Origin of the sequence: Bacillus sp. YC2, assembly GCF_019891195.1 — a bacterium.
GTDB lineage: Bacteria > Bacillota > Bacilli > Bacillales > Bacillaceae > Bacillus.
This window is the reverse complement of sequence record NZ_JAHXDO010000001.1, coordinates 402,695-864,067: the sequence shown is the minus strand read 5'-3', so window position 1 is coordinate 864,067 and position 461,373 is coordinate 402,695. Positions and strand designations below refer to the sequence as shown.

The following is a 461,373-nucleotide window of genomic DNA, read 5'->3' as shown; positions in this document are numbered from 1 at the left end:
TAAAATGCCTTATTTTCACTTTCACGCTTTTTTTAAAGATGTGTTCCGGCAGGATGTTCTTCTGTCGCCGGTCAATGCGGATTTCTCGCCGACTGAACAGGATATGTACATTCATTACCGCGCCTTATATACGTATGCCATCGTTCTGTATTGGCTGAATGAGGATCAGGAGGCATCCCCGGAGGCGATAAGCGGGCAGGTGTGGGATTTGATTTCTCAAAAGCGGTTTTTCTGGCTGTTCGGCCGCCAGGTGTCGGAACAGGGAGAAAAACAGCCCGCCGACCGTCGGGTGATCCGAACGAGGCAGGCCTTACAAGAGGCGATGCTTGACGTAATGGCGGAGAAAAAAGATTATGCGGCGGTCACAATTTCCGATATTGCCCGGAAAAGCAATCTCCGCCGCGCCACTTTTTATGACCATTACGCCAATAAAGAGAAATTGCTGAAAACGATTATTCACCAATCGTGCCGAGAGCTGATCGGCTTATTGACGGTAAACGGTTCGCCTGCTGACTGCTCCATGGCAGAAGCGGAGGCTGCGCTCGTCCGTTTGTTTGCGGCTCTATCGGAAGGCATGCCGCTCGTCCATTTTCTGAGAGAGGGTTCGGGCGTTCCCGACGTCATTCCGGAAATCTTCAGAGCGCTGCAATCCTTTTACCTGCACCAGCCGATCCGCATTCACGCGGGCAAAAAGCTCTACGCCTATTACGTCGCGTCCATGCTCGTCGGGTTGATACAATATCGCCTCCAAGAAGGAAAAGACCACGCGCCGGAACTGCTGGCGAGGGAGTTCTTGCAGTTTTTGGATGTGAAGAAGTATAGGGTGATTTTGCTGTGAGACCTTCAGCCGCGACAGGCTGAGGGTCTTTTATTGATAAACATCGCATACAAACGGCCAGACTTAGCAAAAAATAGAATATGAAGTGCGGCTTTCTTGTCTTTTTAAAATTCCTTTCCGCCTTTTTCCCTTCCGGTTCAAAAAAAGAAAACCGTTCCATATGCCGTCTGATCAGCATTCTGCTGCCAAACATGACAAATGTCATACTCGGGGCATGATGGCCGCTACTACAAACGCGGCGAGCGCCTCGGTATACTGGGTTTAATAATAAAGATGAAGGGACATGACATTCATGATCAATCAAACCGCAACACAAAAGCAAGCATCTTTAAAAAAGCAGGTAGCTGCATTTTCCGGTGCCGATACAAAGCATAGTGTCATTCAGCTTTTCAACACGTTTGTGCCGTTCTTTGCCCTTTGGTTTCTTGCTTATTTCAGCCTCAATGTCTCCTATCTTCTGACCCTCGCTTTTACTGTTATAGCAGCAGGATTTTTGACAAGAATTTTTATTATTTTCCACGACTGCTGCCATCAATCCTTTTTCAAACAAAAGAAGCTGAACCACCTGTTCGGTTTTATTTCAGGTGTGCTGACACTGTTTCCGTACCTTCAATGGCAGCGAAGCCACTCCATTCATCACGCAACAAGCAGCAACTTAGATAAACGGGGAACCGGCGATATTTGGATGATGACTGTCAAGGAATACAACGAAGCGTCAGCTTGGACAAAAGTACGCTACAGACTTTATCGAAATCCGTTTGTTATGTTTATTCTCGGACCGATTTACGTATTTCTTATTCAAAATCGATTCAACGTAAAGGGCGCCCGCCGCAAGGAGCGCTTGAACACCTATTTCACGAACGCAGTGATTGTCTTATTAGCTGCTGCAACGTGCCTGATTGTTGGCTGGGAAGGCTTTTTGCTTGTACAGGGTCCGATCTTCCTCATTTCGGGATCAATCGGCGTCTGGCTCTTTTATGTACAGCATACGTTTGAAGACTCTTACTTTGAAGCAGATGAGCATTGGAACTATGTGCAGGCCGCAGTAGAAGGAAGCTCCTTTTATAAGCTGCCGAAGCTTTTGCAATGGCTGACAGGCAACATCGGCTACCATCATGTCCACCATTTAAGCCCGAGAGTGCCGAATTACAAGCTGGAAGCGGCTCATAAGGGGCATGAACCTTTAAAAAATGTACCGACCATTACGATTAAAACAAGTCTTGAATCCATGAAATTCCGTCTGTGGAATGAGGATCAAAAGCAGTTTGTCACCTTTCGGGAGGCACGAAAAACACCGCCGTCTCAGCAGGTGCCGGAAGAATCTTTAAAGAAAAATGCCTAATGTGGCGCAAGGCTCTTTCTCTTAACGGAAAGAGCCTTCTGCATAAGGATTATGCAATGAAGGCGGTATTTTGATAAAGTGATGGTAGACACAAGGAACAGAAGGTGGAACAAGGATGAAGAAGTATTTTAAATTTCAAAAACTGAACGGGATTTCTCCTTATATATGGACGATTTTTTTCATCCTGCCCTTTTATTTTATTTTTAAGTCATCCTCAACCTTTGTGATGGTTTCCGGCGTCATTTTCACACTTGTTTTCTTTGCCGCATATCGCTTTGCATTTGTCGCAAAAGGCTGGCCGCTTTACTTATGGGCGTTTCTTCTGATCGGCATTTCGACCGGCTCTGTCATGCTGTTCAGCTATATTTATTTCGCCTTCTTTATCGCTTATTTCATCGGCCATATTCGAGATAAAGTTCCTTTTTACATTTTATATTACATTCATATCACCAGTGCGGCGATTGCCGTCAACTTCAGCCTTGTGCTGAAAAAAGGGTGGTTTTTGACACAAATCCCGTTTATCGTCATTACATTGATCAGTGCCGTCTTGCTTCCGCTCAGCATTCGAAGCAGGAAGGAACGGGAGCGCCTTGAGGAGAAATTAGAGTATGCAAATGAACGAATTGCAGATCTTGTGAAGCTGGAAGAAAGGCAGCGCATCGCCCGTGATCTTCACGATACGCTTGGGCAAAAGCTCTCCTTAATCGGACTAAAAAGCGATCTTGCCCGAAAGCTGATTTACAAGGACCCTGAACAGGCGCGCGCTGAACTGAAAAGCGTTCAACAAACGGCCCGCACCTCCTTAAATGAGGTCAGACAAATTGTCTCGTCTATGAAAGGCATTCGATTGAAGGATGAGCTTGGCAATGTTCGGCAAATTCTTGAAGCTGCAGGAATTGAGTTTGTGTACGATGAAAAAGAAGCGCCAAAAAATATCTCCCTGCTAAACGAAAACATCGTCAGCATGTGCATAAAAGAAGCCGTCACCAATGTCGTGAAACACAGCGGCGCCAAAATATGCCGTATTACCATGCAGCAGCTCTGGAAAGAGGTTGTCATTACGGTAGAGGATGACGGCAGCTTCAAAGGCAGCCAAGCCCACTTCTTTTCAAAGGGTCACGGTCTGCTTGGAATGAGAGAAAGGCTTGAATTCGCAAACGGCAGTTTAGCCATCGATACATCTACTGGGACAAAGCTGATCATGAGCATCCCAAATGATTCAAAATCAAAAGAAAAGGATGGTAGCAGATGATCAACATCTTCATTGCCGAGGATCAGCAAATGCTGCTCGGCGCACTTGGTTCGCTGTTGAATTTAGAAGAGGATATGACCGTTGTCGGCAAAGGCACAAGCGGCCAGGATGCCATCGATTTCGTGGAAAAACATGCTCCTGATATCTGTCTGATGGATATCGAAATGCCCGGAAAATCAGGTCTTGAAGCAGCAGAAAAGCTCAAAGACAGCGGTGTAAAAATCATCATTTTAACGACCTTCGCCCGCTCCGGCTATTTTCAGCGGGCGCTAAAAGCAGGCGTCAGCGGCTACATGCTCAAGGACAGCCCAAGCGAGGAACTCGTCAGCGCCATCCGCAGCGTCATGAGAGGACGACGCGTCTACGCACCTGAGTTAATGGAAGACATCTATAGTGAAGAAAACCCGCTGACCGAACGGGAAAAAGCGGTGCTGGAGCTTGTTGCGGACGGAAAAAACACAAAAGAAATCGCAAACGCCCTTAGCATCAAAAGCGGAACAGTCCGCAATTACATTTCGATGATCCTAGATAAATTAGAAGTAAAAAACCGAATTGAAGCAATTACCCGATCAAAGGAAAAGGGCTGGTTTAAGTAACCGGCCCTCAGCTTGTTCAGCCAGTGTGTTTTTTAGTTGCACACTGGCTGTTTCATTTACTCACCGTCACTCCGTTTCTTCCTTCCATTTCTCATCAATCAGCATTTTCCCAGGCCATGTGTAAGCCATAATGCCGCCGTCAGCGGTGATGTCTTCACCTGTGACGTAAGAGCTGTCGTCTGAGGCGAGGAAGAGAGCTACGGCTGCCATTTCCTTCGGTTTTCCGAGCCGGCCGAGCGGTGTGACCCATTTGTTGGCTTCACGGAACTTGGCTCCCATTTCTTCTTCTTTTGTACCTGCCAATTTGTCAATCAGCGGTGTTTCAATCGTGCCCGGCGATATGGAATTGACACGAATTCCGCTTCTGGCATAATCAATGGCCATTGCTTTTGTCAGGTTCGTAATGCCGCCTTTTGCGGCGTTATAGCCGGAGCGGTCAAGGTCTGCGGCCCGGCCGGACATGGAGGACGTGTTGATGATTGAGCCTCCTTTTTCGAGCATGAGCGGAATCAGGTACTTGCTGCAAAGAAACGTGCCGCGAAGATCGACGGCAATGATCCGGTCAAACAGCTCAACCGGATATTCATGGACTTTTCCGCCCTCCTGATCGACTCCGGCGTTGTTAAAGAGAATATCAATTGTTCCGTACTTTTGCTGAATGCCGTCCGCAAAAGACTTTACGTTTTCTTCGTCTGATACATCAAGGTGAAAGGCTTCTGCTTCTCCGCCGTTTTTTCTGATGGCGCTGACGGTTTCATTCAGTTCGCTTTCATTGATGTCACCGCAGATCACGCGGGCGCCTTCATCGGCGAAAACCCGTGCCGTCGCTTGTCCGATGCCTGTCGCGGCCCCTGTGATGATTGCGGTTTTGTCTGTTAATCTTCCCATATTGCGATTCCTCCTTTTTTTATATCTGTTCCCGCTGAATAGGGGGATAAACATATGGAGGTCTGTTTCTAAATACCTATTAAATATGTTAATATTATGTATATGCATCATTGGGAGGTTTACATATTTTGAAGATACAGCATAAGAAGGAGATAGCGTTTTATTGTTATGCCATTGTTCCTATGGGATTTGTGATTTACACCGTTATCTCTATTCTATTTCAGGACATCACATTTCCTCTCACTGTAAGAAATGTTCTGCATGAGTCTTTGCGAAACTTGGGATCTCTTATCTTATTTAGTTTGTTTTTCTACCCGTCATACATATGGATGAAGAAGGAATTCGGCCGCCGGAAGGAAGCAGAGAGGAGAGGATGATCAACATTCTCTCTTTTTTATTGATAAAATGGGTGAAATGAATCCATTAACATGTTAAATTTACAATATATGCATCTGCTAATCCTAGTTGACAATTGTCACTGTATATGGTAAATAGATGCTGAAAAGATTTTACATAACATCAAAGCATAATTAAAGGAGAGATCTGAAGTGCGGAAAAAAAAGTTTAAAGCAGAATCCAAGCGATTGCTGGACATGATGATTAACTCCATTTACACGCAGAAGGAAATTTTTCTCCGCGAGTTGATTTCCAACGCGAGCGATGCCATCGACAAAATCTACTACAAAGCCTTAACGGATGATTCGTTAACCTTTGATCAAGACAATTACTACATAAAAGTGACGGCGGACAAGGATGCAAGAACGCTCACTGTCACAGATACCGGAATCGGAATGACGAAGGATGAGCTTGAGCAGCATCTCGGAACGATTGCGAAAAGCGGCTCTCTCGCTTTCAAAAAAGAAAATGACATCAAGGACGGACATGATATTATTGGCCAGTTCGGCGTCGGCTTCTATGCGGCGTTTATGGTGGCTGATAAGGTCACGGTGAAAAGTAAGGCGCTCGGCAGTGACGAGGCGTATGTATGGGCGTCTGAAGGTGCGGCCGGCTACACGATCGAGCCTTGTGACAAGGAAACCGTCGGTACGGAAATCACCTTGAAAATAAAAGAAAACACAGAAGATGAAAGCTATGATGAGTTTTTAGATAACTACCGCATTAAATCGATCATTAAGAAGTACTCGGACTTTATCCGCTACCCGATCAAAATGGAAGAGACGGTCAACAAACCGAAAGAAGACAGCGACAACGAGTTTGAAGAGGTGCTGGAAGAGCAGACGGTCAACAGCATGGTGCCGATCTGGAGAAAAAATAAAAGCGAGCTGACGGATGAAGATTACGAGGCATTTTATGCCGAGAAGCATTACGGCTTTGATAAACCGCTTACCCATGTGCATATCAGCGTCGATGGAGCGGTGCGCTACAACTCTATTTTATTTATTCCGGAAAACATGCCGTTTGACTACTATTCGAAGGAATTTGAAAAGGGCTTGGAGCTGTATTCCAACGGCGTGCTGATCATGAACAAATGCGCCGACCTGCTTCCTGACCATTTCAGCTTTGTAAAGGGAATGGTTGATTCTGAGGATCTGTCTTTAAACATTTCCAGAGAAATGCTGCAGCACGACCGCCAGCTGAAGCTGATTGCGAAAAACATCAATAAAAAAATCAAGGGCGAGCTGAAAAGCCTGCTGAAAAACAACCGAGAAAAATATGAATCTTTCTATGAATCCTTCGGCAGACAGCTGAAGTTCGGCGTCTACAATGATTTCGGCGCAAATAAAGACGTATTGAAAGATTTGCTGTTATTCTATTCCTCTACAGAGAAAAAACTCGTTACACTGGATGAATATGTGTCCAGAATGCCTGAGGATCAAAAATACATTTATTACGCGTCCGGCGACTCGTACGAGCGAATTGAAAAGCTGCCGCAAACTGAAATGGTGGCCGACAAAGGCTATGAAATTTTATATTTCACTGAGGATATTGATGAATTCGCGATCAAAATGCTGACAAGCTACGAGGAAAAAGAATTCAAATCCGTTTCAAGCGCAGACTTGGGCATTGACGCGGATGAGGATGAAAAGCAGACAGAGGCCGAAGAAAACGAGCATAAAGATCTTTTTGAAAATATGAAGGAGATTCTTGCGGATAAGGTCAAAAACGTCAGAGCCTCCAAACGGCTGAAATCACATCCGGTCTGCTTAGCCACAGACGGTGAAGTGACCATTGAAATGGAGAAAGTATTAAACGCAATGCCTGACAGCCAGCAGGTCAAAGCGGAAAAAGTGCTGGAAATCAACCCGAATCACGAAGTATTCGAAACGCTGAAAAACGCTCATGAACAAGACAAAGAAAAACTCGCATTATATACAAACCTTCTGTACAATCAAGCGCTGCTGATCGAAGGGCTGCCGATTCATGATCCGGTAGAGTTTACGAATGACATCTGCAAAGTCATGGTATGACGCAAAAAAAGGAATCGTCTCAGTCAGGAGACGATTCCTTTTTCTTTTACAGCGTCCGCTGTTTAAGAATGTGGTTTTGTTTGCTGTCCTTCTTTAATGTGAACCGCTTTTTCAGATGGGACTCAATTTCTTCTAAGCTTCTGCCTTTCGTCTCAGGAACGATATAGGCGGCGAAGAAGAAGGAAGTGAGACAGATGACTGAAAAAATGCCGAAGACCCAGCCGATGCCCATTGCACTGAGCATAAGCGGAAACACTAACGATACGATCAGGTTGGTTGCCGACAGAATCAATGTCGTGAATCCCGTTGCGGCTCCGCGTGCTTTGGACGGGAACAGCTCCGGCATCAGAACCCATACGACGGGCCCCCATGTCGCCTGGTAAAACACGATATAGATTCCGAGAAATAAGACGGTCAGCCAAGCCGTTGATGATGATAAGCCGGCCAAAAGGAGAATGGCTGATAATGACGCCAGGCTCAAGGTAATTCCGACACTTCCCCACATCAGGAGTTTTTTTCTGCCGACACGGTCGATTAAGATCATGGCGGTGATACACATGATGACGTTGAGGACGCCGATGCCCATCGTACCGAGCACTGACGCCGATGTGCCGAGGCCGGCCTTCGTAAAGATCGTCGGCGCATAGTAGATCACTGTATTAATGCCGACAGCCTGCTGGAAGACAGCCAGTCCGATCCCGATTAAAAGCATAGGGCGAATCCATTTTGCTTTCAGCAAGCCGAGCGTCGATTCTTGTTTTTCGGCTTCCCCTTGCTTCATTTCTGCCAGTTCGATTTCAATATCTTCTTTGTCATGCGTCGTTTCCATGACTTTTTTGGCTTCTTCTTCACGGCCGCGTTTGACCAGCCATCTCGGAGATTCCGGCATAAACGCAATCCCGATTAATAAAAGCGCTGCCGGAACTGCTGCCAATCCGACCATCCAGCGCCACGCCTCAAATGGTGTAAAAATATAATTCACAATATATGCAAGTAAAATACCAGTCACAATCATTAAATTATTCAGTGTACCAAGCGTTCCGCGTACTTTCGTCGGCGCCATTTCAGAAAGATAAACGGGGACAAGCGCCGTAGAGCCGCCGACTGCCAATCCGAGAATGACCCTGGATATGATCAGCATGGTGACGGTTTGTGAAGCTGCACAAGCAAGCGCTCCGAAAATAAAAATAAGTGAAAGGACGAATACGACCTTTCTCCGGCCCCATCGATCCGAGCAGGTTCCGCTTAGTGCAGAGCCGAAAATCGCACCGAGAAGCAGCATGCTGACGACCATTCCCTCTGTCAAAGTGGTTAAAGGAATATCATTGTTAATAAAAAGCAAAGCCCCGGAGATCACGCCGGTGTCATAACCATAAAGCAAACCTCCTAATGCTCCAAAAAAGTAAATCATGTATTTTTTTGTGTTTTTCTTCACAGATGATCCTCCTCATCTTCTGGAACGCATGAATGTGTAGTAAGATAACTATTTCATTCCCTTGTGAAAAAAAAGATAAACATAAAAAACACGCCTTCCTGAGGAAGGCGTGTTTCTTTTTTCTTATGAAAACAGCTTGTCGATAAACGTGATGTCTTCTTCAGAAAGCGTGATGGACGCTGCTTTGATATTATCTTTTAATTGCTCCGCGCGTTTGGCGCCCGGAATCAAGATGTCGATTTCCGGTCTTGCCAAATACCACGCGAGAACAATGTGTGCGGTGTCGGCATTGTGCTTTTCGGCAATCGGTTTGAGCTGATTGACTTTTTTTATGTTTTCTTTAAACTGCGCCCCTTGGAAATGCTTTTGTTCATTACGCAGATCGCCTTCTGGGAAGGTTGTGTTTTCGTCGTATTTGCCGGCTAACAGACCGGATACGAGCGGGAAGTACGGGATAAATGAGATATTGTTTTCTGCTGTATAAGGGAAGAATGTGTTTTCCGCCTCGCGGTTCAACAGGTTGTATTCGCCTTGAATCACATCGACGAAGCCGTCTTTGTTCGCTTCCTTCAGCTGCTCCAGAGAGAAATTGGAGACGCCGATCGCGCGGATTTTCCCTTCTTTTTTCAATTCATGCAAAGCCTGAACGGCTTCATCTTTCGGTGTATGGTCATCCGGGAAATGGATGTAAAATAAATCAATGTAGTCGGTTTGCAGTCGTTTCAGGCTGTCTTCCGCCGATTGTTTCAAAAAGGCCGGTGAGTTATCAAACACAAAGTCATCGCCTTCTTTTCTGTGCGCCGCTTTAGTCGCGATGATGACATCTTCGCGATTAAATTCTTTCAGGACTTCTCCGATTAATTCTTCAGAACGGCCCACGCCGTAAATATAGGCGGTATCTAATAAAGTAACGCCGCTTTTGATGGCTTCCCGGACTAATTCTTTTCCCGTCTCTTCATTCAAATTCGGATAGAGATTGTGCCCTCCGACCGCATTTGTGCCTAAACCGATCGGAAAAACTTGTAAGTCTGATTTGCCGATTGTTGCTTTACTCATGATTTCGCCTCCTGGTAGAAAGTGGGTATCTATTGAGACTGCCGGCAAAAGATGGCAGCATTCTCTATTAACTATAACGCTATGCCAAGTGAATGTCGATTTGTTGCTCTTTGCAATACTTCGTATATTCTTCATCCAGCGGCTGAGACGTTACGATGCTGTGCAGCCTCTCGAAAGGCGCATAGGTTAAAAGCGTTGATTTGCCGAATTTGGAATGGTCCGCGAGCAAATACACTTCGTTCGCCTTTTCGGAAATTTTCTTCTTGACCTCGTATTCCAGTAAGTCGGAATTCGTCAGGCCGTGGGTGATCGTTGTTCCGGTAGCGGACATGAATGCCTTGTTAATATTGTATTTATTAAGTGTGTTTGGATCATCGATGCCGACAAAGGACCGTGTCTTCCGTTTGTAGTTATTGCCGATGATGATCAGATTGATATTTTTCAGGGATGAAGCGGAATTAATGATATCCAGGCTGTTTGTCAGTACGGTCACATTTTTATTGGGGTCCAGCGTCTCCAAAATGGATTTGGTCGTCGTGCCGGAGTCAATAAAAACAAGATCATGATCTTCAATGAACCGGGAAGCATAATGGGCAATTTTAATTTTCTCTTCCTGATTTTGAATGGTGCGGTTTTCATAAGGGACAAGCATCGATTTTTCAGCCGATGTGACGCCGCCGTATACTTTTTTAATGACCCCTTTTTCCGCAAGCTTGTTAATATCGCGCCTGACCGTGTTTTTAGAGACATTGAATACCTCGCATAATTCATCTAATGAAGTAGCACCGTTTTTTAAGATGTATTCTTCCATCTCCTGTATCCGCATCAGTTTCATAAAAAAAACTCCTTCTAGAATTCTTAAAGTAATTAAAATATATAATAAATACCAAGAGTTAATCAATAGTTACTTAACAAATGATAAAACCGATGTGTCATTTTGTAGGGGTAAATGACCGTTATACAATACCTTATTTTTTCATCCAAAAAAAGTATTATAAAAATAATGAAAAAATTTTGATTTTTTAGATTGACTTGAAGGTGTGGTGGGCTTACAATGTAACCAAGAAATGACCAAAAAGTAACCTGTGAAACCAAAAGTGAAAGATGTAACCGTTTGCTGTTTTCAGCAAATGATCAAATTTTATGAATTACCATCATTTTAGCATTTGTAAGCGTTTAATTCATGTCTTTTGTATGTAAATCATGAATATATTCATCCATTATGATCCAGCTGTATACAGGATGTTTACTATTAAGGAGGCAATAAGAATGGCAGAGATCAGAAAACTTAAAAACTACATCAATGGTGAATGGGTTGAAAGTAAAACAGATCAATATGAAGACGTTGTCAATCCGGCTACAAAAGAAGTGATGTGCCGGGTTCCGATTTCTACGCAAGAAGATGTTGATTATGCCGTCCAATCAGCGGCTGAAGCGTTTAAAACATGGTCAAAGACGGCGGTGCCGCGCCGCGCGAGAATTCTATTTAACTATCAGCAGCTTCTTCAGCAAAACAAAGAAGAGCTTGCCCGCCTGATTACATTGGAAAACGGTAAAAATACGACAGAAGCACTGGGCGAAGTGGGACGCGGGATTGAAAACGTCGAATTTGCAGCGGGAGCGCCATCGCTCATGATGGGCGACTCACTTGCTTCCATCGCGACGGATGTAGAAGCCGCGAACTACCGCTACCCGATCGGAGTGGTCGGCGGAATCGCGCCGTTCAACTTCCCGATGATGGTTCCTTGCTGGATGTTCCCGATGGCGATTTCATTAGGAAACACCTTCATACTGAAGCCGTCTGAGCGCACCCCGCTGTTAACGGAGAAGCTGGTCGAGCTGTTTGAACAAGCCGGGCTGCCGAAAGGCGTATTCAATGTCGTACACGGAGCGCATGACGTCGTAAACGGCGTTCTTGAGCATCCTGAGATTAAAGCCATTTCATTCGTCGGTTCAAAACCGGTCGGTGAGTACGTGTTCAAAAAAGGAAGCGAAAACTTAAAACGCGTTCAGGCGTTAACGGGCGCGAAAAACCATACGATTGTTTTAAATGACGCCCACCTTGAAGATACGGTCACAAACATTATCGGCGCTGCATTCGGTTCAGCAGGAGAGCGCTGCATGGCTTGTGCGGTTGTGACGGTTGAAGAGGGAATTGCTGATGAGTTTATGGCGAAATTGCAGGAAAAGGCCGCAGACATCAAAATCGGAAACGGATTGGATGACGGCGTATTCTTAGGCCCTGTCATTCGCGAGGACAACAAAAAACGCACGCTCGGCTATATCGAAAAAGGAATTGAAGAAGGGGCGAGACTCCTTTGTGACGGCCGTGAAAACGTATCGGAAGAAGGATATTTTGTCGGCCCGACGATTTTTGATAACGTCACAACGGATATGACAATCTGGAAAGACGAAATTTTCGCGCCTGTATTGTCCGTCATCCGCGTGAAGAACTTAAAAGAAGCGGTTGATATCGCCAATCAGTCTGAATTTGCCAACGGCGCGTGCCTGTTTACTTCAAATGCGAACGCGATCCGCTACTTCCGTGAGAATATCGATGCGGGAATGCTCGGCATCAACCTCGGTGTGCCTGCGCCGATGGCTTTCTTCCCATTCTCCGGCTGGAAGTCTTCCTTCTTCGGAACATTGCACGCAAACGGAAAAGACAGCGTTGATTTCTATACACGTAAAAAAGTCGTGACGGCAAGATACCCGTCTCCGGACTTCAACTAATATGACAGCCATCCCGGACGGCTTGCGAACCGCTGCCGTCCGGCTCATTCTTTACAATAAAGAGGAGGAATAATCATGAGTCATTTGTTGCGGAAACCGCAGGCGGATGAGCTTTCACAAGGCGTGAAGATCATTCATGACGTCACTTCAGCTAATTCAGACCTCGAATATGTTCGGTTTAAAGTCGTGGATCTCGCACCGGGCTCCCGCTATACAGAAGAATTGAAAAAGATGGAGTGCTGTATCGTTGCAGTGACAGGCAAAATCACGGTGACGGACCATGATCAGACATTTGAAAGCATCGGCACCCGCGAGAGCGTATTTGAAAGAATACCGACGGACAGCGTCTATGTATCAAACGATCAATCCTTTGGAGTGACAGCGGTCAGTCAGGCACGGGTCGCGCTTTGCTATTCTCCGTCTGAGCGGCAGCTCCCGACAAAGCTGATTAAAGCTGAGGATAATGGCGTGGAGCACCGCGGAAAGCTGGCGAATAAACGTACGGTTCATAACATTCTCCCCGATTCAGACCCGTCGGCGAACAGCCTGCTGGTTGTTGAAGTCTATACGGACAGCGGCAACTGGTCGAGCTATCCGCCTCATAAACATGACCAAGACAATCTGCCTGCTGAATCCTTTTTAGAAGAAACCTATTATCATGAAATGGACCCGCCGCAAGGCTTTGTATTCCAGCGCGTATACACGGACGACCGCTCTATTGATGAGACGATGACTGCAGAAAATGAAAACGTTGTCATTGTGCCGGCGGGCTATCACCCGGTTGGTGTTCCGGACGGATATACATCTTACTACTTAAATGTAATGGCGGGACCGACACGGAAATGGAAGTTTCATAATGATCCCGCCCACGAATGGATTCTGGAACGCTAACAAGTGAGGAGTGGCAGTTTACGATGAAGTATACGTTTAATGAAGAAAAAGAGTTTGATATTGTCGCGATCGGACGCGCCTGTATTGACTTGAACGCGGCGGAATACAATCGGCCGATGGAAGAAACGCTGACGTTTTCTAAATATGTCGGGGGCTCTCCGGCGAATATCGCGATCGGCAGCGCAAAGCTCGGCTTAAAAGCGGGTTTTATCGGTAAAATACCGGACGATCAGCACGGCAGATTCATAGAGTCGTATATGAAGGATAAGGGTGTCGATACGTCCCAGATGGTCATTGACAGAAACGGACACAAAGCGGGTCTTGCCTTTACTGAAATACTCAGCCCTGAAGAGTGCAGCATTCTGATGTACAGAGATGACGTGGCGGACTTGTATCTTGAACCGTCTGAAGTCAGTGAGGAGTACGTCGCAAACGCGAAGATGCTTCTCGTATCAGGTACGGCGCTTGCAAAAAGCCCTTCACGCGAAGCCGTCCTCAAAGCAGTAAACATCGCGAAAAAACATAGCGTAAAAGTCGTTTTTGAACTCGACTACCGTCCGTATACATGGCAGTCAGCAGAAGAAACCGCCGTATACTATACATTGGTTGCAGAACAATCCGACATCGTCATCGGCACGCGTGATGAATTTGACGTGATGGAAAACCGCCCCGGCGGCAGTAACGACGAAACCGTTCAACATTTATTTGCACACTCCGCTGACCTTGTCGTCATCAAGCACGGTGTTGACGGGTCATACGCATACAGCAAATCAGGAGAGGTCTTCCGGGCAAAAGCCTACAAAACAAAAGTATTGAAAACATTCGGCGCTGGTGATTCCTATGCCTCAGCCTTCATTTACGGGCTTGTCAGCGGAAAAGACATCGAAACGGCATTAAAATACGGGAGCGCCTCCGCGTCAATTGTCGTCAGCAAGCACAGCTCTTCGGAAGCGATGCCGGCTGCGGATGAAATCGTCAGGCTCATTGAAGCACAGTCTTAATGGTAAATCAAACGTATAAAAGGTGGGATCGTTTGTGGGCAAGAAACTTCGCTTAACGACAGCACAAGCGCTGATCAAATTCTTAAACCGGCAGTACATCCATATTGACGGAAAAGAAGAGCCGTTCGTTGAAGGGATCTTCACGATTTTCGGGCATGGAAATGTCGTAGGGATCGGGCAAGCGCTTGAACAAGACGCAGGCCATTTGAAAGTTTTTCAAGGTAAAAACGAGCAAGGCATGGCACATGCCGCAATGGCATACAGCAAGCAAATGCTGAGACGAAAAATTTACGCCGTATCGACGTCAGTCGGCCCTGGAGCCGCGAACTTAACGGCCGCGGCAGGTACGGCGCTGGCCAATAATATCCCGGTGCTGCTGCTTCCGGCAGACACATTTGCGACAAGGCAGCCGGACCCCGTCTTACAGCAGGTGGAACAAGAATACAGTGCGGCGATTACGACAAACGATGCATTGAAGCCTGTTTCCCGCTATTGGGACCGCATTACACGCCCCGAACAGCTGATGAGCAGCTTAATCCGGGCATTTGAAGTGATGACAGACCCAGCAAAAGCCGGCCCGGCAACGATTTGTATTTCTCAGGATGTGGAGGGGGAAGCATTTGATTTCGATGAAAGCTTCTTCGAAAAGCGCGTTCATTACATCGACCGGATGCAGCCGAGCGAGCGTGAGCTGAAAGGCGCGGCAGAAAGAATGAAAGAGAGCAAACACCCCGTCATCTTAGTGGGCGGCGGCGCGAAGTATTCCGGCGCGCGTGATGAATTGATCGCGATTTCTGAAACATACGGCATTCCGCTTGTGGAAACACAGGCCGGCAAATCAACGGTTGAGGCTGATTTCGCCTACAATTTGGGCGGCATGGGCATTACGGGCACACTCGCCGCGAACAAGGCGGCCCGAAAGGCTGATTTAATCATCGGAGTCGGCACACGATATACGGACTTTGCGACATCATCAAAAACGGCATTCGATTTTGATAAAGCCAAATTCTTAAATATCAATGTCAGCAGAATGCAGGCGTACAAAATGGACGCGTTCCAAGTCGTAGCGGATGCGAAAGCGGCGCTCAGCAAGCTGCACGGCTTATTAGAAGGATACAAGAGTGAATTCGGTTCAACGATTAAAGAATGGAAAGACGAATGGCTGGCTGAACGGGAGCGCCTCGGCAAGGTCACCTTTACACGCGAAGCATTCGTACCGGAAATTAAAAATCATTTCTCACAGGACGTATTAAATGAGTATGCTGACGCGCTGCAGACGGAGCTTCCGCAAACAACGGCGCTGCTTACCATTAACGAAACGGTTCCAGAAGACAGCGTCGTCATCAGTTCGGCGGGTTCTCTTCCGGGAGACTTACAGCGTTTGTGGCACTCAAATGTCCCGAATACGTACCATCTCGAATACGGCTACTCTTGTATGGGATACGAGGTATCAGGCGCGCTCGGCCTCAAGCTGGCCCATCCTGACAAAGAGGTTTATTCGCTTGTCGGAGACGGCAGCTTCCTGATGCTGCACTCAGAGCTGATTACGGCCATTCAATATAACAAAAAAATCAATGTCCTGCTCTTTGATAACTCCGGCTTCGGCTGTATCAACAACCTCCAGATGGATCATGGCAGCGGCAGTTATTTCTGCGAGTTCCGTACAGACGACAATCAAATTTTAAATGTTGATTATGCGAAGGTGGCAGAGGGCTACGGCGCCAAAACATACAAAGCCAATACAGCGGAAGAGCTGAAAGCGGCGCTGGAAGACGCGAAAAAACAAGACGTATCAACATTGATTGAGATGAAGGTCCTTCCGAAAACGATGACAGACGGCTATGACAGCTGGTGGCATGTCGGCGTAGCGGAAGTTTCTGAACGGGAAAGCGTCCAAAAGGCATATGAAGCAAAAGAGAAAATGCTGCATGCTGCGAAGCAGTACTAGATGGGAGGCATCACGATGGGCAAACACGATATTCTGTGGGGCATCGCCCCCATAGGGTGGCGGAATGACGATATGCCGGAAATCGGAGCCGGCAATACGCTGCAGCATTTGTTAAGTGACATTGTTGTCGCGCGTTTTCAAGGGACAGAGGTCGGAGGTTTTTTTCCTGAACCCTCCATTCTGAATAAGGAGCTGGGGCTTCGGAATTTACGGATCGCGGGGAAATGGTTCAGCAGCTTCATCCTTCGCGATGGTATTGAAAAAACGGCGGAGGAGTTTACAGAACAATGCAAATATTTGCAAGAAGTCGGGGCTGATGTCGCGACCGTGTCTGAACAAACATACAGTATACAGGGCTTGGACATTGATGTCTTTAAGAAAAAACCTCACTTCACGGACGAAGAATGGGAGGCGCTGTGTAAAGGTTTAAACCGTCTCGGAAAGATCGCTGATGAGCACGGGCTTACACTTGTATACCACCATCATCTCGGCACAGGCGTCCAGACGGCGGAAGAAGTCGACCGGCTGATGGAACATACTGATCCTGCGCATGTCCATCTTCTCTATGATACCGGCCATGCCTACATCTCGGACGGAGATTATATGTCGATGCTCAACAAGCATATTGACCGGATCAAGCATGTGCATTTCAAAGACGCGCGGCTTGATATTATGGAGCAATGCAAGAAAGAAGGGAAGTCATTCCAGCAGTCGTTTTTGCAGGGAATCTTTACCGTGCCGGGAGACGGATGCATCGATTTTACAGATGTGTACCGGACGCTTTTAAAGCGCGATTACTCCGGCTGGATCGTCATCGAAGCCGAACAAGACCCGGATGTGGCCAACCCGCTTGAGTATGCGCTGATGGCGAGACAGTATATCGACCGCGAACTGCTCGATCTTGCAAATTAGAGGGGGACTTATATGAATAGTGCCAGGGCGGAATCGGCTTTTAATAAAAGGACCATCGCCGCAGCATTAGCAAACTATATAGACGCAGGTTCCATCGTGGCAGGATCGGCAGGTTTATCTATGTGGGTCAGCTATCTGAAGCTGTCCGACAGTCAAATCGGCTTGCTCGGCGCTTTTAGCGCAAACGCCATATCAGCGGCGATCGGCGCGCTGCTTGGCGGATATTTGGCAGATAAGATCGGCCGTAAAGCTGTATACACAAACAGTATGCTGGTTTACGCCTTAGGAATTTGCTTAGTGCTGTTTGGGTTTAACTTTCCGATGCTGTTAAGCGGCTACTTGATTATCGGAATTTCTGTAGGCGCTGATATTACGGCATCGTGGACGATTATCGCAGAAAACGCCCCGGAGAAAAACCGGGCCAGACACTGCGGCGTAGCACAGGTGGCATGGGCGGCCGGAGCCGTTGCAGTGCTGCTGTTGTCCGTGTTGACCGGAGACCTTGGGCTTTTAGGAAATAAAATCGTCTTTGCGCATCTGCTGGTGATCGCCCTTATCACATATACAATGAGAAAGCGTTTACCTGAGTCGGATGCCTGGAAAAACAAAGAAGATCAGCCGGCAGCAGTGAAAAAAACTTCTTACTTTGATCTGCTTCAGCCTCCATTCATTAAGAACATTTTGTTCTTAATGGGCGTGTTTCTCGTATGGAACTTGGCCGCAGGAGTGATGGGATTTTTTATGCCGTATATCTATCAGCAGGTCGGCGGGGTATCTGCGAACATGGCAAATATGCTGCAAATGGGTCTGTTTATCTTCACAGGGCTTGGTGTCGCCTGTATCTTCATGCCCTTTGCGGATAAATACAGGAAAACGGTTTTCGGAATCTGCGCATTTATGGCCGTCATCGGCTGGTCGCTGTTTTTACTGCCGATTCAAGGACTGCCGGTTCTGCTTCTGTTCGTCTTCGTGATCGGCATTAATAACGGAGCCGGTCAGCAAGCGAACTACCAACTGTGGGCAAGTGAGCTGTTTCCGACAGAGCACCGGGCTTCTGCGCAAGGATTGATGTTCTTTCTGGTCCGTATCTCGATAGGGATTTGGAGCTTATTTGTGCCGATGATCATGACACATTTCGGCATCGGCTTTATGGCTGCGCTCCTGCTGGTTTGCGTCACGGCCAGTATGATCATAGGACTTGTGTTCGCACCGAATACGTCTGGTAAGCCGCTTGAACAGATCCAAGAGGAACTCTGCGGAACTCCTCGCGGCGGCACAAAGAAAAGCAAGGCAAGAAACATTATTTAATATCAGAGGGAGTGGCTGTCAATGAATTTACGTATTGGTGTTATCGGAACCGGGGCAATCGGAAAAGAGCACATCAACCGCATCACAAACAAACTGTCCGGAGCGGAAATTACGGCTGTAACGGATGTGAATCAGGCTGCTGCGCAGCAAACCGTTCAAGATTACAAACTGAACGCGGCTGTTTACCCTGATGATGACAGCCTCGTCGCTGATGAGAATGTAGACGCTGTCTTAGTGACAAGCTGGGGGCCGGCTCATGAATCCAGTGTTTTGAAAGCGATTCAGCACGGCAAGTATGTATTTTGCGAAAAGCCGCTTGCCACAACGGCGGAAGGCTGTATGCGCATTGTCGAAGAAGAAATGAAAACGGGGAAACGGATGGTGCAGGTAGGCTTTATGCGCAGATATGACAGCGGTTACGTACAGCTGAAAGAGGCTATCGACAACCGCATCATCGGCGAACCGCTCATGATCCATTGCGCGCACCGCAACCCGACTGTGACAGATAACTATACAACGGATATGGCCGTTGTTGATACGCTTGTTCATGAAATTGATGTGCTGCACTGGCTAGTCAATGATGACTATGAGTCAGTTCAAGTGATCTATCCGAAAAAATCAAAAAACGCGCTGCCGCATTTAAAAGATCCGCAAATCGTCGTGATTGAAACAAAAGGCGGCATCGTCATCAATGCTGAAATCTATGTGAATTGTAAATACGGCTATGACATTCAATGTGAAATCGTCGGAGAAGACGGCATCATCAAGCTTCCTGAACCGTCAAGCATCAGCTTGAGAAAAGAAGGCAGATTCAGCACAGATATTCTGATGGATTGGCAGCGTCGTTTTGTGGCTGCGTACGATGTGGAAATCCAAGATTTCATTGATTCTATCCTGAAGAAAGGCGAAGTCAGCGGGCCGACGGCATGGGACGGTTATATCGCCGCCGTGACGACTGACGCATGCGTAAAAGCTCAGGAATCCGGCCGGAAAGAGCCTGTGGCACTCCAAGAGAAACCGGAATTCTATCAGTCATTTACAACTGTGAACAAATAAGGTAAGGAGTGAAGAAAACATGAAATTGGCATTGGATCCATCAATGTATCGAGATGATTTAACTTTGGAAGAAATGGTCTATAAAACGGCAGAGCTCGGCTATGAATATATCGAACTATCACCGCGCGAGGATTTTTGTCCATTCTATAAATATCCGAAAGTTGATTCAGCAAAGATCAAACAATTAAAGCGGCTCTTAAGGGATACAGGTGTTAAGCTTTCATCGCTCCTTCCGCTTTACCACTGGGCGGGCCCTGATGAAGACCGCCGCCAGGCTGCGGTGCGAAACTGGAAACGGGCGATCGAAATTGCGGTTGAACTTGAAGTCGATTTGATGAACAGTGAATTCAGCGGTTCAAAATATGATCCTTTAACAAGTGAAGAAAAATTTATCAAATCCATGGATGAGCTTCTGCCCGTCTTTGAAAAAGAAGGCGTTAAACTCAATCTTCAAGCCCATCCATACGATTTTATCGAAACGCACAAAGGTGCGATGGATATGATCCGCGCGCTTGACAAGGATTGGATCAATCTTGTCTACTCGACTGCGCATACGTTCTTCTATGATGACGGCAAAGGCGACATCGAGACCATGTTTGACGAAGCCGGCGACCGCCTCACACATGTTTTATTTGCAGATACCTTTAATCATAAAGCGGCTCATGGCCTGCGCTACATCGTCAATCCGCCTGACGCGAAAGTAACGGTTCACCAGCATTTGGACATTGGTCAAGGCGAGGTCGATTTTGATACGATTTTCAGAAAGCTGAGAGAAATGAAGTTCGACGGAATTGCGACGAATGCCGTTTTTGCTTGGGTCGACGAAAAAGCGGATGAATCAAGCCGATTTATGCTTCAAAAAATGAAAGAAGAATTAGGTCTGGCATAAGCTGAGTATGGAGTTCGGCGGGATGCGGCGAACAGCCCTCCTGCCGAACTCCCTTCATATCTAAAACGCGGATGGGAGAGGCTGACATGAAACTTTGCTTTAATGAAGCGACAACATTGGAGAATTCAAACCTGAAACAGGATTTAGAGCTATGCGAAAGGCACGGCTATGATTATATTGAAATCCGCACAATGGATAAGCTGCCGGAGTACTTAAAAGACCATTCACTGGCCGATCTTGCGGAATACTTTCAAACCCATCACATTAAACCGCTTGCCTTAAACGCACTTGTTTTCTTCAACAATCGTGATGAAAAGGGCTATAAGGACATCATTGCTGAATTCAAAGGCATGATGGAAATATGCAGAACCCTCGGTGTGAAATATGTGGTGGCCGTTCCGCTTGTGACAGAGCAGAAGATTTTAAAAGAAGAGATCAAAAAGAGCAGTGTAGAGGCTCTGACTGAGCTTTCGGATATCGCGGAGCCGTACGGCGTAAACATCGCGCTTGAATTTGTCGGCCACCCGCAATGTACGGTCAATACATTTGAACAGGCGTACGACATCGTGAACACTGTCGGCCGCGACAATGTCGGACTTGTTTTTGACAGCTTTCATTTCCATGCGATGGGCTCCAATATTGAAAGCTTAAAGCAGGCTGACGGGAAGAAAATCTTTATTTATCACATTGACGATACAGAAGATTTCCCAATCGGATGTTTAACCGACGAGGATCGCGTCTGGCCGGGGCACGGAGCGATCGACTTAGACGCCCACTTATCGGCGCTGAAAGAAATCGGATTCTCAGACGTTGCCTCCGTCGAGCTGTTCCGGCCTGAATATTACAGGCTGAGCGCGGAGGAAACAATCAAAACGGCGAAAGAAACAACAGAAGCCGTCGTATCAAAATACTTCAAGATATAATCAAAAGGAGGGGTGAACGTGGCTTTTGTATCCATGAAAGATCTTCTTGCGGAAGCAAAGCGAGAGCATTACGCAGTCGGCCAGTTTAATATAAACGGGCTTCAATGGACAAAGGCGATTTTACAAGCGGCGCAAAAAGAGCAATCACCTGTCATCGCCGCAGCCTCCGATCGGCTGGTCGATTATTTAGGCGGATTTAAAACCATTGCCGCCATGGTCAGCGCGTTAATGGAGGAAATGGCGATTACCGTTCCCGTTGTGCTTCACCTTGATCACGGAAGCAGTGCGTTACGCTGCAAACAGGCGATTGACGCGGGATTCAGCTCGGTGATGATTGACGGTTCCCACTCCCTGATTGACGAGAATATCGCCATGACAAAAGAAGTCGCTGCTTATGCCGCAAAGCACGGCGTATCGGTCGAAGCCGAAGTCGGCACGGTAGGCGGGATGGAAGACGGGCTGGTCGGCGGAGTCTGCTATGCCGATATCACGGAATGTGAGCGGATTGTCAAGGAAACCAATATCGACGCGCTGGCCGCGGCCCTTGGCTCCGTTCACGGCAAGTATCAGGGCGAGCCGAATCTCGGATTTAAGGAAATGGAGGAAATCTCCGGCATCACCGATGTTCCGCTCGTTCTTCACGGAGCATCCGGCATTCCGCAAGACCAAATCAAAAAAGCCATCAAACTCGGCCACGCGAAAATTAATATCAATACGGAATGTATGGTCGCCTGGACAGACAAAACACGGAGCATGTTTCAGGAAAACGAAGACATATACGAGCCGCGGAGCTATATGACACCCGGTATAGAAGCCGTGGAAGAGACAGTGCGAAGCAAAATGAGGGAATTCGGATCAGCCGGAAAAGCCGCGAAGCAGCATGTCAGCTGAAGAAAAAGCACTCACAACATCGTGAGTGCTTGTATCATGCCATTTGTTTCTGAGTTTTCTTTCTCACGTTTCACAGAATATCAGCAAACAAATCAACCTGTTTGCTGACTGAAATCGGACTGTACAGGTAGAAGGTGCCAAAGTCATTGATAAACCCGCGGTTATGTGACAGCGCCAAGGTTTTTCCAAATAGAGGATTTCTCCAGCTTGTCGAGTATTTTGCTTTTGTCTTTCGGATTGTAGTCTGTATCGATGATGCCGTCAACTTTCTTTTTAGCTGCTTCCGCTTTTTTGTTAAACTCATCCATAAATGATGCGGCTTTGTCTTTCGTTGCGGAATTCATTACTGTTTTTGTCTCGAATTCTCGTAGTTTACATAGTATATACCCTACATAAGGTCTCGTTTAGTAAAACTTCTTATTCCGTAAACCAGGAGAACGATACAGGTAATTACCATAATTGTGTAAAACAGAAAATTTGATTGAATCGGTGATTCATCTTCGGGTGACATTGCTAACATAGGCTGTGTCCATGGATATACTTGGCCTAGCGGTGTACTGGCAATAATAATGGCCGGCAGTGTAAAAACAATGCTAACAGCAAGCGGTATACCAAATGTTTTGGATCTGATTGAAACAATAAGCTGTAGTAAAATCAATGGTAAACAAGCCAAGATTCCTCTAATTCCATATCCTAGTATTGTAAGTAAAGGAAGGCTCCCGCTAATGCCTAACATATAACCGAATCCAATAAATAAAAGGATTAATATTAACATACTAATGAATATCATGCGAACCACTGTTAGAAACTTTCCCAGAAAGATATCTGAGTGTTTGACTGGTAAGGCCAGAAGCTGTTTCCAACCGCCTCCTACATGTTCGCCCCTGCAAACAAGGGCGGCGAAAATCCCCACTATGATAGGTAATACAAAAGGGCCCATAAATAAGGCAACTTGTGTCCAAGCCTCTACCCAGGGATTGTCTCCAGGATTCATAAAAAGGTTATAATTTTTAATAAAGTTAGTGTACGCTAGGGATACACCTAACAAGGGCCCTAATAAATAAATTATCCATAACTTTGATCGCTTAAGCTTTAAACGTTCTACAAATAAAATGTTTTTCAAGTATTTCGCCTCCTTTTTACAAAGCATCCCGTTTAGCAAAATGAATAGAGCCTAGAAATAATATAATTATTCCTAAGAAAAGGCTAATGCAAAGGTAAGATGAAAGATCTGGGTTATATCCTATACCTTCATACTGCAGAATAACTGTCGAAGATTGACTAGGATAAGCCAGCGGAAACCATCTCGTTGATTGAGCAGCAGCCAAAAACAAACCCATTATAGATGATACTGATCCTACAAGAATTGAGAATGCTTGGTTACTAAACACCATAGATAACCATATCTGGAATGCCATTATAGGCAGTACTGTAACTAACATGCTGTAACTATCTCCAAACAAAAGTCCCCAAGGTACACTACCTTCGAATCCTACCAGTTTGCCTAGCAGTACCATGCCGAGCAAGAAAATTGTTGACGAAATAAATAAACTGACTACTAAGCAAATAAATTTACTTACATAAATTCGCATTCTTGATACAGGAAAAGAAAGGGTTTGTTTCCATCCGTTTGCTTGATGCTCTATATTTGCTATTATTGACGCAGAAAGTGTAGCGGCTAATGGAAACCCCAGACCGAATAACAAACTATTATCATACAGTAAATACATCCACATTGATCCAGCATGGAACATTTCAGCTTGTTTCTCCACGTATTCAGATCGATAAGTGAGATTTACCAACTCATATGCCATAATGAGTAAGGGAACCAATAAGACTACAATCAATAACGAGGAACGTTTCAATTTTAATTGATCTGCCCATAATAACTTTTTCATAGACTTCCCTCTGTACCAGTTAATTCTAAAAAAATATCCTCAAGCGATCGTGTCTTTTCTTCAAGTCGAAATACAGATAGCCCTGAATGAAGAAGTATGGAATTGATTTCTGAAACAAACTCCGGTTCTGTTTGAGACAGCCACAAATAATTTTTTTGTAAATCAACCTTTAATCCTTTCCTATTTAATATTGTTTTTGCTTCGATTACATCACTAACACCGACTTTTAATAGTGGTTTTCGTTTTTGATGTAATCTTCCGATTGAGTCCTGGAAAATCATTTTTCCATTGTTAATAATCCCTACTTGAGTAGCCATTTGATCTATTTCACTCAACAAGTGGCTGGATATAACAACACTCATTCCCGATTTAGGCAATTCTTTGATGAGCTCTCTTATTTCTTGGATACCAGATGGATCTAAACCGTTTGTCGGTTCATCAAGAATTAATAAATCAGGACTGCTTAACAGGGCAACTGCAATTCCCAAGCGCTGCTTCATTCCAAGGGAATACTCTTTTGTCAGTCGATTGGCTACTTTAGATAACCTTACAATTTCCAACACTTCATTGACCCGTTGTTCCGGAAGACCTCTTAACCTCCTAACTGCTTCTAAGTTTTCATAACCGGTTAAATTACCATAATAAGTTGGGGATTCTACTAGCGACCCGATTCTTTGTAATATCTGCAAACGATTCTTGTTTAGGTTTTGGCCAAAGATTTCGATGCTTCCTTTTGTTGGTTTAATTAAACCTAATAACATTCGGATGGTTGTTGTTTTACCAGCACCATTTGGTCCAAGAAAACCGTAAATTTCCCCACGTTTAATCCTTAAGTTTAATCCATCAACTGAAGTATGCTTTTTATACTTTTTAGTCAGATCGTGTGTAACCACTATTTGATCATTCATTTGTCCCTCACCTCACTTTTATCATAAGTGATGTTCTTTAAACACAAACGAAACTCTTCCTAAACATTCACTTAACGATATCCATGGTTTATTCACTGCATATAGTTATGGATATCCGAGTATCAAGGCTGATTATTTAATTGAATATTTTGAACACTTAACAAAAGATAAATTCTTTCCTTTTTTCCACTTTTATGTATTCGATTTCATATAAAATAAGAAATAAAAAGGAGGATAATTTATGACTTTAGAAGAGAACAAAATCCTCATGGTTGATGATGATGAACATATTTTAAACTTATTAATAACTTGCTTTGAAAAGGAAGGGTTTAACAATATATCAACAGCTATGACAGGGACCGAAACCCTGTTGAACATTAAACAAGAACTTCCGAATATTATATTATTGGATGTAATGCTTCCGGACATTGACGGTTTCACCTTATGTAGAAAAATTCGTTCGCACACAAATGCACCGATACTCTTCTTAACGGCAAAAACAACAGATTTAGATAAATTGCAAGGGTTTAGTTTTGGGGGAGATGACTATATTACAAAACCATTTAATCCACTAGAAATTGTAGCTCGTGTAAAAGCCCAATTAAAGAGAACTACTCAACTCTCATCTTTTCACCCTCTAAAACGGGTATACGATTATGAACATTTTAAAATAGATCCCAATACCGGAAGACTTGTTGTTAACGGGACAAGAATAGACTGCCCTGCTCAAGAAATGAAACTTCTGATTTATTTCTGTGAACATCCTAATCAGATTTTAAGTAAACACCAAATTTATAAAGATGTGTGGGGGGAGTTTTATGGCGGAGATAGTACCGTAATGGTGCATGTAAGACGATTACGTGAAAAATTAGAGGAAGATCCGAGTAGACCTAAATGGATTAAAACGGTTCGAGGACAAGGTTATATATTTGAAGTAGCACCTATAAATGAGGATTTATTTTGAAGCTGAGAAATAGGATAGCATTTTACTTCGTATCGCGACTTTTTTTACTCATGTTTATTTGGGGTCTACTCATTGTGATTAGTATCATTTTATTCAGCCTCGTCTTGGGTCAGAATAAAATGGAAACTCCACACTTATCCATAAAAAAAATTGTTGACCAAACAGTTATTGCAGATAAACAATTTTCAATAAATACGAAAGCAAAAGAAGATTTATTAGAGAACCAGATGTGGATGCAAATTTTAGATGAACAAGGAGATGAGGTTTTTTCTTTTAATAAACCCAAAAATATACCTGAGCATTATATTATTGGAGAGTTAATCTCAGATTATATGTATCCTGCCAAAAAAGGTTATCAATTATCTACGTGGTACGAAATTAAAAACAATCAGGATGTAACATGGGTATTGGGAAAGCCAATAGAAAACAACAACCCTTTTTTTTATTGGGTGAATAATTTGTGGATTGTTTCTATTATTATTGTAGGAATTGTAATTGCACTATTTTACGGAAAGAAATTAGGTGCTCCTCTGCTGTTTATTGTATCTTGGATTGAAAATTTGTCTAAAGAAAAATATGAAGAACCTTTTTATTATTGGAAGTTTCTTCGAAGCAAACATAGACATAATAAATCTGGATATAAGACCTATCAGGAATTAATGCAAGCGTTGTCTGAACTTACCTCAACGCTTAAAAAAAATAAGACTGAAAGAGAATTATTAGAAAAGACACGAGAAGAGTGGATGGCAGGTGTCTCACATGATTTAAAAACTCCTCTTTCGGTTATTAAGGGATATACGGTCCTTTTATCTTCAAATGAATATGAGTGGGAAAATCAGAAAGTGCGTGATTTTTCCAGAATAATGGAAGAACGTGTCGAATATATGGAAAAGCTGATTGAAGATTTTAACTTAACTTTTCAATTGAAAAATGAGGCGCTTCCAATCCATCTTGAAGAAAAAAACGTAGTGAAAGTAATTAATAATATTTTAGAAGAAATGAAATTGTTACCGGAGTCAGAAAATAAGAGATTCTCTTTAGAATCTAGACAGAATGAAATACTTTTTAAAATGGATGAAAGGTACTTAAAGCGCGCAATTGAAAACTTGATTGCTAATTGTATTAAACATAATCCTCCGGGTACCAAAATCAAGGTCATATTATATCAGGAAGTGTCACATGACAATGAAATACAAATTATAATTGAAGACGATGGGGTAGGAATGGATGAAGAGACGGTTGAATGTTTATTCGACCGGTATTTCAGAGGTATAAGTGCTTCGTCAAATAACTCAGGTACTGGATTAGGAATGGCTATTGCTAAACAAATTATCAAAGCGCATGGGGGAAATATTGATATATATAGTCAACCGCGAGTTGGCACAACATTTAAAATTACCTTCCCGGATCCACCATCTAAATATAACAACGTCAATTAGAAAAGTAGGAATAATCCATCTTAAGTTTAAAAAGGAACTTTATAGAAAGGGTGAAGCGGGTCTTTTATAAAGGCCCGCTTTCTCTTGTTGCAGAGAACTGATGAAAGCATTATGATGGGGGCATCAAAATAATGGCTCCGAAAAGCCGTATCCTTTTGGAGGATGGATTGTATGAATAAAATCATGATTGTGGAAGATAGTGAAGACATTCGGCTGCTATTGCGGAATTATTTAGAGAAGTACGGATATCAAACAGTGGTGACCTCTGACTTTACGTCTGTTCTGGATGTATTCTTGCGGGAAAAACCTGATGTGGTGCTGCTCGATATCAACCTCCCGTCCTATGACGGGTATTATTGGTGCCGCCAGATCCGCCAGCACTCGACAAGCCCCATCATTTTCATTTCAGCCAGAAACGGGGAAATGGATCAGGTGCTGGCGATTGAAAACGGCGGTGATGATTATATAGAAAAACCGTTTTCCTATGATATCGTATTGGCGAAAATCAAAAGCCAAATCCGCAGGGCATATGGCGAGTACGCCGCAAAGCAAGGAGAAAAAGTGATCGAATATGCCGGCGTGCAGCTTTTTGTGGAACGGTTTGAATTGCGTTATCAAGATGAAAAAAGCGAACTGTCAAAGAAGGAAAGCAAGCTGCTTGAGGTGCTCTTGGAGCGGGGAGAAAAGGTGACGGGAAGAGACCGTCTGATGGAAAAAACGTGGGACACTGATATTTTTGTGGATGACAATACGCTGAATGTGTATATTACACGGCTGCGTAAAAAACTGCGGGAGCTCGGTGTGCCTGTTTCGATTGAATCGGTGCGGGGCGAAGGCTATCAGCTGAGGACGCTGTCATGAAGCTGTTTTTGCGATCCCATACGGTGTTAATCCTGCTGTTTTTCCTCCAAGGTTTGTTTGTGTTCTTTTACTATTGGTTTGCGGGTCTTCATTCTTTTTCTCATCTTTTTTATATATTGGGCGTGCAGCTTCTGATTTTGGCGGGGTACTTGGCATACCGCTGGTACAAGGAACGCGGCGTTTATGAGTGGGTCAGCTCGGGGCAGGACGATACGGAGATTCCTTTTCTCGGTTCTTCGGTGTTTTGTTCAGAGCTTTATGAAAAGCAGATGGAGCTGATCCGCTTGCAGCATCAGAAGCTCCATGAGACGGAAGCCAAGCTTGACGCAAGGGTGACATATATGAACCAATGGGTCCACCAAGTGAAAACGCCGCTTTCTGTCATTAATTTAATCGTTCAGGAAGAGGATGAGCCGATTTTTGAACAAATCAAAAAAGAAGTCCGGCAGATTGAATACGGGCTTGAGACGCTCCTTTACTCATCACGGCTTGATTTGTTTGAGAGGGATTTCAAAATCGAGGCGGTTTCCTTATCCGAGCTCGTTCAATCCATTGTTCAAAGCTATAAACGATTTTTTATCCAATACCGGGTATATCCTAAAATGAAAATCCTCGCCGAGGACAAGGTTTATACCGATGCCAAATGGCTGAAATTCGCAATTGGCCAGGTGGTGACAAACGCGGTGAAGTATTCAGCCGGAATGAGTGACAGGCTTGAGCTGAACGTCTTCCGAGACGGGGACAAGACGGTGCTGGAGGTCAGAGATCATGGCGTCGGCATTCCTTCTCAGGATCTGAAGCGGGTATTTGACCCTTATTATACCGGCGAAAACGGCCGCCGTTTCCAAGAATCAACGGGCATCGGCCTGCACCTTGTCAAAGAAATCACGGGCAAGCTCAATCATGAGGTGGAGATCAGCTCTTCTCCCGGCGAAGGGACAGCGGTTCGATTTTCATTTCTTACAAAAGTGTAAGGCTGCGTTAAGAAAACGACATAGCACATTCTGTTTCCCCTTGATAAGATTTGTTTACGTCAAGGGGATTTTTTCGTTGAAAAGCCCCGATGCCACATGAAAAACACGTGGATCAACAAGAATAAAACCATAAGGAGGATTCTCATGGCGAATATGCTTGAAGTTAAACATATAAATAAAACTTACAAAGGACAAGTATCCTATCAAGCCTTAAAACAAATTTCATTTTCAATAGAAGAAGGCGGGTTCACGGCGGTGATGGGGCCGTCAGGGTCAGGAAAAACGACGCTCTTGAACATCATCTCAACGATTGACCGCCCGGATTCCGGCGATATCCTGATTCACGGGGAGAACCCGCATCATCTGAAGCGGACACGGCTGGCCCATTTTCGCCGCAAGCAGCTTGGATTTGTGTTTCAAGATTTCAATCTGCTGGACACGCTGACGATCGGTGAAAATATCATGCTGCCATTAACGCTTGAAAAAGAATCACCGTCTGTGATGGAAGAAAAATTGCACGGCATCGCCGGGAAGCTGGGGATTGAAGATTTGCTGAATAAACGGACGTTCGAGGTGTCCGGAGGCCAGCGCCAGCGGGCCGCCATCGCAAGAGCGGTCATTCATAAGCCGTCCCTCATTCTCGCTGATGAACCGACGGGAAACCTTGATTCCAAAGCATCGAAGGATGTCATGGAGACGATGCAAAGCCTGAATCAGAATGACAAGATTACGGCTTTAATGGTGACCCACGATCCGGTTGCGGCGAGCTACTGCCGCCGCGTCATTTTTATTAAAGACGGCGAGCTGTTTAACGAGATTTACCGCGGGGAAAACCGCCAAGTGTTTTATGAACAAATCCTTGATGTGCTGTCTATGCTGGGGGGAAACGCAAATGACCTTTCTTCAGTTCGCTTATAAAAATGTCACGAGGAACAAAAGGGCCTATCTCGCTTTCTTTTTAAGCAGCGCCTTTTCTGTATTGATTTTCTTTACTTTTGCCATGTTTTTATTTCATCCGGCTTTGAAGGAAGGCTACTTGAATAACATTGCCAAAAAGGGCTTAACCGCAGCCGAATGGATGATTTTTGTCTTTTCTTTCTTGTTCGTTCTGTATTCCGTGAATGCATTCCTGAAATCAAGGAATAAGGAATTCGGCATACTGCTTATGCAGGGAATCACGCCGGGACAGCTCAGAGCGCTGATTACTGCGGAAAATATGATCATCGGCGTGATGTCGATCGCGGCCGGCATTATCGGCGGTTTTATCTTTTCAAAAACGTTTTTTACAGTCGGGGCTTATATTTTAGAAATGGATGCTTTGCCTTTATATATGCCTTGGAAAGCGCTCGGAATTACGGCCGGCGGGTTCCTGCTCTTATTTTTCCTTTTATCGCAATTCACGATCTTTTTTATCAGAGCAAACACGATTATTAAACTGATCAAAGGCACTGAAAAAATCAAACCGGAGCCGAAGCCGTCTGTGATTCTGTCATTATTCGGCGTCGGATGCCTTGCGGCCGGGTACGGAATGGTCCTCAAAGGCAATGTGCACGGGTATGAGCCTTTCATCATTTTACTGCTCACAGTTATCGGCACATATTTCTTCTTCAGCCAAAGCAGCATCTGGATTTTGCGGGCTTTGAAGAAGTGGAAAACCTTTTATCTGCGCGGGAAAAATGTCATTTGGGTTTCTGATCTTGTCTACCGCTTAAAAGACAACGCCCGCCTGTTCTTTATTGTCAGCATTATTTCCGCGGTGGCGTTTACGGCTACGGGCGTGCTCGCCATGTACAAAGCGACCGTCGGGGCGGAAGAGTCAGCTTATGAGATGGAGTATTTATCTTACAGCAACAATCCAAAAGAACAGACTCATTTGAAAAAAATTGACCATGAACTGAAAACACACGGCTTTGCGTATAAGAAAGACAAAATAGATATTTCTTATGTTCGCTATCAGGAAGGAGAAACTGTTCCGCCTGTTTACATGATCAGCGAATCGGATATATCAAAATACTTCCATGTTAAACTGAACGGCCTGAAAGGTGATGAGGCTGTCTTTTTCCCGGGCACGTATGACCGCAATCTCAAAAACGAAGCGCCCGATCAGCTGAAGCTGCTGAACCAAAAAGGCAAGCCATCTGATCAAAAGCTGTCAATAAAAGAAGTCAAAAAACCGCTGATCTCATTGAATGCCATCATCGCGGTAAACGATAAAACCTTTGATCAGCTGAAATCACTCGGTGACAAAGCGTCATTATACGGCTACAGCTACGATCATTGGAAAGACAGTCTTGGGATCAGCGAATCCTTGAAAAATGAGATTTACGGCAACTATATCGACGTGCATTCTGATTTTATGTCAAAAGCCGGAACCTACTATGATACGGTGCAGCTGCCGAGCTTGAGTTTATTCATCGGCCTGTTTATCGCGATCGTCTTCTTTGTCGCGGCAGCAAGTTTCTTATATTTCAGGCTGTTCACCGATTTAGATGAGGACCGGACGCGTTACCGTTCATTGGCCAAAATCGGTCTGAGTGAGCGTGAAATGTCACAAAGCGTGACGATACAATTGGCAATTCTCTTCTTCTTTCCATTTGTCATTGCCGTCATGCATACGCTATTTGCCTTGAGAACATTGATAGTGGAAGGCTATTCCGATGTAGCGGGGCCGCTCAGTCTCACCATCGGAGGATTTTTCATCTTTCAGCTTCTGTTCTTCCTCGTAGTGCGGTCAAGCTATTTGAAAAAAATGAAATAGTAAGGGGAGTATACAGATGAAAAAGGTATTGGCAATCTTGGCCGTCTTGGCGGCCGCTGCCGTGATTTGCGGGATTCTCTTTTTTCATAATGATGTTACAGACAGAATCAATCCATTTATTCACAAACAAGATGTATATGTACAGATTAATCGAGATGGCAAACATCTTAGCCCGGGCGGTATTGAATATACATTAGACGGATATGATCAGTCAGGAAAAAAAGAAGAAGTGACCTTTTTTGCCGGAGGAGAACTTCGGAAGCAAGCTTATCTGAAGGTCAAGGCAAAAGGAAAGTATGTAGAGACCTGGGAAGAAGTCAAGTATGAAGAGATGCCGGACATCGTGCAGTCAAAATTTCATTAAACCATACAGCAAACGGCACAGAGAAAACTCTGTGCCGTTTTGTTTAGCTTTTGTTTTCTTCAGCCCGCTTGATCAGCATGTCAGTGATCAGATCCATCTGTTTGCTGACGGCAATCGGGTCATATGGATAAAAGGTGTTAAAGTCGTTGATAAAGACATGATTGTTCTTCACGGCATCTAGGTTTTTCCAAATGGAAGATCCCTTCAGCCGCTGGAGGGTTTTGCTTTCTCCGTTCGGGTTGTAATCGGTGATGAACATATAATCAGCGGCATATTCAGGAATGACTTCTTGGGAGATCTGTTTCATTGCCCCCGTGTTCATTATGTCCTTTTCCACTTTGGCCGGCGCTTTCAGTCCGAGTGCGTTATACACTGCCTGGCCGCCGCGCCCGGAATTGTCATTAAAGACCCAAAGCTCTCCTTTATCCGTGCTTTCAAAAAGTCCGAATGTCGCGTCTTTGCTGATGACGCCTTCGAGTTTCTTTTTGTCTGCTTCCGCTTTTTTGTTGAAGTCCGCCATAAAGCTTTTCGCTTTATCCTTCGCTCCGGCAATATCTCCGAATAAGCTGACCGTGTCTTTTACATTTTTTGCGGTGTTAAACGGAATAACGATTGTCGGTGCGATTTTAGACAATTTATCGTATTGGTCATCTTTCATTAACACAATTAAATCTGGTTTCAGCTGCATGACTTTCTCGACATTGACCGGATTGCCGATGTCCGTGACGTTTTTCAGCTGTGTTTTGATAAACGGATTTTTAAAGGACCATGAGCCGGCTCCGACGACATTTGCGTCAACGGTGAACAGCTCTCCCGCATAAAAATCAGTGACAATCCGCTTCGGGTGCGCGGGTATTTTTTCATTGCCTTTAGATGAGTGGTATGTACGCATGTCCGTCTGTTCCTTGCCGGACACTGACCCGCTGCTTTCATTCGCGCCGTTGCACGCGCTTAAAGCAAAAACAAGCAGGAGTGCCAGACCGATCAGCCATGATTGTTTCTTCATAATTATCCTCCTTGATAATGATTATCATTATTAATATAGCAGGAAGACATGAGACCGTCTATGATTTTTATAGAAAACCTTCCTTGATTATCCATGTTATAGTGGTATAGGAGAGGGAATGGGTTTTTCTTACGAAAAGAGGGGTATGGCGGGAAGTGCTGCACAGCTGGTGGCTGCTTCGTGCCCTTTGCGCTGTTTTGGCTTTTTTCTATATCGGTCACAGAGCCAAGAACAAAAACAGGCTGAAATACGGTCTTATTTATTTTATTATTTTGGCAATCGCTTATTTTCTGCCTTTATGGATCATTTCAAGGCGGAGGCAAATTCGGCGGAAAACCCGACCGGCACATTGACTTGATAAAACATCGGTAAAAAACAAATGACAAAGCCGGCATCATCGTGCTTTGTCATTTGCATGAAGCGGTTATTGCTGATATGAATGCTGTTGGAATGGTGTGTGCTGCTGGCTTTGCGGGAATGAAGAAACGTTTGAATTCATCATAGATGAAGACATTTGTCCGCTTACTTCATGCTGCAGCTGGTTGCACATATTTACGATCTGCTGGCATTTTTGGATCGCCATTTCATGGCCCTGCAGCGCTTGCTGAATAGTATGCACGGCATGCTGCTCATGGTTAAGCACCTGCTGAAGTATTTGAATATTTTGCTGTTCCTGCTGCAGCATTTGTTTATACTGATTGCTGCTTTGCTGTGTCTGCTGAATGAGCTGCTGCGCTGTTTGGCGGCATTGATTTAATTGATTTCCGCTGTATTGGTTTTGATACATGATAAAAAACCTCCATTGGGTTATTGGATTTACATATTTATCATGTGAAGGAATAAGAGCGGCATTCATCAAATACAGGAATTCAATTATTTACCTTTCTATGTACAGGGCGGAATACAAGGCTCGATATTGCCTGTGAGCTTTGTATTCCGGCCTTTTTCTCAGAAACCGCCTTCAGTGGAGTGGAAGGGAATATTGAGTCTGTTTTCAACAGTGCGCAGGCGCTGATTCAGCCGGTTTAAGCGGCGGGTATGAAGCTCAATCGCTTGGCTTAACCGTCCGATTTGTTCATTCATTCGCGTCAGTTCACGGTTTTGGCGCTGATCTTCATTTGACAGGCGGGTAAGCTCTCTCGTTTGCTGAACGTTTTGTCTTTCGAGCTGGGCGACTCTGCGTTCTAAAGCCGTCGTTTGCCGATCGTCTTGCTGATCTTGTTGATATTGCTGATAGGGCGCATAATAGGTTTCCTGCTGATACGGTTCATATTCAACATGGCTCACTTCATATTCCTGCTGAGGGAAATAACCAGGGGGTGTGTAGTACTGATATGGGTTCATTCATCATTCTCCTTATTAGTCAATTTCTTTATACCTTATGTAGTCAATCGCACAGTGCCACGGCATTTGCCCAGCAAAAGGATGCAAAAAGGGTTTTAAAGGAAGGTGATCACACTGCCGAATACACATTCTCACGGCATAGGCTTCATCGCGCTGCTTCTTATTGCCGCATGTGTGATGATGACGGGCTGCCAGCAGGAGAAAGAGGACGAAACGCCTTTTTATTACGGAACATGGGATGAAGGCCTGGATCCGGGGCCGATGGACGGGGTGAGATCAGAAACCGTCACGTTTACGAAGGATAAAGTACTGACAAAGCAAGTGATTAAAGGCCGGGGAGAAGTAGAGCTGCCTTTTAAAGCTTACAAAGTGTTATCCCAAAATACAGACGGAACCATCACGATTCAGTATCTCGGCTCCCTCCACCCTGCCGAAAGCACATTAAAAAGGGGAAAAAACGGTACGCTGATCTGGATTGAAAACGGAGAAACAAAAACGATGAAACGAATGAAAACAGGCGAGGAGGATAAACATGAGAAATAAAGCCGCCGACCGGCTCGTTTTAACGGGAGTCATCATACATATGATTCAATGGTTTACGCTGTTGTGGCTCTTCTTTCAGATTGAAAATAAGTTCGGGCATTTTACCATCTATAATCCGAATGTTGTAAACGGCACCATGCAGTCTTTTTCATTTTCAGATATGATGCGTTCTCTGCTTTATTCGGGGACGATGCGGAATACGTTGCTGTTCTTTATGTTTGCGGCTCTGCTCATTTATTTATGGCTGAATGCCGTTTTTATCATGTTAGAAATCATTTCTTATGTGATGATCAGGCGGAACCGCTATTCATTGTGGGGATACGTTCCGGCAGCGATGGGAGTGAAGCTTGCCGTTATGGATTTGGCGGCCATTCCTTTCTTAATGGCAGGGCTGATGCTGATGAAGCAGAAAAAAGAAAGCGGCGTTGAAACAGAGGAGACCGGCCGAAGAAGAAGGCGGGTTCCGGTCCGAAAACAAACGCGGTTCATAAGGAGAAAAACGTCTTTTTAGATTGAACTGAGAAATGAAAAAACGATATGATGAGATCATTAGACGAAAACAACACGAAGGAGATGCAAGATGTACAAGTTAATCGCGATAGATATGGACGGAACACTTTTAAACGATCATCATGAAGTCACAGCCGAAGTCCGTGAGGCGCTCAATGCCGCAAAAGCGGCAGGGGTCAATATCGTACTCTGCACAGGCCGTCCGCTCGGCGGAGTGCAGCGGTATTTGGACGAGCTGAATTTAAAGGAAGAAGGCGACTACGTCATTGCCTACAACGGCGCCCTTGTCCAAAACACGTATACGAACGGTGTCGTAGCTGAGCAATCCTTAGGCTTTGAAGACTTGCAATCGTTACATGAGCTGAGCTTACAGCTGGACACGCCGATGCATTACTTTGATTCGGCGAATTTATACACACCGAACCGTGATATCAGTGAATACACGGTATACGAATCATACATCACGAAAGTGCCGCTTCATTTCCGCACGATTGATGAGGTGCCGAAGGATATTCTGATTCCGAAAGCCATGTTCATCGACGATCCGGAGAAGCTGGAGAAAACGGTCGAATTGATCCCGGAATCATACAGAGAAAAGTACACAATGGTCAAAAGCGCGCCGTTCTTTCATGAGATTCTTCATCCGAAAGTCAGCAAAGGAAACGCAGTCAAACTCCTCGCCGAACAGCTCGGCATTGAGCAAAAACACGTCATGGCGATCGGCGATAACGGCAACGACATGTCCATGATTAAATGGGCCGGCTGCGGCGTGGCGATGGCCAATGCCATCCCGGAAGTAAGAGAGATTGCCGACTATGAGACAAAATCAAACAACGAACACGGCGTCGCACATGCGATTCAGGAGCTTGTGCTGAAAAAATAGGCACCCTATCAGAGGGTGCTTTTTTACGGCTTGTTTTGGTGATATGATAGCGAAGAGAAGAGGGGAGGCCCGATATGGATCGTGAAAAACAGCAGCTCAGCATAGAAGCCGCAAAACTATATTATCAATCGGATTACAGCCAGCAGCAAATCGCGGAACAGCTTAACCTGTCACGCCCGACCGTTTCGAGGCTGCTTCAGTACGCCAAAGAAAAAGGATATGTCCAAATCCGTGTCATGGACCCGTTTGAGGATTTGGATGAACTCGGTGCGAAGCTGGAGGAGAAATACGGTCTGCTTGAGGCGCACGTCGTCTTTTCTCCCAGTGCCGATTACCCGGCAATTACACATTACTTGAGCCGCTACGGCGCAGACTATATGCATAAAACCGTAAAGGATGGCGACATTCTCGGTGTAAGCTGGGGAACGACAATGTACCAAATGGCCCGGAATATGGAACCGAAGCAGGTAAAGAGCGTTGAAGTGGTGCAGCTGAAAGGCGGCATCAGCCATTCCAATGTCAATACGTATTCGTCTGAAACGATTCAGCTGTTTGCCGAGGCTTTCCAGACGATGCCGAGATATTTGCCGCTGCCCGTTATATTTGACAATGCCGATGTGAAAAACATGGTGGAGCAGGACAGGCATATTAAGCGGATCATCGAAATGGGCAAACAAGCCAATATCGCTTTGTTTACGGTGGGAACTGTTCGGGATGAGGCGCTGCTTTTCAGACTCGGTTATTTCCGCGAAGAAGAAAAGCAATTGCTGAAAAAACACGGAGTCGGGGATATTTGTTCACGTTTCTTTGACGCCGGGGGCAATATTTGCAGCAGCAGTATTAACGATAGGACAATCGGTGTGGAGCTAGCTGATTTAAAAATGAAGGAGCGTTCCATCTTGGTTGCGGGCGGCAGCAGAAAAGTCCCGGCCATTCACGGGGCGCTGACCGGAAAATATGCGAATGTCCTGATTGTCGATCAGCATACGGCCAAAGTACTTGTTCAAGAAATGTGACAATTATTGAACATAATTTCATTTACCAATTTACATATGTTCAAAATTCGGTTATTCTAAACGTATCCTAGTAAAAAGGAAGTGCATACAATGTCAATTGCAAGTCAAATAGACCATACTGCTTTGAAACCGCATACACAAAAAGCAGATATTTTACAACTGATAAAAGAAGCAAAAGAATACAAGTTCGCTTCCGTTTGTGTGAACCCGACTTGGGTAAAACTCGCGGCAGAAGAACTAAAGGGCACGGGTGTTGACGTTTGTACCGTTATCGGCTTTCCGCTCGGCGCGACTACAACGGAAACGAAAGCATTTGAAACGAAGGATGCCATCTCAAAAGGGGCAACTGAAGTTGATATGGTCATCAATATCGGCGCTTTAAAAGACGGCGATAACGATGCAGTCGAGGCTGACATCCGCGCGGTTGTCGAAGCTGCGGCCAAAAAAGCGCTTGTCAAAGTCATCATCGAAACATGCCTGCTGACAGATGAAGAAAAAGAGCGCGCATGCCGCTTGGCGGTTTCTGCCGGCGCTGATTTCGTCAAAACGTCAACAGGGTTTTCTACAGGCGGGGCAACGGCTGAGGATATCGCTTTAATGCGCAAAACAGTCGGACCGAACATTGGAGTAAAAGCATCAGGCGGCATCAGAACGAAAGCTGATGTTGACAGCATGATTGCTGCGGGCGCGAGCCGGATCGGCGCAAGTGCGGGCGTATCCATCGTAGGCGGCGACGGCGGCAGCAGCGACAATTATTAAGGAAAGGTGCGGAAGCGTTTTGCTTCCGTCATCCTCTCTCTTTCGTTCGTGCATGAAAAATTGTAAGCGAATACAAATAAAAGGAGAACACACATGAAGTATCTTATCGGAATCATTGGAATCATTGTGTTTTTAGGTCTCGCCTGGCTCGCCAGCAATGGGAAAAAGAGAGTTAAAATTCGGCCGATAGCCGTCATGCTTGTTCTGCAGCTGATTCTTGGCTATATTCTCCTCAACACCGGTATCGGTAATTATCTTGTCGGCGGCTTTGCAAAAGGATTTAACTACTTGCTGGAATATGCATCAGAAGGAATCAACTTTGTGTTCGGCGGGCTTGTGAATGCGAAACAGACCACATTCTTCATGAGCGTGCTTCTGCCGATCGTCTTTATTTCCGCTTTAATCGGAATATTGCAGCATTGGAAGATCCTCCCCTTGATCACAAAATATATCGGTCTTGCTTTAAGCAAGGTGAACGGAATGGGAAAAATTGAATCTTACAACGCAGTCGCATCAGCGATCTTAGGGCAATCAGAAGTTTTCATCAGCCTGAAAAAGCAGCTCGGCTTTCTATCAGAGCAGCGCTTGTATACGCTTTGCGCATCAGCGATGTCGACGGTTTCCATGTCTATTGTCGGCTCTTATATGACAATGCTGAAACCTGAATATGTCGTGACGGCGCTCGTGCTGAACTTATTCGGCGGATTTATTATCGCTTCGATCATCAACCCGTATGACGTGAGCAAAGAAGAGGATATCATTGTCGTCCCTGAAGAAGAAAAACAATCCTTTTTTGAAGTGCTCGGTGAGTATATAATGGATGGATTCAGAGTCGCCGTTGTCGTAGCGGCGATGCTGATCGGATTTGTAGCGCTCATTGCTTTGATTAATGGAATCTTTAGCGCGGTCTTCGGCATTACTTTCCAGGCGCTGCTTGGGTATGTATTCGCGCCATTTGCGTTTTTAGTCGGCATTCCGTGGAATGAAGCGGTAAGCGCCGGAAGCATTATGGCAACTAAAATGGTATCGAATGAATTTGTCGCTATGCAGTCGCTCTCATCCGGAAGTTTTCATTTCAGCGCGCATACGCAGGCAGTTGTATCTGTTTTCCTCGTTTCATTTGCTAACTTCTCGTCCATCGGAATTATCACGGGCGCGGTGAAAGGATTAAATGAAAAGCAAGGAAACGTCGTCGCGCGGTTCGGATTGAAATTATTATACGGCGCCACGCTTGTCAGCTTCTTAACAGCGGCAATCGTCGGATTGATTTACTGACCATAAACGAAGGATAGGTGACTTAATATGAGAATGGTAGATCTTATTATAAAAAAACAAAACGGAAAAGAACTGACAACGGAAGAAATTCAATTTTTCGTAAAAGGATATACGGACGGCAGCATCCCGGATTACCAAGCAAGCGCACTGGCGATGGCAATTTTCTTTCAGGATATGACGGATCAAGAACGCGCTGATCTCACTATGGCGATGGTAAACTCAGGAGAAACGATTGATCTTTCTGCCATTGAAGGCATTAAAGTTGATAAGCACTCAACGGGCGGGGTCGGCGATACGACAACACTTGTCCTCGCTCCGCTTGTCGCAGCTCTCGATGTTCCCGTCGCTAAAATGTCCGGCCGCGGCCTCGGACATACGGGCGGAACCATTGATAAACTGGAAGCCATTGAAGGGTTTCATGTGGAACTGTCAAAAGATGAATTCATCAAGCTTGTAAACCGCGACAAGGTAGCCGTCATCGGCCAAAGCGGCAATTTGACGCCTGCTGATAAAAAACTGTACGCGCTTCGTGATGTGACGGGAACGGTGAATTCCATTCCGCTGATCGCAAGCTCTATTATGAGTAAAAAAATCGCCGCAGGGGCGGATGCGATCGTGCTTGATGTGAAAACGGGAGCGGGTGCATTTATGAAAACGGACGAAGACGCCGTGAACCTCGCCAAAGCGATGGTGCGTATCGGAAACAATGTAGGGCGCCAGACGATGGCTGTCATTTCTGATATGTCACAGCCGCTCGGTTATGCGATCGGAAACGCGCTTGAGGTTGAAGAGGCCATTGATACCTTGAGGGGAGAAGGTCCGGAAGATTTAAACGAACTTGTCCTCACGCTCGGCAGCCAAATGGTCGTTTTAGCGAAAAAAGCCGAGACATTGGAGGAAGCGAGAGCCAAGCTTCAGGAAGTCATGAAAAATGGCAAAGCGCTTGAGAAATTTAAGGAATTCCTGAACAACCAAGGCGGTGACGGCTCTGTCGTTGACGATCCGTCCAAACTCCCGCAGGCGGCATACAAAATTGACGTTCCTGCTAAGGAAGCGGGTGTCGTATCAGAAATCGTTGCTGACGAAATCGGCGTCGCCGCCATGCTGTTAGGCGCGGGGCGCGCAACAAAAGAAGACGATATCGACCTGGCCGTCGGCATCATGCTCCGCAAAAAAGTCGGCGATAAAGTCGAAAAAGGCGAGGCGCTCGTCACCCTTTACGCCAACCGCGAAAACGTTGACGAAGTCATCACTAAAATCTATGACAACATCCGCATTGCGGAAAAGGCGGAAGCACCGAAGCTGATTCATACGCTGATTACGGAATAAGAAAATAGAGAAGCGGCACATACTTCATCGGTATGTGCCGTTTTTTATGACATTGTTTTCTGTATCTCACGGACGGCTTCTTTCGGCTGCCTTTTCTTAAAAAAGCGAATGAGGTAGCAAAGGATAATACAAGGGATTCCGCAAAAAAGGGCGATTCTCTGATTGGGATCAAACGCAAGGCCTATGCAGGAAGCAAAACATAAGATCATTGCAGCGATGGGAACGAGAGGGTAAAGCGGCGTGCGAAAGGTTAAATCTGTGACCTTTCCGCCCTTTTTAAGAAAGTCCTTCCGAAACAAAAGCTGAGACAGTGCGATACTCATCCATACAACCACTCCGGCAAACCCCGCAATTGCCACCAGCACCACGTATACCGTCCCCGGAGCAACAATACTGGAGATCAAGGATAAGGAAGAAACGGCCATACTGGCGATTAAGGCGTTCAGCGGAATACCCTTTGGGGTGATTTTTTTGAAGCGGGAGCTGATCATATTTTCGTTGGCCAAAGACCAGAGCATCCGGGTGGAGGCGTACAGCCCGGAGTTTGCTACAGAAAGCAGTGCCGTTAAAATAACAAAATTCATAATATCTGCGGCATAAGGAATCCCGATCTGGGAAAAGACCGCCACAAATGGGCTTTCAATGACACCGGCTTTTTTCCAGGAAATCAGGCCGGATAACACAAAGATTGCGCCGATAAAAAAGATCACCGTTCTCCAGGCGACATTTCGGATCGAACGCGGAATATCTTTTGCCGGATTTGCGGTTTCTCCCGCTGTAATTCCGATCAGTTCCGTCCCTGAAAAGGCGAAGCTTACGGATATCATGGCGATAAAAACCGCGAGAAAGCCGTTCGGAAACAGTCCGCCGTGATCAGTGAAATTCGACAGCATCGGGGCCTCAGCCGCTCCGTGTAATGAGATCAGGCCGAACATCGCGGCGCCGCCTAAAATGATAAATAAAAGTATGGTGACAATTTTGACGCTGGAAAACCAAAACTCTGTCTCCGCGAATAATTTAACCGAGAACGCATTGGCCGCGAAAAGGAGAACGGCAAACATCACGCTCCACATCCAGACGCTGCTGTGGGGAAACCAGCGCTGCATGAGAATACCCGAGGCGGTAAACTCTGAGCCTACCGTAACCACCCAATTCACCCAGTACATGATGCCCACCATAAATCCGGTTGACGGTCCGATGAACGTCGTTGCGTACGTTTGAAACGATCCGGTCACGGGCATGGCTACCGATAATTCTCCGAGACACTGCATGACGAGATACATCATGAAGCCGCCGATTAAGTAGGCGAGTATCGTCCCGCCGGGTCCCGCTTGGCTCAATGTATAACCTGTACTCAGAAACAGCCCCGTCCCAATGACGCCGCCCAATGAAATCATAAATAAATGCCTGCTTTTCATGGTGCGCTTCAATTGAGTGCCGCTGCCTTTATGAACATCCAACGTGATTCCCCCTTTTACATGACATGAGAATGTCCCGGCAGCCAAGCACGTCTGCCGGACATCACGATTAATGTGACAATTTTATCCCTTTTAACGCATGCAATATGACGTGAGCTGCAGCTCTGCTCGTCATATCGCGAAAATCGAGTGTGGGATCGACTTCCACAATTTCAATCCCTGCAATATTGGCTTCTTGTGCTAAAAACCTGACGGCCTGAAGCAGTTCTTCGGTATACAAGCCTCCAGGTCCGATCGCAGGGCAGCCAGGCGCATGAGCTTGATCCAACACATCCATATCAACCGATATAAAAATGGAATCCGCTCTTTTTTGAACAGCCGGCAAGATCTCTTGAATGGTTTGGACAAGCCCTTTATCGCGAATCATTTCCATTGTGTGTACATCCGCCTGATGCGCTTTCACATATTCTTCATATGCAAAGCTGTTGCTGAATTCTCTGATGCCAAGCTGGATCAGGTTTTGGCCGTTTATGACTTTCTCGTCTAAAAGGCGCCGGAAAGGCGTGCCGTTTGTCGGCCCTCCGTCCTCGGTGTTGCGGACGTCGTGGTGGGCGTCGAATTGAAAGACCGCCGTCGTTCCTTTCGTTTGTGCAATGGCTTTTACGGTGGAATAGCTGATCGAATTGTCGCCGCCAAGCACAAACGGCACCCAATCAGGCTGATCCGTCAGAAGGTCATGTATCGTGTGATAAATTTGCTCGTGCGATTTCACAATATCCGTGACATGAATATCAATATCGCCCACATCATATAGATGATCTGTGACATGATCCCGAAGCTCTGCGGAATAAGCGGATATACCGCCCAGCGCCCGGCGGATCGCGCCGGGGGCAAAGCATGCGCCGGAATGGCTGATGGATGATTTAGAGAGGGGGACGCCGATCAAGGCTGGCCCTTTGATCGTTTGCCCCGTCCATGTCTCCGTCAGATCGCCCACTTTTGTCACATGGCGGTCTTTGAAAAGGGAGCCGGCCTTTTTGAGAAAAGGATATTTATCCAAGAACCGCTCCCTCCCTTGTGACAACCGTCTTCCCATCCTTGATGACCCGGTGTACGTGGTTGACGCCGTAGTGATATGGAATATACATGTAATTCGGCGCTTCCCAGATGACGAGATCAGCCGAACGGCCGGCTTTAAGCTGTCCGGCCTCTTCTCCTTTACCGATGGCGTAAGCGGCATTAACGGTTACGGCATGCCAAATTTCTTCAGCAGTCATTTTTAAATGAAGTGCGGCGATCGACATGATCAGCTGGAGGTTTTCCGTCGGTGAACTTCCCGGATTAAAATCGGTTGCCAAGCTGACCCGCACTCCCGCATCAATCATCTCTCTCGCTCTGGCATACGTGTGTTTTCCAAGATAGAAAGTCGTGCCCGGCAATAAGACGGCGATCGTTCCTGATGCAGCAAGCTGTTGAATGCCTTCATCCGATGCCCCCACTAAATGATCGGCCGAGACAGCGTGTAATTCTGCCGCCAATTCCGCGCCGCCGAGCGGGTCAATTTCATCTGCATGGATTTTCAGCCCGAAACCCGCTTCGGCCGCTTTCTTTAAGTACCTTCGTGATTGGCTGACTGTAAAGACGCCCGTCTCTGTGAAAATATCTGCAAATTGGGCGAGTTGTTTCTCTTTGATTTTAGGCAAAAGGGCGATCATACGGTTCAGAAACTCATCAGGGCTGTCCCGGTCTTCAGGAGGAATCGCATGCGCCCCCATAAAGGTAGAGACAAGGTCAATCGGCTGGCGTTCCTGAAGCTTCTTAGCCGTGATCAGCTGTTTCAGTTCCGTTTCTTTGTCGAGTCCGTACCCGCTTTTCACTTCAGCTGTCGTGATGCCGTATGACAGCATGCGCCCTAGGTGAAAAAGCCCTTTTTCGATCAATTCTTCCTCGGAGGCAGCTTTCGTTTCTTTCACCGTGGACAAAATGCCGCCGCCTTGCGCTAAAATATCCAAATAAGAAATGCCTTGGAGTTTCAGATTTAATTCTTTTTCGCGTGACCCGCCAAACACAAGGTGGGTATGGGGATCGACGAGGCCGGGGGTGACCAGCCTCCCCCCGCAGTCGATGATGTCGTCAGCCTCATATCCCGCCTCAGCTCCTTTCGTTCCGGCGAAGACAATGCGCTGATCGTGAATGCCGATAACGGCATCTTCTATGACTTGAAGATCCTGCATGCTTCTGCCTGCGCGCGGGCCGCTAGATTCCATCGTCAAAAGCTGGCCGATATTGGTGAGAATCGTGTCAATTTGTTTCGGCATGCTACCGCTCCTTTTTCATCGGAATCATAATGTCTTGTTCCTCGGCGACTTGAGATGCTTTTTCATATCCGGCGTCCGCATGGCGGATAATGCCCATTCCCGGATCGCTTGTCAGAACCCGGGCGAGCCGTTCTTCGGCAAGGTCACTGCCGTCAGCGACTGCGACCATACCGGCGTGGAGAGAGTAACCCATGCCGACGCCGCCGCCATGGTGAAAGGATACCCAGCTTGCGCCTGACGCCGTGTTGACAAGCGCATTCAGCACGGCCCAATCGCCGACCGCGTCACTGCCGTCTTTCATCGCTTCGGTTTCCCGGTTCGGAGAGGCGACAGACCCGCAGTCCAAATGGTCTCTTCCAATGACAATCGGTGCTTTCAGCTCGCCGTTTCTGACCAATTCGTTGATAGCGAGGCCCATCTTTTCCCGTTCTCCGTAGCCGAGCCAGCAGATACGTGACGGCAAGCCTTGGAATGTGACTTTTTTCTGCGCCATGTCAATCCAGCGGTGAAGGGCTTTATTTTCCGGAAACAGCTCTTTTAATAACGCATCCGTACGGTAAATATCTTCAGGATCACCGGAGAGAGCGGCCCAGCGGAACGGCCCTTTGCCCTCGCAGAATAAAGGCCGGATGTAAGCAGGGACAAAACCCGGAAAATCAAAGGCTTCGGCGAGGCCTTCATCTTTGGCCGCCTGGCGGATATTATTGCCGTAATCAAAGACAATCGACCCTTTCTCCTGAAACGCGAGCATGGCTTCCACATGCTTTTTCATACTTTGCTTGGAAAGGGTCACGTATAGGTCCGGATGATCATGGCGCAAGCGATCTGCCTCTTTGAGCGAATAGCCTGCCGGGATATAACCGATTAACGGGTCATGGGCCGATGTCTGATCGGTGACGATGTCAATGCTGACCCCGCGCTTCAGAAGCTCATGATGCACCTCTGCTGCGTTGCCGAGAAGGGCGATTGATAAAGGCTCTCCGGCTTGTTTGGCGGCTTCGGCCCAAAGCAGGGCTTCATCAATTGACGATGTTTTACGGTCGCAATAGTTTGTTTCAATCCGTTTATCAATCCGCTTCTCATCCACCTCCACGGCAATGACGACGCCATCATTCATCGTCACAGACAGCGGCTGGGCGCCCCCCATTCCGCCAAGTCCTGCCGTCAGCGTCAGGGTTCCCTTCAGACTGCCGCCGAAATGCTGTCCCGCAAGCTCAGCGAAGGTTTCATACGTGCCCTGCAAGATGCCTTGCGAGCCGATATAAATCCAGCTGCCGGCCGTCATTTGCCCATACATCATCAAGCCTTTTTTCTCAAGCTCGTGAAAGTGCTCCCAATCGGCCCATTTCGGCACAAGAACTGAATTGGCTAAAAGAACGCGGGGCGCGCGGTCATGCGTGCGGAATAATCCGACCGGTTTCCCGGACTGGATAAGCAGCGTCTCATCATTTTTCAACGTTTTGAGAGAGCGCTCAATGGCGTGAAAAGCCTCCCAGTTTCGCGCGGCCTTGCCTATTCCGCCGTACACAATCAGGTCTTCCGGCTTCTCCGCGACCTCCGGATCGAGGTTATTTCGAAGCATGCGAAGCACGGCTTCCTGCTCCCACCCTAAGCATTCAAGTTCAGTGCCCCGGTTGGCGCGGATTAATTTTTTAACGTCAGTCATCTGTTCGTCCCCCTTAATTTGTCATCAGTTTTTGGTGATGCTGATCCGGCAGAAAGGATTCCTTCTTCAGCCATTCATTCAGATGTTCGATATCGTAGGAAAAAACACGATCCTCTTGAATGGACGGCACGATTTTTCTCATTTCGAGAAACAGCTGTTTCGTGTACGTGGATGCGTTTTCTATGCCCCGGTATTCCACCGCCTGAAGCGCACAAATGGCTTCAATGGCAAGCACCCTCCTTGTATTCGCGATCACTTGATAGGCGTGCCTTGAAGCAATGGTTCCCATGCTGACATGGTCCTCTTGGTTGGCCGATGACGGAATGGAATCCACACTTGCCGGATGGGCCAGCGTTTTATTTTCCGACACGAGGGAGGCCGCCGCATACTGCATAATCATCGCTCCGGACTGCAAGCCGGGCTGAGGGCTTAAAAAGGGCGGCAGGTCATTCAGCTGCGGATTCACAAGCCGTTCAATACGGCGCTCGGAAATATTCGCAAGCTCGGCTGCTGCGATTTTCAGAAAATCCATGGCAAACGCGATCGGCTGTCCGTGAAAGTTTCCGCCTGAAATGATTTTGCTCCCGTCATGAAAAATGAGCGGGTTGTCTGTCGCTGCATTCATCTCAATTTCTAATTTTTCCTTCACGTATGCTAACGTCTGCCAGGACGCGCCGTGAACTTGCGGAATACAGCGGATCGAGTAAGCGTCTTGGACCCGCAGTTCGCCTTGGACTGTCGTCAGTTTGCTGTCTGACAGGTAATAGCGGATTCGTTCTGCGACATCAATTTGTTCCTGATAGCCGCGGGCGGCATGAATGTCTTCATCAAACGCGTCCATAATGCCCTGAAGGCCTTCAATCGTTAAGCTCGCAATCCGTTCTGATTGAAAGGCCAGCTTTTCTGCTTCGATGTAAGCGATAAGCCCCATCGCAGTCATGGCCTGCGTACCGTTGATCAGCGCCAGCCCTTCTTTAGAGGTCAGTACGACAGGCTCTATCTTTGCTTTTTCTAAAGCGGCCATCGTCGGCATCCGGGTGCCTTCAAAAAAGACTTCACCTTGCCCGATCAGCGCCAGCGCGAGATGAGAAAGCGGTGCCAAGTCCCCGCTTGCCCCCAGCGATCCCTGCTGGGGAATGACGGGGTGGATGCGTTTATTCAAATACGCGAGCAATTGGTCAATCAGCTCAGCCCGCACGCCGGAAAAGCCTTTTAGGAGGGCGTTAGCGCGCAAAAGCAGCATCGCCCGCGACACAGATTCAGGAAAAGGATCACCGACGCCGCATGCGTGGGAGAGAATTAAATTCAGCTGCAGAGCCGCGGCGTCCTCCTTTTGAATCAGCACATCGCTGAATTTGCCGAACCCCGTTGTGATGCCATAGATGGTCTTTTCTTCTTGAACCATCCGTTCCACTGCCGCCCGGCTTTTTTTCACGCGCTCCATGCTTTCTGCGGAAGCTGCAGCCTCTTCGAAATCAAACAGCACACGCTGGGCGTCTGCGGTTGTCAGTGAGGAACCGTCTAACGTTACCATCATTTCAACCCCTTTTTTCTTTACTTTGATAAAGCGCCCATGCAAAAAGGGGCTATGCCATGAAAATAAACTTTCACGCATAGCCCCCTATCGTCTAAGATCTATGGGCTGTTTCATATGTGATTAATTCCTACTCCGAATGTTTCATGCTCAAGCCCCTTAATCGGAGCTCCGATCGTTCCGTAAAGTGCAACGGCAATCCAATCGCCCTCGGCTTCACTCTCATAAGGATTCCCTCTCAATACGGCAAATCTGAGGCCGACCGTCCGAAGCAGCGAGCCAAGCAGCATTTCGCCCCGGGTCACTCCGTGCAAGGCCTCCATTGTCGCATGATACAGTGCATGTGATTCCCGATACCCCTCTGATTGAATCACTCCGCCTCTTTTGGAAGCGGTTTCAATTGCAGCTACTACTTTATGCGCATCCATTGAACCTACCTTGCCGAGACAGACTTTCCAGCCGTCACGTTCAAGCCGGCTGATCTGCTGGCTTTCTTCAGACTCATGAAGCAGAAGAAGGACGGACAATCGCCCGATACGGCGGTCTTTGTGTAAGGTCATATATGCTTCACTCAATTCTTAAATATTCTGATAACTAATAACTGTTTTTTATATTAAGTGTTTATGCATCAGAAGTCAAAACTTTTTTTCCAGCCTTTCACAAATCAGTTTGCTATCGCAGTGCAGTGATAAATCAAGAATCCGGCAGCATTTTTTCACATACTCCCGCTGCCTGCGTCATAAAATGGAACGTTGTCTTGAAAGCATTTTATTAAAAGAGGAGAGCGAGGAGATGTCCGTAAATGAAAACCAGCTTCTTTTGCGTGTGCCTGATCACAGCAGCCGTCATCGGGTTTACCCTGCCGCAGGCAAAAGCCCGGCATCCGGTATTCTCAGAAGTCAGCGTCCATGATCCGTCCGTCATCAAAACGGGAGAGACGTATTATGTATTCGGCTCGCATTTGGCTTCCGCAAAATCAAAGAACCTGATGCAGTGGCAGCAAATTTCGACAAGCGTCAATAACAACAACCCGCTGATTTCGAACGTCTATGCAGAATTGAAAGAAACCTTCGACTGGGCCCAGTCTGATACATTATGGGCGCCGGACGTCGTTAAGCTTTCGGACGGCAAGTTTTATATGTACTACAACGCCTGTAAAGGAGATTCGCCAAGATCCGCTCTTGGCGTTGCCGTGAGTGACAGCATAGAAGGCCCCTACAAAAATAAAGGCGTCTTTCTGAAATCAGGTATGGACGGGAAAAGCGAAGACGGCACGACATACAATGCAGCCATCCATCCGAACGTCGTCGACCCGCAAACGTTTTTTGATAAAGACGGCAAGCTCTGGATGGTATACGGCTCCTACTCAGGCGGCATTTTTATCTTAGAAATGAATCCGAAAACAGGCTTTCCGCTCCCGAACCAAGGCTACGGGAAAAAACTGCTCGGCGGACATCACAGCCGGATCGAAGGCCCTTACATCAGCTACAATCCGGAAACGAAATACTATTATCTGTATCTGTCATTCGGCGGCCTTGATGCAACAGGCGGCTACAACATACGCGCCGCCCGCTCCAAAAACCCGAACGGCCCGTACTATGACGCCGCAGGACATAACATGCTAGACGCCAAAGGAAAAGAAGGCACCTTTTTCGACGACAAAGCAATCGAACCGTACGGCGTCAAACTCATGGGCAGCTACAACTTCGCAGCACAACCCGAAAAGGGCACAGGCTACGTCTCACCGGGCCACAACTCCGTTTTCTACGACGATAAAACAAAACGCACCTATCTGATTTTTCATACCCGCTTCCCGAACAGAGGCGAAGAGCACGAAGTCAGAGTCCACCAGCTGTACATGAACAAAGACGGCTGGCCGCTCGCTGCCCCTTACCGCTATACAGGAGAATCACCGGAAAACATATCAAAGACAGCCGCCGCCGGAACCTACAAACTCATCCAGCACGGAAAAGACATCACAGCAGCCATCAAAACCCCAAAAATCGTCCGCCTCAACACAAACGGCACCATTTCCGGGGAAATGACCGGAACATGGAAAAAAACCGGGGACTACAAAGCACAAATCGTATTAAACGGTGTGAGCTATGACGGGGTTTTTTTGAAGGAGTGGGATTCTGCGCGGGAGAAGGATGTAATGACGTTTAGTGTGTTGAGTGGTGATGGTGAGGCTGTTTGGGGTGTGAAGTGATTTAATCAAAAACGTTATTTTGATTAAAAAACTCCTTTACGTTGATAACTTTCGTCATACGTAAAAGAGTTTTTTATATTGATATCTATCTTAGATATTGAAGTGTTGACTTATGTGCCTTTTTGAATTCATCCCAACAAGCTTTTTGTTTAGCCCATTGTGTAACATTGCGATCTCCGGCAGAATCCCTTAAATAATTTAAAGTGACGTTCGCAATAGTTGTAATAATAGGATTCCAAACATCTGATAAACTTTGATTTTCCCAAACTTTAATAAGGCTTATTTGATCACCATATATTTCTTTCAGAATAGCTGCAGAATAATAAACAACGTTAGCTCTGTAGCCTTTAAGTTTTTGTTCGGATACAATTTCATGCACTCGCATATTAATAATAACTCGTGCTATTAATTCTTTATATTCATCGGAATTTAAACTTTTTCTATCCTCTTCGTTTTTTTCAGTTTTCCAATAATGTGAATTGCATTCCATGAATTCTTTAAAAGCTGCTTCTCCTCCTTTACTTGAAATGTAAGGATAGCCCTCCCAAGACATAAAATATTTTGCTAGGTCCACTTTAGAAAGTACTTTGTCTGAAGGATTTTGTTTTTTGAAGTTATTGGATCCTTTATCTTTCTTGAATCTGTTGACATCAACCATATATTGTCCTCTAGTGCGTTCAAAATACCATTTCTCATCCGCTTTACGCCCATCATGTACAGGTACCCATGTACTTCTGGAGAACATTTCAATCTCCGACATAAAGCGAGTATTGGCCAGAAGATCAGATTTATTAATTTTGTTTTGAGTGTTGGCAAATTCAGATATTTTAGCAACCATATTATCTTCTAATTTAATTCGCTCATCTTCACTGTCACTGTTTACTTTTAATATTGTTAATTTAGTTTGTATGTAGACATCACTTAAATCAATACCTTCCAAATAAGCTCGGTGAATTGAAGCAGTAGTCTGTCCGCCATTTACAATCTGCCACCCCTCAAGCCCTTTAATAGTATAAAGGTTGATGCCCTCTGCAGATCTTTCAATGTCACCGCTTCTAGCTACAGAAGATATCCCATTATTATAGGCTACAAACATCTTGCGCTCCTCTGGATTCTTGAGTGTATCTCTAATCCCTCTATTTGTTTGTGCACGTGCTTGCAGAAAGGAACGAACGTTTCTTTCAACCAATTTTGGCCCCCAAAAATTATAGATTTTAGCTAATAGTTCTGCAGGGATATAGCCAATATAACAATCAAAATTATTATCTGTATTGTCCGGTACATACATCATCTCAAAAGTTTCCTCAAACTGATTTTTTAAATCAATAAAAGTTAGCTGATCTCCATTGTCGGCGGAGTATAGTTGATAGGCCCTTTCAGCGTCCCATACATGGACATGAACTTCATTAATATCTGGAATGTTTAATTTCACCATTTTGTTTGATCTGTAAAACCTGTTGGTTACCACTATAATATCAATTATATTTATTTCATTATCTATAATCGTTTTTGCGAGAGAATGTGATTCTTGAGATGAATCTATATTGTTGAAAAGCGTTTTAGCATTTGTATAGAAACGTTTTGCTTTTTCAGCAATAGAATTTATTTCAGACATGTTTATAGTCAGCATCTCATCTTCACTTTGTTCACCATCATAATCTACTACATATAGCTGTAATCTGCTTTCCTCCCTAATATTAGAATATGCATTTACTAAAATATTTTTATAAGTATTTTTATAAGGGGGGTATAAAATATTCGGGTCATTTTCACTTTCAATGTACTTTAGCATTTCATTTAGGAAAACATTTTGAAAAGCTCCTTCTTTTATAGCTTTTTCTTGTACTACATTTAATAGATTACTTAAAAAAATTTTTTCTTGCTGTCTTTCTAACATATAATATTCAGCTCCGTTATTGTATATTGTAGGAAAGGCTTTCTTCCAAGCGAAACTCTTCACAAGCTTTTAAATCTATAGAATAACTAACGTGAGATATTGCAGAGTGAAGAGATTCTGGCAAGATACGGGGAAACTTCTCATTTGCATCATAAACTTCAACGCTGTTAACTACAAAGAGGTCCTCATCATATTCGCCATCACGATAACCGGCCTTTATAAGAAGTTCATTAAATATCAGTAATATTTCTTGAGACATATCTTCAATTAAGCCTCTAATAGTACTAACCATGGCATCAAGTGATGTACCATGGGTTCGGCTATTCTCAATAAAACAGACATACAAGTAAATAGATTGAGTAGCCTCTGTTAAGACTAATTGCTTCTCGTTGGAAATTTTCACACTCTTACCTATTTTTTCAGTTGCTGTTTTTATTTCAATACAGTGTTGTAACAGATTAAAGTCTAAACGCCCTGTTAAGGGACCCTCCCAGCAATTTATTAAAGTTGGAGGAATTCCAGGGTTTTGCTCAATCCATTTCTTTATAAAGTAAAGTTCGCCGAAAAGTCCTTTTTGTTGTTCTTCTGTCAATTTTTTAAATCCGCCTTTAGAAAAGAAAGATTTCCACTTATCTAGAGTGCGATATAATAAAGGATATAATTCTTCTGCTTCTGTTTTTAGAGCGATTACTTCTAGAATATTTTGTAAAACTGATATAAATACTTCTGCGTCATACCCTTTCTCTTGGCTGATAGCTATAACATATTCGTTTTCAAAAGGTCCAATCTTGGAGTGGAAATCAAAGCTTATAGTCATGCCTTTCCACTTAGGTAATGAGGTAATATGTTCTCTCTCCCATGCTCTTTTACCAGCAGTAATAAATAAGACTCTTTGTTTTGAACTTGGATTAATTCCTGCAAAAATAGCAACAGGATCGACTAAAACAAGTCTTAGTTTTAATGGTGAAGTTTCAACTGGTTGAGACGACTCATTAAACATTTCTCTAAATTCATTTTTTATTGAAACCATTAGCTTTCTCCTTAAAACTGTGGTATTGTGCCGTTTATTTGATAGACTTCATCATCATCAATATTAGTCCCGGGAAAGGAAAGGGCAACACCTATCGGTACTAATTCTTCGTTGAAATTTATTTCTAAATCGCTAAATATTTTGACGTTTGGATTTAAAGGATAAATCATTAGAAAACCTTGCGTTTCGTCTCTTTCTTCACGCATCTTTCTCTTTGATTTCGCGGGAACAAGTTTTTTTGGGTCTAAATCAAGAAATTCTTGATTATCTGCTACAATTGCCCGTATATCTACAATCTCTTTGGATTTATTGTATTCATGTGCTCTCTCACCACGCATAACGGTATTTGATAGATATAAACTTCCTAATTTAACCGGCTGAGGAGGTACAATATGATCAGACATTTGACCTTCAAATACTGCTACTGTCCAATTTTTCAGCTCGCTATTTTCTCTATTAGCTAAAGCTATATAATTTGAAAGTAATTTTGATTTAACTATTGTTGCATGCTCACTAGTTTGGTATTTTTGAAAGAATTGTAATATAATCTGTGCGTTTACATTTCTGGCTAAGTGATATAAAGATTTTCTTCTAGTAATTGAAGAAAAACTAAGGTTAGAAATAAGATCAGACACAGCTTTCATATTCTTTCGGAAGAAAGTTTCAGAAGCATCAAAAACTCTTGTCTGTTGCAGACTTGCATCAAAACGAGCGTTATAAATAATCGCCATTTTCATTTTTAATACGCTCGTTAACCGCATTGTTTCATGACTTAACATGCGCACCGCATATTGCAGTGGTGTTTTCTTTTTTTCTGCCAAATAATCAAATTCCTCACGCAACTTTTTCATAGCAATAGCTAGATGTTCAAAATGGTTTGCTATTTTCTTTGGAGTATAAATACGGCAAAGGTCTATATAACCTTCTCGATATCCAAACCAGCGGCCCATTTGCATTAATGTATCGTACATAAGAGTATTGCGGGTATAGTATGTAATGCTTAATCCTTCAAGAGTAAGGCCCCTCGAAAGCTTGTCTCCTCCAATTGCAATAACATTTAGACCGTCTTCTTTATAACGGTGATAATCTAAAGCATCGCTGCTGTCGCCATTAATTGCAAATACTTGTACAGTTATAATGTTTTGTTTGATTTCTTTCAATACAGTGTTCCATTCAAAGGTCTTGGTATTGATATCCCACTCTGCTGATGTTTTAGTTATGTCTTGATCATAAATTAATTTTAGTTCATCTAATATAGGACTGTTCGGGTCGTACAGTATAGAATCTGCATATAAGGCGAATTCGTTAGCAATTACATCTTTAATATAGGATTGAACACCCTTTAATCTTGAGATATGAATGAGCATTGAGTTATGCTTTTTTTTCTGACCTCTTAGATTTCTTATTGCTATAGTAATTAAGAATGATAAGATTGCTCTTTTCATTTGCTTTGGAACAGCATCAAGTATTTCAAAGTCATCTACTTTTTTTATTGATCCTATAAGTTTCTCTTCATCACTATCTAGATGCTTAATTAAACTGGGCTTACTATAATTAGCATTTTCTTCAGTATTGAAAAACTCTTCAGGTCCACAATACCCTGTTGGTTTTGGCAGACCGATTAGAAAATCTTTTGGATAAAGATCTTTACCTTCAGAGTCTGTTTCAGAAGTTATATCGATTAACAAGTTTGCAAAAGGAGTAGCGGTGTAACCGACATAATTTCTGCGCGGAAAAATATCTAATAGCTGTCTAATTAATTTATTAATTGTTTTTGGTTCTTCTTCTTTTGTTTTGTCTGCGGTATCAATTGAGGCTTGATCAGCTTCATCATCGATAATTAAGACAGGTATATCTAATTGATAAAGTCTTTTATGGTTTATCAATTGTTCAATAAGTGTTTCCAATACTGACTTGTTTTTTTTAACAACCATTAAAGTTGGCTTATTAAGATGAGAGACACGAGGTGTCATGCGAGCAGATATATCATGTTTTTCGGTAGTCCATGTTCCAACAATATGGTCATCATTATTTTGTCTTATTTCAGCTACGCCAACAGGGCACCCTCTCTCATCTGTACGATTACCTACAACTTCTTCTTCTAATCTTATTTGAGTCTGAGTCCGCAGATCGTTATGAATTCCTGCTAGGACAATGATTAATTTATAACCGACATCGAATGCTTTATTAATGAGACCTGTAAAATTTGCAGTTTTTCCTGATTGAACATATCCTAAAACCAGCCCTCTTTTGTCAAAAGGACTCGGGTTTTTCGGATTACCAAGGAACTCTAGTATTTTATCAGTGGATTTATCAATAGAATAAACAGTTTCAAAATCCCATTGCTTTTTATCTTGTAAATATCTTCTATATCGATTCCAAAAGTAAAAAGTTGACTTCTTCGATGGTGAATACCAGTTATCTTTATTCTTACCATCCAAAACACTAATTTTATTGGGTAACTCCATCCCGATTTTGTATTTGAAAAAGATTTTTGCTTTTACTTTTTCTTGCTCGGTTTGAGAAATTTCTTTTATATTAAGAATGTTTAAAGCATACTCAAAAGCTTCTTCGGCGGCTTCGTCTCGATTATGCCCGTTTGCTTCCATACTGGAGTGAATTGTTTGAAAATGAAAATCCAATAAATTAAAATCTATATTCATTCTTTGCCCTCCTTATCTAGCATATATTTCAGTGTGTTTTCATTAAGCATCTCAAAACCAGGTTGAGTCATCAGTGCTTCAATAATTTCTTTTTTTGTACTCAAAAGACCAAGTTGAATCATTGTATCAGCAAATCGTTGGACCATTTCTAACTGTTGATCTGTAAAATTATAAATTTCTTCTTCGGATTGTGGTACTGCTATAATATTTACAGGTGAACCTATTTCAATTAATTTCAAAAAAAAGTTCAACATCCGCGATTGTTCTTCATTTAACTGCTTTAATAATTCTAAGTATATTGGATGACTTTTATTTAAAACAAAGGGGGATTCCGAGTCTTTCCCAGATTGTTCCCATGTATTTAAGCTGCCTTTGATATTGCCGCCGACTATTGAAGACTGTGTTCTAAAGTAATAAATTTCTCTAGAAATATCTCTTGCTTCTTTGGCGATTGGGCGCAGGATTTTTATAGCTTGTTCAGGTATTGTAACCATCGACTTCTTTACATCAACGTGCCAATCGGAGTCCGCTGCATTTGTAATGTCAATTCGGACTCTAGCTAATTGAGATTGAGTATTCTTAGGGAAAAGGTTTCTCCAATCTCCATAGTGTAATAAACGATTTTCCCTATATATATATAAACCTTGGTGATCTCTCCATCCTTTTTCTCCGCCTGCCCTTTTAAATTCTGTTTGATTAAGTTTTGAGGCATGAGGAAGTATTGTATATTTGACTTTCATATTATACCCATCTAATTTCCATATTGTTTCTTCTCCTTCAATTATGGAAGGATGTTTTGTCATAAAGGGATCCCAAGCAGTTAATTTAATATCGTTTATAGAAATATTAATCTTGTTATTGCCTATAAGGTCATGAAAAACAAATTCAAGATGTTTTTGGATTTCAGCAGTTTTTGAAAAGAAAGTTTTTCGTTGTATTTTTTTACTGCGCATAAAACGGTCAAGTTTATCTATTATTATGATAGTACCACTAGATCTGTTAATTTCTCCTGCTATTTCTTTTACTGGACTAGGTATATAAGTTAATAAATTCCATTCGTTGCATTCAGATACGTAATCGAGATCCCAGCACCTCTCATGGTATACACCATCTTTCTTTGTTATAACACTTAAGCGTTTACCCAATGAAAATGAGGCTGTTTTTAATCCCATGCCAAAACGGCCTAATTCATTTAGCGATCTTTTAGCTCTAGGATCTTTTGAGCCAATATTCATCGCGGTCTGTATTTCTTCTTCACTCATGCCGTTCCCATTATCTTTAATTTTGATATAGCCATTAAGTTTGTCATATTCAAAGTGTAATTTAATTTTTGAGGCTTGTGCATCAATTGCATTATCAACTATATCTGCAATTGCAGTTTTTGCTTTATAACCTATTGATCTTAGTGCTTGAAGCACTGGTGCAGCTGATGGTCGTGTTAGAATGGTGTCCATAATTCCTCCTGTTTTTTTAATATTAATATAAATATAACAAAATGAGTTTATTTTAAGAGGTTAATTTTTAAAAACATACACCTTACTAAACTGCTTTGTAAGAGAACAAAAAAGCTTGACGATATATTGGTTTTATCGTCAAGCTTGTGATTATTCTAAATCTAATAATTCATTTTTAAGTGAGATAATAGGCTTAACTCCCATAGCCTTTAGTAAAGCCTCAGCAGCTGCACGTCCGAGCAAAGGCGGTACAGCATTCCCTACTTGCTGATATTGTTGATCTTTTGTTCCTTTAAATTTGAAATTATCAGGAAATGATTGCAGACGGGCTGCCTCACGTATACTTATTGCTCTGGCTTTTTCTGGATGACTCCACATTGATTTTCTCACGTTAACGACTGTAGGAGATGGTTTGCTATAGTCTAATCTTAAATAGATTGTATTCTGTGTCCTTGACACATCAGAGTAGGTAGTTTTTAACTCATCGTTAAGACTGTGGAAATTCTTCCCGTTTGAGTGAAGTATTGCTTTAAAACGGGTTTTACTAAGCTGACGGCTTTCAGTATTTATATGATTATCAATCAACCCTTTATCAGCATCTTTTCTGAAATAACGAAGGATAGGCGAAACCTGTCCTTCAGACTCTAAATAATCTAAAGGTTTAATCTTTTCCATATCTGTAAGGGGTGGTATCTCAGCTAAGTCCTGAATTGCATCTCTTACTGTAAATGGTGTTAAATCTACCAATGCATCGGGCAGTTTAGGATTATTCTCAATTAAATCATTTCTAACACCAAGTATAATAAATCTTTTTCTTAACTGCGGTACGCCGAAGTCTGAAGCTGTTAAAACTCCCAAATCAGTACTATATCCAATATGACGGAATGCTGTTTCAAGATATTTAACTATATTATAAGACCAAACCTTCGCAATGATTTTAATATTATCTTTATTTGTATCATCTAAATAAAGCTTATATTTAATTTTTTCATCATTTAGTTCTTTTATTCTTAACAGTAATAGATTTAAACTAGTTAAATTAGAGATATCTTCTTTAGCGTATATATCAAATTCCGCAGTTGCTTTAAGCAACAATTGGAGCGCTGACTTTCCGCGGTATACTATATCTTTAATGTTTAGATTGTCCCCATCAATATGGAGAATTCTCAGTTGTTGATTAAGCAACTCAATAATTTGAGTAATATCTTTTTTTTCTTTTTTTAGTGACAAGCTTGGTATATCTTCTGTCTTGCTAATTTTTTTTGATATACTTTTTAAACGGGATAAGAAGTTATGATTCTCAATTATTGGTTTTGGAAGAATTGGCACGTTGATAATTCTTTTATAAATATTACTTAGTGATAATGTGGTTGATTCCATTAAGGTTATCTTATCATCCATTAAAAACTTATTTTTAATCAAACTTTCTTTTGAAGTGTTAAATAAACCAGTTAAATGCTCTAAAGAGCTATATGCAAAGCGGGAATTATCTAAATGTTGAGTAATGAAAAATTTATGTTTATTTGAACTCATTGACGGTACATTCTCCATAAGAAATGCAGCTGGCCGAATCTCATCAATAGCACGGAAAAATTCGATAACAAGCTGATTATTTCCAGATATCATATAATTTTTTTGCCTATTAGCATTGGAAAATCCTTGGCAAGGAGGTCCGCCTATAATTGTTAATAAATTAGGATCGATGTTTTTGCTCTCTTTCCACTCTCGAAAATTAATTTTAGTGATATCACTGATATCACTTCCGTCCGGCCGAATAATGATGTCTCTGTTTCCGCCATGGTTATAAACATAAGTCTCAATAGCCGCTTTATTTATTTCTACCGCTCCAATAGTTTCAAAACAGCCAGTTTGCTCAAACCCTTTGCTTAATCCTCCAGCGCCAGCAAATAGATCAACCAGTTTAAACATCTTATTCTTGCTATTCATTTCTTTCAACTCTTTCTACTCGTGGGAAATGTAAATTTTCTGTCTTCCAGCGTTTCTTTCTATAGCAGCATACCCTTTTTTAGGCTTCTGTTGCAAGTTTTATTTTTGGAAAATCGACGATTATTGCCCATGAAATAGGGAATTGATATATAAAATATATCATAAGAGAGGTTAAGTCAGTGAGTGATACTCATACAAAAGAACAAAGAAGAAAAAACATGCAGGCTATAAAATCCAAATCTAAATTAGAGGATAAAGCTGCCTCAGAGTTATGGAGAAGAGGCTTAAGGTTCAGAAGAAATGTTAAATCTCTTTTTGGCAAACCAGATATAGCTATAAAAAAATACAAAATCGTGATCTTTATTGATTCTTGTTTCTGGCATAGCTGCAGTATTCATGGGAATAAACCAAAGAGCAATTCAAGTTATTGGGATAAAAAACTACAGAGAAATAAAGAAAGAGACAAAGAAGTAACTTCTTATTATCAAGAAATCGGTTGGCATGTTTTAAGAGTATGGGAACATGAATTTAAAGAGAATTTTTCGGAAGCAATTAATCATATTGAAGCCTTTATTAAAGAGAAAAAGGGCAGGAATGAGCAAGGTTTATAGGGCCAAGGTATTAACTGTCTCAGCTTCAGCATCAATATTAGTTTTTGGCCTCCTCCTCACACACGTCTGTTAAAATTAACCCTAGTCACTATTGAGGGAGCAGTTGTTTTGTACGGCTTCTTTTCTCTCGGTTATATCATGTATTTTAAAATCGAAGCTAAACTTAGGGCTATGTAAGTGACTGTATTATATGACTTTATAAGATAAGTATTCTTCTAGCCTAACAATTCAAATAAATCCATCATATAACTAATGTCTATGATACCCGATTTCACATAAGAGGTGATGCCGCCTGTCAAGAGCTGACTATGCAATGAAGCAAGAGTATATTCATGAACCGAAACGGGCAATACCTGGAATAACAAATTAGAAACACTTTTTAAATGAATGTTAGTTGTTTCACCTAAACCATCTCTAATAAAATATGCAAAACCCTCTTATTTTTCAAAATGAAAGCGTTGACATCCTAAAAACCTAGTGCTAAAGTATACCTACAAACCAATATCAATCAACCATAGGATTGTTACTGCAACAGCAGGCAAAACCTAAATTGCGTCAGACAGGGAGCACCCCCGTGATCTGCGCAGTTTAGGTTTTTTTTATACCCTTTTTTGGAGGTGATGCGTATTTTCGTAAAAAAAGCCGGAGAAAGGCGGCCACCTTTCGTCCGGCAGTTCCCCCCATTTCTAAGGAGGTATACTCATGGACTATCATAAAATATCGAAAGAGATATTACAACTTGTGGGCGGCGAGGAGAATGTTCAAAGCGTCATCCACTGTATGACACGGCTTCGTTTTAACTTGTATGACAATGCGAAAGCCGATCGGAGCGGTTTGGAGCAGACGGAAGGTGTCATGGGGACAAATATCAGCGGCGAGCAATTTCAAATCATTATTGGAAATCATGTGCCGAAGGTGTATCAAGCGATGCTGGAAAACAGCAGGCTCAGTGATGAAAGCGCAAACGGAGCTTCAAAGCAGAAGAAAAATGTGCTGAGTGCCATTTTTGATGTGATTTCCGGCGTATTTACCCCGGTTCTGCCGGCTATTGCCGGGGCGGGGCTGATAAAAGGGCTTGTCGCGTTAGCGGTGACATTCGGCTGGATGTCGGATAAGAGCCAGACGCACAGTATTCTTACGGCTGTCGGCGACGGGGCGTTCTACTTCCTGCCTTTGCTGCTTGCGGTGAGTGCGGCGAGAAAATTCGGCAGTAACCCGTACGTGGCGGCTGCGGTGGCGGGGGCGATCCTGCACCCCGATTTGACCGCATTGCTCGGTTCAGGGAAAAGCATCTCTTTTATAGGGCTTCCTGTAACCGCTGCCACTTACTCTTCCACGGTCATTCCGATTATATTGGCGATTTGGATGATGTCTTATGTGGAGAAATGGATTGATCGGATCACTCCGGCTTCCCTTAAGCTGATTGTGGTTCCGATGCTTACGCTGGTGATTGTCGTGCCTGCGACGTTAATCACGGTCGGTCCTTTAGGGGCGATTCTCGGGGATTATCTTTCTGTCGGCGTGAATTATTTATTCGATCACGCAGGCATTGTTGCAATGATTCTGCTTGCCGGTACATTCTCACTGATTATTATGACGGGCATGCATTATGCATTGGTGCCGATCATGATCAATAACATTGCGCAAAACGGCCATGATTATATTCTTCCAGCGATGTTCTTGGCGAATATGGGACAGGCCGGCGCGTCATTTGCGGTTTTCTTCACATCAAAAAACAAAACATTTAAATCATTGGCATTTACGACAAGTATTACGGCTTTGATGGGCATCACCGAACCGGCGATGTACGGTGTGAACATGAGATTGAAAAAACCGTTTATGGCTGCCTTGATCGGCGGGGCGGCAGGCGGAGCCTTTTACGGCTTTACGGGTGTGGCCTCCTACATTGTCGGAGGAAACGCCGGTCTTCCGAGTATTCCGATCTTCATCGGGCCGACATTTATTTACGCGCTGATCGGGATTGTTATTGCGTTTGCCGCCGGGATGATTGCGGCATTTATCATCGGGTTTGAAGATGTTCAGACGGAAGAAAATCACCCCGTCAAAGCGTCTGGCGAACCGGACATGACGGTTGGCGGTGAAATCATTCACAGTCCGATTAAAGGAGAAGTCAAAGCGTTAAGCGAAGTGAACGACAGCGTGTTTTCCGGTGAAATTATGGGGAAAGGGTTTGCGATTCTTCCTGAAGAAGGCTCGGCCGTTTCTCCGGTGCAGGGAAAGGTTACTACCGTATTTAAAACAAAGCACGCCATCGGCATTACGAGCGGCCGGGGAGCGGAAGTGCTGATTCACATCGGGCTGAATACAGTCCAGCTGGACGGCCGATATTTTGATGTACACGTAAAAGAGGGCGATAAGGTCGAACCCGGAGATTTGCTGATCACCTTTGATATCGAACAAATCGAAGCGGCCGGTTACGATCTGATGACGCCGGTCATCATTACCAACACGGAACAATATGCATTTACAGCTGTGAAGGAAAGCGGCATGGTCAAGCCGAACGAAGCGCTTTTAGCGTTATCCTAAAGAAGAGGTGAAAAAACATGAAGAGATTTCCAGAAGGTTTTTTATGGGGCGGCGCAGTTGCGGCCAACCAAGTTGAAGGAGCATACAGACAAGGAGGCAAAGGGCTTTCTACGGCGGATGTCTCCCCTGACGGCATCATGTCTCCGTTTCATGAATCAGAGGACGCGCTGAATTTATATCATGACGGAATTGATTTTTATCATCGCTATAAAGAGGATATCGCGCTGTTTGCTGAAATGGGCTTTAAAGCCTTCCGCACCTCTATTGCGTGGACGCGGATTTTTCCGAACGGCGATGAGGAAGAACCGAACGAAGAAGGTCTGCAATTTTACGAACGTCTCTTTGATGAATTGAAAAAATACAATATTGAACCTGTCGTTACGATTTCTCATTATGAAATGCCGCTCGGCCTCGTGAAAAACTATGGCGGCTGGAGAAACCGAAAAGTCGTGGATTTCTATGAACGCTACGCCCGCACTGTTTTCACCCGCTATCAAGACAAAGTGAAATATTGGATGACATTTAATGAAATCAATGTCGTTCTTCACGCTCCGTTCACAGGCGGCGGTCTTGTGTTCCAAGAAGGAGAAAATAAACAAAACACGATGTACCAAGCGGCGCACCATCAATTTGTGGCAAGCGCGCTGGCGGTAAAAGCGGGGCATGACATCATCCCTGATGCAAAGATCGGGTGCATGATTGCCGCGACGACAACATACCCAATGACGCCAAAGCCAGAAGATGTCCTGGCAGCCCTGCAAAAAGAGCGAAGCACGCTTTTCTTCTCTGATGTGCAGGCGAGAGGAAGCTATCCGGGTTATATGAAGCGTTTCTTTAAAGAAAACGGAATTACGATCGAGATGAAGGACGGAGACGAGGCGCTGCTGAAAGAGCATACGGTGGATTACATCGGCTTCAGCTACTACATGTCAATGACGGCAAGCACAGACCCGGAGCATCTGGCGCAATCTGAGGGGAATCTTCTCGGCGGCGTGAAAAATCCGCATTTGACATCATCTGAATGGGGCTGGCAGATTGATCCGAAAGGCTTGCGTATCACCCTGAACACGCTGTATGACCGTTATCAGAAACCGCTGTTCATCGTAGAAAACGGCCTCGGCGCAGCAGATCAGCCGGAGGAAGACGGAGGCATTCAGGATGACTATCGAATCAATTACCTGCGTGATCATTTAATAGAAGCAAGAGAAGCAATCGCCGACGGCGTCGACTTAATCGGTTACACGTCATGGGGGCCGATTGACCTCGTCAGCGCCTCAACCGCAGAAATGAAAAAACGCTACGGCTACATCTATGTCGATCGGGACAATGACGGAAAAGGCACTTTTGAACGGAAGAAAAAGAAAAGCTTTCACTGGTACAAAGACGTTATTTCTACAAATGGAGAAAGTCTGTAAACAGAAACAGGCGGCTTTTTTCAATGTTCTACGGCAGACCAACAAAATTGACATTCAGCAAAAAGAGGAGGACAATAAAAGCAGAAAGGCGGGATTCATATGTTTAAAAAAATACTTGCAGCAGTAGACGGGTCAGAAATGAGCAGCAAAGCGCTGGACGCAGCTATTCATTTAGCAAAAGAACAGCAGGCTGAACTCACCATCCTCTATGCAGGGCGGGAGGCCGTTGTCTCAACCTCAGCCTTAACCGGAATTGTATATGTTCCTGAAAACTTCATTGAAGATATCAAGCATGAAGTCGAACAAAAAGGAACAGCCATTTTGGAAGATGCAAAACAGAAAGCGGCTGAGAGCGGAGTAAAGGCTCAAGGCCTGTATGTCCAAGGTGAGCCTGCGCATCAAATTTTAAACATAGCGAAAGAGCAGCATTTCAATCTGATTGTCGTCGGAAGCCGCGGAATCAGCGGATTTAAAGAAATGATGCTCGGAAGCGTGAGCCACAAGGTCTCACAACTGTCTCCTTGTCCTGTATTGATCGTTCATTAAAAAAGAGTCCTGCCTAGGCAGGGCTTTTTTAATGAAATGCTAAAAATAGGATGATTTCTTCCCCAAGTTCCAGTACAATGGACTGAAAATCGTTATCTGAATAAACAGTTAACGATATGATGTATGGAGGAAGAATATACGTATGCAGCAGAAGCTTGTACAATCTAAACAAACATCAACCGCTGTGATCAAGATGGTCATCTCCATGGTGATTTTCGGGTCAATCGGTTTTTTCTCAGAACACACAAATGTGCCGTCGTTTGAGCTTGTCTTTGTCAGGTGTCTCTGCGCCACATTATTTTTAGGGATTTGCTGGTTTGCAACGGGGCAGTATCGTACCGAAAAGTGGAGCCGGAGAGAGGTCTTTCAAACGCTGGCCTGCGGTTTTTTTCTCGTGTTTAATTGGGTGTTTTTATTCAAATCATTTGAAGAAACGTCTGTGACGATTGCGATTTCTGTTTATCATTTGGCCCCGGTTCTTGTCCTTCTCCTCGGAAGCGTCATATACCGTGAAAAACTGCGTGTCATGTCTGTCACCTCGATTGTGATTTGCTTTCTGGGCACCGCGCTGATCTCCGGAATCAGCGGGAATACGTCGCTGGCTCAGCTGATGGGCTCGGGAATCATTTGGGCCGTTTTGGCCGCTCTTTTTTACGCCTTTACAACATTGCTGGGGAAAGGCATCAACAGCCTCAGCCCTTATGCCGTCACCTTTTTGCAGACAGGACTGGGGATTGTCATCTTGCTTCCGTTTATCCATTTTGGATCGTTTTCCCATTTGTCGCACAGTAACTGGATCATGATTGTATCTACTGGGATCATTCATACCGGGATTGTGTATTTGCTGTTTTTTGACAGCCTGCGTTTTTTGTCCACCCGATTTATTTCAATCATCGTTTTTCTCGACCCGGCTGTGGCGATTGTGCTGGATACCGTGTTTACCGGCTTTCGTCCCGATCTCTATCAATCACTTGGCATTGTCATGATTTTTGCGGGTATGGCGCTGACGCTTGTAAAGAAACAAAAACCTGTTAAGAAAGAAAGCACTCATATGTAAGGCGGCCAAAGCGGCTGCCTTTTCTTTGTGTTTTGGGGCTTTTCAGCTATCTAGTCAACTGACAGAAAAGATGACATACAGATCATGGAAAAAGTGGGTGATGAATGTATAATATTTCCTGTGTTTGCAATTTGAGAGATTAAAGGGGCTGTATTGAATGATAAGAAAGGCGCGTCAACTCGTTTTTGGCATTATCCTCGTGCTTGTGCTCTGTCTGGCAACCTCATATTCCCCTCCAAAGCAGGCCAAAGCGGCGGCAAGCTATCCGGATGTCATGCAGGGGCTTACCGGCTTTGCGGGAAATGCGAAGGATCATAACGGAAAATCAAAATCTGCCGTATCAGGAGGCCAAGGCGGTTCCGTCGTATACGTCAGCAATCTCAATGATTTGAAAAACAATGCGGGCGGCACTGACCGCAAAACCATCGTCATTACAGGTGACATCTCCTCATCAGGAAAAGCCGTTGTGACAGTCGGCGCCAATAAAACCATCATCGGCTCTTACACCAGCCACAGACTCACCAATATTTACTTAACAACGGGCTCAAACTCTAACAACGTGATTTTTAAAAACCTCATCCTCAGCCATAATGCCGCGATTAAAGGCAACAACGACATCCCAATGTACATAGCGAACGGGCAGAATTACTGGATTGACCACGTTTGGTTTGAAGGGCACAGCTATAATCCGAATAACCGCGATGATTTAGGAAAGCTTCTTTACGTCGGAGCAAAAGCGGATTTTGTCACCCTTTCTAACTCTAAATTCACGGATCACCTTTACGGGGTTATTCTCGGATATCCGAACGACGATAACGAAGGCCGGAATTACATCGGATACCCGCATATGACGATCACCAATAACTACTTTAATAATGTCTATGTCCGCTCACCGGGACTGATGAGATACGGCTATTTTCATGCTAAAAACAATTATATTACCAATTTCAATTTAGGCTTTACCATTCATACAAACGCAACCGTCTATTCAGAAGCCAACTATTTTGGCAATGGAAATGAAAAAGGAGGAATGATAGATGACTACGGCACGGCACAGTTTACCGATATCGGCTCATTCCCGACTCTGAAAGCGCCAAAATCGCCGCTCACCAGCTGGAACCCGAAAACAAATTACAGCTACAGCACGCTGTCATCACAGGATGCCAAAAATTACGCCCAATCCTACGCCGGAGCGCAAAATTCAACTTTACGCTATCCGTAATACGAGAAAACCGCCGCCAAGATGCGGCGGTTTTTTGTGTGAGTAAAAGTATATATATTCCTCCTATCCTTAAAATAACCTTAAATACCTAGAAATATATTGATAAAGGATTTCAGCGAGATTACTATTATTAAGTCTATGTTACAAAAGAAGGAGGAGGACATATGAAAATGGGAAAAAAGAACAAGTGGAAAAGCTGGTTAGCAGGCACTCTTGCGGCGGCATTATTAATTTCGATCGCACCTGCCGATGTATTTGCGGCAGAAACGCGTGAAAATGACAAGCAAGAGAAAGCCGCCGTTCCGGCCGCAGACCCGGAAAAAGATCTTCCGGCGGAAAAATCAGACGAACAGCTGCCGTTTGATCAAAAAGATATCAATAAAGACGGTGAGATCACGTCTGAAAGAACTGAACATTCAAAACTTTTCTATGAAGGAGACGGTGTGTATAAGCAGGAAGTCTACACCGAGCCCATTCATACAAAAGAAACTGCGAATGCGGACTGGGAAGAAGTCTCCCCTGAATTAAAAACCGGTTCAAAGGAAGTCGAGACGGAAAATACAGTGCTGCATTCCGATTTTCTGAAACAAATGAAGAACGGATTGTACGCTACATTTGAACACGATGATCATAAGCTCGCATACTCATTAACTGGCGCAAAAGGCCCCGATCAGGCTGCAATTACTCCGACAGATGCCTCAGCAAAAGTGAAGGAAAACAGTAACGAGCTTACGTATCAGCAAGTGTTTCCTGACATTGACTTACAAACCTACACATTCAACGAAAATATCAAAGAAGATCTCGTCCTTCACAAATATGAAGGATATAACTCATTTACGTTTCAAATCAAAACCGATTTACAAGCAAAAGAACAGGAAGACGGCTCTATCGCGTTTTCTGATAACAAAGAAAAAGTCATCTATACCGTGCCGAAGCCCTTTATGACTGATTCCAATCTAGACGAGAAGTCCGGCGAGGTCTGCCGGTCAGATGACGTCAGCTTCAAACTTGAGAAAAACAACGAAGGCTACTTACTCCACGTAACGGCCGATGAAAAATGGCTGAAAGATCCCAAGCGGGTCTATCCGGTATCTATTGACCCGTCGACATCCGTATCCGTGTCATCCGATACCTTTGTCATGAGCGCTTACCCGACGACAAACTACTCCGCCGCCTCACAGAAATGGGACGCCGGATTAAAAGCGTACGTGCTGAAAACGGGCTATTATGACGGCACAACGGGAACGAACTATGCGTTTATGAAGTTCGATAATCTAAAACCGATTAAAAATATGACGGTTACAAAAGCAACGCTCAAAGCATATACAGCCCATTCCTATTACGGCTCAAAAGCGACCGGGCTTTGGCTGGATACCGTAAACAGCAATTACGACAATGCCAAGGTCACGTGGAAAAACAAACCGGGCTCCAAAAACATCGGCAAAGCCGAGGTCTATAAAGGCCAATGGGCCAGCTACGATGTCACCTCCGCAGTCAAGTCGTGGAACAGCGGCGGAGCGAATTACGGCTTTAAGCTCCACGCAAACGGCAACGGAAAAGAGTATTGGAAAAAGCTGATGTCCTCAGCTAACTCCGACAAAAAACCATACATCGAAGTCACATATACGATTCCGAAGGCGGATACACCGTCTGTCAAAGCGTATCACAACGGTGATTCGAGCGGGTTTCTCAATATCAGCTGGAAAAAAGCCGAAGGCGCCAAAAGCTATAAAGTCTGGCTTTATAACGGAAAAGAATATCAAGCCATTCCTGTCGGCAATGTGACCTCTTGGAGCACAAAGGGGAAAAACATCTGGCCCACAAAAGCGGAAATCGACTCAGGAAAATTCAAGCTGCATACAGACGGCAAAGGCGGAAGTGAATTGGCGCTTGACCCGTCACCGGTGTATAAAAATTCCGGAGGCAGCTATCCGGCAAGCAAAAACTATTGGGTCGCGGTCAGCGCGGTGTTTGACCAAGGAGAAGGCGCAATGTCAGCGGCCGCAAAGCCCGTCATCCCGAATGTGGGCAGAGCTCAGAAACCAACCACAAAAGGCTTTAATAACAATAACGCCACTGGCTACTTTGATCTTTCCTGGAAAGCCGTATCAGGCGCTGCGGGGTACAAAATTCAAGTCTACAACGGTAAAGGCTTTGAAACCCTTGACCTCGGAAATAAAACATCCTGGTCGACAAAAGACCAAAAGATCTGGCCCACAAAAGCGGAAATCAGCGCCGGAAAATACGCGCTTCACCTGAAAGACAACAACGGCGCGGAATTGCCGATCAACCCGGGTCCCGTTTATAAAAACGCCGGGGGAGATGCAAACCGGAAAACCTACGCGTTTAAAGTCATTGCCTATAACAAAGACGGAGAAGCGATTTCGTCACCTGAAGCAAGTCCGGCGCTGCCTGATATCGCAAAGCCGAAAAACCTGACAGGCTATGTCTATACGAATACAAAATCGAGCCAAACAGGCTATGTCAATCTCATTTGGGATAAAGTCAAAAACGCCAAAGGCTATAAAATCAATATCTATAACGGGAAAGACTATCAATCATTCGATGTCGGCGACACCGATCATTGGACGACCCAAAACAAAAACATCTGGCCGTCATCCGATGAGATAAAAGCAGGCAAATACCAGCTTCACACAGACGGAAAAGGCGGAGAGCTGGCGCTTGATCCCTCGCCTGTTTATGCGAACGCAAACGGCAATTACAAAGGGAAGAAGAACTATTCCTTTACACTTACCGCTTATGACGCAAACGGTGACACCGTTCCGACCGCACCTTTTAATCCCACATTTCACGAAGGCGCGGAATTTCTCGGAACGGAAGATTTTTGGTCCATCATTGACATTCCGGACGGACAGCTGAACGGCGCAACGGGGAATGTCATCGTCAATGAAGAAGATATGTCGATCGACGGACGCGGGCCGGGGCTTGGCTTGTCGCGGACCCATAACAGCCTTGACAGCTCTGACCATATGTTCGGCCAAGGTTGGTATGCTGATCCAGAAACGTCGATTCTTTCTGAGGACGGCAGAGCCATCTATATTGATGAAGATGCGACAACACATGTCTTCACGAAGAAATCCGACGGCACCTACCAGCCGCCGACAGGGGTTTATCTTGAGTTAACGGAAACAAGCGATCAATTTGTGTTAAAAACGAAGGATCAAACGAATGCGTATTTCAGCAAAAAAGGCGGCAAGCTTCAAAAGGTCGTTGATGGACACAACAATACGACTGAATACCAGTACAACGACAAAAATCAGCTAACAGCCATAACAGACGCATCAGGACGCAAGCTGATCTTTGACTACGACGAAAACGGCCATGTCACATCTCTCACAGGGCCGAAATACAAAAAGATTTCGTATTCATATGAAAAAAACTTTCTGAAAAAGGTGACAGATACTGACGGCAGCGTCACAAGCTATGACTATGATGACGAAGGTCGCCTCGTCAAGCAGTATTCCGCAAACAGCACAGATGATAAACCGCTGTTCACTGAATACCAATACAACGGCCATCGCCTTGAAAAAGCGATCAATGCGAAAAAAGAAACGTACGATTACAGCTATGACGCTGACAAAAAAACGCTGATGATGACGCAGCCGAACGGCCGCAAAGTGCAGTACGGCTATAACGAGGCAGGCAACCCGATTCAGGTGATCGATGACGCCGAAGGGCTGAAAATCACGACCAACACCGTATACGAAGGCAACAACGTCATTCAGGACACCGATCCGAACGATGCGGGTACCGGCAAAGCGACAGAAAGCTATCAATATGATAAAGACGGCAACGTCACAGCCGTAAAAGACGCCTACGGCACCGAAACGTATGAATACAACAAAAACAATGACGTCACGAAAATGAAAGATACCGAGGGGAACGTCACGGATATCGCTTACGACGGGCTTGATGCCGTTTCTGAAACGGATCAAAGCGGAAAATCTTCGTCCGCGGCTGTTTATGACAAATACGGAAATGTCATTCAATCAAGCAAAGAGCTGGCGGCATCAGCGAGCTTACTGACAGACGGCAGTTTTGAAGGGACGAAGCTTGGCTGGAACCTCACCGCAACAAGGGACAGCGGAAAAATCGCGGCGGTAAACGAAAGAAGCGGCGCGCTGTCAGGGCAAAAAGCGCTGGAAATTACATCTCAATCCGCTTCTGCCGGAACGGAGCACGGCCATGCGTCCGCAACACAGGAAGTACAGCTTGAACCGAATACAACATATACACTCAGCGGCCAGATCAAAACAGATCTGACGAAAGCAAGAGCCTATTTTAACATTGATCTGCGTGACAAAGACCAAAAACGCATTCAATGGATTCACAACGAATCCAGCGCATTAGCCGGAAAAAATGACTGGACGAAACGGCAGATCACCTTTACAACACCGGCCAATGCAGGAAAAGCCGTCATCTATATGGAAGTGGATCATAACGACAAGGACGGCAAAGGAAAAGCTTGGTTTGATCAGGTTCAGCTGGAAAAAGGCGAAGTATCGTCAAGCTATAACCCGGTTCAAAACAGCAGTTTCACTGCCAAAACAGACAGCTGGAGCGCAAGCGGAGCCGCCGCCGACCTTGATGAAGGCTTCGATGATGACAGCTCATTAAAAGCTTCCCGCACAAATGCATCACAAGCCAATGCGGCCGCAAAACAAACCGTTACATTAGGCCAAAACGCAGACGATAAACCGGTATATATCACGCTGACAGGGATGTCCAAGGCCGCCGGCGTTAAATTGACGAACGACAATGATTACGCACTTCAAGCCAATGTCACCTATGCGGACGGCACGACAGGTGTATACACCGCCAAATTCCCACAGGGGACACAGGAATGGAACCGCGCAGCGGCAGTCATTCCGAAAACAAAGCCGATCAGCAAAATCGAAATCAGCGTTCTGTTCCAAAAAAGCGCGACAGGAACGGCATGGTTTGATGATATCCGACTAATCGAAGGAAGCATCTTAACGAAAAGCACCTATGACGAAAAAGGAAACTATGTCACAAAAGAAGAAGACGAACTAGGCTACGCCAGCACAACAGCATATGATGAGACAGGCAAAAAAACGTCTGAAACCGACGCGAAAGGCGAAACAACCGCCTACGAATACGATCAGGCAGACCAGCTGACAAAGCTGTCCCTGTCAAACGGCACATCCATCCTTCACAGCTATGACAAGGAAGGCCATGAGCTGACAAAAACGATACGGGCCGGCGCAGACCAGACCTATCAATATGAATATGACGTCATGGGCAAGCTCGTCAAAACAACCGACCCGCTCGGCAATGTACTGAAGAGTGAATATGACGCCAACAGCAACCTGACGAAAACCGTTTCTGCCAACGGCAATGAAGTCTCATTGACCTATGACGGCACAGACCGGGTAAAGTCAAAATCATATAACGGTACTGAAAAATACAACTTTGCCTATGACAAAAACGGTAATGAAACATCGGTCACAAACAAAGAACAAAATACAACGAAAAAACGCACCTTTGACAACAAAAACCGCCTGACCGAATTAACCGACCGCGACGGCAGCCAGAGCTGGACGTATCCGGCTGATTCGGATAAGCTGAAAACTTTCTCATGGAGCCAAGGCGGCCAAAAAGGAACAAACAGCTTTACGTACAACAAACTTGATCAAATGATTGAAATGAAAGACGGCACTTCAGCCTATACATTTGATTACGATGAAAACGGAAATGTCCAGACATTCATCAGCGGCAACGAAGTCGGCACGAGCTTCTCGTATGATGAGCGGAATCTCGTCAGCTCTCTTCATATCGGAGCGAAAAACGGCGGCAGCATCTTCCGGGAAAGCTATGAATATGACGCCAACGGAAACCGCACGGTCATCGACAGCTCGGCGGGCGGAAAGGTGCAGTACGAATACGGCAAGCTCAACCAGCTCGTCAAAGAAACTCATGAAGACGGCACCGTCATTCAATATACGTACGACGGCTTCGGCAACCGGACAAACGTCACCACAACAAAGGACGGCGCAAGCAAATCAGTCAATGCATCATTCAACATCATGAACCAGCTGACGAAGGTGAATGACGAAGAACTGTCCTACGATAAAAACGGCAACCGCACATCCGACGGCAAATACACATACACGTGGGACGCGGAAGACAACCTGACCGCCGTAACGAAAAAAGGCGAAGACAAGCCGTTCGCAACATACAAATATGATGAAAAAGGAAACAGAATCCAAAAAAACGTCAACGGAAGCGTCACGAACTACTTCTACGACGGAGACAGCCTGAATGTCCTGTATGAAACCGACGCAGACAACAACGTCACAAAATCATACACGTACGGTGACAGCGGCCAGCTGTTATCCTACACAGAAAATGGCAAGAAATATTTCTATCACTACAACGCACACGGTGACGTCATCGCGATCTCAGACAGTACCGGAAAAACCGTGGCCAAATATCAATACGACGCGTGGGGAAATCCAACAAAAACCGAAGCAAGCGACGAAGTAAAAGACAACCGCTACCGCTACGCAGGCTACCAATACGACGAAGAAACCGGCCTGTACTATCTCATGGCCCGCTACTACGAGCCGAAAAACGGGGTATTTTTATCGCTTGACCCAGACCCGGGCAGTGACGGCGATTCATTGGATCAGAATGGGTATGCATACGGAAATAACAACCCAGTCATGAACGTCGATCCTGATGGGCATTGGGTGTGGCTAGCCATTAACGCCGGCTTTGCGGCTTATGATGCTTATAAAGCATATAAATCTGGTAAGGGCTGGCGAGGTGTTGCAAAAGCCGCAGCATATGGTTTTGTAGGTGGAGGAAGGTTGAAAATTGCTAGTAGGATCGGAAAGTGGGCTTCTACGACTAGATATTGGAGTAAAGGCACTTTCAAAAGTGCAAAGGAATCTTTAAATTTTCATCATAAGAAACATGTCGTTTGGAAAGGGAGATCTTATAGTAAAAAAAGATATACAAATGCAGCTAGAGCTTTTTATAGATCTAATAAACATCTAAGACAAAAACATGTTCTTTCTAACAGGAAAAAAGGTTATAAAATCAAAAATGGAAAAAGAGGAGGGTATTATACTAGAAGCGGAAAAATTATTACGTTTTGGCATAATGGTTGGAAGAAAAGGAAATAGTTAAGACAAAATTCTTTGTGGAGGGATAATAATTAAAAAGTATAAACGTTACAATTTAGATACTGATTTAATTGCCAATCTTGAGGAAATTAAAAGAGAATTAGAAGGACCATTTCCTTCAGATATTGATAAATTAGAGGAAGAATATAAAGAAGTTTGTGCAGTGGAAGATTTCTATGATTATTTTATGCTTATTACTGGAAGTCTAAGTTATGTTTTAGCAGATAAAAAACTGCCAAAACGTCAACTTGATTCATTATCAAAATCTTTTTTTGAACTATACCCAAGTTACTCTCAAATGAATAATATAATTTCAGAAAACTATCCTGCATTAAAACAAGAGTTAGAACTACATGAGCAAGCAAGGAGATTATTAATCAATATAATTTCTGAGTAGCGGGCAATTTGAAAAAATTAAGTATTATTTTAAATATTTATCTATAGTTTATCTTTATAAAGCGTTGAATTGTTGTCGATTTGCAGTTCGTCTCTTAATATGAAATGGTTCAATAATCATATAAAGTTAACCCCCAATCTTCACTCAAGGTCGGGGGTTCTGTTATTTGACTCGACGAAGTAAAATACAACCGCTATCGTTACGCAGACTACTAATAGGATGAAGAAACCGGCATGTACTATCTCATTTTTTGATTGCATCAGTGTGAATGTGCTTGCAATGAGGCCTTTGTCTCGACTGAATTTCATGCTTTTACGGGGGAGGAATAACAGAATGACAGAAGAAGAGTTCAGCGCCGCGGAAAAAAGCTTGGGAGCGTCTTTCCCGAAAGCATATAAACGGCTGCTTTGTAAAAAGAACCCTGCGGAAATCGGGGAGTGGATTTTTTTCCCTATCCGTGAACAAGGCCGTTTACAGAAAACCTGGGATGATGTGATCAGGCAAAATAGACCGTCAATATGAAGCGGCAGAGGAGAAGGCAGACATGCCAAATCAGCTGTCAATAAGGAGGCACAAAATGGAGTGGCACAAACATGAGAAAGCAGCCCGGCTGCGGCTGGATTCGCCGGGGTGTTTTGAATTAACGGAGTTTACTTTCTATACCGGATATAACGAATATTACGATAAAATTCCCGTATTTGAGCTGAAGCTGTCTGATGGAAAATATGACGCCGTGCTGCGTTTTGAAGACGTGTGCTCTGCCCGGCTGGACGATCTCGAAAGTATCACCGACATTTATCTGGACATCAGCCCGATAGACAGCGGGTGGGAACGGCTTCGCTATTATGTGGATGACCAGGAGAATAGCATAAGCTTCTATTGCGGCAAATGGGACGTGCTTGACGTGCGGAAAAAGCAGCCCCCAGACAGCGTCTCATAAAACGGCAGGGTAAACTGTCAGCGTTTCGCGTATAATGAGGGGAGTTAGACAGAGAAGGAGTTTATTCATGAGCGAATTTAAAGATTTTTCTATCAGCCCCGACATCGCAAGAGCGCTGGAAGGTCTGCAATATACCGAGCCGACTGAGGTGCAGAGGCATGTCATCCCCGCCGCGCTGCAAAAAAAAGACCTCGTCGTCAAATCACAGACGGGAAGCGGCAAAACCGCGGCCTTCGGCATCCCGATCTGCGAGCTGGCAGATTGGGAAGAAAACAAACCGCAGGCCTTGATTTTGACGCCGACGCGCGAGCTGGCGGCGCAAGTCCGGGAGGATATCACGAATATCGGCCGTTTCAAACGGATCAAAGCGACGGCGGTTTTCGGAAAATCCTCTTTTGAAAAACAGAAAACGGAGCTGAAGCAAAAAAGCCATGTTGTTGTAGGAACGCCGGGCCGTGTGCTTGATCATATTGAAAAAGGCACGCTTCCGATCGAGCGGCTGGCGTATCTTGTGATTGATGAAGCCGATGAAATGCTGAATATGGGATTCATTGAGCAGGTGGAAGCGATCATTCAGCGCTTGCCGAAGGAGCGGGTGACCATGCTCTTTTCAGCGACGCTTCCGGACGACGTGGAGCATCTCAGCCGAACGTATATGAAAGAGCCGGACCTGATCGAGATCAAAGCGGAGGGCCTGACGACGAAAGAAATCGAGCATTTTGTCATCCGGGTCAAAGAAGAGGATAAATCGTCATTGCTGCGCGATGTCCTTATCACGGAAAACCCCGACAGCTGCATAATGTTCTGCCGGACAAAAGAAAGGGTCAGTCAGTTAACTGATGAGCTGGACAGGTTAGGATATCCTTGCGATAAAATCCACGGCGGCATGGTGCAGGAGGACCGCTTTGACGTCATGAACGAATTCAAGCGGGGCGAGTTCCGCTATTTAATCGCGACAGACGTTGCGGCCAGAGGAATCGATATCGAAAACATCAGTCTCGTCATCAATTACGACATTCCGCTTGAAAAGGAAAGCTATGTACACCGCACGGGCAGAACGGGCCGCGCGGGACATCGGGGACAAGCGGTGACGTTTGTCACGCCGTTTGAAACGAGATTTCTGGCTGAGATTGAGGATTATATCGGCTTTGGCATCACAAAGCGGGAGGCGCCGTCTCAGGAAGAAACAGCGGAACGGAAAGCGGCTTTCACAGAAAAACTGAACGCGCGCCCGGTGATGAAAAAAGACAAAAGCGAACAGTTAAATAAAGACATCATGAAGCTGTACTTTAACGGCGGAAAAAAGAAGAAAATCAGAGCGGTCGATTTTGTCGGAACGATTGCCAAAATTGACGGGGTAACGGCCGATGACATCGGCATTATCACCATCATGGACAACGCTTCCTACGTCGAAATCTTAAATGGCAAAGGGCCGCATGTTCTGAAAGTCATGAAAAACACGACGATCAAAGGCAAGAAGCTCAAAGTCAATAAAGCGAATAAGTAAAAAAGAAAGCCTGTTTGAACGCAGGCTTTTTCTTATGCCGTCTCTTCGGGGACAAAAGCAAGAATCACGATCCCGACCACAAACAAAATAATCAGACTGAATACCGCGGCCGATGAGTTTCCGGTCAGCTGGGCGGTAACGGCGATCAGAAGCGGCCCGATAATGGAGGCGAATTTGCCGAAAATATTATAAAAGCCGAAAAACTCATTGGCGTGCTGCTTGGGGACAAGCTTCGCGAAATAAGAACGGCTCAGGGCCTGAATACCGCCTTGAGAAGTGGCGACAAGCATTGCCAAAATCCAGAAATCAAGCGCATTATCCATAAAATAAGCGTACGTGCAGACAATCATATACATGCCGATCCCGGCGTAAAGCATCGTTTTTCCCTTAAAGCGTTCGGCCAGCCTCCCGTACAGAATCGAAAAGGGCGCGGCAACGACCTGAGTGACAAACAAAATGATCAGCAGATTCGCTGCGCTGATGCCGAGGTCAGCGCCATATGACGTGGACATCGTAATAATGGTGCCGACCCCGTCGATATAAAAGAAATAAGCAAGAAGAAATAAAAACAGCGCCCGGTACCGCCTGATCTGTTTTATCGTGCCTGTGAGTCTTTTAAAACTGCTGATCACAAGCCGCGGCTCCCTTTCAATGTAATAGCGCTGGCGGACGTGGAGGAGAAGCGGGATGGAGAAAAGCCCCCACCAAGCGGCGGTAATAAAAAAGGCGATTCGGCTTGCGGTGCCGGCAGACAACGGAATCACACCGGCTTGCGCTGAGAGGATGACGGCAATGCTGAGGAGAAAAGGGATCGTACTGCCGATGTACCCTAAGCCAAAGCCCCGGGCGGACACCAAGTTCATCCGCTCCTTCGCCGCCACATCAACGAGAAAGGCATCATAAAACACATTAGAGCCGGCAAAACCAATCGTGGAAATCGTATAACAGACCAATAACAGCTGCCAATACTCACCGGGAATAAAAGCCAGAAAGGCGGTGCCAGCCACGCCGGTCAGAAAAAAGAAAGTGAAGAAACGTTTTTTGCATCCTTTATAATCGGCTATCGTTCCTAGAATGGGGCCAAGCATGGCCAAAATAAAAGTCGCAGCCGCAATGGTGTAGCCCAAATACGCAGTAGAATCGGCCGCGCTGACGCCGTTGTCTGACGCCGAAGCCTTAAAAAATAAAGGGAAAACCGCAGTCATAATAATGACCGAGTAGGCTGAATTGGCCCAATCATACAGCATCCAGCTGTTTTCTTCCTTCGAAAACCGTTTCATCACACATGCTCCTTCCGGTATACTCTTCCCTACATCATATGCACCTTTATCTGATTGCTGGACAAAGATTTCCGCGAGTTAAGCTGATTGACCTGAAGATATTGACCTAGTACAAAAAGGAGGTACAATCAAAGTGTAGCAGGTAAATGGTAAGATGGGAGGGAAAGAGAATGAAAATTGCGAAAATCATTAATAATAACGTCATCAGCGTGATAAATGAAGGGGAACGGGAATTGGTCATCATGGGCCGGGGAATCGCCTTTCAGAAGAAAACGGGCGATCCGGTCGATGAAACACGCATCGAAAAAATATTCACGCTTGATAATAAAGATGTGTCCGAAAAGTTCAAAACCCTTTTATACGATATTCCGCTTGAGAATATGGAAGTGTCAGAGGAAATTATCAGCTATGCCAAAATGCAGCTCGGAAAAAAACTGAATGACAGCATCTATGTGTCTTTGACCGATCATATTCATTTCGCCTTGGAGCGCCATCAAAAAGGGCTGGATATCAAAAACGCGCTTTTGTGGGAAACAAAGCGGCTCTACAAGGATGAATACGCAATCGGCAGGCAGGCCTTATCCATGATCAGGGAGAAAATCGGTGTGACGCTTCCTGAGGATGAAGCCGGATTTATCGCGCTCCACATCGTCAATGCCGAGCTTAATGAGGAAATGCCGAATATCATTAACATTACAAAAGTCATGCAGGAGATTTTGAGTATCGTAAAATACTATTTCGGTATAGAATATGATGAGGAATCTCTATTTTATTATCGCCTCGTCACCCATTTGAAATTTTTCGCACAGCGTCTCTTTAACGGATCATGCATGAAAAGCCAGGATGATTTCCTGCTGAAAACAGTGAAAGAAAAGTACGATCACGCTTATGAATGCACTGAAACAATTAACCGGTACATTCAAAAAGAATTTGGCCGCAAACTGACAAGCGACGAGCTCCTCTATTTAACCATCCACATTGAAAGGGTTGTGAAACAAACGTAATGAACAGAAAGAAATGCATATTATGAAAGCGTTGACATTATCGATTTCATATACCATTTTTGGTATAAATCAATATCAATTATTTAGGATTGTTACTGACCAGCAGGCAAAACCTAAATTACTATAGCCCGGATATCCTTATCTGAGTATGTAGTAGTTTAGGTTTTTTATTTTGTCAGAAGGTGACATGCGGCAGAGGAAAGCATATGGGGCGCTGCGGCGGCCGGCATTTGAAGACAGGGTTTATCGCGGATGCAGCAACCCGCATCTGAAGGAAAATGATGCCGGCTGGGAATCGATCCGACCGGCTTCCGCTCTGCGATGCCTGAAATCTATGACCGCTGCCGGATGCCGCTCATTACCACGGAAAACGGCCTCAGCGCTTTTGATCAGCTGGAGAACAGATCAATGACGATTACCGAAAAGAGAAAGCGCCCCGCTTTCTCTTTTTTGCTTTTCAATGATCAGCGTTTATATCATAAACGGTTCGGGTATCCGGTTAGTAAAAGAGTGTCAGGTCATTGAATACAGGGGGACAGAAAATGAGTAAAGACCAAAACAAACGAATCAATGAAAACACAAAAAACGAACAGCTGGAACAATACCGGGTCGATAACAGCGGGAAAAAAATGACGACCAATCAGGGGCTTCGTGTATCAGAGGATGAGCATTCCTTGAAAGCGGGCGTCCGCGGCCCTACATTAATGGAGGATTTTCATTTTCGTGAAAAAATGACGCACTTTGACCATGAGCGGATTCCGGAACGGATCGTCCATGCGCGCGGGTACGGCGTGCATGGGCATTTTCAGGTGTATGAACCGATGACCGAATATACACGGGCGAAATTTTTGCAGGACCCGTCTGTGAAAACGCCTGTTTTTGTCCGTTTTTCAACGGTGGCGGGCTCCAAGGGATCAGGCGACACAGTGCGTGACGCCAGGGGCTTCGCGACCAAATTCTATACGGAAGAAGGAAACTATGATCTGGTCGGAAACAACATCCCGGTGTTTTTCATTCAGGATGCGATTAAGTTTCCGGATTTGGTGCATGCTTTTAAGCCTGAGCCGCACAATGAAATGCCTCAGGCCGCGACAGCTCATGATACGTTCTGGGACTTTGTCGCAAATAATCCGGAATCTGCGCATATGGTCATGTGGACGATGTCTGACCGCGGTATCCCGCGCAGCTATCGGATGATGGAAGGCTTCGGGGTGCATACGTTCCGTTTCGTCAATGAAAAAGGAAAAGCGCGCTTCGTGAAGTTTCACTGGAAACCTGTGCTCGGCGTTCATTCTCTCGTGTGGGACGAGGCACAGAAAATTGCCGGAAAAGACGCGGATTTCCACCGCCGCGATCTGTGGGAAACCATCGAAAACGGCGGCAAAGTTGAGTATGAGCTTGGCGTCCAGATGATTGAGGAGGAAGATGAATTCAAGTTTGATTTTGATATTCTTGATCCGACGAAGCTGTGGCCGGAGGAACTGGTGCCCGTCAAGCTGATCGGAAAAATGACGCTTGACCGTAATCAGGACAACGTATTCGCCGAGACGGAGCAGGTCGCCTTTCACCCGGGGAATGTCGTGCCGGGCATTGATTTTACAAATGATCCGCTTCTCCAAGGCCGGCTGTTTTCTTACACGGATACTCAGCTCATTCGTCTCGGGGGGCCGAACTTCCATGAGATTCCGATCAACCGTCCGGTGTGCCCGTTCCATAACAACCAATATGACGGCTATCACCGCATGACGATTAATAAAGGCCCAGTCGCTTATCATAAAAACTCCCTGCAAAACAACGATCCGTCGCCGGCGACAGAAGAAGAGGGAGGCTATGTTCATTATCAGGAAAAAGTCGAAGGCAGAAAAGTCCGCCAGCGCAGTGAGAGCTTCAACGATTATTTCTCACAGGCAAAGATGTTTTGGAACAGCATGTCTCCTGTTGAAAAAGAACACATCATTTCTGCATTCTGTTTTGAGGTCGGAAAAGTGAAAAGCAAGGATGTTCAGCAGCAGGTGGTTGATGTATTCAGCAATGTGGACGCAGAGCTTGCCGAACATATTGCAAAAGGGGTCGGCGTGAACCCGCCGTCAAAGGATCATGATTCTGATGAGACGTTCAGTTCTCCGGCCTTAAGCCAAGCGAATACGGTGAAAACGGCAGCCGCAAGACAGATTGCCGTTCTTGCTGATCACGGCTTTGCCGACGATGAATTGAAACAGGCGCTTTTTGCATTCAAACAAGCGGGAGTCAGAGCCGACATCATCAGTCCGACCTTAGGCGCAATTAAGGGAGAAAACGGCACCCAGCTCAAATCGGCGGCCACCTTCCTGACAGCGGACTCAGTATTGTACGACGCCGTCTATATCGCGGGCGGAAAACAAAACATTGAAAGCCTCAAAGCCCAAAAAGCGGCCAAAGATTTCGTCAGCGAAGCCTTCAGCCACTGCAAAGCAATCGGTGCCGCCGGCGAAGGAAAAGAACTGCTGACACTCGCTGCGGGAACCGCACAAGGCCCGGGCCTTGTCACAGATGACAATGATCGATTTATCAAGGCCGTAGCCGAGCACAGGCATTGGGACAGGGAAATTTCATGATTTAGTTTACACCACTCATATGCTGATGTATCTTTAGGGCAAACACCTTTTGCTAAGGAGACATGCAGCATGAACGAAAAACAGCTCGCAGAATACTACCGCCGCGACGAAAACATGATGATTTTAGTCTTTGCCCAATGGTGCGTCAATCACGATCTTGACCCGATGGCGCTCTACAGCAAGGCTTATCCCGGCCAGCCTTTAAACGAGGGGCTGAAAAAAACCGTTGAGGAGCTTGTGGCGCCGAAGGAGGAGTCAGAACCGATTCCCGATCAAACCGTCATCGGCGTCTTGGAGATGTTCGGCAACTCAGATTTGGCTGAAGCGGTTCATGAAGCCATTGCGCAAAGACCTTCGTAAGAGACATGGATGATCCGTGTCTCTTTTTTATGGGCTAAAATGCGAAAGAAGACCTAGAAACAATTTTCCATTCTGCTCTGTCTATAGAGTGTATCTCGTTTTCAAAAAGGGAACGGTACAAGAAAAGGAGGAATTGTGATGAAGAAAATATGTAAAACAATGGCGGCTGTGCTTGCAGCAGTGCTGCTGGCCGCCCTGTTTGGAGGCGCAGCGCCTTCAGCTCAAGCCGCACAAAACGGCAAGCCTCTCGTCACCAGCCATACGTATAAGCATGTTAAGGAATTAACGTATCCTCAAGTCCAAAACACCGGAAATGCAGCATTTGAAAAGAAAATCAACCAAGACTTCAAAAAGTATATCGAGACATCCTGGCAAGAATATGTGAAAAATAAAAAAGACGCTGAAAAACAAGGCTACAAGGCCGAATATCAAACAGACTTTCAGGTGAAATACAATCAAGGCGGCAAGCTTAGCATTCAAACGGAGAACTATATTTTCTCAGGCGGTGCTCACGGGCTGACAGCCGTTCAAACTTACAATTATGACCTGAAGACAAAAAAACAGGTTACGCTGAACAATGTGCTGAATTCTAAAACAAAGGTAAATCAAACGAAGGATTATCTTTACAGTTATATGAAAAAACATGACACTCTTTTTTATCCTGACGTGAAGAAGAAGGAGATTTCTCTTAATAAAGAGACGCCATTCTACTTTACGAAGGACGGCATTGCCATTGTGTTCGGGCAATATGACATGGGTCCTTACGCAGCGGGCATTCGCGACGTACACGTGCCAGCTTCCGTCTATCAATAAAAAAAAGCGATATCACCCCAAAACGGAGTGGTATCGCTTTTTCTGTTTTACCATACAAACAGTCCGACAATCGCCGCGCTTAATAAGGAAACGGCAATTCCGCTTACAAGCAGCTTCCAGACGTTTTTCCCGATAATGGATGATTTTTCGCCATCAAGCAGGGATTGATAAGAACCATAAATCATACCGATGGTGCTGAAGTTTGCGAATGACGTCAGGAATGTCGTCGCAACGGCAATTGTGTGCGGCGGTAATGCCTGCAATTGTCCCTTGAGATCAGCCATCGCCACAAATTCGTTCGTTGCGAGCTTAATTCCCATCAGCTGTGCGACATACATTGTATCATGCCAATTTAACCCAAGGAGAAACGCAAACGGGCTAAAGATGTAAGAGAAGATCTTTTGAATGGTCAGACCGTGCACAAACAGTCCGAGCACTCCGTTTAACGCAGCCGTTAACGCTACATACCCGATCACCATTGCTAAAATTACAATGACCATGTTCATCCCGACAAGCATACTGTTAGAAATCGTAGAGAAGAAATCCTTTTTCTCCGCTTTCGAAGGGACATATATAATATCGTCTTCCTTCGACACATCAACGGGATTCAGCATGTTTGCGATCAGCAGCGCGTTCAAGCAATTCAACGGAATGGCTGTAAACACATATGTTGAAGGAACCATCGTCAGATAAGAGCCGATAATCGATCCGCTGATGCTGCTCATACTCATCAGCCCGAACGTCAGCAGGCGATTGTTGTTCACAATGGCAAGCTGCTGGCGGATCACGGCTAACGCTTCTGTGTTTCCTAAAAACATCATCTGAATGGAGAAAAAGCTCTCCAGCTTCGGCAGACGGGACACTTTAGAAATCAGCCAGCCGATTTTATCAATCAGCCACGGCAAAATGCCGAAATACGATAACATGTCAAAGAAGGTGACGACGAAAATAATCGGCAGCAAGGCGCTGAAGAAAAAATCAACCGTCGGATTCGCCATAACTGACGGAAAAGCAAACGCAATCCCTTGACTGGCGCAAGAAATCAGCCATGTAAAGAACGCACCGATTTTCCCGATGACAAAGCCGCCGACCTTTGTTCCTAACATAAACCAAGTCATCAGGAACTCAAGAACAAGAAGCATAATGATCGGACGCCATTTAATCTTCCTTTTTTGAGGAGAACATAAGAAAACAACTGCCATGACAACAATGAGGCCGACAATGTTCAATAAAAAATACATGTGAGCAACTCCTATAAGGTTTATTATGGAAATAAAAAAAGCTCTTATTCATCACAATTTCCGGAATGTCAGAAAGTGTGAAAAATAAGAGCAAAAAGGAAAAGAATAAGACAGCGTCATACGCTTTTCACTCGTTCAAATTTATTCAAACTTCCTTGTAGTCTAGTCTTTTACGGCGCTAGGTAGAAACAATCAGACCATATTACTGATCATATACAAGAATAACAATATAACATGAGATAGCAGTATTTTATCGTTTCAATTTTTGAAAATCAACCTTTTTAGATATTTTCAAAATAATAAATTTATATTATAAATAAAGAAAATAAAGGGTATGAAATATATGTAAATAGTAAATGGTCATTTAAGGAATTTGGAAGCCGTGCTCTTGCTGCGAAGGCCGCTTTAGAAAAACTTCTCTGTAATTGTGCAAACGAATCAGAGCTGATAAAATACAGCCGAGGGCACAGCTCTCAAAAGACAAAGACAAAAGGAGTCATCTCTATGATCATCCAGTTCATTCGTTACAGATAATGAGAGGTATAGATGAATAGAATAAACCCGCCCGCATCTCATTTTTCAGGAAATGTGCGAGGTTTATTTATCTATGCCTTTTTCATTGATCTAAAAACGAATGAATGAGGTGTTTTTTTGTCTGATAAAAAAATAAAACGCGCTGCATTGATGAAAGCCTGGCAATCAGTATTCAGATGTCCTCTTTGCCATGCGCCGATGTCAGTTTCCCTATACAAAAGCTTTATTTGCGAACGCGGGCATACATTTGATATCTCCAAACAAGGTTATGTGAATTTCCTGACGAAGCCTGTCAAAAGCCAGTATCGAAGGGCACTGTTTGAAGCGAGACGGGAGCTTTTTGAAACACAGAAATTCTTTGATCCGCTTCGCAGAGAGATTACCGGGATCATCAGCTGCCTGCAATCTCCGCAAAAACCGATGACTGTTCTGGATGCCGGATGCGGAGAGGGGTCACATGTATCCGCTGTATGCAGAGCGCTCCGAGCCGAGAATTCCGTGAGGGGTATAGGCATTGATATCTCAAAAGAAGGAGTGCTGTCCGCTTCCAAAGCGTTCGGGGAGGATACGGTTTTTGCAGTGGCTGATGTGGCAGATACGCCGTTTGGCGACAGCAGTTTTGACGTGATTATGTCGATTTTATCACCTTCTAATTATAAGGAATACAGCAGGCTTCTGAAACACGGCGGGGCAGTGATCAAGGTTGTTCCGCGGCGTGATTACTTAAAAGAAGTGAGAGAGTTCTTTTTCGGCGGAAGCGAAAAACGGAAGTATACCAACGATTCTTCGGTCAGCCGTTTCCAAGCAGTCTTCCGAACCTCAGAGCGAAGGAGGCTGCGTTATACGAAGACCTTATCTCAATCAGACCTTACCCTGCTGGTTCAGATGACGCCTTTAACGTGGAAACATTCAGAAGAGAAAATTCAACGTTTTATCTCAAGGGAAACTGCTGAGATTACAGTAGATGTCGATATGCTGATTGGCATTGATCCTCTATAAAATGAAAGAAGACACGCTCGGGACATCAAGCGTGTCTTCTTTATTATTTGCTTATTTCCAAACCTCGCCGGCAATTTCGACGACATGGCGCAGTTTTGCCCATTGCTGTTCTTCTGTGATCAGGTTTCCTTCCTCAGTGGAAGCGAATCCGCATTGCGGGCTGAGGCAGAGCTGGTCCAGGCTGGCGTATTTTGAAGCTTCTTCAATTCGGCGTTTAATGCTGTCCTTGCTTTCCAGTTCGCCGAACTTAGATGTGACCAGACCGAGCACAAGCTGAAGATCAGGGCGTTTGACATAACGGAGCGGTTCAAAGCCGCCTGAACGCGAGTCATCATACTCCAAGAACAGCCCGTCCAGATCTAACCCGTCAAAAATCGTTTCTGCCGCCGCGTCGTAGCCGCCTTCCGCTGTCCAAGTCGATTGGAAGTTGCCGCGGCAAATATGCATCGTAACGGTCAAGTCGTCAGGGCGGTCTGCGATGGCATCATTAATGGATGCAGCAAACAGCTGGCGCAGCTCATCCGGCGTCGTACCGAAAGCTTCAATTTGACGCAGTCCCGCTTCTGATAAGAAAACGGCCCATGCTGTGTCATCAAGCTGAAGGTAGCGGCATCCGGCGTCATAAAAAGCTTGAATGGCTTTTTTATAAGCCTTTGACACATCGTGCTGAAATTGTTTGTAATCATTCTGATATGCCGCTTTTTCTAATTTGCCTCGGAAAAACAGCATATTCGGGCTTGGAATGGTCATTTTCGGTACGGCATCGCCGGCAATGCTGTGAAGAAATTTATAGTCGTCAAGCATCGGATGAGCAGAAAAATCAATATCTCCGGTCACTTTAATGCCGCGCGCTTTTGTCTGTACATTATGGAACTGAATACCGCTTTCCGGCGTAAATGCTTCAACTCCGTCTAAATTTTCCAAAAAGTCGAAATGCCACCATGCCCGGCGGAATTCGCCGTCAGTCACCACTTTGAGGCCGGTTTCCTTTTGCTTTTCCACAATGCGGATGATTTCGTCATTTTCAATCTGGCGGAGCTGTTCGGCCGAGATCTCACCCGCCGCTTTTTGCAAGCGCGCTTTTTTCACAGCCGCCGGACGCAAAAGGCTTCCGACCTGATCTGCCCGAAACGGCGGTTTTTTTCTTAGAAGAGTGTTCAATGGCTGTTTTGTGTTTTGCTGTGACATTCACGATTCCTTCTTTCCTGTTTGAATATAAAAAAAGCTCTTCCCTTGGATAGGGAAGAGCTTGCGTCCGCAATCTCAACCTTATCTTCAGGATTTAGCACCATTCTGCTGAACAGCGGTTGCCGGGTATCATAGGGCCAGTCCCTCCACCTCTCTTGATAAGGAAACATCATATTCAGAATAAACTGTATTACTATTAATCTTAGTATGTTTTTTTATATTGTCAATATATTTCGATAAGTATTTTTAATTTTCATCCTCAAATAGAACCATATCAATAACGATCGCAATCGCAAGACAAAGGAGAATGTCTTCTTCATTCTTAATCTGCAAATGGTAAGAATCGCCCCAGCTCAGCCATTTTTTATTGACGGTCATGCGGTCCGCCATGCCGTCTGTGATTTGGAAATCCTGCCCCCATAAATCACCGGTGATCTCCCAGCCGAGATGAGAAATTTCAAATTTCGGTTTGAAAAACGTTAATTTCTTTCTCACTTCACATACGGGCTTGCCGCTGACAGAAATCTCATAACGCGGAACAAAAGACATCAGTTTCTGATCGATGCTGGCGAGTGTGCGGCCGTCCAAATCCGTCAGCTTCAGTTCGTCACCAAACGAAAAAAAGCTTCCCTCCACCCTGTAGACCTCTTTTCCGTCATCATTAAATACTTGAAAATGATCCTTAAATGAAAACATCCGCTCTTTAATATAAAAATGATACATAAAAAACTCCTTTTTTTATTTTCTACGAAAAAAGGAGGCAAAAGGTTTCATTTCTATCGGGATAATAGTCATTTTTGGAAGTGAAATAAAAAAAGGCTGCCGATTATCTGCGGCAGCTGTCGTATTATGAAAGCGGCATCCGGCGTTTTTGACGGATCGCGTTTAAATCAATGATGTTGGTCGTGTCGGCAGCTGTCACCAGCGGGCTTGTCTTTGGCGCTTTACGGCGGTTGTCCTTACTGAAAGAAAAAACCAAATAACCTGTTAAAGCAGCGAATATAAGTAACATCATTTTACATACCTCCCAAAAAAAGTTTTGGTATTATTCATTGTACGGAAAAACAAACGAAAAGTATTCAAAAAATTGAAACTTTTTTGGAAAACAGCGACAATTTCCGTAAAAAAGACCATAAGATGTGATGTTTTCTCTGGCTTGTGGTTCTATAGGTTCTATCGGCTGTTAAATCAACATAGTTTATATAACTTTATTGCTATTTTTTGCATGTGTCAAATTAACTAATTACGTCATTTCCGCTTGCCTGTGTTTATTCAGTACCCTAAAAGTTCATTTGATATGCAAAATAACTGCACTTATATGATAGCGCTTTCTTTATTTTTTAGGTGAAATATCAAAAAAGAAATGCGACACCTTAAAAAAATCGTTTAAACATTTTTCGAAGCTTCTTGAAAGGGTTTGATTTTGTTTCAAGTTTGCGCGAGGTGATCAAGCTTTTTTTCAAGGCTTTCGCCACGGTGCCTCTGGCCATATTCTTCACTCCTTCTTTCCGTTTGATACCTTATTTACGGAAATAAAAGGGGAAAAGTTTCATTTTGGTGATGAAAAAACCAAAGCACAGGCGCTTTGGTTTTTAGATTAGGCTCGTTTTTCAAACAGCTTTGCGATTTCGATGATGACGTTTACGGCTTTTTCCATATGGTCGACAGAAATGTATTCATATTTTCCGTGGAAATTTTGGCCGCCCGTGAAGATATTCGGAGTCGGCAGACCCATATATGAGAGCTGTGAGCCGTCAGTTCCGCCGCGGATCGGTTCGATAATCGGTTCGATGTCCAGGTTTTTCATGGCTTCGTACGCCACGTCAACAATTTCTCTGACAGGCTCAATTTTTTCTCTCATATTGTAGTATTGATCATGCAGCTCAAGGCTGACACTGTTTTCTCCGTATTTGGCCGCGAGTGAATCCGCAATCGCCTGCATGTTTTCTTTTCTTGCTATAAAACGGTCTCTGTCAAAATCTCTGATGATATATGACAATTTGGCTTCAGATACGTCTCCGTTCATTGATATTAAATGATAGAACCCTTCGTATCCTTCTGTATATTCCGGTGCTTCCTCTTTCGGCAGCGAGTGATGGAATTCCATCGCGATTTTGGAAGCGTTGACCATTTTGTTTTTTGCCGTTCCGGGGTGAACGCTTTTTCCGTAACACGTAAGTTTAGCGGCGGCAGCGTTAAAGCTCTCATATTGAAGTTCGCCGAGAGGGCCTCCGTCTATCGTGTAGGCAAAAGCGGCGTTAAAGCGGGCCACATCAAATTTATGAGGGCCTCTGCCGATTTCTTCATCAGGCGTAAAAGCGACTCTGATGTTTCCGTGTTTGATGTCGGGATGTTTGATCAAATAGGCCATTGCCGTCATGATTTCCGCAATGCCTGCTTTATTATCGGCGCCGAGCAGCGTCGTACCGTCCGTTGTAATCAATGTCTGGCCTTTATAGCCGGAAAGCTCCGGAAATTGTTCCGGTGAGAGAATGACATTGAGCTTCTCATTCAAGACAATGTCACGTCCATCATAGCTTTCAATAATTTGAGGATTCACATTCTTTCCGGTAAAGTCGGTCGCGGTGTCTACATGGGCAAGAAAACCGATTGTCGGCACGTCTTTGTCTGTGTTTGCCGGCAGAGTTGCCATCACATAACCGTTCTCGTCAATTGTGACCTCTTCCATGCCGATTGACTTTAATTCGTTCACGAGCATGTTCGCCAATGTCAGCTGGCCGGGGGTTGAAGGACAGCTTTCATTGCTTTCATCAGATTGTGTATCGACTTTTACATAAGACGTAAAGCGTTCAATGATCTCATTCTTCATACCGTCATCTCCTTTGTCTTATCTTACCATGTCCGGGGAAAGAATTTCTATTTCACAATCCCGTTTCGTCTCGCAAACACAACCGCCTGAGTCCAATCTTGCGCCCGGCACTTTTGGGTGATGCGGTGGACGTGGGTTTTTACGGTGCTTTCACTGACAAAAAGCGTTCCGCAATTTCTTCATTTTTCAGACCGTACGTCATTTGCTGTTTTGTAAATGTGCGGCGCAAGGGGCTGCCTTTGTTTGTTCTGAAAGGCTTGTGTAATGAGTTTAGCGGCAGTGGCTGTCCGGAAAATGGCTTCTCCTTTTGCAGCAGCACGAACGGCGTCAATTAATTCCTCAGGATGTGTATCCTTCAGTATCGAAAGTGGTTAGAATGATGATTTTCGGATCGAGAAGGGCGGTCATAATTTCTTTAGTTGCTTCTATGCCTGAGAAAATCGGCATCTGGACGTCCAGTAAGGTGACATCGGGTTTCGTTTGCATTGCGATGCCGCCGCTTCCCGTCCGTCACCGGCCTCATCGGCGACGATTATATCTTTTTGCGTGCCTGATGATGTACCGGAAGCCTTCCCGGACGAGCGGCTGGTCGTCAGTCAGGCAAAATGAAATAATTGCTCATACTCATAAGATCAATTCCTTAAGAAATCAATTCGTCCATCGGCAGGTTGATTTTTTTACACAGATGAAAACAAAATATGAAGGAACCATGAATAAACTATTAAACTTCTTGAAAATGGATGATGAAGGCAGAAAAAACCTATATAATATGGTCAATTCATTCAAATAGGGAGGCTTTAATCATGGCAATTTTAGTGACAGGCGGAGCGGGTTATATCGGAAGCCATACATGTGTTGAGCTGTTAAATAGCGGCTATGATATCGTGGTATTGGATAATCTGTCAAACAGCTCAGCGGAAGCTGTAGAGCGGGTGAAAGACATTACCGGAAAAGGGCTGGCGTTTTATGAAGCGGACCTCCTTGACCGGGAAGCGGTACATCGGGTGTTTGCTGAGCATGACATTGAGGCCGTCATTCACTTTGCGGGATTAAAAGCGGTCGGTGAATCTGTTGCGGTTCCGCTCAAGTACTACCATAACAATCTGACGGGAACGTTTATTTTATGTGAAGCCATGCAAACGTACGGTGTGAAAAAAATCGTCTTCAGCTCATCGGCGACGGTGTACGGCGTCCCGGAAACCACGCCGATTACCGAAGACTTCCCATTAAGCGCAACAAATCCTTACGGGCAAACGAAGCTGATGCTTGAACAGATTTTGCGCGATCTGCATACGGCAGACCCTGAATGGAGCATTGCGCTGCTGCGTTACTTTAATCCGTTTGGCGCGCATCCGAGCGGCCGGATCGGCGAAGACCCGAATGGCATCCCGAATAATTTAATGCCGTATGTCGCCCAAGTAGCAGTCGGCAAGCTCGAACAATTACAGGTGTACGGCAATGATTATCCGACCAAAGACGGGACGGGCGTGCGTGACTATATCCATGTCGTTGACCTTGCTGAAGGCCACGTCAAAGCGCTGGAAAAAATACTGAACACAACAGGCGCTGACGCCTATAACCTCGGAACCGGAACCGGCTACAGCGTTCTTGAGATGGTCAAAGCTTTTGAAAAGGTATCAGGAAAAGAAGTTCCGTACCGTTTTGCCGACAGACGCCCAGGCGACATCGCCGAATGCTTCGCCGACCCGGCAAAAGCAAAGGCTGAATTAGGCTGGGAAGCAAAACGCGGGCTGGAAGAGATGTGCGCCGACTCTTGGAAATGGCAGTCTTTGAATATAAACGGGTATCAAAAAGTGTAATGAGAAAAGAGACCTTCAACGAGAAGGCCTCTTTTTTATATGGTTATTTTATTTTTACTTCAATATCGTTGCTGAACTTCAATTTCCAAGTTCCTTTTGCATACGCATTTTTATCTACTTCAAAAGCTTTCACGTCAGTGACCTTAATGTTTGGGTTTAAGTCGCTTAAGATTTTACTGTTGTCCACTTTTGTTTCTGTCGCATAGCTTGAAGAAGCGTCAATATCTGCATCATAGGATGTTCCTTCAGAATCTGCTAATTTAGCGCTTGGAATAGAAAAAGAGCTCAATGGTTTTTTTGAAATGTTTTTGACTGTATATTGCACAGCCACGATAACGCCGCCGTCAGATGCATTTTTCTCGATATATTGTGTTCCTACCGAATCTCTTTTTTCTACTTTCGTAACAGTAACCTCAGTTTTTTCAGTCTTAACAGTGTCGCCGATGCTATATAATTTTTCTTTAGTGCCGGCAGCTTTTGTAGATGCAGTTTTAGATGAAGAAGAACTGCCTCCTCCGCCGATGTTTGTGATAATGACAATGACAACTATCGCTAAAATAAGTGTGATGATTTTATGCCTCATAAAAAAGTTTCGCTGATCTTTTCCGCAATTCGGGCACTTTTTTACGCCTTTTGCGATTTCTTTACCGCACGCCTTGCAAGATACCAGATTTCCAGCCATGTTTCTTCCTCCTATGTAAACTATTTCTTGAAAACTATATACTATAATGCCTGTAAAATAACTTGTAGTCAATACAATTTTTAGGTTAAATAGTATTTTAATGATTTTTTAGTCATGTATTTTTGGCTTTGTTTTCTAATGTCGGCATGAAACTGAAATGTTGAATACTATTTCATAAAGTAAAGAAAAAAGAGAGCTTGATCATGTTTATGATTTAACGTATAATCTTGAAAGAAATACAAAATTAAACATGAAAAAACAGTGGTTTTCTAGGGTTCCGCAATATACATTGGTCTGGACCGAGAGGAAACACATAGCAGGTTTCTGTTATGACACGGTGGGATAAAAGCCCGGGAGTTTCTGCTCTTTTGTTGAAGAGTATTCTCCCGGGCTTTTTTGATTTTATAAAAAGGGAGTGTCTGTGATGAAGAAGAGATTGCTGGATGTGCTGATGCTGATAGTGGGTGCTTTTTTCTTTGCATTGGCCGTTAATTTATTTGCCATTCCAAATGATCTTGGAGAGGGCGGGGTAACGGGGCTTACCTTGATTTTATACTATGTTTTTGAGTGGTCGCCCGGGGTTACCAATATTATTTTGAACGGGATTTTGCTGTTGATCGGGTATAAATTTTTAGATGGAAAAACAACGCTGTATACGATAATCACCGTTGTTGCCAACTCGCTGTTTTTGCATGTGACGCACGAATGGCACTCGCCGTCACATGAGCTCATTATCAATACAATTTTTGCGGGTGTGTTTGCCGGGGTCGGAATCGGGATGATTATCCGTGTCGGAGGTACGACGGCGGGATCTGCCATTTTGGCGAGAATTGCGAACAAATATCTGGATTGGAATATCAGCTACGCGCTGTTGTTCTTTGATTTGATTGTGGTCTTCAGTTCTTATTTCATCATCGGTGCGGAGAAAATGATGTTTACGATTGTCATGCTGTACATCGGTACAAAGGTGATGGACTTTATCATTGAGGGGCTGAATACGAAAAAAGCAGTGACGATTATATCTGAGCATAAACATGAAATCGCTGAACAGGTCAATACGCTTATGGACAGAGGAGTTACGCTCTTATCGGGTAAAGGAAATTATACGGGGCAATCGAAAGAAATTTTATATATCGTCATTCAGAAGCAGGAGCTGTCCATGCTGAAGAAAATTATTAAAAGCTGTGATACGAAGGCATTTGTTATCGTTCATGATGTTCGTGATGTATTTGGAGAAGGGTTCGTCGATATTTCAAAATAAAAAAATCCCTCTGCGGCGCGGAGGGATTTTTTATTAAAACGGGTAGCTGCGGTATTGCTTCTGTATGGAAACCCATTTGGTAACCGTAAATTCTTCTACCACCCACGGGTTTCCGAAACGTCCGACGCCGCTCGCTTTGTTTCCGCCGAAAGCAATATTTGGCGAGTCATTGACAGATTGATCGTTGACATGTGTCATACCGCTGTCGATTTGAAGCGCGAATTGCTCGCCTTTTTCTAAATCGGACGTAAAGACGGCGGAGCTCAATCCGTATTCTGTATCGTTCGCCATGTCAATGGCTTCTTGGTCTGTTGATGCTTTCATCACTACGGCGATCGGCGCGAACAATTCAGTTTGGGCAAGCTTGCTGTCATTGTCCGCCCCTGCGAACACAAACGGTGTCAGCACGTTGCCGACCCGTTTTCCTTCGACGATTAGCTCGATTCCGTCCTGCTTCGCCTGTTCAATCACGTCAAGCGCCTTTTCCAGCTGGCGTTCATTAACGAGCGGGCCGATCACGGTTTTTGGATCGGTTTGGTCACCGTATGGCAGCTGTTTGACACGTTCGGCGAATTTTCTCACAAACCCTTCATACAGATCCTGATGAACGATGATCCTGTTAATAATCATGCAGATTTGGCCCTGATGGATGAACTTCCCGAAAATCGCAGCGTCGACGGCTCGGTCTGTATCTGCATCAGAGAGGACAACAAATGGGTTATTTCCGCCAAGCTCAAGAGCCATACGTTTGAAGCCGCGCCCTGCGATTTCCCCGATATGGCGTCCCACGGCGGTTGATCCTGTAAAGCTGATGAGACGCGGGATCGGATGAGTCAGCATGCCGTCTTTGATTTCTTCTATATCGGCAAAAATGACGTTTAACACTCCGTCAGGCAATCCTGCGTACTCAAATGCTGTGGCAATAATGGAGCCGCCGGACAGTGCGGTTTGAACATCCGGTTTATGCACAACGCTGTTTCCGAGCGCTATAGCAGGCGCAATCGTTCTCATGGACAGGTTCAGCGGAAAATTAAATGGCGAGATCGACGAAATGACGCCGAGCGGAAGCCGGTATATATGGTTGATTTTTCCTTCAATCTCTGAAGGTACTTCTCTGATTCCGCCTAGCTCTCCTGTATATGTAATGGCTTCTGTCAAAATTGCGATGGCGGCATCCAGCTCAATATTCGCTTTTATGATCGTTCCCCCTGTTTCCCGGGAAATAGTCAGGATGATGTCCTCACGGTTCAGTTGCAGATAGTCTTTAGCTTTCGTCAAAACAGCTTTTCTGTCCTCTGCTGAGCTTTTTGCCCATTCTTTTTGGGATTTCGCAGCAATGTCAAAGGCATCCTCAAGCTGCTTCGCTGATGCCAGAGAAAGCGTTGTGATCACTGACCGGTCAAAGGGGTTGACTGTATCTATGGTTTTTCCTGTTTCACCTTCAGTCCATGCCCCATTGATAAAGCTTTTGTTTGCGTTCTGAAATTGATTCATTACCCATCCCCCTGTATGTCAACTCATTCATAAACTTAGGTTTCCTAAAAAGAAAATACTTATACGATTTGAGCCTTATATATAAGAAGGATCACGCTCACTTCCGAGTGGATTCAATCTGTCAGACGTTTTATACTGGCATTATGATAGATCACTAGAGAGGGGCGCCTATGAATCCGTTATTGGCAATTTACCCGAGGGCTGTGTTGTCTGAAACGTTTTGCGCGGCGGAAGATGTATTTTGTTTCTTTGATGAGAAAAACCAGGTCTATGTCTCAATCCCGAAGGAGGATATGACCCGAAAGGAGAAGCTGCTGCTGGAGTCTTTTTTGATACCGGCGGAAGATGAAGGCGCTTTTTTTCCTCAAACGGCGGAAGAGAAGGGGTGGCTCCGTTTTTTGCTGTCGGACGGACTGATGCCTGCTGTCATGGAAAAGCGCGTGCGTTTTGTCCACTTTCATTTAGTGGGGGAACGGGACTGGGCTTCGTTTGCGGAAGCGGTTCGGCATTTCTGGCCGATTTCTTATACGGTTGTCCGTACGGGCGCAGATCAAGGCGTGATTGTGGAGGAAGAGAAGCTGGAGGCGGCAGGTAAGGATGATTTCGATTCCTTTGTGAAGATTCTTGAAGGAGATTTCTATTTCAGTGTCCGTATGTTCTTGGGGAGATATTATGAGGCTGAGGAATGTTTGCGCCGCCATTATCGAAGAGAACAGCAATATTTTGATATCGGAAAGAGGCATATGCCGCAGCTGAGCACGCTGACAGCAGAATCGGTGTTCCCGGCGATGCTGACAGAAGAAAGCAAGGAAAAGCTGTCAGCACTGCTTCAGGAGGAGGCCGCCTTGCTATTTCAAAAAGAACCGGAGCTGAAGCACACCATTCAAACCTATATTGAACATAACTCGAATATGTCGCTCACATCAAAAAAACTGCATTTGCACCGCAACAGTCTGCAATATCGGATTGATAAGTTTGCCGAGCGTTCGGGGATTGATATTAAAACATATCGCGGCGCGTTATTGGCGTATTTTATATGCCTGCAATATGAAAAATCTCATTAAATGGGAAAAGTGCACAAAGAAAGAGAGCTTATTTTATGAATGTTGCCTATACCCGCTGCCTGCAAACGCTGTTACAATCCTATATAGGAAAGCGTTTTCAAAAAAGGGGGAACTCAAATGGCGGAACTGCGGATGGAGCATATTTATAAGTATTACGATCAAAAGGAAGCGGCTGTGGACGATTTTAATCTTCATATTAAAGATAAAGAGTTTATCGTATTTGTCGGACCGTCGGGGTGCGGAAAATCGACAACCTTGCGTATGGTTGCCGGGTTGGAAGAAATCACGAAAGGTGACTTTTATATCGGTGAAAAGAGAGTCAATGACATCGCTCCGAAGGACCGGGATATCGCCATGGTGTTCCAAAACTACGCTTTGTATCCGCATATGACGGTTTATGATAATATCGCGTTTGGGCTGAAGCTGAGAAAGATGCCCAAGCCGGAGATTAAAAAACGGGTCGAGGAAGCTGCGAAAATGCTGGGGCTTGAGGAGTATTTACATCGCAAACCGAAGGCGCTTTCCGGCGGACAGCGGCAGCGGGTCGCATTAGGGCGGGCGATTGTCAGGGACGCCAAAGTGTTTTTAATGGATGAGCCGCTGTCGAATCTTGATGCGAAGCTTCGGGTGCAGATGAGGGCGGAGATCATTAAGCTGCACCAAAGACTGCAAACCACAACAATATACGTGACGCATGACCAGACGGAGGCACTGACGATGGCGACACGCATCGTTGTGATGAAGGACGGGAAAATTCAGCAGATCGGCACTCCGAAAGAAGTCTATGAAAATCCGGAAAACGTATTTGTCGGCGGTTTCATCGGCTCACCCGCCATGAACTTTTTTAAAGGAAGGCTGAGAGACGGTGCCGTTCATATCGGATCTGCCGCTCTCAGCGTGCCGGAGGGAAAAATGAAAATGCTCCGGGAAAAAGGTTATGCCGGAAAAGACATCATCTTCGGCATCCGCCCCGAAGACATACATGACGAACTGATTGTGGTAGAATCCTATAAGAACTCTTCTATTAAAGCGAAAATCAATGTAGCAGAACTGCTCGGTTCAGAAATAATGGTATATTCACAGATTGAGGATCAGGACTTTATCGCCCGAATCGATGCCCGCCATCAAATTCATACCGGTGAGGAACTGACCGTTGCATTCGATATGAATAAAGCCCACTTTTTTGACAGTGACACAGAAATCAGAATCCGCTCATAAGCTGAAAGCCGGACCGCTGGGGGCCGGCTTTTTTTCGTCTAACATTCTTTTCATACATAACCGATATAAAGAGTAACAAACAGACAGAAAGCAGGAAGACAATGAAACGCATGATCTTAAGTATGTGCCTTTTAGCCATTGTATTGACGCTTGCGGCCTGCTCGGGCCATGAGGCAAATGCCGAGCAGAGCGTTCCGAAGGCCGCAGCGCCCGAAGAAAAAAAGCCCGCGGGCCAGCCAAAGAAGCAGGAGCCGGATACGTCCGCGTGGATTAAGACGAAAGGAACGGCAAAGCTGCCGATTTTGATGTATCACAGTATTTCTAAAGGAAACAGCCTCCGTGTGCCGAAGGAGGAATTCCGTGACCAGATGAAATGGCTTCACGAGAACGGCTATTATACGATGACTCCGGAAGAGGCGTATGTAATGCTGACGGAGGACAGGCAGCCGAGTGAAAAATGCGTTTTGATCACGTTTGATGACGGGTATACCGATAATTATAAGGAAGCGTATCCCGTTTTAAAGAAATACAATATGAAAGCGACAATATTTATGATCGGAAAATTAATCGGACATAAACACCATCTGACAGAGGAGCAAATGAAGGAGATGGCGAAGCACGGCATATCCATTCAAAGCCATACGATGAATCATCTCGAATTGAATGGGCTGATGCCGAAGCAGCAGCACAGCGAGATGGCGGATTCAAAGCAGCTGTTTGACCATATGTTCCGGCAGCATACAGCCATGATCAGCTATCCCGTCGGGCGGTTTAACGCTGAAACATTGAAGGCGGCAGCCGGAACGGGCTACCGTATGGCGGTCACGACAGAGCCGGGCGCGGCATCAAGAGAGCAGGGATTATACGCGCTCCGCCGTGTGCGTGTGTCGCCGGGAATGTCGGGTGAGGCGTTTGGCGCCTATATAAAAAATGTGCTGAATTAACAATGCCTCCGCGTTTAGCGGAGGCTGTTTTCAGTTTAATAGAATTGATGAAGCAGCAATAGCGTTACACTCACCGTAATCGCTCCGCCGATTCTCGTCGATACTTGGGCAAACGGCATAAGCTCAAGCCGTTCAGCAGCGCTCAAAATCGCGACGTCGCCGGTGCCGCCCTGACCGGAATGGCACGCGTTAATGATCGCCGTTTCAATCGGGTACAGATTGAGCCATTTTCCGGTGAAAAAACCGACGGCCATCATCGTAATGACGATCGATAAAATGGTAATGATGTTGCTGATGTTAAAAGCCGCAATCAGCTTGTCCCACGGTGTCATTGATACGCCGATTGCAAATAAAAGCGGATAGGTGACGGCTGTGGAAAAAAAGCGTGATACGCCGAAGGCTCCGTTTTCAAGAGAGGCAGGCGCCAGTCTAAACAGCTTGATGAGCACTGCAAGGACGAGCATCACGACAGGTGCCGGAAGCTGAAAGAAATCATGGGCGAGCATACCGACCAAATATAATGAAACTGCTAAAATTCCCCCTGAAGCAAAAAGAGACAAATTGAAAACCTGGTCATTTTGGGGCTGTTCAAGTGACAGAGCAGAATGATCGGATTTATCAACCTTTCCGTTACCCGTCCATTCCGGCTTTCTTTTTCCGATGACATTCAGCGACCCCGATAAAATAATAGCGCACAGGCTTCCGAGCATGATGGACGGCAGCACAAGCGCAAATGCATCTCCCTGAGACATCGGCATAATATCGGAGTATCCGATCGATAAAGGAATCGCGCCTTCTCCGACGCCCCCCGCCATAATCGGCACGACAATGTAAAGCAGTGTGTGCTGGAAGCCGAGTCCGAGCAGAGTGCCTACGCATAAGCCGACAATCGCAGCCGCTATTGAACCTGCAATAAGCGGAATAAAAATCTTTGCGAAAGCTTTCATTAACGTTTCTCTCTTCATCCCGAGAATACTGCCGACCACAATACCGGCAATAAACAAATAGAGAAAGTTGGAGCTGTCTGTGAATTCTGTTGTCGATTTTATAATGTCTTTCGGAAGCAGGTGGTAGTAGACGACAGCGGACGGAATAAAGGTTGCGAGGATCGCGGGGCCGCCGATGGATCGAACGATCGGAATGGCCTTTCCGATTTGGGCAAAGGTAAAGCCGAAGAAGCCCATGACGGCAATTGCTGTCAGCATGTCGCTTTTTACATCGTGGCTCATGACAAACACAGTAATTAATATGAATAGCAGGACATATATAGGAAGCGGTATAATGCCGATTCTTATATTCATTGCTTTAGCGAACCAGTTTTCAGTCTGTTCCTCTTTTTGGATTGAATCCGTTTGCAAATTTGTTTGAAGTTCTCCCATGCTTTTTCCCCCAGTCGTTATGCAGTAAAAATAATCCCCATTTAAAGTATACTAAAAAATTTAAATTGTTTATATATTATGAATTTACTAGAGAGCAAGCCTTTTGTATCGATGGACGTTCCGAAATGGCTGTGCCGCGCGGTTTGTAAGCGGAAAAAGCATTTTGTTCGCAACGCGAAAAAAAAAGATGTACGATATGAAAGGGACGAATATCCTAGGTATTGACATAAAACATATACAAAATAGACAATAATCGGTCACAAATTCAGCCCTTTTTTAGGTATATTGATCTTTTTTTTTAAGCTGAATCGTTGTAAAGTAATGATATTGAATCATTTACAAGACAGCCATTCACCCTAGGTCATTTTGGCTGATTACACATTACTTTTTGACAAATTTGTGAAACGTTGAACAAATAGATCCTTTTTTGTGAAATGCCGAGCAATACTTTTTGTCTTATTTGTGAAATGTTGAGCAATTACCAGATTGGAGGAAACATCATGAGTGAGTTGGTTTTAGCCCGCATTCAATTTGCATCAACAACATTGTTCCATTTCTTGTTTGTGCCTATGTCTATCGGGCTTGTATTTATGGTTGCTTTGATGGAGACGCTTTACGTTGTGAAAAAGCAAGAGACCTATCTCAAAATGGCTAAATTTTGGGGCCATCTCTTTTTAATCAATTTTGCTGTCGGCGTCGTCACTGGGATACTTCAGGAATTTCAGTTCGGTTTGAACTGGTCTGATTATTCCCGTTTTGTCGGAGACGTGTTTGGCGCTCCGCTTGCGATTGAAGCGCTTTTGGCGTTTTTTATGGAGTCTATTTTTATCGGATTATGGATTTTCGGCTGGGACCGTTTATCTAAAAAAGTTCATTTGCTTTGCATTTGGCTTGTATCCTTCGGAACGATTATGTCGTCTTTCTGGATTTTGACGGCGAACTCCTTCATGCAGGAGCCGGTCGGCTTTACAATTAAAAACGGCCGTGCGGAAATGAATGATTTCGGGGCGCTGCTTACAAACCCTCAGCTGTGGGTTGAATTCCCTCATGTCATTTTCGGCGCGCTTGCGACAGGCGCTTTCTTTATCGCCGGCGTCAGCGCATTTAAATTATTGAAGAAAAAAGAAGTGCCTTTCTTTCATAAATCATTCAAGCTTTCTATGGTTGTCGGTTTGATCGCCGGTATCGGCGTTGCCTTCAGCGGACATATGCAGGCTGAGCACTTAATGGAGTCACAGCCGATGAAAATGGCTGCCAGTGAAGCGCTTTGGGAGGACAGCGGTGATCCTGCTGCATGGACTGCCTTTGCCAATATCGACACGAATAAAGAAAAGAACACATCTGAAATTTCAATTCCCTACGCATTGAGCTACTTGGCTTACCAGAAGTTCAGCGGCAGTGTGAAAGGGATGAAAACACTTCAAAAAGAATACGAAAAAATGTACGGAAAAGGCGATTATATCCCGCCTGTTAAAACAACATTCTGGAGTTTCCGCATTATGGCGGGAGCAGGTGCGCTTATGATTTTTGCAGCCATTGCCGGCTTTATCCTGAACCGCCGCAAAAAACTTCACACGAGCAAGTGGTATTTACGCGGTATGGTGGCGCTGATTGCGTTTCCGTTTATTGCGAACTCAGCCGGCTGGATTATGACTGAAATCGGCCGCCAGCCATGGACGGTCATGGGGCAAATGACGACCGCCCAATCCGTTTCGCCTAACGTAACGACGGGATCTCTGCTGTTCTCAATTATCGGCTTCGGCGTCATGTACTTGATACTCGGCACGCTGCTTGTCTTCCTATTCGTTCGTGAAATTAAAAAAGGTGCGGACCACGATGATCACAAGGATGTTCCTGTATCAACAGATCCGTTCAGTCAGGAGGTCTACCATGGCGTCACTTCATGATCTTTGGTTTATACTGGTTGCTTTATTGTTTGTCGGATTTTTCTTTTTAGAAGGTTTCGATTTCGGTGTCGGCATTTCGACCCGATTTCTTGGCCATAATGAATTAGAACGCAGAGTGCTGATCAACACGATCGGCCCGTTCTGGGATGCGAATGAGGTATGGCTCTTGACGGGTACGGGAGCGATCTTCGCGGCATTCCCGAACTGGTACGCGACAATGCTGAGCGGGTATTACATTCCGTTTATCATTATTCTCCTTGCTTTAATGGGCCGGGGGGTTGCCTTTGAATTCCGCGGAAAAGTGGATAACCTGAAATGGGTCAAAGCATGGGATTGGGTTATTTTCTTCGGAAGTCTCATCCCGCCGTTTGTATTTGGCGTTATTTTTACAAGCTTATTCCGCGGCATGCCGATTGACGGAAACATGAATATCCATGCCGGATTCTCTGATTTTATTAACGGATATTCCGTTCTTGGCGGAGTAACCGTCACACTTCTTGCTTTCCTGCATGGTTTAATGTTTGTCACACTGCGCACGATCGGCGATTTGCAGGATCGGGCGAGAAAAATGGCAAAACGGGTGATCGGCGTTATTTTTCTTTTTGTGCTCGCTTTCTTTGCGATGTCTGCATACGATACGGATATGTTTACACGCCGGGCAGCCATCACGATCCCTGTGTTCGTGCTGATTGTCATCTGCAACTTGCTTGCCGTTTTGTTTATGAGCAAGAAAAAGGACGGCTGGGCATTCGGTATGACCGGTGCGGGACTTGCTTTAACAGTCGCGATGATTTTCATTTCATTGTTCCCGCGCGTCATGGTCAGCTCGCTTAAAAGCGCGTACGACTTAACAGTAGCTAATGCGTCTTCCGGTGATTATTCGCTCAAGGTCATGACAATTGCTGCATTAACACTTTTGCCGTTTGTCATCGGCAGTCAGATCTGGAGCTATTATGTTTTCCGGAAGCGCGTCAGCCATAAGGAGCCTATGACTTATTAATGGGAAAAGACCTGTTTCTTTATAAAGGAATGAAGCGGATTCTCACGATCATTACAGGATTAACGATTATTCAGACAGCCGCCATCATTATGCAGGCGGAATGGCTGAGCCAGGCGGTAACCGGACTGTTTAACGGGAAGCGGATTGCTTCTCTTTATCCGGTTATCGGTTTTTTCCTGCTTGCGTTTTTGGTCAGGCATGCTGTCACAACGGTTCGCCAAAAAATCGTTTATCAGTATGCCGCCCAAACCGGCGCTGACCTCAGAAAAAGATTTCTTGAACAGTTGTTTCGCCTCGGCCCCCGCTTTGCGAAAAAAGAGGGGACCGGGCAGATGGTGACGCTGGCGATGGAAGGCATCAGCCAGTTCCGCCGCTATCTAGAGCTTTTTCTGCCGAAAATGGTCAGCATGGCGATTGTGCCGGCCGCTGTTGTTATTTTTGTGTTTTTTCAGGATAAAACATCGGCTTTGATTCTGATTCTTGCGCTCCCGATTTTGATTGTGTTTATGATCCTTCTCGGGCTTGTCGCACAGAAAAAAGCCGATCGCCAATGGAAGTCCTATCAGACGCTTTCCAATCATTTCGTCGATTCGCTTCGCGGGTTGGAGACATTGCGGTTTTTAGGGCTAAGCAAATCACACAGTAAAAACATTTTTCATGTCAGCGAGAGATACCGCAAGGCGACAATGAGCACGCTTCGGGTAGCGTTTTTATCTTCATTCGCCCTTGATTTCTTCACGATGCTGTCGGTGGCGACAGTGGCGGTGTTCCTCGGTTTGCGGCTGATTGACGGTCACATTCTTCTCGGGCCTGCCCTGACCGCTCTGATTCTCGCGCCGGAATATTTTCTCCCTGTGCGTGAGGTGGGGAACGATTACCACGCCACGTTAAACGGGCAGGAGGCGGGGAAGACGATTCAAGCGATATTGGAGCAGCCCGGTTTTAAAGAAGAACAACCGCTGCAGCTTGACGCGTGGTCTGACGAAGATGAACTGAAGCTTACACGTTTGTCCGTCCGGGAAACGATGTCTGAATTTAATCTGTCCTTTAAAGGGAAGAAAAAAATCGGGATTATCGGTGAAAGCGGCGCGGGAAAATCCACTCTCATTGATGTGCTGGGCGGCTTTTTAGAGCCTGAATCCGGTGAGATCAAGGTGAACGGAGTATCCCGCTCCCATTTGCAGACGGACGGCTGGCAGAAGCAGCTTCTTTATATTCCGCAGCATCCGTATATTTTTGATGATACGTTAATGAATAATATTCTGTTTTATCATCCGGATGCATCCCGTGAGGAAACGGCCCGCGCTGCTGCATCGGCTGGTCTTTCTGAGCTGATCAATGATCTGCCTGAAGGCCTTGACGGCCGAATTGGTGAAGGGGGCCGGGCGCTCAGCGGAGGTCAGGCTCAGCGTGTCGCCCTGGCCCGGGCCTTTTTAGGTAACCGTCCGATTCTTCTTTTGGATGAGCCGACCGCTCACCTTGATATTGAAACAGAATATGAATTAAAAGAAACAATGAATCGCCTGTTTGAGGATAAGCTCGTCTTTCTCGCTACTCATCGTCTTCATTGGATGCTTGAGATGGACGAAATTATCGTGCTTGATCACGGCGCGGCGGCGGAAATCGGCACCCACGATGAATTAATGGCGAAACAGGGCGTGTACGCCAAACTTGTAAAGGCGCAACTGGGGGAAAGAACATGATGAAAGAACAATGGATTCTGCCGTATATAAAGCAAAATGCCCGTTTGTTTGTTCTCGTTGTTTTTTTGGGTGCGGTTACGATTTTTTCGGCGGCCTTTCTCATGTTCACGTCCGGTTTTTTGATATCAAAGTCGGCAACAAGGCCTGAGAATATCCTGCTTGTGTACGTGCCGATCGTGGCCGTGCGCACCTTCGGAATTGCGCGTTCCGTATCCCGGTACGCTGAACGCCTGACAGGGCACCACATCATTTTGAAAATCGTATCAGACATGCGGGTCCGGCTTTACAATATGCTGGAGCCAGCCTCATTAATGCTGACCTCCCGTTTTCGGACGGGCGACATGCTCGGCATTTTGGCTGAGGATATTGAGCATTTGCAGGATGCATTTTTAAAAACGATTTTCCCGGCTGTTTCCGCCTTGCTGCTGTATGTGGCGGCTATTATCGGGCTTGGCTGTTTCTCTTGGCCGTTTGCCGCCATCGCGGCGATTTACCTGTTTGTATTGGTTATATTGTTTCCGATTGTGTCACTCCTTGTGACGAGAGCGAAAAATATGAGGCTGAAAAGCGGCCGCAACTTGCTTTACAGCCGGCTGACAGACGCAGTGTTAGGCGTAAGCGACTGGATGTTTTCCGGGCGTCAGGCATCCTTTATTGCTTCTTATGAAGAGGAGGAAAAGGCGTGGTTTGAGCTGGAAAGCAAACGGCAGCGGTTTACGAGGCGGCGTGATCTGGCGGCGCAATGTCTTGTCGGCGGCTTCATTTTGATGATGCTGTTCTGGACGGCGGGCCAGTATGCAGACGGCAAGATGGCCAACACGATGATCGCGGCATTTGTTCTTGTTGTATTTCCTTTGACGGAAGCTTTTTTGCCCCTTTCTGATGCACTGACAGAAGTGCCTTCTTATCAAGATTCGATCAGCAGAATGAGTAAGGCTGCTCCGGAGCTGAAGGGACGAGAGGTGAAGCAGACAGAGGAGAAGCTGGATGTTTCCGATGTTACGCTGCGGTTTGATGACGTGACATTTTCTTATGATGAACACAGCCATGTGCTGGACCGTTTTTCCTTTATCCTCCGCCAAGGCGAAAAAATGGCGCTGCTCGGCAGGAGCGGTTCAGGAAAGTCCACGTCACTCGCTTTGATTGAAGGCGCCTTACTTCCCGATTCGGGCAAGGTGACGTTAAACGGTCTGGAAACTGCTGCCGTACAGGAGCAGCTTTCCTCAGCGGTGGCCGTCTTGAATCAAAAGCCTCATCTGTTTAATACGAGCATTATGAACAATATCCGCCTTGGTAACGGAAAGGCCAGTGATGAAGATGTAAGGCGCGCGGCACGGCAAGTGAAGCTGCACGATTATATTGAATCGCTGCCTGAAGGCTATAACACGTCCGTGCAGGAGACGGGGATTCGTTTTTCCGGCGGGGAGCGCCAGCGGATCGCCCTTGCCCGCATCCTTCTTCAAGATACGCCGATCATTATTCTCGATGAGCCGACGGTCGGACTTGATGCGATAACGGAACGGGAACTGCTCGATACGATCTTTGACGTGTTTAAAGAAAAAACGATCCTTTGGATTACACACCATTTAGCCGGCGTGGAAACCGCTGATAAAATCGTCTTTTTAGAAAACGGAAAAACAGAAATGGAAGGAACTCATGAGGAATTGCTTGCAGGAAACGAACGGTACCGCAAGCTTTACCGTCTTGATGTTCCGGTCAGAACATAAGCAGCCGCGATGAAGCGGCTGTTTTTTGTGTTGTCCGTACGGTTTAAAACTCCGCTGGATTTGGAATATAAATAGAAGACAGAAGAGGAGGTATACGGATGAATATTCTTGATTGGACTGAAAAGGATGTAAAAGATACATTGCCAAAACGGGACGCGGCCAGCCATAAAGGGACATTCGGAACAGCGTTATTGCTGGCGGGGAGTGACGACATGCCGGGCGCAGCCATCCTCGCCGGCTTGGGGGCGATGCGGAGCGGTGTCGGCAAGCTTGTCATCGGTACATCAGCCGGCGTCATTCCGCTCATTGTTCCGGTTTTGCCTGAGGCAACGTATTGGCGTGACGGCTGGGAAAAAGCCGCGGCGGGGCAGCCGAAAGAAACGTATCGGGCCGCCGCTGTCGGACCGGGCCTCCCCCAAACGGAAGAGGTACAGCGGGCGGCGGATCATCTGCTTCAAGCCGAATGTCCCGTTGTCCTTGACGCAGGCGCCATCACGAAGCGGTCGTATCCGGCAAGAAAAGCTCCGACAATCTTGACGCCGCATCCCGGTGAATTTTCAAGAATGACAGGCATTCCGATCAAAGAACTGCAGCAGCACAGGGCTGAATACGCCGCGGAATGGTCGAAACGGCTCAATGTGACGATTGTGCTGAAAGGAAATGAAACCATCATCGCTTTTCCCGACGGGGAGTGCCGAAGAAATACAACCGGAAACGGCGCGCTTGCAAAGGGCGGGACCGGGGACACGCTGACGGGAATGATCCTCGGCATGCTCTGCTGCCACAAGGAACCGAAGCACGCCGTTTTAAATGCTGTCCGCCTCCACGGCGCCTGCGCTGAGCTGTGGACGGAAGAGCGCTCCGCACATACCTTATTGGCACACGAGCTTTCTGAGCTTCTGCCGCGGGTGTGGAAGCAGTATGAATAAAGAAGAGCTGTCTTCATATGGAAGACAGCTCTTTTTGTTTTAACCTTGATTTCATCAGTACATAATAAAGCAGCGACGGCACGGCCAGGCCGACGATCCAGGCAATGTCGCCTCCGCCGAATATTTCTGCGAGCGGACCGATGTAAAAGGATGTATTGATAAACGGGATTTCTAATAAAATCGACAAAACGAAGGCGGCCGCTGTTATCCAATTGACCCTGCCGTATTGTCCGTTTACGTCAAACATCGATTTGACGTGGTATTTTCCGCGGCGGATAAAATAGTAATCCACGAGGTTGATCGCAGTCCATGGAATTAAGAAATAGCTGATGAAAAAGATGAAATTTAAAAACAGCTCCATGAAATTGCTTTGCCCCAAGAGACTTAACACAGTACCCGCTGCTGTGACACAAAGGATCATCACCACTCTTGTTTTCGGCGTCACTTTCAGCTTCAAAAACGGCTCCAAGGTGGTCGTTGTTGACATAAAGGCCCCGTATAAATTAAAGACGTTGATCGCCATTTGTCCGAACAAGACGATGATAAGCATAATGAAGGAAAACGGACCGAACAATTGGACGACCTGATTTCCTGCGTTGGCGGTAAAGTCCGGGAGCGCCGTTGTCAAAATGGCGCCGAGAAGCATCATCCATATAGAACTGACTGATGTACCTGCATAGCTGTACCAGAAGGTATGCGATGCCGGTGTTTTGACCGGCAGATAGCGGGAGTAATCTGCGACATATGGCGCATATGCCAGCTGCCATGTGGCCACCGCACTGACCGCTACTAAGAAAACAGGCAAATCTAATGAGCCGGGCACCCAGCTTCCTGAGGGGATCGGAAGTTGAAAAATAAGAATCGTTGCAGCGAGAAAAACAGCAAAGGAGGTCCAAGAGAGGATTTTTTGCATTTTGTGAATCAGATCATGACCGTAAATCGTGAGTAAAAAACAGATGGCGCTTAAGCCGATAATACACCATGAAGCCGGAATCGGGACGAAGCTGCTTAATGTACCGGCTGCGAGAATCGTACTGCTCGCAAAGAAGCCCAGGTAGATAAACATGACCAAAAAGAGGGGCAGAATCGCTCCGATCACGCCAAATTGAGCGCGGCTTTGAATCATTTGCGGGATGCCGAGCTGAGGTCCTTGTGCGGAATGAGACGCCATAAAGATTGCACCGATAAAGGTTCCGATAATAATTGCCGCGACACTCCAAAACAGATCGAGTCCCATCGCAACGGGCAGTGTGCCGGTGACTAACGTCGTGATATGCATATTCGCCCCGAACCAAACGGGAAATAAATCTTTAGCCTTTCCATGTCTTTCATGATGCGGGATGTGTTCAATCGTTCGCCTTTCAACTTTCAATAGATAATCTCCTCCGTATGTTCTTCTTTTACATAAAGTCATAGCTTAACAGATTGGCTTACCGTTTACAAATTCCGTATCGCAACACCTGTCCGACAGCCGCTCTGAGGTTTTAAAAAAAATGAACGGACTGATAATCGGCGGCGTCTTATAAGACAGAAGCCGGGAAAGGGAGGATCTCAATATTTGGAAAAACAAGATGAGCAGCAATTGATTTTACAAGCAAAAGAGGGAGATGATGAAGCATTTACGATTCTCTTTCGGCATTATTATTCTTTCTTATATAAGTATTTATTAAAACTTTCGCTGCAGCATGATGTAAGTGAAGACCTGGTTCAAGAAACCTTTCTGAAGGGATATGTTCACCTGAGAAGTTTTCAGGGAAGATCGGCCTTCTCCACATGGCTGATCTCTATTGCGTCACGTCTCTATTTCGATCACCAGAAAAAGAGCAAAAGGGAAAAAAGGCGGCAAAAACAGGTTACAGACGATACGATACGTAAAATCCAATGGGATATATCCGTTCGGGGAGAGGAGTGGAGCGTGACGCTTGATCTGTTCTCGAAACTTACGCCGCATTTGCGGACTCCCATATTGCTGCATCATTATTACGGTTATACCTATTCTGAAATTGCCAAGATTCTGCATATCAAAGAGGGCACAGTCAAATCAAGGGTTCATAAAGGTTTACAACAAATCAGAAAGGAGTGTGGCCGATGAAGAAAGATAAGCTTTCCACTCATTTACAAGCAGAACTGCAGAAAATTGACCAGATCGCCGAACCGGACATTCCCGGTCATGAAGAATTGCTGAAGAGATTAGTACAGTTTAGGACTGAGCGCAGAAAGGCCATGGTAAAAGAAGGGATGTTATTTCTCGTTTTTGCTTTGATAGTGGTCAGTGTTGCCGTAATGGCACTTATTCAAGCACCCGCTATCTTTATCGCGCTGCAGGTTCTCGTATTACTGTGCCTTCCCGGATTAATCGCCGCGGAGAAGAGAAGGCAGCCGGCAGATATTGAGGTGAAGGAAAGATGACCCAAACGGATCTCATCATCGGAATATGTGCTTATCTCATCGTGTTGGCACAAGGCATCTTTTTATTTGCAGATGCGAAGAAAAGAGGGCGCTTGGCATGGTTTTGGGGGATTATCGGACTGATTCAAGCGCCGATTCCAATCGTTTGTTATTACATTTTCGTCATCAGACCGGAAAGGAAAAAAGGGGGATAATCTTTTGGATATATCATGGGAACTTATTTTGCCGCTTCTTATTTTACAGCTCATATTGGCTGTCTTTGCTCTTATTAGCTGCATAAAGGAAAAGAGAACCAACGGGCCAAAGTGGATGTGGGCGGCAGTCATTATTTTGATCAATATTTTCGGGGCGATTTTATATTTCACCTTCGGCAGGAAACAAAAGGAGGACACGTCATGCTGAACGCAGAGAATCTGTCAAAAACGTATCGGCATCATCAAGCCGTGCGGTCAGTCAGTTTTCAAGTCCGTCAAAATGAATGTGTCGCCCTGCTTGGGCCTAACGGTGCCGGTAAATCGACAACACTACAAATGCTGGCGGGGCTTTTAACTCCGGACTCAGGCTCAATCACAATGTTCGGCAGGCAAAGGGCTGAGCGCCGTTTCATCGGGTATTTGCCGCAATATCCGTCTTTTTATGCTTGGATGACGGGAAAAGAGTTTTTGCATTTTGCAGGAAAGCTTTCAGGGCTGCCGACACGCGAGCTGAAAGAAAAAGCTTCTGCCATGCTGGAATTTGTTGACCTGAAAGAAGCCGCGGGCAAAAAAATCGGCGGGTACTCAGGCGGCATGAAGCAAAGGCTTGGCCTTGCCCAGGCCCTGCTTCATGAGCCGAAGCTGCTTATTTTGGATGAACCGGTGTCCGCGCTGGACCCGTCAGGTCGGCTGAAGTTTTTGGATATGATGAAGGAGCTGAAAAAACAGATGGCGGTTTTGTTTTCAACTCATATTCTCCACGATGCTGAACAGGTTTGTGATCGAGCCGTTATTTTGAAGGCCGGCGGGGTGTCTTGGGAAGGTGCTTTGCAAAATCTGAAAGCGCGGCAGCAAAAGAGGTTTTTCACCCTTTCTGTCACGGAATCGCTCACAGGCTGGCTTGAAGAGCAGCCCGGGGTATCAAATGTCGTTTATGAAGGTGCTTCACAAGCGGCATTTGAGCTGCGGGACGCAAATGCTGGCTCCCAGCTGCTGAGAAGCAGTCTGGACAAAGGGCTGACGATTACCCGTTTTGAGCAAAAAACAGAATCTCTTGAAGAAGTTTATCTTAAGGTGGTGCATTCATGAGGGTGCTCATGGCAGTTATGCAAAAGGAATGGCTGGAGAGCTGGAAAAACGGCAAGCTGATTTGGCTCCCGGTTGCGATGATGATCATCGGCATAATGGAACCGCTGAGTGTATATTACATGCCTGACATCATTGCACATGCGGGAAATCTTCCGGCTGGTTCTGTCATTGATATCCCGAAACCGGCTGGCAATGAAGTCATGATCAGCACGCTTTCACAGTTCAGTCTGATCGGTACGGCTTTATTTATTTTCAGCGTTATGGGGAGTGTGGTGCAGGAGAGAAATCAAGGCATTCTTTCTCTCATCATGTCTAGGCCTGTTTCGGCGTTTTCATATATAGCCGGCAAGTGGATTGTCCAGAGCTTCATCTGTATCGGAGCTTTCGCCGGCGGCAGCGGCCTCGCGTATTATTATATTCGGGTGTTGTTTGAACAAACTGTTCCTGGCCGTTTCTTGCCTGCACTTGGAGTGTATGCTCTCTGGGTGTTGTTTGTTGTGACGTGCGGCTTGGCGGCAAGTACGTTTTTCCGTTCTCAGGGTGCAGCCGCTGCAGCGGGAATCGGCTTAGCAGCTGCGATATCTCTTGCGGCCTCACTCTTTCCCGATGAAGCGAGATGGCTTCCTTCCGAGCTTAAAACGCAAGCGGATTACATGCTCATGCACGGGAAATGGGGGGATTTTTTCAACTGGTCTTTAAGCGCGTCTGTATTATGCGTCATGCTGCTTGCCGCGTCCTCGATTTGGCGCTTTCATCGATATGAAACTTATTGACCCGATTTCGGCAAGCAATATCAGAAAGGCCGCAGCAGCAAATATGCCGTCTGCATAAAAAAACTAGGCCAGCCCGCTTGTTTACTGAGAGAACGAAGATCGCGGCTTCTTGTGAAAATCGGCGTAAATCCAAACATTGTCAAAAATAATACGGCGTGTGCCACAAGGGAGACGGCTGTTACACTCTTCAACTTCGGCAGGATCTTTTCTCAAACAGCAGATGATGAGCCAACTGACGCACGCCAAAATCGATAAGATAACTATTTATATAGAGCTTAGAAGGTATTGAAGTGTTTGTGAGCTAATATGTATGAAAAAGAAATGTGTCTATCTTTTGACGAATGGATCTGATTTTCGTTAAGCTATAACAATAGTTTACTTAGTTTAGATTTACATTGATTAATGAAAAGGGGATGGATGGTATGTGTACAAGTCTTACGTTAAAAACGGCTGACGGGAACTATTTATTAGCCAGAACAATGGATTTTGCATTTCAGCTCGGTACAGACGTGATGCTTTACCCGCGTCATTACAGCTGGAAAAGTGAAGCTGACGGCATGCTGCATGAAACGAAATACGCATTTATCGGAATGGGGAGAAATCTCGGAAACATATTATTTGCAGACGGGGTGAATGAAAAAGGAGTATCGTGTGCGACTCTTTATTTTCCGGGTTATGCGGAATACGCGGAAGCGGAACGGGAGGACACCTGTCATATCGCACCTCATGAGTTCGTTACATGGGTATTATCAAACTGCGAATCTTTGGAAGAGGTAAAAGAAAAGCTTGCCTCATTGACCATCATGCAAAAGAAATTAGCTTTATTGGATACGGTGCTGCCGCTTCACTGGATTGTAACAGACCGCTCGGGAGGCTGCCTCGTCATAGAACCGACAGCAGATGGAATCCAAGTCTATGACAACAAGCCGGGAGTCATGACCAATAGCCCTGAGTTTCCGTGGCATGTGACCAACCTGCGCCATTATATCGGAATCAGACCGAAGCAATCAGAAAGCAAAACACTGGGCGGAATGACATTATCCGCATTCGGCCAAGGATCAGGAACAATAGGGATGCCCGGTGATTACACGCCGCCTTCACGCTTTATCAGAGCCGCTTTTCTGAAAGAGCATTTGAAGCCTGCTGCTAATGAAACGGAAGGCGTCACAGCCGCTTTTCACGTCCTGTCAAATGTGAATATTCCAAAGGGCGCGGTGATTACCGAGGATGATGAAATCGATTATACGCAGTATACGTCGGTGATGTGCAATGACACGGGGAATTATTACTTCCACCTCTATGACAACCGTCAGATTCATAAAGTATGTTTATTTCACGAAGACCTTGACCGTCCTGAACCGAAAGTGTTTTCTGCTAAGGCGGAGGAAAGCATCCAAGAGCTTAATTAGCAATATTAAAAAACAGGACGCTGGGGTCCTGTTTTTTTGTTTAATACGGATCAGACGGATGGCTTTCCTCTTCGGCCTGCTTCACGGCTTTCTCTGAATCAGTTGTGCCGATCGGTCCGCTGCTGTTTTTGTCTTGTACCGTTTTCAGCCCTTCAGCGACCCGTCTGCCGTAGTCGGGGTCAGCTTTCGTGAAGTTTTCAATCATTTGCTCCTGTATTTCCTTGCGGCACGTTGATAAGGTGTTTACAAGGTTATTGATGAGCTCGCTGCGTTCAAATTCCGTGAAGCGGCGGTATGTTTCGCCGGCCTGACCGAAGTTATTCGTCCTGTCAATCGCTTCCCGCTTCACGTCACCTTCAACATGGGGAGTATGGTCTTTCGTTTGCTTCGGCGCTTCCTTCAAGCCGCCCATTACGGATGGCTCATAATTGACATGAGGGTTTTGCCCTTCTCCGATGTCGACCCGATACTGCATTTGCCCGCCTTGCTGGTTAGTGGCCACATGCTTTTTCGGTGAGTTGATCGGAAGCTGGAGATAGTTTGCGCCGACCCGGTAACGCTGGGTGTCTGAATAGGCAAACGTCCGCCCCTGAAGCAATTTATCATCTGAGAAATCAAGACCGTCCACAAGAACGCCTGTGCCGAATGAAGCCTGCTCCACCTCGGCATGGTAATTTTCAGGGTTTTTGTTCAATACCAATTTGCCTATCGGCTTCCACGGAAAATCGTCTTTGTACCACAGCTTTGTCGGATCAAGCGGATCAAAATCAAGCTCAGGGTGTTCGTCATCACTCATGATTTGCGCATACACTTCCCATTCCGGGTAATCGCCTTTTTCAATTGCTTCATACAAGTCCTGTGTCGCATGGTTGAAGTTTTTTCCTTGTATTTCTTCCGCTTCTTTCTGCGTTAAATTGCGGATGCCCTGCTTCGGTTCAAAGTGGTATTTGACGAGCACGGCTTTTCCTTCCTCGTTCACCCATTTGTATGCGTGCACGCCTGAGCCTTGCATTTGCCGGTAGTTTGCAGGAATGCCCCACGGTGAAAACAAGAAGGTGATCATATGTGTCGCTTCAGGCGATTGGGATATAAAGTCGAAAATACGCTCACCGTCTTGTATGTTGGTCACCGGGTCAGGCTGAAAAGCGTGGACGAGATCAGGGAATTTCAGCGGATCACGGATAAAAAAGATTTTCAAATTGTTTCCGACCAAATCCCAGTTGCCGTCTTCCGTGTAAAGCTTAACGGCAAAGCCTCGCGGGTCCCTTAATGTTTCCGGTGAATGCTTTCCGTGATTCACGGTTGAAAAACGCACAAATGCCGGAGTTTTCGTTCCTTTCTTTTGGAACACCTTCGCCCTTGTGTATTTGGAAATTTCTTCGTCTCCAAAACTTCCGTACGCCTCGAAATAGCCATGTGCGCCGGCGCCGCGCGCGTGAACGACGCGCTCTGGAATCCGTTCGCGGTCGAAGTGGCTGATTTTTTCCAAGAAATCGTAATTCTCCAGAGTCGTCGGCCCTCTGTTGCCGACTGTTCTGACATTCTGATTGTCATTTACCGGATGGCCCTGCCGATTTGTCAGCGTGTCTTCTGTTTCACCTTTACCGGTGGTTTTGCTGGAAAGCGTTTCTTCGTTGTTTTGGTTATCTTCCATTGTTGAACCCTCCTTTTGAACGGTAACAATATGCCCTGGAGAGGGATATTTTAAAACCGCTTTCAAAAAGAAAGGCTTATTCCGTAATAGGCGTTAAAGAATCGCCGTTCCACATTTCTCCCTTGTTCAGTGTCCAGCTATTGTTATAAAGGCTGGAAGCTCCTTTATTCGCCGCCGGGCTCCATTGTTCATCCCACGTAAGGAAGTATGTCGTTTTCGGATATTTTTGTCTGATCGCATTGATAAAAGACGCGTAATCTAAGCTGCCGTTTGTGACGGACGGGCCGACTTCGGTGAAAGCGAACGGCTTATTCAGAGATACCAGTTCATCATAACCAGATATCGCATAGGCATCGCTGAAGTAAGCGTCTAATCCGACAATATCAACATAGGACGATCCGGGGTAAAAGTCTGTTTTAAAGTCTCTGTTGGCATCCGGCGCATACACCCACAGAAGGTTATCCAATCCTCTTGTGTCGGTCATATAGTGATAGATTTTGGTATAAAGCTGTTTGTACAAAGAGATTCTCTCGCTGTCCTTTTGGTTGTAGCCTGTCAGCCCCCACCAGAACCACTCTCCGTTCATTTCGTGCAGCGGCCTGAACAGAACGGTAATGCCTTGATTTTTTAGCTGCGAAAGGCCGTCTGCGATTCTGCTCAGCATATCGTCAAGACGTTTGCCTTCAGCTGTCGATGAGTTCAGGATGTTTCGGTATTGGCTGTTAGAAATTTGAGTTTTGAAGTTTCCGGATTGAAACGCCGGGTTTGCGAGGTGCAGGCTGACTTGAGGGAGGCCCCCGCTTTTCCAGTACGAGATTAAGCTGCTGTTGCAGCTGTAATCGATGGTATCTGCAATATTGGATGTTTCCAGCCATCCTCTTGCATAATCACAGCCGTAAATGGCCGGAGACTGTCCTGTCGCGTTTTTGATACGGTTTTCTTCCGTCATCGAAAATGTGTCATGGCTGTACCCTCCGAATGCCCCTGACATGACCCTGTTTTCTGAGCGGTTGGGCAGATGCGCCAGCCAGTTCATCACCGCTTTTGTGGTCGCCTGGGCGTTGGGATTGACCGGAGACACGGTGTGTGCGAATATCGGCTGTGCGGCGGCTGATATCAGTAATAAAATACTAGACAAACAGACGGCGAATTTTTTGAACATAAAAAGACCTCCCGATATTTAAGATGATGAAGGATGTGAAACAATTAACTCGCAATCTCCTTCGATAACAAAATCTCCTGAATCCGCAGGCAAAATAAAATGTGATCCTTTCTGAATACGAAAGCCTTCTAATTCGCCGCTTCCCTTGATGACGCTGGCGAGTAAATACCGGCCGGGTGCAGGGAAAGACGATTTCCCGTTCACGTCCCATTTATAAACCGAAAAGAAGGGGGTTTCGGCGAATACGGTGATGGAAACGCCGCCGGCCAAGTGCTGTGTGCTTCTGATTTTTTTATCGGTATGGGGAATGCCTGTTACCTCAATCGCTTTCTTGAGATGCAGCTCACGTTTATTGCCGCTCTCATCCGTACGGTCATAATCATACAGCCGGTAAGTGGTGTCAGAGCTCTGCTGGATTTCGAGGACGAGCGTGCCTTTGCATAAAGCGTGCAGGGTGCCGCTCGGGACATAAAAAAAGTCTCCCGGTTTAATGCTGACGCGGCGAAGCAATTTGTCCCACTCGCTGTTTTGGATGAGCCGTACAAAGTCTTCTTTTGTTTTTGCATGGTGCCCTAAAATGAGTTCAGCGCCTTTTGGACAATCGAGAATGTACCAGCATTCCGTTTTTCCGAGTTCTCCGTTTTCATGCAGGCTCGCATAGCCGTCATTCGGATGGACCTGCACAGATAAGTCCATATTGGCGTCAAGAATTTTGGTTAACAGGGGAAAGGCGTCTTCTTTCGGGTGTCCGAACAGCTCGGGATGTTCCTTCCAGAGCCGGTCTAAAGTTTTCCCTGAAAAAGGCCCGTTCCGCACGGCGGATGTACCGTGCGGATGGGCTGAAATCGCCCAGCACTCTCCTGTTTGATCAGAAGGAATGTCATAACCGAAAGAATCGCGAAGCTTCGTTCCGCCCCATATTCTTTCTTTAAAGACCGGTTCTAAAAATAAGGGATGTGTCACGTTTCTGCCCCCTGACAAGCTGCCTTTTCTAATGCCTGCTGCGCTAAAACTAGCCCGCCGGCCGCGCCGGAATGGATGCCTAATTGAGGGGGAACGATGTAACTGCCTATATCATCAGAAAATTGGGTATAATCAATATATTTCCCGTTCAGCTTTTGCACGTTTTCGAAGATATAAGGAAACAGCTGCTTCTGCTTCATGACGCCGCCGCCGAGAATGATTTTTTCCGGCGAAAGAATGTATATATACTGCAGCAGCGCCTCTGCAATGTAATAGCCTTCAAGCTCCCACACTTCCTGTTTATCCGTTAACAGAACAGCTTTTTTGCCCCAGCGTTTTTCGATGGCGGGGCCTGCCGCAAGTCCTTCCAGACAATCTGTATGATAAGGGCAATTGCCTTTGTAATGATCATCGGGATGTCTTCTGACGTAAATGTGGCCCATTTCAGGGTGAGACAGCCCTTGAACGAACCGGCCATTCATAATGGCGCCTGCGCCGATGCCCGTGCCGACCGTCAAATAGAGGCAGCTGTCCGATCCTTTAGCCGCACCGAAGGAAGCTTCTCCCAGCGCTGCCGCATTGACGTCAGTGGTGAAGCCGGCCGGAATATCAAATGCGTTTTTTATCGTTTGGAGAAAAGGGTAGTTTCGCCACTCTGTTTTCGGCGTGGCGGTGATGCACCCGCAGGTTTTGCTGTTTGGACGGACATCAATCGGCCCGAAGGAACCGATGCCGATGGCCTTGATCGGGAAATTTCGAAAATAACGAATCACCTGATCGAGTGTTTCGTTAGGTTTTCCCGTCGGAAATTCAATTCTGTCTAAAATGGTTCCGTCTTTATTTCCGGCGGCACAAACAAATTTTGTGCCGCCGGCTTCGATAGCTCCAAGCATAAGCCGTGCCTCCTTACGATTAAAATCCGTTCTGCTCAGAAACGGCTTTGAACCAGCGTCCGCTTTTTTTGACCGTCCGTTCTCCGCCGTTTTCCAAATTGACAGATACAAAGCCGTAGCGGTTTTTATAAGCATTTGTCCAAGACCAGTTGTCCATAAAGGTCCACAGGTGATAGCCTTTCACATTTGAGCCTTCCCCGATGGCACGGTGAACCCATTTGAGATGGTCTTTTATGAAGTCAATGCGGTAATCATCCTGAATCATGCCGGCCTCGTCGCGGAAGCGTTCTTCGCCTTCAACCCCCATGCCGTTTTCAGAAATAAAACACTCGATATTTCCGTAATTGTCTCTGAGGTTGGTGAGAATATCATAGATTCCTTTCTCGTAAATTTCCCACCCGCGATGGGGATTCATTTTCCGGCCGGGCATGATATACGGATCGAAAAAACGCTCAGGCAGGAAAGGGGCGTGCGGGTTCGGGACATGCTCTTTCGCTTTGACACGTCTCGGCTGGTAATAGTTCACGCCTAACAGGTCAATCGTATGTTCCTGAATGAGGCGAAGGTCTTCCTTTTCATAACGCGGCAGAAAGCCTTCCGCTTTCAGGATCTCTGTCAGCTCCTCAGGAAATTCGCCTTTTACGGCAGGATCTAAGAACGAGCGGTTAAAGAAAGCATCGGCAATCCGGGACGCTTTCAGATCTTCAGGATGAGAGCTTCTCGGATAAGAAGGCGTCAAATTCAGAATGATGCCGATTTGGCCGTCCTGCTTCATATCTCTGTATGCTTTGACAGCCCTTGCGTTTGATAATAGGGTGTGGAAACCGGCCTGCACCGCTTCTTGAAAGTTGACGTGATTCGGATAATGAAAATCATATAAATAGCCGCCTTCGATGGGAACAATCGGCTCGTTGTGAGTGAACCATTTTTTCACTTTGTCACCGAATAACCCAAAGCAGGTTTTGGCGTAATGCTCAAATGCGTCAACCGTTTCCCGATTCACCCAGCCGCCCGAGCGCTGAAGGGCAAGCGGCATGTCAAAATGAAACAAATTGACGAACGGTTCAATGTCATGGGCGAGCATTTCATTTATGACGTTTTGATAAAATTCGGCGGCCTTTTGATTGACCTCGCCCGTTCCTCCCGGAATCAGCCTTGACCACGAAATGGACAGCCGGAACGAATTGTGGCCGATTTCTTTCATCAGCCTGATATCTTCTTTATACTTGTCATAAAAACGTGATGTGTCGCCGGGACCGACGCCGTTAAAAAAGCGGCTTGGTTCTTTCTCATACCAATAATCCCATATGTTCTGGCTTTTGCCGTCTCTGTCGGCAGCGCCTTCTGTCTGGGTTGCCGAGGCGGATGACCCCCACCAAAATCCTTCCGGAAAACGATATTGAATAGCTGAATCTGTCAAATGATCTCTCTCCCTTTACCATTTTTTCGTTACATATTCATACTGTCATCGCGGACTTGCTGCTGAGCTTCCGCTTCTTTTTCTTTTGCCATGTTTAATTTATCCAATGCTTTTAGAAACGGGAACCAGATGACAAACACAATGCAGAGGTTCACCAGCTGCATGACACCGCCCATGATTGAATTTGTCGCCATAATCCCGTTAATAAAGAGCGGCACGGTCCAAGGCACGGTGACTCCGGTCGGAGGAGGCACGATTCCGGCCGACATCGCCAAGTAGGTCACAAGCGTGACAGCCATCGGCGCAATGACCCATGGAATGATGATGATCGGATTCATGACGATGGGCAATCCGAAAATGATCGGTTCATTGACGTTAAAGATGCCTGGCGCGAGGCCGAGCTTAGAGACCTGCTTCATCTGCTTGCTTTTCATAAAAAGCAAAATGGCAATCACAATGGCCAATGTCATTCCGGTTCCGCCCATCCCGACGGTGTAAATCTCCATAAACGGTTTTGAGATGATATGGGGAATCTCTTTGCCTGCTGTATAAGCTGATAGATTTTCGACCTGCAATGTATTCCAAATCGGATCCATAACCGAATTGATGATAATTTGTCCGTGCAATCCGAAAAACCATAAAATCTGAATAAAGAAAACCGCGGTCAAAGTAGGAATGATACCGCTTCCAAGTCCGACAAGCGGGGCTTGAACCGTATGGTAAATCACATCATGCAGATTGGTGTGAAAGAGCTGTGTGACAGCCGCGTTAATCAGCAGGAAAACGGTAAGCGTGATGAAAGCCGGAATCAATGCGGCAAACGACTTTGCAACAGCCGGGGGAACACCCGCCGGCATTTTAATGGTCAAATTCTTCTGGACGATTTTTCTGTAAATTTCACCCGCTAAAAACGCGGTAATCATGCCGAGAAACATCCCTTTTGCCCCAAGCCGGTCAACCGGAATCACCCCTGAAACAGCTTTGCCCGTTTCAGGTTCCAGGACAAAGGGGGTGAGGAGCAAAAAAGAAACCAACGCAATCGCTCCGCCAAACACAGCCTCCACCTCATAGCTTTTTGAAAGGTAATAGCCGATCCCGAATACGACAAAAACGGACATGATTCCCATCGTTGCTGCCGAGGCGCCGCCGAAGCCGGACTGAAAGACGGACAGGGCGGACTGGCTCATGATTTTATTTAAGAAAGGCAGGTTGGTCAAAACGACAAAGACCGAACCGAAAATGGTCAGCGGAAAGGCCAGCATAAAAGCATCTCGTAATACTTGTAAGTAGCGGTTGTTATTTAATTTTCCCGCAATTGGAACAAGAAATTGGCTGATTTTCTCAAACACCGTATCCACCCCGATTTTATAAATTCTTAGTTTTAAATAAATCGAGCATTTCTTTTACTATTTCTTTCATGGCCATGGTCGACATCAAGTGATCTTCGGCATGCATGAAAAGCAAGGAGAAATCCGTTTTTTTGCCGCCGGCTTCTTTTTGAATCATCTGAAAATGGATATCGTGGGCCTTGGCAAACTCTTGTTCAGCTTGAGATATCAAGGATTCAGACTCGTTTGTTCGGCCTTCTTTATAATCCCGTATGGACTGAATGATGCAGCTGCGGGCGTTGCCGCTGTGAAGAATCAGCTGAAAACTGATCTGTTCATCCGTGTACGGCTCCATATTGCGCGCCTCCATTATTTGTTCTCCATCAGACTCAGGGCCTGTTCATATGCTCTTTTTCCATCTGCCATGCCGTACGCCATCATATCAATCACATCGACTGTGATCTGAAGAGGCTCCGCTTCTTTTTGAAGCTCCTCTTTTAAAAAGCTCATTTGCGGCCCGATCAGGACAACATCCGCGCTTTTCAGCCCTTCTTTTGCTTTGTCCTGCCCGACTGCCCAAATCTCAGCTTCATCGCCGATGGAACGGGCATAAGCCTGCATTTTAGTGACCAGCAGGCTTGTGGACATTCCCGAGCTGCACGCCAGTAAGATTCTTTTCACGATTGACCCCTTCTTTCTATGAATTTAAAACGTTTTCATTTTTATTATAATCATTTGTTTTTAAATGTCTATACTTTTATTTTATAAATATATTCATCCTGATGTTTTGGGCGCATAAAAAAACCTTTTAAGATCAGTCTTAAAAGGTTAGCGGACTATATTGTTGTATCAGGCAGTCGGAGAAGGCACTCTCGCAGCTGCAAAATGTGTCTGTTGTCCCGCTTGGACGGCACCGGCGGCCGTACTTCGCAACGCGACCGTTACTGTATCTCCGGCCCGTAATTGAAGAATGTCAAAAATCGTGACGACCGCAGGGAGAGTCCCCGTGCGAACGACTCTGGCTCTTCCTATTACATCCTGATTAACGAGAAGTACCGCTTCTAAGGTGAAAGCGCCGGGTAAAGTCGTTTGAAATTCAACTGATGCGGTCAGCGAGTAGACGCCTGCCATTCTCGGAGTGAATGTTGAAGTATTAGGATTATACTCTTTCGCTAAATCAAATTGAACGACGGGAAACAAAACTTGGCTGGCGGCGTTTGCGGGAACAGACTGGCTGCTGTTGGTGAAAGCCCGGAAAGCTGAAACCGTCTGGGGGCTGCGGGAACCGCCCTGCATAACACCGGGTGACAAAAGAGGTTCTGATGATTCATTATTTCTCACGATCCAACGATCTGGCCGTTGCGGCATATCTTTTTTCCTCCTTATGATTCAATCTATCAAAACATAGTATTGATAGATTAAGTAAAGAGGAACGGTTTCAGCCCAAAAGAACTCGTAAATAGGCGGAAGGTGTCTAATGAAACAATAAAGCCCGATCAGAGTAATGAATAGCGTCTGTATGGTTAAGATAATGCCTGTCTTCCCCAATATAAGCGAAGTAATATACAAAAAGCCGGCTTTGCATGCTGCAAAACCGGCTCGTGCTTATTTTTGAAATAGTTTTTTTGCTTCATCCATTGCTAATTTATTTCCCAATGCTGAATAGTCAAGCCAAGGCTGATCGGCAATTTTGTAGACATGGTTTGCTTTTACCGCTTTTAACCCTTTCCATACAGCGCTCTTTTGTAACTCTTTAAAGGCCTGCTGCGATTTATCGTCTCTGTTAACGACCACGAAAATAGCGTCGGCATCATAATCAGGCAGGACTTCTTGTGAGATGACTTCATAAGGGCGGGACGTGTCCATTTCTTTAATGCCGTCAGCCGGTTTCAGCTTCAGGTCATCAAAAAGAATCGGCCCCATCGGGCGGCGTGTGCTGAATACACGAAGTTCTTTTGCATTCACGCGGATCGCCATGACTTTGGCGTTTTTCCCTAATTCCTTATTGATCATAGATGTAACCTGTTTCGTTTCATCTTCATATTGCCGGATAAAGGTTTTCGCTTCTTTTTCACGGTTCACGATTTTTCCGATGTCTTTTAAATGATCGCGCCAAGTACCTTTATCAAGATCGAAAACGTGTGTGTTTCCGATTTTTTTATATTTGGACACATCTTTCCCTGCGAATTCTTTATCAAGATAAATATTGTCAGGATTCAGCTCAAGTAAAGCTTCCATATCGGGATCTGTGGCAGGTCCTAATTTCTTTGTGTTTTTCAGCTGATCTTTCACATGAGGCAGAAAATCTTTTAATTCTCCGCCTACGACGGAACCTGCCGGTGTGATGCCTAAAGCAAGTAGATCATTTGTCAGGTGAATGGACATCGAGGCGATTTTATGATCCCCGGATTTCTTTTTTGATTCTGTTTGCGATGAATCAGATTGGCACGCAGCCAATACCAAAATACTTATAAAACTCACGAGCATTAATAACTTTTTCATGAGAAAACTCCTTGTTTATGATTTTATTTTCATGACCAAATAGAGAAAATAGGGCGCGCCGATTGCGGCTGCAACCACTCCGGCCGGAATGGCGTTCGGCTGAAACAAAGATCTGCCGATGGTGTCAGCCGCAACAAGGATAACAAGTCCGATCAACCCCGCAATCGGGATGATATGCTGATGCATGGTGCCGACAAGCCGTCTGGCTAAGTGAGGGGCAGCAAAGCCGATAAAGCCGATTCCGCCCGCCATTGCGACGCTTGCACAGGACAAGCCGACAGCAATGGCGATCAGCACAATCCTCTTTCTCTGCACGTGCGCGCCGAGCCCTGCGGCTGCCTGATCACCAAGCATTAAAATATTCAATGATCGGGACTGCATCCATGCAATCGGTGCGAGGATGCCGATCCACGGCAATAGCGACCATACATGAATCCAATCTCTTCCCCACACATTCCCGACCAGCCAGCGGGAAGCAAATGTATAGGTTTCTTCATTAAGCCGGAGTGACATAAACAGCGTAACAGCGCTAAAACCCGCAGAAACAGCAATACCGACTAAAAGCATGCGAATCGTTAAAAAGCCATTAAGCCTGTCATATGTAAGCAGTACAATGATCAAAGCAGCCAGTGTGCCGCCCGCAAACGTAAATAGAGGGATAAATACCGATGCTTTAGCTTCCAGGGAATGAAAAAAAGTAATGTATATCATCAGCCCGAATGAAGCACCAGCGTGCAGACCCAAGATACCCGGATCGGCAAGAGGATTTCGGGATACTCCCTGCAATATAGCGCCGGCCACTCCTAAGCCGATCCCGGCCATCATTGTGACCAGAATCCGGGGCAGCCGATAGTCAAATAACACCGTTGTGCTCTGAAACGTGCCGTATCCGAACAGTGTTTTTCCCACTGTAAGAGGAGTGAGACGGAACGAGCCGGTATTTAATCCGATCAGAATAATGCCTGCTGCGATGAGCAGCAGAATGAATCCCGCCGCAGCAGCTTTTTTCGTTTCCTTTTGCACTTTCATTTACAGTTCTCTCCCTTCCTTGCGGGCGATATAAAGAAAGAAAGGAACACCTACAAGTGCTACCATAATGCCGATCGCCAATTCTCTGGGAGGGCTGACGGTCCGCGAGGCTAAATCAGCCAAAATCAGCAGAATCGCGCCCAATAACGCCGACATCGGAATAATCAGCTTATAGGTAACGCCGACAATCTTTCGGGAAATATGGGGGATGACGAGTCCGACAAAGCCGATGGAACCGGCGGCCGATACAGAAACACCGGCCAGAACGACGGCGATCATCAATCCGGCGGCACGCGTCAGAGTTGTATTCACCCCTAAATTCGAAGCGACGTCATTTCCCATTGAAAGCAGGGTAACAGACCGGCCCATCGATGTTGCGAGAATAACAAAGACAAGAATCACCGGAACGAGCACTTTTAAATGGGCCCATTTGATGCCAGCCACCCCGCCCGCATACCAGAAGGCCAAATCCTGGCTTAAATCAAAATAAATCGCCACTCCCGTACTGAGTGAATGTAAAAGAGCAGCCACGACTGCTCCGGCAAGAGTGACGCGTAATGGCGTCATTCCGCCTTTTCCGGCGGCGCTGATAAAAAAAATAAGACATGTGCTTGCCATCGCGCCGATAAATGACAGCACCATCAGAAGGGCATAAGACAAATGAGGGAAAAAAGCAAAGCTAAGAGCGACAACAAACATCGCGCCCGCGTTTACCCCCAGAACGCCCGAATCAGCCAAGGGATTTCTCGTGACGCCCTGCATCAAGGCACCCGCTGCTGCAAACGCAGCCCCCACAGCCGCGGCCCCGAGCACTCTCGGCAGTCTCAATTCTTGAATAATCTGCTGCCCGGTTATGTTCGGGTTATATTGAAAAATGGCAGACCAAACAGTATGTAAAGTAATGTCTTTTGCGCCAAATGAAACGGCGAAAAAAATAGAAACAAGCAGTCCGATAATCGCAGCCAGAAAAAAGATGCTGTTCTTTAAGACGATCAACAGACGGTTTGCGGATGTGACAGAAGCGCCCAAAAATAAATTCACCTACTTTTATGATGATTGTCCGATATTTATTGAACATGAGAATCATTTTCAGTTGAACGTTCATATTATATACTAGCAACTTTTCAAAACGCAATAGAGTTCTTCATGTTTACATTTTATAAAAGAAGTGAAAAACGTGAAAGAGGAAATGGTTTCAATAGGAAAGGAGGCAGACAGGTGGCGCCAGAACGAAAGCCTTTGCCGATTGAATTTTATCAGAGAACTTCATTGGAGCTTGCTCCTTCACTGCTCGGCTGTCTCTTGGTAAAGGAAACAGATGAAGGAACGGCATCAGGGTTTATCGTCGAAACTGAAGCCTATATGGGAGCTGATGACCGGGCGGCGCACAGCTTTGGAAATCGGCGCACGAAGCGGACGGAGATCATGTTTCAGGAGGCGGGCCGCGTCTATACATACGTCATGCACACCCATACATTAATGAACGTCGTCGCCGCGGACATCGATATTCCGCAGGCCGTGTTAATACGTGCGGTTGAGCCTCACGAAGGCCAATTCATGATGGAGCGGCGGAGGACGGGCAGGCGTCCGAGAGAGTGGACAAACGGGCCCGGAAAATTGACGAAGGCATTGGGCGTATCCATGAATGACTACGGCCGCATGATTACGGAGCCGCCGCTGTTTATCACAGAGGGCTTCACACCGGAACACATATCAACAGGCCCGCGAATCGGGATTGAAAACAGCGGAGAGGCGCGGGATTATCCGTGGCGCTTTTGGGTGACAGGGAATCGGTTTGTTTCACGCTGATCATGTTTACGGGCGCTGAAATCCGGGCAAAGACAAGTAAAGAAGAAAGGGGACATGAAACATTGAAAAAATTTTTCAAAACCATGATCAAGTGGGCGCCTGTCATCTATCCGGTTATCCTAAAGATCGTAAAAGAGCGGAAAGCATCTAAGCGGAAGCACATGTCCGTATCCCGAACAGCTGGCTGATCCGGCTGTTTTTTTATGCGGCTGCTGCATTGACTTGATATCCTCTCCATTATAGAATTTACATACATTTACTCCTTCCTCATCCTTTCTGCCCATTTTTCACGTCTGCATCTGATCTGATAGGAGGTTTTTCTCATGCTTCATGGGCGACTTCGTGAACTTCTGCGCTTGCTTTTAGCTGCTGAAACACCGGTTACAAGCTCAGTGATCGCTGCGAATGTAAAAGTAACGACACGGACGGTCCGCAATGACATTAAGGAATTGCAAACCATTTTAGAAAAACACGGCGCTTCTATTCAATCTGTCAGAGGAAGCGGCTATAAGCTGTCGATCCGGGATGAGCAGCCGTTTAAAAATTGGCTTCAAGATAATTTTCAGCAAAACAGCGGCCTGCCGATTTTTCCGGATGAACGGATCAATTATCTCATGAAAAGACTGCTCCTGACAGAAGGCTACCTCAAGCTGGATGATTTGGCGGAAGAGCTGTTCATCAGCAAATCCACACTTCAATCCGATATAAAAGAAGTAAAAAAACGGCTTCATCCCTACGATATCATTTTGGAAACACGGCCGAATTACGGTTTTAAGCTGCGCGGCGAAGAGGTCCGTCTCCGCTATTGTATGGCGGAATATTTAGTGGACGATCGGGAGCCCGAGCCTGATCTTCTGAATGAAAAAGCCGATATTTTACCGGAGGACGACATTCATGTAATCCGCACAGCCATTCTGAAGGAGGTCCGGAATGAGCAGATCCCGCTTTCATTTTTCGGCCTGAACAATCTTATCATCCACATCGCCATTGCCTGCAAGAGAATACGGACAGAAAACTATGTGTCTCTCTTCCCGGAGGATCTTCATGACATTAAGCTTGAAAAAGAATATAAATCAGCAGAAGCCATTGTAAAAGAGCTTGAATCAGCGCTTTCCGTCACGTTTCCCGAACATGAAACCGCGTATATTGCGATTCATCTGCTCGGGACAAAACGCATGACACAGTCACAGGTTGAAGGGAAAGAGCTTACGGGACTGATAGACCCGCAGACCAGCCAATTAACAGAAGCCATGATTGGAGCCATTGAAAGGGAGCTGGAGCTCGGAATTATGGAAGACCGTGAGCTGAAAACAGGGCTTGCGCTCCATGTAAAGCCGGCCATTAACCGCAACCGATACGGCATGAACCTGAGAAATCCGATGCTTGCCGCGATTAAAGAAAATTATCCGCTCGCTTTTGAAGCGGGTGTCATCGGGGGAATGGTGATCAAGGAGCAGACCGGCATCGATATTCATGAAAATGAGATCGGATATTTGGCGCTCCACTTCGGCGCCGCCATAGAAAGGCGGAAGACAGAGCGTCCGCCTAAGCGGTGCATAATCGTGTGCGCTTCAGGTGCAGGCAGCGCGCAGCTCCTGAGAGAAAAGCTGCGTTCCCATTTCGGAAAACGCCTTGAGATAGTCGGAACGGCGGATTATTACAGTCTCGAACAGCTTGCTTTCGATTCGATAGATTTTGTTGTCAGCACAGTGCCGATCAAAAAAGAATTGACCGTGCCTGTGTTAAAGGTCAATACGATATTGGGCGGCGGTGATTTTACAAAAATAGATTCAATGCTTGAAGAAAAGGGAGAACAAACTCATTTTCTGAAGCCGGAGCTGGTTTTTTTACAGCAGGATTTGGAGACGAAAGAAGACGTCATCCGGTTTTTAGGGCAAAAGGTTGTGAATTCCGGTTTGGCGGGTCCTTCACTGATCGATTCTATTTTTGAGAGGGAAGCCATTTCTCCTACTAGCTTCGGCAATCTTACCGCCATTCCGCATCCGCTCATCCCGCAGACAGACACAACGTTTTGGGCGGTATGCACCTTGAAAAAACCGATTGACTGGGCGAACAAGCGCGTCCAATTTGTCTGCCTGCTGTGTGTGGAAAAAGAAAACAAAGCCGACCTCCAGCATATGTATAAGCGGCTCGGCAGCATTTTGGACGATCAGGCAGCGGTGAGCCGTCTTCTAAAGTGCAAAAGCTATCAGGATATCATGCGCGTTTTCGGGAAAAACATCATCAAATAAAGGCCGGGATACACCTTTTTTCCGTTAGCAGCGGAAAAACCCTGAGTAGTTATGAAAGCGATTTCATAATATGATGTTACTAACAGCGAGACATACAAAATATCAAACTCACAGGAGGTCTTTTACATGAATATATTACTCGTTTGTGCAGCAGGCATGTCAACAAGCTTACTCGTTACCAAAATGGAAAAAAGCGCAAAGGAACAAGGAAAAGAATATACAATCTGGGCGGTGTCAGGCGATTCTGTCAAGCAGCATATCGATAAAGCGGACGTATTGCTGCTTGGGCCGCAAGTCCGTTATTTACTTCCGCAGCTGAAAAAATTAGGCGAATCAAAAGGTGTGCCGGTTGATGTCATCAATACCGTCCATTACGGCACTTGCAACGGAGCGGAGGTTCTGAAATCAGCAGAACAGCTCGGAAACGCATCATAGAGAGGGGCGGGCCGTGTGAATAAAGTGAACCAGTTCTTAGAAGAAAAGGTTATGCCGATTGCCGGAAAAATTGCCTCGCAGCGGCATCTCCAAGCACTGCGTGACGGTATCATCCTGACGATGCCGCTTATTATCATCGGTTCGTTTTTTCTCATCATCGGCAACCTGCCGATTCCCGGTTATGCGGATTTCATGGCAAAAACATTCGGCAGCGCTTGGTCTCAGAAGCTGGCCTATCCGGTTGATGCAACCTTCGAAATCATGGGGCTTGTCGCCGCTTTCGGAATTGCCTACCGCTTGGCCGAAAAATACGGAGTAGACGCCTTATCGGCCGGTGCGATATCACTTGCGGCATTTCTTTTGGCGACACCGTACAAAGTGCCGTTTCTGCCTTCCGGGGCCAAGGAGGAAATTATGGTTACCGGCGGCATCCCGCTTTCTCTCATGGGAAGCAAAGGGCTGTTTGTCGCCATGATTATTGCGATGGTATCGACAGAAATTTACCGCCTGATCATTCAGCGGAATCTTGTGTTTAAAATGCCGGACGGCGTGCCGCCGGCAGTCAGCAAATCATTTATCGCTTTAATTCCAGGCTTCGCCGTCATCTTCTTGATCTGGGGCGCGCGTTTAATCGTCGAAGCGACGCCGTTTGAAAGCCTTCATAATGTTGTAAGCGTTTTATTGGGGACACCGCTCTCAATTCTCGGTGGAAGTCTCGGCGGAAGCCTTGTCGCTGAGGCGGTCCAAATGCTTTTATGGGCGTGCGGATTACACGGGGCAAATATTGTCGGCGGCGTTATGGCGCCGATCTGGTACGGTGCGATGGATGCCAACCGGGTCGCATTTCAGGCGGGCGATGCGCTTCCGAATATTTTCACACAGCAATTCTTCGAGATTTGGATAAACATCGGCGGAAGCGGCGCGACGCTCGCGCTTGTCGTCACCATGTTTCTCCGCGCCCGAAGCAAACAAATGAAGCAGCTTGGGAAACTCGCAATCGGGCCGGCGATCTTTAATATTAATGAACCGATTATTTTCGGAATGCCGATCGTCATGAACCCAATGCTTCTTATCCCGTTTATCATCACGCCGCTTGTCACACTGACGCTGACCTACATCGGTATGAGCACCGGCCTCGTCGCCAAACCTGCCGGAATTGCTGTCCCATGGACGATGCCGCCGATCTTCTCGGGGTATCTTGCCACCGGAGGTAAAATCTCGGGGGCTGTCATGCAGGCGGTCAACATTATCGTGGCCTTTGCCGTGTACTATCCATTCTTCAGAATGTGGGACACACAAAAGCTGAGAGAAGAAAACGAGCTTGACCAATCACAAACAGCAGCCGTACAGGGAGACGAAAAAGCCGTGCTGTAGAGAAAGGGAGTGAAACACTTGAATGAGAAAATGGAACAAATCATTTTTCAAATCATTCTTCATGGCGGCAATGGCAGGAGCGCCTCAATGGAAGCTATCGCCGCCGCAAAGCGGGGGGACAGCTGTCTTGCGGAGCAGAAGCTTCAGGAAGCCGCAAGAGAACTGACAGAAGCCCATCATTATCAAACAGAGCTCATCCAAAATGAGGCAGGCGGAGAAAAAACAGAAATGACGCTGCTGATGGTTCACGCTCAAGATCATTTAATGAATGCCATGACCGTAAAGGATATGGCCGCAGAGTTAGTCGAGCTTTACGGAAAAGTGAGTATACAAGGGGGAGCAACAATATGACAAAAGGAATTAAGATTGTAACGATAGGCGGAGGATCAAGCTATACGCCGGAGCTTGTGGAAGGCCTGATTAAACGGTACGATGAACTGCCTGTCAGAGAACTGTGGCTTGTCGACATTCCCGCAGGCGAGGAAAAGCTGAACATCGTCGGCACGCTCGCAAAGCGCATGGTTGAAAAAGCAGGTGTTCCGATTGACATTCATTTGACGCTCGATCGCAGAGAGGCGCTGAAAGACGCTGACTTTGTGACCACTCAGTTCCGTGTCGGACTTCTTGAGGCGCGCGCCAAGGATGAGCGGATTCCTTTGAAATACGGCGTTATCGGCCAGGAAACAAACGGCCCGGGCGGATTGTTTAAAGGATTGCGCACCATCCCGATTATGCTGGACATTGCCAAAGATATTGAAGAGCTTTGCCCGAACGCCTGGCTTGTGAACTTTACAAACCCTGCCGGCATGGTCACCGAAGCCCTGCTCCGCTACTCCAATCTGTCAAAAGTCGTCGGACTTTGTAATGTGCCGATCGGCATCAAAATGGGCGTCGCGAAAGCATTGGATGTCGACGTCAGCAGGATAGAGGTGCAGTTTGCCGGATTGAACCACATGGTCTTCGGACTGGATGTTTTCTTAGACGGCGTCAGTGTAAAGGATAAGGTCATTGAAGCCATGGGAGATCCGAAAAATGCCATGACGATGAAAAACATTTCCGGAGCAGAGTGGGAGCCTGAATTTCTGAAGGCGCTCGATCTGATTCCTTGCGGCTATCACCGTTACTATTTCAAAACGAAAGAAATGCTTGAGCATGAGATTGAAGCGTCACAAACAGAAGGAACCCGCGCCGAGGTGGTGCAGCAGGTAGAAAAAGAACTGTTCGAACTGTATAAAGATCCGAACCTCGCCATCAAGCCGCCGCAGCTTGAGAAACGGGGAGGCGCGTACTACAGTGACGCGGCATGCAACCTGATCAGCTCTATCTTTAACGACAAACACGACATTCAGCCTGTCAATACTGTAAACAACGGCACGATTGCCAGCATCCCGAATGATTCGGCTGTTGAAGTGAGCTGCGTTATGACGAAAAACGGACCGAAGCCGATCGCAGTCGGCGACTTGCCGGTATCGGTCAGGGGCCTCGTGCAGCAAATCAAATCATTTGAGCGTGTCGCCGCCGAAGCAGCCGTCACGGGCGATTATCAAACGGCGCTCCTCGCGATGACGATTAACCCGCTCGTGCCGTCAGACTCCGTAGCAAAAGCCATTTTAGATGAAATGCTTGAAGCACATAAAGAGCATTTGCCGCTTTTCTTTAAGTCGATTGAAGCGTAACACAAAAAAAACCCGGATTCGATTCCGGGTTTTTTGATGTTATTTTGATTTGCTGAGGGAGGCGACTTCTGTCGTCCAGCCGAACACGTCAGTTTCCGTGCCTTTTTGAATGCCTGTAATGGTATCGTACAATTTTTTAGATATTTCTCCAGTCTCACCGTTATGAATCACAAGGTTTTCATCTTGCCAGATCAGTTCGCCGACCGGGGAAATGACCGCCGCGGTGCCTGTTCCGAATGCTTCTTCCAAAAGCCCGTCACGGTGCGCCTGAATGACTTCATCAATGGAAATTTTGCGCTCGGAAACAGGGAGGCCCCAGTGTTTCAAAAGGGTGATGACTGAGTTTCTCGTGATGCCTTCAAGAATGCTTCCGTTCAGCTGCGGCGTCACAATCTCTCCGTTGATTTTGAAGAAGATGTTCATGCTGCCGACTTCTTCGATATACTTTTTCTCGATGCCGTCCAGCCAAAGAACTTGAGAAAAGCCCTTTTCCTCGGCGACTTGCTGCGCCTTTAAGCTTGAGGCGTAGTTTCCGGCCGTTTTCGCGTTTCCTGTACCGCCTTTTACAGCGCGGACGAATTCGTTTTCCACCGCAATTTTAACCGGTTTAATGCCTTCTTTGTAGTAAGAGCCGACCGGCGAAAGAATGATAAAAAGCTTGTACGTATGGGATGCCGCCACACCGAGAAAAGGCTCGGTCGCAATAATAAAAGGACGGATATAAAGAGAGGTGCCTTCCGCTTTCGGAATCCAGTCTTTATCAAGGGCAACGAGCTGCTTCAAGCCTTCGAGGACAAGCTCTTCATCAATTTGCGGAATGCAGAGTCGGTCATTTGACTGATTCAGGCGCTCCATATTTTTATCAGGTCTGAACAGCAGAACCTCTTCATCCTTCGTTACGTAAGCCTTAAGCCCTTCGAATACGGTTTGGCCGTAGTGATACACCATGGCCGCAGGATCCATTGAGAAAGGCTGGTAAGGAATAATTCTGGGATCGTACCAGCCTTGATCGCCATCGTAATCCATGACAAACATATGGTCAGTGAAAATTCTCCCAAATGAAAGGTCATGGGGATCTGGTTTTGGTTTTTTGGCTGATGTCAATTCAACACGAATGTCTTGTTTCATAGTAGTCTGTCTCCCTATTGGTGTTATTGTCAAACTTATTAGAAAATAATTTATATTCTATTGTATACCTTCAACAAATATTCGCAATAGTTTACCTCAAATTTGTGAAAAAATCAAATCAAACAAAAAGCAGGGGAGAAAATGGCTCCCCTGCGTGTTCGTTTTTCGCGTTCTGTCATAACCGGTCTTAATGAACCGTCACCTTGCCGGTTTTATAGAACTGTTCCATCGCTTTATCGACATATACCCAGCCCTTCCAGGCAATATGGATGGTGTCTTTCATAAAGTACGGATCATGTTCGTGCCCTGATAAGTCTGCAACTTGGAAGCCTTTGGCTTTAATTTGCTTTGTGACTTTTTTATAGTAATCAGTGCGTCCTTTTTTCGGGAAGCCGGTGTAGTCGTAAAACTTCCCGTTAACTGGAATGACGACAAACATCGGTTTAGCTCCGGCATCCTTCAGAATAGTAAGCATATCTTCAAAATCACTAAATTCCAGCGATTTTTTATAAGCGTATGTTCTCCCTTTGTTTGAACCTTTTGCCTTTGGCACTTTATTCTTGATATTTTTATAAACAGAGTCGTCTATAAAAAACGGATTGGTCCGGGAGTGTTCTTTTCCGTATTGAGAGGCCAGCTTTTCAAGCGCAGACCATGATTTTCCTTTAAGTTTTTCGTTAATGGAACGTTTCGGTCCTTGCGGCTCTTCAATAGAGTAGTATAGGTCTTTCTTTTCTAAGATATTATAGTAAAGTTTCGCAGCCGGTGTTAACGCGTTAACCTTCCAAGTCTGGTCTTTAAGTATGGCTTTAAACAGTTCAGAAAGGACGGCATCATTCTGGACAACTTTATAGTGCAGCATACGCTTCATCATTTGTTTTTTCAGGCCCGGTTCAATATCATGATTAAAAGCCAAGTTAAGTGCTTGCAATGATGAGAAATTGGGTGCGAAATGCTGCTCGTTAGAACCGTGCTTAGTAAACCATTGCGGCGAAACAATGAATACCATTTTTTTGCCTCTGAGCTGATCAGCGTGTGCAGCAAAGTTAATAGCGTGAATTAAAGATTGCGAACCGCCTTTTCCGACAAGATAAGGCGTGAATCCTTGATTATTCACCTTGAAATAGTTAGACGGATGAAACTCATCCAGTCTGGAAAGCTCGGAAGAACCGAAAATCGGCATATATTTCGGGTCTTCGAACATTTTGTTTTGCAGATAGAGCCCTTGGAACATATTCGGGCTTAAGGCTGCTGCCGACTCTTCGACACGTTTTTCCGGAATGAAGCGCGTAAGCCATGAAGCCGGAACGGCAATGGCTCCGGCAAACAGGACAAACGCTAAAATAATAGGGCCAAAGAAACGCTTTTTCATTTACTTCAACTCAGTCAGTTTGTTTACAATGTTGTTTGGCGTATTCCATTCATCACGGTCAAACTCAGTGATGGGCACAGTAATGCCGAAACGGTTTTCGATGGCAACAAGCAGCTCTACAGTTCCGAAAGAATCAAGCAGTCCTTCTTCAAAAATATCAATATCAGGATTTTCCTTTACAACGTCCTCCTGACAAACTTCGGCTAATACGTCTAATACTTCTTGTTTAAATTCCATGTGTTTTCAATCTCCTTTAATGATGATGAAATGGTTTTCCTGAGAAAATATAAAATCCGAAACATACGAAATGGAACGTAATAACGATGGCTAATATGGTTGTGAAACGATTGGACGGAAGCCATTTATACTTTTTATTCCATTTCTCAAAAAAGTTATATCCCGTCATTAAAACGGCGTGATACAGGCCGTACACAATATATTGCAGAGCGAGCCCATGCCAAACACCCATCAGCATAAACAGCAGGAAATACCCGATGTTCGAGACGGCCATTCGGTTCTTAATCCATTTTTTCTTTGTCATCCAGAAGACAAAGCGCATAAATACGTAGTCTCTGAACCAGAAGGAAAGCGACATGTGCCAGCGGTTCCAGAAGTCTTTAATATTTTTGCTGATAAACGGCAGGTTAAAGTTTTCCGGTGATCTGATTCCCATGATATAACTGACACCGACGGCAAACATCGTGTAACCCGCAAAATCGAAAAACAGGTACATGCTGTAACCGTACATATACAGCACATTGCCCAGCAGCTTATTGTGGGTGATGTGCGGCAGATTCATAATGAAATAGGTGTTAATCGCATATCCGATAATGAATTTGTATAAGAAACCGATAAAAATTTTATGAATGCCGGTATACAATAAGTCTGCGTATTCCTCTTTTGTCCATACTTTCTGTTCATCCTTAGCAAACCTGCGGTACCGGTCGATCGGACCGGAGGAGATGGTCGGGAAAAACATAATAAAATACAGAAGACGATGCAGAGGCAGCTTTTCTTTGATTAATCCGTCTCTCGTTTCCATAATCAGCTGAACGCCTTTGAAGGTCAGATAGGAAATTCCTAAAAAGCTGATTATGTTATGAACCGGCGGATGATGAGGCTCCGGCGTAAAGAAAAACGGCCATAATTTAGATAAAAACAGGGGTAAAATGGACGCAATCACAGCCATACTGAAGACAAAGCCGCTGTTTGCCTTCAGCCTGTATGCGAGATACCCCCTGATTAAAAGCACCTGCCACAGTGTAAACAAGCACAATGCAATGACGCCGTGCAGATCGTGTGAAAAAATCAAAGCCAATATGATGATAGAGATAAACATGTTGTATCCTTGGAATCTCTTGCCGTTCAGCCCTAAAATAATCGTCGGCAAGAGAAGGATTCCAAGTAAAATAAAGAAGAAAAACGAGCTGTAAGGCGTCATACAAGAACCTCTTCACCAATGCGTTTACGGTCAATCTTTCCGTTCGCAGTCATTTGAATCTGATCCTGATAAATGAATTTTCTCGGAATCATATAGGCCGGGAGCGAGGCGGCTAATTCTTTCTTAATGGCGCTTGTCAGCTGAAATTCTTTTTCAAAATCATGTTTTTCAGGCACGATTGCGGCGATAAGATATTCGACAGGTCCGTTAGGCTGATACGGGATGACAACCGCTGACCGCACATATTGGGACTGCCTTACATGAACTTCAATTTCCTCAAGCTCCATGCGGTAGCCGTGCAGCTTAATTTGGAAATCAAGGCGTCCTTGGCAGAAAATCTGACCGTCTTGAGCAAAACCGGCGTCGCCCGTACGGTATGCCCACTGACCATCAAAAGAGAAAAATGCTTTTTCTGTCAGTGACGGCTCTCCGAGATAGCCTTTGCTCACGCTTGGGCCGGCAATGATGATTTCGCCTTTTTCTCCGTCCGGCAGCTTATTCCCGTTTTCATCCATGATGCAGATGTTCATGTCGGGTTTTGCGAAACCGACGGGAAGAGATTCATTTTCATCAATGATCTGCTGTGTGATTTCTACGGAGGTTACCGCAACCGTTGTTTCAGTCGGACCGTAAGTGTTGAATACGCGGGCCTTCGGGAAACGGTTCAAAAGCTCTTGTGCAACCGCAACGGGAAGCGCTTCTCCGCAAAACATAAATACTTCTGTGTCTGGCAGCAGTTCTTGCGTAAAGCCGGGATCCATCAGGCACATTTGGACGAATGACGGTGTTGATGTCCAGACGTTTAGGTTGGATTTCTCCAGCTCTTCAAACAATACTTTCGGTTTATTGATCTTATCTTTTGTCACGCAGTGCAGCGCGCCTCCCGTTTGAAGGGACGGGAAGATGTCCATGACAGATAAATCAAAAGAAAACGGAGCTTGGTTTAAGAATGTTTTGCCCTCGCCCACAGGAAAATCCCTGCAAATCCAGTCAGTGAAGCTTTGCAGGTTATCAGCAGATATCTGTACGCCCTTTGGATTGCCCGTGCTGCCGGACGTGTAAATAATATAAAAGGTGTCTTGTTCTTTCACCCAGTGCTCACGGCTGACGTTTGCATCACCGTCTGCCGCAATCTCTTCAGGGGTAACGGTTTTAATCAGATTGCTTCCCGTATCGATGGTATCACCGGAAACGTTAATGAGCAGCTCTGCGCCGGAGCTTTCAATGATTTTGACAATCCGTTCCGCCGGGATCGAGATATCGACAGGAATGTATGGATGCCCTGCTTTTACGCTGCCCAAAAAGGAAATGAGCATATTCGGCTCCATATGTCCGTATACCACGACAGGTGTTTTTGAACCGTCAGGTGTGTGTTTTTGAATGGCAGACGCAGTCCGTTCCGACATATCCCATAATTCCCGGTAAGTGAGGGAATCATCCAAGGAACGAAACGCATCGGCTTGCGGCTTTGTGTCTGCGTATTTTTTTATAGCATCAAGTAGTTTCATAGTAATCCTCCCCGATTAGAAGTCGTTGTAAATATAGGTGCCGGTATTTGCTGTGTGAAATCCGTACATCCAAAAGAGCAATACTAGTATTAGAAAATAAAAGCCCGTATGAAACGTCCATTTTATCAATGTATTTTCATAAGCACGTTTTAATATTCGCATCATGTTCAAAATTCCTTCCCCGATTATTCAATAATTACACCAGTATATGACGATTAGATTAACAAAAAGTTTCAAAATATGTCTAATATCCTAAGCTTAAATTTACCTTAAAAATGAACGGGAAACAAAAGAACGGAAAACTGCGCATGTATAAAAGCGAAATGACCATAATAAAAAAGCGCTGTGAAGGCGGGATTTTTAACTTATCGCAAATATAAATGAGGTAAAAAAAATTTTGCGGCCTTTTCTCTCTTCAGCAACTGATAAAACCCAAGGGAGAAGGGGATAAAGCCGTTAACAGACAAGAAAGAAGAACGATTGTCCGAAAGCCTCGCATCTTGTGAAATGAGGGAGAAATTATTATGATAGATAAGGTAGCAGAGACATGAAAACCCCAATTCAACACTACTGTTATCGGCTGACTGTGAAAGCCTTTTAATAGAAAGGAAGAGGAAAATGAATCAAAACAATATGGGAGGCAGCCAAAAGACGCCTGAAAAAGAAAGCATGGGCCGTATTTTATGGCAATTAACCCGCCCTCATACATTGACGGCATCGTTTGTGCCTGTATTGCTCGGCACTGTTTTGGCGATGTTTTATGTAAAGGTTGATTTCCTGCTGTTTCTGGCCATGCTGTTTTCCTGCTTATGGATTCAGATTGCCACGAACTTATTCAATGAATATTATGATTTTAAACGCGGTTTAGATACGAAGGATTCAGTGGGAATCGGCGGAGCGATCGTCCGCCACGGCATGAAGCCGAAAACGATTTTGCAGTTAGCGCTCGGCTCTTATGCCATTGCGATTTTACTCGGTGTGTATATTTGCATGAGCAGCAGCTGGTGGCTTGCGGCAATCGGGCTTGTCGGCATGCTGATCGGCTATCTGTATACAGGCGGGCCGCTGCCGATCGCGTATACGCCGTTCGGTGAGTTGTTCTCCGGCATCTGCATGGGTTCTGTTTTTGTCCTTATCTCTTTTTTCATTCAAACGGATATGATTAATAAACAAAGCATTTTGATCTCCATCCCGATTGCGATTTTAGTCGGTGCGATTAACTTGTCCAACAACATTCGCGATATTGAGGAAGATAAAAAAGGCGGACGAAAAACGTTGGCGATTTTGATGGGGCACAAGGGAGCCGTCATGATTTTGGCCGCATCATTTGCGATTGCTTACATCTGGATCGTCGGTCTTGTGCTGATGGGGTATACAAGCCCATGGCTGTTCCTCGTCTTTCTGAGCGTGCCGAAGCCCGTTCAGGCGATTAAGGGCTTTGTGAAAAACGAAATGCCGATGAACATGATTATTGCGATGAAATCAACCGCTCAAACGAATACATTCTTTGGATTCCTGCTTTCAATCGGACTCCTGATCAGCTATTTCCGCTGACGAAATGAAGAAAAGCAAATGCCGTGATGCGGCATTTGCTTTTTTTATGATTGTCCCGCTGATCATGAAATAAACTTCACGATTTTGTAAAGAACCTCACAGCAAACCGCCCCGTCTAATACATGGACAGCAAAGCAAGGAGATGAAAAAGATGGATTTATCAACGACCCATATGGATGATTTAAAAACGGTCATGGAAGATTGGAAAAATGAATTACTAGTTTATAAATTTGCGTTAGATGAGCTGGATACGAAGTTTTCTATTATCAGCCAGGAATATAATCTGATTCACGGGCATAACCCGATTGAGCATACAAAGTCGCGTGTGAAAAGCTTTGAGAGCATCATTAATAAACTGATGCGCAAAGGGTGCGATGTGACGACGCAGGAGATGAAAGAGCATATCCATGATATTGCGGGTGTGCGGATTATCTGTTCCTTTATTTCTGATATTTACAATATTGCGGAGGTCCTTAAGCAGCATAAGGATTTGAAGATTGTGAAGGTGAAGGATTATATTAAACAGCCAAAGCCGAACGGCTACCGCAGCCTGCATTTGATTATTGAGATTCCCGTCTATTTAACGAATCGAGTGGAATATGTAAAAGCAGAAATTCAAATCCGCACCATCGCCATGGATTTTTGGGCGAGCCTTGAGCATAAAATCTACTACAAATTAAATAACGAAGTCCCGAAGCAGCTGACGGACGAGCTGAAGGAAGCGGCGGAAATCGCCCATTATTTAGACGAGAAGATGCTCGGGATTAAGAAAGAAGTGGATTGACGGGGCCAGGCTCCGTTTCGCTGCCGAACCCTGCCGGCAGCTTTTTTTATATCTCTCGATCACCATCCCCCTGAAAAAGACAGCACATTCTATCAGCAGATAAATGGTTTGATTTTTTTAAAAAGGGAATGAAACCTGTACAACAAAAAGGGAGATGAATATCAGTGGAAAAGACTGAAACTATGCATATCGTATCATGTGCCGATGATCATTATGCTCGTCATTTGGGTGGGATGTTCGCTTCTTTATTGATGAATATGGACAAAACAAGAGATGTAAAATTATATGTGATAGACGGCGGAATTACTGCCGAAAATAAAAAAAAGCTGGAACAAACGACGATGTCATTCGGAACACCTGTTGAATTTTTAGAGGTTGACGCCGATCAATACGAGCACGCCGTTGAAAGCAGCCATATTACCAAAGCAGCCTATTACCGTATTTCCATTCCGGATTTAATAAAGGATAAGAGTGTGAAGCGGATGATTTATATCGATTGCGACGCGATTGTGATGGAGGATATTTCAACCTTATGGGATATGAATATTTCCCCGGCAATTGTCGCTGCGGTTGAGGATGCCGGACAGCACGAAAGGCTGAAAAAAATGAACATCAGTGATACCGCCAAGTATTTTAATTCGGGCATTATGATGATTGATTTCGAACCTTGGAGAAAGCAAAATATCTCTGAAAAGGTCATTCAGTTTATAAATGATAACAGCTCGGAGGATTTTCTCGTTTTTCATGATCAGGACGCGCTTAACGCCATATTATACGATCAATGGCATGAACTGCACCCGCGGTGGAACGCGCAGACCCATATCATCTTAAACGAAAAAACGCCTCCGACACTGACAGACCGGATACGGTACAGAGAAACGAGGACAAAACCGGCAATCGTTCACTTTTGCGGGGGAGACAAGCCGTGGAACTCCGGAACGTCCCATCCTTACCGTGATCACTATTTCCGTTATATGTCATTTACGAAATGGAGTCCGGCAAGCCGGCCTGCCATTAACCAATAGGGTGATGTAAACGCTTTTGAAGCCGTTATCCGGCTCCTAAGCGTTTTTTTAATGTTTGATCCGAATTGCGCGCACCCGTTTTTGGAGCTTGGTCTTTTCGGCAGAAGGCTTGAGCTGGTTTACTGCCGTTTGTGCTTGTGACTTGGTCTTTTTTGTTTTATATTTTTCCGCTGTTTTCACTTTGGCTCTCGCTTGAACCGTTTTTTTCTGATTGAGTTTATCTTTCACTCGATCCAGCCGTTTTTGCAGAGCGGTTTTATCTTTCCCCCGCTGAAGCTCGCTGACTGCTTTTTGGGCGTTTGCGGTATTTGCGTCATCGGTCTTTTTCTCTGCCTTTGTAACGGCTGTTTTAGCTGATTTCAGTAAGCCGGAATTGACTGCGTCCAGCCGCTTTTGAAGCGCTTTTTTCTCAGATCCGGCCGGTAATTTGCGGATGGCGCTTTCAGCCGCATCGACTGCGGTTTTTTTCTTTTGCTTCTCGGCTGTTTTGACCTTGTCTTTGGCGTCTGTGACGTTTCGTGCGGCTTGTGCTTTATTGATCCGCGCCTCAAGTGCGGATTTCTTCTTTGACTTCGGGAGCTTGTTTACCTCTTTTTTTGCTTGATTAATATCTGTTTGTTTCTTTGTTCTTTCAGCTTTGATGACGGCTTGTTCAGCAAAATCCTTTTGATTCGTGTGATATTCGATTAATCCGTATCCGAACTGGTTATCACGCCCCGGGGACCCTAAGTCTTTGACGTTTTGCTGCATCTGTTTTCTGAGCTGTACATTCGTTTCCTGCGGATATTTCTGTTTGAGCAGCGCGAACATGCCTGTGACGTGCGGTGCGGCCTGAGATGTGCCGTCAGCTATTGCATACAGCTGATTCAAATAGGTGCTTGTAATGTTTGTGCCGGGAGCTGAAAATTCAATTTGCTTCCCGGCAGTCGAAAAGGCCGCGAGCTGATTTTTTTCGTTTGCCGCAGAGACTGCCGTCACGCTGCTGTAAGCGGCCGGATAATTGACGGGTTTTTTGTTGCCGTCATTGCCTGCGGCGGCTACGATGACGATTCCTTTTTGGTACGCTTTGTCGACCGCTTCATGAAGAATTTGACTGTCGCCGTTTGTCCCGAGGCTCATATTGATGATGTCCATTTTATTGGCGATAGACCAGTCGATCGCTTTGAGAAGGCTCTTAAGATCCCCCGAACCCTTTTGATCCAATGCTTTAACCGCGTATAGCCGGACACCTGGAGCGATGCCGTCAATCCCGTATCCGTCATGCTGAGCCGCAATGATTCCGGCGACATGTGTACCGTGGCCGTTGTCGTCTTTATATGAGGATGTGTAGGTGACCGCAGAGTAACCTCCCGCAATGGAGAGGTCGTCATGGGGAAAAATGCCGCTGTCAATGACAGCCACTTTCACATTTTTCCCTGTCAATCCTTCCTTCCAAGCCCGCTTGACCTGAATCGGTGCTAAATCCCATTGAGACAGTTCGGAATAACGGCTTGCAGCTGTTGATAACAGGTGCACATCGGAGTTGCCCGCAGCTTGAAATGATACATTGTCTTCAACATATAAGATGTCAGGGTCATGCCGGAGTTCTTTCACTGTTTGTGAATCGGCTGACATGGCGAAAGCCGGAAGATGTTTGTATGCCTGTTCGACATCTGCTCCGCTGTCTATCGCTGATTCCTTGCCGTTTTGATTTTTATACACAACGATAATGTCCTGTTCCGGTGTTTCCGCGCGAACGAGCGGGGCAGCGGAGAACAGGCTGAAACACAATGTAAGAGCCGCTGCTGTTTTTAAGCTGAAATGCCTCATGAAAAAAATCCCCCTTTTTTCTTTATATATCGGTAAGGTGAAATTCTTTTTTTCCTAAAGGAAGAGGAAAATTTCTATATGCAATTGTAAGCGTTTTCAAAATATGATAAAGAAAAGCTTTAAGGCATCTGCACATTGAACTCAAAAAGGGGGTTTTTGATAGATGAGTACGTTCAATCAGGTTATGGAAGAAAAAATTATGCCTGTCGCCGGGAAAATTGCCGGACAAAGGCATTTAAGAGCCTTGCGTGACGGGATTATTCTGTCTATGCCGCTTATTATTATCGGATCAGTTTTTTTAATCCTGACGAGCCTTCCCATTCCCGGCTATGCCGATTTTATGGCAAATTTATTCGGTGAACATTGGGTTGATAAGCTCGGATATCCCGTCAATGCTTCATTTGACATTATGGCGCTCGTGGCCGCTTTTGGGATTGCCTATCGGCTGGCGGAAAGCTATGAGGTGGATGCGCTGTCGTCAGGAGCCATTGCCCTTGCCGCCTTTTTATTGGCGACACCGTTTCAGATTCCATTTTTGCCTGACGGAGCGGCAACAGAAGTCATGGTGGGAGGCGGCATCCCGATCACGCTGCTCGGGAGCAAGGGCCTGTTTGTTGCTATGATCATTGCGATGTTTTCGACGGAAGTGTACCGATTTATTATTCAAAGAAACATCGTCATTAAGATGCCTGACGGGGTGCCGCCTGCTGTCAGTAAATCATTCATCGCGCTGATCCCGGGTTTTATTATTATTTCGTTGGTGTGGCTGGCGCGTCTTTTTATTGAAATGACCCCTTTTGAAAGCCTTCATAATGTCGTCGGTGACTTATTGGGGACGCCGCTTTCTATTCTCGGCGGGAGCTTGGGCGGCAGCCTCGTCGCTGAGTTTGTGCAAATGCTTCTCTGGTCATGCGGCATTCACGGCGCCTCGATTATCGGCGGGGTGATGTCGCCGATCTGGTACGGGGCGATGGATGCCAACCGTTTGGCTTTTCAAGCGGGAGAAGCGCTGCCGAGCATTTTCACCACGCAGTTCTTTCAAATATGGATCAATGTCGGCGGGAGCGGGGCGACGCTTGCACTCGTACTGACCATGCTTGTGCGCTCCAGAAGCAAACAGATGAAACAGCTCGGCCGGCTCGGTATCGGTCCTGCGCTGTTTAATATCAATGAGCCGATTATTTTCGGAATGCCGCTCGTTATGAATCCGCTGTTAATCGTGCCCTTTATCATTGCGCCGCTGTTGACCATCACGGCGACATATATCGGAATGAGCACCGGAATGGTGGCAAAACCGGCCGGGATCGCCGTTCCGTGGACGATGCCGCCGCTGATTTCAGGGTATCTTGCAACAGGCGGGAAAATTTCCGGTTCGGTCATGCAGCTAATCAATCTTCTTATCACGTTGATCATTTATTATCCGTTTTTCAGAATCTGGGATCTTCAAAAATGGAGGGAGGAACGGGAGGCTGAAAAAAGTACCGCAGAAGAAACATAAAAAAACGGGCTTCTTCGCCCGTTTTTTTAACGCTGGAAAAACTCAATCCATTCGCCGTCAGGCCCTTCAATGTAGAAATAGCGGTACCCGTTCGGCAGTGTCGTGATGTCTTCATCAATAAATACAGCGCCCATTCGTTTCGCGTGCGTGAATTCGGCCGCGATATCTTCGGTCAATAAGGCGATGTGGTGCACCTTACCTTCAACAGGAAGCTCGCTGCTGTACCCTTGAATCAATTCAACTTCTGTTTCCGGGCCGTCCTGAAAACCGAGAAAGGCAAGCTCGATAACGCCGTTTGTATGTGTGATACGGTCCTTTAATATCATGCCGAGGACGTCTTGGTAAAATGCGATGGATTTGTCCATATCTTTGACCATAATGCCTGTGTGGTCGATTCTTTTTGCAGTCATGGTTTTTCCCCCTGTTTTGAATTTCGCGGACAATGCGGTGATGATCATGTTTTATGGTACGATAAGAGAAAGCAAAACGAAAGAGGAATGCACAATGAAGCTACTTACAGTAAAAGATACATTTGCCGGAAAGCTGAAAAAAGGGTTCCCCCTGATTGAAAAAGACGCCTTGTCCGGAAACGCCGGCCATTTGAAGGAAGGCGACCTTTTTGATGTGAAAACCGAGAAGGGCGAGTTTCTCGGAAAAGGCTATTACGGACTGCAAAATAAAGGAGTCGGCTGGGTGCTGTCCCGCAGCCAGCATGAACAAATCGACGGGCGGTTCTTTCTGGACAAGCTCAAAAAAGCGGCTGAAGAAAGAGATCATTTGTTCAAGGCGGCTGACACAACGGCGTTCCGTCTGTTCAACGGTGAGGGCGACGGCATTGGCGGCGTCACCGTTGATTATTATGACGGTTATCTGCTGGTTCAATGGTACAGCAAAGGCATCTATACATATAAAGACAGCCTGATTGAGGCGCTTGACGGGCTGGAGATGCCGTACAAGGCGATTTACGAAAAGAAACGTTTTGATACCGCGGGCCAATACGTAGAGGATGACGATTTTGTCAAAGGCGAAAGAGGAGACTTTCCCATTATTGTCCTGGAAAACGGCATACACTTTGCAGTTGATTTGAATGACGGCGCGATGACAGGGATTTTCTTAGACCAGCGCCAAGTGCGCAAAACGATTCGAGACCGGTATGCCAAAGGGAAAAATGTATTGAATACGTTCTCTTATACTGGGGCGTTTTCCGTTGCTGCTGCGCTTGGGGGAGCTGAAAAAACGACAAGTGTCGATGTCGCCAACCGCAGCCTCGCGAAAACCATTGAGCAGTTCAGCGCCAACGGAATTGATTACGAGGCGCATGACATCAAGGTTATGGATGTGTTCAAATACTTCGGCTATGCGGCGAAAAAAGGATTGCAGTTTGATCTGATTATTCTTGATCCGCCTTCCTTCGCCCGCACGAAAAAACGCACCTTCAGCGCGGCAAAGGACTACAAAAACCTGCTGAAGGAAACGATCGCAATTACCGCAAAAAACGGCATTATCGCCGCATCCACAAACAGCAGCGCCTTTAATATGAAGAAATTCAAAGGCTTTATAGACGCGGCGTTTAAAGAAACGAACGAACGCTATACCATCTTGGAAGAATTTACATTGCCGGAGGATTTTAAAACGATTCCCGCTTTTAAAGAAGGCAATTATTTAAAAGTCGTCTTTCTGCAAAAAAAATAATGTAAAAAAAGAGGTCCGGGCATTTAAGCCCGGCCTCTTTTTTATGTAATGATCTGCTGCACCCGGCCGATTCGCCCATCCTCAAGTCGAACCTTGATTCCGCGGGGATGAAAGCTTGAGTTTGTCAAAATATCTTTCACTATGCCCCTTGTCAGCTTTCCTGTTCGCTGATCCGCCTTCAGGACGATATCTACCTCAAGCCCTTTTGAGATGCTGCTTCGCTGTTGGCCGTTCATAAGACACATCCGTTCTTCTGTTTTTTTATCTTGTGACAGTCTTATCATATCGTGAATTTGTTCTTTTATGAAGGAGAGGATGGAAAAGCGGCTGCCGGCCTGCGCAGCGCCTCCCTTTTTTCAGCCTTCAGCAAAAACGCAGTCAGCGTCACCCCGATGACACTCAAGGCGGCGAAGAGCAAATAGACGGCAAAGATGGACACATAGTCAAAGATGTAGCCGCCGGCAAATGTGCAAAACCAGTTGCCGAGACCGTTGCCGATGGCGGCATATAACGTCAGGGCCGTAGCTTCGAGGCGGCCCGGGGTAATTTTTTTTACATATTGGAGTGCAGCCGGAATGAACAGACCGATCGCCACGCCTTGGAGAAACACAGTGACATAAATGACCCACATGGGCGGGCCCGTGAAATACAGCAGCCAGCGGAAAAGAGAAACGCTGCCAGACAGCATAATGACTCGGAGAAGGCCCATTTTATTAATAAAGCGCTGTGCAAATTTCATGAACGGTATTTCAAACATAACCGCGATAAAAAATAAGAGGCCGATGACAGAAAGGGACGCCCCGCTTTTATCCAGGAATAAACTGAAGTATGTATTGTTTGCTAGGTTTGGAGCAAAGATGGTGAACGTAATAATCATAAAAACGGGAAAGGCTTTGTTTTTCATGAGTTCGCTGAAGCCGCCGCGAAGGTTAAGCTTCATTTTCGCCTTTTGCTGACCGGGCATCCGTACGGCAAGCCCTGCCGCAATACAAAGAAAGGCGCATCCGAACAGAAAAATCGCATGGATCGGAAAAAGCTTGTCAGTCACTTGCCCCATTGTCAAAACGGCAACCGCAAAACCAAGTGAACCGAACAGCCGGATGCCTCCGTAATTGCCCTGTGTTTGCTGGGTATAGCGCAATGAGATACTGTCTGACAAAGGGATAATGGTGCTCTGAAAAGCTGCAAAACAAGCAGCAATGACAATAAACATAGGAAAACGGTCAGCTGCGAGATAAGTCAGTCCGATAACACCCGTCAGCGCCGTGCATGAGGCCAGCAGGGTTTTTGTTTTCTGTGTATAGTCGCTCAGCATTCCCCAAATCGGCTGAAAGAAAATCATCACAATAGGACCGAGTGACATAATCAGTCCGACTTGTGATCCGTCCAAATGCTGTTCTTTAGTTAAAAACATGCTGAGCAGAGGAACGATGCTGCCGGTTCCTAAAAAGGCGAATAAATAAAAACCCCTTAACGCCGTGTAATGGGCGCGAATCTGTGATTGCTGCATGTGTGTTCCTCCTTTAAAATCCCTCCTTCTATTGTATTTTGATTTACAATAAATTCAATACTAAAAAACCGCCCCCAAAAGGAGCGGTCTCTGTTGCTACATAAATGAAATTAAAATAGGCGCCGCGCAAAGCGTCATAATCGCAGCGAGAATCATGGACACGCTCGAGATCGTCCCTGATACGGAGCTAAGCTCAAATGCTTTAGACGTTCCCGCTCCGTGTGCGCTTGTGCCGAGCAGCACACCTCTGGCAATTTCATTATCAATGCGGAAATAGCGGATCACCATCGGCCCGATAATCGTTCCGAATAATGCTGTTAAGATGACGAAAACCGCAGTCACCGCAGGCATCCCGCCGATCATTTCCGATACGTTCATGGCAATCGGCGTTGTCACGGATCTCGGTACAAGACTGTCAACTAAGCCGCTGCCAAGGTGGAACCATTTCGCGATAAAGGCCGTTGAAAGAATGGCGATGCATGAGCCGACCGCCACGTTCAGAATAATTTCCACGGCGTATTTCTTTAAAATCGGGAAATATTTATAAAGCGGGATGGCAAAAGCCACTGTGGCCGGCTGAAGCATATCGGTCAGCATTCCGCCGCCGAGATTGTATGTCTTATACGGGACATTGACAAGCAGCAGCAGACCGACTAAAACAGCCGGCGTAATCAAAAGCGGCGAGGTGTAAACCCGCGGAAAACGCACATATAGTTTTTTTGCGCCTAAATACACCAAAACGGTTAAGATCAAACTTATAATTCCGATGAGCACGTTTGTTTTTTCTCCTTTCTTTTCGCTATAAGCTGCGTAAGCGTACCTGTAGATACCATCACAACAAATGTGCTGAGGATGACGACAAGTAATATACTTACGCCGAATTTAGACATGATATCTCCGTATTCAATCACTCCGACGGCAGATGGGATAAAAAATAACAGCAGCTCGCCGAGAAGCCATGCTGCGCCAAGCTCAATCCATTCGAGCTTGATGATTTTGAAGTGTAATAATGTGAAAAGAATCACAATCCCAATTATACTGCCGGGAATATTTATATGAAGAGCCGCCGTGACCCAATTGATCAGACGCGCGAATATAAACAACAGAGCAATTTGAATGACGGTAAGCAGCAATTTTTTCATCATGATGCCTCCCTTATATTTATATTGTACATAAGGTTTTATTATAGGTAAAATATATATTAAGAATAATATGTATTCCTTTTGTCTATAGAAAGGATGAAATAGATGGACATTCGGCACTTAACTTATTTCTTAGAGGTGGCCCGTTTAAAAAGCTTCACGAAAGCTTCCCAGTCGCTGTATGTCTCACAGCCGACCATTTCAAAGATGATTAAAAATCTGGAAACAGAGCTGGGGATTAAGCTGTTTAACCGCAATGGCAGGCAGATTGAGCTGACTGACGCCGGGCAGAGCATGTATGTGCAGGCCCAGGAAATCACGAAGTCGTTTCAAAACCTGACGTCGGAGCTGAATGATATTATGGAGGTGAAGAAGGGCCACGTTCGCATCGGCCTTCCGCCGATGATCGGGTCGGGCTTTTTCCCGAGGGTGCTCGGAGACTTCCGTATCACATACCCTGATGTGACCTTTCAGCTCGTTGAGGACGGCTCTATTAAAGTGCAGCAAGGGGTTGAGGATGGTTCGCTTGATATCGGCGTCGTCGTTCTGCCCGCTAATGAAGAGATTTTTCACACGTTTACGATTGTAAAGGAAACCCTTATGCTCGTCGTCCATCCGTCACACCGTTTGGCGGATGAGCAAGAGTGCAGTCTCCACGAACTAAAAGACGAGCCGTTCATTTTCTTTAGGGAGGATTTTGTCCTTCACAATCGAATTATGACGGAATGCGTGAAAGCCGGGTTCAGCCCGCATGTCATTTACGAGACGTCGCAATGGGACTTTATCAGCGAGATGGTATCGGCCAATCTCGGCATCGGCCTTCTGCCGGAACGTATCTGCCGCGGCCTTGACCCTGAAAAAGTCAAAACGATTCCGCTCGTTCATCCGGTCATTCCGTGGCATCTTGCGATCATTTGGAGGAAGGACCGCTATATGTCGTTTGCGGCTAGAGCCTGGCTGGAACATACAAAATCGTACTTATGGAATCCGAAAAAGAAAGAAAAGGATGATTAACATGGACGCACAAACCGCAGCTCAATATTTAGGCAAAGTCCGGGAACAAAGCCCGCTCGTTCACTGTATCACCAATAACGTTGTGACGAATTTTACCGCTAACGGCCTGCTTGCGCTGGGCGCGTCGCCAGTCATGGCCTATGCGATAGAGGAAGCAGCTGACATGGCGAAAATCGCCGGAGCGCTTGTCCTGAACATAGGCACGCTCAGTGCAGCTTCCGTTGAGGCGATGATCGCCGCCGGGAAATCAGCCAATGAAAATGGCGTTCCGGTCATTCTTGACCCGGTTGGCGCCGGAGCTACGCCATTTCGCACCCAATCAGCCCGCAGCATTATTGGTGAGGTCCGCCTTTCCGTTATTCGCGGCAATGCCGCGGAAATCGCCGATATCGTCGGCGCCGGCGATTGGAGCATCAAAGGTGTGGATGCTGCTGAAGCGGGCGGTGACGTCATTCAGCTGGCAAAGACCGCCGCAAACGAGCTGAATACGGTGATTGCGATAACAGGAAAAACCGATATTATCTCTGACGGCACCGTGACGTATGCCATCCATAACGGTGACAAGCTGCTGACAAAGGTAACAGGCGCCGGCTGTCTGCTGACGTCGGTCGCAGGGGCTTTCTGCGCAGTCGGACAAGACGCCTTAAGCGCAGCCGCCGCAGCCGTTTCTGTATATGGATGTGCAGCCGAGCTTGCAGCCGCAGCCACTTCTCACAAGGGGCCAGGCAGCTTTCAGATTGAACTTTTGAATAAGCTTTCATTCATATCAGAAAAAGAAGCGGCCGAGCTTGCTTCAATTGAAAGGGTGACAAACGTATGACGCGTATTTCTCGGGAAATGATGAAGGATGTTTTATCGGTTTATTTTATAATGGGGTCAAATAATACAAGCGCTGACCCCGTTTCTGTTGTGCGAAAAGCGGTACAGGGCGGTGCTACACTTTTTCAATTTCGTGAAAAGGGAAGCGGTTCTTTAACCGGAGAAGATCGTTTCTTATTCGCGAAGCAGGTGCAGGACGTTTGCAGACAAGCGGGTATTCCTTTCATTATTAATGATGATGTAGAATTGGCATTGCGCCTTAAAGCGGACGGAGTGCACATCGGTCAAGATGATGCGAACGCAGCAGAAACGAGAGCCGCAATCGGCGATATGATTCTCGGAGTTTCTGCACATAACGTATCCGAAGTAAAGCAAGCGGAAGCGGACGGAGCGGATTACGTCGGCCTTGGGCCCATCTATCCGACTGAAACGAAAAAGGATGCCCAAGCTGTGCAGGGTGTTTCATTGATTGAAGCGGTTCGGAGGCAGGGCGCTGCCATTCCGATTGTAGGAATCGGCGGCATCACGATTTCAAATGCGGCTCCCGTCATTGAAGCCGGGGCAGACGGCGTCAGCATGATCAGCGCAGTCAGCCAAGCCGAAGATCCGGAAGCCGCCGCCCGAGGATTCTATGAAGAAATTCAACGCCATAAAGCAAAACGTTAGATCTTTTGCAGGTCAAGGGCTGTTCTGTCAGGACAGCCCTGTTTGGCGTGTGTAAATTTCTATTGACAAAGGCCCGTAACTGACTATGATTATGATATACAATGATAATCATTTTCAACTACAGGAGGTGCATGATGGCGCGGAAGATTGCTTTCATGTTATTCAGCCTGCTCGTCATATTCAGTTCTTCAGCCGTGGCGAAAGGCACTGATCCCATCGCTTCACTTATCGATCTGAATCAGCAAATGATTCAATCTGCAAAGGACGGAGACATACACTCTGTCAAAAAAACATTTTCACAATTCAAAACCGTCTGGAAAAAGGAAGAACCCAATATCAAAAAAGAAAATGTCTCGTCTTATTCGAAAATGAACTCCAATATCGCAATGATCTCTCTTTCTCTGATTAATAAAGACACAAATAAAGTACAGGCGGAGCTTTCAGATCTTGCTTCCCATTTAGAAACCTACCGGCAGGCCGTCACCTTAAAAGACGCTTCCAATGGGAATGCAAGGCTTACACTCTCAGCCTATATTCAAAGCTTAAAAGAAACAAAACAGCTCGTAAAGAGCCGTCAAACCGCTGAGGCGTCAGCAAAAATCGATCAGCTTGTCACGAATTGGCTGGCAGTGGAAGGAGACGTCGTTTCCCAATCAAAAACAGCGTACACGACCTCAGAGGAAAACCTCGCGCTGATGAAAGCGGAAGCCGAAAAACACCCGGACCAGGCGATCAAGCATATTGACGAAATGATTCAGCTTCTTGAGCCGATTGCTTCAAGCAGCTACAGCTGGTGGGACGCCGCCCTCATTCCGGTGCGGGAAGGAATGGAGGCGCTCCTTGTCATTGGCGCGCTGCTGACGATGACGAAAAAAGCGCGTGTCACTCATTCGACCGCTTGGATTTGGGGCGGCGCGTCGCTCGGCATGCTCGTTTCTCTGTTAGCGGGCATCGGCGTCACGCTGCTGTTTTCCTCAAACGTATTTGGAGAAAACAATTTCCTGCTCGGCGGCGTGACAGGCATTCTGTCAGCAGTCATGCTCCTTTATGTCGGCGTCTGGCTTCACCGAAACGCTTCGATGGATAAATGGAGAGAAAAAATCAATACCCAAAAAGCGCAAGCGCTGAAAAAAGGAAGCTTGCTCTCCTTTGCGCTGATCGCCTTTCTGGCAGTCGTAAGGGAGGGGCTTGAGACGGTGATCTTTTTTATTGGCCTCGTCGGAAAGCTGTCTCTTACGGAATTAATAGGAGGAACCGCGGCAGGCCTGCTTATCCTCGCAGCTGCCGGCTTCCTCATGATCAAGCTCGGCATGCGGATTCCGTTAAAACCGTTCTTTTTAGTGTCAATGGCCGTCGTGCTGTATATGTGCGTGAAATTTCTCGGCACGGGCGTGCACAGCCTTCAGCTGGCGGATATTCTTCCGTCTGATGCAGAAAGCTGGCTGCCGTCAGTCTCGTTTCTCGGCATCTATCCGTCGATTTACAGCACGATTCCGCAGCTGTTCATCTTCGGCTTTTTAGCCATCGCGCTCGTTATGGAAATCATCAAGTTAAAATCGAATAGAAGGGAAGTTGCAAAATGAAGCATATCCAAAAAGCGGCTGTATCAGCCGGCCTGATCCTCACCCTTTGTGCGGGCTGCGGAGCCCAGCAAACAACGGCTGATAAAGGAGCCGAAAAAAGCAGCGTTAATCAGGAAATCAAAACATCAGTAGACAAAATGGAAGACATTCTGACAAATCTGAATGAGTCCGTCAAAAAAGAAGATCAGAAAGGCATTCAAAAAAAGGGGAAAGAATTAAACAGCTACTGGCTCTCCTTTGAAAATAAAATCCGTACCGATTATCCGTTTGAATATACAGAAATCGAAAAGCACTTGCAGCCGATTTATACAGAGGCGCAAAAAGACAAACCCGATACAGACAAAATCAAATCGGAATCCGTATCGCTGACAGCCTCTTTACAGGAGCTGACAGGCGCTAAAAAAGACAGCAAAAAAGCGAGTGATCAGCTCACAAAAGCGGCCGGTGAATACAAAACCTATGTAAAAGACCAGAGCGATCAGCTTGTAAAGGCGACCGAAGCGTTTACAAACGCTATCAAGGCAGGCGACATCGATAAAGCAAAAGCGCTCTATCCGAAGGCGCGTGTCTATTACGAACGAATTGAACCGATCGCCGAAAGCCTCGGCACGCTTGATCCGAAAATCGACGCCAGAGAGAACGATGTGGAAGAAGGAGACAAATGGACGGGATTCCACAAGCTGGAGAAAGCACTATGGAAGGACAACAAGATTTCTGACGAAAAAGAAACAGCAGCCGTCTTGTTAAAAGATGTAAAGGAGCTGGACGGGTCCATCGCTTCTCTCAAACTGACGCCTGAGCAAATTGTCGCGGGCGCTATGGAGCTTCTGAATGAAGCGGGCATTTCCAAAATCACCGGGGAAGAAGAGCGCTACTCCCGAATTGATTTAGTAGATTTGGCTGCGAATGTGGAAGGATCAAAAGCCGTCTATGAAACAGTAAAAAGCGCCCTCGTTAAAGATCATTCCGATGTAACGGAAAAACTCGATACAGAATTCAGCGAATTTGAAGTTTTAATGTCTAAATACAAAACTGGCGATCAATCTTATACATCTTATGATAAATTAAGTAAAGATCAAATCAGAGAGATAAGCACAAAGCTGACGGTTCTTTCTGAAACCATGTCGAAGATTGCGGATGTGCTTTAAAAGGAGTTTGACGCAGCATGAGCGATGAACAAAACAAGGATAAACAGATTCACAGACGGGATGTCCTGAAGTGGGGCGCCGTGGCAGGGGCGGCCGTCGCGGTCGGAGCGAGCGGCCTTGGAGGTCTGGCGCCGCTCTTCAAGCCCGCGGCTACTGCTTCGAAGCAGAGTGAGGATAAAAGCGAACAAATCGTGCCTTTTTACGGGAAGCATCAGGCCGGCATTACAACAGCCCATCAAACGTATGTGTACTTCGCGGCGCTGGATGTGACGTCAAGCAATAAAGGTGATGTCATCTCCCTTTTCAGAAACTGGACCAGCCTGACGCAGCTCTTGACCTCAGGCGCCACTCTGTCAGGCGAACAGAAAAATAAATATATGCCTCCGCAGGATACAGGGGAGTCGCAGGATTTGGCGCCGGCTAATTTAACGGTTACGTTCGGTTTCGGACCGGATTTTTTCGAAAAGGACGGAAAGGACCGCTTCGGGCTGAAAGATAAGAAACCGAAGCATCTCGCCGACCTGCCGCCGATGCCTAACGACAAGCTTGATAAGAAGCAAGGGGGCGGAGATATCGCCGTTCAAGTATGCGCCGATAATGAACAGACTGCGTTTCACGCGATGCGCAATCTGATTAAGCAAGCAATCGGCGTGTGCGAAGTGCGCTATTTGAACAAAGGCTTCTTAAGCGGCGGCAAAAACGGAGAAACACCGCGCAACCTATTCGGTTTTAAGGACGGCACCGGGAACCAAAGCACCAAGGATGAGAACCTGATGAATTCCATTGTTTGGGTTCAATCTGGAGAGCCGGACTGGATGACGGGCGGCACGTACATGGCTTTTCGGAAAATCAAGATGTTTTTGGAAATCTGGGACCGCTCTTCTCTTAAAGAACAAGAGGACACGTTCGGACGAATCAAAAGCTCAGGCGCTCCTTTCGGACAAAAAAAGGAAACCGACTCTGTCAAGCTCAATCAGATTCCCGCCGACTCACATGTCAGCGTTGCGAAATCAACCGGCAGACAGATATTACGCCGGGCGTTCTCCTACACAGACGGAATTGATCCGAAAACAGGTTATGTCGATGCAGGTCTGCTGTTTATAAGCTTTCAGAAAGACCCCGACCGTCAATTTGTTCCGATGCTGAAAGCTTTATCGGCAAAGGATGCGCTTAATGAGTATACGCAGACGATCGGCTCCTCCTTATTTGCCTGCCCCGGCGGCTGCAAAAAAGGAGAATATATCGCCCAGCGGCTGCTGGAATCATAACACCTTCCTTATGGAGGGTGTTTTTTTGAAAAAACACTTGTAACTTTTTATGTTACACCTTATGATGAAGGGGATAGGAAAGGAGATTAAGTATGACAGTACAAATTAAAGTATATTCAGATTATGTATGCCCGTTTTGCTTTGTCGGCAAAGCGGCTTTTGAAGAAGCGATAAAAGAAAAGGACGTGGAAGTGGAATGGATGCCGTTTGAACTGCGTCCAAGTCCGTCACCTAAGCTTGATCCCGTAAATGAACCCGCTAAACAGCAGATGTGGAAAACCGCGATTGAACCGATGGCGCAATCTTTAGGGGTTGATATCACGTTTCCCCGCGTATCGCCGCATCCGTATACAGATTTGGCCTTTGAAGGATTTCATTTTGCGAAAGAACAAGGAAAAGGCAGTGAATACCATACACGGGTTTTTAATGCTTTCTTTCAAGAGGAACAAAATATCGGCGACATTGCCGTCCTGACAAAGCTCGCTGAAGAAGCAGGACTTGACGGCGAGGCTTTCAAAGAGGCGCTCGACACGAGAGCCTACAAGCAAGTACAGCAGGAAGCGCTTCGCCATGCATATGAAGAAGCGGGCATCACAGCAGTGCCTACTTTTGTTATCGGTGATGAAAAAATCCCGGGCGCCGCAAGCAAGGAAACATTTGAACAAATCATTGAGCAGGAAATGAATAAACGATAAACGAATGAAAAGCCCTCTGGCGCAGAGGGCTTTTTCGTTTAGCCGGGTGTGCTATAGTGCCTCACAAAGGTTTGTCTGTCCGCTTCATAGGCCTCAGCGTCAAATGAATCACCGCAAAAATGAAGACACCACGGGTCTTCCTGGCAGGCCACTCCGACGGTGTAGCCGCGGCGCTGAAATTCAAGAGACTGCGACGTATCGTAAAAATGGAAGCCGCCAAACAAATCTTCCCGCCACTCTACATCGTATTGAGTTGCCATTAATAAACCGTCAACAGCGGCAGCAGGCGTAAACAGGCTGTTTGCCCGGCAGCCGTGATCGAATTGAAGGGTGTGATAGGAATGGCCCCGATATTCAATCACTTTTCCCGCCCGCTGTCCGCTTTCCCACCATATTCCGCCCGCAGGCAGTGTCTCACAGCCCGCTACACCGAGAAGCCCCAGCTCCTGATGGGATTGAAACATGTGAAGCATGTCAGGCAGAAAATCACGATGAATGATAAATGTATCCTGGTGTAAATAGATTTTATATTTGGAAGGACGTTTCAATGCTTTGTTATAAGAGGATGCCATGCTTTGTGAATCATATATCGGCATAATGTCAACGGAGTATGAAGGGGGAACGGCCAGCTGCATAATATGGCTTTTACACCGGCTGTAAAGCGATTCATCATTAACACAGATGACAAACAGGATCGTGGATTGATCCATTATAAGCTCCTTTCGGCCTCAATCACATATTGGTAGGCGGATGCTTCTGCCAGAAAGTCATGCCTGATGCCAAGCTTCACACATACTTCATGCAATGAAGAAATGGCCTGCTGATAGGAGGGATGGTCGACGCGAATGGCCTCAATACTTTTCATCTCATAGCCGCCGGCTTTAAATAACGAGATGAGCTCTTCACGGGTAAAAAAACGCAGGTGGGTCTGATCCATTAAGCCGGCGTCTCTGTATGTCCATTTGCCGGCTAAAAGCTCCAGCACCACTGAAATGTGCCCGACGTTCGGCACGCATGCGAGAACTGTGCCGTCTTTTTTTAAATAGGGACGAAGCTTTTTAAGCACTGACCAAGGATCGACAAGGTGCTCCAGCACATCCCCGAACAGAATGCAGTCGAATTGCTCGGCATTGTACGGCAGAACGGCGGATTCAATATCTCCGCAAAGCACATGGCTCAATTTTGTTTCTGCCTTTTGAGCGGCTTCAGGAAACGCCTCGATACCGTAAACCGTTATTCCCCGATTTTCAAGCGCTGCGCCTAAATTTCCCGCGCCGCAGCCGACATCAAGCGCGGTTTTCCAGCTACCGTTTATTTTTTTCAATAAATAAGGGTTCAGTCCGTCATAATATTGCTGTTTCTTTTTATCATAATAGGGATTCGAATTCATCTGTGCATCACCTCATAAAAGAGCAGTTAATACACAAGGTATGTAGCGGGGGGATATTGTATCACCATGTTTGGCGTTCGATAGCGGAATATGGCGGGAATGGTTGTCCGGTATACGTCTCTGTGCAGCTTCTCCCCTGAGACTGCGGTTTTTGTGAAAACTCAGGTGCGGCTGGCTGTAAAAAGCATAAATTAAAAGGATCCGCCTACAAATCTTAAGGCTGGCGGATGGTGTTTTTCATTGGTGTTTTTTTCTTCACCGCTTTTTCAGCATTTAAAAATCGCCTCACATCATCAATGTGTAAACCCATGATTCTAGCTTCTTGAATTAACAAATGCCAATCTTGATCTACATCCTTCATTGCATGAGTTTTCATAAGAACCTCCAATTGAAAAAATGTTTTTCCCAGCAATAAGCATCCAATGTATAACAAATTTCACACATAGTTGCCCGGTAATCCCAAATTGGAATGATTTCACCTACCTATTCCCTAAAAAAATGACTGAAATAACCAAAATCCTTCAAGAATTCTTACATATAATAATAAACAAATAAATACTGACTGGATAGTATGTAAATAAAAATAAATCATCAGACCTATTAAGATTTACCCTTTAAACGCCGACTAGCACAATCTTTTTTTAGAAAAAATACCGCTAAAGAATGATTCGGTGTAAGATAAAGTGAAGATCAATTAGCTGGAGTAAAAAATGAAAAAAAACAAATTTCAAATTAAGAGAGAAGAAACATTTGAAAGTTTTATTGACGCAGGCCTTCATTTGTTAATTGACAGAGCTTACGATACTGTATCGATAGATGAAATCAGCAAAGCCGCAGGCTTTAGCAAAGGCGCGTTTTACGTTCATTTTGAAAGCAAGGAAGATTTTCTGAAGCATTTGTTAGACAGGCGTCAGATCAAAAAAAGAATCATTACCGGCTATCTCGACGAAATAGAACGGCAATCAGCCAGGCCGCTGACATTATATGAAGCGGCAAGAAGCGCGGCTGACTTGCTGATGCACCTCATTAACAGCAAACCCGTATGGAACATCGTGTCCTTTGCCCTTCATATGCCCAATTACAAGGTGGTCCGGGAATATGAAGCTTATATCCATCTTTACGAGCTATGGATTGAAGAAAGCTGCTTGTACATAAATTGGCTCAAATCGAGACATTTAATAGAAGAACAAATTGATACGGAATACACCGCCAGAATGATGTGCGCGCTCATTGACGGCATGATAAAGCAATCAAACGTGCTGGGGCGGCCCGTCTCCTTCCGCAGCCTGTTTGACGCGCTCTCTGTTTTCTTCAGCAACAGAAAATCAGGTTAACGATCATCTGCATTTGACAAAAGGTTTAGAAAAGTCTTTCAGAAAGCGAGGAACTGACATGCGTTATAGAGAAATTATGATGTATATCATTATGGGTGTCTTCACGACGATCGTGAACATCGTGAGTTTTTATGTGATGGCGGAAACGTTTCAAATGGATTATAAGATGGCAACTGTCGCAGCTTGGGTTTTTTCTGTTCTCTTTGCATATATCACGAATAAACTGTATGTATTTCAGCAAAAAACATCCGGAATGCGGAGCCTGCTGAAAGAATTGGCTGCCTTTTTCAGTGTGCGCGTGCTGTCTCTCGGTATTGATCTGGCCATGATGATACTTTTAGTCAGCCAATTCCATATGAATGAAACATTGGCCAAAATCGCCGATAACGTGATTATCGTAGTCGTCAACTACGTTGCGAGCAAGTGGATCGTATTCAGAAAAACAAAGGAAGAAGGCGCGTCATAGCAGTTGAAACGGGAAGGGGATGCGTATGAGGTATGGTATAAAGAAATTGGAAAATCGGAGGAGCTTCGTGTTAAGGAAGAAGGCGTAAAGGAATGCAGTCTGGATGATATTCGTTATAAAGAAGAGGACGGGGCGGGCCAATTATCCGAACGGCGTCGGGCTGTGATAGAGCTTGTAACGGCGGTGATCCTTAAACAAAGCGATCATCTTCAGGCGGACATGCTTGATTTGGTGAAGCGGCGGCAGAAGAGGATCGTCAGGAATCTTTCCTCCTCATCATGAAGTCCATCATCTGAAAAAGGAAAATATCGGCCGTATCTTTGCGCAGATATAGAGCACGCCGGCGTCTTTAAACAAACGGCCTTCCGCCGATTTATCAGCCGATTGGACGTCATACCGGTAAAAAGCCTCATCCCATAAGGGATGAGGCTTTTTTGAATTATCCTCTGTTTCTGGTGAGCAGGCTGAACAGGAATACCACAATCGCCGCGCCGATAACTGCCGGAATGATGGCAAAGCCGGCGAGGTGAGGCCCCCATGTGCCCAGCAGGCCGTGTCCGATCCATGCGCCGATTAAACCGGCGATCATTGAACCGATAATTCCTCCGGGCATATTTCCTTTTACAAATAAACTTCCGAGCCAGCCAATAATAATGGCGACAATCAGAGATACGATAAAACCCATAAATACCACTTCCTATTTTTAAAAGTTTTGCCTATATGTTTCCTTAGTTTTGTCCATATTAAACATATGAATGTTCTTTTGCCGTTTTTTTATTTTGAACATATCCCGGCGCGTTCCGGTCTTTTTTTTCAATATGTGTTGCGTTAAAATGGAAAACGTGTGAAAAGGTGTGAAGAAAGGAAAAAATAATTCCTTTGTAGAATGTTTAACAAAATGAAACTTTTTGTTGACCAACGTTTTTTATTATGGTAAACCTTTATTTGGTATTATTCGTTCTCGATATCTTTCTTCTCTATATATGCTAAATGATCTAAAACTTTTTATCTTACGTAAGTGCAAGTGAAAAAAGTTCGTGCATTTTTTGTCGATTTTGTGACATTTGGGCGAAAAAAAGATGAACTTTAGAAAAAAATAAAGCTAATAAGTGCAGATTTTGATAGCATAACAAGGTAGATAGAGAAAAGATTTTGAGAAAGTACATTTCAGATTCACTACATCAATAGGAAGGATGGTGATCTTCTTGTTCAGAGCATTTAAACCGTTACTTTTATTGGCGATGTTGGCTGTTGTTTTCGTTCTTGGCGGATGCAGCGACATTTCCGTATTAGATCCGAAGGGGCCTGTAGCAGATCAGCAAAAAGATTTGATTCTGTTATCAATCGGATTCATGTTGTTCATTGTCGGTGTCGTATTCGTTCTATTTACCATTATCTTAGTCAAATACCGCGACCGCAAAGGCAAGGACAACGGAAATTACAAGCCGGACATGCACGGCAACACGTTTTTAGAAGTAGTCTGGACAGTGATCCCAATTTTAATTGTCATTGCACTTTCTGTGCCTACCGTACAGACGATATATTCGTTAGAAAAAGCTCCTGAAGCAACAAAGGATAAAGAGCCCCTTGTTGTGTACGCTACTTCGGTAGACTGGAAATGGGTATTTAGTTACCCTGAACAGGATATTGAGACGGTTAACTACCTGAACATCCCTGTAGACCGTCCGATTTTATTCAAAATTTCCTCAGCCGATTCAATGGCATCGCTATGGATTCCTCAGCTTGGAGGACAAAAATACGCGATGGCGGGAATGCTGATGGATCAATACTTACAGGCTGACAAAGTGGGAACGTATGAAGGCCGCAACGCGAACTTCACGGGCGAACACTTTGCCGACCAAAAATTCAACGTTAAAGCCGTTACTCAAAAAGACTTTAACAACTGGGTGAAAAAAGCCCAAAGCAATTCTCCTAAGCTGACGAAAGAGAAGTATGATGAACTGATGCTTCCGGAGAATGTCGGTAAATTAACGTTCTCTTCTACACACTTGAAATATGTTGACCACGGCCAAGATGCTGAATATGCGATGGAGGCGCGCAAACGTCTGGGCTATAAAGCCGTTTCACCGCACTCTAAAACTGATCCGTGGGAAAATGTAAAGAAAAACGAATTTAAAATATCCGACGATAAAGAAGATTGATATTGAACAAGAAAGGAGGAAGCCCGAATGAAATTGAGATGGGATGAATTTTTTGTAACAGGTGACCCATTAATTCTGGGCGCACAAGTTTCCATTGCGCTGTCCACTATCGCTATTATCGTTGTACTCACATACTTTAAAAAGTGGAAGTGGCTCTGGTCTGAATGGTTAACATCTGTAGACCATAAGAAACTTGGAATCATGTACATTATCTCTGCTGTTATCATGCTGTTCCGCGGCGGGGTCGACGGTTTGATGATGCGTGCCCAGTTAGCGCTTCCTAATAACAATTTTTTAGACTCAAACCACTATAACGAAATCTTTACGACTCACGGTACGATCATGATTATCTTCATGGCGATGCCGTTTCTGATCGGTCTGATTAACGTTGTCGTACCTTTGCAAATCGGTGCGCGCGACGTAGCGTTTCCTTACTTAAACAACCTGAGCTTCTGGACGTTTTTCGTAGGAGCGATGCTTTTCAATATTTCCTTCGTTATCGGGGGTTCTCCGAACGCGGGATGGACGAGTTACATGCCGCTGGCAAGTAACGATATGAGCCCTGGGCCAGGTGAGAACTTCTACCTGCTCGGTCTTCAGATTGCCGGTATCGGTACGCTGATGACGGGAATCAACTTTATGGTAACGATCTTAAAAATGCGTACTAAAGGTATGACGCTTATGCGTATGCCGATGTTCACTTGGACAACGCTGATCACAATGGTTATTATCGTTTTCGCCTTCCCTGTTCTTACAGTGGCATTGGCGCTGTTATCATTTGACCGTTTGTTCGGCGCACACTTTTTCACACTGGAAGCCGGCGGTATGCCGATGCTTTGGGCCAACTTGTTCTGGATTTGGGGACACCCTGAAGTATATATCGTTATCTTACCGGCATTCGGTATTTTCTCTGAGATTATCTCAGCTTTTGCAAGAAAGCAGTTATTCGGTTACAAAGCGATGGTCGGTTCAATTATCGCCATTTCCGTCCTGAGTTTCCTTGTATGGACTCACCACTTCTTCACAATGGGGAACAGTGCGTCTGTTAACTCTTTCTTCTCGATTACAACGATGGCGATTTCGGTTCCGACCGGGGTTAAAATCTTTAACTGGCTCTTTACGATGTATAAAGGCCGAATCAGTTTTACATCACCGATGCTGTGGGCGCTTGCGTTTATTCCGAACTTCGTTATCGGCGGGGTAACAGGGGTTATGCTGGCGATGGCTGCAGCGGATTACCAATACCATAATACGTACTTCCTTGTATCTCACTTCCACTATGTGCTGATCGCGGGTACTGTATTTGCGTGTTTCGCCGGATTTATTTTCTGGTATCCGAAAATGTTCGGCCACAAGCTGAATGAAAGAATCGGAAAATGGTTCTTCTGGATCTTTATGATCGGATTTAATGTATGTTTCTTCCCGCAATATTTCTTGGGGCTTCAAGGGATGCCTCGCCGTATTTACACATACGGTCCGAATGACGGCTGGACTGCATTAAACTTTATCTCAACTGTCGGAGCCTTCATGATGGGTGTCGGATTCTTAATCCTTTGCTATAACATCTATTACAGCTTCCGCTACTCTACTCGCGAGATCAGCGGAGATGCATGGGGCGTGGGACGTACGCTTGAGTGGGCGACTTCATCTGCGATTCCGCCGCATTACAACTTTGCGGTGCTTCCTGAAGTGAAATCTCAAGATGCGTATCTGCAATTGAAAGAAGACAAAGTGGATATCCATCCGGAAAGCAAATTCAAGAAAATCCATATGCCGCACAACTCAGGCAGACCGCTTATTATGTCAGTCGCATTCGGTATTGCAGGCTTCGGACTTGTATTTGAATGGTACTGGATGGGCGTTGTCGGTCTGATCGGTATTCTGCTTTGCATGGTGCTTCGCTCATTTGAGTATGATGATGGATACTATATACCTGTTGAAGAAATAAAAGAGACGGAAAGAAAGATTTCCGAATAAAGGAGGCGTGATTTATGGAACATGCAGAACACGGCAATTCTAACGCGCCTATGGAATATCAATCTGAAACCGGCAGACTCAATATTCTCGGGTTTTGGATCTTTTTAGGGGCAGAAATTGTGTTGTTCTCAACACTATTTGCAACCTTCTTCGTTCTTCAAGGAAGAACAGCTGGAGGGGTCTTACCGGCCGAATTATTTGAAGTAAAACTCGTCATGATCATGACATTTTTGCTGCTTATCAGCAGTTTTACTTGCGGGATCGCTGTTCATGAAATGCGGCGCGGAAGCTTAAAAGGCGTTGTCATTTGGACGATTATCACACTCCTTCTCGGCGCGGGCTTCGTCGGATGTGAGATTAACGAGTTCGTCCACTATGTTCATGAAGGAGCATCTCTCGGTACAAGTGCTTTCTGGTCAGGATTCTTTGTCCTTCTCGGAACGCACGGAACGCACGTAACGATCGGTATCTTCTGGATCACCGGCATCTTACTGCAATTGAAGAAACGCGGACTGACGCCGCAAACGTCTTCAAAAATCTTTATCTCAAGTTTATACTGGCACTTCTTAGACGTTGTATGGATCTTCATCTTTACAGGCGTCTATCTCATCGGATTGGGGGGACTATAATATGGCAAACAAATCTGCTGAACACAGCCACTTTCCGTGGAAGCATATCGTAGGTTTTGCGTTGTCTATTATTCTGACCCTGCTGGCCCTTTGGGTTGCGGTATATACGGATTTAAGCTCATCAGCAAAACTTTGGATTATTTTCGGATTCGCATTCATTCAGGCCGGCTTGCAGCTTCTCATGTTCATGCACATGACAGAGAGCGAAAACGGCGGAATCCAAGTCGGAAACACGCTCTTCGGATTTTTCGGAGCGATTGTTATCATCCTTGGCTCCATCTGGATCTTTGCGGCGCACTACCATCACGGTGACCATATGGATGGAAACCCTCCCGGCGGTGCTAAACATCATTCCGAACATCAAGAATAAAAGAAACCCTCTTCGTTTAAGCGAAGAGGGTTTTTTCTGCCTTTTTTATTCACTTCTTCTCCGGCGGAGACGGGGAAGGCCGTAAATGATAAAGGCGGCAATATGGGCAACGATAACGTTGACGGCAAATAGGATGATCATAAGTGTGTGGCCGAGAGGGGAAAGGCTGCTGGTTGCGTAAAAGTAGAAGAAAACCCACATTAAAATGATTGGCGGTATGGCCGAAAGAGCTACTTTTTTGTTATCGAGCCAAATAAAGAGAGGGGTTGCGGTTGCGACCAGTAAATAAGCGAAAAACATGTCCATCTTACCTGTCTCCTTTCATTTTATGACAGCGTTTCCAAAATGAAATGCAGGGAATAAAATGTGTCTGTTTTGTGGTCGTTTTTTGAACATTTTGTTACAATTATTATACCATGTTTTCCAGTTTTTGATACCGCTTTTTAAAGAAATGTATTGCAACTATCGCCTCATTTTTGGATGGGAAAAAGAAACCGGAAATATCAATGCGTTGTCACATAATCAAACAGCACAATAGAAACGGCTGTGAAGGCTGTGTTATGTTGAAGAGAAAAGGCTCAGTAAAGAAGGTATCGGAATGAATATAAAAAAAGACGATGTAACGGGCTCGGATGTCATTGCGCTGCTGCAAAATCATCTTCAAAGCATGGCGCTTCATTCTCCGCGGGAAAGCATACACGCGCTCGATGCAGATCGCTTGCGCCAGCCTGATATTACGTTCTGGAGTGCGTGGGACGGGGACGACTTGCTGGGCTGCGGAGCCTTGAAAGAACTTGACAGCCGGCACGGGGAGGTCAAATCGATGAAAACCTCTCCGCAGCATGTAAGAAAAGGCGTGGCCAAACAGCTTCTTTACCATATCATTGAAGAAGCAAGACAGCGCGGCTATCAGAGAATCAGCCTGGAAACCGGTTCAATGGCTGCTTTTCATCCCGCCAGAAGCTTATATGAAAAGGCCGGTTTTCATTACTGTGAACCGTTCGCAAACTACAAAAAAGACCCGAACAGCGTGTTTATGACGTTAGAAATTGCTAAATCCAAATGAATCCTCAGCCGCTTCATTTATATCCGCTGACCCTTTCCCGGTGTGAAGGGTTTTTTTATTGGAAAACTTTCAGGATAACCGAAACATTTCCTTTTCTAACACGTCATATGTCGTGTATACCCAAACCGTTAAAAAATGAAAAGGAAACAACCTAGTCATGTTTTCTTGAACTGTGTTCATGTATAATAAACAATAGTGATTTCCGATGAAAATGTAAGGCGGGATAGAATGAGTCGATACAAGAAACAGCAAAACCCCTATTATCAGGGGGATTTGATTTTTATATTTGGTGTGTTTTTAATTATTAGTATTGCTGCTATTTATGCTGCCGGTCAGTTCGGGCAGTATGGAAGCAATGCTTGGACCAGACAGATTGTCTTTTATGTTATAGGAGCAGGCCTTATTGTTGGCATCATGTACTTCGACTTGGAGCAGCTTGAAAAGCTCAGTTTGTATGTATTAATAGCCGGAGTGTTGTCGCTGCTCCTTTTGCGGGTTGCTCCGGAGTCCATCGCGCCAATTAAAAACGGGGCGAAAAGCTGGTTTAAAATTGGAAGCTTTACACTCCAGCCCTCTGAATTTACGAAAATCGGCATTATGATGATGGTAGCGTCCATTATATCTAAAGCCGGGCCGAAAGATCAAAGATCGCTTCGGGAAGACATCAATTTGCTGTTGAAAATTGCAGCGTGGGCTGTTATTCCGATCGGGCTGATCGTATTGCAGGATGCCGGAACCGGCGCGATATGTCTGTTTATCGTCATGGTGATGGTGTTTATGTCAGGTGTAAACTGGAAGTTAATCACCTTGATTGGCGGTTCGGCCGCTCTCGTAGTCGCGCTTTTCTTAGTGCTTGTGATTGAATTTCCCCATGTGGCGAATTCAATCGGCATTGCGGATTATCAAATCAACAGGATTACATCATGGATGTCTGACTCCAATGCAGCTTCAACCCAGGCTGAGAGTGATAAAAGCTGGCAGGTGGATCAGGCTGTTATGGCGATCGGATCGGGCGGTATCACCGGAAACGGCGTTCATAATTTGAAGGTGTACGTACCTGAGGGGCAGACAGACTTTATCTTCGCGATCTTGGGCGAGAGCTTTGGATTTTTAGGATGTGCCATCGCCGTCGTGATGTTTTTCTTTTTAATTTACAGGCTTGTGGTGCTGATTGACCGACTGCATGCCTTTAACCGATTCGGTGCATTTTTTTGCGTTGGATTTACGGCACTTATCGTGATCCACACGTTCCAGAACATCGGTATGAATATCGGTATTATGCCAGTTACCGGGATTCCGCTGCTGTTTGTCAGCTACGGAGGGAGCTCGGTGCTTTCTACATTGATCAGCTTCGGTATCGTGTATAATGCCAGCGTGCAGCTTACGAAATATAAAAGTTATTTGTTTAATTCCTGATAGAAGGACAGTCCGCATGCGGGCTGTCTTTTTTTATGTTCAGAGCATTTCACTTTTGGCTTTAGTCTTTTTCGGATATGATAAAAGAGAAGGAGGTTCTATACATGAACAATACCATTGAAACCATACTTAATCATCGGTCAATCCGATCATTTACTGACGAGCTTCTGACGTCAGAAGAGATAGATACATTAGTGAAAAGCGCGCAGGCGGCGTCTACGTCCAGCTATGTGCAGGCATATTCCATCATCGGCGTAACCGATCAGGAGAAAAAACGGAAGCTGGCCGAGCTTGCCGGAAATCAGCCTTATGTCGAAAATAACGGGCATTTGTTTGTGTTCTGTGCTGATTTGTACCGCCATAAAAAGCTTGCCGAAGAAAAAGGCGAAGACATTACAGAGCTTCTTGAGAATACGGAAATGTTTATGGTCAGCGTGATTGACGCCGCACTTGCTGCACAAAATGTAAGTGTTGCAGCGGAATCAATGGGGCTTGGCATTTGCTACATCGGCGGCATCCGGAATGAACTAGATAAGGTGACAGAAGTGTTGGAGACGCCAGATCACGTGCTGCCGCTCTTTGGCTTGGTTGTCGGCCATCCCGCTCATCCATCCGGCCAAAAGCCAAGACTTCCGAAACAGGCCGTCTATCATGAAAATGCGTACGATACAAGCGGGGAAAACTTCCGCCGTTATATGAAGGAGTACGATGAAACCATTGCTGCTTATTATGAAAAACGGACAAACGGTAAGCGGGTGGAAACATGGTCTGATCAAATTCTTCAGTTCATGAAACAAAAACCGAGAACCTATTTAAATCAATACGTAAAAGACAAAGGCTTTCAAAAAAATTAAGAAAAAAAACCTCTCCTGACTGACGGGAGAGGTTTTCATGTTTCACGTGTAACATATTTCGACAAAATCGAACATCGTTCATAATTAAATGATCATCCATAGGGGATGCTTACAAGCATACAGAAAGAAAAAACGGCTTGGCAGTGATACGATGTTGATGAGGTGACATTGATGATTTCATTAAGCATATTAGATCAATCTCCGGTATCTGAGGGGCGTACTGCGGAAAATGCGCTTCAGGAAACTGTTAGGCTGGCGCAGGCGGCAGAAGAACTCGGGTATAAGAGATTTTGGGTTTCAGAGCATCATTTTTCAAAACGCTTGGCGGGAGCAAGTCCAGAGGTGCTGATCAGCCATATTGCAGCCAAAACAAGCCGGATTCGTGTGGGTTCTGGAGGTGTGATGCTTCCTCATTACAGCGCCTATAAGGTGGCAGAGAATTTCCGTGTGCTTGAAGGCCTCACTCCGGGAAGAATTGATCTCGGGCTGGGCAGGGCGCCCGGCGGAATGCCTATTGCTTCGTGGGCGCTGAATGACGGCAGCAAGCGCAATGCCGATCAATACCCCCAGCAGATTCGTGAGCTGACGATGTATTTGCATGATTTGGCCGATGACAATCACCGCTTTCCGAATCTGACAGCTTCGCCTCATATCGCAACGGCGCCGGATGTCTGGCTTCTCGGTTCTTCGGGAGAAAGCGCGCTCCTAAGCGCGGAGACGGGGGCAGGCTACATGTTTGCCCATTTTATTAATGGCGATGGCGGAGAAAGTACGACGGCACAATATAAGCGGAGGTTCAAACCTTCCGTATTAGGACAAGAACCAAAAACGGCAGTTGCGGTATTCGTTCTTTGCGCGGACACTGAGGAGAAAGCGGAAGAACTAGCCTCCGTATTGGACTATACGCTGCTTGCAGGGGAGCAGGGGCTTCCGCTGAACGGCGTTCCCGCTTATGAAACCGTCCGCGGCAATTCGTATTCTCCGTATGAGCAAAGACGGATCGCCGATAACCGGAATCGAATGATCATTGGGACAAAGCAGCAAGTGAAGAAGCAGCTTTTGGCGCTTACGAAAGCGTATGGAACCGAAGAAATAATGGCTGTGACCATTACACATCATTTTGAAGATAAACTGCATTCGTACCGGCTGCTTCGTGAGGCATTTGCTGAATCATAAAAAAAGAAACCCTGCTGATGTCAGCAGGGTTGTTTCGTTTATTCAACTGTAAATGGTTTCTCGGTCAGAACCTGGCTTGACTTCCCTTTGTTGGCGGCGTAGGCCAGCATGTAATATTCTCCGGCCGGCAGAGCGGTATCTCCGTTGACCTTGCCGTTCCAGTTAAAATATTGATAGCCTTTGTCTTGTTTTTTGTAGATGCCGGCTTGGCCTACAAAATCAAGGCTGCTGTTATACACAAGGAAGGCGAGTTCTTCCGCTCCGGCAGGAAGATAGGTTTCAATTTGATATGTTCCTTGAGATGTGCCGTCCTGCACTTCAATAGAAGTGACGCGCGGATAGTCCGGCTCTTTCACAATCAGAAGCGTCGGAACTTTGGCGACTGTTTTTCCTCCTTCGCGCACGGTAACTGTTCCTTCATAGGTTCCGGCCTTCACTTTCTTCGCATTGACCTTTACCTTCGCGTTTACTTTTCCGGTTTTGTGCGCAGGGATGACTACCCGGTCTGTGCCTGAAGCGGTAATGCCCGTACCGTTAAACGCGTATTCAAGCTGGTATGACTTTCTGATGGACGATTGGTTTTCGATCGTAAAGGTTTCTTTTTTCGTTTCATTGCCGTTATCTTTCATAAACGTGCCATAGGAATAGCTTCCCGGTGACACGAGAGAGTCCGCTTTGATCGCTTTCATAATTCTGATGCTTCCCGCGCCTTGCGCGTTATGCGGATATACATCACCGTCGGCATCCGTTAAGGTTTCCGCCGTGTTCATGAGAGCGGCTTTTATTTGTTCCGGGCTCCACTTTGGTTTTGCTTGCTTGATGACGGCAACTGCTCCGGCCACATGCGGTGATGCCATGCTTGTTCCTTGCTTTGATCCGTAGCCGTACGGATTGGCGGGATCATGCGTCGGAATTGTGCTGACGATGTTAACGCCCGGAGCTGAGACGTCCGGTTTAATCATCCATGTGTCCATAACGGGTCCGCGTGAAGAGAAGTCCGCCATTTGTTCAGTGAGGGATTTGGAAACAGATAAGCCGAATACCGTCTTGGTGCTGCCCGATTTTATTTGATTGACGAGCTTTTCACCATCCTCCAAAGAAAGCTTGATGGTCGGAACCGCCATGCCCGGTACGTTGGCTTCGATTTCTCCTGATGCGTTGTTATACACAACCATTCCGATCGCGCCGGCTTTTTTTGCATTGTCGGCTTTATCCACAAATGCAATGCTGCCGCGTTTGACGACTGCGATTTTTCCTTTCAGATCTTTTCCTTCAAAATCCTTTTGCTCGCCGAGACCGGCTTCTGCAAGTTCTACTTCTTTTTTATTCAGGGCTTTTATGTCATCTTCTTTGTTGTAGCCCATGACTTTTGCAGAAGAATATGAACCGAATGAGACGGCGTATTCGTTCAGCGGCAGCTGTGTCGCTCCGACGGAGATGGCTTCTCTGGACGTTCCCGGTGATCCGACAGTCCAATTATTCGGTCCGCTGTTTCCGTTTGACGTGACGGCAGCAACGCCTTCAGACATTGCCCAGTCAAGAGCTGTGCTTGTAGCCCAGTCGGGGTTATTTACAGAATTCCCGAGAGAAAGGTTCATGACATTTGCTCCGTCTTGCACGGCGCGTTCGATGCCGGCGATGACGTTTTCAGTCGTGCCGCTTCCCCCCGGACCGAGCACGCGGTAGGCGAGGAGCGTTGCATCAGGCGCCACGCCTTTAATCGTTCCATTTGCCGCTACTGTGCCCGCCACGTGTGTTCCGTGGTCAGTGGATGCGCCTCTCGGATCGCCGGACGGCGTTTCCTCAGGATCATAATCGTTATCCACAAAATCGTATCCTTTATATTGTCCGAAATTTTTCTTTAAATCGGGGTGTTTGTATTCGACGCCCGTATCAATGATGGCGACTTTGACGCCTTTTCCCGTGTAGCCGAGCTTCCACGCATCATTTGCCCCGATGTACGGTGCGCTGTCATCCATCTGCGGGGACACGGCATCTTTGGAAAGGCTGACGTCTTTATCTTTCAGCTGATCGGTGTGATAGGTGACATTCGGATACACCGCTTTGACATTCTGATCACTCAGCAGCTTCGGAATTTCGTTAGCCGGAAGCTTCATGGAGAAACCGGAAAACACCTGCTCGTATTCCCTGTTGATTTTTCCATGTCTGATTGTTTTGAGCGCTTTGTTTTTCACTTTTGCGCGTTCGCTTTTCAGCTTACTTTTTGTTTGTGTTTTGCCGAGTTCCTTCGCTTCGGCCAGAGATTTTTCCTTTAATTCCACAATGACCGTCGTTTGTTTGCCGGTTGTCATATCGATGTCACCGAACACTTCGGCCTTCTCGAGGTCAGGCGATTGCAGCTTTGATGCCGGCGCAGCCTGTGTACTTGTGGATAAGGTAAAGGATAAGATAAAAGCCGGAAGCAGATAACGAATAATGCCTTTTTTCAATGTGTTTCCCCCTTTTTCTTTGTCAAAAATAGAAATCTAGTATATATTTCTCGAAAATTCAAAATAATCCTTGTGTCATATGGATCATTTCTGGGAATTTATCTGTGAATAAGGAGGAGGTTATACACAAAATGCTGTGCATAACTGAATAAATCTGTGCATATATATTGGTGGGAACGAATGTTCCTATACAAAATATAGAAAGTGTTTGTGGATATGTGGATATCACCTGTGTTTAAGCTGTTCTTAACTAAGGGATAACTTGTGTATAACTTTTTAAACCGCTTCTCCATTTTTCACGTCATTTCCATCAGCTTTCAACAAAACTTCTGAAAACTAGTTTGTTTTTTCACTCATATTGTGACAAACAATTTGCCCCGGTTTCGTCTATCATAGTGTCATAGGGTTGCTAGACCCGCTAGTTTTTAAGGGAAAAGGATCGGCCGCCTTTTCCGTTAAAGCGGAGAGAACGAAACAGGCCTGCGAACAGCTGTCTGTCAATAAGAAGCGGAGGGATGATTTGCAATGAAACGTTTTCTGGTATCTTTACGGGTGTGGATGGTCTTTCTGATGAACTGGATGGCGCCGGGTGAAGCAAGATACCCATTAGCTGCCGTGTACGGAAACCAAGGTACATATCAGCAGAATGCAAAGCGGGCAGCCAAAGCATTTTCGCTTGTGAGCCGTGTTCGTTCGGCGGATCTGGCAGATGAAACAAAATCGGCTTGCGGCAGGCAGGATAAGAATCGGTGGATGCCGGTCCGCAAAGAACTGCCGAAACGGGAGCGCGCAGGTCCGGTATCTTTACATCATGTGAAAAAGAGGGTACAATCCCACTAAACATAAGAACGGGAGCGAACCTCTTGAGAATAGACAAAGTATTAAATAACAATGCGGCGTTAATAAAAGAAGACGGACGGGAAAAGATCGTGATGGGTCCCGGAATCGCTTTTCAAAAGAGAAAAAATGATATCATTCAAAAACATAAAATTGAAAAAATATTCGTCGTGCACGACGAAAATGAAAAATTCAAACAAGTGTTAGAAACGCTTCCCGAAGAGCATATAGAAGCGGCTGAAGACATTATCAGCCATGCGGAGGGGGAGCTTGCGGCGCCTCTGAGCGATCATATTCATATTGCCCTGGCGGACCATTTATCCTTTGCGATCGAAAGGATTCAAAACGGCCTTCAGGTGCATAACCGATTGCTCCATGAAATTAAGGCGCTTTATAAAAAAGAATACGAGATCGGCCTCTGGGCGGTCGATCATGTGAAAAAGACCCTTGGGGTTTCTCTGCCTGATGATGAAGCGGGGTATATCGCCCTTCATATCCATACTGCAAAGGTGGATGCCAAAAGTTTGTATTCGGCTATGAAGCATACAACCATGATTAAAGAAATGATCGAAAGGATTGAGGCCTTTTTTCAGCAAAAGATAGATGAGAACAGTATTTCCTATCAGCGCCTCGTCACGCACTTGCGGTATGCGGTCAGCCGGTTGGAATCAAATGAAGCGCTCCATTCCATGGACGAGGAGATGCTTTATTTCATCCAAAAAAAGTATCCGTTTGCTTATCGGTGTGCGCTTGAATTGGCGGCGTTTTTAAAAAATGAATATGAATTGGAACTGCCGGAATCCGAGGCCGGCTATATCACGCTGCATGTCCAGCGTCTTCAAAAACCCTCGGAATAATGTGTCTGTTTGGAGAAACAGACTTTTTTTAATAAAAAATAGTTGACGAAAGCGCTGTCATGAACTAAAATGAAAGCGCATCAAAAAAATGAATCCGGCGGGATTGTGACTGGTAAAGCAGGCAAGACCTAAAATTTGCGTACATGAAGAAGGAATCATAGAGACCTTTTTCGTTGGCGAATTTTAGGTCTTTTTTGTTTTCTGAAAGGGGGAAAAACAATGAATTATCAAGAAACGGCAAAACAGCTTATTAAACATCTCGGAGGAAAATCAAACGTGATCAGCGCGACACATTGCGCGACACGGCTGCGGCTTGTCATTCACGATGAACAAAAGATCAGCCAGGCAGAAATCGAAGAGATGGAAGGGGTAAAAGGGGCTTTCAGCAGCTCGGGACAATACCAGATTATTTTCGGAACCGGCCTCGTGAATAAAGTGTATGACGCTTTTTTTAAAGAAGCCGAACTGGGACAGGACGATCGTGAGACGCATCAGGACGCCGCGAAGCGAAAGATGAATCCGGCCGCAAGATTTGCGAAAACGCTGTCTAACATATTCGTTCCCATCATTCCGGCTATCGTGGCCAGCGGCCTGTTAATGGGACTGCTTGGAATGATGAAGGCTTTTCACTGGATGCCTGAACATTCGCCGCTGTTAAAGCTGCTCGATATGTTTTCAAGCGCGGCTTTTCTCTTCCTGCCGGTTTTAATCGGATACAGCGCGGCGAAGGAATTTGGCGGAAATGCGTATCTCGGCGCGGTGATCGGGGGAATTATGATTCATCCGGGGCTTTTGAACCCGTGGGGGCTTGCCGATGCGTCGCCTGACTACATGGAGCTGTTCGGCTTCAACATTGCGCTTCTCGGCTACCAAGGGACGGTCATCCCCGTGCTTTTAGCCGTTTATATCATGAGCAAGGTGGAAAAAGGGACAAGAAAAGCTGTGCCTCACGCGTTGGATTTATTGGTCACGCCGTTTGTGACTGTGATTGTGACCGGGTTTATCACGTTTATCGCAATCGGGCCGTTTGGCAGAGCAATCGGAACAGGCATTACGGTCTCGTTAACTTATGTATATGATCATGCGGGTATTGCCGCAGGACTCATTTTCGGCGGCCTTTATCCGCTTATTGTACTCACTGGCGTGCACCATAGCTTCCATGCGATTGAGGCCGGCCTCATTGCTGATTTGGGCAGAAACTATATCCTGCCTATTTGGTCAATGGCTAATGTCGCGCAGGGAGCGGCGGGATTGGCTGTGTTTTTCCTGACGAAAAAAGCGAAAACGAAAGAAATCGCCCTGCCTGCCGCGTTTTCTGCTTTTCTCGGTGTAACGGAGCCGATCATCTTCGGTGTCAATCTGAGATACCGCAAGCCGTTTATCGCGGGGATGATCGGCGGAGCGCTGGGAGGCGCCTATGTCGTGGTCACCGGTGTCGCCGCCAACGCCTACGGTCTGACGGGAATCCCGATGATTGCCATCGCGGCTCCGCTCGGCTTAGGGAATCTTTTGCATTATCTCATCGGAATGGGCATTGCCTCGGTGACAGCATTTATCGCCGCTTATGTGATGGGGGCAAAAGAAAAGGAGGAGGTATAAAATGAGTGCACTTGATCAAGAACTCCGCCGCCGCGCCTATGAAGAGAAAGAGAGACTCGGGGAGATTGCAGCATCAGACCCCTATCGCCAGCATTTTCATATTATGCCGCCGGTCGGGCTGTTAAATGATCCGAACGGTGTTATCCAATGGAAGGGAACATATCACTTGTTTTTTCAATGGCAGCCTTTCCATACGGGACATGGGGCTAAATTTTGGGCGCATGTCACGACGCGTGATTTTGTCACGTGGGAAGAGGAAGACATCGCGCTTGCGCCGGGCGAATGGTATGACAAAAACGGCTGTTATTCCGGCAGCGCGATTGCAAAGGATGATCAGCTTTGCTTGATATATACGGGCAATGTAAGGGATGAAAACGGCGATCGGGAAACGTATCAATGCCTTGCAGTATCGGAAGACGGAAAAGTGTTTGAAAAAAAGGGAGTCGTTGCGCATCTGCCGAAAGGCTTTACCGCCCATTTCCGTGATCCGAAGGTGTGGGAAAAAGACGGAACATATTTTATGGTGCTTGGCGCGCAGACAGAAGAACTGGACGGCAGCGCTGTTTTATTCAGATCAGAAAATATGACGGAATGGACGTTTCTCGGCCCGATTGCAGGAGCGGGGTCCGGCAGTCTCGGATCGTTCGGATATATGTGGGAATGCCCCGATTTGTTTTCCCTCGGCGGAACGGACGTGCTGCTTGTATCTCCGCAGGGCCTTGAGGCTGACGGCATCCGATATCAAAACAAACATCAGGCGGGGTATTTTCTCGGACGTCTGAATACGGATACACCTGAGTTTGAGCACGGGGAGTTCACGGAGCTTGACAGAGGGTTTGATTTTTACGCGGCACAGACGCTCGAAGATGACAAGGGACGGAGAATATTGTTTGCGTGGATGGCCGTGCCGGATCAGCACGAGGAAGGCCATCCGACGCACGACTATCATTGGATTCACTGCATGGCCATGCCGAGAGAGCTGTCAGTATCAGGCGGGAAGCTCAGACAGCGCCCTCTCCCTGAAATGAAAGCCCTCCGCACGGATCAGCAGCGATGCCGCCTTCATTTGTCCCATGCGGCGGAGCGGCTTCCGGTGAAGGATGCTGCAAGAACAGAGGTGCTGCTTGAAGACATCTTTACCGAATCAGGCTTTGAAGTGGCAATTCGGGACACGGCCCGTTTTATTTTCAATCCTGAAGAGGGAATGGCAATATTGGAACGCACGGCTTTTAACGGAGAAGAAAATGAAACAAGAGGCTGCGTCATAACTGAGGTGCATACCGTACAGCTGTTTATGGACGCCTCATCAATCGAAATATTTGTGAATAACGGAGAAGAAGTATTCAGCGCTAGGTATTTTCCTTTCCCGGGAAATGATGAGGTAACGGTCATCTCGGAAGGAAGAACAGAAATGAACGTTTCAATTTGGACACTTTGATAGAAAATCGTTCTTTTTTCTTATGTGAAACCTATGCCATCTGTGCTATTCTTCAACGAAAGACTACTATTCTCAGGAATAAAAGGAGTTGTTTTCTTAGTTTTGAAGAATCAGAAGATAACGCCGAAATGTTTACTGGTCAAAGCCGCAAATGAAGTGGAAGATAAGCGGGAAGAATATAAAGAGGTATTGCTCCAGCTGAAACGCATGCTCAAGAGAGCTGAGCCGCATAATGAATGGAGTGAACGGCTCAGCCATACATACGAACAGATGAAGGAATATGCGCTGTTTGTTCAATCGATTGAGACGTTTTTGCGGTCATCGGCGAGAAAAATGAAATAATCCCCCTCTTAACGTGAGGGGGATATTTGTTTATTTATCGCGAAAACGCATCGCTGAATGTTTAGTCGGTCCGATATACTGGTTCAGCGGGAATGATTCCTTAATGGCGGCTGTAATAAATTCTTTCGCCGCGTAAATCGCTTCTTTTACTTCAGCGCCTTTGGCCAGTTCTGCTGTGACAGCGGCAGAGAACGTGCATCCGGCTCCGTGTGTGTACGGAGTATCTATCATTTCGCTCTCCAATACTTCGGCAGTTTCTCCGTCATATAATACGTCGACCGCTTTTTCGTGTTTGAGTTTGCCTCCGCCTGTAATTAACACGTATCGAGCGCCGAGCGCGTGAATTTTTTTTGCTGCTTCTATCATGTCTTCGACTGTTTTTAATTCATCCATTCCGCTGAGCTGGCTCGCTTCAAACAGATTTGGCGTGATGACGGTCGCAAGCGGCGCCAATTGGGTGCGCAGCGCTTCGGCATGCTCCGGATACAGCACTTCGTTTGCTCCTTTGCATACCATCACAGGGTCGATGACGACATTTTTCAGCTGTTTTTCTTTAATCGTTTTTGCCGCAAGCTCTATGATTTCCACGGTAGGGAGCATTCCCGTTTTCATGGCGTCTATGCCGATTCCGTCAACAATCGTCGCAAGCTGTGCGCGAATCGTATCGGCATCGATGGGAAATACTTGGTGATCCCAGCTGTTTTCAGGGTCCATCGCCACGATAACGGTTAAAGCCGTCATTCCGTATACATTTTTTTCTTGAAACGTTTTTAGATCGGCCTGAATTCCCGCGCCGCCGCTTGAATCAGATCCGGCAATAGTTAGTGCTTTATGCATTGACATATCAATGGCCTCCATCATGTTTTATATCTCATTATAGTTAGATTTTCTTCTGATCACAATATGAAAGGCTTAGAGGAATGATTTGACAGCGGTGATGGGGTTGCGTAAAATACCTACATAAGATTACTAGGTAAGGGTGATGGATCATGCTCAACAGGGAGCTTGTTAAGGGAAGCACGGTCATCCTTGTGCTGACCCTGCTGAATGAACGGCCGATGTACGGTTATGAGCTTGTGAAAGAAATGGAAAAAAGAAGCGGGAATGAATTGCAAATGAAGGAAGGCACGCTGTATCCTTCGCTCCACAAGTTAGAACGCCAAGGCTATATTTCTTCTTATTGGGAAAAGCAGGCCAAAGGGCCGGACCGAAAGTATTACCAGATCACAGACGAAGGAAAAGAGATCCTTGCCGAGCGGACGAAAGAATGGAATCTGTTCTCAGCTTTGATGGACCGTATGCTGAAGCGGAGCGGGCAGAATGGATAAAGACCTTTATTTACATGAGATCAGAAAAGGGCTGGAAGATGCGGCAGGCAGCCGTGAATTAATAAAAGAGCTTGAGAATCATATCAATCATGCCTTTGCTGATCACCTCCAAGAAGGAAGAACCGAAAGAGAAGCGATGAAGCTGATTTTGCAGGAGCTGGGGATGCCGTCTGACATTATCAATTCCTATAAGAAAGCACAATCTGTTCCCGCTCGGACGTTTTTGTTATTTCATTTTTTCTGCAACTGGTCGCTCTTTTTAATAGGAACGGTTATTACAATGATGCACACATGGCGGTCTAATCCTGCGGTGGATGCGTTATGGAGCGGAATATCCGTGTCGGTATGGCTGATTTTGATTGGATATGTGCTGTATTGGATCTCGATCGGATATTATGCCGGGAAAGAGTTCGGCGCAGTCGGGAAAAAGCTTGCTGAACGAACGGTATGGGCTTCGATGGTTCCGAATGTATGTTTTATGTTGATCTTTTTATTCAATCTGATTCCGGCGGAGCTGTTTCCTTCGGTGGTTACACCGGATTTTGCTGCAGTGTGCGCCGTTGTGACTGTATGTTTTCCGGTGTGCGGTAAAATTGGCTTTTGCGCAGGCAGGATGAGGCTTGCCTGATCTTTTATACAAATACATAGAATTACTATATAGGAGTGGTGAACATGAGACTGGGTTCATGGATGTACGGTGCATGTGCTCAAATAGCCGTTACTGTTTTTACTGGCTGCGCTCTGCTTCTTACATTGCCTGTTGCTGGATTTTTCGTCTTGCTTCTGGGTGGCCTGCAAGACGCTTTTTTTGCGGCGGCCGGAATTTGTCTTCTTCTCTTATTCTATGCACTGGGCTGGCTTTGGGCTGTTACATTTGCGCGTGAGTGGAAGGTGAAGCTGACGGAGCTTCAGATCAGTTCCCTCATTCCGCTGGCCGGACTGTTATATTTCTACATCGGCAGCGGGGAAAGCATGACTGAGCTCATTCGTAATTGGAATGATGCGGGGTGTGCGATAGTCCCTCCGGCTTTTGTCTTTTTGTGCACTTGTTATGCGATGGTTTTGGTGCCGGTCTATCAGTCTAAGCTTTGGAGCGCTATGAATGCGGGCGGGCTTGATCTGAAAACAATATTGTCCGTTTGGGTTGACCTTCTGCTGATTCTTGTTTTGCTTGCGGGGATGACGTGGATATGTTTCTGATTGATATGATATAAAAATCCCCCTGATCTCTCCGCCGCTTTATGTTTTAATAGAACATGAGAAATATAGCAGAAGGAGCGGATCATGAATATATCTATTGTAATTGTCACGTATAATCGGATTCCGGCATTATGCGAGCTGCTGGAGTCGGTTTCCAAGCAAACGCTGAAGCCTTTTGAAGTGATTATTGTCAATGACGCGGGCGAATCGGTCAATCATGTAAAGCAGCTTTATGCTGATCTGCCGATTCAGGTCATTGATTTAGAAAAAAACGCCGGGCATGTGCTGGCGCGGAACGCCGGTGTAAAGGCAGCGTCAGGTGATTGTATCATGCTGTGCGATGATGATGACTTCATTACGCCGGGCCACCTGGAGAAAATGGCGGCAGAGCTTACAGATGCTGATTTTGTCCATTCTGACGCGGAAATTGTGTCATTTGAAGAACGGGACGGTACGAGATATCCGCTGTCACGGCAGCCATTCGCCTATACGGCGGACTATGAAGACATGCGGGTGTTTTCCACATATGTTCCGTCCGGCAGCATGTACAGACGTTTCCTTCACGATGCGTTAGGGTATTTTGATCCAAGCGTCCACAATTATTGGGACTGGGACTTTTATTTGCGTGCAGCGAAAGAATACCGGGTAAAGCGTGTCCCTTGCGCCAGCGTCATCTATGCCTTTTCTGAGGCGGGCGGCAATCAATCCGCGGATCTCGGCGCCAAGCGGAAGCAGTATTTAGACCGTTTAAGCGAAAAGCACGGGCTCGGGGAGCTTCCGACGAAAAACTTTGCGGTTCTCCTAGAGGAACCCGATATGAAAAGGCGGAAGGCCCCAACCGATATCGTGTGGGACGGCAAGCCCGTCTATTCCAGACTGCACAGCTTATAAGGGAGGCGGACAGCTTGAAGCAGCTTTTAAAAGACAGCTGGTGGAATCAGCTGAAAGATGAATTTGAAAAACCGTATTATCAAGAGCTGAGGGAGATGCTGAAACAGGAATACAGCAGCCAAACCATTTTTCCGGACAGCCATGATATTTATAATGCCTTGCATTATACGGCATACGAGGATGTAAAAGCGGTGATTCTCGGCCAAGATCCGTATCACGGGCCGGGGCAGGCGCACGGGCTGAGCTTTTCCGTTCAGCCTGGGGTAAGGCAGCCGCCGTCATTGAAAAATATTTTTATAGAGCTTCAGGATGATATCGGCTGCTCCGTTCCGAATCACGGATCGCTCGTCAGCTGGGCGAAGCAGGGGGTTCTTCTGTTGAACACGGTGCTCACGGTGCGGCGCGGCCAGGCGAACTCCCACAAGGGAAAAGGCTGGGAGCAGCTGACTGACCGTATCATTGATGTGCTGAATGAAAGAGAGAGGCCGGTTATCTTCATTTTATGGGGCCGTCACGCGCAGATGAAAAAAGAGCGCATCGACACGTCGAAGCACGTCATTATTGAATCCACTCACCCAAGTCCGTTTTCGGCTAGGAACGGTTTTTTCGGGAGCAAACCGTTTTCGCGGACGAATGCAGCCCTTGAGAAAATGGGGGAACAGCCGATTGATTGGTGTATCTCCGATCTGCCGCAATAAACGATTTTGCAGGCGCTTCTGCTGGTGCGGAAGCGTCTTTTTACGCCCGGTGCATTGTTTATCAGAAAAAATGACAAACTCATTTCTGCGGATCGGTCAGAAATTTGATAAAATGCAGGAAGAAGACAAATTGAATGTTGGAGGCTTTCTCATGAATATACATATCTCTGCTTTGATTCAGAAAATGGAAGAAGAGCTGAGGCAGGCAAAAACGGCGTCTCGGGACGAGGAGGTCAAGATGCATGTGGCGGCTGTCCGTTCTTTGTGTGATGTCGTGCTCGACAGGCAGAGCCGTCCGGCTTCCGCGCCGCCTCAGGCACCGATCTCTAAAGCGACGCCAAGCCCTTCAGCATCTCCTTCGACAGACCCGCTGCTTCTTGAAAAAATGATGGGCAGCGCCGGGCTGAACCAATATCAGAAAAAAGGTAAAGACGAACGTGAAGAAGACGGAAACGGAGATTCCATTTTCGATTTCTAATAGGAAAGGTTGATTGACTTGAAATTGATACTCGGGGGTTTGCAATGGACGGCATTTATGATTGCGGCGGCAATTGTGGTTCCGGTCGCCATTGCGCAATCTTTTCACTTGAATCATGCCGATTCAGCCGCATTGATTCAAAGTACGTTTTTTGTGCTTGGTATCGCCGCGGTCATCCAATGTCTCCAGGGACACCGTCTGCCGATTAATGAAAGCCCGGCAGGATTATGGTGGGGCGTATACACCATTTACGGCGGACTGACGGGCACGGTGTTTGCGACATTCGGCGAGACACTGCGGGCACTGCAGGGAGCGCTGTTGTTAAGCGCTGTCTTTTTCTTTTTGTTCAGTCTCTTTAAAGTGATTGAACGGCTTGCCGTGCTGTTTACGCCGGTGGTGACGGGCGTTTATCTGCTGCTTTTGGTCATGCAGCTGAGCCAGCCGATAGTGAAAGGACTTTTAGGCATCGGCTATTTAAAAAACAGCGTGGACGGCCTTGTATTCGGGCTTGCCATGGTTGTGACCGCGGCAATGTTCATTATGTCCAGGTCGAACATCACGTTTTTAAGACAATATGCGATCCTCCTTTCGCTTGTCGGCGGTTGGATTCTATTTGCTGTCGCCGGAGCGGCCAAACCGATTCAGATACCGGATCACATCATTCAATTGCCGTCTCTTTTTCCGTTTGGGAAGCCGGTTTTTGACAGCGGTCTGATCATCACCTCGCTATTCATTACCGTTTTGCTGATTGTCAACATGCTGGCAAGCATCAGAGTGGTCGAGGCTGCGGTAAAAAAATTCGGGAACAAACCAGGAGAGCGGCGTGAGCGCCCGGCCGGATTTGCGGCATCGTTCAGCCACCTCTTGAGCGGACTGACGGGAGGGGTTGCGCCGGTTCCGATTTCAGGGGCGGCCGGTTTCATTGAGACGACGAAGCTCCCGTCGAAAAAGCCGTTTCTTCTCGGTAGTGTATTTGTCATCATTATCAGTATGATTCCTTTATTTATGAATGCGTTTGCGAGTCTGCCGTCACCTGTAGGCTTCGCTGTAAACTTCGTCGTGTTCTCTACGATGGCCGGCATCGCGTTCACTGAATTTGATGCGTATGAAAAAACAGAACAAAAAAGAATCCGCTCGGTGATCGGTCTGTCGCTTTTGGCGGGTGTCGGGGTGATGTTTGTTCCTGAAAGCGCATTATCAGGCATGCACCCGATTTTGATTTCTCTATTAAGCAACGGGCTTGTGCTGGGAACACTGATGGCGATAGCAGCGGATCAAATCCAGCTCTTCAAAAAGAAAAAATCCGACAATCTCGTGTCATCGGACGGCGGGCGTTGAATTTTGCCGGTGATGGGTTATGATTGAATTGGATACTTTACCGAAAAGGCGGGAGAAAAACAGATGAAAGTGTTTATTATATTAGGCGCAATTAACGCTTTATTGGCTGTGGCGCTCGGCGCTTTTGGCGCGCACGGACTTGAAGGAAAAATTCCCGATAAGTATTTGCAGGTGTGGCATACTGGCGTGCAGTATCATATGTATCACGCGCTCGGTCTCTTGGCTGTCGCGTTTCTGGCGGAAAAGCTGTCAGGCGCAGGCGGCATCACGGTTGCGGGCTGGCTGATGTTTGCGGGGATCGTGCTGTTTTCCGGAAGCCTGTACGTATTGAGCGTGACGCAAATCTCCATTCTCGGAGCGATCACACCGCTTGGCGGCGTGGCGTTTATCGTTTCATGGATTATGATTGTCGTCGCGGCAGTCAAATATTTATAAAGAAAAAAAGCCAATCCTCTGACAAACGAGTGATTGGCTTTTTCCTTTATCTTGGCGAATAAGAGGCCATGGAGTACGGATAGGTGTATGCTATTTCTTCGTCAAACGTGATGTAATCAAGATAAATGGTCAAAAGCAAATAACGGGTGCCCGTTTTCGGATCGCTGATAATAATATGGTCACGTCCAGCCGCTTGGATAACGCCGCGGAAAATCTTCGAGTTCCATTCCTTACTGTTTTCAAACGTCATATAAATCGTCGCCGTCCTGCCCCGATTCAAACGAAGAATATTTTCAATGTATGACTCTTCAATCGGCAGCATGCCGGGAACGTTTTGTGACGGGGAAGAGGTGGCCGGTCCTGACGGAATCTGAAATCCCCCGCCGCCGCCGCCCTGCTGCTGTTGCTGCTGGCCCGGAAATCCGCCGCCAAATCCGCCGCCAAAGCCCTGCTGGCCTTGCGGGCCTTGCTGCATCGGAATTTGCTGCTGCATCGGCATCATCTGCGGTCCTTGGCCCTGCGGCTGCGGGTAAGGATTTGCCCCGAATTGCGGCTGGTATCCCTGCATATCCATCCCCTGCATTTGCTGATATTGATTCTTTTTCGGTTTCATATTGATCCTCCTTTGATGAAAACCTCTTGGTGCTGAAACCTCCTGACTTGTATCAAACAACCGTCATGTGCGGCTGCCGCTTTATCTATTCCACCATATGAGCCGCCAAAGAGAATTATGCGAAAAAAGAAAACGTGCCGACAGCCGAATGCCCCATCCGGGCTTTTTTTTTGTACGTTCCGTGCTGACTTTTCGCATAATAGTCTGTATTCCTAGCGCATCTCACGCATAACGAACATATGATAGCGGTAGTTTCAGGTGCGAAAAGGGGGTGACGAGTTGCCTAAAGTGTCAGTGATCATGACGAGTTATAACAAAAGTGACTATGTGGCCCGCTCTATTAAAAGCATTCTTTCGCAGACATTCACTGATTTTGAGCTTTTTATTATGGATGACAATTCAAATGAAGCAACACTGGCGGAAATACGTCCTTTTCTCACGGATGCCCGGGTTCGGTTTTATAAAAGCGATGTGTCGGGCGTCAAAGAAAGAACGGAAAAAACGCGATATGCAGCGCTGATCAATCAAGCGATAGAAATGGCAGAGGGCGAGTATGTGACGTATGCGACCGACGACAACATTTACATGCCGGACCGTCTCGAGAAAATGGTGAATGAGCTTGATTCTGACCGGGAGAAAGCAGTGATCTATTCAAGCTCCAAAACCTATCATCTGAATCAGCATCAAGAGGTTGTGAAGGAGACTGTCAGACCCGCTGAGCAGATGGTGTGGAATGCGCCGTGCGCGATTGACCATTGCTCGGTTATGCACCGATTTTCCGTGCTGGAGACCGTCAAAGAAGCATTCGGCTCCTATTGGGATGAGAGTCCTGCGTTTTACCGGATCGGTGACGCCCGTTTCTTTTGGAGAGTCAATCATTTTTATCCGTTTTATCCGATTTCTGAGGAGCTTGACCTTAATTACATTACCGATCAATCGATTCATTATCAGCTCTTTGCCGAGGAGAAAAATGAGTTTGTGCACAATTTGCCTCCTCAAAACACGTGCCGCGAGCTGAGGGAATCATTAAAAAAGCTTAGAAGGGGGTGAGGGCTTGTCGGCATACTTAGCGAACTATTGGGTGCTGTACCGGCAATATATTGACCTTTTTCAAACCCTTCGCTACAAGGACATTCCGCTTGCATTGATCAGTAATTTTTACCAATATATCAGCCCTGAGCTTCGGGAGAGCATGGAAGAGAACCCAGAGATTTTCGGGCCGGCCGACCAGCATGTCCTGGAGGCTCATATTCAGCCTTATTTTGATGAAAAGAAGCAAACCATTAAGAAAACAAACGAGACATCGGGAGAAGGAAAGCTGATTTTGCATTTCGACCATCTCCGGTTTACCGAGGGCAACTACCGGCAATTTGATCCGGAAAAAACGGCTGTATTAGCCAGATGGAGCCTGCCGGATCATTGCGGACTGCCCGTTATTTGCAAATTGGACCTGAACGGGGAGGGCAAAAAAGGAAATCCCGACCATTATATTGAAAAAGCCCAATCGATTCTGGAAAAACTCAGCAGCCACCCGGCTTTTGGGAGCAGCGCATTTCAGGAACGCTTATTTAAAGATATTCCGCTATTTATTGAAGCGATTGACGCCATTGACGTTTTGTTTGCGGCTGAAAACATTTCCGCAGTCGTTGTCGGCACGACAGAAGATATTTACAGCCGGGTGCTCGCGCTGATGTGTGCGAAACGAAATGCCGTCAGCATCTGTCTCCAGCACGGGGCGCTCATGGGAGACGAAGCGTTTCTGCCCGTGTTTACGGACTATCAGGCCGTGTTTGGCGCTTATGAAGCGGAGTGGTACAAACAGAAAGGCTGCCGGGCTGAACAAATCATCATAACGGGTCATCCCCGCTTCGACGATATTTTCTCAAAAGAGCCGATCGATAAGGATGTGTTTTACCGCAAGCTGTCCTTTCTCCCGTCGCGGCAGACGGTGCTGATCGCCACACAGCCGTTCTCCGATGAATTTTACACCGGGGTGCTGGAGGAGCTTGTAAAGCATAAGCACATTCAGCTGATCATCAAGCCTCATCCGTGGGAGATCGGGAAAAATAAGCTTGATGTCTACAATCAGGTGTTACGGAAACAAAAAGCCTGCAAAATCATCAAAAAAGAGATGAGTCTGTATGATATTCTCCCGTATGTTGATGCTGCAGTGACACAAACATCCACGGTCGGCCTGGAAGCGATGCTGTTCCAAAAACCCGTTCTGATCGGAAAATCAGCCGGGACCCGCCCTTACCCTTATTATCATTCTCTCGGGGAATTTGCTTTTGATGACCCGAAAGCACTCGCCCAAAAATTGATCAGTGTATGCAGCAGCCCTGACGAATATCAAAAGGCAGAGCATGCGCGCCGGGCTTTTATCGCGGCTAATTATCCGGTTCAGGAGTCGGCGGCTGCCTTATGTGATGTCTTGCAAGAAAAAACAGGAGTCGACTTCAGACGGGTTGACCCTTTATAAAAAAGATAGGAGCGCAAAGAAAATGGTGCAAAAAAGATCAACCTTTCTTCCCTATTCATTGCCGATGATCGGGAAGGAAGAAATTCAGGAGGTCATTGATACGCTTGAATCGGGCTGGCTTTCGAAGGGGCCGAAAGTAGAGGCGTTTGAAAAAGCATTTGCGGCCTGGACAGGGGCAAAACACGCGGTCGCGCTGAATTCGTGTACCGCCGCTTTATTTTTGGCGCTGAAGGCGAAAGGGATCGGCCCGGGCGATGAGGTCATCACGTCAGCGCTGACGTTCAGCTCAACCGCCAATACGATCGTTCATACAGGCGCCGTTCCTGTGTTTGTCGATATTGATCCGTTTACGCTTAATGCGGACCCTGAGAAGATCGAGGCGGCTGTCACTCCGCGGACAAAGGCGGTCGTACCCGTTCACTTCGGCGGTCAGTCGTGTAACATGGATGAAATATTAGCCATTGCCCGCAAGCATCAGCTTTTTGTCTTAGAGGACGCGGCACACGCCGTGTACACCACTTATAAACAGAAAATGGTCGGATCAATCGGAGACGCGACGGCATTCAGCTTTTACGCGACCAAAAACCTGGCGACGGGCGAAGGCGGCATGCTGACAACCGATGATGACGCGCTCGCCGATCAGATCAGGGTGCTCAGCCTTCACGGCATGAGCAAAGGGGCGTGGAACCGCTACTCCTCAAACGGGAGCTGGTACTATGAGGTCGAAACGCCCGGCTACAAAATGAATATGTTTGATCTTCAGGCAGCGCTTGGGCTTCATCAGCTGAAACGGATTGACGGCATGCAGAAACGAAGAACGGAGATTGCGCTCCGCTATCAGGACGCTTTCAGCCAAATCAAAGGGCTCACCGTCCCGTATGTCAGTGATGACGGGCGCCACGCCTGGCATTTGTATGTCCTCCAAGTAGAGGAAAAGGAGGCCGGAATCAGCAGGAATGAGATGATTAACGCTTTAAAGGATCAATACAATATCGGCACGAGCGTCCACTTTATTCCGGTTCCGTTTCACCCGTATTATCAGAAAACGTACGGATATAAAGAGTCTGATTTCCCGGCTGCAGCAGCCTATTATAAACGGACTGTGTCCCTTCCTCTTTATCCTTCCATGACAGACGATGATGTCGGGGACGTCATTTTTGCCGTCCGGGATATCCTCAAAGGGGCTGATTAGGTGTACACGCTGAAAGAAAATCTTCCGCAAGATGTGATTTTTGCATTTTTGCAAGACAAAGGGATTCAGCCTGAAACGTATGAATCATCGCTTGGCTTATTAGAGGAAAACAGCCTTCAAGGCGTGATCTTATACGAAACTTCCCCGTGGGAAAGCGACTTGTTCCAAAAGCATATGATCAATGTGAAGCTTGCCGCCGCAAACAGCACAGGGCAGCTCAAAAAGCTGTTTCAGGAATTTTACGCAGCGAGGCGGGCGGACGGCACTGACTTTATGTTTATCAAAATACCGGCTGAGGATGTCGGTGCCATGCAAGTGGTTCAGCAGCTCCCGTCCTCCTATTTTGTCGGCAGTCTGTTTAAGCTTGTCAGCCCGGTGCGTGTCTATAATCAGGCTCCCCCGTTTGAGCTTGCCGAAGCCGGGCCCGGCGACACGGAGGATATTTGCCGGCTGGCACGCGACGCCTTTACAAAAAGCAGGTATTATCATGACCCCCATATCAGCTATGAGAACGCAAACCGTCTGTTTGAAGAGTGGGCGCGGAACAATGCCGAGGGGAGAGCTTCTTTAAACATCGTCGCGATATCAAAAGGTGAAATCGTCGGCTTTGTTCAGGGGCTGTCAAAGGGCGATGAATTCGTCCTTGATCTGATGGCGGTAAAGCCGGGTTTTGAAGGAAAAGGAGCGGGATATCATTTAGCGGCGCACATTATTGAACAATCGAGGCGTTTTCAGCATAGAACTGTATCAGCAGGAACACAGCTTCACAATGTCAGGGCGATCCGTCTGTATGAAAGAATGGGATTTGCCGCGGAAAAGTCCTATTACTACTATCATGTGTGGCCGGCGAAGGAGGCGGACTAATGGCATCGTGTCAAATCGGATCTAAGTCAATCGGAGAAGACTCGCCTGTATTTATCATTGCAGAAGCGGGCATAAATCATGACGGGAAGCTGAGCCAGGCATTTGCATTGATAGACGCCGCCAGTGAAGCCGGAGCGGACGCGGTCAAATTTCAAATGTTTCAAGCTGACAAAATGTATCAGAAAGATCCCGGCTTGTACAAAACAGCAGCCGGAAAAAACGTATCTATTTTTTCTTTAGTGCAGTCAATGGAAATGCCCGCTGAATGGATTGAACCATTGCTAGAATATTGTAAGAAAAAAGGGGTGCTTTTTTTAAGCACCGTATGTGACGAAGGCTCCGCAGACTTATTGTATGCAACCGCGCCGCCTGCATTTAAAATTGCCTCCTATGAACTGAACCATCTGCCGCTTTTGAAATACGTCGCAAAGCTGAACACGCCGATTATTTTTTCAACAGCGGGGGCTGACATTTCAGATATTCAAGAGGCTTACAAAACGATTACATCCGAGGGAAACAAAAAGATTGCGATCATGCACTGTGTAGCGAAATACCCTGCGCCGCCCGAATACAGCAATCTGAGCGTTATCCCGATGCTCGCCGCGGCTTTTCCGGATGCGGTGATCGGTTTTTCAGACCACAGCGCGCACCCGTATGAAGTCCCGTGTGCGGCTGTCAGGTTAGGCGCGAAACTGATAGAAAAGCATTTTACGATAGACAAAAACCTGCCCGGCGCCGATCATTCATTTGCCCTTAATCCGGACGAATTAAAAGAAATGGTCACAGCGATCAGAGCCGTTGAAGATGAGCTGAAGCAGGGGATCCGCGCACCGGTATCAGAAACGCTGTCAGGAAGCTCGCACAAAACGACGACGGCGATTGAAGGGGATATCAGAAAATTTGCGTACAGAGGCATCTTTTCAACAGCTCCGATTCAAAAAGGCGAGACCTTAACGGCGGACAACATAGCCGTCCTTCGCCCCGGCCAAAAACCGCAGGGGCTTCATCCGCGGTATTTTGAGCTTCTGACTGACGGGGTGTGTGCGGCCAGGGACATCCCTGCCGACACGGGCATCACATGGGATGATCTTTTGACGAAAGGCGTCTCTGGCCATGACTGATATTCTGTTCATCATTCAGGCGAGGATGGGGAGTGAACGGCTTCCCGGCAAAGTGCTTCGCCCGCTCGGGGAGCAAACCATATTGGACATCATCGTCAGCAGAGTCCGGCAAAGCGCGTACTACGAGGAAAAGCGAGACAATCTGATCATTGCCGCCTCTGACAGCGAGACCGACGACATCTTGGAGGATCATTGCCGGTGCAAGCAATACCGCGTGCACCGCGGCAGTGAACACCGCGTGCTCGATCGGTTCGCAGAGGTGATTGAACGGGTAAAACCATCCATTGCAGTCAGGCTGACGGGTGACAATCCGTTTGTCGACCCTTCGCTGCTTGATACGATGATCACAGCGCACATAAAAGAAAAAGCCGACTACACGTATGTCAACAATACGCCGCTCGGTATCGGCGGCGAGGCGGTAAACGCAAGCCTGCTGACGGACATCAGTGCCGACAAAACGCTTGCAGACAAGTATCAAGAGCATGTGACGCTGTATGTAAGAGACTGCCCTGAGCGGTACCGTCTGCTGTTTCCGGACCCTCCTGAGAGCCTCCGCGCCCCTCATTTACGACTGACCGTGGATACCGAGGAGGACTATCAATTAGCCCGCGCCCTGTATCAAAAAGCGGGGGCGCGGCCCGATGTTCCGGCAAAAGAACTGATCCGTCTGCTGAACATCCATCCCGAGCTCGCGGCGATCAATAAAATGATACGGCAAAAAGAGGCTGATTAGCATGCGTGTCTTGATATTCGCTGATGGCGGGCGTGAAAAAGGCATGGGGCACGTCGTCCGGATGAAGCTTCTCGCTGACGAAATGAAAAGCAGATGCTCCATTATGTTTTACACAAATGAAGAGTCTGCTTCATATCTCGCTTCAGACCATTGGCAAGTCATCGTAAAGCCCGAGCAGGGACAGAAAGAATTTATTGTCCGGGAAATAAACCGGCAGGAGCCTGATATGCTCTTATTTGACCTGCTCGATATGCCTTCTGATTGGCTTGAGGCGATCAAGGAAAAGTCAGCGGCACGCATTGTTTTATTTGAAGAAAAACAAGAAAAAAACATTCGCTTATGCGACGCCGTCATAAACGGCATCTACGGAGAGCTGAAAAGCCGAACGTACAGACTGGGAAATGCCCTTGTATGTGAAGGCCCTGAACATATCATTCTTCATCCGGACTTTGAAAAGGCTAAACAGGCATATCGTCTGAAAAAAGAGTGCCGGACGGTTTTAGTATCTTTAGGAGGAAGCGATCCGAAGAGGCTTATTTTCAAAGTGATCGAAGCATGCCGGCATGTTCAGGACATTGAGCGGAAAAAAGTAATATTTGTTATGGGGGGCGCCGCAAGCCATGCTGAAGAAGCCCGCGCGCTCATCGCGCAAAAGCCTTATTTTGCGATGGTAAAGCAAACAAATGACATGGCGGCGCTGCTGAGACAGGCGGACATGGCCGTCGTTTCCGGCGGAGTCACGTTATATGAAACCGTCTGTACAGGTGTGCCCTGCATCGTTCTTTCTCAAGTTCCGCACCAAACCGTGACAGCGGGGAAATTTGCCGCGGCCGGCGCGGCCGTTGATGCCGGGCTCGGAGAAAAAATTTCAGCAGCTGAGCTGGCCCGATATATATCTGAGATGAGCGGCTATTTTCCGCTTCGGCTCGGGCTTCACCAAAACGGAGCGCCGCTTGTGGATGGCAAGGGCATCAAACGGGCGGCAGCGATTCTTTATGATTTGTGATAAAACCACACGTAAGGAAGTGTTCATGTGAAAGGTGTCATCTTAGCCGGGGGTACCGGCACACGCCTTATGCCGCTGACAAAAGCGGTCAATAAGCATTTGCTCCCCGTCGGCCCATATCCGATGATTTATTGGTCGATTATGAAACTTGCAGAAGCCGGAATCACGGACATTTTACTGATTACGCAAAAGGAGTACGTGCCCCAATTTCATAAACTGCTTGAAAACGGAGAGGAGCTCGGTGTTTCTCTCACATATCAAGTTCAGCCCGCCGCATCCGGCATCTCAGACGGGCTGTCATACGCGAAGCGGTTTACTGGACGCGACCCGTTCGTCTTGCTTTTAGGCGATAATATATTTGAAGATTCCTTGAAGCCATTTACGGAGCGTTTTACACAGCAAGGAAAAGGAGCGAAAGTGCTTCTGAAAGAAGTTGATGACCCGGAGCGCTTCGGCATCGCCGACATTGATGCGAAAAATAAACGGATCAAGTCAATCATTGAAAAGCCGGAAAACCCGCCGACCAATCTATGTGTCACAGGCATTTACATGTATGATGCTGAAGTGTTTTCTTATATTGAACAAATTTCTCCCTCAAAACGCGGGGAACTTGAAATCACCGATGTCAATAATTTATACATTGAACACAGTGAATTGACGTATGATGTGTTAACGGGCTGGTGGGTGGATGCCGGAACGCATGAATCGCTTTACCTTGCCGGCAGCTTGGCGCATCAGGCTTTACAGAAAGGACAGGAAAATTAATCATGCCAAAATCATATTTAATTACGGGCGGAGCCGGATTCATCGGTCTTACCTTTACAAAGATGATGCTGCGTGAAACGGAGGCGCAGATTACGGTCTTAGATAACCTCACATATGCGAGCCGGCCGCTTGAAATAGAGGCATTAAAAAAGAACGGCCGTTTCCGGTTTATAAAGGGCGATATCACAAGCAGGGATGATATTGACAGGGCATTTACTGAGACGTACGACGCAGTGATACACTTTGCGGCTGAATCTCATGTGGACAGAAGCATCAATCAGGCTGAACCGTTCATCACAACCAATGTAATGGGCACATACCGGCTGGCTGAGGCCGTATTACAGGGCAAAGCCGACAAGCTGATTCACATTTCAACAGATGAAGTATACGGAGATCTGGGGCCGGACGATCCCGCATTTACGGAAACGACGCCGCTTTCTCCGAACAATCCGTATTCCGCAAGCAAAGCAAGCTCCGATCTTCTCGTCATGTCCTATGTCAAAACCCATCAGCTGCCCGCGGTCATTACAAGGTGCAGCAACAATTACGGGCCTTACCAGCACCATGAAAAAATGATCCCGACCATCATCAGGAATGCCGTAAAGGGGCAGCCCGTTCCGCTGTATGGCGACGGCATGCAGATCAGAGACTGGCTGTTCGCCGAAGACCATTGCCGCGCGGTCAAGTTAGTGCTGGAAAAAGGAACGATCGGCGAGATTTACAATATCGGCGGCGGAAATGAACGGACAAACAAAGAACTGGCGGCTTTTATTATGAAGGAGCTTGGCACAGAAGAACGGTTTGCGCATGTCGAAGACAGAAAAGGGCATGACCGCCGTTACGCCATCGATGCGTCAAAGCTGAAAAACGAGCTGGGCTGGCATCAGGAAGTCACATTTGAAGAGGGAATGAAACGAACCATTCGCTGGTATACAGACAGCTAAGACTAATCGGAAAGAAGGGGATCCGATTGACGAAGGTATTAGTAACCGGAGCGGCCGGCCAGCTGGGGCGGGAGCTTTGCCGCCAGCTGAAGCAGGCGGGATATGAAGTAATTGCCTTAACGAAAGCGATGATGAATATCGCTGACCAGCGCTCGGTGCGGCATTCATTCAGCCATTACAAACCGGATATCGTCGTCAATACCGCGGCATATACGTCCGTGGACCAATGTGAGACGGAGCTGGAAAAAGCGTATTTAATTAACGGAATCGGCGCCTATTATACCGCGCTGGAGGCAGAGCATATCGGCGCAAAAGTCCTCCATATCAGCACCGATTACGTCTTCAGCGGCAGAGGCACCGAACCTTATAAAGAAGACGATCCTCCTGAGCCCGGCACGATATACGGAAAAAGTAAAAAACTCGGGGAAGAACTGATTCGGTTAACGGGGAAAAACCATACCATCGTCAGAACGTCATGGGTGTACGGCAGCGGCGGGCATAACTTTGTCAATACGATGCTGAAGCTTGCAGACACACATGATCAAATACGTGTCGTCAGTGATCAATTCGGATCGCCGACATATACAAAGGATTTAGCCGAAACGGTGATTCAGCTGTTTGACAGTCCGCCGGGAACGTATCATGCCGCAAATGCAGGCGTATGCAGCTGGTATGAATTTGCCAAAGCCATTATGGAAGAAAGCAACCGGACGGCTGCCGTGCTGCCTGTCAGCACGGAGGAATACGGAAACCTGACGCCGCGCCCCGCTTACTCGGTGTTAAGCCTTGAGTCGATTGAGAAGCTGGGCCTTGGCATGAGACATTGGCGGGAGGCGCTGCGGGATTATTTACAAGGGGAGGGACTTGCAAGTGATTGAAGGCGTAAAAGTAAAAAAGCTGACAAAATACAGCGATGACCGGGGATTTTTCTCAGAGCTCGTCCGTGATGACGAAAATCTGCTGGAGCATTTCGGGCAGGCTTCCTGGTCAAAAAGCTATCCCGGCGTCATCAAGGCATTCCACTATCATGAAAAACAGGATGACCTTTGGTTTTTCCCGACAGGCCATGCTCAGGTCGTGCTTTATGATCTTCGCGAAGAGTCAAAAACAAAGGGGGAAACAGATGTATACTACATGGGAGAAGACAACCCGATGCTGCTCCTTATTCCGAAAGGGGTTGCACACGGTTATAGGGTGCTGGGAGAAACCCCGCTGACCATCATTTATTTCACGACCATGTCGTATAATCCGGATCAGCCCGATGAAAAAAGGATTCCGTGGAATGACAAGACCATCGGCTTTGACTGGCAGACCGCTCATCGATAATACACCAACGAAGACAGCAGGATGTCTTCGTTTTTTTGCGCGCGGAAAAGGTGGCATGGAACTTGCATATAAAAAGTGCGTAACGACAATTTGAAAAGGGACTGATGGGTTTTGGTGTAAAAGCGCTTACATTTATATTATGCTGTTATTGTAGCTTAAACGTAAAACATGATGAGGTGATTAAACATGTCAGCCAACCCGCTTTCAAAAAGCAACCAAAAAGATGAAGAAAAAGAAGTACTTAATCTGTTTTTGTCCACACAGTCAATCATAAAGGAAGCCTTGCGTAAATTAGGGTATCCCGACAATATGTATGACTTAATGAAAGAACCGATGCGGATGCTGACCGTCCGTATTCCTGTCAAAATGGATAACGGCAGCGTCCGGGTCTTTACAGGCTACCGCTCACAGCATAATGATGCGGTCGGCCCGACAAAAGGCGGCGTCCGTTTCCACCCGGAAGTTAATGAAGAGGAAGTCAAGGCGCTCTCCATCTGGATGACGTTAAAATGCGGAATCACAAACCTTCCTTACGGGGGCGGAAAGGGCGGCATCATCTGTGATCCGCGGACGATGTCATTCGGCGAATTAGAACGATTAAGCCGCGGATATGTGCGGGCCATCAGCCAAATCGTCGGCCCGACAAAGGATATTCCGGCTCCTGACGTCTATACCAACTCGCAGATCATGGCGTGGATGATGGATGAATACAGCCGCCTGCGTGAATTTGATTCACCCGGTTTCATTACGGGGAAACCGATCGTTTTAGGCGGATCACAGGGACGGGAAACAGCGACTGCGCAAGGCGTCACGATTTGTATTGAAGAAGCTGTAAAGAAAAAGGGCATTCCATTGGAGAATGCGCGCATTATCATTCAAGGGTTCGGAAATGCCGGGAGCTTTCTCGCCAAGTTTATGCATGACGCCGGCGCAAAAGTCATCGGCATCTCAGACGCCCACGGCGCTTTGTATGATCCGAACGGTCTTGATATTGACTATCTTCTGGATAAGCGCGACAGCTTCGGCACCGTGACGAATCTTTTTACAGATGTCATTTCTAATAAAGAACTGCTGGAGAAGGATTGTGATATTCTCGTGCCGGCTGCCATTTCTAATCAGATAACGGCTGAAAACGCCCATAACATTAAAGCCTCTATCATTGTGGAGGCGGCAAACGGGCCGACAACGATAGACGCGACGAAAATTCTTAACGAAAGAGGCGTGCTTCTCGTGCCGGATATTTTGGCAAGCGCCGGGGGCGTGACGGTATCTTACTTTGAATGGGTGCAAAATAATCAAGGCTATTACTGGTCTGATGCTGAAGTCGCCGAGAAACTGCGCAGCGTGATGGTACATTCTTTTGAGTCCATTTATCAGACATCCCATACGCACAAGGTTGATATGCGCTTAGCGGCATATATGACAGGTATCAGAAAGTCAGCTGAAGCCGCCCGTTTCCGCGGCTGGGTGTAACCGATAAAAACCATTTAGCACTGCAAAGGAATTTTGCGTGAATCAGCGAGAGAATCGCAAAATTCCTTTGCGTTTTTCAGAAAGCTTCAGTCAAAATCGGACATGCTTCGTTCACATTCGGCAACGAACCTCTCTTTTTTTATATAAAATCATCATCATTGGTATACTTCTTGCATCTTACATACCGTGAGAAAACAGTACACACAACGAGGAGGATTTCATATGACAGTTTCATATGTGCACGAACCGTTTACAAATTTTCAGGAAGAGACACATAAACAATCGTTCCAAGAAGCGTTGGCTTATGTGAATACACAGCTTGGCAAGCATTATCCGCTCGTTATTAACGGCGAAAAAATAGAGACGGATAAAAAAATCGTTTCCATCAATCCGGCTGATAAAAAAGAAGTCATCGGTTCCGTATCCGCCGCGGACAAAGAGATTGCCGAGAAGGCGATGCAGGCGGCATTGCAGGCATTTCAAACATGGAAAAAAGTACGGACGGAGCACCGGGCAAGTGTGCTGTTTAAAGCAGCGGCTATTTTGCGCAGAAGAAAACATGAATTCTCAGGCTACCTTGTGAAAGAAGCGGGAAAACCGTGGAAAGAAGCCGATGCCGACACGGCAGAAGCGATAGACTTTTTAGAGTATTACGCGCGGCAGATTCTGAAGCTGAAAGACGGATCTCCCGTAAAAAGCCGAGAAGGAGAACATAATCAGTACCATTATGAGCCGCTTGGCGTCGGGATCGTGATTTCTCCATTTAACTTCCCGCTTGCGATTATGGCCGGAACGGCGGCAGCTGCGATCGTATCGGGAAATACGATTTTGTTAAAGCCGGCTGATGCGGCGCCGGTCGTTGCAGCGAAATTTGTTGAGGTGATGGAAGAAGCGGGTCTGCCGGACGGCGTACTCAATTTCATTCCTGGCGACGGAGCGGAAATCGGCGATTATTTAGTCGAGCATCCGAAGACGAGATTTGTGTCCTTTACAGGCTCCCGTGCGGTCGGCTGCCGCATCTATGAGCGCGCGGCAAAAGTGCAGCCGGGCCAAAAATGGCTGAAACGGGTCATCGCGGAAATGGGCGGAAAAGATACGGTGCTTGTGGACAGAGATGCGGATATCGATCTTGCAGCCTCTTCGATTGTGTATTCCGCTTTCGGATTCTCAGGCCAAAAATGTTCAGCCGGTTCACGCGCGGTCATTCATCAGGCCGTATACGATGAAGTCGTCGAGAAAGCCGTCGCCTTAACGAAATCATTAACAGTGGGTAATCCGGAAGATTATGATACATACATGGGGCCAGTTATCCACGAAGCGTCTTATAATAAAGTCATGAGTTATATCGAAATCGGCAAGACAGAAGGAAAACTTTTGACAGGAGGGGAAGGCGATGATTCAAAAGGGTATTTTATTCAGCCGACCATTTTTGCCGATGTAGATGAAAATGCCCGCCTGATGCAGGAGGAAATTTTCGGGCCGGTTGTCGCGATCTGCAAAGCCCGTGATTTCGATCACATGCTTGAGATTGCCAATAATACGGATTACGGCCTGACGGGCGCCCTGCTATCGAAAAACCGCTCGCATATTGAACGCGCCCGTGAGGATTTTCACGTCGGAAATCTTTACTTCAACCGGGGCTGCACCGGAGCGATTGTCGGTTATCAGCCATTCGGAGGCTTTAATATGTCAGGAACGGATTCCAAAGCCGGAGGACCTGATTATCTGATTCTCCATATGCAGGCAAAAACAACGTCTGAAGCCTATTAATCTTGCGGAAATAGCGCGATGTGTAAAAAAATCGCGCTATTTTCTCTATAACAAACAAGGAGGATGGGGTATGTATAAGCAAATCAGCAAAATGCTCCCGGGCGAGAAAATTGAAGCCATTACGAAATCTTTGGTTCAATTAAACAGCATAAACGGCACATTGGGAGAAGGAAAAAAAGCGGACTTTATCAAAGATATGATAAAGAGCTTTCCTTACTTTCAGGAGAACCCTTCACATGTTTGGGAGCAGGCGATTCCGGAAGACCCTTACGGCCGCAAAAATATTTTCGCGTTTATTGAAGGAAACGGACAAAGCCCGAATACGATCATCTATCACGCCCATCTGGATACGGTCGGCATCGAAGATTTTGGCCCTTTAAAGGATATTGCTTTTGATTCTGACCGTTTGGCTGAGTATTTTTCAAACTATGAATTTGATCAGGACGTACAGCGGGATGCCCGCTCGGGGGAGTGGATGTTCGGAAGGGGCTCCGTTGATATGCAGAGCGGAATTGCCGTTCATCTCGCAAATCTGCTGCACTTTTCAGAGCGGTGCGACCAATTGCCGGGCCATATCTTATTTATGTCTAATCCTGATGAGGAAAGTCAGCATTCCGGCATATTAACGAGTATCTCTGAATTAAAACGGCTGAAACAAGAAAAGCAGATCAATTATTTAGCAGCGATTAATAACGACTTTATCACGCCCTTATTTGACGGCGATACGACAAGGTATATTTACACCGGCGCCGCGGGAAAGCTTCTGCCGTGTTTTGCGATTTACGGACGCGAGGTGCATGTCGGTGATACGCTCGCGGGCATAGATCCAAATCTGATCGCCTCAGAAATCACGAGAAGAATCCACAATAATATCCACATGGCTGAAAGCATTGAAGGAGAGCTTGTATTGCCGCCGTCATGCCTGTACCAGCGTGATAACAAGGAAGCGTATAATGTGCAAACCGCAGTAAGCAGTTATTTGTATTTTAATTATTTCATATATGAAAAAACCGCCAAAGAAATCATGGATCAGCTGACAGCCGTCGCAGCTGACGCCTGCCGTGAAACAGAACATAAGTTATCAGATTATTACGACAAATATTGCGAGCGGACGAGCCTCCCGAAAAAAGACCTGGCATGGAACATTCAAGTGTACAGTCTTGAAGACTACTTGAAAAGGCTGAAAAGCCGCGGCATCGATCCGGAGCAGTGCATTGAACAAGCATTTAAAACGCATGAACATCTTGAACTGCGGATGAGATGCTTTAAGGCTGTCGAAGAGCTGCAAAAGCTTGATCCGGAGCAGGGAGCCAAAGTCATCCTTTTTTATGCGCCGCCATACCTGCCGCATAATTATTTGAAAGAAGAGAGCACCCGCGACCGGCTTTTACAAAATGTCATTAAAGAAGCCGCAGAAAAAACAGCGGCATTAACGGGCGAAACATTTGCCTTTAAAAAGTTTTTTCCTTTTTTAGCGGACGGAAGTTTTTTATCGCTCCATGAGACAGATGCAGAAATCTCAGCTTTTACCGATAATTTTCCGGGGTGGGACATAATCGGCACGATTCCTTTTAAAGAAATAAGGGAATTGAATATACCATCGGTCAACATAGGGGTGTACGGTAAGGACGGTCATAAATGGACGGAAAGGGTGTATAAGCCGTATACATTTCATGTTCTGCCTGAGCTCATTCAGCAAACCACGATGCACCTGCTGCAAAGCTACCGATTAGACATACGCACCAACGGCTAAAAATTGGAATGAGGGGGATGAAATATGCAGGGAGATACCAATCAAAATGAATTACAGCGAACGATGAAAGGCCGGCATTTATTTATGATTGCACTTGGCGGCGTGATCGGGACCGGGCTGTTTTTAGGCTCCGGTTTTACGATCAGTGAAGCGGGGCCGATAGGCGCGGTATTGGCGTACATGATCGGCGGATTTTTAATGTATTTGGTTATGCTTTGTTTGGGAGAACTGGCGGTTGCCATGCCGGTCGCGGGTTCGTTTCAGGCATATGCTTCAAGGTTTTTGGGACCGTCAACCGGTTTTACGATCGGATGGATGTATGCGTTCAGCTGGGCCAATACAGTCGGACTTGAGCTGACGTCCGCGGGCATTTTAATGCAGCGGTGGTTTCCCGCGGTTCCGATTTGGGTGTGGTGCCTCGTTTTCGGCGTTATTATTTTTTTCATCAATGCGCTGTCAGCGCGGAGTTTTGCTGAAACGGAGTTTTGGTTTTCAAGCATTAAAGTGGTGGCGATCGTACTGTTTATCATCATCGGCTGTGCTGCGGTGTTCGGCTTTATCGGTTTTCAGGGGGGGCAGCAGGCGCCTTATCTGTCAAACTTCATGACCGATAAAGGTCTTTTCCCTAACGGCGCTCAAGCCGTCCTGTTTACGCTTGTGATGGTCAATTTCTCATTCCAGGGAACCGAACTCGTCGGCATTGCATCCGGTGAAAGCGAAAATCCGGAAAAGACACTTCCCCGCTCCATTCGTAATGTGATATGGCGGACGCTGTTTTTCTTTGTGCTCGCTATGTTTGTCCTTGTCTCTATTTTGCCGTATCAAACGGCGGGTGTGATTGAAAGTCCGTTTGTGGCTGTGTTGGATAAAATCGGCGTTCCGTATGCGGCTGATATTATGAATTTTGTCATTTTGACTGCGATGTTATCGGTGGCCAATTCCGGATTATACGCTTCCTCCAGAATGATGTGGTCGCTATCTAAAACGAAAATGGGCCCCGCATCTTTAACGAAGTTGACGAAAAAAGGCGTGCCCCTGAAAGCCCTGTTCATTACAATCGCCATTTCCGGTTTGTCCCTTTTGACAAGTGTGGTGGCTGCTGAAACGGTGTATGTATGGCTGATATCGATATCAGGCATGATTACCGTGGTCGCGTGGATGTCAATCTGCGCCTCGCAATTTGTCTTTCGCAGACGGTTCCTCGCTGAAGGCGGGAATGTGAAAGACCTGGCATTCAAAACACCTCTTTATCCAATCGTCCCAATCCTCGGGTTTGTCATCTACGGGCTTATATTGCTCAGCCTTATTTTCATCCCCGACCAGCGAATCGGTTTATATTGCGGCGTGCCGCTGATGATCATCTGTTATGCATACTACCACTTAAGCATAAAGAAGCGCCTGAAAAAGGAGCCCGCTGCTTCAGAAAAAGACGCGGCTGGATAAGAGAAAAGCCCTCCGCATATAGCGGCGGGCTTTACTTTGTTTTCCGTTTTACCAACAGGATATAGGAGAGAATGGCAAATAAATTGAAGCCGAAAATGCTCGCGGCCATCGGCCAAGCATTTTCTTCTCCGGCTGCGCCGACCAAAGGAGCGGCAAGCGCTCCGCCGATAAAAGGCAGGAGTCCGAGAAGAGCCGCAGCGCTCCCCGCGCCTTTCTCCTGTTTTTGCATGGCCAGTGCAAAACCTGTCGTCGTAACGATCCCGACACAGGAAACAATGATAAATAAAGAGATGCAGACGGCAGTCAGTCCGAGACCGAAGGCAAGCGACAACAGCAGCGCAATACTGCCGATGATGGCGATGATAAGCCCGGCGACAAACAGCCTGCGCTCATCCCGTTTCTTGGCAAGCCGTCCCGTGATCTGGGAAGCGGCGATAATCCCGGCCCCGTTGATGGCGAACAGCAGGCTGAACATTTGCGCCGACACGCCGTATATGTTTTGCAGCACAAATGGTGAACCGGCAATATAAGCGAACATGCCGGTCAGCACAAATGCCTGACTGAGGGCAAAGCCCATAAACATCCGGTCGCCAAGCAGGCGCCGAAACGTCGTAAGCGTCTCCTGAAGCCCGCCTTTTGTCCGTTTTTCCAATGGAAGTGATTCAGGCAAAGCAGCAAGGACTGAAATAAAAATAAGGCATCCGATCACCGCTAATACAATAAACACTGTTTTCCAGCTGGCAAATTGAAGGACAAATCCTCCGGTAATCGGCGCTAAAATCGGCGCCGCCCCATTCACAAGCATTAATAATGAGAAAAAAGCGGTCAGCTCTTTACCGGAATACATGTCGCGGGCGGAAGCACGGGCGATCACGATCCCGGCGGCTCCGGTAAAGCCTTGAATAAACCTCATCACAATTAAAAATGAAACAGAGGGGCTGAAGGCGCATAATAATGAAGAAAGCGTATACAGCACCAATGATATGAGCAGCGGTTTCCGGCGCCCTTTCATATCGCTGAGCGGCCCGACGATAATCTGCCCGATCGCCAGTCCAAGCAGACAAAACGTCAGGCTCAGCTGTGCAAGCGACGTTGTCGTTTGAAGATCCGCCGCGACCTCAGGCAATGCAGGAAGATACATATCAAGAGAAAGCGGCCCGAATGAAGCCAATGTCCCGAGAATCAATACCATACCGAGACTGGCGCGGGCGGACTTTGAATGACCTTTATTCATCACATGACCCACCTTAACAAATGATTCTATCACTATAGCATATCCCGCAGGCTTGTTTTATCTTATTTTTAGAAAATAAACTAATTATTTTATTTAAAATCCGATTGTAAATTATTTAGATGATTTTGTTTTCGCATGAAATGTAAAATGAAAATAAAGGATGCTAAACTATAAAACAACTACATTTGGAAAGTTTTCCGGAAGAGGTGTTGAGAGAGAATGAACAGCAAACAAACCAATCACAGCGAAACGAAACGCCATTTTCCGATATGCCTCGCGCTTGCTTTGACTTTAGGCGTCTTTGCCGCGGGTTCTGAAGAGCTTGTTATTTCACCGCTTCTGCCGGATTTAGCGCGTGCCTTCAGCTCGGATGTCAGTGTGCTGGCGCTGTCGATCAGCATTTACGGCGTCATGATTTTTATCGGAGCGCCGCTTTTGGTTCCATTAGGAGATAAATATTCGAGAGAGCTTAGCCTGATGGCGGGGCTTCTGATCTTTATAGCCGGAACGGTGATATGCGCATTGGCGCAGAATATCTTTTTCTTCTTTTTAGGCAGGGCGCTTTCCGGATTGGCAGCCGGGGCTTTTGTGCCGACCGCATACGCGGTTGTCGGAGACCGGGTGCCCTATGCATACCGGGGCAAGGTGATGGGCCTGATTGTGTCAAGCTGGTCGCTCGCTTTAATTTTCGGCGTTCCGTTCGGTTCCTTTATCGGAGGAGTTATGAATTGGAGATGGACGTTTTGGATTTTCGCCATCATGGCTGTCCTCGTTGCTTCTCTTATTGTATTTGAAGTGCGCCGCCATGCTGCGGAAAAAGGTGAACAGGAGGAAAATGAGCAGCCGGCGGGAACTTTTCGGGATGCGCTGAAAGTGCCGCGTGTCCCCGTCTATATCACGATTACCTTTTGCAACATGATTGGTTTTTACGGTATGTATTCGTTTTTAGGTACGTATCTTCATCACGTGTTTTCCGGCGGGAATACAGCGGCCGGCCTGTTGATTATGATTTACGGCATCGGGTTTTCCATGAGTGTGTTTACTGGAAAAATCGCTGACAAGGCCGGGAAAATGCGCTCCCTTATCACGGCAATGGCGGTCATCAGCATATGGCTTGCCTGTCTTGCATATGCGCCGTCATCAATGCCGTTTTTAGTCATCGGCTTATTCATCTGGGGATTGATGCAAAGCCTGACAGTGACCTTACTCAGCACCATTTTAAGTGATTGCTCAAAGCGTCATCGGGGCAAAATCATGGCGTTTTACAGTTTAGCGTCCAATTTGGCCGTGACTTTGGGTTCAGCCGTTATGGGTCCGGTATATGTCGGATACGGATATGCCGCTGTCGGTTTTATATGTGCAGCCGTCACTGTGATCGGGTTTGGACTCAGCGTGTTTGCCTACAGAAGATACGGCAGGTATGATCAGAAAGCGGATGAATCATTGTCCCAATAAAATAAAGTTTCTTAATTCCTGTAAATACAAACTTTAAATACCCTATTTATTAGGGTTTTTTCTTTTATATAGGGATAATTATCAATATTTTCAAATAATATTGACAGCTTGATTTTCTATGGATAATATTTACTTAAAATTTAAAAGATTGGTTGGTGCTCATGATTATATTGGATAATAGCATTCAGACAAAAAGCAACGCTTATTCAATATCTAAACTGATTACGATCAACACGCTCGGTCCTGAAGGGACTAGCAGTGAGTACGCAGCAAAGAACTTCATCTCCAATTTTACCCTTCTTCAAGGGGTGAACAGTAAGCTGTCACTGCATGATACATTTGAATCATGCATTGAAAAAACGCTTCAAAGCCCGCTGGAATACACGATTGTGCCGCATGCTTATGACGGTATTAAGCATTTCTACATGAGGCCGGATTTGCAGCTTCTGCAAATCTTCAGGTGCGATACACCGATGTACGGCCTGGCTGTTCGTCCCGATTTTGAATATACAGATGACATGCTTGATACGGCTGTTATCATTTCCCACCCGTCTCCTATCAATTTGATTAAGTATTTTACCCGAAAAGCTGTCACATTTGATCTGGTTAATTCGACCAGCACAGCCGCCAAAAAAGTGAAGGACGGCTTGTCTGACATTGCCTTAACCAATGAGCTTGCCAGACAAAAGTACGGTCTTCGATTCGTTAAAACGTTTAAAAGCATTCCTATGAGCTGGTCATTATTCGGAAAAGGAGAGATTGAATATGAAAACTAAACAAGACTTGCAGGAAATCTATTTCCCGACGCCTAAATTAATAGAGTGGGAAAACGGGGTAAGGCAGTATTCTTCCGTGCGCGGTGATACTGAAGTACTGATGTCTTACGTCCCGCCGCATACCAATGTCGAGCCGCATCAGCATAAGGAAGTCCAAATCGGCATTGTCGTTTCAGGCGAGCTGTCCATGACTGTCGGAGACGTCACAAAGAAAATGACAGCTTTGGAATCTGCCTATATCGCACCGCCGAATGTGCCGCACGGGGCAAGAAATGAGACAGACCAAGAAGTGATCGCCATTGATATTAAACGGCTGAAAGCTGATGAAACATATACAAGTCCTGAAGATTATTTTTTGAATATTTACAAAACTAGAGACTTAATGCCCGGTATGGAAGTCACGTTCTTTGTGGAAGACTGGGTCGAAATCATGCTTGCGAATATTCCGGGCAACGGCGGAGAAATGCCGTTCCATAAACACCGCAATGAACAAATCGGGATCTGCATCGGCGGCGGCTATGATATGACCGTCGAAGACTGCAAAGTGGAAATGAAATTCGGCACCGCTTATTTCTGTGATCCCCGAGAAGACCACGGCGCCATCAACCGATTTGAAAAAGAATCAAAATCAATCAATGTCTTTTTTCCGCCGCGCTATAACAGATCAAAAGCAAAAAAATTAGAGGAGAAGAAGTCATGAACCTTACCGATAAAACCGTCCTCATTACAGGGGGGGCATCAGGCATCGGTTATGCCGCAGTTCAAGCGTTTTTGAACGAGCAGGCAAATGTCGTTGTGGCGGATATTGATGAAGCGCAGGGAGAAGCGATGATTCGGAAAGAAAATAATGACAGGCTGCACTTTGTCCAAACGGACATTACGGATGAGACGGCTTGTCAGAACGCCGTCCAATCAGCGATTGATACGTTCGGCGGGTTAGACGTCCTGCTTAATAATGCAGGCATCGAAATCGTGGCGCCCATCCATGAAATGGAGCTGAGCGATTGGAACAAGGTGCTTGATGTCAATTTGACAGGCATGTTTTTAATGAGCAAGCACGCGCTCAAGCATATGCTCATTCGCGGCAAGGGCAATATCATCAACACGTGTTCTGTCGGGGGAGTGGTGGCATGGCCTGACATACCTGCATATAACGCCTCTAAAGGCGGCGTGTTGCAGCTGACTCGTTCTATGGCCGTTGATTACGCCAAACACAATATCCGCGTCAACTGTGTGTGCCCCGGTATCATCGACACACCTTTGAATGAAAAATCGTTTCTCGAAAATAACGAAGGCACGCTTGAAGAAATTAAGAAAGAAAAAGCGAAAGTAAATCCGCTGCTGAGGCTCGGCAAGCCTGAAGAAATTGCGAATGTCATGCTGTTTTTAGCCTCGGATTTATCAAGCTATATGACCGGAAGCGCCATCACCGCAGACGGAGGATACACCGCACAATAGAGAAGGAGTGTTTACATATGGAGAGAAAAACAGTATTGGTTATCGCGGATCTTGGAGGCTGCCCGCCGCACATGTTTTATAAGAGCGCAGCCGAAAAATACAATCTTGTCAGCTTTATTCCGAGACCATTTGCGATTACAGCCTCTCATGCGGCGTTAATTGAAAAATACTCGGTTGCGGTCATTAAAGATAAAGACTATTTTCAAAGTTTAGCTGATTTTGAGCATCCCGATTCGATCTATTGGGCGCATGAAGACCATAATAAGCCCGAAGAAGAGGTTGTCGATCAAATTGTCAAGGTTGCAGAAATGTTTCAGGCCGATGCCATTACGACAAATAATGAATTGTTTATCGCGCCGATGGCGAAAGCCTGTGAACGGCTCGGATTAAGGGGCGCAGGTGTACAAGCCGCTGAAAATGCCAGGGATAAAAATAAAATGAGAGCCGCCTTTAACCGAGCGGGCGTCAAATCGATCAAAAACAAACGGGTCACCACACTTGAGGATTTCCGTTCCGCGCTTGAAGAAATCGGCACGCCGCTAATTTTAAAACCGACATATTTGGCGAGCTCCATCGGCGTGACGCTCATCAAAGACATCGAAACGGCCGAGGCTGAATTTAACAGAGTCAATGATTACTTGAAATCAATCAACGTACCGAAAGCGGTCACATTTGAAGCGCCGTTTATCGCGGAGGAATTTTTGCAGGGAGAGTATGACGACTGGTATGAAACGGGCGGTTATTCCGACTATATCAGCATAGAAGGCATCATGGCCGATGGAGAATATGTCCCGGTCGCCATCCATGACAAAACACCGCAGATCGGATTTACGGAAACATCTCACATTACCCCGTCCGTCTTGGATGACGATGCGAAGCGCAGAATTGTCGAAGCGGCCAAAAAGGCAAATGAAGGGCTTGGGCTGCAAAATTGCGCGACACATACGGAAATTAAACTAATGAAAAACAGAGAAGCCGGTTTAATTGAGTCCGCAGCCAGATTCGCAGGCTGGAATATGATTCCGAATATTAAAAAGGTCTTCGGCGTCGATATGGCACAATTATTATTGGACGTTCTCTGCTTCGGAAAAGACGCCGATCTGCCAAACGGATTATTGGAGAAAGAACCGTGCTATATCGCTGACTGCCATTTGTATCCTCAGCATTTCAAAGAAAACGGCCAGCTTCCTGAGACGGTTGCGGATTTCGTTATTGAAAACATTGAGATTCCGGCCGGCATCTTAAAAGGAGATACCGAACTGGTTTCTTTTTCAGCGGCTGCACCTGGTACGTCTGTTGATTTGCGGCTCTTCGAAGCTTTTAATTCCATTGCGGCATTTGAGCTGAAAGGCAGCAATTCTCTTGATGTGGCTGAGTCAATCAAACAAATCCAGCAGCAGGCGAAGCTGACTGCAAAGTATGCGTTATCGGTATGAAACAGCTGAAACCGAACTCTAAATATTTGCTTTATGGGCAGGCGCTTTCGTTTATGGGAGACTATTGTGTTCTCCCGGCCCTGCTCATTTTGTCTACATACTATCATGATTACTGGGTAACCTCGGGTGTCATCGCGGTTCGGAGTATTCCGATGGTATTCCAGCCGTTTTTAGGCGTCCTCGTTGACCGCCTCGACAGGATTAAAATCATGCTGTGGACGGATGTGATCAGGGGTGTCATCTTTTTGGGGCTCACGTTTCTCCCGAAAGGCGAGTACCCGCTGATTTTTCTGGCGCTGCTGTTTATTTCTTACGGAAGCGGCGTGTTTTTTAATCCGGCCCGCCTTGCGGTCATGTCTTCTTTAGAATCGGATATTAAAAACATCAACACCTTATTTGCAAAAGCCACGACGATTTCCATTATTGTCGGAGCTGCGGCCGGCGGGCTTTTCCTGATAGGCGGCTCTGTACAGCTGGCTGTTGCCTTCAACGGTTTGACCTATTTGACTTCCGCGTTTTTTATCAGACGCATTAAGCTTCAATCTGTGCCGATTCAGTCTGAAAATGTGAAAGAGGCTTTTCAATCGTTTAAAGAAGGCCTGAAGGAAATCAAAACGAATTCATTTGTATTAAACGCTATGTTTACGATGATTACGATGGCGCTTCTGTGGGGTGTCGTCTACAGCTATTTTCCGATCGTCAGCCGTTTTTTAGGTGACGGGGAAATCGGCAACTTCATCCTTACTTTCTGTATCGGCTTCGGCGGTTTTATCGGTGCCGCTCTCGTCAGCAAATGGGGCTTTAACAATAATAAAGGTTTACTGTATTTTACCGTTTTATCCATTGTCTCGCTTGCGCTGTTTTTGTTTACGCCGATATTCGCCGTTTCTGTCATTGCCGCTATTCTCTTTTTCATCGCGATGGAGTATGGGGAAGTGCTGGCGAAGGTCAAAGTGCAGGAGAACGCGGCGAATCAGATCCAAGGGCGGATTTTTTCCGTGGCTGAGGCGTCCATCGGGTTATGCATTGCGGTGGGTTCCATGCTGATCAACGTGTTAGACGCCTCTGTGATTATGGCTTTCATCGTCATCTTGGTAAGCGGTTTGTTTCTGCATACAAAACTGGTCAATAAATCGTTTTCGGAACGAGATAACAAATCAGAGCAAATTCATTTATAAGGAGTCTTTCAGATGGAAATAACACCGTCCGACGTCATCAAGACACTGCCGAAGCAGGAATTTTCGCTCGTTTTTCAAAAGGTAAAGGAGATGGAAAAAACGGGGGCAGAGATCATTAATCTCGGGCAGGGAAACCCTGATCTCCCCACACCGCCGCATATTGTGGAGACATTGCGGGAGAGCGCTCTGAATCCTTCTTATCACGGGTACGGGCCGTTTGGGGGCTATCCTTTTCTGAAGGAAGCCATTGCGGGTTTTTATGAGAGGGAGTACGGAGTTTCCATCAACCCGGAAACGGAAATCGCCCTGTTCGGCGGAGGAAAGGCGGGCCTGTACGTTCTGACGCAATGTCTGCTCAATCCCGGTGACATCGCATTAGTCCCGAACCCCGGCTATCCTGAATATTTATCGGGAATCACAATGGCAAGGGCAGAGCTGCATGAGATGCCCCTTCATTCGGAAAACGGCTATTTGCCGGACTTTGAACAGATCGATCCTGCTGTCTTGCAAAAGGCCAAGCTGATGTTTTTGAATTACCCGAATAACCCGACGGGAGCCGTAGCAGACGCTGCGTTTTATGAAAAGGCGGCTGCATTTGCCAAAAAGAACCAGATCCATCTGATTCATGACTTTGCGTACGGTGCGTTTGAGTTTGATAAAAAACCGGCCAGCTTTTTGCAGGCGGAAGGTTCAAAAGCTGTCGGCGCGGAGCTTTATTCATTCTCAAAAACATTTAATATGGCAGGCTGGAGAATGGCGTTTGCCGTTGGGAATGAGAAAATCATTCAGGCGGTCAATGAGTTTCAGGATCACGTCTTCGTCGGCATGTTCGGCGGTCTTCAGCAGGCCGCAGCGGCGGCGCTGTCCGGAGATCCCGCCCACACAGAAAGCCTGAAGCGCATCTATGCGGAACGAATCGGCTTTTTTACGGAGTTATGTGAAAAGGAATTAGGCTGGAGCATCGAAAAGCCGAAAGGAACGTTTTATGTATGGGCTGAAATTCCGAAAACATTTGAGTCCTCACACCAATTCTCCGACTATTTGCTGGAGCATGCCCATGTCGTCGTGACGCCGGGCGAGATTTTCGGCAGCAGAGGAAAACGTTATGTCAGAATTTCGATGGTGGCCAAGCAGGAGGAACTGCGGGAATTTGTCATGCGGATTCAAAAGCTCAGCCTGCCGTTTTCCTCATTACAAGAAGTATCCCGCTAAAAAGCGGGATTTTTTTATATGCTTCTCATGCTGCCGCCGTCCGCTGAGACTTGCTGCCCTGTAATATAAGAGGCTTCTTCAGAGGCGAGAAATGCGGCCAGTGCAGCGGTTTCTTCGGCAGACCCGACGCGTTTCATCGGAATACCCGAAGCAATCCGTTCTTCCGCTTCCTCTTTGGAAATGCTGTTTTGCTTCATGACATTCTGCACAAAATGATGATAACGGTCTGTAGCGATAAACCCTGGATTCAGGCAATTGACAGTAATGCTGTGAGGAGCGAGCTGAATGGCGATATTTTTACTGGCATTAATTAAAGCGGCATTCATCATACTGTTGGTAAACATGTTTGCGCCCGGCTCTTTCCACAGGTTCCCGACGATATTGATGATTCTGCCAAATTCGTTCCGCTTCATGAATGAGGCGGCCCTTTTCATAGAGTCGATATAAGCAATTGTTTTATTCGTAAAGGTTTTTGTCATATCCTCAATATCACAATTTTCAAACGTATCCGGCGATCCGCCCGGAATATTATTGATCAGGACATCAAGCCGTCCGCATTGTGATTCGATTTTTTCAAAAACGCCCGCTCTCGTCTGCTGATCGGACATATCACCCGCAAGAACGGTAACGCTTGCCTCAGGATGTTTGGCTAGAATGTCTTCTTTCACAGGTTCAATATTTTCGAGGACGCGTGAATTGACGACAACGGCAAAACCATTGTCCGCCAGCTTCAGAGCAATCGCTTTGCCGATTCCCTGGCTGGCTCCCATAATAAATGCGGTTCGTTTTGACAAATATCTGCACCCCTTTATAAAAATGGAATCTCTTTTACATCGTAAAAAAAAACCGCTAAAATAGCAAATTTTATTTAAATTCTGACAAATAAAAAACCCCGCCGAGAGGGCGGGAGAGAGCATTACACATATAGGAATTTCGGAAGGGTGTCCAGAGACAAGCGGTTTCCGACAAAAAATGAACCGAATTCGCCGTAGCGGGCACTGACTTCGTCAAAACGCATTTCATAGACAAGCTTTTTGAACTGAAGCACATCATCGCTGAACAGCGTGACGCCCCATTCGTAATCATCAAAACCGACAGATCCTGTGATAATCTGTTTGACTTTGCCGGCATAGCTCCGTCCGATTAAGCCGTGGCTTCTCATCAGGCTTTTGCGTTCTTCCATGGACAGCATGTACCAGTTATCTTCGCCGCTTCTTCTTTTATCCATCGGATAGAAGCAAATGTATTTTGCTTCCGGCAGCTCAGGGTAAAGGCGTGCACGCACATGCGGATTTTCGTACGGATCACCGTCTCCGCTCGCCAAGTAATTGCTCAGCTCGACCACTGACACGTAGGAGTAGGCCGGAATCGTAAATTCAGCAAGCCTTGATTTATTGAATTCAAGCTCAATTTCATTTAATTCTTCCATTGTCGGTCGAAGAATCATCAGCATAAAATCTGCCTTTTGTCCGACGATGCTGTAAATGGTTTGCGAGCCTCTTCCTTCTTTTTGGGCGGCGCCCCATTTTTCAAGCAGACCCGTAAATTCATAAATAATCGATTGGCGTTCATCGCTGGATAACAGTTTCCAAGAAGCCCAGTCCATCGTGCGGAAATCATGAAGCGCATACCAGCCGTCCAAAGTTTGGGCCGCTTCATTCGTTTTTTGCTGCTCACTCATTTATCTTCACTCCTATATCTTTTCATTAATGCCTTCACTATATCACAGTTTAACCGTTTCGGCTGTGGAGAAACCTTGAATAATCACAAGTCTTGTATGAGAAACTAAGCCGTGTTTGCATAGGTGATTAAATTAGTTAGAAAAATAAGATTTTTAATTGAAAGCGCTATAATAGAAGTTGGTTATTTGAATTTAGCTGGAAGAAGAGTATGCTGTAAAAGTAAGCGTTTTTTGTCAACATAGAGGAGGGTATATCGTGGCAGATTTATTTACAAAAGTACAAGAAAAAGTAGCAGGAAAAGATGTGAAAATCGTATTTCCTGAAGGAATGGACGAACGTATCCTAGTTGCGGTCAACAACCTGGCGGTCAACAAGGTATTAAAGCCGATCGTTGTCGGCAATAAAGAGGAAATTCAAGCAAAAGCGAAAGAATTAAATCTCACGCTTGACGGCGTTGATATTTATGACCCGCATACATATGAAGGCATGGAAGAACTTGTTCAGGCTTTCGTAGAACGCCGCAAAGGAAAAGCGACGGAAGAACAAGCGCGCAAAGCTTTGTTAGACGAAAACTACTTCGGCACAATGCTTGTGTATAAAGGCCTTGCAGACGGCCTTGTCAGCGGAGCCGCGCATTCTACGGCCGACACGGTTCGCCCTGCGCTGCAAATCATCAAAACAAAAGAAGGCGTGAAAAAAACGTCCGGCGTGTTCATTATGGCCCGCGGCGACGAGCAATACGTTTTCGCGGATTGTGCAATCAACATTGCGCCTGACAGCCAAGATCTTGCGGAAATCGCGATCGAAAGCGCCAATACGGCTAAAATGTTTGATATCGACCCGCGCGTAGCGATGCTCAGCTTCTCTACAAAAGGATCGGCAAAATCAGACGAAACAGAAAAAGTGGCGGAAGCCGTTAAGGTTGCAAAAGAAAAAGCACCTGAGCTTACTCTGGACGGAGAATTCCAATTTGACGCTGCCTTCGTGCCATCCGTTGCTGAGAAAAAAGCGCCGGATTCCGAAATTAAAGGGGACGCAAATGTATTTGTATTCCCAAGCCTGGAAGCCGGAAACATCGGCTACAAAATCGCTCAGCGCCTCGGCGGATTTGAAGCGGTGGGACCGATTTTACAAGGTTTAAATATGCCTGTAAACGATCTTTCAAGAGGATGTAACGCCGAAGACGTCTACAACCTTGCTTTAATTACGGCAGCTCAAGCGCTGTAACCCTGAAACGGCGGCCTTTTTTAAAGGCCGGCCGTTTTTTTATAGAAAAAAAGTGACTGCGGCCCAGCCGAACAGAGATAAACAGACAGAACCGAGCAAACCCGCCGCCAGCGCTCTCCAGCCATTATTTTGAAACGCTGACACATGCACCTTCAAGCCGAGCCCGGCCATCGCCATCCCGATGAGGACATACGATACATGAACAAGGAACGCGGCCTGTGATGCCGAAACAATACCTAGTGTGTGAACGGCGCTCATTCCGAGAAATCCAAAGATAAACCAAGGAACAGGCAGAGAAGAAAAAGAAAGCGGCTCAGATTCTCCGTTGCGGCGCGCCCATAATCCAAGTGCCAATGCAGCCGGAACGAGCAGCGCAACCCTCGTCAACTTGACGATAACCGCCATCTCGACAGCTTCTTTTCCCCCGATACTGCCGGCTGCCGCCACATGCGCCACCTCATGAAGCGTTGCCCCGCAAAACGCCCCGAAGGCCGCGGGAGAAAAGCCTAATAAATGATACGAAAGAGAATAAATGACCGTAAAGACGGTTCCCAGTAAAGAGACAGCGGCTGCACTGATAGCGGCAGCGCTTTCATTTGATTTGATCTGCGGAGCTATCGCCGCAACAGCAGCAGCCCCGCAAATCGCTGTGCCGCAAGCAGTTAAAATACTGAGATTCTGATCTATACGGAACAGGCGGGACAGCATATACACAACGGCAGATGCAAACAGCATACAGCTGACTGCGATCGCAAAGACATGCCAGCCGGCATGATAGATATCAGCCAGGTTCAGCCGCATGCCAAGCAGAATAATGCCCGTTTTCAGCAAGTATTTACTTGAAAAAGCAATCCCCGGCTCTAATGATTTTCGCTCTCCGATTACCGCGCGGCAGAGCATGCCGATCAGCATCGCAATCACAAGCGTGCCAAGCATATTTAAATAAGGCAGGCTGCCGGCATAAGAAGCTGCAAACGCAATCACTGCGGCAACCGAAACCCCCTTCAAAACTGAAACACCGTTTTTCATCCCTGTCACTTCCCATCATCTTGATAACTTCACTTTACTGCGGTTTCAATCATTAGTAAAATATATTTATATGATCTAAACGATAAGGAATATTAATAATGGGGAGCGATGCTTTTTGTATTACGGCGAACTGAAAACATTCATTGCTGTTGTAGAAGAAAAGAACTTTACAAAAGCGGCGCAGAAGCTGATGATTTCTCAGCCGAGTGTCAGCCTGCACATCAAAAATCTCGAGAAGGAGTTTCAAACCGCTTTGCTCAACCGCTCGCCGAAGCACTTTACGACGACGCCGACAGGGGATATTCTCTATCAGCGCGCAAAGCAAATGGTCTTTTTATACGAGCAGGCGAAATCAGAAATTTACGCCCATCATCATTATGTAAAAGGAAAGCTGAAAATCGCAGCGAGCTTTACCATCGGCGAATATATTCTGCCGCCGCTTCTCGCACAGCTTCACGGCGAGTATCCCGAGCTGAACTTAGACGTGATGATCGGCAACACAGAGGAAGTCAGTGAAGCGGTTCGGATGCTTCAAGCCGATATCGGACTGATTGAAGGGCATACGGGAAAAAACGAGCTGGACATTCAGCCGTTCATGGAGGATGAATTATGCATCGCGGCTCCCAACGGTCATCCTCTGGCAGGCAAAAAAAACATCCCGATTACAGACCTGCAAAACCAAGCATGGGTGACGAGGGAAAAAGGCTCGGGGACGAGAGAATACTTGGACCATGTGCTTCATTCAAACGGGCTGCGGCCGAAGTCCATGATGACCATCAGCAGCAACCAGGGCGTCAAGGAAGCCGTAATCAGCGGACTGGGTCTTTCTGTTTTATCAAAAAGCGTGCTGCAAAAGGATTTGCTTCACCACAGCATTTCCGTGCTTCATGTAAAAGGCTTCTCCTTAAAGCGGAAACTGTCTATCATTCAATCTTCCATTATGGAGAACACAAAAAACAAAGAAATCTTCATCGCTCTTCTGAAAAGCCAATTTCAATCATCATGAGCGGAATGATATAATAGACGCATTCAAAGCCTATAACGAAAGGGATTTAATATAGATGGGAAAGCAACCGATTGATTTACTCATGCAGCCGAGCTGGAGGATCATTGACCAATCCAGCCTTGGCCCTTATTTTGATGCGAAGCAATCATTTGCGATGGATGATACGCTGTGCGCTTCCGTCGGCAAAGGGGATTCACCTGCGACAGCCCGTTCCTGGGTGCACCACCAAACGATCGTTCTCGGGATTCAGGACACACGTCTTCCGTTTTTAAAAGACGGCGTGAAATTGCTTGAGGATGAAGGTTACCGCGTCATTGTCCGCAATTCCGGGGGGCTTGCGGTCGTGCTTGATGAAGGCGTTTTAAATATCTCTCTTATTTTTAAAGATGAAAAAAAAGGCATAGACATCGACAGGGGATACGAAGCGATGGCCGAGCTGATGCGGCGCATGCTGAGCCCGTACAATGCAGAAATCAAAGCTTATGAAATTAAAGGGTCATACTGTCCGGGCAGCTATGATCTCAGCATCGGCGGCAGAAAATTCGCCGGCATTTCTCAAAGGCGCCTGCGCGGAGGAGCGGCGGTGCAAATCTATCTCTGCGCCGACAAAAGCGGAAGCGAACGCGCTGATCTGATCAGACGTTTCTATCAAGCGGCTTTAAAAGATAAAAGCAACGACCCAAAAGGCGTATATCCCGACATCCGGCCGGAAACGATGGCATCATTAAGCGAATTGCTCCAAACAGATATTACCGTGCAGGACTTAATGCTGTCGCTTTTGACTGAACTGAAGGAACTCAGCGGATGTCTGTATGCAGCGGGATTATCGCAGGAAGAAGAAGCGGTATTTGAAAAAAATCTGACCCGAATGCTTGAGCGGAATGAGAAGGTGTTCGGTACGAAGGAAAGCTTGGACTAGGTCCGGGCTTTTTTTTGGTGATTATATACTATTTAATTATAGTGAAAAAAGAAGTGTTATATCAAAACTAGTTTACAATATATACCTTATTTGATTAATATATTGATGTAGGTTCCAAATAATTCTATAAACTGAAGGAGATGGAGATATGAATTTTAAAAAAATAAAAGAAGAAAAAAGAATCACTATCCCGACACATTTGTTAGCCGGAGATGCAGAGCAATCAGGTAATACTTTCGCTTGGAGCGGCTGGGTGCTTGTAGTGCCGAGTCAAGAAGACAATCAAAACCCGAATTTGAATTTCTCTGATTTAGCCGCTCAAAAGTAAGATTATCATTTGTTTGGGACCTACGCATCTGAATCAAGGTGGTGAGAGTTTGACACAAGAGTATATAAGAGAAATTAAGCGGGGAGCACTGTCATGGATTGTTGAGAATATCCATTTCTTTGATATGAATCATAAAGTAGCGAATGATTTCAGATGGCGGCTTAAAATATTTATAGAGCTCATTTTTCTTACCAATTACCTAATCAGAAATCAGGCAGATGATAAGGAGGTTGCTGTTTTAACAGAGTTTATTACAGAAAGGCTTCACAATGATCAGCTTGAGGAATTTATTCATTTTGATCCGGACGGACTTGCCGGATTGGCTATAGCAGGGGAATTTCTTACCTTAACTGATCACCCGTCACGGGCTTCGGTGATATGGGAGCTGGAAAAATTCTCGGCAACGCGTTTTGATTGCAGCCTTGCTAAAATTCCCTTTCGGAAAATGGATCTGAAGTACAGTCTGCAAAGAGCAGGTGTAACTTCCGAAATAACGGACTTTTCTGACTTATATAACTACACAGCGGCTGGTCAGAATATCCCAAATACATATATGACTGATCATGATGCGTACAGTATGACTCATACGATTTTTTATATAACAGACATGGGATGTTCTTCGCTTACAGATAAAGAGTATCATCTGCCGTCTTTAAAAGAAAAGGTCCTGAAATTTCTAGGGATCTATATATGTCTTGAGAATTTGGATATTACCAGTGAATTATTGATGTGCAGTTCTTTTTTAAATATCGACATGGAAAAAGAAAATCATAAACCGCTCTATGCGGCAGCCTGGAATAAAATATACCAGGGCCGAATGAAAGAAGGGAATGTTCCGGGCATCACCTATCAACATAAAGCCGGTATGAGAGGTGAACAGCGAAGAGAAGATGTGTTTAAACATTGCTACCATACAACACTTGTCGCTGCGGGAGCCGCGCATGCCTGTCTTAGAGCAGAAAGGAACGAATAACTTGAACAGATTAGCTGAAGAGACGGATACATTTTTATTATCTTTTGCTGAACAATCGCTTCCGGATATGAAGAGTATTCAGCTGTTTGCCGGCTTCTGCAAGCACTACAGGAAGACGAGCCATTCTTCCGCTGTAAAAGAACATACTGAAAGGATTGCGTCTGCTTTCGTTGATAAGTCATGCTGGGAAGATCTGTTTCACTGTAATACGGCTATTGTCAATGAATTGATTCACATCTATTTAACGGCAAAAACTTATAAAAAGAAGCAGGGATTGGAAGCGGATGATCAGATTATACGTCATGGATTGAAAAATGGCTATCTTATAAAAAAAGAATGGCCTTATTTTAAATACGCTGAATTAGTCGGTTTGCTGAACGAACTGGGAATGTCATCTGATCATGAAAAAGTGCGCTTTTACAAAAATTCGATGTTTCAGCCTTTGCTTCATGACGCATGGAAGAGAACAGCGGAAAACGAGCTGGAGTTTATTGAGTATTGTCTTCTTCATTTAGATAAGGGGGAGCATCAGCTTCATCCCGGCTTGAAAGCTTCCATTCAAAAATGGCTTGTATTTTGTATCGGCAGCAAAAAAATGAAACAACTGTGCACTATGTTATTTATCCAATCATGTATCGATCCTTTTTTTTATGGCTGTCAAGCTGCTCTTCATTATATAAATAACGAGAATCCAACCATTCATTTCGCTCCGGCTCTTCTGCCGGCGATTGAGATTCTGAATCTGGAGTGTGGAACATGCAGATAGTAAAGGAACATTTTAATTTAAAAAAAACAGAAAAATGGCTGCTGTTTTTTTGGAAGAACCTCCAGCTGCAGCCGGAAGAAATGGAAGCAGATGATCTTATGCACCTGTTTTGCGGTTTAGCGGCATGTCATCAATTTGAAAAAAGAAAGGATTCAGAAGAAGTCATTCTATACTTAGACCGTTATTTTGGAGAAAAAACGCACGAATGCCATCCGGTTCTGTTCGCGTATGCGTATCATGTATACCGCAGGATGAATGCCGCAAAAAGCACTTTTTTTCATAACGGACTTGAACAAATGGTCAGCGGTTTACAAGATGAGCTGAATTCAGAGCCTTCCTCCATGATCCTAATGGTGTTAGCAGTTTATTTTGGAGCGGTCTCTCTGGAGGAGCTGCTCGTTTACTTAGAATCCAGCATGAAACGGGAGGCAGATTTGCTCATGGCAGCAGGCGGCAGGCAGGAAGAACAGATGGATGCCCTTTTTGCCGCCGCTTACTTGCAGATGAAAGAATTGCAGCCTTTTCTCACAGAATGGTACAAAACATCAGATTTTGCTTTCTCAGGTTTAATGTTAGCTGAGTGCAGAAGGTATCACATTGACGCCGTTGCAAAATACACAGCCATTATGAAATTTCTCCAATTCGATGAGGCGCTTTTTATACGGGAAGGGCGGGAATTTCTATGCTTTCAGCAACGAAGCAGCGGGAGCTTCGGTTATTTAAATCCATTAGCTATGGACCAAGGGAAGGTCAGCGGCAAAATGCTGGACCGTCAGTATTTTCTGCCGTCCGCTCATTATGCCGCCGCATCGCTGTCTATGCTGTAATGTCTCTCTTTTGAAAGACGGAAAAAGAAATCAATAAACAAATAAGAAAGTAGATCGCTATCATCGTCACAGAATAGGGGATTGTTAATGTTGAAATCGCATCACCCGCGCTTTTATTTACATAAGCAACGAGATTTAAATGCGGAAAGAGCGTAAATTTATACCATGTATATTGGGCAAGCAAATCAGTTCCGCCCAATATACTGCCGGCAAACAGCAGTAAAATGGATAAGCAAAGGGAGAGAGCCTGGCTTTTGAACAATACTGACAAAGTGAACGCAATGGTGACAATACTTATAATTGATATGAAACGTAAAAGGAGAATGATCCCGGATGCTTTTAATGAACTGATGGTATACAGGCTGTCATTTAAATGAGTATAGACGAGTGGATATGAAGCATTAGAAAAACCGAATAACACGCCGCCGATCAGCAAACAGCTCATACAGTAAAATAAGTAAATCATACCGGTAAACAGAAGGGACGCCAGAAATTTTGATGCTAAAATCCGCCATCTTCGGTTCGGGCTTGTAGCGATAAATTTAATCGTCCCAAGGGCAAACTCTTTAGAAACAACCCCGCTGACGGTTAAAATCGCGGTTAAGCTTACGAAAATCTCAAGTCCGTTTGAAGTAACCGTGCCGAAAAATCTCCAGCCGTTCCATTCATAGGGGTTGATATTATGCTCCAAATAATAGTCTTTATTTTTAACATCGGCTGAATAATAAACGCCCGTCGTTTCAGCCGGTTTCTCAATTTCTTCTTGTTTTTTTTCTGCGAGGAGCCGTTCTTTCCAATTGTTATCCGAAGAAGCATCTAACTCATGGTTCATGATAAGGCCGGTCAGCAAAACGATGAGAAACAGGAAAAAAAGAGATAAAAGCGTGCCTTTTTTTCGGGTTATTTTTATGAATTCGTTCTGTGCCAGATGAAATATGCTCATACCGCATCCTCCTTATCTGTTATCATCATGTATTTTTCTTCCAAAGACAAAGTTCTTGCGGAAACGCGGGAAATCAGAATCTCTTTCTCTGCCAAAGATTTAATGACATACGGAATGGTGTCTTCTTCTGCTTCCAATTCAATGATGCGGTTCTCTTTTTGCTGCACTTGAAGAATACCTTCCTGTTCTAATATTTCTTTCGCCCTTTCAGGGTTATTAACCGTGACGGTAAACAGCTTTTTCTGAGCAGAATCATTTCTTTTCTTCATCTCTTCAATTCCTAAAATCCGTCCATTTTTGATATAGGCAACCCTGTCGCAAATCTCCTCCATTTCCGACAATAAATGACTTGATAATAAGATGGAAACTCCTTGCTGCGCTAAATCAGAAAGAATGGTGCGCAATTCCTTCATGCCTTTAGGATCGAGGCCGTTCATCGGTTCATCCAGAATTAATAACCCGGGGTTGTGGAGAAGAGAATAAGCGAGCCCCAAGCGCTGTTTCATGCCTAATGAGAAATTTTTTACTTTTTTGCGGGCAGCCTGCTCTAATCCGACTTTTGCAAGGATATTCATAAGGTCATCCGTTCGCAGCGAGCCACTGCGCAGTTTAGTGAAATATTTCAGGTTTTGCAAAGCGGTCATATTCGGATACATGTCCGGGCCTTCGATGATAACCCCGATATGTTTCATAAAGTATTCAAAGTCGCTGTCCGGCCTGCCCCTGAATGAAATGGCGCCTTCTGTTTTTTTAATAAGCTGTACGATCATTCTGAAAATAGTGGTTTTTCCTGAGCCGTTCGGACCTAAAAGGCCGAATATCTCACCTTTTCTCACATCGAAAGAGATTGACTGTACAATTGGTGTATGATTGATTGTTTTAGAGACATTTTTTAGTATCAGGGCTGGTTCAGTCATAGTATTTCCTCACCTTCCTTATGAATTAGGATAAAAGCCGTCAAAACCGAAGAACATGCTTCCGATCAGGCCGGCAGCGATTAAAATGAGAGCAATGCTATACCACATTTTTCGATTCAATGGTCTCCCTCCTTACAACGCTGACATTCCATTTGAAATAGCGCAAAAAGATGCGGAATATCAGTTTCGAAAGATCAAATCCGGCCATAAACACAGCCATACCCGCTCCGAGGACAATACATCCGTTAAAAATGGCTGTTACAATCGGCACTTTCACAAGGAGAAAGAATGACCCGGTTATCAGCATAAGGCCGATCGCCATCAAACTTAACACCGTAACAGAGGCAAAAAGAAACGGGGTCAGCATAAACATGAAGTTAAACAGGCTCATACCTAACAGCAGACCGAATGCTTTGAAAAAGGATCGCCATGTTTTCTGCTCCTGGGCATCATTGATGAAAATATCTGCTTTTAAGGTACGCGCAAGTGTTTTGGGATTTCCTAAATTTTTGGCGATTTGTTCATCGCTTTTTCCTTCCGCGCCGCCCATTTGGAATATTTCGCCGATATCCGCGAGTATCTCTTTTTGCTCAAGTTCCGGCAGATCTTTTATTTCACGCCGGAGCTGTTTAAGATATTGGTCTTTAAACATTCACTTTCCCTCCTTAATGATGTTGTTCACTTTTTCGGACAAGTCGAGCCATTCTGCTTTTAACGTGTGATGGTAAAAGGCGCCTTCTTCTGTTACTTTGTAATATTTGCGTGACGGGCCTTGATCTGAAGCTGCTGTATACGTTTTTAAATAGTTATTTTTTGTGAGTCTTCGTAATATGGGGTAGATGGTGCCCTCAGACACAGGGAACGTTTCACTTATGATCTTTATTAATTCATAACCATATAAATCTTCATAAAGAAGCAGAGACAAAACACAAAGTTCTAACGCTCCTTTTCTTAATTGGCTATTCACTTTACTATCATTCCCATCATATCTAATAATTGTATTCTCTATACAGTGTATTGCACAGTAGCTAATCGATCAATAATTCCCAAGAACCATTTGGGATGAGGAATTGAATCTTTATGCTTATGTACGGGCGAGGACTGAGATTGCAGGCCTTATGGGAAGAATGCCTCCGAACATTGTTTACATTAATATAGATCAGCATGCGCGTCATTGACAAAAGGCAAAAACCCCTTTTTCCGTGATTAGGAAAGGGGGTTTTTCCGTTATTCGGCCATTTTTTCTAAATTGCCGTTCCGGTCCATTTTGAAGGATGGAGAGGCATGTTCGTCTTCTTCAAATAAAACTAGCTTTCTGGCTCTGTTCATGATTTTAACTAAGGTTTCGTAGTCCTCTTGAATGGTTTTTTGATCTTTTTCAAGCTTTTCTACAGCCGCTTCCAGTTGCTCGGTTTTCGATTGCAGTTCTTGGTTTTCCCGTTTTAAACGGTCATTTTCCATTTGCAGGGCAGAGGTTTGCTTTCCGCTGCCTTCATAGGTCTGCAAAAATTGAATGACATCGGCCATTGTGAGATCCGGCGTTTGGATTTGCTGCTGAGGAGCCAGCAAATGTGATAAACTAGCTAACTCTTCCTTGAAGCTGTCATCCACATAAGGCATATGTTCACCTGACATGACGGCGGTTTGATTTTCTTTAGGTTCTTCTGTTTGAACTGTTTCTTTTGCTGCGGTTTCTTGAATGATATCCGCTTCAGGCGCAGGCGGCTGATATAATAGTTTCTTTTTGGCCGGCTGGCCGTTGCCGAGCGCGCGCATCCGCTGTTTTCGCTGTTTTTTGGCAAGCTGAAGCGCTTTTTCATATTGATGGCGGACGACGGCATTCCATCTGAATCCGCAGGCTGCCGATGTCCGGTTTAATTTATCACCCACTTCTTCAAAGGCATTCAGCTGTGTGCTGCCTTCCCGTACGTGCCGGAGCACGGTTTCCGCCAGCAGCAAATCATTTTCCTCTGACCAGGCGTCCTGTCGTTGTTTTGTCAATGTTCTCAACCCCCAATAATCTTTTGATGGTATTAGAATGTCCAGATTGGAAAATATTTATACAAATTGGCTGAAAGAATGAGAGATACGCAGAGCCTTGCAGGAAAAACTGAATCCTTGTACAATGGAGTGTGATGTGATTTTTTCGTTTTAAAAAATGATTTTTAACATAGAGGAACATTGAATGAAGGGAAGCGTACATCATGGCTAATGAATTTCGAGTGTGTGATGATTGCCAGGCCACGAATATCAAGACATTGCTGCCGCGTTTAAAAGAAGCTGACCCGGATGCGAAAGTGGAGATCGGCTGTCAGTCGTATTGCGGGCCCGGACGTAAAAAATCGTTTGCTTTTGTGAACAACCGCCCGCTGTCGGCTCCGAGTGAGGACGAGCTAATTGAAAAGGTGAAAAAGAAAATCAAAAAGTAAATTTGTGTTTTACAACAGCCTCGCCCGATGGGTCGGGCTTTTTTGCTTCAAAAAATCGATTTCAGGAAACTGGAACAAAACGCCGGATAAATTCAAGGATGTTTTCAAATTATAGAGCCGATATAATAGAATCACGGCTAAAAAAAGAGGGAATGACGATGGCGTATCCAAATGGAAAATTATCAGAAGAAAAAGTGTTTAAAGATCCGGTCCACCGCTATGTTCATGTACGGGACAAGCTCATTTGGGATTTGATCGGCACCCGTGAATTTCAGCGGCTGCGCAGAATCAAACAGCTCGGCACGACCTATTTGACGTTTCACGGCGCCGAACACAGCCGGTTTAACCATTCTCTCGGTGTCTATGAGATTGTCAGAAGAATGGTTGACGATGTCTTTAAAGGGCGTCCTGAATGGGATGACAGTGAACGTGAACTCTGCCTCAGCGCTGCGCTGCTGCACGATTTGGGGCACGGGCCGTTTTCTCATTCCTTTGAAAAGGTTTTTCATCTGGATCATGAGGATTTTACGAGGGAAATCATTTTGGGCGACACTGAGGTCAATCAAGTGCTCAGAAAGGCAGGCCCGGGATTTCCGCAGGATGTTGCTGAAGTCATTGCTAAAACATATAAAAACAAACAGGTGGTCAGTCTGATTTCAAGCCAGATTGACGCCGACCGGATGGATTACTTGCAGCGGGACGCGTACTACACGGGTGTCAGCTACGGGCATTTCGATATGGAACGGATTTTAAGGGTGATGCGTCCGCGTGAGGACCAGATCGTCATTAAGCAAAGCGGCATGCACGCCGTTGAAGACTATATTATGAGCCGCTACCAAATGTACTGGCAGGTTTATTTTCATCCTGTGACGAGAAGCGCTGAAGTCATATTGACAAAAATTCTCCATCGCGCGAAGCAGCTTCATGAGGAAGGGTATATCTTCACTCATGCTCCCGTCCATTTTTATTCTATTTTTGAAGGGAAGCTGACGCTGGAGGACTACGTAAAGCTGGATGAATCGATTATTTTGTACTATTTCCAAGCCTGGGAGGAAGAAGAAGACGCGATACTGTCCGATTTGTGCCGCCGCTTCATTAACCGCCAGCTGTTTCAATATGCCGAATTCAATCCGAATGAGGAAATGTCGGCTTATTTTGAGCTGACGGCTTTATTTAAAGAGGCTGGAATCGATCCGAACTATTATTTAGTCGTCGATTCTTCATCGGATCTGCCGTATGATTTCTATCGTCCGGGTGAGGAGGAGGAACGGCTTCCGATCCATCTGTTAACGCAGAGCGGCCAGATAAAAGAGCTGTCCAGACAGTCGGCTATTGTGGAATCCATCTCGGGAAAACGGCGGACGGACCACAAGCTGTATTATCCGATGGACCTCATTTGTGACGGTTCAGAAAACCCTGAAGCAAAATTGAAAATCCGGCAGCTGCTGGGACTGACATAGAAGGATTTTGGTAAAGAAGGAAAAGGAGATGTCGGGAATTTGTTGAAAGAACATGCAAAACTGATGAAGGTGTTCTCGGATTCTGGAGAAATCATCGGGCGGAAGAAGCTGCAGAAAATCATTTATATCGCGAAAAAAATGCAGTATCCTTTCTATGAAAAATATGATTTTCATTTTTACGGCCCGTATTCTGAAGAATTGACGCTTCGGATTGAAGAACTGTGCAATCTTGGATTTCTGGATGAGGTAAAGGAAAAAAAGGGCGGCTACTTTCAATACCGTTACACGCTGACGGAGACGGGAGCCGAATTTTTGCACCATGCCGAGCTTACGATGCCGGATATGAAGAATTATATCGACAGCGTCAACAGCCGCTCTTCACGGTTTCTGGAACTGGTGTCTACGATTTTGTATTTTGACGGTCTTGAAGCTGAGGAAAAGAAAGAGAAAGTGTTTACGATAAAAAGCAAGCAAAAATATACGGATGAAGAATATGATGAGGCGCTTCAATACATAGAAGAGCTGAAACACATTTGTTAAAGGCGAGGGCTTTCGTCTTTTTTTATGAAAAAACCAGGCCGCACAAAGCGGGCCTGGTTTTGTTTATTTTCTTAATGTGCTGTGCTTGTACGAATATAAAAAGTAAACGATTACGCCGATGATCAGCCAGATGGTAAAATAAAGCCACGTTTTCAGCGGCAGATTGACCATTAAAAATAAACAGCAGATAATGGCCAAAATCGGCAGAACGGGTACAAACGGCACTTTAAATCCCCGAGGCAGATCTTTATGGGTGCGGCGGAGAATCAGCACGGACAGACTGACCATGGCGAATGTCAATAATGCGCCGATGTTCGAGAGATCTGACAGTTCTTTCAGATTAACAAAACCCGCAATAAATGCGCTGATCAGTCCGATCAGCCATGTATTAAAGATGGGCGCCCCCGATTTCTTTCCGACAATGGTAAAGATTTTCGGCAGCATCCCGTCTCTTGCCATCGCCAGGGATATGCGTGTCGCTGCATATGTATGGGCGAGAACGACGGCCATCAGCCCGATCACCGCTCCGGCAGCGATAACGCCCGCCACCGCGTTTTGTCCGACGGACTGTAATACATAAGACATGGCTTCCGGCACATTAAGCTGTGAATACGGAACCATCCCCGTCATGACCAGACAGACAATGACGTATACCAATGTACAGATCACCAGTGAACCGATAATACCGATCGGCAGGTTGCGCTGCGGTTTTTTGACCTCTTCAGCCGAAGCGGAAATCGCATCAAAACCGAGAAACGCAAAAAAGACGGCGGATGCCCCCGTGATAACGCCTTTCACTCCAAAAGGCATAAAAGGATGCCAATTGCCGGGCTTCACAAAAAAGCTTCCTGTGATGATAAACAGCAAAACAATTCCGATTTTTACGAGAACCATTACATTATTAAAGGTTTTGCTCTCTTTGGAGCCGCGTGACAGAACGACGGCAATCAATAAAGTAATGATGATGGCAGGAAGGTTGACGATGCCTCCCTGGCTCGGCACGTGCAGCAGACTTTCCGGCAAAGGCATGCCGATTTCGGCTAACAGATTATTAAAATAACTTGACCAGCCGCTTGCCACCGCGGACGCCGTCACCATATAAACGGATAAGAGCGTCCAGCCCATTAAATGGCCGACAATTTCCCCCATGGTGGTGTAAGAGTAAATATAGGCGCTTCCGTATACCGGGAGAACAGAAGCGATTTCGGCGTAACATAATGCTGCAAGACTGCAGACAACGGCTGCAATGATAAAAGAAAAGATAACGGAAGGCCCGGCGTTTTTCGCGGCTGTAATGCCTGTAAGGACCATGACGCCCGTCCCGATGACGGCGCCGATGCCCAGTAATGTTAAATCAAATCCACCCATCGTTTTGGCAGTCTGCCTGTTTCTGCTTTGTTCAAGCAGCTGGGCGATGTCTTTTTTTTGTAGGATATTCCGCAACACGCATCCCTCCATCCAAAAGCAAAAGCCAAGAGAGACTCTTTGGCTTTTACCCGTGTCACATCTTCTGTGTAATCGATAATCCTGTGTTCTGTTTCCCCGTCTGTTCCGTTTCTTTTCCAGTCATATTGTCTGCCGCATCCGATCAGATTATCCTTTCTGTCAAACGCTGTCACCCTTAATGATTTTACCTGAATCATGTCTATAAAACCAGCATTGCATAAAAGGGGCGGGTGAAAAAGAGGGAGACAATAGTCTGTATAGGGCAGGATAAAAGTTGCGGGCAGTCGGCCGGAATTTTGACTTTCTGCGCAAGATATCAGTAAAATGTAATAAAAAACATTCAGATTATGATGGATGCATCTTGAAATGGGGAGTTTCTGCATGAAGTACGACAAATTGCAAGCGAATGTACTGGATCACGCCCTCACAAAATATTTAAAAAGCACGAAGAAGTTAGATGAGGCAACGATTCCGAAGAGTATAAACAATATCAGAGGATTTATTCTCAGGATTATTTATCGGCACGGTACGTGCACGATTAAGGATATATTGCAGGAGGTCACATTATCGCCTTCTGCCACGACAACTGCTCTTAACCATTTAGAAAAGGAAGGGTTTGTAGAAAGGTCGAGAAATAACGAAGACCGCCGCACGGTATGGATGACGCTTTCTGAATCGGGCAAAATGGCGGCCATGCAAATGATTGAAAACAGGCAGATGTTAATTGATGAGCTGTTCGAGGTGTTAACGGAGGAAGAAAAGAAAACCTTTTTCACCATAATTGAAAAGTTGATGAAGTAAGCCAGCCTGCATGGCGCAGCGCTGGCCGGGATTTACTCCGTGTCGCTTATCCGTTTACCGGCGACGGCGTAATGATCCTTTCTCATTTCGTCAATCATGACAATGATCTTTTCTTCGGCAGCGCCGGTAGTTTCTTTTACGGCTTCTGTTACTTTTTCAACCAGATTCCGCTTTTGCTCATCTGTGCGGCCTTCCAGCATTTTAACGGTTACGAGCGGCATGGTGCTGATCCTCCTTTATCGTTTCCTCTCCTTGGGAAGAGGGGTCTCTTATAGTATACTGAATAGAGAACATTCTTGCATTTTTTTAAAAAGGGGATTTTTACATTTGGACAGATTTTTATATTATCCGCTGGAGCTTCTGCCCTATGTCGTGATTACGTTAATCGTGGCATTTACGATGCACGAACTGGCGCATGCGTATGTCGCGTATCGGTTCGGTGATGATACCGCGGCGAAACAGGGAAGATTAACGCTCAATCCGGTCAAACATCTTGATGTATTCGGAACGATTTTAATTTTAGTGGCGGGATTCGGCTGGGCCCGTCCGGTGCCGGTGAATCGCCGCGCCTTTAAAAACCCGCGGCTGGCGGGTGTGCTTGTTTCTGTGGCCGGGCCTGTCAGTAACCTGCTTCTTGCCTTTATCGGTTTCTTTTTGTTAGTGTTGATGCATGCTTACGGAATGGAGCTGCTTTCAGCATTCAGCACAGGGCTGGACCAGTTTTTCTCCATTTGGATTCAGCTCAATCTCGCGTTATGTTTATTCAATCTGCTGCCGCTCCCTCCGCTTGACGGCTACCGGATCATTGAAGATCTCGTGCCGCAGCGGGTGCGCGCCAAAATGACTCAATTTGAGAGCTACGGCATTATCGTTTTCTTGGTGCTGTTCGTTACACCTGTCGGTTCTTATGTCGTATGGCCTCTGTTAAGCGCCGGCAGAGCTTCAATTCTCAAGCTGTTTGCAGCTATATTTCAACCGCTTTTGTAGGAGGGTTTTTTCATGGAAGAAGGAAAAAAGAAGAAATCAATCGGGTTTAACATCATTAAAAGTGATCCGACCGACGGCCATGGCGGTTTTGGTGTGGGGGCGCTGAGCCTCGATAATATTTCTCCGGTGTTTGTCGATGTAGAAGAAAAGGAAGCCTTCGTCGATATCGGTGCGATGCACGCCCGCAGTGTCGTAGAGAAGGGAATCAAATTCCTGCCGAATAAGGATGAAGTGCCGAACGGAAAACCGTACTGGCTCGTATGGGTCACCATTGACAGAAGAGTGGAAGGCCCATATTACGCGGGAGTGACGGCTTGCGAAATGACGGTGGACAGAAGCATCAGAAGAGGCTATAAGTCACTGCCGGAGCATGTGAATTTAATGGATAAATCAATGAAGCGCCACATTATCGTGGACAAAATGGATGACAGCTCGAAGCATGTGCTTGCACAATTTTTGCAGAAGCACGACCAAGGGCTGTGGGACCGTTCGTCCGACGAATTAAAAACGGGTCTGCTTCAGAAAGAAAAGTAATTTGTGAACTTTTTGTGAACTTTATAAATATTTGCACTATTCCGGAATTCTTTTGAGTAAACTGTTCATAACAGAATCAGGACATGGAAAATCCCGAGCCGAACCAAGACTCGGGGTTTTTCATGTTTATGCGGGGGTTTATGATGTTCACTTCATTTGAAATCGGGCCATGGATCATTGAAGCCGATGCAACTGAAACGAGAAAACAATACGAAAAATCATGGGCCGATCCTTGCAAATGCGGGTCCTGCCGGAACTTTTATGAGGCGATGAGTCTTCTTCCTGCCGAGAAAACGGACTTGTTTACGCAGTTTGGCATTCGTCCGTCTGTATGTCATGAGCTGGGAGAGCACGGAAAGGAAAATGGCCTTCATCTCTATGCGGGCAGCTATCCGATTGTCGGCCGGCTTGGCGAAGGCGGGCCGAAGTTTCATGTTGAGAAGGCAGGGGATATCAGCTTTTCGTTTTCTTTACCGAGTACGACGTTTTTTATACCGAAGGATTTTCCTGAACCCATCATCCATCTTGACTTTATGTTCGGGCTTCCATGGGTTATTGCGGAGAAGTACGAATAAAGCCCGGCATACAATGTGCCAGGTTTTACTCTTTTTTCCCAAGCCACTTGTCCCACCATTTTTTGCGCGGGTGCTCTTTGCGGCCCGGAGCATGTTCCTTTTCTTTTTTAGACGGCTCCGGTCCGTAGCACACGTCGGCGGGTTCTGTGCCTGCGATAAAATACGTATAATGTTTTGCGGGGCAGCCCGGCCCGGAGGTGTATCCGGAAGCGGGATCAATGTAAACGCCGGTCACTCCTTTCGGCGGTTTAAAGGCCATTTCCGGCTCTCCTTCAAGCGCCTTCTCCATAAAGTCCGCCCAAATTTTCTTCGCATAGCTTTTTTCCTCTACCGAATCAATCGTGCTGTTTTTGTCATAGCCTGTCCATACCCCTGCGGCAAGCTCAGGATTAAAGCCGATCATCCAGCTGTCGGCGCTCGTTGTGCCTGATTTTCCGCTGTATGTTCGTGTCAGCCTCTCGGAAATGGTGCGTCCGGTAACCGATGTGTAGCCGTTTAAGTCTTGATCAAACATGCCCGTCATCATGCTCGCCGTTACAAAAGCCGCTTTCTTATCGAGAACCTGCTGATGCTTGCGCGGCTGTTCATACAACACATGGCCGGCGGTATCAGTCACCTTTCTGATAAAGGCAGGAGAGATTTGTTTTCCGCCGTTTGCGAGCATGGCGTAGGCATTGACCATTTCAATCGGACGTACGGGCTCGGTTCCGAGCGCCAGCGACGGAAGGGCCTTTAAATGCTCGGTAATGCCGAATTCCTTTGCCGTGGATACGAGCTTGTTCATGCCGAGAAAGAGGTGGGTCTTCACGGCGTAAATGTTGTCAGATAAAGCAAGCGCCTGAAGCAGAGTGATTGGTTTATTCGCGTAATACCCATTGTAGTTGCTCGGAGAATAGGTATCTCCGTTTGCGTCAATCTGAAACTCTGTTTCTTCGCTTTTCATCAGCGTAACGGGCGTAAAGCCGCTCTGAATCGCTTTGTAGTACAGTAAAGGCTTTATCGTGGAAGCAGGCTGACGTTTTGCCTGAGTGGCGCGGTCAAACGGGCTTTTCTCATAATCGCGTCCGCCGAGCAGCGCAAGCACGCGCCCTGTTGCCGGATCAATTGCTGAAAACCCGACCTGAATATCCGAGCCGGTGTTCATCGTATTGGCCACAGTGTTTTCTGCGATCCGCTGCAGGCGTTTGTCAAGTGTCGTATAGACCCGCAGTCCGCTTGTAGCCAGCTGCTCCCGTGTCATACCGAGCTTTTTCTCAAGCTCTTTCATCGCATCATCATAAAAATAAGGCGCCGTTTTCGCTGCGGTTTTGTTTTGCAGCGGACGATAGATCAGCGGCGCTTTCTTCAGGCTGTCCGCTTTTGCTCTTGTGATCATCTTTTGACTTGTCATCAGGCGCAGGATGGTTTCCTGGCGCTGCTTGGCCTTCTTTTCGTTTACATAAGGCGAATAGCCGGACGGGCCTTTCGGAATGCCGGACAAAAGTACGGCTTCCGCATCGGTTATATCCTTTGCGTGCTTGCCGAAATACAGGCGGGAGGCGGCTTCAATGCCATACGCGCCGTGTCCGTAATAAATTGTATTTAAATAACCTTCTAAAATCTCGTTTTTAGAATAGTTTTGTTCAAGGCGGATGGTATAAAACGCTTCATTCCATTTCCGTTTCCACGTCTTATCATGTTCCAGGTAAAGATTTCTCGCGTATTGCTGGGTGATGGTGCTTGCGCCCTGCACCTTGGCCATCGCCTTCACATCGGCAAGCGCAGCAGCTGCCATACGCCGATAATCAAATCCGTGATGCCGGTAAAAGTTTTGATCCTCCACGGCGACGGCGGCTTTTATCACCGTCGGATTGATATCTTTTAAATGCACCCAATAACGCTTTTCTCCAAAATCAGTTTCGCCAAGCTTTGAGCCATCATTCGCATAAAGGATCGTGGACTGAGGGACCCGGACGGAGGGGGCGCCCTGCCATTTTGCTGCAAGAAGGACGGCTGTGATGCATACGCCTGTCACCATCCCGCCGAGCAGTGTGAGAAATATGCAGGCGCGGACGGTTTTGAGCGTTATTCTAAGCTGTTTTCTTGATACTTTATCCACTTTTGGGAACCCCCTTTTTCATGATTCTATTATTATGTGAAAAAAGGGGGTTTTTTAAACATCAGGAAGGGGACACATCTTTACTTTTTCCCCTTCATCCTCTATACTTTTTCCTTAGGTGAAAATGAGATTTCAACCGGGAATAAAAGCGAAAACAGACGCTTACAATAAATGAAATACAGCCTTGAAAGGGAGATGACAATTGAGCGAGCTTTGGTACACGGAGAAGCAAACGAAGAATTTCGGCATTACATTGAAGGTTAATCAAACATTACATACAGAACAGACGGAATTTCAGCATTTAGAAATGGTGGAAACGGAAGAATTCGGAAACATGCTGTTCTTAGACGGAATGGTCATGACGTCAGAAAAAGACGAGTTCGTCTATCATGAAATGGTTGCACACGTACCGTTATTTACGCACCCGAATCCGGAGAACGTCCTTGTTGTTGGCGGCGGCGACGGCGGCGTCATCAGAGAAATTCTGAAGCATCCGAGCGTAAAAAAAGCGACGCTTGTTGACATTGACGGCAAGGTGATCGAATACTCGAAAAAATTCCTTCCGTCTATCGCGGGCAAGCTTGAAGATCCGCGCGTAGACGTGAGAGTGGATGACGGCTTCATGCACATCGCAAAATCTGAAAATGAATACGACGTGATTATGGTAGACTCAACAGAACCGGTCGGACCGGCTGTCAATCTGTTCTCAAAAGGCTTCTACGCCGGCATTTCCAAAGCATTAAAAGAAGACGGCATTTTCGTCGCGCAGACGGACAACCCATGGTTTACGCCTGAATTGATCACAAATGTACAGCGTGACGTGAAAGAAATCTTCCCGATTACGCGTCTGTATACGGCGAATATCCCGACATATCCAAGCGGTCTGTGGACATTTACGATCGGCTCTAAAAAGTACGATCCGCTTGAAGTGGAAGACAGCAGCTTCTTTGATATCGACACAAAATATTACACGAAAGAGCTTCACAAAGCGGCGTTTGTCCTGCCGAAATTTGTGAGTGATCTGATTAAATAAAAAACGTACGGCGCAGGAGCGAATCTTGCGCTTTTTTAAAGGAAGGCGAGGGTTTTACAATGAGGTTTGACGAAGCATATTCAGGAAAAGTATTTATCGCAAGCCGCCCCGATTGGAAAGAGGCGGACGCCATCCTTTACGGCATGCCGATGGATTGGACGGTCAGCTACCGCCCGGGCTCACGGTTTGGCCCCGGAAGGATCCGTGAGGTATCGATCGGCCTTGAGGAATACAGCCCGTATCTCGACCGCGATCTGGCTGATTTGAATTTCTTTGACGCCGGCGACATTCCGCTGCCGTTCGGCAACCCGCAAAAAAGCCTTGATATGATCGAGGAATACGTGGACAGCATTTTAGAAAAAGGCAAGTTCCCGCTTGGAATGGGAGGGGAGCACCTCGTGTCATGGCCTGTCTTTAAAGCCATGCACAAGAAGTTTCCGGACCTTGCCATCATCCACTTTGACGCGCATACCGACCTGCGCACGGATTACGAAGGAGAACCGCTTTCCCACTCCACGCCGATCCGCAAAGCGGCTGAGTTAATCGGGCCGCAAAACGTATTCTCGTTCGGCATCCGCTCAGGGATGAAGGAAGAATTTGAATGGGCGAAGGAAAACGGCATGCACATTTCTAAATTTGAAGTGCTTGAGCCGCTGAAAAAAGTGCTGCCGCAGCTTGCGGGCCGCCCGGTCTATGTCACGATCGACATCGACGTCCTTGACCCCGCCCATGCGCCGGGAACGGGCACGGTTGACGCAGGAGGCATTACCTCTAAGGAATTGCTCGCGTCCATCCACGAAATCGCACGCTCAGAAGTAAATGTAAAAGGCGCCGACCTGGTAGAAGTCGCACCGGTCTATGATCACTCAGAACAAACCGCAAACACGGCAAGCAAGATGATTCGTGAAATGCTGCTTGGGTTTGTGAAATAGAGGAAGAAATAAAAGCCCGGAAACCTTGCGATCCGGGTTTTTTGTATTAGATTCAATCTCCTGAAATGTAAGAGGCTTGAAGGGATTGCCCTGCAAACCTAAAGTGAGTAGTTCATTATAAATTCAGATCATTGCACGTTCAGAAACATGATAATGAGGAGTTAAGCTGTTCGCTATACCTACTGATACAAATAGCGAACTCAAAGCAAAACAGACTATAAGTAATTTATACTTCAACTTCATATAAATTCACTCCCCCTTGGATTTGTTGTCTGGCTTCTTCAACTTTTAAAAAATAGACAGAAGCTTTTTTATAATCTTCTTTTTTGTAATAATATTTAGCTACATCAAGGGCTAATTCCTCAATGTCAGCGTACATCATTTTATTTTCAAGAAAATGCAGACAATCGTTTATTAATGTATCTCTCGGATTCAGCGCGTATAAATATTCCAAAAATTTAAATTTTTCTTCGTAGATGATATCATCTATATCCTTACATATTGAGATACCTTTTTTATGATACTCGCGCGCAAACTCTATATTTTCTAACTTAAAATAAATCTGTGTAAGTAAGAAGTAGGGCTGCGGAAGTGAATGAATAACTTGGGCTTTTTCAAAAACAGCAATGGCTTCTTTTAAGTACTGAATGGCTTCATCTTTATTGTTTTGATTATTATGGCATAAAGCGATGTTAAAAAGTGTTCTCCCCATTAATTGCGGCTGCTGTTCCAGTTCAGCCATTGTATATGCCTTTTGAAAGTGAGATAACGCATGATCATATTGCTTTACATCAAGATAGTTAGCTCCAAATAAAGAATGGCACTGGGTCAATCTAATATTATAATTAGTTCCATTTTTGTAAATTAAATAAGCTTGCCGCGCATAGTCCATTGAAACGTAAGTTTGTTTCATATAATAATAGACTTCTGACATTTTAAAGTAAAATTCAGCTTTTTCAATATGATCTTTAACAAACGTCAGTTTGCTTTCAGCTTTTTTGAAGAACTGAATGGCAGTGAGGTATTCACGGCATTCCAGCTCATACATCCCCCGGAAAAAATTAAAATAATAATCAAGCCGTCCAGTCAGCCGAGCCTGCTTCTTATCAATATCCGCAAGCAAATCCGATAGTCTCGGCTGTTCTTCAATCCGCTGTGATTCCAGCGGTTCGAGGTATTCGAGCATCAGGTTGTGGCGGAATTCCATGAGAGAATAGTACAGGTGGAGGTCCTGGTCGTCTTCTATGCGTTCAAGTTCTTCTTTGATCTCTCTTCGCAAGTACTCGGCGTCCGGGATGCTGAACCTTCGGATGTACATGTACCATTCGTTGATTTTTTCTCCAACCGCTGAAGACGATAAAACACTAGCCACTATTCCGAATCCCTCCCTTCCACGTTATGTATATGACATATTTTATCATTTTCATTCGGAAGAAAAGCGCAAAAATACCGCAATCTTTTTTCGTCAGACCGAATCAGCCCGCCATCCGTTCTGTAAAACAAACTTTTATCCTCCTTCAACTGTACAAGCAATTTCCCGGAGACACCGTAATCTATTTATTACTGCCGCATAGCATGGCAGTTACGTCTTCAGAAGGAAGTGAAGCAAATGAAAGAGAATGAGCTTGCCTTTAAAGAGAAGACCGACGGACAGCTGGAGAATTGTTTGTGCTTTTGTGAAGAAGAAATCAACCGTGAAGCGCCGTTTCAAGTGCCGTTTGAGGTTCCGGAGGGGTTTGTCGTTGATTCTGATGAAGCTGTCGGGGCTGTCACTTGGAACTCGGACAATCTTTCCTGTGTCAGTGAACCTTGCTTAACTTGGACCGGGCCGGCGCCTGAGGATATTAGCATGAATTATGCGGTGCGGCTGCAAGGAACGGTTACGCTTCTTGTCAGTGTATCTCCCGTGCGTAATCAATATGGACAAGGGAATGGAGCTATTACCGTTATCCATACAGAAGCCATCGATCAAATCGTTTATTATTCCGCTCAGTCTGATGATTGTCCTGATTTCAGCCGCATCACAATAGAAGATATATTGGTTGTGCCGCCTTTTTACGGAAGTCCGCTGACGGTAACCGGAACGATTATTTTTGCCCCGAAACCGGAGCTCCGATCATACGTGTTTACTGCTAATCGTAACGACAGAACGGTTTCTGTGATTGATGCGGCATTAAATGCCGTTGTGAAAACCATTTCTTTCTCTGATGTTCCGACTGGTTTGGGCGTCACACGTGATAAAGCGTATACGTATGTCCTTCACGGGAATACCAATTTTGTCTCTGTCATTGATAATGAAACATTGACCGTTACGCATACCATAACGCTCGGAGGCGCGCCCAGAAAAATTCAATTTGAATCAACCGGCGGGTCTGCATATATTCTGGCCTCCGGTTCCATCTATATGATTAATATTGCCTCTCAATCTATTACCAATGTGATACCGGTACCGGGTGGTGATGATTTTGCGCTTGATCCTAACGGACAGTTTGCCTATACGACTAACCCGGGTTCTTGGTCAGTAGATAAATATGATGTGAATACCGGCCAGCTGACCGACAGAATGATCGACACGTTTGAATATCCGAGTTTGATTGAAACCCCGTTTGCCGGAGATTTTGCTTATGTGATGAATGGTGAATTATTTCCGAAAAGTGTAACTGAAATCGATTTATCAACGTTCAGCAGGGGTTCTGACTTTAACCGTTTTTTTGAAATTCTGAATGCAATCGTATTTTCTCCTGACAGCACCCGCGCTTATTTTCTGGAGCCATATTTCGATCCGTTTCTTACTGACAATTTGACTGTTGTCGATACAGCAAGGCAAAGAATAATTGCAAACGTGTCACTGCCGGGAGCAGTTGATCTGACAGTAACGCCGGACAATGATTATATCTATGCGGCCGAGCTTTATGCCAATACGGTAACCGTGTATCGTACGAGTGACTATACAGCTGTAACCGTAATCCCGGTCGGCGCAGGTCCGTCTGCCATTGCAATGTAGGCGGTTTTACAGGCGGAGAGAAGCTGAACCGCAAGATGTATGTTTCCTCCAAACATAGGGGCGTTAATATCGAAGATAAATGATATCTCGTCCCTCTTTTTAACAGAAAGCTTTTTATAAGGTTTATCTTCAAAACCAATCAGCAAAGATGGTAAGATAGGAGGAAGCGGTTGAACTTTTTCCCTTGAATGCTTATACTATTCAGGTTAAGCGGGATGATGAAAAGGAAGTGTCAGCATGAGACAAGAGACACCAGTTGCCATTCATGTTCATTCATTCATTCAGAACGGCTCGGAGGAAGAGTCGGTTGAATTTACATCGGATGGATTCTATTACGTGAGAAACGGCAAAACTTATCTTACCTATCATGAAGAACACGATTTGGGCAAGATTAAAACAGTCGTCAAAATCACAGAAAAAGAGATTCTCGTAATGAGGTCGGGCGCCATTCAAATGAAACAGCGGTTCATACCCGGGGCTTCGACAATCACTCAATATAAACTGCCGTTCGGCCAAATGAAGCTGCAAACGAAAACGAAAGACATACATTCAGATGTCGGCGGTCCTCAGGGCTCCGTCAAGATGACATATACGATGACTGTAGGCGAAAACCAAGAACATGTACATAACATGACGATTCGATATAAGGAGGAAGCAAAGGCATGAATATTGCGGAACAAATGAAGGACGTGCTGAAGGAAGAAATTAAAGCAGCCGTCCTGAAAGCGGGACTGGCGGAAGAAAGCCAGATTCCAAACGTACTATTAGAAACGCCGAAAGACAAAACCCACGGTGATTACTCAACAAATATGGCGATGCAGCTGGCAAGAATCGCAAAAAAAGCCCCGCGCCAAATCGCCGAGGAGCTTGTGGCTTCATTTGATAAGGGCAAGGCTTCCATTGAAAAGCTGGATATCGCAGGGCCGGGCTTTATCAATTTCTACATGAATAACAGCTACTTAACGAAACTCATTCCGTCAGTGCTTGAACAAGGTGAAGCATACGGTGAGACAAATGTCGGAAAAGGCGAGAAAATTCAAGTCGAATTCGTGTCCGCCAACCCGACCGGAGACCTTCATTTAGGCCACGCGCGCGGAGCGGCAGTCGGTGATGCGCTTTGCAACGTGCTTTCTAAAGCAGGCTATGACGTGAGCCGGGAATACTACATTAATGATGCGGGGAACCAGATCAACAATTTGGCGCTTTCAGTCGAAGTCCGTTATTTCGAAGCGCTCGGCCTTGAAAAGCAGATGCCAGAAGACGGCTACCGCGGCGAAGATATTATCGCAATCGGAAAACGCCTTGCTGAAGAATTCGGTGACCGGTTCGTCAATGAAGAGGAAAGCGAGCGCCTTGCGTTTTTCCGCGAATACGGCCTAAAGGTCGAACTTGATAAACTTCGCGCAGACTTGGAAAACTTCCGAGTGCCTTTTGACGTATGGTATTCTGAAACGTCACTGTACGAAAACGGAAAAATTGATCAAGCGCTTGAGGCGCTTCGGAAAACGGGGCATGTCTATGAAGAGGACGGCGCGACTTGGTTCCGTTCCACGACGTTCGGTGATGACAAAGACCGCGTGCTGATCAAAAAAGACGGCTCATACACGTATCTGCTGCCGGATATTGCTTATCATAAAGACAAACTCGACCGCGGTTTTGACAAGCTGATCAATGTATGGGGCGCGGATCACCACGGCTATATTCCGCGTATGAAAGCGGCGATTGAAGCGCTCGGATATGAAAAAGGCACATTAGAAGTGGAAATCATTCAGCTCGTTCATTTGTATAAAAACGGCGAGAAAATGAAAATGAGCAAACGTACGGGGAAAGCTGTCACGATGCGTGATCTGATCGAAGAAGTCGGCCTTGACGCCGTTCGTTATTTCTTCGCGATGCGCAGCGCCGACACACACATGGATTTTGATTTGGATCTTGCGGTATCGACGTCAAATGAAAACCCTGTGTATTATGCACAATACGCACATGCCCGTATTTGCAGCATGCTTCGCCAAGGTGAAGAGCAGGGCTTACAGCCTGGCAAAGACCTTGATTTCAGCGGCATTTCCACTGAAAAAGAATACGACCTTCTGAAAACGATCGGCGGGTTCCCGGAGGCTGTGGCGGAAGCTGCGGAAAAACGCATCCCGCACCGCGTAACCAACTACATTTATGACTTGGCATCCGCTCTGCACAGCTTCTACAATGCGGAGAAAGTCATCGATCCTGAAAATGAAGAGAAGAGCCGCGCGCGCCTGGCTTTAATGAAGGCGACGCAAATTACGCTGAACAATGCACTTCAGCTGATCGGCGTATCGGCTCCGGAAAAAATGTAATCATCATGAAAGGACAAAGCCTTCGGGCTTTGTCTTTTTTTGTATATAAAGCGTGTGATGTAATTCACAATCCTGTACACCGAGTTTTTGTATGATAAGACTGATATTGAATCAGTGAAAGGGGCAAGCCGAATGATCAATCGTCAACATATTCAATTATCGTTACAGTCATTAAGCTTAGTGGCAGGGTTTATGGTGTGGGTGCTGATTTCGTCGCTCATTTCCCAAATGACATCAGATATTCATTTAAGCAAAGGCGAGATTTCATTGGTGGTGGCGATTCCTGTTATCCTCGGATCGCTTCTCCGCATTCCTTTAGGGTATTTAACGAACAGGTTTGGCGCGCGGCTGATGTTTATGATCAGCTTCATCCTGCTTTTGTTTCCTGTGTTTTGGATCAGTATCGCGGATTCTCTGTTTGATTTAATCGCGGGCGGCTTTTTCTTAGGGATCGGGGGAGCGGTATTCTCCATCGGAGTGACATCGCTTCCGAAATATTATCCGAAGGAAAAGCACGGTGTCGTCAATGGGATTTACGGTGCGGGAAACATCGGAACCGCCATTACCACATTTGCGGCGCCGGTTATTGCTCAAGCCGCGGGATGGAAAGCAACCGTGCAGATGTATCTTGTTTTGCTGGCTGTCTTTGCATTACTGCACGTTTTGTTCGGCGATCGGCATGAAAAGAAGGTCAACGTTTCCGTAAAGACTCAAATCAAAGCCGTTTACCGAAATCATGTGCTGTGGTTTTTGAGCCTGTTTTATTTTATTACGTTTGGCGCCTTTGTCGCCTTTACCATCTATCTGCCGAACTTTTTGGTTGAGCATTTCGGGCTGAACCCTGCGGATGCAGGGTTGCGGACGGCTGGCTTTATTGCGGTCTCTACGCTGCTCAGGCCTGTGGGAGGATTTCTTGCAGATAAAATGGACCCGCTCCGCATTTTGATGTTCGTTTTCGCAGGGCTTACGCTATCAGGCATTATTTTGTCATTCTCGCCGACGATCGGCCTTTATGCGTTTGGATCATTAACGGTGGCAGTCTGCTCAGGTATTGGAAACGGGACGGTATTTAAACTGGTGCCTTTCTATTTTTCGAATCAAGCAGGGATTGCCAACGGTATTGTGTCTGCTATGGGCGGACTGGGCGGTTTTTTCCCACCGCTTATTCTGGCAAGTGTATTTCAGGCAACAGGCCAATACGCCATCGGGTTTATGGCACTTTCAGAGGCTGCGTTAGCCAGCTTTGTTCTTGTGATCTGGATGTATTGGCAGGGAAAAATGAAAACACATACGGAGAGAAACAGTCAGAGCGTCAACTAATACTGGTCCATTCACAAGATTGTTAGTTTTTTCTGGATGGGTGCAAATCAATTCACGTTACAATAAACATACGCAACGTGACTTTCTTCGAGGTGAGCTCATGAATATTCTCTCTGTTCGAAAATCTGATAAAGATCTTCTTTCCAGCGAACTGCATGAATTGCTGGAATCGATCAGCACGAAAAGGAAAATGAAAAAACACACATATTTGTTTCAAGAAGGAATGGATGCAGAAGAGCTTTACCTGATTCAATCAGGGCTCATTGAAATCGGCAAGCTAACGTCTGACGGAAAAGACCTGACGCTTAGAATCTGCCAAAAAAACGATATTGTCGGTGAACTGACACTGTTCACAGAAGAGCCGAGATATATGCTCAGTGCAAAAGTGTTAGAGGATGGCGAGGTGCTCGTCATTAATAAAAACAAGCTGGAAAAGGAATTAATCCAAAACGGTGATTTGACTTTTGAATTTATGAAATGGATGAGCACCCACCTCCGAAAAATCCAGTCCAAAATCAGGGATCTGCTTCTTCACGGCAAAAAAGGGGCGCTCTATTCTACCCTTATCCGCTTATCAAACAGCTACGGGGTGGAACGAAGCGACGGGATTCTGATTAACATTGTGCTGACAAATCAGGATTTGGCAAAGTTTTGTGCGGCGGCAAGGGAAAGCGTCAACCGCATGTTGGGAGACCTCCGTAAACAAGGGGTTATTTCGATAGACGAAACCGGAAAAATTATTTTGCACAAGCGGGACTATTTACGGCGTGAGATCGAGTGTGAAAACTGCCCGCTGGAGATTTGCAATATTGACTGAAAGAACAAGGACAGCCGATGTCCTTGTTTTTTATCTTGTCATATATGCACACATGACGGCGAAAAAGAAGCCGGCATTTACGATTTCAAGAATGCCGATCGTTTTCGCAGGCCAATCTCTCCCGTGAAAAAACCATGCCCGCAAACTGCTTGGGACAAAAGCAAGGAATGCCCAGCCTGCTCCGAGAAGAGCTGATAAAAAGGGGAGCAAGAGATGATATCCCCATGACCAGTATGCAAATGTTCGGTTTTTTCTCTCCCGAATGACCGACTTCACATAAAAAGAACTCCCGATAAAAAATAAAGCAGACTGCAAGAATATAAACCAAGCCCAGCCGTCAAGGGTTCCCGTTCCAAGCCAGCAGCTGGCAAGCCCGCCTGAACAAAAGAACAAGACGCCTGCAATATCGTTCGTTAGCGCTCGTTCGTTTTTTCGGCGGGCATAATGCATATGGATAAGAAACAGCGGCAATAAAGAAATGCCGACCCAGATGAGTTGCGGCTTATGAATGGCAGAGGCAATCAGAAAGCAGCAAGCCGGAAAACCGTAGTACCATATCCACTTTTGAAAGGGCTTACGTTGTTTCTTTTTCAAGGCAAGCGAAACGGGGTAAACCGCCAAGTAAAGGAAAAGCCAGCCTAGGAGTAGCGGAATATGCCAGAAAATCGGACCTCCCTTGACCATGCCGAGTAAAAATGGAATCAGCAGCATCGCCCATGCGCCGTGCTGCTTCGGAATCATCGCCTTCATCGAAGTCCTCCTTTTTTATTTCATTATAAATGCAAACATCCTCCTGATCAGTGACATTCATCATACAAGCTGTGAAATACATCACTGCTGTACAGGCTCAATCGAGCTACACTAAAGCTATCCTTAGCACAGGAGGCTTTCCTATGAATCAGTGTGACTATTTATTATTTCTGAAACAACTTCCTATGTTTAATGAAGTGCCTTTATCCATTGTCGAAACCTTGCTGAAAAACGGGACGTTTATCCGCGGCTCATCTGATCAGTCTCCATCCTTTCTTCATTCACAATCCGTTTATATTGTTTTAAAAGGCAGTATCCGTTTTAAGGACAGCAGGCTCCCTGAAGGATCGCAAACCGTTGGGCTGTGGGAAAAAGGCGATGTGTTTCCGATTGATGAAAAAGGCGGGCAGTATCTATCGCCTTTTATCTCAGTCAATGCCTCCCCAGATATTCTAATCCTCAATATTCCTTATTCCGTATTTAAGAAAATGATGTCTTACCATCCGCAGCTGCAAATGAATTTTTTGGCGATGCTTCAGCAAAATGTCTTTTGTTCCTATCAGTTGTTTTTGCGGTATCTGCATACATCACAGGATGAAAACGCCGAGCCCGGTTCTTAAAAAGAACCGGTTTTTTTGATCTTTGAATGAAAGGCGGCGTTCAGGCGTCTTCATCACATCCTGTGAAAGTCCTTCCTTCTCCTTTGTGTGAACATTTTGTGAAAAAAGCAAGGTTTGTGACATAGTTCACAAGGAGACACGCTGTCTCTGTTTATAGTGAATATAGCATCACCTGACTCGGAAGGAGTGAACGATCATGAAGAAAAAGAAAATGAGTCCGTTGTTCAGGAGATTAAACTATTTTTCTCCTATCGAACATCATTCAAATAAACATAGCCAAACCACCCGCGAAGATCGTGATTGGGAGAATGTATACAGAAACAGATGGCAGTACGACAAAGTTGTTCGCTCCACCCACGGCGTCAACTGCACGGGGTCTTGCAGCTGGAATATTTATGTGAAAAACGGAATTGTCACGTGGGAAGGACAAAACTTGAATTATCCATCAACAGGTCCGGATATGCCTGATTTCGAACCGAGAGGCTGTCCGCGGGGGGCCAGTTTTTCATGGTACATCTACAGCCCGCTCCGTGTGAAATATCCATACGTGCGCGGTGTGCTGATCAATTTGTGGCGGGAAGCATTGCAGGCTCATCAAAATCCATTGGAAGCCTGGAAATCGATCGTTGAACATCCTGAAAAAGCGAAGTCCTATAAACAGGCAAGAGGGAAAGGCGGTTTTGTGCGCGCTGAGTGGCAGGAGGTGCTGAAGCTGATTTCAGCCTCTCTGCTGTATACAGTCATGAAATACGGGCCTGACCGGAATGTCGGTTTTTCTCCGATCCCGGCGATGTCCATGATCAGCCACGCATCAGGTTCGCGATTCATGTCTTTAATCGGCGGCCCTATGCTCAGTTTCTATGACTGGTATGCGGATCTTCCTCCGGCATCCCCGCAAATTTGGGGCGACCAGACGGACGTTCCGGAAAGCAGTGATTGGTACAATTCAGGCTATATCATCACATGGGGCTCGAACGTTCCGTTAACGAGAACGCCTGATGCGCATTTTTTGGCGGAAGCCCGCTATAAAGGCGCTAAGGTCATTTCAATCAGCCCGGATTTTGCGGAATCCTCAAAGTTCGCGGATGACTGGCTGAGTATCCGCCAAGGGACTGACGGGGCGCTTGCGATGGCGATGGGCCACGTCATTTTGCAGGAGTTTTATGTGAATCAGGAGACAGAGCGTTTTATCAAGTACGCAAAGCAATACACGGATTTTCCATTCTTCGTCACCCTGTCAAAAGAAAATGGCGTGTATACAGCGGGACGGTTTCTGCATGCGAAGGACATCGGGCGGCAGACAAAGCATGATCAGTGGAAGCCTGCGGTCTGGAATGAACAGACAAATGCGTTTGCCATACCGCAAGGAACAATGGGCTCGCGCTGGGACGGGCAGCAGAAATGGAACCTGCACATGATTGATGAAGAAACCGGGGAACCGATTGAACCCCGTCTCTCTGTGCTCGGAATAGAGGACGAAATCGGCACGGTGCGCATCCCGTATTTTTCAAATGACGGAAACAAAGTGCTCGAGCGGGATCTTCCTATTAAAAAAATGAACCTGAACGGTGAAGAGACGTACGTCACGACCGTGTTTGACTTGATACTGGCTAACTACGGCGTAAACCGGGGCATCGGTCAGCAATCAGCTGTCTCCTATGATGATCCTGAGCCGTTTACACCCGGCTGGCAGGAACAAATGACAGGAATCAAAAAAGAAGCTGTCATTAAGCTTGCCAGAGAGTTCGCCCAAAATGCGATCGATACAGACGGCAGGTCCATGATTATCGTAGGGGCGGGGATAAACCACTGGTTCAACTCCGACACAATCTACCGAGCTGTGTTAAATCTTGTTTTACTCGTAGGCGCCCAAGGCGTAAACGGCGGAGGCTGGGCCCATTATGTGGGGCAGGAAAAGCTCCGTCCTGCTGAAGGGTGGCAGACGATTGCAACTGCAAAGGACTGGGAAGGCGTGCCTAAGCTGCAAAACGGCACCTCGTTTTTCTACTTTGCGACAGATCAGTGGCGTTACGAGGACCAGCCGATCAGTGATTTGGCATCACCGATTGCTGCGTCATCCCGCTACAAGCACCACGCCGATTACAATGTGCTGGCGGCGCGGCTGGGGTGGCTTCCGTCTTATCCGACGTTCAATCAAAATGGCATCGATCTGTACAAAGAAGCTGAAAAAGCGGGGGCAGCAACACCTGAAGACGTAGGTGCGTACGTGGCCTCACAGCTTCAAGAGAAAAAACTGAAATTCGCAATTGAAGATCCTGACAATGAAGTGAATTTCCCAAGGAATCTCTTCGTATGGCGGGCAAATCTGATCTCCAGCTCAGGAAAAGGTCATGAATATTTTCTCAAGCATCTGCTGGGGACGACGAACGGTTTGATGAATGACGACAGCGACAGCATCCGCCCTGAAGAAATCAAATGGCGGGAGCAGGCGCCGGAAGGAAAGCTCGACTTATTAATCAATCTCGATTTTCGAATGGCCGGTACGGCGCTGTATTCCGATATCGTGCTGCCGGCGGCGACATGGTATGAAAAACACGATCTCAGCAGTACAGATATGCATCCGTTCATTCACCCTTTTGCTCCGGCCATCTCGGCACCGTGGGAATCGAAGTCAGACTGGGATATTTTCAAAGCACTCTCAAAAGCTGTTTCCGATCTTGCAGAAGAAGTCGATATGGAGCCGGTAAAAGAAGTGGTCGCGACGCCGCTCCTTCACGACACCATGCAGGAATTGGCGCAGCCGTTCGGCAAAATCAATGACTGGAGCAAGGGCGAATGTGAAGCCATTCCGGGAAAAACGATGCCGAACATCCAAGTAGTAGAACGGGATTACAAGCACATTTTTCATAAAATGACCGCACTCGGGCCTAACGTTGCTTTAAAACCGAGCGGAACAAAAGGCATGAATTGGTCGATAGCCGATGAATATGAATCACTCAAAAAGAGACTGGGAGAAACCGGTTCGGACAGTGTTGCAAAGGGATGTCCGAATATAAGTGAAGCGAAGCAGGCGGCGGAAGCGATTTTAACCCTGTCGTCCACCTCAAATGGAAAAGTCGCCGTAAAAGCATGGAAATCACTTGAAAACATTACAAACCTGAAGCTGAAAGACCTGGCGGAAGAACGTGAGGAAGAATGCTTTACGTTCGAACAAATCACAGCCCAGCCGAAAACGGTCATCACGTCTCCGGCATTTACCGGCTCTGAAAAAGGGGGGCGCAGGTACTCGCCGTTTACGACCAATGTAGAAAAGTTAATTCCGTGGCGGACATTGACGGGCAGACAATCCTATTATGTCGATCATGAACTGATGATGGAATTCGGTGAAACGATGGCGACATTTAAACCGATCCTCCAGCATCGTCCGTTCCTAAGCAAGCGGCCTGATCAAGAGGGCAAAGAAATCGTCCTCAATTATTTGACGCCGCATAATAAATGGTCCGTCCACAGCATGTATTTTGATTCTCTCCCGATGCTGACGCTCTTCCGCGGCGGGCCGACCGTGTGGATGAATAAAGATGATGCAGAGGACACGGATATCAAAGACAACGATTGGATTGAATGCTTTAACCGAAACGGCGTTGTCGTCGCGAGAGCGGTTTTGTCTCACCGGATTCCTAAAGGAATGGCGTTTATGCACCATGCACAGGACCGCCACATCAACGTGCCCGGCACAAAACTGACGAATAACCGAGGCGGCACCCATAACAGCCCGACAAGGATTCACGTCAAGCCGACTCAGATGATCGGGGGCTACGCCCAGCTCAGCTACGGCTTCAACTATTACGGCCCAACGGGGAATCAGCGCGACCTGAACGTCGTCATCCGCAAGCTGAAGGAGGTCGATTGGCTTGAAGATTAAAGCGCAAATCGGGATGGTCATGAACTTGGATAAATGCATCGGCTGCCACACATGCAGCGTCACCTGCAAAAACACGTGGACAAACCGTTCCGGTGCAGAATATATGTACTTCAATAATGTAGAAACAAAGCCGGGCATCGGCTACCCGAAGCAATGGGAGGACCAGGACAAATATAAAGGCGGCTGGACGTTGAAAAAAGGAAAGCTTGAGCTGAAATCCGGCCCGAAAACCAATCGGCTTGCAGGCCTTTTCTATAATCCGAATCAGCCGTCAATTGATGATTACTATGAACCTTGGAACTATGATTATGAAACATTAACAAACAGCCCGCAAAAAAAACACCAGCCTGTGGCGCGGCCGAAATCGTCACTGACGGGGGATTTCATGAATATCGAATGGGGCCCGAACTGGGAGGATGATCTCGCAGGCGGCCATATTACAGGGCTTGAAGATCCGAACGTTCAAAAAATGGAGGAATCGATCAAAACGGAATTCGATGAGGTCTTTATGATGTATCTGCCGCGTATTTGCGAGCACTGCATCAACCCGGCGTGCGTTTCATCCTGTCCGTCCGGCGCCATGTACAAACGCGAGGAGGACGGCATTGTGCTTGTGGATCAAAACGCATGCCGTTCATGGAGATATTGTGTCTCATCCTGCCCTTATAAAAAAGTCTATTTTAACTGGCAAACGAACAAAGCGGAAAAATGCACACTCTGCTTTCCGCGCTTAGAGGCGGGACTGCCGACCATCTGCTCCGAAACGTGTGTCGGCAGAATCCGATATCTGGGTGTCATGCTGTATGACGCGGACAAAGTGGAGGAAGCGGCATCTGTTGAAAATGAAAAGGATCTCTACCATTCCCAATTGGATGTTTTTCTTGATCCGAATGATCCTGAGATTGCCAAACTTGCAAAAGAGCAAGGCATCCCGGCCGAATGGATAGAGGCCGCGCAGCAATCGCCTATCTATAAAATGATTATTGACTGGAAGATTGCGCTGCCGCTTCATCCTGAGTACCGGACGCTGCCGATGGTTTGGTACATTCCGCCGCTAAGCCCGATTATGAATCTCTTTGAAGGAGAAGGCAGCCGGCAATCTGCGGAAGATATTTTTCCGGCTATCGACCAAATGAGAATCCCGATTGACTATTTGGCGCAGCTCTTAACGGCTGGTGATACGGATCATATTCGGTCAACGTTAAAGAAAATGTCTGTCATGCGCCAGTATATGAGAGCGGTCCAGACGAATAAATCCATCGACCCGGCACTGATTTCCAGTGTCGGCTTAACAGAACAGCAAATTGAAGACATGTACCGGCTGCTGGCGATTGCCAAATATGATGACCGCTTTGTGATCCCGAGCAGCCACCGGGAAGAAGTGTCTGATTTATACGCTGAACAGGGAAGCTGCGGCTTATCATTTTCAGGCGGCCCCGGTTCCTGTTTCTAACTTTTGATAAATGAGGTGTAACAAGATGAACACCACAGACCGGCAAATTACGTTTTCCGCTCTTTCCTGTCTTCTCTCTTATCCGGATGAAGAGTGGAGAGCTGAGCTTCCCGATTGGAAGGCTCTTATCCATGAAATCAGCAACCAGCAAATCCGGGAGAAGCTTCTGTACTTTTTCGAGGCGTCAGCCAGCTTTTCTCCGGAAGCGCTGATTGAACACTATGTCTATACGTTCGACTTCGGGAAAAAAACAAATATGTACGTCACTTACTTTAACTCGGGCGAGCAAAGGGAGCGCGGCATTGAATTGCTGCATTTAAAAAACACATACCAGCAATCCGGTTTCCTGCCGACAGAGAAAGAACTGCCTGATTATCTGCCGCTGATGCTGGAATTTGCCGCGGTTGCAGAAATTGAAGCAGCGAGAAGCGTGTTTGAGAAATATCTGTCCAATGTGAGGGAGCTGGCATCCCGCCTCGAAAAAAATGACAGTATATACGCCGAGCTGCTGCACGTGCTGCTGGCCGCGCTGGAAGGCATCGGCGTACGTGAAAGCATGGAAGGGGCTGTTCAGGAATGAGCGGGCAGATCCTCTGGGGCGTGATGCCATACATTGTATTGACGATCTTTATCGGCGGCCATATTTACCGCTACCAGCATGACCAATTTGGCTGGACCGCTAAATCAAGCGAGATGTTAGAAAAGAAAAAACTTGCGGCGGGCAGCACGCTTTTTCACTGGGGCATGCTGTGTGTCATCGGCGGCCATATCATGGGAATTCTGATCCCGGAAGCCGTGTACGCTTCCATTGGCATTTCCGAGCATGTTTATCACAAAATGGCGATTGGCGCGGGCCTGCCGGCAGGGATCGCGGCATGTATCGGCCTGTTCATCCTGACGTACAGAAGACTGTTTGACAAAAGAATCCGCAACACCAGCTCACCGTCGGATTTTCTTACGCTCATTCTGCTGCTGTTTATGATGCTGTCGGGCGTTGCCGCCACATTTCTCAACATTGATTCAAAGGGCTTTGATTACCGGACAACAGTCGGTCCGTGGTTCAGGGAGCTCTTTATGTTCAGGCCTGATTCCTCTTTGATGGAGAGTGTCCCGCTATGGTTTAAGCTTCATATCATCATAGGATACGTCGTTTTTATTCTGTGGCCGTTTACGAGATTGGTTCACGTATTCAGCCTGCCGCTCAAATATTTGACCCGCAGCTATGTTGTATATCGGAAACGCTCATAAAAATCCCCCTTGCAAGAGGGGGATTTTTATGATGATGAAAAGTCTTTATAACATAAGATATTTTTTGCCAAGGTAAAGGCTGGGCGGCCGGGATTCCTGTTATGTTTGTATTAGGAAATATCATCAACTGAAAGGAGAGTGAAGAATGAAGCAGACCTTACTATTCAGACATTCTCATGTATTAACTGGCGGCACAGCCGGACTGTCACTAAGCCTGACATATCTGTTTTATTCCTCATTTTCCATTTTGTGTATCTTATCTCATCGGAATGGGCGTGGCTTTTACGATATCCACCGTGTTTGCCGTGACGATGCTGACTTTGTTTACGGGGCCTGCCACTGGCTGCCGACTTTTTCGTTTTCGCCTCTTCCGGAGCGGTTTGCGGAGGATGATTGATCGGTTTAGGGCTGTCCCTTATGTTTATCTTCCGGGCATCGTTCGGCAGAGCCAACATTCTGGTTTGTTTGCGCAGAAGCGCTTCGGCTGGAATCCGGGAGCGGTGAATTTTTTGTTTGATTTGGCCGTCGTGCTGTCAGGCATATATTCCGTCAGTCTGCTGTGCGGGCTGAGCTCTATTGTATCTATTGCTGCTACGGGCGCCGTCATCGGCTTCTTCAAGCAAAAAATCGCAGACGGCTGTGCCATGAAGCCGGAGCTCGTCCATTCGCAGGAAGTCTAGTCAAATGCATCCTCAGCCTGTATAGGCAGGGGGAGGCTCTCTTGACAGAAAGGTTTATCCCGTCCGGCCAAGAGGAATAAACAAGTCATGAGGGCTTGATGGGAGAGAACGAGAATGGTGAGAAGAAGACTGGAGTTTTTGTTTTTATATATTATGCTGATCGGGGCTTATGCCGTCTGGGCCTTCCCGGTATCCAAGCCCGCGTTTTATGGCGGGCTTGCTTGCTACGCAGGCATTATTGTATTCAGCATTTACTCGCTGATGCTGGAAAACCGGACATCTCAGCATACGCTGCTGTGGATTCACGTGCTGATCTTTTTCCCGATCGCCGGGTATTTGTTCTACCTGTTTTCCGGCCAGCTTTACGAAAAGGGCAAGCTGTTTCGGTCGAAGCGGACGTATAATCGGGAAAAGCTGAGAAAGATATTTGATATGGAGAAAACCCCTGAGCTGTCAGGATTGAAAGGGAATCAAAAACGTTTCTTTCAATATTCAATCAAAGCAGCCCATATGAATATCAATACGAAAAGCAAACTGAAAGTGCTCAAAAATGGGGATGAAACCTTTCCCGAGCTGTTTGAGGCGCTTCGCCAGGCGACATCATTTATACATATTGAGTATTACATGTTCAAATCTGACATGCTCGGCCATAAAATGATGGACATTATGATGGAAAAAGCGCGCCAGGGAGTGGAAGTGCGGTTTTTATTCGACGCGGCGGGCAGCCTGAAGCTGGCGGGGAAAGACATAAAGAAATTGAAGCAGGCGGGCGTGGACATCGTCCCGTTTCTGCCATTGAAATACGGTTTTTTTAATCAAAAATTCAATTTTAGAAATCACCGTAAAATCGTCATTGTTGACGGCGTGGTCGGATTTGTCGGAGGGCTAAATGTCGGCAAGGAATATATCAGCAAAGATAAAAACGTCGGGTTTTGGCGGGATACCCATGTAAAGGCGGAAGGAGAAATCGTTCAGACGCTGCACAGCATTTTTATGCTTGATTGGGAATACGTCTCGGACGAGGTGCTCATTGACCGGGAAGCCTACAGCCGGCCGGTTCCCGCAGAAAGCGGCGGCGTATATCAAGTCGTCGCGACGGGTCCCGATATGAAGGAACGGATGAGCGACCTTTATTATGCCATGATTTCAGCCGCCGAGTCGTCCGTATGGATTGCGACTCCTTATTTTGTGCCGAATGAGTCAATTCGCACAGCTTTAAAAGAAGCCGCTGCAAGAGGAGTTGAGGTGCGTGTTATGGTGCCGGAAACCAATGACGGTTTTTTCACGCAATATGCGACAAGGTCATATTTTCCGGAGCTTCTCCGTGAAGGGATTGAAGTGTACTCGTATCAGAAAGGCTTTATGCATCAAAAGGTTCTCATCACTGATGGAAATTTGGCCTCCGTCGGAACGGCCAATATGGATATGAGAAGCTTCCAGCTTAATTTTGAGGTTAATGTTTTCTTTACAGACGAAGACGCTGTCCGCGACCTTGAGGCTCAATATAGGGAGGACATGGGGGAGAGTGAGAAAATCAGCCCCGTCCGTTTCTACAAGCGCAATATAAGGGAAAGAACGAAAGAATCCTTCGCGCGGTTATTTTCAGGCGTTTTATAAAGAAACGCTTTAAAAACGCCTTGTGTATAGTATAATTGAGAAATATTATCATTAAGTACGATGCACAAGGGGGACAGAAACGTGCTGCGACAATTTTTTTCCTATTATAAACCGTACAAAACGTTATTTTTTCTCGACTTTTTTTCTGCCATTGCCGGCGGCTTACTGGAGCTGAGTTTTCCTTTGATCGTCAACTATTTCATTGATACGCTGCTTCCGGGCCGGGATTGGAGTCTGATTATTTTGACTTCGGCTGGGCTATTTGCCGTGTACGCTCTCAGCTCGGGCCTTCAATATGTCGTCACCTACTGGGGGCATATGCTCGGCATTAATATTGAAACCGATATGAGAAAAAAGCTTTTTGACCATTTGCAAAAGCTTTCTTTCAAATTTTACGATAATAATAAAACGGGCAGCTTAATGTCCAAGCTTACAAATGATTTGATGTATATCGGAGAAACCGCCCACCACGGGCCGGAGGACTTGTTTATCGCCGTCATGACGATTTTAGGCGCCTTCGGAGTCATGCTGTTCATCAACTGGCAGCTCGCGCTTTTGACCTTTATCATTATGCCGGTCGTCATTTGGCTCGCCTTGTATTTCAACAAAAAAATGACCTATGCTTTTACAAAGCTGAACAAAGACGTCGGCGATTTCAGCGCGAGGGTCGAAAACAATATCGGCGGTATCCGGCTTGTGCAGGCATTCAGCAATGAAGCGTATGAAAAACAGCGGTTTGACGTGAATAACCAGCGCTTCCGCAAAACAAAGTTAACGTCATATAAAATCATGGCGAAAAACGGCTCCATCAGTTATATGCTGACGCGTTTTGTTACGCTGTTTGTCCTTTTATGCGGTACGTGGTTTGTCATTCGCGGTTCTTTATCCTACGGGGAGTTCGTTGCCTTTGTGCTGCTGACGAACGTATTGTTCCGTCCGATAGATAAAATTAACGCCATTATCGAAATGTATCCGAGAGGCATTGCCGGTTTTAAAAGCTTCATGGAGATTTTGGAAACGGAGCCTGACATTCAAGACGCCCCGCACGCGAAACATGTATCTGATTTAAAAGGAAATATCCGCTACGAACATGTTTCATTCGGCTACGATGAAAACAGTCCTGTTCTGTCTGACATTAACCTGTCAATTAAAGCGGGGGAGACTGTCGCATTTGTCGGACCTTCCGGAGCGGGGAAATCAACGCTTACGAGCCTGCTGCCGCGGTTTTATGAAGCGGCTGAAGGAACGATTTCGATCGACGGCATCGATATTAAGGACATGACGCTGTCGTCGCTGCGCGGACAGATCGGCGTCGTTCAGCAGGATGTCTTCCTGTTTTCCGGCACATTACGGGAAAACATTGCTTACGGAAAGCTTGACGCCTCAGAGGAAGACATTCGGCAGGCCGTCAGACAGGCGCATTTAGAAGACTTAGTAAACAATTACCCTGACGGCTTAAACACGGTCATCGGCGAACGCGGGGTAAAGCTTTCCGGAGGCCAGAAGCAGCGTCTTTCCATCGCCAGAATGTTTTTAAAGAATCCGTCTATATTGATTTTGGACGAGGCTACATCTGCGCTGGATACAGAAACCGAAGCCGCCATTCAAAAATCGCTGCAGGAGCTGTCTGAAGGGCGCACGACGCTTGTTATCGCTCACCGTTTGGCGACGATTAAACATGCGGACAGGATCATTGTCGTCACAAAAGAAGGAATCGCCGAAGAGGGAAGCCATAGCGAGCTGCTTGCATCAGGCGGCATATACAGCAGGCTGCATCAAGCCCAATTCGGTGAGATCGCCTTCCAATAAACAAAAAAGGATAGACCCGGCGGCTTTGCCGTCCTCCGTCTACCCTTTTTTCTATGTAATGGTTAATGTGCTTCTTTTTGCGCAGGTTCTATTATGTTTTTAAATTTATCGACAAGCTGGACCGCTTTCTTTCCTTCCACCACAATTAAATATTCTTTTTCTTTATGAGCCATTCTGAATGTTTCAAGCTCAATGATATCCCTGATTTTGCACATCGTTTTTTTGGAGTAGATATAAAGTTCATGGCTGCCCGTATGGCAAAGCTGATACAGCTGGATTAAATTTCGTAACGTAAACGCCTGAGCGGCTACTTTCAGAGATGTGATGTTTTTCATGTTCTTTTCCTCCATCTGATGGTCTGATATTCTGTTTCGTTCCCCTTTTCAGCGGGTGATAAACCTGTCTATGACTTCCACTTCAGCACGCCGCCCGTCAGGCGTTTGACGCCGCGGATGGCGCTTAATTCTTCGACGAGCCTAAGCAGCGCCCGGTCTTTTTCTTTTGCTTCAATCATAAAATCAATGTCAGTCTCCCATTGCCTGAACCGTTCCAAGAGCGGCAGGACAAAGTTTGCATCGACATAATCGGCGTGGCTGCGGATTGCCGACTCTGATTTCGGTGAAGAAAGGTGTACTTTCGGCTTTAAGCCGATCCGCCGCCATGTTCGGATCATTCGCGGAAGAATATCATCTAAATCGGCGTCATCGGCCGGATTTGCGTAAAAATGATGATAGTCAAAGACGAACGGAATCCCCTCATTCTCACAAAGGCTGAGCGTTTCTTCCGATGTATAGGTTTTATCATCATTTTCCAAGGTCATCTGCTGTTTTATGAAATCCGGCAGCTCCTTCATATTCAGACGGAAGCGGTCAATCGCGCTTTTTTTATCTCCGTATGCGCCTCCGATATGAATATTAATGTTTGAACGATCAGCTAATCCCATTGCCTCAAGCATCTTGTAGTGATAAGCCATATCTCTCACCGCATTAGCAGTAATTTCTTTTTTCGGGCTCGTAAACAGCGTAAATTGGTTCGGGTGAAAGCTTGTCCTGAGCTGATGTTTTTTGACAAGCTCCCCGATTTCCTGAAATTCCTGTTGAAAGGGTGTGACAAAATCCCACAGCACATCCGGATGGGTGGCAAGCGGCACGATGGAGCTTGAGAACCGGTACAGCGGGATTCCGTGGCCGATTACGTAATGAATGGTGCGCAGTGTGTTGGTGATATTGGCCTTCGTCACAGAAAGCAGGGCTTCTTTCCGCTCCTCGGCGGGCAGTTGTGTATAACGGGCGTAAGTTAAGGTTTTTGCAGGGGACGCATCCCAAAGGCTCATGGCGTTTGAGACGAATCCGAATCTGAACAGCATAACGTTTCTCCTTTATAAAAAGTAAGATATGGCCTTGCCGATCCATTCCGCTGGCAGCTGTCTGACGGAGCGGTTTTTCACTTTTTCTTTTGTCAGGAGCTCAGATTTTTTGATGTCCTGATTGATGGTGGAGAGCACTTTTTCCGTAAAGGCCCGGTCATTTATGATAACGTTGACCTCTTCATTCCAAAACAGGCTCCGTTTATCAAAATTCGGCGTGCCGATAATGCTGATGCGGTCATCAATAACGATGGCTTTGACATGGTAGAAGCCCTGATAATAACGGTAGATCAGGCAGCCGGCTTCAAGAAGCTCGGGATAATACGTAAACGCCGTTTCCCGGACGAGCGGATGGTCTGATTTCATCGGCACCATTAAGATGACCGCCACACCCTTTCGGCAGGCTGAGATTATCGCCTCTTGAAGTTTTTTGCTCGGAACATAATAAGGCGTGCAGATAATGATTTTTTCTTCCGCTTTTTTAATGCAGCTCTCGTAATGTTTTTCAAGAGAGAAACCGTCAGACGCATAAATCCTATGAGAGATATTCCCTTGCGGAAGCTGCGGAAAAACCTCCGAAGATTCGGTCGTTTTTCCGGTATTCCGCTTGAGGTCGTTTAAAAAAAGGGTTTGCAGATCCGCCGTGCCTTCGCCGGTCATCCGCAGGTGATAATCCTCCCAGTTTCCGAATTTGGCTTTTTTGCCGAGATATTCTTTCGCGATATTAAAACCGCCTACATAGCCGATTTTGCCGTCGATGACGGTCACTTTCCGGTGGTTCCGCTTTTGCAGACGGAAAAAAAGATACGGAAAACGCGGCTGATTCAAAAAATACACGTGAACGCCGGCCCTTTTCATCGTTAGGACCGCCGGCTTTTTTACTTGATGGCTTCCGGCCCAATCAAGCAGCAAATAAACGGAGACACCAGCCTGTGCTTTTTCTTTTAATAAATCAAACATGTCATGGCTGACTTGGTCGTTCTTCATAATAAAAAACATCATATGAATAGAAGAGACGGCTTGGCGGATATCGGCCATCATCCGTTTCACAAGGTCATCGCCGCAGTGAATGAGCTCAATGTCACTTTTTTTGGGTGGAAAAACGGGCTCGTATGCTTTTTTTCTGTACGCAGCGCGGCCCATCAGCATATCAAGCAGCACAAGTCCGAGCAGAATGATAAAAATGGCAAGTAACACAAATAAGACCTTCATACCGACGCTCCTTTCCGAAGTATAGGTAGTGTGCCCGGAGATCATAAATTTAATTATTGACTGAACACTCATTCATTATTTATGATAAAGATAATACTGGAAGAGGGGAAACAGAACAAAGGGGGAGACAAGATGAACGCTTTTCTCACTGTAAACGCGCTGCTGTTCTTAGCTGTAACCGCTTACGCCGTTTATTTATTCATTTATTTAATCAGAACAAGGGTGGCTTATATTAAGCTCGGCCAAAGGGAAGAATTTGATAAACGCCTGAAGGAACGTTTACAGATGATATGGGTGAATGTTTTCGGGCAGAAAAAATTGCTGAAAGATAAAAAAAGCGGAATCATTCACGTACTGTTTTTTTACGGCTTTATTCTCGTACAGTTCGGCGCGATTGACTTTATTATGAAAGGGCTGCTGCCTGACCGGCATTTGCCGTTCGGCCCGGTTTATCCGGCGTTTACCTTCTTTCAGGAAATCGTCACGTTTCTGATCTTAGTTGCGGTCGTCTGGGCGTTTTACCGCCGCTACGTCGAGAAGCTCGTCAGATTGAAACGCGGCTTTAAAGCGGGGCTTGTCCTGCTGTTCATCGGCGGCCTGATGGTAACGGTTTTGCTCGGAAACGGCATGAATCTTCTGTGGCACGATCATTCTCTGTCTTGGACTGAGCCGATCGCTTCCTCGATTGCGTTCATACTTGGCGGCCTCACGAAGCCCGCCGCAGCCGCTGTGTTTTATGTCTCATGGTGGCTTCATCTTTTATTCCTGCTCAGCTTTTTAGTGTACGTGCCGCAATCAAAGCACGCACACTTAATTGCAGGTCCGGCCAATGTTTTTCTCAGCAGGCTGGATTCAAGAGGGAAGCTGGAAAAGATTGATTTCACTGATGAAACGAAAGAAAGCTACGGCGTCGGAAAAATTGAAGATTTTCGCCGATCCCAGCTTGTCGATCTCTATGCGTGCGTGGAATGCGGGCGCTGCACAAACATGTGTCCGGCCTCGGGAACAGGCAAAATGCTTTCTCCGATGGATTTGATTTTAAAGCTCAGAGACCACCTCACGGAAAAAGGCGCTGCCGTGACGTCAAAATCGCCGTGGGTGCCTGCACCCGTTTTTCAGCATACGAAAGCGAATCAGCTTGCCGCGGCTTCCGCAGGGGGCGGATCGCGTGAAGCGGCCGCAGCTATTGACTACAATCCGAGCTTAATCGGCGAGGTCATCACGGAAGAAGAAATTTGGGCCTGCACCACATGCCGGAACTGTGAGGACCAATGTCCCGTCATGAATGAACACGTCGATAAAATCATTGACCTGCGCCGTTATCTTGTACTGACGGAAGGAAAAATGGACAGTGACGCTCAGCGGGCGATGACAAGCATTGAGAGGCAGGGAAACCCGTGGGGCTTAAACCGAAAAGACCGGGAAAGCTGGCGTGAGCAGGCAGCTGATACAGTGATACCGACAGTCAAAGAAATGAAAAAACAAGAGAAAGAGTTTGAGTATTTGTTTTGGGTCGGCTCTATGGGCTCCTATGACAACAGAAGCCAAAAGATCGCCATCGCTTTCGCGAAATTGCTCAACAAAGCCGGTGTGTCCTTTGCGATCCTCGGTAATAAAGAAAAAAATTCAGGCGATACGCCGCGCCGCTTGGGCAATGAGTTTCTGTTTCAGGAGCTGGCGGAGAATAACATTGCAGAATTCGAAAAACACGGAATTAAAAAAATCGTCACGATCGACCCGCATGCCTATAACATGTTCAAAAATGAATATCCGGACTTCGGATTCCAAGGCGAAGTCTATCATCATACTGAATTATTAGCCGAGCTGGTAGAGCAAGGAAAACTAAAACCGCTTCACCCGGTAAATGAAACGATAACCTTCCATGACTCATGCTACTTAGGCCGATACAATGAAGTGTATGACCCGCCGAGAACCATATTAAAAGCCATTCCGGGCGTCCAATTGAAAGAGATGGAGCGCAGCCGTGAAAACGGAATGTGCTGCGGCGCCGGCGGCGGGCTTATGTGGATGGAAGAGGAGACGGGAGCGAGAATCAACACGGCCCGGACTGAGCAGGCGCTTTCTGTCAGCCCGACGGTCATCAGCTCCGGCTGCCCTTACTGCCTGACTATGCTCGGCGACGGAACAAAAGCGAAAGAAGCCGAAGACCGCATCGGCACTTATGATGTCGGTGAATTGCTCGCCATGTCCGTGTTTGGCGCTGAAAAACAAGAGTCCGTATAAAAGAAAAGAGCCGCCCGCACATATGCCGGCGGCTTTGTTTTCGCACATTCGGCGATTTATTAAAGGGCTCTGCTAAAATTTCTTAAATTACGCTGTTAAGGGTAGCATATTCTGTTTTAATTTGTTTATAATGAGAGGTATGGTTTATGAACAAAACAATACAAAATCGTTCTTATTATAGGATAGAAACAGATACATATAAGTAATAGAAAGGGAGTGTCCGACCTTGGGTATCAAACAATATTCACAGGAACAGCTAAAGGAAATGGCTTTAGTTGAAATCGCTCACGAAATCTTCTCAGAACATAAAAAACCGGTTCCTTTCCAGGAGCTGTTAAATGAGATTGTCTCCTTGCTCGGCGTAAAAAAAGAGGAACTAGGGGACCGCATTGCACAATTTTATACCGATTTAAACATTGACGGCCGCTTTATTGCTTTGTCTGACCAAACGTGGGGGCTTCGCAGCTGGTATCCGTATGATCAGCTTGATGAAGAGACGCAGCCGACCGTAAAGGCGAAAAAGAAAAAAGCGAAAAAAGCCGTTGAAGAAGATCTTGATCTTGACGAGTTTGAGGAAATTGACGAAGATGATATCGTTCTAGATGAGGTTGAAGAGGACTTGGGTCTGGAATCAGACGACTTTGACGACGAAGATCTCGATGAAGATGATGACGAAGATCTTGAGATTGATGAAGAGATCATCGACGAAGATGAAGAGGATTTGGATGAGGAAGACGAGGATCGCAAAGACTGATATTCTATCTCGAAAACGATCTTGACTTTCATTGTCGAACTATGTAGTATGTATTTTGGGCTCTTCAAAAAGAAGAGAATTCATATGAGTGCTACGCTCCCTTTCAAGAAATTGAAAGGGAGCTTTCTTATTTTTACCTCCCAAATTCTTTTACAGCATCATTTGATATATTTAAATGATTTTCTATAAAACGGTACATTTTAAGGAATGTGTAAAGACCGAAGAGAGGAGCAAACGAAATGACGAAATATATTTTTGTAACCGGGGGAGTTGTATCTTCACTCGGAAAGGGAATTGTAGCTGCATCACTGGGGCGCCTGCTGAAAAACAGAGGCATGAACGTCACCATCCAAAAATTCGACCCTTATATTAACGTTGACCCGGGAACGATGAGCCCGTACCAGCACGGAGAGGTTTTTGTTACGGATGACGGCGCAGAGACTGACCTTGACTTAGGCCATTATGAGCGCTTCATTGACATTAACCTGAACAAATTCAGCAACGTCACAACTGGGAAAATCTATTCTGCTGTTCTGAAAAAAGAACGCCGCGGCGATTATCTCGGCGGAACGGTGCAGGTCATTCCGCACATCACAAATGAATTGAAAGACCGAGTCTACCGTGCCGGCAAAGAAACAAATGCGGATGTCGTCATTACGGAAATCGGCGGAACAGTCGGAGACATCGAATCTCTTCCGTTCCTCGAAGCGATCCGTCAAATGAAAAGCGACATCGGCCGTGAAAATGTCATGTACATTCACTGTACGCTTGTTCCTTACATCAAAGCTGCGGGCGAGCTGAAAACGAAACCGACGCAGCACAGCGTGAAAGAATTGAGAAGCTTAGGCATTCAGCCGAATATTATCGTCGTTCGGACGGAAATGCCGATTTCTCAAGATATGAAAGATAAAATCGCGCTTTTCTGCGACATCGATACGAAAGCGGTTATTGAATGTGAAGACGCGGACAACCTCTACTCCATTCCGCTCAACCTTCAGGAGCAAGGACTCGATAAGCTTGTCTGCGAACATATGAAATTAGAGTGCAGAGAGGCCGATATGACCGAGTGGAAAGGCCTTGTAAGCAAAGTGAAGAACTTGTCCAAAACGATTACAATCGGCCTTGTCGGAAAATACGTAGAGCTTCAGGACGCCTACATTTCTGTAGTTGAGTCGCTTCGCCACGCTGGATATGCATTTGATGCGGATGTGAAAGTCAAATGGATTAACGCTGAAGAAGTGACAGAAAGCAATATTCAAGAGCTGACAAGCGGCACAGACGGAATTATCGTTCCGGGCGGCTTCGGGGACCGCGGTGTAGAAGGAAAAATCATCGCTGCCCGCTATGCGCGTGAACATAAAGTTCCGTTCTTCGGCATTTGCTTAGGCATGCAGATCGCATCCATTGAATATGCAAGAAATGTACTAGGCCTGAAAGGCGCTCATTCCGCTGAGATTGATCCGTCTTCTCCTTATCCGATTATCGACCTTCTGCCTGAACAGAAAGATGTGGAGGACCTTGGAGGAACGCTTCGTCTCGGACTTTACCCTTGTAAGCTTCAAGAAGGCACGAAAGCTTATGAAGCGTATGCGGATGAAGTGGTATATGAACGCCACCGCCACCGTTATGAATTCAACAACGAATTCAGACAGCAAATGGAAGACAGCGGTTTTGTCTTCTCCGGCACAAGCCCTGACGGACGACTTGTGGAAATTATCGAGCTGAAAGATCACCCTTGGTATGTGGCTTGCCAATTCCATCCGGAATTCAAATCAAGACCGACAAGACCGCAGCCTTTGTTCAAAGACTTTATCGGCGCTTCCGTACAAGCTGCAGAACAGAAGTAATCAAAAAAAGACTTGCCGTCGTAATAAGCGGCAAGTCTTTTTTTCTGTATCAGGCATATTCCTGCAGCATTTCCTTTAATGTAAATGACAGTGCATGATAGACATACAGCCCCGTCATTAAAGAAGGAAAGCCGTATCTTGTTCCGTCCTCATCAGGCAGAAGGGGCATTTTTAATTTGCTGTCAATATGAACATCGCAAAACGCTTCGATTCCGGGCTGGCCTTTCACAATAGGAGACACGCATACGAGGCCGACGCCCTTTTCATAAAGCTCTTCAGCCAGCGCCTGTTCCCCGGCAGTGCCCGGATCTGAACAGAACATCAGCACCCTGTCGCTTTCGGTAATCGCCTCAGCTGTTTCCGGAAATGCTTTGACAGACGGCAGCGGCTCGGAGCCGAGTTCCGCCTCGCACAAAATGCCCTGCATCTCATTTGCGCCATATAAATAAATCGAATGCCCGCTGACGGCTGCCTGCGCCAATAATCGCGCACCGTCTTCAATCGCATCAGATTCCTTATCCTGAATGCGGGAAAAAATGCCCGCAAGCTGCGTCGTGAATATCTTTAACATGAGTGAAACCTCCTTAACACATACAAGATCAGTATACAACAAAAGAGAAAATCCTCAGAAAATGTCGGAAAGTAGACTATTATAATTAAAGGAAATGCGAAAATCAAACAGAATACATAAACGACTGCTTCCTTTTGACGAAAATGATAATATTGGGGTGTAAAATGATGAATGAAAAGATTTTAATCGTAGATGATCAATACGGTATTCGTATATTGCTGAATGAAGTATTTAATAAAGAAGGGTACCAGACGTTTCAGGCCGCCAACGGCATTCAGGCTCTTGACATCGTGACGAAGGAACGGCCGGACCTCGTCCTTTTGGATATGAAAATCCCCGGCATGGACGGCATCGAGATCCTGAGGCGCATGAAAATGATTGACGACTCAATCCGCGTAATCATAATGACCGCTTACGGAGAACTTGATATGATTCAAGAATCAAAAGAGCTCGGCGCCCTGACGCATTTCGCAAAACCTTTTGATATTGACGAAATCAGGGATGCGGTGAAAAAATATTTACCTCTAAAATCGAATTAATAAAATTAGAAATAATTGAAGGTCATTGTGTTGCCCATTTGTCGAAAAGTTGGTATCCTAGAGATGGAGAAAAAGCGATCTGTTGTTTTACATATGACAGGCTTTTATGGTCATGCTATAGGGTGGAAAGCTTTTTTCGCAAGAAGCAAATCAGGCTACATAAGGAGGACTTTCGACATGCCTTTAGTTTCAATGACGGAAATGTTGAATACAGCTAAAGAAAAAGGATATGCTGTTGGACAATTTAACTTAAATAACCTTGAGTTCACTCAAGCGATTTTACAAGCAGCACAAGAGGAAAAATCCCCGGTTATTCTTGGTGTTTCAGAAGGTGCGGGACGCTACATGGGCGGCTTTAAAACAGTCGTGGCCATGGTTAAGGCACTGATGGAAGAATACAAAGTGACGGTTCCTGTCGCAATTCACTTAGACCACGGTTCAAGCTTTGAATCTTGCGCGAAAGCGATTCATGCAGGTTTCACTTCTGTTATGATCGACGCATCACACCATCCGTTCGAGGAAAACGTAGCGACTACTGCTAAAGTGGTTGAGCTTGCTCATTTCCACGGTGTGTCAGTTGAAGCAGAGCTTGGAACTGTCGGCGGACAAGAAGATGATGTCATCGCAGAAGGCGTTATCTACGCTGACCCTAAAGAGTGCCAAGAGCTTGTTGAACGCACTGGCATCGACTGCCTTGCACCTGCATTAGGTTCAGTTCACGGCCCTTACAAAGGCGAACCAAACCTTGGATTCAAAGAAATGGAAGACATCGGTAAGTCAACTGGCCTTCCGTTAGTTCTTCACGGCGGTACAGGTATCCCGACTGCCGATATTAAAAAATCTATCTCACTTGGTACGGCTAAAATCAACGTAAACACTGAAAACCAAATTTCTTCTGCTAAAGCTGTGCGCGACACATTGGCAGCTAAGCCGAACGAATACGATCCTCGTAAATATCTTGGACCGGCTCGTGACGCGATCAAAGAAACGGTTATCGGTAAAATGCGTGAGTTCGGTTCTTCAAACCAAGCTTAATCCGATTGTAACATCAATAACCGCCTGACAGCTTTGACAGGCGGTTTTATGTCTATCTTTAGAAAGCGCAATCATGTTTTACAGTTCTGAAAATTTCTTTACTGGGGAGGCTTTCCTAATGTTATTTTTCATTGATACAGCTAACATTGACGAAATTAAAGAAGCGAACGAACTGGGCGTTCTTGCCGGAGTCACGACAAACCCAAGTTTAGTAGCAAAAGAAGCCAACGTGTCTTTCCATGACAGACTTCGTGAAATTACAGAAGTGGTGAAAGGATCCGTAAGCGCCGAGGTCATTTCTTTAAATGCTGAAGAAATGATTGAAGAGGGGAAAGAATTAGCGAAAATCGCGCCGAACATCACGGTGAAAATCCCGATGACCTCCGAAGGCTTAAAAGCCGTAAAAGCGCTGAGCGATTTAAACATCAAGACAAACGTCACTCTCATTTTCAGCGCCAACCAAGCGCTGCTGGCGGCAAGAGCAGGAGCCACTTACGTATCTCCGTTCTTAGGCCGTCTGGATGATATCGGCCATAACGGTCTTGAGCTGATTTCGGAAATCAGACAGATTTTCGACGTGCACGAAATCGGTACGCAAATCATCGCAGCTTCCATCCGTCATGCACAGCACGTGACAGAGGCAGCTTTACGCGGTGCGCATATCGGTACAATGCCGCTGAAAGTCATTCATCAGCTGACAAAACACCCGTTAACGGATAAAGGCATCGAGCAATTCCTGGCAGACTGGAATAAATAAGGGCGAAAAGGGCGGCAAACCGGATCCTTCCGTTTGCCGCACCTTATTTTCCCTGTTTTACAGCGGGCCTTCAAGCTGATATCGAAGTGAAGAGTGCGTTTCCCCGGAATGATAAAGCCGGCGGTTCTCTGTACATCCTGTGAAAAAATCCCCGCAAAGCTTCGCTATTTTCTTCCTGATATTTTATAATGTCCTTGTATTCTTTCTCTTCGAATTGGCTACATTTTGGACAAGAGCTTTATTTGCAGAGACAGAATAAAATGCCATTTTATTTACGCTCCGCAGCTATCTTCTTATGGAAGGAGACTATCATGGAAAAGTTGAATATTGCCGGCGGCGACCCGTTAAACGGAACCGTACATATCAGCGGCGCGAAAAACAGCGCCGTCGCATTGATACCCGCAACCATTCTGGCAAATTCCGAAGTGACGATTGAAGGGCTTCCGGAGATCTCAGATATTGAAACGCTGCGTGACCTGCTGAAAGAAATCGGCGGAAACGTCCATTTCGAAAATGGAGAGATGGTCGTAGACCCTTCCGCGATGATCAGCATGCCGCTTCCGAACGGTAAAGTGAAGAAACTCCGCGCTTCCTATTATTTGATGGGTGCGATGCTCGGCCGCTTTAAACAGGCGGTTATCGGACTTCCGGGCGGATGCCATCTCGGGCCGCGGCCGATTGACCAGCACATTAAAGGATTTGAGGCGCTGGGAGCTGAGGTCACGAATGAACAAGGGGCCATTTATCTTCGTGCCGAAAGGCTGAAAGGCGCCCGAATTTATCTGGATGTCGTCAGCGTCGGGGCAACGATTAATATCATGCTCGCCGCTGTACTGGCTGAAGGGAAAACCGTGATAGAAAATGCCGCCAAGGAACCTGAAATTATTGATGTTGCCACATTGCTCACCAGCATGGGCGCTAAAATCAAAGGTGCGGGGACCAATGTGATCAGAATTGACGGTGTTAAAGAGCTGCACGGATGCAGGCACACCATCATCCCGGACAGAATCGAAGCAGGCACCTTCATGATTGCCGGCGCGGCGATGGGGAAAGAAGTCATTATTGATAATGTGATTCCGACCCATCTCGAGTCATTAACGTCAAAGCTGAGGGAAATGGGTTTTCACATTGAGACGAGTAACGACCAGCTGCTCATGCTCGGCGGACAGAAGCACATTAAGCCCGTTGATGTGAAAACGCTTGTATACCCGGGTTTCCCGACTGATCTGCAGCAGCCGATGACATCTCTTTTGACTAAAGCCAGCGGCACGAGTGTCGTGACGGACACTATCTACTCGGCAAGATTCAAACACATTGATGAGCTGAGACGGATGGGCGCCAACATGAAGGTAGAAGGAAGATCGGCGATCATCACCGGTCCTGTCGAGCTGCAGGGCGCAAAGGTAAAGGCGAGCGATCTGCGTGCCGGCGCGTGCTTGGTCGTAGCCGGGCTGATGGCTGACGGCGTAACCGAAATTACGGGTCTTGAGCATCTGGACCGCGGTTACAGCAACCTTGAGAAAAAACTTGAAGGCCTGGGCGCCACAATCTGGCGGGAAAGACTGACAGACGAAGAGATAGAACAGCTGCAAAATTCATAGAAATGCTGACTTTTGAGAGGAGTTCGTGTTGAAATGGAAAGAAGTTTATCAATGGAATTGGTTCGCGTCACAGAGGCTGCGGCTTTAGCATCCGCCAGATGGATGGGCCGGGGAAAAAAAGATGAAGCCGATGATGCGGCGACAAGTGCAATGCGTGACGTGTTTGACACAGTGCCGATGAAAGGCACTGTTGTGATCGGGGAAGGCGAGATGGATGAGGCGCCGATGCTTTACATCGGCGAAAAGCTCGGCAACGGCTACGGCCCTCGCGTCGACGTGGCCGTCGATCCGCTTGAAGGCACAAACATCTTAGCCAGCGGCGGATGGAATGCGCTTACAGTGATCGCGGTCGCTGACCACGGAACGCTGTTAAACGCTCCTGACATGTACATGGAAAAAATCGCGGTCGGCCCTGAAGCTGTAGGCTGCATTGATATCGAAGCTCCTGTCATTGATAACTTAAAAGCCGTTGCAAAGGCGAAAAACAAAGACATTGAAGATGTCGTAGCAACGATTTTAAACCGTGACAGACACGAAAAAATCATTTCTGAATTGCGTGAGGCGGGCGCCAGGATCAAACTGATCAACGACGGTGATGTCGCGGGCGCCATCAACACGGCGTTCGACCACACAGGCGTGGATATTCTCTTCGGATCAGGCGGAGCGCCTGAGGGCGTGCTGTCCGCCGTCGCTTTAAAAGCGCTCGGCGGAGAAATCATCGGCAGGCTTCTGCCGCAAAGTGATGAAGAAAAAGCACGCTGTGAACGAATGGGCCTCGATGTTTCAAGAGTGCTCCGCATGGAAGACCTTGTCAGAGGGGACGACGCCATTTTCGCCGCTACAGGCGTAACGGACGGCGAGCTTTTGAAAGGCGTTCAGTTCAAAGGCTCCGTCGGCACAACGGAAAGCTTGGTCATCCGGGCAAAATCAGGCACGGTCCGATTTGTTGACGGAAGACACAGCCTGAAGAAAAAACCAAACCTTGTTATCCGGCCATAATAGAGAGAAAAAGCGGGAACGAAAGTCCCGCTTTTCTTTTGCAAAAAAGAGTCAACCCTATCATTTGTATGTCAAAACATTATTTAAGTTGAATAATTTTTTGAAATGAGGTAAAAATAAAGAGTGCTGCGATTTTCTGTGTAATTCCTTCTTTTGAGTACTGGGAAATTTTCAAATTCTACCGCATACAGACGATATAAATATTGATCTTCTCAAGTTTTTGTCCTCGCTTCCTTTCAAAACTCATTAAGACATTCCTTTTAAAGAAAAGCGCCGATCATGGGTGGAAGTGTTACCGATAGAAGTTCCTGACCGTTTATAAAAGAATGTGCTTTGGCGGAATCATGCAAAGCAGCCAACCTGAATGAAAACAGTAATATATTGACTATGAAAAGCGTGGTGTTTTTATGAAAGACGTATCTATTTCCTCTTTGGAAAATATGAAATTAAAAGAGCTATATGAACTTGCAAGACATTATAAAATATCCTACTACAGCAAACTGACCAAAAAAGAATTAATCTTTGCGATTTTAAAAGCCAACGCGGAGCAAGAAGATCTTCTGTTTATGGAAGGCGTGCTCGAAATCATCCAATCAGAAGGGTTCGGCTTTCTGAGACCGATTAATTACTCGCCAAGCTCAGAAGACATCTACATTTCTGCTTCTCAAATCCGCCGCTTCGACTTAAGAAACGGTGACAAAGTATCAGGCAAGGTCCGCCCGCCGAAAGAAAATGAACGCTACTATGGACTTTTGCACGTTGAAGCGGTAAACGGTGATGATCCGGAATCTGCTAAAGAGCGTGTTCATTTCCCTGCGCTTACTCCGCTTTATCCGGATCGGCAAATGGTTCTGGAAACAAAACCGAATTATCTATCCACAAGAATTCTCGATATGATGGCTCCGGTCGGCTTCGGCCAGCGCGGTTTAATTGTGGCGCCGCCGAAAGCCGGTAAAACCATGCTGTTAAAAGAAATCGCTAACAGCATTACGACAAATCAGCCTGACGCTGAACTGATCGTTCTCTTAATTGACGAAAGACCGGAAGAAGTGACGGATATTGAACGTTCCGTTGCGGGCGATGTTGTCAGCTCAACGTTTGATGAAGTGCCGGAAAACCATATTAAGGTGGCCGAGCTTGTGCTTGAACGGGCGATGCGCCTTGTTGAACACAAAAAAGATGTCGTCATTTTGATGGACAGCATTACCCGCCTGGCACGCGCATACAACCTTGTCATCCCGCCAAGCGGACGGACGCTTTCCGGCGGTATTGACCCGGCGGCGTTCCATCGTCCGAAGCGTTTCTTCGGTGCCGCGAGAAATATCGAAGAGGGCGGCAGTCTGACCATTTTAGCGACGGCTCTCGTAGATACAGGCTCACGTATGGACGACGTCATTTATGAAGAGTTCAAAGGAACGGGCAACATGGAGCTTCACCTTGACCGTTCACTTGCGGAAAGACGGATTTTCCCTGCCATCGACATCCGACGCTCCGGTACGCGGAAGGAAGAGCTGCTCGTGCCGAAAGAGCATCTTGACCGTTTGTGGGCGATCCGCAAAACGATGTCAGATTCTCCGGATTTCGCAGAAAAGTTTATGAGAAAAATGAGAAAAACGAAAACGAATCAAGAGTTTTTTGATTTGATCAACCAAGAATGGAAGCAGGCGAATCTCTCATCATCTGCCCGCCGCTGATACAAAAAATGTATTTGCAAATGCAGTAAATGACTGATATAATTCTCTCATATGCGTTTCGGACATTTTCCGGAATAATAACTCTGTTTCCACACGGGATTCAGGGCGGAAGGAGATGGATACAATGAAAGCAGGAATTCATCCTAATTTCAAAAAAGCAACAGTTAAATGCGCTTGCGGAAATGAATTTGAAACAGGCTCAGTAAAAGAAGAGGTACGCGTTGAGATTTGCTCTGAATGCCACCCATTCTACACTGGCCGTCAAAAATTCGCTTCTGCTGATGGTCGTGTTGATCGCTTTAACAAAAAATACGGTCTTAAGTAATAATAGATTTTTCAAGCAGGCAAGAAGCACTTCTTGCCTGTTTTTTGTGTCCATAAATCAGAAAAGGGGAGCGGAAAGCCTATGTACATAATGAAGCAAAGCGGGTGGCTTGAGCTGATATGCGGCAGCATGTTCTCTGGGAAGTCAGAAGAGCTGATCCGCAGGGTGAAAAGAGCGACATATGCGAAGCAGGAAGTGAAGGTGTTTAAACCCGCCATTGATAATCGCTACAGCGAGGAGGCCGTCGTTTCCCATAACGGAACATCGATGACAAGCCATGTCATCTCGTCTTCTGCTGAGATATGGGATCATATCAGTGAAAGCACAGACGTGATCGCGGTGGATGAAGTGCAGTTTTTCGATGAGTCTATCATTGATGACTTGTCATTGCTTGCCGATAAAGGCTACCGCGTCATTGCAGCAGGCCTTGATATGGATTTCAGGGGAGAGCCGTTCGGCGTTGTTCCGAACCTTATGGCGATGGCAGAATTGGTGACGAAGCTGCAAGCGGTCTGCTCCGTCTGCGGTTCGCCGGCAAGCCGGACGCAGCGTTTAATAGACGGGCAGCCCGCTTCCTATGATGATCCGGTCATATTAGTCGGCGCATCAGAGTCATATGAAGCAAGATGCAGACATCATCATAAGGTGCCGAAAAAACAGACAGATAAATAACCCTTTTCATGAAAACATCGGTAAATAAGCCGGTGTTTTTTTGACGTTTTTTCAAAAATTGTAGTTAAATAACTTAAAAAAGAGTATGAAAAAATTAAGTAATTTTCTTCCCTTGAATTTTCATTTTTACAGGCATAAAATGACTAAGTAATGTAAATAGTTATGAGACATTGTTCGAATAATTGTCAAAAAAACATATAGCAGATCATGATCGCACTAGCCAAAACGGGTAATTACTTAACTTTGTTAACTATTTGATGAAAGAAGGAGATTTTCTTGAATAATATTAAAGTAACGAAGGAAGGCAACTTAGAAACTACTTTAAGAGGCAAAGAAGTTTTATCTATTCCTACTTTAAATAAAGGTGTTGCATTCTCAGCAGAGGAAAGACAAAGCCTTGGATTAGACGGACTTCTTCCTCCGACAGTGCTTTCACTTGACGAGCAGGCAAAACGTGCGTACGAGCAGTTCTTGGCTCAGCCGGACCGCCTTCGCCAAAACGTGTATTTGAACGATTTGCAAAACCGCAACGAAGTTCTTTTCTTTAAATTGTTGAAAAACCATCTTCGTGAAATGCTGCCGGTTGTTTACACGCCGACTGTCGGTGAAGCGATTCAAGAATACAGCCATGAGTACAGAAGACCTCAAGGAATTTACCTTTCTATCGATAATGTGGAAGGAATTGAACAAGCGTTTGAAAACCTTCATGCGACTGCCGGCGATATCGATCTTATCGTTGCGACTGATTCAGAAAGCATTCTTGGAATCGGTGACTGGGGCGTAGGCGGAATCAACATCGCCATCGGTAAATTAGCCGTTTACACAGCTGCTGCCGGTATTGACCCAAGCCGTGTAATCCCAGTTGTTCTTGACGTCGGTACAAACAATGAAAAACTTCTGAACGATCCATTATACATCGGTAACCGCCATGAACGTATTCAAGGCGAACGTTACGAAGCATTCATTGACGCTTACGTGAAAGCTGCGCTGAAATATTTCCCTAAAGCTCTTCTTCACTGGGAAGACCTTGGAAACAGAAATGCACGCAATATCATGAAAAAATACAATCATGAAATCCTTACATTCAATGATGATATTCAAGGTACCGGCGCGATTACACTTGCGGGTGTGCTTGCAGCTATGAAGAAAACGGGCGCATCTATTAAAGATCAGCGCGTGGTGGTCTTTGGCGCGGGTTCTGCCGGAATCGGAATCGCTGACCAAATTCGCGACACAATGGTGCTTGCGGGCCTTTCTGAAGAAGAAGCAAACAAAGCATTCTACACAATGGACTACAGAGGCCTGTTAGTAGAAGGCATGGAAGACATTCTTGATTTCCAACAGCCGTACTTGCGCACAGCTGAAGAAATTAAAGATTGGGAACGCAACGAAAAAGGCGAAATTCCTTTCATTGAAGTCATCCGCCAAGCGAAACCGACAATCTTAATCGGTACATCAGGCCAAAGCGGCGCTTTCAGTGAAGAAATCGTCAAAGAAATGGCGAAACATGTTGAGCGTCCGGTTATTATGCCGATGTCTAACCCGACACCGCTTGCTGAAGCCGTTCCTAGTGATCTGTTCAAATGGACTGACGGCAAAGTGCTTGTAGCAACAGGAAGCCCGTTTGACAATGTAGAGTATAATGGCGTTTCTCATGAAATCGGACAATCTAACAACGCGTTTGCGTTCCCTGGACTTGGTCTTGGTTCAATCGTAGCGGAAGCGAAAGTGATTACTCCTGCAATGTTCGCGGCAACTGCTGATGCAATTGCAGAAAGCGTTGATTTTGAAACACCTGGTGCAGGCCTTCTGCCAAGCATTGATAACTTGCAAGAAGTATCAATTAAAGTAGCTATTGCTGTAGCGGAAGCTGCCATTAAAGAAGGCGTTGCAAACCGCAAGCCTGAAGATGTGAAACAAGCAGTGCTTGACGCGATGTGGGCACCGAAATACAAAAAAGTTGTCGCAAAATAATTTAACGATTAATTTTACAGTCCGAGGGAAAGCTTTTTACTAAAGGCTAAAGTATACGGACATTAAGGATTTGGAGGAGAACACTTTGAGCTTCTTAGATATTTTAATCCTCCTGGCACCGATCTTTTTCGTGATCGTGCTGGGATGGTTCGCAGGTCGATTCGGAAGTTACGATGCGAAGTCAGCAAAAGGGGTAAGTACCTTAGTTACGAAATACGCGCTTCCGGCACATTTTATCGCCGGTATTTTAACCACTTCACGAAGTGCATTTTTATCACAGGTTCCTTTGATGGTCGCTTTGATCATCGGGATCGTCGGATTTTATATCGTAATCCTGCTGGTTTGTAAATTTATCTTTAAGTATGATTTAACGAACTCATCAGTATTTTCTTTAAACTCAGCACAGCCGACGTTTGCATTTATGGGGATTCCCGTACTGGGCAGCTTATTCGGCGCGAATGAAGTAGCGATTCCGATCGCCGTAACGGGTATCGTGGTGAACGCCATGCTTGATCCGCTTGCGATTATTATCGCTACTGTCGGTGAATCATCTAAGAAACATGATGAGAATAGTGAAAGTTTCTGGAAAATGACTGGGAAGTCTATTCTTCACGGTCTTTCCGAACCGCTTGCTGCTGCACCGCTTATCAGTATCATTTTAGTGCTTTGCGGTGTAACGCTTCCGGCGCTCGGAGAGAAAATGCTTGATCAGCTCGGAAGCACGACATCCGGTGTTGCGCTCTTTGCCGTCGGTGTAACTGTCGGTATCCGTAAAATCAAACTCAGTCTGCCGGCTTTCGGTATCGCTTTGTTAAAAGTTGCCGTTCAGCCAGCGCTGATGTACTTGATTGCTCTTGCGGTCGGACTTCCTGCTGACCAAACGACAAAAGCAATTTTGCTAGTTGCCTTCCCTGGTTCTGCGGTAGCTGCGATGATTGCTACACGTTTTGAAAAACAAGAGGAAGAAACGGCGTCTGCGTTCGTCATCAGTGCGATTTTATCATTAATCTCACTGCCGATTATTATTGCGCTGACTGCATAATAAAAAGCTCCCTGTTCCGGGGAGCTTTTTTTGATTAGAACTGAAATTTAAAGGGTGAGAATCTGGTTTTTTTTCTGGGTTTCTTATTTTCTGAAGAAGCGGCTGTTTCTGAGAGGGGAGCTGCCTGGGTAAGTTCTTGGATGCGGGAGGCCAATGATTGCAATTCGGCATTGAGGTCGTCGATTTCCCGTCTGTGCTGAAGCAGCTGATAAGAAACCCCTTCATCCGCCTTTTGCTTAAGCTGCCGTTCCAGCTCTTCGATTCTCGACATCAGCTGACGCTCGTCCTGCTTTTCCTTCATGAGGATGTCCAGCTTGCGCTCCAGCTCTTCTAATTTGCGTTCGGCGCCGCCGCTTGTCGTCCTTTGTAAAATGAAGCCCGCCCGCTTTTTAGTCTGCCGGGGGATTTGAATGTCCTGAAGCGCCGTACCTTCTGCAATTTGCTTTTTGACCGATTTCAGCACGTCAAGATCCTCAGCCGTAAAGGAATAGTGTCCAAGCTCATTCCGTTCAGCCGGAAGATTCAGCTGCTTGACCCACCTTTGCACCGTTTTTGCGGAGACGCCGAGTTCTTTTGCGGCCATGTTTGTATTCATGATCACATACCTCCTTTTCTGCTAGGTATTCGACCATGAGAAGCAGTTCCCTTCACATTAGACAAAACAAGAAGGAATTCGCCAAAGAAAGCGGCTTTTCTTCAAAAAACGTTACGCTTCATACAGTTCAAGGGGAAGCCTGTCGGGATCAAAGAAAAAAGTAAACCGTCTGCTCGTGAAAGGTCGGTTCTCACCGGTTCTGTTTCGACGCCTTTGTCCTTCAGTTCCCGGACGGCGTCTTCAAGATTTTTGACGGTGAAGGCAAGGTGGCGGAGACCTGCTGCTTCAGGCCGGGTCGGACGCTCGGGCGGATTGGGGAAGGAAAACAGCTCAATCACGTAAGATCCGCCGAGAGCCAAATCAAGCTTATATGACCCGCGCTCCTGACGGTATGTTTCTTGAATGACTTCAAAACCGAGCGTCTCGGTATAAAAAGCTTTCGACTTTTCATAATCAGAGCATATGATTGCTATATGGTGGATGGATGTCAGCAAATCCGTTCCTCCTTTTTTGCTTTAGTATAACAGAGACGAATTGCTTTTGACTGGTGATAAGCCCTATACTATAATGATAATGTTACGCACAGGAAAACAGAGGTGAAGACCGTGTTAGACCGTTTACAGTCAATTGAAGAACGATATGAGAAATTAAATGAGCTTTTAAGTGATCCCGAAGTCGTTAACGATCCGAAAAAGCTTAGAGAATATTCTAAAGAGCAATCTGATATACAAGAAACCGTTGATGTCTATAGACAATACAGAGACGCATCAGAACAGCTTGCCGATGCGAAAGCAATGCTTGAGGAAAAGCTTGATGCCGATATGAGAGACATGGTAAAGGAAGAAATCTCCGGATTGCAGGATGAGACGGCAGCCTTATCAGAGCGATTAAAAGTCCTTCTTATTCCGAAAGACCCGAACGATGATAAGAACGTTATCATGGAGATTCGCGGGGCCGCGGGCGGAGAAGAAGCCGCACTGTTTGCGGGAAATCTCTACAGAATGTATTCGCGTTATGCCGAAGTCCAAGGCTGGAAAACCGAGGTAATGGAAGCCAGCGTGACCGGTACGGGCGGTTATAAGGAAATCATATTTATGATTACCGGGAAAGGCGCTTACTCCAAGCTGAAGTATGAAAACGGAGCGCACCGTGTTCAGCGTGTGCCGGAAACGGAATCAGGCGGCCGCATCCATACTTCTACAGCCACCGTTGCATGTCTTCCGGAAGCGGAAGAAGTAGAGGTGGATATTCATGAAAAGGACATCCGCGTTGATACGTTTGCATCAAGCGGACCGGGCGGACAAAGTGTAAACACGACAATGTCAGCCGTACGCTTAACGCATTTGCCGACAGGTGTCGTTGTATCCTGTCAAGATGAAAAGTCCCAAATCAAAAACAAAGAAAAAGCGATGAAAGTGCTCCGCGCCAGAGTCTATGATAAATTCCAGCAGGAAGCCCAGGCTGAATACGATCAAAACCGTAAATCAGCTGTCGGCTCAGGCGACCGTTCTGAACGTATCCGCACGTACAATTTCCCGCAAAACCGTGTGACGGATCATAGAATCGGCCTGACGATTCAAAAGCTGGATCAAATCTTGGAAGGCAAACTTGACGAAGTGGTTGAAGCGTTAATCGTAGAAGACCAGTCAAGCAAGCTCCAGCAGGCGGAAAATTAAGATGAAGACCGTATTTGAAGCCCTAAGCTGGGCTTCTTCTTATTTAACCGAAGCGGGAAGAGAAAAAAACGCGGCCGAGCTGCTGCTGTCAAATGATACAGGCATGGAGCGGAGCAAGCTTCTCGCGAGTCTCCGGGAGCCTGTCGGGGAAGATGAGCTTTATCGATTCAAACGGCATGTGGAAATGCATAAAGAAGGCATTCCGATCCAATATATTATCGGGAAAGAACATTTTTATGGCCGTGAGTTTTTTGTGAATGACGATGTCCTGATCCCGCGTCCGGAAACGGAAGAAGTGGTTTATCATCTGCTGGAAAAACAAAAGCTTGTATTTCCGGCAGAAGAAAGACTGAGTGTATTGGATATCGGCACGGGAAGCGGAGCCATTGCGGTGACGCTTGCGCTTGAAAATGAGCGGCTTTCGGTATCCGCAGCGGATATTTCGAAAGAAGCGCTCCAAGTGGCAGAAAAAAATGCGGAAAATCTCGGAGCCGACGTACGCTTTTTTCAAGGAGACCTGCTCGGCCCTTTTATCACATCAGGTGAAAAAGCAGACATCATTGTTTCAAATCCGCCATATATTTCTGAAGAAGAGATGGCCGGCTTATCGGATATCGTCCGCTTCCATGAGCCGCTCCACGCCCTGACGGATGGCGGTGACGGTTTGAAATTTTATAAGCGTTTTATGGAGGAACTGCCGCTTGTCATCAAGGACAAGGCGCTTGTCGTTTTTGAAATCGGATATAATCAGGGGAAAGCCGTAAAGGAACTGTTCTGTCATTCATTTCCGAATGCAGAGGTTGAAGTGCTGAAGGACATTAATGGAAAAGACAGGACCGTATGCGCGGTCATCAAATGATCGAGAAAGCCTGCCGGTGACGCACACGGCAGGCTTTTGTTACAATGAAAAGAAAATGAAAGGGGCCCCGAAATGAAAAAAGCTTTTGCAGCAGGGTGTATCCTGGCCGCCGCTGCTTTTGCAGCAGGCTTCATTTTGCCGATACGGCTTGACATGATCTTCGGAGCCGTTTCAGCCATTCTCATCGTGCTGTCAATCATTATGTCCGGCTTGGCCGTCAGCGGAGAAGAGCAGAGGGCGAATTATCATTCGGAAACAAAAGAAGGACGGCAAGCCCGTTTGAAGATGGCCGCCGCTTTTTTTCTCGCTGCGATTCCTTCTGCCGTCTGTTTGTTTATTATGATTCTGTAGCGGGCCGCTGTTTTTGCAGCAAGACAGAGTCATACACCCAATACACAGCGGCTGTTAATACCGCGAAGATATAAAAGGCCGAATTGCTGAAGAAAGACTGGCCGGATGGCTGCAAAATGCCGAAGACGATACAGTTGGCAATAAACGAGGCTGCTAAATAATAGAAGAAATACAGCGGATGGAACCTTTTCGGCTTCTTATTCAAGTAATATTGAAGCGGCAGCGCAAAAATCAAATAAGGAAACAAAAAGTAAAATGCCATCGTGATTAAAGCGGGAATAATAAATTGATGGATGTACAAAATTGAATAAATGACAGACATAGTGGCTGCCGACAGCAGCACGGTATAATTATATTTCATCAAAAAAACCTCCTATCAAAATAATATCGTACCATATTTTGAGTGTACAAACGCAGATTATCAGCTTGCTAGATTTTTTTCTCCCCGCCGGTTTAAACCCTTTCTGCCTTGTCCATAATGGGACTAGAATAAAAAGCACGGAGAGGAACGGTGGGGACCGATGAAACAAACAATGATGATTTGTATATATATCTTTCTTTTATTATCAGGAGCGCTTGCGGGTTTGAAAAAAGAAGAAACGGCACAGGCATCAGCCAATGAGCCGGTTGTTATCCCTGATGAAGCAATTCGCCTGCGGATATTGGCAAACAGCGATGATGACAAAGATCAAAAGCTCAAACGCCAGATCAGAGACGCCGTCAATAAAGAGATCACAGGCTGGGTCAAAGATATCACTTCTATTGAAGAAGCGCGCCGTCTTATTCGGTCAAAGCTGCCTGAGATTAAGGAAATTGCCAAAGAAACCATGAAAAAAAAGGGCATGCATCAATCCGTTTCGGTCGACTTTAACAAAATCTCGTTTCCGACAAAGCTTTACGGCAATATGGTTTATCCGGCGGGAAAATACGAAGCGATTTTGATTACGCTCGGCGAAGGGGAAGGCGCCAACTGGTGGTGCGTCCTGTTCCCCCCGCTTTGTTTCCTTGATTTTTCAAATGGAGAAGCAGTAAAAGACCAAGAGGACAAAAAACAGCAGCAGGAAGAAACGCAGAAGCAGACGGCAAAAGCTCTTGATGATCTAAAGGAAAAAACCGATAAGGCTAAAAAAGACGATAAAGAAGACGGCGGCACCGAAGTTAAGTTTTTCCTCGTTGATTGGATCTCTGACCTGTTTTCTTGAAACGAAGAGGCATAAAATCAGATTCGTTTCATAGATTGGAAGAAAGAGACGATGCAAACGGGGTGAAATGTATGTTTTATCAGCTGAGAGTGGCAAGGGATAAAGACACGGAGGCGCTTGAGTCCTTTTTGAGACAGGCTGACACAGTGCATGCAGAAATTGATCAAAGCGTCAGCCGGTTTATCATGCTGGAGGACAGCGAGAAGCAGATTGCGGCATGTCTTGGCATCGAAAAAGTCAGCGGCGGCAAAGGGCTTCTTCGCTCGCTCGTCATGTCGGACAGGCTGAATCAAAGCCACATTGTCACGCTGTTTCAGAGTATGGAAGTGCTTTGTGAAAAACATCAGATTAAAGATGTGTACTTAGTGGCAAGCCGGCTCTCATCCGCCGAATTTCTGAATGTCATGGGGTTTGAAACGTGCGGCGAGGTGCCGGAAGAGCTGTATGCGTCCGAGCACTTTCGCGATTCATTACGCACAAAGGGTTCATTTTTAATGGTGAAAAGCTCCGCTTCAGCTGACTTATACACATAGTTATCCACGTATCGCATAGTGTTGTCCACATATTGTGGATAACACTTGTTTTATTGAAGGACATCTTTTATACTTTCAAAAGGAATATACGAGAGAAAATAAAGTTTTACCGCTTTAAAATAAGGAGTTTGGTTATACATGAAAACGAGAAGATGGACTGTGGATTCATCGGCTGAATTATCCACAAACAATCCACAAATTACACAAGCTGCGGAATTGCTCCGTAAAAATGAGGTTGTGGCTTTTCCGACAGAAACTGTTTACGGCCTCGGCGCCAACGCTGAAAACACGGAAGCCGTGGCAAAAATTTACGAAGCGAAAGGAAGGCCGAGCGATAATCCGCTTATCGTTCATATTTCGGACATCGCCCAGCTCGATCGTATCATCCGGCATATCCCTGAAACAGCGGAAAAGCTCATGAGGCATTTTTGGCCGGGTGCGCTGACTCTTGTCCTGCCGTGTAAACCCGGTATGCTGTCCCCGCGTGTCACCGCGGGACTTAACACGGTAGCGGTCAGAATGCCGGATCATCCCGTGGCGCTTTCCGTCATCCGCTCAGCGGGACTGCCGATCGCAGCGCCGAGCGCCAATTTATCAGGCAAACCCAGCCCCACGAAGGCTGAGCACGTGGCCTATGATTTAAACGGCCGCATCGCCGGCATTGTAGACGGCGGGCCGACGGGAATCGGAGTGGAATCAACCGTTCTTTCCTGCACGGGAGAGCAGCCCGTCCTGCTTCGCCCGGGAGGCGTTACAAAAGAACAAATTGAATCAATCGTCGGGCCGATTCTTGTGGATAAAGGGTTAACCGAAGAAGATGAGACCCCCATTTCTCCGGGAATGAAATATACACATTATGCTCCTTCCGCACCGCTTGCGATCGCAGAAGGTGATGCCGTAAGAATCCAGGAGCTGGCAGACGGGTATAAACGTCAGGGGAAACGGATCGGTATCCTGACGACAGAGGAGAACGCTGATGTTTATCGTGCTGATTTTATAAAAGTCTGCGGAAAAAGGGCTGATCTTGAAACGGTGGCCTCTTCATTATATGATGCGCTCCGCAGCTTTGATGAAGCAGAGGTGGACATGATCATTTCTGAATCCTTTCCTGATACGGGAGTGGGCCTTGCCGTGATGAACAGGCTTATGAAAGCCGCCGGAGGCACCGTTATCTATTAAAAGTTCTACCCCTTATCGGACATGCATAAGCTAAAAAAGCGGGCATGTCCAAGGGGGTTTTTATATCATGTCGAGTGTATTCATAGGGGAGCTTTTGGCCTTAAGCATGATGGCATTTGCTTTGGGAATGGATGCTTTTTCTGTCGGGCTTGGGATGGGGATGGTCCGGCTTAGAAAACGGCAGATTTTTCATATAGGGTTCGTTATCGGGCTGTTCCATGTCATCATGCCGCTGGCCGGGATGGCCGCGGGACAGCTGCTGTCCGGTTTTTTGGGGATGCTTGCTGTTTACGTAGGCGGATCTCTGCTTTTCATTTTGGGGGTCCAGATGATTTTCGCCGCGTTTAAACAATCAGAAGAGCCGTTCATTTCTCCGGCGGGAGCTGGATTATTATTATTTGCGGTCGGAGTCAGCCTTGATAGCTTTTCTGTCGGGCTCGGCCTCGGAATGTACGGCTCAAAGCCGCTTTTAGCCGTTGCGCTGTTCGGGGCATTCAGCACCATCTTAACATGGGCGGGCCTTTTGATCGGAAGTAAGGTGCAGTCATGGCTCGGCTCCTACAGCGAAGCGCTGGGCGGAACGATATTAATCGGGTTTGGGCTTAAACTGCTTTTGCCGCTATAAGATACTTTTAAAAAAAGAAACGAAGATGCCGTTTCTTTTTTCTTCATTTATAATAAGAAGTAAGAGGTGACGGACATGAAGATTATATTTGTTTGTACAGGAAACACGTGCCGCAGTCCGATGGCTGAGGCGCTTTTTAAATCAATCGCGGAAACAAAAGGGCTTACCGTCAGCGCCGGCTCGGCCGGAGTGTTCGCCTCTCCGTACGGAAAAGCATCGGCCCATGCCGTAGAAGCGCTGTTTGAAAAACGGATTGCTCTCAACCACAGCTCATCTCCCTTATCGGAAGAACATATAGAGACGGCGGATCTGGTGCTGGCCATGACAGAACAGCATAAACAGCTCATTATCAGCCGGTTTGAAAACAGCCGGGACAAAGTATTTACCATTAAAGAATATGTGACGGGGCGCAGCGGAGACATTTCAGATCCGTTCGGCGGTTCGCTTGACGTCTATAAACAGACGAGAGACGAGCTGGAGGAGCTGCTTACACTTCTTGCCGATCAATTGCTTGACGAAGAAAGCAAGTAAGTTGTCAGAAAATATGCAAACAGGTCATTTGCAAAACGGACTTGAAAGAGTAGAATAAAGTCAACAGACATCGCAGGAGTCTAAAAACGAAAAGGACAAGCCACAGAGGGATGTCTTCGCACAACCACACCTAGGAGGTAAATAAATGAAAGTAGCTATAGCGTCAGATCACGGCGGCGTCCATATCCGCGAGGAAATAAAGGGTCTATTGGATGAATTGCAGATTGAGTATATTGATATGGGCTGTGAGTGCGGAAGCGGCTCTGTCGATTACTCTGACTACGCTTTTCCGGTAGCGGAAAAAGTGGTGAGCGGAGAAGTCGACAGAGGCATTTTAATTTGCGGCACAGGCATCGGCATGAGCATCTCCGCAAACAAAGTAAAAGGAATACGCTGTGCGCTTGCGCATGACACCTTCAGCGCAAAGGCTACACGTGAACACAATGATACGAATATTCTCGCCATGGGAGAACGCGTGATCGGACCCGGACTGGCCCGCGAAATCGCAAAAATCTGGCTGACGACTGAATTTACGGGCGGCCGCCACGAAAGACGGATTGGCAAAATCGCAGATTACGAAGAAAAAAATCTGTAAGAGGTGCTGGACATGGAACAGACGAAACAAAAATGGACGGACATGCTGGCTGAATTTCAAGAGCAGGCCAGGCTGAAAAGCGGCAGCCTGCTTGTGATCGGATGCAGTACGAGCGAAGCTGCCGGAAGCCGGATCGGCACCTCGGGGAGCGGAGAGTGGGCCGAGCTGATTTACGGCGGACTTGCCGAATTTAAGGAGAAAACCGGCATACATCTCGCTTTTCAATGCTGTGAGCATTTAAACAGAGCGCTTGTCATTGAGGCGGAAACAGCTGAGCTGTTCAGGCTTCCCATTGTTTCAGCCGTACCCGTTCCAAAAGCCGGCGGGGCGATGGCCTCTTATGCTTACAGGCAGATGGAATCCCCCGTGCTTGCCGAAGCCATCCAGGCTGACGCCGGAATCGACATCGGTGAGACATTCATCGGTATGCATTTAAAACCCGTTGCCGTACCTATCCGTATATCAAGCCGTGAGCTCGGAGAAGCCCGCGTGACAATGGCCCGCACAAGACCAAAGCTGATCGGCGGAGTACGGGCCGTATATGAATGCGAATAATGGTTTCTTATTTCGTTATTAATGTTCGTGTTTTCTGATTAAATTTTGTGATTTTTTTAAAAAAGCTGTTACATTCACCTGAAAAACCATGTACAATAAGGGTGATAAAAATAAAGAACAGGAAACGGATAGGAGAGGATCTCGCTGATGAAACATTTACCTGCACAAGATAAACAAGTGTTTAACGCCATCAAGGATGAGCGTAAGCGTCAACAGACTAAGATCGAACTAATTGCTTCTGAAAACTTCGTAACGGAAGCGGTAATGGAAGCCCAAGGCTCTGTATTAACGAACAAATATGCTGAAGGCTACCCCGGCAAACGCTACTACGGAGGCTGTGAGCACGTTGATGTCGTTGAGGACATCGCCCGTGACCGCGCGAAAGAAATTTTCGGAGCAGAGCATGTAAACGTACAGCCGCACTCAGGCGCTCAGGCGAACATGGCTGTTTACTTCACGATTTTAGAGCACGGCGACACAGTGCTCGGGATGAACCTCTCCCACGGCGGCCACTTAACACACGGAAGCCCGGTTAACTTCAGCGGTGTTCAATACAACTTTGTAGAATACGGTGTCGATAAAGACACGCAATATATAGATTATGAAGATGTACGTGAAAAAGCGCTGGCGCATAAGCCTAAACTTATCGTTGCCGGAGCGAGCGCATATCCCCGTACAATTGACTTTAAAAAATTCCGTGAAATCGCTGATGAAGTCGGCGCTTTATTTATGGTCGACATGGCTCATATCGCGGGGCTTGTCGCTGCCGGTCTTCATCCGAACCCGGTTCCATACGCAGATTTTGTAACGACAACGACTCACAAAACGCTTCGCGGACCGCGCGGAGGAATGATCCTTTGCCGCGAAGAGTTCGGCAAAAAGATTGATAAATCGATTTTCCCTGGTATTCAAGGCGGGCCGCTTATGCATGTTATCGCAGCGAAAGCCGTTTCTTTCGGGGAAGTGCTGCAAGATGATTTCAAAGCATATGCGCAAAACGTTATTTCGAATGCGCAGCGCCTTGCCGAGTCTCTGAACAAAGAGGGCATTCAGCTTGTGTCAGGCGGAACGGATAACCACCTTGTGCTTGTTGACCTTCGTTCTCTCGGTTTGACAGGAAAAGTGGCGGAGCATGTGCTTGATGAAATCGGCATCACATCAAATAAAAACGCGATCCCTTACGATCCGGAAAAACCATTTGTCACAAGCGGCATCCGTCTCGGTACGGCAGCTGTGACAAGCCGCGGTTTTGACGGTGACGCGCTTGAAGAGGTCGGCGCCATCATCGGCCTTGCGCTGAAAAACCATGAAGATGAAGCGAAACTTGAAGAAGCGAGACAGCGTGTGGCTGCCTTAACTGAAAAGTTCCCTTTATATAAAGAACTCGATTATTAATAGGAAGAAACCCGCCGGAACCTTAATCCGGCGGGTTTTTTTGCCGATTTTCTTGAAACTCGCTGTCTTTTTCTGTAGAATCAATAGAAGTGTGAAAAAGTCACTCGGACAAAGAAAAAGGAGCTGAACACAGTATGGGAAAGGTTTACGTATTTGATCATCCTTTAATCCAGCACAAGCTGACATATATTCGGAATGAAAATACAGGCACAAAGGATTTCAGAGACCTTGTGGACGAAGTCGCTTCACTGATGGCGTTTGAAATTACACGTGATCTTCCTCTTAAAGAAGTGGAAGTGAAAACACCTGTTCAAACAGCGACATCCAAAGTGATTTCAGGGAAGAAACTCGGTATCGTGCCGATCCTGAGAGCGGGTCTCGGAATGGTAGACGGCATGCTGAAATTAATCCCCGCCGCCAAAGTGGGACATGTCGGGTTATACCGTGATCCGGAAACCTTAAAACCGGTGGAATACTATGTCAAGCTTCCTTCCGATGTAGAAGAACGTGAATTTATCGTCGTGGACCCGATGCTTGCGACGGGAGGCTCCGCGGTTGAAGCGATTAACAGCCTGAAGAAACGCGGCGCAAGAAACATCCGCTTTATGTGTCTTGTGGCGGCTCCTGAAGGTGTGGAAGAGCTGCAAAAACATCATTCGGACGTTGATATTTACATCGCAGCTCTCGATGAAAAATTAAACGAAAAAGGCTATATCGTTCCGGGACTCGGCGACGCGGGAGACCGTTTGTACGGAACGAAATAAATTGGGAAAACCTCATCGCGGGTTTTCTTTTTTTATCCAGTTTTTTGCTGAATGGGGAGCTTTCATACATTTATAGGTGAAAATGTGAACATTCTGTGTATGCTTTTAGTATAAAAAGTTTTTTAACTTTAAACAGATTGACACATGTTAGGGGCTATTGTATGCTAAACGAGGGTATTATGAGAAGGTTTTCATTGCTTTCATTTCTAGTATCCATCCTCATTTTAAATCCTCCAAAAAAACCCGTTTTATGAGGATTTATCTAAGCGAATGAAACAGCATCCCGTATGATCATGAGGATGAATGGTTTTTTCGAACAAGGCCGTTTTGCGGGCTTCTGCTAGGGTTAACCGCTTGTATTGCCGTATCCAGGAATTATATTACTTTTTCATCAGGAGACAGATAGTTGATGGACGATCCCAATCTTACATTCCGCAGACAACGAAGATATGTATTTGTAATCTTAGCAATCTATTTGCTGGGATATGGGTTTACGGCGTATAAAACCATTTTTTTAGGCCTCATTTTGGGCACTGTTTTCAGTTTGTTTAATCTTTGGCTCTTGATCAGAAGAATGAATGCTTTTGACAAAGCCGCAGCAAAAGGAAAGTCCATACGATCACTCGGGAGCGCAGCGCGTTGGTGCAATGCGATACTTGCGATGGCTATCGCATTTAAATACCCCGGCCAAGTGAGTGTGGCAAGCGTAATTATTGGATTAATGACAATTTATCCCGTCATTATGATAGATTCCATTATTCAGCTCAAACGTTCATCAATGGAAGAGAGGTGAAAACCCATTGAATCACAATTACAGAACTTTTGATTTGTTTGGTCTTACTTTTAATGCGACAAACATTCTGATGATAACTGTGGCGAGTGTGATTGTGCTGCTGATTGCGATTCTTACTACGAGAACGCTGTCCATCCGTCCCGGAAAAGCCCAGAACTTCATGGAATGGATTGTTGATTTTGTCCGCAATATTATAGGCAGTACAATGGATTTAAAAACAGGGGCTAACTTCTTGGCGCTTGGTGTAACCTTGCTGATGTACATATTTGTATCAAATATGCTGGGGCTGCCGTTTTCCGTAACAGTCGGACACGACCTTTGGTGGAAATCACCGACGGCTGATCCGGCCATTACCCTGACTCTTGCCGTTATGGTAGTGTCTCTGACTCACTATTACGGCGTGAAGATGAAAGGTTTGAAGGAATATTCTAAGGATTACCTCAGACCGGTTCCGCTTATGTTCCCGATGAAGATCATTGAAGAGTTCGCGAATACGCTGACACTCGGACTTCGTCTTTACGGTAACATTTTCGCCGGAGAAATCCTTCTGGGCCTCCTTGCAGGTCTTGCGACGAATTTCTACTCAGACAGCTTCTTTCTCGGTTTGGTCGGCACAGTCGGAGCCATTATCCCGATGCTTGCATGGCAGGCGTTCAGCTTGTTCATCGGAACCATCCAGGCGTTTATCTTTACGATGCTGACGATGGTGTACATGTCACACAAAATCAGTCATGATCATTAAAACATATATCCATTCGGATAACATTTAAAGGAGGAACTTTTTCATGAATTTAATAGCAGCTGCGATTGCAATTGGTTTAGGCGCACTTGGTGCAGGTATTGGTAACGGTTTGATTGTTTCACGTACGGTAGAGGGAATTGCCCGTCAGCCGGAAGCAGGAAAAGAACTGAGAACTCTTATGTTCATGGGTATCGCATTAGTTGAAGCCCTTCCTATTATCGCTGTCGTTATCGCGTTCTTAGCGTTCTTTGGCTAAGCAAAAAAGCCTTATATGAACTAAAAATGGCGAAGATCACTCTAAGAGAACCTTCGCCATTGCTTTATGTCTGATAAGCAGGCCGGTCTGAAACGGCTTTTTATCAGCAGAGAAAACCTGCAGAAGGGAGTTGCCGTAGTAGATGTCTCAATTACCTCTTGAATTAGGACTGTCGTTTAACGGCGGAGATATCCTATTCCAATTGTTAGCTATGTTAATTTTATTAGCGCTTCTCAAGAAATTCGCTCTGGGACCGCTATTAAATATAATGAAACAGCGTGAAGATCATATCGCCGGCGAAATTACGTCCGCTGAAGAAAGAAATAAAGAAGCGCAGCAGCTGATTGAAGAGCAGCGCGTTCTTTTAAAAGAAGCAAAACAGGAATCACAATCACTCATTGAAAATGCGAAAAAACTTGGTGAGAAGCAGAAGGAAGATATTATCCAGGCTGCGCGTGCCGAGTCTGAAAGATTGAAAGAAGCGGCGAGAACCGAAATTGTAAAAGAAAAAGAACAAGCCGTTTCCGCTCTTCGCGAGCAAGTCGCATCACTTTCTGTCTTAATCGCATCGAAAGTCATTGAGAAAGAGCTTGATGAACAAGCTCAGGAAAAACTGATTCAGGACTATCTTAAAGAGGTAGGAGAAAGCCGATGAGTGGATCTGCTGTCTCTAAACGATACGCGTCAGCGCTTTTCGACATTGCCGTTGAGACCTCTCAAATCAATGAAATCGAAGAAGAGCTTACCGTAATAAAAGAAGTTTTCCAAAACGAAGCCGGGCTGCAGGAAGTGTTAAGCCATCCGAAGGTATCGGCTGCTAAGAAAAAAGAGCTGATTCAGCATTCGTTCGGCGCACTGTCTGAGTCTGTGCTGCATACAATTTTTCTTTTGATTGACCGCCGCCGGTCTTCGATTGTGCCTGATCTCACAGACGAGTTCATCAAACTCGCCAATCAGGCCCGCCAAACAGAGGACGCGGTTGTGTATTCAGTAAAGCCGCTGTCAGAGGCGGAAATGTTATCTTTATCTCAAGTATTTGCAAAAAAAGCCGGAGTCGCTTCGCTCAGAATCAGAAATGAAGTGCAGACGGATTTAATAGGCGGAATTAAGGTCCGCATTGGAAACCGGATTTTTGACGGAAGCGTGAGCGGAAAGCTTCAGCGCATGGAACGTCAACTTGCCGGAGGAAATCGATAGAAGGGGTGAAACCTAAGTGAGCATCAAAGCTGAAGAGATTAGCACGCTGATAAAGCAGCAAATTCAAAATTACCAATCTGAAATTGAAGTTCATGACGTAGGTACAGTCATCCAAGTCGGAGACGGTATTGCGCGTGTACATGGCCTTGACAATTGTATGGCCGGTGAACTTGTTGAATTCTCAAACGGCGTTTTGGGTATGGCTCAAAACCTTGAAGAATCAAACGTAGGTATCGTTATCTTAGGGCCTTACAGAGATATCCGTGAAGGAGATGAGGTCAAAAGAACGGGCCGCATCATGGAAGTTCCTGTAGGCGAAGAATTAATCGGACGTATTGTCAATCCGCTGGGACAGCCGGTAGACGGACTAGGCCCGATTCTGACAAGCAAAACCCGCCCGATTGAAAGCCAGGCACCCGGTGTTATGGATCGTAAATCAGTCCATGAACCGCTGCAAACGGGTATTAAAGCGATCGACGCATTAATTCCGATCGGCCGCGGACAGCGTGAGCTGATCATCGGGGACCGTCAGACAGGTAAAACATCTGTTGCGATTGATACCATCTTAAACCAAAAAGACCAGGACATGATCTGTGTGTACGTAGCGATCGGACAAAAGGAATCTACAGTCCGCGGCGTAGTGGAAACATTGCGTAAGCACGGCGCGCTTGATTACACGATTGTCGTAACGGCGTCTGCATCACAGCCTGCTCCGCTTCTTTACCTTGCACCGTATGCAGGGGTTACGATGGGCGAAGAATTCATGTACAACGGCAAGCACGTTCTCGTCGTGTATGATGATTTATCCAAACAAGCAGCCGCTTACCGTGAGCTGTCATTGCTTCTTCGCCGTCCGCCGGGCCGTGAAGCATTCCCTGGGGATGTATTCTATCTTCACTCCCGCCTTCTTGAGCGCGCAGCAAAGCTGAGTGACGCAAAAGGCGCAGGATCAATTACGGCATTGCCGTTCGTTGAAACACAAGCCGGTGATATCTCTGCTTATATCCCGACAAACGTTATTTCCATTACAGATGGACAGATCTTCCTTCAATCCGACTTGTTCTTCTCAGGCGTGCGTCCTGCGATCAATGCCGGATTATCGGTTTCCCGTGTCGGCGGATCAGCCCAAATCAAGGCGATGAAAAAGGTTTCGGGCACACTGCGTCTTGACCTTGCTTCATACCGTGAGCTTGAAGCATTCGCTCAATTCGGATCTGATCTTGACCAAGCGACTCAGGCGAAGCTGAACCGCGGTGCGCGTACAGTTGAAGTTCTGAAGCAAGATTTGAACAAGCCGCTTCCGGTTGAAAAACAGGTTGCCATTCTTTATGCGCTGACAAAAGGATATCTTGATGATATTCCGGTTGCGGATATCAGACGTTTTGAAGAAGAGTACTATATGTACCTTGACCAAAACCATAAAGAGCTGCTTGACAGCATTGCGCAAACAGGAAACCTTCCTGCAGACGAAGATTTCGCTGCGGCGCTGGAAGGCTTCAAACGCACATTTGCACCAAGCAACTAACCCTTATGCAGATGAGAGAAAAAGGTTCTCTTTTTCTCTCTTTTTACGCAAATGAAGAATAAAGGTGGTGAAATCTTTGGCCTCATTACGCGATATTAAGTCAAGGATCACGTCAACGAAAAAAACAAGCCAGATTACAAAAGCCATGCAGATGGTATCCGCCGCAAAGCTGAATCGCGCGGAAACCAACGCGAAATCATTTGCTCCGTATATGGATAAGATCCAGGAGGTTGTCTTTAACGTCGGAAAAGGCGCGAAAAATGCGAAACATCCGATGCTTGTCTCAAGAGAAGTGAAGAAGACGGCGTATCTCGTCATTACGTCTGACCGCGGGCTTGCGGGTGCGTTTAACAGTTCGGTTCTGAGAAATGCTTACCGCACCATCCAAGAACGCCATCAGTCTAAGGACGAATACACGGTGATTGCGATCGGAAGAGTCGGCCGCGATTTCTTCAAAAAGCGGGAAATGCCGATTTTGTCTGAACTAGTAGGGCTTGGCGACGAGGTCGCTTTTTCTCAGATCAAGGATTTGACCCGTCAGACGGTTCAAATGTTTATCGACGGCGCTTTTGATGAACTGCATTTGGTTTACAACCATTTTGTCAGTGCGATTACGCAGGAAGTGACGGAGAAAAAGGTGCTGCCGTTATCTGATTTCGGAACAAGCGGCGGAAAACGGACGGCTTCTTACGAATTTGAGCCGGATGAAGAAGAGGTTCTCGAAGTGTTGCTTCCTCAATATGCGGAAAGCTTAATTTTCGGTGCGCTTCTTGACAGTAAAGCAAGTGAACACGCTGCGAGAATGACAGCGATGAAAAATGCGACTGATAATGCGAAAGAACTCATTGATTCACTTTCGCTTTCATATAACCGTGCTCGCCAAGCGGCGATTACGCAAGAAATTACAGAAATTGTCGGCGGTGCAGCCGCTTTAGAATAGAAAGATTTTGGCAGGAGGGATAGCGATGAAGAAAGGACGCGTGAGTCAGGTGCTTGGACCGGTTGTCGACGTACGTTTCGAAGACGGCCATTTGCCTGCGATTTACAATGCGATTAAAGTTTCACAGCCAGCTACAGGCGAAAATGAAGGCATCGATCTAACGCTAGAGGTTGCTCTTCATTTAGGCGACGATACAGTTCGTACGATTGCCATGGCATCTACGGACGGAATTCAGCGCGGAATGGAAGCCGTTGATACAGGGGCTCCGATTTCGGTTCCTGTCGGTGACGTTACACTTGGACGCGTATTTAACGTACTTGGAGAAAAAATTGATTTAAATGAGCCGCTTCCTGCGGATGCCCAAAAGGATCCGATCCACAGATCAGCTCCTTCATTTGATCAGCTTTCAACAGAAGTTGAGATTCTTGAAACGGGAATTAAGGTTGTTGACTTGCTGGCTCCTTATATTAAGGGCGGTAAGATCGGATTATTCGGCGGTGCCGGTGTAGGTAAAACCGTATTAATCCAGGAATTAATCAACAACATCGCCCAAGAGCACGGCGGTATCTCTGTATTCGCCGGCGTAGGAGAACGTACTCGTGAAGGGAACGACCTTTTCTACGAAATGAGCGATTCAGGCGTTATCAAGAAAACAGCCATGGTCTTCGGACAAATGAACGAGCCGCCGGGCGCGCGTATGCGTGTGGCACTGACGGGTCTTACAATGGCTGAGCATTTCCGTGATCAGCAAGGACAGGACGTACTGTTCTTCATTGATAACATTTTCCGTTTCACACAAGCGGGTTCAGAGGTTTCCGCCCTTCTCGGACGTATGCCTTCTGCGGTTGGTTACCAGCCGACGCTTGCAACAGAAATGGGTCAGCTTCAAGAGCGTATCACGTCTACAAACGTTGGTTCAGTAACATCTATTCAGGCGATTTACGTGCCTGCCGATGACTATACTGACCCGGCTCCGGCAACGACGTTCGCTCACTTGGATGCGACGACAAACCTTGAACGTAAATTAACTGAGATGGGTATCTACCCTGCGGTTGATCCGTTGGCTTCTACATCCCGCGCACTAGCTCCGGAAATTGTCGGAGAAGAGCATTACGCGGTTGCCCGTGAAGTACAGTCAACGCTTCAGCGCTACAAGGAATTACAGGATATTATCGCAATTCTCGGTATGGATGAATTGGGTGAAGAAGACAAGCTTGTCGTTCACCGCGCACGCCGTATCCAGTTCTTCCTTTCTCAAAACTTCCACGTAGCTGAACAGTTTACGGGACAAAAGGGTTCTTATGTGCCTGTTAAAGAAACGGTAAAAGGCTTTAAAGAAATCCTGTCCGGTAAATATGATCATCTTCCGGAAGATGCGTTCCGTCTCGTAGGACGTATTGAAGAAGTCATTGAGAATGCAAAAGAGATGGGTGTAGAAGTTTAATCTGGTCCTAGGAGGGTAAAAGCATGAAGACCGTTAAAGTCAATATCGTTACTCCCGACGGCCCAGTATATGATGCTGATATTGAAATGGTGAGTGTAAGAGCCGAGAGCGGCGATCTCGGTATCTTGCCAGGCCATATTCCGACCGTGGCTCCGCTTAAAATCGGCGTCGTCCGCCTGAAAAAGGACGGCCAGACCGAATTGGCGGCTGTCAGCGGCGGATTTTTAGAAGTCCGTCCTGATCAGGTCACTATCCTTGCACAAGCCGCAGAAACAGCGGAAGGCATTGATAAAGAGCGCGCCCTTGCTGCGAAGAAGCGGGCGGAAGACCGTTTGAACAAACGATCAGATGATACTGACATTCGTCGGGCTGAGCTTGCGTTACAGCGGGCTGTAAACAGATTGGATGTTGCAGGAAATTAAAAAAGAATCCTTCTCGGCTGTCTGAGAAGGATTCTTTTTCTATATTAGCGCATAAGAGATTCAAAGACTGCAAGCAGCGGATGATCCTCTTCTTTTTGCAGGTATAAATGTTCGCAGCAGTTGTCGGTATGCCATGTTTTATTTCCTCTTCTGACGCCTGTCGTATAAGCCCCGTCCGTATACGGATAAGGCTTGACGACCCATTCGGCGTCGTCATGGTGCGTAATGGCGCAGTCTATGACGTACACGCTCAGCATTTTTTCAAACTCGTCTATCGGCAGATTCCAATCCGCCAAAAGCAGTTCTCTGATGCTTTGGTAGTAGAGGGATTCCAATTCCTTAAGGCTGTTGCGCGAATAATCGAGGGAGATGTTATAAAACTGACACAATTCATTCAGTTCCTCTGTTTGGGACTGTCTATAATCATAGTAGAATGCAATTGCTTCCCACTCATGTTCAAATACGGGCAGTAAATCTCCATATTGCTTTTCCGGACGAAAAAAGGAATGATTCATATTCCCATCTCCTTTCCAAAAAAGTATACCATGCCGATGAACGGACAATTAAGCGGGGGTTTCCCCTAATTATGGATAAAAATTCTGATGCGAAAATGATCATCTTTCTCTCATCTTCTTATATAATAAGAGAGGATGTGAGGGGGCGGAAAAGAAAATGAAAGGAGATGGAATTTGTGAATGTATTGGGACAGCAGGCCGCAATCAGCATTTTGATTCATTTAGTATGTATTGCGGTTACATGGTGGGCGCTTCAAGCCGTCAACTTTGACCCGCTGATCCGAAAAGGGAAAGTGGTGCAGGCCAGACTCCTGATCATTCTTCTCACAATTGCGATCGGAACGGCAGTCGCGAATTTCTTTTTAGATTATCTTACCTATTCGAAGCAGCTGCCATACTTGTTTTAAGCTGTTTCATCAGTCGAAATGACGGGAATGGATGGAGGAGAAACCAATTTTTTCTTCATACGCCTGGCGAGTTTTGACGAAGTTTTCCATGTATTGCTTTCCCCGGCTCCGGCAAAAATGGGAGTAAGGGGGAGAGAACGATATGAAGAAAAAAAGAGCAGGCCGTGCCATTCTGTTTTTTGTCTTTTTAAGCGCCTTAATTGCGGTGTTTCATTCCATTCATGCGAGTGAGCTGTCACCGCTTGCCCAAATCGCTGCGGGTATGGAGCGGCAGCAGGTGACTGTTGATGAATGGACGCTGCACGCGAAAGAAAACTTGAACCTGTCACTGAATGATTTTGATGAAAAAGTGAAGCAATTACAAACGCAGAACCCGCAATACCGTTGGGATGTCGCACAGGAAGACAAAATCGTAAAGGCTGTCGGCACGTATTCTGACAAAAAAAATCATACAACTTTTAAACTGCAGCTCATCACTACCCTCAAAAACCAGAACCCAACTTCGTATTTATTATATGAGCAAATGAGCCCGGAGCAACCGGAAAGCTGGAATGATACATATGAACAGTTTGAACGGCAGGCACATGACATATTTCAAAATAAAGTATTTATTTTTACTTGTCTAAAGGGTCATTTAAATGATAATATGAGTATTGTTTTGCAAAAAAAAGCAGATCAAATCATGAAAGAATTTGAAGCAAGTCCAGTTGAACATGTAGTTGAGCCTCATTTCGTTTCTGTTTCTGCATTTACAAGTAAGTGGACAGATTACATCATGACATCAAAGCATAAGATGAATGTGCAAATTGCGCTTAGAAATGCGGGAATGGGCGAAAAACATACCGTTACGGTTGGCACACCAATCGTCACGACTGAATATTAATATAGAGAATATAGGGACGCGGAGGGGAATACCTTGGAAAAAATCATCGTCCGCGGCGGTCAGAAGTTAAACGGCACAGTTAAGGTTGAAGGAGCTAAAAATGCCGTTTTACCTGTTATCGCTGCATCTTTATTAGCAAGTGAAGAAAAAAGCGTAATATGTGATGTACCTACGCTCTCCGATGTATATACAATTAACGAAGTGTTGCGTCATTTAGGAGCAGATGTGCATTTTGAGAATAATGAAGTTACAGTAGACGCTTCTTACGCTTTAGAAACAGAAGCACCTTTTGAATATGTGCGTAAAATGCGCGCGTCAGTGCTTGTGATGGGGCCTCTTTTAGCCCGTACAGGTCATTCAAGAGTAGCGCTTCCGGGAGGCTGCGCGATCGGCTCAAGACCGATTGACCAGCATTTAAAAGGCTTTGAAGCAATGGGCGCAAAAATCAAAGTAGGCAACGGCTTTATTGAAGCAGAAGTGGAAGGCCGTCTGCAAGGCGCAAAAATCTATTTGGATTTCCCAAGTGTGGGTGCGACAGAAAACTTGATTATGGCTGCTGCTTTAGCTGAAGGAACGACAACGCTTGAAAACGTGGCGAAAGAGCCTGAAATCGTTGACTTAGCAAATTATATCAATGCAATGGGCGGCAAAATCCGCGGAGCGGGCACCGGCACCATTAAAATTGAAGGTGTCGACAAGCTTCACGGCGTAAGACACAATATTATCCCTGACCGTATTGAAGCGGGTACCTTTATGGTAGCAGCGGCTATTACGGAAGGAAACGTATTAGTAAAAGGTGCGGTTCCTGAACATCTTACGTCTTTAATCGCTAAGATGGAAGAAATGGGAGTTAAAATTACGGACGAAGGAGAGGGCCTTCGTGTCATCGGACCTGCCCAGCTGAAACCGATCGACATTAAAACGATGCCTCACCCTGGTTTCCCTACCGACATGCAGTCGCAAATGATGGCACTGCTTCTCCGTGCGGGCGGAACAAGCATGATTACAGAAACCGTGTTTGAAAACCGTTTTATGCACGCTGAAGAATTCCGCCGGATGAACGGAGACATTAAAATTGAAGGCCGTTCAGTTATCATTAACGGTCCTGTACAGCTGCAAGGTGCAGAAGTTGCCGCTACGGACTTGCGTGCGGGCGCGGCGCTGATTCTTGCGGGATTAGTGGCTGAAGGTCATACACGCGTCACGGAACTGAAGCATTTAGACCGCGGTTACGTGGACTTCCACAAAAAACTTGCGGGCATCGGCGCCGACATCGAACGTGTAGTAGATGAAACGGCGGCTGAGCAAGAAAACAAAGAAGTCGTAACAGACTTAAACGCATAATTTTTCTAAAACAGTATGTCAATCTGGCATACTGTTTTTTCATAGGGTTTATCATCATTATTATGCTCTGATTTGCAAAAAAGAATACGTTTTAACGTGAATAAAAGGAATAAAGATTCTGTCCAAAAAGGATTGTCATATTAGCTTGTCCCTGCCCATAAGATGAAGTAGAGTCGAATCCCGAGCAGGAGGCAGCTGATATATGAAACCAATTGTATTTCTACTATCCGGGCTATGTGTTCTCATTCTTCTCGTGCCCACGCTCCTTGTCATTCCGTTTCAGACAGAAAAAGGAGCTGCGCTGAACAGAGAATCCGGACACAGAACAACACACACCATAAGAGAGGCAAAAGGAGCAGAGACATTGAAAGAATCGCCTGTATCTATTCCGGTCTATCGGACATCCAAACATTCTGTAGAAAACATTCCGCTTGAAGAGTACGTCATCGGAGTCGTGGCTTCCGAAATGCCCGTAAATTTTAAACCTGAGGCATTAAAAGCCCAGGCGCTCGCAGCCCGAACGTTTATTGTCAGGCTAATGGTAGCTGACTCTGCCGTCCAGGCGCCGAAAGGATCGCTTGTGGACGACACGCAAATGTTTCAAGTCTATCAAAGCAAAAGCCAGCTGAAAAAAGAATGGGGATCTCATTACGCTCAAAACCTGAAGAAAATTACAAATGCGGTAGCCAGCACGCAGGGCAAAATTTTAACGTATGACAACAAGCCGATTGAGGCGTCCTTTTTCTCTACAAGCAACGGTTATACAGAAAATGCAGAAGCCTATTGGACAAGCGCCATTCCTTATTTAAAAAGCGTGCAAAGCCCATGGGATAAAAAATCGTCTAAATACCTCTCCACTCAAACAGTGAGCGTTGCGGAGTTTCAGCAGAAGCTCGGCGTTCAGCTCTCGGGACAAAATACGGTGGGGCAGATTACCGCCAGAACACCCGGCCATCAAGTCGCGACAGCTGTAATAAACGGCAAGAAGCTGAAGGGAAGGGACATTCGGGAAAAACTCGGTCTGCGCTCAGCCGATTTTGAATGGAAACGAAACGGCAGCAGCATCACGATTACGACAAAAGGATTCGGCCACGGCGTCGGCATGAGCCAATACGGCGCCAATTACATGGCGGAGCAAGGAAAGTCCGTTACGGATATTGTGAAGCATTATTATCAGGGAATAGACATTTCCGACGCTGACGCGTTTTTAAACAAATATATGGCAAAAAAGTAGACGCTTAAATAAGCGTCTTTTTTTGCGGAAAACTATTCCAAAAATGGTGAGGGCACCAACAGACTCATATAACGAAAGCCTAAAGGCTGACAATCGTGATCCGGTTCTCACATGGCAGGTGAAATTCCTGATATAAACAGCCGCTTCTATGTGAATATACGCAAAAATAAAGAGGAAGCCCGTCCTATTTATTTCCCTTTTCATCTCATATACGATAGGAATTGTTCGGCGTTGAACGTGAAACATTTTGAAAAGGGGAAGAGCGATGAAAAAAACATTTTCACTTATACTCATGCTGGGATTGCTGCTGACTGCTGCATCTCCTGCTTTTGCTGCTGAAAAAGCAAGCGAAACAATCATCAAACCTAAAAAAAATATCGCCATTTTGCTGGATGCAAGCGGCAGTATGGCGAAACGGATAGACGGCGTTTCTAAATACAGCATGGCAAAAGATGAAATCGTTCGTTTTGCGGACTCACTTCCGTATAAGTCACAAGTCAGAATGACGGTATTCGGTTCTGAAGGAAATAATAAAAATTCAGGAAAAGTACAATCTTGTCAATCCATCCGCGGCGTATACGGATTCCAGGCATTTGACAGACAGAGCTTTTTGAACTCCCTTAACGGAATCGGACCTACGGGCTGGACACCGATCGCAAAAGCGTTAGAAGATGCGAAGGCTTCTTTTAACGAAGGGCGCAAAGTCGGTCATAAAGCGGTTTATCTTTTAACTGACGGCGAGGAGACATGCGGCGGAAATCCGATTCAGACGGCAAAAGAACTTCGTAAACATCATATTAAGGTCAATGTCATCGGATTTGACTTTAAAGAAGGCTACAACGGCCAGCTCCATGAAATTGCCAAAGCGGGCGGAGGAAAATACTACGAAGCCCAAAGCAAGAAGGATATCAATCGCATTTTTACAATGGAAGCACGTACATTAGCGGAATAAAAAAAGGCGCCGTTTTCGGCGCCTTTTTTTTGTCATAATTTTAACAAATTATTCAAAAACAGTTGAAGAGAAAACTGTAAAAAGAATCAGTTTCCCGCCTTATATTACAAAAAGGACGAAAAAAGCCATCAAGGCTGTCATATTTTATCCAATCTTTTTAGGATGAAGCGTCTATATTAACCATTTTTTGGGGGTTTGCCGTTATCGCCATAAGAGGCACCTCGTCCTATATCTTTTTACTGTTGCCTAATCTAGCATAAAGGAGAGCCGAGGGGCCCATCGGCGAAAAACAAATGGAGAGGAATGAGTATGATGAAAAAAATGTTTACTGCGGGGATTGTCGGTCTTTTGACGCTTTCTCTCGGATCACCTGTTTTTGCGGCTGAGAAAACGCATGAGGAAACAAACGTTGCTGTTTTGTTTGACGCAAGCGGCAGTATGATCCAAAAAACCGATGGAGAGCGTAAAATTGACGTTGCAAAGGATTCGGTCAAATCATTTGCAGAAGTCCTTCCTGAAGATACGAATCTGATGCTGCGGGTATTCGGGCATAAAGGCAACAACAAAATGTCCGGAAAGGCCGTGTCATGCAATTCAACGGAAACTCTTTACGGTCTTCAGCCGTATTCTGTGTCTCCGTTCGACCAATCACTCAGCCAAATTAAACCGACAGGCTGGACACCGATCGCAAAAGCGCTTTCTGATACAAGAGAAGAGTTTGAGCGGCTTGGAGCTAAAGGGAAAAACGTGGTTTATTTAATTACAGACGGTGAGGAAACGTGCGGCGGAAATCCTCAAGCGGAGATTCAGAAACTCCGTAAAGCGAACGTCAACACGATTGTCAACATCATTGGCTTTAACTTTGGTGTAAAAGGAAGCGAAAACCTTGAACAAGCGGCCAAAGCAGGCGGAGGAACTTACGTTTCTGCTGACAGCGCGGCTGAATTCAAGCAGGCTTGGGATGACGCAGCACAGGAATTGGCAACTGAATAGACTTGAGAAAAGACGCTGGTGAAAGGCGTCTTTTTTGTGTTTAGAAACCGGGGTAGCGGGAATGATACGACTAAAAGGAGATGACACGTTTGTTAAAAGGAGCTGGCATTATATTAGTGCTGGCGGCAGTGGTCTTTGTGCTGATCGGCATCTTTTTGAAGCTGGCCGCATTCATTTTCGTCAGCATATTAGCCATTATCGCCGCAGTCATTTTATTCACTATCCTGAGCAAAAATCAGCGTCATAAAGAAACATAAAGAGTCCGGAGCGGGCTCTTTTTTTAAACCGCATATTCGACAAAATACGCTGAGTGTGGAAGAATAAAAGAGAAGGATATGGCGGAGGGGAAAACAGTGGAAGATAAAGCAACAGCGGTGAGGGAAATATACCGTTACGAACAAGGGGAATTAACGAAAACGACAGATCGGATGGCAGCTGAGTATCCATTGACTGTCATGCTGAACGGGCGCGAATTCGTTACGCTCGTCTGCACGCCTGATCATTTACAGGAGCTGGTCATCGGATTTCTCGCGTCAGAAGGCGTTATTCGATTTGAAAAAGAGATTAAAAGCTTTACAATAGATGAAAGTCTCGGTTTTGCGTATGTGGAACTTACGCATCCTGAAGCGCTCGAGCAAAAAGACTATACGAAGAGGGTTATCGGTTCATGCTGCGGGAAAGGCCGGCATTTTTACTTTCAGCAGGATGTCAAAACGGCCAAAACCGCCGTCAGCCGAATCAAAATAACCCCTGAAGCGTGTCTTGAATTAATGAAGACGATGCAAAGCGGAAGCGGCACCTTCCAAGAAACAGGCGGCGTCCATAACGCGGCGCTGTGCGATACGGAAAAGATGCTGCTCATGCGGACGGATATCGGCCGCCATAATGCGCTGGATAAGCTCTATGGATATTGTTTGCAAAACGGAATGCCAGTCCGTGACAAGCTGATTGTCTTCAGCGGCCGGATCTCCTCGGAGGTCTTATTAAAAGCCGCAAAAATCGGTGTATCGATCGTTATTTCTAAATCGGCGCCGACCGAGCTTGCGCTGCAAATGGCGGAAGAGCTGAACATCACGGCGATCGGTTTTGTCAGAAACGGATCATTTAATGTATATACACATCCCGAACGGGTTGGAAAATAGAAAGGGGTCTTGGCTTATGAATACAGAAACGCGCCGGGTGTCAGACAAAAGGGACAGACCGCTCAGAGATCTTCGCATCTCTGTCACTGACCGCTGCAACTTCAGATGCACGTACTGTATGCCAGCCGAATTATTCGGACCGGATTATCCATTTTTACAAAAGACAGAATTGCTCTCATTTGAAGAGCTGGAGCGGCTTGCGAAGCTGTTTGTCGGCCGCTTCGGCGTTGAAAAAATCAGACTGACGGGCGGGGAGCCGCTCATGCGGAAAGATATGCCTGAATTGATCAAAAAGCTCGCGCGTATTCCGGGTCTTCGGGATATCGCGATGACCACAAACGGATCGTTGCTCCCTGTCTACGCAGAGAAACTGAAGCAGGCGGGGCTGCACCGGGTGACCGTCAGCCTTGATTCTTTAGAGGATGAAAGATTTAAGGCCATCAACGGCCGCGGCATTTCCGTGAACAAGGTGCTTGAAGGCATTGAGGCGGCAAAAGCCGCCGATCTCGGCGTGAAAATCAACATGGTCGTCCAAAAGGGCGTGAATGAAAAGGACATATTGCCGATGGCGCGTTATTTTAAAGAAAAGGGCCATATTCTCCGGTTCATTGAATTTATGGATGTCGGCAATACGAACCAATGGAATAAAAAAGACGTCATCACGAAGGCGGAGATCATCGAATTGATCAATAAAAGCATGCCGACAGAACCGATAGAAGCGAATTATAAAGGAGAGGTCGCCTCTAGGTTCCGCTACCTTGACGGTTCAGGCGAAATCGGCGTGATTTCCTCAGTCTCAGATGCATTTTGCGCCTCCTGCAACAGGGCGCGCTTGTCGGCCAGAGGCGAGCTGTTTACATGCCTGTTCGCTTCCGGAGGCTATGATGTGCGAAAGCTTGTGCGCGGCGGCTTAACTGATGATGAATTGACGGACGCCATCGCTTCTGTCTGGAAAAACCGTACCGATCAGTATTCGATTGATCGCACGCTTTCTAAAACGGCCGGGAAAAAGAAAGTGGAAATGTCTTATATAGGCGGATGAAAAAAAGCTTGCCCGATCAGAGCGGGGCAAGCTTTTTTATACCTGAAGGCGCTTGTTCAAAAAAACCCGGCCTCCGCCGAAATATATGAAGTAGGAATTTTGATGGATGCTGATCAAGATAAATGAATTCCAAAGCCATACATTATGATAAAATATAACCAATAGAAATTAGAAAAGGTTGTGAAAGGGGCATGACCGCACACGAGATTCCGTCATCTCAAGTTGGAGTCAAAATCAACAAATGGTACAAGCACATTTTAACGTTTCAAGCGGCTGATGCCATAAAGCTGAAAGAGGAAATTGACCAAGATATACAACAGATGGAGGAAGACCAGCTGCTGCTGTTATATTATCAGCTGATCAGCTACCGTCATCACATTATGCTTGATTACGTCAAGCCGGACTTCACGGAACAATCACAGATCCAGTACAGCGAGCTGCAAAAAACGATTGAAAGTACGGACAGCATATCGGGATTATCTGAGTATTATTTCCATTTATTCAGAGGCATGTATGAATTCGATCAGAATAACTACGTTTCAGCTATTTCTTTTTATCGGAAAGCTGAGAAATTACTTTCGTTTGTCGAAGATGATATTGAGAGGGCAGAGTTCCACTTTAAGATGTCTGAAGTTTTTTATGTGATGAAGCAGACTCATTTCTCCATGAATCACGCGATTCAGGCGCTTGAAACGTATATGGAGCACGATTTTTACAGAGTGCGGAGAATTCAATGCCATTTCGTCATCTCGGGAAACTATATCGACTGCAAAAACTATGACAAAGCGCTTGAGCATTTAGATGAAGCGCTCCGCCTAGCTTTGCTGGAAGGGCAGCCCCGCCTGATCGGATCGGCGCTTTACAATCTGGGGAATTGTTATTCTGAGAAGAGAGAGCTGGATGAAGCGGCCCGCTACTTTAAAAAAGCGCTGCCCGTCTTTGAGGAGCATCAGCTTGAACAGCTTCCGAAGGCGCTGTTCAGCTTAACGCACACCCTTTTCAGACTGCATGATGATCAAACCGCTCTCGCTTATTATGAAAGAGGGATGAAGATCGCGAAAGACCGCGGCGATCGATTCAGCTTAGAGAAATATAAATTTTTACAAGCGCTTTATTTGGAATCTGTCAATCTTGATTTAATTCATGAAGTGTTTCATTATATGAATGAAAAATCGCTGTATGTGTATATAGAAGATTTCGCCTTAGAGGCGGCTGTTTACACAAGCGCCCATGAACAGTATAAAGAAGCGGCGTATTTTTATGAAAAAGCGATCTGCATGAGAGAGAAGCTTCAAAAAGAAGAGTGTTTATACAATATATAACGATTAACCATCTGGGATTCAGATGGTTATTTTTTTGCGCATCATTACGTTTGAACATAGAAAAAATCGGAAAAATCGCAAAATAAGAGTGAGTTTGAAAGGAGGGATTTGTTGTTCGGATTCAATGACATGATAAAGTTTTTTATGTCTTTTCTCATCATTTTGCCAATGGTGTCTGTCATACATGTAGCCGGTCACAGTTTTATGGCCTTGTTATTCGGGGGCAAGGCATCGTTAGATATCGGAATGGGGAAGCGCCTCTTTAAATTAGGGCCGATTCAGGTCCGGCGTATCTATTTCATAGATTCCTTTTGCCAGTTCGGTGCATTACGGATCGATAACCGGCTGACGAATGCGCTTGTTTATGCGGGCGGCTGTCTGTTTAATCTCGCTTCCATTTTTTTAATTAATCTGCTTATCATACAGGATGTCCTCGAACCAAACTTATTTTTTTACCAATTTGTCTATTTTTCAACGTATTATGTCTTTTTTGCCCTGCTGCCGGTGCAATATGCGGAAAATAAGCTGTCGGACGGATTAGCCGTCTACAAAGTGTTGCGCTTCGGAGAACGCTGTGAAATCAATAACTGACAGTTGAACGGTTTACCATATTGCCGAAAGGGAAGAAAACAAGTACACATTAAAAAAAGGAGCTGAAGAGATGATGGATAACAATCATGGATTAAAAGACAAAGTAAAAGGCGGCATGAACAAAATGAAAGGTGAAGCCAAGGACAAAGCCGGTGATATGGCAGACAAATCCGATTTAAAAGCGGAAGGAAAAAAAGATAAAGCAAAAGGCAGCCTGCAAAAAGGCGTCGGGAAAACGAAAGATAAACTCAGTAACGATTAATCTGATATTAGACAAAAGCCCAAAGCGTTTTGGGCTTTTTGTTATGAGTTATGATAAAAAAACCCTCTGTTTGGTTCATTTTCACTAATTTTTAAAATTTTATATAAAATTATGAATGGTTTCTTTATAATATTCACATAAGATGTTACCTTTCATTACACTTTCAGGTTATCTGTCCATTTGATTAAACGTTTGTTCAAAAGAAAAAAATCAGATATCTCAATTTTCTGTAAAAGGAATTCAGCCGTCGGCCGTCGAATTTCTTTCATCACTTAACATTTCATGAGGTGAAGGGGGTGGTATCCGCCTGCATCATTTTCGGTATGAACTAGATAATTGCGCTTGACTATCACTTAGGGGGAGTACAGATGAAATTAACACCGGTTGAACAAGAAAAATTGCTCGTTTTTGCAGCGGGAGAGCTGGCTAAACAGCGAAAAGAGCGCGGCGTTTTGCTCAATTATCCTGAAGCGGCCGCATATTTGACCTGTTATCTGATGGAAGGAGCGCGGGATGGAAAAAGCGTCGCAGAGCTGATGGAGTCCGGCCGCCATGTTTTAACGGGAAAGGACGTCATGGAAGGCGTCCCGGAAATGCTGGACTCGATCCAGGTGGAAGCAACGTTTCCCGACGGAGTCAAGCTTGTTACCGTTCATCAGCCGATTCAGCCGGTCACAGCGGAGGTGAAGTCATGAAGCCGGGAGCCATTCAAGTCGCAGAAGGGTTAATTGCCATTAACGAAGGCCGAAGAACAAAGGAAGTGTCTGTTACCAATACGGGAACGCGGTCGGTTCAAGTCGGTTCACATTTTCATTTTGCCGAAGCCAACGGCGCCCTATCTTTCAAGCGGGATGCAGCGATCGGCATGCGTCTGGATATTCCTTCAGGCACGTCTGTCCGTTTTGAACCGGGCGAGGAGAAAACAGTTACGCTCGTTGAAATCGGCGGAAGAAAAACGATCAGAGGGTTAAACGGCATGGCTGACACCTATATGGATGAACGGGGAAAAGATAAAACCTTATCGAACCTTACGAAAGCCGGATGGATGGAGGGGGCGATCCGATGAAGATGACACGTGAGCAATACGCAGAGCTGTTCGGGCCGACAACAGGGGATAAGGTCAGACTCGGAGACACCGATTTATGGATTGAAGTTGAGAAAGATTTTACCGTCTACGGAGAGGAAATGATCTTCGGCGGAGGAAAGACGATTCGGGATGGCATGGGGCAAAACGGGCGTATTACGGCAAAAGACGGAGCGCTTGATCTGGTCATCACAAACGTTGTCATTTTGGACTATACCGGCATCGTGAAAGCGGATATCGGCGTTAAGGACGGCCGTATTGCCGGCGTCGGAAAAAGCGGCAACCCCGATATCATGGATGGCGTTGACCCGCATATGGTCATCGGCGCCGGCACAGAGGTCATTTCCGGCGAAGGAAAAATCATAACGGCCGGCGGCGTGGATACCCATATCCATTTCATATGCCCTCAACAGATGGAGGTCGCCCTTTCTTCAGGAGTGACAACGCTCCTTGGCGGGGGAACGGGCCCTGCGACCGGCAGTAAAGCGACAACCTGCACATCCGGCGCATGGTACATGTCGAGAATGCTTGAGGCAGCCGAGCAATTCCCGATCAATGTCGGGTTTTTAGGAAAAGGAAATGCTTCTGACAAGGCGCCTCTCATTGAGCAGGTGGAAGCGGGCGCCATCGGCCTGAAGCTCCATGAAGATTGGGGAACAACGCCAAGCGCCATTAAAACCTGTATGGCAGTTGCGGACGATGCGGATATTCAGGTTGCCATCCACACAGACACGATTAACGAAGCGGGTTTCTTAGAAAATACGCTTGATGCAATCGGCGACCGGGTCATCCATACATATCACATAGAAGGAGCCGGCGGAGGCCATGCACCGGATATTATGAAGCTCGCGTCCTACGCCAATATTTTGCCGTCCTCTACAACGCCGACGATTCCGTATACTGTCAACACGATGGACGAGCACCTTGATATGATGATGGTCTGTCACCATTTAGATTCGAATGTGCCTGAGGACGTGGCATTCAGCCATTCACGCATCAGGGCGGCCACAATTGCGGCAGAGGATATCCTTCACGATATCGGCGCGATCAGCATGACATCATCTGATTCGCAGGCGATGGGCCGGATCGGGGAAGTCATTATCCGGACATGGCAGGTTGCCGATAAGATGAAAAGGCAGCGCGGCGCCCTTGCCGGGGAAAACGGCAATGACAATGTGCGCGCCAAACGCTATGTCGCAAAATACACGATCAATCCGGCTATCACCCACGGTTTGAGCCATGAAGTCGGCTCTGTCGAAAAAGGAAAGCTTGCCGATCTAGTGTTGTGGGACCCCGTTTTCTTCGGCGTCAAGCCTGAGCTTGTGCTCAAAGGCGGTATGATTGCGCGCGCCCAGATGGGAGACCCGAATGCGTCGATCCCGACGCCTGAACCTGTATTTATGCGCCAGATGTACGCGTCTTACGGAAAAGCCAACCGCAATACATCCATTACTTTTATGTCCAAGGCGAGCATTGAAAACGGCGTACCCGGCAAACTGGGGCTTGAAAAAATGATTTCTTCGGTGCAGCATATCCGCAAGCTGAGCAAGCTTGATATGAAGCTGAACGCCGCGATGCCGAACATTGAAGTTGATCCGAAAACATATCAGGTATTCGCTGACGGAGAAGAACTGTCATGTCAGCCTGCCAGCTATGTTCCGCTCGGACAAAGATATTTCTTATTTTAATCCCTCCAAGGCCGGCCCCGCCGGCCTTTTTACACCTCTATTGCCAACTGGATATCATCCTTTGAGGAATTTTAGTGTATATTAGTAGTTGACAAACTAATGAAATGTAACTATTATGGTTACAACGGTGGTGAAAAACATGATTAACAGCCGTCTTGCTGTAGCCATTCATATCTTATCCCTGATCTCGATGGATGAACGGGCCTCTTCAGATATGATTGCCGGCAGCGTAAACACGAATCCTGTCGTTGTGCGGAGAACAATCAGCCAGCTGAAAAAAGCCGGTATTCTCACATCCCGGGCGGGTGTTCCCGGTGCCAGCCTGAAAAAAGATCCGTCCGAGATTTCCCTCTTAGAGGTATACAGGGCGGTGCAGAAAAAGGAAGAGCTTTTTGCGGTTCACGACAATCCGAATCCGGAGTGTCCGGTCGGCAAAAATATTCAGCTGGCGCTCGATGAGACGTTCGGAAGTGTGCAGCGGGCAATGGAAAATGAATTGGCAAGCAAGTCACTTGATGATGTAATGAATCATCTCTTTTCTTAAAAAGAGATGGCTTCATACCGCCAAAGATGTAACAAAAATGGTTACAAATAAGGAGGAAAAAGAAATGAAAATTGGAATTATCGGTGCAAGCGGAAAAGCGGGAAGTGTTATTTTAAAGGAAGCGAAAGATCGCGGACATGATGTGACAGCGATTGTGAGAGACGCTTCAAAAGTGAACGGCCAGGGCGTCACTGTTCTGGAAAAAGACGTATTCGATTTAAAAGCGGAAGATGTAAAACAATTCGATGCCGTAGTGAATGCGTTCGGAGCTCCGGCGGGCCAGGAGCAGCTTCATGTGGAAGCAGGAAGAGCATTAATCAATATTTTCAAGGAAGCGAAAGATACAAGATTGTTTGTCGTCGGCGGAGCCGGCAGCCTCTTCGTTGATGAAGCCAAAACCACCCGCCTTGCTGAAACACCGGAATTTCCAAAGCAATACTTGGCGACCGCAGTCAATCAGGCAAAAAATTTAGAGGATCTGGAAAACACAGACTCCATCTCATGGACATTCCTCAGTCCTGCGGCTATGTTTGATCCGAACGGAAAACGTACTGGGTCATACAAGAAAGGCAAAGACACATTCACTGTCAACTCTAAAGGAGACAGCTATATCAGCTATGCGGACTATGCCATCGCCGTATTGGATGAACTTGAAAAACCTTCTCATCAAAATGAGCGCTTTACTGTAGTCGGAGAAGCTGAATAAAGAAAAAATCCCGGGCGCAAAGCTCCGGGATTTTCTTTTAATATGTATTTGTGTCAAAATCATTGAACACGCCGTCAACGATGCCGAGCATCATGAAAATAATGACAAGAATAACGGCGATAACTGAAATTCCGATGCTCACAATGAGGTAAATCCCCTGCATCTTCACGAACTTTGCGTAATGATCAAGCATATTTTCCTCTGACAGCTCATTGAATTGCTCTGCCATTTGCCCCGCTTCTTTTGCTGACCGCATAAGAAAAATTCCGGCAATGATCTGCAAAACGCCGGGAATTGCGCCGATCAAGAAGAAAAATGCTCCTGAAAGCGCCGCAAAAGCGCCCATAATAATAAATAAAATGCCTGTTGCTTTCCCCCATTTAGAAATGGTGACAAGCGAACGGTTAACAGATTCTGGCTTCAATACACCGGCACTCCTTTACAAAAAAATACTCACTTTTCATTTATACACTATTCGGGCAGTCTTTTGAATATAAAAATGTGTTTTTGTGATTGACTCTGACGTAACGTTATCGTTTACGATTCCATTATGGAGGTGATGACATGCTCTATCAAGTCAAGCAAGTGGCCGATATGTCGGGAGTCAGCGTAAGGACGCTCCACCACTATGATCATATCGGACTGCTTACGCCAAAAGAAGTTTCTAAAGCGGGATACCGCTTGTATAGTGACGCGTGTCTTGAGCGGCTGCAGCACATATTATTTTTTAAAGAAATCGGCTTCCGGCTGGAGGATATAAAAAATATGCTGGATCACCCGGCCTTTCAGAGGAAGGCCGCGCTCGAAAGCCAAAAAGACATTTTGCTGAAAAAAAGAGAGAGAATTGACCGAATGATTGAAACGGCGGATAAAACCATCGCTTCCATAGAAGGAGGAGCAGAAATGAAGAAACGGGAGTTATTTGCAGGACTGAGCATGAAAGAAATTGAAGAGCACCAAATGAAATATGCGGATGAAGCGAGAGCGCTGTACGGAAAAGCTATGACAGACGAAACGGAGAAGAAAACGGCCGCGTATACACAAAAAGATTGGAGCGCCATTATGTCAGAATGGGGGGCCATTTATGAACGCATCGCGAAGAGAATGGAAAAAGGCCCGGACGACGCCGAGGTACAGGAGGCAGTCGGTGATTTCAGAAACCACATCAGCACCTTTTTTTATGACTGCACGCCTGACATCTTCAGGGGGTTAGGCGATTTATATACGGCCGATCAGCGGTTTACGGAGAACATTGACCGATACGGAAAAGGGCTGTCCGCCTTTTTGCGGCAGGCGATAATTGTGTATTGCGAAAATGAAAATTCCCGGGCGTAACCCCGGGAATTACAAAATCGGAGACAAAAGCCTTGAAACCGATTCTTTAATGCGGATCCATAACGAACGCTCCTGATACTCTTCGTATGTGTATTTTCTTGAGACGAGCAAATCCTCTTTAAATGAGGAGATGAGCTTTTTCGCGATGGTGACATCGTAAATAAAGGCATTGACTTCAAAGTTCAGCCTGAAGCTTCTGACGTCGATATTGGCCGTCCCGACCGAAGCCGTTTCATCATCGACAACAATCGTTTTCGCGTGAATAAAGCCGTTATCGTAAATATAGACCGAAGCCCCGGCTTTTAAAAGATCGCCGATATAAGACAAGGTCGCCCAATAAACGAACGCATGATCCGGCTTATTTGGAATCATAATCTTCACGTCGATGCCAGACAGGCAAGCGATTCTGAGAGCATCCAAAAGGCTTGAATCAGGAATAAAATAAGGCGTTTGGATCAGGATCGACCGTTTGGCTGTTGTAATCATCTTAATATAGCCGTTTTTAATCTGTTCCCACTCTGAATCCGGCCCGCTCGTGACAATCTGCATTCCCACGCTGCCCTTCGGCTCGCATTCCGGAAAATGATTCGGTACGTATGTGAGCGTATGGTGATGGGAGGCCTGGTTCCAGTCGAGGATAAACCGTGTCTGAATCGCATGAACCGCCGTGCCCTGTATCCTGAGATGCGTATCACGCCAATAGCCGAATTTCGGGTTCAGTCCGAGATATTCATCCCCGACGTTAAAGCCGCCGACATAACCTGTTCCGCCGTCGATAATGACAAGCTTGCGGTGATTGCGGTAATTAAGCCGCAAATTTATGGGACGGAGCCTGGAAGGAAAAAAGACCTCTACATGGCCGCCCGCGTCTTTCAGCGGTTTGAAAAACTTTTTTCTGAGTGATCTTGAACCGAGTTCATCATATAAAACCCTGACCTTTACGCCTTCCTTTGCCTTTTTTACTAAGGCGTCGCGCAGTTTTTTCCCTAATTCATCACCTTTGTAAATATAATATTGCAGGTGAATGTGGTCTTTGGCGTTGGAAATATCCTTCATTAAGCGTTTAAACTTATCGCGCCCGTCGGTTAAAATCTCTACCGAATTGTCCTCTGTGAACACAGCGTGGTTATTCATGACAAGCATATAGATGAGATCTTGATTATCCACAGTCGCCCGGTTGTTAAATTGAAACTGCCTCGACTTCAAATCTTTGAGCTGGAATTTGAGCAGCTTTTCAATCCCGATCTTTTTGCGGTCCTCCCACTGAAACAGGTGCTTGCGTCTGAGATTATGGCCGAATAACATGTATAAAATAAAGCCTAATATGGGAATAAAAAAAAGAACAAGCAGCCAAGCCCATGAAGCGCTGGCATCGCGTCTTTCTTTAAAGATCATGATCACGCCCAAAAGTATATTTAAAACGAAAAAAAATCCGAAAAGAATAAATGAAATGCTCACTTTGCAACCCCGCTATATCATATTTATCAAGACTGTGCCCATTAGTATTCCGTTAAGTGCAGCAATCTGATTCCCATTTCAAATTATAACATTGACATTTTGAAAGAATAAAGAGGCGAAGACAAAGATCAGTGCAGTTTTCTTTCAAAGGAAGTTCCAGCTGCGTTAAAATAAGCATATATGAAAAAGAAGACAAATGACAGCAAAGGGGAGAGGGTATGAAGCTTGAGCACGCAGAACATTTGCCGGGTTTTATCAAAAAAGAAATTCAAAAGATGCAAACTGTCATAGCGCCTCTGATGAAAAAAAGCGTCATTTACCGTTTCCTCGCATTCCCGCTCGCCGCTTTTTCTCTATTTCATTTGGCGTCGCTGCTGTTTCTGGCTCCTGCGGGCAGAGGAACTTTCATATCGGCCGGCATTTTTGCACTCTTGGCGGCATTGGGGCTGGCGTTTTTTAAAGAAGCCGGCTATCAGCATAAACAGATACAGAAAACGATCCGGCTCTACATGCTGAACAGGATAAGGAAGAGCGATATTTTGTCTGAAGAGCGGAAAAACGCATATACACGATTAATCGCCGAGGAGCCGTCTGCAATGAAGAGTTTTATTGAGTTTTTAACGGAAGAAGACCGGAAAAAAGAAATGCTGTATTAAAAAAGAGCTGATGCGGGATCAGCTCTTTTTTATTCAAACAACGGGTCGTTCTCGTAATAATAAGAATCCGGTGAATCAATGGCATCGGTGTTGTAATAAGCGGAAATTCCGATCATGACGAGGACAATGATCATTAAAATAAAACCGATAATTCCTACAGCAATGCTCGTCGCCGCGTAAAAAAACTGCATTTTGATAAATGAAGCGTAATAGTCGAGCATGTTTTCTTCAGCATCCTCCTCGAGGCCGTTCTGAAGACTGGCGGCCGCTTTTGCCGAGCGCAGCAGCATCACGCCTGAAATGATGAGCAGCACACCGGGGATGGCGCCGAGTACGGTAATTAAAGCTGTTAACGCGGAAAGGGCGCCGGCGATAATAAGAAGCACACCGGTAATCTTTCCCCACTTCGCAATGTCGGCGAGGGAACGGGCCTTTTTGCTCTGCTGTTGGCCTTCTTCTTTCTCCTTATCGATACTGATCATGATAGCTCTCTCCCTAAAATGTTCAAATCATATCGTTTTCCGTCCATTTCGGCAACACCCGGGAGCACTCCCCATTGAGTAAAACCGAATTTTTCAAACAGTTTAATGCTCGGCACATTATGCCCGAAAATAAACGCCATTATATTTCGAATGCCGATTTCAGAAGCGATGCGGAGCGCTTCTTGAAGAAGAAAGCTTCCTGCGCCTTTGCCCCGGCAATCCTCATGAAGATAGATGCTGATTTCAGCTGTTTTCTCGTAGGCGGGACGGCCGTAGAACGTTTCAAAGCTGATCCAGGCCGCCACTTTGCCGTTCTCATCTTCAGCGACAAACAGCGGGCGCTCGTCTGTATGCCGCAAAAACCAATCCATCCGGTCTTCAGTTGTCACTTCTTCGGTATCAGCCGTTACCATTCGTGAGGCAATCGTCGAGTTATATATAGCCACAACCGCATCTGCATCTTCCAATACGGCCCTGCGCAGGGTCAAATTCATTATATTCAAGCTCTCCCTTCAAATTCTTTTACATAATAAAAAAACATCTGCACATACTACTTCCAAAAAGTTTTTTTAAGATGTGTATATATTTTCAGAAAAGTGTTCAGAATGTTGCTGAGGTGATGAAACATGAGAGAGGAAGAAAAGAAAACTTCTCAAGTCAAAAAACTTCAGCGGTTCTTTCGCAAACGCTGGATATTCCCTGCAATTTACTTAGTCAGTGCGGCCGTCATTTTAACAGCTGTCCTTTGGTATCAATCCGTTTCAAACGATGTTAAGGACAATCTGACGAACAACGGCGGAAACTCCGCGTATGACAGCGGCAAAGACGATGCCGTCGAAGTAGGCAAGCCAATGGAAAATGTCGCAATGCCGGCTGCTCATTCTGAAAATGTGTCTGTTGTGAAAAAGTTTTATGAAACTGATGCCGCAAAAGAAGAAAAAGAAGCAGCACTCGTTAACTATAATAACACGTACAGCCTAAGTAAAGGAATTGACTTAGCTGAGAAAGACGGGAAAGCATTTGATGTTTCCGCTTCTCTGAGCGGTACGGTTGTCAAAGCTGCTAAAGATCCGGTGCTTGGATATGTGGTTGAGATTGAACATTCAGACGGTCTGTCCACCGTATATCAATCTCTTTCTGAAACCGGTGTCGAACAAGGCGACAAGGTCAAGCAAAATCAAGTCATTGGAAAATCAGGCAAAAACCTTTACAGTGAAGAAAGCGGCAATCACGTGCACTTTGAAATCCGTAAAGACGGCGTGGCCATGAACCCGCTGAATTTTATGGACAAACCGGTCACATCAATTGAAAAAGCCGCGGCTGAAGAGAAAAACGCTGTTACAGAAGAAACAGAAGGTTCCATTCAGCAGTCTTCCGAGAAAAAAGACGTTACGCCTGCAAAAGAAACTGAAGAAAAATCCGGTGATAAACAGGATGGTTCAAAAGACAAAACAGATCTAAAAGAAGACGGCTCATCGAAGTAATCGCGGCAATCTTCATGCAAAAGCGCCTATCAGCTCAGATAGGCGCTTTTCATCGCTTGTATGTGCCTTTATACTAATAGAAACTAATTTACAGGAAAAGGAGATGCTGAATGAATAAATGTCTGCTGGCGGGATGGCTGGTCTTTGTTTTCATTTCTGCACTGACTGAAAGCTTTCACGATATGGTAGTGTCGCAGACGGTGGTATTCCGCTTTACGCCGCACCCGGATGCAGCCGGCTTCTTTTCCTTTGATCTGGCAGAGCTGGCCATACCCGAAGCCGCGATTCAAAAGCTCGGGCACGCTTTTTCATTCTTTGTGCTGGCCTATTTGTTTTTCAGAGAGCGCAGGCGGGTGAAGCGGGCGGTGATCGGTGCGCTGGCCTTTGCCTTTTTAACTGAAATCGTCCAGCTGTATTTCGGCAGAAACGGATGTCTGCGTGATGTGCTGATTGACAGCGTCGGCATCGGCGCGTTCTATATCCTGTACGCGGCTGCAAGAAGAAAGCACTCTGTCTCTGATAAATATGAAAGCCGGTAGTCTATGACAGACACCGGCTTTTTTTCTATATATTATGGTTTGTTGATTTGTTCTTATGAACGACACTTTCATAGATTCGCACGATAAGATCGACAAGAGGGCGAAGCACATTTGAGAATCTGAACAGCAGGAATCCGACAATGATTGAAACAATGATGCTTCCGAGCACATCAATCGGATAGTGGTGGCCGACCCAAATTCTTGAGAATCCGGTCAAAAGGCCGAAAATCACAAGCGGCCAGCCGAGCTTTTTGTTGCGGAACAAAATCGCGATTGAGATGGCCAATGCACCTGTCGTATGGTCACTCGGGAATGAAGCGTCCGCGGCATGCGGAATCAGCGTATGAACCGTATGCTCGACGAAGGGGCGCTGCTCGAAATAGATTTTTGTGATGAGGTAGTTGACGATAAGCGCCGCAATGCCCGTGAAGCCCGCATATAAGGCGTTTTGTCTGCCTTTTGTGCTTCCGAACAGCCACATGGCAAGCAGGAAGAGGGCATAGGCATAAATCGAATATTCCGTAATAAATACCATAATCGAGTCGAGAATGGCGCTATGATGGGACAAACCATGGATTGCTTTAAATAGTTCGTAATTCACAGATATCACCTTTTATCATTATTTTATATGAACAGTGTAATGCTTTTTTCTATGAGACACAATTGGTATTAAAAATAATCATAAAAAAGTAAACATAATGAAACGAGTCTGTATTACTATGCGTCAAGTATGCGGGAAAAGAATAGCTGAAGGAGTTTTGTCCGTTGCTGAAACGTTTGAAAAACGCCGATCTGCTGCTGGTGTTCATTATAATGCTGCTTTGCGGATTCGGTTTGGTAATGGTGTACAGCGCCAGCGATATCATCGGGTCTCAGCGATACGGAGACCCAACCTATTTTTACCATAAACAGAGAGCTTCGTTACTGATTGGATTATGTTTATTTGTTTTCGCCGCCTGCCTGCCTTATAAGAAATATGCACGGATGGTGCCGCTGTTTGTTGTCGGGTCGCTGCTTTTATTGCTGCTCGTGTTAATACCGGGGATCGGGCTGGAGCGGAATTTTTCACGCAGATGGTTAGGTGCGGGTTCACTTGTCGTCCAGCCGTCTGAATTGGCTAAGATCGCCATGATTCTCTATTTCGCTGCGATTTATACGAAAAAGCAGCCTTATATTCATCAATTTTTTAAAGGCGTTTTGCCGCCTTTAATGATTTTAGGGACAGCTTTTCTGCTGACATTGGCAGAACCTGATTTAGGGACGGCTTCTTTAATATTGGCGGCTTGCGGGGCTATTTTATTGTGCGCAGGACTGAAAAAACGCCATCTGTTCGTGCTTGGCGCGACGGCGGTGTCAGGCGTCGTGTATCTCGCGTTTTCGGCTTCATACCGTGTGAAGCGGCTTGTTTCTTTTACAAATCCGTTCGCTGATCCGAATGGAGACGGCTACCAATTGATCCAATCCTATTTCGCCATTTCCGGCGGCGGATTCTTCGGAAGAGGGCTTGGGAACAGCGTAGAGAAAATGAACTTTCTGCCTGAGGCGCATACTGACTTTATTATGGCCGTGATTTCTGAGGAGCTGGGCATATTCGGTGTGCTGATCGTCCTCGGATTATACTTTGCGTTTATGCTTCTTGGCGTGAAAACGGCCGTCCGGGCGGCGGATCCATTCGGTAAACTACTTGCCATCGGCATCACGTTTCAATTAATGTTTCAAGTTGTACTGAACATGGGAGCGATGAGCGGGCTTCTCCCGGTAACGGGCGTACCGCTGCCGTTTATCAGCTACGGCGGTTCTTCATTAATTATGACGCTGTTTCTGTGCGGCATACTTGTCAACATCAGTACATATGCAAAAAAACAAACCGTGCGGCATAAGCGCCCGGTTTCTCAAGAAAAAAAGGTTTCTTCGTTCTGATGAAGCCCGAAAAAAACGCCCGGGACATTCAGTCTTCGGGCGTTTTTTATCATTATAAAGCTTGGGGGCCTTCTTCTCCGGTGCGGATATTAATCGTGTTTCCGATTTCGTAAACGAATATTTTCCCGTCACCGGGTTCTCCTGTTTTGAGAACTTTTTTCGCTGTTTCTATCACTTGATCGACGGGCACCTTGCTGACGACGATTTCCACTTTCAGACGCTCATATACATTGCTTTCGATTTTGACCCCGCGGTACAGCTCAGTGTGCGCTTTTTGGAGGCCGCAGCCGTGTACATTGGAGAAAGTCAGCGATGTGACTCCGATTTTACCCAATTCCTGCTTCAGTGTTTCAAACTTAGCCGGACGTGTAACGATTTCTACTTTAAACATTTGACCGCTCATCTAAGTCACTCCTCACCCTATAAGTCTTGATATGCTTTTTCCCCGTGCATGGTTAAATCAAGCCCAAGTGACTCTTCTTCTTCACTGGCGCGGAGGGGAATGAAAAGACCTACAATTTTAATGATAACGAAAGTGACAATAAATACAAATACATAAGTTGCCGCAATCGCTGCAATTTGTTTCCAAAGCAAGCCCGGATCACCGTAAAACAGCCCGTTTGCTCCCGCTTCATTGACGGATGTTGTGGCAAACAAACCGGTCGCGATGCCGCCCCATGTTCCGCCGATGCCGTGCAGACCGAAAGCGTCAAGCGCATCGTCATAACCGAATGTCTTCTTGAGCCAGTAGACGCCCCAGAAGCAGACAAGCCCGCCGATAAAACCGATCACGATAGAAGCAAACGGTGTGACGAACCCCGCAGCCGGTGTAATTGCGACAAGCCCCGCGATAGCACCCGATACAGCGCCCAGCATTGTCGGCTTTTTGTTAAGAATCCATTCGATGAAAATCCAGCCGATGATTCCGGCCGCAGCGGCGGTGTTTGTATTAATGAAGGCAAACATAGCCACGCTGTCAAGTGTCAGAGCACTGCCGACATTGAATCCGAACCAGCCGAACCAGATGAGCGCCCCGCCTAAGAAGGTGTAAATTAAGTTGTGTGGAGAAGCCGCCGTGCCGTCCTTGCGTTTTCCCAGCACAATCGCCAGCACAAGCCCCGCCACCCCGGAGGAAATGTGAACGACATTTCCGCCCGCGAAATCAAGCGCGCCCATTTCGCCGATCCAGCCGCCACCCCAGACCCAGTGCGCAACAGGTGTATAAACAAGTGATGCCCATAAAAAGGAAAATACGAGAAAAGCACCGAATCTCATACGCTCAGCAAACGCACCGGAAATAATCGCCGTCGTAAGCACTGCAAATGTCATTTGGAACATCATGAACAATGAATGCGGGATCGTGTCGCTGTAAGACCCGGGTTCAAAGCCGACTCCCTTCAGCCCGGCCCATTCAGTGCCGCCAAGCAGCGTATTGCCGGGCGCGAAGGCAAGCGAATATCCGTACAATACCCAAACGACGGATACGATGGCAAGAGAAGAAAAACTGTGCATCGCTGTGCTGAGCACATTTTTGCTTTTTACCATTCCGCCATAAAATAATGCCAGCCCGGGGGTCATCAGCCACACGAGTAAAGCACAAAAGAACATAAATACTGTATCGCCCATTTGCATGTCTTATTCCTCCGTCTCTTTCAGAATGAAAACAATTATTAATTCATTATTATAGAGAAAAAAGAACGATAAAACATTTTCGTGTCAGTTTTTCTAACATGATTTTTTGTGATATGTTATGCCGGCCATCCGATAGTGAAAAGCATGACTTTGTATCCATATAAACACAAGCTGAGCGCGCCGTGAGAAATCCTTTCTGAGAAAGAGTAAAATAAACGGCGTGAGAAACACTAACCGCATCAGGAGGAATGATTATGACCACATCACTGAATCTTCAATTTGAAAAAACGGCTTTAGTCGTGATTGATTTACAAAAAGGCATCGTGCCGATTGATAAGAGCGGCGCCGTTGTACCGAATGCGAAAAAATTAATTGATGTATTCCGGGAGAAGGGCGGATTCATCAGTTTTGTAAATGTGGCGTTTCATGACGGAGCGGACGCACTGAAGCCGCTGACGGATGAACCGGCGCAAAGCCGTACAGCACCCGCAGCTGATTGGGCGGAGTTTGTGCCTGAAATCGGAGTGAAAGAGAATGATTATACGGTAACAAAACGGCAATGGGGCGCGTTTTTCGGAACGGACTTAGATTTGCAGCTAAGAAGACGCGGAATTGACACGATTGTATTGTGCGGAATTGCGACAAACATCGGAGTGGAAAGCACGGCGCGAGAAGCTTTTCAGCTTGGGTATCATCAAGTATTCGTCACTGACGCGATGGCTTCACTCAGTGAAGAGCAGCATGAGGCGACACTCAAGTTTATCTTCCCGAAAATCGGCAGAAACCGGACGACGGAAGAATTTATCGCGCAAACAAAATGACGATCTCTAAAAAAAGCCGCGTCCTCTTTCTGACGGCAGTGGCTTCCGGGACGATGCTGAACCCGTTGAATTCGTCAATGATTTCTCTTGCGCTTCACAGTATTCAGCATCAGTTTCACTTGTCGTTTACCACGGTGTCCTGGCTGATTTCTTCATTTTACCTGGCGAGCGCGGTGGCGCAGCCTGTAACCGGAAAACTCGGGGATATGCTCGGCAGGAAAAAGCTGTTTCTGTTCGGATTACTTCTTGTCGCTGTCTCAGCCGTCGGAGCGCCGTTTGCGCCGACCTTCATGACCCTTCTGATCATGAGGCTGTTTCAATCCATCGGAAGCAGTGCGATTTATCCGTCGGGCGTAGGGTTGATCCGTTCGAACATTCGGGAGCGGCAGGCATCGGCATTAGCGGTACTGTCCATCTTCGCATCTGCCATGACGGCGCTTGGCCCGACCCTCGGCGGCTTTCTGATTGTGTGGGGAGGGTGGCCGGCAATCTTTTTCGTCAATCTGCCGTTTATCATTCTCAGCTTTTTTCTCGGCATGTATATGTTCCCGAAAGATGAGAAGCGCAAGACCGGCGGACTGAAAGCAATTCTCCGCGAGCTGGATACGGCAGGTATTCTGCTGTTTGCCGGCGCGATTATACTCCTCTTGTCTTTTTTGCTGTCCTTCAGTACCAAACCGCATTATATAGAGGGTGTATTCGGGCTCTTGTTTGTCGGGCTGTTTATCTGGCGCGAGTTAAAGACGGAAAAGCCGTTTATCGATGTCAGGCTGTTTAAAACGCATCGAAAGCTCTCGTCGGTGTACATCCAGTTTATTTTGCTGAATATCTTTTTTTACTGTATCTTTTTCGGGCTTCCGAGCTATTTTCAGGATGAAATGCATTTATCGGTTCAGACGAGCGGTTTAATTATGCTGTTTATGTCAGGGATGAGCATTGTGGTATCGCCTCTGACGGGAAAATGGATAGATAAAAAGGGTCTCCTTCAGCCGATTGTCGCCGGAACGTGTCTGACGGCCGCAGGAGCAGTGCTGTTAACCTTCTTTTTTCTTCAAGCGCCCATGATAGGAAAGGGTCTGATCCTGTCTGTATTAGGGGTCGGCTACGGATTCGGAAACGTGACATTTCAAGCGGCTATGCTGAAAACAAGCCCTTCCGATATGGTTGGGACAACGTCCGGTTTGTTTCAAACCTGCCGTTATTTAGGGTCGATTTTGTCATCTGTCATATTAGGCATCCTTTTTGGAAAAGAAATTACCGCAGGCCATTTTCATATGCTCGGCACAATCCTGATCATTGTCGGAGTCTTAAGCCTGCTCATGGCATTCCGGTTTTCGGTATTGCTGAAAAAGGCGTCATAAAACAATGTATATTTTATGAAAGAGGCGGACGCGGTCTGTCTCTTTTTTTATGTGTAATGTGTTCAAATATAAAAACAAAGATTGTAGACAACGCCCAATGCTATTGGCTGAATTTTCCGATATATTATGTAACATGTGATGTGAGAAATTCGTACATATAGGAGGGAGAAGATGAAGAAGCCAAAGCAGGTTTACAGTCGGCTGAGCAATGAAGATTTGCTGCCTTTAGAAGACGGAAAACGGACGTGGAAAGCAGTGAATTTTGCGTCCATTTGGATGGGCTGCATTCATAACATCCCGACCTATGCGACGGTGGGCGGGCTGATTGCGATCGGTCTTTCACCATGGCAGGTTCTCGCCATTATTGTGACAGCTTCGCTCATATTATTCGGCGCTCTTGCCTTAAACGGGCATGCAGGCACAAAATACGGGCTCCCGTTCCCGGTGATTATCAGAGCGTCTTACGGAATATATGGTGCGAACATTCCGGCGCTTCTCAGGGCGTTTACGGCGATTATGTGGCTCGGAATTCAAACCTTTGCAGGAAGCACCGCTTTACACATTTTACTGTTGAATCTTTGGCCTGGCTGGGGAAGCATCGGCGGCGGGTGGAATATTTTAGGCTTGCACCTTTCTGGCCTGCTTTCTTTCATTTTCTTTTGGGGCATTCATCTTCTTGTGCTTCGGCATGGGATGGAATCAATCAGAAAGTTTGAGGTTTGGGCAGGACCGCTCGTTTATCTTGTTTTCGGCGGCATGGTCTGGTGGGCCATTGATATCGCCGGCGGGCTCGGTCCGATTTATTCTCAGCCGGGAAAATTCCATACGTTTTCAGAAACATTCTGGCCGTTTGCGGCGGGAGTGACGGGGATCATCGGCATATGGGCGACGTTGATACTGAACATTCCCGATTTCACCCGGTTCGCAGCGTCACAGAAAGAACAAATCCGGGGCCAGTTTTACGGGCTGCCGGGAACTTTCGCCCTGTTTGCCTTTGCAAGCATTACGGTGACGTCGGGATCACAAGTCGCTTTCGGAAAACCGATTTGGGATGTCGTCGAGATTTTGGCCGAGTTTGATAATCCTTTCGTCATCGCTCTTTCGGTCATTACGCTCTGCATCGCCACCATCTCGGTGAATGTGGCGGCGAACATCGTTTCTCCGGCATATGACTTGGCGAATGCTCTGCCGAAATACATTACATTTCGGCGGGGCGGGTATTTGACGGCCATTCTCGCTTTGTTTACAATCCCGTGGAAGCTGATGGAGAGTGCCACGAATGTGTATGCGTTTCTCGGCTTAATCGGCGGTATGCTCGGCCCTGTAGCCGGTGTGATGATGGCTGATTATTTTATCATCAGAAAAAGACAGCTCGCTGTAGAAGACCTCTATTCAGAAACAGGACGCTACAGTTATTACAAAGGCTACAACTACCGGGCATTTGCCGCAACTTTGATCGGCGCGTTTTTATCCTTAATCGGAATGTACGTGCCCTCGTTCAGCAGGATTTACGACATGTCGTGGTTTGCGGGTGTACTGGCAGCATTTTTAAGCTACACGGCACTCATGTACCTTCACCCGCCTTATACACAGGCAGTGAAAGAAATGGTAAGGGAGAGTGCTGCTGAATAAAAAGAAGCCGGGCGCAGCACCCGGCTTCTTGTCATGTCAGTCTGCAATTGAGACGTTTCCGTCCGCTTCGAGCGGCGCTCTTTTTTTCTGGCTCCAGCCATACAGGAGCAAAGCGATCAGAACGATCAGCCCCGCTGCCAGATAAATCGCATGGAACCCTGCGGAAGCGACGAAGAGGCCGAATACATAAGATCCGCCAGCAATTCCGCTGTCAAAGAAGGTGAAGAATGTCGCCGTCGCAAAGCCGGAACGGTGGCCTGGTGAATTTTGAATCGCCAGCGTCTGCATACACGGCACAATCGATCCGTAGCCAAGACCGATCACGGCTCCTGATAAGAGAAGCATAAAGGCGCTGTTTGTCATAGACAGCAGGCACAGGCCTGCGGAGAACACGATAATCGACGGATAGATGACGATTCCCGGTCCGACCTTGTCAAACAGCTTCCCTGTGAAAGGACGGGCCGCCATCATCGTCACCGCGAAACAAACGAAGAAATAACCGCTGACATCCAATAGATGAATCGTTTTTGCATAAACGGATAAATAAGACGTCACGCTTGAATAACAAAAAGAAATCGATAATCCGACAATCGCAATTTTCAGCGCGCCTTTTTCAAACATATCGGAGAAAGAGAACCGGAACACAGTCGTTCCGCTGTCATTTTTGCCCGGAATCTTAATCATTAAAGCGATCAGCAAGCCTAAAGAAACAAAAACGGCAAAAATCGTAAAGAATACGGGGAACGAAATCACCTTAACAAGACTCAAACCGAGAAACGGGCCAATCGCCATGGCCAGGTTCATAGACATCGCGAAATATCCGAGCCCCTCTCCGCGCCGTTTGACGGGAATGATGTCGGCGGCAATCGCCCCGGTTACCGTCGTTAAAATGCTGAACCAGATGCCCTGGAAAAAGCGCAGTCCGAGCAGCAGATAAAAGTTGTGGATCGGCAAATACAGAAAAGAAGATAAGGCAAACACAGCCAGTGACACAATCGTCATTCTTTTTTTTCCGAACCGTTCGATAATCGCCCCGGAAAAAGGCCGGGTAATAATAGCGGATAATAGGAAAAGGCTGATCAAAAGCCCTCCTTGTGATTCACTGCCGCCCAGCTCCTGAATCATATAAATAGGCAGCACGGCTAAAAACGTATAAAAGAACACAAATACAAATAAATTTACGAGCACGACCATAATAAAATCTTTGGTCCAAATCGAGTCAGATTTATTCAAAAGTACAGCACTTCCCTTTCTTAACACTTATTTAAAAACACATTCAGGAACTCAGAAAAAGCTTCCTTATCCCCGTCTTGGAAATCCGCAAGCATGTCTTTCTCGAACTTCAGCATCTCTTTATTGATGCCATCGTATTTCAATTCAGCTTCCTTAGTCAGGACCACGAGCTTCTCCCGCTTGTCTTCTCCTTGTTCCCGCTGAACCCAGCCGTTTTCTTCAAGGCGCTTGATCGTTCTTGTAACGGTTGGCGCCTCCACGTTTAAATAGGACCAGATCTCTTTTTGGGTCATTGGTCCGATCGTTTTTAAGCAATATAGAATCGACCATTGAGAGGAGTACAAGCCGAATGGCTCCAGCCGTTCATTGGCTTTTTTGGTGATCAGGCGGGCGCATTGATTGATTTGATGAATGAGGCGTCTGTTGACGTGGGTCATTTCCGTTCTCCTTCTGAAAAACTTACCTAAGTAACTAATTTCATTGTTTCATTCTACAGGAGGAGCGCGAAGATGTAAAGACCATCCGCGGGAAATTGGTTTCGTCCCTTGAGTAAACAGAAAATTGTGTTTCACCCCTTGTCCTCATTGAGTTTTTAGCATATTCCCAATTGAATGCTAATACACTGTTACAAACCTATCAAAGAGAGTGTTTGAGGTGAGGGATCGTGGGCATATTTCAAAAACCTACTTATATAATCGGACAACGAAGAAGCGACATCATCAGTGAATCTTTACAGAATACGGATCTCATTTCACACTTCTCACATCCAACTGGGGAGGTCGAGTGGTGTGCACGATTACATCAAAGAGCGAACAATCAAGATTGGAAAGTATATCGTGGAGACGAAAAAAACTGTTCGTGTCATTGCGAAGGAGTTTGGTGTTTCCAAAAGTACCGTACACAAGGATTTAACAGAGCGCCTGCCTGAAATCAATCCTGACTTGGCAAATGAAGTGAAAGAAATACTCGATTATCATAAATCCATCCGGCATTTAAGAGGGGGAGAGGCGACCAAATTAAAGTACAAAAAGGATGAAATTCTCGAAGGGGAGCCCGTTCAGCAGCCGTAATGTCTGACGTCTTTCTGCCCGTTTTATCTTCCCGGCATTTTTTCACGAATATCCGCAAAATTTTGTAAAGAACTTATAGAGAACAGGAGCTTTTTTTTGATAAATTATGATAATATATATAATTAGGGCACAATGTGGATATTTACTGTGAAACAGATGTCAAGGAGGATATAAATAGATGTTTGCAAGGGATATTGGAATTGACCTCGGTACTGCAAATGTACTGATCCATGTAAAAGGTAAAGGAATTGTTCTTAATGAGCCGTCCGTTGTGGCGCTTGATAAAAACAGCGGAAAAGTGCTGGCTGTCGGCGAAGAAGCCAGACGAATGGTTGGACGTACACCTGGGAATATTGTTGCGATTCGCCCGCTGAAAGACGGAGTAATCGCAGACTTTGAAGTAACAGAAGCCATGCTGAAGCACTTCATTAACAAACTGAATGTAAAGGGCCTTTTCTCAAAACCGCGCATGCTGATCTGCTGCCCGACGAATATTACGTCCGTTGAGCAAAAAGCGATTAAAGAAGCAGCTGAAAAAAGCGGCGGAAAGCATGTGTACCTTGAAGAAGAACCGAAAGTTGCCGCTATCGGCGCGGGTATGGAAATATTTCAGCCAAGCGGTAACATGGTTGTAGACATCGGAGGCGGTACGACTGATATCGCAGTTATTTCAATGGGCGATATTGTCACCTCCTCTTCTATTAAAATGGCTGGGGATAAGTTTGACATGGAAATCTTAAATTATATCAAACGCGAGTACAAGCTGCTGATCGGCGAACGTACCGCTGAAGATATTAAGGTGAAGGTCGCAACGGTTTTCCCAGACGCACGTCATGAAGAAATCACCATTCGCGGCCGGGATATGGTATCCGGTCTGCCAAGAACGATTACGGTCAACAGTAAAGAAGTCGAGGAAGCCCTTCGTGAATCAGTCGCTGTCATTGTGCAGGCAGCCAAGCAAGTCCTTGAAAGAACACCGCCTGAGCTGTCCGCTGACATTATCGACCGCGGCGTCATTATTACCGGCGGCGGAGCGCTGTTAAACGGCCTTGACCAGCTGCTCGCTGAAGAACTGAGGGTTCCGGTGCTTGTCGCTGAAAACCCGATGGACTGTGTTGCGATCGGAACCGGTGTTATGCTTGATAACATGGACAAGCTTCCAAAACGCAAACTGAGCTGATCATAAAACCTCATTCTGAAAAAGAATGGGGTTTTTTTCGTAAAACCCTTCAAGAACAGATCGGAAAAACCGATATTATAGTAAAATGCTGACTTTCATTATAGAACAAATGTTCCGATAAAACAACTGGAAAAAATGCTATTTTAGAGGTGGAAAACTTGTTAAAAGGATTATATACCGCAACGTCCGCAATGATTACACAGCAGAGAAGAACGGAGATGCTGTCGAATAACATCGCCAACACAAATACGTCAGGCTACAAGGAAGATCAAGGCTCCATCCGCGCTTTTCCCGAGATGCTTTTGAGCAGAATTGAAGGCGACAAAAAAACGAAGATCGGTTCTGTTAATACCGGTGTTTATATGCAGGAGCTGAAACCGCTGTTTACACAGGGGAGCCTGAAAACGACCGATCAGCCGACGGATATCGCGCTTGTGGAAAACCAGGTTCCGAAGAATGCACAAACAAATGAAAACGCTGAGCTGTTTTACCCCGTTCAAACGGCATCCGGCGTACGTTATTCAAAAAGCAGCACGTTCTCATTAAATGAAAACAATCAGCTTACGATTAACGGAAACCTTGTTTTATCAACAACGGGACAGCCCATCACGGTCGATAACGAAAAGTTTGCCGTTTCAGAAAACGGGACGGTTACAACAAACGGACGTACGGCGGGACGGATTGACATCAGAATGGAAGAGGACGTGCGCAATCTGAAAAGGGACGGCAATGACTTATACAGTACGGCCGACGGCGCTGATCTGCCGAGCGCAGCAGCAAACCCGCAAGTGTCCTATTCATTAAAACAAGGCGTCTCAGAGCTTTCCAACGTAGATGTGACAAGCACGTATACAGACATGACGGAAGCGTACAGATCCTTTGAAGCCAATCAGAAAGTCATTCAGGCGTACGATAAAAGCATGGATAAAGCCGCTAATGAAATCGGGAAAGTGTAAGTAAGAAAATGGGGGACATTCAATTATGATGCTCAGATCAATGCTGACGGCTTCAACAGCGCTGAATCAGCTTCAGCAGCAGATGGATACAGTCAGCAGCAACCTTTCAAACAGTGATACGACAGGGTATAAAGCGAGGGATTCCCGCTTTTCCGAGCTTGTCAGGCAGCAATTTGACCAGATAGATGACAAAAATGAGAATACGGCAAAAGCACGGAAAACACCGCCCGGCCTGCGTCTCGGCGTCGGAGCGGCTATGACGCCACGGATGGACTCAGGACAGGGAAGCGTTAAAAAAACCGACCGTGACCTTGATATCGCATTTACATCTCCATATCAATACCTTCAAGTAGATGCGGGCGGACAGCGGCAATATACAAGAGACGGCTCACTTTATTTAAAGCCGGCTGCTGGAAATGATCGTCTTCTTCAGCTTATGACGGCGGGCGGCAATCCCATCCTCGATGAGAATGGAAAGGCCATCCGAATCGACAGTTCATTGAACCAGCTGAAGATCAGCAAAAACGGAACGCTGACGGCTTCTGACGGGAAAACGGGCGGGCGGTCTCAGTCCTTTAATCTCGGTGTCGTCAACGTCAATAATCCTCAGGAGCTTCATGCAGAAGGAGACAATCTGTTTTCTCTGAACGGCAATCAGGCTGCAGCGCTTGAAGAGCTTACCGGAGCGAACCGGCAGGCGATCAGCATTGAGCAGGGAGCGCTTGAAAATTCAAATGTCGATATGTCGAAAGAAATGACAGACTTAATTGTATCCCAGCGTTCCTATCAGCTAAACAGCCGGACGATTACCATGGGAGACCAAATGCTTGGATTAATAAACTCAGTCAGATAAGAAGAAGGGGCGTTTTGATCAGCCGCGCATGATAAAAAATGCGGCTTTCTCAAAATCGCCCTTCTTTTTGTAGTATTCCGTAATGTCCTCCAGCAGCACCTCTAAATCCACCCAAGCCTCAATCTTTTCCAGCTCCAGCACGAGCTTTTGCAATTTGTCGTAAGGGTCTTGCTGAGATGTGTAAAGCGTTTCAAGCGTGACCAGCTTCAGCTTCATGATCCTGCTTTGCACCCTTTCAGAAATATCTAACCCCTTTTGCAGCACGGCATGTCCTTCAGCAGATGAACCGGTTTTAAAAAATGATCTGACCGCTTCGTATACACATTGAAGATAGGAAACGGGTGATTCCTCTTCGAAGCGCTGATTTTCCAACACCTTTTTGTAGCAGCGGAGCGCCTCTTTATCTTTTTTCTCGGTGGTTTTCAAGAAACCTAAATTATAATAAGCATGGCACAGCAGGTTATTGTCATTGATCTGGGCTGTTTTTTTTATGGAATCATTGAAGAGCTGTTCTGCCTCTTCATAGCGCGCCTCGTCAATGTAATTGACGGCGAGCAGCAGCTGGCAGCTGAGGACTTTTTTGATGTATCCGAATTGATTTTGATAGATCTTTAAGGCTTTCGTGACATATTGAATAGAAAGCGGAGGTGACTTCATCATATAATAAGCGCCGGCGGTTTTATAATAAAATTCAGCGGCTTCAAACCGATCGTTAATGGCCGGCAGATGCTGTTCAGCTTCCTTAAAGCGGCAAACCGCACGATTCGGAGCGGCATTCACCATATCGAATAGCCCTTTGAAAAAATAGAAATAATAAGTTAATTCGCGATCCATTTCATCCTTGTGCGCCTTCAGCTCACTGAAAAGCGCCTCGAGGCCGTCTTTTTTCTCAAACAGCAGCTGAAAACGTGAGAAAAACAGCCGGTACCTGATCCAAAGCTTTGTATTCTTTTTCATTTTGTGAAGATGCTGATTAATTTTTTCTTGAAGGGAGCAGGCAAGATCGAATTGGCGCCTTCCCATGGCTGTATACCATTCATTCAGCATCGTCAGCATACGTTTGTCAGTAAACTTAGCAATCATCTTCTAACCTCTTTGCATATGGTAAAAATCTTTTATTTATCATAACACATTAATGGACGAGGCTCATTGCCAGCTGGTTACAGTTTCAGCTTCAGTTGAAAAAGAAATTGATTCATAATATACTTCCAAATGTACAGATTGGTTTTTACGTATACCTTCTATACATACTATTGTCGATGAAGGAGATGTCAAGAAAATGCTTGATACTCAGCAAATTAAAGAAATAATTCCCCATCGCTACCCATTTCTGCTCGTAGACAGAATTACAGAAGTGGAGGAAGGCAAACGGGCGGCGGGATATAAAAACGTAACGGCCAATGAAGAGTTTTTTAACGGCCATTTCCCTGAATATCCGGTCATGCCGGGTGTATTAATCGTTGAGGCTTTGGCTCAGGTCGGAGCGGTGACAATGCTGATAAAAGAAGAAAACAGGGGCAGACTGGCGTTTTTCGCGGGAATTGATAACTGCCGTTTCAAAAAGCAGGTAAAGCCGGGTGACAAGCTTGAACTTGAAGTTGATATCATTCGCGCACGCGGTACGATCGGACGCGGAAAAGGCGTTGCCAAAGTTGACGGCGAAGTGGTTTGCGAAGCTGAATTAACCTTTGCGCTTGGTGAATAAGCAGGACTGAAAAACAAACACATGGGCTGTTTGAAAGCCCATTTTGTGTGCAGAAAGGGGTGAATAGGATGTGGTCAGAATTTAAAAGCTTTGCGATGCGCGGAAATATCATGGATCTGGCAATCGGTGTCGTCATCGGCGGCGCTTTCGGCAAGATTGTCACATCGCTCGTTGAGGATATCATTATGCCGCTTGTCGGTCTGCTCCTTGGCGGCCTAGATTTTTCAGGGCTTGCAGTGACATTCGGTGATGCCCACGTTAAATACGGGAGCTTCATTCAAACGATCGTCAACTTCTTCATTATTTCATTTTCTATTTTTATCGTGATTCGGACATTAGGCAAGCTGAGACGTAAAAAAGAAGCTGAAGAAGAAGCGGAGGAAGCCGAAGAAGCAGATCAGCAGACAGAGCTGCTAACCGAGATCAGAGATTTACTTAAACAGCAGGCACATGACAACGGAAGAGGATAGCACAAAAAAAGGCTGGATGATCGACGTCCGGCCTTTTGCTGTCTTTATAATTTTTGTTTAAACGCTTCAATTAAGCGGCTGCCTGTGTAGCCCTCTTTCACGAGCGACTCCAAAATGCTTTCCGATCCCGGATGATTTCTTGACACCATTTGACCGTAAATTAAGACTGAAATGCTTCTTTCCAGTTCGACGATGTTTTTTATGCTTCCCGTCAGCTGAGCGGGCCGGTTGCTCTTTTTCGTAATGGTGACAAACACTTTCGCTTCTTTTTTGCTTTGCATAAGCATTTGAAAAAAGGAAATGTGCTCGGTCGGGACAAGAGCTTCGATTAACCAGTGGTTTTCACCGTCTTCTTTATTAATAATCAGTCCGTCTATAAGGGGAAACTGCTCGATCGGCTGATCTTCTTTATCTAATCGTTCCACATTCAGATCAACCAGTTTAAAGGTTTTCATCTTTTTTTCACCCCTGTTGTCCATGGATTTCGTTCATTTATTATAACACATATCATTTTTTCGGAAAAATCCTGCAAAACATGCCTCTTCTTCTTTTGTAGCTGTTGCACATTTAATCATTTCTATTTTTTCATTATAATGTAAAAGAATATTGTCATGGAGAGATGCTTATGAACCAATTGCGCCTGAAGGAAATCTATATAGAAGGGTACTCACGCCGGGAACACGATAAGACGTACTTAGTATGCAAAAAGGAAGATTGTGAGGTGCATCTTAACAGAAAGGGGAATGTCGTATTTTTATATGAAACAAAGGACCGCATGGAACAGTATAAAATTCAGCTTTCACTGCCTGAAAAAAAGCTGAGTTTTCACTGGTTCGCATGGGACGGCGGAAGGTTTGTCCGCATGAGTGAGAATGACTGGTTCAGAACGAAATTATTCTCGCGATTTCTGAAAAATACATATTACATAGGCGGAAAAAAGCAGAAATTTTTTTTGTCAGAAAGAAAAGCGAAAACATAAGAACGGTCCAAGCAGAAAACACCATTTTCCGCTTTTTTCTTTTGGAAAGACATGTTCTACAATAGAGCCAGCCTCGAAAGGAGAGGAGGATACGGCTTGTTTAATCATGTAATGCTGGCCGGCCGGCTGACTAAAGATCCTGAGCTGCGTTTTACATCGGCCGGCACGGCTGTCGTCCATATTACATTGGCGGTAAGCCGCAGTTTTAAAAGCGCGTCAGGAGAAAAGGAAGCAGACTTCGTCAACTGCACCCTCTGGAGAAAGACAGCAGAAAACACCGCGCTTTATTGTCAAAAAGGGTCAATAGTCGGCGTAAGCGGCAGAATACAGACGAGAAGTTATGAAAAAGCAGACGGCGTGAAAGTTTACGTAACTGAGGTAATGGCTGATACCGTTCGTTTTATGGATCAAAAACCAAGGGAACCGCTTGCTGAGTAACTTGCTTTTCCTCTCTTTTTCCGCCTTAACGGCGGACCCCGCAATACCCCCTCGCATTCGCCAGTCGAAAGACTGGTTTTTTTAAATTTGGACTAAAAAATGGTTATAAAGAAGCAATTTCACTTAATAACACTTAATTTTATTGATTATTTTTAGCTAAAAACTTATAATTACTTACAGATAAGTGAAGGAAAAAGGAATGAGGACGTGTACCAAGAAGAAAGACTGATTGCGATTATGGATTATTTGAAACAGCATCAGCGAATTACGGCAGAACAAATTTGTTCGCTGCTCCGCATTTCAAGAGACACGGCCAGACGGGATCTGGTGAAGCTGGAAGAGCAGCAGGCCATTATCAGGACACGGGGCGGCGCCATACTGCCGGCCAAGCATCAGGAAATACAAGGCTATTCAGGGCGGCTGAAAACCGTTTCTGAAGAAAAAAATAAAATCGGCAAGCTGGCCGCATCGTTAATCCATGAAGGCGACCGGATCATACTGGATACGTCGACAACCGTTCAGGCTTGCGCCGAGCATTTAAATGTCACCGATTGTCTTGTTATTACAAATTCGATCAATCAAGCGGAAATCCTCTCTGCAAAAGAGGGAATAGACATTCATTTGCTTGGCGGCAAACTGCAAAAGGAACACCGGTTTTTATACGGCGCTTCCGTCGTGGAAAAATTGGGGGATTATCACGCCGATAAAGTGCTGATTGGCGTTGTCGGCATTTCAGAGCACGGGCTTACCATTCCGCATGAAGAGGACGGCATGGTCAAGCGGAAAATGATCCGGCAGGCGAAACAGGTGATCGCTTTAAGTGATCATTCCAAGCTTGGCCGTACGAGTTTTTACCAATATGCATCATTAAGCGAAATTGACCTGCTGATTACGGATCGGCTGCCTGATCAGGATTTTTGCGATTTGCTCAACCGGCACGGCGTAGAATTGCTTGTAACTGATTCTGAAGAAGAGGATGAGGACATGTGAAACTGATTGCCATTGATTTGGACGGCACACTGCTGAACAGCAGGCACCAAGTGAGCACTGAAAACGAGCAGGTTTTAAAAGAAGCACAGCAAACAGGGATCGAAATTGTCGTTTCAACCGGTCGCGCCCATTTTGACGTTTTGTCCATATTTGAACCGCTCGGAATAAAAACGTGGGTCATCAGCGCAAACGGGGCCGCTATCCATGCCCCTGACGGAAGCCTGTACCACTGTGAAACGATTCAAACGTCAAGAGCCCGTGATATTTTGTCTTGGCTTGAAAACGAGGGATATTACTATGAGGTATTTACGAATCAGGCCATCTATACGCCTGAAACAGGGCGGCAGCTGCTTGATATCGAGATTGACCGGGTGAAAAGCGCCAATCCTGATACTGATCTTTCCGTTTTGCAGCAGGCGGCAGAGGTGCAATACAGCCAGTCCGGTTTTGCTTACATTCAATCATACCGGGAGCTGTTTGAGACAAAAGAACATCTGGACTTCTACAATATCCTTGGTTTTTCATTTGACGAAAAGAAGCTGAAAGCGGGATGGGACCGATTCCGGGATCAAGAGGACCTGACTTTGGTCAGTTCAGCAGACCACAATTTTGAGCTGTCCGCCCGGAATGCTTCTAAAGGGCAGGCGCTCAAACGGCTGGCAAAAAGGCTCGGCATACCGATGGCTGAAACAGCAGCAGTCGGTGACAGCTTAAATGATTATTCAATGCTTCAGGCTGCCGGAAAAGGGGTGGCGATGGGAAACGCGCGGGAAGATATTAAAGAAATCGCTGACGCCGTCACATTGACAAATGACCAAAACGGCATCGCGTATATGATAAAGAATTTACTGTAACAGGTTTGGCTATACTGTTCATGACTGGCGTGACGCATTCATGGCAAATGCGGCGTAACAGTAAGGACGTATAAAAGGCCGGCTCTCAATTAGGAGAGCCGGCCTTTTTGTCATCAGTGTGATTGCGCCGAGGCGCTGAGTGTAAATAATTCTTCAAGCTCCTCGGAAGAAAGCTCGGTAATCCAATTCTCACTTTGGATAATCTGGTCATTCAGTGTTTGTTTCGTTTCAAGCATCAAATCGATTTTCTCTTCAATTGTCCCCGTTGTAATTAATTTATGAACGTGGACAAACCGCTCCTGACCGATTCTGTAGGCGCGGTCAGTTGCTTGATTTTCAACCGCGGGGTTCCACCATCTGTCATAATGGATGACGTGATTGGCGGCCGTGAGATTCAGTCCGGTGCCGCCTGCTTTCAGTGACAGGATGAGCGTCGGATACTCCTTCTTTTGAAAGCGTTCAACGAGAGAATCGCGTTCCTGCTTGGAGAGGCTCCCGTTTAAAAACTGAACCGGTTCCCCGAATGTTTTTTCCAGAAGGCGTTTCATCATGTTACCCATCTGGATGTACTGGGTGAAAATGAGACAGCTTTCGCCCTGTTCCCGGATAGCCGCCATCAATTCAAGCAGCTTTTCCAGTTTTACGGATCTCCCGGCTAACAGTTCGGCCTGCTCTTCCTTTAAATAGAGTGCGGGATGGTCGCATATTTGCTTCAGTCGCCCGAGCATGCTCAAAATCAGTGCTTTCCGCTGCATGCCGGTTAAAGAAGACATATGCTCAAACGTATCTTTGACAAGCTGTTCATAAAGCGACGCCTGTTCGGCAGACAGCGGAATGAATTCTTTTTCTTCAAGCTTGTCAGGGAGATTGAGCGCCACTTCTTCATCGCGTTTTGTCCGCCGCAATAAAAACGGGCGGATTAACTGCTGCAGCTGCCCGATTCTTTTTTCATCCCGGTCTTTTTCAATCGGCAGGACATAGCGTTTATGAAAGCCGGTCAGACTGCCGAGATATCCTTTGTTCATAAAATCAAAGATCGACCAAAGCTCTGTCAGGCGGTTTTCCATCGGGGTTCCGCTCAGCGCGATATGATGGACGCCTCTCAGCTTTCTGATCGCGCGTGACTGTTTCGTGTGTGCGTTTTTAATATTTTGCGCTTCATCAAGACAGATTGTGCTCCACGTCACGGAGGAAAGCTCCTCGTGATCGGCGTGCGACAAACCGTAAGACGTGAGGACGACATCCGCGTCTTCATAAGCTGCGGCAAACGTATCTTCCTTCGGGCGGCGCGGCCCGTAATGGAGCGCGGCTTTCAGCTGCGGCGCAAACGTCTGAAGCTCACGCTGCCAGTTGCCGAGCACCGATGTCGGCGCAATGATCAGGGCCGGTGTTTTTTGCCGTCCGCTCTCCTTTACATGGAGAAAATAGGCGATCATTTGAATTGTCTTTCCAAGCCCCATATCATCGGCGAGGCAGGCGCCAAAGCCGTTCTCACGCAAAAACAGGAGCCAGTTCATGCCGTATGTCTGATAAGGGCGGAGCTCACCTTGAAAAGCCGGGCTGACTTCATGCTCCGGAATATCCGCCGCGTCCGTCAGTTTACGAATCAAGCTTCTAAGCTGCTTTGACAGTTCAATTTGAATGCCGGCAAACGCTGACGAGTCAATGAATTCCGCGTCCTCTGCTCCGCCTTCATTCTGATCCATCAGCTCGCGTGCCAATACATCGGACATATGAAGGCCTTCTGATTCCGCTTTTTCCATCAGCTTTTTCATCTGTTTAATGAATTGCGGATCAATTTTCACCCACTGACCGCGTATATTGACAAGCCGCCTGTTGCTTGCGACAAGCTCATTAAACTCATCCTCTGTCAGCTCAATGCCGTTTGTGGCGAACCGCCAGTTGAAATCCAGCAGCGCGTTCATGCCGACGAAGGACTCGCCCCGCGGCGCGGAAGACACTTTCGCTTTAAGCATCATATTGCTGTCTCTGACAATCTGCCACCAGGATGGGAGGAGAATCTCCACACCCATGTCGACAAGCGTCTCACTCGCTTCCGATAAGAAAATCCACGCCTCTTCCTCAGAAATGAGGCTCGTTCCCGAATCAAACGAAAGCCAGGGGACCGTTCTGTGAAATCGGTCCTGTTCGCGCGCGATTTTGCCGCTGTACGCCTGCCACGATTTTTTCAGTCCCTTCAATCCGTCGAAAAAGGTAATGCCGCCGCTTTTTTTATCACGTAAAAACATTTCGATTTTCCAGTCGTCACCGTCAAAATCAGGCTCGTTTAACCGAAGCCCGACGGTAAACGGCGTCAGGTCGTCATGCCAGCCGATCCCCTCCAGAAAATCATCCTCATCCAAAAAGGATCCTCTGAACGTATGAACCGCCGGCGACCGGGTTTCGATATTCTGCCATTTTTCCCGGAGGTCATCATGATACTGAATGTAGTCCTGAACGGCGGCGGAAAACCAATCTGCCGTAAACCCTTCCAACAGCAGTTCACGATCCTTCCAGCGCAACACGCCATTTTTCCATGCTTCATAATCCGGCAGAAAATCCCCGTCCGCGATAAATTCATATATGGTGGAAGCCGCTTCGATCAATGGCTCCGTTTCTTTTGTCAGCTGTACGGTACTGAATGAGTTGAACGAGTTTTTGCCGAGCAGCTCGACCGTCATCCACGGGCTGAGCAAAACCGCCGGGGTGCCGATGAAGCTGACGTCTTCAAGAAACGTTCCGTAAAATGTGGACTCATGCCACTGGAACAAATGGGTCTTCATTTGGCTGAGAGTAAGCGGCTGCTCATTTTCATCATAGCTTGACAGCGTAAATGTCCAATCTTCCATTTGTTCAACATGAATGAAAATTTCCTTAAGACTCGCCATCAATCAACTTTCCTTTCTGCAATTCTTCTTGAAGGGCGCGGAGCCGTTTGTAGCTGCCGCTCAGCTGGTTGATATACCGCTCCCATACCTGCTGTTTTTTTGCCTTTTTATATAAAGTCCGCAGTTTTTTCAAATGGCGGGCAGCCTCTTTGTAAGCATTGCGGTTTTTTTGGTCGATAAAAAAGGCGGCCGCTCTGTGATAGGAGGGGATGAGAGCTTCCGGATCGTTTGCGGCAATCTCCTTAAGAATGTTCTTTTCAATTTCCCATACGGAAAAGCCGACGAGGCTGTGAATCTCCACCCACTCCGCATACCGCCGTTTTTCGTACAAGTACTGGCTGTATTCTGTAAACGTATAGGGAAGGCAGCCTGAAGCAAATCGTTCAAACAGCGAATCGTCATGAGAATGCTTAGCATAGTCTGACAGCATGACAAACAGCTCGCCTATACACTCGCGCATTTCTTTAAACGGCTTATCAAGCTTCGTATAATTCACCGCAAGGGGTTCGATATGTCCGTACCATGTTTTCAGCCGCTTCCAGTCTTTTTTCGCGCCAAGCTCACTCAGCCATTGGAAGGTATACGGCAGCGCGTCAGGAGGAAAGCGGGTGATTTCTTCAAACACAGCTTCATCGTCTTTCTGCAAAAATGCCAAATGAAGCCTTCCGAATCGCACTTCAGGTGAAAAGCGGCGTCCGGCTTCTTTTGCGAGAATTTCCTGTTCACGCGCCACCCATTTCGGCCGGTTAAGAAGTGCGCTCCAAATTTCACCGAATACCCGGAGGCGTTCATATTGGAAGAGATCCTCCTTAAACAGCAGCTTGCGCAATACCGGGGGCGTCCGATCTAAAAAGGGATCAAGCGAAAAAGACAGGGCGTACGTTTTCAGCCTGTCAATGGAAGTGTAAATCGTATCCATCAGCTGCTCCACATACGGATTCATGCTGTAGAAATCTTTCTCGGCATCCAATTTGCCTGACTCCATCAGCGTAAACATGTGAAGCCAGACGGCAAGAGCCGAATGTATTTGATATAAGCTTTTCAGCTCAGGTTTTTTCGGGGCATGTTTTTTGAGCGCTGACAGGTAGCCGTAGTAAAGCCCTTGCATCGTTTGGCTTCCGTCCGGCGTCCGCGCTTCCCACAGCGAGTATTCAGATTCGAAAAAAGCCAGCCAGCTTGACAGCGACTCTTCATTAGGCAGCACCTTTTCCTGAAACTGCCGGCGGACAAGCTCCTTGCTTTCCTCAAGCTTTTCTCTCTCCAGCCAATGCTCCGTAAAGGAACCGACCCGCTCAAACATTGCATATACATATAAAAAAGCGGCCAGCACGTGGCGGCAGATCGTGTCTGATGGGCATGAACAGCCGCTTTTCACGATAAGAAACAAGTTCAGCGTGACCCGCACAGGCACAACGTCCTGGACATAAGCAGAAACCTCTGTCGGGCCTGCTGCCTGTAAACGATAGACCGAATCCTGCCGATATAAAATGAGTGCCTTTTTAATCAGCTGAACATTTTCTTCGTTGTAAGGGAGAAGTTCCTTCAGCTGTTCAGCCGCAGCCAGCACATCTTCTTTAGAAATCATATCCTGAAGCATGATTATCGCTCCTAACCGAGTCACAAAATAAAAAGATTCCAATTCCTCTATTATATCGCAACACATGGCCGGGAAAAAGTTTTTCCTAAAAAAGGACATAAAAACCCGGATGTGTCGAATGATGTATTAGAGATTGCAAAACAGCATCCGACAGCATATAATAATCTTGTTTTCAATTTAATGGAAGACGAAAGGAAACGAATGATGAAGAACACGAAGTTAAATCAAGAGGAGTTTCTGAAGATTTTAATGCATGCGCACGACATCGGTGAGCAGTCCTCTGAGATAACCACAAAAGAAATGCTTGAGAATTTGATTTCTCATATTAAAAATGGATATGCAACATAAAGGTCCCGCGAGCTTAAGCTTCGGGATTTTTTAATTGAATAAATTCCGAATAACAAAAAATAAAGCCGTGTTCATATCAGTTTGTGAAGCGCTTACAAGAATAATCGGAATAGAAGCAATTGTCTATATTTGTCGAATATTGTCATTTGAAAAGATTAGAAATGGCGGTTCAAAGCTGTATAATCGTAATTGGAAAAAAGTTAATTGGAGGGAATAGGAATACATCTCAATGTATCAAGCTGATATGGAGGTTATATGGGAGAATCTAAAAGCTTAAAGGAAATCGTCTCAGTACTGCGGAAGCGTCTGCTGTTTATACTTATCATAACCGCAGCGGCTGTTGCCGCAGGCGGATTCATCAGTTTCTTCGCTCTTACGCCGGTCTATGAAAACTCAACCCAAATATTGGTCAATCAATCAAAAAACGATCAGAAAGAAGTCCAATTTAATGACGTTCAAACCAACCTCCAATTAATCAACACGTATAATGTCATCATTAAAAGCCCAGCCATTCTTGATGTGGTGATCAAAGACATGAATCTTTCGATGACTTCAAAAGAGCTGGATTCTAAAATCACGGTATCCAGCGAGCAGGATTCCCAAGTCGTGACGATCGCGGTGCGGGATACGAATGCAAAACGGGCGGCTGATATGGCAAATACGGTTGCTTCAGTCTTTCAGCACAAGATCACATCCATCATGAATGTGGACAATGTCAGCATTCTTTCAAAAGCGGAAGTGTCGGACAGCCCCTCACCTGTGGAGCCTAAACGCAGCCTGAATATCGCGATTGCGTTTGCACTTGGGCTGCTGGGAGGGATCGGCCTTGCCTTTTTACTGGAATATTTGGACAATACGATCAAATCGGAGGAGCAGCTGGAATCACTGCTGGACATCCCCGTTTTGGGAACGGTTACTTCAATCAGCACCAAAGAAAACCCAGCCAAGAGCCTGAAAGGGGCTGAATCAAAACACGCGGGGAGTGGACATGTTGACGCATAGAAAAAATAAGCTTAACAAACGCAGCGTGATCACGATGTCAGAGCCAAAGTCGATCAATTCAGAGCAATATCGAACCATTCGCACGAATATCGAGTTTTCTTCTATCGACACAGAAGTGAAATCGCTCATGATCACATCGGCCGGGCCGGAAGAAGGAAAATCAACAACGGCCGCTAATCTTGCCGTCGTGTTTGCGCAGCAGGGAAAAAAAGTGCTCTTAGTTGACGCGGATTTACGGAAACCGACTGTGCACATCACTTTTAAATTGGACAACGGAACCGGCTTAACGTCGCTATTGTTAAACCAAATCCCGCTTAAGAAAGCCGTCCTGCCGTCGGGGGAAGCCAATCTTGATATTTTAACGAGCGGACCGATCCCGCCAAACCCGGCGGAGCTATTATCAACAAAGGCAATGAAAGACGTGCTCGCTGAAGCCGGCGCCATTTACGATAAAGTGATTGTAGACACGCCGCCCGTGCTGGCCGCAGCGGATACGAAAATTTTGGGCAGCTATACAGACGGCTCTATCATGGTGATCTCAAGCGGAAAAACCGACAAAGAAAAAGCAGCCAAGGCAAAAGACGCACTTGTTTCATGCCGAAGCAAGCTGATCGGAGCAGTCATGAACGGAAAGAAACAAACGAAACACTCGGACTACGCCTATTACGGACACTGATGCCGATAATGGGCGCGGTCCGTTATTTTTAACAGCAAAGATAGGAGGGATTGAGGTTTGATTGATATCCACTGTCACATCCTTCCTTCAATAGATGATGGCGCGGCGCATGATGCAGAAAGCTTAAAGATGGCAAGAGAGGCCGTCAGACAAGGGATTGATACGATCATTGCGACGCCGCATCACATCAAAGGCAGGTATGACACTGACCGGAATACTGTCAGAGAAGCGGTCGGAAGGTTAAACAAACGTTTGAATAATGAAGGCATTGCGCTGACCGTTCTTCCCGGTCAGGAAATCAGAATAGGCGGAGAAATGCTGCGTGATCTTCAAAGAGGCGCTCTGATTCCTCTGCATGATACGAAATATGTTTTGGCGGAGTTCCCGGCTGATCACGTTCCGGCCTATGCCGAAAGGCTTTTTTATGAGATGCAGCTGAACGGTTATGTTCCTGTCATCGCCCACCCGGAACGAAACAGAGAAATCTGCGAAAATCCGTCCGTGCTGTACAGTCTTGTGAAAAAAGGCGCGGCTGCCCAAGTGACGTCGGGGTGCGTTGCCGGAGCATTCGGGAGAAAGGCGAAGTCCTTTTCGCTTCAGCTCATCGAGGCTAATCTGATTCATTTTCTGGCATCGGATGCCCATAATCTCGGGACGAGGAATTTTTGTTATCAAGAAGCGCTTGGCGTTTTGGAAAAAGAGGCGGGAACCGAGCTGATTTACATGTTTGCGGAAAACGCGGCGCTTCTGCTGCAGAACAAATCCCTCTATAAGGAACCTCCGCTGCCCGTAGCACGGCGTAAGCGCTGGGGCCTTTTTTAATAAAAAACAAAGTTTCCCCGCATATATGTATGATATTGTGACAGCCTCTGTTTCCTAGGAGGAAGCGGCTGTTTTGCAAGATCATCTTTTTATGCTTATGCTATTATCAGCGGCCGGAGCCGTTCTTCCTTCATATGACTGGGGATACGTCTGTCCGGCATTCAACAGAAGCCGGATTCATATGATAATAACGGTAAAGCTGCCAAGCAGCAATTTCTTAACGGTTGGGGGAACACGATGAAGATAACAGTGATCGGAACAGGCTACGTCGGTCTTGTGACGGGAGTGTCTCTTTCAGAAATCGGCCATTACGTAACATGCATAGATATTGACGAACGTAAAGTTGAGCAAATGAGAAAGGGAATATCCCCTATCTTTGAACCGAGCCTTGAAGATATGATGAAAAAAAATATCGGCCAAAGGCGGCTGATCTTTGAAACCAGTTACGAAAAAGGGCTTGCGGAAGCCGAGGTCATTTTTATAGCGGTCGGCACGCCGCAAAAGGAAGACGGGCACGCAAACCTCACCTCTATTGAAAATGTCGCCGAACAGATTGCTGAACATATAGAGAAAGATGCAATCGTGGTGACAAAAAGCACGGTGCCCGTAGGAACGAATGACAGAATCGGTGAAATCATTCATTCACGCCTCAAAGCGGACGTGGTGATCTCAATTGCCTCAAATCCTGAATTTCTGCGTGAAGGCTCTGCGATTCACGATACCTTTCACGGTGACCGCATTGTGATCGGGGCTGAAAATCTGCAAACGAGAGAAACACTTGAACGGGTTTTCGCACCGTTCGATATCCCGATTTATCATACAGATATCAGAAGCGCCGAAATGATCAAATACGCGTCAAACGCCTTTTTAGCGGCAAAAATCAGTTTCATCAATGAAATTTCTCATATATGTGAAAAGGTCGGGGCTGATGTTGAGTCAGTCGCTCACGGCATGGGGCTGGATAAACGGATCGGAAACCAATTTTTAAAAGCCGGCATCGGTTACGGCGGATCATGCTTTCCGAAAGACACAAACGCCCTCGTGCAAATTGCCGGACATGTGGCGCATGATTTTGAGCTGCTGAAATCAGTCATTAAAGTGAACAATAACCAGCCGTCTTTGCTTGTCGATAAAGTGCTGAACAGGCTCGGCGGCGTAACGGGGAAGACCATTTGCTTATTAGGGCTGTCTTTTAAACCGAATACGGATGACATGCGGGATGCGCCGTCTATCGTTATTGCGAATCGCCTGGCCGCCCTTGATGCCCGTATGAAAGCATACGATCCGATTGCTTCAGGGCGGGCGTCCCAATTGCTCCCTGATGCGGTCGAATATCACGAATCCATTGAAGATGCTGTCAGAGGGGCGGATGCAGTTATGATTTTGACGGACTGGGAAGATATTAAACACTTTCCGTTAGCGTCCTATCAAACGCTGATGGCTGAACCGATCATTTTCGACGGCAGAAACTGCCATTCCTTGGAGGAAGCGGAGCAAGCGGGCGTGGAATATGTCTCAATCGGAAGAAGAGCCGTCATTCCTGCAACATAATTGTGCACTTGACTGGCCGCCCGCCGGTCTTTTGATAAACGTAAACGAGGGTGATACATAGTGAAAAAAATCGTTTAATTGCCTGAGCAGATGGAAGCAAGCCGCCAAACGCTGGAAAAATCAGCGAGGCCGTTTTTAAAATTACACGTCCAAAAAGCGGGAACGGAGCGGTATGACTGTAAAATCGCAGGGAATGGCTTGCCCTCCAAATCAATTCTGCCGAAATGCCGGAGCTTCCTTATTTCCCGGCTTCCGGTATTCTTCAGTTTTACGTATCAGTCAGTGATGATGTCTGCGGTCTGGATTTTGAGGACCAATGCGGCCAAACTGGTTTTTCGATCAAATACTTTGAGCATATCGCGGAAGGTGAAGCTGAACTCGTTGATGATTTTTCGTTTGTTCAGGTTGAGGAAGATGATGATTTTCTGATTCAATCTGAGGCTGCCATCACCCCGGAACTGTCCGTTGAATGGGTGCTGCCGTCTGACTTCCAATTCGAGCAGTTTGATGAAGATGTGTATGACGAATATACGGAAAGCGGATTCGGCCACAAAATCGGCGGATATGTTTTCTTTACACAAGTTGACCCGCGGTAATCGCGAATTTCTTTATCGCACCTGATGATTTGAAGAAAAAAAGACGTTTTATACAACTGTGACTGCTCTTAATGCTTCACCCAAAAGGTCAAGGCTCCCGACAGCAGCGTCAGTAAAGGAAACAAGATAAGCCAAATGACAAAATCAGACCCGAAAGTCTCAAAATACAGCATAAACACAAACAATGATAACAAGACGGCAGACGGCATGAGCCACAAAGCATGTTTTTTGAAAATCAGTGTACCGATGATCCCGAATACAAAAATGGACAGAAAAGGATACACAACGAAAAACCACATCATAGGGCTGATAAAGGTCATGGTTTTGCACCTCGTTTCAAGATATAGTATCAGTAAAGGAGACAGTAAAATTCTGTCTCTTTTTTTAGGCGGTTTATCATGGCCGATGAAGCTTAAAAACCGCTTGTCAAAATGAATGATTCGTAAGTCTTTTGGCATTATATCCGAACATACCGTCTGGTGAAAATAAGTCGTTTAACCTATTTAAGCCATCTTCTGTCTATTTTAAAATATAATATATGGAAATATAGTATGGAAAAGTCTGTGCTTTTCGTACGACTTTTTGAGTAAGACGAGGTGAAAAAAGATGAGCCATTCAAGCACATTAAGCCATATTAACAGCACAATCAGCCATAAACTGGGCGAGATCGAACACCAAATTGATAAATTGGAAGCAGCGAAGAAACATATAGAATCCCTGCAGGAGGAGGGCATGTCTGAAATCAAAGACATCCTCAGACCGCATCTGGATCATCATTGGACCGGTAAATTCGCTGAGGAATTTGATGAGCGGCGCGATCAGGCCCACACACAAGCATACAGAATCGTCGGAGACAAGTACGACGGTTATGTGTATCGAATCGGTTTAAAGATGACACAGCTGGAAATTGAAAAAGGAGGCCTCCTTGCCGCCAAAAGCATCGCGAGAGAGGCAGAGCACCTGATGACGCTCGGAGAAGAAGCCATTGACGCAGTAGGAGAAAAAATACAATCAATTAAAAGAAGCTGGAGTTGGTTTTAATGGCAGAAATAAAGCTGAAATACGGCGCGGTCATCAAACAGCTTGAGGCGGTCAGCCGCGCCCTGGAGGCTGTTTCCATCGCCGGTCCCGGGTCGAACGGAAAAAACAAGCTCGACTATACCTCGAAGTTTCAGTCGCGCGAGGCAAAGCTGCATTCGATGATCGGCGAATATAAACAAGCCGTTCATAAAAACATTGCCGATGTGAAAGACAACGTAGATTCACTGAAAGAACAAGACGAGGCGATAGCCGTAAAATAGCTATAGAAAGGGCAGTCAGATGAGCAAAGTGTTTGAATCACAATCTTTAATTGACGAAGCCGCAAAGAGAAAAGAACAATATGAAGCGCTTGAAGAGCAGCTGAATACGCTGAAACAAGCGTTTCAAGGCATAGCCGATCTGGATGGCGATTTTAAAGGAAAAGGCGCAGACAATATTAAAGATTTTTTTCAGGGACAAGCGGAAATCGCCGAAAGCTGGCTGACCCTTGTCTCCTCTCAAATTACCTTTTTAAAAGGGATCTCAGGAGAGATAAAAGACCGAAACCTCAGTGATTCCTATGCAGAAACATCATTTCTGGAGCATGAGGCTGCCAATGGAGAGGCAAAAGCGTCAGAAATGATGTCGGCGCAAAAATCCGAAGCCGATTCCATTTTATCAGGCATCCGCGATATCATTGCCTTAGAACCGTATTCACTCGATGATTTCGCTGATGACATGTCAAAGGCCCAAAACATCAGACGGGCCACCATAACAGCGATTGAAGAGCTTGACCATTCCCTGACAGCGGAATATCAAAATTTAGAAGCTTTAGATCATGCCGTACTTAATAAATATTCTGTTTTAATGCAGGCGACAAGCAACGGGAAAAGCGCGTCCCCTATGTACTTTGACAAAAAAGCCTTCCATAGCAATGACATTTATAAAGGCGCCATTGAGGTTGAAAAACAAGGTGCTGCCTATATTGAAGCAAAAGCGCAGCAAGCCGAAGCCCGGCGGTTAAAAGAAAAGCAGGAAGCTGAAGCCAATAAGCCGTGGTACGAAAAAACGTGGGACAGTATCTGCACCTTTACAGGTGAAATCAGCGGCTACTATGATTATAAAAGAGCAGCTGAAGGGATTGACCCGGTAACGGGGGAAACGTTATCTGCCGCAGAACGGATCACGGCGGGCGCCATGGCGGCTGCGGGCTTCATCCCGGTCGTCGGCTGGGCGGGACGGGCTTTTAAAGGCGGAAAAGCCCTATACAAAACCGGAAAAACCGTCATGGCAGCAGAACACGCCCTCGACGCCTATAAAACAGGCAAATCAATGGATATCCTCAAAATGACGGAAATGGGCGCTTACGGCCTCGCCGCCTCAAACGGATTCACAGAAGCCGTCACAGGCCGGGATATGTTCGGAAATCAAGTGTCCGAAGAAAAAAGGAAGCAAGGGGCGCTGGAAGCAGCACTGAACCTCGTCGGTGCCGGTGCGTTAGCCAAATACGCCCGCAAAGGCATTCCGCTCTCAACACCTCCAAAGATCCAAAAAGCAAACAACATCCTTGAACAAATCAAACAATTCAAAGTCCCGACAAAAGTCCGGGTATACGCAGAACAGCCCGTAACAACGAACGGCTTCCCAATCGGCCTTCCGAGAGTCCGCGCAGATGTCGAAAAGACCGCTGTGAAAGACTTTGGGATTGTGAAGATGGTGGGGAATGGCGGCAATAGAAGCTTAAAAACTATCGCATACAAGCTGGGGTTTGACGAACATCTCATTAAAGTAGAGGGTTTTTCTCAGAAAAAAGGAGTTATTGGCGGACATAACCTAGATGAATTTTATGGCTATCTTAAAAAAGAGGGTATACCGATAAACGAGTTATCCCGAACCCCACACGAAAACATTAAAGGGGTATATGAAATTGAATATCAAATTCCGGCTAGGGACAGTGCTGGGAACATTGTTGAAGGTGAATGGAAGAAAAAACCCTTCACGAAAACAGTTATTGATCCAAGGGAAATTTCAAATGAGAAAATTATTGAACTTGGTAAAGAAGCAATGGAAGAAGGAATAGGCAATCATAGAATAGTCAAACAAAACAATAGTAATGATATAATAGAGGGCAAATCTTCAAATGGTTTGAAATTTAAAGGTTACAGAAACCCGGAGAACGGTGAAATATTGAATTATCACCCTGTATTAGAATGGTAGAAAGAGTGATTGGAATGAAAAACATTATAGATTTATTTGATAATGAAAAAAAAGAATTATCACCGATGATTAATTATTTTATATCACTATCTGATAAAAAGTTTTTAAAGGTTCTCAGGTGCTTTTCTGAAGGTAACGGGTACGGTGATGAATACCATATGTGTACGTTCTCAGGTGATTTAGATCCTTGGGATGAAGACTATTTTGAAAGCGGAATCGAATTCTTAGACGGTACTGGAGAATCAGATATTTCTATAATAGTTGATAATGACACGTTCTATAAATATTTGGAGATCATCTCGAATGAATATGTGAGGAACTACCCGGATGATAAAAGTGAAGTAGAGGTTCTTTTAAAAAAGACTAAGCAAAACATAAAAAATATAAATATACCAGGAAAAAATTAAAGTGTGGCTATACTGTGATTTAACTAAATGGCTGGGCTGGATTTGATTATTGTTACCTTGAGGCTCCTTGTTTCTCAAGGTTTTTTGTTTAGAAATTCGCTCGATTAATAACTTTAAAAAGAGAAAAATAATATTATAACTGTCCGTTGTCGAACGGCTTTCGGAAGGCAGCGGGCTCCAATCGGGTCGTTCTCCAACGGGTAAGGCGGAAATGAGCGCCTACGGCCTTGCCGCCAAAGTCCCGACAAAAGTCCGGGTATACGCAGAACAGCCCGTAACAACGAACGGCTTCCCAATCGGCCTTCCGAGAGTCCGCGCAGATGTCGAAAAGACCGCTGTGAAAGACTTTGGGATTGTGAAGATGGTGGGGAATGGCGGCGGGACTAACAAAAAACTTTTTGGTGAAAAAGGGACTCAATTTGCAAGTAAAACAACATGGCAAAATGGAAAAACTGAAAGAATCGATATTGAAAATCCTAATCCGGGACAAAGAGAAGGCCAAATTCACTATCATGAACCTAATAACAAAAAATGGTACTTTGATATCGAAACGAAAAAGTTTTATAACCAAAAAACAGGTGAAGATGCACCTAGTAAAATCTAAAAAATTCTCAAGGATAAAGATGTCCAAAAAGCCATAAATAAAGGGATGAAATTTTTAGGAGAGGATCCTATCTTTTAGTATAGGAGTGTAAGTAAATATGGAATATATGAATGACAAAATGAAAAAAATAAAGGATACAGTAATCAATGACTTGAGCTATGCGAAAAAAACAGAACTTTCTAGTTTAGAGAAAGTTATCTCTCCAAATATAGTTAAAATAGACGATTGCTTTATTCTGGATTTAGAAAATGAATTATCCAATACTCAATCTATTAATTGGGATAGAATATTGAAAATGTATGGAGATAAAACAGGCTATGAAGCTTCATGTAATGAACTGCGTGTTAATGATTGTTTAGACAATGAAAATTTGTCTGAAGATGAAGTTTTAATATACGCGTTTCATGTAATGGATGGTTGGGAGCATCAGCTAAATGAAAGTTTTCCGGAGCATAAATTTATATTAATATTAACTGTTGATGAGGGCTATGCAACATTGAGATTTTATAAATTTAGAGAAGAAGAAAGCAGTTGGCTGAACGAAGATATTGAGAAAAATGGAGAAGCCGTATTAGTCAGGGAAATTAATCATTAAAAAATTCTGCTATGCTGCTTATCATTTTTTTCTTAAAAACTTATTTTAATGCACTGAATGAAGGATGAACACTTCATACTTATTTCTGAAAAGCAATGGGATAAAGAAGGAAATGTAACGCAGGGGTATAAAATAGATAAAAACAGTCTTTATTTCGAAATTTTATAATCTCACAGGAAATTACACAGGGAGCAGTTATTAGGTGTTGATTTTGAAACACACGCTACTGCGATTACATTATCTAAACAGTCTAACGACATGAAAAAAAAAAAAGGAGACATGGGAAGAAGATTCAGTTTTGGATATTGAGAGCTTAGTGGTCAAATTAGAGTCGGTCATTTGGAATGTTGGCAGCGGTGTTTTAGATAACCTAAAGCCTTTCACACAAGACCCGCCCAATTTATTAAGGCTTAAGATTCCCGACGGCTGGACAATTGACTACAATACATTAAAAGATACGAACCCTAAAGCTCTGGGAGCTGAAGATGAAGCATGGTTATTTGATTTTAATCAGGATCTGCTGCAAATTTCTCATAAAATGAAAAACTTGCTGCTGGATGTTGGGGGGTATCCCGAGGGAGACCTGACAGGAAGCTATGGGAAAGAGCTCATTAAAAACGAAGAATGGGAACGTCCCTTAGAAGATGTAATGTGCGAAGAGCCGAATGAACTAGTGAAACAGCTGGATCGGATTTTTATGAAAGAACTTAATCATGAATACTGAAACAATAAAAAGCAGGCAGTGAAACCTGCTTTTTTTCATGTCACTCCCGCAAAAGCTGAACGTGGGAGCTCCATCCATTAAACAGCTCAAACATGAAGCAGAAAATGACAGCGCACACCATTATAAACCACAATGCTGGGCGAAGAAAACGCTATTATATATGCGGAATAACAAGCCCTCCGTATACGAACGCCGCACGATCAAAATTGCCGGGAACATTGTTGAAGGTGAAGAAAAAAACTTTCGCGAAACCTGTTCTTGATGGGAATCTTAATTGATATTAATAAAAGGGTTGATATACAGTAATGGAAAATAACAAAGATATTGGGCCAATGATTGACTACTTTAATTCAATAACTGATAGAGAATTTTTAAAAGTACTAAAGAATTTTGCAGAAGAACTTGGTTATGGAGACGAATATCATTTATGTACGTTTGCTAGCTCTATGGAACCTTGGGAAGAAGACTACTTTGAAAATGGTGTAGAGTTTTTAAATGGGACGGCAGGCGAAGATGTTTCTGTTATTGTTGATTATTTAACGTTCTATCATTACTTAACAAATGTTTCTGATGATTATTTGAAGAGGGTGCCAGAACATAGGGATCAAGTGATAGACTTATTAGAAAAAATTAAACAAAATTATGATATAACGAATTGATTTTTCAAAATAGAAAGAATTATCGCTATGGAAAATAATAAGGTACGGCGTCAATTGAAAAAAAGAAAAGTAATGAACTTTAATAAAGTCAAAAAGCAGGCAGCGAAACCTGCTTTTTTTCATGTCACTCCCACTAAACATGAATCAAAAAATGGAAACGAACACCATCATAAACCACAACGCCGGTCCGAAATAAACAATTATATATGAGGAATAACCAGCCCTCCGTATACGAAAGCCGCCACGATCAGAATCGCCGGGTGCCATTTTAATTTAGTTAGCGCAACAAGTGAAATAGCAGCAATAACCAAGGATTGAACCCAGCCGATGGCATGTATGCCGTCGGCGCCGATTTTGTATGTGAGAACAAGCATCATGACCGCGATCACAGGCTGAACGGCCAGAGTCATGCCTTTCATAACCGGAGATTGGCGGAAGCGCCGGATGATCCGCAGCAGCACGATCAGCGCGATGGCAGACGGCAAAACCGTCGCGGCCAGTGCGAGAATAAAACCCGGCCAGCTCCCTGCGCTATAGCCGACATAGGCCGCGATCTTTGTGGCGATCGGGCCGGGGAGAGCATTGGCGAGCGCCAGCATATTGGAAAGCTCGCCGCCGGACATCCAGCCGTATTTATATATAGGGTCAAACATCAGCGGAATAGAGGCCGGACCGCCCCCGTACCCTAACAAATTCGAAATGAAAAAGGCCAGAAAGATATGAAATAATAGCATTATGCGGTCATCCCTTTATCTTTTTTCTTACGCGTCAGCTGTGCTTTCAGCTTAAAGTGAAAAGCGCCGTATGCGAGAAAAATAATAATCACAATGCCCGGATTAATGGAAAATGTCTGCAGGCCGATAAACGCAATCGCAAAAAACAAAATGCCCGTCACCCAGCCGAACCCTTTGACGGCCTTTTGTCCGAATTCATAGGCCATGATGCCGAGCATGACAGCAATGACCGGCGTCACGGCTCCGATCATTCCTGAGACAACGGAGGAGCGGCTGATCACATTAACGGCCGCAAACAAAGCGACCATGGCAAAGCAGGTCGGCAAAATATGAGCGGCGACAGAAAGCGCGGCGCCAAGCGCTCCTTTTTGCTTGTAGCCGAGATATGCAGCCATTTTTGTGGCGATCGGGCCCGGCAGTGCGTTTGCGATCGCTAAAATTTCCCCGAATTCATCATCATCTATCCACTTATATTTGTTCACGGCTTCATGGCGGATCAAAGGAATAACGGACGGGCCGCCCCCGAATCCCAATATGCCGGTGCGCACCATCGCCGCCGCAATGTCCCGATAGGGATGCTTCATTGATGTTTCCCCCTTACAATTTCATGCCCATTCTGCTTTTATATCGCTTAATCAGCATTTGACAATCGACACTGACGACGCCTTTTTGCGTATAGAGCCGCTTTGTCAGAAACTCTTCCATGTCCTGATCATTTGCGAAAATGCCGTGCATATGCAGCTTGCTCGGCCCGGTCATATGATAAAGGCTTGTGACCGCAGGCTCCTGCTCCAGCTTTAATGCCGTTGCCTCTAAATGCTGCGGCTCCACCTCCACATTGAAAAATACAGACACATGATGGCCGATTTTCGCCGGATTAATGACGGCGGTGAATTTTTCAATCACACCGGCCTCCATTAAGTGCTGAATACGGTTTTGAACGGCTACCCGCGATAGATTAACCCGCTTTCCGAGGTCTGTATAAGAAATCCTGCCTTCCTCGTGCAAAATAGAGAGAATATTTTTATCCGTTTCATCAAGAACAAGATGAGGAATGCTGTATTCATGTTCCAAAGGCTTCACCTTCCTTCATTTGGATAGACAATATTTTATCATAGAATCTTTCGTTTTGAAGGGATTGGTTTTGATTTATTTTCGTTATGAAAAGGGTTTAAGGAAATGTTTTTCGGAAAGAAAATAGTGTGTGAGCTCCTTCAAAAATAACACTTATCCATTCGTAAAAAATAGTATTATTCCAAACACAAAAATGAGGCATATATTAATTAAATTGAGGATATATTGCTTCTCTTCCGGTCTGTACCTCCATTCCATAACAGCTCTTACGAGAAAAAATAAAGAAAAATACAAGGTGAACAGAAAAATATTTTGATAAAAAACAATGATAACGAAATAAGAAATAATCATTCCGATTTCAATCCATTTATGAACCCCATTCACGTGTTCATAATGCCCGTTTTGTTTGGGGATGTTATATATCCTTCGGGCGGCATAATAAAAAACAGCAATGACGGCAGCTGCGGTCAGCAGGATGATAAAAATATGAAGCACATCCATATCACTTACTCCTTTCCTGTCTTCTTTTATTTACGCATAACCATCGTAAAAGTTCTGCGCCATGCGGATATGATGGATCTCAGAAGAAATGAAAAATATAAAACGATTTAAAACGAAGAGATTCTCTGAATTGTTCAGGGAAAGTTGTTGGAAAATAGCGAGCGGTTCAATGAAATTCCCCATACACTGACAGTTTCCCTATGTGGTCTGAACAATCATCAGGCATGCTGCAGTTTGTTGGTGATGAAGTGAAAAAAGAGCGGAACATTCCTGACAGCTGGAAGCTCATCACGCAAATGCGTTTTGGCACCCTGTGCAGGGAGCGGGTATGCAGCTTAAAGACCCTTTTAATTTTATAAATAAATGAAAAAAGCCCCTTTGTAAAAAGGGTCTTTTTGACTAGTTTCTTCTATTATAATAGCGATTGTTTCAGGTTGGACGAACAAGCGTATATTTCTCACCGAGTTTGGCGTACTCATTCCCCGCAAGCCTCGCTGCGGGCTGTAATGCATCCGTCCGTATGTAGCCTTTACCTGCATCGTATACTTTATCGTCTAAATGAAAACAAACGACTCTGCCGATGATGAGGTCAGTCGTGGTTTCCCCGCGGTCATTTTGGAACGGAAGATGGTGCTCCAGTCTGCATTCAAATCTGACTTTTGCTTCTTTAATGCCGGGTACGCTGACACAGGCGCTTTCTGCAGCGGACAGGGCTGTCAGATCAAGTTCACTGGCGTCAGGGTCAAGTTGTGCCGCCGTTTTGTTAATGTCCTCAATGATCGACTCATCGCTGACATGCACGACAAATTCCTTATTCGCCAGCGCGTTTCTGGCGGTATCCTTCTGTCGTCCGTCCGCTCTGCTGACAGAGATGGCGAGAAGCGGCGGGTCTGCACTGACAACGTTATAAAAACTGAATGGCGCTGCGTTTATAGCGCTGTTAATGGATGAAAGCGTAGTGACAAATGCGATCGGCCGCGGTACCACGGTGCCCGAAAGCAATTTGTAGATGTCCTTTCCGCTAAGCTCCTCCGCTCGTAATGTATACATGACATCGGCCGCCTTTCTTAGAGTATGAATTAATTATAACGAAAGAAATTCCGGAAAAACAACAAAAGAGACCGGGTTGCATATCTTATCTCGTGACATATATCTATATGAGGAAAAAGCGGAGGAAAAAAAGGCTTCCGTTAGCCGGCAGCCTATATACAAACAATATTCGGTTTTTCACGGATTATTTGTAGGATTTTTTTACAACCCATATACTTCCGTCTTTCCAATACTCTGTTTTGCTGCAGTAATCGTCTTTTTTGCCGTTTTGTTTTTTCTTTTGAGAACGGTAAGGTTTTTTGTAAGTGCGTTTTTTGGAACGGCAATTTTTTTTATGGCTGCGTGATTTTTTGTGAGAACGGCAGGATTTTTTATGGCTGCGGGATCTTTTGCGAGAACAGAAAGATTTTTTATGGCTACAGGATCTTTTGCGAGAACAGAAAGATTTTTTATGGCTGCGGGATCTTTTGCGAGAACAGAAAGATTTTTTATGGCTGCGGGATCTTTTGTGAGAACAGAAAGATTTTTTATGGCTGCGTGATCTTTTGTGAGAACAGAAAGATTTTTTATGGCTGCGAGATTTTTTGTGAGAACAGAAAGATTTTTTGTGGCTGCGAGATCTTTTATGAGAACAGAAAGATTTTTTATGGCTGCGAGATTTTTTCTTACTGCTTTTTCTGCTGTGCGGTTCTTGGTACAAATAACTTTTCAATCCCTCGTTGCTTGCGGATCTTACCGCTTCTTTGATATCAGAATGGGAATAGTGGCCCATTTTGAAACCTCCTCTTTGAAATTTAGTTTAAGGATGCGCTCCTTACTACCACATAGTACGCTGGGATGAAAAAAGTGTATAAGTGTTCTGCTGAGTTTTGTAAAAATGGAATAGCCTAAAATTCTGCAAGGGGGTTTACAGGTGAAAAACCAATCAACATTGCCTCTGTACCAGCTGTTTGTTCATCCGAAAGACTTACGGGAGCTGAAAAAAGACATCTGGGATGATGATCCGGTGCCCGCTGTGCTGAGGGTTAGACAAAAACGGCTGGATATTGATCTGGCGTATCGCGGCTCCCATATAAGAGATTTTAAGAAAAAATCGTATCACATCGCCTTTTATCAGCCAAAAACGTTTCGCGGAGCTAAAGAAATCCATTTGAATGCCGAGTACAAAGACCCGTCCATGATGCGGAACAAACTGTCTCTGGATTTTTTCGCAGAGCTTGGGACACTGTCACCGAGGGCGGAGTTCGTTTCCATCCAAATTAACGGTAAAAATGAAGGGATTTATCTTGAGCTTGAATCAGTAGATGAATACTTTCTGGCGAAAAGGAACATGGCCAAAGGCGCTATATTTTACGCGGTTGATGATGACGCCAATTTCTCACTCGTCAGCGACCTTGAGCGGGATACGAAAACATCACTTGAACTGGGATATGAAAAGAAAACGGGAACGGAAGAAGACGATTTCCGCTTACAGGATATGATCTATAAAATTAATACGGTGCCAAAGTCAGGGTTCAAGGCGGAAATTGTGAAGCACTTGCATGTGGATAAATATTTGCGGTGGCTTGCCGGGATCGTCTTTACGTCAAACTACGACGGGTTTGTTCATAATTACGCATTGTACAGGAATCATGAAACAGGTCTGTTTGAAGTCATCCCATGGGACTACGATGCCACGTGGGGAAGAGACATTCACGGGGAGCGGATGGATGCGGATTATGTCAGAATCCAGGGGTTTAATACTTTGACGGCCAGACTTCTGGATGAACCGTATTTCCGCAAAGCGTATCAAAGGATTTTGGATGAGACGCTCAAAACGCAATTTACAATTGAACATATGAAACCGAAAGTCATGTCGCTCTATGAGCAAATCAGGCCTTATGTTCTGAACGATCCTTATAAAAAAGATGAGATTGACCGCTTTGATCGGGAGCCCGATGTGATCTGCGAATATATTAAAGAACGGTCAGCCTTCATTATGAGTGAATTAAGACAATGGAATGTCTGAATTGGGCAGAAAGAAGGATTTTATACAAATAGGCTGGTGAACCAGTTCCTAAAATAATCGGGATACGTATATATGCATTATGGTTTGCCAATATGTATAAATAACTAGGAGGACAATAGATGAGACGCAATACGAATCGGCAACGGTCTGATTACAACTTTCTAAATTCGATGGAAGGAAAGGTGATTACTGTCTACCGGGGAGGTCCTGAGTCTAAGACCGGCAGATTAGCAGATATCAAACCGGATTATATCGCTCTTCAGGTTGATAATAACATCGTTTATTATCAATGGAAGCATGTCAAAAGCATTACTGAAGATACGAATAATACCTTATCTCCGGCTGAGGCAATTGAATGTGCAGAGGCTGATGACTTTCAAGAATTGATTCACCGGATGATCAGCCAGACTGTTCAATTGAATCAGGGCGGTCCGGAATCAAAAAAGGGAAAGCTTCACGAAGCCGGAGATGATTTCCTTGTGCTGGAAACCGAGGATGACGGGATTGTGTACTTTAACACGGACCATATTAAAAGTGTAAGCGTGGAAAATGCGGCAGATGACGAAGCTGATGAGCCAGCGGACTATGAAATGGCTGATGACTTTCACGGTATATTTAAAAGCATGACCCACAAATGGGTTTCCATCAACCGCGGGGGTCCGGAAGCCGTAGAAGGTATACTTGTTGATAATTCGGAAGGTCACTATACCCTTGTAAAGGATAAAGAAGTTCTGCGGATTCATCCTTTTCATATCAAAAGCATCAGCGCGGGTTCTAAAGGTGCGGCTAAAAAAGAAGAGGAAGAAAATGAGAAGGAGTCCGTTGAGGAGAAATCAGAAGAGGTGCCGTCACATACTTCTTCTAGAAGAACTGGGACTTCATCACGATCTTCAAGATCACATCGATCCTCAAAAAGAAGAGAAGAGGACTCATACAAAGAGGACTCATACAATTACGCAACGGTGTTAAGAACGGTGGATTATCGGTGGAAGCGCGGCCGTAAGTGAAAGCGATGAATGACAAATAAGGCGGAGAGGGGGAAACAAATGGCTGGTTTGAGCAAGTTTCTGGATAAACAAGTAGACATCGAGATTTCGGGAAATACAAATTTCACAGGGACTCTGTTAGATATCGGGCAGGATATCATTGTGATTTATGACGGCCGGCATTTTTTATATATACCGCTATTGCACCTTCAGCGGATGAATCTGGCGTTTCCGGGCGATTTAAATGAAGGAGCATACACAAAAAAAGAAAATCCGCATTCCGAAACGCTGGAGAATTCATTTTCTTACCGGAATACGCTTCTCAATATAAAAGGCAAATTTACAGAAGTATTCGTTACAGGGGACCGCTCCATCCATGGATATGTAACAAGTGTTTTAAATGATTATATCGTATTCTTCTCTCCTGTTTATAAGACTCTTTTTATCTCAATGCATCATTTAAAATGGCTGACTCCTTATTCCACTGAGCAAACGCCCTACACATTAAAAAGCTCAGAGCTGCCGGTTGTTCCTTCTAATGTCCCGCTTGTCCGAAATTTTGAGGAGCAATTAAAAAAATATATCGGTCAGCTGATTATATTGGATTTAGGGGATCTGCCGAGCAAAGTGGGGCTGTTAAAAAATGTTTCAGATAATATCCTTGAACTGAACGATGCGAGCGGAAATACGGTTTTTTGGAAATTGAATCATTTGAAAACCATGCATCTTCCATAAATGATAAAACTGCCTCTTTATACAGAAGGCAGTTTTTTTATTGAACCTGTTCCACTTCTATAGATAAATCCAACTGATCCAAAGATATAAAACAGTCAGGGTAAATAAGACAGTAAGCGGAATCACAATGATAGTTGTTTTCACGTATTCTTTCCAAGAAACTTTTTCGCCGTGCTGTTTTAAAATGTGCATCCAAATGAGTGTAGCTAATGTTCCGATCGGCAAAAGCAAAGACCCGATATCACTGCCGATAATATTTGTCAGATAAATGATTTTTGCGGTTAATGGGTCAATCGTCATTTCGGTTAACGTCAAGGTGCTGATCATTAAGGCGGGATGGTTGTTAAATAGGTTAGAGAGGACAGATGTAGCCGGACCCATAATAAATGCCGCGTGGGCGATGCTTTGTGATACATAAGGCTCAAGATATTGAACCAGCAATGCGGTCAGTCCGATATTATGCAGCCCGTAGATGACAATATACATAGTGAAGGCAAAAACAAAAATATGCCAAGGCGCTTTTAATAATAAATCTTTTGGGCTTATTTTTAAATAATACCATCTCCAGCTGAGCAGGATAACAGAGCTGATAACTGCCACAAGTGAAACTGGTATGCCGGTGTACGAAGCTGCAAATAAACTGATTCTGACTAAAAAAACAAACATCAAGACACAAAACATGACTTTCGTCCGGCTGTCTCCTGTCAGCTCAGGGCCGGGCTGGAGAGGATGGTATCTTTTATGCTCCAAGGAATCAAAATAAGACGGAATGTCGGGCAGCTGTTTCGGCAGGCGTTTGTAAAAGAAAGCAAACAGCAGGAACGCCATAAATATAAGCCCCAATATACCGGGGACGAACATCATATTGGTATACAAATAAAGGTCCATTCCAATCATTTTAAGGGAAATTAAATTAACGATATTACTTACGCCGATAGGAGTGCTTGCTGCTGTCGCAATTAAGACGCCGCTAATCAAATAAGGTGTTTTTTGATGTTTTTTCAGCCCGAGATATTTTAAAACCAACAGTAAAATGGGGGTGGTGATTAACACACTGCCGTCATTATTCAGGAAAAGAGTCATAGAAAAACAAAGCAGATTCGTTAACCAAAAAAGCCGGATGCCTGATCCTTTTGCTCGATGAAGCAGCTTGGCTGCCACCCAATAAAAAAAACCGAAGCTTTCTAACGCAATAGCCATGACCATCGTGGAAATAATCGTAATAGATGCTTCGGTGACTTTTGACCCAATATCCCACAAGTCATGAAGGGAAACGGTTCCGCATAGTAAAACGAGAATGGCGCCCAGTGTTGCAGGCACGGCCTCATTTAATCCTTTTGGTCTCCAAAATATAAGAATGATTGTCAATAAAAATGAAATCAGGGTTAACATGACGTTTACGTGTGAAATATGTCCTGCCTCCTTTTGAATAGGTAAATGCTGCACCAGTATTTTTATCCCTGCTAATCAGTTGTACTGTATGTATACGAGTACCGGCTGTAAGGTGTACTGAGCGTTTCTATTAATTTCATAAAAATCCATAAAAGCCACAAAAAAAAAAGAGGCTGCTCTTCGGCGTGCCTCCTTTTTTATGTGTTTGTCACGTTCGCTTGTAATAAAGCCTGGCGTTTATTCACAATATCCAGAAAATGTTTCAAAATCGGATTTTGGTTATCTTTGCGATAGGCGATGACCCATTCGGCGGTAAGCTGTATATGATTGATGTCCCGGTAGGCGACTTCAAGGTTGAACAGCTTTTTAGCTGAAGAGGGCACAAAGGTAATGCCGATGCCCGCGCTTACCAATCCAATCACCATTTGGTATTCCGTCGCTTCTTGAATGATTTTCGGTTTAAAACCTGCCTGTTCACAGAAATTTACAAATTCAAGATATAAAGTCGGCCATGTTTCTTTTGACAAGGTGATAATCGGTTCATTTTCTAAATCTTGAATTTCTATTGTTTTCTTAGCGGCAAGCGGGTGCTGTTTCGGCAAAGCGAGAATGCACGGACTGCTTTGCACTTTTTCCATATGTAATGCCGAGTGCTGCAAAGGCGGATGAAGGATGCCGATATCAATATTCCCCTTTAAGAGCTCTTCTTGCTGTCTGAAAGAAGAAATTTCACGCAGGTCTACCTTAACGGAGGGGAATAATTCACGAAACTCCCGAATGATCGGCGGCAGAAATTCATATGTAGCCGAGCCGACAAAGCCGACGACGAGGCGGCCGAGTTCCCCCCGGGCTGTCCGCTGAGCCATTTCAATCGCTTTGTCTATTTGTTCGATTGCGTTTTTGCTGTGTTTTAAAAAACTTTCTCCGGCTGCAGAAAGCTCCACAACCCGTTTCGTCCGCTTCAATAAGGTCACGCCTACTTCTTTTTCGAGCTGTTTGATCTGCTGGCTTAGGGGCGGCTGGGTCATATTCAGCCGAAGCGCGGCTTTGCCGAAATGAAGTTCTTCGGCAACGGCAATAAAGTATTGGAGGTGGCGCAGCTCCATCCTTAACCATTCCTTTCCTTTGGTTAATTATTCGTGAAACATATTAATCATACGGCGAATTGATATTGGAGGTCAATTTCCAAAGAGTGTATAGTGAATAATATCACAAATTACTTAAAATTTTATATTTAATATGCATAATAAGGAGTGAGGGTGTTGGCAAAAGCAGCAAATGAATTAAAAACCTCTGGAAAGAATCGCGGGGCAGAGCTTGTTGTTGATTGCTTAGTGGAGCAAGGTGTCACACATGTATTTGGCATTCCGGGTGCAAAAATCGATGCGGTATTTGATGCGTTAAAAGATAAAGGACCTGAACTGGTTTTGTGCCGTCATGAACAAAACGCTGCGTTTATGGCAGCGGCTGTCGGAAGGTTAACGGGAAAACCGGGAGTATGCCTGGTGACTTCAGGCCCGGGGGCATCCAATTTAGCAACCGGATTGTTAACGGCTAATACAGAAGGTGATCCGGTAGTGGCACTGGCAGGAAACGTCATTCGGGCCGACCGGTTAAAACGGACACACCAATCATTGGACAACGCGGCGTTATTTCAGCCGATTACAAAATACAGTGTAGAAGTACAGGAAACAGGGAATATACCAGAAGCGGTAACGAACGCGTTCAGGGCAGCGTCAGCAGGTCAGGCAGGCGCAGCTTTTGTGAGCTTTCCGCAAGATGTTGTGAATGAAATCACAAGTGTGAAAAACGTGCGCAGCGTGCCGTCACCGAAACAAGGACCTGCACCGGAAGAATTAATCAGCACAGCCATTGCAAAAATCCAGACGGCGAAACTTCCCGTTCTGTTAGTCGGTATGAAAGGCGGCAGACCGGAAGCGGTCAAAGCGATCCGTGAATTGCTTGCGAAAACGAAACTGCCGTTCGTGGAAACATATCAAGGTGCCGGCACATTGTCCAGAGAGCTGGAGGACCAATATTTCGGCCGGATCGGACTGTTCCGCAACCAGCCGGGCGATCTTCTGCTTGAACAGGCGGATGTCGTATTAACGATCGGTTATGATCCGATTGAGTACGATCCGAAGTTCTGGAATGTAAAAGGCGACCGCGCTATTATCCACCTTGACGAAATTCAGGCGGATATCGACCATGCATACCAGCCGGAACTTGAATTGTTAGGTGATATCGCCGCCACTGTCAAACAAATTGAACATGATGCGGTGACATTTGATATGTGCAGCCATAAACAAGAAGTGCTTGACGAATTAAAACAAATGCTTCTTGAAAGTGAAAAGGCTCCTGCCGAACACAATTCCGACAGAGTGCATCCATTGCAAATCGTGCAGGAATTACGCAGCGCAATCGATGACGATGTGACTGTTACATGCGATATCGGCTCTCACGCCATTTGGATGTCACGCTATTTCCGTGCTTATGAGCCGCTGAAGCTGTTGATCAGCAACGGAATGCAGACATTGGGCGTAGCGCTTCCTTGGGCAATTGCCGCAACATTAGTGAATCCTGGTGAAAAAGTGGTTTCCGTATCAGGAGACGGCGGCTTCCTGTTCTCGGCAATGGAATTGGAAACGGCGGTCCGACTGAAATCACCTATCGTTCATCTTGTCTGGAATGACAGCACATATGACATGGTTGCGTTCCAGCAAATGAAAAAATATAGCCGTACATCATGCGTAGATTTCGGAAACATTGACATCGTAAAGTATGCAGAAAGCTTCGGCGCTACCGGATTGCGTGTCGAATCACCGGAACAGCTTGCAGACGTGCTGCAAAAAGGCTTGAATACAGAGGGGCCTGTTATCATCGACATTCCGGTCGATTACAGCGACAACGTCCATCTTTCAAGCGACATGCTTCCGAAGCAATTTGAAGAAAAAATGAAAGCAAAAGCTCTCTAACTCTGCGCACCACGAAACTGTTTTCAGATGAACAGACCAAACTTAAAAGGAGTGAAGGGAATATGCAAAATACAAGCGACATTCAAGTGCTGAGCCGCGGAAAAAAAAGCCGGCCCGAGGATCAGGTCTATCAAGTATCAACGATGACTTCTCTGTTGGACGGAGTGTATGACGGGGATTTTGATATGGCTGACATTCCGAAATTCGGAGATTTCGGAATCGGCACCTTTAACAAACTGGACGGCGAACTGATCGGGTTTGACGGAGAATTTTACCGTCTGCGCGGCGACGGAACGGCAACGCCCGTGCAAAGCGGAGACCTGTCACCTTTCTGTTCATTTACGTTCTTTACACCGGATATCACGCACAAAATTGATGCGAGAATGACGCGCGAAGAATTTGAACAGGAAATCGCCAGCCTTCTGCCGAGCAAAAACTTATTTTATGCGATCCGTTTAGACGGCGTATTTAAAAAAGTGCAGACGAGAACGGTAGAACGTCAGGAGAAACCGTACGTGCCGATGGTTGAAGCGGTAAAAACACAGCCTGTGTTTAACTTCGACAACATTAACGGAACGATCGCGGGTTTCTGGACACCTGGTTACGCGAACGGTATTGCTGTTTCCGGCTATCATCTGCATTTCATTGATGAAGGCCGCAATTCCGGGGGGCACGTGTTTGACTATGTAATTGAAGAGTGCACCGTCACCATTTCTCAAAAATTGAACATGAACCTCAAACTTCCGAACACGGCGGACTTCTTCAACGCAAACTTAGATAACCCTGACTTTGCGAAAGATATTGAAACGACAGAAGGAAGCCCTGAATAATCAATAAAAAAGAAAGCCCTTTTTGAAGTGCACCCCGCATTTTAGACACAATCTAAAATGCGGAGGTGCTTTTCTTTTGTTTGCCTGACCGGAATAAAGTAAAATATAGTCAAAAAGATAAAGGTGTGGTTGCTGTGAAAACAATGGTTTTAGTCGTTCACCCCGATATGGAAAACTCGGCCGTCAATAAGGCGTGGGCGGAGGAATTAAAAACCCATGATGATATTACTGTCCGTGAGCTTTATAAAGAATATCCGAATGAAGAAATTGACGCGGAGAAGGAGCGGCAGCTGTGTGAACAGTATGATCGGATTGTTTTTCAATTTCCGCTGTATTGGTACAGCTCGCCTCCGCTTTTAAAAAAATGGCTTGATCATGTGCTGACTTATGGATGGGCTTACGGATCTGAAGGAAAAGCGCTCCGCGGAAAGGAACTGATGCTGGCTGTTTCCGTCGGTGCCGAAGAGGATAAATACCAGGCCGGCGGCGCCAATCATTTTTCATTGAGCGAGCTTTTAAAACCGTTTCAGGCAACGTGCAATTTTACCGGCATGACATATTTGCCGCCTTTCGCGTTTTACGGCGTAATGAACACCGATGCGGCCGACATTGCCGACAGCGCACAACGGCTGGCCGGCTACATCAAAAAATCATTTTAAGCAAAAGCCCTGGTCATCAGGGCTTTTTTTGTTAAAACTCAGGCAGCTCGCTTAAATTATTTTCCTTTATCCCGTCCGGCTCACTGCGCAATATATCCCGCCCGTATTTATGAAAGACATCCGTGTGGGCAAGCAGGCCGGCTTTAGCTTCGGCTAATGCTGAAGGGTAATCAAGCTCTCTGCCCCTGTTAGTCTTCACGGCGATGATATTGCCGTCATCATTTTTTCTGACAGCGATAATTTCTTCCTCACCCGGATGTGCCGGGGGCTGTTTTTCAGTCTCGCGGTGCTTATATTGTTCATACGCTTCTTCAAAATGATCCATGATGCCACCTCCATTTATTAAGGTAAACGAATCGGCTTTATATCATTCATTTGTTCTATATAAAAAATGATTGACTCAATTGGTATGAAACCGTATACTGAAAGCGCAAACATAGCACATATGACTATATATTGCACATTTGTGCAAAGGGGTGAGACAGGTGAATCAAGGAGATGAAAAGCGTCTTTTAGTCAAAATCGCTCAAATGTATTATGAGCATGACATGACGCAAAGTGATATTTCAAAAGCGCTCGACATATACCGCACGTCAGTCAGCAGGCTGTTAAAAAAAGCCCGTGAGGAAGGAATCGTCAAGATTACCATTGATAATGAGTTAGCAGGGCAAATCAATTTAGAGACAGAATTAGAGCAAGCATTCGGCCTGAAGGAAGCCATCGTCATTCCCGTTCAGCCGGGCCAGACCGATCAGGAAAAAAAATCATTGATCGCAAAAGCCGGCGCTGAGCTTTTGAAGCGGATTGTAAAAGATAACGATGTCGTCGGGTTTGCTTGGGGAAGCACATTGGCCGAAATGGTGGGGGAACTGCATAATTGCCCGAAACGTGACGCTTATTTTGTCCCTTTAGTCGGCGGTCCGGGCACAATGGACACGAAATATCATGTCAATACAATCGTCTATAACATTGCGAACGACTTTGGCGGAACCGCCCAATTTATTGATGCCTCGGCGGTGGTAGAGAGAAAAGAAACGAAGCAGGATATCGTGCAATCCCATTACTTTTCTAAAATATCCGATTTCTGGCGCAAGCTGTCAGTAGCGGTTGTCGGAATCGGCGCACCGATCAAATCTTCCAATATGATCTGGACGGGTTTTTACGGCGACAAGGATATCAATGATTTGAATGAGCTTGGAGCAATTGGAGATATTTGTTCCCGTTTTTACGACCGGGACGGGGCACTGGTGGATTCAGAGCTTTCCGACCGTACGATAGCGATTGAACTGGAGCAGCTGAAACAAACGAGATACACGATCGGCATCGCGGAATCAATAGAAAAAGTGCCGTCCATCCTCGGTGCCTTGAAAGGCGGCTACATGAACTGCTTCATTACGACAGACGAAACCGCGCACTCTTTATTGAAGGAGCCGCGCCTATGATGTGGGTGATTGCTTTCATCGCTTTGGCGTGGCTTTTGCAAAGTGCATTCGGTTTCTTGCAGATCAGGCATTTTAATCAAGAATACGCAAAATTGAGAAAGCTGGGGAGAGTGGTCATCGGCAAAAGAACGGCGCGGGTGCAGGCCGGTACGGTTGTGATGTTTGCGATTGACGGAAAAAACCGCATCACAGCCGCCAAAAAAATGCAAGGGCTTACAGTTTTCTCAAGAATCAGACAATTAAAAGGGTTTGACGGAAAATATTTTCCCGCACTGACTGAGGAGGATATCAGCACAGCTGACCGCCTGACGCAAATCGCCATTCGTGACGCATTAAACAGCTATCACATTCTCTCTAAAGGAGGTGAGCTTCAACAGAAAAAAAGCTTAGCGGATTTATTTCCGGTAAGGAAAAAAAAGAAAACGGGGTGATGAAATGGATATGATTACAAAGGCCGCGAACGGTTTTATGAACTTATTCAGAGAAGGCGGGGAGACCTTTGTCAGCCTGGTGACAGATATTGTGCCTTTGCTCATTATGCTTCTTGTTGCGATGAATGCGCTGATCCGGTTTGTCGGTCAGGAGCGGGTGGAAGCAATCGCTAAAAAATCAGGTAAAAATCCCTTCAGCAGATATTTTATCCTGCCGGCCGCGGGGACCTTTATTCTGGCCAATCCGATGACATTGTCACTGGGACGATTTTTACCGGAAAAATATAAACCGAGTTATTATGCGGCGGCTTCGTATTCGTGCCATACGCACAACGGCCTGTTTCCGCATGTCAATCCGGGGGAATTATTCGTCTTTTTAGGCATCGCAGCGGGAATTACCACACTCGGGCTTGATACGACTGAGCTTGCGCTGCGCTACTTTTTGGTAGGCCTTGTGACAAACTTTTTCAGGGGATGGATCACAGATGCGACGACAGCATTTGCAGCCAGACAGCAGAATGTGAAGCTGAAAAATACGGTAGACCTTTAAGGGGGAGTTCAGGTGAGCCGAACATATCATTCTATTCAAATTCAAGCGGGACCGGGCGGTTTTGGAGGGCCGTTAACGATAACGCCGGCTGACGGAAAAAATAAAATTGTGTACGTCACTGGCGGGGCTAAGCCGGCCATTGCCGATAAAATAGCGGCATTATCGGGAGGAGAGCTTGTTGACGGTTTTAAGACCAGTGTGCCGGAGCAGGAAATGGCGTGTGTCATCATTGATTGCGGCGGGACATTGCGCTGCGGGCTTTATCCGCAAAAACGGATTCCCACCATTAATATAATGCCGACCGGTGCAAGCGGTCCGTTAGCAAAACATATTACAGAAGATATTTATGTTTCAGGAGTAAAAGAAGCTGACATTGCATTATCAGAAGGTGCTGCCACACCTCATGCATCCAATGTCAGCAAGAGCAGTTCTTCGCCTAAAGAAGATACTCAGGCTAAGTATAGCGCAGATAAAAAAATTAGTGAACAGCAAAAGCCTAAGGGGTTAATGGCCAAAGTCGGAATGGCGATGGGGTCTGTCGTCAGTGTGTTTTATCAGGCAGGCCGAGATGCAGTTGATACTGTCATTAAAACGATTCTGCCGTTTATGGCGTTTGTCGCCATGCTGATCGGTGTCATAAAAGCGTCAGGAATCGGTGATCTCTTTGCATCGTATTTATCACCGTTCGCCGGAACCTTGTGGGGCCTGCTATTGATTTCGTTAATCTGTTCGTTTCCTTTGTTATCACCTTTTTTGGGACCGGGCGCCGTCATTTCCCAGGTGATCGGGTCATTAATCGGCGTGGAAATCGGAAAGGGAAATATTCCGCCGCACTTGGCATTGCCCGCGCTGTTTGCGATCAATTCACAGGCTTCGGCAGACTTTGTCCCGGTCGGATTGGGGCTCGCGGATGCTGAAACGGAAACGATTGAAGTCGGCGTGCCTTCGGTGCTGTATTCCCGTTTCTTAACGGGAGCGCCGACCGTGTTTATTGCATGGCTGGCGAGCTATGGTCTATACGATTAACAAAGGGGGAGACTTGTGTTGCAAACTTTATATGAAACAAACATTCAGCAGATCGGAGCTTCGGCGGCGGATTTTCTTTCAGAGGGGATGTTTATCCTGTTCGGGGAAAACGCGCCGGCGGAATTATCGGATTTCTGCCTGCTCATTTCGATAAATAAGGTCAACGGCAGCATTGAAGCCGGCGACATTTTAACCTTAAATGGCAAAGAATACTGCATAACCGCGGTCGGAGAGGCGGTAAAGAAAAACTTAGAAGCGTTGGGCCACATTACCTTGAAGTTTGACGGTTCTGATGTCCCTGAACTGCCCGGCTCATTATATTTAGAAAAAGCTGAGCTTACATTACCGAAAGCAGACAGTAAAATACAAATTGTAAAGAGGGGCGAATGAAATGGAAGAACTGCGAAAAGTAGCGTTAGTAGCGGGCGGCGGACAAAGTTTGGGAGAAGCGCTCTGCTGCCGCCTCGCCGAAGAAGGCTATGACATCATAGCGGCAGACATTCAGGCTGACAAAGCTGAAAAGGTGGCGGCTTCCATAAAGGCTGCATACGGGAGAGAGGCGCTTGCCGTCAAAGTGAACGTCACGAAAGAAGAAGAAGTGGCGGAGATGGTCGAGACATCTGTACGCGCTTTTCAGCGGATTGATTTGCTGGTCTATGTAGCGGGTGTGGCAAAAAGCACGAAAATTACCGATTTTCATCTCAATGACTGGAATGCCACGATGGATGTCAATCTGACCGGTTATTTTCTCTGTGCCAGAGAGGTATCGAAAGTCATGATCAAACAAGGCGGTGGAAATATTATTCAGATTAACTCCAAGTCCGGAAAAGTCGGCAGCAAACATAATTCTGCTTACTCGGCATCTAAGTTCGGCGGGGTCGGTCTGACGCAGAGCTTGGCGCTGGATTTAGCAGAGCATAATGTCCGCGTAAACGCCATTATGCCGGGGAATTTGCTGAAATCTCCAATGTTCCAAAGCCTTATTCCGCAATATGCGAAAAAGCTCGGAATACAGGAGGACGAGGTTGAACGGGTGTACACGGATAAAGTTCCGCTGAAGCGGGGCTGCACGTATGATGATATAGCCAATGCCGTTATATTCTATGCCTCTGATAAGGCGAACTATATGACGGGCCAATCTATAAATGTCACGGGCGGACAGGTGATGCATTAATCCGGCCGGATTCCGACAATATTTCTCAGGAAATATTCCGGTCTTCCGACATTTCTATCTGCCGTTAGGGAATAAAAAACGGATTTCGCGCTAAATTGCGAAATCCGTTTTGGCATTATTTTAACTTTTGGAGATCTTTTGTGCTGATATATCCGGTTGAGCCGCCGTAATCGACAAGCGCCCAGCCGAAATCAAAGCCGCCGTTAGGGGTCTTTTTCCAGCCTAGAAAAGAAACGCTTGTGCTTTTGGGAAGGGTTGTTTTGACGGCTTTTTCTGTATATACCTTTGTTTTTGCTGTTGTTTTCACCGTCGTTGCTTCTTTGACAATATAATGAGTCGATACAAATCCGGTTTTCCCGTTTTTATAATGAACTTTAGCCCAGTCGGCATTCGGGTATGAAATAACCTTTAAGCTGTCGCCTAAATGAAGGATATCAGCTTTCGGACTTGCTGCTGACGCTTTTGTTCTTACGTGCAATGCCTCAGCTGAAACGAGATAAGAGTCTAACGGATAGCTGTATAGGTCGTCAATCTTGACCGCTTCTGCGGCATGGCTTTCAGGAATCGGCGCGATGCCGGCTGCGGAAGCCGCCGTAATTCCTGCGGCCAGGGTGAGAATGGACGCTGTTTTTGCTGGTTTCTTCATCTATCTCTCTCCTTTTATTTTATTCTTTTCACGTTTTGGCAAAAGAATAAACATCAGGCGGTTACTTTTGTGTCCGAAGCTTTAATGGCGCGGAAATGTTTTTTTTGACTTTTTCTCCTTTCAGAACTTGCTCAGCCGCTTCAGCCGCCAGTGTTCCGATCAGTTCGGGCTGCTGGGCCACAGTGGCAGTCAGCTTCCCATTTTTTACAGAAGCGAGGGCGTCTTTATTTCCGTCAAAACCGACGACAAGAATGTGTTTTCCTGAGCTATTGATCGCCTCAAGCGCGCCGAGCGCCATTTCATCATTATGGGCGAACACGGCTTGAATGTCGGGATGGCCTTGCAGCAGGTTTTCCATGACGGTCAGTCCTTTTGTCCGGTCAAAATCGGCCGCTTGTTTTGTTACGACGTTCAGCTTTTTGTCGGCAATGTTGTGGAAGCCCGTGCCCCGCTCTCTCGTTGCAGAAGCGCCCGGAACCCCTTGCAGTTCAGCGACCTTGGCGCCTTTTCCGAGCTGATCCGCGAGATAATCAGCCGCCATTTCGCCCCCTTTGATATTGTCAGATGCAACGAGCGTTTCGACTTTGCCGTGTTCGGCGGAGCGGTCAAGCGCAATGACAGGAATGCTGAGTGAATTCGCCGATTCGACGGCCGTGGAAATCGCCGATGAGTCAGTCGGATTGATTAACAATGCGTCGACTCCTTGCTGGATCAAATCTTCCACGTCATTTGACTGTTTAGATGAATCATTCTGGGCATCTACGATAATGACCTTCATGCCCCGTTTCTTCGCTTCTTTCACAACCCCTTCTTTTAGTGACACGAAGAACGGGTTGTTCAGCGTGGACACGGACAATCCGATCGTATATTCTTTTTTATGTTTCGAGGTTGACGGTTTCGCCCATTGAGGCGGATCAAGTGAACAGGCAGACAGCAAAAACAATGATAATGTGACTATCGCAATGATGGCTTTCTTCATATATATCCTCCTATGCCGATTTCTTGCGGTCCAGCAATACCGCGATTAAAATAACGATTCCTTTGACGACGAGCTGATAAAAAGACGATACGCCGAGAAGGTTCAATCCATTATTGAGCGTCCCGATAATCAAAACCCCGATTAATGTCCCGACAATGCGTCCGCGTCCGCCGGAAAGGCTCGTTCCGCCGAGAACGACTGCGGCAATGGCGTCCAGCTCGTATGATTCTCCGGCTGTCGGCTGCGCGGAGTTTAAGCGGGATGTCAGAATTGCGCCGGCCAGAGCCGATAACAAACCTGTCAGAGAATAGATCATGATCTTAATGCGCGGCACTTTAATCCCGGATATCAGCGCCGCTTTTTCATTGCCGCCGATTGCGTACGTCCGCCGCCCGAATGGTGTTTTATGCAGAAGAATCCACAGAATGGCAAACGTGATCAGCATGGTAATGGCGGGAACGGGAATACCGAGAAAATAACCGCGCCCGAATAATTGAAAAGCGTAACCAGAGCCGAGCCCCGTAATCGGATTGCCGTCCGTATACACGAGGGTCAATCCGCGGAAGACCGTCATTGTCGCCAAAGTGGCGATGAATGGCGCCATTTTTCCTTTTGTGATTAATAAACCGTTGATCATGCCGAGGACCGCGCCAATTGCACAGCCAAGGATGACAGCGAGAATCGGATCAATGCCGGATACCATCATTCCGGCGACCAAGGCGCTGGATAAGGCGAGAATCGCTCCTACAGAAAGGTCGATCCCGCCCGTCAAAATCACAAAGGTCATTCCGAATGCGATCAGCGCGTTAATCGCAACCTGGCGAAGCAAATTGAGGATATTTAACGGCTCTAAAAAGCTCGGGTTTAAAATGGAAACGATGATCACGAGAATCAATAATCCGAGAAACGGGCCGAGTTTTTGCGTAAATGTATCAAAAGAAAAGCGCTTTTGTTCAGTTGATTTCATTGGTTCAGTTTTCATCCTGCTGCCCTCCCGTGGCAAGTGTCATAATATGTTCTTGTGTGGCGCCTGCCGCATTGATTTCTCCATTGATGCGCCCTTCGTGGACAACGATGATTCTGTCACTCATGCCGAGGATTTCCGGAAGCTCGGAAGACACCATAATAATGGCGACGCCGCGATCGGTCAGTTCATTCATTAATGAATAAATTTCTCTTTTCGCACCTACATCCACGCCCCTTGTCGGTTCATCGAGGATAAGAACTTTAGGGCCGATCCCGATCCATTTGGCGATGACTGCTTTTTGCTGGTTTCCTCCGGACAAGTGGCGCGCAGCAGTTTCAGAAGAAGCGGTTTTAATGGTCAGCCGCTTGATGAGCAGCTCGACAAATTCCGCTTCGCGTTTTCGGTCAATGATGCCTTTAGGGGAGAAACTCGTCAGGCTCGGCAATGCGATGTTTTCCCGAATGGATGTATCCAGCAGCAATCCCTCATCTTTGCGGTTTTCCGTGATCAGGCCGAGCCCCTTTTGAATGGCGTCATGCGGCCCTTGAATTTTTATTTGCTGTCCTGACATCCATATCTCTCCCGAATCAAGACGGTCGATGCCGAACAGCGCCCGCATAATTTCTGTCCGTCCCGCACCCATCAAACCGGAGACACCGAGGATTTCTCCGGCGCGTACATGGAAACTGACCTCTGAAAAGCTCCCTTTTTTCGAAGCGTTTTTTACTTCAAACACCTTGTCGCCAAGAGAGGGGGCGCGTTCCGGATAACGGTCAGTCAGCTCACGCCCGACCATTTTTTTGACGACATCATCAAAGCTTGTGTCTTTGATGTTGGCCGTATCGACAGTGAGGCCGTCCCGCATAATTGTGATGCGGTCGCAAATCGAAAAGATTTCTTCCATCCGGTGAGAAATATAGACGATGGACACGCCATCTTTTTTTAATGCCGTCATCACTTCAAACAGTTTGCTGATTTCCCGTTCTGTCAGCGCTGCGGTTGGTTCGTCCATGATGATGACTTCGGCGTTTGTCATCAGCGCCTTGGCAATTTCAATCATTTGCTGCTGGCCGACAGAGCATTGTCCGGCTTCCAGATCAAGAGGAAGAGAGACGCCCAGTTTTTTAATCTGTGATTTTGCTAGCGCTTTCATTTTCTTCATATCCAATACGCCGAATGCTGTCGTCAGCTCTTTGCCGATAAAGAGGTTTTCCAGCACCGTCATTTCCGGCCATATATTCAGCTCTTGATGGATAAAAGCGATTCCGTGCTTCTCGGCTTCTTTCGGATTGGAGAAGCTCGTTCTTGTCCCGTTAATTGAGATATGCCCTTTGTCGAGGCGGTGCAGTCCGGTGAGCAGGTTCATCAAAGTGGATTTGCCCGCTCCGTTTTCTCCCATTAAAGCGTGGATTTCCCCCGGCTGAAGCTCAAATGAGACGCCGGAGAGCACCTGGTTTTTTCCGAATGCTTTATGAATATCAGTCATGACGATGTGCATTCTGTATCCCTTCTTTCTAGAAAATCACACCCGCCTGCAGGATGCAGTTGGCGTATGGTGTCATTTCACCTGTTCGAATGACGGCTTTTGCTTTCTGTGTGAGCCGTTTGAATTCTTCGTGGGGGATGTATTCAATCGGCTGCTCTGAAAATCGGCTTTCTAAGAAGCTGGCATTCTCATGGTTTGCGTCTTTGATTTCTGAAGCGGCAATGACCTTTTCAACGGCCATTTCCTCAGCCAGCAATCCGGCGACGTCCCGGAAGGCGGGAACACCCGCCTGTAAGGACAAATCAATTTTGATCACTCCGTCGGGGACGGGCAAACCGGCATCTGCAATCGCAATGAGGTCTGTATGGCCGAAATCGGCTAATAGTTTGGCAATGTGGCTGTTTAAGATACCGTGTTTTTTCATGACAGCAGCTCCTCAACTTCTTCTCTGGACGGCATGCCGCCTTGGGCGCCGAATTTTTGCACCGACAGGGAGGCGGCACGGTTGGCAAACAGAAGCGCTTGTTCAATGTCTTGTCTTTCCGCAAGAGCGACGGCAAATGCCGCGTTAAAGGTGTCGCCCGCGCCGGTCGTATCTATTGCCTCAACAGGAAAGGAGGGAACGAGGCGTTCTGCGGCGCCATTTGAGTACCGCACGCCTTTTTTTCCCTCGGTAATGAACAGTTTGCCGGGATAATCAGCCAGCGCTTCTTCCTTCGTTCTGTCGGGAAATAAGATGGATGCTTCATGTTCATTCGGCGTTACATATGCGGCATCTTCAATGGCTGCTGCTTTCAGCGGACGGGCGGGCGCCGGGTTGAGCATGACCGGGATATGGCGTGCACGGCAAAAGCTGCATACTTCCTCAACGGTTTCTTCGGGAATCTCCTGCTGAATCAGTACGATATCAATGCCGGATAGCTCAGCGATCGCTTTTGTCGCATAGTCAGGAGAGATGTCATCATTCGCGCCTTTGATGACGACGATACTGTTGTCTCCTTCGGCCAGCACAATATGAGCCGTGCCGCTTTCTTTATGTGTAACCGTTTCCATATATTCCGTATTGACGCCGTTTGCTTGTAAGTTGTCGACAATTGCTTTTCCATAGCTGTCATCTCCGACTTTTCCTACCATATAAACGTTTGCGCCTAAGCGGGAAGCGGCTACGGCCTGATTTGCGCCTTTTCCGCCGGGCACGGTTTTAAAGGCTGTGCCCAGTACGGTTTCACCAGCCTTCGGACGTCTATCCGATGTGACGACTAAATCCATAGAACAGCTGCCGATTACGCAAATTTTACTCATGATCATCATCCTTTCTCGTCGTTTGTCTTTTGATGAAAGTGACAGGCATTTGAATGGCCGTCTCTGTCAGCGGTTCTTTTTTTATCATTTGTAACAGCAGGTTTGCGGCTTCTTTTCCCATCTCATATGCCGGCTGGCGAACGGTGGAAAGGGGCGGGAACAGCAGCCTGCTTTGCGGGATATCGTCATAGCCGATGATTTGGATATCTTGCGGGACTTTTTTTCCGAGCCGCAGCGCCTCGTGCAAAACGGCCGCCGCCGCCATATCATTGCTGGCAATGACTCCGTCGGTCTCCGGATATGCGGCAAACAATTCTTCCGCTAAAGCCGCTGCATCGTTCAGTGAAAATGAAGCGGCTGACAACACTTGGAACTGTGCGTCTGCGTGCTGCAGCACGTCAAGTGCGCCGCTGAACCGTTCCTGAGCCGTGGGAAGATGGTCCGGGCCTTTGACAAGCGTGATGCATTTGCTTCCTCCGCGCAGCATTTCCTCGGCCGCGATTTTTCCTCCGGCCCGTCCGTCGCTGAATACAGACGGAGCGCCTTCTTTTGTCCGGTCCAGAAAAACAACCGGGTAAAAACTGCCGCTGTATTCGGGAAGATCAGGATAATTTGTGGCCGCCAAAATTCCGGCGACTTGGTTTTGTTTAAATGTTTGAAGGTAATCAAGCTCTTTTTCCAATTCTTCATCACTGTTGCCGATGATCAGCCGATAGCCTTGGCGCTGTAATTCGTCTTCAGCGCCGCGGGCAAGCTGCGGAAAAAAGGGATTCGTAATATCCGGAAGCAAAAGCCCGATCAGTCTGGATTCTCTTTTATAAAGAGAGCGGGCAACTTCATTCGGATAATAATTCAGTTTCTCCATCGCAAGCATAACCTTTGTTCTTGTGTCCTCATGCACGTAGCCATTGTCATTCAGCACACGGGAGACCGTAGCAACAGAGACGCCGGCAGCGCCTGCGACATCCTTAATCGTTGCCAACAAGCACTCCTCCTTTTAATGTATGTAACCGTTTACATAAGATTATCACGAAGTTTTTCTGTTGGCAATAAAAAAAGGAGGCCGGCCTCCTTTTAATCCACAATACCGATTTGAGAAATATTCACATGAATATCAGGAATAATCTCTATCGACGGATAGACCTCCCGCCATTTGAGGCGTTTGCCTTGTTCAAAATAACGCGATTGATATTTTCGGCCGATTCCCAAGATATCAGTGTTGTGTTCCTGTATGTTGCGGATCACTGTTCCGGCGCGTTCATTTAAGTCTGCCGCAGCCTGTTTGTTGATTTGTTCAATGGCGGTATACGAATCAAGCCTGTCTTTCGGATATTCATCGACGCGCGCGTTAAGCTTTAAGAAAACCTTCACTTTGATATGCTGAGGGTCTGCATTCAAAAATGTAATCTTTTGCGTTGCATCGGTAACGGTGAGAGAAATATAATTTTCAATATCCATTTTATATTTGTTCCAAAGCTTCAGGTTAATGTTGGCGGTTTTAGAAAAATGGCCGTTTAAAAGCGTCAGCAGGGTGGAATCCTGGCCGAGTACCTCGGTCACTTTTTTTTGTCCTCTGAACAAAGCCGAGCCTTCCACTTTCACGGTTTGTCCGTGGATTGCTAAGTAGGGAAGGGCAAAATCCTCATCAGCCGTCAGCATGCTTGAACGGATGGATTGCAAATTTTCCAGGCTGATATTCGATTCCGCGTCAGCGCTTGCTAATAAATTCGTTAAGTATTTACTGACAATCAATTTTTGCCGGACAATCAGCTTAAGCACATCAAGCGCTTCTCCGTCCTTTATGACCGCCGGATGTGCGAGAAGGGGGCTTTTAGCGTCCCTATAGAACACATCCAGATATGGGAAAAGCGGTTTTTCCGTCATTTTTTCTCCGATTAATAATACCCTTTGTTTGGATGTGTCAATCCGCTGATCCACAAGCTTATCCAAGTTAAACCGCGCTTCTCGGACAGTATGTCCCGTAGAGCTGAGCACCGTTGTAATAAACGAGCCGCCGGTTTCCTGTTCTGCTTGGGAAGACTGCACTTTTCGATAGGTGATGCCGATCTTATTTTTTCCGTCATGATCGACATCAAGGCTTGCGGTGAGCACGAGAGAAATATCCTTTAACAAATTTTGGTCCCAGCAGCCCGTCAGCGTAAGACATGCACATATGACAAACAGGAGGATCGCTTTTTTAATGGGCATGGCGGACACCCTTTTTCAAAAGGACGATAATCAGCGCCATACATGCCGGGAAAAGATAGACAAAGATAATATCTGAAAGGCGGACGATATGGTCCAGAATGGAAATCGTTTTATCAGTGCTTGTGGCCCAAATGGACGGAAGAAAGACGAGTACGGCCAGCAAATAAACAAACCGGCTGTGCTGTTTTTTATTAAACAGCTTAGCCATGCCGGTGCTGGCCAGATAAAACACATTCGCCAATGTTGAAAAAACGGTAACGAACCAAAACGTCAAAAATAGTAAATCCGTCCGTTCTATAATCCTGAATGAAACCGTTTTTAACAGATACAGCACAGGCTCCGGGATGATTTTGATTTCCTCGGGGCTGAAAGTGACGAAACAAGTAATGGTGATATACAGATAATAGAAAGTAACCAGAACATTGGTTATCGTCATCACTTTGTAGCGCTGGCTGACGGTGCAGTTAATGAGGGGACCCAATACAAGCATCGATTCAAAGCCGGTGATGCTGATCAGCGTTTGCTGCACCCCTGAGAGCATGTCCTTCATGTTCCCTTGAAAAACCGGCAGAATGTAAGTCATATCGGCTTTTCCGAGCGTGTACAGAAGCGGCAGTGATATTAATAACAAAAGCGGAGTTAAGACAAAGCTGAACCTGGCAATCGCGTTCAGCGGCGCTTGCGCAATATAAACAGAGCCGAGGATGATCATTAAGCTGATGACCCAGTTAGGAGTCAGCGGAAGCACCCAAATATCCAATACTCGTGTGAAAACGGAAAGAATGAGTATGCAAAGAAGCGCAAAATATAAAATATACAGCACCTGCAGCCCTTTTCCGAGAAATTTTCCGAAAACCGCATCAAACATTTCATAAAGGCTCATCTTCGGAAACCGGTAAAATAACACCATATACAGACTGCAGGTGAGCTGAACGATCAACCCGGTCAGCAGGATGGAAATCCATCCGCTGCTTCCCGACTTCACTATCAGCAAATGAGGAAGCGCCAGCACACCGATACTGATTTGCGTCTGAAGGATGAAACACACCGCCTGAAGCTGGCTGATTTTTTTAGGTTTCATCTCTTCTCCACCCCCGAACATGTTTAATTTGTTTGGAATCTTTCGGTCTCAGATAAAAAGGTCTTCTTTTAATGAACCAGGCCGGCAGACGAATAAAGGCATCCTTTAAATCACTGAAATGAAAAGGGGTAAGAGATGATAAATAAGGCACGCCCAGCGACTCGAGCTTGCATAAGTTCATCAGAATGACCCCGAATCCCAGCCCGATTCCGATAAAACCAAATGAAGCCGCCAGAAACATGAGCGGAAACCTGACGGTGCGAATGGACGTGCTCATTTCATATGAAGGAAGAACAAAAGATGAAACAGCCGTCACGGCTACGACGATAACCATCATATTGGAGATAAGCCCTGCTTTAACGACTGCGTCACCAATGACAAGCCCGCCGACGATGCCGATTGTCTGGCTGATCGGTTTCGGAAGCCGTATACCGGCCTCGCGGATCAGCTCAATCGTAATTTCCATAATCATAGCCTCAATCAGCGGAGGAAAAGGAATATCAACAATTGAATTTTTCATCGTAATAATCAGATCATTAGGAATGACCTCGAAGTGAAACGCTATCAGCGCAATATAAAATGCGGGCAGCGTAATCGCAATCATAAAAGCGAAAAATCTGAGCACTCTCAAAAAGCTCGCAGAAATCCACCTTGTGCTGTAATCATCGGGCGATTGAAAAAAAGAAAAAAAGGTAATCGGCGCAATCAATGCGGACGGGCTTCCATCCATCATGACAAGAACGCAGCCTTCCATGACTGAGGCTTTTGCTTTATCCGGTCGTTCCGTATGAATGATCTGCGGAAAAATGGAAAACGAATTGTCTTCTATCGATTCCTCGATAATTCCCGGCGCCAGCACACTGTCAATCTGCAGGTAGGACAGGCGCCGCTTCACTTCGTCAACAATTTCGGGATTGGCGATATTTTCGATATAGATCACGGCAACCTTCGATTTTGCCCTTTCTCCGATATCCATGTAATGAACAGAGAGGTGTCGGTCTTGAATATGGAACCGAAGCTGATGAATGTTCGTATCTAAACTTTCCACAAAGCCGTCATGGGCGCCGCGGACGATGCTTTCAGATTCCGGTTCCGTAATGGCGCGCAGCGGGTTCTGCCCGACGGAAAACAGCTGCGCCTGATCAGAAGCATCGCTGAGATAAACCACTTGCCCCGCTAGAATGCCATCCACAATGCTGCGGACTTCATTTGTTTCTGTGCTGCTGATGGAATCGATTGTGTTCTCAAGGGAGCCGCTCTGCACGGTGTCGCTCAGCAGAAACTCGTTCAGCTTCTGTTCCTCAATCATGTGTTCAATATAAAAAAAAGCGGTTTGACGCTCCTGCAGTTTGATCCTTCGTATCTTTAAATCTCCGCAAACACACATAAGCTCCTGCAATTTTCGGACAGCGGATTCAAAATCGCCCGGTAACAGCCTGCTTTGCTTTTCTCCAGGCATCAGACCGCCTCCTTTCTCAGGGTTATCTGTAGTTTTCAGCGGCTATTCCTATTTTATTCATTTAATAAAACGAGGAATTCTTGATTTTCCTTGATGTTTTACCAAAGTCTGCACAATTATGGATGAACATTTCTTGAACGAATATTAAGTATTGTTAAAATTGTTTCAAAAGGGTGAGAAAAGGCCTGTGAATGGGAAAAAAGAAGATGGACTTTCCGCATAGAAAATGTTTATTTCTTGTAAAGAAGCCGGACCTCCCTTTCTCTGTCAATTTCATGCTGAACTGGTAGTTATTTTGGAATAGGACTGTTAGTCGGGCGAGGGGGATAAATGAATGACTTTATGACCTTATCCTTAAAAAACAGGCTGTCCGTCCGTTTGCGAATATACAGACGAAAACATGCGCTGTGAGCGGGGAAGGCTGACAGAACGGGCTGAAAAAAGATGGATTTCAAGTGCATCTTTTTGTTTCCGGCCTCTTATAGTCCAATTAGTCCGAATTCAAAACCCTGTCAAAATGAAAGCGGATTCATTTGGCAGGAAAAAAATCGGAGTAAGAGTGAAGTCCTGTCTATTCCCAAAAATAGCAATTCAATAATAGGAAGAAAAGCGTCAGTAATAGAGAAGTTTGGCTCAGTGAGGCCGGGAAGATTATGTTACATAATGCCGATTGAGAATTCATAGTGAACCTATATACTGATGAATGAATTTATCAATACAGAAGGGGATGTCAAAAATCAATGTGGTTACTCATTATAGCCTGTGCTGCCGTACTAGTCATCGGAATCATAGAAAAAAGGCGGCATCAGAAGAATATCGATGCTCTGCCAGTACGCGTCAATATTAATGGTATCCGCGGAAAGTCGACCGTAACGAGGCTGACGACCGGAATACTAATGGAGGCGGGCTACAAAACAGTCGGAAAAACGACGGGAACAGATGCGAGAATGATCTATTGGGATACGCCGGAGGAAAAACCGATCAAACGGAAACCGCAAGGCCCTAATATCGGCGAGCAAAAAGAAGTAATGAAGGAAACTGTAGAACGCGGGGCCAACGCCATTGTCAGTGAGTGTATGGCGGTGAATCCGGATTATCAGATTATCTTTCAGGAAGAACTGCTTCAAGCCAATATCGGCGTCATCGTAAACGTGCTTGAAGATCATATGGATGTAATGGGACCGACGCTTGATGAGATTGCCGAAGCATTTACCGCGACAATTCCTTATAACGGCCATCTCATTATTACAGATAGTGAATACACAGATTTCTTTAAAGAAAAAGCCGCAGAGCGGAATACCGAAGTCATCGTTGCTGATAACTCTAAAATCACGGATGAGTACTTGCGGAAATTTGAATATATGGTCTTTCCTGATAACGCTTCACTTGCGCTCGGCGTTGCCCAAGCGCTCGGCATTGATGAAGAAACAGCGTTTAAAGGAATGCTGAATGCGCCGCCTGACCCTGGCGCCATGAGAATTCTGCCGCTGCTCAGTACGAAGGAGCCAGGTCATTTCGTTAATGGCTTTGCCGCAAATGATGCATCTTCTACTTTAAATATATGGAAACGCGTAAAGGAAATCGGCTATCCGACAGATGAACCGGTTGTTATCATGAACTGCCGCGCGGACCGTGTGGACAGAACCATCCAGTTCGCTAATGATGTACTGCCGTATATTAAAACGAAAGAACTCATCCTGATCGGCGAAACGACGGAACCGATTGTCAGAGCCTATGAAGAAGGCAAAATACCGGCCGATACGCTGCATGATCTTGAATACAAATCAACAGATGAAATTATGGAAGTACTGAAAACAAGAATGCATAACCGTGTCATATATGGCGTCGGAAATATCCATGGTTCAGCGGAACCTTTAATCGAAAAAATCCAAGAGTATAAGGTGAAACAGCTCGTTAGCTAGGAGGAAAAGGATAAATGTTCGGATCAGATTTATATATTTCACTTATTTTAGGCGTGTTAATCAGTTTAATTTTTGCGGAAAAAACGGGTATTGTGCCTGCCGGGTTAGTTGTACCGGGATATCTGGGGCTTGTTTTTAATCAGCCGGTCTTTATTTTGCTCGTGCTATTCGTCAGCCTTCTTACATACGTCATCGTCAAATACGGGCTATCCAGATTTATGATCTTGTACGGCCGCAGAAAGTTCGCGGCGATGCTCATTACGGGGATATGCTTAAAAATTGCACTTGATTTTCTCTATCCGATTGTCCCGTTTGAGATATCCGAATTCCGCGGAATCGGTATCATTGTCCCGGGATTAATTGCCAACACCATTCAGAAACAAGGATTAACGATCACATTTGCCAGCACGCTGTTCTTAAGCGGCGCAACTTTTGCCATTATGTTTGCTTACTACTTAATCTAATGTAAGGTGTGTCAAACGATGAAAAAACAATTAAGCTTTCAAGAAAAACTGTTAAAACTGACAAAACAGCAGAAAAAGAAGACCAATCTTCACGTTTTTATCGCTCTGCCTATCGTCTTTTGCCTGATGTTTGTCTGCATACTGACAGGGAAGGCGGAAACGCCGAGTGTGAAACGGAATGCCGATGACGTAGTGTCAGCCTCTTTTGTCGGAGATATCATGATGGGCCGATATGTGGAAAAAGTTACAGGCCGCAAGGGAACAGAAAGCGTTTTCCGTTACGCGAAGCCATTTTTCGAAGCGTCCGATTATGTGTCAGGGAACTTTGAAAACCCGGTCACATATAAAAAGAACTACAAAGAAGCGGATAAAAATATCCACCTTCAGTCAAATAAAGATGCCGTAAAAGTATTAAAGGATATGAATTTCACCGTTCTGACAGGCGCGAACAACCATGCGATGGACTACGGCCCTCAAGGAATGCAGGATACAGTTGAAGAATTTTCAAAGCAAAATCTTGATCTCGTCGGAGCCGGCTTAACGCTGAAGGAAGCCGAACAGAATATTTCGTATCAAGATGTAAACGGAATCAAAATCGCAACTTTAGGATTCACCGATGTATACGGAAAAGACTTTACCGCCAAACGAAATGCACCGGGTGTGCTGCCGGCTGATCCGGAGCTGTTTATTCCGATGATTTCTAAGGCCAAAAAGAACGCGGACCTTGTCGTTGTCCAGACGCACTGGGGCCAGGAATATGATAACGATCCGAATGACAGGCAGCGCCAATTGGCAAGAGCCATGTCAGATGCAGGCGCGGATATTATCGTCGGCCACCATCCGCACGTTTTAGAGCCGATCGAAATGTACCACGGCACCGTCATTTTCTACAGCCTGGGGAACTTCGTATTCGACCAAGGATGGACGAGAACAAGAGACAGCGCGCTTGTCCAATATCATTTGCAGAAAAACGGAACGGGACGTTTTGAAATCACGCCGATGAAAATTCATGAAGCGACACCTGCCCCGGTCAAAAAAGGCAGCGTCAATGAAAAAACGATTATTCGCGAACTGACAAAAGAATCGAATTTCAAGTGGAGTGTTAAAGACGGAAAATTAACGTTTGATGTCGATCACAGTGATATTTTAAAAAAGAAAGCGGAGTGATGAGCAATGAAAATCATTAAAGCCGGCTGGCCGTTCGCAGCTATTATTATGGTATTTATGTTTATGTCAGCTTTTAAATTTAACGATCAGCTGACAGATCAAGAGAAACAAAAAATTGATGCTGAAATGCAAAAGATTCAGCAAGAAGATACATCAGACGCAAAATAAGCAGCAATGCTCCCGGCTTGCCGGCAGCCTGTATTCAGGCTCCACGGCAAGTCTTTTTTTATACGCTTCCTCCTAAACATTTGTTAAAACATACCGATGTTAAAACTATTAAATAGGAGGGAGAGTGAATAGGGAACATGCTCACAAGCTGGAGGAAGTATATGCTTGCTGGCCTTATGATTTGCCTTGTGACACCTGTAATAACGAGAACAGAAATCGCCGAAGCGGACTCTCAAGCTTTTGCGCCGATGATAGAGGAGGCGCAAAAGCTTGTCGGATATAAATATCTTTACGGGGGCGAACAGCCGAGGGAAGGCTTCGATCCATCCGGATTCATTCATTATCTTTTCGCACAGCAGAACATTCATCTGCCGAGAACGGCCGGTGATCAATGGAAAGTCGGAGCCGCCGTAAAAGAAGGCGATCTTTCGCCTGGTGATATTGTCTTTTTCAGAAAATCGGATTCGTCAGAAAACACGCCTGTCCATGAAGGCCTTTATATCGGAGACGGGGAAATGATTCACAGCTCCCAGTCGGCGGGAGTAACCGTTACAAATTTTCAAAAAAGCAGCTATTGGATGAACTTATATCTCGGCGCAAGACGGATTTCAAAAGATCCGGAACTGTCCGATAACCCGATTGTGCAGGAAGCCGAACGGTATCTCGACATTCCGTATGTTTTTGGCGGAAGCACACCGGAAGAAGGATTCGACTGTTCAGGATTTGTTCAATATGTTTTTGAAAACAAGCTGCACATTTATTTGCCGAGATCAGCCGAGCAGCAGTGGACGGTCGGTGAAAAAATCAAAGTGGCGGATATGCAGCCTGGTGACATTATCTATTTCAGCAACACATATAAAAAAGGAATATCTCACGCCGGTATTTATGCGGGCGGAGGCAGATTCATTCATGCCAGCCGCACAGAAAAGGTCACCATTTCCTACTTATCAGAGGATTATTGGCAAAAACGGCTTTCCGGTGTACGCAGATTCAACAATTTGTCGATCCCCAAAGAAAACCCAATCGTTTCAGAGGCGGCTCTCTATATCGGAATCGCCCCATATCAAAAAGGCGGCGTCTCACCGGAAACAGGCTTTGATACGGCGGGCTTTATCCAATACGTCTATCAAAAAGCCGCAGGCATCAGCCTGCCGCGTTATGCGGAAAAGCAAATGCAGGCGGGAACTCGGATTGATAAACAAGATGTAAAGCCTGGTGATTTGGTCTTTTTTAAAGCGGAAAGCTTAAATCCGGCCATCTATATCGGCAACGGGCAAGTCATTCATGCCACCGTATCGTCCGGCGTCACCATTACCAATATGAACACAAGCCAATACTGGAAGGATAAGTATGCTGGCAGTGTCAGGATTCCGTAAAAAAGACTTCAGAGGGTTCTTCTGAAGTCTTTTTTTCATCGTTTCGGCGCTCTGTATCCCGCGTCCTCAGCTTCTTCAACGGAGCAGAACATTCGGACGGGATCTGTCGTCCGGTCGTAGTATGTACTCCCCGGCGTATGATAAATGCCGTTTCGGCTGCCTTTAATGCTGCACCCTTGAGCGGTGTCGGCTGTTTTCGTGTCTGAACTTCCTCCGGAGGAATGGGCGGCCCCCTGTGCCGTTTCAGCCGCTCCGGCTGTTTTTGTTTCTTCTTTTTGTTTCTGCAGCGTTTTATTTTCAGCTTGCAGTGTTTTGTTTGTTTTTTCAAGCTTCTTTTGGGAATCCTGTAATTTCTTGTTGTCTGATTCTAATGATTTGTTGTTTTTTTTCAGCTCGTCGATTTCTTTGCTCAGCTTGCTGAGCTTGTCTTCATTGCTTGCCTCAGCTTCCGCTTTCTCTTTTTTAACCTCTTCACTGATGTTTTCATATTTTTTCTCAAGCGCTTGATGTTCTGTCGATAATTTTTGATAGGCCGTATCAAGCGTGCTGTATTTTTCATCAGCCTTTGTGGCGGCGACATCCGGCCCGGCGAAGGAAGCGCCGATGAGGGTAAGGGCGAGTCCGCCGATGAGAAGCGGCCAAAACAGCAGTTTTGAGAATCGTTTTTCTTTTTTTACAGCTTTGCATATGAGGTGGAAAAATCCGTAGCCAAGTGCAAGGAGAAAAGCGAGAAATCCAAGCACAACCATAACATTTGACATTATATAACTCCTTTTTGCTTTATTTTACAATTTATTTTAAGTTTTGGGAATCATTTTTTAGAACTGTAAGGTGCGGTGTTCATTGCAAAACAAAAAACCAGATCATTACATGATCTGGCTTTTGTCATCGGTGTGCGGATATTATATTTGATTCTCAAGGAGCTGATGAATAAAATACGCAACTCCGTTTTCATCATTGCTTTTTGTAATATACGTGCTTTGTTCCTTCAGCTCATCAATCGCATTGCCCATAGCGATTCTGTTTCCGGCTGCCGCAAACATGGATAAATCATTGGGGCTGTCGCCGATGGCGTAAATATCTTGTTTTTCGATTCCGTAAAGCGATGCAAGCTCCGTCAGGGCCCGTCCTTTGCCGGATTCTGCCGGAAGGATTTCGATAATGTGCTTTCCGGAGGAGGTTTGGGACAGTTTGTGATGATGTTTGATTTCCTCTTTGGCGTTTTTCAGTTTTTCCATATCAAAGGAGAAACAAAGCAGCTTGTAAATATGTTCGTCTCCGTTAAACACCGCCTGTATATCCTGAACGGGCTTAATCCCGAATTGCTTGAACTGTGTCTTTGCGCCTTGCCATAACGTTTGAAAATCTTCCTTTGGATTGGCGCTTTTCAGGATGTCCAGCTCAGCCTGAAGCTTGGTTTCACCATCATAGGGTGAAAGCAGATGATCATCCGTGTACACCTCAAAATAAATTTCTTTTGCCGTTAAATAAGCGGCGATATCTTTTCCGGCCTGCTGGTCCATCAGCATCCGGCTCACGAGGCGATAGCCTTTATCATGAACCGTGCCGCCATTCGCCGCAATGATCGGAATATCCAAGCCTTCGAGAAGCGCTTTTACATCAAAAGTGGCTCTGCCCGTGCAGATGGCCACGAGAATGCCCGCCTCGTCAGCTCTTTTTAAAGCCGCTCTGTTTTCCGGAGAAATCACACTATCCGAGTTTAATAATGTGCCGTCTAAGTCAATTGCTATCAGTTTCATATGTATGGATGCCCTCCTTAAAAATAAAGCTGCTTCGGTTAGTATGTTCAGCTTTTTGCGAAATCAACAGAAAAGCCGTTAGTAAAAGGCTATACCTTCATCTTCTTTTTTTCAACAGAAAAACGGCGGGGTTATCTAAAACCCCGCCGTCGGCCTTTATTCGGCTAAATCATTTTTTAATTTTGTTTTTACTTCTTGAAGCTTCTGTTCATCCAGTTTGAAGTAATAAATATTTTTGCCGTACTGAGGGGTGTAAATATAGCTGTCAGTTCCCGTCAGCTGCAAAGAATCAACTGATTTTAAAGATGTGATAAACGGGAACAGACCGATGGCGTCATTCAGAGATAAGTTCATTTTTAAATTTTTCCCTAAGCTGTCGACAATATCGTCATAAGAAGGGATAGAGCTTAATGATTTAGATTTTTTTATAATGGCGCTCAGTACTTCCATCTGTCTTTGTCCGCGCATCAGATCGGTGTCGGCTTTACGTGTTCTGACATAAGCCAGGGCTTGTTCTCCGTCAAGCGTTTGGACTCCCGGCTTTAACACGACTTTTCCTTTTGTATCCACTTTGATACGATCGGCAATTTTTTGGCTTTTCACGTTTACCGTAATGCCGTTTAATTCATTTACGACATCCCGGAACGCATCAAAGTTACTCTCAACCACATAATCTACCGGAATATCAAGCATGTTTTCTACTGTTTTATAAGTTAAATTATAACCGCCGTAAGCATGAGCGTGCGCAAATTTGTCGTAGCCGTGTCCGGGGATGTTCACATAAGAATCCCTCGGGATACTCAGCATCGTTGCTGTTTTCTTTTTCCGGTTGAAGGTGACGAGCACGTTGGCGTCACTTCTTGCATCATCTACTGTTTCGCCTTTATTATCACGGGCGTCAATTCCTAAGAGCAATACCGTGAAAGAATCTTTCTTAGGGTCAAACTCTTTAATCCGTTTTACGGATTGATCGCCGCGGTCAAGATTGACGTGTGCTTCTTTCGTTGCGTTATTGAGTTTCACATAGGCGTAAGTGCCGACGGAACCGGCAATAACCAATAAGAAAGCAACGGCGACCATTACAAATTTCACCCATTTTCTCAGGCGTCTTTTCTTTTTCCTGTGTTGTGATCGTTCCATATCATTACCTCTCGTTTCTATTCTTTGTGAAGCGTACCATAAAAGTTGACTTGGAGCAAATCTTCATCCGCGGAGCTTCCAGAGCATTCTCTCTATTTCGACAACATGTTTCTGTTATTTTTGCATCAGGTTCACATTATATTTGACGGCAGGAATCAGGAAATGTTTCGTCACTTTGTGAAAAAATAATTAGTGAAAAACTGGGAATTAACAGGACGAAAGGTTTGAAATAAAAGAAAACAGGCTAAAGGATGTCTAGAAAAACTCCGCGCTGATACAGACGATCAGCGAAGGATGAGGGGAGTCTGCACACATGAAAAGCATACATTCGAATAAATGGCTCTATTTTTTCGGCGCCCTCGGCGGTGCGTTATACGGGTATGATACCGGAGTCATTTCCGGGGCCATTTTATTTATGAAAAAAGAACTGGGGCTGAACGCTTTTACGGAAGGTCTCGTCGTCAGTTCGTTATTGGCGGGGGCGATTATAGGTTCGGGGTTTGCCGGCAAATTAACGGATCGGTTCGGAAGACGAAAAGCCATCATGGCCGCCGCGCTGTTATTTTGTATAGGCGGAATCGGCGTCGCGCTGGCTCCGAATACACAGGTGATGGTCCTTTTCCGAATCATTCTCGGACTTGCCGTCGGAACGTCCACAACAATCGTGCCGCTGTATTTATCAGAATTGGCTCCGAAAAATACACGCGGTGCGCTGTCTTCACTGAATCAGCTGATGATTACGGTCGGCATTCTCATTTCTTATATCGTGAATTACATTTTTGCCGAATCAGGGGCTTGGCGCTGGATGCTCGGTTTGGCGGCTGTGCCGTCAGCGGTTCTGCTGATCGGGATTTTATTTATGCCAGAAAGTCCGCGCTGGCTGTTTACCGTCGGCAAAGAAGAGAAAGCGAGAAAGATTCTTGAAGCATTGCGGGGAACGAAGGATATTGATGAAGAAATTGATGAAATGAAAGAAGCGGAAAAACAAAACGAAGGCGGTTTGAAAGAACTGTTTGAGCCGTGGGTCAGACCTGCGCTGATTGCCGGTCTCGGACTTGCGTTTCTGCAGCAGTTTATCGGAACGAATACAATCATTTATTATGCGCCAAAAACATTTACGAATGTCGGATTCGGCAATTCCGCGTCTATATTAGGGACGGTCGGAATCGGTGCGGTAAATGTCATCATGACGCTTGCGGCTATTAAAATCATTGACAAAGTCGGGAGAAAGCCGCTGCTGCTGGCGGGGAACGCAGGCATGGTCATCAGTCTGCTCGTACTGGCCGGAGTCAATCTCTTTTTTGAACATACGGCCGCCGCATCCTGGACGACGGTCATTTGTTTAGGCGTGTTTATCGTCGTGTTTGCCGTCAGCTGGGGACCTGTTGTGTGGGTCATGCTTCCTGAATTATTCCCGCTTCACGTCAGAGGCATCGGGACGGGTGTATCGACCTTAATGCTGCATGCCGGAACATTAATTGTTTCATTGACGTACCCTATGTTAATGGAGGCCGTCGGCATCAGCTATTTATTTATCATTTATGCCGCAATCGGCGTCGCAGCTTTTTTATTTGTCCGGTTTAAAGTGACTGAGACGAAGGGCAAAAGCCTTGAAGAAATTGAACAAGATTTGCGAAACCGTAACGGAGACACGGGATCAGCCGCAAATCAGCAAACGGTTAATCCGTAACATCAGGCGGGAGAGGGGCGGTGTCAAACCGGCCCTCTCAGCCGTTTAATCAGCCAATTCTTCCTTTAACTTCGTTTTTACCTCTTCAAGTGTTTCTTCATCTAATTTTAAATAGTAGAGTTTTTTTCCCTCTCCGTCATTGTACAGATACTGATCTGAGCCGGTCAGCTGCAATGAATCGACAGATTTGATCGACGCGATAAAAGGAAACAAACCGATCGCTTCTTTTAAAGACAGACTCATTTTTATATTTTTTCCTAACGTATCGACAATATTGTCGTAAGAAGGGATCGAGCTTAACGATTTTGATTTTTTGATAATGGATTTCAGTACTTCCATTTGCCGTTCGCCGCGTTTGAAATCAGTATCCGCTTTACGAGTTCTTACATAAGCTAACGCCTCTTCCCCGTCAAGCGTCTGAACACCAGGCTGTAATGCGACCTTTCCTTTTGTATCTTTTTTTATTTGATCAGCGATTTTTTGGTTTTTTACATTGACCTGGACACCGTCTAATTCATTCACCACATCTCTGAATGCTTCGAAATTTCCTTCCACCACGTAATCTACCGGTATATCAAGAAAGCTTTCAGCCGTTTTATAACTGAGGGTATATCCCCCGAAAGCATGAGCGTGGGTGAACTTATCATGGCCATGACCCGGTATGTTGACATAAGAATCTCTCGGAATGCTGAGCATCGTCGCTGTTTTCTTTTTGCGGTTGAACGTAACGAGCACGTTCGCATCACTTCTTGCATCATCGACCGTTTCACCCTGCGAGGCTCTCCCGTCAATGCCTAACAGCAATATCGTGAATGAATCTTTCTTCGGATCAAATTCTTTAATCCGTTTGACGGACTGCTTGCCCCGCTCCAGTTCAACATGGGCTTCCTTAGAAGCATGATTCAGTTTTATATAGGCGTAAACTCCGGCGGCAGCAGCGATAAACAGAAAAAAACAAACGGCTGTTGCTGTAATGACCGCCCATTTTTTCAGGCGCTTTTTCTTATTGTGACGTTCGGATCGTTCCACTTTGCTACCTCTCATTTCTCCTCTGTTTACAGCATTCTCTCCGGCGTACGTGAGAGATCAGCCTATTACATTGGACGAAAGGAGGGAGGGAATGTTTCGCTTTTAGTGAAAAAACAGGATATATATCATACGAAAGGTAATTATGGATGGGTTTCACATATCTTGCAATCACGTGCTATTACATAAAAGCCCGCGTCATTTCATACGTTAGAACAAAGTCACGGAAAAGGCGGGGATTCCGGTGAAAACGAGCATTATTATTCTTACATACAATGAGCTGGAGCTGACGAAAAAATGTCTGGCCAGCATAGAAAAATACACCGATCAGGAAGAGATTGAGCTCATTATAGTGGATAACGGTTCTTCAGACGGGACAAAAGACTACTTATCAAAGCTCCCGAACGCCAAAGTGATAATAAATGAAAAAAACCTCGGGTTCGCCAAAGGCTGCAACCAAGGAATCGAAGCGGCGGCGGGGGACAATCTGCTTTTTCTTAACAACGATACAATAGTGACGAAAAATTGGCTCAGCAATATGCTGCGGGTGCTTTATCAATCGGAGCAGACCGGAATGGTCGGTCCTGTCAGCAACTACGTCAGCGGCGCGCAAATGCTTCCTGATACGTATCAAACGTTAGAAGAAATGGAACCCTTTGCAGAGGCTTATTGTGAAAGGGAAAAGCATAAAACGAAACGAGTGCTGCGGCTTGTCGGCTTTTGCCTTCTCGTCAAAAGAAACGTCATCGAAGAGATAGGGCCGTTTGATGAACGGTTCGGATACGGCTCTTTTGAAGATGATGATTTATGCCTGCGTGCCCTGCAAAAGGGCTACAGCTTGGAAATCGCCCTTGATGCCTTTGTACATCACCACGGCCATGCCACATTTACGGCCAATCAAGATATCAATATCAATGATTTGTATATGGAAAACCGCCAGCGCTTTACTGAAAAATGGGGCACCGATTTCACTTATTTCACCCATCCAAGGCCGGAAATTGCTGATCTTGTGCCGCCGGAAGCAAAACGGATACTTGACGTCGGATGCGGCGCGGGAGCTACGGGATTAGAGCTGATGAACAGGCAGTCCTGTGAGCTGTACGGTGTCGAGCTGCATCCATTGGCGGCAAAAGCTGCAAAAGGACATTACCAAGAAGTTTTGGAAGAAGACGTTGAAGAAGTGAAGCTTCCTTATCCCGAAGGCTTTTTTGATTGTATGATATTTGCTGACATACTGGAGCACTTAAAGGACCCGTGGAGCGTCATCCAATCCTATGCGGCCCATTTATCCCCGTCAGGCTCGATCGTTTGCAGCATTCCGAATATTTCTCATGCGGAAGCGTTATATCCGCTTCTTCTCGGTGAATGGAATTACAGAGACGCCGGCATTCTGGACCGCACCCATCTGCGGTTTTTTACGCCGCAGACGGTGCACACACTCTTTCCGCTAGACCGATTTGAAGTGAAAAAGCAGGCCTATACGTATGTCCATATTGATGGGCGCGTGCAGCTGTTTTTACAGGAAATCACCCGCTTGGCGCAGGCTATGCAATTTCCTGTTACGCAGCTCCCTGAACAAAGCCGGATATATCAAATTCTGCTTCGCGTTGAAAAAAAACGCTGATGTTCATCGTCCTATCGTTCCGAAATTGACAATTTGAAGAGAGATGTCATAATCAAACGACGCTTCAGAAAACGTCTTATCCCAGTGATGTTTGACCTTCCTCCAATAATTCGGATAGTGAATTCTGACACTGTCGGAAAAGAACACAGGGTCTGCTTCATATTGGCCTTGGAGCTTATCAATGACATCTTTTACGTCACTTTTTAATTTTTTTTCAAAAATCCGCTCCATTTTGTCTAAATAGCGATTATCGAATGAATCTTCGGCGGTCGATTGATTTTCGGACAGCAGCCCCTTTGTTTTCACAGATACATGAAATGACAGCTTTCCGTTTTTTAAGCGGGGAGTGATCTTTGACTTTGATTTCTTAATTTCAAAGGTAATAGGGCGGTTTTTATCCTCTGCGGGCAAAACACCGCCCTCAATTGTCCCCGCCAGCCAATTGAGGCTCTGTGTCTCATAAGCCGACAAAAAACCGGCGAGCTTATTTTGTTTTCTGCTTTTTATAATGGCGGCTCCGTCATACACCGTTTTCCCGTTCTTATTCACGACCGCCTGAATCAGAAAACTGAGCTTGTTATGGCAGTAAACGGATGCTCTTCCGATCCGAAGCGGCTTTAAAATTTTTCCGGTATAGCCCCCGTTATTGGTGAGGTCGATCAGCTTCTCTGCCGGCATGGGCTGCTGCTGGTTCGGCGTCGGCTCTGTTAAAATATCGGATGCTTTTCCTCTCGCCGCAAAAATATAGCTGCTTCGCCGTAATTCATCATCACGGATAAAATGATTCATCATTTGCTGCATATTTTGGTCAGCCAGCAGTTTTTCACTGAAAATAAGAACCTTTAAATGATCGCTGTAAACGGGCGGGTCCTTTAAAGATACGTCACTGACCGCTTCAAGAATGGTATCCCCCCGCGTTGTCACATTCACAAAAGCGGGTCTGCCGGAAGCCTGGCTGTTTTCGCTTTGGGGGAGCAGGTTTTGATAGGTTAATTTATATTGATGGTCACTTGTCTCATCAATAGCCAGCCCCCGCGCAAATGAAAGCCTCTCGACCTCCTTGGCGTCCCAGCAGCCGGAAAGCGCAATTAGTATGAACAGTGCCGCCGTCAATTTTACGAAATGTCTCATGACGTCTGTTTCCTCCTGAATGTTTTTTTCACCCAGCTTGAAAACCAAATGAGAAAAGGAATCATGATCACGGCAAAAAACAGATATCCGAGCATGGTTCCGTATGCAAACACGCTGTTAATGTCTTCGGGGTACATAGAAATACCGAACGCGGCCGCCAATAATCCCATCAAAAGCCAGACATTATTTTTATTTTTCAGCCGGAAAAGGGTATTTAATCCGAGATGTGCTCCTTTAAAAGAACCCAGCATGCAGGTAAACTGCTGGCAGGTCCACATGACCAGCAAAAAGATATCAAACCGCTCAATGAAAATGCCCTGAATTTCTAACGCATGTATAAGGGAAATCGTCGGCCACGTCACCGCCTTCGCCTCAGCGACCGTCATACAGCCGATGACGATCAGCAAGGTAATGCTGTAAAACAAAGAGGAGAGCCCAATCCCGAAGGCGACCGCTTTTTTCGCCTGGCGCGGATCTTTCATAAACGGCACTAAATAGATAATCACTTCCAAGCCTGAGAAATAAAGAAGAGTTTTCGGAAAGAGACTGATAAAGCTCTTGTATCCGCCTTCCATGACCGGACGAATAAAATCGAGATTAAACAATCTCAGACTGAATATGAGCAGGGTAAGAAAGATCACAATCGTTATCGGAAAAATATAGGCGTAAAGCTTGGAAATCGGATAGACGCCGCCTGTCACATGATAAAGGCCGACCGCCAGAAAGATAAATACGACCACACTCATCGGCGTATTTTTTAATAAAAAATAATTCGTGACCTCTCCGAGAAATCGGGCTTGAAAACAAACGGTAAGAATGAAATAAAAACTGATAAATATATTCAATAAAGACCCGAGGACGCGGCCCATAATGTCCCGATTCAGCTCATAAATGGTTTTTTTACTGTTTTTCAGCAGAAAAGGCATAAAAAGCAGGACGAGGCCGATATACACGGCGCCCTCAATCAGAATAATGATCCACCCGCTCGGGCTGTCTGTTAATGCGGCAGAACGGGGGAGCGTTAGAACGCCGGAGCCGATCATCGTCCCGCTTACCATGAGGAGGGTTTGCATAAATGACAGCTTATCTTCAGATTGCTTCATGGGTATCACCTTTGTTTGATTTTATCTTTCGTCTCTTTTCTTGTCGGCCGCTTTTTGAGGAACCGTGTCGGAAGCCGGACGACCGTATCCTTCAAATCTTGGCCGGGCTGGGCCATGATCGGAATGATATAGTCCTGGCCAAAGCTTTTCAGGCGCATAATGTGCCCGACGGCGAGCAGATAGCACATAATCAGCCCGTATAATCCCAAGACGGCGGAAGAAATCATCGAGAAGATGCGAATAATCCTCAGCGGGAAATTGTATGCGTAAGACGGAGCCGTAAAAGAGGCCAAGGCAGTAATGGAAACAACGATTACCATCATCGCGCTGACGATATTTGCCTGAACGGCAGCCTGTCCGATGACAACGCCCCCAATCAAGCCGATGGTCTGCCCGATCGGCTTCGGCAGCCGGAGCCCCGCTTCTCTTATCAATTCAATCGTAAAAATCATAATAAATGCTTCAACAAAAGGCGGAAAAGGAACATTTAATCTGCTCCCGGCAATCGTGATCGCCATTCTTGTCGGCAAGAGGCCTACATGAAACGTAACAAGTGATATGTAAAGACCGGGTAAATAAATGGTAATTAAAATGCATGTATACCGAAGCAGCCTGAGCAATGAAACGGGGATCCATCTCTGATTGTAATCATCCGGAGAATGAATAAACTCATCGACAGTGGCTGGAACCAAAAGGGCAAAGGGCGTGCCGTCTACAATGATGGAAACCCGTCCTTCAAACAAAGAGCCGATGACCCGGTCGGGACGCTCGGTGCTTAAAATCGTCGGAAAAATGCTGTACGTATTGTCTTCAATAAGCTGTTCGATCGTCCCGGACTCAGGAATATGGCCAATCTCAATCGAATCCAGTCTCTTAAACACTTCTTTTACCACATCATCCGGGGCAATATCCCGAATATACGCCACCGCGATTTTCTTTTTGGTTCTTTTGCCGAGTGTGATCTCCTTGATCAGCAGGTTGGGATCTCCAGCCTGTTCCCGTAAAAGCGCGGTGTTCGTGCGAAGCTTTTCGACAAAACCTATCCTCGGCCCGCGTTCAAGCAGCTCTGAGGGCGGTTCTTCAATATCACGCATTTTAAACGTTTCTGTTTCAAAGGAAAGGGCTTCGCTGCAGCCATCGGCCAGCAGAACCGATTTTCCTGAAAAAATGTCTGTTTCAACGTCCTTTAGTGAGGAAAGCAGAGTGTGGCGATAACCGAAAGATATGGCTGAGAGCGGTTTTTCAGACCCATCCTCTTGTTTTTTCTCGGCGGCCTGCATCGGTGAAATAATATATTCAGCAAGCAATTTATTTTCTGTCAGTCCGTCTATATAAAGCAGACAGGCGCTGCATTCATCGTTTCCGAAAGTAAAGGAATAAAACATGATGTCATCATTTTGGCCGAACCGCTTTTTTAAGATCTCAAGATTGTGCTTTAGCTCAGCATCTATTGCCAAGATGGTCCCCCTCCTTTACATCAGTCATTTTAATTTGCGACAAACAAGAAGATTTATTCTGGAATAGGAAATGACTGAGCATTCGGCCCCATCTGAATGGTATAATGAGCAGGTCAGCCATTTATACATATGTTTTACCAGCGGCACTCCCTGTGTTTGTAACAGAGGCACAGCGGGAATGGGATATGAGCCGCTTTTTAAGGGGAGGGGAACGAACATGACGCAAGAGCCGATTTTTTTACAGCCTGTATGTAAAGAGAAAATCTGGGGCGGCACTTTATTACGCGAACGATTCGGATACGACATACCTTCAGACACGACCGGAGAATGCTGGGCGATTTCCGCTCATCCGAACGGATTGAGCACAGTAAAAAGCGGTCCGTATAAAGGAAAAACCCTGAACGAACTATGGGATCGGCACAGAGAATTATTTGGCGGAATCGAAGGAGACCGCTTTCCGCTTCTGACGAAAATGCTCGATGCCAAACAAGACATGTCCATCAAAGTCCACCCGGATGATTATGATGCCGAGGGACATGAAAACGGCGAAACGGGCAAGTCAGAGTGCTGGTATATCATTGATTGTAAAGAAAATGCGGAGATCATATACGGCCATACAGCCCGATCCAAAGCAGAGCTTGTTACGATGATCAACAGCGGGGATTGGGAAGGCCTGCTGCGCCGCGTGAAAATCAAACCCGGGGATTTTTATTACGTGCCGAGCGGAACCATTCACGCCATCTGCGCGGGAACGCTCGTCCTGGAAACACAGCAAAACTCAGATGCCGCTTACCGGATATATGATTACGGCCGTACGGACAGCAACGGAAGCCAGCGTGATCTTCACCTTCGTAAGGCAATCAACGCCGCAACCGTTCCTCATGTGGACGGATTTATAGATGAATCAACAGAAACCAGAAAAGGCGCCACCATCAAAACCTTTGTGCAGGGAGAATATTTTTCTGTATACAAATGGGATATCAGCGGCACGGCCGAGCTGACGCAGGATGAATCGTTTATGCTGTGCAGCGTCATAGTGGGGAGCGGAACCCTCAGTTATGAAGGAATCTCCCGCAAGCTTGAAAAAGGCGCCCATTTCATATTGCCGGATCAGATGCCGGACTTTACGATAAACGGCGAATGTACATTAATCGTCTCTCATATATAAAAACGAAAACTTAATCTCAAGAGCGGGATTAAGTTTTTTTATTTGTAAATTGGGAGCCTTCTCTCTGTAAAGTAGAGAAATCCCGCCGATAAATAAACTAGTTTGATAGATAACAATTGAATAAGAAAGAGGAGAAGAATGAAAAAGAGATTCGTTGCACCTATGTTAGTGTCCGCCGTTTTCCTTGTCTTTTGCACAATATCGCTTTCTGCAAAGGCTGTGTACAGCGACTATTCCATTTATCAATTGGAAACGAAACAGCAATTTCAAACAGAAAGCCAGGCATTGCAAGCAGCAGGCAAGCTGAAAAAGGATACGGGATGGCAGGCTGACGTTCAGACATCCGGAAATGCGCCGCTCACTTATCAAATATCAGCATCAGGCATACATAATGAAGCTGATGCAAAAACCGTAATGAATGATTTTACAAAACAGACGGGCGTGGGCGGCACCTACAGCGCAAGCGGCAGCAAACAGCCGTATGTGACCGTCACATCAGGCGTTTTATCGGACGAACAGCAGACGAAAAACCTTCTTGCCAAACTGAAGAAAGAAACGGGAGTGACCGGTGACGTCAAGCCGAGAGGGTCAAAACAGCCGTACGTACAGGTCGTGACCCGAGAGCCGGCTTCAGAAACGAATGCAAAAGCGCTGATTCAAGACCTGACAAAACAAACAGGCGTTAAAGCCGCATACCAGCCGGTCAAACAGGCACCCGCTCAGTTCCAGATTCAATCCGGGACAATCATCGGAGACCAAAGAGCTGCTCAAATCCAAACTGATTTTCAAAAACAAACAGGATTAAAAGCGTCGCTGAACATGACGGCAAAAGGCCGGTCAAATTATACCGTGACCTCCGCCGATATGAAGGACGCAAAGGGCGCGGCAGACTTAGCGAAGCAGCTGGAAAAGACAACGGGAATCAAAGGCGCCGTTCAAAAGACCACCCAAAACAAAACGGTGAACGTGTACAATGTTCAATCGGGATATTTTAACGGCATAAACGCTGTAAAAAATGCGGTCAGTCAAATCAAGACGAATACAGGCATCAGCGGCAATTACCAAAAAGCCGGCACGAAAAATAATTATACGGTCATTATGAACGGGTTGACGCCTCAGCAGCTGCAAAGCATTCAATCCTTCTTTAAAAAGAAGAAATGGCACTGTTCAGCGTCTTCGGCAAAAAAGACAGCTTCATCCTCTGTTTACCGAATCACAACTGCACAGATCACAGCTGCACAAGCCGACAAAGCGGATGCGTTTTTCCGTCAGCACGGTGTGAAAACGACAAGATCCGCAGCAGGAAAAACAACGGAGAATGAATATCAGCTGCTTTCCCAGGAAACAACCGACCAGTCAAAGATTAAAAAAGGATTAAACTTGTTAAAGGGATATAACTTGAGCGCTGCTTCAAAAACCGTGACAAAGCAGACGGGCACAGCTTTTAAAATCACAACCGAGCCTCTGCTTGATCCATTAAAAATCAATCGTTCACTGGACTTCTTCAAAGGAAAAAAGGTATCTGCCGCATCACAAAAGACTGGGGAAACGGCTTATACCCAATTCCAGATCGAAACGGCTCCCTTGCTTTTGAAGGAAGACATTGACCGTGCGTTCGCTTTTTTAAAGCAAAACAAAGCGGCCGGCACTGTGAAAGAGACGGGGAAAACCGCATATACACAATACACCATAACAACAGAGAAGATCAGCAGTAAAACCGTATTAAACAACAGTATGAAATATTTCAGCGCCAAGAAGTTACAGGCAAGCTATACGAGTAAAAGCCTTCCGATTTACGAGCTTCATATCAATAATCAATTCACAGGAAAGGATTCAGCATCTGCCGCCTCTGCAAAGCTGAAGCAGCTGTACGGCTGGACAGTGTCCATTGTGAAAATAAAAAATGGCCCGCAAATCATGAATACAAATTACAATATCTCACTTAAAGATATGGTCAAAAAGCAGATGACGGTCAGCCCGCAAACAGATGCCGAGGCTTATGCATCGCTTACGTTTATCAATACGGCCTCTAAAACAGTCACAGCTGATATTTTGAACGTCAGATCAAGCCCGGAAGTCAGTTCAGGCAATGTCATCGGCCAATTAAAAAAAGGCGATAAAGTCAACATCATCGGCCAAACAAACGGCTGGGCCAAAATCAGTATGAACTGGAGAAATGCCAGCAGTGATGAAGTCGAACACTACGTCAATCCAGACAATTACACGCTGGACAGCAAATATTACTTTCAATTTCTCAAGCTCTCTCAAACGGCTGGGCTTAATGCATCTGAAATCAATCAAAAAGTACTGGCCGATAAAGGGATTCTTACGGGGAAAGGACAAGCCTTTATTACTGCCGCCAACAAGTACAGCATAAATGAATTGTATTTGATCTCGCACGCTTTGCTTGAAACGGGCAACGGCACGTCAGAGCTTGCAAACGGCATCAAATACAATGGAAAAACCGTTTATAACATGTACGGAATCGGCGCTTATGACAGCAATCCGAACTACTACGGCGCCCAATACGCATATAATCAAGGCTGGTTCACTCCGGAAGCCGCCATTATCGGCGGTGCTGCATTTATAGGTTCATCTTACATTCATAATCCGGCCTATGAACAGGACACTCTCTACAAAATGAGGTGGTCCGCAGCTGCAGCCCACCAGTACGCCACTGACATCGGCTGGGCATATAAGCAGGTAAACCGTATGTACAGCTTATATACGCTTCTGGATGACTATACGCTTTATTATGATGTTCCTGTATATCTGAAAGGATAAAAAAAGGGCTGAAGTGATCGCTTCAGCCCTTTTTAGTATGATGTTGCACAGCCGTATAAAAAACACTCGCCGTTTGTTTCCGGCAAGTGTTCAGTCACTTTTCTTTATTTGTTTCTCCACAAATGTTAATAATTTTTCACTCGAATTTCCTTCTGAATACTTATTCCATGTATCAGAGAACTGCTTTATTTCTTTCAAATTGTAAGATCCTTTTATGATCGCCTCCAGCAGTGATTCACTGTCACGGCATGCTTTTCCGGGAATGACGGTTTCATAATGATCGATTAACCCGCGTTTTCGGTCGTATTCTTCAAGATCATACGTGAAAAAAAGGATCGGTTTATTTAAGATCGCAAATTCAAAAGGAACGGATGAGTAATCTGTAATCAATATATCAGCAGCTTTCAAAAGACCGTGCAGATTGAGATCAGACACATTTTTGATATATTCGTTTTCAGACGGGATCGTGATATGATGCTGCACGGCAGGGTGAAGCTTGACAAGCAGCACATACTCTCCGTTTAACGGGCCGGCCAGCTGCTCCTCGGTGAATGGGAGACGAACCGATTGCATATCATAATCCCTGAATGTAGGGGCATACAGTATGATTTTTTTCTGCCATTCATGTTGTAAAGCATGTTGGCTCTCATCATAATATACGTCAGTCAGAGGCACTCCTGTTTTTAATACTTGGCTGTCCTGTATTCCGAATGACTTTTTAAAGATGTCAGTCATTGCATCGGAACCGGCGGTGACAAAATCAAATGAACTGTATACCTTTTTAAATCGTTTGATGTCTGATTGAGTCCGGCCTTGATTTGTCACATCCTCCAAACCAAACTTTTTCAACGAACCGTTCGCATGCCAAACTTGAATACACTTGGTCTGCGGCCGGCCGTTTAATACGCTTGTCAGAAGAAAGTAATTATCAGTGATCACAAATTTGCTCTTAAATAGGAGAGAAACAGCCTTCCAAAGGTGAAGCGGATTTTTCTCATTAAGATAAAATGAGGGAATCCCCGAGAGCTCATTCTTTAAACTGACGGCATGTCTGGTATAAAGAACCGTTACATCATAGGAAAGTGATGCAGCGTGCGTCTTGTAAGAACGAATGACAGCCTGTGCATTTTCCTCAAAAGAAACCAAAAGCGTGACCCGATTCCCGGGTTTTATCCATTTGAACAAGACGCCGAGAACAGATAGATATATAGAATATAAAGTGGCGAATAAAGATCGCAAGTTCATAGATTACCAATCTCTTTTGCTGTTATATTTTGTTTAAAGCTGTTTTGTCTGATCTTCAGCCTGTTCGGGGTAAAGGCTTTTATTTGATTTATTATCTCTCAGAACGGTGAAAGCATACTTCGGAATGTTCAGCATCCTTTTCCATCTCCAAGGATTCATAACAAGTCTGTAAAACCACTCTAAATTTGTTTTGATCATCCATTTAGGCGCTCTTTTTACCGTTCCGCTGAATACATCAAAGCTTCCGCCCAAACCGATTGCTACAGCCTGTGGAAAGAGATGCTTGTATTCATAAATAAAATGTTCCTGATGCGGATACCCTAAAGCGACAAACACAATATCAGGTTTCGCCCTGGAAATCTGTTTGGCGACAAAACGCTTATCCGCGGCATAGCCGTCACTGTATCCGACGACATCAATCTGGGGATATTCTTTGCCGATCCGGTTCAAAACCGCTTCCAGCACTTCCTGTTTTGCGCCGTATAAAAATATTTTTTTAGACTGCTGGTTTGCGAGACCGAGCAGTGAGATAAAAACATCAAATCCCGCAATCCTTGATTTTAGCGGGTGCTGGGTCAAACGCGACATTAACACGACGCCAATACCATCCGGCAGGACGAAATCCGCCGATGAAATGACGTTATGATAACCTTTATCTTTAGCCGCTGCATATCCGATTTCCGGGTTGACCGTCGCAATGACGGCTCCTTGATTTTGTGCGATATAATAAGTGTCTAAATATGAAATAAACTCCTGTAAATTTCCATTAACATAAGAAAGGTTGTGCACCATTTCAGTCTGCATCTGTTTCGCCCTCCTTTTATACGGGATTTTCCCAAGTTCAGTAATTAAGGCTAAGCTTTATTTTAACATAGAACCTTCAGCTAAACTTAACAATCATTTTACAAAATTATAAATAAGATAACATTTTTTAAATCATACGCCGCAAAACCCTGCTAAACTCCTAGTAAAACAAGATTTGTTAATAAGTGGAACCTGCGTGATCTTTACATAAGCTTAACCTTTTCAGGGCTATGTGATATAATTAGGTTCCATGAGTACGAAATTGGCACTTTAGTGATTAAGGATACAGCTGCGCCGCTATGACGGGCAGTTACTTGTTATACGTATGAATACAGAAAGGAGCTTTTGTTTTCATGAAGAAGGTCATAACTTACGGAACTTTTGATTTACTGCATTGGGGTCATATTAAACTGCTTGAACGCGCAAAGCAGCTTGGAGATTACCTGGTCGTTGCAATTTCAACTGACGAGTTCAATCTTCAAAAACAGAAAAAAGCATACCACAGCTATGAACACAGAAAGTTGATTCTGGAAACCATCCGTTATGTAGACGAGGTTATTCCTGAGAACAGCTGGGATCAAAAAGTACGGGATGTAGCAGATCATAACATCGATGTGTTCGTTATGGGAGACGATTGGGAAGGCAAATTTGATTTCCTTAAAGATCAATGCGAAGTCGTCTATCTTCCAAGAACTGAAGGCATCTCTACTACACAGATTAAAAAAGAAATTGCCGGAGTGTAATACGGAAGTTTTATTACATTGATTGAATAACCTGTTCAAAGTACTTCTTATTTATGGATAAGAAGTACTTTTTGATGCTTAAATTGGTTTTGTTTTTTGATTCTGCGGGAAAGATGTTATTTTGCAGTGTTTTATTAAATTCCAAATGGTGAAAGGGAGAAAAAATTTGTCCAATCAGCCTATTAACTACAATAATGAGCTTCCCGATATGATGTATTATTTTATCTCAGGCGGACTGCCGGACAATTACGGCGGCCTGACCAAATCACTATTATTGCGTTCTAAACTTTTCGGAGAGGAAAGTCAAAAGAAAACAGCCTTTCTTACGTTTAAATATGATTTAGAATTTGCGAGAAAAAAAAATGAATTGTTTGAAAAGGGAAAAGCTGACTCAGAGTATACTCAAGTCATCAATTTGTTTGATGATTTTTTAAGTGAAAAGACAAAAGGCAAACGCGTCTATTCTGAAAAAATAGAACTGGATGAAATAAAAAGACATGTCGGCAAGGGGAAAGTAAGTAAAGCATTCTCCAAGTTGTTCGGCAAATCAGCAAATGAATATGTTCTGACTTACTACTCAGACGGCGCTGCGGTACGATATGTTGACTATCTGAATGATGAAAAACTAGTGACAAAAAGAGAAGAGTACAATAAAGCAGGCATTCTTGCCGTTGTTTCTTATTATGATACTAAAATTAATCAAATCTACCTTCAGGAATATATAAACAACGAAAATAAGGTTTATTTGGAAAAACACTATATGTGGGACAGCCAAAATGAAGAAGTTCAATTCACCCATTTCACATGGTACACAGAAGAAGATACGCTGACATTTAAAGATGAGTCTGAGATGCGCCGGTATTGGATAGAGAGCCTTCAAAATGAAAATGATCAGCCGAAACTATTTCTTGTAGACAGCAGACCTCAGGATAAACATGTCTTTAAAGTGAAAAAGGCGCCATCTTCCTATTATGCGGCGATCATTCACAATAAACATTATGGTGATAATAAATATCAAATTAAGGGCCGTTATAAAGAAGTTTTCAGCCAGATGAATAATCTCGATGCCGTATTTTTCATTACCGAGGAGCAAATTGAAGATTTCACTTTGATTTCAGGAGAGCGGGAGACATTCTTCTTTACGCCGCATACCATTAACAAACCGCTGGATGAAGAAGTTTTAAACGTTCCTAGTGAAAAAAATAAAGCTGTTATTATCTCAAGACTTGCTGCAATGAAAAATCTGACGCACGCCGTAAAAGCGTTCAAACTTGTCGTTAATGAAATTCCTGATGCTCGATTAGAAATATTCGGGTCAGGCGAAGATTTGGGGAAAATCAAAAATGAAATTAAAGCCCAGAATCTTCAGGGAAATGTATTCCTGAAGGGATACACGAACAATCCGGATTATGAGTTTCAAAAAGCTTGGCTGACAATTTCAACCTCTCATTTTGAAGGTTTCGGCCTATCTAATATGGAAGCATTGAGCAACGGATGCCCGGTAGTGACTTACGATTACGATTACGGGGCCAGAAGTCTGGTGGAAGACGGAGTAAACGGCTATGTGATCGAGCAATATAATATTGAGAAATTAGCTGAAGCCATCATTTCTTTAATGAAAGATGAAAGCACTCATAGCAGATTTTCACAGCAAGCATTTAAAATGGCGGAAAAATACTCTAAACCGAATTATATAAAAAACTGGTCAAAAGCTCTTTCCAGAATGATTGAAGTCAGAAAAGAAAAAGAACAGCTTGCCAAAAGAATCGGTTCGAAGGAGCAGCCTATTACATCCTTCAAAAAAGATGACTCCGGCTTAGCGATCAGCGTTTTATTGTCCGGCCAAGATGAAACGATTCAAAAGGTTAACCTGCTGGGGATAGATCGAAAAAACAAAGCTGAAATCATTTCCGTTTCTTCGGGTCAAATGAGTCAGCAGTTTATCATCCATCCTGACAAAGATGTAAAAATGGAAAAAATCGAGGCTAACCAAACTTCGGTTCTTGACTTTTATATACAGTTTACAACTGCTGATCATATCCAGAACCTCAAAAGGATATCCAGCAGCGAAGTCAAGTTCGATAAAAAGGATCAATTCGAGAATGATGGCTATATGTTTGAACCTTATACGACTGTGAAAGGTAATTTCTCTATCAAATTGACAAAAAAGGATCACATTGATTAAAGATAAATCAGCTAAGTGAAGAGCTTTGATACAGAGGAGCAGAAAAAAGGTATGGATGAAAATACTGTGATTAAATGTATTTTGAAAAGCTTAAAAAATAATGTGGGTAACTTGGTGCTCTCCATTTCACTTGAAAACGAAGAACTATTGTCTGAGGAAGTGAAATACTATTTAAAATTGAGAGAGCGGCGATCAGGAACAGAGGACCTCGTTTTATTAGAGAAAAAGGGCCCTGTCCAATATCAAGCCTCAATTAATATTCATTCGTTTCCTGAACCTTTAGAAATGGGACAAACCTATGATTTTTATGTTGTATTTGGTGAACAGGCGGAGGAGGCTGAAGAACAGCCGAAACAAGTGCGTTTAGCCATTGATGCAGAAGCTATTGAACGTGCTTACCATCTCGATCATACCACTGAGCTTTTGATTTTGCCTTACACAACGGATAAAGGGAATTTCTCTTTAAAGATAAAAAGAGAAGCAAAAGTTGTGAAGTTTGATCAAATCCAATTGAATGCGGAAGAAATCAATATAACTGGATATGCGGGTTACCTTAGTTCAGAAAACCAACTATCAGTAAAAAATCTTCATTTCGTAATTAAAAAAGGCGGAGAAACTCCCGTTGAAGAACGTTTTCCTATTCATATGACTAAGAAAACGGAAAACTTGGAACAGTTGCGGGAGGATGCTTTTATACCTGAAATTTTTGATTTTCAAGTGACAATCCCATTAAAAGATATTCCATATTCTTCGGAAATCCGGTTTGTCTACCGCATGTTTATGGAATTTCATTGTGAAAATGAGGAAGCTGAGAGTATTGTCCTTAACAGTACTCCCCTGGTGCTGGGGGACAGGAAAAATAAACTGAAAGGCCTTATAAATATCGTGAACACTGAAAACGGGCCTGTCAGATATGAAGTATATAAAAAGAGGAAAAAACAGACGGTTTGCATACGCGTAAACGACTATAGCCTGAAAACGAGAGTGAGATATTTTATAAAAGGGAAAAAGAAGCGTTTCGTTTCTAAAATGAAAAAATTGAAAAAACGCAGAAATTCCCTTATTACAAAAGGGTATAAAGCCGTTTTCAGAATGGCCAGCAAAATGCCTGTTAAGAGCAAAACCATTATTTTTGAAAGCTTTAATGGCAAACAATACAGCTGTAACCCAAGAGCCATTTATGAATACATGCAAATCAATCATCCTGAATATAAGATGTACTGGAGCGTAAATAAACAGTACGCGGCGCCTTTTAAAGAAAAAGACATTCCATATATAAACAGGCTTTCAATCAAATGGCTGTTTGCTATGGCTCGTGCAGAGTATTGGGTTGTCAACAGCCGTCTGCCCTTGTGGATTCCGAAGCCTGAACATACCACATACCTTCAAACATGGCACGGTACGCCATTAAAAAGGCTTGCAATGGATATGGAAGAAGTTCATATGCCAGGAACAAATACAAAAAGGTATAAAAAGAATTTTATTAAAGAAGCATCAAACTGGGATTATTTAATCTCGCCGAATGCTTATTCGTCTGAAATATTTGCCCGTGCATTCCAATTTGAGAAAACGATGATTGAGTCCGGTTATCCGAGAAATGACTTTCTGCATAATGACAATAATGATAAGACGATAACTGAGATAAAAAGAAGATTGAACCTTCCTGAAGACAAAAAAATTATTCTGTATGCACCAACATGGAGGGATGATCAGTTTTATGCAAAAGGACGCTACAAATTTGATCTTGATTTAGATTTGCATAAACTGAGACAACAGCTTGGAGATGAATATCTGGTTATTCTGAGAATGCATTATCTTGTGGCAGAGAATTTTGATTTAGGTCCATTTGAAGGTTTTGCTTACGATTTCTCCGCACATGAAGACATTCGCGAACTGTATATGATATCAGATTTGTTAATTACAGATTACTCGTCTGTATTTTTCGATTTTGCAAATCTGAAGCGTCCGATGTTATTTTTCGTACCGGATATTGAAACGTATCGGGACAAACTCAGAGGTTTCTACTTTGATTTCGAAAAAGACGCACCTGGGCCGTTAGTGAAAACAACAGAGGAAACAATTGAGGCAATCAAACATATTTCTTCACCGGATTATCAGCATCCTGTTTCATTCGAACCTTTTTATAATAAGTTCTGTTATTTAGAATCAGGACGTTCTTCTGAAAAGGTCGTGAAGATTGTGTTTGAGTCTGAATAATAAAAAAACCCCTTTGTATCAAGGGGTTTTTCTATTAGCGCTGCGTATAGTTTTGGTTTTCCAAGCTTTCTCTTAACAGCATTTGCATGCGGCTGGAAAGTGAAAAAAAACTTGTTTTCTGTTACAATTATCAGCGATGCTTTATAAAATCAATTCAATCTAAGGAAGATTAAAATGAATGCTGTAGTGAAAATACTAAAAGAGCAAGTAACATCATTTCCTTTAATACTGCGATTAGCGGCTTACGAAACAAAGTCTAAATATCAAATGAATTATTTGGGTGTTTTATGGCAGTTTTTAAATCCTCTTATTCAAATGCTTGCCTATTGGTTTGTTTTTGGATTGGGGATCAGAAAAGGAGGGCCGATGGCTACCGGTGCCGGCGAAGTACCTTTTATTCTTTGGATGCTTGCCGGGCTAATCCCATGGTTTTTTATAAGCCCGACAATACTAGACGGATCAAATAGTGTATTCAAACGGATTAAAATGGTTGCTAAGATGAATTTTCCGATCAGTTCTTTGCCGTCTGTTGCTATTGCCTCTAACTTGTTCAGTTATGCAATCATGATGGTAATATATATCATTGCATTGCTTGCCAACGGAATTTATCCGAGCCTTCACTGGCTGCAATATATTTATTATTTTGTGTGTTTAATGGCCTTCTTATTTTCATTCAGCTTGTTCAATTCGACTATAAGCGTGCTGATTAGAGACTATCAGTTTCTGCTTCAAGCAGTGACAAGGCTTTTATTTTTCTTGCTGCCGATCTTTTGGGATATTCACTCGAAGCTTGGTGCAAATCACCCAGAACTGGTGCCTGTCTTGAAGCTGAACCCGCTCTTCTATATTATTGATGGATTCAGGAACAGTTTCTTAGATGGTCAGTGGTTTTTCCAAGATGTAAAATACACACTGTATTTCTGGGTGTTTACATTGTTTTTATTAACAGTAGGTTCTATTTTGCACATGAAATTCAGAGATAAGTTTATTGACTTTCTTTAATACGTAAGGAGATTGTACGATGAAACTAAAGGTTTCGTTTCGAAATGTTTCAAAGCAGTATCATCTGTATGAAAAACAATCGGACAAGATCAAAGGATTGTTTTTCCCAGCTAAAGATAATGGTTTTTTCGCTGTGCGCAATGTCTCCTTTGACGTGTATGAAGGAGAGACAATCGGCTTTGTGGGGATTAACGGGTCGGGTAAATCGACGATGTCAAATTTGCTTGCAAAAGTGATCCCGCCGACAACCGGTGAAATCGAAATGAATGGCCAGCCGTCGCTGATTGCGATTTCAGCCGGTTTAAATAATGCTTTAACGGGCCGGGATAACATCAGGCTTAAGTGTTTAATGATGGGGCTGACCAATAAAGAGATCGATGACATGTATGACAGCATCGTTGAGTTTGCTGAAATTGGCGATTTTATTAATCAGCCGGTCAAAAACTATTCGAGCGGTATGAAGTCCCGCCTCGGTTTTGCAATCTCAGTCCATATAGATCCCGATATTCTAATTATTGACGAAGCGCTATCTGTAGGAGACCAGACATTTTATCAGAAATGCGTTGACCGGATTCAGGAATTTAAGGAACAGGGGAAAACGATTTTCTTTGTCAGCCATTCCATCGGCCAGATTGAAAAAATGTGTGATCGTGTGGCTTGGATGCACTACGGTGAATTGAGAATGTTTGATGATACCAAGACCGTAGTCAAGGAGTACAAATCATTTATTGATTGGTTTAATAAGCTTTCCAAAAAAGAAAAAGAAACATATAAAAAAGAGCAGGTTGCTGAACGTAAAAAAGAATCACCTGAGCAGCAGGCTATTGTCCGTGATCAAAAGAAAAAGAATAAACCCAGATCAGCAGTTAATGCTATTCAAATTGCAATTTTATCAATCCTGCTTGTGTTTATGGCCGGAACGATGTTTTTTAGCGCTCCGCTCCGCACAATTGCTTCCTTTGGAAAGATTGGATATCAAGATGATGTCAATAATGGCAAAGGCCAATTGGAACGCCAAGTAAAGGTGAATAAAATAGGTTACATTTTAGAGGATCAGACACAGGTTTATAAAGATCAGCGGATGAAAGATAAGGCAGGCGTCTTGCTTCCGTTTGGTTCTGAGATTAAAGTGAATTCCGAAGGCAAACATGTTGCTAAGATTAGCGTAAACGATAATTCGTATTATATTCATAAAGACGCAGCTGCTGATGACGTCAAGAATACAAAATTAAAGACATCTGTTTTGGCGCCGTATGTTAAGCAATCACCTTCTTCCGCTGAACATCTGGTATCACTTTTGGGAGAAAGCGAAAATCGTTTACAGAAGGAAATAAAGGGGCTGCATGAGGAAACAGCCAATGGCCAAAAAACCTTATATTTCAATAATGGGCAAATCAGTTATGTGATAGAAGACGGTAAGGCAGACCAGCTTATTTTCAGAGGGATTTCAACGATTACGCCGGCTTCTTTATCTTTAAGTGATCAAGATGTATTAAAGGGCAGCAGTAAGCAGCAATTTATTACCGGAACTGATAAAACTGTTTTCATAATCAACAATGACAACAAAACATTAACGTGCAGATTAAAATAAAAAAAGCTATTGGATTTTAAATCCAATAGCTTTTTGTGTTATACTTCCCCTTTTTTCAAAAGGTCTTCCATAAAAGGAATTAAATGATGACGCAGCTCATTATCTTGCATTGCAAATTCTAATGTAGTTGTAATAAAACCGAGTTTTTCACCTACATCATATCTCTTGCCTTCAAAGTCATATGCAAATACTCGTTGGATTTCATTCAGCTTTTGAATAGCGTCAGTAAGCTGGATTTCTCCTCCGGCGCCAATTTGCTGTTCTTCCAAATACATAAAGATTTCAGGTGTGAACACATAGCGGCCTAAAATCGCCAAGTTAGAAGGAGCAGTTCCTTGTGCAGGCTTTTCGACAAAGTTTTTCACCTGATAGCGGCGTCCTTCACTTGTCAGCGGATCAATAATGCCGTAACGATGGGTTTCTTCTTCAGGCACTTGCTGAACGCCGATAATGGAAGAAAGGGTTTTGTCGTATTCATCCATCAGCTGACGAAGTCCCGGTGTTTCTGCCTGAACGATGTCGTCTCCCAGAAGAACGGCAAATGGCTCGTCACCGATAAAATTGCGTGCACACCAAACGGCATGTCCGAGGCCTTTTGGCTCTTTTTGACGGATATAATGAATATCTGCCAGGTTAGAGGCTTTTTGAACTTTTTCCAAAAGCTCTTTTTTTCCTTTTTCCTCTAAATTTCTCTCAAGCTCCGGTGAGTAGTCAAAATGATCTTCGATTGCTCTCTTGCTTTTTCCTGTAACAATGATAATGTCTTCAATACCGGCTTCCACCGCTTCTTCAATGATATATTGAATGGTTGGCTTGTCTACAATAGGAAGCATCTCTTTCGGCATAGCTTTTGTTGCCGGCAGAAAGCGTGTTCCCAAACCTGCAGCGGGGATTATGGCTTTGCGTACTTTTTTCACTTTAAAGCACCTTCCTTAACGTCACTTTATTTATAGGGTTATTATACCAATACAGACTTAGGTTTGCTGATATATTCTGTATACCCGATATTTCATTTTCAACACTTTTAATGATATAAGATAAACCATTATTAAACAAGTTTTATCCGAAAAGCTCTAATGATATATCCTTTTTCATTTAGGGTAAAATGATACGAGATATTTAACCATTGGGGCATATCATGTAAAATGGGTTGATAAAGAAGTGATACAATTTGAAACTAGATACAGGAGAAAAACACATGAAAAAACTTAAAGTCATGACAGTCTTCGGGACTAGACCTGAAGCGATAAAAATGGCACCGCTTGTTCTCGAATTGAGAAAGTACCAGGAAATTGAATCATATGTTACAGTGACTGCCCAGCACAGACAAATGCTGGATCAAGTCCTTCACGCTTTTCAAATCAAGCCTGACTTTGATTTGAATATTATGAAAGAGCGCCAGACGCTTGCAGAAATCACCTCTAATGCCCTTGTAAAGCTGGACAGGCTGTTTAAGGAAATCAAACCAGATATTGTGCTCGTTCACGGTGACACCACCACGACTTTTGCGGGAAGCCTTGCAGCATTTTATCATCAGATTGCCGTTGGTCATGTTGAGGCCGGGCTTCGGACAGGAAACAAATATTCTCCATTCCCTGAAGAACTGAACCGCCAAATGACAGGAGCAATCGCCGATCTGCATTTTGCGCCGACTGAACAAGCGAAGCAAAACTTATTAAATGAGAATAAAAAAACGGATTCCATTTTCGTTACCGGAAACACAGCGATTGATGCATTACGCACAACGGTTCACACCGATTATTCGCACCGGATTATTGAAAAAATCGGTGCTGACAAAATGATTTTACTGACGGCACACCGCCGGGAGAATCTCGGCCAGCCTATGGAAAATATGTTTAAAGCCATCCGTCGGATTGCTGATGAGTTCAATGATGTACAGGTCGTTTATCCGGTTCACCTAAACCCGGCCGTACGTGAAGCGGCTCAGAAGCATTTCGGTGACTCGGATCGGGTTCACTTAATTGAGCCTTTAGAAGTGATTGACTTCCATAACTTTGCGTCAAGATCCCATTTCATTTTGACTGATTCCGGAGGGGTTCAGGAGGAAGCGCCGTCTCTAGGTAAACCTGTTCTCGTATTACGTGATACTACTGAGAGGCCTGAAGGAGTTGAAGCTGGAACGCTGAAACTAGCGGGGACCGATGAAGAAACGATTTATCAGCTTACAAAACAGCTGTTAACTGACAAACAAGAATACGAAAAAATGTCGCGAGCATCTAACCCTTATGGCGACGGCATGGCGTCAAGAAGAATTGCTGAGGGATTGCTGTATCAATTCGGCTTCCGTTCAGAACATCCTGATTCTTTTGAGGCATAATAAAGAAGCAGCTTCGCATTAAGCTATGTGAAGCTGCTTTTTCTGTAACGCTTTAGAGGTTAAGACTGCTTTTCAATTCTCTTGTAATAGAGGCCAGTTCACCTTCATCAGCTTTATAATAGTAAATTCCGTTTATTTTGGTGCCGCCGCCCTTCAGCTCGTGCTGAATCACTTTCTTACGGGCGCCTTTATAGCCAGATTGAATATCCCACATATCATCAAAAGTCAAATTGGTTTTTACATTGTTCTCTACTACTTTAAACATATTTCCGAACTTAGTGACTGAAGAGATATTTGCTCCTTTGTTAATGATGCCTTCTATAATTTGCCGCTGCCTGTCTTGGCGGCCGAAGTCACCTCTCGGATCCTCTTTTCTCATTCGTGAGTAGGCGAGCGCTTCATCGCCGTTTAACGAGATCTTTCCTTTGCCAAAGGAGTAACCGTCATAGCTGAAGGCAAATGTGCTGTTTACCGTAATGCCTCCCAGTGTATCAACAACATCTTTAAAACTTTCCATATTCACTTTAATGAAATAATCAACAGGGACATTTAAGAAATTTTCAACAGTATCAACCGCCATCTGTGTGCCGCCAAATGCGTATGAATGGTTGATTTTGTCCATTGTGCCTTTGCCAATTATTTTTGTATATGTATCACGCGGAATACTGACCATCTCCGTCGTATTTGTCTTAGGATTGACTGTAAGATAAATGAGCGAGTCAGCCCGGCCTTTATCATTTTTACGCTCATCTACACCCATGATTAAGACAGAGAACGGATCATTTTTGTTAATGTTCACCTCAGTGCTCCGCTTTTTCGATTTGTTAATGTCTTCGTGGATGCTTGCGACGGTCGAGGCCGCTTTGTGCCATAGATAGTATGTAAAGCCGCCGGATACTAAAATGAAAACGCCGATGATTGTCAGAAAGACCAATAACAAAGCCTTTTTCTTTTTTCTTCGTTTACTTCTCATTCATTACACCCCATCTGTTTTTAGTTGCAAATTGGACTGCCAGTAAATACAAATTTTTATAATAGAATACAATAAATCCTAATATAGTCGAATAATATCGAAAAAAGTTTCATTGTTTCTTAATTTTTCTTTAAAATAAATAATATGTTGTCGATACTCCATAATGAGGTGAAAAAAATGAAAAAAATATTTGGATGTTTGTTCTTTATACTGCTTCTTGCCGGATGCGGAGTTAATAACGAAAAATCCCAAGGCGAAGATGCAGCTGAGAAGCTAGTGACAAAAGAGGGCACTTATGTAGGGCTGGCGGATACTCATACAATTGAAGTCACTGTTGATAACGAGCCTGTCAGTTTTGATATTACTGATGAATCATCAAAAGATATTAAAGATTTGAATAATGGCGACAAAGTGACTGTAAAGTATCAAAAAAATAGTAAAGGGCAGCTTTTGCTGAAGGATATTGAACAGACCAATTAAGAATAGGGGGAACCTGTAATTTTGAAATCTTGCAAACAATTAATAGGACTGACTCTTGCTGTGACTTTATTGCTTATACCGACGGTTTCCTTTGCGGCTGATTCGGAAATATCAGTTAAGCTGACAAATTACATAGGAAATCAATCAAGTATCTCTTTATCTCCAACGGGGGCATATCAAGTTACCGGAGATCACGTAGCTGTTACCGACCGTTTTTCGGGTGCATCACGATATGAGACGGCAGCTCTGGCATCTGACTCGCAATGGACGAATCCTAAAACAGTCATTCTCGTTAACCGTGATATTTTTATTGATGCATTACCCGTGATTCCTTTAGCAAAAAAATTGGATGCGCCGGTGTTATTTACACAGCCGGACACCTTAACAAAAACGACAGAAAAGCAGATTGCTAAGTTTAATCCCGATAATATTCTGGTCATTGGCGGTGCGAAGAGCATTTCAAAGGACGTTGAAAGCAAGCTTAAATCTTATGCATCTGTGAAAAGAATCAGCGGGAAAAATCGTTATGCATTATCTGAAAACATCGCAAAACAAATGGGTAATTATAATAAAGCAATTGTTGTAACAGGCAAAGTCTTTCAAGATGCTTTAGCCATTGCACCCTACGCGGCGGCTAACGGCTACCCGATATTGCTGACAGAAAAAGATAAGCTGCCAGATTATGATTTGCCAAAGCAAGTACTGATTATCGGAAGTTCATTCAGTGTGAGTGATGCTGTAGAAAATCAAATTAAAAAAACTTCAACTGTGCAGAGAATACCGGGTTCTACAAGGTATGAATTGACTGCTAATATCATTAACCAGTTAAAGTTGAAGGCTGATAAAGTCATAATGACTAACGGGACTAAGTACGCGGACGTCTTGGTTGGGGCTTCTCTCGCCGCCAAAAAAGGCAGTCAAATATTATATATAAAACAAGATGATGTTCCTTCAGCAGCAAAATCAGTAACAAAAGAGAAGGCTTCATACGCATACGACTTTATCGGAAGTACAAGCTCTATTTCTGCCGGTGTTGAAAATGAGCTTTCAAACCATTTTTACCTGGCCGGCGGGAGCACCTATGATTTACAAATCAATAATGGAAAACTAAATCTGAAAAATATTAAAACATACGGGAATTCTCTCAGAATAAAACCAGAAACATACAGCGAATCCAACCGAATCAGCCTGAATGGTAAAGAGTATCTCGGAACGGTTAACTTTTCAATAGAGTCGGGCAAGTATATCAGGCCTGTAAATGAGAACATTCCATTTGAAGATTATCTAAAAGGAGTCGTACCTAATGAAATGCCTGCGAGCTGGCCGCTTGAAGCACTGAAGGCACAGACTGTTGCGGCAAGAACATACTCCATTGCGAAGACCGGCAGCACCGTGGCCGATACAACTGCCTTTCAAGTGTACGGCGGTTACAGCTGGAATGCTGCAACCAATAAAGCCGTTCAAGACACAAAGAATAAAGTTCTGACCTATAGCGGAAATTTAATTACAGCTGCTTATTCTTCCAGTAATGGCGGTTATACAGAAGCCAGTGATGAAGTTTGGGGATCCGGCGTTCCTTATTTATCCGCAAAAAAAGACACAAAAGATCCTCAAACAAGCTGGACACTTACTCTATCTAAACAGCAAATCAGCTCTGATACCGTTGATTTAAATAAGCCGCAGTCTTGGTTCGTATCAAAGACTGAGACGAATGCAGCTCAACTGAATGGCATCAAAAACTGGCTGTTAAAGAATAAGGAAACAAGCGCGTCCGCAATTAAAATTGTGAAAATAGAAGATTTAAAATTCAGCGGAACAACCAAAGGACAGCGCGCTAAAACGGCGTCTTTAAAAGTGAGTTATGTTGCGAAAAATAATAACGGAAATTATGAGATTAATAAAACGTCAACAATGACCGTGCCGGTTACTGAGCTGAGAACAATGATCGGAGCCTCAACATTTAAAAGCACTTATGTAAGTGTCAGCCAATCTGGTTCCGCTTTTACAATAAACGGAAAAGGTTACGGACACGGAATCGGATTGAGCCAATATGGCGCTAAGGCAAGAGCTGAATCAGGAGATTCATATAGTGCCATTTTGAAATTTTACTATCCCGGCACAACATTGACTAACTATTAATTCAATGAGAGTAGGAGGAAGGCAATTGCGTTCTTATCTTAAAGTCCTGGTGATCTCTATGTTAGGACTGATCTTATTTATCCCGTCAGCATTAGCTGATAACGCGGTCAAAAGAGTAGGGGGGAGCAACAGGTACGGCACTGCTGCTGCACTTTCCAAGCAGGTGTATTCAACAGCCGGTACGGCGGTTGTAGTCGGGGGAGGATCGTATGCAGATGCTATTTCTGCCGCACCGCTGGCTTATCAAAAAAATGCCCCGCTGCTTTATACGAATAAAGATAATCTGTCACCGGAGACGAAAACACGTCTGAAAGAATTAAAAACAAAAACGGTAATTATTGTCGGCGGAACTCCCGCTGTATCAGCAAATACGGCAAATCAAATGAAAGCGTTGGGAATCAGTATTAAGCGGATTTCCGGAAGTAACCGTTATGATACGGCTGCTAAAGTAGCAAAAGAAATGCCGGCTGCATCAAAAGCTGTAATTGTAAACGGATTTTTATATGCGGATGCAATAGCTGTGATTCCATATGCCGCAATGAACGGCTACCCCATTTTGTTTACTAATCAAACAGACATAAACAGTGCGACAACAGGAGCTATTAAAAATAAAGGAATCAAAAGTTCAATTGTTGCCGGGGGAACAGGAAGCATTAGCGCTTCTGTCTATAATAAGCTTCCTTCTCCAAAAAGAATCAGCGGAAGTAACAGATATGAACTTGCTGCAAACCTTGTTCAGCAGTTAAATCTGCCTACAGGCAATGTATTTGTCAGTAATGGATTCGGATATGCAGACTCTATTGCCGGTGCAGCTTTGGCTTCAAAGAAAAAGCAATCAATAATCCTTACAAATGGCAGCAATCTTTCAAAAGAGACACGGGTAATTATAGGCAGAAAAAAATTGAGCAACTTTACCATTATAGGGAATACTCCGGCTGTCAGCTCAAATGTGGCAAACCAGCTGAAAAACCCAGCAGCGGGAAAAACGATTTTGATTGATGCGGGCCATGGAGATCAAGATTCCGGTGCGATAGGCAATGGAATCTTGGAAAAAGACGTGAACCTGGATATCGCTAAGAGACTCAATTCGAAGCTAAATGCATCTGGTGCTTTGCCGGTCATGACAAGATCAAATGATACATTTTATTCCTTGCAGGAGAGGGTAAATAAAGGCGCAACAGCCGGAGCAGATTTATTTATCAGTATCCACGGCAATGCAAATGATGCGGCTTCTCCAAATGGAACAGAGACATACTATGATGAAACGTATCAAGCTGCTGCAAGCAAGCGTTTAGCAGAACAGATTCAGCCTAAGGTGGTCAATGCTTTAGGCACAAGAAACAGAGGGGTTAAAACAGCTCCTTTCTATGTCATCAAATATTCTAAAATGCCTAGTGTGCTAGTAGAGACTGCCTTTATTACAAACCCGTCTGATGCGGGTAAATTAAAGCAAGCAGCTTATAAGGACAAGGCAGCTAAAGCAATAAATGATGGAGCAGTCTCTTATTATAAATAAAAAACTTTATATGTTTTTGTCCGAAGCCTGCCGATCAACATGATCGGCAGGCTTTTTTCTGAACCTGAAACCCACTTGGATTTGGTTTTTTCCATTATAGTAACTGCCCTTTATGGATATGAATAGATTTACAATAAAAAAACAAAAATCAAAACATTCTAACAAACATTAACATCGCCTTTACTTCCAATTAACATCCATCTGCTAAACTCACTGGCATAGGTCATCAAACATCCCAACAAATCGTGAGGTGTGTGTCAGTGGGAGCAGAGAAAAGCATGAATGTGAATGATGAGTATTTACTGCGGCAAGGCAATACCATTGCTGTAACGGAAAGAACGGCCCGTTATTTGGCTATTAAGCGATTCATGGACATTTTGTTTGCGCTGACGGGGCTTTTGGCTGCGCTGCCGATCATGGCGCTGTTCTCCATATTGATCTGTCTGGAGTCGCCCGGCCCGGCTTTTTATAAGCAGGAGCGCGTCGGAAAAAACGGGAGGCCGTTTCATTTGTATAAGCTCCGTTCTATGAAAATAGATGCTGAAAAATCGGGGGCGGTGTGGGCGCTGAAAAAAGATCCCCGTGTGACAAAGGTCGGCGCTTTTATCAGGAGGACGCGTATTGATGAGCTGCCGCAGCTGTTGAATGTCTTACGGGGAGAAATGAGCCTGATCGGCCCGCGTCCAGAACGGCCTGTTTTTACAAAGCAGTTTCAGGCTGAGATTCCGGGGTTTACAGAGCGGCTTGCCGTTAAGCCGGGATTAAGCGGCTGGGCTCAGGTCAACGGGGGATATGACATGACACCAAGGGAAAAGCTGATGTTTGACTTATATTATATCCGCAACCTGACCTTTTCATTGGAAGTGAAAATTATGATCAAAACATGCAAAGTGATCTGGACTGGTGACGGGGCAAGATAGAAAAATCATGTCAGCAGACAAAAAGTAGGGAAAACGATGCCTAGTATTACAAATCAAATTTTAAGCGGCGCTAAGTGGACAAGTATCTCGACCGCATGTATTACGGTCATACAGGTGATTCAATTTGCCTTGCTTGGCCGGGTCATGTCATTGTCGGAATTCGGTCTTGTCGGCATGATCACAACGGTTGTGGTGTTTGCCCAAATTGCGCTTGATATGGGATTTGGCGCTGCGCTGATCCAAAAAGATCATGTGACAGAAAGACAGCTGTCTTCCTTATACTGGATGAATATCGCGACAGGTATTGTGCTGTTTGCATTGCTGTATTTCAGCAGCCCGTTTATCGCCGATTTTTATCGGCGGGAGGAGCTGACGCACTTAATCCGTGTGCTGGCCATTATGTTTTTAATCGCTCCGATCGGGCAGCAATATCAGTATATGCTTCAAAAAGCGCTGGCATTTAATGCGCTGAGTAAAATTGAAATCTTTGCAAATATGCTGTCCTTTGTTTATTTGGCCGTTTCGGTTTTTTATATGGACCCGATTCTCGCATATGTGATTTCCCAGGTGCTGCTGCAATCCTGCAAAGGTCTTCTGTATTGGGCTTCATACAGGCAAACATGGAGCCCGTCGCTTGTTTTTGATCTGAGGGGAATGAAAGGCTTCTTTTCTTTCGGAGCCTTTCAGCTGTCATCCCGGCTTGTGAACCGGCTTGGGGCGAACATTGACATGATTTTGATCGGTGGATTCATGGGCGCTGAGGCGCTCGGCATTTATAATCTTGCTTATCAAATTGTCACGCTCCCGGTATTAAAGATTAATCCGATTATTACAAGAGTGGCGTTTCCCGTCTTTGCAAAAAATAAGCATGAAAACAGCGTCCTCAGAGAAGGATTTCTCAATATGACAAAAATGCTCGCGCTGGTGTCATTTCCGCTTTTGCTCGGCTTGGTCTCTGTGTCGGATGCGTTTGTTGCTTCGGTTTTCGGAGAAAAGTGGCTTGCGGCCGTTCCTGTTTTAAACGTTCTCGCCATTGTCGGCATTTTAAGAGTCTTGATGAATCCGAACGGATCTGTACTGCTGGCAAAAGGGCGAGCGGATCTGGCGTTTTATTGGGACGCTGGTGTCATGCTGCTGTACGGTGCATCTCTTTACGCAGCCGTACTGTCCGGAAACCTTTTAACTGTAGCCTGGACGTACGCCTTTATCAGCATCTTGAATTTTCTGATCGGGCGCTGGCTTTTGGCATATGTCATTAAGCTGCAGCTGTCGGCTTATTTCAAAGCCGTGGCAAAACCGTTTCTGCTTACGGCGGCGATGGGCATCATTGCATTTGCAGCCAGCTTCGGGACGGAGCGCATCAGTTTGGATGTGAAGCTTCGTCTGGCGATTTCAGTGGCTTGCGGCGCGTTGTTTTATCTATTTCTTTTAGGAAAAGCGTATCCGCAGATGAAAAGTAAATTAAGAAAAGGGCGTTTGTTATGAAGGTATTGTGGATGACAAGTGTATATCCGAGCGCTGAGAAACCGGGAGAAGGCGTTTTTCATGAAACTCAGGCGCAGGAGCTGCGAAAGCTTGGCGCGGAGATGACCGTCATCTGCCCGAGGCCTAAACTGGCCGCGCCGTTTCGGATGCTGAAAAAGTCATATCGGAAAAAGGAAGCGAGACCCGCTCATGAATGGCGGGAAGGTATTTCTGTACACCGTCCGTTTTATCAGGCTGTTCCCGGCCAATTAAAGTGGGCGCAGCCTCATAAAAGAATAGCGGCATCGGTTCTTTCCGCTATAAGAAGGCAAGGTTTGAAGCCCGAGCTGATCCACGCCCACTTTGCCATGCCGTCAGGCGGAGCTGCCGCCATCGTATCGAAGGCGCTGGGAATTCCTTATGTTTTGACACTGCACGGCAGTGATGTCAATGTCTACCCGCACTACAGCAAAAGCGCTCATCAGGCATTTACACTTGCAGTGCAAGGAGCCGCGGACATATATGCTGTCAGCGGCAGGCTTCGGGAAGAGATGCAAAAGCTCAGCGAAACGGATTGCTCCGTGCTCCCGATAGGCATCGCGCTTGATGCCTTTCAAGAACGGGAGCAGACAAAGGAAGACATCAGAAAGCAGCTCGGCCTTCCGCCGGACAAAAAGCTGATCGTTTTCATCGGCAGGCTCGTAAAAGAAAAGGGCGTGTTCGACTTGTCAAAAGCCGTTCAGTCATTGGATGACACATATCAAGCCGTATTTGTCGGTGACGGAGCCGCCAAACCTTTCTTGCGGGAGCAGGCGGGGCACATCATCACAGGCCAAGTGCCGAATGACAAGATAAAGGACTACTTGCTGGCATCAGATATGCTGGCGCTGCCTTCCTACAGTGAAGGGATGCCGACGGTTGTCATTGAGGCGCTCGCGCTGAAGATTCCGGTGATTTGCACTGATGTAGGCGGTGTGGCTTCCTTATTCGGTAGATATCGGCATTTGCTGATCAAGCCCGGCTCACCTGAAGCCTTGGCAGAAGCCATTGTGCAATATGAACATGGGGGGGCTTGGACGCAGGAAACAGCCGATGAATTGTATCAAACCGTCCGCAATCATTTTGACGCAAGCAAAAACGCCAAGGCGCTGAAAGAGAGATACCGGGCCGTCATCAAACGGGCCGTGAAAGAGGATAATGTTTCGAGAGAGGGATGAAGCTGTGAAGAAAATCGCTGTATTAGGAACCGGGTATGTAGGTCTCGTATCAGGAACGTGTTTTGCGGAAATCGGCCATAACGTCACTTGCTGCGACATCAATGAAGCGAAAATCAGAAGCTTACAAAACGGAGTCATCCCAATATTTGAACCGGAGCTTGACGAATTAGCCGAAAAGAATGTCAGAAACGGGCGTCTCTCCTTCACAACCGGGATTGCGTCAGCGGTAAAGGACGCAGACATCATCTATATAGCCGTCGGAACACCGATGTCACAGACGGGCGAAGCGGATTTGACGTATATCAAAGCTGCGGCGCAAACGATCGGAGAACAGCTGAACGGATATAAAATTATTGTGAACAAAAGCACCGTTCCGGTCGGGACGGGAAGGCTCGTCTATGATATCATCCGAAAAGCTTCAAAGGGAAACTATCGGTTTGATGTCGCTTCCAATCCCGAATTTCTCCGGGAAGGCTCAGCGGTCCGCGACACGATGCAGATGGAGCGGGCGGTAATCGGGGCGACAAGCGATAAAGCCGCCGCGGTCATTGAAGAGCTTCACGAGCCTTTTCACACGCAGATTGTAAAAACCAATCTGGAAAGCGCGGAAATGATTAAATATGCCGCAAACGCCTTTCTGGCCGCTAAAATCAGCTTTATCAACGATATCGCCAATATTTGCGAGCGGGTCGGGGCGGACGTTTCTAAAGTGTCTGAGGGTGTCGGGCTGGACAGCCGCATCGGCAATAAATTTCTTCAGGCGGGAATCGGCTTCGGCGGCTCCTGTTTTCCAAAGGATACGACGGCTTTATTGCATATGGCAAACGCCGCTGACTATCCGTTTAAGATGATGGAAGCCGTGATTGAAACGAATGAAAAGCAGCGGGAACGTATCACTGAAAAATTGATCAATGCCGCAGGAAATATAAAGGGAAAAACCATCGCCGTATTAGGCCTTGCTTTTAAGCCGAATACAAATGACGTGCGGTCTGCCCCGGCTCTTGATATTATTGCGAGGCTCGAAAAGGAGGGCGCTCACATTAAAGCTTATGATCCGATCGCGATTCCGGAAGCGTCGGCTGTTTTAGGGGACGGCATTGAATATCACACAGAGCTGTACAATGCCATAGCCAATGCGGACGCATGTTTAATCACAACCGATTGGCCGGAAGTGAAGGAGATGGATCTTCAGAAAGTCAAGAAGCTGCTCAAACAGCCGCTCATCATTGACGGAAGAAATATCTTCCCGCTGGACTATATGAGGGCTTCCGGATTCACCTATCATTCAATCGGCCGTCCGGCGGTTCATGCTGATCGGCAAATGAAAGAACTGGCACAATAGAAAAGGGTTCAGGCTCTCGGCATGCCGCGGCTCGGCTGCCGGTTTTGGAAAGGGGTTTGCCATGTGAGTATCAAACGTTCAGCGGCCCATATCATTGTAATGCTTGCCGCTGTCACCGCAGGAATCTTCATCATGCTGGAGGCGGTCCAAACGGATGTCAGCTTTGGAAAAATCACCGTCCTGCTGATTGTGTTTATGATCGGTACAGCCGGACTTGCTTTTTTATCCGCCTTCACAACGAACGGCCGGATGTTTATGGGGCTGATCTATTTACTGATCGCCTGTACATTTTTAAATCAAGCTTTCTTCGCCATCCATCTCGGGTTTTTCAGCTTGTTTTTGTACCGGCTCCTATTAATTGCCGCTGGAGGGCTGCACATTGCCGGCATCCTGAAAAACCGCACTCATATCGACAGATGGAATCGGGTGAATGTAAAAGGCATCCTGCTGTTTTTCGCTTTATGGTTTACATACGGACTCGTTTCACTGCTGTGGGCAAAGTCTGTGACATACGGCATTAAATATTTAGCTTTAATGGCGATGGGGATTTTTATGATTTATCTCATCGTGATGTTTATTCAGAAGATGGATCAGCTGGTCATTTTTTATACGATTTGGCTTGTGATGACCGTTTTTATCATGGGGCTCGGCTTTTACAACCACTTTACGCTGCACCATTTGCCGACTTCCACGCTCTATAACGGGCCGCAGTACAAACAGCATTATCCGACGTCCGTTTTCTTTAATCAAAATGATTTCGCGACGTTTCTGTCAATCAGTTTCTTTCTGTATGCGGCAGCAGTCAAAAACGTTAAAAACGGTTATGTGAAGGCGGTCTGTCTCCTTCTTTCGATCAGCGCCTTGTACTTAATCATTTTGACCGGTTCGCGTGCGAGCCTGCTCGGCGTTTGTGCGGGGGCGGCTGTTTATATCTTCATTCTGCTGCCTTCCTTGTTAAAAAAACTCGCCGTCTTTTTTGCGGCCGCAGGCGCTGCCGCGTTTGCCGCTTTATTTGCCGGCCGTATCATTAATGCAGTTTGGAATTTGTTTTTTGCCCCGCAGATTGTGTCAGCGCATCAGCCGCTTCCTTCCAACCTGGCGCGGGCAAATCTGTTGAAAAACGCCTTTCACTATGTGATTGATTCTTACGGCTTCGGAGTGGGAGCGGGAAATGTGTCTTACTATTTAGCATCGGAACCTGTGTATGATACAGGCGGTGTAGCCGAGGTGCACAACTGGCTCGTCGAGATGATGGCCAACTTCGGTTTGCTCATTATGCTTGGCTATCTCACGGTCTATTTGTACCTTTTTTGGACACTTTACAAATTTCATGAAAGAAAATTGGGAAATCAGTCAAAACTGATCGCAGAAGGACTTATCACGGCACTGGTCGGTTTTTTAGTAAGCAGCATCAGCCCAAGCTCCGTATCGAATTTATTTTTTCACTGGGTATTTCTCTCACTCGTGATTGCGGCGGTTAACATTCTGAGGCGTTCACAAAAGGAGCCTGCCGTTACGGCGAACTTTGAAAAACAGGGAGATGCGAGATGAAGGATATGTTGACAAGAATAGCCCGGCGTATTAAAAAGAATATCATTTGGCTCATAGCGCTGCCCGTCATTTTAGGGGCTGCGGGTTATATATTGCCGTCGAAAATCACCGGCAGCAGCAGTTTTACATCAGAAGCAGCGATCGCGGCCGGAAACTATGATCATCCGCTTTATAACAATACAAAGGAAATCCCGCTTCTCATCACAAGCGATGCCTTTTTAAAGCAGGCCTTGCCTGATAAAACGGACGAAGACAGAGCGGCCGTCAAAAGTAAACTTACCGTCAATACAGAATCGGATGCACTGGTCACCGTCAGCTACACCGATCAAAATAAGCAGGAGACCGAATCGGTGTTTCGGGCAATCATAGCGGCTTTTCTGAAAAATGATCAAGCGCTGTTTGAGAAAAGAGCCAAGGTGGTTCGGCAGAGCATCGGTGCGCTGGAAGGAGAAACGGTAAGTGCGGATGCCAAAGTAGATAAGGAAAGGTTTTTATACGAACTGAAAAACACACAGCTCAATTTAAAAGCAGCCAGTGTCATGAATTCAGAACCGGCGAATGAATTAGCCGGACACGGAATGCCGCCGAAAAAGAAAGCGGTTCTGGGCGTTTTGATCGGTATTGCAATTGCGTTTATGTTCATTGTCATTCCCGAGTTTTTTAGAGAGTCCTTTTAAAAATCTGCGATGGAGATGTGACCATGACAAACTGGAAACCTTTCGTATCTGTCATTACACCGTCTTATAACGCAAGTGAATACATCGAAGACACGATTCAATCAGTTTTGGATCAAAGTCATCCGCATTGGGAAATGATTATTGCGGATGACTGCTCAACCGACGGAACGAGAGACATTTTGCGGCAATACGAAAAAAAGGATGATCGGATCCGCGTAGTCTATTTAGACAAAAACCGAGGAGCCGCCGCTGCCAGAAATAAAGCCCTCGAGCATGCACAGGGCCGTTATGTTGCATTTTTGGACAGCGATGACAGGTGGAAAAAGGAAAAGCTTCAAAAGCAGCTTGCATTTATGTCTGAGCGCGCCTGCGCATTTTCCTTTACCGGCTACAGTGTGATGGAGCAGGACGGATCACCGACTGCCAAAACGATTCACGCACCCGAAAGCCTGTCATATGAAGAAGCCTTAAAAAACACAATTATCGGATGTTTGACGGTCATGATTGACAGAGAGCAGACAGGGCAGATTCAAATGCCGGACATAAGAACGCGGCAAGACTTGGCGACATGGCTTGCTCTCTTAAAAAGAGGATTTACCGCTTACGGCTTAAATGAATGCTTGTCTGAATACAGATTGGTTCAAAACTCAATCTCAAGCAACAAGTGGAAAGCCGCCAAAAAAACATGGTTTGTCTATAGAGAAATTGAACGCCTGCATTTTATCAAGGCTTCGTGGTGCTTTGTACAATATGCGAAAAACGCAGTCATGAAAAGGCTGTAGGCGTTCCGGAGAGCTAGGTGATGAAGGTGGAATCAATGATTCATGTCATCGTCGGTGCGGCGGAATGGGGCCATGACCAGCTGAGGTACAGACGGCACAGGCTGGCTGAATTTCTCGCCCGGCAAAAAGAAACGAAGAGCGTCATCTGGGTGTGTCCGTCGCCAAAAGAACAAAAGGGCTCATTTACAGACATTTCACAGGGGATCCGGCAATTTGCGGTGAAGGACCTGCTGCAAAAAAAGATGTTTCGATTCGGCAGGTACACAGACATTTGTTACAAGCACAAACTCTCCCCGTTATTAGAGATGCTGAAAAAGGAAGGGGACGGAGTGCGCTGCTGTTTATGGTATACTTTCCCCGGCTTTCCGCTTTTGTCCGGACTATATCCGTGGGATGAAGTCATTTACGATTGCAGTGACCTATGGGCGGCTCCGATTAACGGCCGCGCCGGCATTCTGGCAAATGTAAGGAGAAACATCATTAAACATGCGGAAATGAGAATCATTCAGCGTGCCGATTCGATTACCTGCACATCAGACTGCCTCCATCGGGAAGTCGGCAAAAAGCTGGCGGATCAGCGTCAAAATGTATTTACCATTGAAAACGGAGTTGAATATGACCTGTTTACAGGGGATAACAGGGAGCTTGAGCGAGACATTTTACAAGGAAGAAACGGAGCGGTTCTCGGCTTCATCGGCGGCATCAAACCGAAGCTTGATTTCTCACTGCTGGCACAGACGGCAGACATGCGTCCTGATTGGACGATTTTATTAGTGGGGCCGAATACCGCAGAGGACGACCCGGATTTCATTTCACTTCTGAACCGCCCGAATGTCATTTGGACGGGACCGGCCGCGCCGGATGAGGTTCCGTCGTACATGCAGCTTATAGACATCGGGGTTATGCCTTATAAAAAATCACCGTATAATGATGCAGTCTTTCCGCTTAAGCTTTTCGAATTTTTAGCGGCCGGGAAAGCGGTTGTCGGCTGCAACCTTTCTTCAACGGCAAAAATAAAAAAACAGTATGTTTACGAATACATCGAAGGCAGCGGTCCATCAGACTTTATCTCGGCTTGTGACAAGCTGTTAGAAGCAGATCGGCACGGATCATATCAGGCATTGCGCCGTGAAATGGCCCGCCGCCGGGACTGGAATGTTTTATTCCATCATATGATGGAATGCACGGGCATTTTAAAAAAAGCGCACTCCCATTAAAAGGGAAGGCGCATTTTTTATTATACGTGTTTCTTTTTGATGAAGCTTGTTATAATAACTAGTAAGAATTATAATGGAAGGAACGGTTCAATATCAGAAAAGACTTCATATAATTCCAAAGGAGACTTCTTTATGCTTGACGAACGCATGTTTCGCATAGTTGTTGCGTTTTTTGTCTCTCTGCTAACGGTTTTAATCCTAACTCCTATCGTAAAAAAAATTGCGATCAAAATAGGTGCAGTTGACCAGCCCAGCAACCGAAAAGTACATGATAAAATAATGCCCCGTATGGGCGGATTGGCCATTTTTATCGGCGTGGCGGCAGGTGTTCTTGCAGCCGGTATATATAATGAAAATAAGTTGACCGCCATTACGGTAGGCGCGTTTATTATTGTCATTTTAGGAATCCTTGATGATAAATACCAATTAAGCGCAAAAGTGAAATTCTTCGTCCAATTGGCCGTTGCCATTATGATTGTGAGTACAGGGCTGAAGATGGACTTTTTCTCAGTACCGTTTTTAACGGAACGTTTAGAATTAGGATGGGTCGCTTACCCGTTAACTGTGTTGTGGATCGTAGGAATAACAAACGCGATGAACCTGATTGACGGATTAGACGGACTCGCGGCGGGCCTGTCGGTTATCGGACTGTCAACGATCGCCGTGATGGCGCTTTCCGGAGGGAAAATCCTCATCCTGTCACTTTCTCTCGTTGTCATTGGAAGTACACTCGGATTTCTATTTTATAATTTTCATCCGGCAAAAATATTTATGGGGGATACAGGCTCACTCTTTTTGGGGTATGTCATTTCAGTTCTCTCATTATTAGGCCTTTATAAAAGTGTTACGTTATTCAGTATCATCATTCCGATCATCATTCTGGGCGTGCCGATTTTTGATACGACATTCGCTGTGATCAGGCGGATATTAAATAAACAGCCCATCTCCGCACCAGATAAGTCACACATACATCATCGGCTGATGGCCTTCGGGCTGTCTCACCGCACGGCGGTCATTATCATCTATTTAATAGGCTTCATTTTCAGCATCAGTGCAATCCTGCTGAAAAGCGCGACGATTTGGCTTTCGCTGTTTATCATTTTTGTATTGATTGTATTTATGCAAATCATAGCAGAGGTAACAGGGTTAGTAAATGAACAATTTAAACCATTTACCAAGTTTTACAAAAGATTGGTAAAAAAGAATTGAAAAAGCAGATCATAATGGTCTGCTTTTTTTTGAATCTCATTATCTCTTATTATATAAAAATCGCCCGATCCATTACAAAGGATCGGGCTTCATATTTATCAGTAGGAAGAACCTAAAGTGCTGTTTGAATTTGTATCGCCAGTACCGCCAGTTGTCTGTGAACTGCCGGTTCCGTTTGTGCTTGTGGTGCCGGATGTTGAATCAGCGGCGCCGCCTGTGCCCGTACTGTCTGAAGTAGAGTCAGTCGTACTGTCAGTGCCTGTACTGCCTGAAGTCGAATCAGTCGTATTGTCTGTGCTCGTGCTTCCTGTCGGGTAATCTAAATGTTTCTGCAATGTCTCACGTACTTTCGCGAGGTTGGCTGCATCCGGTTCAAAATAGTAAGTTCCGCCCGTTGATGCGGTTCCGCCTCCGCCTAGATATAAATCTGATCCTGTAATGCTCAGTGTATCAATCTTTTTGCTGGTAAAGCCGCTGTAAATTTGCTGCAGGGCCAGACCTTCAGTGATACGAATATTCGTCTGCACATTGTTGCTTGCTTTTTCAGCGATTTTATCGATCTTGGCAATATTGCTTGCTTTAGACATTTGATCGATCATTGCGTTTAAGATTTGCTTCTGCCGGTCATTACGGCCGAAGTCCCCTCGTTTATCCTGCTTTCTCATACGCGCGTAAGCAAGGGCCTGCTCGCCGTTCAAATGCATGTTGCCTTTCTTAAAATAGATCCGTTTCTTTTTGCTGACGTCACTCATCTCATCAAAATCAAACGGAACTTTTACATCGATCCCGCCGACCTCGTCTATGACATCCTTAAATCCGTTAAAATCGACCGTGACATACTTGTCAATCGGGATTCCTAAAAAGTCTTCAACGGTTGATACGGTCTCATCCGCACCGCCTTTAGAAAAAGCGGCGTTGATTTTGGTCTTCTTGCCAGTTGTATCCCCGGCAAGCGTCACTCGCGTATCCCGCGGAATACTCAGCATTTTCATTGTTTTATTTCTCGGATCAAGGGTAACGACAATAAGGGAATCTGACCGGCCGCCTTTACCGCTTGTCGCATAATTTTCAATCCCCATAAACAAAATGGAGAACGGTTTTTTCTTCATGTCGATGACTTCGTCCCGGAGCCTTGACTTATCTCCGCGGGAGAGGGCATCGTAGGAATTATCGGCCGCATTGATCGTTTTGTATACTTTATATCCGCCAAATCCGGCCGCGACTAACAAAACCAGGGTGAGCAGCAGCAGAATTCTTTTGAATATGATCTTTCGTTTGCTTTTCTTCTTTTTCTTTCGAACACGTACTCTTACACGTTCAGTCATTACATTAGTCTCCTTTAGGATTGACGTCTGTTTCTAAATACGTCAGGTCTCCCTCTTTATTATCACTCTTGCCGTTCGTTAACTCTGTTATCCACTCGATAAATGCTTCTTTGTCTTTTTCTTCAACGTACGTTTCGAATTCGACATTTTCCGCATAATGGATTTCCTTCAGTAAAAAAACTGATTCTCTCAGTTCATTCTCTATCTTTCCGAGCCATGTATAATCAGCCGATGTATGCATTACCCGCATCAGCTTCCGCTCCACGACCCCTATATGATTTAATCCTTCAGACACTGACTTTCCGTAAGCGCGAATCAATCCGCCAGCACCAAGCTTAATTCCGCCGAAATACCGGGTAACCACTGCACAGGTATCTTTCAGCCCCCGTTTTTTCAGCACTTCCAGCATGGGAACGCCTGCTGTGCCGCTTGGTTCACCGTCGTCATTCGCCTTTTGTATATGATCTGTTTCTCCGATCAAATAAGCTGAGCAGTTATGAGTCGCATTCCAGTGCTGTTTTTTTATCTTTTGAATAAACTCCTGCGCTTCCGTTTCAGAAGCAACACGGCTTAAATGGCAGATAAACCGTGATTTTTCAATCACAATCTCATGTTCACCCGCTTCTTTAACAGTTAAATAGCTGTGCAGCATGATTGCTGACCCTCCTGACAAGCATATAAGACTTGTTTCTACAAATTCGAACAGACTTTAGAATTTTTGCGCATATTTTGGTATCATGAAAGAGTAAGAAACTATATAAAAATGTTTTTTTCTAGAATATACGCATTCTTTCATTATAATTCGACATAAATTGCAGTTCAATTACATTTATAATAAAAATACATAACAACACCGTTACGGAGGGAGACTGATGAACAAATCGAAGATGGACTCCAAGGTTTTGGACTCTATACTCATGAAAATGCTGAAAACCGTGGACGGGAGCAAGGACGAGGTTTTTCAAATCGGAGAACAGTCGCGCCAGCAATACGAGCAATTGGTCGAGGAACTGAAACAGATCAAACAGCAAGTATACGAAGTCATTGAGCTTGGCGATAAACTTGAAGTTCATACTCGGCACGCGAGAAACCGCTTGTCAGAGGTCAGCAGAAATTTCCATAAATTCAGCGAAGAAGAAATTCGCAATGCCTATGAAAAGGCGCATAAGCTGCAAGTGGAATTGACGATGATCCAGCAGCGTGAAAAACAGCTGCGGGAGCGGAGGGATGATTTAGAACGCCGGCTTTTGGGCCTTCAGGAAATCATTGAACGGTCAGAATCATTGGTCAGCCAAATAACCGTCGTTCTCAATTACTTAAATCAAGACCTCCGTCAAGTGGGGCTGCTTCTTGCCGATGCACAGGCTAAACAAGATTTCGGTTTAAGAATTATAGAAGCCCAAGAGGAAGAAAGAAAAAGAGTATCGAGAGAAATTCATGACGGACCTGCGCAAATGCTGGCAAATGTCATGATGAGATCTGAATTAATTGAACGGATTTTCCGCGACCGCGGCACGGAGGACGGCTTTCAGGAAATCAGAAATCTCCGTCAAAATGTGCGGAATGCCCTTTACGAAGTCAGAAGGATTATATATGATTTAAGACCGATGGCTCTCGATGACCTGGGGCTGATTCCGACACTGAGAAAATATCTTTATACAACAGAAGAATACAACGGAAAGGTGAAAATACATTTTCAGTGTATTGGAGATACGGAAAGCAAGCGGCTTGCCCCTCAGTTTGAAGTGGCTCTTTTCAGACTCGCCCAGGAAGCTGTCACAAATGCGTTAAAGCATTCGGAATCGGAAGAGATTACAGTTAAAGTAGAAGTGACCGCAGATTTTGTAATTCTCATCATAAAAGATAACGGAAAAGGCTTTGATATTAAGGAAGCAAAACAGAAAAAGAACAAGTCTTTCGGTTTGCTTGGAATGAAAGAAAGAGTAGATTTGCTTGAAGGGACAATAACGATAGACTCTGAAATAGGTCTTGGGACATTTATCATGATTAAGGTTCCTTTGTCGCTTGGCCTATAAACTGTTAAATAGAGCCAAAAGACATATTGACCGAACAGCGGCGTATATAGAACAATAGGATAAGGAGGCGTAGCGTGTGACTAAAGTAAACATTGTTATTATCGACGACCATCAATTATTTCGTGAGGGTGTAAAGCGAATACTGGATTTTGAACCTACCTTTGAAGTGGTAGCAGAAGGTGACGATGGAGATGAAGCGGCTCGTATTGTTGAGCACTATCATCCCGATGTAGTCATAATGGATATTAATATGCCGAATGTAAATGGAGTAGAGGCTACTAAACAGCTGGTTGAGCTGTATCCTGAGTCTAAGGTGATCATCCTCTCCATTCATGATGATGAAAATTATGTAACACATGCTTTAAAAACAGGTGCAAGAGGTTATCTGCTGAAAGAAATGGATGCGGATACGTTAATTGAAGCAGTCAAAGTGGTAGCCGAGGGCGGTTCTTACCTTCACCCGAAAGTAACCCACAATCTTGTCAATGAATTCCGCCGTCTTGCTACAAGCGGAGTTTCTGCTCATCCTCAGCATGAGGTTTTTCCGGAAATTCGGAGACCATTACATATATTAACAAGACGGGAATGTGAAGTGCTGCAAATGCTTGCAGACGGAAAAAGCAACCGCGGAATCGGTGAGTCACTGTTTATCAGTGAAAAAACAGTGAAAAACCACGTAAGTAATATTCTGCAAAAAATGAATGTAAATGACCGGACACAAGCCGTTGTCGTAGCTATTAAAAACGGCTGGGTAGAAATGCGTTAGTCATGTATATGAAGACTTGCCTTTATGGCAAGTCTTTTTTTATAGCTTAATATCAATTAAAATATTGATTAAGTACTTTATAAGGCAGGTATAGTGATGAATATTGCAGTTGTAACAGACAGTACAGCATATATTCCGAAAGAGATAAGGGAACAGAATCATATTCACATGATCCCTCTTCAAGTGGTTTTCGGAGAGAAAACGTACCGTGAAGAAACGGAATTGGACTGGAGAAGCTTTTATAAAGAAGTGAAAAATCATGATGAGCTTCCGACTACGTCCCAGCCTTCTTTAGGCGAATTAATCGCATTGTATGAAGAACTCGGCAAAACATACGATGCGGTTATCAGCATTCATCTCTCCAGCGGAATCAGCGGAACCTATAACACCGCAGCCTCGGCCAATGCGATGGTTGACCATATCGAAGTTTATCCTTTTGACTCGGAAATCAGCTGTTTGGCACAGGGCTTTTATGCACTAAAAGCGGCTCAGCTTATTAAGGACGGCGCTGATTCTCCGGAAGCAATCATAAGAGAATTGGAAGAGATGAAAAAAACTGTTCGGGCCTATTTTATGGTCGATGACTTAGCACATCTTCAGCGGGGCGGGCGTTTAAGCAGTGCGCAGGCTTTTATCGGCGGTCTGTTAAAGGTAAAGCCTATTCTTCATTTTGACAATAAGGTAATTGTGCCTTTTGAGAAAATTCGGACGCGCAAAAAAGCGATTTCTAGAATTTTTGAGCTTTTAGACGAAGATGCAAGTAAAGGAATCCCGATGCAAGCTGCTGTCATCCATGCAAACAGAGAGGAAGAAGCCGGCGATATCATTAAAGAGCTGAGCGGGAAATACCCTCATGTCGAATTTTATAACAGCTATTTCGGAGCCGTAATCGGAACCCATCTTGGCGAAGGTGCAATCGGAATTGCCTGGTGTTTTAAAAATTAAGTGGAAATCTCCGTTTTCGAGGACGGAGATTTTTTATTTTCTTATTTTCGCAATTCGACATAAAAGCCCCCGTCAGGCATACTTTGCTCAGAAAGGAGGCCGGGAAGATGACCGATGCCGAATCATCTGTTCTGCGCGATTTTCTTTATGGGCGCCATTTGCTGAGAACGGAGCTGCCGTTTTCTGATGAATGCATCAGCCGTTATATGGAGAAAGGGTTTATAAAAGCTGAGCCGTCGGTTATTCAGCATAAAAATCGCTGTGTTTGCCGCCGCTGCGGCCAAAATGAACAAGAATACTTCGCTTCCTTTTGGTCCGTATCTGCTGACAGGCACATCACCTATTGCCGTTCTTGTGTCATGATGGGGAGGGCCGATGAATTAACCCATTTATATAGCTGGAACAAAAGCGATGAAAACCGCTGGGAGTCTGTAAAGCTCTCGTGGCAAGGAACGCTGACAGAAGGACAGCAGGAAGCGGCCGGCGCACTGATAGAAGCGATGAAAAAGAAAGAGGAGCTGCTGATATGGGCGGTTTGCGGATCGGGGAAAACGGAAATGCTGTTTCCGGGAATAGAGTTTGCGCTTAATCACGGTTTGCGCGTCTGTATCGCTACACCACGGACTGATGTCGTATTAGAGCTGCTGCCAAGACTGAAAAAAGCCTTTGAGAACATCGAAATTTCTGCCCTGTACGGGGCCAGTGAAGACAAAGGCAGCCTGACTCCGCTCATGATATCGACTGCTCACCAGCTCATACGCTACAGAGATGTTTTTGATGTAATGATTATTGATGAAGTAGATGCATTTCCCTTTTCTGCCGATCAAACACTCCAATTTGCTGTCGATAAAGCCAGAAAGAAAAACAGCACCCTCGTTTATGTGACTGCCACTCCTGGCGAAACATTACAAAAGAAAGCCGAATCAGGTCTCTTAAAAGCCGTTCGTATACCAGCGAGATATCATAGAAAGCCTTTGCCTGAGCCGCGTTTTTTATGGTGCGGTAATTGGCAGAAGAAGCTTGCAAGCGGAAAGCTGCCGGCCTCCCTCATGGAATGGGTATATCAAAAGCTGAAAGCAGGGCTGCCTGTTTTTTTATTCGTTCCATCGGTCCCCGTGCTTAACAAAGCGGCCGATTATTTTAAAAAATTAAACATTCGCGCAGAAGGCGTTCACGCGGAAGATACATACAGAAAAGAAAAAGTAAAGCGGTTCAGAGACGGCCGGCTCGATCTGTTAATTACCACCACAATTTTAGAAAGAGGAGTAACCATTCCGAAGGTTCAAACATGTGTCCTCGGTGCTGAATCGCCTATTTTCACTGAGAGCGCTCTTGTACAAATCGCAGGCCGGACAGGCAGACATCACAAACATTTTAACGGGGAAGTCATCTTGTTTCATTTTGGAATAACGAATGGTATGAAAAAAGCAAGAAAACATATAAAATATATGAACAAATTGGCACAAAAAAATAAATTGGCAGACTAGTTAATTTCTGAAAACGTGATACAGTATACTCATACTTTTCCTATGAGGAGCTGTCAACATGCTTGTCAATTCAAAAGAAATCGTATTGAAGGAACTTCTCGATCGCTATATGTCCCAGCTTCATATGAAATGCACGTGCCGAGTTTGTAAAAATGATGTTCTGGCACTTTCGTTAAACCGGGCTGAACCGGCCTATGTTACAGATAAAAAGAAAGTGGCCTATGCTAAAGCGGTGCTGGTTGATAAACAAAAAAATACGGCTTTGCTCGTCATCCTGGCTGAATCAGCGGCGATTGTTTCTGTCAATCCGAGCGAGTTCTGTGAGAAGAAGGAAGGAGCGTAAAATCTCTGAACTGTTTATTATGCGATTCGCCAATCTCCGGTTCACTGACATGGAGGTCGTTATTTTCTCTGGCACCGGACCATGATGTATGCAGCGCATGCATCAATCAATTTGAAAAGATCCAAGGACCCGTATGCACTGCGTGCGGAAGACCTCAGCAAACAAGCCGGAAATGCGCTGACTGTCTGGCGCGGGAAGCAAAAACAGAACCGCGCCTTTTATTGGGGCAAAACCGCTCGGTTTATTTGTATAATGAAGCGATGAAGGACTCATTAGCCCGGTTTAAATTCAGGGGTGATGCGAAAATCATCAAAGCCTTCCAACATGATTTTGCTGCCGGATTTAAGGCAGCCTACCCAACAAACGCACATATCCTCGTCCCTATTCCGCTGAGCGCTGAACGGCAAGCGGAACGCGGGTTCAATCAATCCGAGCTGCTGGCTTCGCTTCTCGGACGGCCGGTCATTTCTCCCCTCATCCGGCTGAACAATGAAAAACAATCCAAAAAAAGCAAAGCGGAACGGCTCTCCGCAGAAAAAAAGTTTTCATGCAGAGTAAACTCCGCCAAAGGTATGAACGTCATATTAATAGACGATATTTATACGACGGGCGCCACATTACATCAAGCTGCCGAAGCCTTGTTGACGAAAGGCAAAGCGTTATCAGTTTCCTCCTTTACTTTAATCAGGAGCTAAATTATTCTCATTTTTTGCCGATATAATTTATAGAAATATCCGGCAGATTAATGAATGAATAGGAGTTAAAACGATGGGTGAATTGGCGAATTGTCCAAAGTGTAATGCTTTATTTTTTAAAACGAACCTGCAAACTGTATGCCAAGCGTGTATTAAAGAAGAAGAAAAAGCTTTTGAAACCGTCTATAAATTTTTAAGAAAGCAAACAAACAGGCAGTCAACGATGCAGCAGATTACTGAAGAAACAGGTGTGGAAGAAGAGCTGATCCTCAAGTTTATCAAACAAAAAAGGATTCAGATCAGCCAGCTTCCGAATGTAGCATATCCTTGTGAACGATGCGGAAACCCAATCAGAACAGGCAAATTCTGTACGACCTGCCAGTCTGATATTGAGACGCAATTAGACCATATGAACCAAGAGAAAGCCGCTGAATCTAAGGGTGTGAGTGGTTCTAAAGACACATACTATGCCTATAATACCAAAAACACCTGATTCCCTAAACTAACTGATAACGCAGTCGATAAAAGAATTAGACTGCAAACAGAAAGCGAGAGGAATCCTATGAAAATCAATCAGTACGGAACACAATCCGTTAATCCATATCAAAAAAATTTCGAAAAGCAAGCCGTACAAAAAGAGGCTGCAAAGCCGAAAGACAAAGTGGAAATTTCTTCTCATGCAAAAGTGCTTCAAAATGATGCGGTCACTAAATCACGCCACGAAAAAATCGCTCAGCTGAAAGCTGATATTGAGAGCGGAACATATAAAATAGATTCAAACAGCATCGCTGAAAAAATAGTTAATTTCTATAAAAAGCAATAAAAAGGAGAAAGCAAATGTCAGCAAAGCCAATTATTGAACAACTGAAGCGACTTTGCGTATTGAATGAACACCTGCTGACGCTGTCTGAGGAGAAAACGGAAGCGCTGAAAGCAGGTAAAACAAAAGAGCTTTCCAGCATATTGACTAAAGAGCAAAAATACATTCAGGCAATCGGACAGACAGAAGAAGAACGGATCAAGTTAACTTCTCAATTTCTCGGCCGTGGGGAGGGTAACACGATCGCTGCGTGTATCGCCAATACTTCAGGCAGCGAAAGACAGGAGCTTGAAGGATTATTTCAATCTCTTTCTGAGCTTCTTGACCGTCTTAAAGAAGTGAATGAGATGAATAAGCAGCTGACGATTCAGGCTTTACAATTCATTTCCACTGCATTTGACATGATAATGCCGGGTGAAAAAGAAAATATGAATTATAAAGAGCCGCAAGCGGCCCGCCAGCCTGTCAGCCGCTTGACATTGTTCGATTCAAAAGCTTAGAACGGAGGAATTTCAATGCCATCGACTTTTATGGGCCTCGAAACAGCCAGACGTGCGCTGAGTGCGCAGCAGACTGCTTTGAGCACAGTTTCAAATAACGTTGCAAATGCAAATACAGAAGGGTATACAAGGCAGCGTGTATCTCTGCAATCAACGAGCCCTTACCCTGCTGTATCGAAAAATAGTGAGCTGACAGCGGGACAAATCGGAACCGGTGTAAAAGCGGGTTCAGTGGAACGTGTCAGAGACAGCTTTTTAGATTATCAATACAGAAATGAAAATACAAAATTAGGTTACTATACCGCCCGTTCAAATTCATTATCACAAATGGAAGGCGTCATGAAAGAACTTGACGATAAAGGTTTAAACGGATCGTTCAATTCTTTTTGGAATGCACTTCAGGATCTGGCGACGAATCCGGAAAATACGGGAGCGCGCTCGGTATTGCAAGAGCAAGGAAAGTCTCTTTCGGAGAGTTTTAACTATATATCAAACTCACTGACGAATATTCAAGGCGATATTAAAAAGAATTTGGATAATACCGCGGATCAGGTCAATTCTATTCTTAATCAGCTGAACGACCTGAATACTCAAATAGCCGCCGTTGAACCGAGCGGCATGCTGCCTAATGATTTATATGACAAAAGAGATAGTTTGCTTGATCAATTATCTTCTATGACAAATATAAAGGTTTCATATAATAAGTCAGGCGGCAACCCTTTGGCAGTCGCTGAAGGCACGGTTAATGTGGAATTGCTCAACGGCAGTAACAATTCAATCGGAACGCTGCTGGACGGTAAAACCAAAACCGTTTCTGAAATGAAAATAAACTATGACAAAGACAGCGGACTTGTTACGACTGTTTCCGTAGGGGACAGCACCGTTAATGCAGATGCTTTTTCCGGCAAAGGATCACTCCTAGGCCTGATTGAGTCATACGGCTATATGTCAAATGGAGAAGAAAAAGGGGTTTATCCAGAAATGCTTTCGGCTCTTGATGACATGGCTCTTTCCTTTGCGAATGCGTTTAACGCAGTCCATGAAAACGGAAAGACATACACTGGCGAACAGGGCGGAGCCTTCTTTGATTTCAGCGGGGATGAAGCCGTGCCGACAAAAGGGGCTGCCGCCAAAATTAAAGTCAGTGACAAAATTCTTGCATCCACTGACAATATCGCAGCTTCGTTAAATGGACAAAAAAGCGACGGCACAAATGCGACTCAATTAGCCGCAGTGCAAAACAGCAAGCTGACAATTAACGGCGAGTCCACAACGATTAACGATTTTTATGAATCCCTTATCGGGAAACTAGGCGTCAATTCGCAGAAGGCCGCCAATCTCATGAAAAATTCTGAAAGCAATACCCTTTCAGCTGATGTACGGAGACAATCGGTCAGTGGGGTGTCGTTAGATGAAGAAATGACAAATATGATTCAGTTTCAGCATGCTTATAATGCAGCCTCGCGAATCATTACAATGCAGGATGAAATTTTCGATAAAATTATTAACGGTATGGGCACCGGAGGAAGATAGGAGATAAGTAAATGAGAGTAACTCAAGGGATGATCGCTAAAAATTCTCTTCGATTTATCGGCTCAAGTTATGACAAACTCGATCGGCTTCAGCAGCAAGTGGAGACAGGAAAAAAAATATCGAAAGCTTCTGATGATCCGGTTGTAGCGATGAAGGGAATGCAGTACCGCACTCAGCTTGCACAGGTTAACCAGTACCAAAGAAATGTCTCGCAAGGTTTTACATGGCTGGAAAACTCGGAATCAAGCGTAAATTCGGCAACGGATGTTATGGGGAAAATCCGTGACTTGATGGTTCAGGCCAAAAGTGATTCCAACGGTGAAACAGAATTAAAGGCAATCGGAACCGAAGTCGGCCAGCTGAAAAAACAGCTCGTTTCTATCGCAAACACTCAAGTAAACGGCCGTTATCTGTTTAACGGAACTAATTCAGATGTTCCGCCGATCACTGAAAACGCCGATGGTACTTACACGTACAATTATGAGAACTACACCAGCTCTTCAGACGTTAATATTAACATCTCGAACGGAGCTGTGCTGAAGGTGAATTCAGATCCGAATTCAGCCTTTGGGGGAGTCGCTCAAAACGGTGATAATGTATTTCAATTTCTTAATTCATTAGAAGATTCATTAAGCAAAGGGACGCTGTCTGAAGCTGATTCAGATAAAATTCTGTCAGACATCGACGGTTTTACGGATAAAATGAATGCTGAGAAATCCAACATCGGCGCACGGACAAACCGTTTGGAACTCGTTAAGACAAGGCTTGAATCTCAAGAGGCAACAGCGGAAAAAGTGTTATCGGATAATGAAGATGTAGAAATGGAAGATGTGATTGTTGATTATATGACTCAGTATGCTGTTCATAGAGCGGCGCTGTCTGTAAATGCGAACATCATTCAGCCGTCACTGATTGACTTTCTGAAGTAACAATACATTTCGTCTGCTATTTCAAACTCTGTAAAAAAAGCGACTCACAACTGGGAGATCGCTTTTTTTACTAGAACATGCAAACTGAGGAGGGATTTCTGTGCAGATGCCGAGATTGATTATTGACAGTGTGCCTGCTAAAATCGGTATTACCATTCAGAAGGAAGAAATCGAGATGGAGCAGCCGCCGGCCGACTTGGAAATGGAGCAGCCGCCGGCCGATTTGAAAATTGAAAGCAAACCGGCAAAATTGACCATTGATCAGACGAGGGCTTGGGAGAATCTGAATCTGAAGTCGTTTGATAAGCTCAACGCCGAAGCTGCCCAAAAAGGGGCGGAAGCCTGCAGTGAATTTATTGCAAAAACGGTCAGGGAAGGAAAGGAAATGGCTGCTATTGAAAAGAAAACGGGTAATGTAATGGCCAGACAGGCAGCCGAGGTCAGACCACCCGATCCATTTGGCGAATTCAGTGACTTTCTGCCTGCGCAGTTTCTTGTCGACATTGACTGTATTCCTTCAGAGCTTACGGTTGATATTGAAGCTCACAAGCCGTCAATTGAAGCAACCGCCCATAAGCCGATATGGAACTTCACACCGGCTAATGTGCAGATTGATATGATACAAGACCCTAAAGTAACGATATCGGTTGAAGACGGCAAAACAGAATAAAAGATGAAAGTTGTAAAGGATTGTGAAGCATGATTATTCAAACAAAATACCACGGGGAAATCAGAATAGACGAAGGGCAGATCATCTCATTTGAAAACGGCTTGCCCGGGTTTAATGACGAGACTCAATTTGTTGTTCTTCCTTTGTCAGAGGATTCGCCGTTTTTAGCGCTGCAGTCTGTCAAACAGGAGCACATCGCCTTCATTGTCGCCAGTCCGTTTATTTTCTTTAAAGGGTACGAATTCGACATTGATAACGCGACAATTGAGCTTTTGAAGATCGAAAACATAGAAGACGTTGAGGTTATGGCGATTTTAACGATTGAAGAGCCGTTTGAAAACACAACTGCCAATTTAAAAGCGCCGATTGTCGTCAATAAAAAGGAAATGAAGGCAAAACAAATCATACTGCATGATGCTTCCTTTGAAACTAAACATTTGATAGGAGGAGGATCATGTTAGTCTTATCGAGAAAAGTGAATGAATCCATTCAGATTGGTCCCGATATTGAAATAAAAGTGATTGCAATTGAAGGCGAGCAAGTGAAGCTGGGAATTGAAGCCCCTCAGCACGTTGATATCCACCGCAAAGAAATATACCTGTCCATCCTGGAAGAAAACAACAGAGCGGTTTCTTTTAATACTGATTTATTGCTTAATTTATCCTCACAAAAAAAGTGAGGATTTTTTTATTTTCATATAAACAATAGAAGCGGCCGTCCGATATATATAGTGTAGCCAATGAGAGGAAATATTTTCTTTTGATTGAAGCTGCAAATATGCACAAGGACGTGCGAAAAACAATTCAGGGAGGAAATACAAAATGAGAATTAACCACAATATCGCGGCTCTTAACACAAGCCGTCAGCTGAACGCAGGTTCAAACGCTGCTTCTAAAAACATGGAAAAATTATCTTCAGGTCTTCGCATCAACCGTGCTGGTGATGACGCTGCGGGTCTTGCGATCTCTGAAAAAATGCGTTCTCAAATCCGCGGTTTAGACATGGCGTCTAAAAACGCTCAAGACGGAATCTCTCTTATCCAAACATCTGAAGGTGCATTAAACGAAACTCACAGCATTCTTCAGCGTATGAGCGAACTTGCGACTCAAGCGGCAAACGATACAAACACTGATTCTGACCGTTCTGAGCTTCAAAAAGAAATGGACCAATTAGCGTCTGAAGTAACAAGAATCTCTACTGACACTGAGTTCAACACGAAAAAACTTCTTGACGGGTCTGCAAAAGATCTTACGTTCCAAATCGGAGCTAACGAAGGTCAAACAATGACTTTGTCTATCAATAAAATGGATTCTGAAAGCCTAAAAGTCGGCACGGCTTATACAGTTCAAGCTGATGGAACACTTCAATCAGCTGATGGAAAAAGCACTGCTACTTGGGCAGATGAAGAAAAAGACCCAACTTCTGGTGAAGTCACAAAAGCTGCTGGATATTATGATACTAATGGAAAACTTGTAGGATCTGAAAAATTACAAGAAGGCGATAAATTATCTAAAGGTATCGACATCTCATCTTCTGCTAAAGCTGCGTCTTCAGCTCTTACAACAATCAAAACAGCTATCGACACAGTATCTAGCGAGCGCGCTAAACTTGGTGCGGTTCAAAACCGTTTAGAGCACACAATCAACAACCTTGGTACTTCTTCTGAGAACCTGACATCTGCTGAATCACGTATCCGTGACGTAGATATGGCTTCTGAGATGATGGAGTACACGAAAAACAACATCCTTACTCAGGCTTCTCAAGCGATGCTTGCGCAAGCTAACCAACAGCCTCAGCAAGTTCTTCAATTGCTTAAAGGTTAATAACAGAAAGATCCTGGTTATCCAGGGTCTTTTTTTATTTCTTCAGCATTCCCCCACAAGTAAAACCTCACACAGCGTCTCAAAGCAAGAACAAAATTGACAAAATGAAACGTCATAATTTGCAGTTAAAATATTGAAAACCTTTTAATTTAACCGATATAAGAATAAGATCATGCAATCACGGTGCTGTGATATGATAAACAGTCGGAAACTCCCTGTTTTCATAGAGCCGTCTGCGACTAAAGTCGAAAAGGAGAGGTACATATGGTCACAAGAATTACAGGCATTAATTCCGGTCTTGATGTAGATTCATTGGTTAAAAAGCTGATGGATGCCGAAAAACAGCCGCTGAATAAATTAAACCAGCAAAAGCAGACGCTTGAATGGAAGCGTGATGCTTATCGGGATATGAATACCCAAATTACCGATATGTATTCAACTACTTTTAATAATATGATGCTATCCACAAACTGGAATACAAAAACAGTGACGAGTTCGGATTCCAGCGTCAGCGCTGTGGCAGTCGGTGCCGAGCAAAATATATCAACAAGCATGTCAGTTCAGCAGCTGGCAACGCCGACGACGTATAAATCCGCGGGCGCCATCAATTTCACTTCAGGTACAGCCAGCACCCTGAAATTCAATGTCACAAATCCGGGAGAAACAAAGCCGACTGAAGTAAGCGTGAGTATTACTGCAACCGACACGATTGATGATGTCGTCTCTAAACTGAATAGTGCCGGTCTCGGTGTCACGGCTTTAAAAGAAAAGATTTCTAACGGCACGGATTATGTGGATACGATCGCGCTGACATCCAATAAAACAGGGGAAGAGTTTAAACTTTCAGCCGCAGATGATACGACAAAAAGCTTTTTGACGGATCAGCTTGGTTTTGCCGTTGATGATACGACAAATGAACTTACGGCAAACGCTGCAGGAAAAAATGCGAAATTTACGTTTAACGGACTTGAAATGATGAAAACGTCAAATGATTTCACGATCAACGGGATCAAATATACGTTAAACAGCGTAACGGAAAACAATAAGACGGTTACGATTAACAGCACGACCGATACAGACGGCATTTTTAATAATATTAAAGATTTTGTTGATAAATACAATACGCTGATTAAAAATGTAAACGCGAAGGTGACTGAATCAAAGTATCGCGACTATACACCGTTAACCGATGAACAAAGAGAGGCAATGACTGATAAGCAGATTGAGCAGTGGGAGGAAAAAGCAAAAAGCGGTTTACTTCGGAGCGACGGCACGCTGCAAAGCGGTTTGGCGGAGATGCGGATTGATTTGTATTCACCCGTGACGATTGACGGGAAAAAATATCAGCTTGCCGATTTTGGTATCGAAACGTCTGATAACTATGCCGATCAAGGAAAGCTCGTCATTAAAGACGAAGCAAAATTGAAAGCGAAAATTACTGAAAATCCTTCTCTGGTGGCTAAGCTGTTTAATGCAGACAGCACGACTACAGACAGCACAACCGGCAAGACCATCAAAAATACCGAAGAGCAGGGCATTGCCAGAAGATTAAAAGATACATTAAGCGCGATGCAAACAAAAATCACAAAACAAGCCGGAACTGAAAGCTCTGTATCGACCAGCTTTTCGATCGGAAAAAGTTTGAACGAGGTAGAAAAGAATATTTCTGATATGAAAACGAAGCTGGATGACATCGAAACGAGATATTATAAAAAATTCAGCGCTATGGAGTCGGCATTGGAGAAATTAAACAGCCAATCTTCATATCTCACTTCGATGTTAGGATCTTCAACATCATAATTTTGGAGGTTTAATAAAAATGGCAATAAATAATCCCTTTGCTGCTTATCAGCAAACGTCCGTCTATACAGCCGCCCCCGAAGAGCTTACACTCATGCTTTATAACGGATGTCTGCGTTTTATCAAATTGGCCAAGCAGGCCATGCGGCAAAAAAACCCTGAAGCCAAAAATGAAAATATTGTGAAGGCGCAAAACATCATTCAAGAGCTCAGCCTTACGTTAAACCGGGAGATTGAAATTTCTGAGCAGATGTCATCTATCTATGATTACATCCGCCGCCGTTTAATCGAAGCGAATGTGCAAAATAATGAAGATGTTTTAGATGAGGCAGAAAAGCTTGTTACTGAGTTTCGCGATACGTGGAAGCAGGCCATGCAGACTGAACGGAAAAATAACCATGGCACAGGCGGTCTTGCCTGATGAACAGCGGCGTCTTTTCTCTATATAACGAAACGAAGGACATGTACTCGGCCTTAAAAGGCGCTCCGGAAAGTGACAGCCTCGTTGAAAGCATCACGGTGTTTACGGAGAAAAGGGAGGGGATGCTTGCGTCTATAAAGCCGCCTTTCTCCGAAGAAGAAAAAGCGATGCTGCAGCAGGTGACGGCTTGGGACCGTCTGATTACAGACGAAGTGAAAAGGGTTCAAGAGATTGTCAGAAACGAAATCAAGATGCTTAAGAAAAAACGTGTATATCACAACACGTATTTTAATCCGTATCATCAAACAACGAGTGACGGCCGTTATTACGACAAACGTAAATAGGTGAGTGCTTTGAGAAGTTTGAACGATTACCATTTGGTGTCAGCTTATTACCAGCTTCTTTTTACGATTGATGAGGGGCTTTGCTACTTATTGGATACGCATGATGATTTTTTTAAGACGGAAGGCGAACGGATTTACAACGATCTGATTCAGGCTTTTTTCCATCTTGATTCTTCCCATACGCTCCTTCTGTCAATTGTTGAAAATCAATGCGTGGAAATCGCCATCAAATCATTTGACGATATCTTTCAGGATTTCAGCATGTTAAATGATTATGATTTTCCGTCTGAATCATTTCAGGAGTTTTTAAAAAACAGCTTTTTGCCCCATTATAAGCTGTGGATGGAGCAGACCCACCATTGTATCAAACCGTATGTCATTCACTAGACCTGCTGGAATCCGGCAGGTCTTTTGCCTGCGTGTTTTGCATATACTTGTAACCGGCTGATGGAAGTCAGGCAAAACCGACACCATTCGTCATCGTTCACTGATTTTACACAATATTTTTTCGTTTCGGCAGGGATCATAAAGGGTAATAGAGAAATAGATACATATCCTTAGATAAAGGGAGGCGTTCTTTGATGAACTACAATATCAGAGGAGAAAACATTGAGGTTACACCCGCGTTAAAGGATCATGTGGAGAAAAAAATCGGCAAGCTGGAGAGGTATTTCGAGCAAAGCGTCAACGCCGACGTAAACGTCAACTTAAAATTCTACAACGATAAAGAATCAAAAGTTGAAGTTACCATTCCGATGACTGATCTGGCACTTCGTTCAGAGGTGCATAACGAGGATATGTACAATGCCATTGATCTCGCAACAAACAAGCTGGAACGTCAAATCCGCAAGCATAAAACGAAGGTAAACCGCAAATTCCGCGAACAGGGATCACCGAAACATTTATTCGAAAACGGCAGCGCCGCTGATACGGGCGTAGCAGTTCAGGATGAACTAGAGGATGACAGCCCTGATATTGTCCGTCAGAAACGCTTCAATTTAAAGCCGATGGATAATGAAGAAGCGATTTTACAAATGAATATGCTCGGCCATAATTTCTTCGTATTTACAAATGCGGAGACGAATCTCACAAATGTCGTCTACCGCAGGAATGACGGGAAATACGGATTAATTGAACCGACTGAATAAACACATCCAGCCTTCCGTGAACGCGCGGAAGGTTTTTCTCTTTCTTTAATTGCAAATTCTTTGGAAATAACAAAAGGTATGGTATGATAATGAGAGGTATACATGGACAGTAAATTATTATTTATCCATGCGTGAAAACGCATGTGAACATAGAGGAGCGTTATAGATGCTTGGGATTTTAAATAAAATGTTTGATCCGACCAAACGTGCGCTGAACAAATACGAAAAAATAGCTAACGATATTGATGCTGTAAGAGGAGATTACGAAAACCTCTCTGACGATGCGCTTAAACATAAAACGATTGAATTTAAGGAGCGTCTTGAAAAAGGAGAAACGACGGATGATCTTCTCGTTGAGGCGTTTGCGGTCGTTCGGGAAGCTTCACGCCGCGTAACCGGCATGTTCCCGTTTAAAGTGCAGCTGATGGGGGGCATCGCCCTTCATGAGGGGAATATTTCTGAAATGAAAACAGGGGAAGGGAAAACGCTGACTTCAACTCTTCCTGTTTATTTAAATGCGCTGAGCGGAAAAGGCGTTCACATCGTAACGGTCAACGAATATCTGGCAAGCCGTGATGCTCAGCAAATGGGCGAAATCTTTACGTTTCTGGGTCTGACGGTCGGCCTGAACCTGAATTCGATGTCAAAAGACGAAAAACGCGAAGCATATGCAGCCGACATCACTTACTCAACGAATAATGAACTCGGTTTTGATTATTTGCGTGACAACATGGTGCTTTATAAAGAACAAATGGTGCAGCGCCCGCTTCACTTTGCCGTGATTGATGAGGTCGATTCGATTTTAGTCGATGAAGCCAGAACGCCACTGATCATCTCCGGACAAGCTGCAAAATCGACCAAGCTTTATGTGCAGGCAAATGCATTTGTCCGCACGCTGAAGAAGGATCAGGATTACACGTATGACGTCAAAACGAAGGGTGTCCAGCTTACGGAAGAAGGAATGACGAAGGCGGAAAACGCTTTTGGCATCGACAACCTGTTTGATGTCAAAAACGTCGCGCTCAACCATCATATCAACCAGGCTTTAAAAGCCCATGCGGCAATGCAGAAGGACGTAGATTACGTTGTTGAGGACGGACAGGTCGTTATCGTCGATTCCTTCACGGGCCGTCTGATGAAAGGACGCCGTTACAGCGAAGGCCTTCACCAGGCGATTGAAGCGAAGGAAGGTCTGGAAATTCAAAACGAAAGCATGACATTGGCGACGATTACGTTCCAAAACTATTTCCGGATGTACGAAAAGCTTGCCGGGATGACCGGAACCGCCAAAACGGAAGAGGAAGAATTCCGCAATATTTATAATATGCAGGTAGTCTCCATTCCGACTAACCAGCCCGTTATCCGTGATGACCGTCCGGACTTAATCTATCGTTCAATGGAAGGAAAGTTCAAGGCGGTGGCAGAGGATGTGGCCCAGCGCTACATGACGGGACAGCCTGTGCTGGTCGGTACCGTTGCCGTTGAAACGTCTGAATTGATTTCTAAGCTTTTGAAGAATAAAGGAATTCCGCATCAGGTGCTGAACGCGAAAAACCATGAGCGTGAGGCGCAGATCATTGAAGAAGCGGGGCAAAAAGGCGCTGTCACGATCGCGACGAACATGGCCGGACGCGGAACCGACATTAAACTCGGCGAAGGCGTAAAAGAGCTGGGCGGCCTTGCTGTCGTCGGTACGGAACGCCACGAATCGCGCCGGATTGATAATCAGCTTCGCGGACGTTCAGGACGTCAGGGAGACCCCGGCATTACACAATTTTATCTTTCTATGGAAGATGAACTTATGCGCAGATTCGGTGCTGAGCGGACGATGGCGATGCTTGACCGTTTCGGTATGGATGACTCGACGCCGATTCAGAGCAAGATGGTGTCGCGCGCCGTAGAATCATCTCAAAAACGTGTGGAAGGAAACAACTTCGATTCACGTAAACAGCTTCTGCAATATGACGATGTGCTGCGCCAGCAGCGTGAGGTCATTTACAAGCAGCGTTTTGAAGTCATTGACTCTGAAAACCTGCGGGATATTGTAGAAGGCATGATCAAGTCATCTCTTGAACGGGCGATCGCTGCTTATACGCCGAGAGAGGAGCTTCCTGAAGAGTGGAACCTCGACGGACTCGTGGAGCTTGTAAATACGACGTATCTTGATGAAGGTGCGCTTGAGAAGAGCGACATTTTCGGAAAAGAACCTGAAGAAATGCATGAACTGATCATGGATCGGATCATGACGAAATATAATGAAAAAGAAGAGAACTTCGGCATAGAGCAGATGCGTGAATTTGAAAAAGTCATCGTGCTGCGCGCCGTCGACTCAAAATGGATGGATCATATTGACGCGATGGATCAGCTGCGCCAAGGGATTCACCTTCGCGCCTACGCGCAGACAAATCCGCTGCGTGAATACCAAATGGAAGGCTTCGCGATGTTTGAGAACATGATCGAGTCCATTGAGGACGAGGTGGCGAAGTTTGTGATGAAGGCCGAGATTGAAAGCAATCTGGAACGCGAAGAGGTTGTTCAGGGCCAAACGACGGCTCATCAGCCGCAGGACGGCGATGAGGCGAAACAGGCGAAAAAAGCGCCGGTTCGCAAAGTCGTTGATATCGGACGCAACGCGCCTTGCCATTGCGGAAGCGGAAAAAAATATAAAAATTGCTGCGGCCGGACAGAATAAAATCCGTCTGGATATAAGCGATAAACGACCGGGTCTGCGCCTTTTGGCGCCCCGGATCTTTTAATGAGGTGAATGGAATGGAATTTTCAGAAATCAGGGCAGAACTCGAAAATATGGCTTCTCGTTTAGCGGACTTTAGGGGGTCTCTTTGACCTCGAAGCAAAGGAAGCCCGCATTGCTGAATTAGACGAAAAAATGGCGGAGCCGGACTTTTGGAATGACCAGCAAAAGGCCCAAACCGTTATAAACGAAGCGAACGGTTTAAAAGACTACGTCAACTCATATCATCAGCTGAGCGAATCTCATGAAGAGCTGCAAATGACGTATGATCTTTTAAAAGAAGAGCCTGATCAGGAGCTTCAGCAGGAGCTTGAGAAAGAACTGAAGTCATTAACGAAGGAATTGAATGAATTTGAGCTTCAGCTTTTGCTCAGCGAACCTTATGACAAAAACAATGCGATTTTAGAGCTTCACCCGGGTGCCGGCGGTACGGAATCTCAAGATTGGGGCTCCATGCTGCTCAGAATGTATACCAGGTGGGCGGAAAGACGCGGATGCAAAGTTGAAACGCTTGATTATCTGCCGGGAGATGAGGCAGGAATTAAATCAGTCACACTGCTGATAAAAGGCCATAACGCATACGGCTATTTAAAAGCTGAAAAAGGCGTGCACCGTCTCGTGCGGATTTCTCCGTTTGATTCTTCAGGCCGCCGCCACACGTCATTCGTTTCATGTGAGGTTATGCCTGAATTTAATGAAGAAATCGATATTGACATCCGGACAGAGGATATTAAAGTCGATACGTACCGGGCCAGCGGTGCGGGCGGACAGCACGTCAATACGACGGATTCGGCCGTTCGGATTACCCACTTGCCGACAAATGTGGTCGTCACATGCCAGACGGAACGTTCGCAAATTAAAAACCGCGACAGAGCGATGAAAATGCTTAAAGCGAAGCTGTATCAGCGCAGAATTGAAGAGCAGCAGGCTGAGCTTGACGAAATTCGCGGTGAACAGAAAGAAATCGGCTGGGGCAGCCAAATCCGTTCTTACGTTTTCCATCCGTATTCCATGGTGAAAGATCACCGGACAAATACAGAAATGGGGAACGTACAAGCGGTAATGGACGGCGATATTGACATCTTCATCGATGCTTATTTGCGCTCTAAGCTTTCATAATAGGAAAACACACCTGCCTCCGGCAAGGTGTGTTTTTTTATTCCATTCTCTTTATCCGTTTTTCACAATAGCGCTTTAGCCAATTAATACGGTATTTGGCTGTTATTTACTTCTAAGCCGGGAAGACTTAAAATGCTATCGAGAGAAAATCGGAGAACGGAGGATTTATTATGAATGTGAATCACAATAAACCGCTCCGCCTGATAAAGGATTATTTGTATATCATTATCGGCGCGGCGATTACAGGTGTGGCGTTTAATGTGTTTTTACTGCCGAACCGGATCGCAGCGGGCGGAGTAAGCGGAATCAGCACCATTTTGCAGACGTTTGGTTTTGAACCGGCTTATGTGCAGTGGATTATTAACATTCCATTGTTTATTGCCGGAGTGATCATTCTCGGCGGTAAGTTTGGAATGAAGACACTTGTCGGGTCTATCGTTTTGCCGCTCGTCGTCTTTTTAACACGGGATCTGCCTCCCGCCACGACGCATGAACTGCTTGCGGCTATTTTCGGAGGCGTCGGAATCGGAACGGGGATCGGCATCGTGTATCTCGGAAAAGGCTCAACGGGGGGAACGGCTCTGGCGGCACAAATCATTCATAAATACACGGGGCTTTCTTTAGGGACTTGTCTTGCCGTGATGGACGGATTAATTGTCGTAAGCGCCATGCTCGTCTTTGGTATTGAACAGGGCCTTTATGCGATGCTCGGCGTGTTTATTTCAAGTAAAACGATCGATGTCGTACAGGTCGGCTTCAACCGTTCTAAAATGGCTTTAATCATTACAGAACATGAAGAAGCAGTCAGATCAGCTGTATTTACGCAAATTGACAGAGGTGTAACAAAAATCTCAGCTGTCGGAGGATATACCGATCATGACCGTCCGATTCTAATGTGTGTCGTTGGGCAAACAGAATTCACAAAACTGAAACAAGTGGTCAAACAAATTGATGAGTCAGCTTTTGTCATTGTGGCAGACGCAAGCGAGGTGCTCGGTGAGGGTTTCAAACGCGCCTGAACGAGGTTATAATATGCGTAAAGGGGTGCATCTTACATATGAAATCAAAATGGGCGATACTTATTCTGGTTCTTACCATGTCTGTCCTGCTGGCGGCATGCGGTTCCAATGATTCGAAAAAAGACAGCTCAGACAGTTCAGGAAGCTCAAAAGCGTCTGCTTCCGCAGGGGAAGAGCTTTATCAGCAAAGCTGCATCGGCTGCCACGGCAAAGATTTAGAGGGCGGCGGAGGCCCGAATTTACAAGAAGTCGGCGGGAAGTACGATGAAGCCAAAATTGAAAGCATTATTAAAAACGGCCGCGGCAACATGCCGAGCCATCTTGTAAGTGATGAGGACGCCGCGAAGATCGCGAAATGGCTGTCACAGAAAAAATAACAGCAAAACCTTGCCTTTCATGACGGCAAGGTTTTTTCACGGACTGGGAATGAAAAGAAACTGTAATAGTATTATGTCTAAATTTGACGTATAATGAAGTGTACTGAGGAAAAGGAACTTTCAGATTTTTCATCTGTTTCCTGATGATTCGGCCATAAACCGCAGATGAAAAGCGAACTCTATGGCTGCAAGACATAAATAAAAGATTAGGTGATTTCATGATAGAGATGAAAGAAGTATATAAATCCTATCCAAACGGTGTAAAGGCAATTAACGGGCTGTCAATCAAGATTCATCCCGGAGAATTTGTTTATGTCGTAGGACCGAGCGGAGCCGGAAAATCTACTTTTATCAAAATGATTTACAGAGAAGAAAAGCCCACAAAGGGGCAAATATTGATTAATAATAAAGATCTCGCAACGGTTAAGGAGAAAGAGATTCCTTTCGTGCGGCGTAAAATAGGTGTTGTTTTCCAAGATTTTAAACTTCTTCCGAAACTGACGGTTTTTGAAAACGTCGCGTTTGCGCTTGAGGTGATAGGCGAGCAGCAGTCAGTCATTAAAAAACGCGTGCTTGAAGTGCTCGATCTTGTGCAGCTGAAGCATAAAGCGAGACAATTTCCCGACCAGCTTTCCGGCGGGGAACAGCAGCGTGTATCCATAGCAAGATCAATCGTCAACAACCCTGATGTTGTCATAGCTGACGAACCGACGGGAAACCTCGATCCGGATACTTCGTGGGAAGTCATGAAGACGCTGGAAGAGATTAATAATCGCGGAACGACTGTCGTTATGGCGACGCATAATAAAGAAATAGTAAACACCATGAAGAAACGGGTCATTGCAATCGAAGACGGGATCATTGTGCGTGATGAGTCAAGAGGGGAGTATGGTTCTTATGATTAAAATTCTCGGGCGCCATTTGCGTGAGAGTTTTAAATCTCTCGGGAGAAACACATGGATGACATTTGCATCTATTAGTGCAGTAACCGTTACACTGATTTTGGTCGGCGTGTTTTTAGTCATTATGCTGAATTTAAACAATATGGCGTCAAACGCTGAAAAAGAAGTGGAAATTAAGGTTTTAGTTGATTTGACAGCTGATAAAAAAGCGCAGGATACGCTGCAGAGCCAGATTAAAGAGCTCTCGGGCATTCAAAGCGTCGATTTTTCATCTAAAGATAAAGAGCTTGACCAATTGGTCAAAAGCTTTGGCGACAGCGGAAAATCTATGAAAATGAAAGATCAGGAAAATCCGCTGAACAACGCGTTTGTCGTCAAAACGACAGATCCGCATGATACGCCGAAAGTGGCGAAAAAAATAGAAAAGCTTGATCATGTTTATAAAGTGACATACGGAAAAGAAGAAGTCAGCCGTTTGTTTAAAGTCGTCGGCGTATCACGCAATATCGGGATTGCGTTAATTATCGGCCTTCTGTTTACGGCAATGTTTCTTATTTCCAACACGATTAAGATTACGATTTTTGCAAGAAGAAAAGAGATTGAGATCATGAAGCTTGTCGGCGCGACAAACTGGTTTATCCGCTGGCCGTTTTTCCTTGAAGGGCTGCTGCTTGGGGTATTCGGTTCTGTCATACCGATCGCTCTCGTACTGAGCACGTATCAATCAATGGTCGGCTGGGTGGCTCCGAAGGTTCAGGGATCATTTGTTTCCCTCTTGCCGTACAGTCCGTTTGTGTTCCAAATATCACTAGTGCTCATTCTGATCGGCGCGGTGATCGGCGTATGGGGAAGCCTGACATCTATTCGCAAATTCTTACGTGTGTAATTGTAAAAGCCAGTCTGATAACAGACTGGCTTTTTTGATATCTCCGTTACTTGATGACGGGCCATGCCGGTGACTCCGGCTTTAATGTAAAGTCGTAAGACGCTTCGTCACGATACATCGGATCAGCATAAATCGAATCCGAATCATTTTCCGTTCCTTTTTGATAGGCTGAAAATGTGTCATATTCTTTCTTTTTCCAAAACCAGGTGCCGTCTTTTCCGCTTTCTTTGTGATAGACGTTATGATTGACGGTATTGCCTTCATTTTTCGTGAATTCATTTGCGATAAATATTCGTGAACGGCTTGCCGTCATGATGTTTTTCTCGATGGTGTTCCCTTTTGTATCGTGCTGAAGCAGCAGCTGGCCGCCATCAAGCCCTTTCGTATCATTGCGGTAAAGAATGTTGTGAGCGATCACAGAATTCATTGTGCCGCCGCGCTTTGTGTCATAGCCCCCGATTGAAATACCCGTGTAAGCATTATTGTACACCTTATTTTCAGTGATCCGAATATCTGTGGCGTATTTCGCTCTGTGTTCAGACGTGGCTTCAATTCCGAGATCATTGTTGTAAACGGTGTTTTTCTTAATCTCGACATGTTCTGCCCCATCAACGTAAATTCCGCCCGCTGAGTATTCGTTCCCATATGCGGGATTTCCGTAAGAGGAATTATCGCTGACTGTATTGTTCGCAATGACGCCGTTTCGCACATAATCGTTTTGTTTCGCCGTTCCTTCGTATCCGATCACATCAATCCCAATATTGTTATTGTTGCGGATTGTATTGTCAGCGATCGTGAAGCCGTCAATGTTTCCGTTCAGCACAACTGCCTCGCTTGCGCCGAGCGTCAGCTTTTCAACTGTATTATTTGTGACTTTGATATCCTTCATGCCGTCAGTGCCGTAGAACGCGATTCCGTGTGCGTTGCCTTCATCAGCCGTTGTTTTAATGTTCTGAACATGGTTGCTGTCAATGGCAATATGACTGCTTGATCCAGTCACATAAATCCCCATGGCTGTTGCATCTTCCGATGAGACAGAAAGGTTCTCAAGCGTTACACCGTGAATGGTAATATAATTCTTATTGCGTATCTGAATTAACGGCGTCTCAGAATCGGTGCGCGCAGCAGATTTTCCGCTGATGACCGCTTTCTCATTTTCATAGTTTTTAAACGTAATGGGCTTTTCGGCCGTGCCGCTGTGCTTCACTTCAAAGGTTTCATCATATGTCCCTTCCCGAATCAATACGGTTGTTCCGGCTGCGGCTTCTTCAGACGCATGCTTCAGCGTGCGGAACGGCTTTTCTTTCGTTCCTTCATTTTGGTCATTTCCGCTAGGAGAAACGTACAGGCAGTCCGCCTCATTTTGTTCATTGGCCTCCGTTTTAGTAAAGGCAAAAGCGATAATGCCAGCAGCTAAGACGGCGGCAGATAATATAGAAATTTTCATTTTCATATTGGATTCTCATTTCTGTATATTTAATGTAGTTCATACAAAATATTATACGTTATCCATTTATGTGAAACAATCGAACGATTTCATTTTTTTACTGTCATTACATGAATTCTTTCAGCTTTACATATACTATCTCCAGGTTTTCGTAAAAGGACAGGAGGAGGTAAAAGATGAAGCAAAAAATGATCGCAGTTATAGCCGCAGTCAGCATATTGTGCGGCGGTGCGGACATCGCGGCGGCAAAGCCTGATCCATCCGGCGCTGAAAGAAGCGAAGCGATGGAGAAAATTGAAAAAGCATATGACTTAATTTCAAATGAGTATGTAGAGAAGGTAGATAGGGAAAAGCTGCTTGAAGGAGCGATTCAGGGGATGCTGTCTACATTAAACGATCCTTATTCCGTTTATATGGACAAGCAGACAGCCAAGCAGTTTTCTGATTCGCTTGATTCCTCTTTTGAAGGAATCGGCGCTGAAGTCGGAATGGAAGACAATAAAATTATTATTGTATCACCGTTTAAGCAATCACCGGCAGAAAAAGCCGGCCTCAAGCCGAATGATGAGATCATCAGCATTAACGGCGAATCAATGGACGGGAAAGATTTAAATGATGCCGTACTCAAAATAAGAGGAAAAAAAGGCTCGAAGGTTTCTATTAAAGTACAGCGTCCCGGCACGGAAAAACAGCTGTCCTTCCGCATTAAAAGAGCGGAGATTCCGCTGGAAACCGTATTTTCTTCCCGAAAAGAAGCAGGGGGGCGTCCTGTCGGCTATATCGGGATCTCGACTTTTTCAGAACATACGGCAGAAGACTTCTCATCAGCGCTGAGCAAGCTTGAAAAACAAGGAATTGAAGGATTGGTTATTGATGTGCGCGGGAACCCCGGCGGCTATCTCCAAAGCGTGGAGCAGATTCTGAAGCATTTCATTACAAAGGACATGCCGTACATTCAAATCGCGGAACGTGACGGGGATAAAAAACAATATTTCTCAACCTTAAAACATAAAAAGCCGTACCCCATAAATGTCATTACGGATAAAGGAAGTGCTTCCGCCTCTGAAATTCTTGCGGGCGCTTTGAAGGAAGCCGGACATTATGACGTTGTCGGCGATACCTCCTTCGGAAAAGGAACGGTTCAGCAGGCCGTGCCTATGGGTGACGGAAGCAACATTAAACTGACGCTTTACAAATGGCTCACACCGAAAGGCAACTGGATTCATAAAAAAGGAATTACGCCGACAATCGCCATGAGCCAGCCGGAGTATTTCTCTGCGGGGCCTCTTCAGCTTAAACAGCCTCTTCAGCCTGATATGAATAATGCGGATGTGAAACACGCCCAAATCCTGCTGAAAGGCTTAAGCTTTGATCCGGGCCGGGCGGACGGATATTACAGCAAAACGATGAAAAAAGCCGTTCTTGCTTTTCAAGATCGATACAAGCTTGATAAAACGGCAGTCATTGACAAAAAAACAGCGGAGAAAATGAATCAGCTGATTAATGAGAAGAAATCTGATGAAAATAATGATTTACAGCTGCAAACAGCATTAAAATCATTATTTGTGAAATAAAGGAAGGGAGGCGGTTTTTCTGCCTCCTGTTTCTTTTGTCATGTTGTAAAAATGAACTAAAAGACACATATTTATGACGATTTTGACAAGATATTAAAAAAATTTTCACATTTAAACATTTATAAAGGACAAACAATACCCGATATTTATAGAGAAGAGAGACTTTATGCCGAGTTAATATGTATTTAAAATGAAACTTTTGCAAGTTGCCTCAGTCTGTTTTAGTTCTTACAATTAAAGAAGGTTCTAATAGAGAACAGATTTCGTTTTTTGGCAGCTGCACTTCGAATTGAATGGTGCCGGCAGCGACTGTCAGCACTTCAGCACGGCAGCTGTAATCACCCGTGCTTATTTGGATAAAAAAATGGGGGTTCACAATTGAAGAGGGCAAGTATTGTGCGTGAAAAAAAATATTACGAATTAGTGGAACAACTAAAAGACAGAACAAAAGACGTCACATTTTCAGCAACAAAAGCACTAAGTCTTCTTATGCTGTTCAGCAGATATCTGGTGAATTACACAAATGTTGAATGCGTTAACGACATTAACGAAGAATGTGCAGAACATTATTTCACTTACTTAATGAAAAATCATAAACGTCTGGGAATCAATCTGACGGACATCAAAAGGTCGATGCTCTTGATCAGCGGAGTGATCGATGCTGAAGTCGACCATTATCTGAAGGATTTCTCTCTCTCGAATGTTACGCTGTGGATGACACAGGAGAGGTAGGCGTTTAATCATATCCAAGCCAATTATTATTTGGTAGAATAGAATTAAAATGTTTGGCTTGAGGCGGTGAAAGTAATGTCTGTTCAATGGGGGATTGAACTGTTAAAAAGTGTTGGTCTGTTTTTTTTGCACCCGCTATTTTGGTTTTTTATCATCATAAGTCTCGCGTGCGGATATTTGCGGATAAAACGTGAACGGCATACGTTTCATACGAAAATCGCAGATATGTATGATGAGCTTACTTTTACATACATTAAAGGCCTAATACCGGGAATTCTTCTCTCGATACTGTTATTTGGGCTGGGGATCTCAATTCCGCTCGGTCTTTTAGGCATTATTGCTGCTGTAACGGCTCTTGCGGCGCTTACTTTCCGCATGAATTGGCTGTCATCGGCTTATATTGTCAGCACGGCCATGCTGATTGCCTTTATCCTTCATTTTAGCCAGTCGGAGCCTTTTACAGAGCGGTTTCCGCAAGCATTCGGAGTGAATTGGGCTTCTGCCGCCGTGTTTTTGGGTCTTTTGATTATTACGGAAGGAGCGGCTGCATACCGTTCGGCCCATCTGAAAACGTCTCCTGCGCTTGTTGTCAGCAGCAGGGGCCTGCCGATTGGGCGTCAATTGGCGAATCGCGCCTGGCTGCTTCCGCTTTTCATCTTGGTGCCGGGCAACGGACTTGAGTCACACCTTTCTTGGTGGCCTGTTTTTACCGTGCCGGGCGGCTCTTTCCATTTTATCTGGATTCCTTACATCGTCGGTTTCGGACAGCGTGTGCAAGGGTCACTTCCGAAAATAAGCATGAGGATAACGGCAAAACGGATTATGATTCTCGGGCTTATTGTTACGGCTGTCGGAGCTGCGGGTCTTTGGTGGACGCCGCTTGCGGGGGCCGCTGCTTGTACAGCGGTGGTCGGACGTCTGTTTTTGTCATTAAGACAGCGCATGAATGATAACGCGGCTCCGTTTTATTTCTCTAAACGTGATCAAGGTTTAATGGTTCTCGGCATCATTCCGAATACGCCGGCGGAGGATCTCGACCTGAAGATCGGTGAGATCATTACGAAAGTAAACGGCATCCCTGTGAAGCATGTATCGGAGTTTTATGAAGCACTTCAAAAAAACCGCGCATTTGTAAAAATGGAGATCATCGGTTTAAACGGCCAAATCCGTTTTGATCAGCGTGCGTCTTATGAGGGCGAACATCACCAATTAGGTATTTTGTTTGTGCAAGATGAACATGAGCAGGAAGAGACAGCTGCATTATAAAAAAACAGCCCGGTGCCGCCGGGCTGTTTTTGTTTAAGGGCGGAACACAATGTCAGCGGGATGCATTTCTGATGCAATAATGCCTGTGACAGTATGTGCCGTCTTCAGATATCTGGCGAATAGGTAAGAACGGGATCAGCTGTCGTTCCTTCCGTATTATGTTGAACGGTATTGACGATCAGTGCCGGCGCCAGCGGGCGAACTTGTTCTAAACTCTCAGCCATTCATTCCTCTTTTCTCTCTTTTTATATCAAACGGGGTTGCGATACGGCGGGGGAGGACGAAGGATAAAAACTAGAAAAAGGTTCCGAGAATCATATTCTCAGGAACCTTTTTCTGTTAAGCTGAATGATTTTGCGTTTGGGCCGTTTCGCCGGACTTAATGCCTAATGACACGAACAAGCCGATAATGGAAACACCGATCAGAATCATAAACAGAATATGAAATCCGGAAATCAAACCGATCAAAGCGGAAGATATAATACTTCCGAAATAGCGGAAGGTGGAAAAGATGCCGGATGCAATTCCGGACATACCCGGCTCGACCGTCGCAAGGGATGACACCTGCATGCTCGTCAGTCCTGCACCTGAAGCGAGGCCTCCTAACATAAGCGATGTCATGAGGAACGGAACGGAATGGGAATGAACTAAGAGTAAAAATAAGATATTCGCTCCGGCCATCAATCCGAATGACAGAAAAATCATTCTTCTTGCGCCCCATTTATGATGAAGCTGAGCGCCGCCCCAGTTGCTTGCTGACATGAAGACGGAAAAGACCGATAGCGCCATGCCGCTTTGAGATGTATTTAAACTGAAATGGTTTGTCATAAACAGCGGCATGATCAATAAGACGGCGTACATCATTAAATTACTTAATAAGACTGACAGATTGGCGCTCGTAAAGGTTGAGTTTTTGAAAAGATCAAAATCAATAATCGGATGTTTCGTCCGCATCTCCCGTCTGAAAAAAAACGGAACAAACAAAAGAATAAGCAGGCCGTACAGCCAATAGCCCCAAGTGCTTTCATTTTTCGTCAGCAAAATAATAGATACGATGCTTCCGGCGAGCAAAAGCGAGCCGATCAAATCAAGCGGCGCGTCAGAAGTTTTTTCTTTATATTTAGGAAACATCATCAATGCCGTCACAAGTGCGATAGCGAGAAATGGGATGTTGACCCAAAAGATAGAATGCCAGCTGAAGCTTTCAATCAAAAGTGAACCGATAAACGGGCCGAGAGCCGCGCCGAGGCCGGCGCCGAGACCGAAAAAACCGAATACTTTCGGAAGGCGTTTTTCAGACACGACATGCCGGATGATGGCAATGCTGTTTGGCGTAAGCAAAGCGCCGCCGGCTGCCTGGAGCGCGCGGAAAACGATTAATAAGAAAAGACTCGGCGAGAGGGCGCATCCCAGCGACGCAATCAGAAAGAGACCGACGCCCCATAAATACATTTTTTTGTTTCCGTACATATCACCGAGCTTGCCGGCAATGGGCTGTGTCACGGCCATCACAATTAAATAGACGGTCACAACCCAAGTGATGCTGGCGAGAGATTCGCTGTATGACCGGGAAATGGATGAAAGGGCTACTGCAATCATCGTAGAATTGATAGGGACGAGAATTGCCCCCAGCAAAAGTGAAACGATCAGCGCCCATTCTTTCTTTGAACCCATTCATATCCTCCTTTGGAGCCGGAATTACCGGCTGATGATTCCTTTGACAAAAATCTCAGTGCTGTGTCTCAGCATGGTTTCTTCAGGAAGAGATATGACTCTTTTCCCAAGCTGCAGGCGGTGCGTGAAATAACCAAAAATCATCGTCATAAAAACGTCTGCATTTGCTTCTTCACAGCCGGGGCTGATGATGTTTTTCTCTGTCAGCCCTTTAAAATAAACAATCAAATACTTTTTTACAGATTGCGGATACACGACAATATCCTGAAGCAGATCTTCAAACATTTCCGGTTCACGCAAGCAAATCCGAAACACCTCTTTTTTATGTTCTAATTGTTTTAAGAGACAGGTGCCGATATGAAGCAAATCTTTATACGGGTCGCCTTCTGTCTTTTCGATGATGCTTTCCGGGGTTTGCGTCTGCTGCTCAATGATGGCTTTCATTAATCCTTGTTTGTTTTTGAAATTACGAAAAATCGTTGCTTCGCTTACATTGGCCTGTTCGGCTATTTCCTTTGTTGTTGCGGCGCGGTACCCTTTTTTAATAATAAGGTCCATTGCAGCGTCAAGAATTCTCCTGTTTGTCGTCCTCAACATGTTTCACCTCGCGTAATTACTGGCAGGACAAGTATACACCCGCCCCGCCGGTATGATAAAGAGGGAAACCTAATATGAAGCGCGTTTGACAATGGTGATTTTGCCGCTCGTGCCGTCAACCGTGACGATGTCGCCGTCTTTCAGCCTGTCAGTCGCAGCACGTGTGCCTAGAACGGCAGGAAGCCCGTATTCTCTTGCGATGATGGCCGCGTGCGATAAGATGCCGCCGGTGTCTGTAATGACTGCCTTTGCATCCTGAAACAGACTGGTCCAAAGCGGTGTCGTCATTTTACAGACAAGCACATCTCCAGATGAAAAGCGGGAAAATTCACTTGCGTCACGAATGATCTTCACCGGGCCGCTGGCGATGCCGCTTGAAGCCGCGAGGCCGTAAATGTGTTGTTCGGTGTTTTTTTCATCTTCTGTAATTGATCCTGTAATCTGTTCTGCCGCTTTTAGCTGTTCGGGAGTCGGCGTGCCGAGATAAGCGGGCGCTTCAAGCAATTGATAGTCTCGAAGCAGTTGTTTCCGTTCTGCCGCCTTTTCTTGCATCGGCGCCGGAGACATTAAGGCTTCCTCGACTTCATCGCCGTATAAATACCACATATCCTCCCGATCATTGATAACGCCCTGCTCTTTTAACAGCTCGCCGATTTTCAAGAGACATAGGCGTGCTTTTGCGTCAAGCATCGCGTCAATATAAAAATGGTGATCGTCTTTAATCACGGATGAAGACAGCGTCCACTGATAATAGCGGTCAAAGGTTTTCCGGAAGCTGTCATCCTCGACTTTTTCCAAAAACGAAGCGTAGAGCTGTTTTCTTTTTTCAATCGTTTTGCTGAATTCGCTGTCAAAATCGTAGCCGCTGCGGACATAGTTTTGGATATTGGCCAATGCGAAATAAGGGTTTTCCGCCCATGTTTCTTCAATCAGGTCATGACTTTTCACAGATCTCCATCCATACTCCTCTAAAAAGTGGCCGACTTTCTGGAGAAAGCGCTTCCCTTCTTCGGATTGCAGGAGCGTTTGATGCAGTTCATCGGCATGATAGGTGCTGAATACGCGCTGTAATGCCGGGCTGTTATTCACTTTTTGCGCGAGCAGCCAAAGATGCCTGTCTGTCTCCAATGATTTGTTCATCACTCCCGCCAGCATTTCGTACAAAAGGGCGCTGTTTTCTTCTTCGATCTGTCCGTACATGGCTTCCAGTTTCATGCTTAAAGCAATCTGGGGAAAGATGATATTGAAATGTTCTTCATATCCTTTTAAATAGAAGGCTTTCAGTTTTTGGAACGCATCAAGGGCGCTCTCAGGCGTATGGGTCACATGCGCCAGTTCGTCCAGCCTTTTATAAAAAGGAAGAAATGTTTCGTTAATAATATCGTACATGCGTTCAGCTAAAACCGGAAAAAGCGCTTCTGTTTGTTCTGAAGGCGGCTGCTCCGCTACTTTTCTTTGTTTGGAAAAAATATGGCCCTGATGAAGCTTTACCCGCTCAATTTCCACACCCATTACAGGAAATGTTTTCACGCTCTGCTGCAGCCCGTATTCTAAAGCCGGAACGATGAGAGAGGCGAATAACGGGCTGACGGGTCCTTCGATATTGGCCTCCATATTCAGCCAAAAATCCTTCTGATCGAGAGGTGTAATCATAAATTCACGCTCCTCGTCAGCCGCTTTTTGATCCTGTTCTATTGTGGTAATCGGACGGGCCTGAAGCAGATACAGCTTGTTTTCGGCAATTCCGAATTCAAGATCAACGGGGTAGCCGTACAGCGCCTCCGTTTTTTTCGTCAGCTCGGCAAGCTCTTTAACCCTTTCGTCATCAAGGCAAAAGCGGCTTCTCATATCATCGCTCGTTTCCTTTTCCGCCACGCCTTCTGCTTGAGAAAATATAAACATTTCCTTTAATCCGATTTCTTTCTCAATCTGAAATGTCTCCTTATTGACGAGATACGTGTCGGGCGTCACGCTGCCGGAGACGATTGCTTCCCCGAGGCCGTAGCTCGCTGAGATCATGAGTTCTCCGTCATCATGCGTGACGGGGTTGCGGCTGAAAATGACGCCCGACACCTCTGACTCGATTAATCCCTGCACAACGACGCCCATTAACGGCTCCGTAATGTCATTTTGCATTTTCTCTTTATAACGGCTCACCCGGGCTGAGAAAAAGGAAGCCCAGCATTCTTTCACTTTTCCGAGAAACTCTTCCTCCGTTTTTATATTTAAATAGGTTTCGTACTGACCGGCGAATGAAGCGCCTTCCAGATCTTCAGACGCTGATGAGGAACGTACGGCCACCGAAGCATATGATTCTCTCAAATCATAAAACGATGCGGTCAGTTCATCTTTCAGCTCTTTAGAAAACGTGCCGTTAATGATAGCGCGCCCCATCTGTTCATCATCGTCCCGAAGCTGGTTGTCTTCTATAAAACGTGTCAGGGCATTCGTCTGAATGACAAAACCGTCGGGAACGGGCAGCCCGTTTTTCGTTAGTTTAATCAGATTCATCCCTTTTGCGCCGGCTAAGCGGCTGGATTCCTCAGCTTTATTAAAAAGTACTGAATACATGTGATATGACCCCCTTCTTTTGATCACTAAGAAAATGATAGTGAACACTATCATTCCATTGTAAAGAGAGAGGAAGAAACTGTCAAAGACACAAAGGCCTAATCCTCCTGCACCTTTTGGATGAATAAAGGTATAACGATTCATCTTGTTAATAGTTCAATTGATATACATTCATATTTTTCAGATGAATGATTGAAGATTGCTGAAAAAGGGTAATGTAATAATAGGGGAACGATTGTCCGATTCTTCATTTTTTACTATAATCAGATGAGATGAAGAATTCCCGAGGAGGGTTTTTGTGATTACAAAAGCCGTTTTTGCATTATGTTTCCCTTTTATGCTGGTCGTCCTTTTTACGCGGGTTACATTTAACCACTATGTGGCTATCGCTCTCACCGCCGCACTGCTTTTCGCATCCTACTTAAAAGGGTACACAGAAACGTATTTTATCGTTGGATTAGACGTGGTGTCTTTGGTGGCCGGCGGTTTGTACATGGCCAAAAAAGAAGCAGACAAAAAGAAAGATAATGCCTGACATAGTGAATATGAAATGTGAATGCCTGCTTTTACGCCATAAAAGCAGGTTTTTTATACAGAAATTAACTTGGTAAAAATAAACCATCGAACTTTAGTTCGTATTTTTAGTGATTTTTACCGTCATTGTGTTACTATATCAATAGGAAGATTTCGTAAAGAAACGGAGGCTTTTTTGTGAAAGATCGTTTTGAGTTAGTCTCGAAATACCAGCCCCAGGGAGATCAGCCGCAAGCGATTGAGAAGCTTGTCAAAGGCATTCAGGAAGGCAGAAAACACCAGACTCTTCTGGGAGCGACGGGAACGGGTAAAACCTTTACAGTGTCGAATCTCATTAAAGAAGTAAACAAACCGACACTTGTCATCGCCCATAATAAAACCCTTGCCGGACAGCTTTACAGCGAGTTCAAAGAATTTTTCCCGAACAACGCTGTTGAGTATTTTGTCAGCTACTACGATTATTATCAGCCGGAGGCGTACGTGCCTCAAACGGATACATTTATAGAGAAAGACGCAAGCATTAACGATGAAATTGATAAACTCAGGCACTCCGCGACATCCTCTCTCTTTGAACGGAGAGATGTCATTATTATCGCGAGTGTGTCTTGTATATATGGCCTCGGTTCGCCGGAAGAATACCGCGAAATGGTCGTTTCGCTCAGGACGGAAATGGAGATTGAACGGAACGAGCTGCTGAGAAAGCTTGTAGACATCCAGTATGCCCGCAATGACATCGACTTTCAGCGCGGGACGTTCCGTGTGCGCGGAGACGTTGTGGAAATCTTCCCGGCCTCCCGTGACGAACACTGCATCAGAGTCGAATTTTTCGGCGATGAAATTGAGCGGATCAGAGAGGTTGACGCGCTGACCGGAGAAATTCTCGGCGACCGCGACCATGTCGCGATCTTCCCTGCTTCCCACTTCGTCACCCGGGCCGAAAAGATGGAAAAAGCGATTGTAAACATTGAGCAAGAGCTTGAGGAGCGCCTGAAAGTCATGCATGAAAACGGCAAGCTCCTTGAAGCGCAGCGTCTGGAGCAGCGGACGAGATATGACCTTGAAATGATGCGGGAAATGGGTTTCTGCTCCGGCATTGAGAACTATTCGAGACATTTAACGCTCCGTCCGGCAGGCTCTACGCCGTATACGCTGCTTGATTATTTCCCCGACGACTTTATGATTGTCGTTGACGAATCACATGTGACGATTCCGCAGGTGCGCGGCATGTTTAACGGTGACCAGGCAAGAAAGCAGGTGCTTGTGGATCACGGCTTCCGCCTGCCGTCCGCGCTTGATAACCGTCCGCTTCGATTCGAGGAATTTGAAAAGCACATGCACAATATCGTTTATGTATCGGCTACGCCGGGACCGTACGAAATCGAACATACACCGGAAATGATCGAGCAGATCATCAGACCGACGGGGCTTCTTGATCCTATCATTGAAGTCCGTCCGATTGAGGGGCAGATTGATGATTTGATCGGCGAGATTCAGACGAGAATTGAACGGAATGAACGAGTGCTCGTCACGACGCTGACGAAAAAAATGTCAGAGGACCTGACCGATTATCTGAAGGAAATCGGCATTAAAGTCAATTACCTGCATTCCGAAATTAAGACGCTGGAACGGATTGAAATCATTCGGGATCTCCGTCTCGGCAAACACGATGTGTTAATCGGAATCAACCTGCTGAGAGAAGGGCTTGATATACCGGAAGTGTCGCTTGTCGCCATTTTGGATGCGGACAAGGAAGGGTTCCTCCGTTCCGAGCGTTCGCTGATTCAGACGATCGGCCGGGCTGCCCGAAACTCAGAAGGCCGCGTCATCATGTATGCCGACAAAATGACGCATTCCATGGAAGTCGCGATTAGTGAGACGAAACGGCGCCGTGAACAACAAGAGCGCTTTAACGAAATCCACGGCATCACGCCGCAAACGATCAATAAGGAAATACGCGATGTGATCCGCGCGACGCAAGCTGCCGAGGATAAAGAAGAATATAAAACAAAAGCCGCGCCGAAGCTGGCGAAAATGACGAAAAAAGAACGCCAGAAAGTCGTTGAGCAAATGGAACTTGAAATGAAAGAAGCAGCCAAAGCGCTTGATTTTGAGCGGGCGGCGGAGCTTCGTGACTTATTGTTAGAGCTAAAAGCGGAAGGATGATGAAAACATGGCTATAGACCGGATCGAGGTGAAAGGGGCAAGGGCGCACAACTTGAAAAACATCGATGTGACGATTCCGCGGGATAAGCTCGTCGTCGTGACGGGCTTATCCGGCTCGGGAAAATCGTCCCTTGCCTTTGATACGATATACGCAGAAGGACAGAGACGATATGTCGAATCGCTTTCTGCCTATGCGCGCCAATTTTTAGGCCAGATGGATAAGCCTGACGTTGATGCGATTGAGGGGCTTTCGCCCGCCATCAGCATCGACCAGAAGACGACAAGCCGCAATCCGAGGTCAACAGTCGGAACGGTAACGGAGATTTATGATTATCTCCGTCTTTTATATGCGAGAGTCGGTAAGCCGCACTGCCCGGAGCACGGCATTGAAATTACATCCCAAACGATCGAACAAATGGTCGACCGGATTCTTGAATATCCTGAGCGGACAAAGCTTCAAGTGCTCGCGCCGATTATATCCGGCAGAAAAGGCGCACACGTCAAAGTGCTTGAACAAATCAGAAAACAAGGCTATGTGAGAGTTCGGATTGACGGAGAAATGGCCGAACTTTCCGATGATATCGAGCTTGAGAAAAATAAAAAGCATTCCATTGAAGTTGTCATAGACCGGATTGTTGTGAAGGAAGGCGTTGCCGCGCGGCTTTCCGACTCGCTGGAAACCGCCCTCCGCTTAGGCGAAGGCCGTGTCTTAATTGATGTAATCGGCCAGGAGGAGCTGATGTTCAGTGAGCATCACGCCTGTCCGCTTTGCGGTTTTTCGATTGGCGAGCTTGAGCCGCGTCTGTTTTCGTTTAACAGCCCGTTCGGCGCATGCCCGACGTGTGACGGACTTGGCTTGAAGCTTGAGGTGGACCCGGATCTGGTCATTCCAAATCAGGAGCTGTCATTGAAGGAACATGCGATTGCGCCGTGGACGCCGATCAGTTCACAGTATTACCCGCAGCTGCTTCAGGCAGTGTGCAGCCATTACGGAATAGATATGGAGATTCCCGTCAAAGACCTGCCGAAGCATCAGCTTGATAAGGTGCTGTACGGCAGCGGCAATGAACGGATCTATTTTAAATACGAAAATGATTTCGGACAAGTGCGCGAAAATGAGATTGAATTTGAAGGCGTGCTGCGCAACATCGAGAGAAGATATAAAGAGACAAGCTCTGATTATATTCGTGAACAGATGGAGCAATATATGTCCCAGAAGCCGTGCCCGACGTGCAAAGGCTACCGCCTGAAAAAAGAAGCGCTTGCCGTCTTAGTTAACGGCCGGCATATCGGCACCATCACCGAGCTGTCCGTAGGTGACGCGCTCGAATTTTTCAAGAATCTGACGCTGTCGGAGAAAGATATGCAGATCGCCGATTTAATTTTGCGGGAAATCGTGGAACGCCTCAGTTTCTTAGACAAAGTCGGGCTCGATTATCTGACATTGAGCCGTGCGGCAGGAACCCTGTCAGGCGGGGAAGCGCAGCGTATCAGGCTTGCGACACAGATCGGTTCCCGTTTATCGGGTGTGCTCTATATTCTCGATGAACCGTCCATCGGCCTTCACCAGCGTGACAATGACCGTTTGATCAGCGCGCTGAAAAACATGAGGGATCTCGGCAATACGCTGATTGTCGTCGAGCATGATGAAGATACGATGATGGCGGCCGATTATTTAATAGACATCGGCCCCGGAGCCGGCATTCACGGCGGTCAGGTCATATCTGCGGGTACGCCTGAAGAGGTCATGAATGATGAGAAATCTTTAACCGGAAGATATTTATCAGGGGCTCAATTTATCCCGATGCCTCCGGAAAGAAGAAAACCAGACGGCCGATTCATTGAGATTAAAGGCGCTGCAGAAAACAATCTGAAAAAAGCGAATGCCAAATTCCCGCTCGGAACATTCACCGCGGTAACGGGTGTGTCCGGTTCCGGAAAAAGCACGCTCGTTAACGAAATTTTGCATAAGGCGCTGGCGCAAAAACTTCATAAAGCAAAAGCGAAACCGGGCAGCCACAAAGAGATCAAGGGGCTGGACCATCTCGATAAGGTGATCGATATCGATCAGGCGCCGATCGGCAGAACGCCGAGATCGAATCCGGCAACCTATACAGGCGTGTTTGATGACATCCGCGATGTGTTCGCGCAGACGAATGAGGCGAAGGTGCGCGGCTATAAAAAAGGCCGGTTCAGCTTCAATGTGAAGGGCGGGCGCTGTGAAGCCTGCCGCGGCGACGGAATCATTAAAATTGAGATGCACTTTTTGCCTGATGTGTACGTGCCGTGTGAAGTGTGTCACGGCAAACGCTACAACCGGGAGACGCTTGAGATCACATACAAAGGAAAAAGCATTTCCGACGTGCTCGATATGACCGTGGAAGATGCTCTGGCTTTCTTTGAAAATATCCCGAAAATCAGACGCAAACTTCAAACCCTTGCTGATGTAGGTTTAGGGTATGTGACACTCGGCCAGCCGGCGACGACGCTGTCAGGCGGAGAAGCGCAGCGCGTCAAGCTTGCTTCCGAGCTGCATAAGCGCTCAACAGGCCGTACGCTGTATATTCTGGACGAACCGACGACAGGTCTCCACGTGGATGATATCGCCAGATTGTTAGTTGTGCTTCAAAGACTTGTGGACAACGGGGATACCGTTTTGGTCATTGAACATAACCTCGATATTATTAAAACGGCGGATTATATCGTAGACTTGGGGCCGGAAGGCGGATCAGGCGGCGGTATGATCGTAGCGTCGGGGACGCCTGAAGAGGTTGCCGAAGTGAAAGGATCATATACCGGCCGATATTTGAAACCGGTCATGGAACGCGATAAAAAACGAATGAAAACCCTTCTGGCCGAAAAAGAAACAGCGGCTACGTAATATATGAATGAAAAAAGCCCAAAACTGAACGGTTTTGGGCTTCTGTTTTACAGGCTTTTTTTCTGATGGGGAAGCTGCCTGCTTAAACTCATCAGATCCTGAAGAATATGGGTGCTGCTGCTGTCCAGCAGCACTTTTATATATTGAATATCATGAGAAATGGGAGAAGGGGCTGCTTTGATTTGTTCCAGCTCAGCCAGCATTTCGTTGTTCATCCTTTTTTGTTCACGAATCAATTTCAGCAGATTTTCTTCTGTTACTTGCTCATTTCCGGGGTCTTTCTCCATTTGTATGTCCTCCTTGCATACGGTCAGGCTTTGTTACATATTGTAATCGGTTCGGGGGAAAGATTCTATAGCGAATTCTCTTAAATCAAAAATTACGCATATTGAAGCATGTCCATAGAATGAAAATGAAACCCAGAGTTTCGTCATACGTATGTATAAGGAATGGTATTTTAAACTATATCACAGGAGAGTGTTTTCATTTGAATCGCAATCAAGCGCTTATTTCATCCATCTGTTATTTCAGCGTGTTTATCGCACCGCTTATCGTTCCGATCGTGGCTTATTTTGTCGTCGATGAAAAAGAAACGAAGCGCCATGCCGTACGCGCTCTTATTTCTCACATCATTCCGTTTGCGGGAGGGCTGATTGTCATTGCCGGAGTTGTCGGCGGAGCGATCACGGCTCAGGAGGAGAGTATGCTTCCGGTTTTTGTTATGATAACAGGAGCGATTGTTTATTTTCTCATCGTCATTGGGATGGTCATTTGGAATGTTATTCAGGGAATTAAGGTTTTACGCCAGGCATAAGAAGAGATGGGGAGGAGTTTTGTATGAAGCAGGAGAAAGAACGGATTTTAAAGCTGGTGGAGGAAGGGAAGCTGACTGCGCAGGAAGCCCTTACGCTCATTGAGAAGCTGGACAATGAATATAAAGAAAAAGAAGAGCAGATCACCGCGTTATCAACGAATGTAATTGACTCTGCCGAAGAAGCGGAAAGCGGAGTCAAAGGGACCCAAAAGCCGTCACTCGGGGCTAAGCTGTTTGACTGGATTGATTCGGCCGTGAAAAAAGTGAAAGAAGCTGATCTTGATTTAAATTTCGGCCATGCATATGATGTGCAGCATATTTTCCAATTTAAAGACAGCGAATTCTCCGGCATTGACATGCAGATTGCAAACGGCAGCGTCAATATCGTGCCGTGGGCGGACGAAGATATCAGGGCGGAGTGCCAGGCAAAGGTCTACCGGGCGGACAGCCAGGAGGCTGCGCGCACCGCGTTTCTTCAGCATATCGAATGTGAAGTGAAAGGCAACAAGTTTTTTATCCGCACGGAAAAGAAAACAATGAAGACCAACGTGACGCTGTATGTTCCCCAAAAGGAGTACGATAAGATACGGGTGAAGCTGTTTAACGGCCCGATAAGAGGGGAACATTTACATGTAAAAGAATTCTCGGCGAAAACGACAAACGGCGTTCTGTCATTTTCTCATTTAACGGCTGAAAAAGCGTCGGCGGAAACGGCTAACGGACAAATCAAGCTGGCGGGGCACAAATGCGGAACGATTGAAGCGGAAACAATCAATGGCCTGATTGATTTACGCGGTGAGAGTGAAACCATTGACGTTCAAAGCTTTAACGGCAATATTACGCTCACCGTAACAGCGCCGCATTGCCGCTCCGTTTACACAAAAACCACGACCGGAAATGTGGAGCTTGCCCTGCCTGATGATGCGGCCGTTAAGGCGGAGCTGAAAAGCAATCTCGGCTCTCTCACCCACGAGCTGATTGATGCGGAGATTTTAAAGGAAAAAAACGATACAATACAAAAAGAATTGATGCTGGCGTCAAATCAAGGCCACGATCAGAGCATATCCATTTTCTCAGAATCATTAACAGGCGCAATTAAGCTAAAGCATACTCAGAGGTGATCGTATGAAAAGACTTTATCGTTCAGAAAAAAATCGTAAAATTGCGGGTGTCATCGGCGGATTGGCGGAGTATCTCAATATGGATGCGTCACTTTTGCGCATCATAGCCGTTGTCTTAACGCTTTTAACGAGCGGACTCGTACCGCTTGTTTATATTATTTGGTGTTTTGTTGTACCTTTAGAAGGAGATTTGAAATAAATGATCAAATGGGCAGTCAGCATTTTAGTAAATGCTTTATTATTAATCGTCATTGCGGGATATTTTGATTCCGTCCATATCAGCAGTATCGGAGCGGCTGTCATCGCAAGTCTGATTCTTTCTGTGTTAAATGTGCTGATCAAACCGATCATCATCATTTTGACATTGCCCGTTACTGTTGTGACACTTGGTCTCTTCTTGTTTGTCGTCAATGCCATTACCTTAATGATGACCGCGGCATTGATGGGAAGCAGCTTCCAAATCGACGGCTTCGGCACCGCCATTTGGGCATCCGTCGTCCTTTCTGTTTTTCATTTACTGATTCAAAAAGGTATATTGGAGCCGCTGAGAAAGAGATAAAAAAGAGCTGTCTGCCGGCAGCTTTTTTTATTTGCCGTTTACATAAGAGGCCTCCTCCTGACGCAACATAATGCATAGGGAGGTAATGAGATGAAATGTGTGATGACGCTCTTTTTTCTGATTGGTTTGCTTTGTGTGAGTCCTTCTGCAGACGCGGCGCACAAAGGATCGGTGACCCCCGTCATTCAGCAGGATTTCGGACAGCCGCCTCATTACATACCGCTTTTGGAGAGTCCTCCCCAAATAGAAGTGAAGGCGGAAATGAAAAGAAACCTGTTCATACAAGCTCATGTACGCGATGCCGCATATAAAGCATTTTCGGCTTTTCTGTTTTATAAACAAAGCAATGAGCTGGGGTTTAAAATGGTGCCGATGGAGCCTGCGCCCGGTTCCATTCAGGCATTTATGGCGCAGATTTCAAAACGTGAGATCTGGAATGGGGAATTAGAATATTACATTGTCTTCTCGAACGGCAAACAGCGTGCGGAATCGGAAACGAAGCGGCTGAAGCTTGACGGTTATCAAGCCGATTTGGCGCACATTCCCGAGCTGATGATTACGGAGCTGGCCGTTGATACGAAAAATGACAGCCGCGGTGACGCCTATGAATTTATTGAGGTCTATAACACAACGGACAGGCCGATTCATTTTAAAGATTATCAAATCCGCTACCGCTATCCTAAGGAAGGGCCGGAATCCGATTTAATATGGAAGCCGGCAAAAGACGCGGTCATTCCATCCGGCGGCGCCTATGTGTTTTGGCTGAGGCGCGCTTCATCAGAGCTTACAGCAGAGGATTTTAACCGTTATTACGGAACCGGCTTGAAAGAAGGGGAAAATCTTGCAGTCATTGAAGAGACGGAAGGAATGGCGAATTCACGGCCGCGGGCCGTGGTGCTGTCAACGAATACAGGAAAAGACATAGCGGTTGCGCATTACCGAAAGCATGCATTCAGGCGCCTGTCTTCTTTGCTTTATAAATATCCGCTGAACGGAACGGAAGAGCTGCTGGCGATTTCCACAAGCGAACAGAAGCCGTCACCGGGTTCCGTTTATCAGGCGCAGGTCCCTCAGCAAAAACGGCCGACCAAGCCTGATAAGGAAAAGCCGGTCATTGAAGATCTCACGAATAGAAAACCCGTCCGCCCGACGGAAAGCATTGAATTGAAAGCTGACATTCGTGACAAAAACCTTGTCAAAACGGCTGCTTTTTATTATCGGACCAATGAAAAGAAACCATTTAAAAGAATATTGGCCGAAAAAGATCGCAACGATCATTTATATCACCATATCATTTATTCTCCCGAATTGATCGGACAGGATCAGCTTGAGTATTATATCGTTGCAGGTGACGGAGAAAATGAAGCGAAAACGCCTGTTAAAATGATTGACATTGAGCAGACGAGCAAGTCACACGGTTTGCGAATGAACATTGAACCTAATGATACGATATCGGGCACACACCTGCTCAAAGCCACATCAGACATCAGCGCGGATAAGATTAAGCTGTGGATTGACGGGAAG

454 protein-coding genes, 10 pseudogenes and 3 riboswitches (2 of these 467 only partly in view) are annotated in these 461,373 nt (G+C 45.7%); of the genes and pseudogenes, 325 read left to right on the top strand and 139 right to left on the bottom strand.

The annotated features are described in order from the left end of the window. The 4 genes from KY305_RS04295 to KY305_RS04280 form a co-directional block, all read left to right on the top strand. Positions 1-838, top strand: the 3' portion of a protein-coding gene (locus KY305_RS04295; RefSeq protein WP_223061496.1) for a TetR/AcrR family transcriptional regulator. Its footprint begins 320 nt before the window's first position; 838 of the gene's 1,158 nt are visible here — the last part of the coding sequence; the start codon falls outside the window, past its left edge; the stop codon is at positions 836-838. 292 nt (positions 839-1,130) lie between these two features. Further along, positions 1,131-2,180 (top strand): Delta(5) desaturase DesA, encoded by a 1,050-nt coding sequence (gene desA, locus KY305_RS04290; protein WP_223061633.1) that lies wholly within the window; start codon positions 1,131-1,133, stop codon positions 2,178-2,180. 115 nt (positions 2,181-2,295) lie between these two features. Further along, complete coding sequence (locus KY305_RS04285) at positions 2,296-3,432, top strand: sensor histidine kinase (protein ID WP_223061495.1); 1,137 nt, start codon at positions 2,296-2,298, stop codon at positions 3,430-3,432. After that, positions 3,429-4,028, top strand: coding sequence for a response regulator transcription factor (locus tag KY305_RS04280; RefSeq protein ID WP_223061494.1), 600 nt, complete (start codon positions 3,429-3,431; stop codon positions 4,026-4,028). The genes KY305_RS04285 and KY305_RS04280 overlap by 4 nt, the downstream gene beginning before the upstream one ends. A 66-nt stretch (positions 4,029-4,094) precedes the next feature. On the opposite strand, the gene KY305_RS04275 is transcribed toward KY305_RS04280, so the two are convergent. Further along, entirely contained in the window at positions 4,095-4,916 is an 822-nt protein-coding gene (locus KY305_RS04275) for an SDR family oxidoreductase (RefSeq protein WP_223061493.1), read from the bottom strand. A 128-nt stretch (positions 4,917-5,044) separates the two neighbouring features. Here KY305_RS04275 and KY305_RS19885 point away from each other — a divergent pair, with 128 nt between their 5' ends. After that, entirely contained in the window at positions 5,045-5,293 is a 249-nt protein-coding gene (locus tag KY305_RS19885; RefSeq protein ID WP_014306134.1) for a hypothetical protein, read from the top strand. A gap of 171 nt (positions 5,294-5,464) precedes the next feature. Further along, a complete protein-coding gene (gene htpG, locus KY305_RS04270; protein ID WP_223061492.1) occupies positions 5,465-7,345 on the top strand; it encodes a molecular chaperone HtpG in 1,881 nt (626 codons plus the stop codon). A 46-nt stretch (positions 7,346-7,391) separates the two neighbouring features. On the opposite strand, the gene KY305_RS04265 is transcribed toward htpG, so the two are convergent. The 3 genes from KY305_RS04265 to KY305_RS04255 form a co-directional block, all read right to left on the bottom strand. Beyond that, positions 7,392-8,780 carry a sugar porter family MFS transporter gene (locus KY305_RS04265; protein WP_223061491.1) on the bottom strand — a complete coding sequence of 463 codons (1,389 nt, stop codon included), beginning with the start codon at positions 8,778-8,780 and terminating at the stop codon, positions 7,392-7,394. 123 nt (positions 8,781-8,903) lie between these two features. Next, a complete protein-coding gene (locus KY305_RS04260; protein ID WP_223061490.1) occupies positions 8,904-9,836 on the bottom strand; it encodes an aldo/keto reductase in 933 nt (310 codons plus the stop codon). A 79-nt stretch (positions 9,837-9,915) separates the two neighbouring features. Next, on the bottom strand, positions 9,916-10,671 hold the full coding sequence (locus KY305_RS04255; protein ID WP_223061489.1) for a DeoR/GlpR family DNA-binding transcription regulator: 756 nt from the start codon (positions 10,669-10,671) through the stop codon (positions 9,916-9,918). Between the two features lie 434 nt (positions 10,672-11,105). On the opposite strand from KY305_RS04255, the gene iolA reads away from it, so the two are divergent. The 10 genes from iolA (at position 11,106) to fba (ending at position 22,388) form a co-directional block, all read left to right on the top strand. After that, a complete protein-coding gene (gene iolA, locus KY305_RS04250) occupies positions 11,106-12,569 on the top strand; it encodes a methylmalonate-semialdehyde dehydrogenase (protein ID WP_223061488.1) in 1,464 nt (487 codons plus the stop codon). 75 nt (positions 12,570-12,644) lie between these two features. Beyond that, positions 12,645-13,460, top strand: a complete 816-nt coding sequence (iolB, locus tag KY305_RS04245; protein WP_223061487.1) for a 5-deoxy-glucuronate isomerase — start codon at positions 12,645-12,647, stop codon at positions 13,458-13,460. A gap of 23 nt (positions 13,461-13,483) precedes the next feature. Next, positions 13,484-14,461 carry a 5-dehydro-2-deoxygluconokinase gene (gene iolC, locus KY305_RS04240; protein WP_223061486.1) on the top strand — a complete coding sequence of 326 codons (978 nt, stop codon included), beginning with the start codon at positions 13,484-13,486 and terminating at the stop codon, positions 14,459-14,461. Positions 14,462-14,495: 34 nt separating this feature from the next. Beyond that, on the top strand, positions 14,496-16,409 hold the full coding sequence (gene iolD, locus KY305_RS04235; RefSeq protein WP_223061485.1) for a 3D-(3,5/4)-trihydroxycyclohexane-1,2-dione acylhydrolase (decyclizing): 1,914 nt from the start codon (positions 14,496-14,498) through the stop codon (positions 16,407-16,409). 15 nt (positions 16,410-16,424) lie between these two features. Next, positions 16,425-17,321: a myo-inosose-2 dehydratase gene (gene iolE / locus KY305_RS04230; protein ID WP_223061484.1), complete on the top strand. Its 897-nt coding sequence runs from the start codon at positions 16,425-16,427 to the stop codon at positions 17,319-17,321. Positions 17,322-17,333: 12 nt separating this feature from the next. Continuing rightward, positions 17,334-18,629: an MFS transporter gene (locus KY305_RS04225; RefSeq protein WP_223061483.1), complete on the top strand. Its 1,296-nt coding sequence runs from the start codon at positions 17,334-17,336 to the stop codon at positions 18,627-18,629. 21 nt (positions 18,630-18,650) lie between these two features. Next, positions 18,651-19,685: a bifunctional inositol 2-dehydrogenase/D-chiro-inositol 1-dehydrogenase gene (gene iolG / locus KY305_RS04220; protein ID WP_223061482.1), complete on the top strand. Its 1,035-nt coding sequence runs from the start codon at positions 18,651-18,653 to the stop codon at positions 19,683-19,685. Between the two features lie 19 nt (positions 19,686-19,704). Next, the gene (locus KY305_RS04215) at positions 19,705-20,574 is read left to right on the top strand and encodes a sugar phosphate isomerase/epimerase family protein (protein ID WP_223061481.1); all 870 of its coding nucleotides are present in this window, start codon (positions 19,705-19,707) and stop codon (positions 20,572-20,574) included. Positions 20,575-20,660: 86 nt separating this feature from the next. Beyond that, the gene (gene iolI, locus KY305_RS04210) at positions 20,661-21,497 is read left to right on the top strand and encodes a 2-keto-myo-inositol isomerase (protein WP_223061480.1); all 837 of its coding nucleotides are present in this window, start codon (positions 20,661-20,663) and stop codon (positions 21,495-21,497) included. 18 nt (positions 21,498-21,515) lie between these two features. Then, positions 21,516-22,388: a class II fructose-1,6-bisphosphate aldolase gene (gene fba, locus KY305_RS04205; RefSeq protein WP_223061479.1), complete on the top strand. Its 873-nt coding sequence runs from the start codon at positions 21,516-21,518 to the stop codon at positions 22,386-22,388. 11 nt (positions 22,389-22,399) lie between these two features. On the opposite strand, the pseudogene KY305_RS04200 reads toward fba, so the two are convergent. From KY305_RS04200 to KY305_RS04185, 4 genes and pseudogenes are all read right to left on the bottom strand, one after another. After that, positions 22,400-22,726: pseudogene (locus KY305_RS04200) on the bottom strand (hypothetical protein); the annotation flags it as partial. Between the two features lie 50 nt (positions 22,727-22,776). Further along, complete coding sequence (locus KY305_RS04195) at positions 22,777-23,511, bottom strand: ABC transporter permease (RefSeq protein ID WP_262417546.1); 735 nt, start codon at positions 23,509-23,511, stop codon at positions 22,777-22,779. Between the two features lie 16 nt (positions 23,512-23,527). Beyond that, positions 23,528-24,286, bottom strand: coding sequence for an ABC transporter permease (locus KY305_RS04190; protein WP_223061478.1), 759 nt, complete (start codon positions 24,284-24,286; stop codon positions 23,528-23,530). After that, positions 24,283-25,194, bottom strand: coding sequence for an ABC transporter ATP-binding protein (locus KY305_RS04185; protein WP_223061477.1), 912 nt, complete (start codon positions 25,192-25,194; stop codon positions 24,283-24,285). The genes KY305_RS04190 and KY305_RS04185 overlap by 4 nt, the downstream gene beginning before the upstream one ends. 241 nt (positions 25,195-25,435) lie before the next feature. On the opposite strand from KY305_RS04185, the gene KY305_RS04180 reads away from it, so the two are divergent. The 7 genes from KY305_RS04180 to KY305_RS04150 all read left to right on the top strand — a co-directional run bounded on the left by KY305_RS04180 (position 25,436) and on the right by KY305_RS04150 (position 32,554). Beyond that, on the top strand, positions 25,436-26,158 hold the full coding sequence (locus KY305_RS04180; protein ID WP_223061476.1) for a response regulator transcription factor: 723 nt from the start codon (positions 25,436-25,438) through the stop codon (positions 26,156-26,158). Then, positions 26,155-27,597, top strand: a complete 1,443-nt coding sequence (locus KY305_RS04175; RefSeq protein WP_223061475.1) for a sensor histidine kinase — start codon at positions 26,155-26,157, stop codon at positions 27,595-27,597. The genes KY305_RS04180 and KY305_RS04175 overlap by 4 nt, the downstream gene beginning before the upstream one ends. A 171-nt stretch (positions 27,598-27,768) precedes the next feature. Then, complete coding sequence (locus KY305_RS04170; RefSeq protein ID WP_223061474.1) at positions 27,769-28,458, top strand: response regulator transcription factor; 690 nt, start codon at positions 27,769-27,771, stop codon at positions 28,456-28,458. Beyond that, the gene (locus KY305_RS04165; protein ID WP_223061473.1) at positions 28,455-29,432 is read left to right on the top strand and encodes a HAMP domain-containing histidine kinase; all 978 of its coding nucleotides are present in this window, start codon (positions 28,455-28,457) and stop codon (positions 29,430-29,432) included. The genes KY305_RS04170 and KY305_RS04165 overlap by 4 nt, the downstream gene beginning before the upstream one ends. Before the next feature lie 144 nt (positions 29,433-29,576). Continuing rightward, positions 29,577-30,350: an ABC transporter ATP-binding protein YxdL gene (yxdL, locus tag KY305_RS04160; protein ID WP_223061472.1), complete on the top strand. Its 774-nt coding sequence runs from the start codon at positions 29,577-29,579 to the stop codon at positions 30,348-30,350. After that, positions 30,325-32,190, top strand: a complete 1,866-nt coding sequence (locus KY305_RS04155; RefSeq protein ID WP_223061471.1) for an FtsX-like permease family protein — start codon at positions 30,325-30,327, stop codon at positions 32,188-32,190. Before yxdL ends, KY305_RS04155 begins: the two co-directional genes overlap by 26 nt. Before the next feature lie 16 nt (positions 32,191-32,206). After that, positions 32,207-32,554 carry a YxeA family protein gene (locus KY305_RS04150; RefSeq protein ID WP_223061470.1) on the top strand — a complete coding sequence of 116 codons (348 nt, stop codon included), beginning with the start codon at positions 32,207-32,209 and terminating at the stop codon, positions 32,552-32,554. 43 nt (positions 32,555-32,597) lie between these two features. On the opposite strand, the gene KY305_RS04145 is transcribed toward KY305_RS04150, so the two are convergent. Beyond that, positions 32,598-33,560, bottom strand: a complete 963-nt coding sequence (locus KY305_RS04145; protein ID WP_223061469.1) for an iron-hydroxamate ABC transporter substrate-binding protein — start codon at positions 33,558-33,560, stop codon at positions 32,598-32,600. A gap of 118 nt (positions 33,561-33,678) precedes the next feature. Between KY305_RS04145 and KY305_RS04140 the strand changes: the two genes are divergently transcribed. Continuing rightward, positions 33,679-33,918 (top strand): hypothetical protein, encoded by a 240-nt coding sequence (locus KY305_RS04140; RefSeq protein ID WP_223061468.1) that lies wholly within the window; start codon positions 33,679-33,681, stop codon positions 33,916-33,918. 66 nt (positions 33,919-33,984) lie between these two features. Here KY305_RS04140 and KY305_RS04135 read toward each other — a convergent pair whose 3' ends face one another. After that, complete coding sequence (locus KY305_RS04135; RefSeq protein ID WP_223061467.1) at positions 33,985-34,347, bottom strand: hypothetical protein; 363 nt, start codon at positions 34,345-34,347, stop codon at positions 33,985-33,987. A gap of 161 nt (positions 34,348-34,508) precedes the next feature. Next, a complete protein-coding gene (locus tag KY305_RS04130; RefSeq protein WP_223061466.1) occupies positions 34,509-34,904 on the bottom strand; it encodes a hypothetical protein in 396 nt (131 codons plus the stop codon). 177 nt (positions 34,905-35,081) lie between these two features. Here KY305_RS04130 and KY305_RS04125 point away from each other — a divergent pair, with 177 nt between their 5' ends. From KY305_RS04125 to KY305_RS04095, 7 genes are all read left to right on the top strand, one after another. Then, on the top strand, positions 35,082-35,447 hold the full coding sequence (locus tag KY305_RS04125) for a DUF3255 family protein (RefSeq protein WP_223061631.1): 366 nt from the start codon (positions 35,082-35,084) through the stop codon (positions 35,445-35,447). Continuing rightward, positions 35,437-35,958, top strand: a complete 522-nt coding sequence (locus KY305_RS04120) for a hypothetical protein (RefSeq protein ID WP_223061465.1) — start codon at positions 35,437-35,439, stop codon at positions 35,956-35,958. The genes KY305_RS04125 and KY305_RS04120 overlap by 11 nt, the downstream gene beginning before the upstream one ends. A gap of 69 nt (positions 35,959-36,027) precedes the next feature. Then, the gene (gene yidA / locus KY305_RS04115) at positions 36,028-36,840 is read left to right on the top strand and encodes a sugar-phosphatase (protein ID WP_223061464.1); all 813 of its coding nucleotides are present in this window, start codon (positions 36,028-36,030) and stop codon (positions 36,838-36,840) included. A 74-nt stretch (positions 36,841-36,914) separates the two neighbouring features. Further along, positions 36,915-37,856, top strand: a complete 942-nt coding sequence (locus KY305_RS04110) for a DNA-binding transcriptional repressor DeoR (protein WP_223061463.1) — start codon at positions 36,915-36,917, stop codon at positions 37,854-37,856. Positions 37,857-37,946: 90 nt separating this feature from the next. Beyond that, positions 37,947-38,615, top strand: coding sequence for a deoxyribose-phosphate aldolase (gene deoC / locus KY305_RS04105; protein ID WP_223061462.1), 669 nt, complete (start codon positions 37,947-37,949; stop codon positions 38,613-38,615). 93 nt (positions 38,616-38,708) lie between these two features. Then, positions 38,709-39,890: a NupC/NupG family nucleoside CNT transporter gene (locus tag KY305_RS04100; protein ID WP_223061461.1), complete on the top strand. Its 1,182-nt coding sequence runs from the start codon at positions 38,709-38,711 to the stop codon at positions 39,888-39,890. Positions 39,891-39,917: 27 nt separating this feature from the next. Then, positions 39,918-41,219 carry a pyrimidine-nucleoside phosphorylase gene (locus KY305_RS04095; RefSeq protein WP_223061460.1) on the top strand — a complete coding sequence of 434 codons (1,302 nt, stop codon included), beginning with the start codon at positions 39,918-39,920 and terminating at the stop codon, positions 41,217-41,219. Positions 41,220-41,263: 44 nt separating this feature from the next. Here the strand turns inward: KY305_RS04095 and KY305_RS04090 are convergent, their stop codons facing one another. From KY305_RS04090 to hutP, 6 genes are all read right to left on the bottom strand, one after another. Continuing rightward, the gene (locus KY305_RS04090) at positions 41,264-42,637 is read right to left on the bottom strand and encodes an amino acid permease (RefSeq protein ID WP_396021508.1); all 1,374 of its coding nucleotides are present in this window, start codon (positions 42,635-42,637) and stop codon (positions 41,264-41,266) included. A 109-nt stretch (positions 42,638-42,746) separates the two neighbouring features. Then, complete coding sequence (gene hutG / locus KY305_RS04085) at positions 42,747-43,697, bottom strand: formimidoylglutamase (protein WP_223061458.1); 951 nt, start codon at positions 43,695-43,697, stop codon at positions 42,747-42,749. Next, complete coding sequence (hutI, locus tag KY305_RS04080; RefSeq protein WP_223061457.1) at positions 43,690-44,955, bottom strand: imidazolonepropionase; 1,266 nt, start codon at positions 44,953-44,955, stop codon at positions 43,690-43,692. The genes hutG and hutI overlap by 8 nt, the downstream gene beginning before the upstream one ends. 1 nt (position 44,956) lies before the next feature. Beyond that, on the bottom strand, positions 44,957-46,621 hold the full coding sequence (gene hutU, locus KY305_RS04075) for a urocanate hydratase (protein ID WP_223061456.1): 1,665 nt from the start codon (positions 46,619-46,621) through the stop codon (positions 44,957-44,959). 13 nt (positions 46,622-46,634) lie between these two features. Further along, entirely contained in the window at positions 46,635-48,155 is a 1,521-nt protein-coding gene (gene hutH, locus KY305_RS04070; RefSeq protein WP_223061630.1) for a histidine ammonia-lyase, read from the bottom strand. Positions 48,156-48,268: 113 nt separating this feature from the next. Continuing rightward, positions 48,269-48,715 carry a histidine utilization transcription antiterminator HutP gene (gene hutP / locus KY305_RS04065; protein ID WP_223061455.1) on the bottom strand — a complete coding sequence of 149 codons (447 nt, stop codon included), beginning with the start codon at positions 48,713-48,715 and terminating at the stop codon, positions 48,269-48,271. Between the two features lie 242 nt (positions 48,716-48,957). Here hutP and abnB point away from each other — a divergent pair, with 242 nt between their 5' ends. Continuing rightward, the gene (abnB, locus tag KY305_RS04060; RefSeq protein WP_223061454.1) at positions 48,958-50,364 is read left to right on the top strand and encodes an arabinan endo-1,5-alpha-L-arabinosidase AbnB; all 1,407 of its coding nucleotides are present in this window, start codon (positions 48,958-48,960) and stop codon (positions 50,362-50,364) included. Positions 50,365-50,449: 85 nt separating this feature from the next. Here the strand turns inward: abnB and KY305_RS04055 are convergent, their stop codons facing one another. From KY305_RS04055 to KY305_RS04035, 5 genes are all read right to left on the bottom strand, one after another. After that, entirely contained in the window at positions 50,450-52,261 is a 1,812-nt protein-coding gene (locus tag KY305_RS04055; protein ID WP_223061453.1) for an AIPR family protein, read from the bottom strand. Between the two features lie 16 nt (positions 52,262-52,277). Then, complete coding sequence (locus KY305_RS04050; RefSeq protein WP_223061452.1) at positions 52,278-53,291, bottom strand: PD-(D/E)XK motif protein; 1,014 nt, start codon at positions 53,289-53,291, stop codon at positions 52,278-52,280. 11 nt (positions 53,292-53,302) lie between these two features. Beyond that, the gene (locus KY305_RS04045; protein ID WP_223061451.1) at positions 53,303-55,954 is read right to left on the bottom strand and encodes a Z1 domain-containing protein; all 2,652 of its coding nucleotides are present in this window, start codon (positions 55,952-55,954) and stop codon (positions 53,303-53,305) included. Then, on the bottom strand, positions 55,951-57,408 hold the full coding sequence (locus KY305_RS04040; protein ID WP_223061450.1) for an ATP-binding protein: 1,458 nt from the start codon (positions 57,406-57,408) through the stop codon (positions 55,951-55,953). Before KY305_RS04040 ends, KY305_RS04045 begins: the two co-directional genes overlap by 4 nt. Before the next feature lie 150 nt (positions 57,409-57,558). Beyond that, positions 57,559-59,355, bottom strand: a complete 1,797-nt coding sequence (locus tag KY305_RS04035; protein WP_223061449.1) for a DNA cytosine methyltransferase — start codon at positions 59,353-59,355, stop codon at positions 57,559-57,561. Between the two features lie 179 nt (positions 59,356-59,534). Here KY305_RS04035 and KY305_RS04030 point away from each other — a divergent pair, with 179 nt between their 5' ends. The 11 genes from KY305_RS04030 (at position 59,535) to KY305_RS03980 (ending at position 76,769) form a co-directional block, all read left to right on the top strand. Beyond that, positions 59,535-59,966, top strand: a complete 432-nt coding sequence (locus tag KY305_RS04030) for a very short patch repair endonuclease (protein ID WP_223061448.1) — start codon at positions 59,535-59,537, stop codon at positions 59,964-59,966. A 702-nt stretch (positions 59,967-60,668) separates the two neighbouring features. After that, complete coding sequence (locus KY305_RS04025; protein WP_223061447.1) at positions 60,669-62,513, top strand: beta-glucoside-specific PTS transporter subunit IIABC; 1,845 nt, start codon at positions 60,669-60,671, stop codon at positions 62,511-62,513. A gap of 17 nt (positions 62,514-62,530) precedes the next feature. Then, complete coding sequence (gene bglH / locus KY305_RS04020) at positions 62,531-63,928, top strand: aryl-phospho-beta-d-glucosidase (RefSeq protein WP_223061446.1); 1,398 nt, start codon at positions 62,531-62,533, stop codon at positions 63,926-63,928. 99 nt (positions 63,929-64,027) lie between these two features. Continuing rightward, on the top strand, positions 64,028-64,474 hold the full coding sequence (locus KY305_RS04015; RefSeq protein ID WP_223061445.1) for a universal stress protein: 447 nt from the start codon (positions 64,028-64,030) through the stop codon (positions 64,472-64,474). A 142-nt stretch (positions 64,475-64,616) separates the two neighbouring features. Continuing rightward, complete coding sequence (locus KY305_RS04010) at positions 64,617-65,531, top strand: DMT family transporter (RefSeq protein WP_223061444.1); 915 nt, start codon at positions 64,617-64,619, stop codon at positions 65,529-65,531. Between the two features lie 157 nt (positions 65,532-65,688). Further along, positions 65,689-66,753 carry a pectate lyase family protein gene (locus KY305_RS04005; RefSeq protein ID WP_223061443.1) on the top strand — a complete coding sequence of 355 codons (1,065 nt, stop codon included), beginning with the start codon at positions 65,689-65,691 and terminating at the stop codon, positions 66,751-66,753. A 164-nt stretch (positions 66,754-66,917) separates the two neighbouring features. Beyond that, positions 66,918-73,925 carry a DNRLRE domain-containing protein gene (locus tag KY305_RS04000; RefSeq protein WP_223061442.1) on the top strand — a complete coding sequence of 2,336 codons (7,008 nt, stop codon included), beginning with the start codon at positions 66,918-66,920 and terminating at the stop codon, positions 73,923-73,925. A 10-nt stretch (positions 73,926-73,935) separates the two neighbouring features. Further along, entirely contained in the window at positions 73,936-74,322 is a 387-nt protein-coding gene (locus tag KY305_RS03995; protein ID WP_223061629.1) for a YxiJ family protein, read from the top strand. A 333-nt stretch (positions 74,323-74,655) separates the two neighbouring features. Further along, positions 74,656-74,844: an SMI1/KNR4 family protein gene (locus KY305_RS03990; protein WP_262417545.1), complete on the top strand. Its 189-nt coding sequence runs from the start codon at positions 74,656-74,658 to the stop codon at positions 74,842-74,844. Positions 74,845-74,899: 55 nt separating this feature from the next. After that, positions 74,900-75,262 carry a hypothetical protein gene (locus KY305_RS03985; protein ID WP_223061441.1) on the top strand — a complete coding sequence of 121 codons (363 nt, stop codon included), beginning with the start codon at positions 74,900-74,902 and terminating at the stop codon, positions 75,260-75,262. A gap of 67 nt (positions 75,263-75,329) precedes the next feature. Further along, a complete protein-coding gene (locus KY305_RS03980; protein ID WP_223061440.1) occupies positions 75,330-76,769 on the top strand; it encodes a DEAD/DEAH box helicase in 1,440 nt (479 codons plus the stop codon). Between the two features lie 32 nt (positions 76,770-76,801). On the opposite strand, the gene KY305_RS03975 is transcribed toward KY305_RS03980, so the two are convergent. Next, positions 76,802-78,052 (bottom strand): MFS transporter, encoded by a 1,251-nt coding sequence (locus tag KY305_RS03975; protein ID WP_223061439.1) that lies wholly within the window; start codon positions 78,050-78,052, stop codon positions 76,802-76,804. A gap of 167 nt (positions 78,053-78,219) precedes the next feature. Here KY305_RS03975 and licT point away from each other — a divergent pair, with 167 nt between their 5' ends. From licT to KY305_RS03950, 5 genes and pseudogenes are all read left to right on the top strand, one after another. Then, on the top strand, positions 78,220-79,053 hold the full coding sequence (licT, locus tag KY305_RS03970; RefSeq protein ID WP_223061438.1) for a BglG family transcription antiterminator LicT: 834 nt from the start codon (positions 78,220-78,222) through the stop codon (positions 79,051-79,053). A gap of 232 nt (positions 79,054-79,285) precedes the next feature. Next, a pseudogene (locus KY305_RS03965) lies at positions 79,286-79,452 on the top strand (glycoside hydrolase family 1 protein); the annotation flags it as partial. A gap of 143 nt (positions 79,453-79,595) precedes the next feature. Next, positions 79,596-81,647, top strand: coding sequence for a catalase (locus KY305_RS03960; protein WP_223061437.1), 2,052 nt, complete (start codon positions 79,596-79,598; stop codon positions 81,645-81,647). Between the two features lie 69 nt (positions 81,648-81,716). Next, the gene (locus KY305_RS03955) at positions 81,717-82,007 is read left to right on the top strand and encodes a hypothetical protein (protein WP_223061436.1); all 291 of its coding nucleotides are present in this window, start codon (positions 81,717-81,719) and stop codon (positions 82,005-82,007) included. A gap of 138 nt (positions 82,008-82,145) precedes the next feature. Next, a complete protein-coding gene (locus KY305_RS03950; protein ID WP_223061435.1) occupies positions 82,146-82,820 on the top strand; it encodes a DUF3298 and DUF4163 domain-containing protein in 675 nt (224 codons plus the stop codon). Between the two features lie 47 nt (positions 82,821-82,867). Here the strand turns inward: KY305_RS03950 and KY305_RS03945 are convergent, their stop codons facing one another. Then, a complete protein-coding gene (locus tag KY305_RS03945) occupies positions 82,868-84,061 on the bottom strand; it encodes a NupC/NupG family nucleoside CNT transporter (RefSeq protein WP_223061434.1) in 1,194 nt (397 codons plus the stop codon). A gap of 138 nt (positions 84,062-84,199) precedes the next feature. Next, positions 84,200-84,300, bottom strand: a riboswitch (purine riboswitch). A gap of 445 nt (positions 84,301-84,745) precedes the next feature. Here KY305_RS03945 and KY305_RS03940 point away from each other — a divergent pair. After that, positions 84,746-85,594: a putative RNA methyltransferase gene (locus tag KY305_RS03940; protein ID WP_396021507.1), complete on the top strand. Its 849-nt coding sequence runs from the start codon at positions 84,746-84,748 to the stop codon at positions 85,592-85,594. Between the two features lie 51 nt (positions 85,595-85,645). Here KY305_RS03940 and KY305_RS03935 read toward each other — a convergent pair whose 3' ends face one another. The 5 genes and pseudogenes from KY305_RS03935 to KY305_RS03915 form a co-directional block, all read right to left on the bottom strand. Then, positions 85,646-86,782, bottom strand: coding sequence for a 5-methyltetrahydropteroyltriglutamate--homocysteine S-methyltransferase (locus KY305_RS03935; protein WP_223061433.1), 1,137 nt, complete (start codon positions 86,780-86,782; stop codon positions 85,646-85,648). A gap of 78 nt (positions 86,783-86,860) precedes the next feature. Then, positions 86,861-86,947: riboswitch (SAM riboswitch) on the bottom strand. Positions 86,948-87,028: 81 nt separating this feature from the next. Then, a complete protein-coding gene (locus tag KY305_RS03930; RefSeq protein WP_223061432.1) occupies positions 87,029-87,505 on the bottom strand; it encodes an LURP-one-related/scramblase family protein in 477 nt (158 codons plus the stop codon). Positions 87,506-87,629: 124 nt separating this feature from the next. Next, a complete protein-coding gene (locus KY305_RS03925; RefSeq protein ID WP_223061431.1) occupies positions 87,630-87,797 on the bottom strand; it encodes a hypothetical protein in 168 nt (55 codons plus the stop codon). 582 nt (positions 87,798-88,379) lie between these two features. Further along, the gene (gene pepT / locus KY305_RS03920; RefSeq protein ID WP_223061430.1) at positions 88,380-89,612 is read right to left on the bottom strand and encodes a peptidase T; all 1,233 of its coding nucleotides are present in this window, start codon (positions 89,610-89,612) and stop codon (positions 88,380-88,382) included. Positions 89,613-89,659: 47 nt separating this feature from the next. After that, a pseudogene (locus KY305_RS03915) lies at positions 89,660-90,227 on the bottom strand (response regulator). Positions 90,228-90,415: 188 nt separating this feature from the next. Here KY305_RS03915 and galE point away from each other — a divergent pair. Next, complete coding sequence (gene galE, locus KY305_RS03910) at positions 90,416-91,432, top strand: UDP-glucose 4-epimerase GalE (protein ID WP_223061429.1); 1,017 nt, start codon at positions 90,416-90,418, stop codon at positions 91,430-91,432. 43 nt (positions 91,433-91,475) lie between these two features. Here the strand turns inward: galE and KY305_RS03905 are convergent, their stop codons facing one another. Next, positions 91,476-92,015 (bottom strand): DUF4352 domain-containing protein, encoded by a 540-nt coding sequence (locus KY305_RS03905; RefSeq protein WP_223061627.1) that lies wholly within the window; start codon positions 92,013-92,015, stop codon positions 91,476-91,478. A gap of 357 nt (positions 92,016-92,372) precedes the next feature. Beyond that, a riboswitch (guanidine-I (ykkC/yxkD leader) is annotated at positions 92,373-92,473 on the top strand. Positions 92,474-92,538: 65 nt separating this feature from the next. On the opposite strand from KY305_RS03905, the gene KY305_RS03900 reads away from it, so the two are divergent. Beyond that, on the top strand, positions 92,539-93,375 hold the full coding sequence (locus tag KY305_RS03900; RefSeq protein WP_223061428.1) for a YitT family protein: 837 nt from the start codon (positions 92,539-92,541) through the stop codon (positions 93,373-93,375). A gap of 33 nt (positions 93,376-93,408) precedes the next feature. Here the strand turns inward: KY305_RS03900 and KY305_RS03895 are convergent, their stop codons facing one another. Then, positions 93,409-94,869: an aldehyde dehydrogenase family protein gene (locus KY305_RS03895; protein WP_223061427.1), complete on the bottom strand. Its 1,461-nt coding sequence runs from the start codon at positions 94,867-94,869 to the stop codon at positions 93,409-93,411. Positions 94,870-95,039: 170 nt separating this feature from the next. Here KY305_RS03895 and KY305_RS03890 point away from each other — a divergent pair, with 170 nt between their 5' ends. The 3 genes from KY305_RS03890 (at position 95,040) to KY305_RS03880 (ending at position 98,095) form a co-directional block, all read left to right on the top strand. Further along, a complete protein-coding gene (locus KY305_RS03890) occupies positions 95,040-95,933 on the top strand; it encodes a PucR family transcriptional regulator (protein WP_223061426.1) in 894 nt (297 codons plus the stop codon). A gap of 117 nt (positions 95,934-96,050) precedes the next feature. Beyond that, positions 96,051-97,151: an ABC transporter ATP-binding protein gene (locus KY305_RS03885; RefSeq protein WP_223061425.1), complete on the top strand. Its 1,101-nt coding sequence runs from the start codon at positions 96,051-96,053 to the stop codon at positions 97,149-97,151. Between the two features lie 101 nt (positions 97,152-97,252). Continuing rightward, complete coding sequence (locus KY305_RS03880) at positions 97,253-98,095, top strand: polysaccharide deacetylase family protein (protein ID WP_223061424.1); 843 nt, start codon at positions 97,253-97,255, stop codon at positions 98,093-98,095. 35 nt (positions 98,096-98,130) lie between these two features. Here KY305_RS03880 and cimH read toward each other — a convergent pair whose 3' ends face one another. Then, positions 98,131-99,474: a citrate/malate transporter CimH gene (cimH, locus tag KY305_RS03875; RefSeq protein WP_223061423.1), complete on the bottom strand. Its 1,344-nt coding sequence runs from the start codon at positions 99,472-99,474 to the stop codon at positions 98,131-98,133. A 500-nt stretch (positions 99,475-99,974) separates the two neighbouring features. Here cimH and KY305_RS03870 point away from each other — a divergent pair, with 500 nt between their 5' ends. The 5 genes from KY305_RS03870 to KY305_RS03850 all read left to right on the top strand — a co-directional run bounded on the left by KY305_RS03870 (position 99,975) and on the right by KY305_RS03850 (position 106,740). Continuing rightward, the gene (locus KY305_RS03870) at positions 99,975-101,381 is read left to right on the top strand and encodes a cytochrome ubiquinol oxidase subunit I (protein WP_214800143.1); all 1,407 of its coding nucleotides are present in this window, start codon (positions 99,975-99,977) and stop codon (positions 101,379-101,381) included. Continuing rightward, positions 101,365-102,381 carry a cytochrome d ubiquinol oxidase subunit II gene (gene cydB, locus KY305_RS03865; RefSeq protein WP_214800142.1) on the top strand — a complete coding sequence of 339 codons (1,017 nt, stop codon included), beginning with the start codon at positions 101,365-101,367 and terminating at the stop codon, positions 102,379-102,381. The genes KY305_RS03870 and cydB overlap by 17 nt, the downstream gene beginning before the upstream one ends. Then, on the top strand, positions 102,381-104,084 hold the full coding sequence (cydD, locus tag KY305_RS03860) for a thiol reductant ABC exporter subunit CydD (protein ID WP_223061422.1): 1,704 nt from the start codon (positions 102,381-102,383) through the stop codon (positions 104,082-104,084). Before cydB ends, cydD begins: the two co-directional genes overlap by 1 nt. After that, positions 104,081-105,811 carry a thiol reductant ABC exporter subunit CydC gene (gene cydC, locus KY305_RS03855; RefSeq protein WP_223061421.1) on the top strand — a complete coding sequence of 577 codons (1,731 nt, stop codon included), beginning with the start codon at positions 104,081-104,083 and terminating at the stop codon, positions 105,809-105,811. Before cydD ends, cydC begins: the two co-directional genes overlap by 4 nt. A 98-nt stretch (positions 105,812-105,909) precedes the next feature. Next, positions 105,910-106,740, top strand: a complete 831-nt coding sequence (locus KY305_RS03850) for an NAD(P)H-hydrate dehydratase (protein ID WP_223061420.1) — start codon at positions 105,910-105,912, stop codon at positions 106,738-106,740. 13 nt (positions 106,741-106,753) lie between these two features. Here KY305_RS03850 and KY305_RS03845 read toward each other — a convergent pair whose 3' ends face one another. After that, on the bottom strand, positions 106,754-108,112 hold the full coding sequence (locus KY305_RS03845; RefSeq protein WP_223061419.1) for a purine-cytosine permease family protein: 1,359 nt from the start codon (positions 108,110-108,112) through the stop codon (positions 106,754-106,756). A gap of 186 nt (positions 108,113-108,298) precedes the next feature. On the opposite strand from KY305_RS03845, the gene sigY reads away from it, so the two are divergent. The 7 genes from sigY to KY305_RS03810 all read left to right on the top strand — a co-directional run bounded on the left by sigY (position 108,299) and on the right by KY305_RS03810 (position 112,614). After that, complete coding sequence (gene sigY / locus KY305_RS03840) at positions 108,299-108,832, top strand: RNA polymerase sigma factor SigY (protein ID WP_223061418.1); 534 nt, start codon at positions 108,299-108,301, stop codon at positions 108,830-108,832. Beyond that, complete coding sequence (locus tag KY305_RS03835; protein WP_223061417.1) at positions 108,829-109,149, top strand: YxlC family protein; 321 nt, start codon at positions 108,829-108,831, stop codon at positions 109,147-109,149. The genes sigY and KY305_RS03835 overlap by 4 nt, the downstream gene beginning before the upstream one ends. Then, positions 109,146-109,343, top strand: coding sequence for a transcriptional regulator (locus KY305_RS03830; RefSeq protein ID WP_214800135.1), 198 nt, complete (start codon positions 109,146-109,148; stop codon positions 109,341-109,343). Before KY305_RS03835 ends, KY305_RS03830 begins: the two co-directional genes overlap by 4 nt. A 4-nt stretch (positions 109,344-109,347) precedes the next feature. Further along, positions 109,348-109,551 carry a PLD nuclease N-terminal domain-containing protein gene (locus tag KY305_RS03825; RefSeq protein WP_223061416.1) on the top strand — a complete coding sequence of 68 codons (204 nt, stop codon included), beginning with the start codon at positions 109,348-109,350 and terminating at the stop codon, positions 109,549-109,551. Continuing rightward, entirely contained in the window at positions 109,545-110,432 is an 888-nt protein-coding gene (locus KY305_RS03820; RefSeq protein ID WP_223061415.1) for an ABC transporter ATP-binding protein, read from the top strand. Before KY305_RS03825 ends, KY305_RS03820 begins: the two co-directional genes overlap by 7 nt. Then, complete coding sequence (locus tag KY305_RS03815; RefSeq protein ID WP_223061414.1) at positions 110,429-111,205, top strand: ABC transporter permease; 777 nt, start codon at positions 110,429-110,431, stop codon at positions 111,203-111,205. The genes KY305_RS03820 and KY305_RS03815 overlap by 4 nt, the downstream gene beginning before the upstream one ends. Before the next feature lie 422 nt (positions 111,206-111,627). After that, complete coding sequence (locus tag KY305_RS03810; protein WP_223061413.1) at positions 111,628-112,614, top strand: choloylglycine hydrolase family protein; 987 nt, start codon at positions 111,628-111,630, stop codon at positions 112,612-112,614. A gap of 40 nt (positions 112,615-112,654) precedes the next feature. Here KY305_RS03810 and katX read toward each other — a convergent pair whose 3' ends face one another. The 12 genes from katX to KY305_RS03750 all read right to left on the bottom strand — a co-directional run bounded on the left by katX (position 112,655) and on the right by KY305_RS03750 (position 124,564). Then, positions 112,655-114,268 carry a catalase KatX gene (katX, locus tag KY305_RS03805; protein ID WP_223061412.1) on the bottom strand — a complete coding sequence of 538 codons (1,614 nt, stop codon included), beginning with the start codon at positions 114,266-114,268 and terminating at the stop codon, positions 112,655-112,657. A 76-nt stretch (positions 114,269-114,344) separates the two neighbouring features. Then, positions 114,345-115,430, bottom strand: a complete 1,086-nt coding sequence (locus tag KY305_RS03800) for a glycoside hydrolase family 26 protein (RefSeq protein WP_223061411.1) — start codon at positions 115,428-115,430, stop codon at positions 114,345-114,347. A gap of 18 nt (positions 115,431-115,448) precedes the next feature. Next, entirely contained in the window at positions 115,449-116,393 is a 945-nt protein-coding gene (manA, locus tag KY305_RS03795) for a mannose-6-phosphate isomerase, class I (RefSeq protein WP_223061410.1), read from the bottom strand. Continuing rightward, positions 116,390-117,286, bottom strand: a complete 897-nt coding sequence (locus KY305_RS03790) for an ROK family protein (RefSeq protein ID WP_223061409.1) — start codon at positions 117,284-117,286, stop codon at positions 116,390-116,392. Before KY305_RS03790 ends, manA (KY305_RS03795) begins: the two co-directional genes overlap by 4 nt. 19 nt (positions 117,287-117,305) lie before the next feature. Then, positions 117,306-118,706 (bottom strand): glycoside hydrolase family 1 protein, encoded by a 1,401-nt coding sequence (locus tag KY305_RS03785; protein ID WP_223061408.1) that lies wholly within the window; start codon positions 118,704-118,706, stop codon positions 117,306-117,308. Positions 118,707-118,735: 29 nt separating this feature from the next. After that, the gene (gene celB, locus KY305_RS03780; RefSeq protein WP_223061407.1) at positions 118,736-120,055 is read right to left on the bottom strand and encodes a PTS cellobiose transporter subunit IIC; all 1,320 of its coding nucleotides are present in this window, start codon (positions 120,053-120,055) and stop codon (positions 118,736-118,738) included. A gap of 16 nt (positions 120,056-120,071) precedes the next feature. Then, positions 120,072-120,404, bottom strand: a complete 333-nt coding sequence (locus KY305_RS03775) for a PTS sugar transporter subunit IIA (RefSeq protein WP_262417541.1) — start codon at positions 120,402-120,404, stop codon at positions 120,072-120,074. Continuing rightward, complete coding sequence (locus tag KY305_RS03770) at positions 120,404-120,715, bottom strand: PTS sugar transporter subunit IIB (RefSeq protein WP_223061405.1); 312 nt, start codon at positions 120,713-120,715, stop codon at positions 120,404-120,406. Before KY305_RS03770 ends, KY305_RS03775 begins: the two co-directional genes overlap by 1 nt. A gap of 168 nt (positions 120,716-120,883) precedes the next feature. Beyond that, complete coding sequence (locus tag KY305_RS03765; RefSeq protein ID WP_223061404.1) at positions 120,884-121,402, bottom strand: C1q-like domain-containing protein; 519 nt, start codon at positions 121,400-121,402, stop codon at positions 120,884-120,886. A 237-nt stretch (positions 121,403-121,639) separates the two neighbouring features. Continuing rightward, a complete protein-coding gene (locus KY305_RS03760; protein WP_223061403.1) occupies positions 121,640-122,536 on the bottom strand; it encodes an ABC transporter substrate-binding protein in 897 nt (298 codons plus the stop codon). Positions 122,537-122,551: 15 nt separating this feature from the next. After that, on the bottom strand, positions 122,552-123,565 hold the full coding sequence (locus tag KY305_RS03755; RefSeq protein ID WP_223061402.1) for a FecCD family ABC transporter permease: 1,014 nt from the start codon (positions 123,563-123,565) through the stop codon (positions 122,552-122,554). Then, complete coding sequence (locus tag KY305_RS03750; RefSeq protein WP_262417594.1) at positions 123,566-124,564, bottom strand: FecCD family ABC transporter permease; 999 nt, start codon at positions 124,562-124,564, stop codon at positions 123,566-123,568. A gap of 219 nt (positions 124,565-124,783) precedes the next feature. On the opposite strand from KY305_RS03750, the gene KY305_RS03745 reads away from it, so the two are divergent. The 7 genes from KY305_RS03745 (at position 124,784) to licH (ending at position 131,111) form a co-directional block, all read left to right on the top strand. Further along, complete coding sequence (locus KY305_RS03745) at positions 124,784-125,374, top strand: DNA-3-methyladenine glycosylase (protein WP_214985216.1); 591 nt, start codon at positions 124,784-124,786, stop codon at positions 125,372-125,374. 62 nt (positions 125,375-125,436) lie between these two features. Next, positions 125,437-125,562 (top strand): hypothetical protein, encoded by a 126-nt coding sequence (locus tag KY305_RS19880; RefSeq protein ID WP_262417539.1) that lies wholly within the window; start codon positions 125,437-125,439, stop codon positions 125,560-125,562. Between the two features lie 135 nt (positions 125,563-125,697). Then, the gene (gene licR, locus KY305_RS03740; RefSeq protein ID WP_223061400.1) at positions 125,698-127,626 is read left to right on the top strand and encodes a transcriptional regulator LicR; all 1,929 of its coding nucleotides are present in this window, start codon (positions 125,698-125,700) and stop codon (positions 127,624-127,626) included. A 99-nt stretch (positions 127,627-127,725) separates the two neighbouring features. Next, the gene (gene licB / locus KY305_RS03735; protein ID WP_316252430.1) at positions 127,726-128,061 is read left to right on the top strand and encodes a PTS lichenan transporter subunit IIB; all 336 of its coding nucleotides are present in this window, start codon (positions 127,726-127,728) and stop codon (positions 128,059-128,061) included. A 15-nt stretch (positions 128,062-128,076) separates the two neighbouring features. Then, on the top strand, positions 128,077-129,435 hold the full coding sequence (gene licC / locus KY305_RS03730; RefSeq protein ID WP_223061399.1) for a PTS lichenan transporter subunit IIC: 1,359 nt from the start codon (positions 128,077-128,079) through the stop codon (positions 129,433-129,435). A gap of 18 nt (positions 129,436-129,453) precedes the next feature. Further along, complete coding sequence (licA, locus tag KY305_RS03725; RefSeq protein WP_223061398.1) at positions 129,454-129,786, top strand: PTS lichenan transporter subunit IIA; 333 nt, start codon at positions 129,454-129,456, stop codon at positions 129,784-129,786. Continuing rightward, entirely contained in the window at positions 129,783-131,111 is a 1,329-nt protein-coding gene (gene licH / locus KY305_RS03720) for a 6-phospho-beta-glucosidase LicH (RefSeq protein WP_223061397.1), read from the top strand. The genes licA and licH overlap by 4 nt, the downstream gene beginning before the upstream one ends. 39 nt (positions 131,112-131,150) lie before the next feature. On the opposite strand, the gene KY305_RS03715 is transcribed toward licH, so the two are convergent. The 6 genes from KY305_RS03715 to KY305_RS03690 all read right to left on the bottom strand — a co-directional run bounded on the left by KY305_RS03715 (position 131,151) and on the right by KY305_RS03690 (position 136,725). Then, the gene (locus KY305_RS03715; RefSeq protein ID WP_223061396.1) at positions 131,151-132,239 is read right to left on the bottom strand and encodes a branched-chain amino acid aminotransferase; all 1,089 of its coding nucleotides are present in this window, start codon (positions 132,237-132,239) and stop codon (positions 131,151-131,153) included. A 187-nt stretch (positions 132,240-132,426) separates the two neighbouring features. After that, positions 132,427-133,611 carry a D-alanyl-lipoteichoic acid biosynthesis protein DltD gene (gene dltD, locus KY305_RS03710; protein WP_223061395.1) on the bottom strand — a complete coding sequence of 395 codons (1,185 nt, stop codon included), beginning with the start codon at positions 133,609-133,611 and terminating at the stop codon, positions 132,427-132,429. Next, positions 133,612-133,848, bottom strand: a complete 237-nt coding sequence (gene dltC, locus KY305_RS03705; protein WP_061523252.1) for a D-alanine--poly(phosphoribitol) ligase subunit 2 — start codon at positions 133,846-133,848, stop codon at positions 133,612-133,614. A 16-nt stretch (positions 133,849-133,864) separates the two neighbouring features. Further along, a complete protein-coding gene (gene dltB / locus KY305_RS03700; RefSeq protein WP_223061394.1) occupies positions 133,865-135,052 on the bottom strand; it encodes a D-alanyl-lipoteichoic acid biosynthesis protein DltB in 1,188 nt (395 codons plus the stop codon). Beyond that, positions 135,049-136,560, bottom strand: a complete 1,512-nt coding sequence (gene dltA, locus KY305_RS03695) for a D-alanine--poly(phosphoribitol) ligase subunit DltA (protein WP_223061393.1) — start codon at positions 136,558-136,560, stop codon at positions 135,049-135,051. Before dltA ends, dltB begins: the two co-directional genes overlap by 4 nt. 15 nt (positions 136,561-136,575) lie before the next feature. Then, a complete protein-coding gene (locus KY305_RS03690) occupies positions 136,576-136,725 on the bottom strand; it encodes a teichoic acid D-Ala incorporation-associated protein DltX (protein ID WP_082791730.1) in 150 nt (49 codons plus the stop codon). Positions 136,726-137,178: 453 nt separating this feature from the next. Between KY305_RS03690 and KY305_RS03685 the strand changes: the two genes are divergently transcribed. The 3 genes from KY305_RS03685 (at position 137,179) to KY305_RS03675 (ending at position 139,923) form a co-directional block, all read left to right on the top strand. Continuing rightward, the gene (locus tag KY305_RS03685; RefSeq protein ID WP_214800115.1) at positions 137,179-138,114 is read left to right on the top strand and encodes a 1,4-dihydroxy-2-naphthoate polyprenyltransferase; all 936 of its coding nucleotides are present in this window, start codon (positions 137,179-137,181) and stop codon (positions 138,112-138,114) included. 151 nt (positions 138,115-138,265) lie between these two features. Further along, positions 138,266-138,898 carry a GTP pyrophosphokinase YwaC gene (gene ywaC / locus KY305_RS03680; protein ID WP_223061392.1) on the top strand — a complete coding sequence of 211 codons (633 nt, stop codon included), beginning with the start codon at positions 138,266-138,268 and terminating at the stop codon, positions 138,896-138,898. A gap of 164 nt (positions 138,899-139,062) precedes the next feature. Further along, the gene (locus KY305_RS03675) at positions 139,063-139,923 is read left to right on the top strand and encodes a glycosyltransferase family 8 protein (protein WP_223061391.1); all 861 of its coding nucleotides are present in this window, start codon (positions 139,063-139,065) and stop codon (positions 139,921-139,923) included. A 48-nt stretch (positions 139,924-139,971) separates the two neighbouring features. Here the strand turns inward: KY305_RS03675 and KY305_RS03670 are convergent, their stop codons facing one another. Next, the gene (locus KY305_RS03670; RefSeq protein ID WP_223061390.1) at positions 139,972-141,732 is read right to left on the bottom strand and encodes a S8 family peptidase; all 1,761 of its coding nucleotides are present in this window, start codon (positions 141,730-141,732) and stop codon (positions 139,972-139,974) included. A gap of 163 nt (positions 141,733-141,895) precedes the next feature. On the opposite strand from KY305_RS03670, the gene celB (KY305_RS03665) reads away from it, so the two are divergent. After that, on the top strand, positions 141,896-143,230 hold the full coding sequence (gene celB, locus KY305_RS03665; RefSeq protein WP_223061389.1) for a PTS cellobiose transporter subunit IIC: 1,335 nt from the start codon (positions 141,896-141,898) through the stop codon (positions 143,228-143,230). A 26-nt stretch (positions 143,231-143,256) separates the two neighbouring features. On the opposite strand, the gene KY305_RS03660 is transcribed toward celB (KY305_RS03665), so the two are convergent. Then, a complete protein-coding gene (locus tag KY305_RS03660; RefSeq protein WP_223061388.1) occupies positions 143,257-143,640 on the bottom strand; it encodes a glyoxalase GlxA in 384 nt (127 codons plus the stop codon). Positions 143,641-143,734: 94 nt separating this feature from the next. Here KY305_RS03660 and KY305_RS03655 point away from each other — a divergent pair, with 94 nt between their 5' ends. Beyond that, the gene (locus KY305_RS03655) at positions 143,735-144,922 is read left to right on the top strand and encodes a class I SAM-dependent rRNA methyltransferase (protein ID WP_223061387.1); all 1,188 of its coding nucleotides are present in this window, start codon (positions 143,735-143,737) and stop codon (positions 144,920-144,922) included. 41 nt (positions 144,923-144,963) lie between these two features. On the opposite strand, the gene KY305_RS03650 is transcribed toward KY305_RS03655, so the two are convergent. The 4 genes from KY305_RS03650 to KY305_RS03635 all read right to left on the bottom strand — a co-directional run bounded on the left by KY305_RS03650 (position 144,964) and on the right by KY305_RS03635 (position 147,574). Beyond that, on the bottom strand, positions 144,964-145,158 hold the full coding sequence (locus KY305_RS03650; RefSeq protein WP_061523242.1) for a YwbE family protein: 195 nt from the start codon (positions 145,156-145,158) through the stop codon (positions 144,964-144,966). A gap of 65 nt (positions 145,159-145,223) precedes the next feature. Beyond that, positions 145,224-146,432 carry an MFS transporter gene (locus KY305_RS03645; protein WP_223061386.1) on the bottom strand — a complete coding sequence of 403 codons (1,209 nt, stop codon included), beginning with the start codon at positions 146,430-146,432 and terminating at the stop codon, positions 145,224-145,226. 96 nt (positions 146,433-146,528) lie between these two features. Beyond that, positions 146,529-147,206 carry a CidB/LrgB family autolysis modulator gene (locus tag KY305_RS03640; RefSeq protein WP_223061385.1) on the bottom strand — a complete coding sequence of 226 codons (678 nt, stop codon included), beginning with the start codon at positions 147,204-147,206 and terminating at the stop codon, positions 146,529-146,531. Next, entirely contained in the window at positions 147,188-147,574 is a 387-nt protein-coding gene (locus KY305_RS03635) for a CidA/LrgA family holin-like protein (RefSeq protein ID WP_223061626.1), read from the bottom strand. The genes KY305_RS03640 and KY305_RS03635 overlap by 19 nt, the downstream gene beginning before the upstream one ends. Before the next feature lie 105 nt (positions 147,575-147,679). Between KY305_RS03635 and cidR the strand changes: the two genes are divergently transcribed. The 7 genes from cidR (at position 147,680) to KY305_RS03600 (ending at position 154,767) form a co-directional block, all read left to right on the top strand. After that, on the top strand, positions 147,680-148,588 hold the full coding sequence (cidR, locus tag KY305_RS03630; RefSeq protein WP_223061384.1) for a cidABC operon transcriptional activator CidR: 909 nt from the start codon (positions 147,680-147,682) through the stop codon (positions 148,586-148,588). A gap of 1 nt (position 148,589) precedes the next feature. Then, positions 148,590-149,408, top strand: coding sequence for a hydroxyethylthiazole kinase (gene thiM, locus KY305_RS03625; protein WP_223061383.1), 819 nt, complete (start codon positions 148,590-148,592; stop codon positions 149,406-149,408). Next, on the top strand, positions 149,405-150,073 hold the full coding sequence (gene thiE / locus KY305_RS03620; RefSeq protein WP_223061382.1) for a thiamine phosphate synthase: 669 nt from the start codon (positions 149,405-149,407) through the stop codon (positions 150,071-150,073). Before thiM ends, thiE begins: the two co-directional genes overlap by 4 nt. A gap of 134 nt (positions 150,074-150,207) precedes the next feature. Then, positions 150,208-151,656, top strand: coding sequence for an FTR1 family protein (locus KY305_RS03615; protein WP_223061381.1), 1,449 nt, complete (start codon positions 150,208-150,210; stop codon positions 151,654-151,656). Further along, complete coding sequence (efeO, locus tag KY305_RS03610) at positions 151,653-152,804, top strand: iron uptake system protein EfeO (RefSeq protein ID WP_223061380.1); 1,152 nt, start codon at positions 151,653-151,655, stop codon at positions 152,802-152,804. Before KY305_RS03615 ends, efeO begins: the two co-directional genes overlap by 4 nt. Positions 152,805-152,821: 17 nt before the next feature. Then, positions 152,822-154,072: an iron uptake transporter deferrochelatase/peroxidase subunit gene (gene efeB, locus KY305_RS03605; protein WP_223061379.1), complete on the top strand. Its 1,251-nt coding sequence runs from the start codon at positions 152,822-152,824 to the stop codon at positions 154,070-154,072. Between the two features lie 92 nt (positions 154,073-154,164). Then, positions 154,165-154,767, top strand: a complete 603-nt coding sequence (locus KY305_RS03600; RefSeq protein WP_223061378.1) for a DsbA family oxidoreductase — start codon at positions 154,165-154,167, stop codon at positions 154,765-154,767. A gap of 38 nt (positions 154,768-154,805) precedes the next feature. On the opposite strand, the gene KY305_RS03595 is transcribed toward KY305_RS03600, so the two are convergent. The 3 genes from KY305_RS03595 to KY305_RS03585 form a co-directional block, all read right to left on the bottom strand. Beyond that, a complete protein-coding gene (locus tag KY305_RS03595; RefSeq protein ID WP_223061377.1) occupies positions 154,806-155,477 on the bottom strand; it encodes a glycosyltransferase family protein in 672 nt (223 codons plus the stop codon). After that, positions 155,477-156,157, bottom strand: a complete 681-nt coding sequence (locus KY305_RS03590; RefSeq protein ID WP_223061376.1) for a class I SAM-dependent methyltransferase — start codon at positions 156,155-156,157, stop codon at positions 155,477-155,479. The genes KY305_RS03595 and KY305_RS03590 overlap by 1 nt, the downstream gene beginning before the upstream one ends. A gap of 214 nt (positions 156,158-156,371) precedes the next feature. After that, a complete protein-coding gene (locus tag KY305_RS03585) occupies positions 156,372-156,533 on the bottom strand; it encodes an anti-repressor SinI family protein (protein WP_214800099.1) in 162 nt (53 codons plus the stop codon). Between the two features lie 334 nt (positions 156,534-156,867). On the opposite strand from KY305_RS03585, the gene KY305_RS03580 reads away from it, so the two are divergent. The 4 genes and pseudogenes from KY305_RS03580 to KY305_RS20310 form a co-directional block, all read left to right on the top strand. Next, a complete protein-coding gene (locus KY305_RS03580) occupies positions 156,868-157,491 on the top strand; it encodes a TetR/AcrR family transcriptional regulator (RefSeq protein ID WP_223061375.1) in 624 nt (207 codons plus the stop codon). A 79-nt stretch (positions 157,492-157,570) separates the two neighbouring features. Further along, a complete protein-coding gene (locus KY305_RS03575; protein ID WP_223061625.1) occupies positions 157,571-157,957 on the top strand; it encodes a GtrA family protein in 387 nt (128 codons plus the stop codon). Positions 157,958-157,960: 3 nt separating this feature from the next. After that, positions 157,961-158,239: a hypothetical protein gene (locus KY305_RS03570; RefSeq protein ID WP_223061374.1), complete on the top strand. Its 279-nt coding sequence runs from the start codon at positions 157,961-157,963 to the stop codon at positions 158,237-158,239. A 16-nt stretch (positions 158,240-158,255) separates the two neighbouring features. Beyond that, a pseudogene (locus KY305_RS20310) lies at positions 158,256-158,377 on the top strand (hypothetical protein); the annotation flags it as partial. 19 nt (positions 158,378-158,396) lie between these two features. Here the strand turns inward: KY305_RS20310 and KY305_RS03565 are convergent. Continuing rightward, positions 158,397-158,642: a GlsB/YeaQ/YmgE family stress response membrane protein gene (locus tag KY305_RS03565; protein ID WP_061522427.1), complete on the bottom strand. Its 246-nt coding sequence runs from the start codon at positions 158,640-158,642 to the stop codon at positions 158,397-158,399. 511 nt (positions 158,643-159,153) lie between these two features. On the opposite strand from KY305_RS03565, the gene qoxA reads away from it, so the two are divergent. From qoxA to qoxD, 4 genes are read left to right on the top strand one after another with little or no spacing between them, the layout of a single operon-like run. Further along, positions 159,154-160,119: a cytochrome aa3 quinol oxidase subunit II gene (qoxA, locus tag KY305_RS03560; protein WP_223061624.1), complete on the top strand. Its 966-nt coding sequence runs from the start codon at positions 159,154-159,156 to the stop codon at positions 160,117-160,119. A 27-nt stretch (positions 160,120-160,146) separates the two neighbouring features. Then, positions 160,147-162,096 (top strand): cytochrome aa3 quinol oxidase subunit I, encoded by a 1,950-nt coding sequence (gene qoxB / locus KY305_RS03555; RefSeq protein ID WP_223061373.1) that lies wholly within the window; start codon positions 160,147-160,149, stop codon positions 162,094-162,096. A 14-nt stretch (positions 162,097-162,110) separates the two neighbouring features. After that, positions 162,111-162,725 (top strand): cytochrome aa3 quinol oxidase subunit III, encoded by a 615-nt coding sequence (qoxC, locus tag KY305_RS03550; RefSeq protein WP_214800094.1) that lies wholly within the window; start codon positions 162,111-162,113, stop codon positions 162,723-162,725. 1 nt (position 162,726) lies between these two features. Continuing rightward, the gene (gene qoxD, locus KY305_RS03545; RefSeq protein WP_007614576.1) at positions 162,727-163,095 is read left to right on the top strand and encodes a cytochrome aa3 quinol oxidase subunit IV; all 369 of its coding nucleotides are present in this window, start codon (positions 162,727-162,729) and stop codon (positions 163,093-163,095) included. A 45-nt stretch (positions 163,096-163,140) separates the two neighbouring features. On the opposite strand, the gene ywcE is transcribed toward qoxD, so the two are convergent. Then, positions 163,141-163,401 carry a spore morphogenesis/germination protein YwcE gene (gene ywcE / locus KY305_RS03540; protein WP_061522432.1) on the bottom strand — a complete coding sequence of 87 codons (261 nt, stop codon included), beginning with the start codon at positions 163,399-163,401 and terminating at the stop codon, positions 163,141-163,143. A 292-nt stretch (positions 163,402-163,693) separates the two neighbouring features. Here ywcE and KY305_RS03535 point away from each other — a divergent pair, with 292 nt between their 5' ends. The 4 genes from KY305_RS03535 to KY305_RS03520 all read left to right on the top strand — a co-directional run bounded on the left by KY305_RS03535 (position 163,694) and on the right by KY305_RS03520 (position 167,607). After that, entirely contained in the window at positions 163,694-164,161 is a 468-nt protein-coding gene (locus KY305_RS03535) for a GNAT family N-acetyltransferase (protein ID WP_223061372.1), read from the top strand. A 228-nt stretch (positions 164,162-164,389) separates the two neighbouring features. Continuing rightward, positions 164,390-165,577, top strand: coding sequence for an FtsW/RodA/SpoVE family cell cycle protein (locus tag KY305_RS03530; protein ID WP_223061371.1), 1,188 nt, complete (start codon positions 164,390-164,392; stop codon positions 165,575-165,577). A 104-nt stretch (positions 165,578-165,681) separates the two neighbouring features. Next, positions 165,682-166,431: an oxygen-insensitive NADPH nitroreductase gene (gene nfsA, locus KY305_RS03525; protein WP_223061370.1), complete on the top strand. Its 750-nt coding sequence runs from the start codon at positions 165,682-165,684 to the stop codon at positions 166,429-166,431. 171 nt (positions 166,432-166,602) lie between these two features. Then, on the top strand, positions 166,603-167,607 hold the full coding sequence (locus KY305_RS03520; protein ID WP_223061369.1) for an LLM class flavin-dependent oxidoreductase: 1,005 nt from the start codon (positions 166,603-166,605) through the stop codon (positions 167,605-167,607). Between the two features lie 38 nt (positions 167,608-167,645). Here the strand turns inward: KY305_RS03520 and KY305_RS03515 are convergent, their stop codons facing one another. After that, on the bottom strand, positions 167,646-170,057 hold the full coding sequence (locus KY305_RS03515; RefSeq protein WP_223061368.1) for a S8 family peptidase: 2,412 nt from the start codon (positions 170,055-170,057) through the stop codon (positions 167,646-167,648). 525 nt (positions 170,058-170,582) lie between these two features. Here KY305_RS03515 and KY305_RS03510 point away from each other — a divergent pair. The 5 genes from KY305_RS03510 (at position 170,583) to KY305_RS03490 (ending at position 175,130) form a co-directional block, all read left to right on the top strand. Further along, positions 170,583-170,897, top strand: a complete 315-nt coding sequence (locus KY305_RS03510) for a hypothetical protein (protein ID WP_223061367.1) — start codon at positions 170,583-170,585, stop codon at positions 170,895-170,897. Positions 170,898-170,920: 23 nt separating this feature from the next. Continuing rightward, a complete protein-coding gene (locus KY305_RS03505) occupies positions 170,921-171,751 on the top strand; it encodes a PRD domain-containing protein (RefSeq protein WP_223061366.1) in 831 nt (276 codons plus the stop codon). 219 nt (positions 171,752-171,970) lie between these two features. After that, a complete protein-coding gene (locus KY305_RS03500) occupies positions 171,971-173,350 on the top strand; it encodes a sucrose-specific PTS transporter subunit IIBC (RefSeq protein WP_223061365.1) in 1,380 nt (459 codons plus the stop codon). A 1-nt stretch (position 173,351) separates the two neighbouring features. Then, positions 173,352-174,788, top strand: a complete 1,437-nt coding sequence (locus KY305_RS03495; protein ID WP_223061364.1) for a sucrose-6-phosphate hydrolase — start codon at positions 173,352-173,354, stop codon at positions 174,786-174,788. 102 nt (positions 174,789-174,890) lie between these two features. Continuing rightward, the gene (locus KY305_RS03490) at positions 174,891-175,130 is read left to right on the top strand and encodes a hypothetical protein (RefSeq protein ID WP_214800081.1); all 240 of its coding nucleotides are present in this window, start codon (positions 174,891-174,893) and stop codon (positions 175,128-175,130) included. Between the two features lie 30 nt (positions 175,131-175,160). On the opposite strand, the gene KY305_RS03485 is transcribed toward KY305_RS03490, so the two are convergent. Next, complete coding sequence (locus KY305_RS03485; protein WP_223061363.1) at positions 175,161-175,973, bottom strand: bifunctional hydroxymethylpyrimidine kinase/phosphomethylpyrimidine kinase; 813 nt, start codon at positions 175,971-175,973, stop codon at positions 175,161-175,163. 146 nt (positions 175,974-176,119) lie between these two features. On the opposite strand from KY305_RS03485, the gene KY305_RS03480 reads away from it, so the two are divergent. From KY305_RS03480 to KY305_RS03445, 8 genes are all read left to right on the top strand, one after another. Beyond that, positions 176,120-176,458: a PadR family transcriptional regulator gene (locus KY305_RS03480; RefSeq protein ID WP_223061362.1), complete on the top strand. Its 339-nt coding sequence runs from the start codon at positions 176,120-176,122 to the stop codon at positions 176,456-176,458. Next, complete coding sequence (locus KY305_RS03475; RefSeq protein ID WP_223061361.1) at positions 176,451-177,086, top strand: DUF1700 domain-containing protein; 636 nt, start codon at positions 176,451-176,453, stop codon at positions 177,084-177,086. Before KY305_RS03480 ends, KY305_RS03475 begins: the two co-directional genes overlap by 8 nt. Before the next feature lie 44 nt (positions 177,087-177,130). Next, positions 177,131-177,658 (top strand): hypothetical protein, encoded by a 528-nt coding sequence (locus KY305_RS03470; protein ID WP_223061360.1) that lies wholly within the window; start codon positions 177,131-177,133, stop codon positions 177,656-177,658. Positions 177,659-177,742: 84 nt separating this feature from the next. Next, positions 177,743-178,549: a glycosyltransferase family 2 protein gene (locus KY305_RS03465; protein WP_223061359.1), complete on the top strand. Its 807-nt coding sequence runs from the start codon at positions 177,743-177,745 to the stop codon at positions 178,547-178,549. Positions 178,550-178,563: 14 nt separating this feature from the next. Continuing rightward, on the top strand, positions 178,564-179,247 hold the full coding sequence (locus KY305_RS03460; protein WP_223061358.1) for a uracil-DNA glycosylase: 684 nt from the start codon (positions 178,564-178,566) through the stop codon (positions 179,245-179,247). A gap of 70 nt (positions 179,248-179,317) precedes the next feature. Next, a complete protein-coding gene (locus KY305_RS03455; protein WP_223061623.1) occupies positions 179,318-179,725 on the top strand; it encodes a YwdI family protein in 408 nt (135 codons plus the stop codon). Positions 179,726-179,743: 18 nt separating this feature from the next. Then, entirely contained in the window at positions 179,744-181,063 is a 1,320-nt protein-coding gene (locus KY305_RS03450) for a purine/pyrimidine permease (RefSeq protein WP_223061357.1), read from the top strand. Between the two features lie 63 nt (positions 181,064-181,126). Beyond that, the gene (locus KY305_RS03445; RefSeq protein WP_061522446.1) at positions 181,127-181,498 is read left to right on the top strand and encodes a DUF423 domain-containing protein; all 372 of its coding nucleotides are present in this window, start codon (positions 181,127-181,129) and stop codon (positions 181,496-181,498) included. Between the two features lie 46 nt (positions 181,499-181,544). On the opposite strand, the gene gerQ is transcribed toward KY305_RS03445, so the two are convergent. Continuing rightward, complete coding sequence (gene gerQ, locus KY305_RS03440; RefSeq protein WP_223061356.1) at positions 181,545-182,111, bottom strand: spore coat protein GerQ; 567 nt, start codon at positions 182,109-182,111, stop codon at positions 181,545-181,547. A gap of 279 nt (positions 182,112-182,390) precedes the next feature. Here gerQ and KY305_RS03435 point away from each other — a divergent pair, with 279 nt between their 5' ends. The 15 genes from KY305_RS03435 to KY305_RS03365 all read left to right on the top strand — a co-directional run bounded on the left by KY305_RS03435 (position 182,391) and on the right by KY305_RS03365 (position 198,980). Further along, positions 182,391-183,161, top strand: a complete 771-nt coding sequence (locus KY305_RS03435; RefSeq protein WP_223061355.1) for a glycosyltransferase family 2 protein — start codon at positions 182,391-182,393, stop codon at positions 183,159-183,161. Between the two features lie 4 nt (positions 183,162-183,165). Continuing rightward, positions 183,166-184,590: a capsular polysaccharide export protein, LipB/KpsS family gene (locus tag KY305_RS03430; protein WP_223061354.1), complete on the top strand. Its 1,425-nt coding sequence runs from the start codon at positions 183,166-183,168 to the stop codon at positions 184,588-184,590. Positions 184,591-184,612: 22 nt separating this feature from the next. Continuing rightward, a complete protein-coding gene (locus KY305_RS03425; protein WP_223061353.1) occupies positions 184,613-185,782 on the top strand; it encodes a DegT/DnrJ/EryC1/StrS family aminotransferase in 1,170 nt (389 codons plus the stop codon). Further along, a complete protein-coding gene (locus KY305_RS03420; RefSeq protein ID WP_223061352.1) occupies positions 185,783-186,646 on the top strand; it encodes a GNAT family N-acetyltransferase in 864 nt (287 codons plus the stop codon). Continuing rightward, entirely contained in the window at positions 186,646-187,767 is a 1,122-nt protein-coding gene (locus KY305_RS03415; RefSeq protein WP_223061351.1) for an N-acetylneuraminate synthase family protein, read from the top strand. Before KY305_RS03420 ends, KY305_RS03415 begins: the two co-directional genes overlap by 1 nt. Next, positions 187,760-188,500 (top strand): cytidylyltransferase domain-containing protein, encoded by a 741-nt coding sequence (locus KY305_RS03410; protein WP_223061350.1) that lies wholly within the window; start codon positions 187,760-187,762, stop codon positions 188,498-188,500. The genes KY305_RS03415 and KY305_RS03410 overlap by 8 nt, the downstream gene beginning before the upstream one ends. Before the next feature lies 1 nt (position 188,501). Then, entirely contained in the window at positions 188,502-189,506 is a 1,005-nt protein-coding gene (locus KY305_RS03405; protein ID WP_223061349.1) for a PseG/SpsG family protein, read from the top strand. A gap of 27 nt (positions 189,507-189,533) precedes the next feature. Then, complete coding sequence (locus KY305_RS03400) at positions 189,534-190,271, top strand: sugar phosphate nucleotidyltransferase (protein ID WP_223061348.1); 738 nt, start codon at positions 189,534-189,536, stop codon at positions 190,269-190,271. A 2-nt stretch (positions 190,272-190,273) separates the two neighbouring features. Then, complete coding sequence (gene rfbB, locus KY305_RS03395) at positions 190,274-191,215, top strand: dTDP-glucose 4,6-dehydratase (RefSeq protein ID WP_223061347.1); 942 nt, start codon at positions 190,274-190,276, stop codon at positions 191,213-191,215. A gap of 26 nt (positions 191,216-191,241) precedes the next feature. Beyond that, the gene (gene rfbD, locus KY305_RS03390) at positions 191,242-192,093 is read left to right on the top strand and encodes a dTDP-4-dehydrorhamnose reductase (RefSeq protein ID WP_223061346.1); all 852 of its coding nucleotides are present in this window, start codon (positions 191,242-191,244) and stop codon (positions 192,091-192,093) included. Further along, positions 192,086-192,541, top strand: coding sequence for a dTDP-4-dehydrorhamnose 3,5-epimerase family protein (locus tag KY305_RS03385; protein ID WP_061522458.1), 456 nt, complete (start codon positions 192,086-192,088; stop codon positions 192,539-192,541). Before rfbD ends, KY305_RS03385 begins: the two co-directional genes overlap by 8 nt. Positions 192,542-192,727: 186 nt before the next feature. Then, positions 192,728-194,014 (top strand): Glu/Leu/Phe/Val family dehydrogenase, encoded by a 1,287-nt coding sequence (locus KY305_RS03380; RefSeq protein WP_223061345.1) that lies wholly within the window; start codon positions 192,728-192,730, stop codon positions 194,012-194,014. 222 nt (positions 194,015-194,236) lie between these two features. Then, positions 194,237-195,784 carry an L-glutamate gamma-semialdehyde dehydrogenase gene (pruA, locus tag KY305_RS03375; protein ID WP_223061344.1) on the top strand — a complete coding sequence of 516 codons (1,548 nt, stop codon included), beginning with the start codon at positions 194,237-194,239 and terminating at the stop codon, positions 195,782-195,784. 70 nt (positions 195,785-195,854) lie between these two features. Then, entirely contained in the window at positions 195,855-197,537 is a 1,683-nt protein-coding gene (locus tag KY305_RS03370) for a M20 family metallopeptidase (RefSeq protein WP_223061343.1), read from the top strand. Positions 197,538-197,561: 24 nt separating this feature from the next. Next, positions 197,562-198,980: an amino acid permease gene (locus tag KY305_RS03365; RefSeq protein ID WP_223061342.1), complete on the top strand. Its 1,419-nt coding sequence runs from the start codon at positions 197,562-197,564 to the stop codon at positions 198,978-198,980. Between the two features lie 31 nt (positions 198,981-199,011). Here the strand turns inward: KY305_RS03365 and KY305_RS03360 are convergent, their stop codons facing one another. Beyond that, on the bottom strand, positions 199,012-200,214 hold the full coding sequence (locus KY305_RS03360; protein ID WP_223061341.1) for a multidrug effflux MFS transporter: 1,203 nt from the start codon (positions 200,212-200,214) through the stop codon (positions 199,012-199,014). Between the two features lie 219 nt (positions 200,215-200,433). Here KY305_RS03360 and KY305_RS03355 point away from each other — a divergent pair, with 219 nt between their 5' ends. The 7 genes from KY305_RS03355 (at position 200,434) to KY305_RS03325 (ending at position 207,729) form a co-directional block, all read left to right on the top strand. Then, positions 200,434-201,669 (top strand): MFS transporter, encoded by a 1,236-nt coding sequence (locus KY305_RS03355; protein ID WP_223061340.1) that lies wholly within the window; start codon positions 200,434-200,436, stop codon positions 201,667-201,669. A gap of 161 nt (positions 201,670-201,830) precedes the next feature. Then, on the top strand, positions 201,831-202,445 hold the full coding sequence (bacA, locus tag KY305_RS03350; protein ID WP_223061339.1) for a prephenate decarboxylase: 615 nt from the start codon (positions 201,831-201,833) through the stop codon (positions 202,443-202,445). After that, positions 202,435-203,145, top strand: a complete 711-nt coding sequence (gene bacB / locus KY305_RS03345; protein ID WP_223061338.1) for a 3-((4R)-4-hydroxycyclohexa-1,5-dien-1-yl)-2-oxopropanoate isomerase — start codon at positions 202,435-202,437, stop codon at positions 203,143-203,145. The genes bacA and bacB overlap by 11 nt, the downstream gene beginning before the upstream one ends. After that, a complete protein-coding gene (gene bacC, locus KY305_RS03340) occupies positions 203,142-203,903 on the top strand; it encodes a dihydroanticapsin 7-dehydrogenase (RefSeq protein ID WP_223061337.1) in 762 nt (253 codons plus the stop codon). Before bacB ends, bacC begins: the two co-directional genes overlap by 4 nt. Positions 203,904-203,920: 17 nt before the next feature. Continuing rightward, a complete protein-coding gene (gene bacD, locus KY305_RS03335; RefSeq protein ID WP_223061336.1) occupies positions 203,921-205,339 on the top strand; it encodes an alanine--anticapsin ligase in 1,419 nt (472 codons plus the stop codon). Next, positions 205,336-206,517 (top strand): bacilysin exporter BacE, encoded by a 1,182-nt coding sequence (gene bacE, locus KY305_RS03330; protein WP_223061335.1) that lies wholly within the window; start codon positions 205,336-205,338, stop codon positions 206,515-206,517. Before bacD ends, bacE begins: the two co-directional genes overlap by 4 nt. Before the next feature lie 12 nt (positions 206,518-206,529). Continuing rightward, positions 206,530-207,729 (top strand): transaminase BacF, encoded by a 1,200-nt coding sequence (locus KY305_RS03325; protein WP_223061334.1) that lies wholly within the window; start codon positions 206,530-206,532, stop codon positions 207,727-207,729. A gap of 14 nt (positions 207,730-207,743) precedes the next feature. On the opposite strand, the gene bacG is transcribed toward KY305_RS03325, so the two are convergent. Further along, a complete protein-coding gene (gene bacG / locus KY305_RS03320) occupies positions 207,744-208,523 on the bottom strand; it encodes an NADPH-dependent reductase BacG (RefSeq protein WP_223061333.1) in 780 nt (259 codons plus the stop codon). A gap of 122 nt (positions 208,524-208,645) precedes the next feature. Then, a complete protein-coding gene (gene hemQ / locus KY305_RS03315; RefSeq protein WP_214800022.1) occupies positions 208,646-209,410 on the bottom strand; it encodes a hydrogen peroxide-dependent heme synthase in 765 nt (254 codons plus the stop codon). 256 nt (positions 209,411-209,666) lie between these two features. Here hemQ and pta point away from each other — a divergent pair, with 256 nt between their 5' ends. Then, entirely contained in the window at positions 209,667-210,638 is a 972-nt protein-coding gene (gene pta / locus KY305_RS03310) for a phosphate acetyltransferase (RefSeq protein WP_223061332.1), read from the top strand. A gap of 39 nt (positions 210,639-210,677) precedes the next feature. Here the strand turns inward: pta and KY305_RS03305 are convergent, their stop codons facing one another. After that, a complete protein-coding gene (locus tag KY305_RS03305; RefSeq protein ID WP_223061331.1) occupies positions 210,678-211,667 on the bottom strand; it encodes a YeiH family protein in 990 nt (329 codons plus the stop codon). Between the two features lie 115 nt (positions 211,668-211,782). Between KY305_RS03305 and cysL the strand changes: the two genes are divergently transcribed. The 6 genes from cysL (at position 211,783) to KY305_RS03275 (ending at position 216,486) form a co-directional block, all read left to right on the top strand. After that, on the top strand, positions 211,783-212,673 hold the full coding sequence (gene cysL, locus KY305_RS03300; protein ID WP_061522482.1) for a cysJI operon transcriptional regulator CysL: 891 nt from the start codon (positions 211,783-211,785) through the stop codon (positions 212,671-212,673). 55 nt (positions 212,674-212,728) lie between these two features. Further along, a complete protein-coding gene (gene lipL, locus KY305_RS03295; protein ID WP_223061330.1) occupies positions 212,729-213,592 on the top strand; it encodes an octanoyl-[GcvH]:protein N-octanoyltransferase in 864 nt (287 codons plus the stop codon). A gap of 148 nt (positions 213,593-213,740) precedes the next feature. Next, a complete protein-coding gene (locus KY305_RS03290) occupies positions 213,741-213,920 on the top strand; it encodes a hypothetical protein (RefSeq protein ID WP_223061329.1) in 180 nt (59 codons plus the stop codon). Between the two features lie 49 nt (positions 213,921-213,969). Then, complete coding sequence (locus KY305_RS03285; RefSeq protein WP_223061328.1) at positions 213,970-214,893, top strand: DUF6895 family protein; 924 nt, start codon at positions 213,970-213,972, stop codon at positions 214,891-214,893. Continuing rightward, a complete protein-coding gene (locus KY305_RS03280; RefSeq protein ID WP_223061327.1) occupies positions 214,862-215,659 on the top strand; it encodes a hypothetical protein in 798 nt (265 codons plus the stop codon). The genes KY305_RS03285 and KY305_RS03280 overlap by 32 nt, the downstream gene beginning before the upstream one ends. Next, complete coding sequence (locus KY305_RS03275) at positions 215,650-216,486, top strand: hypothetical protein (RefSeq protein ID WP_223061326.1); 837 nt, start codon at positions 215,650-215,652, stop codon at positions 216,484-216,486. The genes KY305_RS03280 and KY305_RS03275 overlap by 10 nt, the downstream gene beginning before the upstream one ends. Here the strand turns inward: KY305_RS03275 and KY305_RS03270 are convergent. From KY305_RS03270 to KY305_RS03250, 5 genes are all read right to left on the bottom strand, one after another. Next, complete coding sequence (locus KY305_RS03270) at positions 216,476-217,429, bottom strand: ABC transporter permease (RefSeq protein WP_223061325.1); 954 nt, start codon at positions 217,427-217,429, stop codon at positions 216,476-216,478. The two genes, KY305_RS03275 and KY305_RS03270, sit on opposite strands and share 11 nt — an antisense overlap. Continuing rightward, entirely contained in the window at positions 217,426-218,346 is a 921-nt protein-coding gene (locus tag KY305_RS03265; protein WP_223061324.1) for an ATP-binding cassette domain-containing protein, read from the bottom strand. Before KY305_RS03265 ends, KY305_RS03270 begins: the two co-directional genes overlap by 4 nt. 97 nt (positions 218,347-218,443) lie before the next feature. Then, positions 218,444-218,998: an HAAS signaling domain-containing protein gene (locus tag KY305_RS03260; protein WP_223061323.1), complete on the bottom strand. Its 555-nt coding sequence runs from the start codon at positions 218,996-218,998 to the stop codon at positions 218,444-218,446. After that, positions 218,999-219,313 carry a PadR family transcriptional regulator gene (locus tag KY305_RS03255; protein ID WP_223061322.1) on the bottom strand — a complete coding sequence of 105 codons (315 nt, stop codon included), beginning with the start codon at positions 219,311-219,313 and terminating at the stop codon, positions 218,999-219,001. 260 nt (positions 219,314-219,573) lie between these two features. Beyond that, the gene (locus KY305_RS03250) at positions 219,574-220,347 is read right to left on the bottom strand and encodes an RsfA family transcriptional regulator (RefSeq protein ID WP_223061321.1); all 774 of its coding nucleotides are present in this window, start codon (positions 220,345-220,347) and stop codon (positions 219,574-219,576) included. Positions 220,348-220,550: 203 nt separating this feature from the next. On the opposite strand from KY305_RS03250, the gene KY305_RS03245 reads away from it, so the two are divergent. From KY305_RS03245 to KY305_RS03235, 3 genes are all read left to right on the top strand, one after another. Further along, positions 220,551-220,775, top strand: a complete 225-nt coding sequence (locus tag KY305_RS03245) for a YuzB family protein (RefSeq protein ID WP_223061320.1) — start codon at positions 220,551-220,553, stop codon at positions 220,773-220,775. A gap of 158 nt (positions 220,776-220,933) precedes the next feature. After that, positions 220,934-222,235 carry an HD domain-containing protein gene (locus KY305_RS03240; RefSeq protein WP_214800008.1) on the top strand — a complete coding sequence of 434 codons (1,302 nt, stop codon included), beginning with the start codon at positions 220,934-220,936 and terminating at the stop codon, positions 222,233-222,235. A gap of 39 nt (positions 222,236-222,274) precedes the next feature. Further along, complete coding sequence (locus tag KY305_RS03235; RefSeq protein ID WP_214800006.1) at positions 222,275-222,775, top strand: YwgA family protein; 501 nt, start codon at positions 222,275-222,277, stop codon at positions 222,773-222,775. A 63-nt stretch (positions 222,776-222,838) separates the two neighbouring features. Here KY305_RS03235 and KY305_RS03230 read toward each other — a convergent pair whose 3' ends face one another. After that, a complete protein-coding gene (locus KY305_RS03230) occupies positions 222,839-224,218 on the bottom strand; it encodes an APC family permease (RefSeq protein ID WP_262417536.1) in 1,380 nt (459 codons plus the stop codon). Positions 224,219-224,602: 384 nt separating this feature from the next. On the opposite strand from KY305_RS03230, the gene KY305_RS03225 reads away from it, so the two are divergent. After that, positions 224,603-225,022 carry a MarR family winged helix-turn-helix transcriptional regulator gene (locus KY305_RS03225; protein ID WP_223061318.1) on the top strand — a complete coding sequence of 140 codons (420 nt, stop codon included), beginning with the start codon at positions 224,603-224,605 and terminating at the stop codon, positions 225,020-225,022. Between the two features lie 32 nt (positions 225,023-225,054). Here the strand turns inward: KY305_RS03225 and KY305_RS03220 are convergent, their stop codons facing one another. Then, positions 225,055-225,243: a 2-hydroxymuconate tautomerase gene (locus KY305_RS03220; protein WP_020957977.1), complete on the bottom strand. Its 189-nt coding sequence runs from the start codon at positions 225,241-225,243 to the stop codon at positions 225,055-225,057. A 106-nt stretch (positions 225,244-225,349) separates the two neighbouring features. Here KY305_RS03220 and KY305_RS03215 point away from each other — a divergent pair, with 106 nt between their 5' ends. From KY305_RS03215 to KY305_RS03205, 3 genes are all read left to right on the top strand, one after another. After that, complete coding sequence (locus KY305_RS03215) at positions 225,350-226,009, top strand: site-2 protease family protein (RefSeq protein WP_223061317.1); 660 nt, start codon at positions 225,350-225,352, stop codon at positions 226,007-226,009. A 12-nt stretch (positions 226,010-226,021) separates the two neighbouring features. After that, the gene (locus KY305_RS03210) at positions 226,022-226,543 is read left to right on the top strand and encodes a YwhD family protein (RefSeq protein ID WP_223061316.1); all 522 of its coding nucleotides are present in this window, start codon (positions 226,022-226,024) and stop codon (positions 226,541-226,543) included. A gap of 143 nt (positions 226,544-226,686) precedes the next feature. Beyond that, positions 226,687-227,118 carry a hypothetical protein gene (locus tag KY305_RS03205; protein WP_223061622.1) on the top strand — a complete coding sequence of 144 codons (432 nt, stop codon included), beginning with the start codon at positions 226,687-226,689 and terminating at the stop codon, positions 227,116-227,118. 25 nt (positions 227,119-227,143) lie between these two features. Here the strand turns inward: KY305_RS03205 and KY305_RS03200 are convergent, their stop codons facing one another. Further along, a complete protein-coding gene (locus tag KY305_RS03200) occupies positions 227,144-229,216 on the bottom strand; it encodes a transglycosylase domain-containing protein (RefSeq protein WP_223061315.1) in 2,073 nt (690 codons plus the stop codon). A gap of 202 nt (positions 229,217-229,418) precedes the next feature. Here KY305_RS03200 and speE point away from each other — a divergent pair, with 202 nt between their 5' ends. After that, entirely contained in the window at positions 229,419-230,249 is an 831-nt protein-coding gene (gene speE / locus KY305_RS03195; protein ID WP_223061314.1) for a spermidine synthase, read from the top strand. 59 nt (positions 230,250-230,308) lie between these two features. After that, on the top strand, positions 230,309-231,181 hold the full coding sequence (speB, locus tag KY305_RS03190; protein ID WP_214799983.1) for an agmatinase: 873 nt from the start codon (positions 230,309-230,311) through the stop codon (positions 231,179-231,181). A 123-nt stretch (positions 231,182-231,304) separates the two neighbouring features. Here speB and KY305_RS03185 read toward each other — a convergent pair whose 3' ends face one another. Both KY305_RS03185 and KY305_RS03180 read right to left on the bottom strand, forming a co-directional pair. Continuing rightward, the gene (locus tag KY305_RS03185) at positions 231,305-231,424 is read right to left on the bottom strand and encodes a PhrC/PhrF family phosphatase-inhibitory pheromone (protein ID WP_223061313.1); all 120 of its coding nucleotides are present in this window, start codon (positions 231,422-231,424) and stop codon (positions 231,305-231,307) included. Then, the gene (locus KY305_RS03180; RefSeq protein ID WP_223061312.1) at positions 231,408-232,553 is read right to left on the bottom strand and encodes a response regulator aspartate phosphatase; all 1,146 of its coding nucleotides are present in this window, start codon (positions 232,551-232,553) and stop codon (positions 231,408-231,410) included. The genes KY305_RS03185 and KY305_RS03180 overlap by 17 nt, the downstream gene beginning before the upstream one ends. Positions 232,554-232,790: 237 nt before the next feature. Between KY305_RS03180 and KY305_RS03175 the strand changes: the two genes are divergently transcribed. From KY305_RS03175 to fnr, 5 genes are all read left to right on the top strand, one after another. After that, on the top strand, positions 232,791-234,185 hold the full coding sequence (locus KY305_RS03175) for a YncE family protein (RefSeq protein WP_223061311.1): 1,395 nt from the start codon (positions 232,791-232,793) through the stop codon (positions 234,183-234,185). A 237-nt stretch (positions 234,186-234,422) separates the two neighbouring features. Continuing rightward, positions 234,423-234,851, top strand: coding sequence for a YwiB family protein (locus tag KY305_RS03170; protein WP_223061310.1), 429 nt, complete (start codon positions 234,423-234,425; stop codon positions 234,849-234,851). Continuing rightward, positions 234,848-236,518, top strand: coding sequence for an arginine--tRNA ligase (argS, locus tag KY305_RS03165; protein WP_223061309.1), 1,671 nt, complete (start codon positions 234,848-234,850; stop codon positions 236,516-236,518). Before KY305_RS03170 ends, argS begins: the two co-directional genes overlap by 4 nt. 132 nt (positions 236,519-236,650) lie before the next feature. Beyond that, positions 236,651-237,838, top strand: coding sequence for a nitrate transporter NarK (narK, locus tag KY305_RS03160; protein WP_223061308.1), 1,188 nt, complete (start codon positions 236,651-236,653; stop codon positions 237,836-237,838). A gap of 100 nt (positions 237,839-237,938) precedes the next feature. Next, positions 237,939-238,655, top strand: coding sequence for a fumarate/nitrate reduction transcriptional regulator Fnr (fnr, locus tag KY305_RS03155; RefSeq protein ID WP_223061307.1), 717 nt, complete (start codon positions 237,939-237,941; stop codon positions 238,653-238,655). Between the two features lie 30 nt (positions 238,656-238,685). On the opposite strand, the gene KY305_RS03150 is transcribed toward fnr, so the two are convergent. Next, entirely contained in the window at positions 238,686-239,405 is a 720-nt protein-coding gene (locus tag KY305_RS03150; protein ID WP_223061306.1) for a YwiC-like family protein, read from the bottom strand. 143 nt (positions 239,406-239,548) lie between these two features. Between KY305_RS03150 and KY305_RS03145 the strand changes: the two genes are divergently transcribed. The 9 genes from KY305_RS03145 (at position 239,549) to KY305_RS03110 (ending at position 250,715) form a co-directional block, all read left to right on the top strand. Continuing rightward, complete coding sequence (locus KY305_RS03145) at positions 239,549-240,025, top strand: cyclic nucleotide-binding domain-containing protein (RefSeq protein ID WP_223061305.1); 477 nt, start codon at positions 239,549-239,551, stop codon at positions 240,023-240,025. A 196-nt stretch (positions 240,026-240,221) separates the two neighbouring features. After that, a complete protein-coding gene (locus tag KY305_RS03140) occupies positions 240,222-243,908 on the top strand; it encodes a nitrate reductase subunit alpha (protein ID WP_223061304.1) in 3,687 nt (1,228 codons plus the stop codon). After that, the gene (gene narH / locus KY305_RS03135) at positions 243,898-245,361 is read left to right on the top strand and encodes a nitrate reductase subunit beta (protein ID WP_223061303.1); all 1,464 of its coding nucleotides are present in this window, start codon (positions 243,898-243,900) and stop codon (positions 245,359-245,361) included. The genes KY305_RS03140 and narH overlap by 11 nt, the downstream gene beginning before the upstream one ends. Before the next feature lie 25 nt (positions 245,362-245,386). Continuing rightward, positions 245,387-245,941, top strand: a complete 555-nt coding sequence (gene narJ / locus KY305_RS03130) for a nitrate reductase molybdenum cofactor assembly chaperone (RefSeq protein WP_223061302.1) — start codon at positions 245,387-245,389, stop codon at positions 245,939-245,941. After that, positions 245,938-246,609 carry a respiratory nitrate reductase subunit gamma gene (narI, locus tag KY305_RS03125; RefSeq protein WP_223061301.1) on the top strand — a complete coding sequence of 224 codons (672 nt, stop codon included), beginning with the start codon at positions 245,938-245,940 and terminating at the stop codon, positions 246,607-246,609. The genes narJ and narI overlap by 4 nt, the downstream gene beginning before the upstream one ends. Positions 246,610-246,754: 145 nt before the next feature. Next, a complete protein-coding gene (locus tag KY305_RS19875; protein ID WP_262417534.1) occupies positions 246,755-247,006 on the top strand; it encodes a hypothetical protein in 252 nt (83 codons plus the stop codon). Further along, positions 246,999-247,289 (top strand): hypothetical protein, encoded by a 291-nt coding sequence (locus tag KY305_RS19870; RefSeq protein WP_262417533.1) that lies wholly within the window; start codon positions 246,999-247,001, stop codon positions 247,287-247,289. Before KY305_RS19875 ends, KY305_RS19870 begins: the two co-directional genes overlap by 8 nt. A 114-nt stretch (positions 247,290-247,403) precedes the next feature. Next, positions 247,404-248,906 (top strand): cardiolipin synthase, encoded by a 1,503-nt coding sequence (gene cls, locus KY305_RS03115; protein WP_223061300.1) that lies wholly within the window; start codon positions 247,404-247,406, stop codon positions 248,904-248,906. Positions 248,907-248,987: 81 nt separating this feature from the next. Next, on the top strand, positions 248,988-250,715 hold the full coding sequence (locus tag KY305_RS03110) for an ABC transporter ATP-binding protein (protein ID WP_223061299.1): 1,728 nt from the start codon (positions 248,988-248,990) through the stop codon (positions 250,713-250,715). Between the two features lie 62 nt (positions 250,716-250,777). On the opposite strand, the gene KY305_RS03105 is transcribed toward KY305_RS03110, so the two are convergent. From KY305_RS03105 to cls (KY305_RS03095), 3 genes are all read right to left on the bottom strand, one after another. Then, complete coding sequence (locus KY305_RS03105) at positions 250,778-251,050, bottom strand: hypothetical protein (RefSeq protein ID WP_214799938.1); 273 nt, start codon at positions 251,048-251,050, stop codon at positions 250,778-250,780. 68 nt (positions 251,051-251,118) lie between these two features. After that, positions 251,119-252,081, bottom strand: a complete 963-nt coding sequence (gene uvsE / locus KY305_RS03100; protein ID WP_223061298.1) for a UV DNA damage repair endonuclease UvsE — start codon at positions 252,079-252,081, stop codon at positions 251,119-251,121. Positions 252,082-252,093: 12 nt separating this feature from the next. Beyond that, positions 252,094-253,293, bottom strand: a complete 1,200-nt coding sequence (cls, locus tag KY305_RS03095; protein ID WP_223061297.1) for a cardiolipin synthase — start codon at positions 253,291-253,293, stop codon at positions 252,094-252,096. A gap of 132 nt (positions 253,294-253,425) precedes the next feature. On the opposite strand from cls (KY305_RS03095), the gene KY305_RS03090 reads away from it, so the two are divergent. The 3 genes from KY305_RS03090 to pyrG all read left to right on the top strand — a co-directional run bounded on the left by KY305_RS03090 (position 253,426) and on the right by pyrG (position 258,138). Continuing rightward, positions 253,426-255,537: a (Fe-S)-binding protein gene (locus KY305_RS03090; protein ID WP_223061296.1), complete on the top strand. Its 2,112-nt coding sequence runs from the start codon at positions 253,426-253,428 to the stop codon at positions 255,535-255,537. Positions 255,538-255,763: 226 nt separating this feature from the next. Beyond that, positions 255,764-256,291, top strand: coding sequence for a DNA-directed RNA polymerase subunit delta (gene rpoE, locus KY305_RS03085; protein ID WP_223061295.1), 528 nt, complete (start codon positions 255,764-255,766; stop codon positions 256,289-256,291). Between the two features lie 239 nt (positions 256,292-256,530). Then, positions 256,531-258,138 (top strand): glutamine hydrolyzing CTP synthase, encoded by a 1,608-nt coding sequence (pyrG, locus tag KY305_RS03080; protein WP_061522507.1) that lies wholly within the window; start codon positions 256,531-256,533, stop codon positions 258,136-258,138. A gap of 49 nt (positions 258,139-258,187) precedes the next feature. Here pyrG and KY305_RS03075 read toward each other — a convergent pair whose 3' ends face one another. Then, positions 258,188-258,709 carry a DUF2529 domain-containing protein gene (locus KY305_RS03075; RefSeq protein ID WP_223061294.1) on the bottom strand — a complete coding sequence of 174 codons (522 nt, stop codon included), beginning with the start codon at positions 258,707-258,709 and terminating at the stop codon, positions 258,188-258,190. Positions 258,710-258,873: 164 nt separating this feature from the next. On the opposite strand from KY305_RS03075, the gene spo0F reads away from it, so the two are divergent. From spo0F to KY305_RS03025, 11 genes and pseudogenes are all read left to right on the top strand, one after another. Beyond that, entirely contained in the window at positions 258,874-259,248 is a 375-nt protein-coding gene (gene spo0F / locus KY305_RS03070) for a response regulator (protein WP_214802092.1), read from the top strand. Between the two features lie 177 nt (positions 259,249-259,425). Then, complete coding sequence (locus tag KY305_RS03065; RefSeq protein WP_223061293.1) at positions 259,426-260,283, top strand: class II fructose-bisphosphate aldolase; 858 nt, start codon at positions 259,426-259,428, stop codon at positions 260,281-260,283. Between the two features lie 118 nt (positions 260,284-260,401). After that, a complete protein-coding gene (fsa, locus tag KY305_RS03060; protein WP_214802095.1) occupies positions 260,402-261,040 on the top strand; it encodes a fructose-6-phosphate aldolase in 639 nt (212 codons plus the stop codon). Between the two features lie 311 nt (positions 261,041-261,351). After that, on the top strand, positions 261,352-262,641 hold the full coding sequence (locus KY305_RS03055) for a UDP-N-acetylglucosamine 1-carboxyvinyltransferase (protein ID WP_223061292.1): 1,290 nt from the start codon (positions 261,352-261,354) through the stop codon (positions 262,639-262,641). A 33-nt stretch (positions 262,642-262,674) separates the two neighbouring features. Continuing rightward, entirely contained in the window at positions 262,675-263,640 is a 966-nt protein-coding gene (gene glpX, locus KY305_RS03050; protein WP_223061291.1) for a class II fructose-bisphosphatase, read from the top strand. Positions 263,641-263,842: 202 nt separating this feature from the next. Further along, positions 263,843-263,949, top strand: a pseudogene (locus KY305_RS19865) (hypothetical protein); the annotation flags it as partial. Between the two features lie 98 nt (positions 263,950-264,047). Then, entirely contained in the window at positions 264,048-265,334 is a 1,287-nt protein-coding gene (gene rho, locus KY305_RS03045; protein WP_223061290.1) for a transcription termination factor Rho, read from the top strand. 124 nt (positions 265,335-265,458) lie between these two features. Then, on the top strand, positions 265,459-265,659 hold the full coding sequence (gene rpmE, locus KY305_RS03040) for a 50S ribosomal protein L31 (RefSeq protein ID WP_003151132.1): 201 nt from the start codon (positions 265,459-265,461) through the stop codon (positions 265,657-265,659). An 81-nt stretch (positions 265,660-265,740) separates the two neighbouring features. Further along, positions 265,741-266,331 (top strand): thymidine kinase, encoded by a 591-nt coding sequence (locus KY305_RS03035; RefSeq protein WP_214813083.1) that lies wholly within the window; start codon positions 265,741-265,743, stop codon positions 266,329-266,331. A 276-nt stretch (positions 266,332-266,607) separates the two neighbouring features. Then, a complete protein-coding gene (malS, locus tag KY305_RS03030; protein WP_214813081.1) occupies positions 266,608-268,305 on the top strand; it encodes an oxaloacetate-decarboxylating malate dehydrogenase in 1,698 nt (565 codons plus the stop codon). A gap of 85 nt (positions 268,306-268,390) precedes the next feature. Continuing rightward, on the top strand, positions 268,391-269,347 hold the full coding sequence (locus KY305_RS03025; protein WP_214802113.1) for an AEC family transporter: 957 nt from the start codon (positions 268,391-268,393) through the stop codon (positions 269,345-269,347). 34 nt (positions 269,348-269,381) lie between these two features. On the opposite strand, the gene racA is transcribed toward KY305_RS03025, so the two are convergent. Together racA and gloA2 are read right to left on the bottom strand one after the other, a co-directional pair. Continuing rightward, entirely contained in the window at positions 269,382-269,942 is a 561-nt protein-coding gene (racA, locus tag KY305_RS03020; RefSeq protein WP_223061289.1) for a chromosome-anchoring protein RacA, read from the bottom strand. A 111-nt stretch (positions 269,943-270,053) separates the two neighbouring features. After that, positions 270,054-270,436, bottom strand: a pseudogene (gloA2, locus tag KY305_RS03015) (SMU1112c/YaeR family gloxylase I-like metalloprotein). A 111-nt stretch (positions 270,437-270,547) separates the two neighbouring features. Here gloA2 and prfA point away from each other — a divergent pair. The 3 genes from prfA (at position 270,548) to KY305_RS03000 (ending at position 272,828) form a co-directional block, all read left to right on the top strand. Then, positions 270,548-271,618, top strand: coding sequence for a peptide chain release factor 1 (prfA, locus tag KY305_RS03010; protein WP_214803059.1), 1,071 nt, complete (start codon positions 270,548-270,550; stop codon positions 271,616-271,618). Position 271,619: 1 nt separating this feature from the next. Further along, complete coding sequence (gene prmC, locus KY305_RS03005) at positions 271,620-272,477, top strand: peptide chain release factor N(5)-glutamine methyltransferase (RefSeq protein ID WP_223061288.1); 858 nt, start codon at positions 271,620-271,622, stop codon at positions 272,475-272,477. Between the two features lie 72 nt (positions 272,478-272,549). Then, a complete protein-coding gene (locus KY305_RS03000) occupies positions 272,550-272,828 on the top strand; it encodes a DUF5316 family protein (protein WP_223061287.1) in 279 nt (92 codons plus the stop codon). On the opposite strand, the gene KY305_RS02995 is transcribed toward KY305_RS03000, so the two are convergent. Then, the gene (locus KY305_RS02995; protein ID WP_223061286.1) at positions 272,815-273,189 is read right to left on the bottom strand and encodes a UPF0715 family protein; all 375 of its coding nucleotides are present in this window, start codon (positions 273,187-273,189) and stop codon (positions 272,815-272,817) included. The two genes, KY305_RS03000 and KY305_RS02995, sit on opposite strands and share 14 nt — an antisense overlap. Before the next feature lie 160 nt (positions 273,190-273,349). On the opposite strand from KY305_RS02995, the gene spoIIR reads away from it, so the two are divergent. The 18 genes from spoIIR to KY305_RS02905 all read left to right on the top strand — a co-directional run bounded on the left by spoIIR (position 273,350) and on the right by KY305_RS02905 (position 287,526). After that, positions 273,350-274,030, top strand: coding sequence for a stage II sporulation protein R (gene spoIIR, locus KY305_RS02990; RefSeq protein ID WP_223061285.1), 681 nt, complete (start codon positions 273,350-273,352; stop codon positions 274,028-274,030). A 71-nt stretch (positions 274,031-274,101) separates the two neighbouring features. Next, on the top strand, positions 274,102-274,563 hold the full coding sequence (locus tag KY305_RS02985; RefSeq protein ID WP_223061284.1) for a GNAT family N-acetyltransferase: 462 nt from the start codon (positions 274,102-274,104) through the stop codon (positions 274,561-274,563). A 138-nt stretch (positions 274,564-274,701) separates the two neighbouring features. Continuing rightward, complete coding sequence (locus KY305_RS02980; RefSeq protein WP_223061283.1) at positions 274,702-275,742, top strand: L-threonylcarbamoyladenylate synthase; 1,041 nt, start codon at positions 274,702-274,704, stop codon at positions 275,740-275,742. 67 nt (positions 275,743-275,809) lie between these two features. Further along, positions 275,810-276,367: a manganese efflux pump MntP gene (locus KY305_RS02975; RefSeq protein WP_214802140.1), complete on the top strand. Its 558-nt coding sequence runs from the start codon at positions 275,810-275,812 to the stop codon at positions 276,365-276,367. A 75-nt stretch (positions 276,368-276,442) separates the two neighbouring features. Then, positions 276,443-276,898, top strand: a complete 456-nt coding sequence (locus KY305_RS02970; protein ID WP_223061282.1) for a low molecular weight protein arginine phosphatase — start codon at positions 276,443-276,445, stop codon at positions 276,896-276,898. 145 nt (positions 276,899-277,043) lie between these two features. Continuing rightward, positions 277,044-277,493: a ribose 5-phosphate isomerase B gene (gene rpiB / locus KY305_RS02965; RefSeq protein ID WP_214802146.1), complete on the top strand. Its 450-nt coding sequence runs from the start codon at positions 277,044-277,046 to the stop codon at positions 277,491-277,493. Between the two features lie 12 nt (positions 277,494-277,505). After that, positions 277,506-278,048, top strand: a complete 543-nt coding sequence (locus KY305_RS02960) for a TIGR01440 family protein (RefSeq protein ID WP_223061281.1) — start codon at positions 277,506-277,508, stop codon at positions 278,046-278,048. Between the two features lie 147 nt (positions 278,049-278,195). Then, positions 278,196-279,443 carry a serine hydroxymethyltransferase gene (gene glyA, locus KY305_RS02955; protein ID WP_223061280.1) on the top strand — a complete coding sequence of 416 codons (1,248 nt, stop codon included), beginning with the start codon at positions 278,196-278,198 and terminating at the stop codon, positions 279,441-279,443. Positions 279,444-279,577: 134 nt separating this feature from the next. After that, complete coding sequence (upp, locus tag KY305_RS02950) at positions 279,578-280,207, top strand: uracil phosphoribosyltransferase (protein ID WP_003151154.1); 630 nt, start codon at positions 279,578-279,580, stop codon at positions 280,205-280,207. A 409-nt stretch (positions 280,208-280,616) separates the two neighbouring features. Continuing rightward, positions 280,617-281,000: an ATP synthase subunit I gene (locus KY305_RS02945; protein WP_214802156.1), complete on the top strand. Its 384-nt coding sequence runs from the start codon at positions 280,617-280,619 to the stop codon at positions 280,998-281,000. Between the two features lie 7 nt (positions 281,001-281,007). Beyond that, the gene (atpB, locus tag KY305_RS02940) at positions 281,008-281,742 is read left to right on the top strand and encodes a F0F1 ATP synthase subunit A (RefSeq protein WP_223061279.1); all 735 of its coding nucleotides are present in this window, start codon (positions 281,008-281,010) and stop codon (positions 281,740-281,742) included. 43 nt (positions 281,743-281,785) lie between these two features. Beyond that, the gene (gene atpE / locus KY305_RS02935) at positions 281,786-281,998 is read left to right on the top strand and encodes a F0F1 ATP synthase subunit C (RefSeq protein ID WP_003151167.1); all 213 of its coding nucleotides are present in this window, start codon (positions 281,786-281,788) and stop codon (positions 281,996-281,998) included. Positions 281,999-282,140: 142 nt separating this feature from the next. Next, a complete protein-coding gene (gene atpF / locus KY305_RS02930) occupies positions 282,141-282,653 on the top strand; it encodes a F0F1 ATP synthase subunit B (protein ID WP_061522534.1) in 513 nt (170 codons plus the stop codon). After that, a complete protein-coding gene (locus tag KY305_RS02925) occupies positions 282,650-283,195 on the top strand; it encodes a F0F1 ATP synthase subunit delta (protein ID WP_061522535.1) in 546 nt (181 codons plus the stop codon). Before atpF ends, KY305_RS02925 begins: the two co-directional genes overlap by 4 nt. Positions 283,196-283,211: 16 nt before the next feature. Then, positions 283,212-284,720 (top strand): F0F1 ATP synthase subunit alpha, encoded by a 1,509-nt coding sequence (gene atpA / locus KY305_RS02920; protein WP_214802168.1) that lies wholly within the window; start codon positions 283,212-283,214, stop codon positions 284,718-284,720. A gap of 76 nt (positions 284,721-284,796) precedes the next feature. Beyond that, complete coding sequence (atpG, locus tag KY305_RS02915; RefSeq protein WP_214802171.1) at positions 284,797-285,660, top strand: ATP synthase F1 subunit gamma; 864 nt, start codon at positions 284,797-284,799, stop codon at positions 285,658-285,660. Positions 285,661-285,685: 25 nt separating this feature from the next. Further along, complete coding sequence (atpD, locus tag KY305_RS02910; protein ID WP_223061278.1) at positions 285,686-287,104, top strand: F0F1 ATP synthase subunit beta; 1,419 nt, start codon at positions 285,686-285,688, stop codon at positions 287,102-287,104. A gap of 23 nt (positions 287,105-287,127) precedes the next feature. After that, entirely contained in the window at positions 287,128-287,526 is a 399-nt protein-coding gene (locus tag KY305_RS02905; protein ID WP_223061277.1) for a F0F1 ATP synthase subunit epsilon, read from the top strand. A 44-nt stretch (positions 287,527-287,570) separates the two neighbouring features. Here KY305_RS02905 and KY305_RS02900 read toward each other — a convergent pair whose 3' ends face one another. Next, positions 287,571-288,041: a hypothetical protein gene (locus tag KY305_RS02900; protein ID WP_223061276.1), complete on the bottom strand. Its 471-nt coding sequence runs from the start codon at positions 288,039-288,041 to the stop codon at positions 287,571-287,573. 176 nt (positions 288,042-288,217) lie between these two features. Here KY305_RS02900 and KY305_RS02895 point away from each other — a divergent pair, with 176 nt between their 5' ends. The 17 genes from KY305_RS02895 (at position 288,218) to KY305_RS02815 (ending at position 302,235) form a co-directional block, all read left to right on the top strand. Beyond that, positions 288,218-288,448, top strand: a complete 231-nt coding sequence (locus KY305_RS02895; protein ID WP_082791751.1) for a DUF1146 family protein — start codon at positions 288,218-288,220, stop codon at positions 288,446-288,448. 142 nt (positions 288,449-288,590) lie between these two features. Beyond that, positions 288,591-289,331 (top strand): YwmB family TATA-box binding protein, encoded by a 741-nt coding sequence (locus KY305_RS02890; RefSeq protein ID WP_223061275.1) that lies wholly within the window; start codon positions 288,591-288,593, stop codon positions 289,329-289,331. A 33-nt stretch (positions 289,332-289,364) separates the two neighbouring features. Further along, a complete protein-coding gene (gene murA / locus KY305_RS02885) occupies positions 289,365-290,675 on the top strand; it encodes a UDP-N-acetylglucosamine 1-carboxyvinyltransferase (protein WP_223061274.1) in 1,311 nt (436 codons plus the stop codon). A gap of 202 nt (positions 290,676-290,877) precedes the next feature. After that, a complete protein-coding gene (spoIID, locus tag KY305_RS02880; protein WP_223061273.1) occupies positions 290,878-291,909 on the top strand; it encodes a stage II sporulation protein D in 1,032 nt (343 codons plus the stop codon). 265 nt (positions 291,910-292,174) lie between these two features. Further along, a complete protein-coding gene (locus tag KY305_RS02875; RefSeq protein WP_223061272.1) occupies positions 292,175-292,861 on the top strand; it encodes a vWA domain-containing protein in 687 nt (228 codons plus the stop codon). Positions 292,862-293,173: 312 nt separating this feature from the next. After that, the gene (locus KY305_RS02870) at positions 293,174-293,854 is read left to right on the top strand and encodes a VWA domain-containing protein (protein WP_223061621.1); all 681 of its coding nucleotides are present in this window, start codon (positions 293,174-293,176) and stop codon (positions 293,852-293,854) included. An 89-nt stretch (positions 293,855-293,943) separates the two neighbouring features. Continuing rightward, positions 293,944-294,111, top strand: coding sequence for a hypothetical protein (locus KY305_RS02865; protein ID WP_223061271.1), 168 nt, complete (start codon positions 293,944-293,946; stop codon positions 294,109-294,111). A gap of 96 nt (positions 294,112-294,207) precedes the next feature. After that, complete coding sequence (gene fdhD, locus KY305_RS02860; protein ID WP_223061270.1) at positions 294,208-294,996, top strand: formate dehydrogenase accessory sulfurtransferase FdhD; 789 nt, start codon at positions 294,208-294,210, stop codon at positions 294,994-294,996. Positions 294,997-295,012: 16 nt separating this feature from the next. Then, the gene (gene moaA / locus KY305_RS02855) at positions 295,013-296,038 is read left to right on the top strand and encodes a GTP 3',8-cyclase MoaA (protein WP_223061269.1); all 1,026 of its coding nucleotides are present in this window, start codon (positions 295,013-295,015) and stop codon (positions 296,036-296,038) included. A 191-nt stretch (positions 296,039-296,229) separates the two neighbouring features. Continuing rightward, positions 296,230-297,360, top strand: a complete 1,131-nt coding sequence (locus tag KY305_RS02850; RefSeq protein WP_223061268.1) for a response regulator aspartate phosphatase — start codon at positions 296,230-296,232, stop codon at positions 297,358-297,360. 111 nt (positions 297,361-297,471) lie between these two features. Continuing rightward, entirely contained in the window at positions 297,472-297,951 is a 480-nt protein-coding gene (locus tag KY305_RS02845; RefSeq protein ID WP_223061267.1) for a hypothetical protein, read from the top strand. 73 nt (positions 297,952-298,024) lie between these two features. Next, a complete protein-coding gene (locus tag KY305_RS02840; RefSeq protein ID WP_223061620.1) occupies positions 298,025-298,213 on the top strand; it encodes a CsbD family protein in 189 nt (62 codons plus the stop codon). Positions 298,214-298,581: 368 nt separating this feature from the next. Further along, positions 298,582-298,908, top strand: coding sequence for an urease subunit gamma (gene ureA, locus KY305_RS02835; RefSeq protein ID WP_223061266.1), 327 nt, complete (start codon positions 298,582-298,584; stop codon positions 298,906-298,908). Continuing rightward, positions 298,905-299,279 carry an urease subunit beta gene (gene ureB / locus KY305_RS02830; protein WP_223061265.1) on the top strand — a complete coding sequence of 125 codons (375 nt, stop codon included), beginning with the start codon at positions 298,905-298,907 and terminating at the stop codon, positions 299,277-299,279. Before ureA ends, ureB begins: the two co-directional genes overlap by 4 nt. Further along, positions 299,276-300,985 carry an urease subunit alpha gene (ureC, locus tag KY305_RS02825; RefSeq protein WP_223061264.1) on the top strand — a complete coding sequence of 570 codons (1,710 nt, stop codon included), beginning with the start codon at positions 299,276-299,278 and terminating at the stop codon, positions 300,983-300,985. The genes ureB and ureC overlap by 4 nt, the downstream gene beginning before the upstream one ends. Positions 300,986-301,124: 139 nt before the next feature. Next, positions 301,125-301,529, top strand: coding sequence for an Rrf2 family transcriptional regulator (locus KY305_RS02820; protein ID WP_223061263.1), 405 nt, complete (start codon positions 301,125-301,127; stop codon positions 301,527-301,529). 64 nt (positions 301,530-301,593) lie between these two features. Next, positions 301,594-302,235, top strand: coding sequence for an NAD(P)-dependent oxidoreductase (locus KY305_RS02815; protein WP_223061262.1), 642 nt, complete (start codon positions 301,594-301,596; stop codon positions 302,233-302,235). Between the two features lie 37 nt (positions 302,236-302,272). Here KY305_RS02815 and KY305_RS02810 read toward each other — a convergent pair whose 3' ends face one another. Next, positions 302,273-302,659 (bottom strand): DUF5362 family protein, encoded by a 387-nt coding sequence (locus tag KY305_RS02810; protein WP_223061261.1) that lies wholly within the window; start codon positions 302,657-302,659, stop codon positions 302,273-302,275. Positions 302,660-302,799: 140 nt separating this feature from the next. Between KY305_RS02810 and KY305_RS02805 the strand changes: the two genes are divergently transcribed. Beyond that, complete coding sequence (locus KY305_RS02805; protein ID WP_223061260.1) at positions 302,800-303,570, top strand: MerR family transcriptional regulator; 771 nt, start codon at positions 302,800-302,802, stop codon at positions 303,568-303,570. Between the two features lie 9 nt (positions 303,571-303,579). Here KY305_RS02805 and cls (KY305_RS02800) read toward each other — a convergent pair whose 3' ends face one another. After that, positions 303,580-305,028: a cardiolipin synthase gene (gene cls / locus KY305_RS02800; protein WP_223061259.1), complete on the bottom strand. Its 1,449-nt coding sequence runs from the start codon at positions 305,026-305,028 to the stop codon at positions 303,580-303,582. Between the two features lie 218 nt (positions 305,029-305,246). Between cls (KY305_RS02800) and KY305_RS02795 the strand changes: the two genes are divergently transcribed. After that, entirely contained in the window at positions 305,247-305,684 is a 438-nt protein-coding gene (locus KY305_RS02795; protein ID WP_223061258.1) for a DUF5392 family protein, read from the top strand. Between the two features lie 29 nt (positions 305,685-305,713). On the opposite strand, the gene KY305_RS02790 is transcribed toward KY305_RS02795, so the two are convergent. Both KY305_RS02790 and KY305_RS02785 read right to left on the bottom strand, forming a co-directional pair. Further along, on the bottom strand, positions 305,714-306,166 hold the full coding sequence (locus tag KY305_RS02790; protein WP_223061257.1) for a DUF5362 family protein: 453 nt from the start codon (positions 306,164-306,166) through the stop codon (positions 305,714-305,716). Next, entirely contained in the window at positions 306,163-306,654 is a 492-nt protein-coding gene (locus tag KY305_RS02785; protein ID WP_223061619.1) for a GNAT family N-acetyltransferase, read from the bottom strand. Before KY305_RS02785 ends, KY305_RS02790 begins: the two co-directional genes overlap by 4 nt. Positions 306,655-306,792: 138 nt before the next feature. Here KY305_RS02785 and spoIIQ point away from each other — a divergent pair, with 138 nt between their 5' ends. Both spoIIQ and KY305_RS02775 read left to right on the top strand, forming a co-directional pair. Then, a complete protein-coding gene (spoIIQ, locus tag KY305_RS02780) occupies positions 306,793-307,650 on the top strand; it encodes a stage II sporulation protein SpoIIQ (RefSeq protein ID WP_214802237.1) in 858 nt (285 codons plus the stop codon). A 110-nt stretch (positions 307,651-307,760) separates the two neighbouring features. After that, positions 307,761-308,189, top strand: a complete 429-nt coding sequence (locus KY305_RS02775; RefSeq protein WP_223061256.1) for a VanZ family protein — start codon at positions 307,761-307,763, stop codon at positions 308,187-308,189. Between the two features lie 25 nt (positions 308,190-308,214). On the opposite strand, the gene KY305_RS02770 is transcribed toward KY305_RS02775, so the two are convergent. Further along, entirely contained in the window at positions 308,215-308,790 is a 576-nt protein-coding gene (locus KY305_RS02770) for an undecaprenyl-diphosphatase (RefSeq protein WP_223061255.1), read from the bottom strand. Positions 308,791-308,954: 164 nt separating this feature from the next. Here KY305_RS02770 and ftsW point away from each other — a divergent pair, with 164 nt between their 5' ends. Continuing rightward, positions 308,955-310,109 carry a putative lipid II flippase FtsW gene (gene ftsW, locus KY305_RS02765; protein ID WP_223061254.1) on the top strand — a complete coding sequence of 385 codons (1,155 nt, stop codon included), beginning with the start codon at positions 308,955-308,957 and terminating at the stop codon, positions 310,107-310,109. A gap of 52 nt (positions 310,110-310,161) precedes the next feature. Here the strand turns inward: ftsW and KY305_RS02760 are convergent, their stop codons facing one another. After that, a complete protein-coding gene (locus KY305_RS02760; protein WP_061522565.1) occupies positions 310,162-310,512 on the bottom strand; it encodes a P-II family nitrogen regulator in 351 nt (116 codons plus the stop codon). A gap of 17 nt (positions 310,513-310,529) precedes the next feature. Continuing rightward, the gene (locus KY305_RS02755; protein ID WP_223061253.1) at positions 310,530-311,741 is read right to left on the bottom strand and encodes an ammonium transporter; all 1,212 of its coding nucleotides are present in this window, start codon (positions 311,739-311,741) and stop codon (positions 310,530-310,532) included. Between the two features lie 254 nt (positions 311,742-311,995). Between KY305_RS02755 and KY305_RS02750 the strand changes: the two genes are divergently transcribed. The 3 genes from KY305_RS02750 (at position 311,996) to KY305_RS02740 (ending at position 315,555) form a co-directional block, all read left to right on the top strand. Continuing rightward, entirely contained in the window at positions 311,996-312,562 is a 567-nt protein-coding gene (locus tag KY305_RS02750) for an isochorismatase family protein (protein WP_223061252.1), read from the top strand. Next, entirely contained in the window at positions 312,559-313,923 is a 1,365-nt protein-coding gene (locus KY305_RS02745) for an MFS transporter (protein ID WP_223061251.1), read from the top strand. Before KY305_RS02750 ends, KY305_RS02745 begins: the two co-directional genes overlap by 4 nt. A 171-nt stretch (positions 313,924-314,094) precedes the next feature. Next, entirely contained in the window at positions 314,095-315,555 is a 1,461-nt protein-coding gene (locus KY305_RS02740) for an NCS1 family nucleobase:cation symporter-1 (protein ID WP_223061250.1), read from the top strand. Positions 315,556-315,591: 36 nt separating this feature from the next. On the opposite strand, the gene KY305_RS02735 is transcribed toward KY305_RS02740, so the two are convergent. Next, positions 315,592-316,788 carry an MFS transporter gene (locus tag KY305_RS02735; RefSeq protein WP_223061249.1) on the bottom strand — a complete coding sequence of 399 codons (1,197 nt, stop codon included), beginning with the start codon at positions 316,786-316,788 and terminating at the stop codon, positions 315,592-315,594. Between the two features lie 20 nt (positions 316,789-316,808). Beyond that, positions 316,809-317,225 carry a MarR family winged helix-turn-helix transcriptional regulator gene (locus tag KY305_RS02730; protein WP_223061248.1) on the bottom strand — a complete coding sequence of 139 codons (417 nt, stop codon included), beginning with the start codon at positions 317,223-317,225 and terminating at the stop codon, positions 316,809-316,811. Between the two features lie 351 nt (positions 317,226-317,576). Here KY305_RS02730 and spoIIID point away from each other — a divergent pair, with 351 nt between their 5' ends. The 4 genes from spoIIID to KY305_RS02710 all read left to right on the top strand — a co-directional run bounded on the left by spoIIID (position 317,577) and on the right by KY305_RS02710 (position 320,847). After that, positions 317,577-317,858 (top strand): sporulation transcriptional regulator SpoIIID, encoded by a 282-nt coding sequence (gene spoIIID, locus KY305_RS02725; protein WP_003151236.1) that lies wholly within the window; start codon positions 317,577-317,579, stop codon positions 317,856-317,858. Between the two features lie 178 nt (positions 317,859-318,036). Continuing rightward, entirely contained in the window at positions 318,037-319,038 is a 1,002-nt protein-coding gene (gene mbl / locus KY305_RS02720; protein WP_061522570.1) for a cell shape-determining protein Mbl, read from the top strand. A gap of 158 nt (positions 319,039-319,196) precedes the next feature. After that, positions 319,197-319,994, top strand: coding sequence for a flagellar hook-basal body complex protein FlhO (locus tag KY305_RS02715; RefSeq protein ID WP_223061247.1), 798 nt, complete (start codon positions 319,197-319,199; stop codon positions 319,992-319,994). Between the two features lie 28 nt (positions 319,995-320,022). Then, positions 320,023-320,847 carry a flagellar hook-basal body protein gene (locus KY305_RS02710; protein ID WP_223061618.1) on the top strand — a complete coding sequence of 275 codons (825 nt, stop codon included), beginning with the start codon at positions 320,023-320,025 and terminating at the stop codon, positions 320,845-320,847. A gap of 18 nt (positions 320,848-320,865) precedes the next feature. Here KY305_RS02710 and KY305_RS02705 read toward each other — a convergent pair whose 3' ends face one another. Further along, positions 320,866-321,930 carry a response regulator aspartate phosphatase gene (locus KY305_RS02705; RefSeq protein ID WP_223061246.1) on the bottom strand — a complete coding sequence of 355 codons (1,065 nt, stop codon included), beginning with the start codon at positions 321,928-321,930 and terminating at the stop codon, positions 320,866-320,868. A 196-nt stretch (positions 321,931-322,126) separates the two neighbouring features. On the opposite strand from KY305_RS02705, the gene fabZ reads away from it, so the two are divergent. Continuing rightward, complete coding sequence (gene fabZ, locus KY305_RS02700) at positions 322,127-322,552, top strand: 3-hydroxyacyl-ACP dehydratase FabZ (RefSeq protein WP_061522573.1); 426 nt, start codon at positions 322,127-322,129, stop codon at positions 322,550-322,552. Positions 322,553-322,620: 68 nt separating this feature from the next. Beyond that, entirely contained in the window at positions 322,621-323,022 is a 402-nt protein-coding gene (mscL, locus tag KY305_RS02695; RefSeq protein ID WP_223061245.1) for a large conductance mechanosensitive channel protein MscL, read from the top strand. Positions 323,023-323,066: 44 nt separating this feature from the next. Here the strand turns inward: mscL and KY305_RS02690 are convergent, their stop codons facing one another. Beyond that, positions 323,067-323,477 carry a YwpF-like family protein gene (locus KY305_RS02690; RefSeq protein WP_223061244.1) on the bottom strand — a complete coding sequence of 137 codons (411 nt, stop codon included), beginning with the start codon at positions 323,475-323,477 and terminating at the stop codon, positions 323,067-323,069. 170 nt (positions 323,478-323,647) lie between these two features. Here KY305_RS02690 and KY305_RS02685 point away from each other — a divergent pair, with 170 nt between their 5' ends. The 4 genes from KY305_RS02685 (at position 323,648) to KY305_RS02670 (ending at position 326,283) form a co-directional block, all read left to right on the top strand. Beyond that, positions 323,648-324,001, top strand: a complete 354-nt coding sequence (locus tag KY305_RS02685) for a hypothetical protein (protein ID WP_223061243.1) — start codon at positions 323,648-323,650, stop codon at positions 323,999-324,001. 96 nt (positions 324,002-324,097) lie between these two features. Continuing rightward, positions 324,098-324,439, top strand: coding sequence for a single-stranded DNA-binding protein SsbB (gene ssbB, locus KY305_RS02680; protein WP_223061242.1), 342 nt, complete (start codon positions 324,098-324,100; stop codon positions 324,437-324,439). A gap of 207 nt (positions 324,440-324,646) precedes the next feature. Continuing rightward, positions 324,647-325,429: a transcriptional regulator GlcR gene (locus tag KY305_RS02675; RefSeq protein ID WP_223061241.1), complete on the top strand. Its 783-nt coding sequence runs from the start codon at positions 324,647-324,649 to the stop codon at positions 325,427-325,429. After that, a complete protein-coding gene (locus tag KY305_RS02670; protein ID WP_223061240.1) occupies positions 325,426-326,283 on the top strand; it encodes a Cof-type HAD-IIB family hydrolase in 858 nt (285 codons plus the stop codon). Before KY305_RS02675 ends, KY305_RS02670 begins: the two co-directional genes overlap by 4 nt. 113 nt (positions 326,284-326,396) lie before the next feature. Here KY305_RS02670 and KY305_RS02665 read toward each other — a convergent pair whose 3' ends face one another. Both KY305_RS02665 and KY305_RS02660 read right to left on the bottom strand, forming a co-directional pair. Beyond that, positions 326,397-329,171, bottom strand: a complete 2,775-nt coding sequence (locus tag KY305_RS02665) for a DEAD/DEAH box helicase (protein WP_223061239.1) — start codon at positions 329,169-329,171, stop codon at positions 326,397-326,399. Further along, complete coding sequence (locus KY305_RS02660; protein ID WP_223061238.1) at positions 329,158-330,768, bottom strand: SWIM zinc finger family protein; 1,611 nt, start codon at positions 330,766-330,768, stop codon at positions 329,158-329,160. Before KY305_RS02660 ends, KY305_RS02665 begins: the two co-directional genes overlap by 14 nt. 204 nt (positions 330,769-330,972) lie before the next feature. Here KY305_RS02660 and KY305_RS02655 point away from each other — a divergent pair, with 204 nt between their 5' ends. From KY305_RS02655 to KY305_RS02625, 7 genes and pseudogenes are all read left to right on the top strand, one after another. Then, the gene (locus KY305_RS02655; protein ID WP_223061237.1) at positions 330,973-331,116 is read left to right on the top strand and encodes a YwzD family small protein; all 144 of its coding nucleotides are present in this window, start codon (positions 330,973-330,975) and stop codon (positions 331,114-331,116) included. A 255-nt stretch (positions 331,117-331,371) separates the two neighbouring features. Continuing rightward, on the top strand, positions 331,372-332,118 hold the full coding sequence (gene tkmA, locus KY305_RS02650; protein ID WP_223061236.1) for a protein-tyrosine kinase activator TkmA: 747 nt from the start codon (positions 331,372-331,374) through the stop codon (positions 332,116-332,118). Next, positions 332,105-332,794 (top strand): CpsD/CapB family tyrosine-protein kinase, encoded by a 690-nt coding sequence (locus KY305_RS02645; RefSeq protein WP_223061235.1) that lies wholly within the window; start codon positions 332,105-332,107, stop codon positions 332,792-332,794. The genes tkmA and KY305_RS02645 overlap by 14 nt, the downstream gene beginning before the upstream one ends. A 57-nt stretch (positions 332,795-332,851) precedes the next feature. Beyond that, entirely contained in the window at positions 332,852-333,616 is a 765-nt protein-coding gene (locus KY305_RS02640; RefSeq protein ID WP_223061234.1) for a tyrosine-protein phosphatase, read from the top strand. Positions 333,617-333,689: 73 nt separating this feature from the next. Continuing rightward, complete coding sequence (locus tag KY305_RS02635; RefSeq protein ID WP_223061233.1) at positions 333,690-333,857, top strand: hypothetical protein; 168 nt, start codon at positions 333,690-333,692, stop codon at positions 333,855-333,857. Then, positions 333,854-335,167 (top strand): UDP-glucose dehydrogenase family protein, encoded by a 1,314-nt coding sequence (locus KY305_RS02630; RefSeq protein ID WP_223061232.1) that lies wholly within the window; start codon positions 333,854-333,856, stop codon positions 335,165-335,167. Before KY305_RS02635 ends, KY305_RS02630 begins: the two co-directional genes overlap by 4 nt. Before the next feature lie 90 nt (positions 335,168-335,257). Continuing rightward, positions 335,258-335,835 (top strand): annotated as a pseudogene (locus tag KY305_RS02625) (DUF1963 domain-containing protein). Here KY305_RS02625 and KY305_RS02620 read toward each other — a convergent pair. Next, the gene (locus KY305_RS02620; protein WP_223061231.1) at positions 335,832-336,083 is read right to left on the bottom strand and encodes a hypothetical protein; all 252 of its coding nucleotides are present in this window, start codon (positions 336,081-336,083) and stop codon (positions 335,832-335,834) included. The pseudogene KY305_RS02625 and the gene KY305_RS02620 overlap by 4 nt on opposite strands. Positions 336,084-336,369: 286 nt before the next feature. Between KY305_RS02620 and KY305_RS02615 the strand changes: the two genes are divergently transcribed. The 9 genes and pseudogenes from KY305_RS02615 (at position 336,370) to cdiI (KY305_RS02580) (ending at position 341,989) form a co-directional block, all read left to right on the top strand. After that, positions 336,370-336,804 carry a DUF5082 domain-containing protein gene (locus KY305_RS02615; RefSeq protein ID WP_223061230.1) on the top strand — a complete coding sequence of 145 codons (435 nt, stop codon included), beginning with the start codon at positions 336,370-336,372 and terminating at the stop codon, positions 336,802-336,804. Next, positions 336,804-337,064: a YwqI/YxiC family protein gene (locus KY305_RS02610; RefSeq protein ID WP_223061229.1), complete on the top strand. Its 261-nt coding sequence runs from the start codon at positions 336,804-336,806 to the stop codon at positions 337,062-337,064. Before KY305_RS02615 ends, KY305_RS02610 begins: the two co-directional genes overlap by 1 nt. A 19-nt stretch (positions 337,065-337,083) precedes the next feature. Beyond that, positions 337,084-338,257, top strand: a pseudogene (locus tag KY305_RS20305) (ribonuclease YeeF family protein); the annotation flags it as partial. Between the two features lie 239 nt (positions 338,258-338,496). Then, a complete protein-coding gene (locus KY305_RS20300; RefSeq protein ID WP_262417582.1) occupies positions 338,497-339,000 on the top strand; it encodes a CdiA family toxin C-terminal domain-containing protein in 504 nt (167 codons plus the stop codon). 14 nt (positions 339,001-339,014) lie between these two features. Continuing rightward, positions 339,015-339,407, top strand: a complete 393-nt coding sequence (cdiI, locus tag KY305_RS02600) for a ribonuclease toxin immunity protein CdiI (protein ID WP_223061227.1) — start codon at positions 339,015-339,017, stop codon at positions 339,405-339,407. A 235-nt stretch (positions 339,408-339,642) separates the two neighbouring features. Next, positions 339,643-340,089: pseudogene (locus KY305_RS02595) on the top strand (T7SS effector LXG polymorphic toxin); the annotation flags it as partial. A gap of 19 nt (positions 340,090-340,108) precedes the next feature. Further along, entirely contained in the window at positions 340,109-340,606 is a 498-nt protein-coding gene (locus KY305_RS02590) for a hypothetical protein (RefSeq protein WP_223061226.1), read from the top strand. A gap of 283 nt (positions 340,607-340,889) precedes the next feature. Then, positions 340,890-341,330, top strand: a pseudogene (locus KY305_RS02585) (hypothetical protein); the annotation flags it as partial. Positions 341,331-341,635: 305 nt separating this feature from the next. Beyond that, complete coding sequence (gene cdiI / locus KY305_RS02580; RefSeq protein ID WP_223061224.1) at positions 341,636-341,989, top strand: ribonuclease toxin immunity protein CdiI; 354 nt, start codon at positions 341,636-341,638, stop codon at positions 341,987-341,989. 200 nt (positions 341,990-342,189) lie between these two features. Here cdiI (KY305_RS02580) and chrA read toward each other — a convergent pair whose 3' ends face one another. The 4 genes from chrA to KY305_RS02560 form a co-directional block, all read right to left on the bottom strand. After that, on the bottom strand, positions 342,190-342,723 hold the full coding sequence (gene chrA, locus KY305_RS02575) for a chromate efflux transporter ChrA (protein WP_223061223.1): 534 nt from the start codon (positions 342,721-342,723) through the stop codon (positions 342,190-342,192). Then, positions 342,723-343,307 (bottom strand): chromate efflux transporter ChrB, encoded by a 585-nt coding sequence (gene chrB / locus KY305_RS02570; RefSeq protein WP_223061222.1) that lies wholly within the window; start codon positions 343,305-343,307, stop codon positions 342,723-342,725. Before chrB ends, chrA begins: the two co-directional genes overlap by 1 nt. A gap of 13 nt (positions 343,308-343,320) precedes the next feature. Next, entirely contained in the window at positions 343,321-343,797 is a 477-nt protein-coding gene (gene chrS, locus KY305_RS02565) for a chromate efflux transcriptional regulator ChrS (protein ID WP_223061221.1), read from the bottom strand. Positions 343,798-343,950: 153 nt separating this feature from the next. After that, complete coding sequence (locus KY305_RS02560; RefSeq protein WP_223061220.1) at positions 343,951-344,298, bottom strand: DUF4181 domain-containing protein; 348 nt, start codon at positions 344,296-344,298, stop codon at positions 343,951-343,953. A gap of 200 nt (positions 344,299-344,498) precedes the next feature. Between KY305_RS02560 and KY305_RS02555 the strand changes: the two genes are divergently transcribed. After that, positions 344,499-344,657: a hypothetical protein gene (locus KY305_RS02555; protein WP_396021501.1), complete on the top strand. Its 159-nt coding sequence runs from the start codon at positions 344,499-344,501 to the stop codon at positions 344,655-344,657. Between the two features lie 70 nt (positions 344,658-344,727). On the opposite strand, the gene KY305_RS02550 is transcribed toward KY305_RS02555, so the two are convergent. After that, positions 344,728-345,348: a flavin reductase family protein gene (locus tag KY305_RS02550; protein WP_223061219.1), complete on the bottom strand. Its 621-nt coding sequence runs from the start codon at positions 345,346-345,348 to the stop codon at positions 344,728-344,730. A 184-nt stretch (positions 345,349-345,532) separates the two neighbouring features. After that, positions 345,533-346,120, bottom strand: coding sequence for a CotG/ExsB N-terminal domain-containing protein (locus KY305_RS02545; protein WP_223061218.1), 588 nt, complete (start codon positions 346,118-346,120; stop codon positions 345,533-345,535). Between the two features lie 141 nt (positions 346,121-346,261). Between KY305_RS02545 and KY305_RS02540 the strand changes: the two genes are divergently transcribed. The 3 genes from KY305_RS02540 to KY305_RS02530 all read left to right on the top strand — a co-directional run bounded on the left by KY305_RS02540 (position 346,262) and on the right by KY305_RS02530 (position 349,077). Then, entirely contained in the window at positions 346,262-347,356 is a 1,095-nt protein-coding gene (locus KY305_RS02540) for a CotH kinase family protein (protein WP_223061217.1), read from the top strand. A gap of 119 nt (positions 347,357-347,475) precedes the next feature. Then, on the top strand, positions 347,476-348,363 hold the full coding sequence (locus tag KY305_RS02535) for a spore coat protein (RefSeq protein WP_223061216.1): 888 nt from the start codon (positions 347,476-347,478) through the stop codon (positions 348,361-348,363). A gap of 39 nt (positions 348,364-348,402) precedes the next feature. Further along, the gene (locus KY305_RS02530; protein WP_223061215.1) at positions 348,403-349,077 is read left to right on the top strand and encodes a DUF2642 domain-containing protein; all 675 of its coding nucleotides are present in this window, start codon (positions 348,403-348,405) and stop codon (positions 349,075-349,077) included. 57 nt (positions 349,078-349,134) lie between these two features. Here the strand turns inward: KY305_RS02530 and KY305_RS02525 are convergent, their stop codons facing one another. Both KY305_RS02525 and alsR read right to left on the bottom strand, forming a co-directional pair. Beyond that, a complete protein-coding gene (locus KY305_RS02525) occupies positions 349,135-350,469 on the bottom strand; it encodes an arsenic transporter (RefSeq protein WP_396021506.1) in 1,335 nt (444 codons plus the stop codon). A 197-nt stretch (positions 350,470-350,666) separates the two neighbouring features. Continuing rightward, the gene (gene alsR, locus KY305_RS02520) at positions 350,667-351,575 is read right to left on the bottom strand and encodes an acetoin biosynthesis transcriptional regulator AlsR (protein ID WP_223061214.1); all 909 of its coding nucleotides are present in this window, start codon (positions 351,573-351,575) and stop codon (positions 350,667-350,669) included. A 156-nt stretch (positions 351,576-351,731) separates the two neighbouring features. Between alsR and alsS the strand changes: the two genes are divergently transcribed. The 3 genes from alsS (at position 351,732) to KY305_RS02505 (ending at position 354,933) form a co-directional block, all read left to right on the top strand. Further along, complete coding sequence (alsS, locus tag KY305_RS02515) at positions 351,732-353,444, top strand: acetolactate synthase AlsS (protein WP_223061213.1); 1,713 nt, start codon at positions 351,732-351,734, stop codon at positions 353,442-353,444. Between the two features lie 62 nt (positions 353,445-353,506). Further along, a complete protein-coding gene (gene budA / locus KY305_RS02510) occupies positions 353,507-354,274 on the top strand; it encodes an acetolactate decarboxylase (protein WP_214802343.1) in 768 nt (255 codons plus the stop codon). Positions 354,275-354,408: 134 nt separating this feature from the next. Next, complete coding sequence (locus KY305_RS02505) at positions 354,409-354,933, top strand: NAD(P)H-dependent oxidoreductase (RefSeq protein ID WP_223061212.1); 525 nt, start codon at positions 354,409-354,411, stop codon at positions 354,931-354,933. Between the two features lie 31 nt (positions 354,934-354,964). Here KY305_RS02505 and KY305_RS02500 read toward each other — a convergent pair whose 3' ends face one another. After that, positions 354,965-355,258, bottom strand: coding sequence for a DUF3892 domain-containing protein (locus tag KY305_RS02500; protein WP_223061211.1), 294 nt, complete (start codon positions 355,256-355,258; stop codon positions 354,965-354,967). Between the two features lie 160 nt (positions 355,259-355,418). Here KY305_RS02500 and KY305_RS02495 point away from each other — a divergent pair, with 160 nt between their 5' ends. Genes KY305_RS02495 through srlD form a run of 6 tightly spaced genes read left to right on the top strand, consistent with a single transcriptional unit; the run spans position 355,419 to position 359,556 of the window. Continuing rightward, positions 355,419-356,375, top strand: coding sequence for a sugar-binding transcriptional regulator (locus tag KY305_RS02495; RefSeq protein WP_223061210.1), 957 nt, complete (start codon positions 355,419-355,421; stop codon positions 356,373-356,375). Continuing rightward, positions 356,372-356,806, top strand: a complete 435-nt coding sequence (locus tag KY305_RS02490) for a transcriptional regulator GutM (protein ID WP_223061209.1) — start codon at positions 356,372-356,374, stop codon at positions 356,804-356,806. Before KY305_RS02495 ends, KY305_RS02490 begins: the two co-directional genes overlap by 4 nt. 4 nt (positions 356,807-356,810) lie before the next feature. Further along, complete coding sequence (gene srlA / locus KY305_RS02485) at positions 356,811-357,356, top strand: PTS glucitol/sorbitol transporter subunit IIC (protein WP_214802359.1); 546 nt, start codon at positions 356,811-356,813, stop codon at positions 357,354-357,356. A 12-nt stretch (positions 357,357-357,368) separates the two neighbouring features. Continuing rightward, on the top strand, positions 357,369-358,382 hold the full coding sequence (gene srlE / locus KY305_RS02480; RefSeq protein ID WP_214802361.1) for a PTS glucitol/sorbitol transporter subunit IIB: 1,014 nt from the start codon (positions 357,369-357,371) through the stop codon (positions 358,380-358,382). Between the two features lie 15 nt (positions 358,383-358,397). Further along, positions 358,398-358,772 (top strand): PTS glucitol/sorbitol transporter subunit IIA, encoded by a 375-nt coding sequence (locus KY305_RS02475; RefSeq protein WP_316252427.1) that lies wholly within the window; start codon positions 358,398-358,400, stop codon positions 358,770-358,772. Position 358,773: 1 nt separating this feature from the next. Next, positions 358,774-359,556 carry a sorbitol-6-phosphate dehydrogenase gene (gene srlD, locus KY305_RS02470; RefSeq protein ID WP_223061208.1) on the top strand — a complete coding sequence of 261 codons (783 nt, stop codon included), beginning with the start codon at positions 358,774-358,776 and terminating at the stop codon, positions 359,554-359,556. A 115-nt stretch (positions 359,557-359,671) separates the two neighbouring features. On the opposite strand, the gene KY305_RS02465 is transcribed toward srlD, so the two are convergent. The 10 genes from KY305_RS02465 to KY305_RS02420 form a co-directional block, all read right to left on the bottom strand. Continuing rightward, complete coding sequence (locus KY305_RS02465; RefSeq protein ID WP_214802370.1) at positions 359,672-360,202, bottom strand: SH3 domain-containing protein; 531 nt, start codon at positions 360,200-360,202, stop codon at positions 359,672-359,674. A 61-nt stretch (positions 360,203-360,263) separates the two neighbouring features. Beyond that, on the bottom strand, positions 360,264-361,181 hold the full coding sequence (rbsB, locus tag KY305_RS02460) for a ribose ABC transporter substrate-binding protein RbsB (RefSeq protein WP_223061207.1): 918 nt from the start codon (positions 361,179-361,181) through the stop codon (positions 360,264-360,266). A 10-nt stretch (positions 361,182-361,191) separates the two neighbouring features. Then, positions 361,192-362,163 (bottom strand): ABC transporter permease, encoded by a 972-nt coding sequence (gene rbsC / locus KY305_RS02455; RefSeq protein WP_223061206.1) that lies wholly within the window; start codon positions 362,161-362,163, stop codon positions 361,192-361,194. Continuing rightward, a complete protein-coding gene (locus KY305_RS02450; protein WP_223061205.1) occupies positions 362,153-363,646 on the bottom strand; it encodes a sugar ABC transporter ATP-binding protein in 1,494 nt (497 codons plus the stop codon). Before KY305_RS02450 ends, rbsC begins: the two co-directional genes overlap by 11 nt. Positions 363,647-363,662: 16 nt before the next feature. Further along, positions 363,663-364,058 carry a D-ribose pyranase gene (rbsD, locus tag KY305_RS02445; RefSeq protein ID WP_214802380.1) on the bottom strand — a complete coding sequence of 132 codons (396 nt, stop codon included), beginning with the start codon at positions 364,056-364,058 and terminating at the stop codon, positions 363,663-363,665. Further along, positions 364,055-364,936: a ribokinase gene (rbsK, locus tag KY305_RS02440; protein WP_223061204.1), complete on the bottom strand. Its 882-nt coding sequence runs from the start codon at positions 364,934-364,936 to the stop codon at positions 364,055-364,057. The genes rbsD and rbsK overlap by 4 nt, the downstream gene beginning before the upstream one ends. Beyond that, the gene (locus KY305_RS02435; RefSeq protein WP_223061203.1) at positions 364,929-365,918 is read right to left on the bottom strand and encodes a LacI family DNA-binding transcriptional regulator; all 990 of its coding nucleotides are present in this window, start codon (positions 365,916-365,918) and stop codon (positions 364,929-364,931) included. Before KY305_RS02435 ends, rbsK begins: the two co-directional genes overlap by 8 nt. 92 nt (positions 365,919-366,010) lie before the next feature. Further along, positions 366,011-367,144 (bottom strand): Ger(x)C family spore germination protein, encoded by a 1,134-nt coding sequence (locus KY305_RS02430; protein ID WP_223061202.1) that lies wholly within the window; start codon positions 367,142-367,144, stop codon positions 366,011-366,013. Continuing rightward, positions 367,134-368,225 carry a GerAB/ArcD/ProY family transporter gene (locus KY305_RS02425; RefSeq protein ID WP_223061201.1) on the bottom strand — a complete coding sequence of 364 codons (1,092 nt, stop codon included), beginning with the start codon at positions 368,223-368,225 and terminating at the stop codon, positions 367,134-367,136. Before KY305_RS02425 ends, KY305_RS02430 begins: the two co-directional genes overlap by 11 nt. Further along, on the bottom strand, positions 368,215-369,684 hold the full coding sequence (locus tag KY305_RS02420; RefSeq protein WP_223061200.1) for a spore germination protein: 1,470 nt from the start codon (positions 369,682-369,684) through the stop codon (positions 368,215-368,217). Before KY305_RS02420 ends, KY305_RS02425 begins: the two co-directional genes overlap by 11 nt. Positions 369,685-370,424: 740 nt before the next feature. On the opposite strand from KY305_RS02420, the gene pgsB reads away from it, so the two are divergent. The 5 genes from pgsB to KY305_RS02395 all read left to right on the top strand — a co-directional run bounded on the left by pgsB (position 370,425) and on the right by KY305_RS02395 (position 374,781). Next, the gene (gene pgsB / locus KY305_RS02415) at positions 370,425-371,606 is read left to right on the top strand and encodes a poly-gamma-glutamate synthase PgsB (RefSeq protein ID WP_223061199.1); all 1,182 of its coding nucleotides are present in this window, start codon (positions 370,425-370,427) and stop codon (positions 371,604-371,606) included. A gap of 14 nt (positions 371,607-371,620) precedes the next feature. Next, positions 371,621-372,070, top strand: a complete 450-nt coding sequence (pgsC, locus tag KY305_RS02410) for a poly-gamma-glutamate biosynthesis protein PgsC (protein ID WP_061522619.1) — start codon at positions 371,621-371,623, stop codon at positions 372,068-372,070. 18 nt (positions 372,071-372,088) lie between these two features. Continuing rightward, the gene (locus KY305_RS02405) at positions 372,089-373,237 is read left to right on the top strand and encodes a CapA family protein (protein ID WP_223061198.1); all 1,149 of its coding nucleotides are present in this window, start codon (positions 372,089-372,091) and stop codon (positions 373,235-373,237) included. A gap of 6 nt (positions 373,238-373,243) precedes the next feature. Beyond that, positions 373,244-373,405 carry an extrachromosomal elements maintenance protein EdmS gene (gene edmS, locus KY305_RS02400; RefSeq protein ID WP_223061197.1) on the top strand — a complete coding sequence of 54 codons (162 nt, stop codon included), beginning with the start codon at positions 373,244-373,246 and terminating at the stop codon, positions 373,403-373,405. Positions 373,406-373,542: 137 nt separating this feature from the next. Then, a complete protein-coding gene (locus KY305_RS02395; protein WP_223061196.1) occupies positions 373,543-374,781 on the top strand; it encodes a C40 family peptidase in 1,239 nt (412 codons plus the stop codon). Positions 374,782-374,816: 35 nt separating this feature from the next. Here KY305_RS02395 and KY305_RS02390 read toward each other — a convergent pair whose 3' ends face one another. The 3 genes from KY305_RS02390 to KY305_RS02380 form a co-directional block, all read right to left on the bottom strand. Further along, complete coding sequence (locus KY305_RS02390; protein WP_223061195.1) at positions 374,817-375,542, bottom strand: sunset domain-containing protein; 726 nt, start codon at positions 375,540-375,542, stop codon at positions 374,817-374,819. Positions 375,543-375,683: 141 nt separating this feature from the next. Continuing rightward, positions 375,684-376,541, bottom strand: coding sequence for a Cof-type HAD-IIB family hydrolase (locus tag KY305_RS02385; RefSeq protein ID WP_223061194.1), 858 nt, complete (start codon positions 376,539-376,541; stop codon positions 375,684-375,686). 156 nt (positions 376,542-376,697) lie between these two features. Continuing rightward, positions 376,698-377,681: an LCP family protein gene (locus KY305_RS02380; protein WP_223061193.1), complete on the bottom strand. Its 984-nt coding sequence runs from the start codon at positions 377,679-377,681 to the stop codon at positions 376,698-376,700. Between the two features lie 313 nt (positions 377,682-377,994). Here KY305_RS02380 and KY305_RS02375 point away from each other — a divergent pair, with 313 nt between their 5' ends. Continuing rightward, complete coding sequence (locus tag KY305_RS02375) at positions 377,995-379,371, top strand: sugar porter family MFS transporter (protein ID WP_223061192.1); 1,377 nt, start codon at positions 377,995-377,997, stop codon at positions 379,369-379,371. 45 nt (positions 379,372-379,416) lie between these two features. Here KY305_RS02375 and KY305_RS02370 read toward each other — a convergent pair whose 3' ends face one another. Beyond that, positions 379,417-380,400, bottom strand: coding sequence for an LCP family protein (locus KY305_RS02370; protein ID WP_316252426.1), 984 nt, complete (start codon positions 380,398-380,400; stop codon positions 379,417-379,419). Between the two features lie 241 nt (positions 380,401-380,641). Here KY305_RS02370 and KY305_RS02365 point away from each other — a divergent pair, with 241 nt between their 5' ends. Next, the gene (locus tag KY305_RS02365) at positions 380,642-382,021 is read left to right on the top strand and encodes a glycosyltransferase (protein ID WP_223061190.1); all 1,380 of its coding nucleotides are present in this window, start codon (positions 380,642-380,644) and stop codon (positions 382,019-382,021) included. A gap of 3 nt (positions 382,022-382,024) precedes the next feature. On the opposite strand, the gene KY305_RS02360 is transcribed toward KY305_RS02365, so the two are convergent. The 3 genes from KY305_RS02360 to gerBA are packed head-to-tail and all read right to left on the bottom strand — an operon-like array spanning position 382,025 to position 385,712. Continuing rightward, entirely contained in the window at positions 382,025-383,152 is a 1,128-nt protein-coding gene (locus tag KY305_RS02360; RefSeq protein WP_223061189.1) for a Ger(x)C family spore germination protein, read from the bottom strand. Then, complete coding sequence (locus KY305_RS02355; protein ID WP_223061188.1) at positions 383,149-384,255, bottom strand: spore germination protein; 1,107 nt, start codon at positions 384,253-384,255, stop codon at positions 383,149-383,151. Before KY305_RS02355 ends, KY305_RS02360 begins: the two co-directional genes overlap by 4 nt. A gap of 5 nt (positions 384,256-384,260) precedes the next feature. Beyond that, positions 384,261-385,712, bottom strand: a complete 1,452-nt coding sequence (gene gerBA, locus KY305_RS02350; protein ID WP_223061187.1) for a spore germination protein GerBA — start codon at positions 385,710-385,712, stop codon at positions 384,261-384,263. A 217-nt stretch (positions 385,713-385,929) separates the two neighbouring features. Between gerBA and manA (KY305_RS02345) the strand changes: the two genes are divergently transcribed. After that, the gene (manA, locus tag KY305_RS02345; protein WP_223061186.1) at positions 385,930-386,880 is read left to right on the top strand and encodes a mannose-6-phosphate isomerase, class I; all 951 of its coding nucleotides are present in this window, start codon (positions 385,930-385,932) and stop codon (positions 386,878-386,880) included. A gap of 138 nt (positions 386,881-387,018) precedes the next feature. After that, the gene (locus KY305_RS02340) at positions 387,019-389,664 is read left to right on the top strand and encodes an N-acetylglucosaminidase (RefSeq protein ID WP_223061185.1); all 2,646 of its coding nucleotides are present in this window, start codon (positions 387,019-387,021) and stop codon (positions 389,662-389,664) included. A 90-nt stretch (positions 389,665-389,754) separates the two neighbouring features. Here KY305_RS02340 and KY305_RS02335 read toward each other — a convergent pair whose 3' ends face one another. Beyond that, positions 389,755-390,909, bottom strand: coding sequence for a CDP-glycerol glycerophosphotransferase family protein (locus KY305_RS02335; RefSeq protein ID WP_223061184.1), 1,155 nt, complete (start codon positions 390,907-390,909; stop codon positions 389,755-389,757). A 33-nt stretch (positions 390,910-390,942) separates the two neighbouring features. Continuing rightward, the gene (locus KY305_RS02330) at positions 390,943-391,713 is read right to left on the bottom strand and encodes a WecB/TagA/CpsF family glycosyltransferase (protein WP_223061183.1); all 771 of its coding nucleotides are present in this window, start codon (positions 391,711-391,713) and stop codon (positions 390,943-390,945) included. A 353-nt stretch (positions 391,714-392,066) separates the two neighbouring features. On the opposite strand from KY305_RS02330, the gene tagD reads away from it, so the two are divergent. The 5 genes from tagD (at position 392,067) to tagH (ending at position 399,451) form a co-directional block, all read left to right on the top strand. Then, the gene (tagD, locus tag KY305_RS02325; protein ID WP_010790104.1) at positions 392,067-392,456 is read left to right on the top strand and encodes a glycerol-3-phosphate cytidylyltransferase; all 390 of its coding nucleotides are present in this window, start codon (positions 392,067-392,069) and stop codon (positions 392,454-392,456) included. 166 nt (positions 392,457-392,622) lie between these two features. Then, the gene (locus KY305_RS02320; protein WP_223061182.1) at positions 392,623-394,641 is read left to right on the top strand and encodes an alpha-glucosyltransferase N-terminal domain-containing protein; all 2,019 of its coding nucleotides are present in this window, start codon (positions 392,623-392,625) and stop codon (positions 394,639-394,641) included. 51 nt (positions 394,642-394,692) lie between these two features. Then, the gene (gene tagF / locus KY305_RS02315) at positions 394,693-396,858 is read left to right on the top strand and encodes a teichoic acid poly(glycerol phosphate) polymerase (RefSeq protein WP_262417529.1); all 2,166 of its coding nucleotides are present in this window, start codon (positions 394,693-394,695) and stop codon (positions 396,856-396,858) included. Between the two features lie 174 nt (positions 396,859-397,032). Continuing rightward, positions 397,033-397,860 carry a teichoic acids export ABC transporter permease subunit TagG gene (tagG, locus tag KY305_RS02310; RefSeq protein ID WP_223061180.1) on the top strand — a complete coding sequence of 276 codons (828 nt, stop codon included), beginning with the start codon at positions 397,033-397,035 and terminating at the stop codon, positions 397,858-397,860. A gap of 19 nt (positions 397,861-397,879) precedes the next feature. Then, on the top strand, positions 397,880-399,451 hold the full coding sequence (gene tagH / locus KY305_RS02305) for a teichoic acids export ABC transporter ATP-binding subunit TagH (protein WP_223061179.1): 1,572 nt from the start codon (positions 397,880-397,882) through the stop codon (positions 399,449-399,451). Between the two features lie 38 nt (positions 399,452-399,489). Here the strand turns inward: tagH and galU are convergent, their stop codons facing one another. Continuing rightward, positions 399,490-400,368, bottom strand: a complete 879-nt coding sequence (gene galU / locus KY305_RS02300; RefSeq protein ID WP_223061178.1) for a UTP--glucose-1-phosphate uridylyltransferase GalU — start codon at positions 400,366-400,368, stop codon at positions 399,490-399,492. 281 nt (positions 400,369-400,649) lie between these two features. On the opposite strand from galU, the gene wecB reads away from it, so the two are divergent. Then, on the top strand, positions 400,650-401,789 hold the full coding sequence (gene wecB, locus KY305_RS02295; RefSeq protein ID WP_223061177.1) for a non-hydrolyzing UDP-N-acetylglucosamine 2-epimerase: 1,140 nt from the start codon (positions 400,650-400,652) through the stop codon (positions 401,787-401,789). Positions 401,790-401,841: 52 nt separating this feature from the next. Here wecB and tagU read toward each other — a convergent pair whose 3' ends face one another. Further along, positions 401,842-402,762, bottom strand: a complete 921-nt coding sequence (gene tagU / locus KY305_RS02290; protein WP_223061176.1) for a polyisoprenyl-teichoic acid--peptidoglycan teichoic acid transferase TagU — start codon at positions 402,760-402,762, stop codon at positions 401,842-401,844. A gap of 177 nt (positions 402,763-402,939) precedes the next feature. Here tagU and KY305_RS02285 point away from each other — a divergent pair, with 177 nt between their 5' ends. The 12 genes from KY305_RS02285 (at position 402,940) to KY305_RS02230 (ending at position 417,276) form a co-directional block, all read left to right on the top strand. Next, complete coding sequence (locus KY305_RS02285) at positions 402,940-403,242, top strand: hypothetical protein (protein WP_223061175.1); 303 nt, start codon at positions 402,940-402,942, stop codon at positions 403,240-403,242. A gap of 21 nt (positions 403,243-403,263) precedes the next feature. Further along, complete coding sequence (locus KY305_RS02280) at positions 403,264-405,381, top strand: SpoIID/LytB domain-containing protein (protein ID WP_223061174.1); 2,118 nt, start codon at positions 403,264-403,266, stop codon at positions 405,379-405,381. Positions 405,382-405,406: 25 nt separating this feature from the next. After that, on the top strand, positions 405,407-406,897 hold the full coding sequence (locus KY305_RS02275; RefSeq protein ID WP_223061173.1) for an N-acetylmuramoyl-L-alanine amidase: 1,491 nt from the start codon (positions 405,407-405,409) through the stop codon (positions 406,895-406,897). Positions 406,898-407,157: 260 nt separating this feature from the next. Further along, entirely contained in the window at positions 407,158-407,817 is a 660-nt protein-coding gene (locus KY305_RS02270) for a sugar transferase (protein ID WP_223061172.1), read from the top strand. A 36-nt stretch (positions 407,818-407,853) separates the two neighbouring features. Then, entirely contained in the window at positions 407,854-409,302 is a 1,449-nt protein-coding gene (tuaB, locus tag KY305_RS02265) for a teichuronic acid biosynthesis protein TuaB (protein WP_223061171.1), read from the top strand. Then, on the top strand, positions 409,299-410,498 hold the full coding sequence (tuaC, locus tag KY305_RS02260; protein ID WP_223061170.1) for a teichuronic acid biosynthesis protein TuaC: 1,200 nt from the start codon (positions 409,299-409,301) through the stop codon (positions 410,496-410,498). Before tuaB ends, tuaC begins: the two co-directional genes overlap by 4 nt. A 4-nt stretch (positions 410,499-410,502) precedes the next feature. Then, entirely contained in the window at positions 410,503-411,840 is a 1,338-nt protein-coding gene (gene tuaD, locus KY305_RS02255; RefSeq protein ID WP_223061169.1) for a UDP-glucose 6-dehydrogenase TuaD, read from the top strand. 63 nt (positions 411,841-411,903) lie between these two features. Further along, a complete protein-coding gene (gene tuaE / locus KY305_RS02250; protein ID WP_223061168.1) occupies positions 411,904-413,391 on the top strand; it encodes a teichuronic acid biosynthesis protein TuaE in 1,488 nt (495 codons plus the stop codon). Then, positions 413,388-414,068 carry a teichuronic acid biosynthesis protein TuaF gene (gene tuaF, locus KY305_RS02245; RefSeq protein ID WP_223061167.1) on the top strand — a complete coding sequence of 227 codons (681 nt, stop codon included), beginning with the start codon at positions 413,388-413,390 and terminating at the stop codon, positions 414,066-414,068. Before tuaE ends, tuaF begins: the two co-directional genes overlap by 4 nt. Positions 414,069-414,091: 23 nt before the next feature. Beyond that, positions 414,092-414,850 carry a teichuronic acid biosynthesis protein TuaG gene (gene tuaG, locus KY305_RS02240; protein ID WP_223061166.1) on the top strand — a complete coding sequence of 253 codons (759 nt, stop codon included), beginning with the start codon at positions 414,092-414,094 and terminating at the stop codon, positions 414,848-414,850. 20 nt (positions 414,851-414,870) lie between these two features. Further along, entirely contained in the window at positions 414,871-416,067 is a 1,197-nt protein-coding gene (tuaH, locus tag KY305_RS02235) for a teichuronic acid biosynthesis protein TuaH (protein WP_223061165.1), read from the top strand. 132 nt (positions 416,068-416,199) lie between these two features. After that, positions 416,200-417,276, top strand: a complete 1,077-nt coding sequence (locus tag KY305_RS02230; protein ID WP_223061164.1) for a glycosyltransferase family 4 protein — start codon at positions 416,200-416,202, stop codon at positions 417,274-417,276. A 98-nt stretch (positions 417,277-417,374) separates the two neighbouring features. On the opposite strand, the gene KY305_RS02225 is transcribed toward KY305_RS02230, so the two are convergent. After that, positions 417,375-418,601 carry an LCP family protein gene (locus tag KY305_RS02225; protein WP_223061163.1) on the bottom strand — a complete coding sequence of 409 codons (1,227 nt, stop codon included), beginning with the start codon at positions 418,599-418,601 and terminating at the stop codon, positions 417,375-417,377. 4 nt (positions 418,602-418,605) lie between these two features. Further along, positions 418,606-419,253 (bottom strand): YigZ family protein, encoded by a 648-nt coding sequence (locus KY305_RS02220; RefSeq protein WP_214802502.1) that lies wholly within the window; start codon positions 419,251-419,253, stop codon positions 418,606-418,608. Positions 419,254-419,473: 220 nt separating this feature from the next. Between KY305_RS02220 and degS the strand changes: the two genes are divergently transcribed. The 26 genes from degS (at position 419,474) to ftsX (ending at position 441,916) form a co-directional block, all read left to right on the top strand. Further along, on the top strand, positions 419,474-420,637 hold the full coding sequence (degS, locus tag KY305_RS02215; protein WP_223061162.1) for a two-component sensor histidine kinase DegS: 1,164 nt from the start codon (positions 419,474-419,476) through the stop codon (positions 420,635-420,637). A gap of 76 nt (positions 420,638-420,713) precedes the next feature. Further along, positions 420,714-421,403, top strand: coding sequence for a two-component system response regulator DegU (degU, locus tag KY305_RS02210; RefSeq protein WP_223061161.1), 690 nt, complete (start codon positions 420,714-420,716; stop codon positions 421,401-421,403). A gap of 96 nt (positions 421,404-421,499) precedes the next feature. Continuing rightward, the gene (locus KY305_RS02205) at positions 421,500-422,348 is read left to right on the top strand and encodes a DegV family protein (protein WP_223061160.1); all 849 of its coding nucleotides are present in this window, start codon (positions 421,500-421,502) and stop codon (positions 422,346-422,348) included. Positions 422,349-422,455: 107 nt separating this feature from the next. Beyond that, entirely contained in the window at positions 422,456-423,835 is a 1,380-nt protein-coding gene (locus KY305_RS02200; protein WP_223061159.1) for an ATP-dependent helicase ComFA, read from the top strand. Between the two features lie 58 nt (positions 423,836-423,893). Then, entirely contained in the window at positions 423,894-424,178 is a 285-nt protein-coding gene (comFB, locus tag KY305_RS02195; protein WP_223061158.1) for a late competence protein ComFB, read from the top strand. Between the two features lie 5 nt (positions 424,179-424,183). Then, positions 424,184-424,873, top strand: coding sequence for a ComF family protein (locus tag KY305_RS02190; protein ID WP_223061615.1), 690 nt, complete (start codon positions 424,184-424,186; stop codon positions 424,871-424,873). Between the two features lie 73 nt (positions 424,874-424,946). Further along, on the top strand, positions 424,947-425,366 hold the full coding sequence (locus tag KY305_RS02185; RefSeq protein WP_223061157.1) for a TIGR03826 family flagellar region protein: 420 nt from the start codon (positions 424,947-424,949) through the stop codon (positions 425,364-425,366). A gap of 69 nt (positions 425,367-425,435) precedes the next feature. Beyond that, positions 425,436-425,696, top strand: a complete 261-nt coding sequence (gene flgM / locus KY305_RS02180) for a flagellar biosynthesis anti-sigma factor FlgM (RefSeq protein ID WP_223061156.1) — start codon at positions 425,436-425,438, stop codon at positions 425,694-425,696. Between the two features lie 14 nt (positions 425,697-425,710). After that, entirely contained in the window at positions 425,711-426,193 is a 483-nt protein-coding gene (locus KY305_RS02175; protein WP_223061155.1) for a flagellar protein FlgN, read from the top strand. A 15-nt stretch (positions 426,194-426,208) separates the two neighbouring features. Next, complete coding sequence (flgK, locus tag KY305_RS02170; RefSeq protein ID WP_223061154.1) at positions 426,209-427,726, top strand: flagellar hook-associated protein FlgK; 1,518 nt, start codon at positions 426,209-426,211, stop codon at positions 427,724-427,726. Positions 427,727-427,737: 11 nt separating this feature from the next. Continuing rightward, positions 427,738-428,655, top strand: coding sequence for a flagellar hook-associated protein FlgL (gene flgL, locus KY305_RS02165; protein ID WP_223061153.1), 918 nt, complete (start codon positions 427,738-427,740; stop codon positions 428,653-428,655). Positions 428,656-428,755: 100 nt separating this feature from the next. Beyond that, complete coding sequence (locus KY305_RS02160; RefSeq protein WP_223061152.1) at positions 428,756-429,325, top strand: DUF6470 family protein; 570 nt, start codon at positions 428,756-428,758, stop codon at positions 429,323-429,325. Positions 429,326-429,354: 29 nt separating this feature from the next. Continuing rightward, positions 429,355-429,786, top strand: coding sequence for a flagellar assembly protein FliW (gene fliW / locus KY305_RS02155; protein ID WP_214802530.1), 432 nt, complete (start codon positions 429,355-429,357; stop codon positions 429,784-429,786). Beyond that, positions 429,780-430,004 (top strand): carbon storage regulator CsrA, encoded by a 225-nt coding sequence (gene csrA, locus KY305_RS02150; protein WP_003151402.1) that lies wholly within the window; start codon positions 429,780-429,782, stop codon positions 430,002-430,004. The genes fliW and csrA overlap by 7 nt, the downstream gene beginning before the upstream one ends. Before the next feature lie 142 nt (positions 430,005-430,146). Next, positions 430,147-431,148 (top strand): flagellin N-terminal helical domain-containing protein, encoded by a 1,002-nt coding sequence (locus KY305_RS02145; protein ID WP_223061151.1) that lies wholly within the window; start codon positions 430,147-430,149, stop codon positions 431,146-431,148. A 264-nt stretch (positions 431,149-431,412) separates the two neighbouring features. After that, positions 431,413-432,948 carry a flagellar hook-associated protein 2 gene (locus tag KY305_RS02140; RefSeq protein WP_223061150.1) on the top strand — a complete coding sequence of 512 codons (1,536 nt, stop codon included), beginning with the start codon at positions 431,413-431,415 and terminating at the stop codon, positions 432,946-432,948. Positions 432,949-432,967: 19 nt separating this feature from the next. Then, complete coding sequence (gene fliS / locus KY305_RS02135) at positions 432,968-433,369, top strand: flagellar export chaperone FliS (protein ID WP_223061149.1); 402 nt, start codon at positions 432,968-432,970, stop codon at positions 433,367-433,369. Continuing rightward, complete coding sequence (fliT, locus tag KY305_RS02130) at positions 433,369-433,713, top strand: flagellar protein FliT (RefSeq protein WP_223061148.1); 345 nt, start codon at positions 433,369-433,371, stop codon at positions 433,711-433,713. The genes fliS and fliT overlap by 1 nt, the downstream gene beginning before the upstream one ends. Positions 433,714-433,722: 9 nt before the next feature. After that, positions 433,723-434,100, top strand: a complete 378-nt coding sequence (locus KY305_RS02125; RefSeq protein WP_223061147.1) for a DUF8042 domain-containing protein — start codon at positions 433,723-433,725, stop codon at positions 434,098-434,100. A 194-nt stretch (positions 434,101-434,294) separates the two neighbouring features. Then, on the top strand, positions 434,295-434,861 hold the full coding sequence (gene hpf / locus KY305_RS02120; protein ID WP_223061146.1) for a ribosome hibernation-promoting factor, HPF/YfiA family: 567 nt from the start codon (positions 434,295-434,297) through the stop codon (positions 434,859-434,861). A 166-nt stretch (positions 434,862-435,027) separates the two neighbouring features. Further along, positions 435,028-437,553: a preprotein translocase subunit SecA gene (gene secA / locus KY305_RS02115; RefSeq protein ID WP_223061145.1), complete on the top strand. Its 2,526-nt coding sequence runs from the start codon at positions 435,028-435,030 to the stop codon at positions 437,551-437,553. A 77-nt stretch (positions 437,554-437,630) separates the two neighbouring features. After that, positions 437,631-438,732 (top strand): peptide chain release factor 2 gene (gene prfB, locus KY305_RS02110; RefSeq protein WP_223061144.1). Its coding sequence is split into 2 segments (ribosomal slippage): positions 437,631-437,702 and positions 437,704-438,732, totalling 1,101 coding nucleotides; the frame shifts between segments, so codons are not numbered across the junction. 170 nt (positions 438,733-438,902) lie between these two features. After that, on the top strand, positions 438,903-439,751 hold the full coding sequence (locus KY305_RS02105; RefSeq protein ID WP_223061143.1) for a YitT family protein: 849 nt from the start codon (positions 438,903-438,905) through the stop codon (positions 439,749-439,751). 38 nt (positions 439,752-439,789) lie between these two features. Continuing rightward, on the top strand, positions 439,790-440,128 hold the full coding sequence (cccB, locus tag KY305_RS02100) for a cytochrome c551 (protein ID WP_223061142.1): 339 nt from the start codon (positions 439,790-439,792) through the stop codon (positions 440,126-440,128). A 218-nt stretch (positions 440,129-440,346) separates the two neighbouring features. Then, positions 440,347-441,033 (top strand): cell division ATP-binding protein FtsE, encoded by a 687-nt coding sequence (gene ftsE / locus KY305_RS02095; RefSeq protein WP_214802562.1) that lies wholly within the window; start codon positions 440,347-440,349, stop codon positions 441,031-441,033. Then, positions 441,026-441,916: a permease-like cell division protein FtsX gene (ftsX, locus tag KY305_RS02090; protein ID WP_223061141.1), complete on the top strand. Its 891-nt coding sequence runs from the start codon at positions 441,026-441,028 to the stop codon at positions 441,914-441,916. Before ftsE ends, ftsX begins: the two co-directional genes overlap by 8 nt. A 46-nt stretch (positions 441,917-441,962) precedes the next feature. Here the strand turns inward: ftsX and KY305_RS02085 are convergent, their stop codons facing one another. Beyond that, positions 441,963-443,369: a right-handed parallel beta-helix repeat-containing protein gene (locus KY305_RS02085; RefSeq protein WP_223061140.1), complete on the bottom strand. Its 1,407-nt coding sequence runs from the start codon at positions 443,367-443,369 to the stop codon at positions 441,963-441,965. A 170-nt stretch (positions 443,370-443,539) separates the two neighbouring features. Between KY305_RS02085 and ctpB the strand changes: the two genes are divergently transcribed. From ctpB to minJ, 3 genes are all read left to right on the top strand, one after another. Further along, a complete protein-coding gene (gene ctpB, locus KY305_RS02080; protein ID WP_223061139.1) occupies positions 443,540-444,937 on the top strand; it encodes a carboxy-terminal processing protease CtpB in 1,398 nt (465 codons plus the stop codon). Between the two features lie 378 nt (positions 444,938-445,315). Further along, positions 445,316-445,669 (top strand): swarming motility protein SwrAA, encoded by a 354-nt coding sequence (swrA, locus tag KY305_RS02075; RefSeq protein WP_214802572.1) that lies wholly within the window; start codon positions 445,316-445,318, stop codon positions 445,667-445,669. Between the two features lie 75 nt (positions 445,670-445,744). Continuing rightward, positions 445,745-446,935 (top strand): cell division topological determinant MinJ, encoded by a 1,191-nt coding sequence (gene minJ, locus KY305_RS02070; RefSeq protein ID WP_223061138.1) that lies wholly within the window; start codon positions 445,745-445,747, stop codon positions 446,933-446,935. A gap of 339 nt (positions 446,936-447,274) precedes the next feature. On the opposite strand, the gene KY305_RS02065 is transcribed toward minJ, so the two are convergent. The 3 genes from KY305_RS02065 to KY305_RS02055 all read right to left on the bottom strand — a co-directional run bounded on the left by KY305_RS02065 (position 447,275) and on the right by KY305_RS02055 (position 451,777). Further along, a complete protein-coding gene (locus KY305_RS02065; RefSeq protein WP_223061137.1) occupies positions 447,275-448,609 on the bottom strand; it encodes an MFS transporter in 1,335 nt (444 codons plus the stop codon). Positions 448,610-448,633: 24 nt separating this feature from the next. Beyond that, positions 448,634-449,203: a TetR/AcrR family transcriptional regulator gene (locus KY305_RS02060; RefSeq protein ID WP_223061614.1), complete on the bottom strand. Its 570-nt coding sequence runs from the start codon at positions 449,201-449,203 to the stop codon at positions 448,634-448,636. A gap of 72 nt (positions 449,204-449,275) precedes the next feature. Then, on the bottom strand, positions 449,276-451,777 hold the full coding sequence (locus KY305_RS02055; protein ID WP_223061136.1) for a PEP/pyruvate-binding domain-containing protein: 2,502 nt from the start codon (positions 451,775-451,777) through the stop codon (positions 449,276-449,278). Between the two features lie 298 nt (positions 451,778-452,075). Here KY305_RS02055 and KY305_RS02050 point away from each other — a divergent pair, with 298 nt between their 5' ends. From KY305_RS02050 to uvrA, 3 genes are all read left to right on the top strand, one after another. Continuing rightward, a complete protein-coding gene (locus tag KY305_RS02050; protein WP_003151438.1) occupies positions 452,076-452,312 on the top strand; it encodes a CsbA family protein in 237 nt (78 codons plus the stop codon). Between the two features lie 176 nt (positions 452,313-452,488). Further along, on the top strand, positions 452,489-454,474 hold the full coding sequence (gene uvrB / locus KY305_RS02045; RefSeq protein ID WP_223061135.1) for an excinuclease ABC subunit UvrB: 1,986 nt from the start codon (positions 452,489-452,491) through the stop codon (positions 454,472-454,474). Between the two features lie 7 nt (positions 454,475-454,481). Next, the gene (uvrA, locus tag KY305_RS02040) at positions 454,482-457,355 is read left to right on the top strand and encodes an excinuclease ABC subunit UvrA (protein WP_223061134.1); all 2,874 of its coding nucleotides are present in this window, start codon (positions 454,482-454,484) and stop codon (positions 457,353-457,355) included. 47 nt (positions 457,356-457,402) lie between these two features. Here the strand turns inward: uvrA and KY305_RS02035 are convergent, their stop codons facing one another. Then, a complete protein-coding gene (locus tag KY305_RS02035; RefSeq protein ID WP_061522686.1) occupies positions 457,403-457,642 on the bottom strand; it encodes a hypothetical protein in 240 nt (79 codons plus the stop codon). A 200-nt stretch (positions 457,643-457,842) separates the two neighbouring features. On the opposite strand from KY305_RS02035, the gene KY305_RS02030 reads away from it, so the two are divergent. From KY305_RS02030 to KY305_RS02010, 5 genes are all read left to right on the top strand, one after another. Continuing rightward, on the top strand, positions 457,843-458,169 hold the full coding sequence (locus KY305_RS02030; protein ID WP_223061133.1) for a hypothetical protein: 327 nt from the start codon (positions 457,843-457,845) through the stop codon (positions 458,167-458,169). A gap of 23 nt (positions 458,170-458,192) precedes the next feature. Next, the gene (locus tag KY305_RS02025) at positions 458,193-459,290 is read left to right on the top strand and encodes a DUF4097 family beta strand repeat-containing protein (RefSeq protein ID WP_223061132.1); all 1,098 of its coding nucleotides are present in this window, start codon (positions 458,193-458,195) and stop codon (positions 459,288-459,290) included. Between the two features lie 4 nt (positions 459,291-459,294). Continuing rightward, positions 459,295-459,489, top strand: coding sequence for a PspC domain-containing protein (locus KY305_RS02020; protein WP_214802599.1), 195 nt, complete (start codon positions 459,295-459,297; stop codon positions 459,487-459,489). Next, on the top strand, positions 459,490-459,849 hold the full coding sequence (locus KY305_RS02015; RefSeq protein ID WP_214802601.1) for a phage holin family protein: 360 nt from the start codon (positions 459,490-459,492) through the stop codon (positions 459,847-459,849). It abuts the gene before it with no gap. Positions 459,850-459,939: 90 nt separating this feature from the next. Next, positions 459,940-461,373, top strand: the start of a protein-coding gene (locus KY305_RS02010) for a lamin tail domain-containing metallophosphoesterase family protein (RefSeq protein WP_223061131.1). It continues 2,436 nt past the right edge of the window; the window shows 1,434 of its 3,870 coding nt (coding positions 1-1,434); its start codon is at positions 459,940-459,942; the stop codon falls past the right edge of the window.

What these genes read in the sequence shown, in the direction of transcription:
- desA (WP_223061633.1), top strand. Translation starts at nt 1,131, where the DNA reads ATGATCAATCAAACCGCAACACAAAAGCAAGCATCTTTAAAAAAGCAG.
- KY305_RS04285 (WP_223061495.1), top strand. Translation starts at nt 2,296, where the DNA reads ATGAAGAAGTATTTTAAATTTCAAAAACTGAACGGGATTTCTCCTTAT.
- KY305_RS04280 (WP_223061494.1), top strand. Translation starts at nt 3,429, where the DNA reads ATGATCAACATCTTCATTGCCGAGGATCAGCAAATGCTGCTCGGCGCA.
- KY305_RS04275 (WP_223061493.1), bottom strand. Translation starts at nt 4,916, where the DNA reads ATGGGAAGATTAACAGACAAAACCGCAATCATCACAGGGGCCGCGACA.
- KY305_RS04260 (WP_223061490.1), bottom strand. Translation starts at nt 9,836, where the DNA reads ATGAGTAAAGCAACAATCGGCAAATCAGACTTACAAGTTTTTCCGATC.
- KY305_RS04255 (WP_223061489.1), bottom strand. Translation starts at nt 10,671, where the DNA reads ATGAAACTGATGCGGATACAGGAGATGGAAGAATACATCTTAAAAAAC.
- iolA (WP_223061488.1), top strand. Translation starts at nt 11,106, where the DNA reads ATGGCAGAGATCAGAAAACTTAAAAACTACATCAATGGTGAATGGGTT.
- iolB (WP_223061487.1), top strand. Translation starts at nt 12,645, where the DNA reads ATGAGTCATTTGTTGCGGAAACCGCAGGCGGATGAGCTTTCACAAGGC.
- iolC (WP_223061486.1), top strand. Translation starts at nt 13,484, where the DNA reads ATGAAGTATACGTTTAATGAAGAAAAAGAGTTTGATATTGTCGCGATC.
- iolE (WP_223061484.1), top strand. Translation starts at nt 16,425, where the DNA reads ATGGGCAAACACGATATTCTGTGGGGCATCGCCCCCATAGGGTGGCGG.
- KY305_RS04225 (WP_223061483.1), top strand. Translation starts at nt 17,334, where the DNA reads ATGAATAGTGCCAGGGCGGAATCGGCTTTTAATAAAAGGACCATCGCC.
- iolG (WP_223061482.1), top strand. Translation starts at nt 18,651, where the DNA reads ATGAATTTACGTATTGGTGTTATCGGAACCGGGGCAATCGGAAAAGAG.
- KY305_RS04215 (WP_223061481.1), top strand. Translation starts at nt 19,705, where the DNA reads ATGAAATTGGCATTGGATCCATCAATGTATCGAGATGATTTAACTTTG.
- iolI (WP_223061480.1), top strand. Translation starts at nt 20,661, where the DNA reads ATGAAACTTTGCTTTAATGAAGCGACAACATTGGAGAATTCAAACCTG.
- KY305_RS04190 (WP_223061478.1), bottom strand. Translation starts at nt 24,286, where the DNA reads ATGAAAAAGTTATTATGGGCAGATCAATTAAAATTGAAACGTTCCTCG.
- KY305_RS04185 (WP_223061477.1), bottom strand. Translation starts at nt 25,194, where the DNA reads ATGAATGATCAAATAGTGGTTACACACGATCTGACTAAAAAGTATAAA.
- KY305_RS04180 (WP_223061476.1), top strand. Translation starts at nt 25,436, where the DNA reads ATGACTTTAGAAGAGAACAAAATCCTCATGGTTGATGATGATGAACAT.
- KY305_RS04170 (WP_223061474.1), top strand. Translation starts at nt 27,769, where the DNA reads ATGAATAAAATCATGATTGTGGAAGATAGTGAAGACATTCGGCTGCTA.
- KY305_RS04165 (WP_223061473.1), top strand. Translation starts at nt 28,455, where the DNA reads ATGAAGCTGTTTTTGCGATCCCATACGGTGTTAATCCTGCTGTTTTTC.
- yxdL (WP_223061472.1), top strand. Translation starts at nt 29,577, where the DNA reads ATGGCGAATATGCTTGAAGTTAAACATATAAATAAAACTTACAAAGGA.
- KY305_RS04155 (WP_223061471.1), top strand. Translation starts at nt 30,325, where the DNA reads ATGACCTTTCTTCAGTTCGCTTATAAAAATGTCACGAGGAACAAAAGG.
- KY305_RS04150 (WP_223061470.1), top strand. Translation starts at nt 32,207, where the DNA reads ATGAAAAAGGTATTGGCAATCTTGGCCGTCTTGGCGGCCGCTGCCGTG.
- KY305_RS04145 (WP_223061469.1), bottom strand. Translation starts at nt 33,560, where the DNA reads ATGAAGAAACAATCATGGCTGATCGGTCTGGCACTCCTGCTTGTTTTT.
- KY305_RS04140 (WP_223061468.1), top strand. Translation starts at nt 33,679, where the DNA reads ATGGGTTTTTCTTACGAAAAGAGGGGTATGGCGGGAAGTGCTGCACAG.
- KY305_RS04135 (WP_223061467.1), bottom strand. Translation starts at nt 34,347, where the DNA reads ATGTATCAAAACCAATACAGCGGAAATCAATTAAATCAATGCCGCCAA.
- KY305_RS04130 (WP_223061466.1), bottom strand. Translation starts at nt 34,904, where the DNA reads ATGAACCCATATCAGTACTACACACCCCCTGGTTATTTCCCTCAGCAG.
- KY305_RS04125 (WP_223061631.1), top strand. Translation starts at nt 35,082, where the DNA reads ATGATGACGGGCTGCCAGCAGGAGAAAGAGGACGAAACGCCTTTTTAT.
- KY305_RS04120 (WP_223061465.1), top strand. Translation starts at nt 35,437, where the DNA reads ATGAGAAATAAAGCCGCCGACCGGCTCGTTTTAACGGGAGTCATCATA.
- yidA (WP_223061464.1), top strand. Translation starts at nt 36,028, where the DNA reads ATGTACAAGTTAATCGCGATAGATATGGACGGAACACTTTTAAACGAT.
- KY305_RS04110 (WP_223061463.1), top strand. Translation starts at nt 36,915, where the DNA reads ATGGATCGTGAAAAACAGCAGCTCAGCATAGAAGCCGCAAAACTATAT.
- deoC (WP_223061462.1), top strand. Translation starts at nt 37,947, where the DNA reads ATGTCAATTGCAAGTCAAATAGACCATACTGCTTTGAAACCGCATACA.
- KY305_RS04100 (WP_223061461.1), top strand. Translation starts at nt 38,709, where the DNA reads ATGAAGTATCTTATCGGAATCATTGGAATCATTGTGTTTTTAGGTCTC.
- KY305_RS04095 (WP_223061460.1), top strand. Translation starts at nt 39,918, where the DNA reads ATGAGAATGGTAGATCTTATTATAAAAAAACAAAACGGAAAAGAACTG.
- KY305_RS04090 (WP_396021508.1), bottom strand. Translation starts at nt 42,637, where the DNA reads ATGAAAAGCAGGCATTTATTTATGATTTCATTGGGCGGCGTCATTGGG.
- hutI (WP_223061457.1), bottom strand. Translation starts at nt 44,955, where the DNA reads ATGCCGAAACAAATTGACACGATTCTCACCAATATCGGCCAGCTTTTG.
- hutU (WP_223061456.1), bottom strand. Translation starts at nt 46,621, where the DNA reads ATGACTGACGTTAAAAAATTAATCCGCGCCAACCGGGGCACTGAACTT.
- hutH (WP_223061630.1), bottom strand. Translation starts at nt 48,155, where the DNA reads ATGGTAACGTTAGACGGTTCCTCACTGACAACCGCAGACGCCCAGCGT.
- hutP (WP_223061455.1), bottom strand. Translation starts at nt 48,715, where the DNA reads ATGACCTTACACAAAGACCGCCGTATCGGGCGATTGTCCGTCCTTCTT.
- abnB (WP_223061454.1), top strand. Translation starts at nt 48,958, where the DNA reads ATGAAAACCAGCTTCTTTTGCGTGTGCCTGATCACAGCAGCCGTCATC.
- KY305_RS04055 (WP_223061453.1), bottom strand. Translation starts at nt 52,261, where the DNA reads ATGTTAGAAAGACAGCAAGAAAAAATTTTTTTAAGTAATCTATTAAAT.
- KY305_RS04050 (WP_223061452.1), bottom strand. Translation starts at nt 53,291, where the DNA reads ATGGTTTCAATAAAAAATGAATTTAGAGAAATGTTTAATGAGTCGTCT.
- KY305_RS04045 (WP_223061451.1), bottom strand. Translation starts at nt 55,954, where the DNA reads ATGAATATAGATTTTAATTTATTGGATTTTCATTTTCAAACAATTCAC.
- KY305_RS04040 (WP_223061450.1), bottom strand. Translation starts at nt 57,408, where the DNA reads ATGGACACCATTCTAACACGACCATCAGCTGCACCAGTGCTTCAAGCA.
- KY305_RS04035 (WP_223061449.1), bottom strand. Translation starts at nt 59,355, where the DNA reads ATGAATAGCAAGAATAAGATGTTTAAACTGGTTGATCTATTTGCTGGC.
- KY305_RS04025 (WP_223061447.1), top strand. Translation starts at nt 60,669, where the DNA reads ATGGACTATCATAAAATATCGAAAGAGATATTACAACTTGTGGGCGGC.
- bglH (WP_223061446.1), top strand. Translation starts at nt 62,531, where the DNA reads ATGAAGAGATTTCCAGAAGGTTTTTTATGGGGCGGCGCAGTTGCGGCC.
- KY305_RS04015 (WP_223061445.1), top strand. Translation starts at nt 64,028, where the DNA reads ATGTTTAAAAAAATACTTGCAGCAGTAGACGGGTCAGAAATGAGCAGC.
- KY305_RS04010 (WP_223061444.1), top strand. Translation starts at nt 64,617, where the DNA reads ATGCAGCAGAAGCTTGTACAATCTAAACAAACATCAACCGCTGTGATC.
- KY305_RS04005 (WP_223061443.1), top strand. Translation starts at nt 65,689, where the DNA reads ATGATAAGAAAGGCGCGTCAACTCGTTTTTGGCATTATCCTCGTGCTT.
- KY305_RS04000 (WP_223061442.1), top strand. Translation starts at nt 66,918, where the DNA reads ATGAAAATGGGAAAAAAGAACAAGTGGAAAAGCTGGTTAGCAGGCACT.
- KY305_RS03990 (WP_262417545.1), top strand. Translation starts at nt 74,656, where the DNA reads ATGACAGAAGAAGAGTTCAGCGCCGCGGAAAAAAGCTTGGGAGCGTCT.
- KY305_RS03985 (WP_223061441.1), top strand. Translation starts at nt 74,900, where the DNA reads ATGGAGTGGCACAAACATGAGAAAGCAGCCCGGCTGCGGCTGGATTCG.
- KY305_RS03980 (WP_223061440.1), top strand. Translation starts at nt 75,330, where the DNA reads ATGAGCGAATTTAAAGATTTTTCTATCAGCCCCGACATCGCAAGAGCG.
- licT (WP_223061438.1), top strand. Translation starts at nt 78,220, where the DNA reads ATGAAAATTGCGAAAATCATTAATAATAACGTCATCAGCGTGATAAAT.
- KY305_RS03960 (WP_223061437.1), top strand. Translation starts at nt 79,596, where the DNA reads ATGAGTAAAGACCAAAACAAACGAATCAATGAAAACACAAAAAACGAA.
- KY305_RS03955 (WP_223061436.1), top strand. Translation starts at nt 81,717, where the DNA reads ATGAACGAAAAACAGCTCGCAGAATACTACCGCCGCGACGAAAACATG.
- KY305_RS03950 (WP_223061435.1), top strand. Translation starts at nt 82,146, where the DNA reads ATGAAGAAAATATGTAAAACAATGGCGGCTGTGCTTGCAGCAGTGCTG.
- KY305_RS03945 (WP_223061434.1), bottom strand. Translation starts at nt 84,061, where the DNA reads ATGTATTTTTTATTGAACATTGTCGGCCTCATTGTTGTCATGGCAGTT.
- KY305_RS03940 (WP_396021507.1), top strand. Translation starts at nt 84,746, where the DNA reads ATGAAAGCCTGGCAATCAGTATTCAGATGTCCTCTTTGCCATGCGCCG.
- KY305_RS03935 (WP_223061433.1), bottom strand. Translation starts at nt 86,782, where the DNA reads ATGTCACAGCAAAACACAAAACAGCCATTGAACACTCTTCTAAGAAAA.
- KY305_RS03930 (WP_223061432.1), bottom strand. Translation starts at nt 87,505, where the DNA reads ATGTATCATTTTTATATTAAAGAGCGGATGTTTTCATTTAAGGATCAT.
- KY305_RS03925 (WP_223061431.1), bottom strand. Translation starts at nt 87,797, where the DNA reads ATGATGTTACTTATATTCGCTGCTTTAACAGGTTATTTGGTTTTTTCT.
- pepT (WP_223061430.1), bottom strand. Translation starts at nt 89,612, where the DNA reads ATGAAGAATGAGATCATTGAACGCTTTACGTCTTATGTAAAAGTCGAT.
- galE (WP_223061429.1), top strand. Translation starts at nt 90,416, where the DNA reads ATGGCAATTTTAGTGACAGGCGGAGCGGGTTATATCGGAAGCCATACA.
- KY305_RS03905 (WP_223061627.1), bottom strand. Translation starts at nt 92,015, where the DNA reads ATGAGGCATAAAATCATCACACTTATTTTAGCGATAGTTGTCATTGTC.
- KY305_RS03900 (WP_223061428.1), top strand. Translation starts at nt 92,539, where the DNA reads ATGAAGAAGAGATTGCTGGATGTGCTGATGCTGATAGTGGGTGCTTTT.
- KY305_RS03895 (WP_223061427.1), bottom strand. Translation starts at nt 94,869, where the DNA reads ATGAATCAATTTCAGAACGCAAACAAAAGCTTTATCAATGGGGCATGG.
- KY305_RS03890 (WP_223061426.1), top strand. Translation starts at nt 95,040, where the DNA reads ATGAATCCGTTATTGGCAATTTACCCGAGGGCTGTGTTGTCTGAAACG.
- KY305_RS03885 (WP_223061425.1), top strand. Translation starts at nt 96,051, where the DNA reads ATGGCGGAACTGCGGATGGAGCATATTTATAAGTATTACGATCAAAAG.
- KY305_RS03880 (WP_223061424.1), top strand. Translation starts at nt 97,253, where the DNA reads ATGAAACGCATGATCTTAAGTATGTGCCTTTTAGCCATTGTATTGACG.
- cimH (WP_223061423.1), bottom strand. Translation starts at nt 99,474, where the DNA reads ATGGGAGAACTTCAAACAAATTTGCAAACGGATTCAATCCAAAAAGAG.
- KY305_RS03870 (WP_214800143.1), top strand. Translation starts at nt 99,975, where the DNA reads ATGAGTGAGTTGGTTTTAGCCCGCATTCAATTTGCATCAACAACATTG.
- cydB (WP_214800142.1), top strand. Translation starts at nt 101,365, where the DNA reads ATGGCGTCACTTCATGATCTTTGGTTTATACTGGTTGCTTTATTGTTT.
- cydD (WP_223061422.1), top strand. Translation starts at nt 102,381, where the DNA reads ATGGGAAAAGACCTGTTTCTTTATAAAGGAATGAAGCGGATTCTCACG.
- cydC (WP_223061421.1), top strand. Translation starts at nt 104,081, where the DNA reads ATGATGAAAGAACAATGGATTCTGCCGTATATAAAGCAAAATGCCCGT.
- KY305_RS03850 (WP_223061420.1), top strand. Translation starts at nt 105,910, where the DNA reads ATGAATATTCTTGATTGGACTGAAAAGGATGTAAAAGATACATTGCCA.
- KY305_RS03835 (WP_223061417.1), top strand. Translation starts at nt 108,829, where the DNA reads ATGAAGAAAGATAAGCTTTCCACTCATTTACAAGCAGAACTGCAGAAA.
- KY305_RS03830 (WP_214800135.1), top strand. Translation starts at nt 109,146, where the DNA reads ATGACCCAAACGGATCTCATCATCGGAATATGTGCTTATCTCATCGTG.
- KY305_RS03820 (WP_223061415.1), top strand. Translation starts at nt 109,545, where the DNA reads ATGCTGAACGCAGAGAATCTGTCAAAAACGTATCGGCATCATCAAGCC.
- KY305_RS03815 (WP_223061414.1), top strand. Translation starts at nt 110,429, where the DNA reads ATGAGGGTGCTCATGGCAGTTATGCAAAAGGAATGGCTGGAGAGCTGG.
- KY305_RS03810 (WP_223061413.1), top strand. Translation starts at nt 111,628, where the DNA reads ATGTGTACAAGTCTTACGTTAAAAACGGCTGACGGGAACTATTTATTA.
- katX (WP_223061412.1), bottom strand. Translation starts at nt 114,268, where the DNA reads ATGGAAGATAACCAAAACAACGAAGAAACGCTTTCCAGCAAAACCACC.
- KY305_RS03800 (WP_223061411.1), bottom strand. Translation starts at nt 115,430, where the DNA reads ATGTTCAAAAAATTCGCCGTCTGTTTGTCTAGTATTTTATTACTGATA.
- KY305_RS03790 (WP_223061409.1), bottom strand. Translation starts at nt 117,286, where the DNA reads ATGCTTGGAGCTATCGAAGCCGGCGGCACAAAATTTGTTTGTGCCGCC.
- KY305_RS03775 (WP_262417541.1), bottom strand. Translation starts at nt 120,404, where the DNA reads ATGGAGGCGCGCAATATGGAGCCGTACACGGATGAACAGATCAGTTTT.
- KY305_RS03765 (WP_223061404.1), bottom strand. Translation starts at nt 121,402, where the DNA reads ATGCCGCAACGGCCAGATCGTTGGATCGTGAGAAATAATGAATCATCA.
- KY305_RS03760 (WP_223061403.1), bottom strand. Translation starts at nt 122,536, where the DNA reads ATGAAAAAGTTATTAATGCTCGTGAGTTTTATAAGTATTTTGGTATTG.
- KY305_RS03755 (WP_223061402.1), bottom strand. Translation starts at nt 123,565, where the DNA reads ATGAAAGTGCAAAAGGAAACGAAAAAAGCTGCTGCGGCGGGATTCATT.
- licR (WP_223061400.1), top strand. Translation starts at nt 125,698, where the DNA reads ATGCTTCATGGGCGACTTCGTGAACTTCTGCGCTTGCTTTTAGCTGCT.
- licH (WP_223061397.1), top strand. Translation starts at nt 129,783, where the DNA reads ATGACAAAAGGAATTAAGATTGTAACGATAGGCGGAGGATCAAGCTAT.
- KY305_RS03715 (WP_223061396.1), bottom strand. Translation starts at nt 132,239, where the DNA reads ATGAAACAAGACATTCGTGTTGAATTGACATCAGCCAAAAAACCAAAA.
- dltD (WP_223061395.1), bottom strand. Translation starts at nt 133,611, where the DNA reads ATGAAAAAGCGTTTCTTTGGCCCTATTATTTTAGCGTTTGTCCTGTTT.
- dltC (WP_061523252.1), bottom strand. Translation starts at nt 133,848, where the DNA reads ATGGAATTTAAACAAGAAGTATTAGACGTATTAGCCGAAGTTTGTCAG.
- dltB (WP_223061394.1), bottom strand. Translation starts at nt 135,052, where the DNA reads ATGACGCCTTACAGCTCGTTTTTCTTCTTTATTTTACTTGGAATCCTT.
- dltA (WP_223061393.1), bottom strand. Translation starts at nt 136,560, where the DNA reads ATGAAACTACTTGATGCTATAAAAAAATACGCAGACACAAAGCCGCAA.
- KY305_RS03690 (WP_082791730.1), bottom strand. Translation starts at nt 136,725, where the DNA reads ATGATGCGAATATTAAAACGTGCTTATGAAAATACATTGATAAAATGG.
- KY305_RS03685 (WP_214800115.1), top strand. Translation starts at nt 137,179, where the DNA reads ATGAATCAAAACAATATGGGAGGCAGCCAAAAGACGCCTGAAAAAGAA.
- ywaC (WP_223061392.1), top strand. Translation starts at nt 138,266, where the DNA reads ATGGATTTATCAACGACCCATATGGATGATTTAAAAACGGTCATGGAA.
- KY305_RS03670 (WP_223061390.1), bottom strand. Translation starts at nt 141,732, where the DNA reads ATGAGGCATTTCAGCTTAAAAACAGCAGCGGCTCTTACATTGTGTTTC.
- celB (WP_223061389.1), top strand. Translation starts at nt 141,896, where the DNA reads ATGAGTACGTTCAATCAGGTTATGGAAGAAAAAATTATGCCTGTCGCC.
- KY305_RS03660 (WP_223061388.1), bottom strand. Translation starts at nt 143,640, where the DNA reads ATGACTGCAAAAAGAATCGACCACACAGGCATTATGGTCAAAGATATG.
- KY305_RS03655 (WP_223061387.1), top strand. Translation starts at nt 143,735, where the DNA reads ATGAAGCTACTTACAGTAAAAGATACATTTGCCGGAAAGCTGAAAAAA.
- KY305_RS03650 (WP_061523242.1), bottom strand. Translation starts at nt 145,158, where the DNA reads ATGAACGGCCAACAGCGAAGCAGCATCTCAAAAGGGCTTGAGGTAGAT.
- KY305_RS03645 (WP_223061386.1), bottom strand. Translation starts at nt 146,432, where the DNA reads ATGCAGCAATCACAGATTCGCGCCCATTACACGGCGTTAAGGGGTTTT.
- KY305_RS03635 (WP_223061626.1), bottom strand. Translation starts at nt 147,574, where the DNA reads ATGAAAAAATTGCTGCTTACCGTCATTCAAATTGCTCTGTTGTTTATA.
- cidR (WP_223061384.1), top strand. Translation starts at nt 147,680, where the DNA reads ATGGACATTCGGCACTTAACTTATTTCTTAGAGGTGGCCCGTTTAAAA.
- thiM (WP_223061383.1), top strand. Translation starts at nt 148,590, where the DNA reads ATGGACGCACAAACCGCAGCTCAATATTTAGGCAAAGTCCGGGAACAA.
- thiE (WP_223061382.1), top strand. Translation starts at nt 149,405, where the DNA reads ATGACGCGTATTTCTCGGGAAATGATGAAGGATGTTTTATCGGTTTAT.
- KY305_RS03615 (WP_223061381.1), top strand. Translation starts at nt 150,208, where the DNA reads ATGGCGCGGAAGATTGCTTTCATGTTATTCAGCCTGCTCGTCATATTC.
- efeO (WP_223061380.1), top strand. Translation starts at nt 151,653, where the DNA reads ATGAAGCATATCCAAAAAGCGGCTGTATCAGCCGGCCTGATCCTCACC.
- efeB (WP_223061379.1), top strand. Translation starts at nt 152,822, where the DNA reads ATGAGCGATGAACAAAACAAGGATAAACAGATTCACAGACGGGATGTC.
- KY305_RS03600 (WP_223061378.1), top strand. Translation starts at nt 154,165, where the DNA reads ATGACAGTACAAATTAAAGTATATTCAGATTATGTATGCCCGTTTTGC.
- KY305_RS03595 (WP_223061377.1), bottom strand. Translation starts at nt 155,477, where the DNA reads ATGGATCAATCCACGATCCTGTTTGTCATCTGTGTTAATGATGAATCG.
- KY305_RS03590 (WP_223061376.1), bottom strand. Translation starts at nt 156,157, where the DNA reads ATGAATTCGAATCCCTATTATGATAAAAAGAAACAGCAATATTATGAC.
- KY305_RS03585 (WP_214800099.1), bottom strand. Translation starts at nt 156,533, where the DNA reads ATGAAAACTCATGCAATGAAGGATGTAGATCAAGATTGGCATTTGTTA.
- KY305_RS03580 (WP_223061375.1), top strand. Translation starts at nt 156,868, where the DNA reads ATGAAAAAAAACAAATTTCAAATTAAGAGAGAAGAAACATTTGAAAGT.
- KY305_RS03575 (WP_223061625.1), top strand. Translation starts at nt 157,571, where the DNA reads ATGTATATCATTATGGGTGTCTTCACGACGATCGTGAACATCGTGAGT.
- KY305_RS03565 (WP_061522427.1), bottom strand. Translation starts at nt 158,642, where the DNA reads ATGGGTTTTATCGTATCTCTGATTGTCGCCATTATTATTGGCTGGCTC.
- qoxB (WP_223061373.1), top strand. Translation starts at nt 160,147, where the DNA reads ATGAAATTGAGATGGGATGAATTTTTTGTAACAGGTGACCCATTAATT.
- qoxC (WP_214800094.1), top strand. Translation starts at nt 162,111, where the DNA reads ATGGAACATGCAGAACACGGCAATTCTAACGCGCCTATGGAATATCAA.
- qoxD (WP_007614576.1), top strand. Translation starts at nt 162,727, where the DNA reads ATGGCAAACAAATCTGCTGAACACAGCCACTTTCCGTGGAAGCATATC.
- ywcE (WP_061522432.1), bottom strand. Translation starts at nt 163,401, where the DNA reads ATGGACATGTTTTTCGCTTATTTACTGGTCGCAACCGCAACCCCTCTC.
- KY305_RS03535 (WP_223061372.1), top strand. Translation starts at nt 163,694, where the DNA reads ATGAATATAAAAAAAGACGATGTAACGGGCTCGGATGTCATTGCGCTG.
- KY305_RS03530 (WP_223061371.1), top strand. Translation starts at nt 164,390, where the DNA reads ATGAGTCGATACAAGAAACAGCAAAACCCCTATTATCAGGGGGATTTG.
- nfsA (WP_223061370.1), top strand. Translation starts at nt 165,682, where the DNA reads ATGAACAATACCATTGAAACCATACTTAATCATCGGTCAATCCGATCA.
- KY305_RS03520 (WP_223061369.1), top strand. Translation starts at nt 166,603, where the DNA reads ATGATTTCATTAAGCATATTAGATCAATCTCCGGTATCTGAGGGGCGT.
- KY305_RS03510 (WP_223061367.1), top strand. Translation starts at nt 170,583, where the DNA reads ATGAAACGTTTTCTGGTATCTTTACGGGTGTGGATGGTCTTTCTGATG.
- KY305_RS03500 (WP_223061365.1), top strand. Translation starts at nt 171,971, where the DNA reads ATGAATTATCAAGAAACGGCAAAACAGCTTATTAAACATCTCGGAGGA.
- KY305_RS03495 (WP_223061364.1), top strand. Translation starts at nt 173,352, where the DNA reads ATGAGTGCACTTGATCAAGAACTCCGCCGCCGCGCCTATGAAGAGAAA.
- KY305_RS03485 (WP_223061363.1), bottom strand. Translation starts at nt 175,973, where the DNA reads ATGTCAATGCATAAAGCACTAACTATTGCCGGATCTGATTCAAGCGGC.
- KY305_RS03480 (WP_223061362.1), top strand. Translation starts at nt 176,120, where the DNA reads ATGCTCAACAGGGAGCTTGTTAAGGGAAGCACGGTCATCCTTGTGCTG.
- KY305_RS03475 (WP_223061361.1), top strand. Translation starts at nt 176,451, where the DNA reads ATGGATAAAGACCTTTATTTACATGAGATCAGAAAAGGGCTGGAAGAT.
- KY305_RS03470 (WP_223061360.1), top strand. Translation starts at nt 177,131, where the DNA reads ATGAGACTGGGTTCATGGATGTACGGTGCATGTGCTCAAATAGCCGTT.
- KY305_RS03465 (WP_223061359.1), top strand. Translation starts at nt 177,743, where the DNA reads ATGAATATATCTATTGTAATTGTCACGTATAATCGGATTCCGGCATTA.
- KY305_RS03455 (WP_223061623.1), top strand. Translation starts at nt 179,318, where the DNA reads ATGACAAACTCATTTCTGCGGATCGGTCAGAAATTTGATAAAATGCAG.
- KY305_RS03445 (WP_061522446.1), top strand. Translation starts at nt 181,127, where the DNA reads ATGAAAGTGTTTATTATATTAGGCGCAATTAACGCTTTATTGGCTGTG.
- gerQ (WP_223061356.1), bottom strand. Translation starts at nt 182,111, where the DNA reads ATGAAACCGAAAAAGAATCAATATCAGCAAATGCAGGGGATGGATATG.
- KY305_RS03425 (WP_223061353.1), top strand. Translation starts at nt 184,613, where the DNA reads ATGGTGCAAAAAAGATCAACCTTTCTTCCCTATTCATTGCCGATGATC.
- KY305_RS03415 (WP_223061351.1), top strand. Translation starts at nt 186,646, where the DNA reads ATGGCATCGTGTCAAATCGGATCTAAGTCAATCGGAGAAGACTCGCCT.
- KY305_RS03410 (WP_223061350.1), top strand. Translation starts at nt 187,760, where the DNA reads ATGACTGATATTCTGTTCATCATTCAGGCGAGGATGGGGAGTGAACGG.
- KY305_RS03405 (WP_223061349.1), top strand. Translation starts at nt 188,502, where the DNA reads ATGCGTGTCTTGATATTCGCTGATGGCGGGCGTGAAAAAGGCATGGGG.
- rfbB (WP_223061347.1), top strand. Translation starts at nt 190,274, where the DNA reads ATGCCAAAATCATATTTAATTACGGGCGGAGCCGGATTCATCGGTCTT.
- KY305_RS03380 (WP_223061345.1), top strand. Translation starts at nt 192,728, where the DNA reads ATGTCAGCCAACCCGCTTTCAAAAAGCAACCAAAAAGATGAAGAAAAA.
- pruA (WP_223061344.1), top strand. Translation starts at nt 194,237, where the DNA reads ATGACAGTTTCATATGTGCACGAACCGTTTACAAATTTTCAGGAAGAG.
- KY305_RS03370 (WP_223061343.1), top strand. Translation starts at nt 195,855, where the DNA reads ATGTATAAGCAAATCAGCAAAATGCTCCCGGGCGAGAAAATTGAAGCC.
- KY305_RS03365 (WP_223061342.1), top strand. Translation starts at nt 197,562, where the DNA reads ATGCAGGGAGATACCAATCAAAATGAATTACAGCGAACGATGAAAGGC.
- KY305_RS03360 (WP_223061341.1), bottom strand. Translation starts at nt 200,214, where the DNA reads ATGAATAAAGGTCATTCAAAGTCCGCCCGCGCCAGTCTCGGTATGGTA.
- KY305_RS03355 (WP_223061340.1), top strand. Translation starts at nt 200,434, where the DNA reads ATGAACAGCAAACAAACCAATCACAGCGAAACGAAACGCCATTTTCCG.
- bacA (WP_223061339.1), top strand. Translation starts at nt 201,831, where the DNA reads ATGATTATATTGGATAATAGCATTCAGACAAAAAGCAACGCTTATTCA.
- bacB (WP_223061338.1), top strand. Translation starts at nt 202,435, where the DNA reads ATGAAAACTAAACAAGACTTGCAGGAAATCTATTTCCCGACGCCTAAA.
- bacC (WP_223061337.1), top strand. Translation starts at nt 203,142, where the DNA reads ATGAACCTTACCGATAAAACCGTCCTCATTACAGGGGGGGCATCAGGC.
- bacD (WP_223061336.1), top strand. Translation starts at nt 203,921, where the DNA reads ATGGAGAGAAAAACAGTATTGGTTATCGCGGATCTTGGAGGCTGCCCG.
- bacE (WP_223061335.1), top strand. Translation starts at nt 205,336, where the DNA reads ATGAAACAGCTGAAACCGAACTCTAAATATTTGCTTTATGGGCAGGCG.
- KY305_RS03325 (WP_223061334.1), top strand. Translation starts at nt 206,530, where the DNA reads ATGGAAATAACACCGTCCGACGTCATCAAGACACTGCCGAAGCAGGAA.
- hemQ (WP_214800022.1), bottom strand. Translation starts at nt 209,410, where the DNA reads ATGAGTGAGCAGCAAAAAACGAATGAAGCGGCCCAAACTTTGGACGGC.
- KY305_RS03305 (WP_223061331.1), bottom strand. Translation starts at nt 211,667, where the DNA reads ATGAAAAACGGTGTTTCAGTTTTGAAGGGGGTTTCGGTTGCCGCAGTG.
- lipL (WP_223061330.1), top strand. Translation starts at nt 212,729, where the DNA reads ATGGGAAAGCAACCGATTGATTTACTCATGCAGCCGAGCTGGAGGATC.
- KY305_RS03290 (WP_223061329.1), top strand. Translation starts at nt 213,741, where the DNA reads ATGAATTTTAAAAAAATAAAAGAAGAAAAAAGAATCACTATCCCGACA.
- KY305_RS03280 (WP_223061327.1), top strand. Translation starts at nt 214,862, where the DNA reads ATGCCTGTCTTAGAGCAGAAAGGAACGAATAACTTGAACAGATTAGCT.
- KY305_RS03275 (WP_223061326.1), top strand. Translation starts at nt 215,650, where the DNA reads ATGCAGATAGTAAAGGAACATTTTAATTTAAAAAAAACAGAAAAATGG.
- KY305_RS03270 (WP_223061325.1), bottom strand. Translation starts at nt 217,429, where the DNA reads ATGAGCATATTTCATCTGGCACAGAACGAATTCATAAAAATAACCCGA.
- KY305_RS03265 (WP_223061324.1), bottom strand. Translation starts at nt 218,346, where the DNA reads ATGACTGAACCAGCCCTGATACTAAAAAATGTCTCTAAAACAATCAAT.
- KY305_RS03260 (WP_223061323.1), bottom strand. Translation starts at nt 218,998, where the DNA reads ATGTTTAAAGACCAATATCTTAAACAGCTCCGGCGTGAAATAAAAGAT.
- KY305_RS03245 (WP_223061320.1), top strand. Translation starts at nt 220,551, where the DNA reads ATGGCTAATGAATTTCGAGTGTGTGATGATTGCCAGGCCACGAATATC.
- KY305_RS03240 (WP_214800008.1), top strand. Translation starts at nt 220,934, where the DNA reads ATGGCGTATCCAAATGGAAAATTATCAGAAGAAAAAGTGTTTAAAGAT.
- KY305_RS03225 (WP_223061318.1), top strand. Translation starts at nt 224,603, where the DNA reads ATGAAGTACGACAAATTGCAAGCGAATGTACTGGATCACGCCCTCACA.
- KY305_RS03220 (WP_020957977.1), bottom strand. Translation starts at nt 225,243, where the DNA reads ATGCCGCTCGTAACCGTTAAAATGCTGGAAGGCCGCACAGATGAGCAA.
- KY305_RS03210 (WP_223061316.1), top strand. Translation starts at nt 226,022, where the DNA reads ATGGAAGAAGGAAAAAAGAAGAAATCAATCGGGTTTAACATCATTAAA.
- KY305_RS03205 (WP_223061622.1), top strand. Translation starts at nt 226,687, where the DNA reads ATGTTCACTTCATTTGAAATCGGGCCATGGATCATTGAAGCCGATGCA.
- speB (WP_214799983.1), top strand. Translation starts at nt 230,309, where the DNA reads ATGAGGTTTGACGAAGCATATTCAGGAAAAGTATTTATCGCAAGCCGC.
- KY305_RS03185 (WP_223061313.1), bottom strand. Translation starts at nt 231,424, where the DNA reads ATGAAGTTGAAGTATAAATTACTTATAGTCTGTTTTGCTTTGAGTTCG.
- KY305_RS03175 (WP_223061311.1), top strand. Translation starts at nt 232,791, where the DNA reads ATGAAAGAGAATGAGCTTGCCTTTAAAGAGAAGACCGACGGACAGCTG.
- KY305_RS03170 (WP_223061310.1), top strand. Translation starts at nt 234,423, where the DNA reads ATGAGACAAGAGACACCAGTTGCCATTCATGTTCATTCATTCATTCAG.
- argS (WP_223061309.1), top strand. Translation starts at nt 234,848, where the DNA reads ATGAATATTGCGGAACAAATGAAGGACGTGCTGAAGGAAGAAATTAAA.
- narK (WP_223061308.1), top strand. Translation starts at nt 236,651, where the DNA reads ATGATCAATCGTCAACATATTCAATTATCGTTACAGTCATTAAGCTTA.
- fnr (WP_223061307.1), top strand. Translation starts at nt 237,939, where the DNA reads ATGAATATTCTCTCTGTTCGAAAATCTGATAAAGATCTTCTTTCCAGC.
- KY305_RS03150 (WP_223061306.1), bottom strand. Translation starts at nt 239,405, where the DNA reads ATGAAGGCGATGATTCCGAAGCAGCACGGCGCATGGGCGATGCTGCTG.
- KY305_RS03145 (WP_223061305.1), top strand. Translation starts at nt 239,549, where the DNA reads ATGAATCAGTGTGACTATTTATTATTTCTGAAACAACTTCCTATGTTT.
- KY305_RS03140 (WP_223061304.1), top strand. Translation starts at nt 240,222, where the DNA reads ATGAAGAAAAAGAAAATGAGTCCGTTGTTCAGGAGATTAAACTATTTT.
- narJ (WP_223061302.1), top strand. Translation starts at nt 245,387, where the DNA reads ATGAACACCACAGACCGGCAAATTACGTTTTCCGCTCTTTCCTGTCTT.
- narI (WP_223061301.1), top strand. Translation starts at nt 245,938, where the DNA reads ATGAGCGGGCAGATCCTCTGGGGCGTGATGCCATACATTGTATTGACG.
- KY305_RS19875 (WP_262417534.1), top strand. Translation starts at nt 246,755, where the DNA reads ATGAAGCAGACCTTACTATTCAGACATTCTCATGTATTAACTGGCGGC.
- KY305_RS19870 (WP_262417533.1), top strand. Translation starts at nt 246,999, where the DNA reads ATGATTGATCGGTTTAGGGCTGTCCCTTATGTTTATCTTCCGGGCATC.
- cls (WP_223061300.1), top strand. Translation starts at nt 247,404, where the DNA reads ATGGTGAGAAGAAGACTGGAGTTTTTGTTTTTATATATTATGCTGATC.
- KY305_RS03105 (WP_214799938.1), bottom strand. Translation starts at nt 251,050, where the DNA reads ATGAAAAACATCACATCTCTGAAAGTAGCCGCTCAGGCGTTTACGTTA.
- uvsE (WP_223061298.1), bottom strand. Translation starts at nt 252,081, where the DNA reads ATGCTGTTCAGATTCGGATTCGTCTCAAACGCCATGAGCCTTTGGGAT.
- cls (WP_223061297.1), bottom strand. Translation starts at nt 253,293, where the DNA reads ATGAAGGTCTTATTTGTGTTACTTGCCATTTTTATCATTCTGCTCGGA.
- KY305_RS03090 (WP_223061296.1), top strand. Translation starts at nt 253,426, where the DNA reads ATGAACGCTTTTCTCACTGTAAACGCGCTGCTGTTCTTAGCTGTAACC.
- pyrG (WP_061522507.1), top strand. Translation starts at nt 256,531, where the DNA reads ATGACGAAATATATTTTTGTAACCGGGGGAGTTGTATCTTCACTCGGA.
- KY305_RS03075 (WP_223061294.1), bottom strand. Translation starts at nt 258,709, where the DNA reads ATGTTAAAGATATTCACGACGCAGCTTGCGGGCATTTTTTCCCGCATT.
- spo0F (WP_214802092.1), top strand. Translation starts at nt 258,874, where the DNA reads ATGATGAATGAAAAGATTTTAATCGTAGATGATCAATACGGTATTCGT.
- KY305_RS03065 (WP_223061293.1), top strand. Translation starts at nt 259,426, where the DNA reads ATGCCTTTAGTTTCAATGACGGAAATGTTGAATACAGCTAAAGAAAAA.
- fsa (WP_214802095.1), top strand. Translation starts at nt 260,402, where the DNA reads ATGTTATTTTTCATTGATACAGCTAACATTGACGAAATTAAAGAAGCG.
- KY305_RS03055 (WP_223061292.1), top strand. Translation starts at nt 261,352, where the DNA reads ATGGAAAAGTTGAATATTGCCGGCGGCGACCCGTTAAACGGAACCGTA.
- glpX (WP_223061291.1), top strand. Translation starts at nt 262,675, where the DNA reads ATGGAAAGAAGTTTATCAATGGAATTGGTTCGCGTCACAGAGGCTGCG.
- rho (WP_223061290.1), top strand. Translation starts at nt 264,048, where the DNA reads ATGAAAGACGTATCTATTTCCTCTTTGGAAAATATGAAATTAAAAGAG.
- rpmE (WP_003151132.1), top strand. Translation starts at nt 265,459, where the DNA reads ATGAAAGCAGGAATTCATCCTAATTTCAAAAAAGCAACAGTTAAATGC.
- KY305_RS03035 (WP_214813083.1), top strand. Translation starts at nt 265,741, where the DNA reads ATGTACATAATGAAGCAAAGCGGGTGGCTTGAGCTGATATGCGGCAGC.
- racA (WP_223061289.1), bottom strand. Translation starts at nt 269,942, where the DNA reads ATGAATACAAACATGGCCGCAAAAGAACTCGGCGTCTCCGCAAAAACG.
- prmC (WP_223061288.1), top strand. Translation starts at nt 271,620, where the DNA reads ATGAAGACCGTATTTGAAGCCCTAAGCTGGGCTTCTTCTTATTTAACC.
- KY305_RS03000 (WP_223061287.1), top strand. Translation starts at nt 272,550, where the DNA reads ATGAAAAAAGCTTTTGCAGCAGGGTGTATCCTGGCCGCCGCTGCTTTT.
- KY305_RS02995 (WP_223061286.1), bottom strand. Translation starts at nt 273,189, where the DNA reads ATGAAATATAATTATACCGTGCTGCTGTCGGCAGCCACTATGTCTGTC.
- spoIIR (WP_223061285.1), top strand. Translation starts at nt 273,350, where the DNA reads ATGAAACAAACAATGATGATTTGTATATATATCTTTCTTTTATTATCA.
- KY305_RS02985 (WP_223061284.1), top strand. Translation starts at nt 274,102, where the DNA reads ATGTTTTATCAGCTGAGAGTGGCAAGGGATAAAGACACGGAGGCGCTT.
- KY305_RS02980 (WP_223061283.1), top strand. Translation starts at nt 274,702, where the DNA reads ATGAAAACGAGAAGATGGACTGTGGATTCATCGGCTGAATTATCCACA.
- KY305_RS02975 (WP_214802140.1), top strand. Translation starts at nt 275,810, where the DNA reads ATGTCGAGTGTATTCATAGGGGAGCTTTTGGCCTTAAGCATGATGGCA.
- KY305_RS02970 (WP_223061282.1), top strand. Translation starts at nt 276,443, where the DNA reads ATGAAGATTATATTTGTTTGTACAGGAAACACGTGCCGCAGTCCGATG.
- rpiB (WP_214802146.1), top strand. Translation starts at nt 277,044, where the DNA reads ATGAAAGTAGCTATAGCGTCAGATCACGGCGGCGTCCATATCCGCGAG.
- KY305_RS02960 (WP_223061281.1), top strand. Translation starts at nt 277,506, where the DNA reads ATGGAACAGACGAAACAAAAATGGACGGACATGCTGGCTGAATTTCAA.
- glyA (WP_223061280.1), top strand. Translation starts at nt 278,196, where the DNA reads ATGAAACATTTACCTGCACAAGATAAACAAGTGTTTAACGCCATCAAG.
- upp (WP_003151154.1), top strand. Translation starts at nt 279,578, where the DNA reads ATGGGAAAGGTTTACGTATTTGATCATCCTTTAATCCAGCACAAGCTG.
- KY305_RS02945 (WP_214802156.1), top strand. Translation starts at nt 280,617, where the DNA reads ATGGACGATCCCAATCTTACATTCCGCAGACAACGAAGATATGTATTT.
- atpE (WP_003151167.1), top strand. Translation starts at nt 281,786, where the DNA reads ATGAATTTAATAGCAGCTGCGATTGCAATTGGTTTAGGCGCACTTGGT.
- atpF (WP_061522534.1), top strand. Translation starts at nt 282,141, where the DNA reads ATGTCTCAATTACCTCTTGAATTAGGACTGTCGTTTAACGGCGGAGAT.
- KY305_RS02925 (WP_061522535.1), top strand. Translation starts at nt 282,650, where the DNA reads ATGAGTGGATCTGCTGTCTCTAAACGATACGCGTCAGCGCTTTTCGAC.
- atpD (WP_223061278.1), top strand. Translation starts at nt 285,686, where the DNA reads ATGAAGAAAGGACGCGTGAGTCAGGTGCTTGGACCGGTTGTCGACGTA.
- KY305_RS02905 (WP_223061277.1), top strand. Translation starts at nt 287,128, where the DNA reads ATGAAGACCGTTAAAGTCAATATCGTTACTCCCGACGGCCCAGTATAT.
- KY305_RS02900 (WP_223061276.1), bottom strand. Translation starts at nt 288,041, where the DNA reads ATGAATCATTCCTTTTTTCGTCCGGAAAAGCAATATGGAGATTTACTG.
- KY305_RS02890 (WP_223061275.1), top strand. Translation starts at nt 288,591, where the DNA reads ATGAAGAAAAAAAGAGCAGGCCGTGCCATTCTGTTTTTTGTCTTTTTA.
- spoIID (WP_223061273.1), top strand. Translation starts at nt 290,878, where the DNA reads ATGAAACCAATTGTATTTCTACTATCCGGGCTATGTGTTCTCATTCTT.
- KY305_RS02875 (WP_223061272.1), top strand. Translation starts at nt 292,175, where the DNA reads ATGAAAAAAACATTTTCACTTATACTCATGCTGGGATTGCTGCTGACT.
- KY305_RS02870 (WP_223061621.1), top strand. Translation starts at nt 293,174, where the DNA reads ATGAAAAAAATGTTTACTGCGGGGATTGTCGGTCTTTTGACGCTTTCT.
- moaA (WP_223061269.1), top strand. Translation starts at nt 295,013, where the DNA reads ATGAATACAGAAACGCGCCGGGTGTCAGACAAAAGGGACAGACCGCTC.
- KY305_RS02850 (WP_223061268.1), top strand. Translation starts at nt 296,230, where the DNA reads ATGACCGCACACGAGATTCCGTCATCTCAAGTTGGAGTCAAAATCAAC.
- KY305_RS02840 (WP_223061620.1), top strand. Translation starts at nt 298,025, where the DNA reads ATGGATAACAATCATGGATTAAAAGACAAAGTAAAAGGCGGCATGAAC.
- ureA (WP_223061266.1), top strand. Translation starts at nt 298,582, where the DNA reads ATGAAATTAACACCGGTTGAACAAGAAAAATTGCTCGTTTTTGCAGCG.
- ureB (WP_223061265.1), top strand. Translation starts at nt 298,905, where the DNA reads ATGAAGCCGGGAGCCATTCAAGTCGCAGAAGGGTTAATTGCCATTAAC.
- ureC (WP_223061264.1), top strand. Translation starts at nt 299,276, where the DNA reads ATGAAGATGACACGTGAGCAATACGCAGAGCTGTTCGGGCCGACAACA.
- KY305_RS02820 (WP_223061263.1), top strand. Translation starts at nt 301,125, where the DNA reads ATGATTAACAGCCGTCTTGCTGTAGCCATTCATATCTTATCCCTGATC.
- KY305_RS02815 (WP_223061262.1), top strand. Translation starts at nt 301,594, where the DNA reads ATGAAAATTGGAATTATCGGTGCAAGCGGAAAAGCGGGAAGTGTTATT.
- KY305_RS02805 (WP_223061260.1), top strand. Translation starts at nt 302,800, where the DNA reads ATGCTCTATCAAGTCAAGCAAGTGGCCGATATGTCGGGAGTCAGCGTA.
- KY305_RS02795 (WP_223061258.1), top strand. Translation starts at nt 305,247, where the DNA reads ATGAAGCTTGAGCACGCAGAACATTTGCCGGGTTTTATCAAAAAAGAA.
- KY305_RS02790 (WP_223061257.1), bottom strand. Translation starts at nt 306,166, where the DNA reads ATGATCAGTATCGATAAGGAGAAAGAAGAAGGCCAACAGCAGAGCAAA.
- spoIIQ (WP_214802237.1), top strand. Translation starts at nt 306,793, where the DNA reads ATGAGAGAGGAAGAAAAGAAAACTTCTCAAGTCAAAAAACTTCAGCGG.
- KY305_RS02775 (WP_223061256.1), top strand. Translation starts at nt 307,761, where the DNA reads ATGAATAAATGTCTGCTGGCGGGATGGCTGGTCTTTGTTTTCATTTCT.
- KY305_RS02760 (WP_061522565.1), bottom strand. Translation starts at nt 310,512, where the DNA reads ATGAGCGGTCAAATGTTTAAAGTAGAAATCGTTACACGTCCGGCTAAG.
- KY305_RS02755 (WP_223061253.1), bottom strand. Translation starts at nt 311,741, where the DNA reads ATGCAAATGGGCGATACAGTATTTATGTTCTTTTGTGCTTTACTCGTG.
- KY305_RS02750 (WP_223061252.1), top strand. Translation starts at nt 311,996, where the DNA reads ATGACCACATCACTGAATCTTCAATTTGAAAAAACGGCTTTAGTCGTG.
- KY305_RS02745 (WP_223061251.1), top strand. Translation starts at nt 312,559, where the DNA reads ATGACGATCTCTAAAAAAAGCCGCGTCCTCTTTCTGACGGCAGTGGCT.
- KY305_RS02740 (WP_223061250.1), top strand. Translation starts at nt 314,095, where the DNA reads ATGAAGAAGCCAAAGCAGGTTTACAGTCGGCTGAGCAATGAAGATTTG.
- KY305_RS02730 (WP_223061248.1), bottom strand. Translation starts at nt 317,225, where the DNA reads ATGACCCACGTCAACAGACGCCTCATTCATCAAATCAATCAATGCGCC.
- mbl (WP_061522570.1), top strand. Translation starts at nt 318,037, where the DNA reads ATGTTTGCAAGGGATATTGGAATTGACCTCGGTACTGCAAATGTACTG.
- KY305_RS02710 (WP_223061618.1), top strand. Translation starts at nt 320,023, where the DNA reads ATGCTCAGATCAATGCTGACGGCTTCAACAGCGCTGAATCAGCTTCAG.
- KY305_RS02705 (WP_223061246.1), bottom strand. Translation starts at nt 321,930, where the DNA reads ATGATTGCTAAGTTTACTGACAAACGTATGCTGACGATGCTGAATGAA.
- fabZ (WP_061522573.1), top strand. Translation starts at nt 322,127, where the DNA reads ATGCTTGATACTCAGCAAATTAAAGAAATAATTCCCCATCGCTACCCA.
- mscL (WP_223061245.1), top strand. Translation starts at nt 322,621, where the DNA reads ATGTGGTCAGAATTTAAAAGCTTTGCGATGCGCGGAAATATCATGGAT.
- KY305_RS02690 (WP_223061244.1), bottom strand. Translation starts at nt 323,477, where the DNA reads ATGAAAACCTTTAAACTGGTTGATCTGAATGTGGAACGATTAGATAAA.
- KY305_RS02685 (WP_223061243.1), top strand. Translation starts at nt 323,648, where the DNA reads ATGAACCAATTGCGCCTGAAGGAAATCTATATAGAAGGGTACTCACGC.
- KY305_RS02665 (WP_223061239.1), bottom strand. Translation starts at nt 329,171, where the DNA reads ATGGCGAGTCTTAAGGAAATTTTCATTCATGTTGAACAAATGGAAGAT.
- KY305_RS02660 (WP_223061238.1), bottom strand. Translation starts at nt 330,768, where the DNA reads ATGCTTCAGGATATGATTTCTAAAGAAGATGTGCTGGCTGCGGCTGAA.
- KY305_RS02655 (WP_223061237.1), top strand. Translation starts at nt 330,973, where the DNA reads ATGAAGAACACGAAGTTAAATCAAGAGGAGTTTCTGAAGATTTTAATG.
- tkmA (WP_223061236.1), top strand. Translation starts at nt 331,372, where the DNA reads ATGGGAGAATCTAAAAGCTTAAAGGAAATCGTCTCAGTACTGCGGAAG.
- KY305_RS02645 (WP_223061235.1), top strand. Translation starts at nt 332,105, where the DNA reads ATGTTGACGCATAGAAAAAATAAGCTTAACAAACGCAGCGTGATCACG.
- KY305_RS02630 (WP_223061232.1), top strand. Translation starts at nt 333,854, where the DNA reads ATGAAGATAACAGTGATCGGAACAGGCTACGTCGGTCTTGTGACGGGA.
- KY305_RS02620 (WP_223061231.1), bottom strand. Translation starts at nt 336,083, where the DNA reads ATGACCTTTATCAGCCCTATGATGTGGTTTTTCGTTGTGTATCCTTTT.
- KY305_RS02615 (WP_223061230.1), top strand. Translation starts at nt 336,370, where the DNA reads ATGAGCCATTCAAGCACATTAAGCCATATTAACAGCACAATCAGCCAT.
- KY305_RS02610 (WP_223061229.1), top strand. Translation starts at nt 336,804, where the DNA reads ATGGCAGAAATAAAGCTGAAATACGGCGCGGTCATCAAACAGCTTGAG.
- KY305_RS20300 (WP_262417582.1), top strand. Translation starts at nt 338,497, where the DNA reads ATGGTGGGGAATGGCGGCAATAGAAGCTTAAAAACTATCGCATACAAG.
- cdiI (WP_223061227.1), top strand. Translation starts at nt 339,015, where the DNA reads ATGAAAAACATTATAGATTTATTTGATAATGAAAAAAAAGAATTATCA.
- KY305_RS02590 (WP_223061226.1), top strand. Translation starts at nt 340,109, where the DNA reads ATGGAATATATGAATGACAAAATGAAAAAAATAAAGGATACAGTAATC.
- cdiI (WP_223061224.1), top strand. Translation starts at nt 341,636, where the DNA reads ATGGAAAATAACAAAGATATTGGGCCAATGATTGACTACTTTAATTCA.
- chrA (WP_223061223.1), bottom strand. Translation starts at nt 342,723, where the DNA reads ATGCTATTATTTCATATCTTTCTGGCCTTTTTCATTTCGAATTTGTTA.
- chrB (WP_223061222.1), bottom strand. Translation starts at nt 343,307, where the DNA reads ATGAAGCATCCCTATCGGGACATTGCGGCGGCGATGGTGCGCACCGGC.
- KY305_RS02560 (WP_223061220.1), bottom strand. Translation starts at nt 344,298, where the DNA reads ATGGATGTGCTTCATATTTTTATCATCCTGCTGACCGCAGCTGCCGTC.
- KY305_RS02555 (WP_396021501.1), top strand. Translation starts at nt 344,499, where the DNA reads ATGTGGTCTGAACAATCATCAGGCATGCTGCAGTTTGTTGGTGATGAA.
- KY305_RS02550 (WP_223061219.1), bottom strand. Translation starts at nt 345,348, where the DNA reads ATGTATACATTACGAGCGGAGGAGCTTAGCGGAAAGGACATCTACAAA.
- KY305_RS02545 (WP_223061218.1), bottom strand. Translation starts at nt 346,120, where the DNA reads ATGGGCCACTATTCCCATTCTGATATCAAAGAAGCGGTAAGATCCGCA.
- KY305_RS02535 (WP_223061216.1), top strand. Translation starts at nt 347,476, where the DNA reads ATGAGACGCAATACGAATCGGCAACGGTCTGATTACAACTTTCTAAAT.
- KY305_RS02530 (WP_223061215.1), top strand. Translation starts at nt 348,403, where the DNA reads ATGGCTGGTTTGAGCAAGTTTCTGGATAAACAAGTAGACATCGAGATT.
- KY305_RS02525 (WP_396021506.1), bottom strand. Translation starts at nt 350,469, where the DNA reads ATGTTAACCCTGATTTCATTTTTATTGACAATCATTCTTATATTTTGG.
- alsR (WP_223061214.1), bottom strand. Translation starts at nt 351,575, where the DNA reads ATGGAGCTGCGCCACCTCCAATACTTTATTGCCGTTGCCGAAGAACTT.
- budA (WP_214802343.1), top strand. Translation starts at nt 353,507, where the DNA reads ATGCAAAATACAAGCGACATTCAAGTGCTGAGCCGCGGAAAAAAAAGC.
- KY305_RS02500 (WP_223061211.1), bottom strand. Translation starts at nt 355,258, where the DNA reads ATGGATCATTTTGAAGAAGCGTATGAACAATATAAGCACCGCGAGACT.
- KY305_RS02490 (WP_223061209.1), top strand. Translation starts at nt 356,372, where the DNA reads ATGATGTGGGTGATTGCTTTCATCGCTTTGGCGTGGCTTTTGCAAAGT.
- srlA (WP_214802359.1), top strand. Translation starts at nt 356,811, where the DNA reads ATGGATATGATTACAAAGGCCGCGAACGGTTTTATGAACTTATTCAGA.
- srlD (WP_223061208.1), top strand. Translation starts at nt 358,774, where the DNA reads ATGGAAGAACTGCGAAAAGTAGCGTTAGTAGCGGGCGGCGGACAAAGT.
- KY305_RS02465 (WP_214802370.1), bottom strand. Translation starts at nt 360,202, where the DNA reads ATGAAGAAACCAGCAAAAACAGCGTCCATTCTCACCCTGGCCGCAGGA.
- rbsB (WP_223061207.1), bottom strand. Translation starts at nt 361,181, where the DNA reads ATGAAGAAAGCCATCATTGCGATAGTCACATTATCATTGTTTTTGCTG.
- rbsC (WP_223061206.1), bottom strand. Translation starts at nt 362,163, where the DNA reads ATGAAAACTGAACCAATGAAATCAACTGAACAAAAGCGCTTTTCTTTT.
- KY305_RS02450 (WP_223061205.1), bottom strand. Translation starts at nt 363,646, where the DNA reads ATGCACATCGTCATGACTGATATTCATAAAGCATTCGGAAAAAACCAG.
- rbsD (WP_214802380.1), bottom strand. Translation starts at nt 364,058, where the DNA reads ATGAAAAAACACGGTATCTTAAACAGCCACATTGCCAAACTATTAGCC.
- rbsK (WP_223061204.1), bottom strand. Translation starts at nt 364,936, where the DNA reads ATGAGTAAAATTTGCGTAATCGGCAGCTGTTCTATGGATTTAGTCGTC.
- KY305_RS02430 (WP_223061202.1), bottom strand. Translation starts at nt 367,144, where the DNA reads ATGCCCATTAAAAAAGCGATCCTCCTGTTTGTCATATGTGCATGTCTT.
- KY305_RS02425 (WP_223061201.1), bottom strand. Translation starts at nt 368,225, where the DNA reads ATGAAACCTAAAAAAATCAGCCAGCTTCAGGCGGTGTGTTTCATCCTT.
- KY305_RS02420 (WP_223061200.1), bottom strand. Translation starts at nt 369,684, where the DNA reads ATGCCTGGAGAAAAGCAAAGCAGGCTGTTACCGGGCGATTTTGAATCC.
- pgsB (WP_223061199.1), top strand. Translation starts at nt 370,425, where the DNA reads ATGTGGTTACTCATTATAGCCTGTGCTGCCGTACTAGTCATCGGAATC.
- pgsC (WP_061522619.1), top strand. Translation starts at nt 371,621, where the DNA reads ATGTTCGGATCAGATTTATATATTTCACTTATTTTAGGCGTGTTAATC.
- KY305_RS02405 (WP_223061198.1), top strand. Translation starts at nt 372,089, where the DNA reads ATGAAAAAACAATTAAGCTTTCAAGAAAAACTGTTAAAACTGACAAAA.
- edmS (WP_223061197.1), top strand. Translation starts at nt 373,244, where the DNA reads ATGAAAATCATTAAAGCCGGCTGGCCGTTCGCAGCTATTATTATGGTA.
- KY305_RS02395 (WP_223061196.1), top strand. Translation starts at nt 373,543, where the DNA reads ATGCTCACAAGCTGGAGGAAGTATATGCTTGCTGGCCTTATGATTTGC.
- KY305_RS02390 (WP_223061195.1), bottom strand. Translation starts at nt 375,542, where the DNA reads ATGTCAAATGTTATGGTTGTGCTTGGATTTCTCGCTTTTCTCCTTGCA.
- KY305_RS02385 (WP_223061194.1), bottom strand. Translation starts at nt 376,541, where the DNA reads ATGAAACTGATAGCAATTGACTTAGACGGCACATTATTAAACTCGGAT.
- KY305_RS02380 (WP_223061193.1), bottom strand. Translation starts at nt 377,681, where the DNA reads ATGGAACGATCACAACACAGGAAAAAGAAAAGACGCCTGAGAAAATGG.
- KY305_RS02375 (WP_223061192.1), top strand. Translation starts at nt 377,995, where the DNA reads ATGAAAAGCATACATTCGAATAAATGGCTCTATTTTTTCGGCGCCCTC.
- KY305_RS02360 (WP_223061189.1), bottom strand. Translation starts at nt 383,152, where the DNA reads ATGAGACATTTCGTAAAATTGACGGCGGCACTGTTCATACTAATTGCG.
- KY305_RS02355 (WP_223061188.1), bottom strand. Translation starts at nt 384,255, where the DNA reads ATGAAGCAATCTGAAGATAAGCTGTCATTTATGCAAACCCTCCTCATG.
- manA (WP_223061186.1), top strand. Translation starts at nt 385,930, where the DNA reads ATGACGCAAGAGCCGATTTTTTTACAGCCTGTATGTAAAGAGAAAATC.
- KY305_RS02340 (WP_223061185.1), top strand. Translation starts at nt 387,019, where the DNA reads ATGAAAAAGAGATTCGTTGCACCTATGTTAGTGTCCGCCGTTTTCCTT.
- KY305_RS02335 (WP_223061184.1), bottom strand. Translation starts at nt 390,909, where the DNA reads ATGAACTTGCGATCTTTATTCGCCACTTTATATTCTATATATCTATCT.
- KY305_RS02330 (WP_223061183.1), bottom strand. Translation starts at nt 391,713, where the DNA reads ATGCAGACTGAAATGGTGCACAACCTTTCTTATGTTAATGGAAATTTA.
- tagD (WP_010790104.1), top strand. Translation starts at nt 392,067, where the DNA reads ATGAAGAAGGTCATAACTTACGGAACTTTTGATTTACTGCATTGGGGT.
- tagF (WP_262417529.1), top strand. Translation starts at nt 394,693, where the DNA reads ATGGATGAAAATACTGTGATTAAATGTATTTTGAAAAGCTTAAAAAAT.
- tagG (WP_223061180.1), top strand. Translation starts at nt 397,033, where the DNA reads ATGAATGCTGTAGTGAAAATACTAAAAGAGCAAGTAACATCATTTCCT.
- tagH (WP_223061179.1), top strand. Translation starts at nt 397,880, where the DNA reads ATGAAACTAAAGGTTTCGTTTCGAAATGTTTCAAAGCAGTATCATCTG.
- wecB (WP_223061177.1), top strand. Translation starts at nt 400,650, where the DNA reads ATGAAAAAACTTAAAGTCATGACAGTCTTCGGGACTAGACCTGAAGCG.
- tagU (WP_223061176.1), bottom strand. Translation starts at nt 402,762, where the DNA reads ATGAGAAGTAAACGAAGAAAAAAGAAAAAGGCTTTGTTATTGGTCTTT.
- KY305_RS02285 (WP_223061175.1), top strand. Translation starts at nt 402,940, where the DNA reads ATGAAAAAAATATTTGGATGTTTGTTCTTTATACTGCTTCTTGCCGGA.
- tuaB (WP_223061171.1), top strand. Translation starts at nt 407,854, where the DNA reads ATGCCTAGTATTACAAATCAAATTTTAAGCGGCGCTAAGTGGACAAGT.
- tuaC (WP_223061170.1), top strand. Translation starts at nt 409,299, where the DNA reads ATGAAGGTATTGTGGATGACAAGTGTATATCCGAGCGCTGAGAAACCG.
- tuaF (WP_223061167.1), top strand. Translation starts at nt 413,388, where the DNA reads ATGAAGGATATGTTGACAAGAATAGCCCGGCGTATTAAAAAGAATATC.
- tuaG (WP_223061166.1), top strand. Translation starts at nt 414,092, where the DNA reads ATGACAAACTGGAAACCTTTCGTATCTGTCATTACACCGTCTTATAAC.
- tuaH (WP_223061165.1), top strand. Translation starts at nt 414,871, where the DNA reads ATGAAGGTGGAATCAATGATTCATGTCATCGTCGGTGCGGCGGAATGG.
- KY305_RS02230 (WP_223061164.1), top strand. Translation starts at nt 416,200, where the DNA reads ATGCTTGACGAACGCATGTTTCGCATAGTTGTTGCGTTTTTTGTCTCT.
- KY305_RS02225 (WP_223061163.1), bottom strand. Translation starts at nt 418,601, where the DNA reads ATGACTGAACGTGTAAGAGTACGTGTTCGAAAGAAAAAGAAGAAAAGC.
- KY305_RS02220 (WP_214802502.1), bottom strand. Translation starts at nt 419,253, where the DNA reads ATGCTGCACAGCTATTTAACTGTTAAAGAAGCGGGTGAACATGAGATT.
- degS (WP_223061162.1), top strand. Translation starts at nt 419,474, where the DNA reads ATGAACAAATCGAAGATGGACTCCAAGGTTTTGGACTCTATACTCATG.
- KY305_RS02205 (WP_223061160.1), top strand. Translation starts at nt 421,500, where the DNA reads ATGAATATTGCAGTTGTAACAGACAGTACAGCATATATTCCGAAAGAG.
- KY305_RS02200 (WP_223061159.1), top strand. Translation starts at nt 422,456, where the DNA reads ATGACCGATGCCGAATCATCTGTTCTGCGCGATTTTCTTTATGGGCGC.
- comFB (WP_223061158.1), top strand. Translation starts at nt 423,894, where the DNA reads ATGCTTGTCAATTCAAAAGAAATCGTATTGAAGGAACTTCTCGATCGC.
- KY305_RS02185 (WP_223061157.1), top strand. Translation starts at nt 424,947, where the DNA reads ATGGGTGAATTGGCGAATTGTCCAAAGTGTAATGCTTTATTTTTTAAA.
- flgM (WP_223061156.1), top strand. Translation starts at nt 425,436, where the DNA reads ATGAAAATCAATCAGTACGGAACACAATCCGTTAATCCATATCAAAAA.
- KY305_RS02175 (WP_223061155.1), top strand. Translation starts at nt 425,711, where the DNA reads ATGTCAGCAAAGCCAATTATTGAACAACTGAAGCGACTTTGCGTATTG.
- flgK (WP_223061154.1), top strand. Translation starts at nt 426,209, where the DNA reads ATGCCATCGACTTTTATGGGCCTCGAAACAGCCAGACGTGCGCTGAGT.
- flgL (WP_223061153.1), top strand. Translation starts at nt 427,738, where the DNA reads ATGAGAGTAACTCAAGGGATGATCGCTAAAAATTCTCTTCGATTTATC.
- fliW (WP_214802530.1), top strand. Translation starts at nt 429,355, where the DNA reads ATGATTATTCAAACAAAATACCACGGGGAAATCAGAATAGACGAAGGG.
- csrA (WP_003151402.1), top strand. Translation starts at nt 429,780, where the DNA reads ATGTTAGTCTTATCGAGAAAAGTGAATGAATCCATTCAGATTGGTCCC.
- KY305_RS02145 (WP_223061151.1), top strand. Translation starts at nt 430,147, where the DNA reads ATGAGAATTAACCACAATATCGCGGCTCTTAACACAAGCCGTCAGCTG.
- KY305_RS02140 (WP_223061150.1), top strand. Translation starts at nt 431,413, where the DNA reads ATGGTCACAAGAATTACAGGCATTAATTCCGGTCTTGATGTAGATTCA.
- fliS (WP_223061149.1), top strand. Translation starts at nt 432,968, where the DNA reads ATGGCAATAAATAATCCCTTTGCTGCTTATCAGCAAACGTCCGTCTAT.
- fliT (WP_223061148.1), top strand. Translation starts at nt 433,369, where the DNA reads ATGAACAGCGGCGTCTTTTCTCTATATAACGAAACGAAGGACATGTAC.
- hpf (WP_223061146.1), top strand. Translation starts at nt 434,295, where the DNA reads ATGAACTACAATATCAGAGGAGAAAACATTGAGGTTACACCCGCGTTA.
- secA (WP_223061145.1), top strand. Translation starts at nt 435,028, where the DNA reads ATGCTTGGGATTTTAAATAAAATGTTTGATCCGACCAAACGTGCGCTG.
- KY305_RS02105 (WP_223061143.1), top strand. Translation starts at nt 438,903, where the DNA reads ATGAATGTGAATCACAATAAACCGCTCCGCCTGATAAAGGATTATTTG.
- cccB (WP_223061142.1), top strand. Translation starts at nt 439,790, where the DNA reads ATGAAATCAAAATGGGCGATACTTATTCTGGTTCTTACCATGTCTGTC.
- ftsE (WP_214802562.1), top strand. Translation starts at nt 440,347, where the DNA reads ATGATAGAGATGAAAGAAGTATATAAATCCTATCCAAACGGTGTAAAG.
- ftsX (WP_223061141.1), top strand. Translation starts at nt 441,026, where the DNA reads ATGATTAAAATTCTCGGGCGCCATTTGCGTGAGAGTTTTAAATCTCTC.
- KY305_RS02085 (WP_223061140.1), bottom strand. Translation starts at nt 443,369, where the DNA reads ATGAAAATGAAAATTTCTATATTATCTGCCGCCGTCTTAGCTGCTGGC.
- ctpB (WP_223061139.1), top strand. Translation starts at nt 443,540, where the DNA reads ATGAAGCAAAAAATGATCGCAGTTATAGCCGCAGTCAGCATATTGTGC.
- minJ (WP_223061138.1), top strand. Translation starts at nt 445,745, where the DNA reads ATGTCTGTTCAATGGGGGATTGAACTGTTAAAAAGTGTTGGTCTGTTT.
- KY305_RS02065 (WP_223061137.1), bottom strand. Translation starts at nt 448,609, where the DNA reads ATGGGTTCAAAGAAAGAATGGGCGCTGATCGTTTCACTTTTGCTGGGG.
- KY305_RS02055 (WP_223061136.1), bottom strand. Translation starts at nt 451,777, where the DNA reads ATGTATTCAGTACTTTTTAATAAAGCTGAGGAATCCAGCCGCTTAGCC.
- uvrA (WP_223061134.1), top strand. Translation starts at nt 454,482, where the DNA reads ATGGCTATAGACCGGATCGAGGTGAAAGGGGCAAGGGCGCACAACTTG.
- KY305_RS02035 (WP_061522686.1), bottom strand. Translation starts at nt 457,642, where the DNA reads ATGGAGAAAGACCCCGGAAATGAGCAAGTAACAGAAGAAAATCTGCTG.
- KY305_RS02025 (WP_223061132.1), top strand. Translation starts at nt 458,193, where the DNA reads ATGAAGCAGGAGAAAGAACGGATTTTAAAGCTGGTGGAGGAAGGGAAG.
- KY305_RS02020 (WP_214802599.1), top strand. Translation starts at nt 459,295, where the DNA reads ATGAAAAGACTTTATCGTTCAGAAAAAAATCGTAAAATTGCGGGTGTC.
- KY305_RS02015 (WP_214802601.1), top strand. Translation starts at nt 459,490, where the DNA reads ATGATCAAATGGGCAGTCAGCATTTTAGTAAATGCTTTATTATTAATC.